373 protein-coding genes and 5 riboswitches (2 of these 378 cut by a window edge) are annotated in these 461,373 nt (G+C 48.2%); of the genes, 267 read left to right on the top strand and 106 right to left on the bottom strand.

The window, feature by feature from the left end; translation table 11 throughout:
- Nucleotides 1-292: the start of an acyltransferase family protein gene (locus LOZ80_RS28425; protein ID WP_238167817.1), read on the bottom strand. 761 nt of this gene lie to the left of the window's left edge; 292 of the gene's 1,053 nt are visible here — the first part of the coding sequence; its start codon is at nucleotides 290-292; the stop codon falls past the left edge of the window.
- Between the two features lie 175 nt (nucleotides 293-467).
- Here LOZ80_RS28425 and LOZ80_RS28420 point away from each other — a divergent pair, with 175 nt between their 5' ends.
- Nucleotides 468-959, top strand: coding sequence for a hemerythrin domain-containing protein (locus LOZ80_RS28420; RefSeq protein ID WP_238167816.1), 492 nt, complete (start codon nucleotides 468-470; stop codon nucleotides 957-959).
- 9 nt (nucleotides 960-968) lie between these two features.
- Here LOZ80_RS28420 and LOZ80_RS28415 read toward each other — a convergent pair whose 3' ends face one another.
- Complete coding sequence (locus LOZ80_RS28415) at nucleotides 969-1,667, bottom strand: Crp/Fnr family transcriptional regulator (RefSeq protein ID WP_238167815.1); 699 nt, start codon at nucleotides 1,665-1,667, stop codon at nucleotides 969-971.
- A 290-nt stretch (nucleotides 1,668-1,957) separates the two neighbouring features.
- Here LOZ80_RS28415 and LOZ80_RS28410 point away from each other — a divergent pair, with 290 nt between their 5' ends.
- From LOZ80_RS28410 to LOZ80_RS28400, 3 genes are all read left to right on the top strand, one after another.
- The gene (locus tag LOZ80_RS28410; RefSeq protein WP_238167814.1) at nucleotides 1,958-2,422 is read left to right on the top strand and encodes a GAF domain-containing protein; all 465 of its coding nucleotides are present in this window, start codon (nucleotides 1,958-1,960) and stop codon (nucleotides 2,420-2,422) included.
- An 81-nt stretch (nucleotides 2,423-2,503) separates the two neighbouring features.
- The gene (locus LOZ80_RS28405; RefSeq protein ID WP_283214712.1) at nucleotides 2,504-3,163 is read left to right on the top strand and encodes a response regulator; all 660 of its coding nucleotides are present in this window, start codon (nucleotides 2,504-2,506) and stop codon (nucleotides 3,161-3,163) included.
- Nucleotides 3,156-4,268 carry a PAS domain-containing sensor histidine kinase gene (locus LOZ80_RS28400; RefSeq protein WP_238167812.1) on the top strand — a complete coding sequence of 371 codons (1,113 nt, stop codon included), beginning with the start codon at nucleotides 3,156-3,158 and terminating at the stop codon, nucleotides 4,266-4,268. Before LOZ80_RS28405 ends, LOZ80_RS28400 begins: the two co-directional genes overlap by 8 nt.
- Before the next feature lie 425 nt (nucleotides 4,269-4,693).
- On the opposite strand, the gene LOZ80_RS28390 is transcribed toward LOZ80_RS28400, so the two are convergent.
- Complete coding sequence (locus LOZ80_RS28390) at nucleotides 4,694-9,124, bottom strand: helix-turn-helix transcriptional regulator (RefSeq protein WP_283214711.1); 4,431 nt, start codon at nucleotides 9,122-9,124, stop codon at nucleotides 4,694-4,696.
- A 443-nt stretch (nucleotides 9,125-9,567) separates the two neighbouring features.
- On the opposite strand from LOZ80_RS28390, the gene LOZ80_RS28385 reads away from it, so the two are divergent.
- Complete coding sequence (locus LOZ80_RS28385) at nucleotides 9,568-14,070, top strand: invasin domain 3-containing protein (RefSeq protein WP_238167811.1); 4,503 nt, start codon at nucleotides 9,568-9,570, stop codon at nucleotides 14,068-14,070.
- A gap of 79 nt (nucleotides 14,071-14,149) precedes the next feature.
- On the opposite strand, the gene LOZ80_RS28380 is transcribed toward LOZ80_RS28385, so the two are convergent.
- Nucleotides 14,150-15,154: a DUF3231 family protein gene (locus LOZ80_RS28380; protein ID WP_238167810.1), complete on the bottom strand. Its 1,005-nt coding sequence runs from the start codon at nucleotides 15,152-15,154 to the stop codon at nucleotides 14,150-14,152.
- Nucleotides 15,155-15,225: 71 nt separating this feature from the next.
- A complete protein-coding gene (locus LOZ80_RS28375) occupies nucleotides 15,226-16,410 on the bottom strand; it encodes an oxalate decarboxylase family bicupin (protein WP_238167809.1) in 1,185 nt (394 codons plus the stop codon).
- Nucleotides 16,411-16,547: 137 nt separating this feature from the next.
- On the opposite strand from LOZ80_RS28375, the gene LOZ80_RS28370 reads away from it, so the two are divergent.
- Nucleotides 16,548-17,762: an MFS transporter gene (locus tag LOZ80_RS28370; RefSeq protein WP_238167808.1), complete on the top strand. Its 1,215-nt coding sequence runs from the start codon at nucleotides 16,548-16,550 to the stop codon at nucleotides 17,760-17,762.
- Nucleotides 17,763-17,862: 100 nt separating this feature from the next.
- On the opposite strand, the gene LOZ80_RS28365 is transcribed toward LOZ80_RS28370, so the two are convergent.
- Together LOZ80_RS28365 and LOZ80_RS28360 are read right to left on the bottom strand one after the other, a co-directional pair.
- Nucleotides 17,863-18,279 (bottom strand): VOC family protein, encoded by a 417-nt coding sequence (locus LOZ80_RS28365; protein WP_238167807.1) that lies wholly within the window; start codon nucleotides 18,277-18,279, stop codon nucleotides 17,863-17,865.
- 41 nt (nucleotides 18,280-18,320) lie between these two features.
- On the bottom strand, nucleotides 18,321-18,809 hold the full coding sequence (locus LOZ80_RS28360) for an SRPBCC family protein (RefSeq protein ID WP_238167806.1): 489 nt from the start codon (nucleotides 18,807-18,809) through the stop codon (nucleotides 18,321-18,323).
- A gap of 191 nt (nucleotides 18,810-19,000) precedes the next feature.
- Here LOZ80_RS28360 and LOZ80_RS28355 point away from each other — a divergent pair, with 191 nt between their 5' ends.
- The 17 genes from LOZ80_RS28355 (at nucleotide 19,001) to LOZ80_RS28275 (ending at nucleotide 36,445) form a co-directional block, all read left to right on the top strand.
- Nucleotides 19,001-19,630: a TetR/AcrR family transcriptional regulator gene (locus LOZ80_RS28355; RefSeq protein WP_238167805.1), complete on the top strand. Its 630-nt coding sequence runs from the start codon at nucleotides 19,001-19,003 to the stop codon at nucleotides 19,628-19,630.
- A 3-nt stretch (nucleotides 19,631-19,633) separates the two neighbouring features.
- A complete protein-coding gene (locus LOZ80_RS28350) occupies nucleotides 19,634-20,377 on the top strand; it encodes an SDR family oxidoreductase (protein WP_238173146.1) in 744 nt (247 codons plus the stop codon).
- Nucleotides 20,378-20,722: 345 nt separating this feature from the next.
- Nucleotides 20,723-21,241 carry a TetR/AcrR family transcriptional regulator gene (locus LOZ80_RS28345; protein WP_238167804.1) on the top strand — a complete coding sequence of 173 codons (519 nt, stop codon included), beginning with the start codon at nucleotides 20,723-20,725 and terminating at the stop codon, nucleotides 21,239-21,241.
- A 75-nt stretch (nucleotides 21,242-21,316) separates the two neighbouring features.
- Nucleotides 21,317-21,883, top strand: coding sequence for an NAD(P)H-dependent oxidoreductase (locus LOZ80_RS28340; protein ID WP_238167802.1), 567 nt, complete (start codon nucleotides 21,317-21,319; stop codon nucleotides 21,881-21,883).
- 193 nt (nucleotides 21,884-22,076) lie between these two features.
- A complete protein-coding gene (locus LOZ80_RS28335; protein WP_238167800.1) occupies nucleotides 22,077-22,943 on the top strand; it encodes an MBL fold metallo-hydrolase in 867 nt (288 codons plus the stop codon).
- Nucleotides 22,940-23,932 (top strand): ROK family protein, encoded by a 993-nt coding sequence (locus tag LOZ80_RS28330; RefSeq protein WP_238167799.1) that lies wholly within the window; start codon nucleotides 22,940-22,942, stop codon nucleotides 23,930-23,932. Before LOZ80_RS28335 ends, LOZ80_RS28330 begins: the two co-directional genes overlap by 4 nt.
- Before the next feature lie 25 nt (nucleotides 23,933-23,957).
- The gene (locus LOZ80_RS28325) at nucleotides 23,958-25,106 is read left to right on the top strand and encodes a mandelate racemase/muconate lactonizing enzyme family protein (RefSeq protein ID WP_238167797.1); all 1,149 of its coding nucleotides are present in this window, start codon (nucleotides 23,958-23,960) and stop codon (nucleotides 25,104-25,106) included.
- Between the two features lie 28 nt (nucleotides 25,107-25,134).
- On the top strand, nucleotides 25,135-26,157 hold the full coding sequence (locus LOZ80_RS28320) for a zinc-dependent alcohol dehydrogenase (RefSeq protein WP_238167796.1): 1,023 nt from the start codon (nucleotides 25,135-25,137) through the stop codon (nucleotides 26,155-26,157).
- Nucleotides 26,154-26,921, top strand: a complete 768-nt coding sequence (locus LOZ80_RS28315) for an SDR family NAD(P)-dependent oxidoreductase (protein WP_238167795.1) — start codon at nucleotides 26,154-26,156, stop codon at nucleotides 26,919-26,921. Before LOZ80_RS28320 ends, LOZ80_RS28315 begins: the two co-directional genes overlap by 4 nt.
- Nucleotides 26,922-27,168: 247 nt before the next feature.
- Nucleotides 27,169-28,158 carry a sugar phosphate isomerase/epimerase family protein gene (locus tag LOZ80_RS28310; protein ID WP_337950980.1) on the top strand — a complete coding sequence of 330 codons (990 nt, stop codon included), beginning with the start codon at nucleotides 27,169-27,171 and terminating at the stop codon, nucleotides 28,156-28,158.
- Nucleotides 28,148-28,957 (top strand): SDR family NAD(P)-dependent oxidoreductase, encoded by an 810-nt coding sequence (locus LOZ80_RS28305; protein ID WP_238167794.1) that lies wholly within the window; start codon nucleotides 28,148-28,150, stop codon nucleotides 28,955-28,957. The genes LOZ80_RS28310 and LOZ80_RS28305 overlap by 11 nt, the downstream gene beginning before the upstream one ends.
- 27 nt (nucleotides 28,958-28,984) lie before the next feature.
- Nucleotides 28,985-29,761, top strand: a complete 777-nt coding sequence (locus tag LOZ80_RS28300; protein ID WP_238167793.1) for an SDR family NAD(P)-dependent oxidoreductase — start codon at nucleotides 28,985-28,987, stop codon at nucleotides 29,759-29,761.
- A gap of 268 nt (nucleotides 29,762-30,029) precedes the next feature.
- Nucleotides 30,030-31,370 carry an ABC transporter substrate-binding protein gene (locus LOZ80_RS28295; protein WP_238167792.1) on the top strand — a complete coding sequence of 447 codons (1,341 nt, stop codon included), beginning with the start codon at nucleotides 30,030-30,032 and terminating at the stop codon, nucleotides 31,368-31,370.
- A 67-nt stretch (nucleotides 31,371-31,437) separates the two neighbouring features.
- Entirely contained in the window at nucleotides 31,438-32,376 is a 939-nt protein-coding gene (locus LOZ80_RS28290; RefSeq protein WP_443146982.1) for a carbohydrate ABC transporter permease, read from the top strand.
- Nucleotides 32,376-33,188 (top strand): carbohydrate ABC transporter permease, encoded by an 813-nt coding sequence (locus tag LOZ80_RS28285; protein WP_189019994.1) that lies wholly within the window; start codon nucleotides 32,376-32,378, stop codon nucleotides 33,186-33,188. The genes LOZ80_RS28290 and LOZ80_RS28285 overlap by 1 nt, the downstream gene beginning before the upstream one ends.
- Nucleotides 33,189-34,952, top strand: coding sequence for a cache domain-containing sensor histidine kinase (locus LOZ80_RS28280; RefSeq protein ID WP_238167791.1), 1,764 nt, complete (start codon nucleotides 33,189-33,191; stop codon nucleotides 34,950-34,952). It begins immediately after the preceding gene.
- Nucleotides 34,949-36,445, top strand: coding sequence for a response regulator (locus tag LOZ80_RS28275; RefSeq protein WP_238167790.1), 1,497 nt, complete (start codon nucleotides 34,949-34,951; stop codon nucleotides 36,443-36,445). The genes LOZ80_RS28280 and LOZ80_RS28275 overlap by 4 nt, the downstream gene beginning before the upstream one ends.
- An 8-nt stretch (nucleotides 36,446-36,453) precedes the next feature.
- Here LOZ80_RS28275 and LOZ80_RS28270 read toward each other — a convergent pair whose 3' ends face one another.
- Nucleotides 36,454-37,347: a helix-turn-helix transcriptional regulator gene (locus LOZ80_RS28270; protein WP_238167789.1), complete on the bottom strand. Its 894-nt coding sequence runs from the start codon at nucleotides 37,345-37,347 to the stop codon at nucleotides 36,454-36,456.
- A gap of 162 nt (nucleotides 37,348-37,509) precedes the next feature.
- On the opposite strand from LOZ80_RS28270, the gene LOZ80_RS28265 reads away from it, so the two are divergent.
- A complete protein-coding gene (locus LOZ80_RS28265) occupies nucleotides 37,510-39,336 on the top strand; it encodes an APC family permease (protein ID WP_238167788.1) in 1,827 nt (608 codons plus the stop codon).
- Between the two features lie 842 nt (nucleotides 39,337-40,178).
- Here the strand turns inward: LOZ80_RS28265 and LOZ80_RS28260 are convergent.
- Complete coding sequence (locus tag LOZ80_RS28260) at nucleotides 40,179-40,694, bottom strand: hypothetical protein (protein WP_238167787.1); 516 nt, start codon at nucleotides 40,692-40,694, stop codon at nucleotides 40,179-40,181.
- Nucleotides 40,695-41,079: 385 nt separating this feature from the next.
- Between LOZ80_RS28260 and LOZ80_RS28255 the strand changes: the two genes are divergently transcribed.
- From LOZ80_RS28255 to LOZ80_RS28210, 10 genes are all read left to right on the top strand, one after another.
- A complete protein-coding gene (locus LOZ80_RS28255) occupies nucleotides 41,080-41,499 on the top strand; it encodes a hypothetical protein (protein ID WP_238167786.1) in 420 nt (139 codons plus the stop codon).
- Nucleotides 41,500-41,667: 168 nt separating this feature from the next.
- The gene (locus LOZ80_RS28250) at nucleotides 41,668-43,335 is read left to right on the top strand and encodes a DUF4091 domain-containing protein (protein ID WP_337950979.1); all 1,668 of its coding nucleotides are present in this window, start codon (nucleotides 41,668-41,670) and stop codon (nucleotides 43,333-43,335) included.
- 281 nt (nucleotides 43,336-43,616) lie between these two features.
- Nucleotides 43,617-44,030 carry a hypothetical protein gene (locus LOZ80_RS28245; RefSeq protein WP_238173142.1) on the top strand — a complete coding sequence of 138 codons (414 nt, stop codon included), beginning with the start codon at nucleotides 43,617-43,619 and terminating at the stop codon, nucleotides 44,028-44,030.
- Between the two features lie 88 nt (nucleotides 44,031-44,118).
- Complete coding sequence (locus LOZ80_RS28240; RefSeq protein ID WP_238167785.1) at nucleotides 44,119-44,265, top strand: potassium-transporting ATPase subunit F; 147 nt, start codon at nucleotides 44,119-44,121, stop codon at nucleotides 44,263-44,265.
- Between the two features lie 47 nt (nucleotides 44,266-44,312).
- A complete protein-coding gene (gene kdpA, locus LOZ80_RS28235) occupies nucleotides 44,313-45,983 on the top strand; it encodes a potassium-transporting ATPase subunit KdpA (protein WP_238173141.1) in 1,671 nt (556 codons plus the stop codon).
- Between the two features lie 63 nt (nucleotides 45,984-46,046).
- Entirely contained in the window at nucleotides 46,047-48,089 is a 2,043-nt protein-coding gene (gene kdpB, locus LOZ80_RS28230; protein WP_238167784.1) for a potassium-transporting ATPase subunit KdpB, read from the top strand.
- Nucleotides 48,090-48,117: 28 nt separating this feature from the next.
- Complete coding sequence (kdpC, locus tag LOZ80_RS28225) at nucleotides 48,118-48,681, top strand: potassium-transporting ATPase subunit KdpC (RefSeq protein ID WP_238167783.1); 564 nt, start codon at nucleotides 48,118-48,120, stop codon at nucleotides 48,679-48,681.
- Nucleotides 48,682-48,756: 75 nt separating this feature from the next.
- Nucleotides 48,757-51,057, top strand: coding sequence for a histidine kinase (locus LOZ80_RS28220; RefSeq protein ID WP_238167782.1), 2,301 nt, complete (start codon nucleotides 48,757-48,759; stop codon nucleotides 51,055-51,057).
- 4 nt (nucleotides 51,058-51,061) lie between these two features.
- Nucleotides 51,062-52,627, top strand: a complete 1,566-nt coding sequence (locus tag LOZ80_RS28215; protein WP_238167781.1) for an ATP-binding protein — start codon at nucleotides 51,062-51,064, stop codon at nucleotides 52,625-52,627.
- Nucleotides 52,593-53,294 (top strand): response regulator, encoded by a 702-nt coding sequence (locus tag LOZ80_RS28210; protein ID WP_238167780.1) that lies wholly within the window; start codon nucleotides 52,593-52,595, stop codon nucleotides 53,292-53,294. The genes LOZ80_RS28215 and LOZ80_RS28210 overlap by 35 nt, the downstream gene beginning before the upstream one ends.
- Nucleotides 53,295-53,384: 90 nt before the next feature.
- On the opposite strand, the gene LOZ80_RS28205 is transcribed toward LOZ80_RS28210, so the two are convergent.
- The 3 genes from LOZ80_RS28205 to LOZ80_RS28195 form a co-directional block, all read right to left on the bottom strand.
- Nucleotides 53,385-54,617, bottom strand: coding sequence for an MFS transporter (locus LOZ80_RS28205; protein WP_238167779.1), 1,233 nt, complete (start codon nucleotides 54,615-54,617; stop codon nucleotides 53,385-53,387).
- A 157-nt stretch (nucleotides 54,618-54,774) separates the two neighbouring features.
- Nucleotides 54,775-55,773 carry a zinc-binding dehydrogenase gene (locus LOZ80_RS28200; RefSeq protein WP_238167778.1) on the bottom strand — a complete coding sequence of 333 codons (999 nt, stop codon included), beginning with the start codon at nucleotides 55,771-55,773 and terminating at the stop codon, nucleotides 54,775-54,777.
- A gap of 129 nt (nucleotides 55,774-55,902) precedes the next feature.
- Nucleotides 55,903-56,766 (bottom strand): AraC family transcriptional regulator, encoded by an 864-nt coding sequence (locus LOZ80_RS28195; protein WP_238167777.1) that lies wholly within the window; start codon nucleotides 56,764-56,766, stop codon nucleotides 55,903-55,905.
- A gap of 179 nt (nucleotides 56,767-56,945) precedes the next feature.
- Between LOZ80_RS28195 and LOZ80_RS28190 the strand changes: the two genes are divergently transcribed.
- Nucleotides 56,946-59,162: a GH92 family glycosyl hydrolase gene (locus LOZ80_RS28190; protein ID WP_238167776.1), complete on the top strand. Its 2,217-nt coding sequence runs from the start codon at nucleotides 56,946-56,948 to the stop codon at nucleotides 59,160-59,162.
- 80 nt (nucleotides 59,163-59,242) lie between these two features.
- Here the strand turns inward: LOZ80_RS28190 and LOZ80_RS28185 are convergent, their stop codons facing one another.
- Nucleotides 59,243-60,073 carry a hypothetical protein gene (locus LOZ80_RS28185; RefSeq protein ID WP_238167775.1) on the bottom strand — a complete coding sequence of 277 codons (831 nt, stop codon included), beginning with the start codon at nucleotides 60,071-60,073 and terminating at the stop codon, nucleotides 59,243-59,245.
- Nucleotides 60,074-60,277: 204 nt separating this feature from the next.
- Entirely contained in the window at nucleotides 60,278-60,982 is a 705-nt protein-coding gene (locus tag LOZ80_RS28180) for a response regulator transcription factor (protein ID WP_238167773.1), read from the bottom strand.
- A 286-nt stretch (nucleotides 60,983-61,268) separates the two neighbouring features.
- On the opposite strand from LOZ80_RS28180, the gene LOZ80_RS28175 reads away from it, so the two are divergent.
- From LOZ80_RS28175 to LOZ80_RS28150, 6 genes are all read left to right on the top strand, one after another.
- Nucleotides 61,269-62,525: a GGDEF/EAL domain-containing response regulator gene (locus LOZ80_RS28175; protein WP_238167772.1), complete on the top strand. Its 1,257-nt coding sequence runs from the start codon at nucleotides 61,269-61,271 to the stop codon at nucleotides 62,523-62,525.
- A 69-nt stretch (nucleotides 62,526-62,594) separates the two neighbouring features.
- Nucleotides 62,595-65,849: a response regulator gene (locus LOZ80_RS28170; RefSeq protein WP_238167771.1), complete on the top strand. Its 3,255-nt coding sequence runs from the start codon at nucleotides 62,595-62,597 to the stop codon at nucleotides 65,847-65,849.
- A gap of 256 nt (nucleotides 65,850-66,105) precedes the next feature.
- The gene (locus tag LOZ80_RS28165) at nucleotides 66,106-67,269 is read left to right on the top strand and encodes an epoxide hydrolase family protein (protein ID WP_238167770.1); all 1,164 of its coding nucleotides are present in this window, start codon (nucleotides 66,106-66,108) and stop codon (nucleotides 67,267-67,269) included.
- A gap of 90 nt (nucleotides 67,270-67,359) precedes the next feature.
- Nucleotides 67,360-68,289 (top strand): helix-turn-helix transcriptional regulator, encoded by a 930-nt coding sequence (locus LOZ80_RS28160; RefSeq protein WP_238167769.1) that lies wholly within the window; start codon nucleotides 67,360-67,362, stop codon nucleotides 68,287-68,289.
- A 172-nt stretch (nucleotides 68,290-68,461) separates the two neighbouring features.
- Entirely contained in the window at nucleotides 68,462-68,638 is a 177-nt protein-coding gene (locus LOZ80_RS28155) for a hypothetical protein (protein WP_238167768.1), read from the top strand.
- Nucleotides 68,639-68,715: 77 nt separating this feature from the next.
- Nucleotides 68,716-69,519 carry a GNAT family N-acetyltransferase gene (locus LOZ80_RS28150; RefSeq protein ID WP_238167767.1) on the top strand — a complete coding sequence of 268 codons (804 nt, stop codon included), beginning with the start codon at nucleotides 68,716-68,718 and terminating at the stop codon, nucleotides 69,517-69,519.
- A 110-nt stretch (nucleotides 69,520-69,629) separates the two neighbouring features.
- Here the strand turns inward: LOZ80_RS28150 and LOZ80_RS28145 are convergent, their stop codons facing one another.
- Nucleotides 69,630-71,285 carry a PhoX family protein gene (locus LOZ80_RS28145; protein ID WP_238167766.1) on the bottom strand — a complete coding sequence of 552 codons (1,656 nt, stop codon included), beginning with the start codon at nucleotides 71,283-71,285 and terminating at the stop codon, nucleotides 69,630-69,632.
- Between the two features lie 191 nt (nucleotides 71,286-71,476).
- Between LOZ80_RS28145 and LOZ80_RS28140 the strand changes: the two genes are divergently transcribed.
- The 8 genes from LOZ80_RS28140 to LOZ80_RS28105 all read left to right on the top strand — a co-directional run bounded on the left by LOZ80_RS28140 (nucleotide 71,477) and on the right by LOZ80_RS28105 (nucleotide 82,962).
- Complete coding sequence (locus tag LOZ80_RS28140) at nucleotides 71,477-72,490, top strand: phage tail protein (RefSeq protein WP_238167765.1); 1,014 nt, start codon at nucleotides 71,477-71,479, stop codon at nucleotides 72,488-72,490.
- An 11-nt stretch (nucleotides 72,491-72,501) separates the two neighbouring features.
- Entirely contained in the window at nucleotides 72,502-73,035 is a 534-nt protein-coding gene (locus LOZ80_RS28135) for a phage tail protein (protein WP_238167764.1), read from the top strand.
- Nucleotides 73,036-73,086: 51 nt separating this feature from the next.
- Complete coding sequence (locus LOZ80_RS28130) at nucleotides 73,087-79,770, top strand: cadherin-like beta sandwich domain-containing protein (protein ID WP_238167763.1); 6,684 nt, start codon at nucleotides 73,087-73,089, stop codon at nucleotides 79,768-79,770.
- A 179-nt stretch (nucleotides 79,771-79,949) separates the two neighbouring features.
- On the top strand, nucleotides 79,950-80,465 hold the full coding sequence (locus LOZ80_RS28125) for a hypothetical protein (protein WP_238167762.1): 516 nt from the start codon (nucleotides 79,950-79,952) through the stop codon (nucleotides 80,463-80,465).
- 102 nt (nucleotides 80,466-80,567) lie between these two features.
- Nucleotides 80,568-81,509: a Rossmann-fold NAD(P)-binding domain-containing protein gene (locus LOZ80_RS28120; RefSeq protein WP_238167761.1), complete on the top strand. Its 942-nt coding sequence runs from the start codon at nucleotides 80,568-80,570 to the stop codon at nucleotides 81,507-81,509.
- A 33-nt stretch (nucleotides 81,510-81,542) separates the two neighbouring features.
- Complete coding sequence (locus tag LOZ80_RS28115) at nucleotides 81,543-82,085, top strand: DUF1697 domain-containing protein (RefSeq protein ID WP_238167760.1); 543 nt, start codon at nucleotides 81,543-81,545, stop codon at nucleotides 82,083-82,085.
- A 100-nt stretch (nucleotides 82,086-82,185) separates the two neighbouring features.
- On the top strand, nucleotides 82,186-82,380 hold the full coding sequence (locus tag LOZ80_RS28110; RefSeq protein ID WP_189020108.1) for a hypothetical protein: 195 nt from the start codon (nucleotides 82,186-82,188) through the stop codon (nucleotides 82,378-82,380).
- 141 nt (nucleotides 82,381-82,521) lie between these two features.
- The gene (locus tag LOZ80_RS28105) at nucleotides 82,522-82,962 is read left to right on the top strand and encodes a hypothetical protein (protein WP_238167759.1); all 441 of its coding nucleotides are present in this window, start codon (nucleotides 82,522-82,524) and stop codon (nucleotides 82,960-82,962) included.
- Between the two features lie 66 nt (nucleotides 82,963-83,028).
- Here the strand turns inward: LOZ80_RS28105 and LOZ80_RS28100 are convergent, their stop codons facing one another.
- Nucleotides 83,029-83,529 carry a CBO0543 family protein gene (locus tag LOZ80_RS28100; protein WP_238167758.1) on the bottom strand — a complete coding sequence of 167 codons (501 nt, stop codon included), beginning with the start codon at nucleotides 83,527-83,529 and terminating at the stop codon, nucleotides 83,029-83,031.
- A 152-nt stretch (nucleotides 83,530-83,681) separates the two neighbouring features.
- Between LOZ80_RS28100 and LOZ80_RS28095 the strand changes: the two genes are divergently transcribed.
- A complete protein-coding gene (locus tag LOZ80_RS28095; RefSeq protein WP_238167757.1) occupies nucleotides 83,682-85,274 on the top strand; it encodes a DUF5050 domain-containing protein in 1,593 nt (530 codons plus the stop codon).
- 19 nt (nucleotides 85,275-85,293) lie between these two features.
- Complete coding sequence (locus tag LOZ80_RS28090) at nucleotides 85,294-86,514, top strand: hypothetical protein (protein WP_238167756.1); 1,221 nt, start codon at nucleotides 85,294-85,296, stop codon at nucleotides 86,512-86,514.
- Nucleotides 86,515-86,610: 96 nt separating this feature from the next.
- Here the strand turns inward: LOZ80_RS28090 and LOZ80_RS28085 are convergent, their stop codons facing one another.
- The 7 genes from LOZ80_RS28085 to LOZ80_RS28055 form a co-directional block, all read right to left on the bottom strand.
- On the bottom strand, nucleotides 86,611-86,949 hold the full coding sequence (locus LOZ80_RS28085; RefSeq protein ID WP_238167755.1) for a DUF5658 family protein: 339 nt from the start codon (nucleotides 86,947-86,949) through the stop codon (nucleotides 86,611-86,613).
- 199 nt (nucleotides 86,950-87,148) lie between these two features.
- Nucleotides 87,149-88,705: an ABC-F family ATP-binding cassette domain-containing protein gene (locus tag LOZ80_RS28080; RefSeq protein ID WP_238167754.1), complete on the bottom strand. Its 1,557-nt coding sequence runs from the start codon at nucleotides 88,703-88,705 to the stop codon at nucleotides 87,149-87,151.
- Between the two features lie 143 nt (nucleotides 88,706-88,848).
- Nucleotides 88,849-89,361: an SRPBCC family protein gene (locus LOZ80_RS28075; RefSeq protein ID WP_238167753.1), complete on the bottom strand. Its 513-nt coding sequence runs from the start codon at nucleotides 89,359-89,361 to the stop codon at nucleotides 88,849-88,851.
- Nucleotides 89,325-89,735, bottom strand: a complete 411-nt coding sequence (locus LOZ80_RS28070; RefSeq protein WP_238167752.1) for an ArsR/SmtB family transcription factor — start codon at nucleotides 89,733-89,735, stop codon at nucleotides 89,325-89,327. The genes LOZ80_RS28075 and LOZ80_RS28070 overlap by 37 nt, the downstream gene beginning before the upstream one ends.
- A 466-nt stretch (nucleotides 89,736-90,201) precedes the next feature.
- Nucleotides 90,202-91,212 carry a hypothetical protein gene (locus tag LOZ80_RS28065; protein ID WP_238167751.1) on the bottom strand — a complete coding sequence of 337 codons (1,011 nt, stop codon included), beginning with the start codon at nucleotides 91,210-91,212 and terminating at the stop codon, nucleotides 90,202-90,204.
- 22 nt (nucleotides 91,213-91,234) lie between these two features.
- A complete protein-coding gene (locus LOZ80_RS28060) occupies nucleotides 91,235-91,966 on the bottom strand; it encodes an RNA polymerase sigma factor (RefSeq protein ID WP_238167750.1) in 732 nt (243 codons plus the stop codon).
- 134 nt (nucleotides 91,967-92,100) lie between these two features.
- Entirely contained in the window at nucleotides 92,101-92,997 is an 897-nt protein-coding gene (locus LOZ80_RS28055; RefSeq protein WP_238167749.1) for an AraC family transcriptional regulator, read from the bottom strand.
- 123 nt (nucleotides 92,998-93,120) lie between these two features.
- Between LOZ80_RS28055 and LOZ80_RS28050 the strand changes: the two genes are divergently transcribed.
- The 3 genes from LOZ80_RS28050 (at nucleotide 93,121) to LOZ80_RS28040 (ending at nucleotide 95,592) form a co-directional block, all read left to right on the top strand.
- Nucleotides 93,121-94,197: a Gfo/Idh/MocA family protein gene (locus tag LOZ80_RS28050; protein WP_238167748.1), complete on the top strand. Its 1,077-nt coding sequence runs from the start codon at nucleotides 93,121-93,123 to the stop codon at nucleotides 94,195-94,197.
- Nucleotides 94,198-94,213: 16 nt separating this feature from the next.
- Complete coding sequence (locus tag LOZ80_RS28045) at nucleotides 94,214-95,053, top strand: sugar phosphate isomerase/epimerase family protein (RefSeq protein ID WP_238167747.1); 840 nt, start codon at nucleotides 94,214-94,216, stop codon at nucleotides 95,051-95,053.
- Nucleotides 95,054-95,307: 254 nt separating this feature from the next.
- Nucleotides 95,308-95,592: a hypothetical protein gene (locus tag LOZ80_RS28040; protein ID WP_189010983.1), complete on the top strand. Its 285-nt coding sequence runs from the start codon at nucleotides 95,308-95,310 to the stop codon at nucleotides 95,590-95,592.
- A 46-nt stretch (nucleotides 95,593-95,638) separates the two neighbouring features.
- On the opposite strand, the gene LOZ80_RS28035 is transcribed toward LOZ80_RS28040, so the two are convergent.
- Nucleotides 95,639-97,963 (bottom strand): AraC family transcriptional regulator, encoded by a 2,325-nt coding sequence (locus tag LOZ80_RS28035; protein ID WP_238167746.1) that lies wholly within the window; start codon nucleotides 97,961-97,963, stop codon nucleotides 95,639-95,641.
- A 154-nt stretch (nucleotides 97,964-98,117) separates the two neighbouring features.
- On the opposite strand from LOZ80_RS28035, the gene LOZ80_RS28030 reads away from it, so the two are divergent.
- Nucleotides 98,118-99,650 (top strand): extracellular solute-binding protein, encoded by a 1,533-nt coding sequence (locus tag LOZ80_RS28030; protein ID WP_238167745.1) that lies wholly within the window; start codon nucleotides 98,118-98,120, stop codon nucleotides 99,648-99,650.
- A 59-nt stretch (nucleotides 99,651-99,709) separates the two neighbouring features.
- Here the strand turns inward: LOZ80_RS28030 and LOZ80_RS28025 are convergent, their stop codons facing one another.
- Nucleotides 99,710-100,351, bottom strand: coding sequence for a TetR/AcrR family transcriptional regulator (locus LOZ80_RS28025; protein WP_238167744.1), 642 nt, complete (start codon nucleotides 100,349-100,351; stop codon nucleotides 99,710-99,712).
- Between the two features lie 62 nt (nucleotides 100,352-100,413).
- Nucleotides 100,414-101,862 (bottom strand): amidohydrolase family protein, encoded by a 1,449-nt coding sequence (locus tag LOZ80_RS28020; protein WP_238167743.1) that lies wholly within the window; start codon nucleotides 101,860-101,862, stop codon nucleotides 100,414-100,416.
- Nucleotides 101,863-102,133: 271 nt separating this feature from the next.
- On the opposite strand from LOZ80_RS28020, the gene LOZ80_RS28015 reads away from it, so the two are divergent.
- The 7 genes from LOZ80_RS28015 (at nucleotide 102,134) to LOZ80_RS27985 (ending at nucleotide 108,956) form a co-directional block, all read left to right on the top strand.
- Nucleotides 102,134-102,532: a hypothetical protein gene (locus tag LOZ80_RS28015; RefSeq protein ID WP_238167742.1), complete on the top strand. Its 399-nt coding sequence runs from the start codon at nucleotides 102,134-102,136 to the stop codon at nucleotides 102,530-102,532.
- Between the two features lie 213 nt (nucleotides 102,533-102,745).
- Nucleotides 102,746-104,272: an extracellular solute-binding protein gene (locus LOZ80_RS28010; protein WP_238167741.1), complete on the top strand. Its 1,527-nt coding sequence runs from the start codon at nucleotides 102,746-102,748 to the stop codon at nucleotides 104,270-104,272.
- A gap of 99 nt (nucleotides 104,273-104,371) precedes the next feature.
- On the top strand, nucleotides 104,372-105,328 hold the full coding sequence (locus tag LOZ80_RS28005; protein WP_238167740.1) for an ABC transporter permease: 957 nt from the start codon (nucleotides 104,372-104,374) through the stop codon (nucleotides 105,326-105,328).
- A 33-nt stretch (nucleotides 105,329-105,361) separates the two neighbouring features.
- On the top strand, nucleotides 105,362-106,237 hold the full coding sequence (locus LOZ80_RS28000; RefSeq protein ID WP_238167739.1) for a carbohydrate ABC transporter permease: 876 nt from the start codon (nucleotides 105,362-105,364) through the stop codon (nucleotides 106,235-106,237).
- A 67-nt stretch (nucleotides 106,238-106,304) separates the two neighbouring features.
- On the top strand, nucleotides 106,305-107,411 hold the full coding sequence (locus LOZ80_RS27995) for a glycoside hydrolase family 88/105 protein (RefSeq protein ID WP_238167738.1): 1,107 nt from the start codon (nucleotides 106,305-106,307) through the stop codon (nucleotides 107,409-107,411).
- 290 nt (nucleotides 107,412-107,701) lie between these two features.
- Nucleotides 107,702-108,412 carry a metallophosphoesterase family protein gene (locus tag LOZ80_RS27990; protein WP_238167737.1) on the top strand — a complete coding sequence of 237 codons (711 nt, stop codon included), beginning with the start codon at nucleotides 107,702-107,704 and terminating at the stop codon, nucleotides 108,410-108,412.
- Between the two features lie 37 nt (nucleotides 108,413-108,449).
- A complete protein-coding gene (locus LOZ80_RS27985) occupies nucleotides 108,450-108,956 on the top strand; it encodes a GyrI-like domain-containing protein (protein ID WP_238167736.1) in 507 nt (168 codons plus the stop codon).
- Between the two features lie 1,004 nt (nucleotides 108,957-109,960).
- On the opposite strand, the gene LOZ80_RS27980 is transcribed toward LOZ80_RS27985, so the two are convergent.
- The gene (locus tag LOZ80_RS27980; RefSeq protein WP_238167735.1) at nucleotides 109,961-110,317 is read right to left on the bottom strand and encodes a DoxX family protein; all 357 of its coding nucleotides are present in this window, start codon (nucleotides 110,315-110,317) and stop codon (nucleotides 109,961-109,963) included.
- Nucleotides 110,318-110,343: 26 nt separating this feature from the next.
- A complete protein-coding gene (locus LOZ80_RS27975) occupies nucleotides 110,344-111,111 on the bottom strand; it encodes a DODA-type extradiol aromatic ring-opening family dioxygenase (protein WP_238167734.1) in 768 nt (255 codons plus the stop codon).
- Between the two features lie 165 nt (nucleotides 111,112-111,276).
- On the opposite strand from LOZ80_RS27975, the gene LOZ80_RS27970 reads away from it, so the two are divergent.
- Complete coding sequence (locus tag LOZ80_RS27970; protein ID WP_189010960.1) at nucleotides 111,277-111,597, top strand: catDE operon transcriptional regulator CatR; 321 nt, start codon at nucleotides 111,277-111,279, stop codon at nucleotides 111,595-111,597.
- A gap of 108 nt (nucleotides 111,598-111,705) precedes the next feature.
- On the opposite strand, the gene LOZ80_RS27965 is transcribed toward LOZ80_RS27970, so the two are convergent.
- The 3 genes from LOZ80_RS27965 to LOZ80_RS27955 are packed head-to-tail and all read right to left on the bottom strand — an operon-like array spanning nucleotide 111,706 to nucleotide 112,859.
- Complete coding sequence (locus tag LOZ80_RS27965) at nucleotides 111,706-112,029, bottom strand: ArsR/SmtB family transcription factor (protein WP_238167733.1); 324 nt, start codon at nucleotides 112,027-112,029, stop codon at nucleotides 111,706-111,708.
- 1 nt (nucleotide 112,030) lies between these two features.
- The gene (locus LOZ80_RS27960; RefSeq protein WP_238173140.1) at nucleotides 112,031-112,456 is read right to left on the bottom strand and encodes an SRPBCC family protein; all 426 of its coding nucleotides are present in this window, start codon (nucleotides 112,454-112,456) and stop codon (nucleotides 112,031-112,033) included.
- Between the two features lie 22 nt (nucleotides 112,457-112,478).
- Nucleotides 112,479-112,859: a hypothetical protein gene (locus LOZ80_RS27955; RefSeq protein ID WP_238167732.1), complete on the bottom strand. Its 381-nt coding sequence runs from the start codon at nucleotides 112,857-112,859 to the stop codon at nucleotides 112,479-112,481.
- Between the two features lie 240 nt (nucleotides 112,860-113,099).
- Here LOZ80_RS27955 and LOZ80_RS27950 point away from each other — a divergent pair, with 240 nt between their 5' ends.
- Nucleotides 113,100-114,086, top strand: a complete 987-nt coding sequence (locus LOZ80_RS27950) for a Gfo/Idh/MocA family protein (RefSeq protein WP_238167731.1) — start codon at nucleotides 113,100-113,102, stop codon at nucleotides 114,084-114,086.
- Nucleotides 114,087-114,272: 186 nt separating this feature from the next.
- On the opposite strand, the gene LOZ80_RS27945 is transcribed toward LOZ80_RS27950, so the two are convergent.
- Nucleotides 114,273-115,610: an APC family permease gene (locus tag LOZ80_RS27945; RefSeq protein WP_238167730.1), complete on the bottom strand. Its 1,338-nt coding sequence runs from the start codon at nucleotides 115,608-115,610 to the stop codon at nucleotides 114,273-114,275.
- A 64-nt stretch (nucleotides 115,611-115,674) separates the two neighbouring features.
- Nucleotides 115,675-115,777: riboswitch (guanidine-I (ykkC/yxkD leader) on the bottom strand.
- 192 nt (nucleotides 115,778-115,969) lie between these two features.
- Nucleotides 115,970-116,068, top strand: a riboswitch (guanidine-I (ykkC/yxkD leader).
- A 70-nt stretch (nucleotides 116,069-116,138) separates the two neighbouring features.
- Between LOZ80_RS27945 and LOZ80_RS27940 the strand changes: the two genes are divergently transcribed.
- Genes LOZ80_RS27940 through atzF form a run of 4 tightly spaced genes read left to right on the top strand, consistent with a single transcriptional unit; the run spans nucleotide 116,139 to nucleotide 123,046 of the window.
- On the top strand, nucleotides 116,139-116,858 hold the full coding sequence (locus LOZ80_RS27940) for an urea amidolyase associated protein UAAP1 (RefSeq protein ID WP_238167729.1): 720 nt from the start codon (nucleotides 116,139-116,141) through the stop codon (nucleotides 116,856-116,858).
- 23 nt (nucleotides 116,859-116,881) lie between these two features.
- Nucleotides 116,882-117,532, top strand: a complete 651-nt coding sequence (locus tag LOZ80_RS27935) for an urea amidolyase associated protein UAAP2 (RefSeq protein ID WP_238167728.1) — start codon at nucleotides 116,882-116,884, stop codon at nucleotides 117,530-117,532.
- 49 nt (nucleotides 117,533-117,581) lie between these two features.
- Nucleotides 117,582-121,202 carry an urea carboxylase gene (gene uca, locus LOZ80_RS27930; RefSeq protein ID WP_238167727.1) on the top strand — a complete coding sequence of 1,207 codons (3,621 nt, stop codon included), beginning with the start codon at nucleotides 117,582-117,584 and terminating at the stop codon, nucleotides 121,200-121,202.
- Between the two features lie 17 nt (nucleotides 121,203-121,219).
- A complete protein-coding gene (gene atzF, locus LOZ80_RS27925) occupies nucleotides 121,220-123,046 on the top strand; it encodes an allophanate hydrolase (protein ID WP_238167726.1) in 1,827 nt (608 codons plus the stop codon).
- A 1,672-nt stretch (nucleotides 123,047-124,718) separates the two neighbouring features.
- Here the strand turns inward: atzF and LOZ80_RS27920 are convergent.
- Nucleotides 124,719-125,903, bottom strand: a complete 1,185-nt coding sequence (locus LOZ80_RS27920) for an MFS transporter (protein WP_238167725.1) — start codon at nucleotides 125,901-125,903, stop codon at nucleotides 124,719-124,721.
- A 148-nt stretch (nucleotides 125,904-126,051) separates the two neighbouring features.
- Nucleotides 126,052-126,333 (bottom strand): ArsR/SmtB family transcription factor, encoded by a 282-nt coding sequence (locus tag LOZ80_RS27915; protein ID WP_189010938.1) that lies wholly within the window; start codon nucleotides 126,331-126,333, stop codon nucleotides 126,052-126,054.
- A 356-nt stretch (nucleotides 126,334-126,689) separates the two neighbouring features.
- Here LOZ80_RS27915 and LOZ80_RS27910 point away from each other — a divergent pair, with 356 nt between their 5' ends.
- The 4 genes from LOZ80_RS27910 to LOZ80_RS27895 all read left to right on the top strand — a co-directional run bounded on the left by LOZ80_RS27910 (nucleotide 126,690) and on the right by LOZ80_RS27895 (nucleotide 132,487).
- Nucleotides 126,690-129,368, top strand: coding sequence for a YhgE/Pip domain-containing protein (locus tag LOZ80_RS27910; RefSeq protein WP_238167724.1), 2,679 nt, complete (start codon nucleotides 126,690-126,692; stop codon nucleotides 129,366-129,368).
- Between the two features lie 451 nt (nucleotides 129,369-129,819).
- Nucleotides 129,820-130,356 (top strand): hypothetical protein, encoded by a 537-nt coding sequence (locus LOZ80_RS27905; RefSeq protein WP_238167723.1) that lies wholly within the window; start codon nucleotides 129,820-129,822, stop codon nucleotides 130,354-130,356.
- A gap of 278 nt (nucleotides 130,357-130,634) precedes the next feature.
- Nucleotides 130,635-131,309, top strand: coding sequence for a phosphatase PAP2 family protein (locus LOZ80_RS27900; RefSeq protein ID WP_238167722.1), 675 nt, complete (start codon nucleotides 130,635-130,637; stop codon nucleotides 131,307-131,309).
- Complete coding sequence (locus LOZ80_RS27895; RefSeq protein WP_238167721.1) at nucleotides 131,306-132,487, top strand: MGDG synthase family glycosyltransferase; 1,182 nt, start codon at nucleotides 131,306-131,308, stop codon at nucleotides 132,485-132,487. Before LOZ80_RS27900 ends, LOZ80_RS27895 begins: the two co-directional genes overlap by 4 nt.
- Nucleotides 132,488-133,063: 576 nt before the next feature.
- On the opposite strand, the gene LOZ80_RS27890 is transcribed toward LOZ80_RS27895, so the two are convergent.
- Nucleotides 133,064-133,981 (bottom strand): ArsR/SmtB family transcription factor, encoded by a 918-nt coding sequence (locus LOZ80_RS27890; protein WP_238167720.1) that lies wholly within the window; start codon nucleotides 133,979-133,981, stop codon nucleotides 133,064-133,066.
- Between the two features lie 155 nt (nucleotides 133,982-134,136).
- On the opposite strand from LOZ80_RS27890, the gene LOZ80_RS27885 reads away from it, so the two are divergent.
- Nucleotides 134,137-135,897, top strand: a complete 1,761-nt coding sequence (locus tag LOZ80_RS27885; RefSeq protein WP_238167719.1) for a glycoside hydrolase family 2 protein — start codon at nucleotides 134,137-134,139, stop codon at nucleotides 135,895-135,897.
- A 25-nt stretch (nucleotides 135,898-135,922) separates the two neighbouring features.
- Here the strand turns inward: LOZ80_RS27885 and LOZ80_RS27880 are convergent, their stop codons facing one another.
- Both LOZ80_RS27880 and LOZ80_RS27875 read right to left on the bottom strand, forming a co-directional pair.
- Nucleotides 135,923-136,975, bottom strand: a complete 1,053-nt coding sequence (locus LOZ80_RS27880) for a LacI family DNA-binding transcriptional regulator (protein ID WP_238167718.1) — start codon at nucleotides 136,973-136,975, stop codon at nucleotides 135,923-135,925.
- Between the two features lie 93 nt (nucleotides 136,976-137,068).
- Nucleotides 137,069-137,650 (bottom strand): P-loop nucleotide/nucleoside kinase family protein, encoded by a 582-nt coding sequence (locus tag LOZ80_RS27875; protein WP_238167717.1) that lies wholly within the window; start codon nucleotides 137,648-137,650, stop codon nucleotides 137,069-137,071.
- 198 nt (nucleotides 137,651-137,848) lie between these two features.
- Between LOZ80_RS27875 and LOZ80_RS27870 the strand changes: the two genes are divergently transcribed.
- A complete protein-coding gene (locus LOZ80_RS27870; RefSeq protein WP_238167716.1) occupies nucleotides 137,849-139,075 on the top strand; it encodes a serine hydrolase domain-containing protein in 1,227 nt (408 codons plus the stop codon).
- Between the two features lie 555 nt (nucleotides 139,076-139,630).
- Here LOZ80_RS27870 and LOZ80_RS27865 read toward each other — a convergent pair.
- From LOZ80_RS27865 to LOZ80_RS27855, 3 genes are all read right to left on the bottom strand, one after another.
- A complete protein-coding gene (locus LOZ80_RS27865) occupies nucleotides 139,631-141,316 on the bottom strand; it encodes a type 2 periplasmic-binding domain-containing protein (protein WP_238167715.1) in 1,686 nt (561 codons plus the stop codon).
- Between the two features lie 108 nt (nucleotides 141,317-141,424).
- Nucleotides 141,425-143,032 carry a response regulator transcription factor gene (locus LOZ80_RS27860; RefSeq protein WP_238167714.1) on the bottom strand — a complete coding sequence of 536 codons (1,608 nt, stop codon included), beginning with the start codon at nucleotides 143,030-143,032 and terminating at the stop codon, nucleotides 141,425-141,427.
- Between the two features lies 1 nt (nucleotide 143,033).
- Complete coding sequence (locus tag LOZ80_RS27855) at nucleotides 143,034-144,851, bottom strand: sensor histidine kinase (RefSeq protein ID WP_238167713.1); 1,818 nt, start codon at nucleotides 144,849-144,851, stop codon at nucleotides 143,034-143,036.
- A 143-nt stretch (nucleotides 144,852-144,994) separates the two neighbouring features.
- Here LOZ80_RS27855 and LOZ80_RS27850 point away from each other — a divergent pair, with 143 nt between their 5' ends.
- From LOZ80_RS27850 to LOZ80_RS27675, 36 genes are all read left to right on the top strand, one after another.
- A complete protein-coding gene (locus LOZ80_RS27850) occupies nucleotides 144,995-145,945 on the top strand; it encodes an ABC transporter permease (RefSeq protein ID WP_189010900.1) in 951 nt (316 codons plus the stop codon).
- 12 nt (nucleotides 145,946-145,957) lie between these two features.
- Nucleotides 145,958-146,830 carry a carbohydrate ABC transporter permease gene (locus tag LOZ80_RS27845; protein WP_238167712.1) on the top strand — a complete coding sequence of 291 codons (873 nt, stop codon included), beginning with the start codon at nucleotides 145,958-145,960 and terminating at the stop codon, nucleotides 146,828-146,830.
- A 772-nt stretch (nucleotides 146,831-147,602) separates the two neighbouring features.
- Nucleotides 147,603-155,147, top strand: a complete 7,545-nt coding sequence (locus LOZ80_RS27840) for an S-layer homology domain-containing protein (RefSeq protein WP_238167711.1) — start codon at nucleotides 147,603-147,605, stop codon at nucleotides 155,145-155,147.
- A gap of 94 nt (nucleotides 155,148-155,241) precedes the next feature.
- Nucleotides 155,242-156,450: a HupE/UreJ family protein gene (locus tag LOZ80_RS27835; protein WP_238167710.1), complete on the top strand. Its 1,209-nt coding sequence runs from the start codon at nucleotides 155,242-155,244 to the stop codon at nucleotides 156,448-156,450.
- Nucleotides 156,451-156,499: 49 nt separating this feature from the next.
- Complete coding sequence (locus tag LOZ80_RS27830; RefSeq protein WP_238173139.1) at nucleotides 156,500-157,519, top strand: permease; 1,020 nt, start codon at nucleotides 156,500-156,502, stop codon at nucleotides 157,517-157,519.
- A 10-nt stretch (nucleotides 157,520-157,529) separates the two neighbouring features.
- On the top strand, nucleotides 157,530-158,459 hold the full coding sequence (locus LOZ80_RS27825; protein WP_238167709.1) for a TIGR03943 family putative permease subunit: 930 nt from the start codon (nucleotides 157,530-157,532) through the stop codon (nucleotides 158,457-158,459).
- Between the two features lie 33 nt (nucleotides 158,460-158,492).
- Nucleotides 158,493-159,350 (top strand): cupredoxin domain-containing protein, encoded by an 858-nt coding sequence (locus LOZ80_RS27820; RefSeq protein WP_238167708.1) that lies wholly within the window; start codon nucleotides 158,493-158,495, stop codon nucleotides 159,348-159,350.
- 133 nt (nucleotides 159,351-159,483) lie between these two features.
- Entirely contained in the window at nucleotides 159,484-160,416 is a 933-nt protein-coding gene (locus LOZ80_RS27815) for a DNA-binding transcriptional repressor DeoR (RefSeq protein ID WP_238173138.1), read from the top strand.
- A 77-nt stretch (nucleotides 160,417-160,493) separates the two neighbouring features.
- Nucleotides 160,494-161,009, top strand: coding sequence for a DUF6886 family protein (locus LOZ80_RS27810; protein WP_238167707.1), 516 nt, complete (start codon nucleotides 160,494-160,496; stop codon nucleotides 161,007-161,009).
- Between the two features lie 73 nt (nucleotides 161,010-161,082).
- Nucleotides 161,083-161,451: an HIT family protein gene (locus LOZ80_RS27805; RefSeq protein WP_238167706.1), complete on the top strand. Its 369-nt coding sequence runs from the start codon at nucleotides 161,083-161,085 to the stop codon at nucleotides 161,449-161,451.
- 105 nt (nucleotides 161,452-161,556) lie between these two features.
- Nucleotides 161,557-161,991 (top strand): hypothetical protein, encoded by a 435-nt coding sequence (locus LOZ80_RS27800; protein WP_337950978.1) that lies wholly within the window; start codon nucleotides 161,557-161,559, stop codon nucleotides 161,989-161,991.
- Nucleotides 161,992-162,786: 795 nt separating this feature from the next.
- Complete coding sequence (locus LOZ80_RS27795) at nucleotides 162,787-164,232, top strand: DEAD/DEAH box helicase (protein WP_238167705.1); 1,446 nt, start codon at nucleotides 162,787-162,789, stop codon at nucleotides 164,230-164,232.
- A gap of 144 nt (nucleotides 164,233-164,376) precedes the next feature.
- Complete coding sequence (locus tag LOZ80_RS27790; RefSeq protein ID WP_238167704.1) at nucleotides 164,377-165,321, top strand: carbohydrate ABC transporter permease; 945 nt, start codon at nucleotides 164,377-164,379, stop codon at nucleotides 165,319-165,321.
- Between the two features lie 20 nt (nucleotides 165,322-165,341).
- Complete coding sequence (locus LOZ80_RS27785; protein ID WP_238167703.1) at nucleotides 165,342-166,172, top strand: carbohydrate ABC transporter permease; 831 nt, start codon at nucleotides 165,342-165,344, stop codon at nucleotides 166,170-166,172.
- Nucleotides 166,173-166,308: 136 nt separating this feature from the next.
- Nucleotides 166,309-167,673 carry an ABC transporter substrate-binding protein gene (locus LOZ80_RS27780; RefSeq protein ID WP_238167702.1) on the top strand — a complete coding sequence of 455 codons (1,365 nt, stop codon included), beginning with the start codon at nucleotides 166,309-166,311 and terminating at the stop codon, nucleotides 167,671-167,673.
- 97 nt (nucleotides 167,674-167,770) lie between these two features.
- Nucleotides 167,771-169,552 carry a cache domain-containing sensor histidine kinase gene (locus LOZ80_RS27775; protein ID WP_238167701.1) on the top strand — a complete coding sequence of 594 codons (1,782 nt, stop codon included), beginning with the start codon at nucleotides 167,771-167,773 and terminating at the stop codon, nucleotides 169,550-169,552.
- A gap of 1 nt (nucleotide 169,553) precedes the next feature.
- Nucleotides 169,554-171,185 (top strand): helix-turn-helix domain-containing protein, encoded by a 1,632-nt coding sequence (locus LOZ80_RS27770; RefSeq protein WP_238167700.1) that lies wholly within the window; start codon nucleotides 169,554-169,556, stop codon nucleotides 171,183-171,185.
- A 787-nt stretch (nucleotides 171,186-171,972) separates the two neighbouring features.
- Complete coding sequence (locus LOZ80_RS27765) at nucleotides 171,973-175,491, top strand: OmpL47-type beta-barrel domain-containing protein (RefSeq protein ID WP_238173136.1); 3,519 nt, start codon at nucleotides 171,973-171,975, stop codon at nucleotides 175,489-175,491.
- Between the two features lie 243 nt (nucleotides 175,492-175,734).
- On the top strand, nucleotides 175,735-176,934 hold the full coding sequence (locus tag LOZ80_RS27760; RefSeq protein WP_238167699.1) for an MFS transporter: 1,200 nt from the start codon (nucleotides 175,735-175,737) through the stop codon (nucleotides 176,932-176,934).
- An 89-nt stretch (nucleotides 176,935-177,023) separates the two neighbouring features.
- Nucleotides 177,024-178,838 carry a carboxypeptidase-like regulatory domain-containing protein gene (locus LOZ80_RS27755; protein ID WP_238167698.1) on the top strand — a complete coding sequence of 605 codons (1,815 nt, stop codon included), beginning with the start codon at nucleotides 177,024-177,026 and terminating at the stop codon, nucleotides 178,836-178,838.
- A gap of 83 nt (nucleotides 178,839-178,921) precedes the next feature.
- The gene (locus tag LOZ80_RS27750) at nucleotides 178,922-180,139 is read left to right on the top strand and encodes a multidrug effflux MFS transporter (protein WP_238167697.1); all 1,218 of its coding nucleotides are present in this window, start codon (nucleotides 178,922-178,924) and stop codon (nucleotides 180,137-180,139) included.
- 100 nt (nucleotides 180,140-180,239) lie between these two features.
- The gene (locus LOZ80_RS27745; protein ID WP_238167696.1) at nucleotides 180,240-181,049 is read left to right on the top strand and encodes a hypothetical protein; all 810 of its coding nucleotides are present in this window, start codon (nucleotides 180,240-180,242) and stop codon (nucleotides 181,047-181,049) included.
- 209 nt (nucleotides 181,050-181,258) lie between these two features.
- Nucleotides 181,259-185,707 carry an S-layer homology domain-containing protein gene (locus tag LOZ80_RS27740; RefSeq protein WP_238167695.1) on the top strand — a complete coding sequence of 1,483 codons (4,449 nt, stop codon included), beginning with the start codon at nucleotides 181,259-181,261 and terminating at the stop codon, nucleotides 185,705-185,707.
- A 270-nt stretch (nucleotides 185,708-185,977) separates the two neighbouring features.
- A complete protein-coding gene (gene tnpC / locus LOZ80_RS27735) occupies nucleotides 185,978-187,228 on the top strand; it encodes an IS66 family transposase (RefSeq protein ID WP_238167694.1) in 1,251 nt (416 codons plus the stop codon).
- Nucleotides 187,229-187,256: 28 nt separating this feature from the next.
- Nucleotides 187,257-187,436 carry a hypothetical protein gene (locus LOZ80_RS27730; RefSeq protein ID WP_238167693.1) on the top strand — a complete coding sequence of 60 codons (180 nt, stop codon included), beginning with the start codon at nucleotides 187,257-187,259 and terminating at the stop codon, nucleotides 187,434-187,436.
- Between the two features lie 676 nt (nucleotides 187,437-188,112).
- On the top strand, nucleotides 188,113-190,410 hold the full coding sequence (locus tag LOZ80_RS27725) for an AraC family transcriptional regulator (RefSeq protein ID WP_238167692.1): 2,298 nt from the start codon (nucleotides 188,113-188,115) through the stop codon (nucleotides 190,408-190,410).
- 184 nt (nucleotides 190,411-190,594) lie between these two features.
- Nucleotides 190,595-193,204, top strand: a complete 2,610-nt coding sequence (locus tag LOZ80_RS27720) for an exo-rhamnogalacturonan lyase family protein (protein WP_238167691.1) — start codon at nucleotides 190,595-190,597, stop codon at nucleotides 193,202-193,204.
- Nucleotides 193,205-193,215: 11 nt separating this feature from the next.
- Nucleotides 193,216-194,259 (top strand): glycoside hydrolase family 88/105 protein, encoded by a 1,044-nt coding sequence (locus LOZ80_RS27715; protein WP_238173135.1) that lies wholly within the window; start codon nucleotides 193,216-193,218, stop codon nucleotides 194,257-194,259.
- A gap of 150 nt (nucleotides 194,260-194,409) precedes the next feature.
- Nucleotides 194,410-195,375: an ABC transporter permease gene (locus LOZ80_RS27710; protein ID WP_443147087.1), complete on the top strand. Its 966-nt coding sequence runs from the start codon at nucleotides 194,410-194,412 to the stop codon at nucleotides 195,373-195,375.
- 19 nt (nucleotides 195,376-195,394) lie between these two features.
- Nucleotides 195,395-196,276: a carbohydrate ABC transporter permease gene (locus LOZ80_RS27705; protein WP_238167689.1), complete on the top strand. Its 882-nt coding sequence runs from the start codon at nucleotides 195,395-195,397 to the stop codon at nucleotides 196,274-196,276.
- Between the two features lie 138 nt (nucleotides 196,277-196,414).
- Nucleotides 196,415-197,971 carry an extracellular solute-binding protein gene (locus LOZ80_RS27700; protein WP_238167688.1) on the top strand — a complete coding sequence of 519 codons (1,557 nt, stop codon included), beginning with the start codon at nucleotides 196,415-196,417 and terminating at the stop codon, nucleotides 197,969-197,971.
- A gap of 81 nt (nucleotides 197,972-198,052) precedes the next feature.
- Complete coding sequence (locus LOZ80_RS27695; RefSeq protein ID WP_238167687.1) at nucleotides 198,053-199,252, top strand: oligogalacturonate lyase family protein; 1,200 nt, start codon at nucleotides 198,053-198,055, stop codon at nucleotides 199,250-199,252.
- Nucleotides 199,249-200,832 carry a sulfatase family protein gene (locus LOZ80_RS27690; RefSeq protein WP_238167686.1) on the top strand — a complete coding sequence of 528 codons (1,584 nt, stop codon included), beginning with the start codon at nucleotides 199,249-199,251 and terminating at the stop codon, nucleotides 200,830-200,832. The genes LOZ80_RS27695 and LOZ80_RS27690 overlap by 4 nt, the downstream gene beginning before the upstream one ends.
- Nucleotides 200,833-200,835: 3 nt before the next feature.
- On the top strand, nucleotides 200,836-201,540 hold the full coding sequence (locus LOZ80_RS27685) for a DUF1961 family protein (protein ID WP_238167685.1): 705 nt from the start codon (nucleotides 200,836-200,838) through the stop codon (nucleotides 201,538-201,540).
- A gap of 61 nt (nucleotides 201,541-201,601) precedes the next feature.
- Complete coding sequence (locus tag LOZ80_RS27680) at nucleotides 201,602-202,315, top strand: glycosyltransferase family 2 protein (protein ID WP_238167684.1); 714 nt, start codon at nucleotides 201,602-201,604, stop codon at nucleotides 202,313-202,315.
- Nucleotides 202,316-202,551: 236 nt separating this feature from the next.
- Nucleotides 202,552-203,109 (top strand): stalk domain-containing protein, encoded by a 558-nt coding sequence (locus tag LOZ80_RS27675; protein WP_238167683.1) that lies wholly within the window; start codon nucleotides 202,552-202,554, stop codon nucleotides 203,107-203,109.
- Between the two features lie 50 nt (nucleotides 203,110-203,159).
- Here the strand turns inward: LOZ80_RS27675 and LOZ80_RS39595 are convergent, their stop codons facing one another.
- Nucleotides 203,160-203,339 (bottom strand): S8 family serine peptidase, encoded by a 180-nt coding sequence (locus tag LOZ80_RS39595; RefSeq protein ID WP_443147086.1) that lies wholly within the window; start codon nucleotides 203,337-203,339, stop codon nucleotides 203,160-203,162.
- A gap of 87 nt (nucleotides 203,340-203,426) precedes the next feature.
- Between LOZ80_RS39595 and LOZ80_RS27670 the strand changes: the two genes are divergently transcribed.
- From LOZ80_RS27670 to LOZ80_RS27615, 12 genes are all read left to right on the top strand, one after another.
- Nucleotides 203,427-204,146 carry an NPCBM/NEW2 domain-containing protein gene (locus LOZ80_RS27670; protein WP_238167682.1) on the top strand — a complete coding sequence of 240 codons (720 nt, stop codon included), beginning with the start codon at nucleotides 203,427-203,429 and terminating at the stop codon, nucleotides 204,144-204,146.
- 238 nt (nucleotides 204,147-204,384) lie between these two features.
- On the top strand, nucleotides 204,385-205,311 hold the full coding sequence (locus tag LOZ80_RS27665; protein ID WP_238167681.1) for a DoxX-like family protein: 927 nt from the start codon (nucleotides 204,385-204,387) through the stop codon (nucleotides 205,309-205,311).
- Nucleotides 205,308-205,988 (top strand): DUF4166 domain-containing protein, encoded by a 681-nt coding sequence (locus LOZ80_RS27660; protein ID WP_238167680.1) that lies wholly within the window; start codon nucleotides 205,308-205,310, stop codon nucleotides 205,986-205,988. Before LOZ80_RS27665 ends, LOZ80_RS27660 begins: the two co-directional genes overlap by 4 nt.
- 43 nt (nucleotides 205,989-206,031) lie before the next feature.
- Nucleotides 206,032-206,943 carry an aminoglycoside phosphotransferase family protein gene (locus LOZ80_RS27655; RefSeq protein ID WP_238167679.1) on the top strand — a complete coding sequence of 304 codons (912 nt, stop codon included), beginning with the start codon at nucleotides 206,032-206,034 and terminating at the stop codon, nucleotides 206,941-206,943.
- Between the two features lie 44 nt (nucleotides 206,944-206,987).
- Nucleotides 206,988-207,890 carry an aminoglycoside phosphotransferase family protein gene (locus LOZ80_RS27650; protein ID WP_238167678.1) on the top strand — a complete coding sequence of 301 codons (903 nt, stop codon included), beginning with the start codon at nucleotides 206,988-206,990 and terminating at the stop codon, nucleotides 207,888-207,890.
- Nucleotides 207,891-207,921: 31 nt separating this feature from the next.
- Nucleotides 207,922-208,950: a YbjQ family protein gene (locus LOZ80_RS27645; protein ID WP_238167677.1), complete on the top strand. Its 1,029-nt coding sequence runs from the start codon at nucleotides 207,922-207,924 to the stop codon at nucleotides 208,948-208,950.
- A gap of 231 nt (nucleotides 208,951-209,181) precedes the next feature.
- Complete coding sequence (locus LOZ80_RS27640) at nucleotides 209,182-210,129, top strand: metal-dependent hydrolase (protein WP_238167676.1); 948 nt, start codon at nucleotides 209,182-209,184, stop codon at nucleotides 210,127-210,129.
- An 81-nt stretch (nucleotides 210,130-210,210) separates the two neighbouring features.
- Nucleotides 210,211-210,609 carry an RrF2 family transcriptional regulator gene (locus tag LOZ80_RS27635; protein ID WP_189010829.1) on the top strand — a complete coding sequence of 133 codons (399 nt, stop codon included), beginning with the start codon at nucleotides 210,211-210,213 and terminating at the stop codon, nucleotides 210,607-210,609.
- Nucleotides 210,610-210,691: 82 nt separating this feature from the next.
- Nucleotides 210,692-211,609 (top strand): NAD(P)/FAD-dependent oxidoreductase, encoded by a 918-nt coding sequence (locus LOZ80_RS27630; protein WP_238167675.1) that lies wholly within the window; start codon nucleotides 210,692-210,694, stop codon nucleotides 211,607-211,609.
- Complete coding sequence (locus LOZ80_RS27625; RefSeq protein WP_238167674.1) at nucleotides 211,606-212,304, top strand: class I SAM-dependent methyltransferase; 699 nt, start codon at nucleotides 211,606-211,608, stop codon at nucleotides 212,302-212,304. The genes LOZ80_RS27630 and LOZ80_RS27625 overlap by 4 nt, the downstream gene beginning before the upstream one ends.
- A gap of 282 nt (nucleotides 212,305-212,586) precedes the next feature.
- Complete coding sequence (locus LOZ80_RS27620) at nucleotides 212,587-213,192, top strand: pentapeptide repeat-containing protein (protein WP_238167673.1); 606 nt, start codon at nucleotides 212,587-212,589, stop codon at nucleotides 213,190-213,192.
- A 244-nt stretch (nucleotides 213,193-213,436) separates the two neighbouring features.
- Entirely contained in the window at nucleotides 213,437-214,645 is a 1,209-nt protein-coding gene (locus tag LOZ80_RS27615; protein WP_238167672.1) for a S1C family serine protease, read from the top strand.
- 107 nt (nucleotides 214,646-214,752) lie between these two features.
- Here LOZ80_RS27615 and LOZ80_RS27610 read toward each other — a convergent pair whose 3' ends face one another.
- The 4 genes from LOZ80_RS27610 to LOZ80_RS27595 all read right to left on the bottom strand — a co-directional run bounded on the left by LOZ80_RS27610 (nucleotide 214,753) and on the right by LOZ80_RS27595 (nucleotide 218,624).
- Nucleotides 214,753-215,340 carry a TetR/AcrR family transcriptional regulator gene (locus tag LOZ80_RS27610; RefSeq protein ID WP_238167671.1) on the bottom strand — a complete coding sequence of 196 codons (588 nt, stop codon included), beginning with the start codon at nucleotides 215,338-215,340 and terminating at the stop codon, nucleotides 214,753-214,755.
- 20 nt (nucleotides 215,341-215,360) lie between these two features.
- Nucleotides 215,361-216,260: an SDR family oxidoreductase gene (locus LOZ80_RS27605; protein ID WP_238167670.1), complete on the bottom strand. Its 900-nt coding sequence runs from the start codon at nucleotides 216,258-216,260 to the stop codon at nucleotides 215,361-215,363.
- Between the two features lie 166 nt (nucleotides 216,261-216,426).
- Nucleotides 216,427-217,113: a response regulator transcription factor gene (locus tag LOZ80_RS27600; protein ID WP_238167669.1), complete on the bottom strand. Its 687-nt coding sequence runs from the start codon at nucleotides 217,111-217,113 to the stop codon at nucleotides 216,427-216,429.
- Between the two features lie 35 nt (nucleotides 217,114-217,148).
- Nucleotides 217,149-218,624 (bottom strand): sensor histidine kinase, encoded by a 1,476-nt coding sequence (locus LOZ80_RS27595; RefSeq protein ID WP_238167668.1) that lies wholly within the window; start codon nucleotides 218,622-218,624, stop codon nucleotides 217,149-217,151.
- A gap of 134 nt (nucleotides 218,625-218,758) precedes the next feature.
- Between LOZ80_RS27595 and LOZ80_RS27590 the strand changes: the two genes are divergently transcribed.
- The 4 genes from LOZ80_RS27590 to LOZ80_RS27575 all read left to right on the top strand — a co-directional run bounded on the left by LOZ80_RS27590 (nucleotide 218,759) and on the right by LOZ80_RS27575 (nucleotide 223,375).
- The gene (locus tag LOZ80_RS27590) at nucleotides 218,759-220,078 is read left to right on the top strand and encodes an ABC transporter substrate-binding protein (protein WP_238167667.1); all 1,320 of its coding nucleotides are present in this window, start codon (nucleotides 218,759-218,761) and stop codon (nucleotides 220,076-220,078) included.
- A 71-nt stretch (nucleotides 220,079-220,149) separates the two neighbouring features.
- A complete protein-coding gene (locus tag LOZ80_RS27585; protein WP_238167666.1) occupies nucleotides 220,150-221,040 on the top strand; it encodes a carbohydrate ABC transporter permease in 891 nt (296 codons plus the stop codon).
- Between the two features lie 33 nt (nucleotides 221,041-221,073).
- Nucleotides 221,074-221,952 carry a carbohydrate ABC transporter permease gene (locus tag LOZ80_RS27580; protein WP_238167665.1) on the top strand — a complete coding sequence of 293 codons (879 nt, stop codon included), beginning with the start codon at nucleotides 221,074-221,076 and terminating at the stop codon, nucleotides 221,950-221,952.
- A 7-nt stretch (nucleotides 221,953-221,959) separates the two neighbouring features.
- On the top strand, nucleotides 221,960-223,375 hold the full coding sequence (locus LOZ80_RS27575; protein ID WP_238167664.1) for a sulfatase family protein: 1,416 nt from the start codon (nucleotides 221,960-221,962) through the stop codon (nucleotides 223,373-223,375).
- 295 nt (nucleotides 223,376-223,670) lie between these two features.
- Here LOZ80_RS27575 and LOZ80_RS27570 read toward each other — a convergent pair whose 3' ends face one another.
- Entirely contained in the window at nucleotides 223,671-224,615 is a 945-nt protein-coding gene (locus tag LOZ80_RS27570) for a DNA-3-methyladenine glycosylase family protein (protein ID WP_238167663.1), read from the bottom strand.
- Between the two features lie 156 nt (nucleotides 224,616-224,771).
- Here LOZ80_RS27570 and LOZ80_RS27565 point away from each other — a divergent pair, with 156 nt between their 5' ends.
- The 3 genes from LOZ80_RS27565 to LOZ80_RS27555 are packed head-to-tail and all read left to right on the top strand — an operon-like array spanning nucleotide 224,772 to nucleotide 226,680.
- Nucleotides 224,772-225,314 (top strand): bifunctional transcriptional activator/DNA repair enzyme AdaA, encoded by a 543-nt coding sequence (locus LOZ80_RS27565; protein WP_238167662.1) that lies wholly within the window; start codon nucleotides 224,772-224,774, stop codon nucleotides 225,312-225,314.
- Nucleotides 225,315-225,337: 23 nt separating this feature from the next.
- Nucleotides 225,338-225,874, top strand: coding sequence for a methylated-DNA--[protein]-cysteine S-methyltransferase (locus tag LOZ80_RS27560; protein ID WP_238167661.1), 537 nt, complete (start codon nucleotides 225,338-225,340; stop codon nucleotides 225,872-225,874).
- The gene (locus LOZ80_RS27555) at nucleotides 225,871-226,680 is read left to right on the top strand and encodes an SPL family radical SAM protein (protein WP_238167660.1); all 810 of its coding nucleotides are present in this window, start codon (nucleotides 225,871-225,873) and stop codon (nucleotides 226,678-226,680) included. Before LOZ80_RS27560 ends, LOZ80_RS27555 begins: the two co-directional genes overlap by 4 nt.
- A gap of 20 nt (nucleotides 226,681-226,700) precedes the next feature.
- On the opposite strand, the gene LOZ80_RS27550 is transcribed toward LOZ80_RS27555, so the two are convergent.
- Entirely contained in the window at nucleotides 226,701-227,642 is a 942-nt protein-coding gene (locus LOZ80_RS27550) for a helix-turn-helix domain-containing protein (RefSeq protein ID WP_238167659.1), read from the bottom strand.
- Nucleotides 227,643-227,852: 210 nt separating this feature from the next.
- Between LOZ80_RS27550 and LOZ80_RS27545 the strand changes: the two genes are divergently transcribed.
- Complete coding sequence (locus tag LOZ80_RS27545; protein ID WP_238167658.1) at nucleotides 227,853-228,590, top strand: ThuA domain-containing protein; 738 nt, start codon at nucleotides 227,853-227,855, stop codon at nucleotides 228,588-228,590.
- A gap of 525 nt (nucleotides 228,591-229,115) precedes the next feature.
- Here LOZ80_RS27545 and LOZ80_RS27540 read toward each other — a convergent pair.
- Complete coding sequence (locus LOZ80_RS27540) at nucleotides 229,116-229,349, bottom strand: hypothetical protein (protein ID WP_238167657.1); 234 nt, start codon at nucleotides 229,347-229,349, stop codon at nucleotides 229,116-229,118.
- A gap of 345 nt (nucleotides 229,350-229,694) precedes the next feature.
- Nucleotides 229,695-229,943 carry a hypothetical protein gene (locus tag LOZ80_RS27535; RefSeq protein ID WP_238167656.1) on the bottom strand — a complete coding sequence of 83 codons (249 nt, stop codon included), beginning with the start codon at nucleotides 229,941-229,943 and terminating at the stop codon, nucleotides 229,695-229,697.
- A gap of 121 nt (nucleotides 229,944-230,064) precedes the next feature.
- Here LOZ80_RS27535 and LOZ80_RS27530 point away from each other — a divergent pair, with 121 nt between their 5' ends.
- The 4 genes from LOZ80_RS27530 (at nucleotide 230,065) to LOZ80_RS27515 (ending at nucleotide 234,508) form a co-directional block, all read left to right on the top strand.
- Nucleotides 230,065-230,424, top strand: a complete 360-nt coding sequence (locus LOZ80_RS27530; protein ID WP_238167655.1) for a transposase — start codon at nucleotides 230,065-230,067, stop codon at nucleotides 230,422-230,424.
- A gap of 23 nt (nucleotides 230,425-230,447) precedes the next feature.
- Nucleotides 230,448-231,320 carry an IS3 family transposase gene (locus tag LOZ80_RS27525; RefSeq protein WP_238167654.1) on the top strand — a complete coding sequence of 291 codons (873 nt, stop codon included), beginning with the start codon at nucleotides 230,448-230,450 and terminating at the stop codon, nucleotides 231,318-231,320.
- 463 nt (nucleotides 231,321-231,783) lie between these two features.
- Entirely contained in the window at nucleotides 231,784-233,397 is a 1,614-nt protein-coding gene (locus tag LOZ80_RS27520; protein ID WP_238167653.1) for an AraC family transcriptional regulator, read from the top strand.
- Between the two features lie 118 nt (nucleotides 233,398-233,515).
- On the top strand, nucleotides 233,516-234,508 hold the full coding sequence (locus tag LOZ80_RS27515) for an ABC transporter substrate-binding protein (protein WP_238167652.1): 993 nt from the start codon (nucleotides 233,516-233,518) through the stop codon (nucleotides 234,506-234,508).
- Nucleotides 234,509-234,515: 7 nt separating this feature from the next.
- Here LOZ80_RS27515 and LOZ80_RS39590 read toward each other — a convergent pair whose 3' ends face one another.
- On the bottom strand, nucleotides 234,516-235,007 hold the full coding sequence (locus LOZ80_RS39590; protein WP_443147085.1) for a CBO0543 family protein: 492 nt from the start codon (nucleotides 235,005-235,007) through the stop codon (nucleotides 234,516-234,518).
- 136 nt (nucleotides 235,008-235,143) lie between these two features.
- Between LOZ80_RS39590 and LOZ80_RS27510 the strand changes: the two genes are divergently transcribed.
- Nucleotides 235,144-235,755 (top strand): CBO0543 family protein, encoded by a 612-nt coding sequence (locus LOZ80_RS27510; protein WP_238167651.1) that lies wholly within the window; start codon nucleotides 235,144-235,146, stop codon nucleotides 235,753-235,755.
- A 47-nt stretch (nucleotides 235,756-235,802) separates the two neighbouring features.
- On the opposite strand, the gene LOZ80_RS27505 is transcribed toward LOZ80_RS27510, so the two are convergent.
- The 3 genes from LOZ80_RS27505 to LOZ80_RS27495 form a co-directional block, all read right to left on the bottom strand.
- Nucleotides 235,803-237,377, bottom strand: a complete 1,575-nt coding sequence (locus LOZ80_RS27505; RefSeq protein WP_238167650.1) for a sensor histidine kinase — start codon at nucleotides 237,375-237,377, stop codon at nucleotides 235,803-235,805.
- The gene (locus LOZ80_RS27500; RefSeq protein WP_238167649.1) at nucleotides 237,374-238,069 is read right to left on the bottom strand and encodes a response regulator transcription factor; all 696 of its coding nucleotides are present in this window, start codon (nucleotides 238,067-238,069) and stop codon (nucleotides 237,374-237,376) included. The genes LOZ80_RS27505 and LOZ80_RS27500 overlap by 4 nt, the downstream gene beginning before the upstream one ends.
- Before the next feature lie 96 nt (nucleotides 238,070-238,165).
- On the bottom strand, nucleotides 238,166-238,972 hold the full coding sequence (locus LOZ80_RS27495) for a hypothetical protein (protein WP_238167648.1): 807 nt from the start codon (nucleotides 238,970-238,972) through the stop codon (nucleotides 238,166-238,168).
- Nucleotides 238,973-239,348: 376 nt separating this feature from the next.
- Here LOZ80_RS27495 and LOZ80_RS27490 point away from each other — a divergent pair, with 376 nt between their 5' ends.
- Together LOZ80_RS27490 and LOZ80_RS27485 are read left to right on the top strand one after the other, a co-directional pair.
- Nucleotides 239,349-241,571, top strand: a complete 2,223-nt coding sequence (locus LOZ80_RS27490; protein ID WP_238167647.1) for a sensor histidine kinase — start codon at nucleotides 239,349-239,351, stop codon at nucleotides 241,569-241,571.
- The gene (locus LOZ80_RS27485) at nucleotides 241,568-242,263 is read left to right on the top strand and encodes a response regulator transcription factor (RefSeq protein WP_238167646.1); all 696 of its coding nucleotides are present in this window, start codon (nucleotides 241,568-241,570) and stop codon (nucleotides 242,261-242,263) included. Before LOZ80_RS27490 ends, LOZ80_RS27485 begins: the two co-directional genes overlap by 4 nt.
- A 218-nt stretch (nucleotides 242,264-242,481) precedes the next feature.
- Here LOZ80_RS27485 and LOZ80_RS27480 read toward each other — a convergent pair whose 3' ends face one another.
- From LOZ80_RS27480 to LOZ80_RS27470, 3 genes are all read right to left on the bottom strand, one after another.
- On the bottom strand, nucleotides 242,482-243,714 hold the full coding sequence (locus tag LOZ80_RS27480) for a YncE family protein (protein WP_238167645.1): 1,233 nt from the start codon (nucleotides 243,712-243,714) through the stop codon (nucleotides 242,482-242,484).
- A 136-nt stretch (nucleotides 243,715-243,850) separates the two neighbouring features.
- Nucleotides 243,851-245,317: an S-layer homology domain-containing protein gene (locus tag LOZ80_RS27475; protein ID WP_238167644.1), complete on the bottom strand. Its 1,467-nt coding sequence runs from the start codon at nucleotides 245,315-245,317 to the stop codon at nucleotides 243,851-243,853.
- A 211-nt stretch (nucleotides 245,318-245,528) separates the two neighbouring features.
- Nucleotides 245,529-246,146, bottom strand: a complete 618-nt coding sequence (locus LOZ80_RS27470; RefSeq protein ID WP_238167643.1) for a biotin transporter BioY — start codon at nucleotides 246,144-246,146, stop codon at nucleotides 245,529-245,531.
- Nucleotides 246,147-246,270: 124 nt separating this feature from the next.
- Between LOZ80_RS27470 and LOZ80_RS27465 the strand changes: the two genes are divergently transcribed.
- The 7 genes from LOZ80_RS27465 (at nucleotide 246,271) to LOZ80_RS27435 (ending at nucleotide 254,694) form a co-directional block, all read left to right on the top strand.
- Nucleotides 246,271-247,113, top strand: a complete 843-nt coding sequence (locus LOZ80_RS27465; protein ID WP_238167642.1) for an energy-coupling factor ABC transporter ATP-binding protein — start codon at nucleotides 246,271-246,273, stop codon at nucleotides 247,111-247,113.
- Nucleotides 247,104-248,771 carry an ATP-binding cassette domain-containing protein gene (locus LOZ80_RS27460; protein WP_238167641.1) on the top strand — a complete coding sequence of 556 codons (1,668 nt, stop codon included), beginning with the start codon at nucleotides 247,104-247,106 and terminating at the stop codon, nucleotides 248,769-248,771. The genes LOZ80_RS27465 and LOZ80_RS27460 overlap by 10 nt, the downstream gene beginning before the upstream one ends.
- A gap of 82 nt (nucleotides 248,772-248,853) precedes the next feature.
- Nucleotides 248,854-249,618, top strand: a complete 765-nt coding sequence (locus LOZ80_RS27455; protein WP_238173134.1) for an EcsC family protein — start codon at nucleotides 248,854-248,856, stop codon at nucleotides 249,616-249,618.
- Between the two features lie 212 nt (nucleotides 249,619-249,830).
- Nucleotides 249,831-251,060: an NAD(P)/FAD-dependent oxidoreductase gene (locus LOZ80_RS27450; RefSeq protein ID WP_238167640.1), complete on the top strand. Its 1,230-nt coding sequence runs from the start codon at nucleotides 249,831-249,833 to the stop codon at nucleotides 251,058-251,060.
- A 204-nt stretch (nucleotides 251,061-251,264) separates the two neighbouring features.
- A riboswitch (cyclic di-AMP (ydaO/yuaA leader) is annotated at nucleotides 251,265-251,414 on the top strand.
- Nucleotides 251,415-251,511: 97 nt separating this feature from the next.
- Complete coding sequence (locus LOZ80_RS27445) at nucleotides 251,512-253,347, top strand: APC family permease (protein WP_238167639.1); 1,836 nt, start codon at nucleotides 251,512-251,514, stop codon at nucleotides 253,345-253,347.
- Between the two features lie 55 nt (nucleotides 253,348-253,402).
- On the top strand, nucleotides 253,403-253,663 hold the full coding sequence (locus tag LOZ80_RS27440; RefSeq protein ID WP_189010769.1) for a YqkE family protein: 261 nt from the start codon (nucleotides 253,403-253,405) through the stop codon (nucleotides 253,661-253,663).
- Nucleotides 253,660-254,694, top strand: a complete 1,035-nt coding sequence (locus tag LOZ80_RS27435) for a polysaccharide deacetylase family protein (RefSeq protein ID WP_238167638.1) — start codon at nucleotides 253,660-253,662, stop codon at nucleotides 254,692-254,694. The genes LOZ80_RS27440 and LOZ80_RS27435 overlap by 4 nt, the downstream gene beginning before the upstream one ends.
- Before the next feature lie 842 nt (nucleotides 254,695-255,536).
- Here LOZ80_RS27435 and LOZ80_RS27430 read toward each other — a convergent pair.
- Nucleotides 255,537-255,752 (bottom strand): hypothetical protein, encoded by a 216-nt coding sequence (locus tag LOZ80_RS27430; protein WP_189010768.1) that lies wholly within the window; start codon nucleotides 255,750-255,752, stop codon nucleotides 255,537-255,539.
- Nucleotides 255,753-255,868: 116 nt separating this feature from the next.
- Here LOZ80_RS27430 and LOZ80_RS27425 point away from each other — a divergent pair, with 116 nt between their 5' ends.
- From LOZ80_RS27425 to LOZ80_RS27400, 6 genes are all read left to right on the top strand, one after another.
- Entirely contained in the window at nucleotides 255,869-257,314 is a 1,446-nt protein-coding gene (locus LOZ80_RS27425; protein ID WP_443146981.1) for a hypothetical protein, read from the top strand.
- A 189-nt stretch (nucleotides 257,315-257,503) separates the two neighbouring features.
- Nucleotides 257,504-258,148 (top strand): CPBP family intramembrane glutamic endopeptidase, encoded by a 645-nt coding sequence (locus LOZ80_RS27420; RefSeq protein ID WP_238167636.1) that lies wholly within the window; start codon nucleotides 257,504-257,506, stop codon nucleotides 258,146-258,148.
- Between the two features lie 34 nt (nucleotides 258,149-258,182).
- A complete protein-coding gene (locus LOZ80_RS27415; protein ID WP_238167635.1) occupies nucleotides 258,183-259,280 on the top strand; it encodes an SGNH/GDSL hydrolase family protein in 1,098 nt (365 codons plus the stop codon).
- Nucleotides 259,277-260,707 carry an MBOAT family O-acyltransferase gene (locus LOZ80_RS27410; RefSeq protein ID WP_238167634.1) on the top strand — a complete coding sequence of 477 codons (1,431 nt, stop codon included), beginning with the start codon at nucleotides 259,277-259,279 and terminating at the stop codon, nucleotides 260,705-260,707. Before LOZ80_RS27415 ends, LOZ80_RS27410 begins: the two co-directional genes overlap by 4 nt.
- A gap of 74 nt (nucleotides 260,708-260,781) precedes the next feature.
- Nucleotides 260,782-261,363, top strand: coding sequence for an NUDIX domain-containing protein (locus LOZ80_RS27405; RefSeq protein ID WP_337950977.1), 582 nt, complete (start codon nucleotides 260,782-260,784; stop codon nucleotides 261,361-261,363).
- On the top strand, nucleotides 261,363-261,797 hold the full coding sequence (locus tag LOZ80_RS27400) for a DUF1284 domain-containing protein (protein WP_238167633.1): 435 nt from the start codon (nucleotides 261,363-261,365) through the stop codon (nucleotides 261,795-261,797). The genes LOZ80_RS27405 and LOZ80_RS27400 overlap by 1 nt, the downstream gene beginning before the upstream one ends.
- 31 nt (nucleotides 261,798-261,828) lie before the next feature.
- On the opposite strand, the gene LOZ80_RS27395 is transcribed toward LOZ80_RS27400, so the two are convergent.
- The 3 genes from LOZ80_RS27395 to LOZ80_RS27385 all read right to left on the bottom strand — a co-directional run bounded on the left by LOZ80_RS27395 (nucleotide 261,829) and on the right by LOZ80_RS27385 (nucleotide 264,160).
- On the bottom strand, nucleotides 261,829-262,476 hold the full coding sequence (locus LOZ80_RS27395) for an SOS response-associated peptidase (protein WP_238167632.1): 648 nt from the start codon (nucleotides 262,474-262,476) through the stop codon (nucleotides 261,829-261,831).
- Between the two features lie 93 nt (nucleotides 262,477-262,569).
- Nucleotides 262,570-262,932 (bottom strand): response regulator, encoded by a 363-nt coding sequence (locus LOZ80_RS27390; protein WP_189010761.1) that lies wholly within the window; start codon nucleotides 262,930-262,932, stop codon nucleotides 262,570-262,572.
- Between the two features lie 127 nt (nucleotides 262,933-263,059).
- A complete protein-coding gene (locus tag LOZ80_RS27385) occupies nucleotides 263,060-264,160 on the bottom strand; it encodes a GGDEF domain-containing protein (RefSeq protein WP_238167631.1) in 1,101 nt (366 codons plus the stop codon).
- 131 nt (nucleotides 264,161-264,291) lie between these two features.
- Between LOZ80_RS27385 and LOZ80_RS27380 the strand changes: the two genes are divergently transcribed.
- On the top strand, nucleotides 264,292-266,508 hold the full coding sequence (locus LOZ80_RS27380) for an ATP-binding protein (protein WP_238167630.1): 2,217 nt from the start codon (nucleotides 264,292-264,294) through the stop codon (nucleotides 266,506-266,508).
- Between the two features lie 277 nt (nucleotides 266,509-266,785).
- Here the strand turns inward: LOZ80_RS27380 and LOZ80_RS27375 are convergent, their stop codons facing one another.
- Nucleotides 266,786-267,136, bottom strand: a complete 351-nt coding sequence (locus LOZ80_RS27375) for a hypothetical protein (RefSeq protein ID WP_238167629.1) — start codon at nucleotides 267,134-267,136, stop codon at nucleotides 266,786-266,788.
- 1,037 nt (nucleotides 267,137-268,173) lie between these two features.
- Between LOZ80_RS27375 and LOZ80_RS27370 the strand changes: the two genes are divergently transcribed.
- The 16 genes from LOZ80_RS27370 (at nucleotide 268,174) to LOZ80_RS27300 (ending at nucleotide 289,908) form a co-directional block, all read left to right on the top strand.
- On the top strand, nucleotides 268,174-268,752 hold the full coding sequence (locus tag LOZ80_RS27370) for a Pvc16 family protein (protein WP_238167628.1): 579 nt from the start codon (nucleotides 268,174-268,176) through the stop codon (nucleotides 268,750-268,752).
- 12 nt (nucleotides 268,753-268,764) lie between these two features.
- Nucleotides 268,765-269,568 carry a beta-sandwich domain-containing protein gene (locus LOZ80_RS27365; protein WP_238167627.1) on the top strand — a complete coding sequence of 268 codons (804 nt, stop codon included), beginning with the start codon at nucleotides 268,765-268,767 and terminating at the stop codon, nucleotides 269,566-269,568.
- 125 nt (nucleotides 269,569-269,693) lie between these two features.
- Nucleotides 269,694-271,427, top strand: a complete 1,734-nt coding sequence (locus tag LOZ80_RS27360; RefSeq protein WP_238167626.1) for a phage tail sheath family protein — start codon at nucleotides 269,694-269,696, stop codon at nucleotides 271,425-271,427.
- A 41-nt stretch (nucleotides 271,428-271,468) separates the two neighbouring features.
- Nucleotides 271,469-271,903 (top strand): phage tail protein, encoded by a 435-nt coding sequence (locus LOZ80_RS27355; RefSeq protein WP_056612231.1) that lies wholly within the window; start codon nucleotides 271,469-271,471, stop codon nucleotides 271,901-271,903.
- An 87-nt stretch (nucleotides 271,904-271,990) separates the two neighbouring features.
- A complete protein-coding gene (locus LOZ80_RS27350; RefSeq protein ID WP_189010749.1) occupies nucleotides 271,991-272,368 on the top strand; it encodes a phage tail assembly protein in 378 nt (125 codons plus the stop codon).
- Nucleotides 272,365-272,568, top strand: coding sequence for a DUF6760 family protein (locus LOZ80_RS39330; RefSeq protein WP_079410461.1), 204 nt, complete (start codon nucleotides 272,365-272,367; stop codon nucleotides 272,566-272,568). The genes LOZ80_RS27350 and LOZ80_RS39330 overlap by 4 nt, the downstream gene beginning before the upstream one ends.
- Nucleotides 272,569-272,575: 7 nt before the next feature.
- Entirely contained in the window at nucleotides 272,576-273,013 is a 438-nt protein-coding gene (locus tag LOZ80_RS27345) for a phage tail protein (protein ID WP_189010747.1), read from the top strand.
- A gap of 32 nt (nucleotides 273,014-273,045) precedes the next feature.
- Nucleotides 273,046-277,749 carry a hypothetical protein gene (locus tag LOZ80_RS27340; protein ID WP_238167625.1) on the top strand — a complete coding sequence of 1,568 codons (4,704 nt, stop codon included), beginning with the start codon at nucleotides 273,046-273,048 and terminating at the stop codon, nucleotides 277,747-277,749.
- Nucleotides 277,750-277,795: 46 nt separating this feature from the next.
- The gene (locus tag LOZ80_RS27335; protein WP_238167624.1) at nucleotides 277,796-278,422 is read left to right on the top strand and encodes a CIS tube protein; all 627 of its coding nucleotides are present in this window, start codon (nucleotides 277,796-277,798) and stop codon (nucleotides 278,420-278,422) included.
- 4 nt (nucleotides 278,423-278,426) lie between these two features.
- A complete protein-coding gene (locus tag LOZ80_RS27330; protein ID WP_238167623.1) occupies nucleotides 278,427-279,518 on the top strand; it encodes a phage late control D family protein in 1,092 nt (363 codons plus the stop codon).
- Nucleotides 279,518-280,243, top strand: a complete 726-nt coding sequence (locus LOZ80_RS27325; RefSeq protein WP_238167622.1) for a phage baseplate assembly protein V — start codon at nucleotides 279,518-279,520, stop codon at nucleotides 280,241-280,243. Before LOZ80_RS27330 ends, LOZ80_RS27325 begins: the two co-directional genes overlap by 1 nt.
- A 17-nt stretch (nucleotides 280,244-280,260) precedes the next feature.
- A complete protein-coding gene (locus LOZ80_RS27320) occupies nucleotides 280,261-280,662 on the top strand; it encodes a GPW/gp25 family protein (RefSeq protein ID WP_189010737.1) in 402 nt (133 codons plus the stop codon).
- A gap of 49 nt (nucleotides 280,663-280,711) precedes the next feature.
- Nucleotides 280,712-283,786 carry a baseplate J/gp47 family protein gene (locus tag LOZ80_RS27315; RefSeq protein ID WP_238167621.1) on the top strand — a complete coding sequence of 1,025 codons (3,075 nt, stop codon included), beginning with the start codon at nucleotides 280,712-280,714 and terminating at the stop codon, nucleotides 283,784-283,786.
- Between the two features lie 25 nt (nucleotides 283,787-283,811).
- Nucleotides 283,812-286,046: a putative baseplate assembly protein gene (locus tag LOZ80_RS27310; RefSeq protein WP_238167620.1), complete on the top strand. Its 2,235-nt coding sequence runs from the start codon at nucleotides 283,812-283,814 to the stop codon at nucleotides 286,044-286,046.
- Between the two features lie 28 nt (nucleotides 286,047-286,074).
- Complete coding sequence (locus tag LOZ80_RS27305) at nucleotides 286,075-288,192, top strand: phage tail protein (RefSeq protein WP_238167619.1); 2,118 nt, start codon at nucleotides 286,075-286,077, stop codon at nucleotides 288,190-288,192.
- Between the two features lie 33 nt (nucleotides 288,193-288,225).
- Nucleotides 288,226-289,908: a hypothetical protein gene (locus LOZ80_RS27300; RefSeq protein ID WP_238167618.1), complete on the top strand. Its 1,683-nt coding sequence runs from the start codon at nucleotides 288,226-288,228 to the stop codon at nucleotides 289,906-289,908.
- A 468-nt stretch (nucleotides 289,909-290,376) separates the two neighbouring features.
- On the opposite strand, the gene LOZ80_RS27295 is transcribed toward LOZ80_RS27300, so the two are convergent.
- The 6 genes from LOZ80_RS27295 to LOZ80_RS27270 form a co-directional block, all read right to left on the bottom strand.
- On the bottom strand, nucleotides 290,377-293,502 hold the full coding sequence (locus tag LOZ80_RS27295) for a S8 family peptidase (protein WP_238167617.1): 3,126 nt from the start codon (nucleotides 293,500-293,502) through the stop codon (nucleotides 290,377-290,379).
- A gap of 105 nt (nucleotides 293,503-293,607) precedes the next feature.
- A complete protein-coding gene (locus tag LOZ80_RS27290) occupies nucleotides 293,608-295,041 on the bottom strand; it encodes an MFS transporter (protein WP_238167616.1) in 1,434 nt (477 codons plus the stop codon).
- Nucleotides 295,042-295,104: 63 nt separating this feature from the next.
- Complete coding sequence (locus tag LOZ80_RS27285) at nucleotides 295,105-295,692, bottom strand: TetR/AcrR family transcriptional regulator (protein WP_238167615.1); 588 nt, start codon at nucleotides 295,690-295,692, stop codon at nucleotides 295,105-295,107.
- 94 nt (nucleotides 295,693-295,786) lie between these two features.
- Nucleotides 295,787-296,638, bottom strand: coding sequence for a DMT family transporter (locus tag LOZ80_RS27280; protein WP_238167614.1), 852 nt, complete (start codon nucleotides 296,636-296,638; stop codon nucleotides 295,787-295,789).
- A 26-nt stretch (nucleotides 296,639-296,664) separates the two neighbouring features.
- The gene (locus LOZ80_RS27275; protein WP_238167613.1) at nucleotides 296,665-297,615 is read right to left on the bottom strand and encodes a metallophosphoesterase family protein; all 951 of its coding nucleotides are present in this window, start codon (nucleotides 297,613-297,615) and stop codon (nucleotides 296,665-296,667) included.
- A 196-nt stretch (nucleotides 297,616-297,811) separates the two neighbouring features.
- The gene (locus LOZ80_RS27270) at nucleotides 297,812-298,771 is read right to left on the bottom strand and encodes an alpha/beta hydrolase family protein (protein ID WP_238167612.1); all 960 of its coding nucleotides are present in this window, start codon (nucleotides 298,769-298,771) and stop codon (nucleotides 297,812-297,814) included.
- Nucleotides 298,772-299,021: 250 nt separating this feature from the next.
- Between LOZ80_RS27270 and LOZ80_RS27265 the strand changes: the two genes are divergently transcribed.
- Nucleotides 299,022-299,792, top strand: a complete 771-nt coding sequence (locus tag LOZ80_RS27265) for a DeoR/GlpR family DNA-binding transcription regulator (RefSeq protein ID WP_238167611.1) — start codon at nucleotides 299,022-299,024, stop codon at nucleotides 299,790-299,792.
- Here LOZ80_RS27265 and LOZ80_RS27260 read toward each other — a convergent pair.
- Complete coding sequence (locus LOZ80_RS27260; RefSeq protein WP_238167610.1) at nucleotides 299,782-300,702, bottom strand: AraC family transcriptional regulator; 921 nt, start codon at nucleotides 300,700-300,702, stop codon at nucleotides 299,782-299,784. The genes LOZ80_RS27265 and LOZ80_RS27260 overlap by 11 nt on opposite strands.
- A 162-nt stretch (nucleotides 300,703-300,864) precedes the next feature.
- Between LOZ80_RS27260 and LOZ80_RS27255 the strand changes: the two genes are divergently transcribed.
- The 9 genes from LOZ80_RS27255 to LOZ80_RS27215 all read left to right on the top strand — a co-directional run bounded on the left by LOZ80_RS27255 (nucleotide 300,865) and on the right by LOZ80_RS27215 (nucleotide 314,363).
- A complete protein-coding gene (locus LOZ80_RS27255) occupies nucleotides 300,865-302,625 on the top strand; it encodes a glycoside hydrolase family 35 protein (protein WP_238167609.1) in 1,761 nt (586 codons plus the stop codon).
- A gap of 22 nt (nucleotides 302,626-302,647) precedes the next feature.
- Nucleotides 302,648-303,478, top strand: coding sequence for an alkaline phosphatase family protein (locus tag LOZ80_RS27250; protein ID WP_238167608.1), 831 nt, complete (start codon nucleotides 302,648-302,650; stop codon nucleotides 303,476-303,478).
- A gap of 545 nt (nucleotides 303,479-304,023) precedes the next feature.
- The gene (locus LOZ80_RS27245) at nucleotides 304,024-304,998 is read left to right on the top strand and encodes a CapA family protein (protein ID WP_238167607.1); all 975 of its coding nucleotides are present in this window, start codon (nucleotides 304,024-304,026) and stop codon (nucleotides 304,996-304,998) included.
- 190 nt (nucleotides 304,999-305,188) lie between these two features.
- On the top strand, nucleotides 305,189-306,244 hold the full coding sequence (locus tag LOZ80_RS27240) for a zinc-dependent alcohol dehydrogenase (RefSeq protein WP_238167606.1): 1,056 nt from the start codon (nucleotides 305,189-305,191) through the stop codon (nucleotides 306,242-306,244).
- A gap of 182 nt (nucleotides 306,245-306,426) precedes the next feature.
- Nucleotides 306,427-310,884, top strand: a complete 4,458-nt coding sequence (locus tag LOZ80_RS27235) for an OmpL47-type beta-barrel domain-containing protein (protein WP_238167605.1) — start codon at nucleotides 306,427-306,429, stop codon at nucleotides 310,882-310,884.
- A 147-nt stretch (nucleotides 310,885-311,031) separates the two neighbouring features.
- Nucleotides 311,032-311,793: a TSUP family transporter gene (locus tag LOZ80_RS27230; RefSeq protein ID WP_238167604.1), complete on the top strand. Its 762-nt coding sequence runs from the start codon at nucleotides 311,032-311,034 to the stop codon at nucleotides 311,791-311,793.
- A 93-nt stretch (nucleotides 311,794-311,886) separates the two neighbouring features.
- Entirely contained in the window at nucleotides 311,887-312,030 is a 144-nt protein-coding gene (locus tag LOZ80_RS27225; RefSeq protein WP_238167603.1) for a hypothetical protein, read from the top strand.
- A 106-nt stretch (nucleotides 312,031-312,136) separates the two neighbouring features.
- Nucleotides 312,137-314,065: a ribosomal protection-like ABC-F family protein gene (gene abc-f, locus LOZ80_RS27220; RefSeq protein WP_238167602.1), complete on the top strand. Its 1,929-nt coding sequence runs from the start codon at nucleotides 312,137-312,139 to the stop codon at nucleotides 314,063-314,065.
- A gap of 58 nt (nucleotides 314,066-314,123) precedes the next feature.
- Entirely contained in the window at nucleotides 314,124-314,363 is a 240-nt protein-coding gene (locus LOZ80_RS27215) for a hypothetical protein (protein ID WP_238167601.1), read from the top strand.
- A gap of 1,354 nt (nucleotides 314,364-315,717) precedes the next feature.
- Here the strand turns inward: LOZ80_RS27215 and LOZ80_RS27210 are convergent.
- Nucleotides 315,718-316,788 carry a GntR family transcriptional regulator gene (locus LOZ80_RS27210; protein ID WP_238167600.1) on the bottom strand — a complete coding sequence of 357 codons (1,071 nt, stop codon included), beginning with the start codon at nucleotides 316,786-316,788 and terminating at the stop codon, nucleotides 315,718-315,720.
- A gap of 231 nt (nucleotides 316,789-317,019) precedes the next feature.
- Here LOZ80_RS27210 and LOZ80_RS27205 point away from each other — a divergent pair, with 231 nt between their 5' ends.
- From LOZ80_RS27205 to rarD, 4 genes are all read left to right on the top strand, one after another.
- Entirely contained in the window at nucleotides 317,020-317,718 is a 699-nt protein-coding gene (locus LOZ80_RS27205) for a pirin family protein (protein WP_238167599.1), read from the top strand.
- 26 nt (nucleotides 317,719-317,744) lie between these two features.
- Nucleotides 317,745-318,077, top strand: coding sequence for a hypothetical protein (locus LOZ80_RS27200; RefSeq protein ID WP_238167598.1), 333 nt, complete (start codon nucleotides 317,745-317,747; stop codon nucleotides 318,075-318,077).
- 73 nt (nucleotides 318,078-318,150) lie between these two features.
- Nucleotides 318,151-319,239 (top strand): nitric oxide synthase oxygenase, encoded by a 1,089-nt coding sequence (locus LOZ80_RS27195; RefSeq protein ID WP_238167597.1) that lies wholly within the window; start codon nucleotides 318,151-318,153, stop codon nucleotides 319,237-319,239.
- Between the two features lie 311 nt (nucleotides 319,240-319,550).
- Nucleotides 319,551-320,432: an EamA family transporter RarD gene (rarD, locus tag LOZ80_RS27190; protein ID WP_238167596.1), complete on the top strand. Its 882-nt coding sequence runs from the start codon at nucleotides 319,551-319,553 to the stop codon at nucleotides 320,430-320,432.
- Nucleotides 320,433-320,493: 61 nt separating this feature from the next.
- On the opposite strand, the gene LOZ80_RS27185 is transcribed toward rarD, so the two are convergent.
- Nucleotides 320,494-321,387 carry a LysR family transcriptional regulator gene (locus tag LOZ80_RS27185; RefSeq protein ID WP_238167595.1) on the bottom strand — a complete coding sequence of 298 codons (894 nt, stop codon included), beginning with the start codon at nucleotides 321,385-321,387 and terminating at the stop codon, nucleotides 320,494-320,496.
- Between the two features lie 135 nt (nucleotides 321,388-321,522).
- Here LOZ80_RS27185 and LOZ80_RS27180 point away from each other — a divergent pair, with 135 nt between their 5' ends.
- Both LOZ80_RS27180 and apgM read left to right on the top strand, forming a co-directional pair.
- Nucleotides 321,523-323,010, top strand: coding sequence for an SLC13 family permease (locus LOZ80_RS27180; protein ID WP_238167594.1), 1,488 nt, complete (start codon nucleotides 321,523-321,525; stop codon nucleotides 323,008-323,010).
- A gap of 18 nt (nucleotides 323,011-323,028) precedes the next feature.
- Entirely contained in the window at nucleotides 323,029-324,267 is a 1,239-nt protein-coding gene (gene apgM, locus LOZ80_RS27175) for a 2,3-bisphosphoglycerate-independent phosphoglycerate mutase (RefSeq protein ID WP_238167593.1), read from the top strand.
- A 140-nt stretch (nucleotides 324,268-324,407) separates the two neighbouring features.
- On the opposite strand, the gene LOZ80_RS27170 is transcribed toward apgM, so the two are convergent.
- On the bottom strand, nucleotides 324,408-325,124 hold the full coding sequence (locus LOZ80_RS27170) for a stalk domain-containing protein (protein WP_238167592.1): 717 nt from the start codon (nucleotides 325,122-325,124) through the stop codon (nucleotides 324,408-324,410).
- A gap of 664 nt (nucleotides 325,125-325,788) precedes the next feature.
- Between LOZ80_RS27170 and LOZ80_RS27165 the strand changes: the two genes are divergently transcribed.
- From LOZ80_RS27165 to LOZ80_RS27115, 11 genes are all read left to right on the top strand, one after another.
- The gene (locus LOZ80_RS27165) at nucleotides 325,789-326,655 is read left to right on the top strand and encodes a MurR/RpiR family transcriptional regulator (RefSeq protein WP_189010677.1); all 867 of its coding nucleotides are present in this window, start codon (nucleotides 325,789-325,791) and stop codon (nucleotides 326,653-326,655) included.
- Between the two features lie 177 nt (nucleotides 326,656-326,832).
- Complete coding sequence (gene murQ, locus LOZ80_RS27160) at nucleotides 326,833-327,747, top strand: N-acetylmuramic acid 6-phosphate etherase (RefSeq protein ID WP_238167591.1); 915 nt, start codon at nucleotides 326,833-326,835, stop codon at nucleotides 327,745-327,747.
- Nucleotides 327,748-327,793: 46 nt separating this feature from the next.
- The gene (locus LOZ80_RS27155) at nucleotides 327,794-329,227 is read left to right on the top strand and encodes an ABC transporter substrate-binding protein (RefSeq protein WP_238167590.1); all 1,434 of its coding nucleotides are present in this window, start codon (nucleotides 327,794-327,796) and stop codon (nucleotides 329,225-329,227) included.
- 91 nt (nucleotides 329,228-329,318) lie between these two features.
- Nucleotides 329,319-330,221 (top strand): carbohydrate ABC transporter permease, encoded by a 903-nt coding sequence (locus LOZ80_RS27150; RefSeq protein WP_238167589.1) that lies wholly within the window; start codon nucleotides 329,319-329,321, stop codon nucleotides 330,219-330,221.
- A gap of 17 nt (nucleotides 330,222-330,238) precedes the next feature.
- Nucleotides 330,239-331,099, top strand: a complete 861-nt coding sequence (locus LOZ80_RS27145) for a carbohydrate ABC transporter permease (protein ID WP_238167588.1) — start codon at nucleotides 330,239-330,241, stop codon at nucleotides 331,097-331,099.
- 30 nt (nucleotides 331,100-331,129) lie between these two features.
- Nucleotides 331,130-332,101 (top strand): GNAT family N-acetyltransferase, encoded by a 972-nt coding sequence (locus LOZ80_RS27140; RefSeq protein ID WP_238167587.1) that lies wholly within the window; start codon nucleotides 331,130-331,132, stop codon nucleotides 332,099-332,101.
- Complete coding sequence (locus LOZ80_RS27135) at nucleotides 332,098-332,805, top strand: PIG-L deacetylase family protein (protein ID WP_238167586.1); 708 nt, start codon at nucleotides 332,098-332,100, stop codon at nucleotides 332,803-332,805. The genes LOZ80_RS27140 and LOZ80_RS27135 overlap by 4 nt, the downstream gene beginning before the upstream one ends.
- Before the next feature lie 89 nt (nucleotides 332,806-332,894).
- A complete protein-coding gene (locus LOZ80_RS27130; RefSeq protein ID WP_238173132.1) occupies nucleotides 332,895-334,037 on the top strand; it encodes an exo-beta-N-acetylmuramidase NamZ family protein in 1,143 nt (380 codons plus the stop codon).
- A gap of 29 nt (nucleotides 334,038-334,066) precedes the next feature.
- Entirely contained in the window at nucleotides 334,067-334,984 is a 918-nt protein-coding gene (locus LOZ80_RS27125) for an N-acetylglucosamine kinase (RefSeq protein ID WP_238167585.1), read from the top strand.
- Nucleotides 334,985-335,021: 37 nt separating this feature from the next.
- Nucleotides 335,022-336,677, top strand: coding sequence for a beta-N-acetylhexosaminidase (gene nagZ, locus LOZ80_RS27120; RefSeq protein ID WP_238167584.1), 1,656 nt, complete (start codon nucleotides 335,022-335,024; stop codon nucleotides 336,675-336,677).
- The gene (locus LOZ80_RS27115) at nucleotides 336,659-337,876 is read left to right on the top strand and encodes an anhydro-N-acetylmuramic acid kinase (protein ID WP_443146980.1); all 1,218 of its coding nucleotides are present in this window, start codon (nucleotides 336,659-336,661) and stop codon (nucleotides 337,874-337,876) included. The genes nagZ and LOZ80_RS27115 overlap by 19 nt, the downstream gene beginning before the upstream one ends.
- 186 nt (nucleotides 337,877-338,062) lie before the next feature.
- On the opposite strand, the gene LOZ80_RS27110 is transcribed toward LOZ80_RS27115, so the two are convergent.
- Both LOZ80_RS27110 and LOZ80_RS27105 read right to left on the bottom strand, forming a co-directional pair.
- Complete coding sequence (locus LOZ80_RS27110) at nucleotides 338,063-339,739, bottom strand: MORN repeat-containing protein (RefSeq protein WP_238167583.1); 1,677 nt, start codon at nucleotides 339,737-339,739, stop codon at nucleotides 338,063-338,065.
- Between the two features lie 48 nt (nucleotides 339,740-339,787).
- The gene (locus LOZ80_RS27105; protein WP_238173130.1) at nucleotides 339,788-340,108 is read right to left on the bottom strand and encodes a DUF4280 domain-containing protein; all 321 of its coding nucleotides are present in this window, start codon (nucleotides 340,106-340,108) and stop codon (nucleotides 339,788-339,790) included.
- 241 nt (nucleotides 340,109-340,349) lie between these two features.
- On the opposite strand from LOZ80_RS27105, the gene LOZ80_RS27100 reads away from it, so the two are divergent.
- From LOZ80_RS27100 to LOZ80_RS27055, 10 genes are all read left to right on the top strand, one after another.
- Nucleotides 340,350-343,532, top strand: a complete 3,183-nt coding sequence (locus tag LOZ80_RS27100; RefSeq protein ID WP_238167582.1) for a stalk domain-containing protein — start codon at nucleotides 340,350-340,352, stop codon at nucleotides 343,530-343,532.
- A gap of 17 nt (nucleotides 343,533-343,549) precedes the next feature.
- Nucleotides 343,550-346,318 carry an adenylate/guanylate cyclase domain-containing protein gene (locus LOZ80_RS27095; protein ID WP_238167581.1) on the top strand — a complete coding sequence of 923 codons (2,769 nt, stop codon included), beginning with the start codon at nucleotides 343,550-343,552 and terminating at the stop codon, nucleotides 346,316-346,318.
- Between the two features lie 21 nt (nucleotides 346,319-346,339).
- Nucleotides 346,340-346,828 carry a GNAT family N-acetyltransferase gene (locus LOZ80_RS27090; protein WP_238167580.1) on the top strand — a complete coding sequence of 163 codons (489 nt, stop codon included), beginning with the start codon at nucleotides 346,340-346,342 and terminating at the stop codon, nucleotides 346,826-346,828.
- A 30-nt stretch (nucleotides 346,829-346,858) separates the two neighbouring features.
- A complete protein-coding gene (locus tag LOZ80_RS27085) occupies nucleotides 346,859-349,915 on the top strand; it encodes a HEAT repeat domain-containing protein (protein WP_238167579.1) in 3,057 nt (1,018 codons plus the stop codon).
- Nucleotides 349,916-349,954: 39 nt separating this feature from the next.
- Nucleotides 349,955-350,392 carry an ATP-binding protein gene (locus LOZ80_RS27080; protein ID WP_238167578.1) on the top strand — a complete coding sequence of 146 codons (438 nt, stop codon included), beginning with the start codon at nucleotides 349,955-349,957 and terminating at the stop codon, nucleotides 350,390-350,392.
- Entirely contained in the window at nucleotides 350,389-350,724 is a 336-nt protein-coding gene (locus tag LOZ80_RS27075; RefSeq protein WP_238167577.1) for an STAS domain-containing protein, read from the top strand. Before LOZ80_RS27080 ends, LOZ80_RS27075 begins: the two co-directional genes overlap by 4 nt.
- Nucleotides 350,725-350,748: 24 nt before the next feature.
- Complete coding sequence (locus tag LOZ80_RS27070; RefSeq protein ID WP_238167576.1) at nucleotides 350,749-352,134, top strand: PP2C family protein-serine/threonine phosphatase; 1,386 nt, start codon at nucleotides 350,749-350,751, stop codon at nucleotides 352,132-352,134.
- Between the two features lie 101 nt (nucleotides 352,135-352,235).
- Nucleotides 352,236-353,165 (top strand): eCIS core domain-containing protein, encoded by a 930-nt coding sequence (locus LOZ80_RS27065; RefSeq protein ID WP_238167575.1) that lies wholly within the window; start codon nucleotides 352,236-352,238, stop codon nucleotides 353,163-353,165.
- Nucleotides 353,165-355,147 (top strand): hypothetical protein, encoded by a 1,983-nt coding sequence (locus LOZ80_RS27060; RefSeq protein WP_238167574.1) that lies wholly within the window; start codon nucleotides 353,165-353,167, stop codon nucleotides 355,145-355,147. Before LOZ80_RS27065 ends, LOZ80_RS27060 begins: the two co-directional genes overlap by 1 nt.
- Nucleotides 355,148-355,161: 14 nt before the next feature.
- On the top strand, nucleotides 355,162-355,680 hold the full coding sequence (locus LOZ80_RS27055; protein WP_238167573.1) for a YbjN domain-containing protein: 519 nt from the start codon (nucleotides 355,162-355,164) through the stop codon (nucleotides 355,678-355,680).
- Between the two features lie 593 nt (nucleotides 355,681-356,273).
- Here LOZ80_RS27055 and LOZ80_RS27050 read toward each other — a convergent pair.
- Nucleotides 356,274-357,245, bottom strand: coding sequence for a bile acid:sodium symporter family protein (locus LOZ80_RS27050; RefSeq protein ID WP_238167572.1), 972 nt, complete (start codon nucleotides 357,243-357,245; stop codon nucleotides 356,274-356,276).
- A 154-nt stretch (nucleotides 357,246-357,399) separates the two neighbouring features.
- A riboswitch (TPP riboswitch) is annotated at nucleotides 357,400-357,498 on the top strand.
- A 112-nt stretch (nucleotides 357,499-357,610) separates the two neighbouring features.
- Here LOZ80_RS27050 and LOZ80_RS27045 point away from each other — a divergent pair.
- From LOZ80_RS27045 to LOZ80_RS27005, 9 genes are all read left to right on the top strand, one after another.
- The gene (locus LOZ80_RS27045; RefSeq protein WP_238167571.1) at nucleotides 357,611-358,231 is read left to right on the top strand and encodes a thiamine phosphate synthase; all 621 of its coding nucleotides are present in this window, start codon (nucleotides 357,611-357,613) and stop codon (nucleotides 358,229-358,231) included.
- A complete protein-coding gene (gene thiO / locus LOZ80_RS27040) occupies nucleotides 358,232-359,449 on the top strand; it encodes a glycine oxidase ThiO (RefSeq protein WP_238167570.1) in 1,218 nt (405 codons plus the stop codon).
- Nucleotides 359,433-359,636 (top strand): sulfur carrier protein ThiS, encoded by a 204-nt coding sequence (gene thiS / locus LOZ80_RS27035; protein ID WP_238167569.1) that lies wholly within the window; start codon nucleotides 359,433-359,435, stop codon nucleotides 359,634-359,636. Before thiO ends, thiS begins: the two co-directional genes overlap by 17 nt.
- Nucleotides 359,637-359,641: 5 nt before the next feature.
- Nucleotides 359,642-360,409, top strand: a complete 768-nt coding sequence (locus tag LOZ80_RS27030) for a thiazole synthase (protein WP_238167568.1) — start codon at nucleotides 359,642-359,644, stop codon at nucleotides 360,407-360,409.
- A gap of 34 nt (nucleotides 360,410-360,443) precedes the next feature.
- Complete coding sequence (gene thiD / locus LOZ80_RS27025) at nucleotides 360,444-361,295, top strand: bifunctional hydroxymethylpyrimidine kinase/phosphomethylpyrimidine kinase (RefSeq protein ID WP_238167567.1); 852 nt, start codon at nucleotides 360,444-360,446, stop codon at nucleotides 361,293-361,295.
- Nucleotides 361,292-361,939: a thiamine phosphate synthase gene (gene thiE, locus LOZ80_RS27020; protein WP_238167566.1), complete on the top strand. Its 648-nt coding sequence runs from the start codon at nucleotides 361,292-361,294 to the stop codon at nucleotides 361,937-361,939. The genes thiD and thiE overlap by 4 nt, the downstream gene beginning before the upstream one ends.
- Nucleotides 361,940-361,953: 14 nt before the next feature.
- Nucleotides 361,954-363,726, top strand: a complete 1,773-nt coding sequence (gene thiC, locus LOZ80_RS27015; RefSeq protein WP_238167565.1) for a phosphomethylpyrimidine synthase ThiC — start codon at nucleotides 361,954-361,956, stop codon at nucleotides 363,724-363,726.
- 286 nt (nucleotides 363,727-364,012) lie between these two features.
- Nucleotides 364,013-364,615 (top strand): ArsR/SmtB family transcription factor, encoded by a 603-nt coding sequence (locus tag LOZ80_RS27010; RefSeq protein WP_189010599.1) that lies wholly within the window; start codon nucleotides 364,013-364,015, stop codon nucleotides 364,613-364,615.
- A 2-nt stretch (nucleotides 364,616-364,617) separates the two neighbouring features.
- A complete protein-coding gene (locus LOZ80_RS27005; protein ID WP_238167564.1) occupies nucleotides 364,618-365,733 on the top strand; it encodes an aminopeptidase in 1,116 nt (371 codons plus the stop codon).
- A 1,071-nt stretch (nucleotides 365,734-366,804) separates the two neighbouring features.
- Here the strand turns inward: LOZ80_RS27005 and LOZ80_RS27000 are convergent.
- Nucleotides 366,805-367,656: a helix-turn-helix domain-containing protein gene (locus LOZ80_RS27000; RefSeq protein WP_238167563.1), complete on the bottom strand. Its 852-nt coding sequence runs from the start codon at nucleotides 367,654-367,656 to the stop codon at nucleotides 366,805-366,807.
- Between the two features lie 157 nt (nucleotides 367,657-367,813).
- On the opposite strand from LOZ80_RS27000, the gene LOZ80_RS26995 reads away from it, so the two are divergent.
- Nucleotides 367,814-368,665 (top strand): sugar phosphate isomerase/epimerase family protein, encoded by an 852-nt coding sequence (locus LOZ80_RS26995; RefSeq protein WP_238167562.1) that lies wholly within the window; start codon nucleotides 367,814-367,816, stop codon nucleotides 368,663-368,665.
- Nucleotides 368,666-369,079: 414 nt separating this feature from the next.
- Here the strand turns inward: LOZ80_RS26995 and LOZ80_RS26990 are convergent, their stop codons facing one another.
- From LOZ80_RS26990 to LOZ80_RS26975, 4 genes are all read right to left on the bottom strand, one after another.
- Nucleotides 369,080-369,955, bottom strand: a complete 876-nt coding sequence (locus LOZ80_RS26990; protein ID WP_238167561.1) for a carbohydrate ABC transporter permease — start codon at nucleotides 369,953-369,955, stop codon at nucleotides 369,080-369,082.
- A gap of 18 nt (nucleotides 369,956-369,973) precedes the next feature.
- Nucleotides 369,974-370,942: an ABC transporter permease gene (locus LOZ80_RS26985; RefSeq protein WP_238167560.1), complete on the bottom strand. Its 969-nt coding sequence runs from the start codon at nucleotides 370,940-370,942 to the stop codon at nucleotides 369,974-369,976.
- Nucleotides 370,943-371,050: 108 nt separating this feature from the next.
- A complete protein-coding gene (locus tag LOZ80_RS26980) occupies nucleotides 371,051-372,706 on the bottom strand; it encodes an extracellular solute-binding protein (protein WP_238167559.1) in 1,656 nt (551 codons plus the stop codon).
- Between the two features lie 147 nt (nucleotides 372,707-372,853).
- Nucleotides 372,854-375,166: a helix-turn-helix domain-containing protein gene (locus LOZ80_RS26975; protein WP_238167558.1), complete on the bottom strand. Its 2,313-nt coding sequence runs from the start codon at nucleotides 375,164-375,166 to the stop codon at nucleotides 372,854-372,856.
- 211 nt (nucleotides 375,167-375,377) lie between these two features.
- Here LOZ80_RS26975 and LOZ80_RS26970 point away from each other — a divergent pair, with 211 nt between their 5' ends.
- Together LOZ80_RS26970 and LOZ80_RS26965 are read left to right on the top strand one after the other, a co-directional pair.
- On the top strand, nucleotides 375,378-376,046 hold the full coding sequence (locus LOZ80_RS26970; RefSeq protein WP_238167557.1) for a TVP38/TMEM64 family protein: 669 nt from the start codon (nucleotides 375,378-375,380) through the stop codon (nucleotides 376,044-376,046).
- 183 nt (nucleotides 376,047-376,229) lie between these two features.
- Nucleotides 376,230-377,240, top strand: coding sequence for an LLM class flavin-dependent oxidoreductase (locus tag LOZ80_RS26965; protein ID WP_238173129.1), 1,011 nt, complete (start codon nucleotides 376,230-376,232; stop codon nucleotides 377,238-377,240).
- A 2-nt stretch (nucleotides 377,241-377,242) separates the two neighbouring features.
- On the opposite strand, the gene LOZ80_RS26960 is transcribed toward LOZ80_RS26965, so the two are convergent.
- Nucleotides 377,243-377,554 (bottom strand): hypothetical protein, encoded by a 312-nt coding sequence (locus tag LOZ80_RS26960; protein ID WP_238167556.1) that lies wholly within the window; start codon nucleotides 377,552-377,554, stop codon nucleotides 377,243-377,245.
- Nucleotides 377,555-377,629: 75 nt separating this feature from the next.
- On the opposite strand from LOZ80_RS26960, the gene infC reads away from it, so the two are divergent.
- Nucleotides 377,630-378,115: a translation initiation factor IF-3 gene (infC, locus tag LOZ80_RS26955; RefSeq protein ID WP_238167555.1), complete on the top strand. Its 486-nt coding sequence runs from the start codon at nucleotides 377,630-377,632 to the stop codon at nucleotides 378,113-378,115.
- Between the two features lie 36 nt (nucleotides 378,116-378,151).
- Here the strand turns inward: infC and LOZ80_RS26950 are convergent, their stop codons facing one another.
- A complete protein-coding gene (locus LOZ80_RS26950) occupies nucleotides 378,152-378,937 on the bottom strand; it encodes a C39 family peptidase (RefSeq protein WP_238167554.1) in 786 nt (261 codons plus the stop codon).
- 154 nt (nucleotides 378,938-379,091) lie between these two features.
- Nucleotides 379,092-379,177: riboswitch (cyclic di-GMP riboswitch) on the top strand.
- 80 nt (nucleotides 379,178-379,257) lie between these two features.
- Between LOZ80_RS26950 and LOZ80_RS26945 the strand changes: the two genes are divergently transcribed.
- Both LOZ80_RS26945 and LOZ80_RS26940 read left to right on the top strand, forming a co-directional pair.
- On the top strand, nucleotides 379,258-381,612 hold the full coding sequence (locus LOZ80_RS26945) for an EAL domain-containing protein (protein WP_238167553.1): 2,355 nt from the start codon (nucleotides 379,258-379,260) through the stop codon (nucleotides 381,610-381,612).
- A 17-nt stretch (nucleotides 381,613-381,629) separates the two neighbouring features.
- Nucleotides 381,630-382,877 (top strand): M48 family metallopeptidase, encoded by a 1,248-nt coding sequence (locus LOZ80_RS26940; protein WP_238167552.1) that lies wholly within the window; start codon nucleotides 381,630-381,632, stop codon nucleotides 382,875-382,877.
- A gap of 83 nt (nucleotides 382,878-382,960) precedes the next feature.
- Here the strand turns inward: LOZ80_RS26940 and LOZ80_RS26935 are convergent, their stop codons facing one another.
- The 5 genes from LOZ80_RS26935 to LOZ80_RS26915 form a co-directional block, all read right to left on the bottom strand.
- Nucleotides 382,961-386,032: a chondroitinase family polysaccharide lyase gene (locus LOZ80_RS26935; protein WP_238167551.1), complete on the bottom strand. Its 3,072-nt coding sequence runs from the start codon at nucleotides 386,030-386,032 to the stop codon at nucleotides 382,961-382,963.
- Between the two features lie 871 nt (nucleotides 386,033-386,903).
- Nucleotides 386,904-388,049: a conserved virulence factor C family protein gene (locus LOZ80_RS26930; protein WP_238167550.1), complete on the bottom strand. Its 1,146-nt coding sequence runs from the start codon at nucleotides 388,047-388,049 to the stop codon at nucleotides 386,904-386,906.
- A 109-nt stretch (nucleotides 388,050-388,158) separates the two neighbouring features.
- Complete coding sequence (locus LOZ80_RS26925) at nucleotides 388,159-388,746, bottom strand: guanylate kinase (RefSeq protein ID WP_238167549.1); 588 nt, start codon at nucleotides 388,744-388,746, stop codon at nucleotides 388,159-388,161.
- Between the two features lie 163 nt (nucleotides 388,747-388,909).
- A complete protein-coding gene (locus tag LOZ80_RS26920; RefSeq protein WP_238167548.1) occupies nucleotides 388,910-390,967 on the bottom strand; it encodes a DEAD/DEAH box helicase in 2,058 nt (685 codons plus the stop codon).
- A gap of 137 nt (nucleotides 390,968-391,104) precedes the next feature.
- Nucleotides 391,105-391,791 carry a hypothetical protein gene (locus LOZ80_RS26915; protein WP_238167547.1) on the bottom strand — a complete coding sequence of 229 codons (687 nt, stop codon included), beginning with the start codon at nucleotides 391,789-391,791 and terminating at the stop codon, nucleotides 391,105-391,107.
- Between the two features lie 278 nt (nucleotides 391,792-392,069).
- Here LOZ80_RS26915 and coxB point away from each other — a divergent pair, with 278 nt between their 5' ends.
- From coxB to LOZ80_RS26885, 6 genes are all read left to right on the top strand, one after another.
- On the top strand, nucleotides 392,070-393,086 hold the full coding sequence (coxB, locus tag LOZ80_RS26910; RefSeq protein ID WP_238167546.1) for a cytochrome c oxidase subunit II: 1,017 nt from the start codon (nucleotides 392,070-392,072) through the stop codon (nucleotides 393,084-393,086).
- A gap of 69 nt (nucleotides 393,087-393,155) precedes the next feature.
- The gene (gene ctaD / locus LOZ80_RS26905) at nucleotides 393,156-394,988 is read left to right on the top strand and encodes a cytochrome c oxidase subunit I (RefSeq protein ID WP_443147084.1); all 1,833 of its coding nucleotides are present in this window, start codon (nucleotides 393,156-393,158) and stop codon (nucleotides 394,986-394,988) included.
- A complete protein-coding gene (locus LOZ80_RS26900; RefSeq protein WP_238167544.1) occupies nucleotides 394,985-395,599 on the top strand; it encodes a cytochrome (ubi)quinol oxidase subunit III in 615 nt (204 codons plus the stop codon). The genes ctaD and LOZ80_RS26900 overlap by 4 nt, the downstream gene beginning before the upstream one ends.
- Before the next feature lies 1 nt (nucleotide 395,600).
- On the top strand, nucleotides 395,601-395,915 hold the full coding sequence (locus LOZ80_RS26895) for a cytochrome C oxidase subunit IV family protein (RefSeq protein WP_189014599.1): 315 nt from the start codon (nucleotides 395,601-395,603) through the stop codon (nucleotides 395,913-395,915).
- A gap of 88 nt (nucleotides 395,916-396,003) precedes the next feature.
- Complete coding sequence (locus tag LOZ80_RS26890) at nucleotides 396,004-396,861, top strand: cytochrome c oxidase assembly protein (protein ID WP_238167543.1); 858 nt, start codon at nucleotides 396,004-396,006, stop codon at nucleotides 396,859-396,861.
- Nucleotides 396,862-396,878: 17 nt separating this feature from the next.
- The gene (locus LOZ80_RS26885; RefSeq protein ID WP_189014603.1) at nucleotides 396,879-397,334 is read left to right on the top strand and encodes a DUF420 domain-containing protein; all 456 of its coding nucleotides are present in this window, start codon (nucleotides 396,879-396,881) and stop codon (nucleotides 397,332-397,334) included.
- 75 nt (nucleotides 397,335-397,409) lie between these two features.
- Here the strand turns inward: LOZ80_RS26885 and LOZ80_RS26880 are convergent, their stop codons facing one another.
- Together LOZ80_RS26880 and LOZ80_RS26875 are read right to left on the bottom strand one after the other, a co-directional pair.
- Nucleotides 397,410-398,465 (bottom strand): hypothetical protein, encoded by a 1,056-nt coding sequence (locus tag LOZ80_RS26880; RefSeq protein WP_238167542.1) that lies wholly within the window; start codon nucleotides 398,463-398,465, stop codon nucleotides 397,410-397,412.
- Complete coding sequence (locus LOZ80_RS26875; RefSeq protein ID WP_238167541.1) at nucleotides 398,455-399,030, bottom strand: sigma-70 family RNA polymerase sigma factor; 576 nt, start codon at nucleotides 399,028-399,030, stop codon at nucleotides 398,455-398,457. The genes LOZ80_RS26880 and LOZ80_RS26875 overlap by 11 nt, the downstream gene beginning before the upstream one ends.
- A gap of 250 nt (nucleotides 399,031-399,280) precedes the next feature.
- Here LOZ80_RS26875 and LOZ80_RS26870 point away from each other — a divergent pair, with 250 nt between their 5' ends.
- From LOZ80_RS26870 to LOZ80_RS26845, 6 genes are all read left to right on the top strand, one after another.
- The gene (locus LOZ80_RS26870) at nucleotides 399,281-399,643 is read left to right on the top strand and encodes an ArsR/SmtB family transcription factor (RefSeq protein ID WP_189014740.1); all 363 of its coding nucleotides are present in this window, start codon (nucleotides 399,281-399,283) and stop codon (nucleotides 399,641-399,643) included.
- Between the two features lie 15 nt (nucleotides 399,644-399,658).
- Complete coding sequence (locus LOZ80_RS26865; protein ID WP_238167540.1) at nucleotides 399,659-400,111, top strand: BlaI/MecI/CopY family transcriptional regulator; 453 nt, start codon at nucleotides 399,659-399,661, stop codon at nucleotides 400,109-400,111.
- The gene (locus LOZ80_RS26860; RefSeq protein ID WP_238167539.1) at nucleotides 400,089-400,952 is read left to right on the top strand and encodes a M56 family metallopeptidase; all 864 of its coding nucleotides are present in this window, start codon (nucleotides 400,089-400,091) and stop codon (nucleotides 400,950-400,952) included. Before LOZ80_RS26865 ends, LOZ80_RS26860 begins: the two co-directional genes overlap by 23 nt.
- 185 nt (nucleotides 400,953-401,137) lie before the next feature.
- Nucleotides 401,138-401,941: a cytochrome c oxidase assembly protein gene (locus tag LOZ80_RS26855; RefSeq protein WP_238173128.1), complete on the top strand. Its 804-nt coding sequence runs from the start codon at nucleotides 401,138-401,140 to the stop codon at nucleotides 401,939-401,941.
- Between the two features lie 35 nt (nucleotides 401,942-401,976).
- Nucleotides 401,977-402,591, top strand: a complete 615-nt coding sequence (locus tag LOZ80_RS26850) for a copper resistance CopC family protein (protein WP_238167538.1) — start codon at nucleotides 401,977-401,979, stop codon at nucleotides 402,589-402,591.
- Complete coding sequence (locus LOZ80_RS26845; protein WP_238167537.1) at nucleotides 402,592-403,674, top strand: copper resistance D family protein; 1,083 nt, start codon at nucleotides 402,592-402,594, stop codon at nucleotides 403,672-403,674.
- 11 nt (nucleotides 403,675-403,685) lie between these two features.
- Here LOZ80_RS26845 and LOZ80_RS26840 read toward each other — a convergent pair whose 3' ends face one another.
- The 3 genes from LOZ80_RS26840 to LOZ80_RS26830 form a co-directional block, all read right to left on the bottom strand.
- On the bottom strand, nucleotides 403,686-404,777 hold the full coding sequence (locus LOZ80_RS26840) for a copper resistance D family protein (RefSeq protein WP_238167536.1): 1,092 nt from the start codon (nucleotides 404,775-404,777) through the stop codon (nucleotides 403,686-403,688).
- A 44-nt stretch (nucleotides 404,778-404,821) separates the two neighbouring features.
- Nucleotides 404,822-406,969 carry a heavy metal translocating P-type ATPase gene (locus LOZ80_RS26835; protein WP_238167535.1) on the bottom strand — a complete coding sequence of 716 codons (2,148 nt, stop codon included), beginning with the start codon at nucleotides 406,967-406,969 and terminating at the stop codon, nucleotides 404,822-404,824.
- 1,891 nt (nucleotides 406,970-408,860) lie between these two features.
- Nucleotides 408,861-409,937 carry a helix-turn-helix transcriptional regulator gene (locus LOZ80_RS26830; protein ID WP_238167534.1) on the bottom strand — a complete coding sequence of 359 codons (1,077 nt, stop codon included), beginning with the start codon at nucleotides 409,935-409,937 and terminating at the stop codon, nucleotides 408,861-408,863.
- Between the two features lie 288 nt (nucleotides 409,938-410,225).
- Here LOZ80_RS26830 and LOZ80_RS26825 point away from each other — a divergent pair, with 288 nt between their 5' ends.
- A complete protein-coding gene (locus tag LOZ80_RS26825; protein WP_238167533.1) occupies nucleotides 410,226-410,930 on the top strand; it encodes a class I SAM-dependent methyltransferase in 705 nt (234 codons plus the stop codon).
- The gene (locus LOZ80_RS26820; protein WP_238167532.1) at nucleotides 410,927-412,021 is read left to right on the top strand and encodes a saccharopine dehydrogenase family protein; all 1,095 of its coding nucleotides are present in this window, start codon (nucleotides 410,927-410,929) and stop codon (nucleotides 412,019-412,021) included. The genes LOZ80_RS26825 and LOZ80_RS26820 overlap by 4 nt, the downstream gene beginning before the upstream one ends.
- Before the next feature lie 6 nt (nucleotides 412,022-412,027).
- On the opposite strand, the gene LOZ80_RS26815 is transcribed toward LOZ80_RS26820, so the two are convergent.
- The 4 genes from LOZ80_RS26815 to LOZ80_RS26800 all read right to left on the bottom strand — a co-directional run bounded on the left by LOZ80_RS26815 (nucleotide 412,028) and on the right by LOZ80_RS26800 (nucleotide 415,271).
- Nucleotides 412,028-412,546: a C40 family peptidase gene (locus tag LOZ80_RS26815; protein WP_238173127.1), complete on the bottom strand. Its 519-nt coding sequence runs from the start codon at nucleotides 412,544-412,546 to the stop codon at nucleotides 412,028-412,030.
- 271 nt (nucleotides 412,547-412,817) lie between these two features.
- Entirely contained in the window at nucleotides 412,818-413,585 is a 768-nt protein-coding gene (locus LOZ80_RS26810; protein ID WP_238167531.1) for a YheC/YheD family protein, read from the bottom strand.
- Between the two features lie 112 nt (nucleotides 413,586-413,697).
- Entirely contained in the window at nucleotides 413,698-414,234 is a 537-nt protein-coding gene (locus LOZ80_RS26805) for a CDP-alcohol phosphatidyltransferase family protein (RefSeq protein WP_238167530.1), read from the bottom strand.
- Nucleotides 414,235-414,248: 14 nt separating this feature from the next.
- Nucleotides 414,249-415,271 carry an AI-2E family transporter gene (locus tag LOZ80_RS26800; protein WP_238167529.1) on the bottom strand — a complete coding sequence of 341 codons (1,023 nt, stop codon included), beginning with the start codon at nucleotides 415,269-415,271 and terminating at the stop codon, nucleotides 414,249-414,251.
- Between the two features lie 170 nt (nucleotides 415,272-415,441).
- On the opposite strand from LOZ80_RS26800, the gene LOZ80_RS26795 reads away from it, so the two are divergent.
- From LOZ80_RS26795 to LOZ80_RS26725, 15 genes are all read left to right on the top strand, one after another.
- Nucleotides 415,442-416,122: a response regulator transcription factor gene (locus tag LOZ80_RS26795; RefSeq protein WP_238167528.1), complete on the top strand. Its 681-nt coding sequence runs from the start codon at nucleotides 415,442-415,444 to the stop codon at nucleotides 416,120-416,122.
- A complete protein-coding gene (locus LOZ80_RS26790) occupies nucleotides 416,119-417,870 on the top strand; it encodes a sensor histidine kinase (RefSeq protein ID WP_238167527.1) in 1,752 nt (583 codons plus the stop codon). The genes LOZ80_RS26795 and LOZ80_RS26790 overlap by 4 nt, the downstream gene beginning before the upstream one ends.
- Nucleotides 417,871-418,087: 217 nt before the next feature.
- Nucleotides 418,088-418,456 (top strand): GntR family transcriptional regulator, encoded by a 369-nt coding sequence (locus LOZ80_RS26785; RefSeq protein ID WP_238167526.1) that lies wholly within the window; start codon nucleotides 418,088-418,090, stop codon nucleotides 418,454-418,456.
- The gene (locus LOZ80_RS26780; RefSeq protein WP_238167525.1) at nucleotides 418,453-419,154 is read left to right on the top strand and encodes an ABC transporter ATP-binding protein; all 702 of its coding nucleotides are present in this window, start codon (nucleotides 418,453-418,455) and stop codon (nucleotides 419,152-419,154) included. Before LOZ80_RS26785 ends, LOZ80_RS26780 begins: the two co-directional genes overlap by 4 nt.
- A complete protein-coding gene (locus tag LOZ80_RS26775; protein ID WP_238167524.1) occupies nucleotides 419,141-419,812 on the top strand; it encodes an ABC transporter permease in 672 nt (223 codons plus the stop codon). The genes LOZ80_RS26780 and LOZ80_RS26775 overlap by 14 nt, the downstream gene beginning before the upstream one ends.
- Nucleotides 419,813-419,841: 29 nt before the next feature.
- On the top strand, nucleotides 419,842-420,363 hold the full coding sequence (locus LOZ80_RS26770; protein ID WP_238167523.1) for a class I SAM-dependent methyltransferase: 522 nt from the start codon (nucleotides 419,842-419,844) through the stop codon (nucleotides 420,361-420,363).
- Between the two features lie 316 nt (nucleotides 420,364-420,679).
- Complete coding sequence (locus LOZ80_RS26765; RefSeq protein WP_238167522.1) at nucleotides 420,680-421,291, top strand: DedA family protein; 612 nt, start codon at nucleotides 420,680-420,682, stop codon at nucleotides 421,289-421,291.
- 86 nt (nucleotides 421,292-421,377) lie between these two features.
- Nucleotides 421,378-422,337, top strand: a complete 960-nt coding sequence (locus tag LOZ80_RS26760; protein ID WP_238167521.1) for a substrate-binding domain-containing protein — start codon at nucleotides 421,378-421,380, stop codon at nucleotides 422,335-422,337.
- Nucleotides 422,338-422,370: 33 nt separating this feature from the next.
- Entirely contained in the window at nucleotides 422,371-422,805 is a 435-nt protein-coding gene (locus LOZ80_RS26755; protein ID WP_238167520.1) for a Fur family transcriptional regulator, read from the top strand.
- A gap of 250 nt (nucleotides 422,806-423,055) precedes the next feature.
- Nucleotides 423,056-423,763 carry a metal ABC transporter ATP-binding protein gene (locus LOZ80_RS26750; protein WP_238167519.1) on the top strand — a complete coding sequence of 236 codons (708 nt, stop codon included), beginning with the start codon at nucleotides 423,056-423,058 and terminating at the stop codon, nucleotides 423,761-423,763.
- Nucleotides 423,709-424,599 (top strand): metal ABC transporter permease, encoded by an 891-nt coding sequence (locus tag LOZ80_RS26745; RefSeq protein ID WP_238167518.1) that lies wholly within the window; start codon nucleotides 423,709-423,711, stop codon nucleotides 424,597-424,599. The genes LOZ80_RS26750 and LOZ80_RS26745 overlap by 55 nt, the downstream gene beginning before the upstream one ends.
- Nucleotides 424,600-424,628: 29 nt before the next feature.
- On the top strand, nucleotides 424,629-425,630 hold the full coding sequence (locus tag LOZ80_RS26740; RefSeq protein ID WP_238167517.1) for a metal ABC transporter substrate-binding protein: 1,002 nt from the start codon (nucleotides 424,629-424,631) through the stop codon (nucleotides 425,628-425,630).
- Nucleotides 425,631-425,670: 40 nt separating this feature from the next.
- Nucleotides 425,671-426,882 carry a GTP-binding protein gene (locus LOZ80_RS26735; RefSeq protein WP_238167516.1) on the top strand — a complete coding sequence of 404 codons (1,212 nt, stop codon included), beginning with the start codon at nucleotides 425,671-425,673 and terminating at the stop codon, nucleotides 426,880-426,882.
- A 23-nt stretch (nucleotides 426,883-426,905) separates the two neighbouring features.
- Nucleotides 426,906-427,055: a 50S ribosomal protein L33 gene (rpmG, locus tag LOZ80_RS26730; RefSeq protein ID WP_189014650.1), complete on the top strand. Its 150-nt coding sequence runs from the start codon at nucleotides 426,906-426,908 to the stop codon at nucleotides 427,053-427,055.
- Between the two features lie 762 nt (nucleotides 427,056-427,817).
- Nucleotides 427,818-428,276, top strand: coding sequence for a hypothetical protein (locus tag LOZ80_RS26725; RefSeq protein WP_238167515.1), 459 nt, complete (start codon nucleotides 427,818-427,820; stop codon nucleotides 428,274-428,276).
- Nucleotides 428,277-428,358: 82 nt separating this feature from the next.
- Here LOZ80_RS26725 and LOZ80_RS26720 read toward each other — a convergent pair whose 3' ends face one another.
- From LOZ80_RS26720 to LOZ80_RS26705, 4 genes are all read right to left on the bottom strand, one after another.
- Nucleotides 428,359-429,258, bottom strand: a complete 900-nt coding sequence (locus tag LOZ80_RS26720) for a fumarylacetoacetate hydrolase family protein (RefSeq protein WP_238167514.1) — start codon at nucleotides 429,256-429,258, stop codon at nucleotides 428,359-428,361.
- A 112-nt stretch (nucleotides 429,259-429,370) separates the two neighbouring features.
- Nucleotides 429,371-430,144: an SDR family NAD(P)-dependent oxidoreductase gene (locus tag LOZ80_RS26715; RefSeq protein WP_238167513.1), complete on the bottom strand. Its 774-nt coding sequence runs from the start codon at nucleotides 430,142-430,144 to the stop codon at nucleotides 429,371-429,373.
- A 14-nt stretch (nucleotides 430,145-430,158) separates the two neighbouring features.
- On the bottom strand, nucleotides 430,159-430,908 hold the full coding sequence (locus LOZ80_RS26710; RefSeq protein WP_238167512.1) for an IclR family transcriptional regulator: 750 nt from the start codon (nucleotides 430,906-430,908) through the stop codon (nucleotides 430,159-430,161).
- 879 nt (nucleotides 430,909-431,787) lie between these two features.
- The gene (locus LOZ80_RS26705; RefSeq protein WP_238167511.1) at nucleotides 431,788-432,510 is read right to left on the bottom strand and encodes a FadR/GntR family transcriptional regulator; all 723 of its coding nucleotides are present in this window, start codon (nucleotides 432,508-432,510) and stop codon (nucleotides 431,788-431,790) included.
- A gap of 103 nt (nucleotides 432,511-432,613) precedes the next feature.
- Between LOZ80_RS26705 and glcD the strand changes: the two genes are divergently transcribed.
- The 8 genes from glcD (at nucleotide 432,614) to LOZ80_RS26665 (ending at nucleotide 440,525) form a co-directional block, all read left to right on the top strand.
- The gene (gene glcD / locus LOZ80_RS26700; RefSeq protein ID WP_238167510.1) at nucleotides 432,614-434,029 is read left to right on the top strand and encodes a glycolate oxidase subunit GlcD; all 1,416 of its coding nucleotides are present in this window, start codon (nucleotides 432,614-432,616) and stop codon (nucleotides 434,027-434,029) included.
- Nucleotides 434,022-435,335 carry a (Fe-S)-binding protein gene (locus LOZ80_RS26695; RefSeq protein WP_238167509.1) on the top strand — a complete coding sequence of 438 codons (1,314 nt, stop codon included), beginning with the start codon at nucleotides 434,022-434,024 and terminating at the stop codon, nucleotides 435,333-435,335. Before glcD ends, LOZ80_RS26695 begins: the two co-directional genes overlap by 8 nt.
- 488 nt (nucleotides 435,336-435,823) lie before the next feature.
- Nucleotides 435,824-436,396, top strand: a complete 573-nt coding sequence (locus LOZ80_RS26690; protein ID WP_238167508.1) for a class I SAM-dependent methyltransferase — start codon at nucleotides 435,824-435,826, stop codon at nucleotides 436,394-436,396.
- A complete protein-coding gene (locus LOZ80_RS26685; protein WP_238167507.1) occupies nucleotides 436,396-437,067 on the top strand; it encodes a phosphatase PAP2 family protein in 672 nt (223 codons plus the stop codon). Before LOZ80_RS26690 ends, LOZ80_RS26685 begins: the two co-directional genes overlap by 1 nt.
- Nucleotides 437,068-437,325, top strand: coding sequence for a VTT domain-containing protein (locus LOZ80_RS26680; RefSeq protein ID WP_238167506.1), 258 nt, complete (start codon nucleotides 437,068-437,070; stop codon nucleotides 437,323-437,325).
- A gap of 95 nt (nucleotides 437,326-437,420) precedes the next feature.
- The gene (locus LOZ80_RS26675) at nucleotides 437,421-438,122 is read left to right on the top strand and encodes a response regulator transcription factor (RefSeq protein ID WP_238167505.1); all 702 of its coding nucleotides are present in this window, start codon (nucleotides 437,421-437,423) and stop codon (nucleotides 438,120-438,122) included.
- A complete protein-coding gene (locus LOZ80_RS26670) occupies nucleotides 438,115-439,260 on the top strand; it encodes a sensor histidine kinase (protein ID WP_238167504.1) in 1,146 nt (381 codons plus the stop codon). Before LOZ80_RS26675 ends, LOZ80_RS26670 begins: the two co-directional genes overlap by 8 nt.
- A complete protein-coding gene (locus LOZ80_RS26665) occupies nucleotides 439,257-440,525 on the top strand; it encodes an adenosylhomocysteinase (RefSeq protein ID WP_238167503.1) in 1,269 nt (422 codons plus the stop codon). The genes LOZ80_RS26670 and LOZ80_RS26665 overlap by 4 nt, the downstream gene beginning before the upstream one ends.
- Nucleotides 440,526-440,868: 343 nt before the next feature.
- On the opposite strand, the gene LOZ80_RS26660 is transcribed toward LOZ80_RS26665, so the two are convergent.
- The 3 genes from LOZ80_RS26660 to LOZ80_RS26650 all read right to left on the bottom strand — a co-directional run bounded on the left by LOZ80_RS26660 (nucleotide 440,869) and on the right by LOZ80_RS26650 (nucleotide 442,926).
- Nucleotides 440,869-441,549 (bottom strand): TIGR00266 family protein, encoded by a 681-nt coding sequence (locus LOZ80_RS26660; RefSeq protein ID WP_238167502.1) that lies wholly within the window; start codon nucleotides 441,547-441,549, stop codon nucleotides 440,869-440,871.
- A 172-nt stretch (nucleotides 441,550-441,721) separates the two neighbouring features.
- A complete protein-coding gene (locus LOZ80_RS26655) occupies nucleotides 441,722-441,961 on the bottom strand; it encodes a hypothetical protein (protein ID WP_238167501.1) in 240 nt (79 codons plus the stop codon).
- Nucleotides 441,962-442,047: 86 nt separating this feature from the next.
- Complete coding sequence (locus LOZ80_RS26650; RefSeq protein WP_238167500.1) at nucleotides 442,048-442,926, bottom strand: helix-turn-helix domain-containing protein; 879 nt, start codon at nucleotides 442,924-442,926, stop codon at nucleotides 442,048-442,050.
- 157 nt (nucleotides 442,927-443,083) lie between these two features.
- Between LOZ80_RS26650 and LOZ80_RS26645 the strand changes: the two genes are divergently transcribed.
- Nucleotides 443,084-444,478 (top strand): MATE family efflux transporter, encoded by a 1,395-nt coding sequence (locus LOZ80_RS26645; RefSeq protein WP_238167499.1) that lies wholly within the window; start codon nucleotides 443,084-443,086, stop codon nucleotides 444,476-444,478.
- A 39-nt stretch (nucleotides 444,479-444,517) separates the two neighbouring features.
- Here LOZ80_RS26645 and LOZ80_RS26640 read toward each other — a convergent pair whose 3' ends face one another.
- The gene (locus LOZ80_RS26640; protein ID WP_238167498.1) at nucleotides 444,518-445,423 is read right to left on the bottom strand and encodes an ArsR/SmtB family transcription factor; all 906 of its coding nucleotides are present in this window, start codon (nucleotides 445,421-445,423) and stop codon (nucleotides 444,518-444,520) included.
- 172 nt (nucleotides 445,424-445,595) lie between these two features.
- On the opposite strand from LOZ80_RS26640, the gene arfA reads away from it, so the two are divergent.
- The 10 genes from arfA (at nucleotide 445,596) to LOZ80_RS26590 (ending at nucleotide 459,188) form a co-directional block, all read left to right on the top strand.
- Nucleotides 445,596-447,107, top strand: a complete 1,512-nt coding sequence (gene arfA, locus LOZ80_RS26635) for an arabinosylfuranosidase ArfA (RefSeq protein WP_238167497.1) — start codon at nucleotides 445,596-445,598, stop codon at nucleotides 447,105-447,107.
- Between the two features lie 597 nt (nucleotides 447,108-447,704).
- Nucleotides 447,705-448,031: a c-type cytochrome gene (locus LOZ80_RS26630; RefSeq protein ID WP_283214709.1), complete on the top strand. Its 327-nt coding sequence runs from the start codon at nucleotides 447,705-447,707 to the stop codon at nucleotides 448,029-448,031.
- 97 nt (nucleotides 448,032-448,128) lie between these two features.
- Entirely contained in the window at nucleotides 448,129-450,159 is a 2,031-nt protein-coding gene (locus LOZ80_RS26625; RefSeq protein ID WP_238167496.1) for an LTA synthase family protein, read from the top strand.
- Between the two features lie 166 nt (nucleotides 450,160-450,325).
- On the top strand, nucleotides 450,326-451,102 hold the full coding sequence (locus tag LOZ80_RS26620; RefSeq protein ID WP_238167495.1) for an ABC transporter permease: 777 nt from the start codon (nucleotides 450,326-450,328) through the stop codon (nucleotides 451,100-451,102).
- Nucleotides 451,099-451,890: an ABC transporter permease gene (locus tag LOZ80_RS26615; RefSeq protein ID WP_238167494.1), complete on the top strand. Its 792-nt coding sequence runs from the start codon at nucleotides 451,099-451,101 to the stop codon at nucleotides 451,888-451,890. Before LOZ80_RS26620 ends, LOZ80_RS26615 begins: the two co-directional genes overlap by 4 nt.
- 18 nt (nucleotides 451,891-451,908) lie before the next feature.
- Complete coding sequence (locus LOZ80_RS26610) at nucleotides 451,909-452,880, top strand: ABC transporter ATP-binding protein (RefSeq protein ID WP_238167493.1); 972 nt, start codon at nucleotides 451,909-451,911, stop codon at nucleotides 452,878-452,880.
- A 16-nt stretch (nucleotides 452,881-452,896) separates the two neighbouring features.
- Nucleotides 452,897-455,191, top strand: a complete 2,295-nt coding sequence (gene helD, locus LOZ80_RS26605; protein ID WP_283214708.1) for an RNA polymerase recycling motor HelD — start codon at nucleotides 452,897-452,899, stop codon at nucleotides 455,189-455,191.
- A gap of 306 nt (nucleotides 455,192-455,497) precedes the next feature.
- Nucleotides 455,498-456,592 (top strand): endospore germination permease, encoded by a 1,095-nt coding sequence (locus LOZ80_RS26600; protein WP_238167491.1) that lies wholly within the window; start codon nucleotides 455,498-455,500, stop codon nucleotides 456,590-456,592.
- Nucleotides 456,589-458,031, top strand: coding sequence for a spore germination protein (locus LOZ80_RS26595; RefSeq protein ID WP_238167490.1), 1,443 nt, complete (start codon nucleotides 456,589-456,591; stop codon nucleotides 458,029-458,031). Before LOZ80_RS26600 ends, LOZ80_RS26595 begins: the two co-directional genes overlap by 4 nt.
- Nucleotides 458,028-459,188 carry a Ger(x)C family spore germination protein gene (locus LOZ80_RS26590; RefSeq protein ID WP_238167489.1) on the top strand — a complete coding sequence of 387 codons (1,161 nt, stop codon included), beginning with the start codon at nucleotides 458,028-458,030 and terminating at the stop codon, nucleotides 459,186-459,188. The genes LOZ80_RS26595 and LOZ80_RS26590 overlap by 4 nt, the downstream gene beginning before the upstream one ends.
- Before the next feature lie 55 nt (nucleotides 459,189-459,243).
- Here LOZ80_RS26590 and LOZ80_RS26585 read toward each other — a convergent pair whose 3' ends face one another.
- The 3 genes from LOZ80_RS26585 to LOZ80_RS26575 all read right to left on the bottom strand — a co-directional run.
- The gene (locus LOZ80_RS26585; protein ID WP_238173125.1) at nucleotides 459,244-460,029 is read right to left on the bottom strand and encodes an IucA/IucC family C-terminal-domain containing protein; all 786 of its coding nucleotides are present in this window, start codon (nucleotides 460,027-460,029) and stop codon (nucleotides 459,244-459,246) included.
- Nucleotides 460,030-460,047: 18 nt separating this feature from the next.
- Nucleotides 460,048-461,043 carry an ABC transporter substrate-binding protein gene (locus tag LOZ80_RS26580; protein WP_238167488.1) on the bottom strand — a complete coding sequence of 332 codons (996 nt, stop codon included), beginning with the start codon at nucleotides 461,041-461,043 and terminating at the stop codon, nucleotides 460,048-460,050.
- A 129-nt stretch (nucleotides 461,044-461,172) separates the two neighbouring features.
- On the bottom strand, nucleotides 461,173-461,373 hold the 3' end of the coding sequence (locus LOZ80_RS26575) for an AraC family transcriptional regulator (RefSeq protein ID WP_238167487.1). Its footprint extends 1,386 nt past the window's final position; 201 of the gene's 1,587 nt are visible here — the last part of the coding sequence; its start codon lies beyond the right edge, outside the window; it ends in the stop codon at nucleotides 461,173-461,175.

Here is a 461,373-nt window from a genome sequence, read left to right as displayed (position 1 = left end):
AAGCCAGTGCATCGAGCAGGGAGTAAAGGCTTTGGAAGATCAGGTAATGGTAGAAAATAATTTGCAGACTTTGGATACCCGGGACGTCGAGCTTGAAACTTTTGGAGAAATAGCCGGTTGCCATAACAAACATGGGAATATGAAAGGTGTAAATAGCCAGATACAAGGAATGGAAAGCCGGGCTCTGTTGAATGAGCGGTTCGATGCAATTCGCAATGACCACAAACAAAATGAGGAGAAACTTAGCGTTGAGCATGAGCGTATTCGAAGCTGTATGATCTACTTTATCCACAACTATTACCTCCATGAGGGTCGGAATGCCTTCTGTTCTAATGTAAACCCGGCTTCGCGACGCTGCAGTGATGTAAGTCACGAAGACGTATTTAGAACACTGTGATTCACCTCACAGAGATTATTGAAGGAAAGGCATACAATGTAAGCACAGCGATCAAAGGAGGAATAAGTGTATGGTTATTGATCTTCAAAAGGTTCTGGAACGATTCATGGAGGAACATGTCGCCTTAAAGAAAGAGCTTGATCATGTTCAGGAAATGACAAGTCACATGATTGCCATACTCGGCTCGGAAGAATCCAAACAATTGCTTCAAGAAATTCGCAAACACATGCTAACTTTCATGCAGCAGCTTGAGGCACATGAGCATTGGGAGGAAGCGGAGGTATTCCCTGTACTTGCCGATTATGCGCAGATGGGTGTCGAGCCTACATTCTTGACCTCCACGTGGGTGATGGAGGAAGATCACAAACAGGCGGAACGATTCGTCCGCTCATTTCTGGAATATGTGGATATCTGCAAGGGCGCAGATCGTATTAAATTGAAAAAGGCAATCTCATTGCTTAGTGTGGCGTGCTCGGTATTATCTGAGCATCTGGCATCCGAAGAAGAGATGGTTTTCCCGATTGCGAACCAATTGCTCAGCAGCATTCATACCCAGTCGTAAGGCAGCTGCCTACATGCGGCAAATCTCCATAGGGCAGTTCTCGCAGTGGCAGATATCGCGGAGGTAAGTCACGTCCTTAATGACAATGTGACCATTGTTGAATTCGAGGGCATCTTCCTTCTTCATATCACTTAACATGCGGTTGACGCTTTCCCGGGTTGATCCAATCATATCTGCCATTTCGGAATTGTTCATTTTGTAGTCAATCAAGATGTTGTCGCCTTGAGGCACACCGTACGAATTGCTTAATCGAATGAGCAAAGAACAGAGCGCGCCTGGCTTGCCATACATCATTAAATCGCGAAACTTCGTTTCTGTCATGCGGTGCATGAGCCCCATCCATTTCATAAATTCAATCGCAAGGTCGCCGTGCTGCCATAACAGGACCTCAAGGTCTTTGCGCTGTATGACGCCAATTTCACTATCCTCCGTCACTTCTGCGCCAAAACTCTGCAACGAGTTCTGAAAGGGATCGATCTGGCCGAATAAGTCACCTGCTTGGTGCAGGTAGAGAATGAAGCTTTTGCCCGTTTCAGATAGTTTGGTGATGCGAACTCCGCCCTGGATGATGTAATATAATTTATCTGCTGTGTCGCCTTCCCAGAATAAAAAATCCCCTTTAGCAGCACGCTTGACATACATAATGCTTTGCAGTCTCTCGAAATTTTCTTCCGAGAAAAAATTCATAATCCCTTTATTCAAGGCCATGGGGACCAACTCCTCAACGTTTCTTGTTATCTCCATCATACCGATTTTATTAATGTTTGGTTATCGGGAGTTTTACTGATCTTTTGGAGGGAAACTCCTTATTGTGGTTGTGAGGAAAATCACAGCTAACCCTTGTTTTCCTGGCAATGTCCTAGCGAAAGCCAAGGGATATCTGCTTCATTTCCTGATGCGGGAATCAGGGTTTTCCCTGACTTACAAGAAGCAGCTATACGTTTACAATGGTAGGTAAGGAAATTTCGATTGGCTTCGTTGAAAAGGAGGTGCCCTGTGTGGCGATTAGAGAGGTACATATAGGAGTAGAACTGGAGCTTTTGCGAAGCTTGACGTCAAGCGATTTCATCGCGTTGGCGCCTCTTCCTGATGACACAGGGCGCAGCTACTGGAAGTATGCCGTGGGCAACAGGAATGATCGGTATCAACAAATGGTGATCAAAAAAGTAGGTCTTGGATTAGCCGCTGCTGTTCTGCGCTTGGGTCGATGGGTTAAGCTGGATGATGCGAATCCTCGCCTTCATCAAGAAAGACTTCAATGTCCTGTTATGCTTGCTGAACGTCTGCTGTCCGCTGCTGCCTTCCCGCTAGTGACCAATTCAAGTCATCGGATGTTGGGTCTGCTATATATAGGGAAACGGGAACAAACCAGATTTGAACCTGGTGAAATACAAGCAGTCCAAGGGAGGATTCATACCGTGGCTTCTTACATAGAGGACATCCTCAATGAAACTGCGACATGAAATTCCTGACGGGAGTTCCTTATTTTTGTTATGATTAGGGCATAGAGTAAAGGCAGGTCGTATAAGCCGGTTACAAGGAGGATGGGGACGTTGAAGATTCTGGTCGTGGATGATCATGCCGTAGTGAGATCAGGTTTAATGATGCTGCTCCATGGCAAGCACAATATGGAAGTCATCGGGGAAGCTGCCGATGGCGCAGAAGGAATTCAGGCAGCCCTGCTGCTGAAACCGGATGTCGTTTTAATGGATCTTAATATGCCCGCTGGCATGGATGGGCTTACCGCGACAACGGAACTAAGGCGATTGATGCCTGATTTAGCCATTCTGATCCTGACCATGCATGATGATGACGAATACTTATTCAGGGCCATTCATGTCGGCGCCTCCGGATACATCTTGAAAAGCGCCCCGCATGAGGAACTGTTAACCGCAATCCGTTCTGTTGCAGCGGGCAACGCCTATTTATATCCAACAGCAACGAAGAGACTCATGAATGAATATATAGAACGATTGAAGCACGGTGAGAATAAAGATACATTTGAATCCCTTTCCGAACGTGAAAAGGAAGTATTGGGCCTAATTGCCAAAGGCTTCTCGAATAAAGAAATTGGCGAACAATTGATCATCAGCGTCAAAACCGTGGAGTCGCATAAAAGCAATGTGATGGAGAAGCTGGGGCTTAAGACGAGACCGGAATTAGTGAAATTCGCTGTGAAGAAAGGACTGTTGAACTTTGAGTGAGACGTTGGATAAGGAGTTTCCGGATGTTATTGGCGAACATGTCGTCGAATTATTGGATCGTCTTGACGAACATATCGCTGACACCGTATTTCAACAGGATCTAAGACAGTCACTTAAACAATTGTCCAATGTTAAATTTGCGCTCGACGAATCGTCCATTGTAGCGGTTACTGACCCTAAAGGAATCATTCTCTATGTGAATGATAAATTTTGTGAAATCTCCAAATATCCCCGCAGTGAACTGATGGGGCAGGATCATCGGATTATTAATTCCGGCTATCACCCGCAAGCCTTTATGTCTCATCTGTGGCAAACGATTTCCTCCGGACAAGTATGGCACGGCGAGATCAAAAATAAAGCGAAGGACGGAAGCTATTATTGGGTAGATACAACCATCGTGCCATTCGTGGATGAGCATGGGAAATCTTATCAATATCTCGCCATTCGCAATGAGGTTACGGAGTTAAAACGAGTCGAAGAAGAGCTCAAGGAGATGATGTCGCAGGTTATGCAAATTCAGGAGGAAGAACGTCGGAAGTTCTCCCGTGAACTGCATGATGGCATCGGTCAGAGCCTCTATTCTTTGCTGATCCAGATGGATCGGTTAATCGGAGAAGGGGAGACTGCGAACCCGGATATAACGCTCCTTAGGCACAATGTCTCCGGAATTATTGAAGAAGTGCGGAGTTTAGCTTGGCAGATCCGCCCTTCGGTCTTGGATGATCTAGGTGTTGTACCGGCTATTCGTACGTATATTGAAAATTACGCGGATCACTATGGGATCAAGGTAAAGCTGGACAGCAGCTTGCGAAGACGACTGGGCGCGCTTGAGGAAACCACGATCTACCGGGTGATTCAAGAGGCGCTTACCAATATTGCTAAATATGCGGATGTCTCAGAGGCCAGTGTATCCGTTCATGAGGTTGACGCTTCTGTTGTCGTTCGAATCGCTGACAGGGGCAAGGGTTTTACCAGAAACAGCTTGGCCAAAGGGGTAGGCTTGTTTGGCATGGAAGAGAGAGCTAAGAGTGCAGGCGGTCATATAACAATTGACACCTTAGTGGGAGAAGGAACGATTGTGACTTTGACAATACCGATGAAATGATCATGCTTCTGTACTGTGATATTTCTCACAGAAGGTTACTGCTAAAAGGACTATAGTAAAAGCAGCTTATCAGAAAGAGAGCTGAGGATCAATGATCACTTGCGAGCAGTGTGGGAAGGCAGATGGGTTTAGGAAGTCAGCTAACAATTGGATCTGTGAAGATTGCAAGATCGGGGACGTGAAAACGACTCTGACGAACAAAGGAGGCACAGTGACCATAGTTAGAGAGCAGATAACTGGCCATGAAACCCAAGGCGATGGATCGTCTCGCTTGATTGAAGGCTAGAGTTCTGTAGATAACGAAATATAGGATGCATACCGGGATCAAATAAGGGTTATTGAATTGGTTTGGGGGCTTCCTCAAGGTCTGTTGGCCTTGTGGGAAAGCCCCTTTTTTCTATCCGGGGCAACCGCGCAACCGTTAGTTACAGCTGCCCCGTGCTCTTTTCGAGAAGTTTAAGCTCTTTGGCCTGAGCGATTGCTTTGGTGCGCCGATTGACCTTTAATTTGGCGAAAATATTTTTAACATGAACCTTCACAGTCCCTATGGCAATAATCAGATGATCGGCAATTTCCTTATTGGACAAACCAGCCGCTACTAAGGCGAGGACCTCAAGCTCACGATCCGTGAGAGGTTCCTCTACCCTATGGGGCATTAACTGCGCTTCTTCCTCCATATCTAATTCGGTATCAGTAGGCTCATTCGAGCTTTGCAGCACACACATCAATATGCCATGAGATGCCATGGCCACCAACACCTCCATGCGATCATAAGCGAATACACCGCTCGCCAGCTTGTTTTCCAGGTACAGAATACCAAGCATATTGCCATGCACGGTTAAGGGGATGCACAAAGCGGATTGAGGCCGATGTTTCGCCATATAAGGGTTATGAATCAGCCAACTTTCCTCTCCTTCAGAATAGTGGACATCTTCCTGAGTGCGAAAGACATAGCGGACAATTCCTTCCGGCAAGAGGGAACTATCCGTCATTTCCGTAGGGGATGGAACAGCTTGCCCGTCCGAATCTGCAAAGGCTTGAATATACAGAACATCCTTGCTGCCTGTCAGCAAGGCTCCCTTGCTTGCGCCGGCATATTGCATAATGGTATGCATGATTTGCATAAGAACAGTATCTATATCCATCTGATTCTTAATGGCTTGCGTTGTTTGAAGAAGCGCTGCCAGATCGAAGCTGTCAACGGAAGGGGGCTCATTCTTGAAGTTCGCTGCGCCTGTATGCAGCTTAGCATCGCTCGGGTCCGTCGGCAGTTGGAAATATTCAGACCTTTGTTCTGCTGCCTCTTGCTGCTGCCAATGCAGCAAGAGCGCATCTAATTGAGCTGCCTTTATGTGCACTTCCCATTGCTTGTACCCCCGGGACGCTGTTTCCAAATAAAAGAAAGCCGTCGTTCTCTTGTTGCGGTCCCAGTAGAAGGTGGCCGCAAGCTCGCCTGCAAGGCTGGTCACTTGCAGATCGCCTTGCTCTCTTGCCTCGCGGATGGCTTTGTCATACAGGTCCTCAGCAAGTGTCGAATCGCCAGAGACCCGTGCAAATTCGGCCTGGAGGAGATAGTGCCTGGACAGATAATTAGCTGGGCTTCCCTTTGCCCAATTGCTGAAACGTCGAAGCTGGCGCAGCAGGATTTTTTCCGTATAAGACCATATCCGGGTCTGTGAATAGTGGGCCATTGCTGCGAGCAATCCATAAAACAAGCACATTGGCAAATGAGGCAAATGAGTGGCATAAACCTCGTAGGGCTCTGCTTGCTGAGCCCATTGGATGGCTTCTTCATATTGGCCCAATAAATAATAAAGCTGCGTCTTATATGCACTATATTGAAACAGGGTAGTAGCCGAAGTCTCTTCCTGATGAGTGCGGTTTAAAAACTCTTTTTCTTCAAAGCCAACGCTGTTGAATGAGCCCGGCGCGCTCGTCCCTCCCTGAAGGGCAAGAATAAATTGTTGGTACAGGTAGAAGTTCATCCTCACAAATTCATCATTTGTTGTATCCAGCACCGTCATGTAGTCAGCAATCGTTCTTGCTAATTCGCTTAATGGAGCTCTCGTGTACAGCGAGTTGATATGAGCGCCAATTGCGTAGCTGGCAAAGACATAGTCGCCGGAATCCATGCCAAAGCGCAGCGCTTTAGCTAAATAAACGTCTCCTTCACGGGCGTTTCCGGCAAATTGACAGAGTACACCACCGAACATGGTATAGGTTTTACTTTTGATGGAATTGATATTGTAACGTTCGGAAAGCTCCACGCCGACCTTGCAAATGGCATAGCCCTTATCGAATTTACCCAGGGTATTCCCCAAGATCATGCCGTAGGCGGAATACACAGCTGCTGAAACAGGTGTGTTCCCATGTTTCAACGATAGTTGAATGGCCCTGCACATCAGCAGAAAATATACTTTTTTGTTAGTGAAGAAGGTGGAAGGAACAATCGCAAAAATTAGATTCATTGCGGCAATTCGCTCCGCATCCGACATTTCCTCCAATTGAGCGAGTCTGGCATACCGATTACGCAGCAATATCTCAATGCGCATCCCTTCCATCTGGAGCATAAACTTGCCGGGATTGGGCGAAATGATAATCTGGTGCTCCCGTAGGCTTTCTAGACCTAGAGCTGTGCCTTCCAAATATTTGCCTTGGTTAATGTACTGCATAATGCGGATCATTTGCACCCTGCTGCGTTCAATCGGATTGCGTGCGTGACTGAGCAAGAAGCTAATCTCCTCGTCCGATTTCTGATGATTGCCGCACAGATATTCACACTCTGCCTTGTGGGCATGCAGTTCGAAGATCAGCTCGAATTCATGGTTCCAATCTTCCGATGACAGCAGTTCCACCCCCTTGCCGAAATACCCTAAAGCATTATCGTAAGCGGAGGATGCCTTGGCACGATTGCCGGCATCGAGATTTAACCTGATGAGTTGAACCCGCTGCTGCCCGTCTGATATTCGCTTCGAGCCTCTGTTCAGGTGGTTGACAACATCGAAGGCATTCTCGCCATATTCGGCATTCTGCTCATTCATGCAGCGGCCTATTTGGATATGGGTGTCCTGTTTGGTGTTAAGATCCATCTGATTGTAGATTAATTGTTGGATGTTATCGTGAGCAAAACGAAATTTATCGCTTTCAATCGGCAAAATCAGTCCTTCCGCTTCAATCGCGGACCAAACAGCAAAGCTATCATCGATATGGCAGTTCGCAATGCGAACTATAAGATGTGGATGAAAGGTACTTCCTACACAGGCAGCAACGGTGAGAAGCTCCCGTGCATCACTGGAAAGACGATTCAGCCTGTGCTCGATCAAGTCATCGATGGCATAGCTGGGTTCCTGCTCGATGATTCGGCCCAAATCCCATTGCCAGCATCGTTTATCGTGGTTATATGCCAGAATGCTATCGTCCTGTAAGCGGAGCAGGATTTGTTTGAAATGAAACGGATTGCCGCCAGACCGATGATACAGCAGCTCGGTCAAAGACAGGGTCGTATTGGCAGTGCTATTCAACGCCTCCATAACGATTCGGTTCATTTGCGCAAGGCTCAAGGGAGACAACTGAATATGACGAATAACCGCTTGATCCGTGACATGCCCGTCAGCTTCATATCCGGGCAGCTTGCCTGGGTCTATTTCTGTATGGCGATAAGCACAGACAAACATCATATATTGGCATTCCGGATCGCTCAGCAGTGCGTGAATCAACTGAAGAGAGGATGAAGTCGCCCATTGCAAATCATCAATAAAGAGGACGAGAGGATGCTCTTTGGAGGCCAGTGCTTGGACAAATTTGCGGAAAACATAGATGAAGCGTTTTTTTGATTCATGGGCCGGGAGTTCTTCCGCAGTTGGCACGGTACCCAGAATCAGCTCAGCTTCAGGGATCATCGCCGTAATGACATTCGCATTGGAGCCCAAAGCTTCTTGCAGTTTAAGCCGCCACAGCTCAGATACTTCCCTTCGTTCCCCAAGCAAATGGCGCATTAATCCACGAAAGGCTTGAATGATGGGATGGTAGGGACTCTCATTCGAGAGTTGTTCGAACTTCCCGGTGATATAGAAATAGTTACGCGTATGCGGTTGTTTGCGAAACATCTCTTCCAGCAAACTAGTTTTACCGATGCCGGCTTCACCCGAGACATATACCATCTCTGTTGACCCCAAGCAAGCGGAATAGAAGGCTTGCTTCAGCGTAGCGATTTCCAGTTCTCTCCCGTGAAATCCCGGTTCCATGAAAATGGTATCGTGAGCACGTTCAATTTTATCTAAATCAGCCAGCAGAAAACCTGCATGTTGGTAACGGTTATCTGGATTTTTCTCCAAAAGCTTCATCACAATCGAGACAAGTCCATCAGGCAAATGGGTTGTTAGATTCAGAAGTGGCGGAGGGCTCTGTGCCAGGTGCATATAGATCAATTCCAGCGGATTGTCGGCTTGGAAAGGCAGACGACCTGCCAGCATTTCATAGAAAACAATACCCAAAGAATATAAGTCGCTTCGCTCATCTACTGTACGCAGCATTCTGCCTGTTTGTTCTGGTGAGCAATAGGGCAGGCCGTTTTCTAGATTGCCGTAGCGAGCAGGACGGACATAGCCCTCATCAGAGCGATGTATCGCATAGACGGAATCGTGCAGATAAATCTCTTTCCCGTTCGCAATAACACCAATTTGCTCTGGCCGTAAATCGAGATGAATGGACTGCTGAAGATGCAGTTTCCAGACACAGGCTGCAGCTGCCCTGGCATATACGAGGAAATCAGCAGGGTTCATCCCTGTTTGCTCATTCATGAATGCCCTGAGTGTTAAATCAGAGGCAGATTGTTCAATAGGATGGTTCACATTCATGGTCGGACACCTCTAAGGTCACTTTCTAGCTACTGTTCTATTGTAAGGGAAGAGCGGTCCTTGTTGCATACAATTAGCAGAAAAATCTATCGATATCATAAAGCCGCATACCTGAAAAAGCTATACCTATTAAGAGGTAGACCGAAGATACCCCTTTATAGGTATAGAGAATAGCAGAGATTTCCGCTATCTTATTAACTACATTAAGAATCAGAGAGGTCAAGGTGGATTAAAAATGTATAATGCTTTCATTGCTTTTATTTGCATTCTTATTCTTGGAGCTGTGATCTTAGTAAAGATCTGGTGGGATGGTGCAGGTACAAGCTTTAGATTCGTGAAATGGTACTTAGGTATTTTTTTCATTGCGGCATTGATTGTTGGGGGGTGTACATATGTTGGATTTATTCAATTTTAGGACGACGAGCATCGAGAGGAGGATAGGGATGAAGGGTATGAAGCAAGGCAATAGATGGATTGCCATCCTGCTTATAGTGATGGTTGCTATCTCCGGAGTAACTGGTGGACAAGCAACAGCAGCTTCCGGTGTTTTGGATCAAGCGCAGGTAAACGTAACTGGGAATGTTTGGGTTAATCATGATTATCCTCGTTATCAGACATTTACCCCGGCAATTACTGGTTATCTTAGTAAGATTGATCTCAACATATTCGATTCATACGGTACACCCGGAGCCATTAGTTTAAGCATCTATAAGGAAGGCGATCTTTCGACGCCGCTTGCTACTGCTCAGTTGGCGTCGTTCGGAGTAGGCTGGGTAGCGCTGGATTTCTCTGGTGCATCGCCGTATTTGAAGAAGAATACAATGTATAGAATGGTTGCCTCCACGGAGTTCGGAGGAGCTTCTTCTGGTTTTGGATGGTATAGCAGTAATAACAATCCGTATCCAGGCGGTATGGGTATGGTCGCTAATCTTGACTTCTCTTTCAGAACCTATATGGTCGCGGATTATTCGATATCCCCGACTGAGAGTGGGATTTCAAGTGCTAATGCCAGCCTTGTAGCAGATGGAACAAGTCAGACGACGCTCAGCGTGAAGCTGAAAGACGCGCAGGGTAGTGATTTGACGAGCGGCGGCGCGACGGTAGCGATCACGTCGACCTTAGGGACGGTTGGCCCGGTGACGGACAACCAGAACGGCACCTACACGGCGTTGCTGACAGCTCCAACGGTGCTGGGCACCGCGACTGTTCAAGCCAACGTCGGCGGCAGCGCGTTGGCAGCGACGGCCAGCGTGCAGTTCGTGACTGGCGCGCCGTCCCCGGCGCACAGCACGCTGGCAGCCGGCGACGCTTCCTTGACGGCTGACGGGACAAGTCAGACGACGCTTAGCGTGAAGCTGAAAGACGCGCAGGGCCATGCTTTGACGAGTGGCGGCGCGGCGGTAGCGATCACGTCGACCTTAGGGACGGTTGGCCCGGTGACGGACAACCAGAACGGCACTTACACGGCGGTGCTGACAGCTCCAACGGCGCTGGGCACCGCGACTGTGCAAGCCAGCGTAGGCGGCAGCGCGTTGGCAGCGACGGCCAGCGTGCAGTTCGTGACTGGCGCGCCGTCCCCGGCGCACAGCACGCTGGCAGCCGGCGACGCTTCCTTGACGGCTGACGGGACAAGTCAGACGACGCTCAGCGTGAAGCTGAAAGACGCGCAGGGCCATGCTTTGACGAGTGGCGGCGCGGCGGTAGCGATCACGTCGACCTTAGGGACGGTTGGCCCGGTGACGGACAACCAGAACGGCACTTACACGGCGGTGCTGACAGCTCCAACGGCGCTGGGCACCGCGACTGTGCAAGCCAGCGTAGGCGGCAGCGCGTTGGCAGCGACGGCCAGCGTGCAGTTCGTGACTGGCGCACCGTCCCCGGCGCGCAGCACGCTAGCAGCCGGCGACGCTTCCTTGACGGCTGACGGGACAAGTGAGACGACGCTCAGCGTGAAGCTGAAAGACGCGCAAGGCCATGCTTTGACGAGTGGCGGCGCCGCGGTAGCGATCACGTCGACCTTAGGGACGGTTGGCCCGGTGACGGACAATCAGAACGGCACCTACACGGCGTTGCTGAAAGCTCCGGTGGCGCTGGGCACCGCGACTGTTCAAGCCAGCGTAGGCGGCAGCGCGTTGGCAGCGACGGCCAGCGTACAGTTCGTGACTGGCGCGCCGTCCCCGGCGCACAGCACGCTAGCGGCCGGCGACGCTTCCTTGACGGCTGACGGGACAAGTCAGACGACGCTCAGCGTGAAGCTGAAAGACGCGCAGGGCCATGCTTTGACGAGTGGCGGCGCCGCGGTAGCGATCACGTCGACCTTAGGGACGGTTGGCCCGGTGACGGACAACCAGAACGGTACTTACACGGCGTTGCTGACAGCTCCGGTGACACTGGGCACCGCGACTGTGCAAGCCAGCGTAGGCGGCAGCGCGTTGGCAGCGACGGCCAGCGTGCAGTTCGTGACTGGCGCGCCGTCCCCGGCGCACAGCACGCTGGCGGCGGGCGACGCTTCCTTGACGGCTGACGGGACAAGTCAGACGACGCTCAGCGTGAAGCTGAAAGACGCGCAGGGCCATGCTTTGACGAGCGGCGGCGCGACGGTAGCGATCACGTCGACCTTAGGGACGGTTGGCCCGGTGACGGACAATCAGAACGGCAGCTACACGGCGTTGCTGACAGCTCCTGTGACGCTGGGCACCGCAACTGTACGAGCAAGCCTTGGCGGCAGCGCGTTGGCAGCGACGGCCAGCGTGCAGTTCGTGACTGGGCCGGTGAGTTCGTCTCGCTCTACAGTTACGACCAGCGATCTAGTCGTACGAGCAGACGGTCACAGCAAAGCCTCCATTCTTATCAAACTCAAGGATGAGTATGATCACCCGATCGTTGGAAAACGCGTGCTGCTTCAAGCGAACGGCGGTCAGTCGGTCATCGACGCCGTCTACGAAGTAACCAATGAAGATGGCCTTGCCAACTATTTGGTGAGCAATACCACTGCAGAGAATGTCACTTATTCGGCCAAGGATGGAACGAGCAATCTATCGTTGCTCCAAACCGTGAATATTGCGTTTACATATGACCAGCCGCCGAATATCGAACTGCGGACAGATCCTGTTATCCCTACCTTCGGGAATGTGACCGTTACAGTAACGGCGACTGTATATGGTGAATTCAATCGAGTAGCAGCGATCAAGTGGGCAGCGGGAAGCAGGGCCCTCTCCTATTTTGATACACAGGGCGTGCAGATCAATGACCATTTTACCGTACAAGAGAACGGGATATATTCTGTTTATGTCTTAGATACAGCGGGCAACGCCAACGTTAGTTTGCTTGAAGTGCAGAACATTGTTCCTTTGAGCAGCAATGCGAATTTGACTGGTTGGCAGCTTACAGGCTTAGGCGGGGTGGTAAAGTTTGATTTTGATGCGGGGAAAATAAGCAATCGTGTGGATGTCAGTCATTCGGTCTATGGGTTGAAAATGATCCTGACAACCACGGATGTTTATTCATCCGTTTATGTGAATGGAATACAGGTCGCCGGCAGCTCAATGACCGATGAATATGCCTTAATAACGGGTGAAAACCTGTTCGAGATTACGGTCAAAGCACAAGATGGTTCGATTAAAACGTATTCGCTGAGCGTAGTCCGGGCACTGCCAAGCCCCGAACCCGATTCTTCTAGTTCCAGTGAGACGAATCCGACAGCCGCCAATCGTTCCCTCAAAGTTCGGATAAACGACCAAGGTGTTTCCGGAATCGCCACTTTCCAAATCGATGCGAATGGTGTGAAATCCATCGATGTTCTCTTGGATTTGGGCACGCTGAAGAAAGTACTCGACCCGCTGAACCGCGCGGCCGATGCAAATCTCACCATTTCAATAGATGACGAGGCGGGCAAAGTAGCTCTGCGAATCCCCGGGGATGCACTTGATCTTCTTGCTAAGAAATCGGCGATACTTACTTTGCAAACTCAGTTGGGTCAATACCGCTTGCCGCTAGCCGAAGTCGTGAACCAGACAACGATCTGGACCGATGGTGGGGAAGCTCAGATAACAATCGAGCATGGCAAAGGCGAAAAGATGCGTGAACTGCAGGATGCCGCGAATAAAGGCGGATTCCAACTAATGGCCGATCCGATTTATTTTGATGTGCATGTCCTGCAGGAAGGGAAGAGAAGAGAGCTTGCCAGCTTCACCCGTTTCGTCGAAAGAGCCATTTACTTGCCAAGCAGTATGGCTGGAACGGCTTCAACAGTTGTCGTGTGGGATCAGCAGTCCGGTGTGCGTCCGGTTCCCACGGAATTCATTCAGGTCGATGGACATTCCGTTGCCCTTATCCACAGTCTTACAAATAGCGCATATGTAGTAGTTTCCAAAAAGCTTCAATTATCAGACACGCAAGGACACTGGGCGGCATCAGAAATCGCCAAAATTTCGGGGAGAATGATCGTGCAGGGCATAGATGAAAGTCGCTTCGCTCCTGACGTCGCGATTACTCGGGCTGAACTCGCGGCGCTGCTTGTCAGAGCGCTGGGTCTGCCGATAGGCGGGAATCATACGGATTTTCGCGACGTAGCCGAGGCGAGTTGGTATAGCGGAGCTGTAGCAGCAGCGAAAGCATACGGTATGATGGACGGCTTCTCGGAAGGAACATTTGGCCCTAATCAAGAGGTATCGCGACAAGAAGCGATCGTAACGTTCGTACGTGCCCTGAAGTTAGCCGATGCCCCTTCACTTACCGGTCATGCAAGCGAGCAGGTGGATTTAGCGGTCTATGCGGATCGCAGTCAGATTAGTAATTGGGCAAGCGATGCTATCAAGACAGCATTAGCTGCTGGAATAATGAATGGCTATGGCAATGAATTACGTCCACAGAAGTCATTAACTCGTGCGGAAACGACAGTGCTTCTGTATCGGATGCTGCTCCAAGCAGGGTTTATCAATGAGTGAATAAATGCCAAGAGGCTGTCTCGCAGGGTTGAAAACCTTACGAACAGCCTCTTTTTTGTCCTTACCCTGTTCCCCTCAACTAGTGATGAATAAGTTGATGCCTATCTTCCATTTGCGGAGGTTCTTCCAGCCAACCATTTTTAATCATGATTTTAATGCCATCATGCGTGTAAAAATAAATATCCTTCGCAATCCAAGCTGTTTTCAGCGTTACATCATTTCTCAAAGTAAAAACAGTCCCGAAGCTGCTGCTGACCAGACCGAATCCATTAAGAAGATAAACGCAGAACATCATCAGCTTATCGGAAAAGGGGGGCAGGGTAGACGTGGTTACCGTGCATCCCGAAGTGGCGGAGAACTGAATATCATTCTCCAGAAGAATTCCTTCAAAGGTTTGGATTTGTTTCTTGGCAAGTTCTTTTCCTTTGACGAAATAGTCCTTCACCTCCGGATTGCTCGCACATTGAGCAAAGCCGGTAATTACTTGCATGCCGACATTATTGGTTTCAATCCCATGATGAAGAACGCCTAACTCAATGGTATTCAAAGCTCTTTTATCTCCCCAGAGATTAAATCCCTTTAAATAACTTTTACTTTCAATAAATTCGGTTGATTGTGGCATGGTCACTTTCGGAGGGATCGTGAGAATCCCTTTCTTTAGCAGGTACTCCGTCGATCTTCGGTACGTTTTTTGCGTAACCACGGTCAGTCCCTCGTAGATATCCATCACTTCCGAGCGATAGGACATATTCATATTAACGGTGTACAACCCCATGCTAATTTCTTTTAAAACGCGAAGGAACATGATATCAAAACCGTTGTCGTACAGTTTAGGAGCGTCTAAATGGACATCTTCTTTCCCAAACCCAACAGGAATGACAATGCCTTGAAGCTCGAACAGATCTTTTATTTTGTTAACATAATAACTCAGATCTTGCCATAACCCACCCATTATATTTCTTGCTTCTGAATCCTCTGTTTTTTCGATAAAATATTCCAGAACTCTTAATATGAGTGTTTTTTGCTGATAGGTAAGCCACAGCGTTCCTAGCTCTGCTGAGCTTATAGGGTTTTTAACGTCCAAAATTGATGCCCTCCACTTCGTTTAAGTCACCTTTGCTTTTAGTATGACCAAGTGGGGACGGCCTAGATGTATCAATATTTGGAAGGGGGAATAGGGCTGGGATAATAAGAAAATCCGGGGTATTTCACAACAGGCCATTCTGTCTTGCGCAGCGTATCGAGCAGTTCAGGGCCGACATGCAAGTTGCTTTTTACCAAGCTGGCGGGTGTGAGGGCCATCCATTGATTCAGCGAGACATCTTCAAAACGATTGCTTTTGAACATCTCCAAAAACCATAGGGACTCCGTCCCGGTATTTTGAATGTAATGACCGAAGGCAAAAGGCACATAACCGACATCTCCGGCTCTGTAGTCGAATGTTCGGGCTGCCCCGTTACCGGCAAAAACGGTCATGCGCCCTTGCCCGGTAAGATAATATTGCCATTCATCTTGGTTGGGATGCCAGTGCAGCTCACGCATAGCGCCAGGTTCAATTTCGACGAGAGCGGCTGCGACGGTTTGGGAAATAGGGAAGTTGGTGGAGTCCACAATACGCACACTTCCGCCTGGTGTTTTGAGAGGCGGCTGCGCCAGCAGTTTATGAGAGAAACTCTGCGGGATGGTACCATAAGGAGAAGAAACTTGTTGACTTTCTATGGGACCCGGGACGACATCTTGATAAATATAAACCTGTTCCGAAGGAATATGGTTAAAGGCGTTGATCGGCGCGCCAAAATTAGCAGATAGGACATCTGGAGGCGTATGGGCAAACCAATCCGAAATCGAGAGTGTATTGAGGTCTGAGAAGTGGCCATCATCAAAGACGAGCAGGAATTCACAGCCGTCTTCAAGTCCTTGGATGGAATGGGGCAGTCCTGGAGGGAAATACCATAGATCGCCAGGGCCTACGTCTGCAATGAAATTACGGCCGTGTTGATCAACGGAGGTAATTCTTGCGCTGCCCAGTATCATATAGGCCCATTCTGCTTGCTGATGCCAATGCAATTCACGCACACCGCCAGGGGTTAAGCTCATATTCACACCGGCAAGTGTGGTGGCGATAGGCAGTTCGCGAACGGTGATCTCGCGCGACCATCCGCCCAGGTTCAATTGCATATGCGAGTCTGAGAAAGAGAATTTAAGGTTGGGAATTAATCCTGCATCTGTAGCCGGAGGAACAAACATATTGGGATTCTCAAGGTCTCTCAGAACATCGCGGGGGCCTTTGTCGACCCAACCAGCACCATCGCTTCTAATCGGTTGTGGAATACGTTCCATGCCATCACCCTTTTCAGCATATAAGATGTAGGTAGTACTTTACAAAATATGATAGTAAGCTATAGATATGCACATTCAGGGGATAGTAGTTAATAATATGGAGATTATCGAGGGAAAGAGAGGCATATTCCTCCACCATGATGCAAAAACCTTATAAACGCAAATTGCTGCTAAGCGCAGGCATCAGCTGGCTGTTCGACGCTATGGATGTTGGAATCATCTCCTTTATCGTTGCTGCGCTAGCCGTAGAATGGAACCTGGGTTCGCAGCAAGTCGGATTGTTAGTTGCGATTAATTCCATTGGAATGGCGTTCGGAGCGGTAGTAGCAGGCTCGCTTGCTGATCGATATGGGCGACGGACCATATTGTTAGCGACACTGCTGATTTTCTCCGCTGCGAGCGGACTATCGGCACTAGCGACAAGCTTCGTCATACTGTGTGTGCTGCGTTTTGTTACCGGATTCGGGCTGGGGGGAGAGCTTCCCGTAGCTTCTACGCTCGTTTCGGAGTCCTTCTCGGCTCATGAACGCGGGCGTGCGGTTGTGCTGCTAGAGAGTTTCTGGGCGTGCGGGTGGATTATAGCTGCGCTGATAGCGTACTTCGTCATTCCGGTATACGGGTGGCGAGCGGCCTTTCTAATAGGCGCTTTGCCGGCTTTGTACGCGTTGTATCTAAGGCGGGCCATTCAGGATTCGCCGCGCTTTACAGAATCTAAAAGTCCGAAGCTATCCTTTCGAGAACGCACTGCTTCCCTGTGGTCCATGAAACATCGCAGAGCGACGGTCACCCTCTGGGTATTGTGGTTTACGGTCGTGTTTTCCTATTATGGCATGTTCCTATGGCTGCCTACGGTTATGGTGTTGAAGGGCTTCAGTCTTGTAAAAAGCTTCGAATATGTGCTGATTATGACACTTGCACAAATTCCGGGATACTTTACAGCGGCTTACTTCATAGAGAAATTTGGCCGCAAATTTGTGCTCGTCACCTACCTGCTGTTGACGGCCGGAAGTGCTTTATGGTTTAGTCATGCGGAAACTGAAGGGATGCTTATAGCCGCGGGTATCAGCTTGTCCTTCTTTAACCTGGGTGCATGGGGCGCCATGTACGCCTATACACCTGAGTTGTATCCGACGGAGGTGCGCTCAACGGGAGTAGGCTTTGCTGCTTCCTTCGGACGCGTCGGCGGGATTATCGGTCCCTATCTCGTCGGTTTGCTAGTGGCAGGAGGACAGGCCATTACCTCCATATTCATGGTGTTTTTTGTGGCTATTGTTGTTGGAGCCGTTGTGCTGCTGGTATTCGGCAAAGAGACCAAAGGCACGGATCCGGATGACAGCTTGGAGCTTGGATGAAAATTCATAAGGGCTTCCCCCAAGGTCAAGAGACCTTGAGGGAAGCCCTTATGAATTTTCATAACCCCATTATTGATCAAAATGGTTAGATTTGAGCTGATTAGCCCTGCTGAAGGGCACTTTCGTCCATATAGAAAACTTCCCATAGATGTCCATCAATGTCCTGGAAACTCCTGGAGTACATGAAGCCGTGGTCTTGCGGTTCCTTGGAAGGGGATCCGCCAGCTGCGAGGGCGGTATTCACGACCTCATCAACTTCAGCTTTGCTAGCTACGGAAAGGGCTATGATAGCTTCAGTTTGCTTGCTCGTATCGACGATTTCTTTGGTGATGAATGTTTGGAAGTAGGGCTCGACAAGCAGCATGGCATAAATATTTTCGCCAATAATCATGCAGGTTGCGTTATCGTCCGTGAATTGCTGATTGAATTCGAATCCGATTTTGGTGAAAAAAGCGATGGTTTGCTTCAAATCTTTGACCGGTAAATTAACGAACATTTGTTTAGCTTGGAATCCCATAATAAGCACCTCTTCAATTAGTTTGGTTGGTTTAACTTCGTTTAATGCGACAGTTTGGCCAATTCTTCTTCCAGACGATCAAGCGTTTGTTTAGCGCCTTCAACTGCGCCGTATTGCTTCACAACCATTTCCAGTTCCTCAGCGGATTTGAAGAGCGAACTCATAGTCAGCTCCGTTGTATTTCCTTGCTCCGCAAAGGTAACCGTCACTCGGAATTGTTCGTCTTCCTCAAAGTCGCCATGCGAATAAACGAGGCGCTCCGGGCGGATCACTTCGATGTAAGTTATCTTGTTGTCGTAGTCGATTCCATCAGGTCCATGCATGATATAGCGCCACACCCCGCCTGGCTTCACATCAATGGCTTGTATCGTGATGGTAAAGCCTTGCGGCCCCCACCAATTCGACAAATGCTGCGGATCGATCCAAGTTTGAAAAACCAGTTCGCGCGGCGCGGATAACACACGTTTGACAGTGAGCTCTCGACCTTCGATTGCAGTGAATGTATGGTTGGTTGATCGGTTTTCAGTCATTGCATTATTCCTCCAATGGGGGTGCAGCTATTCTTCTTGTTTTGAATATACCTCATAGGGAATATTCCTGTCAAGGAATATTATTGTGCTCTATAAGGGATTTTACTGGTTATGCGAATGACAAAAAATATTTTTTGTTTATTGTCATGAAGAGTGGTATGATGTAATAAAACCAATAGAGAGGGGGAAAGATGAGGAGCAGTCCATGTTCCTCAACCACCATGGCTAATGATCAACCCTTAACGAAAGAAGCGATTTTAGACGCCGCAGCACAAGTGTTAAGACGCTATGGCCCAGAGAAGACGTCTGTTGTTGATGTTGCCAAAGTCCTTCAAGTCAGTCACGGTACCCTGTACAGGCACTTCCCAAGCAAAGCAGCCTTGCGAGAGGCAGTTACCGAGAGATGGTTGCTTCATATTTCAGATGATTTGCAGTTGATTGCGGATCAGACACAAGGTAGTGCCCAAGAGCGTTTGCACTTGTGGTTCGTTACCCTGATAAGCATCAAACGGACATTTCGAAAAGAAGACCCAGAAATGTTCAGCATGTATGCCAATGTAACCTTAGAATCCGTTGAGATTATTCAACACCATGTGAATCATCTGATTAGTCAGCTTGCCCAAATTATCGAAGCGGGAGTCAAAGCTGCTGAATTTCATACTGAGGCTACTGACGTGACAGCGAAGGCTGTATTCCTTGCAACTTCTCGATTCCACCATCCAGCACATGCTAGAGAATGGTCATCAGCAACGAGTGAACATGATTTTGAAAATGTTTGGCAATTAATCCTTACTGGCCTTAGTACAAGTGGGAGGAACTGAATGATGAACAATATGTTAACCGGAAAAGTTGCCTTAGTAACTGGAGCATCCCGAGGAATCGGCCGCGAAATTGCGGAGAAGTTGGCGGGGCAAGGAGCCAAAGTTATTATCAATTATGCCAGCAATGCCGCTATTGCCGAAGAAGTGGTTGCAGGCATCAAGAGAAACGGTGGGGAAGCTTTAGCCGTTCAAGCCGATATCAGTCAAATCGCAGAGATTGAGCGTCTGTTCCAAGAAACACTGCAGGCTTATGGACAGATCGATATTCTTGTGAATAATGCCGGCATTATGATCACCAAACCCATCGCGGCCATGACGGAAGCAGATTTCGATAAGCAGTTCGCCATCAATGTCAAAGGCACCTACTTCGCTTGCCAGCAGGCTTTCAAGCATATGAATAGAAATGGTCGCATCATTAATTTCTCAACTTCTGTTGCTGGAGCGATGTTCCCGACTTATAGCGTCTATGCAGGCACGAAGGGAGCCGTTGAACAATTTACCCGTCAATTGGCCAAAGAGTTCGGTCCTTCCGGCATAACCATCAACGCGGTTGCGCCCGGTCCCGTTAACACGGAACTGTTCACCGTCGGGAAAACGGAGGAGCAGATCAATGGTATTAAAAGCATGAACGCTTTCGGTCGCTTGGGCGAGCCGGAGGATATCGCAAGCGTAGTTATGTTCCTGGCTGGTCAGGAATCACAGTGGATAACTGGCCAAACGATCCGTATTAACGGCGGCTTTGTCTAAGACATGCCGCCCTTACTCCAACTGCCTCGCGCGGAGGGAACTACAGTGCGCTATTCTAGCAAAAAGTAACATTATCGCGAGGCTGAGGGAACTACAGTGCGCTATTTTGCTGTTTGAAGGGAAATTCAGCGCTTTTCGTCGAAATAAGACCCTGTAGTTCCGCTATGACCCTCGCACCCCTGCTTTTTGCCTAAATAGGGTACTGGAGTTCCGCTTCGGAGGACTTGGCAATTGCAAGTTTCGATAATAAGGAAGTTGATACTTGCAATATGTTTAAATGTATTCTATACTGAATTCAGTTAGTGATTGGTCAATCAATAATATTGAAGGGAGGGTAGGAAGGTCATGGTCAAAGGTACAACATCGACGGATCGACGCAATGATATCATTTCTGCCGCTATTGAGGTTTTCGCAGAGCTAGGTTACTATCGGGCGACAACTGCGCAAGTTGCTGAACGTGCAGCAATTTCCCAACCGTATGTGTACCGCTTTTTTACGAAAGAATCTTTGCTGGTCGCGGCGTTAGAACTGTCTTGGCAGCGAATTCTGCACGCTTTTCAGACTGTAAGGAATACGGTTGAGCCAGCGCTTCTGGAAAAGGGCTTCATTCGTGCCTATGAACAAATCATGGAGTCGCACCGGAATGAGATCTTGCTTCAGATGCAAGCTCAGACGATTATGGAAACACCGATCCGTGCAGCAATGACCCAGGGAATGAGCGATGTGAAACAGCTGGTATTGGAAGCTTTTCAGCAAGCAGGAATCGAAGATCCGGAAGAGCGGACGTCGATATTTTTGGCAAGAGGCATGCTGTGTAATGTGTCCATGGCACTGAATATGCCGGATTTGATGTTAAAGAGATAATCATCATTTTTTTTAACCAAAAGTAATTGGTCAATCAATAAATAAAATATGCTAAATGGAGAGGAGCAACAAATCATGAATCATTTAATCGTATACGCACATCCATCCGAGGGAAGTTTTAATCATGCCATTTTGGAAACAGCAGTAGAGGGGCTTCAGAAGAAAGGTCACAATGTCGTCGTACGAGATTTATATGCCATCGGATTTCAGCCAGCGGTCAGCAGCAGTGAGATTATCGGAGGTCTGGGAGAAGATATTCTTCAAGAGCAGGAGCACCTGAAATGGGCAGATGTGATCACCTTCATTTACCCGATCTGGTGGACGGGGATGCCAGCTATCATGAAAGGCTACATCGATCGAGTATTTTCCTATGGCTTTGCCTATAAATATGTGAATGGCGTGCAGATGGGACTCCTCAAAGGGAAGAAAGTGGTCATACTCAATACCCAAGGGAAATCACATGCCGAATATGCCGCAAGCGGGATGGACCAAGCGCTGCGTCTGACCTCGGACAAAGGCATCTTCGAATACTGCGGTTTCGAAATCCTGTATCATATCTTCTTCGAATCCGTGCCAGGCTCGAAAGAAGCTACGCGGACAGCATGGTTGCAGCAGATTGCCGAGATGGCTAGCAAGGCGTAGGTTTGAGGTGCTGCTGGTGGTGGAGTTAGATAGATGGCTGGGAGAACGCTGTAGAGTATCTAGGGGAGGGCGAGCGAGTAACCGCCTATCGGAAAAGTCCAACATGTTTTCTACTTTGGGCAAATACCCAGCCGTTATATTTGATACAATGCTAATGAAAGCAGTAAATTTATCATGCTCAGGAGGGAATTGGGTGGAACAGCACGATCATTTGATCATTCAGGAAATAAACAATACCCGCGTTCCTTATGGGACGCTTGGCATTTGGTTCCTGGGGCAGGAGAGCGTCATTATCAAAGGGGCAGGCATCACGATTTATATCGATCCGTTCGTCTCGGATGATCTGGAGAATCAAGGAGTTAAGAGGATGTATCAACCTCCGATTACACCCGAAGCGATTACGAATGCGGATCTATGCCTCATTACGCATGAACATGAAGATCATCTAGATCCCGGTACACTGCGCGTAGTCGTAAAACAGAATGAGAAAGCGCTAATGATAGCCCCGGCAGCATGTCGTGAACGTCTTTTGAGTCTCGGGGGTGAGGCCTGCAACATTGTAGATGCGGATACAGATAAGCCGCTATCCTTATTTGACTCCGAGTTGAGGATTCACGCGATTCCAGCCGCTCACGAAGAATTGGAAACGAATGCGCAAGGGCAGCATCGCTATGTAGGCTACATTATCGAGCTGAATGGCGTCACGCTGTATCACGCTGGAGATACCTTGGTATATCCGGGGCTGCTGGAACTGCTGCGCGGCCACTCTATTGATCTGGCGATGCTGCCGATCAACGGTCGGGATTACTTTCGGACGAAGCAGGGGATCGTCGGCAATATGAATTATCGCGAGGCAGCGGAACTGGCTGCGGAGCTGCAGGTGGATACGGTGATTCCACTTCATTATGAAACCTTCGCAGGAAATGCAGAACGTCCCGGACATTTTGTGGATGAGCTGAATGAGAAATATCCAGAACTGAAATGCCAGATTTTAGCGCGGGGAAAAAGGTATGTGTACGTGTCGCCGAATGCTTTTAAAGCAGGGAATGGCTTGTCATGAGCCTGGCGGATGGCTACCGCATCGGTGTGGATTTGGGTGGGACTCGTATTAAGGCGGCTGTTTTCGATGCTCATTTCGGAGTGATTGTGGAAAGAAGTGATCCAACAGAGGCCGCACGGGGACCTGGCGAAGTCATCCGCAAAATCAAGAACATCGTCCATGAGATGCTGCTTCAAAACGGAATCGAGCAACAAGAAATTCTCTGCATGGGGGTTGGCATTCCTGGACTGCTGGATCCGAAGACGGGAATTTCGATCTTTTCGCCTAACTTTCCGGGGTGGGAACAGATTCCTGTGGTGGAGCTGCTGAAGGCGGAGTTTCGTTTTCCAGTCTATATCGACAATGATGTGCGCGTGAATTTGTATGGCGAGTGGCTGTTTGGAGCGGGCAGAGGCTGCACTAACGTCATGTTGATCACGCTAGGCACGGGCTTGGGTTCAGGCATCATACAAGATGGCAGAATGGTCTATGGTACAACGGCCAGTGCAGGCGAAATCGGACACATGAACATGTATAGAGAAGGTCGTCCGTGCCGCTGCGGCAGCTCCGGGTGTTTGGGGAGGTATGCCTCCGCAGTTGGGATGGTGCGTACTTTCACGGAACAGTTGAACGAAGGGAATAGGAGCATGATTCAGGATTGGACGGGCGCAGATCAGACGCAGATTACGGCCGAAATGATTTCACAGGCTTACGATCAGGGGGATGCTCTTGCAATCAAAGTGATGCATGAAACTGGCGAAATCCTCGGATATGGCTTAGCAAATGTCGTTAATCTGCTGAATCCACAGATGATTATTGTGGGAGGCGGGATGTCGGCGGCAGGTGATCGATTGTTGGATACGGTGAGGAAAACGGTAGACAGCCATGCTTTGAAGTTATCATCGTCATCTTGTCAGATCCTGCAAGCTGAATTAGGCGTAAGAGCCGGCATGTTGGGAGCCGCGGCGTATGCCAAGCTAAGAAGTCAAGGGCTAAACGATAGGGAATAATACATGAAGAAGGGCAGGAAGCGCTATGATCATTTCACATGTAGAGACATTCATCGTCGGCAACTCTTGGAAGAACTGGCTTTTTGTTAAGCTGCATACGAAGGAAGGTATTTATGGCATCGGGGAAGGGACCTTGAATGGTTTCGCCAAAACGGTGGAGGCAGCGATCCATGAACTCAAGCATCTGTACATCGGTATGGATGTGCATGATGTGGAGACGATTGCTTTGAAAATGACCCGCGATGTGTATTCGGACGGGGGCCAGATTCAAGGTTCTGCCTTAGCGGCAATTGAAACCGCTTGCTGGGACATTATCGGCAAATTAGCCGAGCAGCCGCTCTATAAGCTGCTGGGCGGCAAATGCCACGAAAAGCTGCGCTGCTACGCCAACGGCTGGTACCGAGGCCCCCGCGAGCCGCAGAGCTTCCACGATAAAGCGAAGGAGGTCGTCGCCAGAGGCTACACGGCGCTGAAGTTCGACCCTTTCGGCAACGCATGGCGAACCGTGGAGAGAAAGGACTTTCAGGCAGGGCTCGAAATTATCGCAGCCGTGCGGGAGGCGGTGGGGCCTGATGTGGATATTCTCATCGAGGGGCACAATCGGTTCAGCGTGCATACCGCTTTGCAGTTCGCCGATGCGATGCTGCCGTATCAGCCGACTTGGTTCGAGGCACCGGTGCCGCCGCAGCGCATCTCCTCCATGGTCGAGGTCGCGAAGCGCAGTCCCGTACCTGTTGCTTGCGGGGAGGACTACTACAATCGCGAGCAATTCGCTGAACTGCTAAGGCATGATGCGGTTCATATCATTCAGCTGGAGCCGCAGTATCTCGGCATCTCGGCTTCCAAGCAGATTTGCGGCATGGTGCATGCGCACAACGGGGTTACCGCTCCGCACAGCGCGCAGGGCCCGATCTGCTCCGTAGTCTGCGCACATTTGAACATGGCGACGCCGAATTTCTTCCTTCATGAAATTTTCGATGAATTCAATGAACCGTGGGAAGAGCAGTTGTTAATCCCGCCGCTCAAGGTGGAGCAGGGTTATCTTCGTCCGCCGGAAGGCCATGGGTTGGGGATTGATTTGAATTTGGAAGAGATGGCGAAGCATCCCTATGATCCAGGTCATTGGATTCCTTTGTTCAAGCAAGGCTGGGAGAAGCGTTTGAAAAACGAGTAAGCATCCTGAGCGGTGGAGGCGCGTAACCATGAAGGCTTTGGTGTATGAAGGACCCCGCAGCATGAACATGCGAGAGGTGGATGTGCCCCCTCTTGGCGCAGATGAGGTATTAATTCGGGTAGAACGCGTGGGGATTTGCGGTTCGGAATTAAGCGGCTATTTGGGGCATAATTCGCTGCGGAAGCCGCCGCTTATTATGGGACATGAATTTGCCGGCGTGATTGCGCAAGTAAGCAGCGGGAGCTCCCGTTTCCAGCGGGGAGATCGCGTAACGGCGAACCCGCTCGTGTCCTGCGGAAGCTGCCGGGCTTGCACCACAGGCGCTGCCCAGCTGTGCGCGGAGCGCAAATTGATCGGCGCGCATCGTCCCGGGGCTTTCGCCGAATACGTAGCCATCGCAGAGCGGAATGTCTACGCACTGGGGGATCATGTCACCTTCGATGAAGGGGCATTTACGGAGCCTTTTGCTTGTGCGGTGCATATATGCAAGTTGTTGAAACCGCTACCAACGGATCGTCTGCTCATCATGGGAGCGGGCCCGATCGGACTCTTGGCGCTGCAGGCAGCCAAGGTGTATGGCTTGCAGCACATCGTGCTGATCGATATCAACGAGCAGCGCTTGGAGATTGCCAAGGAGCTGGGCGCCATTACGGCGACGCGGTTGGACAATCTCGGCTCAGATGGAGAAAGCAAGTTCGATGCTGCGGTTGATGCTGTCGGAATGGAGATAACACGGCAAATGTGTGTAGAGTCCGTAAGGCCAGGCGGACGGGTCGTGTTCACGGGACTTCATGAGGAGAGCAGCAGCTTGCCGATTAATCTGATAATCCGCAGCGAAATTCAGCTGACAGGGGCATTTGCCTACCATTCCGATGATTTCGAAACGGCCTTGCAGTGGATCAGCAAAGGGCGTGTGAGCCTGTCGCCGTGGACGCTGCTGGCTCCCCTTGCAACAGGAGGCGCTTGCTTCGAAACGCTCATTCAGAATCCCGGGAAGGTCGCCAAGATTCTGTTAACGCTTGACCACGATAAGGAGGAATCCATGCGATGAGTCTGGAGCTTTTTAAGTTGGACGGTCGTGTTGCGTTAATTACTGGCGGGACACGGGGGTTGGGCTTTGTGATGGCGCAGGCTCTGGCGGAAGCTGGGGCCAGTGTGATTGTGACGAGTCGCGAGAGGGAGAAGGCGGAAGCAGCGGCAGGAGCGATTGCCCAGTCGACAGGTCAGCGCACGCTTGGGCTAGCTGTTGATGTAACAGTCGCCGAGCAAGTGGAGGCGATGGTTGCTTCTGCTGTTGAGGCGTTTGGGCGCATCGATATTCTAATCAATAATGCGGGAGTGAATGTACGCAAGCCGATTGAGGATTATGATGAGGCGAGTTGGGACCTCGTGCAGAACACGAACTTGAAGGCTCCGTTCCTCTGCGCGCGCGCCGTTGCCAAGAAGATGAAAAGCCAGCGCTACGGAAGGGTCATCAATATGTCCTCGATGCTCGGCAGCATCGCGCTTCCGGAGAGAGGCGCCTACTGTTCGAGCAAAGGCGGGCTTATCCAGCTCACCAAGGTGCTGGCCTTGGAGTGGGCTCCGTTCAACATAACGGTGAACGCGCTATGCCCTGGCCCGATTGCGACGGAGCTGAATACCGTCGTAATGAACAATCCGGAAGCGAATCGGTTTTTCGTGGACAATATTGCTTTGGGCCGGTGGGGGAGGCCGGAGGAAATTATTGGCGCTGTGATCTATATGGCCTCGGACGCGTCCAGTTTCATGACAGGAGCCTCGATGGTTGTTGATGGCGGCTGGACGGCGAGGTAAGTATTAAGTGCAGCTTCCTCTGCGTGAATAGAAGTCCTCAAAGACTTCTATTCGCTTCAAATCCTCGATTTCGGAGCAGATAGGAGTCTTCAAGGACTTTTAATTTCACTGATAGCAGCAATTTTCTCCAATTGGTGGCAGATAACAGCCTCCAAAGACTCTTACTCGTACCGAAATCCACTCGCGATTGCAGATTTGGAGCACTACTCCGAATATCACCATATCTGATGGAAAAGGGTGAACACTCATGAAACTTGGTCTTGCTGTCTACGGCACTACGTTTATGATGGGCATACATCCACAGTCGACCCGCGCTCGCATCACGGCATCGCAGCTTCTGGAACAGGCTGCGCAGCTGAACCTGCAGGGGATCGAGCTGCCGCTCTCGCTGCTCGAAGGCGAGGACGTCGCCGCCTTGGCTCGCCGTGCGCGCGAAGGCGGGCAGTACCTCGTCGTTGCCTCCGGCGGCTACGATCCCAAGCCGCTAGCACAGGCTTTGGAAGCGGCAGTGCAGTTGGGCGCGCCAACAGTGCGCACGGTAGTAGGGGGCGCGGATTTCGGCGGCGACCGACGGAAGATGGCCGGGCGTTGGCCGGCATTCATGGAAGAAGTCCTGTCGGGCCTCGGCGAAGCAGCCCACGTTGCAGCGAAAGCCGGCGTTGCGCTAGCCGTGGAAAATCATCAGGATCTGGCCTCGGAGGAGCTCTTGTGGCTCTGTGAAGAAATCGATTCCCCTAACTTCGGCATCACCCTTGATACGGGCAATCCGCTGGCAACCGCGGAGGAACCTGTCCACTTTGCCAGAAAAATAGCCCCCCACTTGAAGCACGTTCACCTCAAAGATTATTGGACCTACCTAAGCGAGGAAGGGTATCGTCTGGTTCGCTGCCCGCTAGGTCAAGGTGTCGTTGATTTTCCCGCACTTTTCCAAGTTTTCGAAACCTATTGTCCGGAAGTGAATATGTCGATGGAGCTTGGCGCTTTGGACGCTCGGCACACCAGAGTGCTTTGCGATGATTATTGGTCGGAGTATCCGGTCCGTTCAGCCGCACAGCTAGCGGGACTTCTACGTTTTGTACAGACGAATGCCAAACCGATGGGGGATTGGCGGACTCCTTTTGAGCAAGGAGCAACCGAAGACGAAATTATAGCCTATGAACAGCGGCAATTGCTGACGAGCGTGGCATATATGCAAGGTGCGGTGCAGGCGAGAGGGGGCGGAAGGCGTGAACATTGATTTGGCGGGCAAAGTGGCGATTGTGACAGGAGCAGGTCGGGGGATTGGCAGGGAGATTGCCCTGACGCTTGCGCAAGAAGGCGTGATTACGGTAATTACGGACATCAATGAAGCCTTGCTCACAGACATGGGCAAAGAGTTCACAGCCAAAGGCTTGAAAGGCAGTCAATACGTCTGTGATGTTCGCGACGCCAAGCAGATTCAGCAAGTGATCGATCAGATCGCGGAACGTTACGGACATATCGACATCTTGGTCAATAACGCCGGGGTCGCGAGCGGAGCTCCGATTGATGTGCTGGCGGAAGAAATCTGGGATTTGAACCTCGATATTAATCTCAAGGGGACGTTCCTGATGTGCAAGGCTGTAGCCCCTGTGATGAAAAAGCAGCAATCAGGCCGCATCATGAACGCAGCCTCCTTCGCGGCCATCGTGCCGAGCTATGGCAGTGCAGCTTACGCTTCCTCGAAGGCAGGCGTGGAACAATTCACCCGCGTGCTGGCAGGCGAGCTGGGACCGTGGAACATCGCCGTCAATTGCTATGCGCCGGGGATGATTCCGACGGATATGAATCACTTCGCTGATTTGCAGGAACCGCAGCAGCAGCGTCTCTTGGACACTCTAACGTTCCGCCACTGGGGGAAAAAGGACGATGTCGCTCACTTGATCTGCTTCTTGGCCTCCGATTATGCCGGATACATCACCGGGACCATGATCGATATCAGCGGAGGGAAGTTGGCGACACAAATTCCGCGAGTGGCCTATGAGAAGGCAGCAAGTGAAGGAGCTTACGAATTCTAGCGTTCTAGCGAGGGAGGAGGCTGCACAATGAAGGAAACGGCTAGTTTTGATTTTGCCGGCAAAACCGCGCTTGTGACGGGAGCGGCCAAAGGCATTGGCGCTGACATTGCCGGACAATTCATTCGCTATGGCGCGAACGTAATCATCGCCGATGTGGATGAGCAAGGGGAGGCGGTAGCTGCCAGATGGCGTCAGGACGGTTATGCCGCAAGATTCTTCCGCTGCGACGTGTCGAAGGGAAGCGATGTTGCGCAGTTGGCGGCTTATGCAGAGCAGGAATTCGGTGGTCTGGATATGTTGGTGAATAATGCCGGCATTTTCCCGCGTGCTACTTTGTCTGAAACGGATGAAGTGTTCTGGGATCGTGTCATAGGCATCAACCTCAAGGGTGTTTATCTCATGTGCCAAGCTGCGGTTCCCGGAATGATCAGCAGAGGCGGAGGCAGCATCGTCAATATTGGCTCGCTGCATGCGGCGACGGGCGCGTCAGATATGCTGGCCTATGCGATTTCCAAAGGCGGGGTTGTGACGCTGACGCGTAATTTGGCGAGTACATTAGCGAAACATCGCGTTAGAGTGAACTGTATTCACCCGGGGTGGGTAGCTTCGGATGGGGAAATGGCCCGGTTGGCTGCGAGTGGGGAAAATGGCGATACGCTCGAGAAGGCGATTAAGCGGATGCCTATGGGTCGCATGCAGACGGGCGAAGATATTGCCTCAGCGGTGGTCTTCATGATGTCAGACTTCGCAGATCAAATTACGGGGCAGCAATTGACGGTGGATGGCGGCATCAGTATCAGGTAGCGACAATCCGAAGTGGAGGGAACCTCCGATGACAAAGATTGCATTTATCGGCGCAGGAAGCCTCGTTTCACCGAAAATCTGGTGCGCGAAGGTGTCACTTTCATTTAATTTGTCGATATTCCTCATATGAAAAATAGCGCTTGCACCGTAGATTTACTACACTTGTAAGCGCAATCATTCCTGTTATGATAAGGGTGTGATACAAACTGTATAAATCGATACAGTCGGTGTCATCAGGTCCATTCATGATAAGGGAGGATTCGTACACATGAGAAGAACACTTTTGAGCGTCGTAGCTGTGATCTTGACGATTTCCATGATTCTTGCGGGTTGTTCCAGCAGACCGAGTTCAGGGACATCGACAGACAACAAGGGGAATTCAGGCACGACCGCACCGACAACAGCGGCAGCAACGACGAACACACCTGATGCGAAACCGAGTGGGGATAAATTAAAGCTGACCGTTTACAGCACCATTACGGAGCTGCCGAATCAAGAAATGATGAAAGGCATTGCGGCTGATTTTACCAAAGAAAATCCGAACATAGCCGTTGAATTTCAATTTCCGGGAGCGGAATATGAGAACATTCTGAAGGTTAAAATGGCGGCCAATGATTTGCCGGACGTGTTCGATACCCACGGTTGGGCGATTATCCGCTACGGCAAATATTTGGCTGATCTGCGTGATGAACCATGGGCAAAGAATATGACAGACACGATCAAACCCGTTGTGACGGATAAAGACGGCAAAGTCGAAGCGCTGGTCATGAGCGAAGCCAAAGACGGCATTTCCTACAACGCCGAAATCCTGGAGAAATACAGCATCCAACCACCCAAAACGTTCGATGAACTAATGGCTGCTGCTGAGAAAATCAAAACTTCAAGCAACAATGCGGTGACACCGTTCTTCATGTCCGGTGTGGATAACGGGATGATCGGCGGCTTCTCCGATCTGTATGCGACCTCGATGTATATCAGTCCGGCTGCGAATGATGCCAAAACTTTGCTGGACGGCACATTCGACTGGAATAAATGGACTCCGCTCGCCCAGAAGCTGCAGGACATGAACAAAAAAGGCTACATCAACAAAGATGTGCTGACCGCCAAATACAGCGATATGCCGCAGTTGTTCGCGCAAGGGAAAGTAGCTTTTGTCTTCGGTGCCCCTTCCTTTGCAGATGAAGTGTACAAATACAACAAAGCTGCCAAAATCGGCATCGCGCCTTTGACCTCCATGGTTGCTGGCGACAGCCAATCCTTCTCTGGCGGCGAGCGTTACACGATGGGCGCTTGGAAAGACGGCAAGCATTTGGCGGAATCCAAGAAGCTGATTGCCTTCTTTGCGAAGTCAGAGAATATGTCCAAGATTGCCAATGCGACCAAACTGCCTGCAGGCTTGAAGAACATCGAATCCAAACATGAATTTTCGGACTACTACAAACAATTTGAGAGTGTTCGCGTATTCCCGTATTTTGATCGGGTGTACCTGCCGAACGGGATGTGGGACGTTATGTGTAAAACCGGCGTAGCTTTGCTCGCAGGCACCGTGACGCCACAGCAGTTCTCGGACAAAATGAAATCCGAATATTTACGTCTGCGCAATCAGTAATAGCAAGAGGGGAGGGTGACAGCCACCCTCCTTTTCTTCCTATTCGACGAAGGAGGATGGTGTTCACATGGCGGAAGCAAGGACTGCGCTGGCGCAGGCGAAGCAGGAGCGGAAATCATCGACAGTCGTCGGTCGGATGATCCGCAATGGCGCGTTATTGAATTTGCTCTATATTCCGGCGCTGCTGTTGTTTATTGTGTTTATCTTTTATCCGTTTTTCAAAGGGATCAAGATTTCCTTTACGAACTGGGATGGGTACAATCAGGGGTACAAATGGATCGGCCTCGACAACTACACACGGATGTTCAAGGATCCGGAAATTTTGAAGGTCATTCGCAACACCGCGATTTATGGGATCGGCAGCGCCGTTTTTCAGAATGTCATCGGCCTGCTGTACGCGTTATTCTTAAATATGAACATTCGAACCCGCGGACTTGTCCGTACGGTCATTTATTTGCCGGTCATTATCAGCTCCTTAATTATGGGCTATATTTGGTACTTCTTCTTCCAGTATCAAGGCGGAGCGATCAACGACATCATCCTTTTGTTCCATGACCAGCCATCTAACTTATTGGGAGATCCCAATCTCAACGTTTGGATTATTACCTTCGTCAACACGTATCAGTATTTGGGTATTGCGATGGTGCTGTATTTGGCGGGGCTGCAGTCCATCCCCAAAGATTATTATGAGGCGGCAACGATCGATGGAGCGGGTGCTGTTAAACGTTTCCTTCATGTCACATGGCCGCTTATCGCGCCTGCTTTTACTGTGAGCATGGTGCTCAATCTGATTGGCGGTCTGAAATTATTCGATGTCATCGTCGCCTTGACCAACAGTGGTCCAGGGTATGCCTCAGCTTCGCTATCTTCCATTATGTACTTGCTGTATTTCGGGCGTGAAGATGCGGGATATGCAGCGACCATTGGGATTCTCATGTTCATCATGATCTCCATCGTGAGCATTTCTGCACTCTTATTCCTGAGAAAAAGGGAGGTCAACGCGTGATGAAAAAGAAGCCTTGGCTGACGATTCTCTCCTTGGTTATTTGTCTGATTCATATTCTGCCTTTCTATATTCTCGTCACAACGTCACTCAAAGCGTTCGACGATGTCAGTTCCAAGTGGATGATGCCGGGCTACTTCTACATCGATAATTTCCGGGATGCCTGGCGGGAAGCGCATCTGGGGGATGCGTTCCGCAGCAACTTTATCGTAACATTTATTTCGGTCATCCTGATTGTCGTGATCGGCTCCATTGCGGCCTATCCGCTTGCCCGGCGTCAAACGACGTGGAACAAATTGATGTATGCGGTATTCGTCTCTGCTTTGATTGTTCCTCCATTGACTATTCTGGTGCCGTTGTATAAGTTTATGGTAGATATTGGCGGGATGAATCAGTATTGGGGAATTATTATGCTGTTCATCACCTTTAATTTGCCGATGACCATCTTCTTGTACACGGGCTTCATCAGCACGATTCCCCGGGATTTGGATGAGGCGGCGATGATCGATGGCGCAGGGCGGTTTCAGCTATTTTTTACCGTGATCCTGCCGCTGCTCAAGCCGGTGACGGCTACGGTTATTATTTTGTCCGGGGTCGCTGTGTGGAACGATTACCAGTTCTCGATCTTTTTCCTGCAAAAGCCAGATATGCGAACGATTACGGTAGCGCTTTCAACATTCTTCGGGCAATATACGAGCAATGTCGGCTGGGTGGCTGCCGGGTCGTTCATGGGGGCGATTCCGATGACGATCGTGTACTTATTTCTGCAGCGGTACTTCGTTTCCGGGCTTGCGTCGGGGGCGATCAAAGGTTAGTTGTGGATAACTTTGGGAGGGGATACCATCAGGCAATCCATTCGACTGCGCTTATCGCTGCTTTTCTTCATCACGATTGTGATTCCGATTGTCGGTATCGTGATTCAGCTGCCCTCCTATTACCTTCATCTGATTAAAGAACAGGAGTCCTCTCTGCTGGAGGGGACTTTGACGGCGTTGACGTTCGATATTCAAACGTATCTGGACGATTTGGAGCGTATGACGGTAACGCCCTATTTGAATAATGAAGTCATGCGGGCCTTGAAATTGAAGTCTACGTCACAGCAGTGGAACCAGCTAACCCCTTTCGAGCAATATGAGGCGGAAGAGATGCTGAATAAGACGCTGCCGAATTATTTGCGCAATATGCGCAAGGACATACTGGGGACCATTCTTCTGCCGATGGATGGTTCTGTTTATATAACACCGCCGAACAGCTACTCCGACCAAGTGGTCAAAGGGTTTCCTTTCGCCAGGCAGGATTGGTACCAGAAGGCGCTCAAGGCCGATGGGAACGTTGCCTTCACAGGCGTTCATCAGCAGGACTATTTGAATCTCGCGGGCGCTGAGGTGTTCTCTGTCGCTCGACTGATTAAGGACCCGGATTCCAGTCGTCCGCTCGGCATTATTATGGCGGATGCGGATACCGTGCTGCTGGATCAAATGATGAAAGGCATCCGTCTGAGCGCGGGCGCAGTCGTCGTTATCCTGGATGACAATGAGCAGTTGATCTACGCCAATCATCCCATTTCCCCGGAACTGCAAGGACAAGTCGCTTCGGGCAGCCACACTGTGAAGGCGGAGAAAGCGTCGTATTCCGTCGTGCGCGAGACGATCAGCCGGTCCAAGTGGACGATTGCGATACTCTCGCCCGAGGCTTTCATCGAATCCCACTTGCAGCGCGTGTATTGGCTTGGCTTTGCCTTTGCCGCCAGCGGTTTGCTGATTGCGCTGATTCTGTACTTCACGGTCTCGCACTGGATCGTGACCCCTTTTAAGCGCATGATTCAGGTGATGAAACGCGTTCAGCGCGGGGATCTGACGACAGGCTACCAGGTCAAAGGCAACGATGAAATTTCGCAGCTTGGCACGAATCTGAATACGATGATCTCCAAGCTCGGGGAGCTGATTGATCGGGAATACAAAGCGGTGCTCGGTCAGCGGAACGCGGAGTATCGGGCGCTGCAATCGCAGATTCAGCCTCATTTTCTATACAACACGTTAAATGGCTTCATCGGCCTCAATCGAACGGGACAAAGCATGCAGCTGGAGAAGGCTATCTTGTCCTTGAGCGGCATGCTGCGCTATACGCTGGAACATAACGATTGGGCGCAACTGCAAGAGGAAATCGAATTCATCAACAAATACTGCGGGCTGCAACAGCTGCGCTTCGGGGACCGTCTCCAGGTGCATGTCATCTGCGATCCAAGGGCGCTGTCCATTCTGATTCCCAAGCTGCTGCTGCAGCCGATGATGGAGAATGCGATTATTCATGGCATTGAGCCGTGTGATCACGAGTGCGAGCTGCGCATGGATATTCACATTCAGGGGACCGCCAGCGGCGAAGAAATCTTAAGCATTCAAATCAGCGATAACGGCGTGGGATTCGACTCTGCCAGCAAGCAGGAGGGACTCGGGATTCGCAATGTGAGAGAACGGTTGCAGCTCTCCTATGAAGGTGCTTCTATGTGGCTGCATAGCAGCATTAATGAAGGAACGAAGGTACAGATTCTCATTCCGCTAAAGGATGTGAAACGAGCGTGAAACTAATTATCGCCGATGATGAGAGCTTGATTCGCGCCAGTATCCTAAGCATGGTTCAGGATGTGGAGACATCATGGCAGCTTGCAGGTGAAGCTTCCAATGGAGAGGAACTGCTTGATCTGGTCAAGGAGCATAGGCCTAATGTAGCGATTATCGATATCCGTATGCCGCGCATGAGCGGGCTGGAGGCGATGCAGCTCGGAAGGGTCATTTCGCCCTGTACGAAGTGGATTATTTTGAGCGGCTATTCGGATTTTGCCTACGCACAGGAAGCAATGAAGCTGGGAGCATCGGAATATTTGCTCAAACCGGTGAATCCTGTTGAGCTGGAGCGTGCGCTCGCGAATACGGCCAAAGATAACAAAGAATTCATCCGCATGCTGAATCAGCAGTTTGAGAACAGCTCGTTCGCTCTGTGCAATGGGCTTACTTCCATGAAGTTCGAGGAGTTGGACAGCATTTTTGTGCAGGGATGGTTTATCGGGGCGATATGTCTCTTTGATACGACCTGTACCGGGAAGGCATTGTCGGATATTACAAGCCGTTTCTATGACGATCTCCGTGGATGCATGCACAGTCAGCTTGTATATGGCATGAATTTCGCTATGATCTCTTTACTGAGCGGCGATCTCGCTGTCATCGGTTCCTGGGACCCAGCGAAGGGGCTGGCTAGCAAGGAGCAGGTGCATCACTTTTTTGATGCGCTGGCGGATAGGGCAGGGAACAGCCTTCAAGGCGCAGCGGCAATCACGATTCTGCAAACCGCAGAATGCCACGGCTTCGATGCCTTGAATCAACAGCTTGGACAGTTGGGATTATGGAACAGTTTGCGCGCAGTATGCGGAGTTGGGCGGAGGCTTGCGTATGCGGAGCTTCAGACGGAGGCAGGCGATGACCTGAAGGTGAGAGCTAGCCACCTGCTCTGCTCGATCAAGCATCATCTGCAGATTAGGGGGTATTTGAATTACCTAAGCGCCGTCAGCGAGATGGAAGGGGTTTGGCCGCAAGCGGCATGGCTTAATCAGGATACTTATCGATGTGCAGTCCAGCTGTTTATGCAGCATGCTTTGGGGATTGCCGCGGCTGCTCCTTTGACCCAAGAGGAGATGATGAAGGAGCTGCGGAGCTTGGGAGAAAGTCGGCTGCTGGAGATTAAGCCTAGAGAACCGGTAACGGCTGATTTAATTGAGCAGGTCGTTCATTATCTCGAGCAGCATTATATGGAGGACGTCGGGATCGGCCAAATTGCCCATCAATTGAACGTCTCGGCGAATTATTTGAGCACATTGTTTCATAAGAAAACAGGGACGCCATTTGTGAAGTATTTGACGAATATCCGCATGCTGAAAGCCAAGGAACTGCTGCTGAATACCAATTTGCAGGTGAAGCAGATCGCGGAGAAGGTGGGTTATTACAGCACGCGGCACTTTACCAAGCTATTTGTGGAAAATTGCCTGAGCTATCCGTCCGATTATCGCAAAAGTCAGGCTTGAGTGCCGTCTTAAATCATTTGCGCAAATTTGCGGTATTGTTGAGCGGAAATGCCTTCCCACTTTTTGAAAATACGGCTGAAATAATGAAAATCCTCATAGCCGATGTCCATCGCGATGAACTCGATTTTATCATCCGTTTCACGAAGCAAGCGCTTCGCGTGTTGATGGCGAATAGATTGCAGGTATTTATTCGGACTCATACCCATACTATCTTTAAAAAGCTTACTCATATAGTCTTCATGAACATTGATCAAAGCGGCCATCTCTCCGTTGGTCCACTTTTTTCGATACTGTGTTTGCAGTTCATGGGCTAAGTGGTGTAGGCTTTCTTGATATTTGGGGTGATGGGTGCGGTTCGTTTCATCATGATGCCGAATGAGCAGCGTTAGCATTTGCAGCATAAGTCCGCGGCAGACCATTTCGTAGCCCATCTTCTGGTCATTCGTTTCCTGAATAACAGTCTCCATCACGGACACAATGGCCGGAGGCAAATGAATGGCATACCGATAGGGAAGAATCGGCTGGCCGTCGATATAGGGCATCGCGCAGAAGGAATCGTCAAATGGATGGGTCTCATCCACCACGAGCTCAGCCTGCTTGACGGACAAATCATCGAAGAAATCGAAATGAATGCCGAGCAGCTGCACATAGGGTTCCGTCAAAATCTCGATATGATGATGGACGCTGGCAGGCAGGAACAACAGATGCTCCGCCGGCACGAGGAAGGATTCGTCCAATAAAGTGACCTGGATTTCCCCTTGCAGAATATACAGGAATTCAAAGTCATACATGCGCCGGGACCATTTGAATTGAGGCGTTCGCTGATGGATCTGCGCCCAATGCACGCTCGGAGACAGTTCGCGAAACGCAGCATGCCTAATCGTAGAGGACCTATCTATCACATAATTCACCACCCAAGCGGTAGACTGATGTACAGCGTATCCTTTTCCATTTTATCACATCTGGCAGGCTTAAATAGAGCAAATTAAAGTTGGATGACTTGGTTCTTTTTCACAAAAGCGGGGTAATACTAAGGTGATCTTAACTGAGATGGTGGTGGCGTTATGTGGTATGCATTGAAGAGATTTCTAATCGGTCAGCCGTTAAAGTCAGCGGATCTAGGGGAACAAAAGCTGAATAAGACCAAAGCGTTAGCCATCCTCTCTTCGGATGCGTTATCCTCGGTTGCCTATGGGCCTGAGCAAATTTTAATTGTGCTGATTACGATTGGGGCCGTTGCTTTCTGGTACACGATCCCTATTGCGGTAGGCGTGCTTGTCCTCTTGCTGGCGCTGATATTGTCCTATCGGCAAATCATATATGCCTATCCGCATGGTGGCGGGGCGTACGTCGTTTCGAAGGAAAACCTGGGCGTGAACGCTGGTTTGCTGGCCGGGGGTTCCTTGTTGGTCGACTATATTCTCACAGTTGCGGTTAGTATTTCAGCGGGGACAGATGCTATCACCTCTGCATTCCCGCACTTGCACCCGTACAATGTGGAAATTGCCATTACATTAGTCATCCTCATAACGATTCTAAATCTGCGGGGAATCACGGAGTCCGCCTCAATTCTGGCTTATCCGGTCTATTTATTTATCTTGGCATTATTTGTTTTAATTGGCGCAGGCCTGTATCACATCCTGACTGGGACTGTTTCTGCCACGAATCATGTGCCTTTGGGGACGCCGGTTGCTGGCATTTCGCTGTTTCTGCTGTTAAAAGCATTTGCCTCCGGGAGCTCAGCCTTAACGGGGGTCGAAGCGATCTCCAACGCCATCCCTAACTTCAAGGACCCTGGGCCGAACAATGCTTCCAAAACGCTAGCCGCCATGGGACTGCTGCTTGCACTTTTATTCTCCGGCGTCGTGTACCTTGCCTATTATTATGGCATTGCGCCCAAAGCGCAGGAGACGGTCGTTTCCCAGATCGCCTCGCAAACGTTCGGGCGCAATTGGATGTATTATTGCGTGCAGGGAACAACAGCTATGATTCTTGTGCTCGCCGCGAATACGGGGTACTCGGCCTTCCCGCTGCTGGCGGTCAACTTGGCCAAGGATAAGTTCATTGCGCGGATGTTCACCATCCGGGGAGATCGTTTGGGCTATTCCAACGGGATCATTTTCCTGGCCGTGGCGTCCATCCTGCTGATTATCGCCTTCAAAGGCAGGACAGAGCATCTCATCCCGCTGTACGCCGTCGGGGTGTTCATTCCTTTCACCCTTGCGCAGACGGGGATGCTGGTGAAATGGCTTCGCGAGAAGCCCAGAGGCTGGATCGTCAAATTAACGGTTAATTTGGTAGGGGCGCTGATCAGCTTCACGGTGATGATGATCTTCTTTTTGACCAAGTTCGGCCAGGTGTGGACCGTCTTGATCTTCCTGCCTTTGATCGTGATGATCTTTCATCGGATCAAAAAGCACTACGAGGCCGTTGGCGAGCAACTGCGGATTACGACTTGCGAGCCGGCGATCCCGATTGAAGGGAATATCATGATTGTGCCCGTCGCGGGAATCACGCATGTCGTTGAGAACTCCTTGAACTATGCCAAGTCTCTTGCGCCGGATCAAATAATTGCCGTGTATGTTGCTTTCGACCGGGACACGGAGAAGCAGTTCGCTGAGAAATGGGAGAATTGGCAGCCCGATGTCCGCCTAGTCACACTGCATTCCCATTACCGCAGCATCATCCATCCGCTAACGAAGTTTATCGACACGGTGGAGCATAAAGCGAACGAGTCCAATTTCCGTGTGACCGTCTTGATTCCACAGTTCATTCCCAAGAAAAGCTGGCAGAACATTCTCCATAATCAATCCAGCTTGCTGATTCGGGCGTTCCTGCTGTATCGCAGGAATCTGGTCGTGACGACGGTGCCTTACCATTTGAAAAAGTAGCAGGTGTTGTTGGATGATAATTCTTCGGGCGAGTAGGAGCTGCTTCTAAACCAGCGAAAGACTGCGATAACAGTCAGAACTGCGCACCGCCGAGCCTACGCATAATCAATCGGATATTCTAACGAACTTGTATGATGCTTATAGACGAGAAAATGGCTTGTTTTGAAATCTAATGAACTGGAATGGCGTTATGGAGTGATTCATAGGCGGAAAAGTGATCTTTTGCTTGAAATAACGTCTCCGGAATTCATTAGATTTTCAAAATGCCCGATTTTGATCAAATAAAGCATATTGAGTTCGTTATGGGGCTTGCCTCAAGATCCATTCCACTGGGCTTTGAGACAGCCTTTTTGTGCTTTTCAGCCATCTCGCCTAAGTCTGTGCAAGGTGTGGTAGGTGCGGTAAGGGAGAAAAGTGTGATAGGGGTGAAAATAGCGAAAAGTGTGACGGGTGTGATAAGGCGAAGAATGTGGTAGGTTCGATAAGAGAGACAAGTGTGATAGGGGTGAAAATAGCGAAAAGTGTGACGGGTGTGGTAAGGCGAAGAATGTGGTAGGTTCGATAAGGGAGAAAAGTGTGATAGGGGTGAAAATAGCGAAAAGTGTGACAGGTACGGTAAGAGAGACAAGTGTGATAGGTGGAAAGGTGAAATGTGTGATAGATACGACAAGTTTGACAAGTGTGATGGATGCGATTGGTGCGCGAAAAGCCCCGACATGCCGATGATCGAAGCTTTGTAGGGGAGATAGGTGGAAATAAGACAGCTAGCCGCAGCCTCAACCGCGACCGCAGCCCCGACCGCAGCCCCGATCGCAGCCCCGACCACAGCCCCGACCGCAATCTCAATTGCGACTGCGACCGCCACTGCAATCGCGAGCATAGGCGTCATGCACTTTTTTCGTGAACATTTGCAGGTCTTTCTCTGTTTCACATACAGCTGCGTGCTCCAGCCATACGAAAAACTTTTTCTTGCATACGGCGGAAGCATGCAGGGGGTACACGTCTCGCGATTTGATGATGTACAACCCTGGCGGAGTTTCCTTCCAAGGGGATGTGAACAGTGTTCTGATGGATAAGCGGCTGCGCCCAGTCCAGTCCTGTTCGCTTTGTTTTCTGCGGATGGCCTGATACATATTCATGATGATGAAATGATCGGATTTCTCTTTCCATGTGGTGAAGCCGGACAGGATGGCATTTTGCAGGATCTCAGACCTGTCTTTGGAGAACCAATATCCGACAATAACAGGGAAATGATGATTTTCTTCCAGCCACAACACACCAAACCACTCGTAAGCTAAATGAAGCGGATTTAACAGATCAGGGGCTAACCCTAAATAATATTGGCGAGAGGAAGCCATAGCATTGCTCCTTTGGATTGGATTGTCGGGTTGAATGAGCGGATGAAACTCGCGTTGTACACCCAATAATCGTAACGCTGAATTCTATAAAAATGGGGTAAAAAATAAGGGACAAACGCATAAAAAACAAGTAAAAATGCGAAATGGCCTATTTTCATAGACACACTGGAATCATAGAATTTGAACTTCATAAGGTCGCAAACGGCTGGAAATGGAAGAATACCGGAGCATTTATAGCGAAAATATAGGACAGCTACATTTGAGTGCGCTTTCAATATAGCTTTATGGTGAAATATAGGAAGTGAAGTCGTTCCACCGACTTTTACACATCGGATCAAAAGGCGTAACATTCCTCTCAACAAAATTTGAGGAGAGTGACAAGAAGATGATTCCCGAGACCTGCATCATTACCCGTATTGAATGTTTCCAGTTCGACTGTGAGCTGTCAGATAGAATGCTGCCTGGTCATAGCGATGAATGTCATTGCGGTTTACTCACCATTACAACCAATTTGGGAGCATGGGGGTTAGGTGAATTTCAGATTCCGTGCGGCAACTTGAAGGGCGATTTCGTTCAGTGGGCTGTCGTTTTTCAACGGATCAAAGGTCTCACACTTGCGGACGGTTTGGCGTATGTTCATCAAAAAGAGGCCGTGTGGGGAGAAATTAGAACACATGTCATTTCGTCGGCTTTGATCGATCTGGCGGCAAAGCTTGAGCACGCATCCAAAGGGAAAAAAGTTGAAAGTTTCTTATCTGATCGAACGTATCTATTTGATCATTCTCAAGCTTATATCTCATTCTAGCGCAGAAAGAGGGGGACTAAAGCTGCTGATTGCTAGCTTAGGAAGTCCGCTAAAAATGAGGATAGCTAAACAGAAGTAGAAATATGTTATTATATACCAGCATGCGGTATAGTAAGAAGGAAGTAAACGCTATCATAATACGAAGATCGAATTATAAGGAGGATTTCCTTGTCTACCAACCAATCCATGCTAGAAACCCGCAGTATTAGTTCACTCGAGAAAGTATTTCCGGATGAAGAGCTGCATGCCGTACCCTATCAACGCGCATCAGCCTTGCAGAAGGAGATCTTCTCCTTCCAGGTTGCTTATCGTTCACCACTCACGCAACAACAGGTACGCGTCGATGTGGAATCCAAACTGACTTCACACATTAGGCTTCGCAGCGTGCAAATGGTGCCAGCTGAATTCCCCAACTATCCAGATCACGATGATAATTTGCTTCGCGATGCACCGGGATTGTACCCCGATCTGCTAGTTCCCTTGGCCCTGTCTGATGATATCGTGGGGATTCCCAAGCAATGGCGATCGCTCTGGGTAACTGTTCATCTGGCTGAAGAAGTGAAGCCTGGCAAATATCCAATAGTGGTTGTATTCAAGACGCCTGGGGGCGAATTGTTGTCCCGCGAAACGTTTGAACTCGAAGTATTGGAAGCGGCATTGCCGGAACAGAAGCTGATCCATACCGAATGGTTTCATACCGATTGTCTGGCTGTATACTACAAGGTCGACGTATTCAGCGAGCGGTATTGGGAAATCGTTGAATCCTACGTCAAAACGGCAGTGGATCATGGGATCAACATGCTGCTTACGCCCATTTTCACACCTCCATTGGATACGAAGATCGGCGGGGAGCGGCCTACCGTTCAACTCGTAGACGTGAGCAAATCCGGCGAGACCTACACATTCGGGTTCGAACGGTTGAAGCGTTGGGTCGACATGTGTAATCGGAATAACGTCCGCTACTTCGAGCTGTCGCATCTATTCACCCAATGGGGCGCCAAGCACGCACCCAAGATTATCGCGGTAGAGGATGGCCAAACCAAGCAAATCTTCGGTTGGGAAACGGATGCCACGGGAGAAGCCTATAAAAGCTTTCTGGCTCAGTTTTTACCGGAGTTGGTCGTTTTCATTAGGGAGAATGGATTGATGGAGCGTGTGTATTATCACATTTCGGACGAGCCGATGACCGATCATTTGGCTACGTATGGAAGTGCGAGCCGTTGGGTCAAACAGTTCATGGGCGAGATACCCTCTATGGATGCGTTATCCGAGTATTTTTATTATGAGCAAGGACTCATCGAAACGCCCATTGTAGCGAATAATCACATCACGCCGTTCCTGGAACACGAGGTAACGAATTTATGGACTTATTACTGTTGTGCTCAATATATAGACGTAGCTAATCGATTTATTTGTATGCCTTCTGCCCGCAATCGCGTTTTTGGCTTACAGCTCTACAAATTCCGTATCAGTGGATTTCTGCATTGGGGCTTTAACTTCTGGTTTGCTCAATACTCGCGCTTTGCAATTGATCCCTATCGTAACACCGATGCCAATTATGGCTTCCCGGCAGGGGATCCCTTCGTTGTTTATCCAGGAGAGGACGGGACGCCGCTGGATTCGCTAAGGCTCGAAGTCTTCCGCGAGGCGCTGCAGGATTTACGGGCGCTGGAGCTGCTCGAATCGCAGATCGGCAGGGAGCGGACAGTGGCACTCATGGAAGAAGGTGCGGATGAGCCGATTACTTTCGCGGTATATCCGAAGGAAGCAGAGTGGGTTCTGGCTTGCCGCGAACGCATTAATGCAGCTATTCAGCAGTATGCTACTATCAACTAACGAGAGTGCCGCGCAGCTTCTTTTATAACGAACAGGAGGAATTCCTGTTCGAGTGCGCCGCCAAGATACGAACAAATCAAAGGCTGTCTCACGAGGTTTTCAACCTCATGAGGCAGCCTTATTTCTCGTTCGATGACCTATATCGGGTAAATCCTTAAGAGGCGGGGAGACGCCTTCAATGAGCATTTTTATGCTTTTTTTATACGGATGCCTGCTATTCTTTACCTCATTTTTATGCGATACGGCGTTACAATGTTTCAGGAAGAGGGACGGTGATCGTCATGCATAACGATGTTTGGCTGATTGCTGCGCCTACCAAAGCAGGCGAAAATTTCATGAAGCAAGCCAAGTTGCTGGGTCTGCCTTATATCGCAGTCACCAATAACAAGCTAGAGCGGCTGCGATTTCTTGAGTTGGGTGTGCAGCAAATTATCCAAGTGGATACGACGGAAGCCGGGGGTTCCAATCCACCCGATCTACCGGACTATCCCGTTGGGAAAGTTATTATTTTCGAGGAAAGCTTGCCTCTGTGCTGTCGGTACATTGGGCTATGCCGCGGTTGGACTTCGGGGCCGATTTATGTGATTACCCAAAGTCTGAATCCAAGATTGATTTACAAAGGGCTCGGTGCAGATTACGTCATTTATTCCAAAAACGGCGATGTGAAGTTTCTTCTATCTGCTGCGGACGAATAGGGAAAAGGAGGTGTGGTATGTACAACGATGTCACGATGATCTTACTTCTCGCAGTCACATTTCTGGCGTTCTGGGGATTCTCCCAATATTGCGAAAAAGCTTAAACGCAGGTCTGCCACTCAGGCAGCTCGCGAACAAACGGTTAGGAGGCTATCAGATGATCGTCATTGGATGTATAGCAGCAGCCATCATGGTGTATCTTGGTTTTGTTCTGGTGAAGCCGGAGAAATTTTAAATATTGAATATGAGCTTGGGTAAGCAGGGGGAGAACCTATTATGGGTATGGGATTATTGCAAGTAGTCATCACGCTGGGGATTATCATGCTGTTGGTGAAACCTGTGGGAAGTTACTTGGTCAACGTTTTTGGCTATGAGAAGAGTGGCCTTGATCGGATTTTTGCTCCTATAGAACGTGTATTCTATCGGATTATGGGAGTTAAAGAAGAGGAAGCGATGGGGTGGAAAAAGTATATAGGCGCAGTGCTCCTGGTCAATCTGGTGATGCTGCTCCTCATCTATACGGTGTTTCGCCTGCAGAAATATTTGCCGCTGAATCCGGATGATATCGCGAATATGCCGCCGGCTCTGGCTTTTAATACAGCCGTTTCCTTCATAACGAATACGAACTGGCAAGCTTACAGTGGTGAGAACACACTGTCCTATTTGTCTCAGATGATTGCCATTACGTTTCCGATGTTTACTTCGGCGGCAACCGGCTTTGCAGTTGCAGTAGCATTCATCCGCGGCCTAGTTGGCCGTCAAGATAATCTGGGTAATTTCTACGTGGATATGACAAGAGCGATTACGCGTGTTTTTCTGCCGCTGAGCTTTGTGGTAGCGCTGATTCTAGTGTTTCAAGGTATTCCACAAACGCTTCTGGGAGCTGTGCAGGCAACTACGCTGGAGGGAGCTCAGCAAACGATCACGCGTGGTTTAGTAGCTTCGCTGGAAGCCATCAAGCATCTCGGAACGAACGGGGGCGGCTGGTTCGGGACGAACGCAGCACATCCTTTTGAGAATCCTACGCCGCTGACGAATCTCATTCATCTCCTGTGCATGATGCTGCTGCCTACCTCACTGGTATACGCATTCGGCTTAATGATCAAGAACAAGAAGCAAGGCTGGACGATCTTTGCGGCCATGGGGATCATATTTATCGTGATGCTGGCTACCGTTTTCTATGCAGAGTACAAAGGCGTGCCTGCGGTTGATGCAATGGGAGTGCACGGCAATATGGAAGGCAAGGAAGTGCGATTTGGGATTTCTGAAACGGCACTGTTTTCAGCCGTGACGACAGCGGCCACCACAGGAAGCGTGAACGCGATGCATGAATCGCTGACACCGCTCGGAAGCATTGCGCCACTCGCAGAGATGATGCTGAACAACGTATTCGGCGGCAAAGGTGTCGGCTTACTGAACGGTTTGCTTTATTTGATCTTAGCGGTCTTCATTTGTGGATTGATGGTGGGGCGTACGCCGGAATTCCTGGGCAAAAAGATTGAAGGCAAGGAGGTTAAGCTGGCAGCCATTGCCATCTTGACCCATCCGCTGATCATCCTGGCGCCGACCGCCTTGGCACTCCTGCGCCCCGAGTCCATTGCGTCGATATCCAATCAGGGGATGCATGGCCTATCGGAAGTGTTATATGCTTTCACGTCAGGCGCAGCGAATAATGGTTCTGCTTTTGGCGGCTTGAGCGCGAACACGAATTTTTACAATATAGGGATTGGGATGGTCATGCTGTTTGGCCGTTACATTTCGATGATTGCGATGCTGGCTATTGCAGGTTCTCTAGCAACCAAACGGGTTGTTCCGGTAACGACGGGCACACTGCGTACGGATACACCGCTATTTATGGGGATTTTAATAATGATCATAGTCGTTATCGGTGCTCTCACGTTCTTCCCGGCGCTGACACTCGGGCCGATTGCTGAACATTTGGCAGCGCGTTAAGGATAGATGCAGGAGAGGGAGACTTTGAGAATGCTCAAAGGTCCCTAGATTAGGAGGACTTCCATGACTGTGGAACGTAAAAAAACACTAACAAAAGAAATGGTGAGTCAAGCGATCCTTGATTCCTTTAAGAAATTAAATCCTTGGGTCATGATGAAGAATCCGGTCATGTTTGTCGTGGAGATTGGTACTCTGATCACCATGTTGCTTTCGATCATGCCGGATCTATTTGGCTCGACGGAGGTAGGCAGAGGATACAATCTGGCTGTGTTCCTGATCCTGCTCTTCACTTTGCTTTTCGCGAATTTCGCGGAAGCTTTGGCGGAAGGACGCGGGAAAGCGCAGGCTGACTCCCTGCGGAAGACGAAATCGGACACCAAAGCCCGCTTGGTGCTTAAAGATGGCAGCTTTAAGGAAGTATCGTCAACTTCCCTGCGCAAAGGCGACTTCGTCCGAATTGAGATGGGGGAAATCATTCCGTCAGATGGCGAGATCGTGGAAGGCTTGGCCTCCATTGATGAATCCGCCATAACAGGTGAATCGGCCCCCGTGATTAAGGAAGCAGGCGGGGACTTCTCATCCGTGACAGGAGGAACGCGTGTCGCATCGGACTACATCGTCGTGAAAGTTATGACGGACCCCGGCGAATCGTTCCTGGACCGCATGATTGCGCTCGTGGAAGGTGCCAAGCGGCAGAAAACGCCGAATGAAATTGCCTTAACGACACTGCTTGCCGTGTTAACGCTGATCTTCTTAATCGTTATCATAACGATGGTGCCCATGGCGCAATATTTGAACGTGAAATTAGAAATTTCCACACTGATTGCGCTGTTAGTCTGTCTCATTCCGACGACGATCGGCGGCTTGTTGTCGGCGATTGGGATCGCCGGGATGGACCGCGTAACCCAGTTCAACGTGCTGGCGATGTCAGGGAAAGCCGTGGAAGCCGCAGGCGATATCGACACGATGATTCTCGATAAAACGGGCACCATTACCTTCGGGAATCGGATGGCCGCAGAGTTCATACCGGTGGGCGGCGTGCATGCCAAAGCGATGATTTTCAGTGCGCTGCAAGCTTCTGTCAAAGATGAAACGCCAGAAGGGCGATCGATTGTTGAGCTGGCGAACAGACTGGGTGAATCTTGGCAATCCGACGCCTATGAGGGCGCGGAAGTGGTTGATTTTTCAGCGGAAACGCGGATGTCGGGGCTTAATTTACAAGGTGGCGTTCAAGTGCGCAAAGGCGCTGTGGATGCGATCAAAAAGTATGTCACGGCGCTGGGCGGTCCCATTCCGAGTGATTTGGAAACGATGACGAACCGCATTGCCAAAGCAGGCGGAACTCCGCTGGCTGTCGCGGTCAACGAGCGGATCTACGGCGTGATCTACTTGAAGGATACGGTAAAGCCGGGCTTGAAAGAACGATTCGCTGAGCTGCGGGCGATGGGCATCAAGACGGTTATGTGTACAGGGGATAACCCCCTGACAGCGGCAACGATCGCCCTGGAAGCGGGCGTAGATGAATTCATAGCCGAAGCCAAGCCGGAGGATAAAATTGCGGCTATCAAAAAAGAGCAGCAGGAAGGCAAGCTGGTCGCGATGACCGGCGACGGCACGAATGATGCGCCTGCACTTGCTCAAGCTGATGTAGGGCTTGCGATGAATTCAGGCACGATGGCCGCGAAGGAAGCGGCCAACATGATCGATCTGGATTCGGATCCGACGAAGCTGCTTTCGGTCATTTCCATCGGTAAACAACTGTTGATTACCCGTGGTGCTCTGACGACTTTCTCCATTGCAAACGACATCGCGAAGTATTTTGCCATCATTCCTGCGATGTTTATCTTGGCTATGCCGCAGCTGCAAGCTTTGAATATTATGAAACTCGCTTCACCGGAATCGGCCATTCTATCAGCGCTCATCTTTAATGCCATTATCATCCCTCTATTGATTCCTATTGCAATGAAGGGCGTCAAATATCGGGCGATGTCAGCGGATAAATTGTTGTCGCGCAATGTGCTTTTGTACGGAATAGGTGGTGTCGTGGTGCCTTTCATCGGGATTAAAATCATTGATTGGGTGCTTCACGGCCTAAACATCGTGTAAAGAGAAAGAGAAACGAGGAGATAGCGTTATGAAATCGGTTTGGATAGCTGTTCGTGTTTCTTTATTGTTCATGCTTGTCTGCGGGCTTATTTATCCGTTGGCAACGACAGGTGTGGCTCAGGTCTTATTTCCCAAACAAGCAAATGGAAGTCTGATAGAAACGGATGGCGTAGTGCGCGGCTCTGAATTATTGGCACAAGGCTTCGAGTCACCGAAGCTTTTCCAACCCCGAGCATCGGCAGCCAACTACGATCCGACCGCTTCCTCGGGCTCGAATACAGCCGTAGCCTCAAGCGATTATGCGGCAGCCATGGCGGAGAAGGTAGAAGCTTGGAAGAAGGAAAATCCCAAGCTAACGGATATCCCGGCGGAGTTGGTAACCATCTCGGGTTCCGGCTTCGATCCGGATTTATCGCCGGAGGGCGCTAAAGCACAAGTGCCGAGAATTAGCCAAGCAACAGGCCTTGCGGAGACAACCCTCAATGATCTGGTAGATCGACTGGCCAAGACGCGTCAGCTCGGTATATTCGGAGAACCTAGGGTGAATGTGACCGAATTAAATAGAGAACTGCTGAAGCAAGTGAAATTGTGAGTTAGCAGGCAAGCCACTCTCGTATTTAACGGGGGTGGCTGTCTGCGTCATTTTAGCTAAGGAGCATGATGTCACTTGGAAGGGTTCAAAAGGAAAACACCGGAAGAAATTCTATTATCCATCTCCAAATTACATCGAGGCAGCTTGAAAATCTATATCGGGGCGGTTAGCGGGTCGGGGAAAACCTATCATATGCTTCGCGAGGGGCATAATCTCAAGCAGCAGGGGATCGATGTCGTGATCTGTGCGGTATCTACACTTCAGAGGCCCGAAACCGTGGAACAATTAGGTGATCTGGAAAGGGTTCCGAGCATTCATTGGAGCAAAGACGGCAGGGAACAAAAGGATTTGAACCTGGATGCCCTGATTGAGCGAAATCCTGAGGTAGTTCTCGTAGATGGGCTCGCCCATTGCAATCGAGAAGGCGCCAGATTCCCCTCCCGCTTGGAGGATATTAAGTTCTTGCTCGCTCATGACATTAGTGTCATTACAACCGTCAATGTGTATGAGCTGGAAGAGGCGATGGAGGTAGCGCATAAGCTGACCGGAATTGAAGTCGGTCCCTGTGTCCCCTCGGATACATTGGAACTGGCCGATGAGGTGCGATTAATTGATGCGACACCGGAAACGATCTTGAACCGACTGGAAGAAGGCCATTTGAGAGTCAGTCGGGATTCAGCCTTATTTCAGCGCGGCAATTTAGGCGTGCTTCGCGAGTTGGCCCTTCGTCTTGTTGCCGAGGATGTGAATGATTCATTGGAAGCACACCGCGAAGAAATGGGCTATATGGGGCCATCCGGGGCGACCGAGCGCATTTTGGTAACGACGCAATATCACTGGAATGGCTCGATTTATGTGCGTAGAGGTCAGCAGATCGCTAAACGCTTAAATGGAGATTTGCATGTGGTTACGCTGCGTAAATTCAATAAACCTCTGACAAAGGAAGCAACGGCTTTCCGCAAATCCATGATGAAGCTTGTCCATAAAATAGGCGCCAAATTCGAAGAATTGCCCCTGCGCTCCCGCCGTTCGATTCCGCGAACGCTAGTGGATTATGCTGTCGCGCATAAAGTAACACGTCTGGTCCTAGGCCACTCCAAGCAGACCAAATGGCAAACCTTGCTGCAGGGATCAGTAATTAATGGCCTTTTGAAAAGAACACGCAATATCGATGTATTCCTGGTGGCGGATCGCGCTTCACACGAAGGGGAACGAATCCTTCCAGCCCATATCCATACGCAGAAGGAAGCCTACAAGTATAAGCGTCTCAGCAAGCAGGAAGTGGAGGAGAAGATTGGGGAGATCAAGCGAGGCAGATTCAAAGTGTATATCGGCGCTGCTCCGGGTGTCGGGAAAACCTACACCATGCTGCGGGAAGGCAATGATCTACTCAGGAAAGGGATTGACGTGAAAGTTGGGTTGCTCGAAACCCATGGGAGAAAAGAAACCATTGCGCAGATTGGCGATCTCGCTGTCCTGCCCAGAGAAGAAATCAGGTATCAGGGCGTCAAGTTGGAGGAGATGGATACAGCTGCTATCATCGAACTTCGACCCGAAGTGGTTCTGGTAGATGAACTAGCGCATTCCAATGTACCGGGCAGCAAGCATAAAAAAAGGTATGAAGATGTGCTGGAGATCCTGGAAGCAGGTATTTCGGTGATTGCCACGATGAACGTGCAGCACTTGGAAAGCTTGAATGATGCGGTCGAGCAGATTACAGGGATTAGGGTTCGCGAGACCGTTCCAGACAGCATTCTGCGAACCGCGGATGAAGTGCAATTAATCGACGTTGCCCCCCAAGCCCTGCAGCTTCGCATGAGGGAAGGGAAGATTTATGCGATGGTGAAGGTTGATCAAGCGCTGAATAACTTTTTCAAAACGGGAAATCTGATCGCTTTGCGTGAGCTCGCTTTACGTGAAATCGCGGATGATGTAGATGAACGGCTGGAATCTATGGAACGGAAGAGCTCGCTTCGCGGGCCATGGAGACGGAAAGAAGTGATTTGCGTATGTATCACGGAAATTTCGCATGCGGATCGCTTGATCCGCCGTGGTTTTCGAATTGCTCATCGCTTGAAAGCGGCATGGCATGTGACTTTCATTGCTCCGCGCAGAAGCGAAGAGCTGGAGCGGCAGATGGAAGCTATCGAGAAGCTGACGCAGCGGCTCGGCGGTGAATTTTCATTTGGCGAAGTGGCAGGAAGCAAGCAAATTCCTCATGCCTTTGCAGCCGTGGCCAACAGAGTTGGCGCTACACAGATCATCGTCTGGAAAGATGCTGCGGTGAAACAACTTCTGCCGCTGACCAGTCACATGGATGTGCTGATTGTAGCCGATTATGAATCGTGGCAAACGTCCGGAAATAGGGTAAAATGAAGATATGATCAATCAAACACAGAACCCGAGTAATTATTGGAAATATTATGGGATTACAACACTGAGTATTGCTGTTTTGACTTTGCTCTTAAAGGCTTGTGGTCCTTTCCTCGGCTTAGTTAATATCGCGCTTCTTTATTTAATTCCTGTGTTAATTAGCGCTGTGCGCTGGGGAAAAGGGCCCTCATTTTTTGCAGCGGGGGTCGGTGTACTAGCCTTTGATTTCTTGTTTGTCCCCCCTGTTTTGAGTCTTAATGTGGCTGATTTGCGATATGTGATCTCTTTTTTGGTTTTTCTATCCGTTGCTGCGTTAACAGCCAGCTTGGCTTCGAGGCTGCGCAGCCAATTTCAACAAGCCCATCAGAGAGAAGCGAGCACGGCGGCTTTGTATGCGCTCAGTCGGCAGATCACAGCTATTTCGGATCTGGATGTGCTGCTGAACCAGATTGTTCAGCACGTGGCTGATACGCTGCATGCCCAGGCAGCTGTTTTTTTGCCAACTACAGCAGGAGATCAGCAATTAGAGGCATACTCCAAGGATAGTCTTGATTGGGCCAAGGATGAATCCCATCTGTCGATCGCTGCATGGGTTTATAAGCAGAATGCCCGGGCCGGTCGCGGCACAGCTTCCTTGCGGGAGTCAGCTGATCTGCATGTTCCCTTGAATACAGAAAGCGAAGTCCATGGCGTGTTGGCTGTGTATGTCGGGGACCGGCCGATGGCTGACATGCCGGAGCTGATCCGCATTATCGAAGCGCTCTCCGATCTGGTCGCAGTCGCGATCTCTCGCGTCAAGCTGGCTAACGAAGCCAAGGTGGCGCAGTTGACGGCCGAGTCGGAGAAGCTTCGGACGGCGCTGCTCGACTCGCTTTCCCATGAATTGCGCACACCGCTAGCCACCATTATAGGATCGGTTACGGGCTTGCTGGAAGGCGAAGATGTGTTCAGTCCTGAAGACCGCCGCGAACTGTTGATGACGATCAGGGAAGGCTCTACGCGGATGAATAGACTGGTCGGGAACCTGCTTGGCATGGTCCGGATTGAGAGCGGCATGCTGCGCTTAAATAAACAATGGTGCGGCATCGAAGATGTGGTTGGTGTTGCGCTTGCCCAACTGAAAGATTCGCTCCACCATCGGAGGATGAGCGTTCGTCTTGCCGATGATCTGCCCTCCGTGCCGCTGGATGAGGTGCTCATCGAACAAGTGCTCATTAATGTGATCAGCAATGCGATCAAGTATTCGCCCGAAGGCAGCGAAATCGTGATTGAAGCGGTGCAGCAGGGAGAACGGTTGGAACTTTCGGTGAAGGACGAGGGGACCGGCATAGCCCCTTACGATTTGGAGCGGGTGTTTGAGAAGTTCTATAGAGGACAAATGACCAAACATATCCCTGGTACCGGGCTTGGCCTGGCGATTTGCAAAAGTATCATAGACGCCCATCATGGACAGATAACAGCGACCTTGAATGGAAAGCGCGGCACGGTCATTCATATCAGTTTACCCGTACAATTCGCTGAGCAAGAGAGGGATAGCAATGACAGCAACAGGAGCGAAGATTTTAATTATTGATGATGAACCGCAGATCCGCAAATTATTGCGGGTTACCTTGACAGCCCATGGCTTCGAAGCGGCAGAGGCTGCGACGGGGCAAGAAGGCATGCTGCAAGCGACGATGGTAAGGCCTGATCTGATTGTATTGGATTTGGGATTACCGGATCTCAGCGGTATGGAAGTGCTTCAGCATATTCGGGAGTGGTCGCAGGTGCCGATTATTATCCTGACCGCCCAAGATCAGGAGCAAGATAAGGTAGCTGCCCTCGACCGTGGCGCGGATGATTATGTGACCAAGCCTTTCGGCATGGGCGAATTTATGGCCCGCATGCGGGTAGCCCTGCGGCATACAGCCAAAACACAGGACGAACCTGTGCTCCGCTTAGGTCCTATCGTGATTGATTTATCTCAACGCAGCGTAGAGCTGCACGGAGAGAAGTTGAAGCTGACACCAACGGAGTATGACTTGTTGAAAGTGTTGGCTATCAACGCCGGACGCGTTATGACGCATCGCCAACTGCTTAAGCAGGTGTGGGGTGGCCATCAATATGAATCTGACAGTCAGTATCTCAGAGTCTATGTAGGTCACCTAAGGAAGAAGCTGGAGGAAGATCCGACCCGCCCGAAATATATACTGACAGAGCCGGGGATTGGCTATCGATTTACCTGGCAGGAGCCAGTCTGACCCCTCAAAAAAAGCCCATTCATGGCCATTGAGCGATTGCTCGCCGGCCACGAATAGGGCTTGTTTGTGTTCTCAAGCCTTTCAAGCCTCTCAAGCCAGGGCTCTCTTGAGAGGGGCTTGTTTATCTTTTTGGGGCTTGATGGCGAACAAAGCGATCGCTCCCGCTAGAATGCTGATTCCCGCGATCATATAGAACATTAGAGCAGGCGAGCTTTTGACCAAAATAGATGCAAGCGGCGGCCCGATCGCTACGCCAATGAAGCGCATCGAACTATAAATCGATGTGATCGTGCCCCGCTCTTCCTTCGGAATGCCTTCCGTAATCATCACATCCAGACAAGGCAATGCGGCGCCGATTCCGATACCTGCCAAGCTGATGCATGCCAGAAGCAGGAACGTGGAGGTGAGCAGCCCACAAACCAGCAGACTGCCGGCAAGCAGCAGAAGACCTGCGACGATAAGCCATTTCATGAGAAGCTGGTTCTTCCCAATCACTTTACCTGTCATGTAGGAAGCGATGCATAAAGCGGCAAGCGGGATCGCCAGCAAGCAGCCTTTCACAATGCCATAGACATGAGCTTTCTCCTCCAAGAGATCGGATAAATATGTTAAAACGCCGAAAATAACAAGCATACAGACGCAACCGATAGCGAAGATAGCGTACAACCAGCGGCCGTTGTTTTTAAAGATCGTTTTAATTTGGGCAAGATAGTCGGAGAAAGACATCGATTTCGTCGGCTGCGAGCTCTTGGTTGGGGGCTTCACCAAAAAAAGCACCAACAGCATCGAAATCACACACAGGACAGGAATAAACATGAATGGCAGAAACCATACAACCATGGATAAGGCTGATCCTAGAATCGGACTGAGGACTTTACCGAAGGTATTTGCGGTTTCTACCAGTCCCAAGCCGCTGCTGACCTCGCTGTCCTTTTTGAACAAATCGCCAACTAAAGGGATAACGATGGGGAAAGCCCCCGCGGCGCCAACGCCTTGTACGAAGCGGCCAATCAGCATGACGACGTAGGAATGATCCATCCACCAAGCGGCTAAGCCTGCGATTAACCCGCCAATTCCTGTGATAAGCAAACTGGGAATAATGACGAATTTCCGACCATATTTGTCGGATAAATACCCGGCAATCGGGATCAAAAGAATAGCGACAGCGGAATAAACGGTAATCAGCAAGCTTACCTGAAGGGACGAAACACCGAGCTTGCTTCGAATGGCCGGCAGTACCGGGATTAACATTGAGTTCCCAAGCGTCATAATGAGTGGGATGGATGCGATGGATAGAAGCTCTTTCTTATTGGAATTCGCCATAGCCTAGCGCTGCTCACACCTCGCAATAGATTAATCATAACGTTCATTAAATTAACCTAAATGCCGCGTCTTTATCCATCGAGTGCTCCTGCCTCACATCAAAAACAAACAAGCGCAAACAGCCCTAAAGGCTCATGCGCTTATCTTCTCATGACAATCAGCGTGAAGCGGGCAGCAGCAGAACTTTGCCGGAGGTCATGCTTGCCGTGTAATGCTCGATTGCATCAACTGCTTGATGCAAGTGATAGGTCTGGCTGATCTCGGTTTGGATATGAGATCCGATCGATTTCTTCATCGCGCCTTGCAGGGCGAGGAGTTCGAAGATGGATTGCGTTTTCACCCAATCGGAAGCCCAGAACCCGCTAATCCGCTTCCGCCGGAAGACGAGATCATCCGCATTGATCGTTGTTTGATGACCGCCAAGCAGGCCATATTGGAAGAGGGAGGAGCCGTCTGGCAAGGCTGACAGCACAGGGCCTGTCAATTCGCCACCAACGGCATCGAAGCAGACTGTAGCGCCAAGCTGCTGGCACTTCATCTTCAGGTCCTTCTCGAAGGTTGCAGAGCTGCTGTTCATAATGTGCTGCCCGCCCAATTCGCGGAGCAACTGCTCCTGCTCGCCTTTGCGGACAATGCTAATGATCGGAATCCCGTGCTCGCTGCCAAGCTTCGTCAGAATTCGCCCAAGAGCGCTTGCACCTGCGGTTTGAACGATTGCTTTGGATTTAAGCTGCTTGGCGATTTTCATCATAGCCATCGCACTGGCTGGATTCACGAAGAAGACGGCGCCTTGCTCGTCCGATACGTGATTTGGCAGGACCATACAAGTCATTGCACTTGCCTTCGCATACTCCGACCATGAACCGAACCCCTCGGAGACGAACGCTACACGTTTGCCTTTGAGCATCCGCGCGGCCAGGCTGCTTCCTGTTGCGACGACGGTTCCGCACCCTTCCATACCGCCAACCGAAGGCAAAGCCCTTGTCATGCCATAGTTCCCATGAAGGAATAATAGATCAGCGGGATTAATCGAGGCCGCATGAACTTGGATGAGCACTTCGCTGCTTGTTATTTGGGGCACTGGCGTTTCACCAAACTCGATTCCCGAAACCCCGCTATAGTGGTTGATTAGCGCGGCTTTCATCGTTTTCTGCATGTGAGTGGACCACCTATCTGATGTGTGATGACATAACTTGTTTACATATATTATATAATACAAGATTGCCCTGCGGACGCTTTGCAAACATCAAATTTAGGTTAAGTCTTTGCGAGTCTGGACGTTCACTTAACGGCGCTCTTTCCGGTAAAGCGTAGGCGGCTTCCCAATACGTTGATGAAAAACCCGGGCAAATGTCGGGTAGGAAGTAAATCCAACCTCAAAACCGATATCAATAATTTTCATTTCGCTGCTAAGCAGCAGATTGCAGGCATGTGCGATACGTATGCGCTCCAGAAATCGGGAATAATTCTCACCTGTCATCTGTTTGAATGTGGTACTGATGTAAGGGACAGAGTAGCCGAACCTTGCAGACATCCCCTGCAGCGAGAGGTCCTCCCGGAAATGCTGGTAGACATAATGAATGATGGCCCACATCCCTTGATGGCTATTCTCATTTGCCGTATTTTTGTACCAAGAGGACTGCTGGGACTTTCGATACCGGTCCAGATAAGCAAATACTTCAAACAATTTGGTTATGTAGAGATGTTGATTCCATGGCTGGTCGCTGCGAATTTCTTGGAACATATGCTGAAGAAGAAACTGAATCTGATCCGCAGCGGCGGTATCCAGCGCGTAGGAGGGTTCCCAGTTGTCTTCCATTTGACTGAGCAGCCCTTGCAAGGAAAATAAGGAATTCGAGTGGTCGAAGAACGATTTCAATCCGATAGCCCCCACGTACAAGACAAGTTCTTGTCCAGGCTCAAAGCGAATTTCGTGGACATGATAAGGGAACAACAAGGTGAACATCCCGGGCCGCAATACCCGTTCGACCCCATTAATCACTTCGACAGCTTGACCTTGGATCGCATAGGTAAACTCGATAAAGTTGTGCACATGAGGGGAAATCCAACTGTTCAGATGATGGATTTTGAGCGTGTGCGGGAAATCGCCATGAATTTCATCATCTCCATGCAAATGCATCGGAATCATCCTGCTGCTCCTTCCGCACTGTATATCATAATTTCATATGTGTTTAGTTTAAATTAAATGATATTAAGAAACAATCACCTTAAAATTTGAGATATTAATGAAAAATGTAAACTGTGAAGCCAACCGAGGCAGATTACACTTAGGAGAGTAAGTCATGCTCATCTAGGGGGAATTTGCAAATGAAATATGTCCCATATGTTCATCCGCTGCAAGGAACGGCATCCACGTTCCATTATTCGAATGGCAATACATTGCCGCTCATCTCACGTCCGTTCGGGATGGCCTCCTGGAGTCCGCAGACGAAAGCCGGAGAGAACCGCTGGTATTTCCATCCAGCGGACCGGCATTTCTTCGGCCTCAGGCTGACGCATCAACCCAGTCCGTGGATTGAGGATTACGGGCATGTCACGCTGCTCCCGCAGAGCGGACCACGCCAGCTGGACGCCGCGATGCAGTCGTCCTCCTTTCATCCGGAGGAGATGGTTATCGCTCCGGATTATTATAGTGTGCAGCTGCTGCGCTACCGGGCACAGATGGAATTAACACCATCGCTGCGGAGTGCGATGCTGCGGTTGTCTTTCGCCGAGCGGGAGGGTGCTCGGCTCGTTATGCATACATTTGCCGGTGCAAGCCAGTGGCAGATTGACGGCGAACGAAGACGATTGATTGGCTGTACCAGTGCCAATCACGGTGGGGTTCCTGAGAATTTCGCCCATTATATCGTAATGGAATTCGATTGCGAGCTTGATCTTGCAGAAAGCGGGATCTTTGACCCTTCACTGAACGTTATCTCCTTGGCAGCGGCTGAGGGGGAGCAGCTAGGCGCCTGTATAGGGCTGAAGCTGCCGGAGAATGGACAGGTTCACGTGAGGATCGGAACCTCCTTCATCAGTTGTGAGCAGGCAGCCCGCAATATGGCGCGCGAGCTCGGCGAGCTTTCTTTTGATGAACTAAGGGCCGAAGCTGCTGCGGCCTGGGAGCAGAAACTTGGTATTCTCGAGCTGGATCAGAATGAAGATCAGGAGAAATTAGCTACTTTCTATACGTGCTTGTATCGCGTTTTTCTATTTCCCCGTACCTGGTATGAGCTTGATGCAAACGAGGAGAAGATTCATTACAGTGCGTTTAATGGAGAAGTATGCAAGGGTCCCATGTACTCGGATATAGGCTTCTGGGATGTATATCGGACCACGTTCCCCCTCTATAGTTTGCTATGTCCCGAGGAGTTAGGTGAAATGCTCGAATCATGGGTACATGTGTATAAAGAGAGCGGTTGGATGCCGAAATGGGTTTCGCCGGGGGAACGCGGCGTTATGCCGGGCACACTGGTGGATGCGGTTTTCGCAGATGCCGCTGTGAAGGGGATTCAAGGATTTGATCTAAGATCAGCCTATGAAGGTTTGTTGAAGCACGCAACCCAGGTTTCGGACGTGCCGGGAGCGGGCCGTCAAGGTTTGGCGCACTATTTGGAACATGGTTATTTGCCGCATGAGCATGTGCACCATAGTGTAAGCTACACGCTTGATTATGTGTATGGCGATTTCTGTATCGCTCAAATTGCCCGTGCTTTGGATGATCAGGAGCGGGCGGATGCTTTTGTTGCGCGCTCACGACAGTATAGGAACCTGCTGGACCCGTCCGTCGGGTTTATGCGAGGCCGCACTGAGAATGGCGAATGGCTGGAGGGATTCGATCCCTTGCTGTGGGGCGGACCTTACTGTGAGGGCGGTGCGTGGCAATGCAGTTGGGCAGTCCAGCATGACTTCGCAGGGTTGGCCGAGTTGCTTGGCGGCAAGGAGGCCATGATTCGCAAGCTTGACGAGTTGATGACGACTCCACCGCATTTTAAAGTAGGCTCCTACGGTCAGGAGATTCATGAAATGTCGGAAATGGCGGCAACGGATCTAGGCCAGTTTGCCATTAGCAATCAGCCAAGCTTTCACATTCCTTATATCTATACGGCGTTAGGTTCTCCAGCAGGTACGCAGTGCTGGGTGAGGAAGACGCTTGAGGAGCAGTTCAGCGCGCATCCCGACGGCTTGCCGGGCGATGAAGACAATGGAAGTTTAAGCGCATGGTACATCTTCGGGGCAATAGGCTTGTTCCCGCTGTGTCCGGGAGTACCGGAGTACGTTCTGGGCAGCCCGCTGTTCCGGCGTGTCACCCTGCATCTGGCGAACGGGAAGTCGTTCGTCATTGAAGCAGAGCAACAAAGCAGGGACAACAAGTATGTGGCGGACAGCTGGGTTAACGGTGAAGCAACGGACGCTTTATATGTCACGCATGAGCAGATTCTCGCGGGTGGTGTGCTGAAGTTTCAGATGACGGATACGCCAACCAGTAAAACGTATGCCCATGCGGATCTGCCGTATTCCCTCTCCAGGATGAACGATTAGGTTGCCTGTTGTTCCCACTCACCCAGCACACAATTGTAGAACCTAGCCTGCGGCTAGGTTTATTTCTTTGCCGTTGGCGCCTACGATTGATTGAGAATGCCGTGGGCCATGTTCAGGTCGGACGGCATGAACTTGGTGCTGCCTGATTTAATCAGACCGGCCAGTACAATACAATTAGAGGCAATTACACCGCGCATCCACTTGGGGTCGAAAGGGGATCTGGCTTCCAAGGCAGGAAGCTCCATGGCTGCCAGGCGTCTGGCGAGCAGCGTAAAGTCGCTGCTCAGGCAGTACAGATCTTGTTCCAGTTCAATGCCGAAATGCTGAACATAGGTTCTCTCCCCGCCCGTGTAGGCAAAAGTTTTCAACGTGACGGGCAACCGGGAGGAGAGCCACTTGATACAAGTGGCAATCTGCCTGTGGCTGGGGGACTCCAACAGGTGAAATTGTTGGTTCAGATCGGAGATGCCGAATGGAATCAAATAAGGTGTCTCGCTGTCTCTTGTAATCATCTGTATGCCGCCTCCCCCGACATGGAGGACATCTAGATGAGTGGGAATGTCAGACTCTGCAATAGCTTTCTTCAACAAGTCAGCTTCTTCTTCCTGACTGATGGTGCGATAGGCGATCTGCAGATTCTCACATATCTCCTGCATATGTTGGGATAAAAGAGGCGATCTTCGCATCGCTTCTGTACCGATGGCTTCTATGGTTCCTTGAACGAGTCCTTTGCGAATGGATCCGTTTGCAGACAACAATAATTTTAATTGATCTTCAATCGCGGGCAGACTGATTTTGCTCTCCGAGAGCTCCCAAGTCAGTAAATCGACTTGTTCGATTCCGGTTTCGGACTTCTTGAATACTTTGGCGCTGCGGCTGCTCAAATCCAAAATTAATTTATCACTTTGCATAAAGACCTCACCCGTTTACTTCTTAATTTGGCTATCCTTGCATGCTTCTGGAAGTCCAATGATAAAGGATTATTGTTTGGGGTGTCAACCAATATTTACTAATAAATGGTATAAGATTGTAGTTCTGACAAGGTTCAGCAAAGTACCGGAAAATCCGACACATCAAAAAAAGAAACCTCATCCTTTGAAGGATGAAGTTTCTTTTTAGAGAACGAATTTATAACCAACACCCCATACAGTTTTGATGAATTTGGGCTCTTTGGGGTTGACTTCAATTTTGCGTCGTAGGTTCGTAATATGTACATCGATAGCTCGATCATTAATATAAGAATCGAAACCGCGCAGCGCGTTAATAAGATCTTCGCGACGGTACACGCGTTCAGGATTCTCGAACAGCAAGCGGATAAGTTCAAATTCGGAGAAAGTCATTTCCACAGATTCGCCTCGAACATATAGCGTTCTTTTCTCAATATTGATGTTCAAATCCATAGGGGGGACAGTAACCTCCTGCAAAGCGGGCACCTGCTGGATGTCTGAGGGGTGTGTTTGCTTGAAACGGCGTAATAAGGCTTGAATTCTCGCTTTCATCTCATGCATGCTGAAGGGCTTGCATAAGTAATCATCGGCTCCGACAGTGAAGGCTTCAATTTTCTCGCTTACTCGCGCATTGGAAGAAATAATAATAATGGGAACGGGTGTTATGTTGCGTAAGGAGTTGCATAGATCGGTTCCTTCAAAATCAGGAAGAATGAGGTCAAGCAGTATAAGATCAGGTTTGAAATCATGCAAAGCTGCGAGTCCTTCTTGGCCATTATGTGACCTCAGCACTACGAATTCCTCTTCTTTGAGATACATACAGATCATCTCGCCGATAATATCATCGTCCTCAATTAATAGAACTCTGTCCATTCGTGGCTCCCCCAAACTAAACTTTAGTTACTTAAACATAAACAAAATAAGTATTGAACAGAGGGAATGATGCTCGCTAACACTTTACTCATTATTTCTATTATACGGTGTCGAATTTTAAGAGTAAACCGCTTTATTTGGAATTTAACACGAAAGTGTTAGCAAAATATTAGCGAAATAAAGATTTTTAAATCATACCTTTTAGGCAAGTAACCTAATAAGTGGAAGGTATGATAGAGACAACGGACTTAAATGGGACTATAGTAGTAAGGAGTGAACAATTGGAATGGGTCTTTTGGACAGGTATGGCGTGATGATCGTTAGTCATTCAAATGAATTCAGTGCAGCTGTGATACCGATTTTCGAGAAAGCGGCGCCGTTTAGAGTAACGGGGTCTGCCAACCACGGCAATGCGGCATTGGCTTGTATACTGGCGGGCAAACCGGATTTGGTCATTATCGATTTGGATATGCCTAACTCGGAAGGACTTGTTGCTCTTCAACTCATGATGACCCATTGTCCCTTACCTGTTATGATGCTCAGCTCGCAATCATCTGAGGGAGCCATGCAGACCATTCAGGCTATGCGCATCGGCGCTGTCGATTATTTTCATACGCAATTATTAATACAAGAATCGTTTGATGGTCCAATGACCGATTATTTCCTCGAACGATGTCAAATGGCTATACATAATGGCACTCAACAAGGAGGAGCTTCCTACCCTGCTGGTGCTGAACCGATCATGGCTTCATTTCAAAGACGCATGGATATCGAGTTTTATTTGCGCAAAGCGATTGATCACAGGGAGTTTCAGCTTGTTTATCAGCCTGTGGTTGATATTTACACCAATCGGATGGTCGGCATTGAAAGCTTAATCCGGTGGAATAATGCTGTTCTGGGACACGTTCCGCCTTGTGATTTCATCCCGATTGCCGAAGAGTGCGGCCTGATTCACAATATTGGCGAATGGGTCATTCGCGAGGCATGCAAGCAGAATATGAAATGGCAGGAAGCAGGACTCCCCAAGATGTTCGTGGCGGTGAATCTATCCCGCCGTCAGTTCAATGATACGGCGCTCTGCAGCAGGATCGAGAAGATCTTGGCGGAAACAGGCCTCCAGCCCAGATATTTGGAACTCGAAATCACGGAAAGCATGAGTATGGATGTGAATTTAGCTGCTGATGCCCTGACCCAGTTGAAGAATCTAGGCATTCGCATCGCGATGGATGATTTCGGTACAGGGTACAGCTCGCTCAGCTATCTCAAAGATTTCCCAATTGATAAACTAAAAATTGATCAGTCGTTTATTAAAGGTTTGAAGCAAAAACAAGTGAATGCTGCCATCGTGAACACGGTGATTGCCATGGCCAAAAACTTGAATCTGCTTGTCGTAGCAGAAGGTGTGGAGACCGAGGAAGAACTTCATGTCCTTAGGGAGTGCGGCTGTCGATTCGTGCAAGGCTATTATTACAGCGCTCCGGTCAAGCCTGCGCATATTGAAGATATGCTGCTTCAGGATGTGCGAAGCAAACAAACGGGCTAGAGACTCATTGCAGCTGGTAGGCCAATTGATCGACCCAATACGTTGAAAATAGGTTGGTGATGGCATTTGTTGCGTGATTTGATTACTAATTTCGCTATTATTACCGTGTTCGTCATCTTCGTGGAACAATTTTTTATTATTACCAAGTTGGATCAGAAGCCATCTTGGTATTATAAAGTTTTCGTGGGCCTCTCGCATGGCGTGCTTATTGTTATTTTATTAAATTTCGGTGTCCAGATTAGTGATCATGTCAGTATGAATTTTCGTGGGGTAGGATTACTGCTGTCTGCTTATTTGGGCGGGTTTGTTTCATTATCCATCACCTTTGCTTTCCTCTGGATAGGGCGTTTTCTATTGGAGGGTTCCATCGAGATTCCTCAGTTGTTGATAGGCATTGTTGCTATTGTTGGAACCGGTATCATTTTCCGGAGAACGAAGTCGTACTGGATGAAATGGCTGTATGGCGAGACATTTTTCTTTTTATTTTACTACGCGATGATTTGGTTGATATACCGAACACCACTGGATGCCATCTGGATTTATATTAGTTATCAAATGATATGCGTATTTATCGTCGCCTGTTTTCTCCGTTATCTGGTCAGGGCTCGGGAATATAAGCAGAAGATCAGGCAAGTGGAGCAAGAACTCATCGATATGCTGCGCTTTCAACCAGGTTTTACTTTTAAAATTCACAAGGTAAAGGACCATTTCGTATACATCCTTATTGAAGGTCAACTCCTCTACCAGCTTGGATTGAGACCGAGTCAATTTATAGGGAAAAAAGTGCACGAAATCACAGTCCTAAATAATGAGTTCACGGAATATCTAAGGCGGCATTATGAGATGGCTTGGGAGGGTGAGCGAGTTACCTACGAGTATGATTCAGAAGGTTTTACGATTCTAGTAACCTTACAGCCGATTTATAAGTATGGTTCTGTCAATGAAATCATCGGCTCGGCTGTGGATGTTACGGAGTATCGTACTGCGCAGATGAAAGCGCGGGTTCGAGACGAACAATATCGGACACTCGTGGAAAATTCCGAGGATTTTATATTCCGCTTTCGACTGGATGGAAGCATTGCCTCCGCCAATTATAAAATGTATCAAACCTACCAATTAACGACCGAGCAGGTAAGGGGCAAGCAGCTAACGGATGTGATCGACATGGATGATTCGCAGAAATGGGTGAACGCTTTCGTGGAAACGATTGCGAGAGGGAAAACCCAGCAATTTGCCATTAATTTCCTGCTGCCTGATCAAACAGAGCATATGTACAATGTGACGTTTTCCCCCCTTTTTAACAATGATCGAACGGAAATTACAGGTGTCACTGGAACGGTCCACGATATCACCGATTTGAAAAGGCGCGAAGAAGCCGATGAATCCAATCGGGCGAAGAGCCAGTTCCTGGCTAGGATGAGCCATGAAATACGCACGCCGCTCAACGGCATCATGGGGCTGTCCTTGCTTCTGCAGCGAACCGAATTGACGGAGATCCAGAAGGATTATTTGAACAAAATGGACGCTTCCTCCCATGTGCTGCTGGCAACTATTAATGACGTTCTTGATTTCTCCAAAATTGAAGCAGGCAAGCTAACCTTGGAGAAGGTCGACTTTTCCCTGGAAACCTCACTCCAACATGTTGTGGATCTGGTTAGTGTGTCGGCTGGAACCAAGCGCATCGAAATGATATTGGATACGTCCATGGATCTGCCTGACATGGTCAGCGGGGATTCGTTCCGATTAGAGCAGGTGCTGATTAATTTATCGAATAACGCTATCAAATTTACCAAATATGGCTTTATTCGCTTGAAAGTTCAATTGGCGGAGCACGTGGATGAAGGGGTCATTATTTCTTTTTCCATGGAAGACTCGGGGATTGGCATTTCGAAGGAACAGCTGTCACACCTCTTCTTGCCTTTCTCGCAAGCGGATACATCGACTAGCCGGAGATACGGAGGCTCAGGTTTGGGCCTGGTTATTAGTCAGCATTTGGTTCAATCCATGGGAGGCGTACTTCAAGTCGAAACGGAGTTTGGTGTGGGCAGCCGCTTCTACTTCAGCCTTCTGTTTGGTCGATGCGAACAAGCGGAGGAATATACGCATAGGCAGCAGCGTCAAGGGCGTCTGTCTGATTGGAATCAGCGTGTTCTCGTCGCCGAAGATCATCCTGTAGTTCGAGAGCATCTATGCGAGCTTCTGGGCTCCTATCAGCTTCAAATGGATGCGGTTTCATCGATGTCTGATGTGTTTGCGGTTTTGGAAAAGGAAGCGTGGGTGCATACAGCGCCGGATGTCCTCTTCCTGGATATGCAGATGGCCCAGATCGAGCAGCGCTCTTCCTGGTTGCGTGTGCTTGAAACCATTGATCGATCGCAAACCAAGATTATCGCTTATACGACGCTGGAAGGAAGAGAGGAAATGTCAGCGCTGCCTAAGAACATCCAGGCCGACGCTATTATTGTTAAGCCTGTCAGTCGATTATCTTTACTGAAAAGCTTGGAATCCTTGAATGAGCAGGTGCGCCGGGTAGAGAGTGCTCAGCCTGCTGTCCTGGATGCGCTTGATGCCAATCCGCTTAGCCCACTTTCCAAAGGTTCGATTCTGGTCGCCGAGGATAATGAAATTAACCAATTGGTCATTACGCATCTCCTTGAAAAGTTAGGATACCAGGTTGTCATCGCCCAGAATGGGCTGGAGGTAGTAGCTTTGGCGGATGAGCAGGCTTGGAAACTGATTCTTATGGATATTCATATGCCAGAGATGGATGGTTACGAGGCTACTCAGAAGCTTAGACAGCGCTTGGCGTTAAAAGGGGTCCCCATTATTGCGCTAACCGCCAACGTATTCATGAAGGATCAGACGCAACTGCTGAAACATGGTTTGAACGACATCTTGATTAAACCTGTCGATGAGAAGCAGTTAACCGACATGATCGAGAAATGGCTTGATTTAACATGGTTATTCGATGTTAAAGGCATGGATTCCGAACGTTTGATGAGGAATATTGACCATAAAGTCCATATTTTTCAGTATATGTTGGAGAAATTCAAGCAGGATTATGTGCAGTTCTCCGAGCAATTGCTGCCCATCGTCATTAATCGAGAGACGGTGGTCGCTCGCCGAATGGTCCACACACTTAAAGGCATTGCGGCCAATTTCTACGCGTATGAGCTGTTAACTGCTGTATGCGCCTTGGAGAAGGACTTGCAGGAGGAGAACTCGGCGGAGATTTGTATGGAAGGTATTGCACGCATTCAGAATGAAATTAATCTGATCTTAGGGCTTAGAAAGGATGAAATCAGCTTTGCGGGTGAGGGCTAGCCAAGTTTGCTGTGCCCTCCTTAGGCCTCCCATCATATTAGTTGTGGTGCGATGAACTCAGAAATAAGGTAGAAGAAAGGGCTAGCTTGCCTATTCATCTCTGTCCTCATCATTTTGGATAACTTAGCCTGCGGCTAGGTTTTTTTGTTTTTTTAGACCGTTCAACCACCTTGACATAATGCTGTCAGGATTGCTGGTTTACTATTAGACATGTAGAGATGAGAACGCATAAAACCCAAATCGAGGAGGCCATACAATGACAGCTTTTAATGAAATTACAAGTTCCGTGGACACAGAGATTCGCCCCTTTCACATCGATATTCCCCAGTTCGATCTTGATGATCTTAATTATCGTTTATCACACACGCGCTGGCCTGATGCCTTAGCAGGTGCCGGCTGGAAATACGGTGTTTCGCTGTCCTATGTGAAAGAGCTAGCGGCATATTGGTTGAATGAGTATGACTGGCGCAAGCAGGAAGCGCGCTTGAATGAATACCCGCAGTTCACAACGACGATTGATGGAGCTAATGTGCACTTCCTGCACGTCCGTTCGCCTGAGCCGAATGCCATACCACTCCTGCTCACTCACGGCTGGCCAAGTTCCATCGTCGAATTCCTTGAAGTGATTGGCCCGCTTACGAATCCCCGAGCGCATGGCGGGGACCCAACTGACGCATTCCATGTGGTTATTCCATCCGTGCCTGGCTTTGGTTTCTCGGGATCGCAGCTCGAACCCGGCTGGACCATGGCTCGCATCGCGAGAGCATGGGATGAGTTAATGAAACGCCTCGGCTACGACCGATATGGCGCACATGGCAGTGATTGCGGGGCATTGGTTTCCCGGGAAATGGGCTTGCAGAAGCCAGAGGGACTCCTTGGAATCCATGTGCTGCAATTGTTCTCCTTCCCATCCGGCGATCCGACGGAAATGGAGAATTTGTCCGCGGATGATCTGGGCAGATTACAATTCCTGGCTAATTTCCATGAGCGTGCAGGCTTTAATGCCATCCAGCAAACTCGCCCGCAGACACTTACCTATGCGCAGGCAGATTCACCTGTAGGCCAGCTCGCTTGGATTGCGGAGATGTTTAATGGGTTTGGTGATCATGTGGACTTCATACAGCGGGATGCGCTTCTGACCAACGTGATGATTTATTGGCTAACCAATACCGCAGAATCCTCAGCGCGTTTGTACTACGAGGAAGCCCACAAAGGCGAGCAGCAGCAAGGCCCTAATACAACAGTGACCGGGCTGGCTGTGTTCGGGCACGATTTTAAAACCATCAAACGCTTTGCTCAGCGGGATAATACCCAAATTGTGCATTGGTCAGAATTTGACCGTGGAACCCATTTTGCCGCAATGGATGCGCCGGATCTTCTGGCACTGGATGTGCAGGCCTTCTTTCGAAGGTTTCGATAAAGGTTGGGGAAGAAGGTCATTGACTGCGTCGTGTAGAACATATAAAAATTATCTCCCAAAATGATGAATGTCCGGTAAGGAGGACCTCGAATGAAGCTGGATCGGTTGCTTGCTATTACCATGACTTTGCTAAACAAAACTCGCGTCAACGCAACTGAACTTGCCGAGCGTTTCGAGGTTTCCTTGCGCACGATTTATCGGGATATGGAAACGATTAATCAAGCTGGAATTCCGCTTGTTTCGTTTGCCGGTTCGGACGGAGGTTATGAAATTATGCCTGGCTATCGGATAGATAAGCAAATGTTATCGTTGGATGATTTTTCTGCTATCTGCTCGGCTTTGCGCGGGGCACGATCCGCTACAGATAGTTCGAATATTGATTCGCTGCTGGATCGGATTAGCGCATTAATGCCTACAACATCCAGTGAAGCAGAAGCTGCCAGTGTTGATCTCGATTTTACGCCTACACCTAATATTAAGGAGAAAATTGCGCCCCTTCACCAAGCGATACGCGGGTTGCAGTTGGTTCGATTTGAATATTTGGATAAAATGGGCGCAGAGACGGAACGGACGATCGAGCCTATGGGGCTTTTTCTCAAAGGATACGTCTGGTATCTCTACGGTTATTGCCTTACCCGTTCTGATATTCGAGTTTTTCGTCTTTCACGGATGCTCGGTTTAAGGAGTCTGCCCCAAACGTTTATTCGGCGCAATTACACGCTGCAGGACGTGGAGCAACAGTTTATGAGCAAAGTCAACTTTACCAAGGTGAGAGTTGTTCTGCAGTTTAATTCGGCAGTTAAAACGAGAGTTAGGGATGAATTTGGCTATGACGAAGTCATCGCGAATCCGGATGGTACCTTGACTGTAACGACACATTACACTTCGATGGACAAGGCGATTCAGATGATACTCAGCTACAGCAGTCATGCGACCGTTATGGAGCCGCCTGAGGTCATTGATGAATTGCAGCTGCATATTCGGCGTATGGCTGAAGTGTATAAAATTTCATTGAAGTAGAAATTAGCCTCTAGACTCTAGAGGCTCTTATTCCGCGCGAAAGGCAACGCGGATCCGTGCTAGCACAGACTTGGCCGGCGACGGGCTTAGAAATAGAATGGAAATATTTTTCCTATATATGGTAACATTGTTGTAATTATATACGGTTTTAAATCAGAGAGGGGAGTAAAGCATGACCGAGGAGTTAGGCAAAGAAATACTCAAGGAGCTTAGAGAAATCAACGAAAAGCTTGATCAAATCAACGAGCCAAGAGGTCTGTCTACACCGATGAAATTTGTTGCGCTGCTATTTGGATGCATGGTGGTTGGGCCGATTATCTTGTTGATCATGTCGCGAGTATTTGGATAACCAGCTTAGTTTTCTAGGATGGCACAACGACCAGCGCTCTCTACGAGTGAACTTCGATTTAGGAAAGGAGCACTAACATGCCGCCCGTAGTATCCTTAGATTTGGCCAAACGCATAGAGCAAGCCGAAATTCATACACTCGAATCAAGATTGACTGCAATCGGAGCAAAAGCTGGAAATCCACAGGGGGTATATATCCAAAAGTTTGGTGCCGCGACGGCTTTCCTCGTAAAGGGGATTCCAGATCCTTATTTCAACTCTGTAAGGGGGCTGACTTCTGAAGATGCAGATGTAATTGAGGATATCTTGGCATTTTATCGGGAGCATGAGGCTTCTTGTCGATTTCATTTGATCCCCGGGCAAGTCATGGAGCTGGCGAGGAAACTATCAGAAAAGGGCTACTTTCAGTCCGCATTCCATTCCTCCTTATATGGCTCTTCGCTCACAAATGAGAGGTTAGACTCATCTAACATAGTGATTCGAGCCTTTACTGAGGAGGATTTTGATGTTTTTGGTCAGATTTATGTAAAAGGGTTTCAGATGCCTTCAAATCTGTATCAAGCTGTCGCGCAAAATAACCGTGTGCTCTACCGCCGATCTGGTTGGCATTATTATTTGGCTGAAATTAATGATGTGCCCGTAGCAGTAGCTAGTTTGCATATACAAGATAGTGTGGGTTCGTTTGCTGCGGCTGTCACCTTGCCTGAGTATCGTAAACAGGGATGCCATACGGCCCTATTGCTGCATCGAGCCGCAGTGGCGGGCGATTTGGGGTGTGATCTTTTGGTAGGTCAGGCGAGTTTTGGATCTGGCAGTCAGAATAATATGGAACGTATGGGGATGAGACTAGCTTATACGAAGGCGATTTGGAGCGAAATCTAACAGGAAATGCCTAAATTAACGGGAGCTTTTCCATGTCGTGCAATATTGAAAGTAAAGAGGCTGCCCTTAAGTCATACAATTGACTTCTGGGACAGCCTTCTTTTTATCATTTACAGCAATGATCGTGTAATAATGACGACAGCAGAACGAGGATCCTTTTTACCAAAACGATGCTGCCATTGGCTTGTTGGTGAAGTTGTTCCCGCACCGGATGCGCCAGGGTGGTTGACAGCTACGAATACAGTAGCTTGATGATCTGTAAATGAAAGGCCGCTCAATGCTGCTTCGGTTGGAGATGAGGCATATTGCTTTGTTTTTCGTTCTGTGCCTGATGGATGGATGAGGTACAGACCATTGTTTTTGAATTCTGACCATGCGCCGGTGTTCAAGCGGTCAGGTGAAATATCGGATGAGACCCACAGGTTGTCATTCTTATCAAAAGCCAGGGCTCCAGGAGAACTGAAGCCGCTTTGGCGTCCACCTGTAATGAAAGTCTCGAACGCAAATGTCTCTCCGTTGCCGCTTTCCTTCAATTTAATAATTTGGCCGTGCAGGTTGCCTCGGCTGTCGTTCTGAGTAAAGGCAATATACACCTGTTTATTGGAGGGGCGAACCGTAAGTTCGGCTGGACGATCACAGGGAGTAGCCCCAAGGATGAGCGCAGCCTCGCTGACAGATGTGAGAACATCGTTCTGAGTTTGGAACTGTTTAAGCAATACATCTTTGGATTTGTTAAGAACGGTCGGTACTTGATAAGTCAGGCTGTTTAATTGTTTGCGAACAAGCTCAATAGTCAATTCGATCCAGCGACCTTTGATTAAGTCAGCAGCATACAAGGAACCTTTGCTTAGGAGTTGAGCGGTGTCAGTATTCGAATCGTCAGACCATTGCTCAGCGCTGACATATTTATAAACAAATCCCTCAGGCGAATCTTCTCCCATATAGACAACAACATGTTGATCCGAATTTAGTGTCATGGCTGCACTTCCGTGATGAAAGCGTCCAAGTGCGGTATGTTTCACAGGTAATTTTCGATGATCGAAAGGATCAACCTCAACGATCCAGCCATAGTGAGAAAGCGCTAGGCCGGCATCGCGACAAGTCGTTTCGAAACGATTTTCGCAAGTAAGTTGGGTATTCCACAACGTTTGGCTGCCACCGCGGTTAGCGAATGTACCTTGCACCAGGGTAGCGCCGTTAACGGATTGGGAACCCCGAACAGGGCCTGTCAGTTCAATGGGGGTTAATCCAGAAATACGACGGGCAAGGGTAGAGTCAGAAACGAGTTTCCACTGGCCGAAGGCGTCTTTCTTGATATGAAGGATAGAAGCACCTTGTTCGTTCAGAAGTTGCTTTTGCTGCTCCCAAGCGATGGTCATCGAACGATCCAGCATCCATGAATATTGAGCAGATTCGTGATTAACCCATAGCAGGGCTTCTGTAGTTGATCCGGGAATTGGGAAAAAAGAAGTGTAACTGTTGTTAAAACCCAAAGTATCGCCAGATTTATTGATCGTATCGCCATAGGCGGCCAAAACGGTGTAAGAAAATCCGCTGGCTAGAAGCAGTTGATCTGTGTCGTCAGCAGTATGAAAGGTGGGGTTGAACGTTTCCGGCAATTCGTCGTAAGCATTGACATTGGAGGCAGAAGCGTTAGCTTTTTGTGTTAGCGAACTGAGACCGGAATAAGCAGCAGCTAAGGAAGCTGCACTGGCTCCTAAATATTTCAAAAAATGTCGGCGAGATAGCGGTTTTTTCATTTCCATATAGGAATTCCTCCGAATGTTGAAGATCTTGAGATAAACATACCACATAATCTATGAATTTAAATGCTTTATTCTAATTATTTTGATAGAATTATAGATAGAGTGTATTATAAAATTCGACATATTTCGAGTGCTTGGAAAAAATATTTTTTTAATACATAGCAACTGAACAATGATGAGGGGGAAAGTTGATGGGACAGCCTTTTATAGGAGAAATTCGGATGTTTGCTGGCAATTTTGCTCCGGCAGGCTGGATGAAGTGTGATGGTCAAACCTTGCCTATTTCAGAGAATGAACCTTTGTTTAATTTAATAGGAACTACGTATGGTGGAGACGGTGAGACAACTTTTATGTTGCCTAATCTGCAAAGCAGAATTCCGCTCCATCAAGGAAATGGATTTACGCTTGCCGAACAAGCAGGAACTGAAGATGTTACCTTAACGGTTCAGCAGATACCTGCTCACAGTCATGCAGCTGGTGTTTCGTCTAATTTTGGCAGTACAAACAGTCCGGATGGTACCGTAATGGCGCGATCTACTTTGAATCAATTTACAGATGCAGCCGGATCACAAAGTACGATGATGAATCCTGGCACAGTTCTAGGACCTGGTGGAGGCAGTCAGCCTCACACTAATTTGCAACCTTTTTTAACGATTAACTACATTATTAGTTTATTTGGAATTTTCCCTTCGCAAGGCGGCGGATCAGATGGTACTGAACCGTTTCTAAGTGAGGTGCGTTGGGTGGCCTTTAACTTTGCACCTAACGGGAACGTGTTGTGCAACGGGCAAATATTGCCCATTAATCAGAATCAAGGTTTATTCTCATTGTTGGGTACTACTTATGGCGGTAATGGTCAAACCACATTTGGACTTCCGGATTTGCGAGGAAGAGCTCCCATTCACATGGGCAACGGTCATACCTTGGGAGAAAAAAGCGGTGAACAGGCCCACACATTAAGCCAAAATGAGATGGCGACTCACTCTCATTACTTAAATGCAAGCAAGAACGCAGCGTCTACAAAAACCGCTCAAGGAAATACGTTTGGCGTGACATCAACAAGTTCTTATGCTTTTGTGCGGGATGGCACATCCGCTTCTGTAACCGATTTGGTTGGCGGCGGTCAGCCCCACAACAATATGCAGCCATATCTGGCATTAACTGCCATTATTGCAACAGTGGGAATATTCCCAAGTCAAAATTAAGGAGAGATCATATGCCGGGTTCGAATCCATTTGTTGGGGAAATTTGTTTATTTCCATTTAACTTTGCACCTAAGGGGTGGGCCTTTTGTGATGGTCAACTTCTGCCTATATCGCAAAATACTGCGCTCTTTTCGTTATTAGGAACTACTTACGGGGGTGACGGGAAAAGTACATTCGCACTCCCGGATCTACAAGGCCGGGTTCCGATGCACCCTGGTCAAGGCACGGGGCTGTCCTTGTATGATCTTGGTCAAACCGGAGGCGTGGAGACGGTCACCTTGTTGAGTTCGGAACTGCCAGCCCATACCCACGCCTTGCAATATGGAACTACCCCAGGCTCACAGGAAGCACCGACGGGGCAAATTTGGAAGGATACAGGCGGGCGGCGCGGGGCCTTGGCTTATACAGGAGCAGTAAATACTGCTGCGATGGGCGCGGAAGCGATTTTGCCTTCCGGAGGCGGTCAGCCGCACAATAATATGCAGCCGTATCTAACGCTTAATTTTTGTATCGCTTTGCAGGGTGTATACCCGCCTCGTACGTAGATATATGATCTGATAGTAAGAAAGAAGGTAAGACGGAGAGGAGCCTGAACAGTGGTTCATTGGCGGGATGTGAGCAGTATATTTAGGGGGAATCGGTTTTATGCAAGAGCAGCCTTGCTGGGATTACTGCTGCTTGTAGCGGCAGGTATCGGAGCAGTGAGTGTTGCGAGTGCTGCGACTTTTACGGTAAACACTACTGCAGATACAGTAGATTCCAATACGGGTGATGGGGTGTGCGCAGATAGCAATAGTCAATGTTCACTTCGCGCGGCCATCATGCAAGCGAATGCACTTCCAGGCGCAGATGTGATTACTATTCCAACTGGCACCTATACGACGGCTTCCGCGCAGTTGGAAATAAGAGGTGATGTCACTCTGCAAGGAAGCAACTCAGCGTCAACCATTATACAAGCTGGTTTGAACGCAGCTGCCTCCACACACAGGGTGTTGGAAATTAATCCGGATCTAGATAACACGGGATATAATGTTACGATACAGGGATTAACGATTCGTTATGGCAACTCTACACCTCTTAGCAACTATGGAGGCGGGGGAATTGGTGGCGATGTCGGCAGCAAGACCCTTACCATTACTGATTCTATTATCGCTAATAATACGACTGCCGAAGATGGATTCGGAGGCGGTATGTACATATCAGGCACTTCAGCGGGCAAGGTTAAGCTGACGAATGTTACGATCACCGATAATACAGCTGGAGCAGCCAACTCAGCGAACTATAGTTCACGAGGTGGGGGCATGTATCTAGAGGGGGATATGGCCCTTGAAATGTCGAATCTCACGGTCCAAAATAATATGTCTTATGGGCTTGGTGGTGGCGTAGCAATCGTGTCAGCAAGCAATGCTTTGCGAAATGTCACGATTGATTCCAGCACATTCAGCAGCAATAAGGCGTTTAGCAAAAATGGCGGAACAGAAGGTCGTGCAGGCGGACTTTACTTGGGCAGTCCAGCTGTTATTACAAACACAGCGTTCACGGGGAATACCGCGGGGAGCGACGGTGGAGGATTGGTTCTTGATTTCTTTGCGGGAACCGTATCACTTACGGATGTAGAAGGGACCGGTAACTCAGCTGTCCGAGGGGGCGGCATGTTCATCAACGCGAATAAAGCCCCTGTGTTAACCCGCACAAACTTTACGGGCAATAACAGTGGTGGAAATATAGCTGTAAACTCGGAAGGGACGGATATGATCGTTAAGATGGCTCCGAACGGAACCTTCTCACAAGGGAAGACAGGGGCGCATTATACAGTAACGGTCACGAATAACGGTAACGTGAAAACGAATGGAACAGTAACGGCAGTCGTTGCTTTACCGACAGGATTAACCGCTTCAGTTTTGGCAGGAAGCGGATGGACATGCACACTTGCGACGTTAACCTGTTTTCGTTCAGACGTATTAAATGGGAAGAATAATTATCCAGTCATCGACGTGACTGTAGATGTTGCTGCAAACACGCCTCGTTCGGTAACGAGCTCGGTTAGTGTTTCTGGTGGGGATGAGCTTGATGTCTACAATAACACTGACACGCACAATACGATAGTGCTTAGTAAGGATGCGACGCTGACAGGACTCACCCTTTCTAATGCTGCATTAAAAGAAACCTTTGCACCTGAAACGATTGCGTACACCGTCGACGTTCTGTATGCAGTAAATTCATTGAAAGTAACACCGATTGTGAATGAGCCTCATGCAACGGTGAAAGTAAATAATACCCTGGTAACGAGTGGTCAAGCCAGTGGCTCGATCCCTTTAAGCGTAGGGAGTTCAAATGTTATTACCGTTACTGTAACAGCGGAAAACAGCGATACAAAGTCATATACGATCACAGTGAATCGCGCTCCGCAATCAAGCGATGCTACGTTGAAAGATTTAACGGTGGACGGAACAACGGTTACAGACTTTGTACCTGGCACTGTGTCTTATACAGTGAAAGTACCTAATGAAAAAACAGCCGTTACTGTTTTGGGAACCAAGACGGATGCAATGGCAGGTACACCTGTTGTGGTCGGCGGCAGCAATCTTGCCGTAGGTAATAATACGGTCACGATAACTGTGACGGCGGAAAATGGCATAACCAAAGTGTATACGGTAACCGTAGTTCGTGCACCAAGCAGTAATGCGAACTTGATTGGTTTGAATGTAGATGGAGCGCCTTTAGCAGATTTCGCATCGGGAACTCTCGCATACACGTTCAATGTGCTTTATGCCAAATCTGCGATTGCTATCACAGGAATCAAAGAGGATGCTACAGCTAATGCAGTAGTGGCAGGAGGCAGTATTTTAGCTGTTGGCAATAATACGGTGACAGTTACAGTGACAGCTGAGGATGGCACAACGAAGAAGATTTATACTGTAACAGTGGTACGAGCTGACAAGTCCACGAATGCTAATTTAACTGATTTGAAAGTTGATGGCGTAAGTGTAGGAGGATTCTCTTCGAGTAGACTAAACTATACGGTAGATGTTCCTAATACCAAAACTTCTGTTGTGGTTATGGGAACGAAGGAAGATTCAACGGCAGGCAACCCTGTCGTGGTTGGGGGAAGTAACCTACTCGTAGGTGACAATACCGTCACGGTAACGGTGACAGCGGAGGATGGCACTACCAAGAAAGTCTACACCGTGACCATCGTACGAGCAGCCAATAGTGATGCAAGTCTAAGTGCTCTGGAAGTAGATGGAACGTCTGTAGCCAACTTTGACCCCAATACGTTGACGTATACAGTCAATGTTCCGAATGCGACGCAATCGGTTGTGGTAACGGGGACAAAGAAGGAGACGACAGCAAGCGATCCTGTTGTGGTTGGCGGAAGTAACCTACTTGTAGGTAACAACACCGTGACGGTGACCGTGACGGCCGAGGATGGCACAACGAAGAAAATCTATACCGTGATTGTCGTGAGAGCAGCTAGCAGTGATGCAAGCTTGAGTGATCTGAAAGTAGATGGAACGTCTGTAGCCAACTTTGATCCTCTAGATTTGGCGTATACACTCAATGTTCCGAATTCGCAGACTTCCGTAGTAGTAGTCACTACTACTACAGATCCAACAGCACTGACACCTGTTGTAGTAGGAGGCAGCAACCTGCTCGTAGGTAACAATACCGTCACTATAACCGTGACAGCGGAGGATGGTACAACTAAAAAGGTTTATACCCTGACCATCGTGCGCGCAGCAAGCAATGATGCCGCTTTGATTGGTTTGAGTGTAGATGGAACACCACTAACAGGCTTTGCATCGGATACTTTTACGTACACATACAATGTGCTCTATGCGAAGACTTCAATTAACATAACAGGGACAAAAGCTTATGCTAATGCGAGTGTAGCAGTGGCAGGCGGAAGTAATTTGATCGTAGGTAATAATACGGTTACGGTAACAGTGACGGCTGAGGACGGCGTAACGAAACAGGATTACACAGTTACAGTGGTGCGAGCGGACAAGTCCACGAATGCTAATTTAAAAGATTTAAGCGTGGATGGCGTTAGTCTAACTGATTTTGCTCCAGCTAAAGTCACGTACAAGGTAAATGTTCCTAATACAACAACTTCGGTTGTGGTGGTGGGAACGAAGGAAGATTTGGCAGCAGTTAATCCTGTTGTGGTTGGCGGAAGTAACCTACTCGTAGGTGACAATACCGTCACGGTAACGGTTACGGCTGAGGACGGCACAACGAAGAAGGAATATACCGTGACTGTCGTGCGAGCAGCCAGCAATGATGCGAGTCTGATTGATTTAAAAGTAGATGGAACGTCTGTAGCCAACTTTGACCCTAATACATTGGCGTATACAGTCAATGTTCCAAATGCAACGAAGTTGGTTGTGGTAACGGGGACAAAGAAGGAGACGACAGCAAGCGATCCTGTTGTGGTTGGCGGAAGTAACCTACTTGTAGGTAACAACACCGTTACGGTGACCGTGACGGCCGAGGATGGCACAACGAAGAAAATCTATACCGTGACTGTCGTGAGAGCAGCTAGCAGTGATGCAAGCTTGAGTGATCTGAAAGTAGATGGAACGTCTGTAGCCAACTTTGATCCTCTAAATCTGGCGTATACAGTCAATGTTCCGAATACGCAGACATCCGTTGTCGTAGTCACTACTACAACAGATCCAACAGCACTGACACCTATTGTAGTAGGAGGTAGCAACCTGCTCGTAGGTAACAATACAGTCACTGTAACCGTGAAAGCTGAGGATGGCACAACTAAAAAGGTTTATACTCTGACCGTAGTGCGTGCAGCAAGCAATGATGCAAGTTTGAGTGGTCTGAGTGTGGATGGTACACCAATTGTAGGCTTTGCTTCAGGACAGTTTAATTATACCGTCAATGTTTCCAATGCAACTTCATCGGTTTCAGTAACAGGTAAGCAAACAGATCCAACAGCAACAGTAAATGTAGAAGGCGGCAGTAACTTGAAAGTGGGTAGTAATACCGTAACAATAACCGTGACAGCTCAAAATTTAGATATACAGAAATATACGGTGACGGTAATTCGTTCTAACAAATCTGCTAACGCCAAATTAAGTGATATTCAAATTGATGGTGTAAGTCTTACCGGCTTTCTACCTAGGAAAACAACGTACACTTTTAATGTCCCGAACGCAACAACCTCGGTTGTTGTAACAGGAATGCTAGAAGATCCATTGGCCGCAGTTGCTATAGCAGGTGGAACAGATCTGGCTGTAGGCTACAACAACGTCACACTAACCGTGACAGCGGAAGATGGGACGACGGTTATAAGTTACACCGTAAATATAGTTCGCGCTGGAGACAGTAATATGAGCCTGAGCAGTTTGCTTTTGAACGGGGAGAGTGTCCCAGGCTTCTCTCAAGGCAAATTCTCATATGCTGTCACTGTAACCCATGAAGTATACAGTGTGACTGTTTCAGGCAGCGTGTACGCGCCAACATCGCAGATCCTAATTAACAATGTAGTTGGGGCAAGTAAAGTGATTACACTACAAGATGGCCTTAATGCGGTAGTCGTTAAAGTCATTGCACAAAATTTGAGCGAGCAGGTATACAGCATCGCAATCACACGCAACACTAGTGCAGAGTTGAATGGATTTAGTTTGAGCGGGGTTACGTTAACGCCAGTGTTTGCTCCTAAAACATTGGGGTACAGCGGAACTGTTCCTAATACCGTTCAATCAACAACTGTGTCAGCTTCTGTGTATGACCCATTGGCTTCTATAGCTGTATATCATAACAATGTTCTAATTAATAGCGTTAATGCGCCGATTCAATTAATCGAGGGCCGCAACACGATATCAATCGTTGTTACGCCTCAGATTGGCGATCTACAAACCTATACAGCTGTTATAACTCGTGAGGGGCAGCCAAGTAGTTCAGGATCAGGAGGTGGTGGACCATCAGATCCGACTCAAGTCCTCTTCCGTATCGGAGATAATGGCACTGAGCTTCCAATCCACTTGGAGCGTAAGCATGCAGCCGATGGTCGAGTAATCGATACAGTTGCCATAACACCGGAGATTGTTCAATTAGCAGGATCATCAGGCAGTAAAGGCAACGTGCTCAAGCTGAAGATCCCGCAAATTCCGGAAGGCAGTGACGAGTTTAACATTGGTTTTACACAGGAGGCATTACAGGCTTTAAATAAAGGTGGCACCGCTATAAGTATCGAAATGGAAGCCGTTCAAATGACGATTCCGCTTCATACAGTTGCTAAAGCCTTAGAATCCAAAGAAGAATTGCTGATTCGCTTTATTCCGATTTCATCAGACGCAGCCAAACAGCAAATCCAGAAGCGGGTCATGACGGCGGTCCTCGTAACCAAGGCTGCCGGTAGTGGGCAAGTAGCAATTGTTGGTTTGCCGTTAACGATTGAATCGAATATCACGAATAATGAAGTAACGTTGAACTTCTCTTTCAAAGGGATTCAAATTCCGACAGATCCAAAGAAAAGAAATGAATTCCTAGCCTCACTCGGCATTTATATTGAACATAGTGATGGCGAGAAGGAATTGGTAAAAGGCAAGATTAACTATGATACGCAAGGAAATCCGGTAAGTATGGAAATTATCATTACTAAGTTCAGTACCTTTAGTATGATCGAGATTCAGAAAAAGCCGATTGATACGATTTCCTATACAAGCTGGATTGAGGGGTACCCGGATGGGACATTTAAACCTAATCAATCTATCACCCGTGCTGAAGTATCAAGTATTTTTGTAAAAGCGATCGCTAAGCCTCAATCCTTGGTTGCGTTACAGAACTTTAAGGATGTTGCTGACCAGCATTGGGCAGCAGATGCTATTCATCAAGCTCAGAAAGCCGAGTGGTTAAGCGGCTATCCGGACGGTTCATTTAAACCGGATGCTCCAATAACTAGAGGTGAGCTTGCTGCAATTATCGTAAAAATTAACAAACTAGCAGTAAATAACGATGTTCAGGCTTTTGTAGATACCAAAAATCACTGGGCAGCCGGCTACATCCAAGCGGCCAAGGCATCTGGACTTATGTCCGGTTATGAGGATGGAAGCTTCCGACCGGATCAACCTTTAACACGTGCTGAAGCCGTGAAAGTCATCAATAACCTTTTGAAGCGTCCGACCCCTAAACTAGGCAAAGATGTTTGGAAAGATGTCTCCCAAAAGGATTGGTTCTGGTCAGATGTACAATCCGCTTCTGAATCATTTAGCCAAACGCAATATGTAGATGGTACGAGCAGTTCAATTGTCCTCCCGTAAAGTGAAAGGAAAGAAACCTGTGAATGGCTTATTGCCATAGCAGGTTTCTTTTTTTATTGAGAAAGTATAAATATGGTAAAATAAACATCTGAGTTAGCCAAACCCGCGCAGCGTGCGCTCAAGGGGGCCGGGATTACGGTTGCGGAATGAAGGACGGTTTCTAGGTAGGAGGGGTGTTTTTGCTAAGAATATGGGTCGTTGTAATTGTGATGATTTGTACTTTAACAGGGTGTCAAGATGATCAGCCGACCATTCCTGATTTAAAATGGTTTGCAACCAAAGAGGAGGCTATCGCAAAGGGATTGAGTCAAGAAGGAGCTGCCCCAGATGCCATGTTGGCTGAGGAGCAGAGGAATGCTGAAACTCTCGTTTTCTACGAGTATTCGGATGGACTGGGTGTCGCAAGCATTGCAGAAAGTGCAGCAGGGTACAGTTGGTATCGAAGCCATGATTACATCGCTTTTCAGGGGAAGGATGTGCCGTTGATGTATGGAGGGTTAGCGTTTACGACATATAAAGGACAAAAGCTGAAAGTGATTACCGGAAGGGTTTATGATCCCTCGATTTTGAAAATAAGACTGAAAGGGGACGCCGCGGATAGGGAGTTATCCATTTTAGGGCGTTCTCGGCTATTTTATTCCGTACATGAGGTTCCATTGAGCAGGCTTGAGGTAGTCCCGATTTCGGGAGTGTAAAAGTGTCTGTACTTAGGGCCGCGGGAGATTGACATTATTTCAGTACCACCTTATTATGTATTAATATTCATTATAATGCATAATAATACGAGAGTGGTGAATGTGTTGCTTCCTCATCTGCTAACTTTACAAGAACTGAATAAAGAGACCCTGCTTTCTATTATTCAAAAGGGGATCGAAATCAAGCGGAACCCACGCGCTTTCCACCACGCTTTTGAAAGAAAGGGCATGCTCATGCTGTTCCAGAAAACGTCGACGCGAACGAATTTATCTTTTCAGGCGGGCATTCAACAGATGGGTGGATACGCGGTCACGATGGATTGGAATGCCAGTAATTTCAGCCTCTCGCCGATTCAGTATGAGGTTCGTTATGCCTCAAGGAACTGTGATGTGATCATGGCGAGATTGAAGCGGCATAAGGATTTACTGGAACTGGCCGCCTATTCCCAAGTGGCTGTCATTAACGGCTGCTGCGAGAAGTACCATCCCTGTCAGGCATTAGCTGATTTAATGACTATTTATGAGGTTAGTGGAACATTTGAGGGTGTCACCTTGACCTATGTAGGGATCCACAATAATGTAGCCAATTCTTTGATCGCAGGTTGCATGACCCTGGGCATTCAGCTTTTGCTGGTGACTCCTATTGTGAATGAAGCATCCTGGGATGAAGAACTTATGCAAAAAGCATACAAGAGCGGGGTTGTGGAGAAGGTGGAACAGATGGCCGACGCGGTCAAGCGATCCGATTTTATTTACACGGATACTTGGGTGGACATGGAGTTTTTCCATGATGACAACTATCAAGAGGAGAAGAACAGAAGGTTGGCAACCATGCTGCCATTTCAAATAAATCAGCAAAATCTGAGGGGGTATTCTCCCTATATCATGCATGATATGCCTGTTCATCCTGGATTTGAAATTGAAGAGGGGCTAATAGAATCCGAGAAGTCAATTATTTATCAACAAGCGGAGAATCGTATGCATGTCCAAAAGAGCCTCGTCTTACATTGCTGCCCAACTGATTCCCTAGATATGGTAAAATAAAACGGACATTATATCGTTCCTGGGGGTTAGCCAATGCCAATATACATTGGATTATTGCGCGGAATTAATGTGGGTGGAAAGAACATGATCAAAATGGCGGAGTTAAAGAAAACGCTGGAAGCGATGGGGCTGGTACAGGTACAGACGTACTTGCAAAGCGGAAATGTGCTCTTTCAAGCGGATGAGGAAAGCGATTCTCTGCGACATAGAATGGAGCAAGAAATTGGACGCGTGACGGGCATATCGCCTACCGTGGTGCTGCGCACAGCGGAGGAGTTTCAAGCGATAATCGCAGCTTGTCCCTATGATGCCGACACTTTACAAGAAGGACATAGCATTCAAATCTCGATCCTCACGGAGATACCACCGCCGCAGACTGCGGAGATGTTAGCCAAAGGAAAGAGCAGCAACGATGAATTCGAGATACATGGACGAGACATTTACTATTTATTCCGACAAAGTGTACTCGATTCGAAGCTTGCAAGTAATATTCAGAAGCTGGGTGATACCGCGACGACACGCAATTGGAATACGATCAGCAAACTTGGTGCGATGGCCAAAGCTCGGCAGGAATAAACGTAAATAGCAACTCTTTCCAACGTTTTGGCGCCTTAGTGAGTCTAATAGATAACAAGTGCCTAAAATGCTGCCTATTTGGAAGAATGGGGGAAAGAGCTTGCGGAAATTCAGTGTTTTTGTAACAGGGTGTTGTATGCTATTAGCCATCTATTTCATTGGTGTAACCGCGCAAATCTCGGGTGGCGATCACATATGGTGGGGGTTATCCAAGGACTCTGCTCATTATTATTATTTGCCATGCTTAGTTGTGGCTTTTGTCAGTTTGATTACGTATCTGAGAGCGGATGATTAGACGAAAGGGGCTGTCTTTAAGGTCAATTGACCTTAAGGGCAGTTTTTTTGTTGGAGAAAATAAAATACATAATTTGATATACATAAGAATCTGACATGAATGGAAAAACTAAACATTACTTATGGTTAAGCGGGGGTATACGTGATTAAGGGACAGAAAATCGAGAAGCTTTTATGGAGCATTGCGCTACCTGGGTTTGGGCAATTTTTAAATAAGAAGTACTTGAAAGGCGTCGTATTAATTACACTGGAAGTCATCATTAACGTACGAGCACATTTAAACGCTTCGATACAAATGAGCTTTCAAGGGGATATTGCTGGCGCTATCGCGATAACTGATTACCAGTGGTTGATGTTCTATCCTTGCGTCTATATGTTTGGCATTTGGGATGCTTATCGCGATGCGGATGAGGAACAGAAACCACTGGCTTTTCTTCCTTATGTAGGCGCGGCTTTTTTTGCAACGGTAGGGATGATGTATTCTCCTTATTTTTTAGGTCCTGTGTGGCTATCCATGCTGTCTTGTTTCGTTGGCGTAGGCGCAGGGGTTTTATTGAAAAGGTGGGTGCTATCGCTCGAGTAAAATCAAAACAGCAGCCACAGACTTCCAAAGTCTGTGGCTGCTGTTTGTTTTTCAGTTAGAAAAGGCTTATCGGGAGACGGGGACTTTGAAAAAAAGAATCAGAAATAACGCGCAAGCGAAAGAAAACACCAGTGCTGTAATTCGTTTGGTGTGATGGAGCCGTATCGTCAAAAACATGGCAAAATAAAATCCAATCGACCAAACAATCGTCCATCCATGCTGATAGGTAATTCGCCCGCTTACATACCAAATATACTCGATAATCGAAAAACCAGAAATCCAACTGACAAAATAAATGTATTTTTTGGCTGTTTGCTCAGGATAGAAATGGAGATACAGAAGTGTAGTTGCAGGAAGTAAAACGAACGTGTTGACGAGATCAGTCATGCGATGATTAATTAGAAGGTCAGGACGAAAAGTCCAGATCAAATAATCATGACATAGAAAGTTGTAGATCAAATTGCAAAAAGCAACAAATAACATGGTTGCATAATAAACATGCCATTTCTTATAGGCTTTAGTGATGATGACAGTAAGCATAAAAGCCGCGTTTGTTAATAGGATCACAGACAAAGCCCCTGAATTTTATTTGTCTAGCTAGTTGGAATTTCTGCCTAATTAGTTTTCACTTATAAATGAATAAATAAACTTAACGAAACAAAAGGAATTCATTCCTCGTCTAACCTATATAGAGAAAATATGGAAGGTGTGATGATTCCTTGAGAAAGACGAAGTTCGTTTATGGCCTACTGTTTACGGGATGCTTGAGTGTGGTCTGGCCCTCGGATCAAAGCTTCGCTGCGGTGCAAAGTGTGAAGGTGACTCTGCCAACGTTTCAAGTGCAGCTTAATGGTCATCATGTCGAGAATCAGAACCGAGAATATCCTCTTTTGGTATACAACGACATTACTTATTTCCCTATGACTTGGTATGATGCCCGATTGCTGGGATTGGAAACCGTTTGGACGCCGCAGAAGGGCCTTTCCGTTACCAAAGGAAAAGTGACCTCTTCGTATAGGCCGTACGCAACCAATCACACCAATCCTACGGTGGGCCGAGCGACTATTCCTGACTATGCAATGACCATCAATGGAGTAGCTGTGGATAACTCCAAAGAGGAGTATCCGCTATTAAGCTTTCAGGATATTATCTATTTCCCGTTAACTTGGCACTTTGCGCATGATGAATTTGGTTGGGATTATGCGTGGAATGATGCGAAAGGGCTCTCCATTACCTCGAAAAACCTACAGTTGCAAACGGTGAATCTGCCGGCTTCTGCGGGGGAGAATGATGTGGCTGTGTTTAAAGGCTATTATTATTTCGTGAAAACAGAGGGAGAGACGAACCGGGTCTACCGGGTGCCTGTGGAAGATCCATCGAAGGAAGAGCTGGTTTATGCTTATGAACGGGATACCTCTTACGGGAAGAATGAGTCTTTGACATTCCAGATTCGAGATCAGGAACTCTGGTTCTCTTATCATAGAGGTGGAGCGACTATGGGCTCTGATGCCTATTGCCTAATACATGAGGATGGCAAAGCAACATTGGAGCAAAAGGGCTATCTTGATTTTAAAAAATTACCTAACGGCACGTTGTATATTCAACAAGGCGTCCCGCCGGGAGGAGGCAACTTGAGAGTGCTGCTCCCAGGCGCGAAGTATCAGGATGGCCAACAAGTAGGGGACGACCGCCATATTTACGGCTGGCATATCACAGCGAATGATTCGGGCGCAAGTTATAAGGGAGATCGCTCCACAACCGTCATCGGAGATGATGTATACGTAATGGGCTCTTCGTTCCCGGCGGACAGCCAAGATGTCAATCAAATCCATCGCATCCATCTCCCAACCAATGAATCGGTCAAGATCGTTTCAGAAGCAGTCCGTCAGTTTAAGATCATAAATAACAGGCTCTTTTATATCAAAGATGTCGATCACTCCCTGTATGCAGCCCATGTGGACGGTAAGAATGAACAGAAATTATCGGACAATCAAGTGGCTGATTGGTTTGATGAAATAGACGGAACAGTGTACTATACCGCTGCTAATGCAAGTGGGCAGCTGCATGTATACAGAGCGGAACCCTCGGGTGACGATGAACTTTTTGTGGCGGATCCTGTGGAAAGCGTGCAGCTCGTGAATGGTAAAATAATTGCCAAGCTTGCAGCAGATGAAGCCTATGGTCTCAAAATATGGGACCGCACAGGCCAACTGTATACGGCCGTCGCTGATCAGATTTCGGATGTATTTGCCTATGAGGATGCAATTATCTTAACTACAGCTGAAGACAAAAAGATACAAATCATAAAATAGAACCGATGGAGATGATTCCGTGACCAAGTGGTCAACGTTGCTGCTGTCGGCAGCACTGCTTTTCATATCTGTTCCGCAGCATATGAAGGCTGAAGAAGTAATGGCTACATCTGACCAAATGCCGTATGTCACCTTATTTGATGAGTACACGTTGTATACGGGGAAGGAAACAAAAGCGAATCAGGCTATAGGCAAGTTAAGTGCTATGCAGACTGTTCATCTTGCACCGATTGATCGCAACCGACTGCTGGGGATCACGAATATGGAGAAGGTTGAGGTCGAGACTTGGCTGGGCAATGTGTGGATTAATATGAAAGAAGGCTCCTTCAAGTATGGCCAAATAAAGGTTCAGGAGCAGCCGCTGACTTTATTGGAGGAAGAGACGATATATGATGCGCCCAACAAAAGCACGCCCTATCGTCTTTCACCACAAAAAGTACAAACGGTTGCATCGATAGACATTTGCGATCCCTACACGCCATGTTCCTCGAAGGATCAATGGTATCTTATCCAAACCTCGTGGTTGGGGGACAAGTGGATTCGCCCGTATCATTATGAAGAGAAATACCAGGGGACGCCGGTCGAAGGGATGATATCCATTGAACAAGAGACGGAGGTATACAGGCTGCCCTTTGAGAAAACGACCACGGAGGAGCCTAAACTAAAGCCGCAGATTATCAAACCGCTCCAAAAATATTCATTGATACAACGGATGACACCGCCAAGTATCTGGTATCAGATTGAAACATCGCAGGGGCTTAGATGGATTACGGTTGGCAGTTCCCACGGTCTCGGGTACGAGAATATTATCCCCATCGATCAGCAGGTGGAGATTCCATTCCCGTTTTATTATCTGGAAGTTCCGCAGATCTATAGCCAAGAACTAGCAGGGCAGCAGCCACCGCAGACCGTACATGCAATCGGTCAAAGAGAAGGCTTATACTTCGTAGTAGTCGGCAACACAGGCCAATGGATCAACTTGGCCAAGGATATGGCCTTGCATATTACAGGCGATTTCGCGGCAGACAGCAAGCTGGGCGTTAAGCAAAGCGAGGCTGTTATTCAGCTGACGGATAAATCCATTGCGCTGGATACGCCATACGTCGATGGCTCGCTTACGGAGCATGTCCTCACCTTCACGCCGCAGTCCGTCACGGCTTCGCGTGAGTGGAAGTCACCTGCCGGGGAAGTCTGGTATTATATCCACACTTGGCAGGGAGCTAAGTGGGTTCGACCTTAACAGATGCTAAGAAAGACGCGAAATACCCTTAGCCAACGGCTAGGGGCATTCTGCGTTGCGGATGAGGACCTCCCGGAGGGGGGAAGCCACAGTGAACTAGTTGGTGGCGAGGTAGTGAAGTCCATAAGTTAACCAAATGAAGTGGTACACATTGACAGCGCCGTAGATCAGAACGGTTAACGATAAACACGGCTGGACCCAGCCTTTTTTTCGAATATGGGGATAGAGAAACATGAGTGATACGGGAAGTATCAATTTAACAACATAGTAACCGACGACATGCCAATCGTAAATGGTTCGGATCAGTGGATTCAACTCTTCGATAAAGGCGAGGTGGAGACCGATGTCCGTGAAGACAGCGTCACATAGACAGAGGACTAGCAGCCAGACCAACGTTTTACTGACGAGAAGCTGGCGAAGGATAGGCATGAGCATGGCAGTTCCTCGCTTTCAATTTGGAGAAGGTAGTGTTTATATTTTATGATACATTATGTATCACGGTGAATGCAAGGCTTGATTGGAAAGCTGCGGACTGCACAAACCTGAGTTGAAAATGGCAAGCTGAGCTTAAAAAAAGAACCTAGCACGCTGCTTTCGCAAGCAGGTGAAGGCTCTTGGTCTTTGGATAGGAATCCTAGAAGACTTTGGTCGTCCAGGACTCGCAGTTCCATGTCTCGGTGACGACATCCCGATAAAATTCCGGTTCGTGGGAGATCAGCAGGATACTGCCTTTGTACGCTTGAAGCGCGCGTTTCAGCTCTTCTTTCGCATCCACATCCAAATGGTTGGTCGGCTCATCGAGCACGAGCAGGTTGGATTCACGATTGATCAGTTTGCATAGACGAACTTTGGCTTTCTCTCCGCCGCTCAGCACGGCAATTTTACTCTCAATATGCTTCGTGGTGAGTCCGCATTTGGCCAGCGCCGCGCGCACTTCGAATTGTGTGAAGGACGGGAACTCGTTCCACACTTCTTCAATACATGTATTGTAGTTTGTATCTTTCATCTCTTGTTGGAAATAGCCAATGAAGAGGTTCTCTCCACGTTGAACCGTACCGGACAAGGCGGGAATTTCGCCTAAAATGCTGCGCAATAACGTTGTCTTCCCGATTCCGTTCGCGCCGACAAGGGCGATTTTCTGACCGCGCTCCATGCGAAGGTCGAGTGGTCTGGACAACGGGTCGCCGTAACCGATCACGAGCTGAGTCGCTTCGAAAATCAGCTTGCTGGACGTTCGCGCATCTTTGAAATTAAACTGAGGCTTAGGCTTCTCCTTCGCAAGCTCCAAGACATCCATCTTGTCGAGCTTCTTCTGTCTGGACATCGCCATGTTACGCGTAGCAACGCTTGCTTTGTTGCGGGCAACGAAGTCCTTGAGCTCTGAGATCTCTTGCTGCTGGCGTTTGTAGGCCGACTCATGCTGCTGCTTTCTCATTTCGTGAACTTGTTGGAAATGCTCGTAGTCGCCAACATAGCGGTTCAATTCCTGATTTTCCATATGATAAATCAAGTTGATGACGCTGTTAAGAAACGGAATATCATGTGAAATAAGAATGAAGGCATTCTCATATTCTTGCAGGTAGCGACGCAGCCATTCAATGTGCTGTTCATCAAGATAGTTGGTAGGCTCATCGAGCAGCAGAATGTCGGGCTTCTCGAGCAGCAGCTTGGACAGCAGAACCTTAGTCCGTTGCCCGCCGCTTAAATCATGGACATCTTTCTCGAGTCCGATATCGGTAAGTCCCAACCCGCGAGCTGTTTCTTCGATTTTGGCATCGATCATATAGAAATCTTGATTCGTTAAAGTATCTTGAATGGTTCCTACATCTTCAAGCATCCTTTCAAGCTCTTCTGGCGATACTTCGCCCATGCGGCCGTACATATCGTTCATTTCCTGCTCCATATCGAACAGGTATTGGAAGGCACCTTTGAGGACGTCGCGAATCGACATGCCTTTGCTGAGTACGGCGTGCTGGTCGAGGTAACCGACGCGCATACGTTTGGACCATTCGACTTTGCCGTCGTCCGGTTGAAGCTTACCCGTAATGATATTCATGAAGGTGGATTTTCCTTCACCGTTGGCGCCGATGAGTCCGATGTGCTCGCCTTTGAGGAGGCGGAAGGAAACATCGTTGAAGATGGCGCGGTCTCCGAAACCGTGACTTAATTTTTCGACATTTAATATGCTCATGAATGACACCTTTTCTTGTGAACTTTTTTCTATTCTTATCTTTATTTTAGTATAAACGATATGGCGCTAACAACTCCCAGATGAAAGAAAAAAACCGACTCCGCAGAGTCGGCGTACATTTAGGCAATCGTTTTGGTAATTATTTAGGCAATCGTTGCCAAGTAATCGTCTAGTTGATCGAAAGTTCCGCCGAAGCCTTGGCGCATGCTGTCGAACATACCTGCGAAGAATTGGTTTTCTTCGTCTGTAGTGTTGATGGGGCCACCGCGGAGTGTAACCGTTGTTTTGCCAGCATGTTCTTCAAACGTTAATACATTGAGAATTTCCAGCGGAAAAGCAGCGCTAAATGCTGCTCGGGTCACATTGCCTTCCTCATCGGAAAAAGAATTCGTGAAAACAAGCTTATCAGATGGCGAGATTTCACGATATTTAAACAGTCCCCACATGATCTGACCATCCGGCGTTGTCATGCTGTAGTGAAAGGTGCCGCCGGGACGCAGGTCTAGACTAGCTACTTCTAAGGTTAATCCCTTTGGTCCCCACCATTTTTCCAGATGTTCCGCTTCGGTCCAGACTTTAAATACAAGCTCACGGGGAGCATTGAAAACGCGTGAAATTTCTAATTCCGGGTTAGCAGGGTTTGTGTTTTCGGACATGATCGATTCCTCCAATTAAGGTAATGGTATGAAGAAGGCTTGTTGTCGGTATTCTTGTCTTGGGCTTGCAGGTGCTGTAAATAATCGTCTAAACGATCGAAACGTTCCTCCCACATACGGCGGAACATATTCAGCCAGGTGTTCAGTTCTTGCAGCGGCTGGGCTCGCAGCCTGTAGATCCGCCGATTGGCAGCCGGCTGAACTTCCACGATGCCCGCCTCGCTCAGAACTCTGAGATGCTTGGAAACTTGCGGCTGACGGAGCTCAAGTCGATCAGCGATTTCCCCAACCGTCAGGGGGCCATCTCGCAAAAGTTCGACAATATGCAAACGGTTAGGCTCGGCAAGAGCGCTTATAGTCGAAATCACATTCATAATATACCTCTTCAGGAATATTCCTGTCAAGGAATATTTGGAACTTGGTTGATCAAAGCAGGTAAGTAAATAAGGAAGCAGACTTCGTTATCAGTATTACCGCATTATGGGGGATTTATTTGGTATAGCAGGTGGGGAGGGGGTGACAGATTGGATATATCCAATGATATCCTCTAGTTTCCGCTTGAAAGTCTGCTTTCATTGGAGATATCCAATGAAAATCCCAGAATCGGTCTCCTGAGGACCATTCCCAACGAAATGATTGGAAAAATCCAGTGAAAGGTAGATTTCAATGGTCCTAGCACCGATTTCGTTGGATTAAATCCAACGAAACCCTCCGCTCCTTAAATGAATCCACTTCTTTCTAGGTGTGTGGCAGTAAAGATTAGCTAGTTGTTGGTGCTTGGAGTGATAGAGGTGGATGGGAGTAAGTGGATCTTCGTGCAACGACAGTCGTTTCACCCCACTAGTGCACCCAGATATCGGAGTGGTACGCCTTCATGAAGTTCAGCAGCTTCTCCAGAACCTCGACTCCCTTAGTCTCGGCTTCTTTGGCTTGGAGCAGCAGTTCAATTGCCCTGTCCGCGGTTGCCGGATCCTTGGGTGTTCCGCCTTCGGGGAACGGGAACATGTTGCGCAATTCGCTCAGCGCGTCTGCCACAACGGCATAAAGGGCTGCTGCTTCAGCGGCATGGGCGCGGACATTGCGTTCAACGACATTGCTGCCGTCCCATTTTAACGCCATTTCCCGCAGGTACTCGGCGGCAAATTCCCTCGCATCAGCAGCGACAGCTGCGTTATAAGCATTGCCGAATTCATCGGCGCTGCGCTTTTCCATAGCTTCGATCCAAGCCTCATATCCCTTGAGACCCTGCGCGTAGCGGTCCTTAAACATATGCGCCCACTCACGCCCTCGAGCATGATCGACAATCATATCGAGCGACATTCGCAGAATTTCATATTTGGAGTGGGCGAGGCTATCTTCGATGGTAATGAGGAAGAGTACTGGAATTTTGGGCTGACCGAATTGGGCATAGGAAAGTGTGCCATCCTGCGAGACATCTTTGGCGTAGAACAGCTGCTTGTCATCGTCGTAGCCATAAATCAGACCGAATTCCGGTGTAAAGAGATCGAAGGCAATGGCTGGATAACCTTTATCTACAGAGCGCTGAATTAGGGCGATCGTTTTCTCCAACATGTCGGGCGAAACGGGGACAGAGGCTTCTCCCATATTGCTCGTGAAACCGAGATTACAGAGATTACGGCGAAAAATATAGCCACCAGGAAAAGAAGTGGGCCCTGCCACATTCACCTCGATCGGATCGATATTCAGGCGAAACGCATGCCCTGTAATGCCCATGACGTCGATAAGGGAAAAACTCTTTTTATCCGTATAGCTAATTGATCCATAAATGGTGCTTGCAGCGGAGGACAGAGTCTTCGTCCAGTCCCGGTTGGTGCGTTGTTCCACTACCATAGTAGAAACCTCCATTGAACAATCAGATTGGGGGAGAGGCAAGGATGACTCGCTTGGGCAGGCCTTGCGCGGCTCTTTGCTGCACGTAGCCGTTCAAGGAGACGCGGATTCTTTCCCTGCACACTTTGGAGCGGGAGCGGGAAAGCATGTTGTACACATTGGCTGTTTTGGTCTGAAACAGGGCCGCGATTTGAACCGGAGTCAACTCGTCAAAAAAATGAGCTTCAAAGACGGTTCGCTCACGCCTGCTAAGGCAGAATAGCAATTCCCGCAGGCACTGAAGCATGTCGGCTCTCATGAAGGACTCGGCTGGATCATCACGATAGCGCGCTTCTTCGAATGCCGAGCCAGCCAGCCGGAAGAGGATACTGTCGATGTCCGTCCAGTCTGTAGGTGCTAAAGTCTCTTCCGCTTGGCGGTTGAAAGATGAGAAAGGCTGTTCTTTGCCGTAAGGCCCGCCTCGGCGCAGCTTCATGTATGCTTGGTTGCGAACAATCCGCTGCAGCCAAGGTACGAAGCGATCCGCATTCATTAAGGTGCCGATGTGCATAAATGCCCGAATAAGCGCATCCTGCACAATATCCTCGGCAATGAAGGTGTCCTGCGCGATTGATGTCGCGAGGCCGAGTGCTTGGCTGCGATGGTGGCGCACCAGATCCCCGAATGCCTCTCTATCTCCGGCCCGTGCCCGTACGACAAGCTCCCGTTGTGTTTCCATATAGCTATCCCTGCGCTGTTCCAAGTGCCCGTTCATCCTCTCACTCTCCCCGTTATCTGATAGATGCCACCAGAGCGTAGGAATCTATCAGCGCACGAAAAAAAAGGAATACAGCTGAGAATTCTGTTCTCCCCGCGTCTGCAATCCTTTGTCATGGTGTGTTGTAAATCTCATGTCGCCCGCCGACCATGTTCCGCCTTGCGGTAGTCCTTGGGCACGACACCTTTGCTTTCGCGGAAAATGCGAGAAAAAGTTTTGTATGAGCCATAGCCAACCTCAAGAGCAATTTCGGTCACGCTCATGTCCGTGGACACGAGCAGGCTGCAAGCATGTCGCAAGCGCAGGTCGTTCAGGAAGTGGAGGAACGTCTGGCCGGTCGTTTGTTTAATGACCTCGCTGATGCGCGAGATGCTCATCGAGAAGCGGGAAGCAAGATCGGACAAGGCAAGATCCTCTTGGTAATTTCGATGGATGTAATGAATAATCGGCCAAACCGATTGGCTTGCTTTCGAACCCGCCAGCGGGGCGCTTTCCGGCAGCTCGAGTTGACCGGGGGAGAGATGTTTCCAGCGAATACGATCGAAACGAACGAGAATCTCCTTAAGTTTTGATTTCAGAAGCGTTTGCCGATAGCGCTCTTCCCCTTTGTATTCGTGGTACATATCTTCAATGAGCGCGCTCATATGTTCTTGATCATGGCCGCTGAGCTGGACGTAGGCAGGCAAGGTATTCATGTCTTGAAAAAGACCGGAAAGTCCCTGATCGTTGCCGGGCTCCATAAGCAGGTCCATACTGAATGTGCAATTGTATAGGATTAGATTTTGACCAGGATCGGTGAAGATTTCATGCACTTGATAAGGCAGCACGAAGGTGAAAGTCCCTGGCGTCATCTCATGCTTCACGTCATTGATCATTTCAGCCCCGTGTCCGGCGATGACATAAGAAAATTCCAGATAGTCGTGGCGATGCGCCCTGAACCCGCGATCCAGCGTATTGCGGCTGAGATGGAAGGGGAAGGATGAATCCATATTTGGGTACGTTTTCAGGTAATCGGGAAAGTACGTCATAATAAGGCGGGTCTCCTTCGAAGAATTGGGACGTTTTCCGAAATATAGGTACGATTTCTTGGTCTATTTATTTTATCATAAAAGCAGTTGGAACAGGATGTACATATGAGGAGGAGTCTTGCTGTGGGAAGCGTTAACAAAATTAGATTAGGTATTATTGGTGCAGGGAATATTGGTGGCGTTCATATCCTTGAGTTTTCCAAATTAGCGAATTTATGTGAAATTACAGCGATTACAGATGCGTATCTGCCGTTAGCAGAAGCACGCGCCCAAGAACACGGGATTGCTTATGTGGCAGCAACGCCTGAAGAGCTTATCAATAGCGCGAATGTAGACGCTGTCATTATCGGCGTGCCTAACCAATATCATGCATCACTAGCTGTGCAGGCTATCGAAGCCGGCAAGCATGTGCTGATCGAGAAGCCGATGGGCATTAATGCGGAAGCAGCGAAACAGATTTTAAAAGCGAGTGAAGCTTCTGACACGGTGGTCATGATCGGCCACCAAATGCGCTGGGAAGCCGTGCCTTTATTGATCAAAGAACAAATCGACGCAGGCGAGTTAGGCAAAATTTATACAGCCAAAACCGGCTGGTTCCGCCGCAAAGGCATTCCGGGCTGGGGAACATGGTTTACGAAAATGGATGAATCAGGCGGCGGTCCGCTGATTGATATCGGTGTGCATATGCTGGATTTGGCTTTGTATTTGATGGGCAATCCTAAGCCGGTATCTGTTTTTGGGGCAACCTATGCAGAGTTCGGGCCTCGTAAGAAAGGGATCGGCACTTGGGGGAAACCGAATTGGAACGGCACTTATGACGTGGAAGATTTGGCGACCGCTTTGATTCGCATGGAAGATGGCAGCACACTGACGCTGGAAGTTAGCTGGGCGGTTCATATGGATACAGACAATACTCCGTTCATTCACCTCATGGGGTCAGACGGCGGGGCAAGCTACAAAGGGGCTTCGGGCAAGCTGCTTACCGAGAAATTCAATCGGGCTATTGAGACGGATTTGAAAAAACCAGAGGATGACGAAGGCGAGCGTCTGCGACTCAGCCTACACTTCCTGGATTGCATTAAAGAAGGCAAGCAGCCAATCACATCCGCTTTGTCGGGATATACGAATAATTTGATTTTGGATGCCATCTACGAATCCTCGCGTACGGGGAACGAAGTGAAATTAAACTGGGACATTTAACTAAGGAGGAACAACCATGCTTAGAGGATTAACGGGAGCAGGACTAGGCAAGCTGGAAAGCACGGAACAGTTCATCGAGTTAGCGGCAAAATACGGCTTCCAAGCTGTCGACATCGACGCGCTTGGTTTAGTCGAGAGCCACAGTGTGGATGGCGCGCGTGAGCTGCTTGCCAAACATGGCCTCGTCATTGGTTCGATCGGACTGCCGGTTGAATGGCGCAAAACGGAAGAAGAGTTCCTCGCAGGCCTACCCAAGCTAGCACAAGCAGCCGAGGCTGCTGCTGCATTGGGCTGCACGAGCTGCTGTACCTATGTGCTGCCGTCAACTGATTATAAAGCTGCGCATTTTATGGCGCTGGCAACGCGCAGACTGCGTACATGCGCCCAAATTCTAGGCGCTTATGGTATTCGTTTTGGTCTGGAGTTAGTAGGACCGCATCACCTGCGTACGCAGTGGGCAAATCCGTTCATCTGGACTCTGGAAGAAACGCTGGATTGGATCGATGCGATCGGCGAGAGCAACGTGGGTCTGCTGTTCGATGCGTACCACTGGTACACGAACGGGTTAACCGTAGCGGACATCGAGAAGCTGCGCGTGGATCAAATCGTCCATGTGCACATCAACGATGCACCGGATGTGCCGCTTGCGGAAGTGCGCGACAACGGACGCGTCTATCCGGGTGAAGGCGTTATTGATTTGAACGGCTTCCTGCAAGGCTTGCAGCGCATTGGCTACAAGGGCGCGGTTGCTCAGGAAATTTTGACGGCGGCTCCGCCGACAGATTCCCCTGAAAGCTTGGTGCAGCGCTCCAAAGCAGGTTTTGATAAAGTGTACGCAGCCGCGGGCATTTCGTAGGTGTCAAAGTGGCATTCGGTTTGGCCGAATGCCTGTAATGAAGCAGGTTAGCCTATGGCTGGCCTGCTTTTTTGTGCGGAGGAGGATGTTGAAAAACCACCTTACGGCCAGCCGCCCCGCCCCCAATAACCCCGGACCTAGGACCCAATAGATTATCCGACAAAACTTCTTATCATTCACTTCCACCAACTGACAACCTTTGCGCCCATTCTCCGCTACCATTTTCTTAAAAATGATAGAGAGGATACGACATCATGCAAATTAAAAAGAAGAACGACATCGGCTTGATCTTGGACAACTTTTCATCATTTGCCAAGTGGGATGCATCAGGAAAAAAACTATATTTGGTGTTCGCCGACAACAAGCGTGGAGGACAATGGACCCTCATGAATTACGGGGATGATCGTTTCAGTGTCCATGGATTGGGGGAGGACTATCAGGATGATAGGGAGTCCTTTTTTGAGGAGCGCAACAGCGTGGTAACCTTTCTGTGGAATCATCGCGCGGCGCTGAAAGCAGCGGTGCAGCCAACGACGTAGCTATGATCTATTTTATAATTGGACAAGCACCAAAAAAGCAAGGTACCTACGAATGCGTAGGCTCCTTGCTTTCTTTGTGTTTATCCCGGTACTGGCCGGGGGTAATGCCTTCTTGCTTGCGGAACGAGCGAATGAAGTTTTGTGAATTGTTATATCGCAGCTTGGAGGAGATATCCTTGATCGGCATGTCGGACTCCGACAGCCATTTTTTGGCCATGTTGAACCGATATGTCGATAAATAATCACTGAAGGAGCAGTTGGTTTCTTTGCGGAAAATGCTGCTCAAATAATTGGCATTGTAATGCAAGCGTGAAGCGCAGTCCTCCAAGGTTAGATCGGTATCATAATATTTTTGTACAAGATCGATGATTTTCTCAGAAATATTGTGATATTGGGCATCCTGCCGATCCCGATGAATTCGAATCAGCGGATGGATGACTTCGGTCCAGAACCAGTCCTCGATTTCGGCAGTCATGTGCAAATTCAATAGTTCCTCGAACAGAGAGCCTTTAGTCGGGTGAATTTGATTCAGGCTAATGCCGGATTCCTGCATCACCATGAGCAGGTTGTTGAGCAGGCGCGCCAACGGAATTTGATATTCCTGGGGCGTAAGCTGGGCAGCGAACACGGCTTGCAGAAGCTGACGCAGCAGCTCTTTGGATTTATCTTTTTCGGCCAGCTTGACCGCGTCGATTAATTCATTTTCGATCGGTTTCGGATAGTTCAGGTTCAGATAGTGCTTGCCGGAGTTAATGTTTTCGTATTGGATTATGATGCCTTCGCCCAACTTGATACGGTGTTTCAAAGCTTCCAAGCCCTCCCGGTAGGCGATCGGCATCTGGTTGAAGGTGTGAATAGGCAGGCTCATGCCAATGCTGACATGCAGGTTCAAATAGTTGAAAATATGCTGCTGCAGCAGCTCGGTTAGTGCATAAACGGTCGTGCGGAACGCAGTGGCCTCGCAGTCGGAGCTGCCAATCAAGGTAACGACGGTCTGATCCATGATGATAGGCGCCAGGCGCTGCTCGGATGGGATCAGTTCCTCGATGATATTGTGCACAGCGAACAACAGCAGTTCCAGATCGCGTTTCTCGTAGCGAGTATGGTCAATGGAATCGATCTGCAGCGTGATGACGGACATGGTTTGCCACGTTTCGATATGCTTTGTATAGCCGAATTGTTTGAGCTTCTCAAGCAGCTCGGCTTGCTTGATATGACCTTGATACGCTTTGATCAGGAAGAATGTCCGCACCTGCCCGATGTGCTGGTGAACCTCTCGTTCCAACTGGGACTTGGACTGAAATAACGTATGAACATGCTCGCCAATCAGCTGAAATTCATTCGCCTTGCGCTTCTGATTGACGGTTACAAGACCGCCGATTTGGTTTAGAAGGAGCTGGATAGGCGAGTACATTTTGCGCGAGCCGAGCCAAGCCAGCAGCATAGAAAGCAGCAGCATGAGGAGGCAGATGTAGATCGTGTAGGTACCGATTTTACCGGATTCTTTGGTTAAACTGTCGATCGAGGTCAAGGATAAATACGTCCAGTTATTCAGATTCGAATGCAGAAAGCTTACCGCATAGCGCTTATCGTGAATATCCGTCGTGAATTGACCTGTCGGTGCAGCCAGTTGTTTCATGTCAGTCAGCCCGGCCTCGGTGATCGGTTTGCCAATTAGACTGGGATTCGGATGCATAATAATCCGGTTCTGTTCATCCAGAATGAGGATATCATCGAGATACTCCGTATCGCTTTGGATCAGATCCTGCAGGCTGCAAGCCGGGATGTTGGCCATCGCTAGGCCGTATTTCTCCAGGCCGGTGGTCGGCAGCTTTTTCACCAAAGAAATGCTGTAGTCACACGTTACACTCCGCGAGTTCTCCTCGGTATAGAACCATTTGGACGGATTCATGACCCAGGTGCTGTTTTCCTGTGTGTTCATCTGCTCCACGAGCTTGTCGTGATAGGGATAATTGTCAAAACGGTACAAGCCCGAATTTTTAATCATCCAGTTCTCCCGAGCATTAATCAGAATAACATCTTCCAGCTTCGTATCAAAAGATTGCATATAACGAATCTCGCTGCGCAGATCATCGTACATCATGAAATCGTTTACAGTTAAGGGCATATCCAGAGCCTTTTTGAGCACTGTCGAGTTAATGACCTGATTGAGTGTATGGTTGACAGTCGTTAATTTCTGCTCTACATTGGAATTGATTTGAGAGATTAGCTGCATTTTGCCTTCGTTGACATTTTTTTGGATCTCGCTCGACGAAGTGACGAAAGCAAAAGCGCCGATAAAAATAACCGGAAGTGTACTGAGCAGAAACCCGAACATGGTCATTTTGCTAAGAAAACTTAAAGATCGCATCGCATCCAACACCTTATCTGTCTGAGGATGGTCGTGATAGACTATCTATGTATTGTAGTCAAGACTGGCAGTTAGAGCAATAATCATCTGAGTGGGGAATAATCATTATCTCTGATTTCACCGATATATACAGCGGGTACAAGGGGGAGTTCTGATGAAAAAGTATAGATACAGCGCGGGTTTCAAGCTTTCTTTCCTCGTGATTGCAGGCCTGATGATCATTTCGTTGCTCGGTGCTTGTCAGAAAGACAGTGCATGCAAAGCGCAGGAGTCTGGTATCGGTCGCCCCGTTATTTCTATTATGGCACCGCTTCATTTTCCACATCCGCCGATACCTGAATTGATTGCTGAAATTGAGAAACAAACGCAAACCAAGCTGGAATTGAACTGGGTTCCGGACGGGATTTATACCGACAAAATGAATACGGCGCTGACGACCAACTCGTTGAAAAAAGCGACCTATGTGAAATATACCGACTACATGCTGATGAAGAATTCAATCCGATCCGGCGCATTCTGGGATATCGGTCCCTATTTGGATGCCTATCCGAATCTCAAGCAGTTGAATAAAGGGATTTTGGGGCAGGCTGCGGTTGATGGCAAAATATTCGGCTTGTACACGGAACGCCCTTCCTCGCGGCAGGGAATTATCATGCGGGAAGATTGGCTAAACAATCTCAACCTGGCGAAACCGACGAATCTGGATGAGTTGTACCAAGTTTTAAAAGCGTTTACTTACGGCGACCCTGACCGCAATGGGAAAGCGGATACGATCGGTCTAACGGATCGCAATGATCTGGTGTTTGGCGCCTTCAAAACAATCAGCTCCTACTTCGGCACGCCCAATAATTGGGGCATTGCAGCTGGCAAGCTTGCTCCGGAATTCGAAACACAGGCCTATGTCGACACGATGAATTATATGAAAAAGCTATACGATGAGAAGCTGATTAATTCGGATTTTGCCGTTACGAGCAAGGACGTGCAGCGGGATAAAATCATTCGCGGCACAGCCGGGGCGTACATCGGCAGCATGCAGGATGTGCAGCGGCTTTCGGATGAAGTACAGCTGGCGAACCCGCAGGCGAAGCTCACGCTGGTCAATCATATCGAGGGGCCCAAGGGCTTTCAGATTTGGTCGATTCCCAACTACAGCGCGCTCTATCTGTTCTCCAAAAAAGCGATTCGCACCGAGGTGGAACTGAAGCAGATGCTGCAGTTTTTTGATCGGACGATGGATAAAGATATCGCCAACTTGATGAAGTACGGCCTGGAAGGCCGTCATTACACGACCATTGGGGACAAGGTTCAGCTGACGGAAGAGACCTCCAAGCTTCGTGTGAATGAAGTGAATGCACTGTACGCGCTAATGATTGCCGATCTGAACAATCCGCAGGTGAAGCAGCTTGCAGAGAGCGAGTCGTTGTCACAGTTGGCAGACCGGCTGAGCATGGATAACGAGAAGTATGTGATCAAGGACCCGACGCTGGGCTTGGAGTCCAAGATGTATGATGAGCGCGGCGTTGAGCTGTATAAAATTATCTCCGACGCCACGTATAATTACATGCTCGGCAAGCTCGATAAAGCAGGTTTCCAGCAAGAGATTGAGCGATGGAAGCGCAGTGGCGGGGAGCAGATCATCGCCGAGTACAATGAGGCGTATGGGAAGAAGCAGCTGGGAGCGGATTAACATATCTACGTAATCGCCAAACAGCCCACACCATGCATTCATGTGTGGGCGTAAGGCAGTTACTTTTTATAAATACCGTGACGCAGGATCGTAAAAAACTTACGGAAATCTTGAACAATCTCCGTTATTCCTTGGTAGATCACATCTAAGTTTCCATCATTGGCAACGACCAGCTCTTCAATGCGTTGATCCAACGGTCCGGCTAGAGCGGAAATCAGTTGCAGCACATCTTCAAGATCAATATCGTCTCGGATCTGATCGCGGGGTAAGGCAGATAAAATTTTCCGGTTATTTCTGAAGTCTTCTTGTTGCCCAATCTCCTGAATTTTATGATGCAATGGATGCATCCGCAGGCGTGCGACAACGCTCATGAATTGCGCGCAAGTAGGCCGGATTTTGAAGAATTCAAGGTTAATTACCAATATTTGAAGAACCGCTTCAAGGAAATCGGAAGGCATATCCTTGGATGAATCTTTCAGGTGCTGCTCCTTCTCCTGTCTCACTCTCCGGTATACGTAAAGAAATAAAGACTCCTTATCGCCGAAGTACTGAAATAAAGAACCTTTCGGGATGCCCGCCTCCTTCACGATCCGATTCGTAGATGCGGCGTCGAATCCGTAAGTGGCAAACTCCGACAAACAAGCCTGAAAAATGTTCTCTTTTTTTTGCTGCGGCAAGCGCTCAAACCTATCTATATTCATGAATAACCTCGGACTAAGTTTTGACCCTCAGCCCTCATTATATTACAAGAAGATTACTGTGGCTACCTGAGTTCGTCTTTCACATCGGTCGGATTAACGACCTCGTACGTTTTGACGGCATTCCACAATTCCTGCTTTTCCATTAACTTCCCATTCAGAATAACGGCGGAAATACGCGTCGTATTCCGAATATCCTCGAGCGGGTTCGCTTCAAGCACGACCAGATCAGCCAGCTTGCCTTCTTCGACCGTTCCAAGCTCATGCTGCCTATCCAAGTAACGAGCCGGATTCAGCGTCGCCGTCTGCAGCGCTTGCAGTGGAGTCAGGCCGTTCTTAACGAATAACTCCAGCTCGTCGTGCAAAGAGAAACCGTAGAAAGAATTGGCCGCACCGAACGACGAATCCGTACCGGCCAGCAACGGGACGCCGGCCGCGTTCATTTTTTGGACCAGTTCTCCAGCCCTTATGGCGAGTTCCGCATCAGTTTCACTGAATATGGTACCCGCTACGGACCGAATCTTGCGAATCCATTCTTCTTGCAAAGCATTCGGCACGTATTTCGCTCGCGGATCAAGCTCGGTCTTCGTCGAATTCTTCGGAGTTACCAGTGTCGGAACTTGCCACACCTCATTTTGCACTAACTCCCGGAACAGCTTCTCCGCACGCACCGGATCGTAATGCTTTGCAGCCGCCACTTCGGTCGGAAAATAAAACATGGGGTCGCTTAATTTGGGGTTTTGCATAATTTCGTCTTCCTTACTCGAAGTGGCGGAAAACAATCCGAATAAGTGTTCCATGCTCTTCTGTCCAAATCTAATTGCCTCGATCGGACGTACTTGCATCGGTACATGCCCGGCAATTGGCAGTCTGTACTTCTTCGCTTCGTCGAATATGGCCGGGAGCAGATCACGAGGCGTCTGGGTATGCACTTTAATGAAGTCCACTCCTGCGCTCGCCAACAGACGAACAGCTTCGCGCGCTTCCTGCTCTGAAGTCAAATAAAACATATGGGGAGCCCGACCCTTAGTTAATATCGCGCCTGTTGTGATGATTCGCGGAGCAGGCATATCTTTTTGGATGGCCTTCTTCCACACTTCGATATTTCCCATAGCCGTCCCCATTTCCCTTATCCCGGTCACCCCATTTGCCAGAAACATCGGAAACGCGTGCTCATAATATTTATTCAAATGGACGTGCATGTCCCATAAGCCGGGAATCACATATTGGCCCGAAATATCTCGAACTTGTGCGTCATAGGGAATCGAGGCTGGTTCAACACTCCCGATATAACTAATTTTGCTTCCCGTGACGATTATCGTCTGGCGCTCAGCCAATTTCCCTGTTCGAACGTCCACGACTGTCGCATTACGGAGGACTAACGTCTGAACGCTTTTATCAGCAGTTTCTATGCTTGCTTGGACGTACCCTGCATGGCCAAACATTCCTATAAGTAAGACCGTGACTAATAAAAACAATATGGATGATTTCCCGAGACGGGGTTCGGTACGCAAAACGGACCAGCTCCTTTTGGCAAAATTATCTAACAATATAATTAATTACAAATAATACGTACTGACTAATAAGTGACCACGTGGTCATCTTTTATGTTAATAGAACTAGAGGTCGAAGTCAATTATTATTTCTAGATGCTGCCATCTGGCGCGCCATAATCGCGCACCCCAAAGCGCCCCCGAAATTTCTGCGTATTAGGGAACCATTTTCCCATAAGAAGAGTCTACTCTACAGTGGTACTTGGAAATACAGCTGTAGAAGGAGTTTGCAATGAGAAAAAGTTCGAAATTTGCTTCGTTGTTAGTGGTGATTTTATTCGTGTTATGCACAGGGATCGTCAGTGCTGCGGGTCTCAAGGATGATCGAACGCTTGAGGAACGTACGGGCAAAACCTTTCAAGAAATGTCCAAGCAGCCGAGCTTGGCGGAAGGTGCCAAAGGAATTGTAACTGATTACTTGAATGCCCTCATCAAGGAAGGCGGCGCTGGTGGTGCAGCTCCGTTGGCCGCTTATTCATTGGGCCATGCTGACACTTCCAATACGTCGGACATCAAGGTAGGCGTTACTTTGAAGTACAAAGACGATGTGATCGCACCTAAATCCGTAAATTACTCCGTTGTTCAGGTGAAAGATACCTATCAGGTAAAGCCTGCGCGCGTTGGAAACTGAATATATGCTTATCTTAAACCGCCTAAGTGACAGTTCACTTAGGCGGTTTTTGCTGTGTGCAATCCCCCGATAATCATCTTCGCGTCCAATAATCATCATCTCACATCTCTGATACATCAAGGCCTAAATGAGCAAATGATTATTTCGGTACCTCCCTTAACCCCTGTAAGGTGGAACTTGCAGCACACCACATATTATGGAGGTCTATCCTATATGAAGAGAAAGTTAGTCTCGATTCCACTTAGTGTTCTGTTAGTTTCCAGCTTCGCCTTGGCAGCTTGCGCAGACGGAGGCAAGACAACTCCGGCAGCTACAACAGGGGCGGAGACGCCGAAAGCCACAGCCGACAACACGCCAACGGCCATCACGATTATGGCTCCGCTCAACACAGCCCAGACGCCGCCAGATACGATTATTAAAGAGCTTGAGAAATTAACGAATACGAAGCTGACGTACCAATTTTTCCCGGCAGATACGTATGAGGAGAAATTGAACACGACATTTGCCACAGGCGCACTGCCGCAGGTGACGTACCTGAAGAACCAAGCGACCTTCATTCAGATGAAGTCAGCGATTCGCGATGGACAGTTCTGGGAGATTGGACCTTTACTGAAAGATTTCCCGAACCTTAGCAAGCTGAAAGCCACAACCAATGACAACACCAAAGTTGACGGTAAATTATACACGCTGTACCGCGGTGTGGATATTGCCCGCCAAGGTCTCATCTATCGCAAGGATTGGGCTGACAAGCTTGGGCTGAAGCCGCCAGCCACGACCGATGATCTCTATGCCATGATGAAGGCATTCGTGGAGAATGATCCAGACGGCAACGGGAAAAAAGACACGATTGGCTTAACCGACCGGAACGATCTGATTTATGGTGCCTATAAAACCGTAGCGACTTGGTTGGGCGTACCGAACAACTGGGGTGAGAAAGACGGCAAGCTGCAGCCGGAGTTCATGTTCCCGGAATATGTAGCGACGATGGATTATTTTAAAAAGCTGCGCAACGAAGGGTTGATTAACAAAGATTTCGCCGCAACGAGCAAAACCGATCAACAAAAGCTCTTCACCAACGGTACAGCGGGTATGTATATCGGAGCGATGACGGATGTATCGACACTCAATAAAGATCTGATCAAAAACGTGCCGACGGCCGTTGTCGATGTGCACAGCATGGTAGCTGGGCCAAGCGGCAAATTTGCTTCGTGGGCGCTTCCGGGCTTTGCGAATGTGGTCCTGTTCCCGAAATCCGCGATCAAAACAGAAGCAGACTTGAAGAAGATCCTGGCTTTCTTTGACAAAATGATGACGCCTGAAGTGGCTAACCTTGCAAACTGGGGCATCAAAGATGTGAATTACAGCGTAATTGATAACAAGGCGAAGAAGCTGGATGAAGAGAAATGGACGCGTGAAGTCAAACCGTTCACAGACGCGGCGATTGGTGATGAAGATACCTCAGGCCGATTCTTGGGTATTCCGACGATTCCGGCGCAAGGCAAGGCGGATGAACTGAAAATCGCCAATCTGAAGTTTGCGGTTCAGGATCCGGTAGCCGCTCTAGATTCCAAAACTTACCTGGAAAAAGGGGTTCAACTGCAAGATGTGATTAAAGATGCTACAAACAAATATATCTACGGCACCATCGATAAAGCTGGCTTTGACAAAGCGGTTGAAGATTGGAAAAGTCGTGGCGGCAGCAAAATTATCGAAGAGTACAACGCCCTCTACAAAAAGTAGTACGGCCGATCCGTCACACTGTTTAAGGTTGGGGGAGGGCTGCTGCCAAGGCGGCGGCCTTCTCATTAGGTATGAAAGACCCGGAAAGGAAGAAGTGATATGCAGGAAGTGAATGTGGCACAAGCAGGGCGTGTGGTGGCTAGGAAACAAAGCAGCGAACTGGGCAGACGACTTTGGAAAAATAAATGGATTTATGTCATGCTGCTTCCCGGCGTGCTGTATTTTCTGATTTTCAAATATATCCCGATGTATGGACTGATCATTTCATTTCAGAATTACAAGCCGTTCAAAGGGATTAGCGGCAGCGAATGGGTTGGCCTCGAGCATTTTCAACGACTGTTTACAGAGCCGGATTTCTTCACGATTTTGAGCAATACGCTCATCCTATTCGTCATGAATCTTGTTTTTTATTTCCCGATTCCGATTATTATGGCGCTGATGCTTAACGAGGTGAAATCGGATTTTTTCAAGAAAACGTTTCAAACGATTGTCTATCTGCCTCACTTTATGTCGTGGGTCATTATTGTTTCGATCAGCTTCGTGATGTTTACGATGGATGGCGGGATTATCAACGATATCATCGAGTATTTTGGCTTTGAGAAGATTAACTTCTTGCTGGCTCCGGAATGGTTCAGACCGATGTATATTCTGCAAGTGATTTGGCGGGAAGCGGGCTGGGGGACGATTATTTATTTGGCGGCGATTGCTTCGATTGACCCTCAATTGTATGAAGCTGCGCGTATGGATGGTGCGGGACGACTCAGACAGATGTGGCATATTACGCTGCCGGCGATCCGTAGTGTCATCATTGTTTTGCTAATTTTGAAAATTGGTGCGGTTCTCGAACTCGGTTTTGAACATGTCTACTTGCTCCTTAACTCCATGAACCGAAATGTTGCAGAGATCATTGATACTTATGTATATACGGCAGGTTTAAAACAAGGTCAGTTCAGTTACAGCGCAGCGATCGGGTTGTTCAAATCGTTCATTGGTCTTGCTCTGGTTATGCTGGTCAACCGAATTGCCAAGAAGATGGGCGAAGAGGGCGTTTATTAGAAACGAACGCTTACGAAGCAGGAGGTTAACACGATGGTTGAAGATAAAACAGTAGGCGGCAGAATGTTCGGGATCATTAATTATTTGTTATTAACGGTCATTGGTTTAATCACGGTGATCCCTTTTGTGCACGTCGTTGCAGGCTCCTTCACAACAAGCGCGGAAATGGCAGCCAAGAAATTTGTCATCATTCCGACTGATTGGAGCATGGAGGCTTACCGCTTCATTTTCTCGACAAATACGATTTTCAAAGCAATGGGCGTCTCGATTGGGACTACGCTTGTTGGGACGATCATCAGTATGTTTATCACAGCTTTGATGGCCTATGGGCTTTCTCGCCGAGATGTGGATGGCCGCAAAGTGATTATGTTCATGGTCGTCTTTACCATGCTGTTTCATGGTGGATTGGTTCCGACCTTCCTTGTTGTGAAGGAATTGGGGATGATCGATACGTATGCGGCGCTTATTCTGCCATCTGCAATCAGTGCGTTTAACTTGATTATTCTAAAAAATTTCTTCCAAAACATTCCCGAGGGATTGGAAGAGTCAGCCAAAATCGATGGCTGCAGCGACTTCGGCATTCTGTTCCGCATTGTCCTGCCGCTTTCGATGCCGGCGATTGCCACGATCTCGTTATTCTATGCGGTGACGTATTGGAATACGTACCTTAGCGCAATTCTGTACTTGAATGAAAGTGCCAAGTGGCCGATTCAGGTCCTGCTTCGACAGATTGTCGTGCTGGCCAGCGGCATGGATCACAGCGTTGATTTGGATAGCGTAACACCTCCGCCTGCCCAATCGATCAAAATGGCGGTTATCGTCGTGGCGACGCTGCCGATTCTGGCTGTTTATCCGTTCTTGCAAAAGCATTTTGCAAAAGGGGCCATGATTGGTTCCATCAAGGGCTAGGGAAGGATTCGGTGGCTATTCATCCATTAATCCGTAAATCTATATAGGAATAGAGAGGGAAAACAAGATGACAGATCAAACTGTAAAATCACCGTTGGGCTGGGCCAGAGCTGCCTGCGATTCGATCATGAGCACTTATGCACCAATGGAACTGCCGCCTGCTGCACGTTGGCATTACCATCAAGGTGTCTTTTTGTGCGGGGTGGAAATGCTGCTGCAGAGGGAGCCGAATGAGCGTTACGACGCTTATCTTCAGGCTTATGTCGATGGCTTGATTGATGAGAACGGCAATCTGTATGTGGCCCGGGATGAGCTGGATGCTGTGCAGGCAGGGCTGCTTTTATTTCGCTTGGAAAAGAAGACCGGGCACCGGAAATATCGCCTCGCTGCCGAGAAGCTGCGCAGTTTGCTGGCGGCGTTGAACCTTACGTCGGAGGGCGGCTATTGGCACAAGGACAAATATGCCTACAATATGTGGCTGGACGGTCTGTACATGGCCGGCGTATTCTCGCTCAAGTATGCCAATGCTTACGGCGATCCTGCATTACGGGACAATGTGCTGCACCAGGAAGCGTTGATGCGCAAATATATGAAGGATGAGCAGACAGGGCTATTTTATCACGCTTGGGATGAAAGCCGGATGATGCCTTGGGCGAATAAGGAAACCGGCTGCTCACCGGAATTCTGGGGCCGTTCTCTCGGTTGGTACGGGCTTGCCGTAGCGCAATTCCTGGATGAATTATCAGCCGATGAGCCGGGCCGTCAGATATTGGTCGATGCCTTGCACGACTTCGTTCATGCCTTAATTCGCTACCAAGACGCGGGGAGCGGTCTCTGGTACCAGGTTGTGGACAAGGGCGATCAGCCGGATAACTGGCTGGAATCCTCCTGTACGAGCCTGTTCGTCTATACGATTGCCAAGGCGATCAACCTCGGCGTTGTGGGCACGGATTGCGCGGAAGCAGCTGTGAAGGGATATGAGGGACTCATTCGCACGCTCCAATTCGATGCGCAGGAGCGTGTGATTTTGCCGCTGATTTGCATTGGAACGTCGGCAGGGGACTACGAGAACTACGTGACTCGCCCGACAAGTGAGAACGACCTGCACGGCGTGGGCGCTTTCGTCATGGCTTGTGTAGAGGTGCAGTCATTGGTTAGCATCGTTCATAGGTGAGAGTGTCTAGGAGTAAGGGAAATCTCCCATTATCTCTGACACTTTCTCGCTGAACAGTGATTTGTCTCTAAAGTTAGAGGGAGTTTTTCCGGTTATACCAAACCCGAAAGAGTTCAAAGGAGAAATCAGTTCATTTCAGGGGATGTCCTTCGGGGCATCCTCTTATTCTTTTTCAGGAAGAAGGACCTGCAAGATAGGAAATTGCTGTGATAAAATAGAATAATAGTAACCGAGAGGGTAATCCATAGTAAGCAGTAGCGTCAAGGGCGCGGCAGCAGGAGGTACGGGATATGCACAGAACTTTAGTCATAAGCGATATTCATGGTTGTGTAGAGGAATTCAAACAATTGCTCGATAAAGTGAATTTTCAGGCCGAAGAGGACCAACTCGTTTTGCTGGGTGATTATGTGGACCGCGGGCCGAACAGTCTGGAAACAGTAGAATTCGTGATGCATTTGGTGCGGGACAAGCAGGCTATTGCCTTAAAAGGGAATCACGATCAGCGCTTTGTGGACATGCTGGGTGAGGTGGATACGCTGACGGAGATGAAGTTTTTCGAGCATGGCGGCATCCAAACGTTCAAGAGCTTCTGTGGTTCCGACAGTATGGATTTGAAGCAGTCCAGAGAACATATTCGCGCAAATTGCAGCGAGCATATCGCTTTTCTGAACCAGTTGCCTCTCTATCATGAAGACGAAACGCATATTTATGTGCATGCGGGACTAAATCCCTCCTACACGGATTGGAAAACGCAGCCGGAGCGCGACTTTATGTGGATTCGAGCCCCGTTCGTGCAGCAGCGGACCGTTGTGAAGAAGACCGTCGTGTTTGGGCATACGCCTACCAAGGATATTCATGGAAAGCCGGACGTGTGGTTCGATCGGGATAAAATCGGGATTGATGGCGGCTGTGCCTATGGCTTGCAAATCAATTGCTTGGAGATCAAGGGCAAACAGCAGTATAAGACGTACTCGGTGGCTTCCAAAGGGAGCTGGCGATAGCGCACATTTCTGTCAGATACAATAAGGAGGAATTCAAATGAATGTTCAGTTAAAAACGAAACCTGCTTTTAAATTTGTTGGCTATGAGCTAAAAACTTCCTGTATTGATGGCCGTAACCATCGCGAAATTCCGTTATTCTGGCGGACCTATCTGGATGAAAATAAAGGGGCGCATATCGGTAATCGTGTGCAGGCAGACTCCCAAGTTGAGCTGGGCATTTGTACCGATTTCAATCCGCAAACCAGCGATTTGACTTACCTCATCGGGATGGAAGTGACAACCTTTGACGGCGTGCTTGAAGATCAGGTATGCCGTGAATTTCCAGAAGCGACCTATGCGGTATTTACGACACCACCGGTCAAGGTGGAAGAGTTTACTTCAGCGATTCAAAGCACATGGAAGTCGATTCAGCCAGAGTGGTTCCCGACGTCGGGTTATACGCATGCTGGAGGCGCGGAGTTCGAGCTCTATGATGAGCGCTGCAATCCCGCGAAGAATGAGCTTGTGGAGATGGATATCTATATCCCGGTTAAAAAGAAATAGGGTTCCTTCATGTCATGCAAATAGCATCATTTGTCATCGAAATGAAATCTTGTTTTCAGCTTAATTTAAGGTTCGGGGCCTATAATGAAGTTCGACCCCCTTTTAAATATATATACTTTAAGACCCGCGGCCCGTTGCTGTTGGGTCTCTTTTTTTGTGGACAACAGAATAAGAGCTCCTGGAGGCTCTTATCGGCAAGGAGATGCTTTATTCTGCGCAAATAGAAGCTGTTAGTGACTCTTCCTGCTGCGAATGGCTGGCATGTTCGGGGTGAAAGCAAAAATAGACTGTCTCCCGAGGTTGAAAAACCTAGGGAACAGTCTATTTGGCTTTGTTGGCGGCGGTGTAGCGATACGATAAGGGTAGAGCGAGCAACGGGCAGAGAAACTGCATCGCCGGGCCGCCTTACTAGCATTTGTTCACTCCAACGAATCGAATGATGCTTATAAGCGTAAAAATGGCTCCCTTGACGGCCTAACGAACTGAACTGGCGTTAAGGAGTAATATATAGGCGGAAAAGTGATTCTTTATTTGAAATAACGCATGTGGAATTCGTTATCTTTTCTAATGGAACCATTTTGATCGAATAAGGGTCAATGAGTTCGTAAGGCTTCATTACGCGCGGCGCGAGCGCCCGATCACAATAATCAGAGCCACTATCAGAAGGATCAGCGGCATCGTGTTCAGCTGGAATAAGGATGAAATTCAGCGTTAAAGCGGCGTCGGAGGCCGAAGTGAGTGCATAACGCTGTAAAACAGCGTTACGGGCAGAGGAACTGCATCGCCGGGCCGCCTTACTAGCATTTGTTCACTCTAACGAATCGAATGATGCTTATAAGCGTAAAAATGGCTCCCTTGACGGCCTAACGAACTGAACTAGCGTTATGGAGTAATATATAGGCGGAAAAGTGATTCTTTATTTGAAATAACGCATGTGGAATTCGTTATCTTTTCTAATGGAACCATTTTGATCGAATAAGGGTCAATGAGTTCATAAGGCTTCATTACGCGCGGCGCGAGCGCCCGATCACAATAATCAGAGCCACTATCAGAAGGATCAGCGGCATCGTGGCTACGCCCATGCCTTGACCTGATTTCAGATGGGTTATGACAGCGCCTGCCATCGTAATGACAATGACACCGGCAGAGACGAAGGCGATGCGCGGCTTCCAGAAGCCGATGATGAGCCCGATTGCAGCCAGCAATTCGATTGCGCCAACAACATACATGAAGCCTTCCCCGTAACCATAGGTTGTAGTAAATGCTTCAACCTGCATCGGATCTCCGCTTAATTTCATGAACCCAAACATTAAATATCCCAGAGCCAGCAAGGCCTGAAGAATACGGACTACCCATTTCAATGGAGAAGCACCTCAATTCATTTTATTTAAAAAGCCACGGACAAATAACTTAGCGAACCGACTTCGTAGCTGCGATGAATGACTTGCGGTGTGCGGGCTGGATCGCCGCTGCCCATAGCAATGTAGAGCGGAATGAAATGCTCTGGTCTTGGAACCGCCATACGGGCATTCGGGGCTTCATCCGCGTAGTTGAACAAAGCTGGCAAGTTCTGAGCTTGCATATTGTTCACAAGCCATTCATCGAAATCAACAGCCCAAGCATCCGGTTCTTTGGCTTCCCAATTGAGCGCACGCAAGTTGTGCACCGTAGCTCCGCTTCCGACAATCAGGATATCTTCCTGATCCAGACCGCGCAGGGCTTCGCCAATACGGTACTGCTCCGCAGGAGGCAGGTACGGATTTACAGAAATTTGAATGACCGGTACACTCGGGGTTGGAAACATTCTGAGAAGCGGGACCCAGGATCCATGATCTAGTCCGCGTTTAGAATCGAAGTTCACAGCAATGCCCTTCGCTTGGAAGCGGGCAGCAATCTGATTTGCCAGCTCTTGGTTTCCTTTAGCCGGATATTTGATTTGAAACAGTTCATCCGGGAAGCCGCGGAAATCGTAAATCGTGTCATAGACATCATCGCTAGAGGAGATGGTAAGAACCTCAGTCTCCCAATGCGCTGTGAAAATGACGATCGCTTTCGGTGAAACCGTTTTGCCATATTCGAGTAAAAACTGTGTGCAGGCTGTATCTTGAATAGCCATCATGGGTGAACCGTGCCCTACGAAAATAGGTGAAATCATCGTTCAACACTCCTTTTTATGAGTTACATTTAATCACTTAGTTACTTTATGTAACTGATATTACGGCATAAAAATAGTTTCGTCAAGTAATTAAATTACTTTTTGTAAGCTTGTGCAGGGGCCGTTGTTTCCACTATAATAAACAGAGATATAGAGGTGATAAGGATGGAACAGATGCCAATGTGTCCGCGTTTCGAAAAAGCTGTAGAAATTCTCAGCAAACGCTGGACATCGCTGATCGTTTTTCAATTGCTGTCGGGTCCCCAACGGTTTGCTCAAATCGACCATGCGCTGCCGAATATAAGCGGCAAAGTATTGTCTGAGCGACTGAAAGAGCTGGAACACGAAGGTATTGTGAGAAGAGTAGTATTCCCGGAGATTCCGGTTCGTATCGAATATTCCTTATCTGATAAGGGGCGGGCGTTGGCACCGATTTTTGGGGAGATTGCGAAGTGGTCTTCCGAATGGCTGCCAGTCCCAGAATAAAGATGAATGCCCAAAAAGGTCATCCCTCTGTTGCAAGCAGCAGAAAGATGACCTATTCGTCGTGTACTAATTGTTGTGCGCTATTCGTCGTGTGCTATTCGTTGTGTACTACTCGTCCGATTCTACGAACCGTTTAAGCACGTTTAATTTATTTTCCCAATAACGTTCATAATAAGCTAACCAACGCTTCAACTCCATGAGAGGTTCCGCCTCCAGCCTATACCGCGTCTCGCGGCCAACCTTGCGCTCTTTCACAAGCCCGGCATCAGCCAGGATGCGAAGATGTTTGGACACTGCGGTGCGGCTGATCGGGAAATGGTCCGATATAACCGTCACCGGCATCTCTTTATCGCCCAGTAGCTGCAAGACCTGACGGCGGGTTGGATCGGCAATCGCCTGAAAGACATCATGTTTCTGCGATGGGATGCCCATCCTAAGCCTCGACGTAAGCGGTGAGTGCCTTCGCGATTCCGCCCCAGCCTTGCGACATAATCTCGCGAACCACGCTGTGGGGTTGACCGAATTCAGTCACCTTGTTCACATCCCAACCGGAATGGATGAGTGTGAACTCTGTTTTGCCATCCACGTCTGCCAATTCAAACGTCAAAGTCCAATCCTTGCCCCATTCAAAAGAAAGCCGGTTCGGCGGCGAGATGTCCGTAACTTTACATGGCGAATTGCCAAAAGGCCCGGCTTCAATAATAAACTCATAGCCGAGTTCCGGCTTGAAATTATTCGGCATGAACCATGCGGCGATGCCATCCGGTGTTGCTACAGCGTTCCAAACCTTTTGGATCGGTGCGTTGAAGACAATTGTTTGCTTAATATCCGGCAAAGTGCCTTGTGTTTGATTTTCCATCATAAAAAGACCTCCATTAAAATTAGGATTTGGTTTTTACTTTATCTTGATGGCGGAAGCGCAGAGCGGACCATTTTTCGTCCACCGCCACATTGCTAACTGCACGATAAGCAGAAATGTCCTGAACGAGCGCAAACAGGCTATCGCGGTTAATATCTGTTTTGACCTTGGAGCTTTGCTTAGGATATGTAATCCAAAAGACAGCATCTTCGTTCAGATAAGGGATGAGATGAGGTATCCTTTCAGTGACTTCGGCTGCATTATTCACGAAAACCTGAAGGAAATCATACGTTCCGCCGGGCTCCCCGGAATCCTCAATGCCAAGCTTATAGCCTTCGGGTGCATGAAGCACGAGGGCTCGTCCTTGTTTGTAGCGAAGTTTCTTCAGCAACTCTTCCTGCATCAATAATCCTTCCTTCCATCACTCACAGCTTGTATTGTGTCCCAAAATAAGTGAAGTGTTTCATTCCTTTGTGAATGCGAAACCTTTTGGTTACGTAATGGATTATACGAAACCTTTTGGTTTCGTGTCAAGGCTGAATTCAATCCCAGGCCTGTAAGTGGATCAAGTAGGCTAGTTTCTCATTCGTCCTTCAATCATGGTATAGTAAAAAATAAAAGCATAAGTACCAAAGGAGAAATTATGATACGTTTTGCAATTATAGGGACCAATTGGATTACAGAGGAGTTCATTCATGCTGCCCGCGAGACAGGGGAATTTGATTTAACGGCGGTATACTCACGCACGGAGGAGAAGGCTGCGGAGTTCGCGCAGAAATTTGAAATTTCGCATCGGTATACGGATCTGGATACCTTTGTTCAAAGTAAAGAGTTCGATGCTGTCTATATTGCGAGCCCGAATTCACTGCATGCGGAGTATGCCATTCATTGTATGAACCATGGGAAACATGTGATTTGTGAAAAGCCTGCGGCTTCCAATACGACGGAACTGACGGCTATGGTTGAGGCAGCGCGCAGCAATCAAGTTGTCTTCATGGAAGCGCTCAAATCGACGCTGATGCCGAATTTCAAAGTGGTCCAAGACAATTTACATAAACTTGGGAAGGTTCGTCGTTATTTTGCGAGCTATTGCCAATATTCCTCGCGGTATGATGCTTATAAGCAGGGCACGGTGCTGAATGCCTTCAACCCGATTTTTTCGAATGGGTCGATCATGGATTTGGGCGTGTACTGCATCTACCCACTGGCTGTCTTGTTCGGTGCGCCTGAGCGCATTAAAGCCAATGGTGTTTTGCTGGAATCGGGCGTGGATGGCGAAGGCAGTTTGCTGTTGGGTTATAGGGAAATGGATGCCGTGATCATGCATTCCAAAATCTCGAGTTCCTACCTGCCGACGGAAATCCAAGGCGAGCATGCCACGATGGTGATCGATAAGATTAATCAGCCTGAAAAAGTGGAGATTCGCTATCGCGACGGCTCTGTCGAGGTGCTGACGCAGGAGCAGCACGCACGGACGATGCGCTATGAAGCGGAGGAGTTCATCCGTTTGATCCAAAATGGAACATTGGAGTCCGAAACGAACTCCCATGCGAATTCGCTCATCACTGTTGGAATTCTGGATGAGGCCAGGAAGCAGATGGGACTTGTGTTCCCAGCGGATCAGAAATAACATAAAACCTCCAAACCACGAGAATGGTCATATTCCCTGTCAAGCAGACAAGGGTATGACCTAAAGTGTGGATTTGGAGGTTTTATTGTTTCTTACTCCATAGAGAGGGATCGTCGTTCCCCGAGAGAGGAGCTATCCCCAAATGTCAGGCACCACGACGCCAATTCTACCATCGAACCTGCGCCTCTAGGTCCGGACCCCGCTCTGCCCGCGAATCGGCACCGCCACCCGGCCTGCGGATAAGCGCATCCTCTTTTGCACGAGATGGTAGACAATGCCCACAACGAGCCAAGCGCCGCCCATCCACAGGGCATCTTTGTCCAGCAGCGACAGGAGATAGCCGATGAAACCCGCACCGACTAAGGGGAGAATCAGATACTTGAGGGTCATTTTCGCGGAGCGTTGACCTTCTTTGATATACTTTTGCGCGATGACAGAAATGTTGACGAAGAAGAAGGCAGTCAAGGCGCCGAAATTGACGAATTTGACGGCGTTGTCCAGTGAAATAACTAGAGCAAGCAGCGAAACACAGCTGACAATGGCGATGTTAATGACTGGCGTATTGAATTTAGGGTGAAGGAAACCGAATATTCTTTTAGGTAAAATAGCATCACGCCCCATGACGAAAAGTAGACGCGACACACTTGTCACCGATGATAGGCCTTGCGTGAAGATGGCGAGGATGAGCACGGTGATGAATACGGAGCTGAGCGCTGCCCCGCCTACGAGTTGGACGATTTCGAATCCGGCTGAATCGACATTGACGAAGGTTAAGTGTGGATAAATCAGTTGGGTCAGCACGGATGGCACCAGGTAAAGAATACTGGCCGTAATGATGATGATCATTATCGCCTTAGGAATCGTTTTCTCTGAATTAATCGTCTCTTCCGACATCGTTGTGACGGTGTCAAATCCGAGGAAAGAGAAGCAGATAATCGAGGCTCCGGCCAGAATGGTCGAGAAAGGGACGTCGGTTTGCAGGAAAAGCTGCATCGGATGCACATCGCCGCTCAGGCCGCGGAACAGGAAGAAGCAAAAGACGGCGATAAACAAAATTTGAATCCAGACGAAGAGTTTGCTAATGTTAGCGGAAAATTTAATGCCGATTACATTCACGATCGCAAGCACGATATTCAGACCAATGATCCAGACGTAAGCTGGAATCGAGGGGAACTGGGCATGCAGATAAATGCCGAAAGTCAGACAAGCGATGATAGGGGAAAAGAAATAATCAAGAAGCAGCGCCCAGCCTACGAGGAAGCCGAGGTAGGGGTGGAGGCTTTTTTTGGTATACGTGTAGGCGGAGCCGGAGGTGGGGAACGTTTTGGACATCACTCCATAGCTGTAAGCGGTGAAGAAAATGGCAATGAAAGCAAGCAGATAGGCTTGTGTTAGCATGCCATGCGCGTTCTCATAAGCAATCCCATAGATGGAGAAATAGATCATTGGCGTCATCCAAGCTAAACCCATGTAAACGACTTGAAATAAGCTTAAGGACTTACGTAGTGTGACTTCGGTTGTCATGATGACAGCACTCCTTTATGGTTTGATATGCAAAAAAGCCAAGGAGATATCTATGAAACAGATATCCTCCCGGGCTTTTGTCCCTCCGTGAACACAGGGTTAGCTGTGCGTCTTCTCTCGGACCAGACCGGCGTGTGTACTTCCGCGGAACCCTAGAAAACAATAATATGTGATGAATCCTTACTTTAAAGAGCGTATTCATACATAATTCTTAGCGATGTTAGTTATATGTCTTTTGTGTAAGTTAATATAACATATAATTTATGGTGTGAGAAGTATTTTATGCGAATTAAACGATTTTATGAGAAATTGTTGACACATTTATCCGTCGATGTTATGTTTGATAACACAAATGAATAATGATTGTTTACTAGGGTTCCGCCGGCGACAACCGGGCTGGTCCGAGAGTAAACCGCTCTTGTAGGAGAGCGACACGGAAGGATAAAAACCTGGGAGATATCACCAAGACACTTGAGTCTTGTGATGTCTCCCTTTTTGTTTAACTACATCGCAAAGGAGTCGGATAGCATGGCTAACAGTTGGAGCATGACGATAGGGCCTGGAGGCAAGTGGTCGGGGGCGATTGGCAGAGGGAAGTTGATTCGTTTTACAGCGCTGGAAGCGGGAGCGAATGTGTCTATTCAATTGTTCCACGCGAGAGATCTGACGGAGCGCTACAATATGCCGGATACGCTCAAGGCGCAATATACGGCCCATTTGACTAGAGGGCATGTGCTGATGAGTGACAATGGACGCGTGCTGGCAAGTCTGGTCGAAGATAGCGTCGGCTGGCATGATCCGCTCAGCGGGTATACGAGCCGAGAGGCGACGGATGCCAAATATGGGGCGACAGATTTCGGGCAGCAGCGGAATGCTTGGCTGCGCAGCGGGCAGGAGAATTTTGCCGTGGAGTTGGTGCGCAATGGACTGAGCATGCGGGATATGATGCCGGTGGTTAATTTGTTTTCCAAAGTGTTCTGCGATGAACAAGGGGATATGCACTTTAGTTTGGGACATTGCCATGCAGGCGCTGTGGTTACGCTTCGTACGGAACTAGATACTTTGCTTCTCGTATCCAATACGCCGAATCCGCTTGATCCTAGAACTTCGTATCCATCCGTACCGGTCAACATCGAAATTCTTACAGCTGAGCCTGTGACGGAAGAGGATTATTGTGTGAATTACCGTTCGGAGAATCGCCGAGCTTTTGAAAATACATGGGAATATCACACATTGCTGGGCTTCTAAAAACATGCGGAGGAGGAAAGGACATGGCGGTATTTAATCGAGTTGAGAGTTCTCGCAAAGTCGAGGACGCGATCCATAGCGAAGTTATTCAAGCAGGGGACGGGTGGATGAAGGTTTTGAAGCCGGGGCAGGTGCTCCGCATTGTCGATTTGGAAGGGAATCAGGCGGCAGACACGCTGTTCTATGATGCGGAGAATCCGGAGGATCACTACAGTGCGGTGGCTACGATTGCGGGACAAAGCAATATTTATCTGAGCACAGGATCCGTGCTGCGGGCGGAATCCGGTAAGGCGCTGCTGCGAATCGTAGCTGATACGTGCGGCCGCCACGATACGGTGGGAGGATCATGTTCAGCGCAAAGCAATACTGTACGCTACTCGCACGATAAGCTTTCGATGCACAATTGCCGGGACACTTTCATGCTGCAGTTGGCAGGACAGGACGGGGGGTATACGAAGCGTGATTTGGCGCCGAATATTAATTTCTTTATGAATGTACCGGTCAGCGCCGATGGCGGGCTGAAGTTCGATGATGGGGTATCTGCGCCAGGTTGTTATGTGGAGGTGGAGTCTTTGGGAAGCTCGATGGTGCTGATCAGCAACTGTCCGCAGCTCAATAATCCATGCAACGCCTACAATCCGACACCGATTCAAGTTCTAATTTGGGAAAAGTGAGCTAGTTGACGGCATAGCCGTTCAAGATATTCGAAGGAGTGTGGTTACGATGTTCACCAAAGTGCTAATTGCCAATCGCGGTGCGATCGCCGTACGAATTGAACGTACTTTACGCAAGCTCGGAGTAGCCTCAGTAGCTGTGTATACAGGAGCAGATCAAGATAGCTTGCACGTCGATGGCGCCGATGAGGCGGTTCTGATCGGTGACGGCCCGGCGAAGGAAAGCTATTTGAATACAGAGTTGATTATGCGGACAGCGCTGGAAACCGGTGCGCAAGCGATTCATCCCGGTTACGGCTTCTTGAGCGAAAATGCGGAGTTCGCTCGCGCTTGTCGCGACAACGGGATCGTGTTCATCGGCCCTACGCCGGAACAAATGGAGATGTTCGGACTCAAGCATTCGGCTCGTGAAATTGCGGAAAGAGCCGGCGTGCCCATGCTGCCAGGAACTCCGCTGATTACAGAACTCGAAGAGGCGCTCTTCGAAGCGAGCCGCATTGGCTACCCTGTTATTCTCAAGAGCACAGCGGGCGGAGGCGGCATCGGGATGCGCGTATGCGCAGATGAGGCTTCTTTGAGAGCTGCTTATGACGGCGTGCGCCATTTGGCGGAGACGAATTTCAAGAACGGCGGGATGTTCCTGGAGAAATATATCGCCAGAGCGCGTCATGTCGAGGTGCAAATATTCGGCAATAACTTCGGTGAAGTTGTTACTCTGGGAGAACGGGATTGCTCCATCCAACGCCGCAATCAAAAGGTTATTGAAGAAAGTCCGGCTCCAAACTTGTCTGACGAAGTACGCGAAGCCATGTTCGCCTCTGCGAAGCGGCTAGCTGCTGAAGTGGGCTATCGCAGTGCCGGGACAATTGAATACCTGTATGATCCGGAAACGTGCGAGTTTTATTTCCTGGAAGTGAATACCAGACTTCAAGTTGAGCATGGTGTAACGGAGGAAGTGCTGGGTGTTGATCTTGTTGAGTGGATGGTGCGCGAAGCGGCGGATGAACTGCGTGACATTCAGTCTTTGATTCGCAAACCGCAAGGCCACAGCATTCAGGCACGGATCTATGCGGAGGACTGCCTTCAGCAGTTTCGACCGAGCGCCGGGCAGTTGGACCGTGCGGTGTTTTCGAGCCGATCGCGCAACGAAACTTGGGTGCGGGATGGGCTGACGGTAACAACGCTATACGATCCGATGCTGGCCAAAATCATTGTCCATGGCGCTGACCGTGAGGACGCGATCGGGAAACTGATTGATGCGTTAAGTGAAACGCGCATGTATGGTCTAACGACGAACCTGCAATATTTGCAGGCTCTCTTGCAAGAGAAGGATTGCGTAGACGGCAATGTCTACACGCAGTTGTTGCATACATTCGAGCCGACTGAACGGGCTCTGGAAGTTGTGGACGGCGGCATCCAAACCACTGTGCAGGATTTCCCGGGTCGAATCGGCCACTGGGATGTGGGTGTGCCGCCTTGCGGCCCGATGGATCCGTTCTCGTTCCGGATCGGCAACAAGCTGCTCGGCAACGCTGACGATGCCGCCGGTTTGGAAATGACGCTGTGCGGAGGCGCCTACAAGTTCCGCAGCGACATGTGGTTCTGTGTCACTGGCGCGGATATGCAGGCGGAGTTGGATGGCTCAGCCATCGCAACATATAAGCCAGTGTTCGCAGCACGCGGGCAAATCCTGAGCTTTGGCGAAGCCAAAGCAGGCATGCGCGCGTATCTGCTCATCAGCGGGGGCTTGGATATGCCGCGAATTCTCGGCAGCTCGGCCACATTTACGCTGGGTGGTTTTGGTGGGCACGGCGGTCGTGCCTTGCGGCCGGGTGATGTGCTGGGCGTGAACAGAGGCGGAAGTCCTGTGCAAGAAGAAGTGGAACTTGCTGTGTCTCATCGACCGGCGATGACACGCGAGTGGACGATTGGCGTTATTCCCGGGCCGCATTGTACGGGTGAATTTCTGGATGCCAAATATTTGGATCAATTAACGGAAACGAGTTGGGAAGTTCATTTCAACTCCTCACGGACGGGGGTTCGCTTGAAAGGGCCTGCTCCATTGTGGGCGCGTGAGGATGGGGGAGAGGCAGGGCTTCACCCTTCGAATATTCACGATAATGCTTATGCCATCGGAACGCTGGATTTGACCGGCGATATGCCGATTTTGCTGGGTCCTGACGGACCGAGTTTGGGAGGGTTCGTCTGTCCGGTAACGACGGCGTCGGCGGAGTTCTGGAAGCTGGGTCAGCTGCATCCTGGTGATGCCATTCGGTTTCATCTGCTGACACTTTCCGAAGCGGAAGCGCTGCGAGATAGGCAGGAACGTAACTTGCAAGCGATTGGCGAAGGGGATTTGGCATGTTTGGAGCAAGTGGAGCTGCCTGCTGTTCATGTAGAAATCACGCCGGAGTACCCGCGTCTTTTCCACGAGGCAGATAATCGCAGATTCCCGATCACAATCCGCTGTTGCGGGGATCAGAACCTGCTTGTTGAATATGGCGAGTTGGAGCTCGATTTGCTGCTGCGTTTCCAAGTTCAGGCTTTACTGCAAGCGATTGTGGCGAGTGGTTCGATCCCGGTCTTGGATCTGACACCGGGGATTCGCTCTCTGCAAATTCATATTGACCCTTCTAGAATTACCGTAAGTGAAGCTTGTGAGAGAATTGTTGCTATTGATGCAGCGCTGCCTCCGTTAGAAGAGTTCCGCGTGCCTTCGCGGATTGTGCGCTTGCCGCTGTCCTGGGATGATCCGGCAACACAGCTCGCGATTGAACGCTACCAACAAGGAGTGCGGCCTGATGCACCTTGGTGTCCTAGTAATTTAGAATTCATTCAGCGTATTAACGGCTTAGAAACGATAAATGATGTGAAGAAGATTGTGTTTGATGCCAACTACCTGGTACTTGGTTTGGGGGATGTGTATCTCGGGGCTCCGGTCGCTACGCCGGTTGATCCGCGCCACCGTTTGGTCACGACCAAGTATAATCCAGCGCGCACTTGGACACCGGAGAATGCCGTTGGAATCGGCGGGGCCTACATGTGTGTGTACGGGATGGAAGGTCCAGGCGGATATCAGTTCGTAGGACGTACCATTCAAATGTGGAATCGTCTGCGTTCAACGGAGAGTTTTAAGGCAGGCAAACCTTGGTTATTGAGATTTTTTGATCAAATTCAGTTCTATGAGGTCAGTGCGGAAGAACTGCTGCAATTGCGGGAGGACTTCCCAAGAGGGCGGTATGAAGCGGATATTCAGGAGACGACCTTTGATTTAGGCGAGTATTTGCAGTTCCTCAGCGAGATTGAGGGAGATGCTGCTACATTCCGTACCCAACAGCAAAAAGCGTTCAAAGAAGAGCGAGAGAGCTGGAAGGCCAAGGGACTAGCTGAATACGTGTCAGAGCAGGAAGTAGTGAACGAATCGCCGGAGGATGAATTGCCAGCAGGGACGATTGCGGTGCGCGGCATCATGCCAGGCAGTGTGTGGAAAGTCCTCGTGTCGCCGGGCGAGCAAGTGAAGAAAGGCGATCAATTAGCTATCTTGGAGAGTATGAAAATGGAGTTCCCGCAGCATGCGCCGTGTGATGGTATTGTGTCGATGATTCAGGTGAAGCCGGGGGATCAAGTCCACGCGGGGCAGCTAATTCTAGGGATTGCTCAAACTGCATAGATGAGGGGGCGATAGGTATGAACGAGATTGAAAAAGGTGAAATTGAAATTCCAAGCGAGTTGACGCTATCCTGGTTGCGGGACAAGTATGCAAAGCGGGAGTTAACACCGCAGGATATCGCAGCGACTATCGTTCAGCGGTCCTTAGAGGACGCAGCGATGCATATCTGGATTACTCCGCCTTCGCTGGAGCTAATGCAGCCTTACTTAGACGGATTGGATAAAATCGCGATGGCGGATGCCCCGCTTTGGGGAATTCCTTTTGCGATCAAAGATAACATTGATCTGGCAGGGGTGCCGACGACGGCTGGCTGCGCGGAGTATGCGTATATGCCATCGGAACATGCAGGCGTTGTGGAAAGGTTGATTGCCGCAGGAGCTATTCCGGTCGGCAAGACGAACCTGGATCAATTCGCGACAGGGCTTGTCGGTGCGAGAAGTCCTTACGGCGATACACATAACGCGCTGCGTCCAGAACTGATCAGCGGCGGCTCGAGCTCCGGCTCCGCTGTTTCGGTGGCCCGCGGGCAAGCGGTCTTCTCGCTAGGCACGGATACCGCAGGCTCGGGGCGTGTGCCTGCGGCGTTGAACCGCTTGGTTGGCTACAAGCCGAGTCTCGGCGCTTGGCCAACCAAAGGGGTGGTTCCGGCTTGCGCAAGTCTGGACTGTGTCACCGTATTCGCGCATAGTTTGGAAGATGCGCTGGCTGTGGATCAGGTGGCGCGCGGGGTTCATGCGGAAGACCCTTGGTCTCGTAATGTGACAAGAGGGGCATCTTCCCTTCCAGGCAAAGTGCTGCTTCCGGAAGGGGCGCTGGATTTTTATGGCCCTTTTGCAGCCGAATATCAGGCTGCTTGGGAGGCTGCGGTTGCTGCTCTGAAGAAGATGAACCCTGATCTCTCCATTGAATATGTAGATGTTACGTTATTCGCCCAAGCGGCGGCGATTCTATATGAAGGGCCTTGGGTGGCTGAACGTTGGGCAGCGTTGGGCAGTTTTATCGAGACTCATCCGGGGATTGCGTATCCGGTGACGGAGCAGATTCTCCGCTCGGGCGCTGCGGTCGAGTATGATGCTGCGTCTGTCTTCACAGCGATGCATAAGCTTCAGCAGTTCAAGCTCGAAGCGCGTAAGCTGCTCAAGGGTGCGGTGCTCGTCATGCCGACCTGCGGCGGTACGTGGTCGCGCGAGCAAGTGCTCACTGATCCGATCAGCACGAATCGGGATATGGGACGCTACACCAATCATTGCAACTTGCTGGATTTGTGTGCGGTTGCGGTTCCGGCGGGGGATGCGGAGGGGCGGACGCCTTTTGGGATTACCTTCTTCGGGCTTGCCGAAGAGGAGGAGATGATCTGCGGCGCGGCGGAGCAGTTCGTGGGCGGTTTGGTGGGTTTTGTGGCGAGTGAGGTTGTGAGTGAGACGGCGAGCGGGGCTGCGAGAGAAAGTGCAGCTTCTGAGCGGGCCACGACGCTGGTTGCGGTCTGTGGGTTGCACATGCGCGGCTATCCGCTGGAGAAGCAGATGCTTGGCTGTGGGGCGCGTTTCATCCGTGAGGATGAAACTGCGGCGGCTTACAGCCTCGTGAAACTGCCAACCACACCGGCGAAGCCGGGGTTGATCAAGCAGCAGCAGGGCGGCTCCGCCATCCGGCTGGAGATTTGGGAGATGCCGCTGGAGGCGTTCGGCGGCTTCGCGGCGGCGATCCCGGCTCCGCTGGGGATCGGCAAGGTTGAGCTCCGGGACGGCACGGAGGTCCCGGGTTTCGTTTGTGAAGCTTACGCGGCCGCAGGCGCGGAAGATGTTACTTCCCTTGGCGGCTGGCGCCAAGTGGTGCCTTTATAAGGCGGGTACTCGGGCCCGCCTAGAAGTAGAGGATCGTTGCTCCTGCCACCGAGAGGTGGGGGGCGTCGATCCTCTATTTCGCTTTTTGCGGAGTGGTTTCCCGCAATATGGCGCTTCTACGCTTCGCTCAAACCCGAATAAGCTGATGGCACAAATAGCACCTCCTCATTCCTCGATTTTTAGCTGAGCCGTCGCATTATCGAACATTCTAGTTACTTTCCCTTGCAGCTACTCTCCGCGTTCTCCCAACTCCACCGCCAGTAGCTTCTGCTTTCGGAGGGAACGTCGTTCCGCTATTTTGGCAAAAACCAGGCTAAATGGCCTCCTAGCGGAACTCTGTTCCTCTATTTCGCAGTTTTGCTCCCGAAATGGGTGAATTGAGGCGAAATAGCGGAACGTAGTTCCCCTCGGGTACGTGCATCGGCCAATTTGTCACATATAGCGGAACGTAGTTCCGCGAGGGTGTGCACATTGACCGATTTGACGACTGACGGCTGCCGCCCCGTCCAACCATCCAGCTACTTTCCTTTGCAGCTACTCTCCATGTTCTCCCAACCCTCCAGTCCAACTCCACCACCAGTAGCTTCTGCTTTCGGAGGGAACGTCGTTCCGCTATTTTGGCAAAAACCAGGCTAAATGGCCTCCTAGCGGAACTCTGTTCCTCTATTTCGCAGTTTTGCTCCCGAAACGGGTGAATTGAGGCGAAATAGCGGAACGTAGTTCCCCTCGGGTACGTGCATCGGCCAATTTGTCACATATAGCGGAACGTAGTTCCGCGAGGGTGCGCACATTGACCGATTTGCCGACTGACGGCTGCCGCCCCGTCCAACCAGTTAGCTACTTTCCCTTGCAGCTACTCTCCATGTTCTCCCAACCCTCCAGTCCAACTCCACCACCAGTAGCTTCTGCTTTCGGAGGGAACGTCGTTCCGCTATTTTGGAAAAAACCAGGCTAAATGGCCTCCCAACGGAACTCTGTTCCTCTATTTCGCAGTTTTGCTCCCGAAATGGGTGAATTGAGGCGAAATAGCGGAACGTAGTTCCCCTCGGGTACGTGCATCGGCCAATTTGTCACATATAGCGGAACGTAGTTCCGCGAGGGTGCGCACATCGACCGATTTGCCGACTGACGGCTGCCGCCCCGTCCAACCAGTCAGCTACTTTCCCTTGCAGCTACTCTCCATGTTCTCCCAACCCTCCAGTCTAACTCCACCACCAGTAGTCCAACTCCACCACCAGTAGCTTCTGCTTTCGGAGGGAACGTCGTTCCGCTATTTTGGCAAAAACCATGCTAAATGGCCTCCCAACGGAACTCTGTTCCTCTATTTCGCAGTTTTGCTCCCGAAATGGGTGAATTGAGGCGAAATAGCGGAACGTAGTTCCCCTCGGGTACGTGCATCGGCCAATTTGTCACATATAGCGGAACGTAGTTCCGCGAGGGCGCGCACATCGACCGATTTGCCGACTGCCGACTGACGACTGCCGCCCCGTCCAACTAATCAGCTACTTTTCCCTTGCGGCTACTCTCTGCGTTCTCCCAACCCTCGAATCTAACTCCCTCGCCAGTAGCGCATCTCGACTTCCTCGCTAGCACGTAGAGGCTGTCCCTATTTTAATTAAAAAAGGATAATCCAAGGCTAAGCAGCCGGATTATCCTCCTCTATCCTCCTCTATTAAGCGTGCTGCAAAGCTTCAGCTTTCTTATCATCCGCAGCAGTGGATTGCCTGGATGACAAGATGGTGATAGCCAGCGCGATGCCCACGCCGATCGCGCCAATCCAGGTGACGGATGTGAGGGAAACCTGACTCACGACAACTCCGCCGACACCGGCCCCTCCCGCCATGGCTAACTGCATCACGGAGCTGTTTAGGCTGAGCATAATGCCTGATGATTCGGGGGCGAGGGCGACCAAATTATATTGCTGCGTAGGACCTGATGACCATGCCGAGAAGGACCATAGAAGCAGCAGCAGGAAAACGACGCTTGGCGAGTGTGCGGCCAGAGTTAAGAGAATGAGTGTAATCATGTGCAAAAGCATGCCCGAACGCAGTGTGCGCTGGACGCCCCAGCGGTCTGTGCTGAAGCCGCCAAGCTTGGAGCCGACGAGACTGGCGATACCGAAGGCGAAAAGGGCGGTGCTCAATGTTTTCTCACCCATACCGGTGATGGTTAGCAGGTAGGGGGAAATATAGGTGTAAGCGATGGAGTAGCCGCCCAGCCAGAAAAAGCTTACGGCTAAAGCCAGGGTTAGTTTTGGATTTTTCAATAGAGCTAGTTGTTTGCGCAGCGGAATGGAAGCTTCGCCTTTGAAGGCGGGAATCGTGAGGGAAATCACGACTATAGCCAATAAACCAAGGGCCGCTATTCCGCCAAAAACGACTTTCCAGTCATAAGCAGCAGCCAGCATTCTGCCGAGTGGCACGCCTACAATCAGCGCGGCTGTGAAACCTGTAATGACAGTTGCGATGGCGCTCGCCTGCTTGCCTTGGGGGGCGATCACAGCGGCGATGCTTAATGATGTAACGACGACAACGCCAGCGCCGAGCGCCATCAAGACGCGAGCGCTGATGAATAAGCCGAATCCGGGCATGACGAAGGCGAGCGCATTCGCTATGACGAAAAGGCTGAGTCCGAAGAGGAGTAATTTACGCCGATTCCACCCTGAGGTGAAGGCCATGATCACGGGAGTTCCGAGTGCATAAACGAGTGAAAAGACAGTAATGAGCTGGCCGGCGGCCACTAAGGAAATGTGCAGAGTGTCCGAGATTTTATCCAGAATTCCGGCAATGATAAACTCCGATGTTCCGACTAGAAAACTGAGTAGGGCTAACACATAGATTTGCCATGTTTTTGACATGCAAGTACCTCTTTTCGAATATTATTTTCATCTTTCTAAAAACATAGAAATATAAGACGCGGTTACTCGAACTAATCAAGCGAGTTAAGTCCATCCCACTACAGTAATTCCATAATTCTAGATACATAGAAATATTGCGCATAAAAAACTACTGTATCAGATAAGGTACGTATTTTTTCACGGTCTCCCAGTTTATGCTGAAGTGAATGAATGTTCCTTTTTTCTCGGAGTCCAGCAGGCCGCAATCGGTTAATTGTTTTAGATGATGAGACAGTGTGGATAAAGCCACCGAATTCAAACGGTTTTCAAGCTCGGCAGGACATAAATTGCTTTCTTTAATGAGCATTTCGAGAATCTTGTAGCGCGTAGGCTCGCCCAAAGCTTTATGAACTTTCACTGCTTGCTTGGCTTCCAAACTGACGTCAACCATGTAGAGGACTCCTTTCGTGTTGTTTAGGTATTTCTAGCGTTATCGAAATAAGAATACCATGACTTTTTATAAATGTAAATGCAATGTTGTGTTCGGATAAAAAGAGGTATGAAAATCCACAGCGATTTTTGTGTTATACCCAGCTAATTTTAGTTATCCACATAGTTACCCACAATATCAACATGTCCACAGTTCATACTGTGTATAAGATCGCGGGATTCTTGTGCACATATCCACAGGCTTGGTTATCCACAAAGGTGCAAGATTAAGCTTGCAGTCTTTGGAAGTATTTTGTATGGTTAAAGGATTGTCAGGAGACATTAAGTACCAAATGTGAAGGGCCGGGTGGGGCATGAATGAAGCAAATTTTCCGTATTTATCGAACTGATCTTATCAACTTGTGGAAAGTGCCCACAGGCTTGTTGCTTATGATTGCACTAGCCATTTTACCTTCTGTTTATGCCTGGATTAATTTAGAGGCGATGTGGGACCCCTATGCGAATACATCGGGGATCAAAATTGCCGTGACGAGCAATGATTTGGGGGCAACGGTCGAAAATAAGCCCATAAACATTGGCACCGAAGTGGTGGATAATCTGAAAAACAATCATACACTCGGTTGGACCTTTGTGAATGAGGAGGATGCGCTGAGCGGAGTTGAACGTGGGGATTACTATGCCAGCTTAATCATACCTGCGGATTTTTCCCGAAAAATAACGAGCATCGTAGACGGCACCATGGAAAAACCGGAAATTCTGTACACGGTGAATGAGAAAATTAATGCGGTCGCGCCCAAAATTACAAGCAAAGGGGCCTCCAGTGTTACCCAACAGATCAGCGAGAACTTCGTTAAGACCGTCAGCAGCTCCATTCTTACTCGGATGAAAGAGCTGGGGATCGATTTTGAAAAAGAACTGCCGACGATTCGCAATATGGAAACGAAGGTGTTCGAGCTTGAGAAGCGGTTGCCGGATGTTGAAGCCATGGGAGCCAAGGCCTTGGAAATTGAGCAAAAGCTGCCTGAAATTAAGCAAAAAGGGCAGAAGATTGTCGAGCTCGAGCAGAAAATTCCCGATATTAATCGCGCCGCGGATACCATTCTGAAGATCGAGGAACGCTGGCCCAAGATTCAGTCGGTGGCGCAGGAAGTATTGCTTATTCAGCAGAAGCTGCCGGAAATCCAGAAGGCTGCGGATCGAATTGCTGAGCTGGATCAGAATTTCGATAAGGTCGAATCAGCGTTGAATACAGCAATCGAGACGTCGCGGAAAGCGGATGAGATTGTCAATGCCGCGCTAGCCGCCTTGCCGCAAATTGACGCGATCGCTACGCAGGGTGGAGCTTTTGCTGAGCAGTTGGCTGACTTCCTGCAAAAGAATGATGCTGCATTCGAGGCGCTGATCCCAGTGGTGAAGATGAATTTGATCCTGCTTCAGCAAACGGCGGATGCCGTTACACAGCTCACGGGCTTGCTGCAAGAAGTGAATCCGGACCCGCAGAAAGTGTTGGCGGTTATGGCTGTCTTGAAGGGCCAATTGACGACAGGTGTTGCCGTTATCGACAGAACGATTGACTTGTATACACGTTTGAATACCTATTTGCCGAATAGCCCATTCAGCGATAATATTACGCGGCTAACGACGATCAAGACGAATATGAACAACCAAATTCAGACATTAAGCAAACTTCAAAGCGCTATTGAGCGCGGTGAGAAGCCGGCCGCGGATTTGGTGAATAACCTGAATGCCTTGTCCAAAGAGGCGAGCGGCGCAATCGGAAGTTTGCTTGCCAGATATGATTCGGAAATTGTGCCGAATATGAAAAAGGCTTTGGCCCAAATCAAATCGGTAGCCCAGAATTCGGCCAGTGTGATGCAAACGTTGAAGACGCAGCTGCCGAATATCAAGGGGATTTTGCTGGATGCGCAGAGTGGAATCCATTTCGCCCAGACGCAGCTGGATGCGCTGCAGAAGGAACTGCCAGACATTCGCGCGAAGGTGCACGAAGCGTCTGCAACGCTTCAAACGAAGCTCGATGCGTTCACGAACGGGATTAACGAAGCAGCGCCGTTCATTCAGAATGATTTGCCCAAAGTGGAGCAGAAGCTGCACGAAGCGTCCAATTTCGTGCGGAACGACCTGCCTGCGGCAGAGGATGAAATCCGCAAGGTTGCTGATCTGTACGAGACGAAGTTTCCTGAAGTCGAGGACGCGGTCCACTTGGCAGCGAATTTGGTGCGCAGCGATCTGCCGGAATTCGAAGCGGCTGTGCACAAAGCGGCTGATCAGATCCGCAAGGTCGAGGGTGGCGGCAGCATCGAGGAAATTCTGCGTCTGCTTCAGAACGATATTCAGAAGCAGAGCGATTTTTTATCGAATCCTGTTCTGATTAAAGAAGACAAGAGATTTCCCATCCCGAACTATGGCTCGGCGATGTCGCCTTTTTACACCACGCTTTCCCTATGGGTCGGCGCTATGCTGCTCGTCTCTCTGATGAGAGTCGATGTGGATAACCCGGAAGGTGCGCCACTGAAGTCGTATCAGGTGTATTTTGGGCGGATGATGATCTTCCTGACGGTTGGATTCTTCCAAGCTCTGATCGTGACGTTAGGCGATTTATTCCTGCTTGGCACCTATGTGGTTGATAAGGTTTGGTTCGTGGTGTTCGCTGTGCTCATCAGCGCGGTGTTCATCTCAATCACCTATACGCTGGTGTCTGTCTTTGGCAACATAGGGAAGGGAATCGCGATTATCTTCCTGGTCTTGCAGTTCTCAAGCTCAGGCGGAACGTTTCCGATCAGTACAGCATCGCCCTTTTTCCAAAAGATCAATCCTGCTGTGCCCTTCACGTATGCGGTTGGGGTGCTGCGCGAGACGGTTGGCGGGATGCAGTGGTCCGTCGTGCTGAAAGATGTGCTGTTCCTCTTCATGTTCATCGGGATTTGTTATGTGGTAGCCCTGGCGCTGAAAAAGCCGCTCAGCGGCTATACGGCGCGGGTGGCAGAGAAAGCGAAGAAGACGAAATTGATTTCGTAGGTTACTTGGTTTTGCGGTAAACATAAGGGCGGAGGCTGCTTCACGAGGTGAATAACCTGTGGGCGGCCTTTTGTGCATTATTGAAAGCCGCCCTTTTTGTTTATGGTTGAGGCTCCAAGATCCCGTTCCGCTGGAGCAGAATCTTGATGTTAGCTAGTTTGGACAGATGGTTGGGAGGAAGCTGAGAGTAGCTGCAAGGGAAAGTAGCTGAAGTACCCGGACTGTGCGGCGGCACGTCCAGTGTCTAAGGAACGCCTCACGTTGTGGATTGGATTAATCCAATCAAACGGCCGTATAGGCAAGTAGCTGAAATAGTGGACGGTGAGGGATCAGGTCCAACGCCGGAATAAGGGCTGTGAGTTCCGCGCTCCTGTTCAACATTCCAAATAAATCCAGTTATAATGCAACATTGGATGGAATTCTGCGTCTTTACTATAGAGGGGGAGTATGGATGAAAAAACGAATCATAACCGCATGGCTGTGCTTCTTCGTGTTAGTGGGGCTCTTTCCTACGAATACTTACGCATTGTCCTGTGCTCAGCCGCTTGCTGTCGATCAAGCGTATGATCGATATGACGCAGTCGTTGTGGCTACGGTGGATGAGATCATTCGAAGAAAACAACATAATGAGCTCCAATTAACCATCCTGAATAGCTTCAAAGGGGTGGAGGAACGGAAGCTTACGGTCGCAGAGGATTTGACCTGGGGTACAAGTCAGAAGGGTGAACAGTATCTGTATTATTTGATGAAGAAAGATGGCAGTTGGGAGAATCCGTTGTGCTCGCCTATGCAAAAGGCAGTCAATTCCTATACGTCTCTAAGCTATCTGAAAGACAAGGAGATTACGCTCAAGCAAAAGGTTGTCCCGGCAGAAACGAATAAGACGAATTGGGCCGTCATTGCGATCTCAATCGTCTTGCTTGGCGCTGCGGGAGCAGGTATTGGATATTCCGTTTATGTGGTTAGATCACGAAGAAATAAGGATTGAGTAAGGGATTCAAGAAGCCATCGACATTACTTGGAGGAAAGTGGTGCTGATGGCTATTTCTCACGCTAGGATAGCACGAGTATTACGCAGAATTTCTTTCATGGTTGTTGTCTCGGGGGGGATATGACCAACGATTTACATATATAAAATTAGAACTTAGCCTTTAGTCTAGGTTTTTTCAGGACCTTTGGCTAACAAAAGACAGTACCTTAGAGCGTTTGGCAAAACTCGGATCTCCTGTAAGATGAAGATAACGTAAAGGAGAGCGAGGAGTTCATGTGAGAAAAGCGTCGTGGTGGTCCTATGTCATGGCATGCAGTGCAATGCTGTTGATTCCTTTAGTGGGTCTAATCTACGTTCATTTGAATCAAGCGGATGGCAGGGCTTACAACCTGGTTACTGACCTGGATCGGCAAATTCCGTTTATCAAAGGCTTTATTGTCCCATACTTATCATGGTACGGCTTTCTCTTGGTTGGATTCCTGTATTTGGCACATAAAGATCGCCGCAACTATTATTTTACAATTTTAGAGATGGTAATGGGTCTTCTTCTGTGTTATGGGGTATATGCTATATATCAAACCACTGTCCCTCGGCCGGAGCTAACCGAAACCGATTGGCTGCTGCGGATGGTAGAGTGGGTGTATCGTTCGGATCAACCATTTAACTGTTTTCCGAGTACACATGTATTAACTTCTTATGTCTTGATGAGAGCCTATCTGCGTACCAATCGTGTGGCAATAGGTTATAAAATAGCAATTTCGAGCATGTCACTGCTCATCATCGTGTCTACACAGTTCGTTAAGCAGCATGTACTTTTAGATATCGTGGGTGCAGTTGTGGTGGCTGAGGGCGTCCTGTACGTCGTGGAACGTATTCGCAAAAACTGGGGAACAGAAACAATAAAGGTGCATGCACAACAGCACAATCTTGACAGGGGGCTTAGAAGATGAAACAGAGGGACAAACTATTAATCCTGACAGGCAGCTTAGGAGACGGACATAATAAAGCGGCGCAGGCGATTCTGGAGGCGACACGTTTCTATAAACCAGGTGTGGAAGTGAAAGTGGTGGATTTTCTGGAATGGACGCATCCTTATCTGCACTCAGTGGGCAAATATTGCTACATGCAGTGGGTGAAAAGCCTGCCATCCGTGTATGGTTATTTGTATCGGAAGACAAGGGAAGATAATACGTTCTCACATATGTTTAAAAAGATGAAATCATTCAGTACCGACCGAATGCTGGAGCTGCTGCACGAGGAGAAGCCGACCGAGGTGGTCTGCACCTTCCCGGGTGCTGCCGCGGCGATGTCGTATTTGAAATGCAACGGATTAACAACGGTGCCTACTGTGACGGTTATGACGGATTACACCGATCATAGTTATTGGATCCATCCCGGTACAGACCGCTATCTGGTTGGCGCTGAACATGTGAAGCAAGCACTGCTGAGATACCGCATTCCGGAGCAGCGAATTGTGGTGACCGGCATTCCGATTCGGATGCCGTTTACGAGAGAATATGATCGAATGGCGCTGCGAGATAAGCATGGTTTGCACCGGGATATGCCGACGGTATTGGTCATGGGAGGCGGGCATGGTTTAATCGGCAAGCAATTCAAGTCGGTGCTGCAGTCCGATGATTTGGCGGAGCCGGTACAGTTTGTTTTCGTCTGCGGACGTAACGAGAAGCTCAAGCTTCAGCTGGAAGAAGAACTGAGCGGAGAGAAAACCCGCCATCACGTCAAGGTAACCGGGTTCGTTGATCATGTGCATGAACTGATGGCTTTGTCGGATCTTATTGTGACCAAACCAGGGGGGCTGACCATTTCGGAGGCGCTCGCGCTGGAACTCCCGATGATGCTGTACAAGCCGATACCGGGACAAGAACAGGCTAATGCAAAATATTTGGTTGGTTTGGGAGCTGCGATCGAAGTGAAGAATGCGGCAGAGTTGAAAAATCAGCTGTTGGCCATCATAGCGAACCAATCGCTGTTATCCAAATTGAAACACAATGTGAAATTACATCAGCAGAACCAAGACGTCCTTCACACGCTGAATGCCATCTTCGAGACCCGCCATCATTTCGTCCCGCTCACCGAGGGCATGCAGCTTGCCTATGCGAACGGCTAACGTAAGGCTTTCTCCCTCTTTTTACCCTAAAAAAGCACTGTCCTTTTTGTTAAAAGGTACGGGTGCTTTTTTTGTTTTTTATTGTCAAGTGTGGTGTCAATTAAATCGTCCTTCTCGGAGAGGTGGTGTGAGGGTATGTGAACTTGACAAATTATATTTGTCAATCTACTTTGAGTGGCTAAGAAGGGCTGCCCCGAGTCAATGAAGCTTGAGGCAAACCCTTACGAACTCAATAACCTTTATTTGATCAAAATAGTCCATTTTAAAAACCTAATGAATTCCAGAGGCGCTATTTCATAAAAATGATCACCATTCCGCCTATAAATGACTCGATAAAGCCAATACAGTTCATTAAATCGCCAAAGCAGCCATTTTCTCGTCTATAAGCATCCTCCAGTTCATTAGAATAGCAGATTGATTGTGCAGGGCTCGGGGGGGGCTTGAGCTTGGGTTCGGGAGCGCGTCAGCGGCTCAGAGGCCTAGCAACTTGCAGATGTTCACGTGGATATCGGCATTGGGGCAAACCCTCCATCAAGCCGTTCTGCCCCATTGTCAGGCCCGTTTGCTGTTTTAAACTTACTTATCCTCATGCATGGTAACGACAATATCCTGCGCATAATTCCCGAAATGCTTTCCGAACAAGGTAATACCGCCGCAGTTGGATGAGCTTTCCAATGAGGCAATGCGGAAGTTAATCTCTTTGGCGAAGGTGACAGAGAGATCCTCGATGGTGACATCGGAGATTTGAGTGCCGTCGAGGTAGGAGCCGGTTGGCCCTACGTTAATAACCTTCAACAAGCCATGCTGCGTGTTGCTGCTGCTCCACCATTCGGGGGTGAGCACGCCTCGCTGTGCCCCGAAATCGCCAGGGCTCGTCCATATGCCGAGCGGGATCTCATTGATGAAAAAAGAGATATCCGAAGGCCAGTTTTCGTTGTAGCCAGGCGCTTCGGAGCAAATTTCGAAGGAAATTTCCAAGGCGCGGAGCTTTTGGTTGCTGTGCAGAAAGTTAGGAATCCGGTATTCCACATAACCGCTGCTGAACCAAATGATGCTCGCCTGCACATGCCCGGGATCGGCGAAATAGCGCGGATCATCCAGTACGCCAATGAGCTGGGTTGGCGAGGCAAGTCCGCAGGTCGGCTTCACCTCGAAGGATGTGTATTGGCCAACCGGAATTGACAGTGTATTGGCTCTGTTGGCAGGAAGCTCCGGCTGTTTCTTGGGGATGAATTGCAGGACAGCCTGATCCAATTTCAAATGGCAAATTTTCTGCGTGCCGCGAATGCCGGTCGAATTCTCGGAAGCGACGATACCAGCTTGCTCGAGCTTCTGAATATGTTTGGTCACAATGGCCGAAGAAATCTCTAGCCGCTGGGAAAGCTGCTTAATATTTAAGGATTCTTGCTGTAATAGTTCGATGATCTTTACTCTGGTTTCGGAAGAGAAACATTCGAGGAAGGCCATATTTTTCGTGGAAACATCAATTTGCATAGAGGGACCTCGTTTATCTGTTTTTGTTTATTCTATAACTTTGAAGTTAATTAAACAACAGGTATTGACTTATTTTTTCACGAGTATTACAGTAATGTTGTGGTTAAACAAGTTATTTAATTAACTTTCAAATTAATATTAAAGGAGCTGTACGGATGACATCGCATTCTTATATTCCCAATTATCCTCGACCGCAGTTTGTGCGGGAAGCATGGACAGATTTGAACGGCACATGGAGTTTCTGTTTTGACGACTTGAATGCGGGGGTAGGCGAGAAGTGGTTTGAACAGCTCCCTGCCGCGCAAACCATTACGGTTCCTTTTACATACGAAACGGAAGCAAGCGGCATCAATGATCCCGTTTTTCACCCCTATGTATGGTATGAAAGATCGATTTCGCTCCCGAAGGATCAGCAGAATAAGCGGACTATTCTGCACTTCCAAGCGGTGGATCATCATGCGCAAGTTTGGGTGAATGGACAGAGCGTAGGCGAACATACGGGCGGGTATGCGGCCTTTCAGTTCGATATCACGGATTATATCGATGTTTCCGGCGAGAATCGGATTGTTGTCCGCGCGCAGGATAGCGATAATTGCATGCAGCCGCGCGGGAAGCAGCGCTGGGTTAAGGATAATTTCGGCTGCTGGTATGTGCAGACGACAGGGATTTGGCAGTCTGTATGGCTGGAGTATGTAGCGCCTCAGTATGTGAAGTCGGTAAAAATGACGCCGGATATCGATAAGCATCAGCTGAACATTCAGTATCAGTTGCAAGGCGTGGAGCAGCAAGAGGGACTGCTTCTGAAAACGATCGTTCGGTTTGAGGGTCAGCTTATCAAAGAATCTTATTTAGCGGTGGATCGGGCGAAATTAAGTGCTGATATTCATCTCTACAGCGATCGGATCGGCGAATGGAAAATCAAGCATTGGCACCCCAATCACCCTAACTTGTACGATATTGAATTTGTTCTGCTGAAGGATGGCGAGCCGCTGGATAGGGTGAATTCCTACTTCGGATTCCGCAAGGTTTCGATTGAGAAAGGGAAAGTGCTCATTAACAATATGCCTTATTATCAGAAGCTTTTGCTAGATCAAGGGTACTGGAAAGAAACGCATTTGACCCCTCCCTCCGAAGAGGCGCTTATTGAAGATATTGAGAAGACGATGGCACTGGGCTTCAATGGCGTGCGCAAGCATCAGAAGCTGGAAGATCCAAGATTCCTGTATTGGTGTGACCGCAAGGGCTTGCTTGTTTGGTCCGAGATGGGGGCCGCTTATGAATTCGGGGATGAGGCTGTCGAAAGCTTTACGCGCGAGTGGATGGAGGTTGTTCAACAGCATTACAACCATCCTTGCATCGTGACGTGGGTACCTTTTAACGAGTCGTGGGGTGTGCCGAATATCAAGGTGGATCGGACGCAGCAGCAGTTCACCGAGGCGATCTATTACTTGACCAAATCTTTTGATCCGATGAGACCCGTGATTGTAAATGATGGTTGGGAGCATACCGTATCGGACATTATTACGCTGCATGATTATGAAGAGCTCGGTCAGATTTTCTATGAGCGGTATCAAGATAAAGATCTTCTGCTGAGCAATGATATCATTCATAATGATTTTAAATTTCCATTCGCTGATGGATATGCCTACAAGGGGCAGCCTGTGATTATCAGTGAGTATGGAGGCATCGCCTTTACTACGGAAGAGGGCTGGGGCTATGGCAATCAAGTGAAAACCGAGGAAGAATTCTTGACTCGTTACCGCAATATCACGCAGGCTATCCGGGATTTGGACTACGTATGCGGTTACTGCTATACACAGCTTACCGATGTGCAGCAGGAGTTGAATGGCCTGTTGACGATTGAGCGCGAGCCGAAGATTGCTTTGGAAAAAATTCGTGAGATTACGAAGTTGTAAGAAGAGAAAGAGGCTGCTCGTTAGGTTAGTAACCTTTCGAGACAGCCTCTTCGCTTGCCGCTTCAAGCGGTTTGCAAGATTCCCGCTCAATCAACTGGCCGTAGATGGAGATTTTGGAGGGGCTCCCGCCAAAGTCGATTTTGCGAATGAGGAAATCGACGGCCTCGCAGCCTAGCTGCTCGCGCTGTACTTGAATCGTCGTGAGGCGAGGTGTGATCATTTGAGCTGCTTCTATATCATCGAACCCTGCCACGGAAATATCGTCAGGCACTTGATAGCCTTGAGCGAGCAAGATCTGAATCAGCGATATCGCGATGCGATCATTGGCGCAGATCATGGCTGTAGGCAGCGATTGCCTCTTATGCACGAACTCTGCCAGTGCGTTGTCATCCGGACTTGCATGCAGCGTTTCGAGCGGTGCAAAACCTGCGATACAGTGGTTCATATCGATGGTCAGCCGTGCGTCAGACATCGCATTTTGAAAGCCTGTCCAGCGTTCTTTGAAGCTCTTGGTCATATTCTCGGACCCAATAAAACCAATGCGCTTGTGGCCTCTGGCGATGAGGTGCGAAGCTAACTTGTAGGCCTCTTCGGCGTTTGCTGTCACAACGGCATCCAATTGCAGGCTGTCGTAATAATGGTCTACGGTCACAAGCGGCGCTCCTAATTCGTGGAGCATACGGGCATAATCGGTGTGGAACACGCCAATCATCAGCATGCCATGAAACACCATCTCATGATAGAGTTCAGGCAGGATTAATTGCTGTTCCATATCCTTGGTAACTCCACATAGAATAGCGGTATAACCATGCTCCTTGGCTCTTTTCTCGATGGACCAGAACATTTCGTAGTAGAAGATGGTATCGGTGCGAATGAATTCAGGAATGAGGACGAGCAGATGTTGCGGCTTTCTCCTATTCCTGGGTTCAGTACGATAGTTCAAAAGGTTAGCCGCTTCAAAAACGCGCGCGCGCAGTTCCTCACTGACACCGGCTTTGTGATTGAGCGCGAGCGAAACCGCATTTTTGGAAATGCCCAGACGATCAGCGATGTCTTGCATGGAGGTTTTCGAATGCATGGAGAGGTTCCCCCTTAAGCGTGATGTAGAATCTACTTGAATTTTATAAGCGAAAATTGGATTTGTAAAGTACTTGTAATGTGTGTGATGGATTTACAAAATGAAGCTTTCCAGACGCTCCAATTTCTCAGGAGACCACGGCCCGGCATTGTCGAAATAGAGAATGGAGGACGGTTCCATGTCCCATCGAATATCTCTTCGAGCAAGGGACAGGCTGAATTGCTGCCAATTGTCCAGTTTCCACATATCCAGCGCAGAACCTCGCGCGCGAATTCGTTCCTGATAGCTTGTTTCGTCAGGGAGATAGACGAAAAGGGCTTTGACACAGACATCTTGAAGCGTAGCCCCAATACGTGATAGTTCGTGTTCAAGCCAGGATGGCTCCGAGATTTCTCGGGTGAAAGGGCCAATAACAAGGGCATCCAAGCCTAGCTCCAGGTTCTCAAGAGCAGCATCCATCGTAATCCGGTAGCCCAGATCGCGACAGTGCTTTTTGTAAGTGGGTGAATCTCGATCATCCGGATCCAGCCCGAGAAGGGTCATAATCGTTTCTGCCGCGGGACGCAGCAGCGTGTCCATGTCCAGAAAAGCACCGCCATGCTTGCGGGCCCATGCTTTGGCCAACGTCGTTTTGCCTGCACCTGCAGGACCTAAGAAAAATATAAGTTTTCGCATACCTAACCTCCAGACTAGAGAACCTATAGGGATATTGTAAAAGGATTGTAACATAAGGGGGATTGCACCCCAATTTTTAAGGAAATTTTAAGCTAATTTTTATCTAATTTTAAGGTTGAGGCCACAATTGGTTCATAACTTTCAAGTAAAATGCTGTAACATAGGGGAGTTAAACCATATTGAAGGGATTCGATAGAGATGAATAATAAAAAGAATCCACTTGTCGGAAGTGGACAGGGCACCTCAACCCTATCTTTGGCAGCATCTGGAGCCCTAAAAAAGCAAGTGCCAGCTACGAACACATCGTTTTCACCCATGATGCCGCATTCAGACAGAGCCATGACAACACAGACGAATTGGCCAACGGAAGGATGGGAATTAACAACACCAGAAGCGCAGGGCTTGCACTCATCAGCACTTGCGAAGATGCTCAAAATATTTCGCCATCAAGCGGTACATAGTGTAGCCGTTATTCGCAACGGTCATTTGGTAGCCGAGGCCTATAACGAAGGAACAGGTACAGATATCCTGCAAGATATGAAATCAGTGACCAAAAGCATAACATCCGCGTTAGTTGGCATAGCCTTATCCGAGTTTAAACTAAGCAGTATTGATCAAAAGGCCGCAGACTTTTTCCCGGAACTGGCTACCGATCCTGTGAAGTCCAAAATCATGCTCAAACACTTGCTGTCCATGACGTCAGGCACTTCCTGGGATAACGCTAACGAACGCTCGTCTGCTGAGATGATGTACGCTGAAGATTGGGTACAGTACATCCTGGAACGTCCGGCACAAGCTGAGCCAGGGGCTTCCTTCAATTACAGCAACGGCGATGCTCATCTTCTCTCAGCGATCATGACCAAAGCAACGGGAGAGTCCATGTTCGACTATGCCGTGTCGCGATTGTTCGGCCCACTCGGCATAAAGGAGATGAACTGGAACCAAGATCCCCAGGAGCATACCATCGGTGCATGGGCGATGGCGTTAACGCTCAGAGATATGGCGAAGCTTGGCTATCTGTACTTGAACGAAGGACAGTGGGAAGACAAGACACTTATTCCTCAGCCATGGATCCGTGAATCTCTGACTAGAAAGATAACTCTGAACTACAGTAATGGCACACAGGGCGGTTACGGCTTCTACTGGTGGTCCAAGACGCTTCCTCCGGGCTTGATAAAAGGCGATAAAAAAGCCTACGACATGTACTACGCCTCAGGCTCAGGCGGAAGACGCATTTTCGTTGTGCCGGATTTGCAGCTGGTTGTCGCGATGACGGCGGAATCAGCCGATGTTGATATGCCGGAGAATCTGCTGCATCATGTGGTTCAAGCCGTTAGATCGGCTAATCCGCTGCCCGAGAACAGCGTTGCCCAGGACGAACTGGAGCGTGCCATACGGTTGTTTAAAATGAGTGTAGAGTCTTAAAGGCGAAAGTATAAATAAGCTATTTGGCAGAATGAGATCCTCTAGCTTAGCTATGCGCGGAGATCAAGGAACATCAAGCCGCGATGATAGCAAAATGTGTCAGGATAGCGAGTTTGAGGGAACTACAGTACGCTATATTTCTGAAAACCGCGATATTCCACGCCAGAGGGAACTACGATCCGCTATGTCACCATTTCCCGGTTGGAATCGGCAGGTTCCGCTTAAATAGGGGATCTCAGTTCCCTTTCATGCTGCGTTTACCCCAGTTCCCGCCATATAGCGGATCATAGTTCCTTTTCACACTACGATCTCTGTCATTGCAAAGCCCAAAGGGAACTAGGATCCGCTATATTCTTGAAAACCGTTATGAAGATACTCATCTTAGGGCTGCAAAACCGCTTTTCTTGATGTGTTGGGTGGTTGGCTGCGGGAAATAAATTTTAGCGTGCCTATTCATCCGCTAGGGGTCTATGACCTAGGCTCCAGATAACAAAAAAAGGCGTCTAGCCAGGTATTCAACCTGGTGAGACGCCTTTTTCGTTGTCTACTACTGCTTTATTTCTTGGTTACTGACGTGAACCACTCGTTGACTTCTTTCGTGACCTGATCGCCGCCATTGGCTTTCCAACTCGCAACGAATTCATCAAATGCTGTAACTGGCAATTTGCCATAAATAATTTTGTTGAAGGTTTCCATTTCGGACTGACGCAGGAGGTTCCATTTGGAAATCATGGTTGGCGTCGCGGCACCCGTGAAATAGTTTTGCTTGCGGATGTCCATTTGCGACATAACGATCTTCGCGGCGTACCAATTTTCCGGTTTGCGGAAGTCAGCGAGCTGCTTTTCGTAAGGCGTTTCTGGTTTATTGCCATCTGCTAGTTTAACCAGGGTCTTCATATAAAGGTCTGGAATACGCGCCGGTCCTGTGATGAAGGTGAAATCATTGCTGAAGTCTTTGATTTTGTCTTTGTTGCTGGTGGGTTTACCGTCCACAATATCCCAGTCATAGCCTTGCGCAAAGCCGTTTTCGAATTTGCTGCCGGTCGGAGGGTTAGCCAAATTGTCCAACATGTAGTTGTAGTACATGAAGATGGCTTCCGGATGTTTCGCATCTTTATTAATCATGAAGCTGCTGTTCACGCCAGTGTTTTGCCATTTGGTACCAGCCAGTCCATCTGGACCCGCAGGAACCGGATAGGCTTTAAATTTAGAGCCTTTTACGGTTTTCAGCAAATCTGGACCTGGCCAATCCGGAATCCAGTTGGCACCTGGCAGAACGCCTGCATTCCCTTTTGTCCAGAACTCAGCTGTCTTATTCTCGTCCCACAAAGCAGAGTCAGGGTGAATATAGCCTTTGTTCATCCATTCTTGCAGTTTGGCGAGCGCTTGCTTAGAACCTGGATTGATGGAGCCGTATTCCAGATTGCCTTTGGCGTCCTTGTTCCATTGTTCCTCGATCGTTCCGTAAGCCCCGAATAACCAATCGAGTCCACCTAACCAAGTGTTCGTATTCCCTTTCAAGGAAATCGCGAGCGGATAGACGTCCTTCGAAGCAAGCCCGTCCGGGTTCTGGTTTTTGAATTTGTCCATGACGTTCTCTAATTCTGCGATCGTCTTGGGAGCTTTAAGATTCAGCTTTTCCATCCAATCTTCCCGCAGCCATAACAACGTATCATCGTTGTCCGTATATTCAAGGATAGGCAGGTTGTATTTCTTGCCATTCCGTGTGAAAGGGTACCATAGTTCCGGATGTTGAATGGTATGGTCCTTCCAAATTTTGTTGGCATACTTGTCAAATAGCGTGTCGATTGCCACAAACTGGCCGGAATCGATCAGTTGATTAGTTAGTACTGGGTCGGTAGGTACGTATACGAAATCAGGCAGTTTCTCGCCGGAAGCAATCGCCAACTGAAGTTTTTGCTTATATTGATCCCCGCCAGCAGGGTACCAGGTATCTTTGTGCTTGATACCGAGCTGCTCCAGCATCCAACGGTCGTGTACATTGTTTTCCTGGGTATCGCCTTTAACATACTTCTTTGGCGGGGTGAACATGACAACCGTGCTGATATCAATTGGCGGATCGTATTTGCCTTTGCTGAATGCAGCATCGGAAGCTGCTGTGACGTCTTTGGAACCGCTGTTGGCTGACTTCGCATCCTCGCCGGACTTCCCGGTACAGGCCGTAATGACCATGAGTGCCGTAACTGCAAGCAGCATCCATGATTTTTTGGATTTACCCATTTTTGATTTCCCCCTACGGTGTAAGATTACTACCTTGTTAACTCTACCAACTTATTGGGGAAGGTATCTATATGATTATTTTAGTTTCGGTAAGACTTTGTTAGGCAATTACAGACTGTCTCTAAATTCTTGCGGCGTTACGCCAAATTGGCGTTTGAACACTTTAATAAAGTAAGCAGGGTCCAGGTAGCCGACGTCCATGCTGATTTCATACACCTTTTTGTCGGTTGTCCTGAGCAAATGGCAGGCACGCTCCATACGGAGCGAGGACATGTAATCGCTGATTCCTTGACCGGTTTCAATCTTATATATTTTGGACAAATGTGTCGGATGCAGGTTCACATGATCGGCCAGTGCCCGCAGCGAAACATCCAGATGCAGGTTTTTTTCGGCAAAGTCCTGGACTTTCTGGACATACAACGAGCGATTATCTTTCACTTCATTCGAGGTGCTTTCCTTGAATTTGTCGAGCACGCCCAGCGACCATTTTCTTAGCTTGCTGATGGAGCTGAAAGCTTCTCCACTTTGCAGAAGATCAATCTCACTTCCAAGTAATTTGGCTAATGTATAGCCGTTCCGATGCGCGAGATGAGTGAACGAAGAGGCGATAACATAGCCAGCTTCCATACAATGCTCCCAGGATTCAGCCCATCTCTCGTCTAGTTCTGCGAACACGTTCACGAGCTTGTCTTCCACGGCATCCCAACGACCAACCTCAAGCAGGTTAATCAAGGTAGGCGGGATATGGATAGCTTCCAAGATGCCCTTCGTGACATTCTGCTCTAAGTCGCCAACACGCATGATAAATTCCCGCTCTTCCCCGACAATTTGCCGGAAATAAGCGGAAGCTTGCCGATAATGATCCGATAGCTTGTCCGGGAAGTGAAACCACTCGGTCATGACGATGGACAGAGAGCCTTTCAAGAATTGTTTCACCTTATACTGGAGCTGGATGGCAAGCTTCTCTAGGATGGTCTCTTTCCCAGTATCCGAATGATCTCCCTTTAGCTGAAACAGAAAAGCGAGATATCCAAGCTCTTCCTTAACGCCCCAGACTTCCGTATACTCGCCGAATATCTCTTCCGCCATGTTGATGATTGCGTATTCCATTAATTGCTGACCATTGTTTTTATATTGTCCGAATTCTTCTTCCATACGCACGAGCATCAGGGCACAGTCTCCATCGTGAAACGGCAAACCGTAATTTTCTAGCTTCCTGCTCCACTCTTCAGCTGGCATTCGATGACCTCGCAACGCGTCGAGCAGCAATTGGCCGCGAAGCAGCGGCAAATTTTCCCGAAGCGTGAACTGGGTGCGTTCATAGGAGCTAACGCTTTCCCATTCATTCGTCAATTGATCAATTGCAGCGCGGACTGCACCGAACAATTCATTGTCTGTTGGCGGTTTAAGCAAGTAGTCTACGGCCTTATTGCGGACGGCTTCTTGGGTAAATTCAAAGTCAGAATGACCGGATAAAATGATGCACTTAATTTTTTTGTCAAACTTGCGAATTCGCTCGATCAGCTCAATGCCCGTCATTTCGGGCATCAGAATATCGGATATGACGATATCGATCGGATGCGTTTCGAGGATTTGAAGCGCCTCATGAGCAGAATAAGCTTTATGAACCTGCTCGATGCCGAGCGTATGCCAAGGTTTATGCATGGATAAGTTCTCTACCCAGTGAGCTTCATCGTCTACTATGATCATTTGCATGTTAGGTGCCCCCTTGTATGAATGGATGATGGCGATGCTCGTCTCCGGTCGTTAGTTCCCAAATGATTTCTGTCCGGAATCCGCCAAGCAGCGACTTCTTGAAAGACAGGTAAGATTGTTCTCCGAATTGGTGAAGGATCCGCTGATTGGTATTCCACAGCCCACAGCCCATTTGATCTTGCAAAGGCTCCCGTAATTTGCGATTCAAGGCCTCTTGCAACTCATCCGGCATGCCGGGACCATCGTCATCGATGTAAATCCGGCAGAAACCGTCCGACATCTCGCCGCTAATGCGAATCTCCCCGGAAGAATAGGATTTGGCAACGCCATGGATGATGGCATTTTCTACAATCGGCTGGAGCATCAAGCGCGGCACTTGTTGGTTCAGCATCTCAGCAGGAATATCGATATGATACTCAATTCTGCCGTTACGCAGCTTCTGAATGTCCAAATAGTTGACGATCAGCCGAATTTCTTCGTCCAGACTAGCCGTTTGCTTCTCCATACGAGTCGTGTAACGGTAGTAGGCGCTTAAATTAAAGGCCATAGAAACGACAGCTTCCTCGTTCTTCATCTGGGCCATATTGACAATGTAGCCAAGGCAGTTGTAGAGGAAATGAGGATTAATTTGGGCTTGCAGTTGCTTGAGCGTAGCATCCCTAGCCCGGAGCTTCTCATTGAGTACGTTCTCAATTAAACTTTGAATTTGCTGAGACATATCATTGAATCGATAAAACAGAAACGAGAACTCATTGTTCACATTGGCATTGATCCTGACCGAGAAATCTCCCCGCTGGACGCTCTGTAATCCGCGAATCAACTTTCTGATAGGACGCTGAACATTGCGATATAGCAGCACGGAGGCTGATAAGCCAAACACAAACAACAACACCATTGCTAAGTAGAATAGATTGCGACTAAACGATATGGGCCCCAAAATTTGATCAAGTGGTGCAATATCCACCAAATACCAATCTAACTGGGGGGATCTCACAGCACTGACCAAGTAATTTTTGCTTTCTAAACGAATGACCTGCTGCATCGTATCTGCCAGAGTCTGGCCGTCCAAGTAATGGATGAGGTCACTCGACAGCTGCAGGGATGCGCTGCGATTCAGAATCGGAGTTTCGCCTTTGTGATAGAAGAAGGGGTCGCCTTGCCCCCCTGACTTGTACGTGTCCAGCATGTTCTGAATATTCTCGGGACCGAAGCTGGCTTCTACCACCAGATTGCTTCCGCTGAGCGTATCCCGTTGGCCGAAGGAATCTGTGTAGAACCAATAAAAGGATTTCAGGCCACCTTGGAGCAAGGTTTCCCCGTCGCCATAGGTCCATTTTCCTGTCATATTCCTCTTCAAGTAATCCTCATTATATTCGGATGCTTTAATGGCATTTGAAATGGCCTCTTTGTTCTGTTGGGAATAAACCGTATATTTAACCGGCCAGATGTTCATAACGCCAGACTGCAGCACCATCTTTTCTTGAACAACAAATCTAGTCTGCATCCGATCATAGCGATCTTCCCAGAGGTTTAACCCGTTGAATTTCTGGACATTGGGGTCCTTGGAGAAGGTCGTGACAAAGTCCGTCATCTGATTGATCCTGGAATCAATTTGGCTGGATAGAAAAGACAGCTGTTTGATGTTGGACACTTGAAGTTCTTTCCCAATAACATCGAAAGCAGTTCTGTTGGAATAGGTAAATACAAGGATAATCGGTATGAACAAAAGGATGATCAGACCGTTCATTTTGGCGAATAGACTAAATTTGGTGCCGATCCTTCTTTTCATGAATGCAATGCCCGTTCTAAGCTCCATCATCGATCCCTCCGGAAGATATCCCTAACAAAACCCTATCAATCCTAAGAATGTCTTATAGTTTCAGGGCAAAGTTTGTTGATACTATATATATCAGGGTTTCTCCAAATACACAAATGAGTTTTTATGGAACGGGGTAGAGAGCTATGGATGCGAACACGGTACAACAAGTATCCCAAAAGAACACTAAACGCGCGAAAAAGATAAGCGGCTACAAGCAGCCTTGGATGCTTCATTTCATGGTATTGCCAGCTGTTATACTGGTATTCGTTTTTGCTTATCTGCCCATGTCAGGTATCGTTATGGCCTTTCAGGATTATAAGGCAGCTTTGGGCGTAACCGGTTCTCCGTGGGTCGGCTTGAAGCATTTTCGATATATGTTTGAGAATGAATACTTTCTGAAAATCACGTGGAACACGTTGTTTTTTGCTTGTTCCAAAATCGTGATGAACTTAGTTATACCTTTTATTTTTGCTCTGTTTTTGAATGAAGTTAGGAACATGGGGCTCAAAAGATCCATCCAAACACTGGTCTATCTACCGCATTTCCTTTCCTGGGTCACACTTGCTGGGATTCTGATTGATATGTTAGCCCAGACAGGGCTGATCAACCAGTTCATCACGAATGTGTTCGGCATCAAACCCATCTTCTTCCTCGGCGACGGCAATTGGTTCCGATTCACGATTATTTTCAGTGATGTATGGAAGGAATTCGGATTCAATATGATTATTTTCCTGGCTGCGTTAGCGGGTATCAATCCAGCCTTGTACGAAGCAGCAGAAGTCGACGGAGCTACGCGGCTGAAGCAAACCATGCATATTACCATACCATCGCTTATTCCCATCGCCATCGTCGTTGCAACTTTGGCATTAGGAAACGTTCTAAACGCCAACTTCGACCAAGTGTTTAACTTGTATAGTCCTTTGATCTATCAACAGGGTGATATTATCGACACGTTTGTATACCGGGAAGGCCTTCTTGGCGGACAATTCAGCTTTGCGACGGCAGTTGGTCTATTCAAATCCATGATCAGCTTAATTTTGATCGTCATATCCTACCGTCTTGCTTATAAATTTGCTGGATATCGAATCTTCTAGGGGGAGCCGCTTATGTATCACAAAACGCTGTCATATCGTATATTTTCTATCATAAATAATATCATCTTGGTCGCTGTCTCTATTCTTTGCTTGCTTCCATTGTTCCACTTGCTGATGGTATCTCTGAGCGCGAGCGCTCCTGCTAACGCCGGATTAGTTACGTTTTGGCCGATTGGGTTTACCTTTGAGGCCTACGCCAAAACCTTCAACAACGCGAATTTCCTTTCCTCCCTTTGGGTTTCCGTACAACGTACAGTCCTTGGGACAGCGCTTGCCATGTTCGTTAATGCCATTGCGGCTTATGCACTCTCGAAAGATAGCCGAATCTTTCGCGCTCGCAATATCTATCTTTGGTATTTTGTCATAACCATGCTGTTCAGTGGAGGCCTGATTCCGACCTATATTCTTATCCTGAAGCTCGGTCTGATGAATACACTCATGGCCCTGATTCTGCCGGGATTAGTTGCAGTCTATAACATCATCCTGCTGCTCAACTTCTTTCGCACAGTGCCTAAAGATCTGGAGGAAGCCGCTTTTATAGATGGAGCCGGGCACTTCCGATCATTCATTTTGATCTACTTGCCGATCTCGCTGCCAGCGATTGCGACCGTTGCTTTGTTTACGATGGTCGGGCATTGGAATGCATATTTCGATGGATTGATTTATATGAAGGATTCGAAGAACCTGCCGCTTGCAAGTTTTATGCAGACGATTATCGTGCAGAGGGATATGACGAAGTTGGATCCGGGAACGGTTGCCAATCTGTCCGAACGAACCGTTCGGGCATCGCAGATCTTTATTGGAGCCTTGCCAATTTTGCTGGTGTACCCTTTTCTGCAGCGGTACTTTGTTAAAGGGATTACGATTGGGGCAGTTAAAGAATAAGGATAAGGCTGAACCGAGGAAGAACGCTGTGACCGTTGTGGTCATGGCGTTCTTTTTTTGTTCAAATATAAGAGTTTATATGTTTTGGAGTGAAAGCGGAGTTGCTCCAGCTGCCTCGCGGGGGCGTAAGGGAACTACAGTCCGCTATTCTAGCCATAAGTGTCATTATCGGGAGGTTGAGGGAACTACAGTCCGCTATTCTGCTGTTTCATGGGAATTTCAACACTTTTTATGGAAATAAGACCCTGTAGTTCCGCTATGACCCTCGCATGCCTACTTTTTGCCTAATTAGCGTCCCCTAGTTCCCTTACTAGGTTTTGCTGCTAAGAAGAGACGGATCTATCAGGGCGGCGAAGCCGTTTTTTTCATAACGTGCGAATTTGAAAAAGCAATTTCAAAAGATTTCCTTTTTGAAATTATGTTCATTTTAATTTGATCTTTTTTTCTAAAGTTTACATTCACCTGACAAACGTAGAATTAAATCATGATATAATTCCTTTTGTTCTGAGCATAAGAGAGTGGCAAGTATCGGAGCAAGGGAGGGGACGCAGATAAAAAAATATTAAAAAAGCCGCTATCCATTAGCTTTTGGCGGGGCACATGGATAGACGACTGATGAGGCTTCATAGCGAATGAGAATGCTCTTTCGTTAGGAAGTTCTACTCTATAATGTAACAGAAATTGGAATCTGGATGCAAATCAACATTAGAAGAACGGACAGCAAGATAGATGTATGACACATCTACCGATTTCAGGGAGGCGAATTTTATTCATGTTTCAATATATAAGTAAGCATAAGAAGTGGTACAGCCTCATTATGACCCTTGTTATGTTAGCAACAATGGGGCTTCCACTGCAGCCCCTTGGAGCAGAAGCGGTTGCATCCACTTTAGTAAAGTGGGACTTTGCCAACTCTACGCCAACCGCAACGGAGGGAATACCGGAGAACCTGGCCAAGCAAGTATCTGTCGTCGGGGCAGGCAGCCTGGGGTATGTGGCAGGAGCCTCAGATAAGGCTGCTTCGGCATCCAACTGGTCAGCGAACAGTTCCTACTGGGAAGCCCCCTTGGTAACAACGGGATACACGGACATTCAATTGTCATCCAAACAGGGAAGTTCCAATACAGGCCCTAAGGATTTTAAAGTCCAGTATAGTTTAGACCATTCCTCATGGATAGATGTACCGAGTGGTGTTGTTGTGAATGCCAACAATTTTACGTCAGGTGTGTTAAGCAATCTTAACTTGCCTTCTGAGGCAGCCAATAAAAACATCGTTTACGTGAGATGGGTAGTTAACTCCGGTATAGCTGTTAACGGTGCGGCGATCGCGAGTGGAGGGACGAGCAAAATTGATGATATTGTCATCACAGGAATCTCAACAAACCCTTCGAATACGCCGCAATCAGCAGCTCCAGTCGCAGCTAAGATTTCTTTTCCTACATTAACTAATGTAAAGGGAACAGCTGGAGCGGTAGGAAGCAGTGTGCAGGTTGCTGTATATTATGACGACAATGCCCTAGCTGGAGCAACAACAGCTGCGGTAGACGGCTCGTTTGATCTAACGATCACCAACGCGCAGTCCAAAGCCTCCGTGTTTATCATGGCGACAGAAAATGGCAAAGATCCAAGCAATAAGGTTCAGATTAACCTAGCGGCAGCACCGAAGACAGCGCTCCCTGTTGCATCGAAAATCACATTCCCTACTGTGTTGACGATCAATGGTGCCGCAGGAGCTGTTGCAGCGAACAGTTCCGTCACGATCAACTTGGCGGATAATTCGTTAGCTGGTTCAGGAACGGCAGGAGCAGATGGTTCTTTTGCCATTAGCCTAACAAATCCAAACTCGAATTCCGTCGTATATGTTACTGCGCAGGAGCAAGGAAAAGCGAGCAGCGACAAGGTGGCTATTACGCTTGCTACCCTTGCCAACTCTTACAAAGCTGGAGACATTGTCTTTAGTCAATTGTATGTAAATGGCGGTAATAGCGGAGCGTTCTATAAAACCAAATTTTTTGAACTGTATAACACGACAGACCAAGATATTAATTTGAATGGCTGGTCTGTTGCTTACTCATCAGCCGCTACGATGGCTTTTGCGGCAGGCAAACCGCTGTCAGGTATGATCAAAGCGCATGGCTACTACTTGATTGCCGGAAACACAGGCGCAACAGGTGCAGCTCTGCCTGTGAAAGCCGACATCGATTTGGGAAGCGGGATAAACCCAAGTGCATCAACAGGAGGGGCGATTGTTCTTGCCAAGAAGACGGATGCTGTAACAGGCGCAGCTGACACGGATGTTATCGACTTGTTGGCTTTTACGAACGCTTCGACAACGACATTTAAAAACCCGCTTTACTGGGGACAACCTTTTGTAGCTACGAATCTAGGAAGCGGTACGATCTTACGGAAAACGATGGAAGGATCGGATCCAAGAGGTGCGGTCGGTTCAAACAATGGCTGGTTTACGAAAGATCCATCCAAGGATTTTGTTGTGAATGCACCTTCTTCCACCAGCAATCCGGCTGAAATTATTATTCGCAATTCAAGCTATATGATTTCACCAGTTGCTTCCAAAATTACGCTTTCCACAAGTGGAAACACAAGTCAGGCAGTGGGCACAGCAGGAGCGGTTCCAGGCGCTTCAACTGTAAAAGCCTACCTTGAGAACAATGGTGTAGTAACAAGTGCAGCTCAAGCTACAGCTGCTGCAGATGGATCTTTTACACTGAGCTACGCGAATTCCACCAATAACCCTACTGTTTATCTCACACATACGGATACACAAGAAAGCAAATACACACAGATTCAAGTAGCTGGATCTAACACGCAGACGTCTACAATTGCTAATTTACGTAAAAACGATATAAACGGATTCCCGCTTAGTCTAGGCTACACCGCTACGATCGAAGGGGTTATTACCTCAACGAATGGTGCGCTGGGCAGCGAATTAGCAAGCTTTTACGTGCAGGATGCTACAGGCGGTATGAATATTATTAGCCCTATTTCTCCTACCTATGAAGTTAAAGTTGGCAAAAAATTGCGTTTGACAGGTCATGTTGTCATGACTAGCGGTACAACACAATTTGTTCCTTCAACGGTAACGGAATTAGGAGATGACACGGCCCCAGTACCTGTATCTATTCCTCTAACAGCCCTGAGCAGTTACGCGACGGCGGAACAACTGGAAGGAAAACTCGTTTCTTTTAAAGCGAAAGTGACGAATATTCCTGCATCTGGTCCGGATTACAACGTAACGGTTACAGATGAATCAGACAACACAGCGATCGTGAGTCTCTTAAGCACTACAGGCATTGACGTGGCTGGCGGGGCTGTGACACTTGGTGAAACCTATACCTTCACGGGGATTGTGAAGCAAGCCAAGATCACTTCGCCTTATACGAGCGGTTATATGGTAATGCCGAGAGCAGCTTCTGACATTTTGGGAGAGCTGCAAATTGCTCACACGCCGTTAACGAAAGCGTATATCGGTGTCGATACGAGCTTCAAAGCTTCCGTGAAGTTTGCGGATCGTGTAACGGTTTGGTACAAAGGGCAGCTTGATGCTGCGTATACACCAATTGCTTTAGCTTCAGCAGATAAGCTGAATTACAACGGCAAAATTGCTGCAGGCAGCATGCCAACCGGAAAGCTCTTGTATTATATCGAAGCTGTGAACCAGAGTACCACCAAAAGTGTAGGCAGCAGCTCAGCCCCTATTACCGTGGATATTGTGGAAGATACAGATGGACCGGAGTATACAGATCTGCTTCCTCTAGAGGGAGATGAGCTGGAAACCAAACATCCGGCTATATCAGCTACTCTGGATGATGCGAATGGTGTTGATCCTGCCTCCATTCGGATTTATATCGATGATCTAGCACATGAATTTACATCTAAGGCCGTAATCACAGAGACGAGAATTAAGCTGGTCTTAACGACAGCTGATGATTTGAGTGCCGGAGAGCATACCATCATTCTTAAAGGCCAAGATAAACTTGGCAATGCCTCCACAAAATCATGGAAGTTCAAAATTGCGGAAAGATTCGTCGGCGGTAATCACTATTACGGGACAACGCATAACCATACGAACATTTCTCATGATGCGGATGGTTCGCCGGAAAGTGCCTTGCTTGCAGCGAAAGCGCACCATTACGACTTTTTCGCTTTTTCTGATCACTCTCATGATATCGACTCTTCCTTAGTCGGCTCGGATAACGTGGATCACAACGGGATGCCAGAGCGGACAGGCGGATCGAACTGGGCGTTGACCAAAAGCCTCGCAAAAGATTATACGAAGGATGGAAGTTTCGTTGTATTCCCAGCCTTCGAAATGACTTCAACAACTTGGGGACATTCCAATGTATTTGGAACATCGAATTTTATCGACCGGGTTGAAAGCGGCGGCAAGTATCAAAACTTGCAGAACTACTATGCTTGGGTTCTGACTTACGATAATATCGTGGCTCAATTCAATCACCCGGCTATGTCAGCCAATGCTTTCGATAATTTTATTCCCTATGATAAAAATGTTGATCGACTCTTTACGATGTTAGAAGTAGGTAACGGTTCTGGTAAGTATTCGTATGCCAACGCGCAGGATAAATTCTTCAGTGCGCTTGATCTAGGATGGCATGTCGCTCCGACGTATGGAGAAGACAACCATGATGCGACATGGGGAGAAACTAAGCAGCGTACGGTTATCGTCGCTAAGGATCTTACGCAAGACTCGCTAATGGACGCTATGCGCAAGAAAAGAGTTTACTTTACGGAAGATCCAAACGCCAAACTAGAAGTATCCGCCAGTGGCTGGTACATGGGTTCAACAACAGATTCCAAAACATTGGATTTTCAAATTGCTGGCAGTGATTCGGTTCTGGAACAGAAATCAGATCCTGCTTACAGCTATCTGAAAACCGTAAGCAATGACAATATTGCTAAGGTGGAACTCATTACGAACGGCGGAAGAGTGATAGACACTTATGTGCCTACAAAGGATAGTACTTCCTTTACTTGGTCGCCTACCGTTAATGTGATCGGCGGACAGCAATGGTTTGTGACACGGGTAACGCAAAAGGATGGAGATCGCATCTATTCGTCGCCGATATGGTCGCCAGTTGAGCCTATTGCGGTTAAAGTAAGCAATGTTTCTGCTGTTGAGGGAGCCGTTGTAGGTGGATATGATGCACCGCTCAAAGCAGGAATCAGCAACATGGGGACAGTGGATGTTACTAACCTCACGGCTCACTTTTACTATGATCAAGTAGATGCAGCTCATCTTATCGGTGATGCGCAAGTCGCTTCTCTGAAAACGAATAGTTCAACTACAGCTAGTGTGGTTTGGAGCAAGCCTCCAGCTGGAGATCATCGCGTCATCGTCGTTATGAATTCGACGGATCAAGATTTGGGAGACAATAAATTCGAACAAGCGTTTACTGTAAAACCTCCCCTTGGGAAAACAATCTTGATCGATGCTTCCAAGAACAATGAAAATACGACCAAAGATACAGGGACGTATAAAGATAACTTGAAGCTGTTTACAACGATGATGAGACAACAGGGATATACGGTAGCCGAGAATACGGCGGCTATTACAGACGATACGCTTAAATCTGCGGCTGTCTTGTATATTTCACACCCGTCGTCCAGTTATGGCTCTGCCGAGATTGCTGCTATAGCTAAATTTGTCGCACAAGGCGGATCTCTCTACTTAGCGGAGAAGAGCAATTATGGTGGTTCCAATCAAAATCTGAATGCCATTTTAGCAGGTGCAGGCTCAAGTCTTATGGTCAATAATGACGGCGTGTTCGATGAAACGACTGATGGGAACTTCTGGGGAACACCGCTGACCTCTAATTTCTCAGTCCGTGCTCATCCGAAGCCGGTTAGCAATAACTTAACCGATTTTGTTCCTACAATTGAATACTATAGTGGGTCCAGTGTGGCGAGAAATGATGGGAACGGCAATAAAGTTGCCTTGACCGATACGGATGCTTTGACGATTCTGGTTCGTGGGAATGAAACCACTTTCCAAGATGCGGCTCAAATCAAAGCAGATGGGGTCGCTTATAATCCCCGCACACCTAATGGAAAAGCGGGTCCAGCTTTAACTGATGTGACAGGGGGATCAGCGATTCCACTCGTTGCATCTGAAATTGTCGGCAAGGGCAGAATAATCGTTTCCGGCATGAACATTTTCAACGATAAACAAATGGATCAAACATTTAACGCCAAAGGAAATGATCCGTTTGCCCTGAATGTGATGAACTGGTTATCACACTTGGAACTCAAAGTAACGCCAATCGGTGACGCACGTAATTTAGCCGAAGGTACAACCGTTCTGGTCCAAGGCAAGGTAACGACAGCAGCAGGGAACTTCTTCGATTCAGCTTATGTACAAGATGAAACCGGCGGTATTATGGCGTTCAATGAAGTACCAGTTGGCACTCTTCAATTAGGTGATGTCGTTCGTGTATATGGACACATCAAAATTTTTGAAAATAATACAGAGCTCGAATTTGATAAATTTGATAACAGTATTGTGAAGGTTAGTTCAGGTACTCCGCTTGTGCCTAAAGGTGTGAGTACGAAGGATTCCATCTCGGATGCTTACCAAGGCCAATTGGTCAAGGTAACGGGTAAAGTCGTTGCAAGACCAGACACTACAACGTATGTAGTTAACGATGGTTCTGGCGAAGTTATGGTATTCGTGGATGGATACATTATTAATCAAAGCGGACCGATTCCTCAGCTGCAAGTGGGTGAAACCCTAGAGGCCGTTGGTCTTTCGGGCAAGTATTCACAAGGTGACCGGATCCGGGTACGGGATACGAAGGAACTGAAAAAAGTAACGTCCATGCCAGTGAAAGTAACCGGAGTAACGCTAGACAAAGCAGCAATAGGCTTAACAGTGGGAGCGCAAGAAACGTTGATGGCAGCAGTAGCGCCAACGGATGCGGCGAACAAAGCTGTGAAGTGGAGCACAAGCGATAGCAAAGTTGCCACCGTAGTGGACGGAGTTGTGACTGCGGTAAGCGCAGGAACAGCGACGATCACCGTGCAAACGGAGGATGGATCATTCGAGGCTGCGACGGTTGTGACGGTTAGCAGTAAGAACGAAGGAAGCGGCGGTAGTGGTGGTAGTGGCGGAAGCGGCAACAGCGGTACTTCTAGTTCATCTACGCCAACAACAACCCCTGAGGAACAGCCAGGGAAAGTAGTCATTTCTGCGGAACAGCTTAAATCGCAAGAAAGTGGAAAAACAACGATAGCAGTTAAATCCGATACGACAGAAGTGAAATTGCCATCCCATGCCTCTGAACTGCTTGGCAGCGGAAATCTGGTGATTAAGTCAGACAAGCTGGTGGTGGAAGTGCCGGCTAGTATTCTGAAACAGCTGGAGAGCAAGCTTACTTCGGAAGATCTTAAGGATAGCGCGATTTCGTTGAAATTGAGCCCAATCAACTCGGCGGAGGCCAAGACGATTATTGCTCAAAGCGAGCGTACGTCATCTGCGACAATTAAGCTGGCAGGCGAGGTGTATGAATTCAGTCTGTCGATCACCTCGGCAAACGGCAAAGTGGAGCAGCTATCGAAGTTCGATCAACCAATCGTGATTCGTTTGAAGGTAGATGCTAGTATGAATGAAAAGCTGGCAGGTATATTCTATATCTCTGATTCTGGAGAATTGACGTATATTGGCGGCGACTACAAAGATGGCGAGATCACAGCAGCCATCAGCCATTTTAGTAAATATGCCGTGCTGGAAGTGAAGAAAACATTCAAAGATGTGCCTGCGAGTCACTGGGCATTCAATGTGATTTCGGAGCTTACGGCTAAGCAGATGCTAAGCGGAACTGGAGAGTCAACGTTTGAACCTTCTCGCTCAATCACGCGTGCTGAGTTTACAACGATGCTCCAGAACGTAATGAAATGGAGTGACGAGAGCACACAAGCGGTCTTCTCCGATGTGCCTGCAACGGCTTGGTATGCGAAAGCTGTAGCAAGTGCTAATCAAGCAGGCATTGTTACGGGCAAAAGTGCCACCCAATTCGATCCTAATGGTCTCATCACGCGTGAGGAAATGATTACGATGACGATGAGAGCCTACGAGAAGTTTGGCGGTACGAAGGCTCAGGTTCAAAAGGATACCAGATTTGACGATATGAATCTCGTTTCTTCATGGGCCCAAGAGCACGTGCAGAAGGCTGCTAAACTGGGCCTCATTCAAGGAAGGGCGCAAGGGCAATTTGATCCTTCGGGCATGACTTCCCGCGCAGAAGCGGCACAAATCATTTATAACTTACTTGGCAATAAATAAATCATTTTACCGAAAGGGAGAGAGGGACCATTCCGAGAGGATGGCATCCCTCTTCCTTTTCTCTACATTATTTTAACTAAAATGGGGGATTTTCATGTATAGGCAATTAGTGTCTAAAGGCCGGTTGGCGGTGTGTTTGATCGCCTTAGCTTTGCTTTTAGTCCTGCCATTCAAGCAAGCGGCTTATGCCCATGCGTATAGTGCAAGTTATGCTACGTTCGATCTAACCCAATCACAAACCCGCTTAACGTTTGCCATCGATGAGCTCTCTGTTATCGAATTGGCCGGTGGGGATACAGATAACAACAAGATGCTGGACCAAGCGGAGTTTGAGGGAATTCGCGATAAATTTGCAGATGTCATTAAACCTCAATTAACGCTGAAAATCGGTGGTCAAATTCAGGCTATGCAGCAAATTCAAAGCATTGTACTTGATCGGGAAGGCGATGCCTCCAAAGTGCTGCTAACTGCGATCTATCCGCCAGTACTCGCGTCACAGAACATTTCATTGAAGGATACCCTGTATCAAAATGATACGAAAACGAATTATGTTAATTTATTGACGATTCATTACGGGACGCAGAGCAGCACAGCGGCCTTGTCGGCAGAGAACCGCAGCTGGGCGATGCAGTTGACGGATGCGGATTTTGCCAAATTGCCGCCGGATCTACAAAGCATGCCAGCTGCTGATTCTCAGAAAGCTTCGGCCACAGACGCAGGGAAATCGGTCGATAGCGAAGTGGAAACGGACGCGATATCCGGCTGGTACTCCTTTTTTATGCTGGGCATCCATCATATTCTTGGCGGTTATGACCATTTGCTGTTCTTATTTTCATTGCTTATCGCCAGACAAACTTACAAGCAGTACGCCACTATGATTACGGCTTTTACAATCGCTCACAGTCTTACGTTAACCCTTACTGTCCTAAATATTATCGCAGTTCCTCCTTCTATCGTGGAGCCGCTTATTGCGCTAAGCATTTGCTATGTGGCCATTGATAATATGGTACGCAAATCCGTTAGTTATCGCTGGCTGCTCACGTTTTTATTTGGCTTGATTCATGGTATGGGCTTTGCTGATATTTTGAAAGGGATGAACATTCCTAAGACCGAGCTGGCTACGGATTTAATCAGCTTTAACCTAGGGATCGAAACCGTGCAGCTGATCATCGTGGCTATCTTCATTCCGCTTTTGTACATGATGCACCGGGTCAAATATGCGAGGAAGATTGTGATTTCCGGATCTGCGCTGGCTTTGTTGCTAGGCGGGATCTGGCTGGTCGAAAGAGTGTTCGAAACGTAACATTATCCAAGTTGTACCATTACGTTAGGAGAGGGTCCTGTTGCAGCAAATGGCAGTAACGAAAAAAACAAACAAGTCCAATGCTAACCTATTTGCTCTACTGTTTCTTCTAGGCATCGTTTCTCTCGATGTGTTTACGTATGAATCGCCTGGGTCTGTCCTAAGCAGTCCCAAGCTCCAAGTGTTCAAGACGGTGTTCATTTCCATGATCATCGAGGCGATGCCGTTTATTTTGATAGGCGTGTTTGTATCCGCGCTTTTGCAGGTGTATGTATCGGAGCAAATGATCCGCAAAATGATTCCTCGCCATCCTGTGCTGGGCATTCTAACGGCCAGCGTACTTGGTATCATCTTTCCCATTTGCGAATGCGGCATGGTACCAGCGATCCGCAAGCTGATTCGCAAAGGTATGCCCGTTCATGTGGCGACAACGTTTATTCTTGTCGGTCCTATCTTGAATCCGGTTGTGTTCTGGTCCACTTGGACAGCTTTCCGCAATCGGCCGGAAATGGCCTTTTCACGTATGGGACTGGCGTTCCTATGTGCCCTGCTCATCGGGCTGATCGTATATCGGTTTGCAAAAGGCAACCCGCTGCGTCAAACAGCAAGCGATCTGCACAGTCATGATCACGAAGAGGATCATTCTCATACACATGCAAGCAATAAAGTTGTAAGTGTCATGGGTCATGCAATTGAAGAATTTTTTGAAATGGGCAAATATTTATTGTTCGGCGCGTGTCTGGTTGCCGTCTTGATAACTTTCATCAGCCAAGAAAGCTTGGTATCACTTGGACAAGGCGCATGGAGCTCCAACTTCATGATGATGGGTCTCGGCTTTCTCCTGTCATTATGCTCAACCTCGGATGCCTTTGTCGCTCAATCGTTCATGACTACCTTCTCCAAAGGATCGTTGATTGCCTTTTTGGTCTTTGGGCCGATGCTGAATCTCAAAGGTCTTCTCATGATGCTGGCCGTATTTAAAACAAAATTTGTTGTTCTATTAAGTCTGTTAGTTTTTGTATTCGTCTATGCAGGCTCTATCATTCTAGAATTTACAGTACTGAAATGAGGGAAGACCTATGCCGAAAAAATGGAACATAAAAGCCCTCCATCATTTTATCAAGTCCGGCATTCTTGCAGGGTTTGCAGGAGTCTTGCTGAAGCTGCTCCTTACAGGGGACATGCTGCTGTATATCGCGCCGCACTTAATGCTCTATGTCGACATCGCAGTGTGCGGCTTAGTGATCATGACTGCGTTTCAAATCTATGTCGCTTTACTGTCTCTTAAGAAAAATGTCGTTGTCTGCGATTGCGGGCATGATCATTCCCATAGTCATTCCCATAGTCATTCTCATGAGCCTTCGCGCTCTTCTTGGTTGCATGTAGGGATTTACAGCCTATTTATTTTTCCGCTTATTTTGGCAACGATCTTGCCGAACACAGCTCTAGCCGGTTCAATGGCTCAAGGCAAAGGGATGAATGTTAGCGGCATTTCGGCCAAAGGGAAAGACGGCCCTGTTGAATTGGTCAGCATGAAGGGCGGTGTAGATCCGGCTGTACAAAATATGTTCAAAACGAACGTGTACAATCGCGATTACGCAAAACTGGGCATGCGCTTGTACAATCAGGAAATGATTGAAATGAAAGATCAATGGTTTATCGAAAAGCTGCAAGCAATCAATACCTTTGTGGATAACTTTCAAGGGAAGAGTATCAAAATTACAGGTTTTGTTTATCGCGAAGAAGGACTTCCTGCCTCCCAATTTATTATTGGACGTATGGCGATGACGCATTGTATAGCGGACATCTCCCCTTATGGGATCATTACGGAGACACCGGATGCGGGCCAGTATCCGAACGATACGTGGCTAACCATTACAGGAACGATTGATCACACAGAATATCATGGGCAGAAAGTAATGAAGATTAACATTGAGCAAATTGAACCGGCAGTGGCTAATGCAGTTCCTTACGTGTATCCGGATTGGAATTTTGCCTCTGAATTGTAAGTGAATTTCTAGTCTTCTATGGAGGTGCCCTGTATGGCGCTCAGTATTGGCAGTTTGGTTCTTATCGGTTTAGGTCTAAGTTATTTCCTTACAAATCTTTATAAATGGAATGCTGCTCTATCCAAGTTGGCTGGCAAGACGATCATCACTCTGCTCGCAGCTATTGCTGGCTTGTCGGTAGGGATGCTGAGCATTCAAATGTTTGCCTACCAGGTTTATTTATCCCTAAGCTTATCCATCTTCCTGATGTTGGTTTTAGGTTATATGGCGGGTAGATTATGGGGCGTTTACGCGATATGGAACACTGTGCTGACGGGGATACTTGGAGCTATCGTGGGTGTTCGCTGTGGCATGACCTTCTATTTATCCGGCAAAGTGATGTTTGTTACGGATGTCATCGTGATGATCCTGCTGTTTTTACTCTTAAAAGGGATGGAGTGGCAGGCGGGTCTTTCCCCTAAAACAAAAAACACTAAACCGAGCCTATTTTCAGTAAGGATTGGGACTCTGTGCCTTTCTTTTATCGTGGCGGGAGCGGCTATTGCCTTGTTTGTCCAGAAAGATCAAATCGTTGTTGGTCACATTGGACAAAAAGAGACACAGGAAGCCGTCTATGAGGAATCGAACGATCTGCAAACCGTCAGAATTGAGTTGAATGCAGGGGGCTTTAACCCGAAGAATGTCAATTTTAAAAAAGCGACCATGATTAAAGCCGTCTTTGTCGTATCCGCGTTAAGCGATGAAGGTTTAAAGTTGAAGTCGACGGACTTGCATATCGATGCCGTATTAAAGAAAGGCGACAATGTATTTCTGCTGAACAATCCGCAGCCTGGCACGTATACGTACACGGTTGGCGACCATAAGGCGACAGGCACTTTTACGATAAAATGAAGTTGTCATATTGGACATATATGGATATAATTAGCTGAAATTATGTGCAATTTGTTTGCTCATACTTTAATGCGAGAGACGAAAGTGTGGGTTGCAAGTGTCTGAGGAACGCACCGATGATAAATTAGCGAGAATGATTGATGCTGCCAAAATGTATTATCAGTTGGATTACAGCCAGCAGGAGATTGCCCAAACGTTCGGAATCTCCCGACCGACAGTTTCCCGTTTTTTGCAGCAAGCGAAAGACGAGGGGTATGTCCAAATTAAGATTAACGATCCCAGGGAGAACAACGAGCATTTAGCAAGGGAAATTGAAAAGAAATTTCAGCTAAAGAAAGCGGTCGTCGTATCTGTTCCGCAATATCAGGATGCGATTGTCAAAAAGTACTTGGGTGAAGGTACTGCACAATATTTATATGAAACGGTCAAGGATGGCGATATTATTGCCACAACGTGGGGAACGACGCTCTATGAAGTCGCGCTTAATCTGAAAGACAAACATCTGAAGGACGTTAAGGTTGTCCAGTTAAACGGTGGCGTCAGCCACTCGGAAACGAATACGTATGCCCATGAAATCGTCAGTTTGTTCGGCAAAGCCTTCCATACCTCGCCTTATTTCATACCGCTTCCGGCGATTGTCGATCATTCCGTCGTGAAGCAAGCGATCGAAGCGGATCGCCATATTCGCAACATTCTTAATTTGGGCAAACAGTCCAACATTGCTATTGTAACGGTAGGGGCGCCAACGGAAGATTCCGTACTGATTAAAGCTAATTATTTTACCGAATCCGATTTGAAAGTCATTCATGAAAAAGGTGCGGGAGATATTTGTTCTCGTTATATTGATATAAACGGAAATATTTGCGCGGAAGAGTTGAATCAGAGAACAATTGGCATCGAATTGGAAGAATTAAAATGGAAAGAACAATCCATTCTGGTCGCCGGTGGTGCTAAGAAAGTAGACGGCATCTATGGTGCCCTTCAAGGCAAATATGCGAACGTGCTGGTCACGGACCAATTTACGGCTAAGTACTTATTAGAGCGAATCAGTCCATTGCTATTATGACATCCAGAGGTGCATTCACGAAGGTGAAGAGCACTTTTTTTAATATTATGAAGATTAGTTTATTGTGGAGGCATCCCATGGAATTATTTCATTTTAGCGAGGATTCTACGATTATACATTTTGAGCCAAGAGTGAAATCCAATCGAACAGATATGCCTCCGGTGGTTTGGGCCATTGATCAAGAGCATGAATTTACCTTCTATGTGCCCAGAGACTGCCCAAGAATTGTGTATCGCAGGTCCGAAGGATTAAGTGAAGCAGATCACGCTCGATTTTTTGGCGCAAGCCCCGCGGAAATCATCATGACGGTTGAAGCACATTGGTACCAAGCGATTCGTGACGCAACCATCTACCGCTATACGCTTCCGGGGGACAGCTTCGCTATATTTGATGAAACGGCAGGTTATTATATTTCTGAAAAAGCAGTTGACCCCATACGGATGGATCCACTTACGAACTTAATAGAGAGAATCATCGCATTAGATGTAGAGATTCGTTTCACACCGAGCCTGCATCCTTTGCGGGAAGCTATTTTGAATTCGAGCTTAGCGGATTTTGGGATACATCGCTTTGAGAATGCTGGCAAGTTTTGATTTTGGGAGGGGGAGCGCTGTGAGCGGGGATTGTTTAGGATGTAAATTAGCGAATGGTCATGAGGCAGCACACATGGTTTATGAAAATGATGATTTGGCTTGTTTGTTGGATATAGCTCCGCTAAATGAGGGGCATCTTCTCATCCTTCCCAAGAAGCATTTTCACGACTTGGACGAGTTGGATGAACATACGGCTATGTCTGTAATGTCGGTATCGGCATTATTGTCAAAGGTCTTAAAGGAAGTCTTTCAGCCAGATGGGATCACCATTCTCCAAAACGGTGGGAAATTTAATGATCTTGGTCACTACCATATGCATGTGTTTCCGCGATATGAAACGGATGGCTTTGCATGGGTGGAGCCGACTGGCGCTGCAAACCATAGCGGTCGATTGGAAGAAACGAAAGTGCGAATAGCGAGTTGTCTGAATGCCAAACCGTAAGGGAGAGGAGCGTGCCACTATTTCTAACAAGCCATATGTCATGGCTATTGCGGATATTGGAAGAAGCGTGCAAAAAGGAGACTCAGATTCAAAGAAGAGGAAACCGTGAAAACGATGAAAACCTGGATAAGACGGAATTTGCTTAGATTAAGTGTGTTTCTTATCTTACTTGTCGTTCTTGGTTACACTTACTCAACCCTATCCAATGGACATGTAATACCGGATGACAAATATATGAGAGTTATCAGGATGGAAAAGTTTATAGATAGATTTTATAGTCAGAAAGGTGACCAGCTCTTCATCATTCATACTACCATCGAAGGTGGGTTCGTGCCTGTAGAACTTGTCGCAACGAGACAGGAAATTAAGCTAATCCAAGATAATTCTTGGGATATGTATGCCACACAAGAGAAAGAAAGCATTATATGTAAAAACATAAAGAGAGAAATACGGGGGTTGAGCATCAATTATAATTTGAATCAATGTTATAATTTATCAGCAGATCAAGAGATATCTGTGATTTCTCTGGGGATAAAATGATTCGGATGCTGCCTCGGATCTACGATCCTGTGGGGATAGAAAGCGCTACTGGTGGTGGAGTTAGATAGATGGTTGGGAGAACACGGAGAGTAGCTGCAAGGAAAAGTAGCTGATTAGTTGGGCGGGAGCGGCAGCCGTCGGTAGTTAAAGGAACTACGATCCGCTAAATGTGGCTATCGGCCGATGTGCGTATCCATGCGGAACTACGATCCGCTATCTCGCGCGAATCCGCCCGTTTCGGGGGCGAAACAGCGAAATAGAGGAACAGAGTTCCGTTTGAGGTCCATTTAGCGTGGTTTTTGCCAAAATAGAGGAACGACGTTCCCTCTGGAGTGGATTTGCTACTGGTGGTGGAGTTAGATAGATGGTTGGGAGAATACGGAGAGTAGCTGCAAGGAAAAGTAGCTGATTAGTTTGGCGGGAGCGGCAGCCGTCGGTAGTTAAAGGAACTACGATCCGCTATATGTGGTAAATCGGCCGATGTGCGCATCCATGCGGAACTACAATCCGCTATCTCGCGCGAATCCGCCCGTTTCGGGGGCGAAACAGCGAAATAGAGGAACAAAGTTCCGTTTGAGGTCCATTTAGCGTGTTTTTTGCCAAAATAGAGGAACGATGTTCCCTCTGGAGTGGACTTGCTACTGGTGGTGGAGCTAGAAAGATGGTTGGGAGAACGCAGAGAGTAGCTGCAAGGAAAAGTAGCTGATTAGTTGGGCGGGAGCGGCAGCCGTCATTTGCCTGCAGGCCAACATGTAGTAATATAGAAGGAACGGCAAGTAGAAGGGGAGTTTTGCAGTGAGTACAAGGCAGTTTACGGATTATAAGTTAAGTGAGGATATTGTCCGGGCGCTTCATAGTTTGGGGTACGAGAAGGCAACGGATGTGCAGAACGAAGTGATCCCGATCGCGCTTCAGGAGAAGGATCTTACCGTGAAGTCGAGAACGGGGAGCGGGAAGACGGCGGCGTTCGGCATTCCGATTTGTGAGTTGGTGGAATGGGAGGAGAACAGGCCGCAGGCGCTGATTCTGACACCGACGAGAGAGCTGGCCGATCAGGTGAAGCAGGATATCACGAATATCGGACGGTTTAAGCGGATTAAGGCGGTAGCTTTGTACGGGAAGCAGCCTTTTGCCAAGCAGAAGCTGGAACTGCATCAGAAGTGTCATGTGGTCGTGGGCACACCGGGGCGCGTACTTGATCATATTCAGAAAGGAACGCTTGATCTGGAGCGGCTGAAATATCTGGTTATTGATGAGGCGGATGAAATGCTGCGGATGGGCTTCATTGAGCAGGTGGGTGCGATTATTGATGAGCTGCCGACAGACCGTATGACGATGCTGTTTTCGGCGACACTGCCAGTGGATGTAGAGAATCTGTGCCATCAATATATGAAGAATCCGATCGATATTGAGATTCAAACGCCAGAAGCAGCCAAGGTTCAGATTGAACATACGCTGCTGACCGTACGCGAGAGCGATAAATTTAATGTGCTGAAGGATGTCTTCGTGGTGGAGAATCCGGACAATTGCATCATTTTCTGCCGGACACAGGAGCATGTGGACTACTTATTCCGCCAGCTGGATCAACTGGACTATCCGTGTGATAAAATTCATGGCGGCATGATGCAGGATGATCGTTTCCTTGTGATGAATGCATTCAAACGAGGCGAGTTCCGTTTCCTGGTGGCCACGGATGTCGCGGCGCGGGGGATTGATGTAGAAGACATCACCCATGTCATCAACTATGATATTCCGCTTGAAAAAGAAAGCTACGTTCACCGGATCGGTAGAACCGGACGAGCAGGCAAAACCGGCAAAGCGATCACCTTCGTCACGCCGAATGAAGATAAATTTCTAGCCGAGATCGAAGGCTATCTGGGTTTCGAGATCCCGCGCAGAGATACGCCATCCGCGGCGGCGGTGGAACAGGGACAAGCCGCTTTTGATCGGAAGATGCAGGCTACGCCTGTGATCAAAAGGGATCGCAGCGATCATTTGAATAAAGGAATTATGAAGCTTTATTTTAACGGCGGCAAAAAGAAGAAAATCAGAGCGGTGGACTTTGTAGGCACACTTGCCAAAATCGAAGGCGTATCGGCAGAGGATATCGGGATCATTACGATTCAAGACAACGTTTCGTATGTGGATATTTTGAATGGCAAAGGGCCATTGGTGCTCAAAATCATGCGAAATACGACGATTAAAGGCAAGCTGCTGAAAGTGCACGAAGCGAATAAATAACTCTAGTATCCGGCTGGTCCAAGGGACCTGTCGGATATTTTGCTTTCTCAAGGTTAAAATATTACTCAAACGAGTCAATTCTGTGACTTACGATTACTAGCGTACAACGGTAGACTAGAGAAAACACGACATGGGGTGAATTTCATGGCTACGAAAACACATACAGAATCGGGCACCCTTTCATCCGTAAAAGTGAAGCGGAAAAGTTCGATGCGACAAATACGCGAGGATTTGATGGGTTACGCCTTCGTCAGTCCGATGGTGCTGGGCTTGGTTATATTCACACTGTTTCCAATCATAGCTTCCTTTTTTCTCAGCTTTACGGATTGGAATTTTGTTGCCGGATTTTCGAAAACGAAATTTCTGGGTTTAGATAATTTTATCAAGCTTATCCATGATTCAGTATTTCTCTTATCCTTAAAAAATAATCTGATTTTAATGGTTGTTGTGCCCGTGACGCTGGCGATTTCAGTCGCTTTGGCTGTCATTATTGACAAGAAGATTCATCTTAAAGATTTATTGAAGGTTGTTTTTTTCATACCGTATATCTCAAGCATTGTTGCTGTAGCGATTGTATTTCAAGTATTATTTCACCCAACCTATGGGCCGATTAACCAAATCCTGATGTCCTGGGGGATGGACAACCCGCCGAAATGGCTGGCTGATCCGGACTTTGCCTTATACTGTGTCATGGGACTCATGGTATGGGTGCAAATTGGCTATAACATGATTATTTTCATGGCTGGACTTCAGTCCATTCCGAACGATCTCTACGAGGCCGCTGATATTGACGGCGCTTCAAAATGGAAGCAATTTTACAGTATCACCGTGCCATTGCTTTCGCCAACAACGTTCTTCTTGCTTGTTACCGGCATCATTGGAACTTTCAAAGTATTCGACGTGATTTCGGTACTAACCGGCGGTGGGCCAGCGAATTCTACGACGGTCGTCGTTTACCGACTATATGAGACAGCTTTTGTTAATCTTCAATCGGGTTATGCTTCTGCGATGGCTGTTGTTCTGTTGATTTTTGTTCTGCTAGTTACCTTGCTGCAATGGATCGGACAACGGAGATGGGTTAATTATTAAGAAGTAAGGAGGAATACCGGATGAATAAGAATCATGCTGCCAAAAAAACAATTATAACCATACTAATGTGCCTACTTGGCATATTGTTCATGTCACCCTTCCTGTGGATGCTTTCAGCCTCTATGAAACCGGAAGCCGATGTGTTTATATATCCGATTCAGTGGATACCTAAGCATTGGAATGTGATTGAGAATTATACCAAAGTATGGACAGAGACGAAGTTTGCTTTATTTTATTGGAATTCCATTAAAGTTACGGTTGGAACTACGGTTTTATCCGTACTTCTTTCCTCGATGGCGGCTTATGCGTTTTCGAAAATCAAATTCCGTGGCCGTCACGTGCTCTTCATTGTTGTTCTTGCCATCTATATGATTCCGAGCCAAGCGATTCTTGTTCCCCAATTCCTGCTGTTTCGCTGGATCGGCCTGTATGATAGTCATTTTGGCTTAATTTTATTAGGATCTTTCAGTGTATTAGGAACGTTCATGCTGCGCCAATTCTATATGGGGATTCATGAAGAGTTCATTGAATCAGCGAGAATAGATGGAGCTGGACATATTAGAATTTTCTTCTCCATCTGTACACCGCTTGTTCGTCCGGCGATTGCGACTTATGCGATTCTACGTTTTATCTGGACGTGGAACGATTACCAGAATCCGCTGATCTTCTTAAGATCCAAGGATTTATTCACACTCCCGCTGGGGATTCGCTCTTTTGCAGATTTGAACGGTGATTTCTACTCTCTCATTATGGCTGCTTCTGTATCTGCTATCGTTCCTTTGCTTATTATTTTCATCATTGGTCAAAAGCAAGTTATCGAAGGTATTTCGATGGGCGGGGTCAAAGGTTGATTCTGACTTCTTGCAGCAGGATGTCAAAAAATGTGCAGATGAGGTCAAAATAGTGCCTCGTTTGCGGGATACAGGTTTGTTACGATCGTGATGTAAAGGTTTTCATAAAAACGATAACAACTTTGGAGGGGATCCTATGAAAAAGAGTTTATTAGTTCTAAGTGGTATCTTGGCCATCAGTACAGCGCTTGCAGGCTGCGGCAAGTCAGAAACGCCAGCTGCAACAGATAAAGGTGCCGGGACAGCTACCGCGGCAGCAAGTGCAGCTCCTAATAAAGCACCAGTTACAATTAAAGTACAAGCTTGGTACACCGAAGCACAAGGGAACTGGAATGCTACCGTTGAAGCTTACAATAAAACACACCCGAACGTGAAAGTTGTATATGAAGGAATGTCCGAAAAAGGCGATTCACAAGAAGGCATGAAAAAGCTTGATTTGTTGGCGGCTTCCGGCGAGCAAATGGACGTTGTTATGTACTCCAGCGCATCCGATTTCGCTCAACGTGTTGGCGCAGGTATTTTGGAACCGCTCGATGAGTATTTGAAGAAAGATAACATTGTCGTCAAAGATGAATATAAAATTGATCCGGTTGTAAACGGGAAATACTATGCGCTGCCAGGTAAAATGATCGAATGGTTCGTTCTACTGAACAAGGACAAATTGGACGAAGCGAAGCTTCCGGTGCCAACGGACTGGACATGGAATGACTATGCGGAATATGCTAAAAAGTTGACGAAGGGTGAAGGCGCCGCCAAATCGTACGGTTCCTACTTCCATAACTGGAAGGATTACGCCCTCTTGGCTTTGAACAACGATATGGATAACCCGTATCTCGTGAAATCCGATGGCACGCAAAATATCGACAATCCGAAAGTGCGCTTCTCCTTGGATCTGCGCAACAAATTGGAGAATGTCGACAAAACATCCGTTCCTTACTTTGAAGTTGTTTCGCAAAAGATGGCATATCGTGACGTCTTCTACAGTGGCAAAACAGCGATGCTTGCAACAGGCAACTGGATGGTTGGAGAGCTGGCTTTGAACGCGAAGTTCAAAACCGTCTTTGCGCCATATCCGAAATATGATGCCAAAGATACAAACGGGTTAACCGAAGTTGGCGCTGACTTCATGGGCGTTGCTGCGAATTCCAAGAACAAACAAGCGGCTTATGATTTCGTGAAATGGTACACAACAGAAGGTATCCAAACACAAGGTCTGTTCTTCTCCGGTTGGAAAAAAGCCGATATCAACAAGAACGTAGAGGCGATCTTGAAAAGCGGCAAACCAGATCAAGTGGCTATGATTGATAAAGATTCCTTGCTGGCTACACTGAAAGTGAACAAAGCAACGAAACTGGTTGTGCCTCCAACTTACGCGCTTCAACAAGAGAAAGACTATTTAACGCAAGTGGAGCTGTTCTTAACAGGCAAGCAGGATTTGGAAAAAACGATTACGACAGCGAAAACCAAATTGGAAGATATCCGTAAAAGCAATGCGAAGTAATCGTTAACGATTATTGGTATACTGAAAAGAGGAGGCCTAAGGCTCCTCTTTTTCCTATTTTCATTCCGCTATATTCGAAAGAAAGGCGTGTGCAGCAGTGCCGAATTGGACTCGAACCTTATCGCTTCGCAATAAATTGGTACTGACGATTCTGATTTGTCTCGTTCTGCCATCGCTGGTTTCCATGAACGTCTCCAATCTCTTGACGCGGGATGCGGTGAAGTCGCAAGTGACGGATAACTCCATCGAATCCATGCGTATTGTGAACCAGATTGTCAACGGACAATTAAAAAATATGATTTATGTGATGAATTTCATTCAATTCGATGATGAGCTTCAGCCTTCGATTCGAGAACTGGGCAGAGCGGACGCCGAAACGGACCAAGGCGATGTGCTGCAGTATAAACAAACAATCATTAAGCGCATTACCACGGTTATCGATACTTTTGGCAATCTCAATGTGACCTTGCTGCTTCCCAATCATGATTATGTGGCTTCTTACTCAACTTTTACCTTTAATCCCAATGACTTTCTGAAAAAAGATTGGTTTAGCGCGGTCGAGCAAATTTCCGGGTATAACGTGAAGTGGATTGGCGCTGAGCCCAATTACAGCCGCACGACAAGTCAGCCCTATTTGCTGGCAGCCGCCAAGCCGATTCGCAAGAACGACGTCACCTATGGGTATGTCGTTGTCGGATTGGAAATGAACACGCTCCAGCAGTTGTTTGATCAGTATAAAAATAATGAATCCATGGTCATCATTGACCAAAATGGGCGCATCATCGTCGATAAGGACTCGGATAAGATCGGCACGCAATTCGCTTATCAGAATCAGCTTCCTCCGGAGGATGGTTCTTCTTTCGTGAAGGTTGCCGGGGAAGATTATATTCTGCTCAGCAATCAAGTTACGCCGGATTGGCGGCTTGTGAGCATGAGCCCTTATAAGACGGCGGCTCATAGAATTGAGTCATTCCGCAAGACGGATTTCTTCATTCAGATCTTCTTTTTACTTTTATTTGCCGTCATTCTGCTCTATATGGTGCGTGCTCTGACCAAACCGATTGCGCGGCTTGTCCAAACGGTCGTCCGGATCGAATCCGGTCAGCTTGGGGAGCGCTCCAATATTAGCGGAGGCGATGAGGTTGGTCGTCTGGGCTATGTGTTCGATCGTATGATTGACCGCATTGAGGATATGATTGTTGAAAATCGCCACGAGCAAGAGTTGAAGCGGGAAGCGGAACTCGCGATGCTGCAGGCGCAAATTAATCCACACTTCCTGTTTAATGTGCTCAATTCGATCCGTTTGAAAATCATGATGAAAGGGGATTCCGAGAATGCGGAGCTGATCAGCTCGTTATCCTCGCTTCTGCGAATGACGATCAATCGGAATAACGCTTATATTCCCCTGCATGAGGAGATCGAGATTAACGAGCACTATGTCAAACTGCTTAACTCGCGGCACGGGGATCGAGTGAACTTGCGGATTTCAGCTGCTTCCGACACGCTGTTTATTGAAATCCCCCGATTCATGCTGCAGCCGCTTATTGAAAATGCTTATATCCATGGATTAAAAAGCAAATCGGGCGAAATCACCATAGCTTCCCGAATTTGCGAGGATGGCAGGCTGCAGGTCGAAGTAAGAGACTCGGGGCTTGGCATGCCGCCAGAGCGGTTGGCTGCGCTGCGCAATTATTTGGGTCCCATCCAGCAGGTGGAAGACGCGACTAGCCCAGCCTTGTCGGGCATCGGTCTCCATAATGTATTTGAACGGTTGCGGTTGATTTATGGCCATCAATTCGATTATGAAATCATCAGCGAGCAAGGCCAAGGAACGCAGATTATGCTGCGCTTCCCACAACAGGCGCGAACGGAGGGCTAACATGTACGAAGTCATAATTGTGGACGACGATTTACCGGTGCTTGAATTCCTAAGTTCAGCAATTGAGTGGAAAAAGCTTGGATTTCATCTGGCGGGTGCCTATGAGAATCCATTAGATGCGCTTGCTGCCGGCCGGGGAGGCAAATTGGATGTGCTGATTAGTGACATTGGTATGCCTGATATCAATGGGCTGGAACTCATTGGCGGCATACGGGAAGCACATCCCCACGTCAAGGCTGTTATCCTTTCCTGCCACGATGATTTTCACTATGCGCAAGCAGCCGTGAAACTATCGGTGAGTGAATATGTACTGAAAGAAACGATGAATGTCACCAACATTTCCGAGATGCTCAAGAGACTCAAAGATCAGTTGGACGTCGAAATCGGGCAGCTTTCCAAGAGCCAAAAGCTCGAAAAGGAAGTCGCTTTGAACCGCAGTTCGTCCAAGCGTCATTTTATCCGCAGTACGGTGAACGAGCCGCTGTTTGACTCTGAAGAGTGGAGCCTTAAGGCGGATAGTTTTGGCATTCATTTGGGTCAGCAGGGGGTGCTGCCCGTATATGGCTACGTGAACCGCTTGAAAGAAGCGGATCATCGCTTTCAATCCAAGGATCTTTTTGAATATACGATCGAGAATATTGTTGAGGAACTGTTGGTCGATCAGAAGGATACCGCTCTTTTCACGTATGATACCGGCGAAATTATTATCCTGTTCCCCCACTACGCCAATCTGCATGTGAACAATAGCCAGAAAGTTGAACAAACATTAAGGCACTTGCAAGGCTGCTTGCAGCAGTATGTGAAGATGTCTTTCTCCTTCCTGACGGGAAAACCGGCCAAAGACCCGCGTTCTTTGAAAGATCAGTTAATCCGAATGGCCGAAGTCAAAACGATGCGGTTTTATTTACCTGAATCCACCGTGCTGTCCCTGGAAAGCATCAGAGAAGGCTTCGGCGACGGGGGATTATTGCTGGCGCAGTACGCTGCAACCTTGGATGAGTTTCGGAGCGTTGTGTTCGATGAACGGCTGGATTTAATTGATGTGCATGTATCCAAATGGATTGATTTCATCCAGTATCACCGGTTTCGTCCGATGGAGGTCAAGGAGTGGCTGCTCAAAATGATCCTCGACGTGCGGATGCGGCTGAAGTCGCTGCAGCATTACCAGTCTACATTCTCATCGGAGCTGCTGCATCATGATGTACATGAATTGTCCTCGATCCGTGAGCTCGAGCTGTGGCTGAAAGATTACCTCCAACAAGCCATTCAATGGGCCGGACAAGTGTACCGCGAATCTCACAATCGTGAAATTCTGGAGTGTCAGCGCTTCGTCTATCACAACTTGCATACGAAGGTCTCCCTCGAGGATGCCGCTGCCCACCTGCATCTGCATCCGAGTTATCTCAGCCGCCTATTCAAGAAGGAAACCGGCGAGAATTTCATCGAATACGTAACCCGGATGAAAATGGAGAAAGCCAAAGAACTGCTCGAAATCACCGATAAAACAGTCGAGCAGATTTCCGACATGCTCGGCTACGAAAATAAAAACTACTTCGGCAAACTGTTCAAAGCCCATACCGGCTTTGTGCCCAACGCCTTCCGCGGCCAGTCGAAGGGCGTTCAGCCTAGCTGAGGGTAGGCCTGAAGAAGAGCAAGGGGATTGAGGCGGTTTAGACACAAATAACGGATCTACGATCCGCGTGATCGGGACGCGCGTTCCTTGTCGCCAAGACAAGGCGGCCGCTAAGCCAGATTTGATTGGAGTAAATCCAATGAAATCATAATTTCGGCCACGCCCCGCCCAAAGTAAAAGAGGCTGACTCAAAAGGTTAGATTTGGAGTGAAAGCTAACAGGAATTTCTCCTGCTATTTTGGCTTTACTAATTCTACACGGTCATCTAACTGGAAAATCTACCGCTAATTTAGCGGGAAATCGCTATTCGGCGAGCAATTATCAGAAATAACGGGAGATTTTCCATGTAAACCGGGTTTTCATGCAAAAATACCTAAATTAACGGTAGCTTTTCCATGTAGTGCAATATCATTGAAAGAAAGAGGCTGCCCTTAAGTCATTAAATTGACTTATGGGACAGCCTCTTTTCGCATTAGAATCTAGACCGCGTAAACGTCGCGTCGCTTTTCACAGTCGACGAACTGGCCGAACCGGGTTCGACGCGGATGGAGACTTTTTCGAGGATGCCTTCCAAGGTCGCATAACAATTGGCATTCTTCACGAATTTCCTTATCTTTACAAAAAAAACTCACTGTTCCTTTTTGAACCATGGTAAAATAAAGGGCGTCACACGGCTTGTCTATCGTTAAAGTCTTATCTCAGTTTTTGACTCAGCCCACGCTAAGGAGGAATCGTATTGAGTAGGTTGCCAAGATGGAAAGCAAAATTAGTTAAATCAGTACTCGCTTTGTCCGTAGCATTACCGTTCCAAGCTTTGATTACAAGTCCATTGCAGGTTGTAATGGCGGAAGGACCCAGTGATCCGGCTCCTTTCATTGAAGCAAAAGTAGTAAATCAAAACGCCGGCAAGAAAGTGCTGTTCGACAACACGCATGAACAAACCGCTGGTGCAGCGGATTGGGTCATTGACGGGGCCTTTTCGGATTTTGCCAATGCTTTGGCGAACGATGGTTATTATGTCAAAGAGCTTCGTAAAACAACACCACTCACATTAAGCGATTTAAGCGGCTATGATGTATTCGTCGTTGCGGAATCGAATGTCCCTTACAAAACAAGTGAACAAGCTGCACTTGCCCAATATGTACAAGGCGGCGGAAGCATTTTCTTCATCGGAGATCATTACAATGCAGACCGCAATAAGAACCGTTGGGACGGTTCAGAAGTATTCAACGGCTACCGTCGCGGAGCATGGACGAACCCGGCTAGCGGCATGAGCCCGGAAGAGATCGCTTCACCCGCTATGCAGGATGTGGCCAGCTCGGATTGGCTCGCTACACAGTTCGGTTTGCGTTTCCGCTACAACGCTCTAGGCGATATTGATGCGAATCAAATTGTAGCACCAGAACAAGCCTTCGGCATAACGACGGGCGTTTCCAAGGTTGCGATGCATGCTGGCTCAACGCTCGCAATCATTGATCCAACCAAGGCCAAAGGGATCGTATACTTGCCGCAAACAAATGCAGCTTGGGCGAATGCGGTCGATCAAGGTGTTTATAATGGAGGCGGAATCGCAGAAGGTCCCTATGTAGCAGTGTCCAAAGCTGGCGCAGGGAAGGCTGCCTTCATTGGAGATTCCTCACCGGTTGAAGATGCTACACCGAAATATTTGCGTGAAGACACAGGCGCGAAGAAAACGACCTATGATGGTTTTAAAGAGGTGAATGACGGTATATTGCTCGTCAATATGGTGAACTGGCTTTCGAAGAAAGAAAGCTACACGAGCTTCACTGAAGTGAGCGGCTTGCAGCTCGACCAACCGACAGCCTTGCTGCCGTTTGAAGCTCCCGCAGCTTCGACTGAGCCGCAGCCGGAGCCTTGGGCGGCACCAAATGCAGGCTACAAGTGGTATGATCGCAGCACGTTCAAAGCAGGCTCGTATGGCGGACCGACGGCCACCGCAAGCGCTGCATACAGCTTCGTGCACCAAGCGACACTGCCTAATGCCCAGGACTTCCAAGTCCGTGTGGTCATTGATAACTTGCCTGCCGCAACGACCGTATCGGGCTTCAGCGCAGGCATTTATCTGGTAACCGGAGGCGCGCAAGTGGCGATGGTGCAAAATGCGGACGGCACATGGCCGACTGCCTACGGCTACAGTTCGACTTTCAGCTTGACCTCGGATATCAACGGGCATGCGTACAAGGATTTGACCGTTCGAATTAAGCCGGGTACAGCAGCAGCAGCGAACCTGCGCCTGCGCCAAAACGGCACAAACTTAAAAACAGAAGGCGTAAGCATCGGAAATGTGCCTGCCGAGCCTTTACCGGAAGAGCAGAATCCGATCCCGGCCAAAATTGCTATCTCGGATGCTCGCGTGAAAACAGCAGGCACTGTGGTAACGGTGGAAGGTGTCGTCACGACAGAACCGGGAGCTTTTGGCGGACAAGCTTTCTATTTGCAGGATGCCACAGGCGGTATTTATGTGTTCCAAAGCTTGAGCGGGTTCCACTTAGGCGACAAGGTGAAGGTAACAGCGCCAACGGCTCTGTATAATACCGAGCTGGAGTTGACAGATCCGGTTGCTATTGAGAAAACCGGTGTGGGAGCAGTGCCAGTACCAGCTGTTGTGTCAGCGGTTGGAGCTGACAATCAGGGGCAGTTAGTCCAATTAGATCATGTGACTATCAGCAATATAATCAGCGCAACGCCAGCAGGTTCTTTTGAATTTGATGCGGTGGATGGCGCAGTGAGCAACCATATTCGCGTAGATACACGAACTGGATTATCGCAAACCACGTTCCCGTATCAAGCGGGACAAACGGTGAGCATCAAAGGTGTAGCGGCTATTTTCAAAGGCGTCTATCAACTGAAGCCACGAGGATTGGGTGATTTCACGGCAGCAGCGGATACGACTGCACCGGTAACTACAGCAACCTTATCCAGCGCACCGAATGCCCAAGGATGGTTCAAAGATGATGTGACGGTAACGTTAAGTGCAGTGGATAATCAAGCTGGCACAGTCACAACGGCATATACGATTAATAGTGGGACAAGATCTGCGTATACAAGCCCGTTTGCGATTCAATCGGAAGGCGTCAATACGATTGGATTTGCCTCCACGGATGCAGCAGGGAATGCAGAAACAGCCCAATCCTTGCAAGTCAAATTGGATAAAACAGCACCGACGGCTGTATTGACAGAATCCGGTCATGCAGTGGGCAATGTCACTGATGCGGCTGCTTTGAGATTTGATTTGGCCGGTTCAGATGCGCTTTCCGGCGTAGCTGAACAAACTCTGACTTTGGATGGCGGCGCGATTCTCAGCGGCCAAACCATCCCGGCAGGAAGCTTGGCGCTTGGCAATCACACAGTGGCCTATCGCGTAGTTGACGCTGCCGGCAATGTGGCGCAAGCCTCACAAACGTTCACCGTTGGAACGAGTGTGACGTTCAGTCAAGCTGCTCTCTCAGCGGACAAAACATCCCTGAAACCAAGTGAAACGACAGCTACCCATTTGACAGGTACATTAAGCAATGGGACACCTGCTGATTTAAGCAATGCAGTAGTTCTGTATAGTACAACGAATTCGGCAGTAGCTGCTGTAGATACGCATGGCTTAGTTAGTGCAGTTGCCAATGGTACTGCGCAGATTACAGCATCCGTAACGTTGAATGGTCAAACGGTACAAACGAATGCGGTTACCATTACGGTATCGAATCCGTTGTCGGTAGGAGCGCCAGGCAAGCCAGTATTATCCGATAACAACGGTCAATCCGGTATCAAGGATGGCAACTATACTATCACCATGAATATGTGGTGGGGCAATAACGGCTCTATTTTCAAACTGTACGAAAATGGCGTGCTTATCAGTACGCAAGCTTTGACAGACGCATCTCCGGCAGCGCAAGTGGCTAAAGTTGATGTGAAGGGTAAAGCTAATGGCACTTATACGTATACTAGTGAACTTATCAATTCCTTCGGGACGACAACGAGCAGTCCGCTTGTCGTTTCGATAGCAGAAGCATCCCCAGGCAAACCGGTGCTATCCCAAGATAATTGGGATGGAGACGGCAACTACCAAGTGAGCATGAACATGTGGTGGGGCACGAATGCAACCGAGTATCGGTTGTACGAGAACGGTGTTCTGGTCGATACGAAAAGCTTGAACGCAGCTTCCCCAAGTGCGCAAAGTGCTGTAACGAAGATTACTGGCAAAGCGGTTGGTGTGTACGAGTACCGCAGCGAGCTGGTCAATGCAGCCGGAGTCACCTCGAGTGACAAGTTGACGGTTAAAGTTACGAAGTAAAGTGGCAGAGCCTCTAACCAACTCCGAATGGAGTGGTTGGGGGCTTTTTTTTGTGGAGATGCGCGGAGGAAGGGTTATTGGGTTCGTAAGGGGGGGGCTCAGGTTTCCATTCGCTTGGAGCAACAGGCTATTAATCGGCCGTTTGCATAGAAAAAATCTATCGATCCATGTTTGACAGTTTCCAGAAAGCAATGGTAAATTTAGTGGCATATGCAACTAATTGATTCGGAAGGTGGTGAAAGCATGGAATTCCGCTGGAAACGTAATCTGTTCATTTTATGGATCGGCGTCTTTTTTTGTGGGATGGCTTACACGCTTTCAATCCCTTTTATCCCGCTATTTTTGCAGGAGGAGTTGGGCATTCAGAGTGAGTTGGAGGCTTGGTCGGGGGTCACTTTCTCGGTTGGTTTTCTATCGAGCGCTTTAATCGCCCCGTATTGGGGCTCACTCGCAGATAAATATGGCAGGAAGCCGATGTTAATCCGCTCTGGATTTAGCTTAAGTGCTGTATACTTTATCACTTTTTTTGTGCACGATCCTTACACGTTTATTGTTGTTAGGATTCTGCAGGGGCTAATGGCAGGGTTTATTCCTGCTGCTATTGCCTTGGTGGGGACGAATACGCCGGATAAACAGGTAGGCTACGCCTTGGGCGTGATGTCAACGGCTACAGCAACCGGAGGCATACTTGGTCCTTTGGTCGGCGGCGTGCTGAGCCACTGGGTTGGGACACGAGAATGTTTCGTAGTGTCGGGCTGCGTTATGCTCATATCCGCGGCAATTGCGGTTATCTGGGTGAAGGAAGTTCACGAGAAACCTAAGGGGACTCGGCCCAGTGTTTGGGAGGATTTGAAACAAGCGGCAGGCAATAAGCGTTTGATGCGGGTTTTTAGCATGACGCTGTTAGTGGCGACGTCGGTGATGATTTTAGAGCCGCTGTTGACGCTATATGTGATCGAGATTGGCGGCAGCGCCAAGGGAGCCTCGCTGAGCTCTGGTATTATTTTCTCAGCCGTAGGCGTGGCTACCGTTATAATGGGATCGCGATGGGGAATCATTGGCCAGCGAATCGGCTATGACAAGACGCTCTACATTGGATTAATCGGTGGAGGTATTGGCAATCTGCTGCAGCTCGGTACGCATAATTTGATCGCGTTTGGTTTATTGCGGTTTAGTTATGGCCTGTTTTTCGCTGCTGTTTACCCGGCTTTGAATGCGCTAATTGTCCAATATGCCGACAACGAGTTCCGTGGCAGGGCAATCAGCTTAAACCAAACCGCAAGCCAATTCGGCATGATGGCAGGACCTATGATCGGTGGCCTTCTGGGCGGCTGGATCAGCATCCAGTTCGTATTTCTGATTACTGGCGCGGCTTTGCTTGGGGCTGCTGGAATGATGAAGGTGAATAGTCGAAGGGCAGCAAAGCCGTCTATATCTGGCTAGTTGGGGCTTTTATATACTCAAAAAAAGGGGAATGTCGCATTGTGTCGAATATGCATGACAACAGATCTAGGCATAAGGAGTGCATATTCATGAAAATAAGCAGTGTGAGGGTTGTTTCAACACTGGTTTTGGTAACCTTTTGGCTGCTGTTCGCATTGTCCATGGGGGATAAACCGGTAGAAGCTGAAGTGATGGAAAGCGCATCGGTCACTTTAACGGTCTATGATGCGAATAATTTGCCCGCCAACAATGTGAAGGTCGTGCTTAGCTCAGTGAATTTGCAGGTTCCAGTGACCATTCGGGCGAATTATAGCGGTGTTGCGAAGATTGAAGGCCTTCTTCCCGGCTCCTATCATATGGTGATTAGTGCCAATAACAAAGATCCCGTTATTTTGTCGGATGTACAAGTTAGTGGCAATTATGCGCAAATGGTTCATATGATCAATTCGAATACGGCTTTCATTCAGAATCTTACTTATGCGGATAACAGCTATTGGACGCCAACGGAATTTAACGGCTTTGTTACTTTTTATGTTGGCAATCCAGGGGCGGGAACCAGCGCCAATGTAGCCTTTTATAATGATCAAGATGAGATGATCGGTTCTCCTTTTATGTCAAACCTTCCAGTCAACTATAATTTATATAACTCCATCACAATACCTGCAACCTCCCTCCCTGCTGGTGCTACCAGAATTGGCATTGAACTTGTAAACAATAATAACTTTGTAGACAACCAAACGAAGAAACTCTGGAAGCAGCCTTTTTTTGAACCCGTTGCAGCTCAATTTATTGATAATAATCCTTATGGCGATGCAATAGATGGTTTATTAAAATGGTCTGGAGCCACAGATGAAACGGGCATTGCTGGCTATACTGTTTTTTATGTGATCAAAAATGATGACTATTCCGAAGAGGAACATTACCTAGGTTCCTTTGCCAAAAGAGAGGATAAGTCCTATCAAATAGCCATTCCCACCTTACCAGAAGACGCGGCGATTCTCGTCATCAAAGCTGTTGTTAACCCTTCCGGAGAGGAGGTAGGCTTTCCGAAGCAAGTGATTGTATTTGACAATAGTTTATCCGATTCGGTGACCTCGGTTACCTATTCTTCAAGTTTGCCTACACCAAGTTTCTTTAACAGTTATTTCAACTATACGCATCCGACTACAATTCGAGGAAGTCTTGGCTGGGATGTGGGGACATCGTCAGAGACTATCAAAGGGCATGCTATTTATTTCGCAGATGCTGCAGGCAATAAAATTCAACCGATTCGTTCGATAAGACTTCCTAAACGCTGGAATATCAACTTTACGGATTTCCCAGAAGATATTGCCGTTCCTACCGGGGCTAAGAAAGTAGCCGTTTATGCCGTCTCCTCACAGGGAGTAGAAAGTCTGCCCGTCTACTATACACTTCCAGTCAAGTATCCAACCGTTAAGGCTGCGAATTCGAATTTCATAGACTGGGATGCTTCTGATGAGCTTAGGCATGGGTATCTAACGTGGAGTAATCCCCCCAATTCATCAACCGTTTCTGGCTATGCCGTCTATGCGAATGGAGGCAGCGCAGGCAAGCATCTAATTGGCAAGGTTCCCAAAGCAGCAGCTATGGCCATAGCTGTTTCTCAAGAAACGGTTTCTGGTGGGTCAACTGAGCTTCTAGTTTACGCTTATCAGACAAATTCGGGAGAAGACTATGAAGCGGTAGAATATGTGAGTGTACCTTTAACCAATAATTCCACCACCGCTCAAGTAGAAGCGCAACTGGAATCCACCTATTTCCAAGGAGTCTCAAGTATCAATATTAGCCATGTCGTTTCCGTCATCACAAGTTCGCTCAAACCAATTAGGCAAGAAGATGTGAAACAACTCCTTAAACTGATTAGTCCGATCCAAGCGCCATAGCGTGGAAAATACACTTCTTCTAGACAAATTCAGCCGCCAATGTTAGCTTAAAATGAAAGACTAAAGAAAGTTTGTGATAGTGAATGTCTAATCCTATAGCTTCTCAAGCCACCTTGTCCTCAGGCCGCTCGCGCAGGCTATGGATCGTACTTGTGTTGGGGGCACTGGCGTCTTTTGGCCCGCTCTCCTTGGATATGTACTTGCCGGCGCTGCCTGTCATCGCGGGTGATTTGCAAACGACAACCTCTCTGGCGCAGATGAGTTTAACGGCCTGTATGATCGGTCTCTCCATCGGCCAACTGATCGCAGGTTCGGTCAGTGATGTGCGCGGGAGACGAATGCCGCTAATCGTGGGACTTATCATTTATGCGCTTGCTTCTATTCTATGTATGTTTGCTCCGTCCATCTGGATGTTTCTAGGCTTGCGATTTATTCAGGGCATGGCAGGGGCTGCCGGCATCGTTATTTCTAGAGCGATTGTTCGCGATATGTACGAAGGGGTGGAGTTGACGAAGTTTTTTGCTCTGCTTATGCTGGTGAACGGGGCTGCTCCTATTCTTGCTCCCATTCTCGGGGGCCAACTGCTTGAGTTCACATCATGGCGCGGTGTTTTCCTGGTGCTGAGCTTGATTGGTGTCGTGATGTTGTTGGCCGTTGTGTTTGGGCTCAGAGAAACACATCTGCCTGAACGCCGTTCCAAAGGCGGCTTGCCTAACACCCTGCGCATATTTGGCGGACTGTTGACAGATCGTCTATTCATGGGCTACGCGCTCACGCAGGGTCTCGTGTTTGCGGGCATGTTTGCCTATATTTCAGGCTCGCCGTTCGTGTTGCAGGACATTTTTGGGGTATCGCCGCAAATGTTCAGTCTCGTCTTTGCCGTGAACGGTATCGGCGTCATTATTGCCGGACAAGTGACGGGAAGACTCGCAGGGAAAGTGAGCGATGAGCGATTGCTTGCCAGCGGCCTTGTTATGGCTGCCTTTGGCGGTCTGCTCTTACTCGTTGCGACCCTAGCGGGAGCGGGGCTATATGTCATTTTGACGGCCTTTTTCTTCATTGTTGCAAGTGTCGGTCCTGTTTCTGTAGCCACATCTTCGCTGGCGCTCCAAAGCCAAGGGAAGACCGCGGGCAGTGCTGCAGCCTTGCTGGGCTTGCTTTCTTTCATTATAGGCGGTATTATTGCTCCGCTCGTTGGGATTTGGGGCAGCCAAACCGCGGTTCCGCTGGGCATTATCATCGCTGTGATGGAAATTGGCGCGATTCTTTGTTTCGTTCTAATAGCACGTTCGAAGCGGTAGCCATATCTTTTTATGAATTTGGAAAGCGTTCTAATTTTCTTCACAATTAGGCTCTATACTGAAGAAAATACGACCAATTCATGAAAAGGTGGAATCCTGGATGAAGCAGCTTCATAAAAAAATGCTGATCGGTACTCTCGCAGCAGGCTTGCTAGTCGGCGGCGGCCTTGCGCTGCAGCATAATCAAGTATTCGCTAATGAAACGAGCACGGCAACATCTGCACCTAAGAAAGATACATTCCAAAACCGCAATCATAAAGGCTTCGAAGGCCGTGGATCCGTAAAAGGCGGCTTCGAATTTGGCAAAGGACCGCAAGATTACGCGGCCATTCTCGGTATTGACCCGACTGTTTTGAAAGAACAAATCAAGCTGGGAAAGACACTCGTTGAGATTGCCAAAGAGAAAGCCAATTTAACCGAAGATGAGCTCCTCAGCAAGTTGACTGCATCCGAGACGAAGAAGATTGACGATGCGCTAAGCGCAGGTAAAATCAAGCAGGAACAGGCCGATAAGCTTAAGTCTGGTCTGGCTGAACGCTTGAAGAAAGCCATCGAAGCCAAACCCAGGGTGATGGATTTCAAGGGGAAACCGAATCAGGGGCCTCACCCGGGCAGTATGCCTGGCGGCATCTGGGGAGATCCGCATAAGCTTGCAGCTATACTGGGCATCACCGAAGATGAGCTGAACAGCGAGCGCAAAGCGGGGAAATCGATTGCCGAAATCGCTGCCGCCAAAGGGATAACGGAAGATCAGCTGATAGCCAAGCTGAAAGACAGCTTAACCGACGAGCTCAAAAGCTTCGTCGAACGCAAAGGCGGGGAACGCCCGAGCGCGCCGCCACATAATGTGGGGCCGAAACAACACCATGTCAAGCCGGGTGGACCCTCAGCTCCAGCTCAACAGTCTTAATCCACAGGCTGCTGCATTGCGATCTTTCGAGATCGTATGCGGCAGCTTTTTTGTGTGCCCCGTCATGATCAATAAATATCTGCCCTTGAAATGGATGTTACCGCATTATAACCAAGGGAACGAGTTGATATAATGAATCGAACGAATCGTTGGAAGCGCTAACATTCCTAGTGCTAGTCAGCGAAGCTATAAAGGGAGGTCATTAACAAATGGTAAAAATGAAACGATGGTTCAGTATGATCATGGCGGTTGTTTTTGCGGCAGGATTGCTGTTTAATCCTCTGACGGCAAGCGTGGAGGCAGCAGGGCCCAAAGCGGTGATATTTCCCTATATCCAACCAGCGAAGTACGCAGCTTCCGTTAACTACACGCTGAAGGCGAACGGAGTGGATATTCCCGTAGTCAAAGCTTTTGACGATTATGATTATGCGAACTTTTCCATGTCCAATGGGCCGGTTACCTTCGAGGTTACGATATTAAATACGGACAAAGTTCACGATTACGCGATTAGCCCCATGAAACTGGGGATTCAGCCGGACAGCGTAGTGGGCCGAACCCTGACGTTCACTACACAGAAAGACGAATATTTGATCGTTACGATGAACAGCAGGAAGACGCGCCTCGTCATTGCGGCTGATCCGGCAGAAACCGATGTTCCTGCAGCTACAGGGACAGGTATTTTCAATGTAGGACAAGCCCCTTATCTAGTTGCCTCAACCGGGGGCCAAACAGGCGTGGCAGCTAGAACAGCAGCCATTCAGCAAGCCATTGACGATGCTAGCAGCTACGGTACCCAGGCAGGGAATGGCGTTCAAGGAATCGTGTACATTCCTGCGGGACAATACTATATTGGCAATCTCGTGCTGAAAAGCAATACCGCGCTGTATATGCAGCCAGGGGCTGCGTTCATAGGAACGGGAAAAACAGCCGATTACAAGGAACACTGGTTCAAGGATTCTATGGGCAGGCCGGCAACCTGGTGGATCTCTACCGCTTTTGACTCGACGAACATCAAGCTGTATGGACGTGGCACGATAGATGGGAATGGCGCTGCGCTATATGCCGATAAATCGACCAATGCCAAAGGCATGATTAACAATCTGGTTGTGCCCATCGCGACATCCAATTTCATCATGGATGGGATTACTATCAGAGAATCCGCGTCTTGGGCGGTTACGCCTGTTCGATCACATGATCTTAGTTTTACGAATGTGAAGTTCTTTAACAGTTTGGGCATGGGGGAAAATGATGGCATCGATGTGTGCGAGTCGCAGAATGTCGTAGTGAGGAATGCGATCGGGATTGCGCTGGATGATCCGTTCTCGACGAAAGCTTGGAAGGAGACGACGGATATTGCCTCAGGCAAAGTACCTTGGCCCGGCAGTCCACAGCCTGTAAGCAATGTTCTTTTTGAAGATGCAATCTCTTGGACATTGTGCTACGGCTTCAAAATCGGTCAAGGGGTTATGCAGGATCAGAATGATATTGTCTTTCGAGATAGTGTCGTGTACAAGGCGGCTGTCGGGTTTGCCATTCATCACAAATATGGCGCTGGCGCTGTGAGCAATGTTACCTTTGAGAATATGGATGTCGAGGATATTAGCGGCTTCAACGAAGATAACAGTGCCTGGATGACGCTGTTTACGGTAAATGGAAGCAATTCGGGTGTAGGTCCGGTCACAGGAATTAAGGTCAAAAATATTACTGTGCGCGATGCTGGGGAGGGTGTCGCCAAAATAAAAGGGATGCCCGATGCGCCGATAAGCGGAATCACATTTGAAAATGTCTACATGCCGGGGAAAGCCCAGCCTGCAACAAACCTATATGAGATGAATTTCGCAAATAAGGATAATTATAGCGATATCACCATTAAACCAGTGCAGAATCCAGAGCCTCGGCCGCAGACGAATTTGGCCCTGAATCATCCAGCGGTGGCTTCCTCTAATGACAGTACGGTGGATACGGCGCCTTGGGCTTTCGACGGAGATATGTCGACCCGGTTCGGTTCCAAAAGAGCCGTCGATCCAGGCTGGATTTATGTTGATTTGGGAACTATTAAATCTATTAATGAAGTTCGGCTTTACTGGGAGGCTGCCTACGCAAAAAGCTATCAAATTCAGGTGTCGAATGATCTGCAAACTTGGAACAATGTGTATAGCACGACCACCGGCAAAGGTTTAATGGAGAAAATTGCATTTAATCAGACCGACGCTCGATACGTAAGGATGTACGGTACAGTAAGGGCTACGCAGTATGGCTATTCCATGTGGGAGTTTGAAGTCTATGGTCCAGAAGTTTTTCCGGAAACCATCGCTTTGAACAAAACAGCTGTGGCTTTGCTTCCAGGTGAAACAGCGTTATTGACAGCAGCGGTGCTGCCAGCAAATACAACGAACAATAAAGCAATATGGTCGTCGAGCAACAAAAATATAGCAGCGGTTGACAGCAACGGACTTGTTACAGCGACAGGACTAGGGACCGCTTCCATTACAGCCAAAACCGCAAACGGAGAATTCAAGGCAGCAGCTACGGTTACAGTGGCTGAACTCAGCAAGCCCCAATTGCTATCTGCCATTGCAGGAGATGGCTACGTGAATCTGAACTGGAGCAACGTAGACAAGGCATTGAATTATCACATTTATGCCAGTACAACAGCTGGTTCATATGGTGCTCCGGTAGCAACGGTTGGCAATGAAGTTTACAAGTACAAGGCTGAAGGGCTGCATAACGGAGATACCTATTACTTCGTCATTAAGGCAGTTCGTGGTGAAAGAGAGAGCGGCGTTTCCAATGAACTATTAGCGGTGCCGCAAATAGCAACACCAGGAGTGCCCCAAGTAACGTCCGCAGTGCCGGGCAGTGAACAAGTGCGTCTCACTTGGGAAGCGATGGACTCGGCCACGAATTATCACATTTATGTCAGCACGAAATCAGGTGAATATGGAAGCGAACTTGCAACTGTAAGCGGCTCTGTTTATACGTATGATGCTGTGGATTTGACCAATGGAACGCCTTATTACTTTGTTCTTAGGGCCAGCAATCCGGGGGGATTAAGTGGAACCTCTCAAGAAGTGAGCGCAACACCGCAAATGTCGCCGCCTGGAACACCAGCCGTTAATGCCCCAGTTGCTGGTAACGGACAAGTAAGTCTCAGCTGGGTCCCGATGGATCGTGTGACGAATTATCATCTTTATGTCAGCACGAAATCAGGTGAATATGGAAGCGAGCTTGCAAATTTAAGCGGCTCTGTTTATACGTATAATGCTGTGGAATTGACCAATGGAACGAAGTACTATTTTACCGTTAAAGCTGAAAATCCGGGTGGAATCAGCGAAGCTTCGAATGAAGTAAGTGCGGTGCCATACACTGAAGAACCTTCGAATAGTGGGGACAATAACCAACCTAGCGCATCTTCGGGACAATCTCCAGCTACCTCTCAAACAGGTGAACTGGGTACTACAGTCAAGGGTGAACTAAACGGTAAATCCCTAACAACCTATACCGTGGATGCTCAAAAGCTGGAACAGCGCTTATCCGCAGGTGGAGAGAGTAGTCTTATTCTTTTGTCGACATCGGATAAAGCCGATGCGTTCATAGGTAAACTGACGGGGCAAATGGTTAAAAGTATGGAGCAAAAGAATGCAGTGCTGGAATTACGAACCGATGCAGCTACTTACACCTTGCCTGCTAAGCAGATTCAAGTTGAAAACTTACAGAAACAATTTGGCGAAAATGTGGAGTTTCAAGATATCGAAATCCAGATTGAAATTGTGAAGCCAAATGAGGATATGTTCCGGCTTATAAAGAATACCCTTTCCACGAGCGATCTGGAACTGAAATCTACGCCAGTTGAGTTCAAAGTGAGTGCAAGCTATAAGGGCCGAACCATAGAGATTGCCCAGTTTAGCAATTATGTGGAAAGAATGCTGCCAATCGAAGATCAAGCCGATGCAGGCCAAATCACGACAGCCGTCGTGATCGACCCAGATGGCACCTTACGGCACGTCCCAACCAAGATTGTGAACTTAGACGGGAAATATTGGGCCCAAATAAATAGTTTGACGAATAGCGTCTACTTTCTGATTGCACACCGCATCGCGTTTGGAGACGTTCAAGATCACTGGGCGAAAAAAGAAGTGACTAATTTGGCAGCGAGAATGGTTATTCAAGGGCAAGATGATACTCACTTCAACCCGGATCAAGATATTACACGAGCGGAGTTCACCGCTATTATCGTTCGGGCGCTAGGATTGAAGCCGCAAAATGGAAGCAGTCAATTCGCTGATGTTACTCCTACTGCGTGGTACCATGATGCGATTCAAACTGCCGCTGCCTACCATCTTATTGGAGGGTATGAGGACGGCACGTTCCGGCCGGCGAATACCATCAATAGGGAACAGGCGATGATGATCATGGCTAATGCCATGAAATTAACAGGTATGAAAGAGAACTTACCGGACGCAGCGCTTCTCGCCAAGTATCAGGATGCTGATCAGGTATCGGAATGGGCGCAAAGAAACTTAGCTATCTGCTTGCAGGGAGGCATCATTGCTGGCCGAACGGACAGTACGCTTGCCCCCAAAGGGCAATTGACGAGAGCAGAAGTTGCCGTTATGTCGCAGCGTCTTCTGCTGCAGGCTGGTTTGATCAATCCGTAAGGATTCGAATTTTGATTAACAGGAAGAGGCTGTCTCACAAGGAGTCTGAAAAGACCTTGGGGCAGCCTCTTTTTTTCTTATAGCTAATAGTTCACCCCAAAGGCTCCTCGAACCAAAGAAATAAGAGCTTCTAGAAGCTCTTATACGTGCCAAAAGCGGTTCATTTTGGGGAATAGGGGTCTTTGGAGGTTACTACTTAGGTCCCCTTATTCAAACCCCTAAAAATTGGTTAAGAATACTTAACGAATTTAATGGAGAAGAGGGATCAGGATGAAAATGAGCCTCGAAGAAATCAAACAAATTAGCCACAGTAGTCCAGATCAAATCGAGAAGGTCATTACGAAACTGCTAGAACGGATCACTGAACTGGAAAACAGAGTAGCCGAGTTGGAGCGCCAGCTAGGGCTTAACAGCAAGAATAGTAGCAAGCCGCCTTCAAGTGACGGGTTTCGTAAGCCCGCAAACTCCCGCATCGCTGGTGGCAAAAAGGGAGCACCCCTAGGTCATGAAGGACACACACTTAGTATGGTGGATGATCCGGATGCCATCCTCGACTTTTGCCTAACTACCTGCCCTGCGTGTCATGCTCCAATGGACCAGGAGAACTGTATAGGCTACGACCGGCGTCAGCAGATCGATCTGCCTGAACCACGCATCCAGACAACCGAGTTTCGCGCTCATACGAGCTGCTGCCCGCAGTGTAGCGGGGTTCATCAGGCTGCTTTTCCGTCGCATGTCAGCGCCTCTGTCCAATATGGAGCTGGTGTTACGGGCTGGATCGTGTATGTGAGTGCGTACCATATGATTCCACTGAAAAGGGTGAGCGAGATGTTTGCGGACCTGACCGGGCATTCGCTGAGCGAGGCTACGGTCATCGCCCATTTGAAGAAATCGCACAAGCAGCTAGGTCCCTATGAGGAACAAATTCGCCAAAACCTGCTGAATGCCGATGTTTTGCACGCTGATGAAACCGGCATTCACGTCGATGGCAAACAGCGATGGCTGCACACCCTCTCTAATGTGGACTGGACGTTCCAGGCGGTTCACGAAAACCGGGGCACCCTCGCTTTTGATGCCATCGGTCTGCTGCCGGCTTACTCGGGCATTCTAGTGCATGACTGCAACGGGCCGTATTTTAAAGAAAAATACACGTTCCAGCATGCCTTATGCAATGCGCACTTACTGCGGGAATGCCAAGGAATCGCCGATTATGATCATCACCAGTGGGCCGTGCAGATGAAACGCTTGCTACAAGTAGCCTGGCGTCTCACGCTAGCCGCCCGTAAAGTCTTGTGCTGCTTAGCTCCGAGTACGGTTAAATGGCTAGAGAATTGGTACGATGACATCCTGCAGCAGGGCGAGCTGGAATGGAATCAAGGGCGTACCAAAGCCAAAACCGGACCGCAAGGCAGGCAAAGCAAAAGTAAATCGGCCAATCTGGGTGAACGTTTCCGTCGTCACAAGGAACCGATTCTCCGGTTTATTCAACCGGTTTATTCAAGATGTCCGTGTTCCTTTTGACAACAATGTCGCCGAACGAGACTTGCGGATGGCCAAGGTCAAAGCCAAAGTCTCCGGCTTATTCCGTACCTGGGACGGGGCTCATCAGTTCGCCCGCGCGCGCGGCTTCATTTCAACCCTTCGTAAACAAAATTTACCTGTACTCTCGACGCTTATTGTTACTTTTCGTGGGGAGTTTCGTTTTCCGCGTTTGGAAGAAGGTAAGTAGTAACCTTTGGAGACTCTAATCGTCACCCAATTCCACTCAAACTCCTCCATATTAATAAATAAAAGCCCCTAGGAGCTCTTATACGCGCCGAAATCGGCTCATTTTGGGAAATAGCAGTCTTTCGAGACTCTTATCCTGAGTTGCGCCTACCCCCAAACGCGAATTTGTTTGGAATGCTCCTGTTAGCGAAAGGGGGCAATATAGCGAATGTAGATCATGAGCGGAAAGTAGGATCATGCAGCTTATTCATCCCAGGTATGGAAGGAAAAGAGGCAGTTTCATCCCTCATTGCACTTGGTAAGCTGTCTGGCAACAAAACGAGATTGAAGCCATCGTGTAGGGGAACTACAGGGTGCTATTTGAGCGAAATGAGCTGATTTTGACTAGAGAGGGAACTACAGGGTCTTATTTGCCCCTAAATGCTTCCATTTTGGCTGAATTGCGTAAAATAGAGGATCATAGTTCCCTTTTGCTTGCGGAAGTGTCGGCTTTTTGGGAAATAGAGGATCATAGTTCCCACTCAGGGGGGGAGAGGGATCTGAATCAAATCCCAATATCAGATTAAATCAATAAAGGGAAATGATCGAATTAGGCGAATTATTAAATATTAAGCATACCTGCCAGATAAAGACACATTGTTAAGCTCATACATACGGATATCAGGGGAAGTGATTTTGTGTTCAAAAGTAAGCGCTTTCGAAATAATTGGATCATGATTCTCCTTATTTCCAGTATTCCTGGGCTTATCTTCGGAGGTTTCATTTATTGGCTGGCTGGAGGGCGTCTGGAAAATGAGCTGCTCCAAATGCATAATAAACAGATTCAGCTAAGAGCAGCTAACATTGACGAGCAGTTCGCTTATTTGGAGACGTCGGTTATGCACTGGGCTTTCGATCCCAGTTTTAGTTACTCATTAGCAAGTCTAACTCTATCGCGTGATTTCGAGATTGCTCGCAACATGACGCAGACACTAGCTAATATGAAAGGCGCCAATCCACTTGCTTTGGAAACCGAGTTATTCTTGGAAGGGGCAGCCCCGGTGCGGTTTCATCCGCAGTATGAAGCAATAACGAGCGCTGTGCAGATCGAAGGATATAGGAGTTTGCTCGCGATTGATAAGAAGGTTTTCTGGTCTCAGCATACTTCGGAATCCGGTTTTCCACGTGATAACGCCCTGTCGTTAATGGTGAAGATACCTGAAACCAACGAGAACCCATTTGGCGTCATTGCAGTTCGGCTCGACACCGAGAAGGTCGCCAAATTGCTGCAAACGTTGGCCCCGTATACCGACGGGGGAACGTTTCTATTGGAGGAAAATGGCGATCGATTGCTGTCTAGTTCGGGGAGAGGGCCAGCATCGCAACTGGATGAAGCTATTAAGCGTGAGGTGCTGGCCAGGAAGACCCAATCAGGCTCATTCCTGTTTGAATGGAACCAAGCGACGTATACGGTAGCGTTCGGTACCATGTCACGCGTCGGTACCACTTGGACGTATGTCACGGCTTCGCCGATCAGCGCAATTACCAAGCCGGTCGTTTTTATTTCTCAATTGGTTTTGACGCTAAGCATCGCGATGCTGCTACTCGCGTTCGTTTTATCTTGGCTGGCTTCCCGGCGTATCTATTCACCTATCGCACAGTTAGTCAACTTGCTAACGGGGAAGACAGGCATAGCGGCGCTCCGGAAAGAACAAAATGATGATTTTAAGATTATTGAGAAAGAATGGCTGAATTTAACTCGAGAGAGTATGACGCTTCAGAATAAGCTGGAGGAACAGCTCCCGCATCTTAAGGAAGGCTTCCTGCTGCAACTTGTTCAAGGGTATCTCTATTCATACTCCGAGCAAGCTCTCCTGGAGCGAATGCGCAATTTTGGAAGGTCAGTGGACAATCGGCAATACGCCATGCTGTATATTCAATTGAGCGGGTTTGAAAATTTGGAGGGGCGCTTCTCGTCCGGCGACGAAGGGTTGGTCACTTTCGCTGCTGCCAATATTACGAAGGAGCTGGCGTCGAGTCGGTTCGAACAAGCAGAAGTGTTGAACTTTCACGATTTGTCCATTGGTATCCTCATTATTCTTTCAGAAGGAATTGAAAAGCCAGAAGTAATTAGAACGTTCAGCCAAGAACTGACTCAAGGAATTCATAACACGCTGAAAATGTACGTATCGGTTACCATCGGCAATTTTGCTTTGTCTATTGTGCATGTGCCCTCCCGTTTCGAGGAAGCGATGCAGGCATCCAGCAGACGTCGTTTCGAAAGCCTTAACCAAATTATCGATCTGGAAACGCTGGATGAACTCGAGAAAGAGAACCATGAAATTCATTATCCATTCGCACTCGAAAGAGAGATTATTCAAGCGATCCGGGTCGGTCACATTGAAGAAGCGAAGCAGCTTATTCAGGCTTTTATGGACGAATTGCTCGAACGCGGAGCCAAGGTGATCGATATTCAGCAAGGCATGCTTCAATTGTTGGGAAGTATCCTGCATGCGATTCGGCTTGCGAACTTGGATCCAAACCGAATATTTAAATCGGCTAATTTATACGAACAACTTATGCAAATCGGAGACCCGCAGAAAATGATCTCCTGGTTCCACGATAAAGTAGTGAGTCCATTCATGCTGGAGCTGGAATCCCGATCTGATGCACAAATGAAGAAGACAGTAGAAATTACAATGATTTATCTGCAGACCAATTACATGAAGGATATATCGCTGGACAGCTGCGCTGATTACGCGGGCACGAATACGGTTGCGCTAAGCAAATTATTCAAGCAGGTCAGCGGCAAAAATTTTATTGACTATTTAACCGAGCTTCGTATCGGCAAAGCGAAGGAGCTTTTACGTGATACGGATATGAAAATCAATGACATTGCCGAAATGGCAGGCTATCAGCCAAGCTATTTTAACCGCATTTTCAAGAAACAAGAAGGCATAACGCCAAGTCGATATCGGGAGTTAAACAGAAACTAATCGCGTCATCCTGCAAAACCGCCTATAGAGGCGGTTTTTTTGTGTTTGAAAAAAAGTCTTAATTCCGCAAAAAAGTGAAATATCCCGTCCTATAGGGTGTTAGAAAGTGTCATTGATGGAAATTCCCCCAGCTACTAATCTGGAACCAAGGAACCAAATAAATCCGGAAAGGGGTACATGAGAAATGGAACAGATCAAGCAAGTCCGCGTGCATTGGCTGGAAAAAGCGCTCCCGAACTCTTGCGGCGTTACTTGGGGAGTACCTTGGCCTCAAGGTGAATTGGATCGGCTGAAAGCCAGTTCGTTCACCCTGATGAATCCGTCAGGAGATCCATTGAAGATTCAGAGTTGGCCAACAGCCTATTGGCCTGACGGGAGTGTGAAGTGGACAGCGCACGCTGCGTCGTTCAACAAGCCAGAAAGTGAAGGCTATTTACTGCAAGCTGTGGATGAAGAGTCTAAAGCGTACCAGGCAGATTCACACCTGAAGGTTACACAATCTGCTGATGAAGTGACCGTCGATACCGGTGTAATCCGATGTATCGTAGGTAAGCAGGGAAAGGCATTAATCCGCGCTCTCTATCAGGGAGAGAAGTTAATCAGCTCGGAAGGTTCGCTTGTTTGTATGCGTGAGGAGCGGCGGACGACAGCGAGCGGCCGTGTTTACCAGGAAGAATCATTCAGCGGCGAGGTCACATCCGTAATGATTGAACAGATGGGCCCTTCACGCGTCGTACTTATGGTGGAGGGCGGGCATCTCTCCAGGGCAGGCAATCGTTCATGGCTCCCCTTCAGACTGCGTCTATATTTCTATGCCAACCAAGCATCGATTCGGATTGTTCATACCTTCTTATTCGATGGAAATCCGCAGGAGGATTTCGTGAAAGGGCTTGGCATTTCGTTCGGTTTGCCGCTGACGGCCCCCCTGTATAACAGGTATGTTCGTTTTGCCGGCGATACTGGCTTTTTCAGTGAATCGCCCCGTCACTTGTCAACATGGCGAACGAAGGGCGTCTATACGGATATGTTCCGGCAGCAGCAAGCCGGTGAGCCGATAGTCTTCGATCCAGAGAAGGATGCCAACTTCAAGAGGCTGCTGGATGATTCCGCTTCATGGGACAGCTACAAGTTAACTCAACTTTCCGCCGACTCTTATGCTGTTGTCAAACAAACCAATGGAGCATGCAGTTGGGTGAAGGCCGTCAGCGGCAATCGTTCGAGAGGGCTCGCATATGCCGGAGACGCTTACGGCGGACTTGCAGCCGGGCTGCGCAATTTTTGGCAGAAGCACCCTGCATCTCTGGAAGTAACCGGGATGACGACAGATGAGGCCAAGCTAACGCTCTGGTTCTGGTCGCCGGATGCGGCGGCTATGGATATGCGCCATTATGATACGGCAACACATGTGGAATCCGCCTATGAAGGAGCGGAAGAGCTGGGCAGCACACCTTATGGAATCGGTAATACGAACGAGCTTATGCTTTGGTGCTGCGAGGGGACTCCGACAGCTGCGGAACTTGCTGATATGACCGAACATGTTCAAGCCCTGCCGCAGCTCATCTGCGAACCAGCACGTTATCATGATACGAACGTATTCGGTATCTGGAGCCTGCCTGACCGCAGTACGCCTGCCAAAGCTTGGATGGAAGAGCAACTCGACGCCTGCCTGAGCTTCTACAAGCAGGAGGTCGAACAACGAAGGTGGTACGGTTTCTGGGATTATGGGGATTTCATGCATACGTATGATGACGTAAGACATGAATGGAGATACGATGTAGGCGGATTTGCCTGGCAGAATACGGAGCTTGTGCCGAATATCTGGCTATGGCTTTCCTTCTTGCGATCGGGCCGAGCCGATTTGTTCCGCATGGCCGAAGCTATGACGCGTCATACGAGTGAAGTCGATATGTATCATTTGGGCGAATATGCCGGGCTCGGTTCTCGACATAACGTCGTTCACTGGGGCTGCGGTTGCAAGGAAGCGCGTATCGCCATGGCAGGACTGCACCGGTATTATTACTTCTTGACAGCAGATGAACGAATTGGCGATATTTTGGCGGAGGTGGCTGACGCCGATTTCGCGACCGTTGTCATTGACCCGATGCGAGCCTATTTCCCGAAGGATGAACATCCAACCCACGTGAGGAGCGGCCCGGACTGGGCAGCCTTCAGTTCCAATTGGATGTCGCAATGGGAGCGCTTCGAGACTTCTCAATACCGGGATAAGATTCTGCAAGGGATTAAGAATTTGAAGGCTGCACCCTTCCGGCTTTTATCAGGAACTACATTCGGATACGATCCCAACAGCGGAACTCTTACCCATATCAGCGACGGTAATTACGCGTATCACATGGTCGTTTCTTTCGGTGCTCCGCAAGTGTGGATCGAGCTTGCACACCTGCTTTCCGATCCGGAGTGGGACGACATGCTCGTAGAATTTGGGGAATTCTATTACCTAGAACCTGAAGAGAGGTTAGCCCGCACGAATGGTATTCTGCATGCTGACAAGTTCAGCTGGCCGATGTTTGCGGCAGGGATGGCTGCTTACGCTGCCAATAGGCGCGGCAATACGGAATTGGCTGTGAAAACATGGCGTATCCTTATGGAGAATCGTCTGCCGGGTGAAAGTGAGGACGCAACACGCACGTATCCAGTGCCTGAGCTCGCCTATGTTCGACCTATTCATGAACTGCCAACCATCACGACGAACGTCACATCGCAATGGTCATTGAATGCGATCCTATGTCTGGAGCTGATTGGAAACGAACTGCCGATGGGAGATGAACGGTTTTGAAATACGTAACGATGAATGAATTGGAGATTAAACAAGCGATCGACCAGATTGTAAACAGAACGTTTCAGATGGATATGACATGGGATTGGCCAGCCGGCGTCGCTTTCTATGGAGTAGGACAAGCATTTCGGGCTACGGGTGAAACGAAGTATTTGGAACCACTACGGGCATGGATCGATGAGCAGTTCGAGGATGGCATTCCGCCATTAACAGTTAACGCGGTATCCATCGGTCATACCTTGCTTACCCTTTACGAGCAAACCCAATCCGAACGTTATCTGGAAACAGCTGTCCAGATGGCGGAATTCCTGAGAACGGATGCTGTTCGATTCGCTGATGGCGTTTTTCAGCATACCGTCTCGCAAAATTACGATTTTCCGCAGCAAGCTTGGGTGGATACGATGTTTATGGCCGGCTATTTTCTGATTCGTATCGGAACGCTGCTGCGCAGAAACGATTGGCTGGAGGATGGTTTGCTCCAGTACCATGCACATGAGCGTTTCTTGCAGGATCGGGAAACGAATTTGTACCTACACGGTTGGGACCATATCGCTCAGAACAACATGTCCGGCGTTTATTGGGCGCGGGGCAATTCATGGGCGGCTTATACGATGTCCGAAGCGCTGCATCTTGTAGAAGTTACACATCCGTCCTACATGAAAATTTACGATTCGCTGCGCGATCAACTCAGCAGCATCGTACGGCTTCAATCCGATCAAGGGCTTTGGCATACGGTACTGAACGATCCAACAGCCTATGAGGAAACATCGGGCTCCGCGGGTCTTGCTGCGGGATTGATACGGTATAATGAAGCCATCGGCGCGCCTATGTACAATAAATATATTCAGAAGACTGTGCCTGCCATAGTATCGAAAGTTTCGCATAACGGCACTGTGCTGGATGTATCTGCCGGAACAGCGGTAATGAAAGACGCCGAGGGATATAAAGGGGTCGCACATGGGCGGATTCAAGGCTGGGGGCAGGGTCTGGCATTAGTCTTCCTATCTGCACTTCTTACGTACAAATGGGCAACGAATAATTCACAACAGGAGTAAGGATTTCATGCTAATCATTTTTTTCTAGGTTCATACTTTTTTGCTAAAGCGCTTTCGAAATAGTGTTATTGTCAGAAATTTTCGAATCCTATAGTGTTTAACCTACAAAGCCACAAGCTGAAATCTCAACTGCGAAGGAGTGAGAACATGATCAAAACATCGGAAGCTGAACAGCACATCGTGCCTGTCCCAACTGCAGTAACTTCCAAGCGCAGCACGTTGATAGCCAAAGTAGTTAGAGATAAATACTTGCTGTTGCTGCTGCTGCCGGGATTGGCCTACTTCTTATTATTTAAATATGTTCCGATGTGGGGGGTCCTGTTAGCTTTCAAAAATTATCAGCCTTACGTTGGTTTTTTGGGGAGCGAGTGGGTCGGGCTAGCTAATTTCAAGCAATTTTTTCAAGATCCTGTTTTCTTCCAATTGATACGCAATACGCTTCTGCTTGGTTTGTATGATATGGTGTTTTTCTTCCCGGCGCCAATCATCCTGGCTATATTGTTAAATGAAGTCCGTAAATCTTTTTATAAACGGTTCATTCAATCGCTGATTTATATTCCGCATTTTATTTCGATGGTTATCGTTGCCAGTATTTCTTATCTTCTTCTGACGACCGAAGGTGGGGTCATCAATGAATGGGTGCTGAAGCTGTTCGGGCATAAAATCGACTTTCTAACAAGTGAGAACTGGTTTCGTCCCATGATCATTACACAGAGTATTTGGAAAGAGATGGGCTGGGGAACGATCATCTTCCTCGCAGCGCTTGCGGGGGTGGATCAAGAGCAATATGAAGCCGCCATCGTGGATGGAGCGAACCGATTTCGCCAGCTATGGCACATTACGCTGCCAGCTATTCAGGGGACTATCATTGTTGTGCTGATTTTGCGTATGGGCCACTTTATGGATCGTGGATTCGAACAAGTTTTATTAATGATTAACCCGCTAAACAGGCCGGTTGCCGAAGTATTCGACACTTATGTTTATACGGCGGGGATCATTCAGGGCGCTTTCAGCTATAGTGCCGCAGTAGGGCTATTTAAAGCCATTATCAGTGTCATTCTCGTATTCACAACCAATTATTTGGCCAAAAAGGCTGGGCATTCCGGTATATTCTGATGGAAAGGAGGAGACCACGATGAACACACGTCATATGTCTGTAGGCGAAAAATGCTTTGATATCGCCAACTATTTGTTTCTTGCGATTGTTGCTCTTGTCATGATTCTTCCAGTTATGTATATCGTGGCGGGGTCGTTTGCAAGCGATCTGGAGATCGGAAGCAGATCCTTTTTCCTTATCCCCAAGGACATTACATTCGATGCTTATAAATTTGTTTTTAAAGATAACACGCTGCCACGCAGTTTGGTTGTATCCGTATTTATAACGGTAGGAGGGACCCTTGTAAATCTATTTTTCACCTTTACGATGGCCTATGCGTTATCGCGGAAGCAGATGATTGGCCGGAATATTGTCTTGAATATGATCATCTTTACGATGGTATTTAGCGGTGGGATTATTCCTACATATTTGGTTGTAAAAAGTTTGGGACTATTGAACACCTACTGGGCGGTCATGCTGCCTGTCGCGATCAATGCCTTTAATTTAATTGTCGTGAAATCATTTTTTCAAGAAATCCCGAACGAACTGATTGAATCAGCCCGAATTGATGGGTGCAACGATATTGGTGTGCTGTGGCGAATTGTGCTGCCGCTCTCTAAGCCAGTAATCGCAACGTTTGCTCTTTTCTACGCGGTTGCCCATTGGAATGATTTCTTCAATGCTTTGATTTATCTATCTGACGCCAAGAAGTGGCCGATGCAGGTTCTCTTGCGGCAAATTGTTCTTATGGCAACGGGAGCGCTTGAAATGGGAACTTACGATCCTACTTACGTAAAACCGCCGGATCAATCGATTAAAATGGCGATCATTGTCGTGGGTACATTGCCGATTTTGATGGTATACCCATTTATTCAAAAGTATTTTGCCAAAGGTGTTTTAATCGGTGCAGTAAAAGGTTAAAGCGCTTTCGTGTTGGCGCAGCGGTGGCTATTTTCGGATTGTCGCAGTATTCGTCCAAGATCGGAAAAGGGTTGAAGACAGAGGGCTGCTTCATCATAAACAAGCACATTTTGAACGGGCAAAGGGAGGAAATAAACGATGAATTGGGATAAAAAGAAAAAACCATTATTTGCAACAACCAGCGTGATATTGGCAGTTACAGTTATTGCGGGGTGCAGCTCGGATACCGGCGGATCCAAAGCGACAAATACACCTAAGACGACTACAGGAGCGACGCCGACTGCCAATGAAAAGCCTTTCCCGATTAGTATTATGTTGAAGAGCTACTACAATGATACGGCTACCCCGGAAAGTAAAGTGTGGAAGAAAGTAGAAGAATATACGAACACAAAGCTCGATTTCCAATTTGTACCTGATGCTAGCTATAACGATAAACTGAACATAACGCTTGCTTCCGGCTCTGTTCCTTCGCTTCTATTTGTAAATAACGCGAAGTTGCCCGCTGTTGCCAACGCCATCAAAGGAGGCGCATTCTGGGAGATCGGTCCTTATCTCAAAGATTATCCGAATCTTAAACAAGCAAACCCAACTGTTCTTAACAATACGTCAGTTAACGGCAAATTCTATGGCCTCTACGTATCCCGCCCGATCGGACGGATGGGGATCAGCTATCGTAAGGATTGGCTTGATAATTTAGGCATGAAGGAGCCGCAGACAATCGATGAATTTTATGCCATGTTAAAGGCATTCACCACCAACGATCCTGATAAAAACGGCAAAAATGATACGTACGGCATGGTTGTAACCAAATATGCGGGTCCTTTTGATATTATGCAAACTTGGTTCGGGGCTCCCAATAAGTGGGCTGAGAAAGACGGCAAGCTGATACCTGCCCATTTGACCCCAGAATATATGGAGGCACTTAAGTTCTTCAAAAAACTGTATGACGAGAAGCTAATCAATCAAGATTTTGCTGTTTATGATTCCGCGAAATGGAATGATCCGATCATTAACGGACAAGCGGGTGTGGCGGTTGACGTCACAGAACGCTCTTATCAAATTGAAGAGAAAATGAAGCAAGTCAATCCGAAGGGCAGTATTGATTTAATTGGAGCAGTTAGCGGACCTACCGGTCTTCATAACCAACCGACAGCTGGACACAACGGCATGTTTCTGATTTCGAAATCCAGTGTTAAAACCGAAGCTGATTTGAAGAAAGTGCTGACTTTCTTGGATAAAACCAATGATAAAGACATGCAAGCGCTGCTCAACTTTGGAATTGAAGGTGTTCACTATAAAATAGAGGACGGCAAACAGGTTATTCTTATCGTTCCGACTGACCCTATGGCTCCTGATATTAATAACAAGAATATGAACCAGATTTTATCTTCGATTCCGTACATTATACCTGATATGTTCAAGCCTTCTACACCGCTTCGCACGAAGTCGGTCGATGTGCAAAAAGCAAATGAGAAGATCATTGTCACAAATCCCGGAGAACCATTCACAACGACAACCTATACGCAAAAAGGTGCGCAACTGGATCAAATGGTGGAAGATGCAAGAATTAAATTCATTGTCGGCAAAACGGATGAGGCTGGCTATAAAGCCGACATGGATTTGTGGAAAAAGAGCGGTGGCGATGACTATACGAAAGAAATAAGCGAAGCTTTCGCTGCAAGCAAGGTTAAGTAAGGACATACGGCAAGTAACTGAACTTACACTTAAGGATAGGTCCAGTCGCTCAATAGGACTGGACCGAAAGGAGTGATTGCGATGACAATGGCAAGAACCAGAGGCGGTAAAGGAACAGTTTGGCCTTCGGAACAGCGCAGTTATACAGATTTGATCACGGGTGTAACCGTAACTCAGCTAACGAATCACTGCTCGCACAGTCACCATATCTATTTTACGAATAACGGCTTCTATGGGGATGGGAAGCTGCTCTTTGGATCGGACCGCGAGAATGTTACCAATCTATACAGCATGGATTTGCACAATGGTACTATGACGCAACTAACGGATTTGGAACGAGGAAGTGAATCCAGGATTCAAGGAACCTTTCTTCATCCAGACGGGCATGAGGCCTATTTCTATTATGACAACTCAATCATGGCAATCAACCTGGGAACGATGGAAGAAAGGATTCTCTATACGATTCCACAGGATTATAAATTCGGCAGCTTGAGTTGCACCGCAGACGGGCAGTGGTTATGCTTTGGCCTGAATCAGGATTTAACGCAAAGTATTGCGATGGATACCAAGAATGGTTACTTGGGATTTGAGGAGTATTTCCGCGCGAAGCCGCACAGTATGATTATGGCGGTATCGCCTGCGAACGGAAAAGTGAAAAAGCTCCATGAGGATCAGCTGTGGATCGGCCACGTCAATACATCGCCAACGCAGCCTCATCTGTTAACATTTTGTCATGAAGGGCCTTGGGAACAGATTGATCATCGGATCTGGGTGCTGGATATCGAAACGGGACGTAATTGGAAGGTAAAGGATAAAATGGCCAAGGAATATGTCGGTCACGAATATTGGATGTCAGACGGTATTCACATTGGCTATCACGGTTTTACCAACTCTCTTGAAGATCATACGGGGAAAATTATCGGATCTGTCCTTTTTGATAATAGTCACATCCAGCAGTACGAATTTCCATTTCAGAATATGCATGTTCATTCTAATGATCTATCGCTTGTCATCGGTGACGGACAGCAAACGAGCGCTTATCATGGGCAGCAATTTCAAGATACGCTGCAAGTATGGCGGAACGACGGTAATGGGTTCCAAGGCCCGCGTATATTGTGCAAGCACCGGGGCAGTTTCCATACGCAGAATCTTCACGTTCATCCAAGACTAAGCCCGGACGGTAAACAGGTGTTGTTTACTAGTGATATGTCGGGATACGGCAACTTGTATCTGGTCGACATGCCAGAATTCGATTCGTTACCCGAGATGCCGGCAACATGAAGACCCAACCGAATCTGCTTCTCATCTTTACGGACCAGCAGCGATGGGATACGTTAGGGGTCTATGGAAATAAAATTATTCAAACGCCACATTTGGATCGCATGGGGCGGGAAGGGGCCGTCTTCGAGAACGCGATTACTCCGTATCCGCTTTGTGCGCCTGCCAGAGCTTGTACCATGACGGGGTTTGCTGCGGGAAAGACGCATGTGTTCAATAACGAATCAGCCTCAGCTATGGGGGAGGATGAATCGATTGCAGCTTATTTGTCCCAAGCTGGATACCACACTCAGGCGATCGGGAAGATGCATTTTACACCTGACGAGCAAACGTATGGGATGGATCATCTTATTTTATCAGAAGAAATGAGAGGTGTACGCACAGCTGGAAGCTTAGAGGAGATCCGGTTCGATGATTATGACCGCTACCTGATGGAGCATGATGCCTGGGGGTGGGAGAAACCTCCGGAGATTGGTTATAACGAACTGAAGCCGCTTGTGAACGGCCTGCCCAAAGAACTTCATATCACGCAATGGTGCGGGGATCGAACCGTAGAGTGGCTTCAAAAAGAAAGACCCTCTGACCAACCCTTCTTCCTGTGGACATCGTTCGTCAAACCACATGCTCCTTTCGATTGTCCTTCGCACTTGACGGATTTGTATGCGCCGGAAGACATGCCGCTGCCTTGGGTATCCGATATGGATGGAACATCGAAAAACCCTTATCTCGCATCGCATCGTCAAGCAATGGAAGCTGATCTATACTCAGAGCATGCCGTACGTACAAACCGTGCCTATTATTATGCCAATATTACTTTTATTGATGAACAAATAGGTCGGATTATGCAAACGTTGGAGGAAGAAGGACTGGCTGACAATACGCTCGTTATTTTCACATCGGATCATGGTGAACTGCTGGGCGACCACCGATTATGGTTTAAAAACCTAGGGCATGAGGGCAGCTTGCACATTCCGATGTTAGCCTGGTGGCCTGGCGTTATTGCACCGGGGACCCGCTGTGAAGCATTGACGACCCTGCTTGATATTTTTCCGACACTTGTCAATCGGACAAGCGAGAAGCCCGAGCCTGACGGCAGATCCGGTTTGGATCTGTTGGAACTGCTTACGAATCCTTCATCGGTACGGCGAGAGGTCGTCTGTTCCGAATTTTATGTGGCACCCAACTATATGCTCCATGTTCGCAGCAAAGAGTGGAAGTATCTCTTTTATCAGAATGGCGGTTACGAAGAGCTGTACCATCTCCTGTCTGATCCGCATGAACTTGTTGATTTGGCGGATAGTCCTGACTTCCAGTATGTTAAAGAGGAGCTTCAAAAGGCAGCTGTTCGTTGGGTCATCAACTATGGAAATCCTGAAATCGCACTCGATGAAACAGGTTCTAAATTGAAAGTGATGCCGTTTCGGCCGCAAGAAGCCAAATCTAATCCAAGACCGTTCTCGCGAATGCCGTGGGATTCCAGAGTTCCGCCTTCGTTGCTCTCTATAGAGCAACGTTCCTGGTTTTGGAAGGAAATGGGCGGGGATTGGAGCGGAATTATCCGCTTATTGAGGGGAGGCAAGTAGTTGATGAATTGGCATGAAATATTCTCCCTGGAGGAGCTTATTTATCATAACCCTTTGGCGGATATAAATGATGTGCGTGACTTCAAGATGGAAGGAGAGGCTGTTGTCAGTTTTCCGCTGAATCGGATGCGAATGGAAAACAAGCTTGACCCCGAGCTGGGGCAAAAATCTAATTTCGTCTATTGGTGTTCAGTTGAATTTCCGGACAACATCGTGATTGCATGGGATTTTTGGCCGATTCGTGAGCCGGGTCTTTGTATCTTGTTTTTTGCCGCTAGAGGAATCCATGGGGAAGACTTGTTTGACAGTAGGCTTTCTGCAAGAACTGGCGTGTATGATCAATATCATCATGGAGATATCGATACTTTCCATGTCTCCTACTTCAGACGTAAGGAAGAAGAGGAACGGAACTTTCACACCTGCAATCTGCGCAAAAGTTATGGCTTTCATTTGGTCTCGCAAGGCGGAGATCCAATCCCCTCTGTTGGCGATGCCAGGGGCCCCTACCGAATGAAATTATTTAAATCGGGGAGTGAAATCTTATTCGCCATCAATGATATGACCGTTTTTCATTGGGGCGATGATGGTAAATTGTTCGGAAAGCCTCTTGGCGGTGGGAAGATCGGCTTTCGCCAGATGGCTCCGCTAATCGCTGAGTATGCCAATCTTGAGGTGCATGCCATAACCAGAACAGTTCATAGTCTCTAGCCTACACCAACTATCCTATATAGGCATATGCTGAATAGTTGAAAGGAAAGGGAGTAGCGAAATGGGAAAAGAAGCGACTGTAAAGGGCGTTTCTATTATTACTTGCACCAATCGCCCGAGATTTTTCGATAATATCCTGTACAATTTTCAAAGACAGCAATTTCCGCAGAAAGAGCTCATCATCATTTTAAATCATGACCGGATGAATCTTGACTATTATCGCCGAAAAGCCCGCCAGGTTGGCCATGTCCGTGTGTATCAAGTTAACGAGAAGACCTCGTTAGGTCAATGCCTCAACTGCGGAATCGCCAAGTCAAAATTCCTGCATATCGCCAAATTCGATGATGATGACTATTATTCGCCTTTCTACTTAAAGGAGCAAATGAAAGCAATACGCCGGACGAAAAGCGATATTGTTGGCAAGCACGCTTGCCTGGTCTTTCTTGAGGCCACCAAACAGCTTCTCATTCGATCCCCCCACGAGCGGAACAAAGAGGCCCAGTTTGTGCAGGGGGGGACACTTTTGTTCCACAGACGTGTGCTCCGAAAGGTGCGGTTTCCTGACCGTTCACTGGGCGAAGACGTGGTTTTCCTCAGAGCATGTAGGCACAATGGCTTTAAAACTTTCGCAACGACACCTTTTAACTACGTGTATATTCGTCGTAAAAATAAGCAAAGCCACACCTGGCGGGCGAAAGATGCCTTTTATCTGAAAGGGAGCCAGCCGCTCGCTTTAACGAGAGATTTCCGCCTAGTCGCCAAACATAAAGCATAATAGGGCGTTAGCAGCCAATAGATAAGCCAAGGACACAAGGGTAGCCATGAAAAGGAACAGATGATCATTTTTCACTGTTCCTCTTCCTGCGTAGCCCGTAGCTCCTTGGCTTTTTATTATCCCCTTTTAAACGCGGAAGGGTATAACCTTCATTTTGTATTTTATTCCATAATGTGGTGTAATTAATAGAGATTGATGTCAATGATAGATAAAATTGCAAGAAAGGAGATTAACCTATGAAGAAAATACTAATTGGCTTTATCTGTGGGGCGTTATTCTTCGGATCGATTCAAGCCTATGCATCAGGGGGAACGATGATAGAGGTATATTATACAATAAAAGGCATTTTTAATAATAATCAAAAGATCGTTTTTCCTGAGAATGCTCTTCCGTTTATTAATAATGGAACCACATATGTTCCGCTGCGGACAGTTGCCGAAATGATGGGAAAAGAGATTAAGTGGGACCCAGAGCATCAATATATCATATTAAGTAAGCATGTAGAGGATGCTTGCATCCCTGAGGAAGGTTCAGATCTTAAGAAACTAAGAAACATCTGTATCGCTGATAAAAACGTCAAATTGCCAGATAACACGTACTTGGACGGCACTCTTGTATCTTTACAGGGGAAGGAAGCCTATTTACCAGCCCTCATACTCAAAAAGGATAAATCACATCTCGTTATCAGTCCCAAAAGTGGTATTGTTATCGATCAATTCATCGACCCATCCGATCCAAATGCTTTTGACTTCTTAAAGACCTATGTCACTGGATACGACCTAGTTGGCCGATAATCTATTTGCTCCCGAGGGTGACGCTGTTAGAGCCTTATTTCATTTATAAACTAAATGATGAGAGAAGCTAGTTTGTATTTAATCCCTCCAGAGCTTTTATTGCTTTCAATTTTTACACCTGGAGCAACAAGATCCAACGCTGGCCCTTTTGCTGAAAAGGATGGTCTTTTATTTATTTCGTTTACCGCCTCCACAGCTAAGACAGTAGAATATCTGGCAGGGTATTCAATTGTTCATCACCAATAAAACCATCAAAATTGAAAGTGGCTAAATTCGTAGGAACTCTATACTACAATTTAATTAAAGGAGTAATTTAAATGAAGGATAAAGTTAAAGGTTTTCTTCTCGGTACAGTTTTTTGCACACTTTTAGTAGGAACGACATCATACGCAATGGAACCATCGAGTATTGAAGTTTATTTTAGAAGTTTAATTTACAAATTTGATGGAATCGAAAAAATAGATTCTGAAAATAATAAGGGATTCGTCTATAATAACACCACATACGTTCCTTTACGTTTTATAAGTGAGTCACTGAATAAGACTGTTGAATGGGATGAGGAGAATAATACAATCTGGATAGGTAAAAGGACAGTTGGCTCTATCAACTTAACAGATCTAGAATATGCACGCGCCACTGATGGGGCAATAAATAACTCCGCTTTTTCAAATGTTAATAACATTGCAGGTAAAATGTATAGGAATAAAGGAATTCGAGTTAGTTTGCCTACCGAATCAAGCGAAACACGTGTAGTAAGTAAGGAAGGGTCTTTAACATATAACCTCGATGACAACTACTCTCGATTTACGGGAGCTATTGGTATTGATGATAGTTTTAAAAACTCAACTGCTCTTGGGTCATTTAGGATTATGGGTGATGGCAAAGAATTGTATTCAATAACTGGTCTTAAGGGAGGAGATCACCCTAAACCAATCGATATTGATGTTTCGAATATTTCAAAACTAGATTTTGAGTTTAAACGAGATGATCAAGAAGGATTGGCACTAGACATTGTTGATGGGGTTTTGCATCATTAATTTTAATAAGATATGAGATCGTCCAATAGATAAGCCAAGGATACAAGGGTAGCCATGAAAAGGAACAGATGATCATTTTTCACTGTTCCTCTTCAGTCATAGCCCATAGCTCCTTGGCTTTTTATTATCTCCTTTTTGCTTTCTTCCACAGGAACAGGAAAATTGTGTTATTATTTGGAAAAGAGTTAGTGAAGAGTGGTGAAGTAATTAATGACAACTTACTCAGAGGATAATTGCCGTGCTCAATAGAAAACCCATTTATGTAGAAATTCTTATGAAAGTGCCAATGGAAACATTGTGGACCTATACACAGAAGCCTAATTTGCATCAACAATGGGACTTAAGGTTCTCAGAGATTACATATATTCCTAAATCCCATGAAGAACAACCGCAGCGCTTTGTATATAAAACAAATATCGGCTTTGGACTTAGTATTGCGGGAGAGGGCGAATCGGTAGGTAACAAAGAGAGAGATGGCATTATGACTTCTAGCCTGAAATTCAGCTCACCTAATCCGATCTCGCTCATCTTAGAAGGAGCTGGATTTTGGCGTTATGTGCCTACAGTTGAAGGTGTTCGCTTCTTAACTAGATATGATTATAGGACCCGTTTTGGCCCATTCGGCGCTTGGATCGACCGTTTCATATTCCGGCCGATAATGGGGTGGGCGACAGCGTGGAGTTTTGACTGTTTGCGTCTATGGCTAGAGCAAGGGGTTCCCCCCTATGTATTGATCAGACGTTCTATTATAGAGGCTGTATTAAAAATAAGCTTGTTTTTTATCTGGATGTATCAAGGGCTTGTGCCGAAGCTGTTAGTAGCAGATTCGGGGGAATTGGACATTATACAGAGCACACCAGGCCTTGCTGATTATGGAAGGCCTCTCCTGACTCTGATGGGATTAGGAGAAATCGGATTTGGTCTCTTGTTCCTCATTTTGAGCGGCAAGAAGCGAAGGAGTCTGCATAAAATCAATATATCGGTCTTGATTCTTCTTGGATTAAGTGCTGCTTCACATCCGTTGACTTATGTAGCGCCTTTCAATCCAATTACTCTGAATCTTGCAATGATAGTCTTATCCATAATTAGTCTACTGAATGAAACAGAGCTTCCGAGTGCCAGAAGGTGTCTTCGAAGTTCACGTGAAGGGAGGGACCAAGCATGACTTCAATCTACGAAAAGGTCCTCGGTGAAGACTTCTCCAAACTCCACCCCCAGATCCAAAAACGATTTGGCTTCGGAAGCGAGAATCAAATAGCGTCTATCGGGAAAGGGGTTATGGAACATGTTTGGTATGGCAAATGGTTTACCATTCCTTTCCTGGCCTTGGGTACGTGGCGAAACATCCTTTTTCCGCAAGGAGGAAAACATATTCCATTCTCAATCGAGAATTACGCATACAGGGATAGTTTTGGGCGAGAGACTGTTACTTGGATTCGGACTTACCAATTCTCAGACCGGATTAGACGTTTTGATGCTACTATGATTTACAGCGATAAACGGCGTAAAATTGTAGATTATCTAGGCACTCATCAGCATTTGGCCGTGGAAATAGATATGTTTGTTGCGGAGAATGGCGGTATGGGGCTGCGGTCAGGGAAACAATTTTTTTATGAGGGGATTCTAGGTTTTCGGTTTCCGATGATTTTTTCCGGTTATGCGGATGTCTGCGAGTGGTACGATGATGAAAATGGGAAGTTTCAAATTGATGTACAGGTGAAAAACAAACTTTTTGGACCGCTTTTTGGATACCGTGGATCCTTCGATATTGAGTACTTGCCCGTAGCTAAACGTGACATTCCTCAGCACGTGAAGCCAGTGCGGGAAGAAAGACGGGAGTAACTGTTTTTTTCTATGACTACATTGCTGAAAGGAGCAAGGCGGCATGCTTGTGATCCCTGATACATTTACTGATAGAATGCAAGAGCTTCACGGTGAGCAAGGCGTCGCATGGTCGGAGGCGCTGCCTAAACTGATCGCCGACAGTGCAAGACGTTTCGATTTTAGTCCTCAAGCTCCATTTTCCAATTTAACCTATAACTTCGTGCTGCGCGCAACACGCAGCGATGGGAAGCCAGTCGTCCTTAAAGCATCTTTCATGAAGGAGGAGCTTTCTAGAGAAGTCAGTGTACTGCGCGCCTTTGAGGGCCGTGGGGCGATTCAAGTGCTTGATGCAGACGAGGAGTGGGGGGTGGCCCTGCTGGAGGGTGCCGACCCTGGCACACCGTTATCCATAATTGAAGATGACTCGCGTGCAACGAATATCTTTTGCGAAGTATTTCGCCGCCTTCACCTACTGGCCCCAACGGGCAGACTCTACCCGTCCATGAAGCAGCACTTCGCGGCAATCGAGCGATACCGCAAGCGATTCGACGACATGAGCATAGCCGCACCGCTACCTGAGAGCTGGGTGGAAAATGCGGAAGAATGTCTGGAGTACCTCATCACGACCACGCCTGAGAATTTCCTGTTGCATGGTGATCTGCATCATGAAAATATCCTTCGACAAGGCGAAGAGCAATGGGCTGTCATTGACCCTAAAGGCATCATCGGCGACATCCATTTCGATACGGTCCAGTATCTGCTTAACTACGAGGATCGGGGTGGTGACTGTGAGCAGGTGCTGCGGAGTCGAATTGCGATTATGGCTGACCGCCTCAATTTGGACCCCCGCCGAATCGCGATGTGGGGTGTGGTGCGAGGCGTGCTTGAGGCTTGCTGGACGATTGAAGACGGAGGGACGGATTGGCACAGAGGCATTCAAGTAACGGAACGCTTCGCCAAATGTCTGGATTGAGGTCTATCTCGATTAACTCAAACAAATAAGGAGCTGTTGTAGTATTGGAGAAAGGCATACTTATTTCACAAGTAATATCAATTGCTGAAAGTAATGGTTTAACTGACATTACACCAATTGAACTCAGTAATGGTGGGAACCTGATCATTCACTTGGCTCCCTACCCGATTGTGGCCCGAATAGCTACTGTTATTTCCAAAGAAAATGCAGAGTACGCATACAAAATACTTGATCGTGAGTTGCGTGTATCACGTCACCTCCAATCCAAGGGCGTCCCCGTGTTATGTCCTGCTGACCTTAGTGATGCAGGACCACACGATGTAGCGGGTACTTGGATGACATTGTGGGACTATATCCCTCCCACAGTAATTCAACCTCCTTCACCGAGTGAAGTAGTCGAATTGGTAAACGGACTTTCACTAGCAATGAAAGATTTCTTTGACGAGCTTCCTATGCTGGGTGTTTGGGAGCGGACAAGTCAATCGGCTGCCAGATTGAGGAAACACTCCGATCTGCGTATACAAGCACTTATCCAAGTGTTTCTAAAGGTAGATAAACAAATGCGGCTCGAGCCCAGTTTGCTAATACCGTGTCATGGAGATGCTCATTCAAGAAACTTATTACCAACCCCTGATGGTTGGGTTTGGACGGACTTCGAAGATGTATCATTGATGCCTGCTTACTGGGATCTGGCTTCATATGTTGGTAATCTGGCATTATTCGGCGGCACTCAGGAACCCACCTTTACATACATATTGGGCCAGCTCAACAATGGCGCGGATCTAGAAGCTTTTGGATTTGCTATTACCGCGCGTACACTAATGTCTACGTTAGGTAATTTGGATTTCGCCCTTGCAGGTCACGGAGATCTGGAATTTGCAACTAGACAGCTAGAACTTGCGGAAGATTTCATACGTCAGATAGATCTAATAATAAGAAACGAATAGTGGCTGGCAGCATCTCATGGAGGCGATACACATGGCGAAAAATGGTGTGTTAATTACAACGACATCTGTTAATGAAGCGATCAAACTCGAACATTACAGAGGGATCGTGTCGGCAAGAGTCGTGACTGGCGTCGATCTATTCTCCGACTTATTCGCTAGTTTTAGCGATGTTTTTGGCGGTCGGTCCGCCACCTATCAGAAACAATTGAAAAGCATTTATGACGAAGTGATACACCTGCTGACAGAGGAGGCCGTCAAATTGGGGGCTAACGCAATCGTAGGAGTGAGGATTGACCATGATGAGGTTTCCGGTAAAGGCAAACAAATGTTTATGGTCACGGCAACCGGAACGTCCGCCTTCATCCCGGATTATGGTTATGAGAAGGAAGTCGCAGCCGCTGGTGTGAAGGATGAGATCTCATTCGAGAAATACCAGTACGAGCACAAACGGTTGAGTATGATTAATAACGTGAACCAAGATTTTAATGTGGTGCCGAACTATTGGCCTACCATTTTGGAGTATTATTCGCCAGAAGTGATGGCCCAAGTATTCAAGTTTTATCATTCGATCGATTATGATTACAATAATTCGCTAGAAAATGTGTTTCAATATTTCGCGGGTGTTGAAGAGCCGCTCGCCAAGGCGTTCTTGTACGACAAGCTCCAAACCAACGGCAAAGCGATGACCGTGATCAAACAAGCGAAGCTGACGGACTATGATTTCATCGAGAACCTGCTCGTCACCAATACGGAATGGATCGTGAAGAAATATGCGCTTGTTATCGTATCCGGAGATAAACGCAAGTATCACGTTGATGACATTGGCAAGCTCGAGAAGCTGATTCATCTAGTCACGCGCACGTTTGTTCAACGGGGGAAGCACGATTCAGACAAATGGACCTGCGAATGCGGCAAGGTGAACAAGTCCGGCATCATCTACTGCAAGTCATGCGATCAGGATGATCGGGGGTTCAAGAAAGGCGAGGTCAGCATTGAAGACACGTTGTCCAAGCTAAAAGAAAATCTATATGTATTGCAGCACATTTTCGGCCAGGCTTGAGAAGAGGCAGTTCGGTGGGAGCGAGGATTTTCTGGAATGGTTTTCTCGTTGAAAAAAGTGAGCTGCGCAGAGATGCGCAGTTCGCTTTTTTTTGCGCTTGTTGCAGGCATCGATCTGAGGAAATGGGAAGTGTATTATAATATTAAAATTGTTATTTTATGGTATAATTGTGCATATAGCAATGTCTGATTTCTGATTACATGAAAAGAGAGGATGGTTTGGGTAACTAATATGTATGTATTAATTTCTCACGTATTAACGCATGCGGTTCTAGGTAGCATTTTGGCATATCTATTGAATAACGGTTTTCAAAATAAACGTATGCAAAATTTTCCGATGCTGATTTACGGGGCAATGATAGCGATATCTCCTGATTTTTTTAAGTATTTTCTTTCTAGTCTCATTAGTTTAAGTCATTCCATTCTGTTTTCTCTATTTTTAGGGCTAGGTTTTGCTATGATTACGAGAAAAAAGACTTTCAGTAAGCAATTTGGTATAGCGGTAGCCATTATTTGGGGAGCTCATTTGGTACCCGATTCCTTAGAACATGGGGTTCCTTTCTTTTATCCGTTTTTTGATGCCGAAATTAGCTTTGATGTTCTGCTTCTAGGAGACCCTTGGTTTTTGGTTCCTTTAGTCATTAGTTTAGGTACAATGTTTTTTCAGCCTACCCAAAAGAGAGTTGTATCTGTTTTTCTTACTTTTGCCATAGTATATCTAGGAGTACGCGAAGTAGATAAACAAATATTTCTGTATCAAATTAAGAATCAATTTAATTTGACACCGGAAGCTTCAATTGAGGTGATTCCCACAGCAGAAAACCTCATACGACCGTTATTCCCGCTGGATTGGTTTGAATGGAAATACTCCGTTTATTCAGAACAAAGAATAATTATAGGACAAGCTTTTTTATTAGGTAGATTTCCCCTACCTCAGCTGAATGCTATTTATTTATCTAAAAACCCACTGATTAGGAATGATTCTTTCACTTATAGGTCAACTCAAAAAGAGGAACGACAATATAAAGTGTTGGTGGAAAAAGAGTTTCAAGGAAAACACTATATAGCAGCAATGCATCAAGATAAGAGGACGATTTTTGTTTTTTCCCCTACGGATAATACTTGGTATGAAATGGATAAAATGGATGGTGATTTCCTGCAACAGTTAATAACAAAATAACCAAATAGAATAAGCCTTGTTTTTCAACTCAATTAAAGCTATTATAGACTCATATACTCTTTAATGGAGGTGCTGAACAGAATGAAGTATTCTCAAGCGACTGACTATGCGCTTCACGCGATGCTTTATCTTGTGAAGTCAGCACCTGATAAGCCTGTTGGCGTGCAATTGCTGGCTGAGAAGCTGGGCGTTTCACAGACCTATCTATCCAAGTTGATGACCAAGATTGTCAAGGCGGGACTGATTCAGTCCTCACCGGGTGCGAACGGTGGATATCGACTCCGGCATAAGCAGGAAGATATTTCTTTTCTCGATATCATTCGTGCGATCGAAGGCAGCGCCTCCTTGTTCGAATGCAGCTTTAATCACGGAAACGAATGTCCGATTCAACAGGTGGTCATGGATGCAGAGCGAAATTTGGAACAGTATTTGGCAAGTAAGAAAATAGCCGATTTGGCAAATGTAGTTAAGGCGGAGTAGACTCCGTCATTTTTAAACGATAATTAAGGATATTAAGTGTCTTTTAAATCCTTAATAATACAGACAGGAAAGGAAGATCAAAATGACTTATGATTGTGTGATTATCGGCGGAGGACCAGCGGGATTGAATGCGGCTCTTGTATTAGGCAGAGCAAGAAAAAATGTGATCGTCATTGATGAAGGGCGTCCGCGTAATCAGGTTACTCGCGAAACTCACGGTTATCTTACGAGAGATGGTATCAGTCCAAGCGAGTTTCGGAGAATTGCAAAGGAACAGATTAGCGTATATCCGTCTGTCCATTTTGCAGCGGATACTGCAGTTTCGATCGCGGGAACCGATGGTCATTTCCAAATTACGACTGCTCAGGGTACGATCTATGGGAGCAAAAAGGTGCTTTTTGCAGTAGGAAAAAAGGATGTTCCGTTGGATATTAACGGATTGGCTGATGTATATGGCAAAAGCGCCTTCGTATGCCCTTATTGCGATGGCTGGGAATTAAGAGACCAGCCGCTGGTCTTAATTGTTAAGGGAGCAAATGCGCTTCACTTAGCCAAAATGATTTCCGGATGGACGGACCATTTCACAATTTGCACCCATGGTCCTGATGAAATGACAAGCGCAGAAAAAGAGGAGCTTGCTCAACATAACGTTCCTGTTTTTGACTCGCCTATCCGATCCATTGTATCCAATGAAGGGATGGTTCAACAAGTTGAACTGGAGGACGGGACAGCAATTCCGTGCACGGGCATTTTCTTTGGACCTAAGCTTGTGACTGGATCAGAACTGCCGCGAGCAATAGGTTGCGAGATGACAGAAGCAGGAACGGTCGTCGTTGATAAATTTGGTAAAACGAATGTACCGGGTGTTTACGGTGCAGGAGATTCAGCATCAGAGATGTATCAAGCAATAGCAGCCGCATCCTTAGGCGCAATGGCCGGTGTGAGCATAAACAACGAGTTAATTATGGAGGATTGGAACAAGGAGGCATCTAGCAAATGAAGGAAGAGCAAACATTCAACTCCGAAAAGGCTCTTATTTATGAGAAAAATAGTCGAATCTCGATTCCCACCTATGATACGTTATTCACGATGGTTCAGTCTTACTATCGAGCCCAACTAAGCGACAAAGCAGCCTCTTTGCTCGTGATCGGCGCCGGTGGCGGCAATGAACTTGCCGCATGGGGACCGTCTAACCCACAATGGACGTTCACGGGAATCGACATTTCTGAAGAGATGCTTAAGATAGCTAACAATAAATCAGATCAACTAGGCCTGGAAAACCGCGTGAAGCTCATCCACGGAACAATTGACGACCTGCCGCTTCCTGGCTCGAAGTTCGACGCAGTAAGCTGCATCTTGGTTCTTCATTTCATTGATGATATCCAAGAGAAGTTGAAGTTGCTCAGAACTATTAAGGATCATATGCAGCAGGGAGCCCCATTCGTACTGGTTAGTGCTTACGGAGAGCGCGATTCTGCTGAACTTCGAGACCGATTAAACGTATGGAAAAGCTTTTGGCTGGATGCCGGATCCGATGCACGCAAAGTGAATGAGTTGGTAAACAACGGCATTATGAAAATTTCTTTCATTTCTGAGAATCAAATCGAAGGGCTGTTGGCAGAATCTGGCTTTACGAATATCACCCGGTTTTATTCTACTGGCATTTTTGCAGGATGGATTTGCCATGCGGAATGATTTATCCCAGATATCATAAAGGTTAAAGGTTAGGCTGCCGAATGCTTGGCAGCTTTTTTATGTGCGTTGTGGGTCCTCCCGCCATGATGGAGCTCTTCTCTGCGCAGAGAATAAGCTAGGGCGAGCTTATTTCCCCCTGAGCGCACAATTGTAGATGACCTAGCCGCCTTTTGAAAAAAATAAGTCGCTTGACTTTTAATCGAGATCATAAGGGTACTTGACAGCCATGTGCTATATTAAAAAAGTGGGGAAAATAGCGTACTAATAATTAGGAGGCCTCTTATGTTTCAGCATAGCAAACAAAATTATGCAGGATTAAGTTTTGGCACACAAGATCTAAGGTACGGCGAGCTATTAAGTTGTACCTTTAATCGTTGTTCGTTTACAAACGGATCACTAGAGGAGATTACATCCAGCAATTGCCGTTTCGTAGAGTGTGATTTTCGTGGAGCCTCTTTGAATGGCTCTTATCATAAAGAATCCGCGTTTGAGAATTGTAACTTTAACGGAGCCAACCTCTTTGTTTCCAAATTTGAAACATGCAAGATGACCGGTTCGGATTTCTCTGGCACCAATATGGATGGGATTACTATATTTCAAGGCGATTGGTCATATACAAATTTGCGACACGCTAGATTAGTTAGACAGGATTTACGTGGGGTTAAATTTCATGAAGCAGACTTGTCAGGAGCCGATCTTGAAAAAGCGGACTTAAGAGATTGTGATCTGACTATGGCGATACTGTCCAAGGCGAAATTGCAGGGTGCTGATGTAAGAGGGGCCACGATGGAGGGCATAGATTTTAAAACATTCGCCGTCACAGGTTTGAGAATGGATAGGGAGCAATCTGTATTGTTTTCACTCTCTCATGGAGCTAGGGTGGGTTAATGAAAATCCGGCGGTGAATTTCAACCTTAACCCGCCCGAAATGCCGTTCGCGCGGCACATTCTCAGTCTTTAATTCGCGGCGATTCTCCAACTTTAACGCTATTCTACAGCGGCATCTTCAGCGTACTTTCAGTTAACTTTCATATGCCTATCAGCCAAACTTAAGTAATACTTCAGGTTAGTGCCCTATACTTCTATCTATCAACACTAATCGAATAGATGGTAGACGAAAGGCGGTAATAGCATGAATGAAAACAAGACGCAGGGCACCAAAGTGAAATCTATGTTCGCAGCTTTTATGGCTGGCGCAGTCGTTGTCGGTGGGTTGATGTTCACGTCCGATAAGATGGATCTGTTTGGGTATGATGCTCAACCTGTTCAATCAGGCGTCGCTGCTGGTGCAGCCAACTCGGCGGCAGCTAATGTTCAAACGGCATCATTGACCGGAGCAGGAACGAACAGTGTCTCAGCCATTGTGAAAACAGCGAGTCCCGCCATTGTGAAAATAGAGACGAAAGTAAAACAGACGAATAAGGGACAGAATAGAAGAAACACACTGCAACAAGGTGCTGAAAGCGGAGATACCATTGAAAATGGGATTGGATCAGGCTTCATTTTCGATTCGAGCGGTTATATTTTAACGAATGAGCATGTCATTGATGGCGCAGACGAAATAGATGTTTACGTGCAAGGTTATGACACACCTTTTACAGCAAAACTGCTTGGAAGCAGTTATGATCTAGATTTGGCTGTGCTCAAAATTCAAGGGGATAAAGCTTTCCCTTCACTGAAATTAGGCAGCTCCGACACTACGCAAGTAGGGGATTGGCTTGTTGCTATTGGCAATCCGTATGATTTCGATTACTCCGTGACGACAGGTGTTCTAAGCGCCAAAGAACGCGAGATCAGCATCGATGATGAGCAGGGTACGCGAAACTATAAGCACTTGCTGCAAACGGACACCGCAATCAACCCAGGCAACTCGGGCGGTCCGCTGTTGAATTTGAATGGGGAAGTAATCGGCATCAATACAGCAGTGAACTCTGAAGCGCAAGGAATGGGCTTTGCAATTCCAGCAAGTACGATTAGTTCTGTTGTTGATAAACTGAAAAATAACGAAACGATTCCCAAAGAGCCAGCACCTTACATTGGTGTAGCTCTGCAGAATATTTCGACCGATATGCTCGAAGACTTAAAGATCAACAGCACCAAAGGTGCCATAGTTGCTGAGGTGCAGCAAGGTACGCCAGCTTTTGCAGCGGGCATTCGTCAGTACGACGTTATTCTGGATGTGAATGGCACCGCCATTTCCAATACGGATGAGCTTACCAAAGCTGTGCAAGCCGCGGCCGTTGGAGACGAACTGAAAATAACCATTTCGCGAGATGGTCAGACGAAGAATGTTACGGTTAAAGTAGGGAACAGAAACGCAGCGACCAGCTACCAAGGCTAATAGGAAAAATTCAAAAAGATTGCCTGCTATCCTGTATTCTGGCTGGATGGTTGGCAATCTTTTCTTGTTCCGCTGTCATGTAAGCGAAGAAGAATGCCCGGTGACCATTAGGTTATAATCTTCATCAAGTTGTCAACCTCTTGCAGCCAGCCTTCATTGGTGGGTGATTCCTGCAGCATGAGTCCGGTAATGACGGAGAGATAGAGGATCAATAGCTTGTAGGGATCGCCTTCACAGAATTCTCCGGATTGTTGTCCCTTGATGAATAATGGGACCAGTTGGTCGATTGTATCTTTCGGAGAATAGTGATCGATAATTTGTTTGGTCTTTACAGGTACCTCATCTGATGTTTGCGCCTGCTGAAGCAGCAAGAAATAATGTTTATGACTGTCATCAAGCATACGCTTGGATAATGCTCTTAATTGTTCTTTGGGTGTACCAGGCAGATGGTTAACGTTCCTAATCGCCAGTTGGGCTTCTTCGATCGCTTCCTGCACAAGTACAGTAAAGAGCTCTTCCTTGGAGCTGAAATAGCGGTAGGACAGGCCTTGGCTAATGCCGGCTTCAGCAGCGATCATGCTCATTTTCGTACCCGCAATTCCTCGTTGAGCGAATACTTTAAGAGCTGCGCTCTTAATCTGTTCTCGACGTTCATCGTGAAGGGGATCTGGGGATTGTTCATTTTGCTGTGTCAACGTTATTCACTCTCCAATTCTTAAATTCGAACCTGCTCCGCACTAATCGCCCATAATCGCTTTGCGGCATTCATGTTCTGAGCGGGAATAGAGGGGATGGTCATTTGCATGTCGGTGTAATAATGACCATTGTGACAGGTAATTTCGTCTGAGTCCACCAACCATACCAAAGTTTCAGCACCTTTCTCCGGGGTCCGTGAGAACATTTTCATAACGGCCATGGTCATACGGGCCAACAGACCGTTATTCTGGTTGAAATTCGTGGAAACAAGCCCCGGATCGAAGCAGTATGCGGTGACTCCTGTTCCCTCCAGCCGATTCGCCAATTCAGCCGTGAACATAATATTAGCGAGCTTGGTTTCAGCATAGCGAAATGTAGAACCGCCAATGAGCTTATGAGGAAAGCTATAGAGTCGCTCTGCACTGAGATCGTCAAAGTTAATGCCTTTTTTGGCCATCTTGTGCCCATGGGATGAAGTCGTAATAACGCGGGCATGCGCGCTTTCCTTCATTCGATCAAGGAGAAGTGTAGTTAGAAGGAAAGGTGCTAGATGGTTAACGGCCCAAGTCATTTCCAAACCGTCGACAGTTAGTTGTCGCGTTTCGAACAAGGCGCCGGCATTGTTGATCAGAATGTCTATTCTTGAACATTTCTTCAAAATCTCCGCGGCGACCTGACGAATGGACTTCTGAGAAGCCATGTCAGCCAAGAATATGTCCACAGTCGTGCTGCCCCCGGTTGATGCCTTGATTTGAGCTGCAACTTGATTCGCTTTGGCCTGATTACGTGCTACGATTCCGAGGTTAGCGCCTCGAGTTGCGAGTTCTTTGGCCGCGGCAAGCCCAATGCCACTGGTTGCCCCGGTAATTACAACATACTTGCCTTGCAGTGAGGACTTGTTAATCGTTATTTTCTCCATCGTTATTCAACTCCCTTTCGCATTAATGAATGAATGGTTCATTCATTTTCTTGTTGTTTTTATCCTAAAATAATTTCCATGCATTGTCAATAGTCATTAGCAATTCTATAAAAAAAACGGCAGGCTAGGACATTAATCGGTCCTAATCTGCCGCTTTATCAAACACTCACAGCTTCTTCAACACTTCAAATATGCGCAAATCGTTGATCGTCCGAACGACTGCGGCGGCATCGGGCATTTGAAACTTTTTTAGAATCGAGTTGATTTGTTTCTTAATCGTTTCATACTCCACGCAGCGCTCGTCAGCAATTTGCTTTCGCTTCTTGCCTTCGCACAGCAGACGAAGCACCTGAAGCTCGCTTGGGGTAAGCTCCGAGATGATTTGAATGATATTCAGCAGGCTGGTCTCTGCTTTTTTCACGCGAACGAATTCTTCTCTAATTTTCTCGGCGATCATCGGACGGATGGGAGATTCATTGTTAAAAGCAGCCCGAACAGCTTCGATGACTTCTGAGTCAGATGCATCTTTGAGCAAATAATCGGTAATTCCCGTTTGAAAGGCGGCAAAGATGAAGTTCTCATCCTTATGAACGGTCAGCACGATAATCTTGATCTGCGGGTGTTTCTCGTGTACCAGTTTGGCTGCGTGTATCCCGGCATACTGACTTTCCATCTCGATATCCATTAAAATCACATCGGGCTGGTGCGAACCGGCCAGACTCACTGTTTCATAGCCGGATGTTGCGCGCGCGACACATTCAAAATCCGCATGTTGGGAGAAGGTTCTCTCCAGTCTTCTAATGTGGGCTTCCATATCGTCGGCAATGAGGATCCGCATTCTAGGCTGTGTCATCGGTATGAACCTCCGTCTTTATCATTCCATTCGCATTAGATCATAGGCAGGCATAGGGTGAACGTCGTCCCTGTGCCTTCTTTGCTTTCCACAAGAATTTTGCCGTCGTGGGCAAGTACGATTTTGTGACAGTAGGACAACCCGATCCCCCAGTTGTTTACCGAAGATTTCGTTGTGAAAAAGGGGTCGAAGATCGCCTCCAGATTTTCCTCGGCGACGCCAGGACCATTGTCAGAAATACGGATCAAGGACCAGCCATTTTGCTGGCTGGTTTCGACAATAATGAGACCGTCATCCCGGTTTTGCAGCGATTCACTGGCATTAATCAGGAGGTTGTAAACCGCTTCCGCGAAATGTTCATGATCGAGATAACAACGCGCCGGAACTGCGCTTGCCCGATAGTCGAGCTGGCAGCCATTCGATTGGTCGCGTAAATTGGCTATAGCTTGTTGTAGCGGCAGATCGACGAACATGGGCTGGAGATTGAGTTGAATATTCTTCAACTTATCTGCCGCATCATTAATGCTTGTAAGCGCCGTTTGCGATGATTTCAGAATAAGCTCAAGACTATACAGGGATTCGGTATCCTTCTGATGGCGCTCCTTCAGATAGGAGGCTTCCGATTGAATCGCGATCAAATGATTTTTGAGGGCGTGAGTGAAAGCCCGGGTGCCTAGCGTCGCCGTATCGATGCTTTTGTTGATCTGAATATCGCGGTTTTTGCGGTAATTTTCAATTGAATTAAACTTGTAGACGATCAAGATCATCAAAATCAAAGTTACATATATCGCATAAGGAAACACTGCTAGAATGATAGGTTGAGAGCCGAGCGGAGGCTGCAAATAGTTATAATAGCCCTCTAAATAAGTTGGTTTTACCAATACTTTCGGCGCCCATGAGAAGATTAAGAGATGGATAATGACCAGTGGAATGAAGAGCAGGATATGGTATAAGGTTAGCTTTTTTATAAACTTAATTTTCGGATAATTCAAATAATAGTTGAATAATAGGCCAAATGCAATAAAAAGAATGAGGTAGCGCAAGCTTTTTAATAACATTTCAATCATTGTAAAAGATAAGAATCTCTCATGCCAATTCGTTAATGCGATATGAATCGCAGGGTCATAGTAAGCATTTTGCACGATAAAAAAGACCAGAACAACGCCATACACAACTTGTTGTTTGCGGTGGTTAAGGCTGCGGGTGAACGATACAGCGAAGCACAGCAGGGAGCAGTAGAAGAGACTGACACCCGCGTTCAACATGCGAATAAGCCAATTCGGGTTGAATTTGGTCAGCACAAGATAATTCCAGGTACCTGGGCTAAAATCAAAGAAGCTATGTATGACATTGAAATAGTAATTGAACTTGCTCAAGTACAGTGTGAACGCAACGAACGACAGCACCCATCCGATAATGATGCCGTACATGAAGCGGGTTGAGGCATTATTTAGCTTTTTATACGTGAACAGAATCGTGAAGATCAGCAGCAATAGTGTGATAAAAAGCATAAATGTCACCTCTTCCTATACGTTGCCTCATAAGGGGGTATAAAACTTTCACCTGTCGGCCAACACCTAAGCTACGTATAATTCAAATCATAGAAAGCGCAAACAAATCATATCAAAAAAAGGGTGAGAGTCAAATGAAAAAAAGTTGGCACCTTGTGGTGACGGGTACATTGGCTATGGGTTTGCTTGCTGGATGCGGTTCTACGCAACAGACTTCAGGAGAGAAAAATTCGGCTTCCCCCGCAGCGAAAACGGCACAGGTCAATTTAAAAGCGACTGTGTTAACAGACGATTTGGAAACATTTAAATCAGCGTATGCAGAATTCAGCAAAGAGAATCCAACGATTCAGGTGCAGTTCGAAACGATTCCACAAGCGCAGTACTATGAGAAGCTCCGTCTTCAACTGTCTTCGGGAGAGGATATCGACTTAGTCGGGGGCAACATGGATGTTTTTCTGGACACAGGCATCCTGGAGCCACTGGATGATTACATCAAAAAAGAAAACATCGATGTATCGGGGTATGGTCCGCTGTACGACTCACTGAAGGTGAACGATAAAGTATACGGTCTCCCTTACCGGAAATCGAATTGGATGCTGTTTTACAACAAAACACTGTTTGATCAAGCGAATGTCGCCTACCCCAAAGCAGATATGACATGGAACGAATTCCGTGAATTGGCGAAGAAAATGACGAAAGGCGAGGGGGCCAACAAGGTGTACGGAGCGTTCCTGCATCCATGGGCGCAAACGTGGTATATGCAAGGCGTTCAAACCGGAGCCTCGATTATCGACAAGGATTTGACGCCATTCAAAAAAGGGCTTCAATTCCGCATGGATATGGAAAAAGACGGCTCGATTATGGGCTGGGCTGAGCAAATTACGACATCCGCGCATTATAATTCAGCCTTCCAGAAGGGGAATGTTGCGATGAACCTGATCGGTGACTGGCACGTGGCGCAGCTCAGACAGGCAGAAACGGAGAAGAAAATCAGCTTCGATTGGGACGTTGTTCCGGTTCCGCATCCAGAAGGTGTAGCAGCCAACACGAGTTTAGCAACACCCGTATCCCTGATGGTGAATAAGAACTCCAAGCACAAAGAGGAAGCTTTCAAGGTGCTGCAGTTTATGACAGGGGCCAAAGGCGCGAAGCAGTTTGCGGCCAAAGGATTCCTGACGGGCTATGTAAACGATGAGATTCGTAAAATATACATTGGTGATGGCAGCATGAAACCTAAGAACATTCACTTCTTCGTGGAACAAAAGGAATATCCGGAATACCCGCTGCTTCCTGGCGTGAAAAATATTCTGGTCAACAACGTGTACAAGCAAGAAGGCGAAATGGCCTTAACGAATGCTGAAACCGTGGACCAGGCCATTCAGAAAATTGGACAGCGCGTGGAGAAAGAATGGGCAGACAAATACGCGAAGGATTTCAAAGCTGGCAAGAAGTAAGAGACATGAATGAATCGGCCGGGCTTCATCAACTAGGGTGAGGTTCGGCTGCTTCAATAGGGGTGAAGCATATGAAAGATTCCAGCAGAGCATTAAGGCGCAATCGGATCACAGGTTACACGTTCTTGCTTCCTAATATTATCGGATTTTTAATTTTCATCTGTTTCCCAGTTGGCGCCTCTTTTCTGATGAGCTTTACCGAATGGAACGGTTTTGGCGATATCGAATTCGCCGGGTTATCGAATTATATCCGTTTATGGAGCGACGAAACGTTCCGTATCTCGCTGCTTAACAGCTTAATCATGACAGGCGTTTCTGTTCCAGTGACCTTATTACTGGCAATCTTGGCAGCAGTCGCCCTCAATAAAGGTTTGAGAGGCGTTAAAATATTCCGCACGGCCATCTTTTTACCCCATATTACAGCTACGATAGCAGTCGCCGTTGTGTGGCAGCTGTTGTATAACCCGACGATGGGCCCGATCAACGGCATGCTCCGAAGCCTGGGCATCGATCATCCGCCAACATGGCTCGCTTCCACGCAATGGGCGCTGATCTCTGTCATTATCGTCAGTATCTGGCATTCCATCGGCTACTACATGGTCTTGTATTTGGCGGGACTGCAGGGAATACCAAAGGATTTGTACGAAGCAGCAGAAATCGATGGGGCAGGGAAGGTTTCCCAATTCCGCAATATCACACTGCCGATGCTGTCGCCGGTTATCTTTTTTACCATTATTATGGGAATTATTAATTCATTTAAAGTGTTCGATCTGGTCTTTGTGCTGACCAAAGGAGGACCTGGTCGGTCTACGCATATGCTTGTTTATGACATTTACTATACAGCGTTTCAACGATTCGAATATGGATATGCCTCTGCGATGGCTTATGTGCTGTTCGCGATCATCCTCGTTATCACGTTGATTCAATTTAGAGGACAGAAGCGTTGGGTGAATTACTCCTAACGGGTCTGGCGGGAGAAGAAGGGAGAAGTCATCTTGAGCACATGGACAAACACGGGGAAGACGACAATCTTCTTGCCGAAAAGGGTTCCTACCGGGGCTTTGATTAGAAAAATGGTTTTGTACGCAGTTGTCATCGTTGTGTCCTTATCCATGATTGTTCCGTTCCTATGGATGCTCTCGGCATCCGTGAAATCCGAGGCCGAAATATTCGGATTCCCGATTCAGTGGATACCGAGCGAGTTCTTCTGGTCCAACTATAAAAAGGTCTGGACGGAGCTTCCTTTTTTCACCTATTATCTGAACACAATTAAAATCGCCGTCTTTACAACACTGCTGCAAATCGTGACCTGCTCGACAGCGGCCTACGCATTTGCCAAAGTGAAATTCCCGGAACGGGATAAATTGTTTTTCCTATATGTAGCGACGATGATGGTGCCGTATCAGGTGATGATGATTCCACAGTTTATGCTGATGAAAACATTGGGCTTGATGGATTCGCACTGGGCCTTAATTTTACTTGGGGCGTTCAGTCCGTTCGGCGTGTTCTTGTTCCGACAGTTTTTTATGTCCATTCCGGAAGAGCTTTCGGAAGCGGCCCGAATAGACGGTTTGAGTGAATTCGGCATTTACTCGCGCATTATTCTGCCCCTGATTCGACCAGCTATTGCCAGTTTAACAATCTTTACGTTTATGCATGCCTGGAACGATTTCCTTGGGCCTTTGATCTATTTGAACTCCGATCGGTTGTTTACGCTCCAGTTGGGGATGCAGCACTTCCAATCGGAACACGCAACAGAGTATGGGCCTTTGATGGCGGCAGCCGTCTGTGCGATTGTTCCAACCATTATCATCTACTTCATGGCGCAAGACCATTTCGTAGAAGGGATTTCCGCAGGCGCGGTCAAAGGGTGAGCGAAGAGTGAAGCCTAGTAAAAAGCCGAATATCATTTATATCTTCGCTGATCAGTGGAGGAAACAAGCGGTTGGCTTCATGGGTGAAGACCCTGTGATCACACCGAATATGGATCGATTCGCCGAACAGAGTTTGGTGTTCAACCATGCCCTATCGTGCACGCCATTATGTTCACCACATCGGGCGGCCCTCATGACAGGCAAGTATCCGCAGTCGAACGGGGTCTATACGAACTGCAAAATCGGCGCGGATGTGATGCTCAGTCCAGATGAAGTGTGCGTGGGTGATGCATTGCAATCTGCTGGCTATCAAACAGGCTATATCGGGAAATGGCATCTGGATTTGCCGGAAGTGAATCTCTGTGATGAGCCTGCATCGGGAGCGAGGGATTGGGATGCTTTTACACCGCCTGGCCCTAAGAGACACGGATTCGATTTCTGGTATTCTTATGGCGCCTATGATCATCACCTGAAACCTCATTATTGGAGAGACACGCCGGAGATGATTCAAGTGGAACAGTGGTCGCTTGAGCATGAAACGGATATAGCACTTGAATACATCCGCTCCAAAAGTGACAACAGCGAGCCATTCGCATTATTCGTTTCTTGGAACCCGCCGCATAGCCCTTTTGAGCTTGTACCTGATGTTTACAAGGAGATCTACAAGGATAAGGAGCTGAGCTTGCGGCCGAATGTAAGCTCGGAGCGGCTTGCAGCCCATACGGGTGAGCCTTTCGAGAGCGGTGATGAAGCGCTCCAGCGTTATACACGTGATTATTTCGCCGCTGTGTCCGGTATGGATGAGCAGTTCGGCCGCATTTGGCAGGAAGTGCAGCAGCTTGGCATCTCGGAAAATACGCTGATTGTTCTTACCTCGGATCATGGGGAATTAATGGGCTCCCACGGTTTAATGGCCAAGCATTCCTGGCACGAAGAGTCGATTGGGATACCGTGTCTGATGAACTGGACGGGCACGATTCAGAAGGGCAGCACGGATCTGCTCTTCAACAGTGTGGATATCATGCCAACACTGCTGGGGCTTGCGGGGATTCCTGTGCCTGACACGGTGGAGGGCTTGGATTTATCAACCCATATTCTTGGCAACAGCAACGCAGAAGTTTCATCCGCCTTTATCTGCGCCTTTCCGGGACGGAAAGAGGCCATAGAGCACTTCACAGCCTGCGGCTTGGACAATCGGCAATATGGCTGGAGAGGTATCCGCACCAGCCAAAATACGTATATTGTGCACAAAGGTTATGTACCGGGGGCCGAAGTGGAGCGCCTTTTGTATGACCATGAGCAGGATCCATACCAGCTGAATCCGCGCGTCATCAAGGATGCGCAGGAGGATGAGCTGGTGATCGCTTTGGAAGCGGAGCTGAAGAGCTGGCTGAGGCGGACGAACGATTCATTTGATCTGTGAAGCTAACGGGAAAACCTCCCGCTAATTGCAGCGTTTCTGCTCGAAAAGCGAGATTACATGGAAAATCTCCCGTTATTTATGCTGATTTCTCCACTTAATGGCGATTTTCTCCAAATTATAGGGAGGTTTTCCCTCTAGTTGGAGGTTCTGAGCTAAGTAAAGTAAAAATAGCAGGAGGAATTCCTGCTAGACGTTGCTCGAGCAACGACCAAATGAATAAACGCACAAATAAGAGGCTGCGCTCCAGGTTTTCAACCCTAGGAGGCAGCCTTTTTCCAGCCCAAAGCACAACTCACTAATAAAGCACTCGCCACAAATAGAAAGTGGCATAAGCCTCCCAGCCTCTCCACCCCGCGGCTAACTCCTGAATTTGAGCGAGGGTTGGCTTGTGCTCCAGATCAAGCACATGCTTGAGAGCATTGTGCAGCCCCACGTCCGCTAGCGGGAACGCAGCGGGGTTGCGCAGGCAGCGCATCATGACATAGTTGGCCGTCCAAGGGCCGATACCACGAATAAGCAGCAGCTTTTTTTCCATTTCAGCATAATCGCCAAGTGCTAGCAGTGCCTCTTTGACCAAGAGACCGTCGGTCATCAGTTTGGCAACGCCGATCAAGTACTCCGCCTTTTTCCCTGTGAATTGCAAGGCAGTCAACGCTTCCGGCAATAACGCGGCAATCCGCTGGGGCGTAGGGAAAGCCCAATAAGTATGCCCCTCCCAATCGAGTCTGGTACCGTAGTTTTCGACAAGACGCCTTTTGAGCGTATAGGCAAAAGTCAGGTTGATCTGCTGTCCGATAATCCCCCAACTCATCGCTTCAAAAAGATCAGGAATCCCCATCAAGCGCAGTCCATAGAAAGCTTTAGTAACCCTTTGTAGAATAGGGTCAGCAGCACCTAATGCATAGAATGGCGTAAGATCGGTTCCCAAATCAAACCACTCCCACACATAACTCACGATTTCTTCCCACACTGTTGAAGGCAGCTCATGAGGAGTAAGCACTCGAATGCGTAATTCGCGGTTATCCTCACTGTGGACAGCGATTAATACAGGGTTATCCCCAATCGGGATAAGCTTGAAAATTTCAGAGTTATCCACACGGAATAGACACTCATTGGTGGAGCGGGACAAGTAACCTAGATTTTGTTCATATTGATAAGGCTCGGGGATCGGTAGTGTAAGCGAACTCGTCGCTTCGTTCCATTGGAGTATGGAGGGATCCAAAGGGTGATGCTGCTGCATAAGCAAGTCTCCTCTATCCGTTCAAATTTCTTCCTCTATTATCGCTGAAAGCGGCTTTCGTAATCTTGCTTTCTCATCTGAAGTCCCTTACAAGATCAGCAAGGTTTGGGTATACTGAAACATGTGAGGGGTGGCGGCAGAAAGGAGCGGAAGGAAATGCATGAACGGTATTGGCAAGCAATTGTAACGAATGATGCGGCTTATGACGGTACGTTTTATTATGCGGTGATGACCACCGGAATCTTCTGTAGGCCTTCCTGCAAATCAAGGGTGCCTAAGCGTGAGAATGTACGCATTTTTGTGAATCGTCAAGCAGCAATCTCCGAAAAATATCGTCCCTGCAAAAGATGCAGGCCTGACGGGATCAGACTGCCTGATGAAGAATGGGTGATGCTCATGAAAACGCATATCGAGGAAAAATTTGCTGAGCCGTTGACGCTCATGGTTTTAGCTGAGCATTTCTACGCCAGTGTGTATCATTTACAACGAACCTTCAAAAGGGTTATGGGGGTAACGCCGCTAACGTATCTCCAACAAATTAGAATTGAATCGGCCAAGCGGCTTCTGCAAGAAACGGATCACGCTGTGAATGCGATTGGCAGTCAGGTTGGGATTCCGAATGCGGCCCATTTTGCCACCTTATTTCAGAAAAAGACGGGCTTAACACCAACGGAATTCCGTCAACATAGATCTGTTTAAAGATAACCGAGGAGGAGGCTAAGATGCAAATGGAAGCAGCGAAGACGATTTACTGGGGAGAAGCTAGTGTTGTTGCGAGCAATCTCATTCTGGCTGCAACAGAGGAAGGTCTCTGTTATGTGCAATTTCACGAAGGGGAGTCGAATGAGCGCGGGCAGACGGAACTGTTCAAATGGGGACAGCGGCATTGTCCTGCTTACACTTGGGTGAAAGATGGCGTTGCACTTCAACCCTACGTCCATCAAATAGAGGAGTACTTAAAAGGACTACGCACAGTATTTACGCTTCCTTTGGACTTGCGGGGAACGGAGTTTCAGCAAGGGGTATGGCGTGTACTGAATGAGATTCCTCACGGGCAAACTCACAGTTATACGCAAATAGCCGAAGGGTTGGACAAGTCAAGTGCTGTAAGAGCGGTAGGTACAGCTATTGGGGCTAATCCGGTGCTGATTGTCGTGCCTTGTCACCGTGTAATAGGGAAGAATGGCACGCTTACTGGCTACCGCGGCGGACTAGCGAATAAGGAGAGGCTCCTAGAACTAGAGCGAACAGGATTGTGATTGTTCATAAAACAGCGAAGCAGCTTCTGACCAAAGCCAGCGGCTTTCTGGAAGGCTACACGCATACGCTGAATCCTTATACGGGCTGCGCATTCGCATGTTCCTACTGCTACGTGCGGCAAATGCCAGTCGCGTTGTTCCGCGACGAAGCGTGGGGCAGCTTCGTCGATGTGAAGGAGAACGCAGCAGCGCTGCTCGCGAAGGAATTGACCCGGGTGTTAAGCAAAGGCCCGGTCAAGATCTTCATGTCGTCGGCGACGGACCCGTATCAGCCGGCTGAGTACGCGGAGCGAATCACCCGCTCGCTCCTGGAAGTGATGTCCGCGAATCCGCCGGACTTCGTCTTCGTGCAAACCCGCAGCCCGCTGGTGACACGGGATGCGGACCTTCTTGAGCTGCTCGGCGACCGTGTCCGAGTCAGCATCACGGTCGAGACGGACCGAGAGGATGTCCGCCGCGCGTTCAGCCCGTCCGCGCCTCCGATTTCGGCGCGGCTCAAGGCTTTGCGCGAGCTGCGCGCTCGCGGCATTCCCGTGCAGGCCACGATAGCGCCCGTGCTGCCGAGCTCGGAGCAGTTCGCCGAGCGGCTCTCGGACATCGTGGACCGGGTCTGCATCGACGATTACTTCATGGGCGATGGCAGTGGAGGCAGGCGCACGGAACGCATCGGCGTGCGCGGGGTCTACGACGCGCTGGGGCTGCCCGACTGGTACAGTCGGGATGCGTATAAGCGCGTGCACGAACAGCTCCTGCGGCATTTTCCGCAGGAGCAGGTATTTGTGAGCCAGCGAGGCTTCCTGCCTTGATGGCTCTAGCCTTTCAGCCCTTAATCCGCTTGTGCAAGAAGCGGATTAAGAGCGGATTGGCTGCGCATCCGCTGCTTGAACTCTTTGGGCGAGCATTGATTATGCCGCTTGAACAGCTTGTAGAACTGTGCCATGTTCAGAATGCCTACTTCATAGCTAACATCCATAATGCTGAGGTCTCCGGTAAGAAGGAGGCGCTCAGCTTTTTTGATTCTTTTGTAATTTACGTAGTCGACAAAGGATATCCCCATGACCTTTTTGAAATACTTAATAAAGTAATGATAGCTTAAATTGAGAATGCTGCACACATCTTCCACCGTTATCCGCTCATGGAGATGCTTATCAATGTAGTCCAGCGCAGGGCGCACGCGAGAAATGCCGGTGTCCTCGGTCAAGCTGGAGAAGTCGCGGTTATCATTGCGCAGCAGGAGGAGCAGCAGATTTTTGATCGCTGCGCCGATAGCCAGTTCATAGCCGATTTTTCGTGACTGCGATTCTTCATAGATCTGCATGATAAGTGCATAAGCCATCTGCTTAACGGCGGCATTGCTGCGGAATAACGCATTGAACGCCTCGAGAGGATGTGTAAGCTCAGAGAACCGGTGCAAGTAAGGCATGGTGCTAAGGTCGAAATGCTGCTTGAGATCAATCTGAAAAACGATCTGTCGCAACAGATCCGGTGAGTATTTGTACGTGCGATGCGGTTGAAACGAGCCGAAGACCATAATATCGCCTTGCGACATGACCGTATATTCATGCTGGGTTTGAACGCCCAGTTGACCTTCCATCAAGAGCAGAAATTCAACTTGCATATGGGAATGCCAGCCCCAATGGGCAGGAGGACCAAATTGAGGGGTATCATAACCCAGCTCCCAGATTTTCAAAAAGAGCAGCGGATTCTGGTAAATGATTTCTTCATTCATAATCTCGGTCAATGGACCGGAGCTCGGGATGGATTCCATGTTATGCACACCTCGCTAATCGTAGAAGGACATTTTTGAATATGCCAAAGGTCCTGTCGGATAAGGCTTATCAAGAGTGAGTATATCATTGTTTGCTAGTAAAGGACACTATTGAATAAGAAGTAGGCAGGATCTTGCCTTTATTTTGGACAGGGGACTGACTATACTCAGAAGTATGAATGAATACGCTTTTTTGGAGGGAATAAGACGATGAGTCAGAAGCTGAGAGTTACGGTATGGAACGAATTTCGTCATGAAAAAGAGAGTGAAATTGTACGTGCAGCCTATCCAGACGGTATTCATACAGCCATTGGTGAAGGGTTGGCCGGAGCTGTTGATGTCACATATGCGACATTAGATGATGCCGAGCATGGCTTGTCGGAAGAAGTTTTGAACAACACGGATGTACTGATTTGGTGGGGACACAAAGCCCATGATGAAGTACAAGATGCTATTGTTGACCGCGTTCAAAAGCGCGTATGGCAAGGTATGGGACTAATCGTGCTGCATTCCGGGCATTTCTCCAAAGTATTCAAAAAGCTGATGGGGACATCCTGCGATCTCAAATGGCGCGAAGCGGACGAGAAAGAGCGTCTTTGGGTTGTTGCGCCAGGCCATCCGATCGTGGAAGGCATTGGGGAGTACATTGATCTCGAAGCCGAGGAGATGTACGGCGAGCACTTCGACATTCCGCAACCGGATGAGCTGATTATGGTTTCCTGGTTTGAAGGTGGCGAAGTTTTCCGCAGCGGCTGTACGTTCAATCGTGGTAACGGAAAGATCTTCTACTTCCGTCCAGGACATGAAACATACCGCACCTACTATAACGAGCAAATCCGTCGCGTTATCAGCAATGCGGTCCACTGGGCTGCTCCATCTACACGTGAGTATCCGAAATATGGAAACCACAAGCCGCTTGAAGAAATTAAGCCTAAAGTGAAAGCTTAATCGTGTATAGGAACCGCTATCGATGCGAATCGATGGCGGTTTTTTTTGTTGAGCGCGCCTAGCCAAGCTAGGCAGCGGATCATAGTTCCTCTTGACGGCTGCCGCACCGTCCAACCCATCAGCTACTTTCCCGCACAACTACTCTCCGCGTTCTCCCAACCCTCTATCTAACTCCACCACCAGTAGCAAATCCACTTCAGAGGGAACTCTGTTTCTCTATTCTAGCAAAAACCGCGCTATTTGAACCTCACGCGGAACTCTGTTCCTCTATTTCTCTATTTCGCCCCCGAAATGGGCGGATTCACGCCAAATAGCGGACCGTAGTTCCGCAAGGATGCGCACATCGGCCGATTTGCCACATATAGCGGATCATAGTTCCTCTTGACGGCTGCCGCACCGTCCAACCAATGAGCTACTCTCCTGCACAGCTACTCTCCGCGTTCTCCCAACCCTCTATCTAACTCCACCACCAGTAGCAAATTCACTCCAGAGGGAACGTCGTTCCTCTATTCTGCCTAGAACCGGCTATTTGGGCCTGACGCGGAACTCTGTTCCTCTATTTCGCAGTTTCGCCCCCGAAATGGGCGGATTCACGCCAAATAGCGGACCGTAGTTCCGCGAGAATGCGCACATCAGCCGATTTGCCACATATAGCGTATCATAGTTTCTCTTGACGGCCGCCGAACCGTCCAACCAATCAGCTACTTTCCCGCACAGCCACTCTCCGCGTTCTCCCAACCCACTATCTAACTCCGCCACCAGTAGCAAATCCACTTCAGAGGGAACGTCGTTCCTCTATTCTGCCTAGAACCGCGCTATTTGGGCCTGATGCGGAACTCTGTTCCTCTATTTCGCTGTTTCGCCCCCGAAATGGGCGGATTCACGCCAAATAGCGGACCGTAGTTCCGTAAGGATGCACACAACGGCCGATTTGCCACATATAGCGGATCATAGTTCCTCTTGACGGTTGCCAAACCGTCCAACCAATCAGCTACTTTCAAGCACAGCCACTCTCCGCGTTCTCCCAACCGTCTATCTAACTCCACCACCAGTAGCAAATCCACTCCAGAGGGAACGTCGTTCCTCTATTCTGCCTAAAACCGGCTATTTGGGCCTGACGCGGAACTCTGTTCCTCTATTTCGCAGTTTCGCCCCCGAAATGGGCGGATTCACGCCAAATAGCGGACCGTAGTTCCGCAAGGATGCGCACATCAGCCGATTTGCCACATATAGCGGATCATAGTTCCTCTTGACGGCTGCCAAACCGTCCAACCCATCAGCTACTTTCCCGCACAGCCACTCTCCGCGTTCTCCCGACCCTCTATCTAACTCCACCACCAGTAGCAAATCCACTTCAGAGGGAACTCTGTTCCTCTATTCTGTATAAAACCGCGCTATTTCTATTAAGCCCCCTAATTAGATTGGAGAATACCACGGGAAATAAGGTACACTTTTTATTAGGGAGGCGAATACCGTGCAACAACGTAACAAGGTGTTTGAAGAAGTGCGTTTCAAGGTAGCTCAAGAAGCGCTTGGTGGAATTAAGACGGGTGTTCTTTCGCGAAGATATGATGTATCGCCAAAAACCATCCGTAACTGGGTAAAGGAATATCAAGAGACCTTTGGGGATGATGCGTTACCAACATTAGATGAACGTATGGCTGAATCCAAGCGCCTAGCTGAACTGGAAGAAAAATATGCTTGTGCGCTAAAAGCACTCGGAGAGAAAGAGTTGGAAAACAATATTCTGAGAGAACTTGTAAAAAAGTCCAGCCCTGCCTCGAAGATAAACTCAACATTGCCCAAACGTTCATCGAGCAGGGACATCCCATAACGACTGTACTGCGCCTAACTAATGTGGCTTCTTCGACCTACTACGACCGTCACAAAGTTATGCGTTCTTCGCTAAAGCGCCCTTCAGCACCTGGAAGGGGGCGTCCAGCCACACTTCACTCGAAGACGCATACGGGTCAAATCGTAAGCAATGCCCAGATTGAGGAATGGCTGTTAGAGCTAGTTTCGGGTGAGGAGCATAGTTATGGTTACGTTCTACTGACGGAGTGTTTGCGCGTTCAACATAGCCTTGTAATCAACAAAAAGAAAGTGTATCGGTTATGTCAGAAGCTCGGTATTTTAAATCCGCAGCGGCGCAAAAAGATTCATTATCCGAGACGTTTAGCCCGCAATCATACCATTAACGCGTCCAACCAACTATGGCAATTAGACATCAAATATGGGTACGTAGCAGGCTATGATCAATTCTTTTATCTCGCGGATATTATCGATGTATTTGATCGAAGCATCGTCGGCTATCATCTTGGATCCAGCTGCGAAGCTAAGCATGTTTGCCAAGCGGTTAAAGACGCTCTACGTTCACGCATAGCATCAGGTGCAAGCAAGCCGATTATTCGCACAGACAACGGTCCTCAGTTTATTAGCAAGGCTTTTGGAGACATGTGTGAGGATGAAACGATGATTCACGAGCGGATTCCACCCAAAACGCCCAATAAAAATGCCTATATCGAATCATTCCATGCCACATTAGAGCGTGACTTATTGAGGAAAGAAAGCTTTGAAACGTTTGAAGAAGCTTATCGAGCTATTCATACGTACATGGATTTTTATAATAATCGTCGCATGCATAGAAGCCTCGGTAAACGATCGCCAGCCGCATTTATGAGGTGGGTAGAAGCATCGATGGATACGTCCAGCTATGTGCTCGCCATTTAACTAGCAAAAGAAGCCGACAGCGCTTCAAAAAACAAGCAATACTAAGATAACACCTTGTTGTACAACCGATTCTCCGGAATTAGGGGGCCTGACCGATTTGGGCCTGACGCGGAACTCTGTTCCTCTATTTCGCAGTTTCGCCCCGAAATGGGCGGATTCACGCCAAATAGCGGACCGTAGTTCCGCGTGGATGCGCACATCGGCTGATTTGCCACATATAGCGGATCATAGTTCCTCTTGACGGTTGCCAAACTGTCCAACCAATCAGCTACTTTCCCACACAGCCACCCTCCGCGTTCTCCCAACCCTCTATCTAACTCCACCACCAGTAGCAAATCCACTTCAGAGGGAACTTCGATCCTCTATTCTGCCAAGAACCGCGCTAATTTGGCATCCCGGCGGGCAGACGTTCTTTATTTATGCTAGGCTAAAGATAGAGAATACACGGATGGAGGGGGCAGCGATGAAGGATGATGTAGAGAGCTGGCTGCCGCTAGATGAAGTGGCGATCAGGCTGCGCCAGATTCACTATCATCGATTGGACGCCGATGGCATGATGAAGCTGCAGCTTACGGATGCCTACCGCATGCTGCTGATTATCGGCGGAGAAGGCAAATGCGTGATCGACGGGCAATGGCTGCCGCTTCAGCGCGGACGCTGCTGCTTGCTGCGACCAGGGACATATACGGCTGCGGGAGTGAGCAGCGGGGAAGGTCTGGCTTGGTATGATTTGACTTTTGAAGCTGCGCCATATGAGCAGAAAAACTTGGGCACGTGGGGGGATATCAGCCATGGCAGCAAGTTCTGGTGCGCGGAGGTGCCTGACCATTCGTTGGCGCAAGCCGTCGATTTGGCCAAACGGCTGTACATGGATCGAGGCAGTGAGGAGCATTTGGCGCGATTTCGCTTGAATGTAGTTTTTCAGGAGCTCCTTTATTGGGTGATGAAAGATCTGGGCAATGAAACGGCTGGGCAGACCAAGGAGCGTATTGCTCGTATAACCGATTACATGGAGCGCCATTTCCAGGACAATTTGTCGCGGGACAGTCTTGCGGAGATGGCCGGCATGAGCCCTGAATATTTCTCACGCATGTTCAGGAAGGAGACCGGCAGGACACTGAGCGAATATTTGACAAGCATTCGCATCAACCATGCCAAGCGCGAGTTGATTCGCGGCGAGGCTTCGATTGGTTGGATTGCGGAATATGCCGGTTATGGAGAACAGTACTATTTTAGCCGCAAATTTAAACAAGAAGTTGGAGTGTCACCAACTGCCTATATAGAGAAGCAAAGAAATCATGTAGCCTGCTTGTTCCCAGCTTACTTGGATCATATGTTGGCAGTAGGCGTTACTCCCTACGCCGCGATGTTTGACAAGGGGCATCCCTTGGCGGCGCATTTGCGCAGAACGATTCATTTGGGAGAACAGGAGGCAGAACTGGGGGATCGGCATGTCAGCCAATTGCTGCAAATTGAACCCGATGTGATTCTTTGCAGCCAATACATTGATCCGAAGCTGGACAGGCAATTAAATCAGATAGCGCCTACGTTCACGGTTTCCTATAAGCAGGAATGGAGGCTTGCATTAAACGAGGTTGCTGGTTTGCTGGGTAAATCTGCGTTACTCGAAGAAGTGCTTCTCCAGTATGAACTCAAATGCAAAGGAGCAGCCAAACAGATCCAAGCGTCTATCGGCAATCAAACGGTTGCTTTGCTTCGAATACATGCAGATCAGATTCGATTGTATGGAGGGTCTATGCATTCCTATACGGCACCCGTACTCTACGGGGATTTGGGTTTGCAAGCTCCTGCCCTTGTGCGTAAACTCGCTTGGAACGACTATTGGACGAGTCTATCGGTGCCGCTCCTCTTGCAGCTCGATGCGGATCGACTGCTGCTAATTATTGATCCTGGGTGTGAAGCCAAAGCCCGGACACTGATGAGCACTAGAAACTGGCTGGAAATGACTGCGGTGCAAAACGGGAATGTCTATCAAGCGGATTATTATACATGGATGAGCAGTGGTATTATGACGAATTCTTTGAAAATTGATGAAGCTTTGCGTTTCTTAGGTTAGGTGGATGTCACAATTGTCCATCTGGATGAACGGTTTTGTCCTTGGCAAGCCTTCTGGGGTCACGATACAATTGATAACGATTCTCAGTAATATAGGATGCAAGGAGTGAGTTATGGACATGAAGATGTCTCGTTTATGTATGGTTGGCGCATTGGCCGTCCTATTAGGTTCAATAGTTGCAGGGTGTGGGTCGCAGAAATCGGATCTGGCTGCTGGAAGTACCGCGAGTGCGGGAACCGCTAGTCCGAGCAGTGGGATTAAGGAGACGGCATCCCCCAAGCCGGCGGCACAAGAGAAGACGGTCAAGGATGAAATCGGTCATGAGGTGAGGATTCCTGCTGATCCCAAGAAGATTCTGGGCATTTATCTGGAGGACGAGCTGCTGTCGCTAGGTATTCAGCCATTCAAGCAATCTAAGATTGGAACGTGGAGCGGACAAGATTATTTGGGTTTATCCGTCCCTGCTATCGATGTCAATGGCAGCGTAGAGGCTGTTTTGGAAGCGGCACCCGACCTCATTCTGGAAAATGTTTATGATGAGAAGAGGTATGGACAATTCTCCAAAGTAGCTCCGATGTATGCATTCAAAGATGCGCGAGCAGATTGGAGAGCAACCATTCGCATATTGGGAGATTTGTTTGGCAAGTCGGATAAAGCGAAGGACGTCATTGCCAAGTACGACCAGAAGGCGCAGCAGACTGGCGCTGCTATCAAGCAGAAGATAGGCAATCAGACCGTGGCGATTATCCGTGTTCATACCAAAGAAATTCGTCTCTACGGCGGTCCTGGTTATGCCGGTCCTGTCGTCTATCAGGATCTCGGGCTTACACCGTCTAAACTTGTGAGGGATTTAATTTTGGACAAGAATGGCAAAGTCGTGCCGATCTCCCTGGAAGTAATCCCGCAGCTGGATGCTGATCATATTTTCATCACGACGGATACGGGGGCTGAGGACAAAACGAAGGAATTGTTGGCCAACCCGTTGTGGCAGAGTCTACCTGCTGTCAAACAAGGTCATGTCTATCCGGTTAACTTCGAAACGTGGATGAAAAGCGGCCCAATTGCGGACAGCAAAAAGATCGATGATGTGCTTGCAGCACTGGTGAAATAAGACTGTTTTAGAGTAGATAGCCAAAGTAAAGTAAATAAAAAAAGGTACACAAGCAGCTAAGTGGAATTGACCAAATAAAGTGCGTATAGTGCAAGCGAAGCATTAAAAACATATTAAGGTCAAAGACAAGTGACCACCAAAGGCTCCAACTGTCATGATACGTAATTCGACCTGTTTTGTAAGCAAGGGCTTCAACGATGAAATAAATAAGGGTCCATTTCAGAATATGAACACATTTGGATATGTTGGCAAGTTTCGGGAAGGTTGACAGGAAAATAAACGCACTCAAAGGATAGATGAAAAAAGTATGGAGCATTATTGTCCCCGTGTAGTTTAAGAAGAAATCAGGCTCCAAATGCCACTCATAATGAACCTCGTGCGAGAAGAGCTCATAGAGAAGTTTTAAGCACGAAATATACAGCATGGTGGGGTAATATGCCTTGAAATCTTTCCAATCCCCCCAACGCCAGGCTGCCGCTAATACCCAAAAGGAAACGATGATATGAATAATAACGTGCCTCCTTAGAATAGATCTACGTTTATTAATTTTTCCAAATAAATGGAAATTATTCCTTGGAGTCTATTCTACTTTCGGATAAAAATGGCAAAAATTGGCGACACTGTAGTATCTTCTTATGAAAGTGATGATCTTCAGGATGCTAAGCCTATCTAACAAGGAAACGATCATACAGATCACGTTGACCATAGTTACACTTATTGGCGCATTGTTGATTATGCGAAATAACTGGAAGAGATACAGTGCGCTATTTCTTCTGAGTGCTCTGGTAAGTTTAGTTCTGTGTTATATATTTGTGAAAATAGGACTGTATACCTTCCCGATGCGGTTGTTTCCAAAGCTAACATCCATACCGATATCTACGGTTGTTACCGTTTTTTCCTTTTATGTCTTGCTTGGTGTGAGGTTTAGTCCTGCGTTATGGATTTGGAAGATTCCGGTGTATTGGGTTATGGTCCATGTGGGCATGCTTGCGGAATCGTGGGCTGTGCAGGAGACGAATCTCATTCAATACGCGAAATTCTGGGATGTGTGGGATTCTTATACCTGGTGGTGGATTTATTTGCTTGTTTTTGAGTGGGTCGGGGGAATGATCGTACCCGCAGAGAGCCGCAGGCCGATCAACCATACATGGCTGCAATATGGTAAACTGGGTTGGTTTTTACTGCACTTTATTTTGATTGTGACGATCTTCTTGGGCGGGTTTTATCTGGGAAGAGTATCGAAGTAAACAAACGTGCTGCCTCCGCTTCGTAACAGCGGAGGCAGCACGTTTGTTTAAGATGCATTCTGAACGTTGGCCGTGTGGTGCGGGTTCAGCGGAGCGATATAGAACGAAACGCCATCCCGATCATTCTCTGCCCGAATGGACATGCCATGGTGATCCATAATTTGTTTCACAATGGCCAGGCCAAGGCCGAACTGGCCGTCTCCGCCGGAGCGGAAGGGCTCGAACATGCTGTCTGCAATGGCTGAATCCAGAAGCGGACCGTCATTGCTCATTCTAAGTTCAGAGAGCAGGAGGTTTCCTTTGACGGGCTGTTCCTGCGATTTAACGGTAACGTGAATACGGCTCTTCGCATAGCGAAGCTGGTTGTCGAGCATGTTTTCCAAAGCGATTTTCCATTGTTCTTGATCTCCAACCAACTGGGTAGAAGGAGCAAGCTGCATTTCCCATTCGATTTCTGGTCTGCGATACCGCAAGCGGTCGACAACATCCTCGATCACTTTATGAATTTCAAAAGCTTGAAATGGTTTATCCCGCGCCGTAACATAGTTCAATTTATTAAGCAGCAACAAGTCGCGAATACGCTTCTCGAGCCGTTCGCCTTCTTTCATGATCACGCCAACACTGTCGCTTAGGGTTCCCTTGGGGAAGACGCCATCTTGAATCGATTGCGCATAGCTGCGAATGACCATGACCGGCGTTTTCAGCTCATGGGAAGTATGCTGAAGGAAGAACTGCTGGGCATGATCCTGCCGCACCAAGCGCTGGCGCATCGCTTCAATCGCTTTCGCTAAGCGACCGATTTCGTCCTTGCGGCCGGTTTCGATCGGTTCATGCCAATCGCGCTCAGCCATGCGTCCCACATGTTGTTCCATTTGAATGAGCGGGCGCGTGAAGTAGCGAGCCAGCAATAAGCAGGGGAGCCAGCTGATGACGATAAGGCCGACCATCAGCAGGATCAACCTGCCGAACATGGTCATGACCAGATCGTTGCGATAATTTCCCCAGGCATAGGAGACGACGAAGTTCGGCTGTCCTTGCAGCAGCTCTTTGCGAATGACATAGAAAATGCTTTTGTTATCAATGCTGCGTGTGTATCTCTCTACGGGCATGGTTTGAGCAAGCGCATCTTTCTCCACGGCTTGCATGAAGGGTTCGCCTGCCACGGCAGATGAACTGACCGCCTGTTGCAAGTCTGTGCTGCTGATCATGAAATGGCGGATGGACGGCCCGCCCCAGGTGCCTGTTAACGGCGCCATGATCCGTGTCGCCAGGGTGGAATCCGCAGGAACGCCGACTGCTGTCGTCACTTGGCCGACTTCGACTTTGGGTACAAGCATAGTTCGCTGCGCTTCAGTCAACGCCCATTCCGTGTTTAAAGGCTTGCTCAGAACAGATTGGGGCAGAGCTGGAAGCGCATAGGTCGGTGTTGCCGTTAATGTGGCGGTCTCTACTTGGAGTCCGCTTTGTGTATCCAGCAGAATATCATAAAGCTGCTCTGTGAAAAAGCCTTTTAACGTCCAAGGCAGCAGCAGGGCAAGCATTGTGAAAATTAGTAAGGCTAAAGCTGCGAAGGCTCCCCACAGTTTAAGGGCGAGCGGCCACTGAGCGATGTTGATTTTCATGCTTTCACCATCCTGTATCCGTACCCATATACGGTTTCTAAACGCAGATCCGGCAGTTTGCGGCGAAGCCTGCGCACCAAATCATCCACGACGCGATCTGTTCCGAAGTAATCCATTCCCCATACCGCAGTGAGTACTTGTTCACGTTCCAGGACTTGGCCGTGATGGTTGACAAGATACAGCAGCAGCTCGAACTCCTTGGAGGTCAACTCCAACTTGGCGCCCTGCTCATCTGTTACGGTCCGCGCTTGCTCATCGATGAGATAGGAGGCTATATTCAGCTTGGAACGGCGCTCCTGAGAAGCGGGCAGAGCCCCTGCATGATGACCGCTATACACGCGCTCCAACAGTTTTCGTGTACGGATAACAAGTTCCCGCGGGAGAAAAGGCTTGGCCAAATAGTCGTCACTGCCTAGCTCTAGACCAATGATACGGTCGATGTCGGCATCACGCGCGGATATGAAGATGACCGGCTGAGTTGGCTGGTCGGCTTTGATTTCCCGCATGAGTTGATAGCCGTCTACGCCGGGAAGCATAATATCGAGGACCCACAAGTCCGGCCGCTCGGCGATGGCGGATCTTGCCGAAGTTCCGTCTGCGAACGAACGCACTTGCCACCCCTCTTTTTCCAAATAAGCGGCTAACAGACCTCTTAAATGTTCCTCGTCTTCCACTAAATAGATGTGATACATGACGTAATCTCCTTTTATGATCTGCGATGGGAAAAAAGTGGAGCCGCTCGCCATTTTTGCGTGCGGTTCCACTGCATGTATGAATAAGAGTTTGCTTTATTTATTTGTGGCGTTTTCTTTGGCTTTATCAGCAGCTTCTTTCAGCTTTTTCGCCAAGGAACGGATGTTTTCTGTTTCTGCTTTGTAGTCTTTCAACAGTTCAGGGAGCAAGCTTTTGATAGTTGCTGTGTCGTCGGCTTCAACGGCATCAGCTAATTTTTGCTGACGTTTGAATGATTCCGGAAGCTCACCTTTCATTATATCACCAGTTACCACACCCTCAAGTGGAAGAGCTTGGACGGTATCTTGGAGAACAGCGCCATCTTCGCTAAGTCTTTCCATGAAGATCTTTTTGCCTGGCGTAGGCTCGCCTTCTGGCAGTTCGCCAACCTTAGTTGCAGGTACAGCTGGAACTGCGATGCCTGTTACAAAAGCGGTATCCATGTTCGTTATTGAAGCTCCATCAATGGTTACCGTCTCTGCATTGGAAGGTACAGCCCCGCCGTCTTTATCCTTGATAGATACACTTTTGAAAGCAGCCATTTGCGGCATTTCGCTCTCGGCTTGTTTACGATCTTCCAGAGCTTGTTTCCACTCTTTCAATGATTCAGGCGAGTAGGTGCTGGCAAGAAGTTTCAAGTAATTTCTTTGGTGAGCAGGTTGGAATAATAAGCTAGGTGCGCTGCTTCGAAGTTGGAAAGCACCAGTCGCCGCTACGGTTTGAGTAGCTTGGATCGAGGTTGTAACATTCTTGTTGTCGGAATTGGTTTCAGCGGCAGAAGCGCTGATAGCTCCGAAGGCCATAGTTGCTACCACTGCTAGAAGACTTACTCGACTTGTGTAACGTTTAAATTGTGTTTTCATGTTTGAAAACTCCTCTCGGTTTATGTAATTTGGGGAATGTGTTTCCCTTACTTCTTCACTTTACCGAAACATTATGGACGTCCTATCTTAACATTGTGGGAAATTGTGTGAGCATAGCCCGAAAACCATGCTATCATCCTAATGGATGAGGCAGGTTCTTCTTTTTATTACAGTGGTCGGCAAAAAAAGAGACCCACAGCAACGGGCCGCGGGTCTAAGTATTTATATTTTAAAGGGGGGTTGAGACTTATTATAGCCCTGGTTCATTAAAAGAAGATGAAAATCATATTTCATTTTCATTACATTTTTGCTAATGGTAAAATAGAGCTTAGCAGGCATCTACATCTTATGTAGTTGCGCAGAGTGGAGGTACATTTTGAAGCACTATTCCATGCGATCCCATTTAACGCTGACTTTTGCAATTATGGCGATGATCCCAATCTTAATCCTTGGCAGCTTCCAAGTTTCACAAATTACGTATATCACCCAAGAGTCCAATAGGAATCAGCAAATGACCACCTACCGGCTCGGGGATGCAGTGCAAGATTATATGTACTACCACCGGAATGCGGTAGAAACTTTGGCGGCGACGATTACTGCATCGGATGCGGCATTCCGAACGCGCGAGAGTCTTACGCTGAAGCTGCAATCCTTGCGGGAGAACCTGGAAGGCTTCACAGGCATTTATGTCGTTGATTCCAATGGCAGCATCAAGGCCACGCACACAACGGCCAATAACACTTTAATAGGTGTCAACGTGCAAGACCGGGATTACACCAAGCGGGTGCAAGCGATGCAAAAGACGATCGTTTCCTCGCTTTTTCAAGGTCCCGAGGGAGCTAATCTGCCGTCAGTTGCTATTGCCGTGCCGATTTACAAAGGGAACAAACAAACAGATGGCTTCGTGCTGGCCGTCCTCGACCTTGCTCCACTAAAGGCTCTGGTTACGAAATACGATTACGGCAAAGAGGCTTATCCAGTCGTGTTGGATCACGCAGGCAAGCCCATTTACCATCCGAACGCGAAATTGACGGATACCTTGGCTGATTTATCCAAAGAACCGGTTGTCGTGGACGCCTTCCTTCATAAACAGGGCGAAGGCAAATATACGTTAAGCACATCCGCACAAAAAGAACTGATCACCTATAAAGTCATTCCTGAAATCGATTGGATTGTCTGGGTCAGCAAGTCTAATGCTGCCGTGAATGCTGCTTTCACCGAATCACTCAGCATAACAATGCTGCTGCTCGTCATTACCCTGATCTTGACCGTGCTGCTCGGAAGCTATTTGGCTAGACGGCTAAATGGCACCATTCATGCGTTGGTTGGGTATACGCAGCGTTTGGCCGGAGGAAGCTTTGTTGAGCTGGATAATAAAGTAGTTCCGCGCGGGGCTCCTCTTGAATTACAGCTGCTTGCCGAACATTTTTTTCGAATGGCCGAGCAAATCAAAGAGAATCAAGGGGCTTTGCTGCAGCTTAATAGTGAACTGGAGGAACGTGTTGAGGAACGCACCCAGCGACTTCAGGACGAGCATGCGACACTGAATGCGGTGCTCGAAAGTATGTCCGATGCGATCGTTTTGATCGATATGAATCAAAGTGTGGTCTACGCGAATCATCGGATGGCTGAGATTTTTGCGATTCCGATGCCTGAGCTGACGATGATGCATGAGAATACGCTGTTTGAACGAATTGCCGTTCTGCTGTCCGAACGGCAAGAGGAACTTCACAAGCTGACCGCTGAACCCAGTGTGCAGGAGGCTTTTACCGTGCAGACGGAGCATGGCAAAGAGCGGTTCATGATCGTATCGGCCTTCCAAGTGGCGAGGGATGGTCGGGTTTTTGGCCGCGGCTACGTGTGGCGGGATATGACCAAGGAGCACGAAATTGATGCGCTCAAAAATGATCTGATCTCGTTGGCGTCCCATGAGTTCAAAACGCCAATTACAAGCATTAGAGGCGGCGTCGAAACGCTTTTGCGTGTCGATGCGCAGTGGGAAGAAAGCTTCAAGCAGGAGCTGCTGGAAGGGATTCATGAGGATATCGGGCGAATTCAGGATCTCATTGATGATTGGCTTGATATCTCCAAGATTGAATCCGGGGCTATGCGCATCAATCCGCAGGCGCTGCGAGTGGAAGTTATGGTGGAAAGCGCAATGAGAAGGCTGCCGCAGCAAGCGAGCGAAGCGCATACGCAATTCGACGTCAGGCTGGCTGGGGATCTTCCGCTGGTTTATGCGGATAAGCTGCGCCTGGAGCAGGTACTCGTGAACTTGTTCACGAATGCGGTTAGGTATAATGAACAGCATCCTGTTATTCAAATTAGCGCTTGGGCGGATGAACGGTTTGTTCATTTGGAAGTGCAAGATAACGGAATCGGCATTGCTGCTGAGCATGTGGATAAGTTGTTCGATAGATTCTACCGGGTAGATGTCTCCTCCAGCCGCCAAACTGGCGGGACGGGACTTGGTCTTGCCATCTGCCAAGGCATCATGGAAGCGCATGGCGGAGAGATTCACGTGAGGAGCAAGCCGGGCGAAGGAAGCACATTTATTTTGGCTATACCGCGGTTCAGAGGGGAAGAAGAGCTGATATGAACAAGAAGAAGATTATGATCGTAGATGATGAACCGAAAATTCTTCGTTTCGTAGCGGCGAATCTCAAATCGCTGGATTTCGAAACGCTGACCTGCCAGAGCGGCGCTGAAGCTTTGGATAAGGTGGAAGGGTTTGATCCGGATTTGATTTTACTGGATCTAATGATGCCGGGCATGGATGGCTTCGAAGTGTTGAAAAGATTGCGCACTTACTCAGGCGTACCCGTTATCATGTTAACCGCGCGGAGCAACGCGACGGACAAAGTGCAAGGGCTGAATCAAGGGGCCGACGATTACTTGACGAAGCCTTTCTCGCTTGATGAGCTGTTCGCCCGTGTGAATGCTGTGCTTCGCCGGATGGATGGCCGCATGGCCGCGCCTGTCACAACAAGCGAAATCACGCTTGGACCCGTGACAGCCAATTTGGCGCAGCGACGCATTTGGGTAGCGGATGCGGAGGTTAAGTTTACGGAAACCGAGTATAATCTGTTCGCTTTGCTCTTGCAGCATGCAGGCAAAGTTATGACGCATGAGCAGCTGCTCAGCGAAGTTTGGGGCAGCGAATACCGCGACGAAGTCGAGTATCTGCGCGTCACGATCGCGCGGATTCGGCAGAAGCTCAAAAGCTTGACCGAAGGGCAAGAACTGATCGTCACCTACCCGGGCGTTGGGTATATGGCGAAGCAGGAATAGGAACAAATAGAAGTCCCTGGAGGCTCTTATTGCGCTAAAGTTGTTACTTTTCGCGCATATAGGAGACTCCAGGGACTCTTATTTCGTGGGATGCGTATGTCATTCGCGATTTAGGAACAAATAGAAGTCCCGAAAGGCTCCTATTGCGCTAAAAACATTGCTTTTGCCGCGGATAGAAGTCTTTAGGGGCTTTTAAATTTGTATACAAGGGAGCCGGCTTATGAACGGCTGCCGCTCAAAAGCTGGACATCCAAAGGATAGTCCGGCAGCGCGAAGTCACGGACTGCGCCGGACTGCAAATCCACGACCGACATGCCATTCCAGCCGGTATCCGCATAAGTGACGCCGCCGGTCAGGAAGGCATAGCGGCCGTCCGCGCTGCTCGTGACCATTTGGTGCATCCGCTCCAGCGGGAGGATCTTCTCCGCGTGGGTGTTCACGTCAAGCACCGTCAGATTGGGTTTGCCGGTTGCGCTCCCGGCAGCCCCGATGCCGACGATGAGCAACTGCTTGCCGTCAGCAGTCAGGGCAACGCCTTCCTGATGCGTATTGCCCGTGAGCGGCTGCGTCTCATAGTTGCCGCTAGCTGGGTCTAGGACGACGAGGCCGCGGCCTTGGTAAGGCAAGAGCAACCGTCCGTCCGCGCGAACTGCCGCATAATGAGGCTTCTCGAAGCCGCCACGGCCAAAGGGGGCGGCTTCCAGGGTGCGAGCCTTGCGAGCAGCTGGGTCAACGGCGGTCACGGAGTAGGAATCGTGATCAATGCTGTATACTTCGCGACCGTCCAAACTAGTCACTACATCGAAAGGCCGAATGCCTACCGCAACACTGCCAATCATGGCAAGCTTGCCGGTATCCAGAATTTCTAATTGGCTTTGGCTGCGGCCGGGCAGATTAACACCGACATAGACGTACTTGCCGTCAGGCGATGCCGCAATGCCCATGCCTCCTGGACGGTATTCGCCGAACTGCGGTTTCCCGACATCGGATTGATACGGAACCAGCGCCAAGCGTTTGCGCTGCAGCGTGTCCACTACAGCTACACCTTCGGCAGTAGAGACATAAGCGCGATGCTGAGGTCCCTCAGCAATGGCAAAAGGAGCTTTGCCGACGGTCAGCTTCTCGAAGCTGCCTGTAGCTGGATCTAGGAATGACATATAGTCACTTTTGGAGTGAGTCACCATCAAGATAGTTGAAGCGGAAGTGACAGATGGCGCAGGACTTGCTGGGTTTGATCTGGTGATTGATGGAAGTGTTGCTGGGTTTGAGCTGGTGATTGGTGGAGAAGTTGCCGGACTAGCACTGGCAATTGGTGCACGAATTCCTGAAGGCACTGATGTCGTTGCAGACTCAGACTGAGGTTGCAGCGCTGATGGAGCAGTGCAGCCTGTCAACAGAAGCAGCAGGGTTATCGCAGTTAACCAAGTTCGGATTTTATTAGAAATTATCATCTTATCTTCACCTCGGGATGTATGGAGTTATGGAGCTGTTAAACAAGTTGAAAAAGGAACCCCAATTTCCCATGTTCCGTGGAAGTGAGATTCCTTTCTGTATTTAATCTATGCAGCAGTTCGCAGCATCTAATGGTTATTTCGCTAAAGTTACATTTACGCCGGATGCCGTAGACCAAGCACCTACAGGTGCAACTGTGTAGGCTGTACCCGGAACAAGTTCGGCATTATTCAGCAAGGCGAAAGTGCCTACAGCACCTTTGCGCGAAGTTAACGTGTATTCTGCTGTCAGAACAGTACCATCTGCTGCAGTCAGCGTAACACGGCGTGATACGAAAATCTCATCTTTTGGATCCTGCGAAAGTGTCACAGCAATCGTCTTCTTATCCACCGCGGCAGCGGATTGGATTGTAAGCGGCGCGATCTCCTTGGCTGTAAATGTTGGATTAGCTAGTGTAGCCCAATCAGCAGCAACCGTATATTTAACGCCTGGTTGGAACTTTTCACCGTTAGGAAGAATAAACTTAGGCGCTTGTCGTCCATCTGTCGCTTGTGTGAAAGGCAGGTAGCTCGCTGTCATCGGTGTGCCGCCCTCAGGAGTGATTTGCACTTGGCGATTCCGCATGGAGGACAGAATTTGATAGGTTTTCCCGTTGGAGCTATTCGTTTCATCCACGCTGAATGCGCCAGGACGGGATTTGCTGTAAGCAGCAATGACATAGCCGTAATCAGCAACACCATCTGTCAAGAAGGATTCGACTTCAAATAGATCATTTGCCACCTGTGCAGTCGATTTCAAGGCGATTTTCTCTGTGCTTGCAGTGAATGTGCCGGCAGGCTGACCCTTATAAGTTAACGAATAAGTTGTCCCAGCTTTTTGGGTCGGAACGGGCACGATGTAGGTCGATTTGGAGCCTGTTTTTAACCGTGGAACATTGCTGATCGCTAAGCCATTATCAAAGACGAAGTTTTTGGACGCTACATCCAGCTCTAATTCAGCAGCAGGAATTGGGGCAGAGAAAGTAACTTGCAGCGTGATAGCGTTCAGAACTTGCAGCTTTGTTACTTGAATAGGAGCCAATTGCTGCGCTTCAAAGATAAGTAAAGCCGCTTGTCCACGGGTAATTTGGGCATTTGCCAAAGCTGCTGCGCTAGGCAGTTGTGCAACGGCTGTTTTGTCAACTTTTAAAACAGCTGTGAGAAGGTCGATCAGTTCAGAGGAAGCCATCGTTTGGCTGCCTTGGAATTGCCCGTTTTTCCCCATAACAGATGTTAGAGCAACCGCGTAGTCGTAGTACCAATCCCCTTTGGCTACATCTTGAAAGTTATTAGAAGCAGCTGAATCTACTTTCACGTGCAGTGCCAGTGCGACCATTTTGGCGATCTCAGCACGCGTAACAGCTTGGTCAGGTTTGAAGGCGTGATCCTCGTATCCGGAAACCACTTGCTGCTGCGCTAACTGTTCGATAGCAGTCTGAATTTGAGCTTTGCTTGCTGCATCTGTGAAGGGATTAGCGGCTAATGCATTAAAAGGAAGAATTGCGGATAGACCTACCGTTGCTGTAATGGTTAAAGCGGCGATAACCTTTTTGTTGTTTTTCATATATAACACTCCTCAATATTATTTTTTTGTTTGCGTTGTTGTTTGCTTCGTGCTGTCGTCTACAAGAACTAGCTTACAGGACAGAGCATTACAATCGAATAAAAATGCGGAGCTGCACATTACAAAAACGTAAAAATGGCCTTGCAGCTGCCAAAGATTCGAGGGATACTCCAATCTTTTACGGCTGCAAGGCCACTTGGGATAAGCGGATTTAATTAACGAAAACATCTGGCTTCTTATGGGTTTGAACAACATGGTGTGAAGAGGAACCAGTCAGTCTTTGGGGCGGGAATACTTGGCGAACAGGTGCTATAATGAGCGTTGCAACCACAGCTTTGATGGCATCGCCTAGCAGGAAAGGGTAGCAGCCTTGAACCATTGCGGTAGCGAATGTATACGTAGGTACTTTGTACATCAACCAAGGTACCCCGGCTAGGTAAAGAAACAAGGAGCCGAATACTTCAAGAACGAGAAAGGTTGCAACGAAATTCAATGTTCTGTTAGCCATGCGAATGCGCGGAAGAATGAGGCCAATCAGCATAGCGGAAAAGGGCCAAATCATAATGAAACCGCCTGTAGGTCCAAGAACAATGCCTATCCCTCCATTCCCGTGCAGCATCGGAAACCCTACGGCAGTAAGGACTACAACGAGGGCCATGCTCAGGAATCCGTAACGCGCGCCAAGTAAACCGCCAGCCAGCATAACGGCTAGTGTTTGCAAGGTAATGGGGACAGGGGAGACTGGCAATCTGATTTGGGCAAAACTGAATAAAACAAGAAAAGCTGCAAAAAGTGCACTGAAAACAACGCCGCGCAGTGTGAGTTTCATATTGTTCATCGCTCCTGTTTCTGTTATGGTTAGGGTATTGTTAACTCGATAATCCAACATCAGTTGACAATCAACAATCAGATAATAGCACATCTTTTATGAAAGTGAAAGGAACATTTTACATATGTCAAAAAGTGAGATTTTAACATCCCTGCGACAGGCTTCGGTCGTATATCGAACGGAAATGGGAGAAGGAAGACGCGTATGGTCAGAGGTTTCCTTAGATATTCATAAGGGAGAATGGATTGTCGTTATAGGGCCTAATGGCAGCGGCAAAAGTACATTAGCCAGTGTTTTGTTAGGTTTATGCCCACTTTCTGAGGGGGAAATGAAGGTTCCCAAGAGCGCTGCCGTCGCTACCCGCGGTGTGCTGCAAATCCCTGACGCGCAATTTATTGGGGACACCATTCGGGAAGAACTTGACTACATAGCCACTGAGATAAGCACGGATGAAGAAGAGCGTGAAGCGCAGTATAAGGAAATCTTGTCCTCGGTTGGACTATCTCTCCCTGTAGATCGAACGTTGAATACATTATCGGGTGGCCAAAAGCAGCTGGTGAATTTGGCGGCAGCGCTGTCCGTTCAACCGGAAATGCTTGTTTTGGATGAACCGACGGCCATGCTGGACCCTGCAGCCCGCAAAGAAGTGCGTCAAGCAGTCAGAGCGGCCTATCAGCAGGGAACCACGATTGTCTGGATCACGCATCGCTTGGAAGAGGTCGCGGACGCCACGCGTGTAATTGGTTTTGGTGAAGGACGAATTACGTATGATGGCGAGCCAAGAGCCTTTTTTTATGGTGACAATGAGGCTGAACTCGCTGTTATGACACCCTGTACGGCGTTGGGACTTGATGCGCCTTTTGCTGTTAAGACGGCTATTAGTCTATTGCAGATGGGGTGTAAATTGGGGTTGCTTCCGTTGAATATGGACGAACTGGCAGAGGCGGTGGCTGCTCCGTGCCTTTAACTCTGAACCGTATAGGGGTACAAGCCCCGGATGATCCCAACCGCCACTTATTAAAAGAGCTTAGTCTCGAGCTGTCGGATGGTTCCGTAACGCTGTTAATAGGTCATACAGGTTCGGGAAAGTCGACCTTTCTGCAAGTCTTGGCAGGGATTCTAGAGCCGCACAGCGGATCAATAGCCATTGACCAACAGCCGCTGTGGGACAAAAGGAAAGTGAATCAAGCGCATCTTCTGCGTCTTGGCTTGACGTTTCAGTTCCCTGAGCAGCAATTGTTTGCCCGGAGTATAAGGCAAGAGTTTGCCTACTCGCTCAGACCGTATAAATTGGTGGCTAGCGAATCTGACAGGCGCATTCGGGAGGCGTGTGAAGAGCACGATCCACGTGGCATTTTTGCCATGGAGCGCTCGCCTTTCGCGCTTAGCGGCGGAGAGCAGCGCCGGCTTGCGCTGGCTACCACCTTCGCCACGGCGCCGGATTGGCTCCTCATGGATGAGCCAACCGCCGGCCTCGAGGCGGCGGCCGTTCGCGAATTGCTGCGCCTTATTCGCGAGCGGGAGCGTGGCGGCTTCGTCATCGCCACGCATGATCTGGACACGTTCCTGCCGCTGGCAGACCGTGTCCTTGTGCTAGACCGCGGCGCGCTCGTCTTCGACGGCACGCCTGAAGCGCTGTGCCGCGCGCCGGAGCTGCTGGCGCGCGCCGGGGTTGGCCTCCCGAGCTGCGTGGAGGCCGCGCTTGCGATGGCGCGCTATGGCATCGCCATCGCGCCGGACCTGCTCACGCCGGAGCTTGCGGCGCCGGCGATGCTCGAGGCGCTGCGCGAACGCCGCAGCGCTGAAGTTCCGGCGCCGCAAGCGGCAGCGCCGGATGCTCCGCCCGCGCGCGAAGCGAGCGCGGCAGCGCCGCCCCCGCAGGCCGCGTGGCTGCGGGTCGATCCGCGCGCGAAGTGGCTGCTCTACCTGCTGCTCGTCATCGGGACGATGCAGCAGATGACATGGAGCGGCCTCGCGGCTTCCGCGCTGCTGCTTGGCCTCGCGAGCCTCGGCCTGCCGCGCAGCGTGCTGCGCAGCAGTTGGAAGATCGCGGTGCCATTCCTTATCTTCATGGTCCTCTCGATCTGGCTTGCCGGCATGAACTGGACGTCGCCGGAGGGATCGTTCCGGCTGGGCTACTCGCTGGAACGCGGTTGGAGCACGGCATTCACGGTGACGCGACTGTTTCTTATTCTCATGGATGGCTATTGGCTCGCCGTGACAACACCCTACGGACAATTGGTAGCTGGACTGAATTGGGCTTTGAAATATCTGCGGAAAGTGAAGCTGCCCGTTGAATCATTTTCGCTTGCCGTCTCCATGATGTTTCGGTTCATTCCGATGATATTACGGGAGTGGACGCGGTTTTCAGCGATTGTCCGAGCAAGAGGCAAGGCAGCCATTCGTCCGGGAGCTGTCCGCTCACGGGATATCCCTGCGCTTGTCGTTCCTCTGCTGCTTGCCATGTTCCACAAAGCCGAGCAGCTGACTGTCGCCATGGAAATGAAGAAAATCGACGGCAGGCAGCTGCTGTTGAAAAAAAGTACTTTAAAGTGGCAGAACCGGGATAGTTATATCGTGGCTGCGGGGGTTGTTGGTTTTGCACTTTTACTTGTTATTCGTTAAGGTTTTCCAGGTGGTGCAAGTGGCTGCTTAAAGTATATACTTGTAGTGAAAATTCTTTATTGGGATGGCGGTGGTGAAATCAGTGGAGTCCGAATACACCCTGTACGAACAGCAAACGGCCAGACAGCTCAAACGTTGGGAAATCCGGCAGCATAAGCTCCCAAATCTCGTGGAACGAGCGTCCAAATCGATGCAGACAGGCATCAATAATTTGATCCCTGACAAGGTTCATGCGACGATTACCGCAACGGTAAAAGGCATTATTCAGACAACTCTGTTCGGCATCAATTACATCCCTGCGCAGGGGCCGCTGCAAGGGCTCTCTTTGGCAGATCGCGATGCGAAAGCAGAGGAATTGCTGGCGCTCTATAAGAAGATCGCCGCTGCCGAGGGAGCAGGGACAGGAGCGGGAGGGATTCTGCTTGGGCTTGCGGATTTCCCTATTTTAATTGGCATCAAGTTGAAATTTCTGTTTGAGCTGGCGCATGTCTATGGCTATTCGACGAAGGACTACAGAGAGCGTCTATTCATTCTCTATGTGTTTCAATTGGCTTTTTCCAGCCATGAGAAGAAACCCGAGCTTCTGCTTACCATCAAAAATTGGCGCAGCGTGGCTGACACTTTTCCGCCGGCTGAGGCCTATATGGATCAAGTGGATTGGAAGCAGTTGCAGCAGGAATACCGCGATACGATTGATTTTCGCAAAATGCTTCAGTTGGTTCCCGGTATAGGGGCTGTCGTCGGGGCTTGGGCCAATTATGGCTTGCTGGAAGAGCTTGGGGTGGCGGGGATGAATTGTTTTCGGCTGCGTTGGCTGCAAGATATAGCGAAACCTAAGAAGCTGTGAGTGGATGGGCACTCCGGCTTTTTTTTGTTTGTCGTAGACGATTTTCTAGTGATTTTTCAGGAGTTGAATCATAACATATAGAGAGAGCCAAACCGCCCGTCACCCTCGATTAACTATGTGATTATTTTCACATATCCACTTTCATGGGTTTGGTCCTCAGATTATCACGATTCAGTAGAGCATAAGTGATTCAATCGGAGGAGAGGATTTAGATGAAACCAGCGAAAGTAGTGATTCTGGGTGCAGGGTATGGCGGTGTTGTTACAGCGATCAGGCTGCAGAAGCTGATCAGATCGGGAGAAATGACGGTTACTTTGGTAAACAAGCATGATTATCATTATATGACGACGCATCTGCATATGCCCGCAGCGGGTACCGATCATCATGAGAATGCCCGCGTCGCGATCAGGGATCTTATCGATGAACGCAAAATTCATTTCGTGAAATCCACCGTTCAGCAAATCCTGCCAGCGGACAAAAAGGTTGTTTTAACGGATGATACGCTGAGCTATGACTACCTTGTCGTAGGTTTGGGCAGTGAGACGGAGACGTTCGGCATTCCGGGGTTGCGGGAGCATGCGATGTCGATTCATAGCATTAATAGTGTGCGGTTCATCCGCCAGCATACCCAATATATGTTTGCCAAGTATAAAATGAATCCCCAGCACAAAGAGTATCTGACATTCGTCATTGGGGGTGCGGGCTTTACGGGAACGGAGTTCGTCGGGGAATTGGCCGATCGCATCCCGGTTCTATGCAGGACTTATGATGTAGATCCGGCTCTCGTGCAAATCATTAATGTGGAAGCCTCGCCAACAGCCCTACCGCCAGGATTGCCGAATGATTTGGTGGAATACGGCATGGAAGTGATGCGCCGCAAAGGCGTTCAGTATAAGTTGTCGACTGCCATTCAAGCCTGCGAAGCGGACGGCGTCCGGCTCGGAGATGGACAGTTCATTCGAGCAGGCACGATCATTTGGTCGGGGGGTGTTCGCGGGAACGCCTTGCTGCAGCAAGCTGGATTCGATGTGCAGCGGGGGCGGGTGAAAGTGGATGATTACCTGCGCTCGTGGCAATACCCTGATGTGTTTATTACAGGAGATTGCTCCATTGTTATGAGTCCGGAAGGGACACCATACCCCGCGAACGCCCAAATCGCCGTCCAGCAAGGCTATAACACAGCCCGAAATTTACTTTATACCTTGCGTGGGAAACCGCTGAGACCTTTTGCCTATGACTACAAAGGGACTGTGGCTTCATTGGGACGCGGAGAAGCTGTTGGCACTTTGAAAGTGAAAAAAGTAAAGGGGAAATTCGCTGCTTTGATCAAAAAAATGATCGATGCGCGCTATTTATTCCTCATAGGCGGTATTCCACTTATATGGAAAAAGATGATTTTTAAACAAAAAATGTCAACTCGCAATTCTCATGTCAGAAGTTAGAAGAAAAAAAGCTGCCATCAAGGCAGCTTTTTTCTGTGAAATGACCTAGAACTACGATATCGGAAGATAAAAAGAGATAGAGAGAGATCCAAAACGTTGTAAGCGAATTATTGGAGGAATGAGAGGTTGGAATAATACTTTTTAAGACTTTTCCATCCTTTACTATGAACTGAGAAGAGAGTAGTATTCAGAACGTAGTTATAACTGAATATTTCGCTTAATTTTCTGAATAGAAAAGCGGGGGAACCATAGGTTTCAACGGGGTGAATAAGGTGCATGATATTGTACCTTTAGGGCAGATTTCTCGCGGCCCGAACCCGTCAGCTAACCTCGTAAGCGATCGTGAGAAAGGAGAACATGTGGCTAAGCACAAGGTCTATCCTTGTGTTTTTTTGCGTCCTAAAAAGGGAAAAGAACTCAATACTAGACTAATTTGGAGGAATTTCACAGCATGACAAGCGATTCATTGAAAAAAATTGTATTCGGCAAGCCGCTCAAATCGGCAGAACTCGAATCTGAAAAAATGCAGGTTTGGAAAGCATTACCCATTCTCTCTTCAGATGCGCTATCTTCGGTGGCTTATGGTACAGAGCAAATTCTATTAGAGCTTGCAACAGTGGGCATTGCTGCTTTTGCATTCTCATTGCCGATTGCGATTTCCATTATCGCTTTGATTACGCTGCTTGTGCTCAGCTATCGTCAAGTGATTGAGGCTTATCCTATGGGCGGTGGCGCCTACATGGTAGCCAAAGAAAATTTAGGCATGGTTTGGGGGAGACTCACAGGAGTTTCGCTGCTTATCGATTATACATTAACCGTTGCGGTATCGATCTCGGCCGGTGTGACGGCCATCACGTCGGCATTTCCAATCACGGTGCCATATATTGTTCCCATTGCTTTGATCTTGGTTTGGCTGATGGTTTGGCTTAATTTGCGAGGCACATCCGAGTCTGGAACTGTGTTCGCGATTCCGACGTACTTTTTTATTCTTTGTATTTTACTGCTGATTGGCAAAGGGATTTTCGACATGCTGAGCGGTTCGATGAACATGCATCCGATTCAGTTCGCGCCAAGCTCCATGACAAGTTCATTGACGCTATTCGTCATCCTGAAAGCATTCTCTTCCGGCTGTTCAGCCGTAACTGGCATCGAGGCTATCTCCGACGCTGTCCCGCATTTCCGCACACCATCCGTGAAAAATGCCAAGCGCACATTAGCTTCGCTAGGCACGCTGTTGGCTATCGTATTCGGCGGTGTGACGCTGCTCAGCTTGGGATACGGCATCGCGCCTGATCCGCATGGTCACACATCCGTCTTATCGATGGTTACGGAGCAAGCTTTTGGCCGTGGAACGCTATACTATGCCACGCAGATCGGCACCATGCTGATCTTGGTGTTGGCTGCCAATACCAGCTTCAACGGATTCCCTATTTTGGCTTCCATCATGGCTCAAGATAAAAACTTCCCGCGTATGTTCTCATACCGAGGAGACCGGTTGTCTTTTCACTACGGGATTGTCACGCTAGGTGTCCTGGCCAGTATTCTTTTGATCATTTTCAAAGGTAAAACAGATGCACTTATTCCTTTATACGCAATTGGCGTTTTCTTATCCTTTACACTGGCGCAAAGCGGTCTGGTCCGCAAATGGTTGAAAGAACGCGTGAAAGGCTGGATCGGCAAGTCGCTTATTAATGGTTTAGGAGGCATTGTCTCCTTTGCCGTGTTGCTGATCTTTTGTTTCACCAAATTCAGCGAGGGTGCTTGGATCGTCATTATCGTGACGCCAATCCTGCTCTGGCTCATTACGAAGGTGAGTCATCACTATGATGACGTTGCCAAACAACTGCGCATTGATATCGAGCATGAGCGTGTGTGCACGAAGGAGCCTGTTATTATTGTCCCCGTAGCGGGGATTCACCGCGTTGTTGCGCAATCCTTGAACTATGCCAAATCGTTATCGCCCAACGTCATTGCTTTCTACGTATCATTCTCCGATGAGGATGAAGAAGCGATGCAGGAGAAGTGGGACAAATGGGACCCTGGCGTAAGGCTTGTTGTGTTCAAATCACGTTACCGGACGATTCTGAAGCCGCTGGCTGAATTTATCGAACGGATCGATACGCATGTTTCGGAAAAACAATCGATTATGGTCATTCTGCCGCAATTTATGCCGAAAAAATGGTGGCACCGACTGCTCCACAATCAGTCCGCGGCGCGTATTCGTTCCAAACTTCAAGCGGACAAAGATATCGTTGTCGCCACTGTCCCCTATCATTTGCACGAGTAGAGTTGTACAATAAAGGGGAAAACTGTGTGAGAAATAGAACAGAGGTGAACCCGTTATGGCTAAGAAGAAATGGTCGTCCACAACCGCTGATACCAGTGTGCAAGATAAACCGGCAACGCTCAAGGATTTGCTTCGCCCAGAAATTCTGGAGGGGCTGAAGGCTCAGGCTGACGCAATGAAAGCGGAGGAACAGGCGCGCAAGGATGCGCTCCGAGCTGAGGCAGAAGCTGCACGCAAAGCGGAGGAGAAACGGCTGGAGAACGATTTTGGACATCTGCTCGAGAAGAGCGGACTTGACTGGAGAAAGCACAAATGAGAGAGCGCAGCTTGTGCTTTCTCTTTTTTCTATTCGCGATGATGGCGCTGTCAAGCTGTCAGTCAAGCCGTTCGCAGAGCGCTGCGGAGTCGGCTGAAGCAAGTTTGCCGCTTTCGGCGACGAGTTCAATGCCGAGCCCGGTGGTGTCTGGCAGGGAAGCAGCGGCCGCGCCCGACCGCGTCTCCGAGTCAGCGCCCACTTCAGCGCTGAGCTCGGAGACGCCTAGAGGGGAGCCAACAGTCGCGCCCGGCCTTGCACCGGGGCCAGCGCCCACTCCCGAGTCCCGCCCGCCCGCAACCGTAACACATACCTCCCTGTCTGCATCGGATATCTCTGACTTGGTTGACCGTTACAGCCAAATCGCTCCCCATAAGTGGGGGGAACGAGTCGCAGGCGTACGGACGCATATGGTCACGAAGGAACAAGTGATAGCGCTGACGTTTGACGCTTGCGGAGGGAAAGAGGGCAGTGGATACGACCGGAAGCTGATCGAATATTTGATCAAGGAGAAGATCCCCGCGACCTTGTTCATCAACGCGCGGTGGATCGCGGCGAATCCGGAGGTCTTTGCTGAGTTAGCGGCGAATCCGCTTTTTGAAATCGAGAATCACGGCACAGAGCATCGTCCCTTGTCTGTCAACGGCAGGTTGGCGTATGGCATTGCTGGAACCAAAAGCGTAAGCGAAGTCATCCATGAGGTAACGGACAATGCCGATCAGATTGAGAAGCTGACGGGGCGGCGGCCGCTGTTTTTCCGCTCAGGCACGGCCTATTATGATGACGTTGCTGCCAGCATTGTCCATGACTTGGGCGCCCAGTTGGCAGGCTATAATCTACTTGGCGATGCCGGGGCGACGTATAACACGGAGCAAGTCTACCGTGCGCTGCTCCAAGCCAAAAGCGGTTCTATCGTGCTTGCGCATATGAATCACCCAGAGAAAGATACGGCGGAAGGCGTCATCAAAGCCATCCCTGAATTGCAGAAAGCTGGGTTTCACTTCGTTCAGCTTGCTACCTATTTGTTGGAGTAGGAGTTCCGGCGGGAAATACAAAGGGTATAAATGGGGGTGATAGGCAAACTCAAGCCAACCGGAGCTCGTAATCCGAGCCCCGCCTGAACCCGTAATCCCAACCTCACTCAAACTTGCAATCCCCGCCCCGCTTGAACCCGTAATCCGAGCCCCGCCTGAACCCGCAATCCCAACCTCACTCGAACTTGCAATCCCCGCCCCCCTGCCATTGCTAACGAACTGTATTATGCTTATATACGAGAAAATAGCTACTTTTTAGATCTAACAAACTGTAGACGCGTTATGAGGTGGATTTTAGGCGGATTAGTGATCGTTTACTTCAAATAACGCATCTGGAATTCGTTGTCATTTTAAATCTATCGATTTTGATCGAATAAGGGGTGTTGGATTCGTAAGGGCGTCCCGCAAGCTCCATTGCCCCTTTGGGGGAAGCTTGCCTATTCATCCCAGAACAAAATTGTAAAGAACCTAGCCGCACAGGCTAGGCTTATTTCAATTATATGTTTTGGAGTGAATGCGGAGGAGTTACTTCAGCTGTCTTGCGTGGAGGGAGGGAACTACAGGGCGCTATTCTAGCAAAAAGTGGCATTATCGCGATCGAGAGGGAACTATAGTACGCTATTTTGCTGTTTCATAGGAAATTCAGCGCTTTTCGTTGGAAATAAGACCCTGTAGTTCCGCAACTGCCCTCGTATCCCTGCTATTTGCTTAAATAGCGTACTAGAGTTCCCTTCCCCATAGGTTTTGCCGCTAATAAGAGGTTGATCTCTCAGGGCGGCGCAGCCGTTTTTCTTAGGTCTGTTCGGATACCAAGGAACCTACCTACCTACCTACCTACCTACCTACCTTCGTTTCATCTCAAAAAATTCACATGCGTCCCGATCGTAGTACGTCAAATCACTGACCCTTGTCTGAACGACAATCGTTTTGTCGCTGAAACGCAAGACAACCGCGTTCGAATCCACGATATGATCATCTTTAAAAACACGAACAGGCGCCTGCCGATCCACAGCTTCTTGGAAATCGGCATCGGTTACTAAGCGTTGATTACTTGCCATTAGCACGCATACCCCTAACATAATTAAAATAATTCCTCTATTGTACCACAAGGTGCCTGTCAACTCCCGAAATGCGCGAACGCCTAGGCCTAGCCGAGCATACAATGTAGCACCAAATGCTGCTCAGGCAGAGAGGATGCGTGATTCGAGTGGACATACAATTATTGCCTATTCATTGGGTCTATCTCGTATTTATTGGCTTTATTCTTGCGATTTTGATCAAGCGCAGAGATACCACAATGATTTGTGTGGTCGGTATTTTTGCCCTTGGCTTGTTGGCGACGGAAACGTTAAGCGGGTCGGTATCGGGGATTTTTAACAGTTTTATTTATGCGACCAAAGAACTGATGGGCACAATTATGATTATTTCCATTGTTGTGGCAATGAGCCGGGTGCTTATACGCACAGGAATTAATGAGACCATGGTTGCGCCATTAACCCGGTTTCTGCGGACACCTGCCATGGCTTTCTGGGGCATCGGTATCATCATGATGGTGACGTCTTGGTTTTTCTGGCCATCTCCTGGGGTCGCGTTGATTGGAGCGGTTCTGCTTCCTGTAGCCGTTCGCGTTGGGTTGCCTGCATTGGGAGCCGCGATGGCTATGAATCTGTTTGGGCACGGTATCGCGCTGTCGGGGGATTACATTATTCAAGGCGCGCCCAAATTGACTGCGGACGCCGCTGGATTGCCAGTGAGCTCCGTCATGGAGGCAAGCATTCCCCTGGTTATCGTGATGGGGCTTGTCACAACGATTACGGCATTCTGGATGATGCGGCGGGATATGAAGAAAGGCACCTGGCGGGATGGCCTTATTGGGAGCAACGCTGGGGATAGCAGTGCCTTGGTTGGAGCGGATGAACAGGTCAAAGTCAATCTGGCGCCCAAGTTGAAAAAACTGCTGGCGATCCTGATTCCGCTCCTGTTCGCCCTGGATGTCGTAGCAATGTTCGTGCTACATCTGCAAGGCGGGGATGCAACAGCGCTTGTTGGCGGCACCGCAGTATTTATTTTGATTGCGGTTACACTGCTTGCGCATCGCAATCAAGGGCTGGAGCAAACCACCTCCTACCTCATAGAGGGATTCGTCTTCGGTTTCAAAGTATTCGGCCCCGTCATTCCAATCGCGGCCTTCTTCTACCTCGGCGACTCCGCGTTCACCGAGTTGTACGGGAAAATCCTCCCCGATGGCTCGCACGGGATCGTGAACGATCTCGGTGTCGCACTCGCGGGGCATGTCCCGCTGAACGGCGCGGTCGGTGCCGTGACGCTGACCGTCGTCGGCGCGATTACCGGCCTCGACGGCTCCGGCTTCTCCGGCATCTCCCTCGCGGGCTCGATTGCGCAGCTCTTCGCAACCGCGATCGGTTCCGGCGCCGCCGTGTTGACCGCGCTAGGGCAAGTAGCCGCCATATGGGTCGGCGGCGGCACGCTGATCCCGTGGGCGCTGATTCCGGCCGCGGCGATTTGCGGCGTCAGTCCGTTCGAGCTCGCTAGACGGAATTTGAAGCCTGTGCTCATCGGCTTGGCTGTGACCACCGTTGTGGCGATGTTCTTGGTTTAATGCGAATTAACGCTGAGCATCAAATTTGCGAACATTTGGCCGACAATGCTGAGTGTGCCCAAGTTTGATGCTTTTTTATATGTAAAGGTACTAGTCAAAGTTAGTACTTATTAGAAAGACGTAATAACGATAGCATGGATTATACAGGAACAAAATTAAATTTCCTAAACTACTCATAGGCGGTTAAACATGATACTTCTTTTGCTAATTGCGCCAACTGTTTTGATTTATGCAGGTTTGTATGTATTTCAGAATGTACCGATTACTTTTCTGTTGTTCTATGGATGGCTCTTCCTGATGCCCGTCTTGTTTAAGACAAATGTCTTGAGAAACTTAACGGATAAGACCCGAATACGTCATATCCTTGTAGGGATTGGTCTGGGGACTTTTTGTTTAGTGGGTATTATCGTTTCAGGCGCGTTGCTTCATAATGAGCTATTTGACTCCTCACAACTTGGATTACTGTTGAAAAAATGGGAATTTACAGGTGAATATACAATAGGTCTTGTTTTCATATTGACCTTGGTTAATCCTCTATTGGAGGAGATTTACTGGCGTGGTTTTATTCTTGAAAAGCTGCATTCAATGAAATATAAGGTATTAATCTCATCTTTTTTTTACAGCCTGTACCACTTTCTGGTGTTGCTGCCTATGTTTAAAGGTCCTTACCCGCTCATCTTCTTTCTGCTTGTCTTTTTCGCAGGAATCGTATGGGGGTGGATGGTTATCAAGTTCCGTACACTATGGGGTTCAATCATCTGTCATGCGCTGGCGGACACGGGGATTATAGTTATCTATTTTAGCTACCTCCCCACCTTCATCAGCAACTTTTGAACCAATCGTGCGTCTAACTTCTGGGTGATTATGGATGAAGAAGAAGAGTATCCCTTATGTTGTCGTATTTTTTTTACTAATCAATATCTTGCTTCCTTATGTCATTTCTGCAGAAGCCGTGTATCGCAACAGGCTGAGCTACCCGCTTATCGTTAATAATGTTCAAAATATTGACCCGGTCATCCGTTATATGAAGCGCAAAATTGACCATGACCCTGCTCAAGACTACGTAATCCTACTGGGGGATTCCGTCTTTTATGGAAGTCCAGGCAGTTCAGATCAGAGCATCAGCGCATTTCTGGGACAAATGCCGGAGCATCCGACTGTATTCAATCTTTCTTTTCCAGGCTCGCAACTGGGCGATATTTATACGATGCTGCTCATGCTCGATGAGCAGGGGATATCTACGGACCATGTCATTTTAAATGTGAGATATGCCAGTTATGTGCCTAGAGTACCTTATCAACCTGTTCTTTCATGGTGGCAGGAGAATTTGCGAGTGCTAGATCCTGCTTCGTATCGCAAATTCAAATCACAATTAGGACAAACAAGCGAGTATCCCCTATATAAAAATCCCTACATATGGCTGCAGGATTTGCTGAAAAAGCAGGTGTATCCCTACATTCCGTTATTAGCGTACAAGGATTATTACCAAAAATCTGTAGATATTCAATGGGATAAGCTGCACAATCGGCCATTGCCCGATGATTCACTAGCTCAGCCAGAGCCTTGGTATACGAAGGACCGGGATTCTTTGGATGCGATGCTCAAGCAAGATCAGTTGAAGGCGGCTTTTACCAATCAGCCATTGGATTTAGCAGAGTCTAATCCTGATGTTTATTTCACACGGCAAATCATACGTCATCAACAAGGGAAAGAAACTTGGATCGTAATGGCGGGGACGAATCATGATTTAATGAAGGATTTCGTCAATGATCCTGGCTATGTAGAGAATCGCGGGAGATTGGACGATTTTTTGTCGCAATTACCTGTTCATTATTTAAATCTCGAAGGACAGATTTCAGAAAGTTGGTTTACCGATTTCACTCATCTCATGCCGGAGGGGTATAAGATGATGGCGCAGCTGATATGGGATGCTTATAGACAGAGAGGGGCAGCCAAACCGCTATGATGTTTAATACGCCGGAATTCGCTTTGTTTTTAGTGATCACGATGGGATTATTTTATTTCATTCCTAAGCATCGGCTCTGGTTGCTGACAGCGGCTAATGTTATTTTTTACGGCGTAGTGGGGCCTGGTTACTTGCTTTTGTTCGGAATTGTCTCGTTAGCGGTATTTGGGTGTGGACGATGGATCGAACAAGCCAGCAGCGGGCGGCGCATCCTATTATTGATAGGGATTTTGTTGACGTCAGGCAATCTCGTCTTTTTTAAGTACACTGATTTTGCCCTGCGCAGTTTGGAGAAGCTCCTGTCTGTCCATTTGGTCGCCCACGAAGCGTCATGGCTGCACTATGCGCTTCCGCTCGGTATTTCTTTCTATACCTTTGAATTGATTTCTTATTTAGTCGATATTTACAAGGGGCGGATTGCTGCCGAGCGTTCGCTGCTGCGGTTCTGGATGTTCATTATGTTTTTCGCACATATGATCGCTGGGCCAATTATGCGAGGCAAGGAATTTTTGCCGCAGATTCAGCAGTTGGACACAATTCGTTTTAACCCGGCGCAGATACGTCTGGGAGTTTTCTTTATTGTACTGGGCTTGCTGAAGAAAATGGGCATAGCAGATCAGTTGGCGCCCTATAGCGACAGCTTTTTCTCACAAGCGAGCACCATCAGCGGGGCTGAGGGATGGACGGGTTCGGTCTTGTATGCCTTTCAGATTTACTGCGATTTCTCAGGCTACAGCGATATGGCTGTCGGGTTGGGATGCCTGTTCGGACTGGAGCTGGCCAGAAATTTTGATACGCCTTATTTAAGCGCCAATGCAACGGAGTTCTGGCGGCGGTGGCATATCACCTTGTCTTCCTGGATCCGTGACTACATCTACATTGCACTAGGGGGATCTCGGCGCGGTGAGATCAGACAATATGCCAATCTATTTGCGGCTATGACGATTTCCGGGTTTTGGCATGGGAGTAAATGGACTTTTGTTGCTTGGGGGATGTACCAAGGAGGGCTTTTGATCGGTCACAAATTATATGTGATGCTGCTTCAGCGGCTTAGAATCGTTTATATTCAAAAGTATCTGTGGTACCGTATTCTGGCAATCGGTGTCTTCTTTATGCTAACCTGCCTCGGCTGGGTCATTTTTCGAACAGAAGGGCTTCATACCGCAATGGATCTCATTAGTCGAATGCTGAATCCTAAGGCATTGCTCATGCCAAGATGGGTATGGCATTTCTGGGGGATCGCGGCAGGACTTTTTGCGCTTCATATTTTGGAGGCTTACTTATTAAGGCATCTTGATCGCGTGTCGACGGCGTGGCATCGTTGGATTCCTTCACCTGTCAGGGCAGCGATTTACTGCCTGGTCGTGCTAATATTATTGTACGTGCTGAAGCCAGAGCAAAGTTCTTTTATTTATTTTCAGTTCTAGCCACGGATTCGGAGTTGCCTATTATCTGTCTAAAGAAGTAAGCTAATAGAACAGATTATTATAGGAAGTTGGAGATGAAGCAGATGGAAGCTAAATTTTGTATGACTTGCGGATCCGCCATGGAGTCGCGCGATGTGGATGGTACGGTGCGAAGAGCATGCACGGCGTGCAGCTTCGTACATTGGGGCAATTACAGCATTGGGGTAGGCGCCCTTGTTATGAAAGATGAGAAAATTCTGCTTGTTCGCAGAGCGCAGGAGCCAGGGAAGGGCCGATGGACGAACCCGGGCGGCTATATTGAGCAGTTTGAGCTGATTCAGGATACCATTGTGCGAGAAGTGCTTGAAGAATCAGGCGTTCAGGCGAAGGTTTCTCGCTTGGTCGCTGTGCGTGATTTGCCAAGAAGCATCCACAATGTATATATCGCTTTCGAAATGGCCTATGTTGGCGGTGAACCCATCCCGGATGGCGTGGAAGTGGATGCAGCCGGCTTCTTCAGTTTGCAGGAAATGGCGTCTATGCCTGTAGCTGATTTCACGCGTTGGCTGATCGATGTTGCGCTGCATTCGAAGGATGAAGGCCTGACCCAAGATGAGGAACCAATTATCCATATGGAGGGGTACGGCTTGTACCGTGTTCCCAAGGTGTCTGTGTAATGAGAGAGCCGATTGGTTTGCGAGGCCATCACTTGCTTTGTCTGTTAGGCTACAGAGGAATGGGGTACTCCAAACAATTTTGCGAAAATATGACGGACGTATATGAAACACTGCGTCAGCAGCCAGAGACGATTATCCGCGTCGTACTTGGTCCAGATGATCTCTGTGCAGCCTATCCAACAGATGAAGTCTCGCATTGTGAGAATCAGACGGTCTATTCCCGTGATGCCGAGATTATCGAGAAGCTTGGCTTGCAGGTTGGGATGGAGCTGAGTTGGTCAGACATTTGCGTGCGGGTAGCGGATTTCGTCAAGCCAGGAGACATAGGTCAGCTCTGTGCAACATGCCGCTGGGAGCCGTACGGCGTTTGTGCGGATGGTGTGCGCTTAATCGGCGAAGGTGGATTGCTGCCACCCGTTCCACAGCATAAATAAAGGGCTGCGCATTGGCGCAGCCCTTGTTTTTTTAGGCAAACACACTTACATCGGTACCCGAATCCAGTTTCTCTTCCGGCGAAGAGAGGACATTGGCAACCATGAGAAGATCGTCGACAGGACGAAGGATGGATCGGAGCAAACGGCTGTCGCGCTGTTCAGGCTGGAGCCACTTCTCAGCTTGCTCCTCATCGAGTATGGCTGGCATGTGGCGATGATAGGGGGACACAAGCGAGTTGGCTTCGGTCATCAGCATCATGCATGTGCGAAGTTCTTCTTGGCCGGAGGGAGCTTGCCAGACATCATATAGGCCGGCAATGCCGAACGTACCGCTGCGCATTTTGAACCTGGTCCACTGGGTTTCCTTGCCTTCCGTGACACTGATATAGAAGCCGCTGCATGGAATAATACAGCGCTGCTTTTTGACAATTCGCTCGAAGACGATGTTGGAGAAGATCGAATCGCGTTCTCCGCAGACCGCGTCTTTGGCCCAGAACGGCATTAATCCCCAACGAAACTCATCAAGCAGTCGTTCCCCTTTTTTGTTCATCATGACCGCGGAAACCGACTCCGTCGGCTTCACTTCATAACGATTGGAACTGTAGGAAAGCAGTCGATCAATACGGAATTGCTTCATGATATCGTTAACGTCAGCAAGCATGGATATGGAATGACACATCGCTAATCACCTCATTTGATTTTGGCTATTATTGGCTGAATCCACCAAATTCATGTATGAGATCATGCTCTTTTTTTGTCATCCCAACCGCGTTCAAACAAGCAGCAGCTTCCTCATCGTTTCCTTCATATTGTTTTCATGGAAAGGCTTTGAGACGAACTCCTTGGCTCCTGCATGGATGCCTTCAATAATCATCGATCGCTGCTCCAAAGCGGAGCACATCATGATGTTGGCTTCGGGGTCGAATTCTTTTATTTTACGGATGATGTCAACACCGTTCATATCAGGCATATTTAGATCCATTGTTGTCAGGATCGGATAGTTGTTTTGGTAAGATCGAATAGCTTCAGCACCACTGGACGCTTCCAACACATCATAGCCCATAGACTGAATCAATTGACATAAAATGTTTCGAAGACTTTTGACGGGATCAACGACTAGAATTTTTGGCTTCATGTGTCTACCTCCTGTTGTATATTATATGTTTCGGAGAAAGTTGAGCATTTGATGAGGGGTTTTTATCTGGAAAGTAATGACACAGGCCCAAAATAAAAAAAGCCAGAAGCTTTAGGCTCCTGACTTATTAACGTTGTTCATAGGACATATGGGCATGAATTCGATTTTTGCCATTGCGTTTGGCGACGTATAAACATTCATCCACCTGTTGAAACCAGGCTTTTTTCATCGTATTCCGATTGTAAGGCGCAAGCCCGATACTCATCGTCAATGCTTGCCCCGGCATCTCTGGAATTTCTGTCTCCCGAATGAATTGCATCAGTTGTTCACACAAGCCCATGACTTCTTCATGGCTCTTGCCCACGAAAAGAACAGCGAATTCCTCTCCGCCATAGCGAAACGACATATCATCTGGCCCGAGCACTTCTTTGAGGAGAGTACCGATGGTTTTGAGCACGACATCACCGACCCAGTGACCATAGGTATCATTAATTTTTTTGAAATTATCGATATCCATCAGGGCTAGTTCCAATGGTGTGTCATAAGGCATATGCGAAATAAGGTGATCAGTGTGCTCTTGAAAGGAACGATGATTAAACAGCTCCGTGAGGGCATCTACCTTGGACAACCGATCAATCATGACATTGCGGATAAGGAGATCCTGCTCGCGAACAACCGATTCTCTGAGCTGAGTAATAAGCGCCAAGCCTTTGTTCATAATGGCAAAACAGACGAGAGCGGTGGAAGTAAGCACTGTAACAGAGACAATCACTTTATAGGGTGTAATCGAGTATCCTTGATTAACCTGGCTAATAAATAAGCTGATTAAACAAAACATGCCTAAACTATAAGCGAAGATAATATATTTTTTTTGGAAATAGACAGAGGCCAAAATAATAGGGATGCTAATTAACTCGTAACTACCCATCAGTTCCGGGATGCAAACCATATAAATACTGACCGTGGTCATGGTCCATATAATCATGATAAAATCACTATATCTTTTGAGATAATGCAACGTCAGATAACCGGCACCCATAAGTATAAGCTGAAAACTAGTGGGAAGAACTTGGTATTGCCAAAAGCTGGATTGCCACCCAGCAGGCTGATCATATAAATCAAAGAAAAAACCAATCATTGCCGCTACTTCATAGATGAGTAGAATCCACCATAATAAATGGATAAGTTTGCGGTTCCAAATATGATCATTCGCCGGAAGTTGTTCCATCGGAAGCAGGCCACTTTCCTTTCAGGGTAGCAATTATTGGAAAATCAATTTGTGCCTTATCTGATCATTGTAAAGAATAACACCCCATTTTAGCAAGCAATGAAAATAGCAAAGAGTTCTTTAGGAGGGCTATGGCAGCTCAAGGATATTCACATGCATGGGAACATTATAAGGACGAGCTTACATTGTTGGATCGAAAGCTGGAGCTTCTATATAAACGCCGTCAAAAACTAACCCCTGATCCGCAAACGGATTCGTTCCGGGGGATGTTCGTGTCCGAAGATGAATTCATCCGTCTGGTCGGTGGATATGGGGCTAATGAGGCGTTGGATGAGGAAGAACGAGCGCTGATGGCTGCGATTGAAGAGAGTGAAGCTTACCTGGCTGCAAGGCTGGGAGAAAGCCGCCAAACAGGCATATTCCTGCCTTTATCTTATCTGTCATCCGTATTCGGGCTCTCTCCCGTGGAAGAAAAGTTCGTCATGCTTGGTCTAGCGGTAGAACTGGATCGCAAGTATGAGCGGATCTTTGGTTTTCTATTGGATGATTTGACTCGCAAAACACCTAATATCAGCTTGGCATTGCAGATTGCATGCAGTCAACCGGAGGAAATGAGGGCAGCGCGTACGACGTTCATGGCACCGGAAGGTCGCTTGGCTCGCTACCTGCTTCAACGGGAAGAATCTGACAACGGGAGTCAGTCTTTATTATCCAAACCGCTTGTATTAGATAAAAGGATTATCTCTTTCCTGTTGGATTCAGGTGAGGTTGATCCTAAGCTCAAGCCTGCGGTGCAAATGGTCTACCCTGATGAGGAGCTCACGCCTTTGCTCGTTCACGAGGACTTCCAGCAGCGGCTACGGGGCTTCATCCGCGATATGTCTCAGGCACCTGCGGCTGAGCGCAAGCGCCTGGCGTTCCACATCTGGGGGAACGCGGGCGCCGGCAAGAAGCTGCAGGTCAAGCACCTCAGCAGCTTCTTCAAGAAGCCGCTGCTGCTGGTTGATCTGGCGGACGTGCTGCTGCACGCGGCAAGTCTGGAAGAGCAGCTGAGCGTGATTATTCGCGAGGCGATTCTGCATCAGGCCATGCTGTGTTTCACACGGCTGGATGTGCTCTACCCAGAGGAGCCGGATCAGGCTGCACAGCAGCGGCTCGGGCGGTTTCACGAGCAGCTCGACGGCTACGGCGGCATGGTCTTTCTGCTCGCCGGGCGGCACAACCGGCTGAGCTGGAAGCCCAAGGAGCGGCTGCTCCTTGAGCATGAACTGCAAGTGCCGGACGAAGGCGGGCGTGAGCGCCTGTGGACGGCCTTCGCGCGCGAGCTCGGTGTGAGCGCGGCGAATCTTGACTTTGGGGTGATGAGCGGCAAATTCCGCTTCACCCCTGGGCAGATCCGCCGCGCGCTGATGCTGGCGCGCGGGTATTCCGCCTGGCAGCGCGAGCCGCAGGCGGATGGCGAAGCCGCAGCTGCGCCGCAGGTGCTGCGGCTGGACGCGCTCTACAAAGCGTGCTACCAGCAGGTGCAGCACAAGCTGGAGCGCAAGGCGACGCGCATCGAGCCGCGCTACGGGTGGGAGGACGTCGTGCTCCCACCCGAGCAGAAGGATCAGCTGCGCAACGCCTGCAATCAAGTGAAATATCGCGGCGTTGTCTACAACGACTGGGGTTTCGAGAAGAAGCTAGCCTACGGCAAGGGGCTTAGCATGCTGTTCGCCGGCCCGCCGGGCACGGGCAAGACGATGTCTGCGCAGGTTGTCGCCGGCGACCTGCAGCTAGAGCTGTACAAAGTCGATCTCTCGCAGGTGATCAGTAAATACATAGGCGAAACGGAGAAGAATCTGCATGAGATCTTCGAAGAAGCGCAGCTGAGCAATGCGGTGCTGTTCTTTGATGAGACGGATGCGCTGTTTGGCAAACGCTCGGAAGTGAAAGATTCGCATGATAAATACGCGAACATCGAAACCGCCTATCTGCTTCAGAAGATGGAGGAGTATCAAGGAATTACCGTGCTGGCTACGAATCTCTTAAATAATATTGATGAAGCCTTCTTGCGGCGCATTAACTACGTTATTAAATTTCCCTTTCCGGATAGTGAATACCGTGAAAAAATCTGGCAATCCATGTTTCCGCCTGCGGCACCGCTTAATGATGACGTTGATTTTAAGTATTTGGCGCAGCGCTACGAGATTGCCGGAGGCAACATCAAGAATGTCGTGGTTTCATCCGCATTCTTAGCTGCCGAAGCGGGTGACTCCATCCGGATGAAACATATTATCAAGTCCATCCGGCACGAACTACAGAAATCAGGCAAAATCCTCGCTCGGCAGGAGTGGGAGGACTATTAAAACAGTAGCGGGTTTGCGCCCTGGCGCAGCCCGCTTTTTGTTCGCTGCGTTGTGTCATGTGCCTGAACAGCAAGAACTAGCTGCTGTTCTCACCCGCACCACTATTCACCATGCGAACAACGCGCGATTCCACCTGACTGCTTTTCCAACTCCTAATCTCGCTCGCCCCACCATGCACCTCATAACCACTCACTCTGCGGCACCATGCACCAAAAACTAGCTAGTGTTTCTACTTCATTGGATTAATCCAATGAAAGTGGCTCGAAAGAGGTTGAAATCAACCTTTGATTGGATTAACTCCAATGGTTGGGCTTGGATTCGCCCAGAAAGGGCTGACTTTGAGATTTACATTGGAAATATCCAATGAAAGTGGGTTTTCAACCCGGAAATTGAGCATTTCGTTGGATTTATCCAATGTAAGTGGGTTTTCAACCCGGAAATTGAGCATTTCGTTGGATTTATCCAATGAAAGTGGGTTTTCAATCCGGAAATTGAGCATTTCGTTGGATTTATCCAATGAAAGTGGGTTTTCAACCCGGAAATTGAGCATTTCATTGGATTTATCCAATGAAATCACAAAAAGCAATCGCAATCTGCAAGCGTCTCCAGCTATCTGATAATGCGCCATCCCACCTGACTGCATTCCAAGCTGCTGTTCTCACCCGCGCCACTATTCACCATGCGAACAACGCGCGATTCCACCTGACTGCTTTTCCAACTCCTAATCTCGCTCGCCCACCACGCACCTCATAACCACTCACTCTGCGGCACCATGCACCAAAAACTAGCCAGTGTTTCTACTTCATTGGATTAATCCAATGAAAGTCGCTCGAAAGAGGTTGAAATCAACCTTTGATTGGATTAATCCAGTGGTTGGGCTTGGATTCGCCCAGAAAGGGCTGACTTTGAGATTTTCATTGGATTTATCCAATGTAAGTGGGTTTTCAACCCGGAAATTGAGCATTTCGTTGGATTTATCCAATGTGAGTGGGTTTTCAACCCGGAAATTGAGCATTTCATTGGATTTATCCAATGAAATCACAAAAAGCAATCGCAATCTGCAAGCGTCTACAGCTATCTGATAACGCGCCATCCCACCTGACTGCATTCCAAGCTGCTGTTCTCACCCGCGTCATTACTCACCATGCCGACAACGCGCCATTTCGCTTGACTGCTTTTCCAACTCCTAATCTCGCTCGCCCACCACGCACCTCATAACCACTCACTCTGCGGCACCATGCACCAAAAACTAGCCAATGTTTCTACGTCATTGGATTAATCCAATGGTTAGGCTTGAAGTTTCCACAATCCACATCAAGAGGAGGGGGGATTCTGTTGAGGGATGAGCATTTCATCGGAGCCTATCTTAAAATCATAATTTGTTAGGAGCGGGAGTTGCGATAGACGATCAAGAGGTCCGTTAGGAGAAGCCGCAAAAAACGGTGAAACAAATCTAACATTTCATGTGAATAAAATTAATTTATATTTCAGTACCTTACTAAGCATAAACCTAGCATTTTGCTAGGTTTATACTGTATTTTTACCAAACTCCTAAATAATCGCTATAGTCATCCTAGCAATTTGCAATTATAATAGAAAAAGGTACACAATATGACATTATTCCTCATCGTTTTAACACATTACATAGGTATTTTGAGGTAGGAAGTGAACCCCATAGGCGATTATTCGGTAATTGCTGATGTAAGCGCATCTCTGATCAAGTTGCTCAGAGAAAACATGACCCCAGATCCCATACCCCAACCAGAGATGATTGGGCTTGCTTCGCCTGTCGATAAAGGTGATTTCTACTTATCTCTTTATTTGTACAACATTCGCGAAAGTGGCGAGAATCGCCGCACCCACATGATTTCCCGAGGGACGAATGAGATCCAGTTTCCTCCTATGGTGGTAGATCTCAGCTATTTGCTGACGGTTCAGTCACCAGCCGAGCTGCAGTCCAGAGCATTGGATGAACACCGGATTCTAGGTCGAGCGATGCAAGTTCTCTATGATCATTCCGTACTAAGAGGATCAATGACGCTAGGAACTCTAGCAGAGCAAGATGAAGAGGTTCGCATTGTCATGGACCCTTTCAAAGGAGAAAGCATCCTGAATTTATGGAATTTCGCAGAAACCCCCTACAGATTATCAGTCAGTTATACCGTTGGGCCTGTAAATATTGATTCCACTCGTATCAGAACAACCAAAAGGGTTTCGGAAACCGATTTTCGTATACAAGGTTAGGAGGTTTAGGTTGTGGAACATATTCGCGTATCGCAATTGAAAACCCGAGTCTCCCTTGTTGTTTGCGTGATCGACGCAAGTACCTCGAAAACTCCTCTTGGCAACACAACCACCGTTTATTTGGAAGGCACCCGTTCGAAAGCAATAAGTAAATCGAATGGTTCCTATATATTCAATGACTTGCCACCCGGTGATTACCGATTAACGGTAAGCAGCGAGTACTATTTCCCAGAACAGTCTCTGATCACCGTAGGAACCGACAATTTTATTGAGATTGTTCAGCTAAAACCACTGCCATCATATCCTTTTTCGCAAGGAGCAGGGTTGATCCGAGCGATGTTGAAGGATGCCGCAGGAGCTCCTATTATGGACGCCAAGCTGCAAGCAAGGATTGTAACCGAGGAATGCGCGCGTGCCCGGATTATGATGGATCAAGCGGATAAAGGCGCACTGGAAGTTACGCTGGGTTCGTTCACCGGAACGATTGCAGCAGGAGATGCCTACATCCTGCGGGGGCGAGGCGCCAAACCGGCTGAAGAACACATCCGCATCGTCGAGGTATTGGAGTATCAGAAACGATTCCGCCTAGAACGTAAGCTGACCAAAGCTTACACAAGGGGCTCGTTGCTGCTGCCTGTCCAAGAAACCCGATCAACAGAGCGGGGAGAAGCAGTAATCGCTTTTCGTGGTAATCGGATTCAAGCTTTTCAGACGGAGCTCATTATTACTTACGGCAAAGACCGTTCGGAGCTAACGAAAGAAGTTTTGGTATCCGAGGGGATGACAACCAATTTGGGGGTTATACGTCTGACCTGATCTTAATTAGTAGAATGGACACGTCCATCTTCTATACAAAATGACAAGCAGAAAGGAGAGAACTGGTTTCATGTCGATGGCCGTATTCATTTGCAAGAAGAGCCGTCTGACAGAACTGGGGAACAATGGCTGACTATTTATCACCTGGAGTCTATGTGGAAGAGTTTGACAGCGGAGCACAACCGCTTGAGGGTGCAAGCACAAGTACGGCCGGGTTTATAGGGCTTGCGCAAAGAGGGGAAATTGAAGGTGTCCCTCAATTGGTTACAAGTGTAGCTGATTTCCATCGTTTATTCGGCAGTTATTTGTCGGAGAATGAGTTTGGTGAGTACCGTTTCCTTTCGTATGCTGTAGAGCATTTTTATCTAAATGGGGGTTCTCGCTGTTACGTTATGCGCGTAGCGCCAACTGACGCTAAAGTTGCAACGAACAAAGCAGACACCAACAAAGAAGCGGCGATCCTTGAGATTGCTTCCAAAAATCCTGGGACATGGGGCAACCAAATCCGTATCGTTGTTGTACCATCCAGCAAAGCCAAAACACAAATCTATGAAGTGATCAGCGAAAAACAATACCGTGTGAAAAACAATGCGGGGTTCAACGTTGGTGACGTTGTAGCGTTCGAAGCTGCTGGTCAAAAACAATACAACAAAGTCGTCGCTTCCCAAGATAACATTATTGAGCTTGCTGAAGAGCTTGATGGCGATGTAACAGACGCTGGTTTGCTGCCTTCCAAAGTATTAACAACTTCCGAGTTCACTCTGCATGTGTTCTATGGTGATGAAGCTGAGACTTATGAGAAAGTATCTTTGAACATCTCCGCAGCTAATCATATCGAGAAAATTGTTTCTCGTTCGAATATCATCACGGTCAAAGATTTGACTGATGGCAAAGATCTAGGCGCAATTGCTCCTTTTGAAGTGCTTTCTGGTGAAAATGAAACCGTTGGCAAGTTCCAGATCGCCTTGTCCGGCGGAAGCAACGGCTCCATCGCGCAAGTGACGCCTGATGTCTTCATGGGTGTAGACCGCGGTCCTGGCAAACGTACAGGGATTCAGTCTTTCATCGATAACGATGTTGTCAGCATCATTGCGATTCCGGGTGTAACTGAGCCTACGGTTCAACTATCTCTGGTAGCACACTGTGAGAATCTGGGCAGCCGCTTTGCGGTTCTGGATATTCCGCGTGAGAAAACCAAAGTAGCAGATGTTATGACCCACCGCAACATTTTTGACAGCAGTTATGCAGCGATGTACAATCCATGGTTGCAAGTTTTTGATCCATTGGACAAAAGAAATATTTACATCCCGCCATCCGGCTCTGTGATTGGGATCTACTCCCGTTCCGACCAAACGCGCGGCGTTCAAAAAGCGCCTGCCAATGAAGTCGTACGCGGTGCAGTTGGTCTGGATTGTCAGTACAACAAAGGCGAGCAAGATATCTTGAACCCGCAAGGCGTGAACTTGATCCGTCATTTTGCAGGCCAGGGTATCCGCGTTTGGGGTGCTCGCACAACTTCTTCCAATGGCTTATGGAAATATGTGAACGTAAGACGCTTGTTCATCTTCATTGAAGAGTCAATTAAGAATGGCACGAACTGGGTCGTATTCGAACCGAATGATGAACAGCTATGGGCTCGTGTCCAACGGACCATAGATGCCTTCTTAACTCGTGTATGGAGAGACGGTGCCTTAATGGGCGGAAGTCCTTCCGAGGCCTTCTACATTAACATTGGTCGCAGTACGATGACACAGGATGATATCGACAATGGTCGACTCATCTGTGTGATTGGGGTTGCTCCGGTCAAACCTGCCGAGTTCGTGATCTTCCGCATTACTCAGAAAACAAGAGAAGAATAGTTGAACGTTAAACATTTTTCATATTAGGAAAGGGGTATTATATGGCTGGCGAACGTAGGGATCCATACCGCAATTTTAGATTTCGAATTGAAGTAGAAGGTATTCAGCAAGCTGGATTCAGTGAAATTTCTGGATTTGACGCTTCCCTTTCGGTAATTGAATACCGCGAAGGCAACGAAACCATCACGCCTCGGAAGCTTCCGGGACTTGCAAAATACGGCAACATCTCATTGAAATGGGGGGTTACGGACTCCATGGATATGTACAACTGGATGTCAGAGTCCATTCAAGGTAAAATCTCCCGCAAAACGGTTACGATTATCGCGATCAACGAAGAAGGCGGAGATGTAGCGACTTGGCAGGTTATCGAAGCATGGCCGTCCAAGTACTCGGCACCTAGTTTCAAGGGTACGGGGAACGAAGTTGCGATCGAAAGCTTAGAGCTTGCCCATGAAGGCATGACGCGCACGAAGTAAAGAACGTTAGAGTAGGCGCCGGGACGTGAGTTCCGGTTCCTAACTCTTCTTTTTTTCAACAATACAAACGGCTAAGGAGGTAACATCATGGCTTTCAAAACCGAATATGAATTCGAGCTGCCTAGAGGCTATGTGGATGATAACGGAACGCTGCACAAGAGGGGCGTCATGAGACTTGCTACAGCTGCGGACGAAATTTTGCCAATGCGCGACCAACGTGTACAGCAGAATCCAGGTTATTTAACGATCATCCTGCTTACCCGTGTCATCACAAATCTTGGTGATTTGCGTGCGATTGATACGCGAGTCGTAGAGAAGTTCTTTACAGCAGATCTCGCTTTCCTCCAGAATTTCTATCGTCAAATTAATGAAATGGAAGTGCCGACCGTACATACCAGCTGCCCGAAATGTGAGCATGAGTTCGATGTGGACGTGTCTTTTTTGGACGAGATGGCGGGGGCATAACGGGATATCCCATTGACAAGATCTATGAGGAAGCGGGCTTTATTGCTTACTATTTTCATTGGACACATGATGAAATCATGTCAATGGAACACCGGGAACGCCGCACGTGGTGTGAGGAGATATCCCGCATCAACCGCAATTTGAACGACGATGGCAAAAAGCAGCCGGACAATCCTTTTGATGTGTTCGGTAAGAGGTGAGTAACGAATGGTATCCGATTATCATTATATTGGTGGCGCATTCCGGTTCGTAGTCGAGTTGGACGGATTGTTTGTCGCTGGCTTCTCCGAAGTGACGGGCATGAAGGCCGAAACGGAAGTAAAGCCGCTATGGGAAGGCGGCGTGAATACGCATCCTCACTATATGATTCAACATACGAAGTTTCCTAACATTGTGCTGAAAAGAGGAATAACCAACTCCAGTGAGCTCTGGGACTGGCATTACAATGTATCGCAAGGCAAAATCGAGCGGATGAACGGCTCTATCATCCTGAATAATGAATTAGGCAAAGAGATGTGCCGATGGAATTTCTTCAATGCATTCCCGGTGAAATGGAACGGGCCGGATTTAAATGCAAGCACCGGCAATGTGGCAATTGAGTCGATTGAGCTGGTGCATGAGGGTTTAAAGGCCATTTTTAAATAAGTCGGTATGGACAACGCTGAGGGGGATTGTTTATGAAATCTCGACAATCGCATAAACCCCGTGCACAGCGGAAGAAGGCTGTCATCCAAACCTCCGCAATCAGCAGCAGTGCTGCCGGACGTGTAGGTCGACAATCCAACCTATTTGCTTCTGGTGTTATGGGCAAGTATGGCTTCGGTCGTCACAATTATTTAGGGCTGCTCGCCCTCATTTTCAACAAAAAAGGTCCGTTGAGTAACAAAGATTTAGCTGCTTTTACGAGGACACATGATCAGGCTTGGGTGATTCAGCTTCAGTTGCAGTTGAAGAACTTGCAGCATCCCGATTCTGCAACCTTACTCACCAAGAAACAAACGATTCGTCAATTACAGCAATTAATTACGAGCAGCGGCTACAAGCTGCCCCCAATTATCAAATCAGGAAATAAGGAAGATCAATCTCAGACGAACACAGCTCCTCAGCAAATTCAAGAGGTGTCTGTCAAACCGCCTAAGAAAAAGGGACGCAATAGCAAGAAAAATTTAAATTCAACGAATAAGCCTGAGCCTGCACCTGTTACACAGGTTCAAGCTAAACAAGAGTCAATTAACAACGTTAATAAAAGAAGCTCACCGTTCATTCAGCGCTCCATCGGGCAAATTGCCTCTGCAATCGGCATGTTATCAAGCTCCCATTCAAGCAACCCCGATCAGCGATTACATGGAGTGAGTGGATTTCAACATACAAGTCTGTCGGCAAATCTTCAGATGCGAAGAAGTCAGCTTTCTCATAAAAATGTCATTCAACATGTGATTAACCATGTGGATGCCATTCGCAGCACATCGCAATGGCTGGAGCAGTTTCAAGCAGGTAAACCGAGCGTAGGATTAGCTGATGTTCGTACGCAAGAAGCACCCCTTAATAGCACGGATAGGGCGGTTGGGGTCTCATTTCTCCAGGAGGCTGGGCGTTTTTTAGTTCATGTGACGCAATCTCCGATGGCTCCAAAGAACAATCAAAGCTTTCCTTTTATTAGCGAAAATAGCAGTTCTGGGGCGGCTGCAAGCAGCCTTAATGAACCATCAACGGCTCAGAAAGCTAGGATGAAGCTTGGAGAAGGTCCTTTCAGTGAAGGCGCCTCGCCAGCGACGGTTCGGTTTATCAAAAGCCTGTTAGTTCGAAACATGACGGATGAAGTTTTGCTTATTTCAGAGCAAGAGGCTGGTCCAAGCCATGGTTCAAACAAGAGCAGTGAAACGATTCCTTCTTCCGCAAAAGGCTTTCTGGCAGCAAGCCAGCGTCCGCTAGCTATTCAGGCTGCAAACATAACATCGTCCGTACCTTTTGCGATGCAGGCAGGAGCAAGCTGGGGAGCAGGCTCCACAGGACGGGCAGCTAGAACCGGCGCGAACCCATCTCAGATTTGGCGGAAACCATCGGAACAAGCCGTAACTGGCGAGCGAGTGTCCGTTCGTGAATTTGCCGATGAAACACGAGTCCAACTGGAACCAAGCCCACGAGAGCAGAGCAGTGTGGAAATCCAAGCGCAATTGCTAATGATTCAAGAGCGATTGAAAGAACAAGTGAAAGTACAAGCGAATGAACAAGCGAAAGAGCAAGCGAATGAACAAGTGCAAGAACTAGAGCAAGTTCAAAAGCAAAAGCAAAAGCAAATGCAAGTTCAGGAACAAAGGCAAATGCAAGGAAAAGAACAGGCAGAAGAAAGACAGAGGCATGTTGGGAGTCAGCAAGAGCTCTCTGAACATCAACATGTTGGCATCGATCGATCAGATGACGTTGCAAGCATTAGACCTATCTTACGGGCGATTAGTAAGAAGGAGCAAGGCTCCTCAGCGTTAGAGAACGTAACGCAGCTTGCTGCAATACAAGTAGTGCAGCAAGGAAACGCAGCTTCACCTCAACTTCCGCTAGCAACTGCACAATCTAAGGTAGTTCACAGAAAAGCGAATGGGAGTGAGATTAAGGGAGTAGCAGCAGGGAAGATTCAAAGCAATGAACAATGGCTGACCCAGCTTGTTCACAAACCAAGACAACGCTCTTCTAACGATTCAGTGGTTAGAAGTACACATACAGCTCCAAGCAATCAATCCAAGCGAATCCAAGATTCATCCATCATGACAGGACGAAGTCCGCGAATGATACGAAATGAGAGTATGGTTCTTTCAGCACCTTCTGTTCAGAGCTCTATCCAACCGAAACGTACGTCTTCTGTGGTATCTACAATTGTGAGGGAAAGCGGCCTTGAGAAAGTATTATCGAGCCATCCACTGGAAGGATATCGAGCCAGTCTGCAAGCCAGCACGATTGTGCAGGGAAATCAGCGTGTTTTCCGTCGTGCTTCCAGACATGAGAATCAAGGAGAATCCGTCCATAACTCGCAGTTCATTAAACGAACCGCAGATCCACTGACAGCTTCAACAGCAAAAAGGATAGTTGCGGATCGTATACCTTCTGAGACATCTGCAAAAGAAACTGCCAATAGTTTCAACCAACTAGGGCAAATTGGTCCCCTACAAAGCTATAGGGCTAATGCGCAAGCTAGTAGTCAGTTGCAAAATGTGGAGCGTGTTTTTCGCAACCCGTCTCCAACAGGCATGTTGACTGGCCAAGAGCAGGGTCAAATACAGGATCGAGTTCAGGATCAAATACAGGAACAAGTGCGAGTACAAGCACAGGATCAATTGCAGAAACAAGTGCTGGATCAAATACAGAGTCAAATGCAGGATCAAGTACAGACTCAAGTGCAGAATCGAGTACAGGACCAAATACAGGATCAAGTACAGGAACAAATACAGAGTCAAACGCAGGAACAAATACAGAATCAAATGCAGAATCAAGTACAGGAACAAATACAGAGTCAATTGCAGGAACAAATGCAGAATCAAGTGCAGAATCAAGTGCAGAATCAAATACAGGAACAAGTACAGATTCAAGTGCAGGATCAAATTCAGAATCAAATACAGGAACAAGTACAGATTCAAGTGCAGGATCAAGTACAGAGTCAAATGCAGAAACAAGTACAGGATCAAATACAGGATCAAATACAGAATCAATTACAAGATCAATTACAGAACCAGAATCAGAATTCCAATGAGCTCAATGAGATTGAAAGCAGCGTACGATCGGTTGTGCAAGGTTCAGCAGTTCATAGATCTTTGGCTGTGGAACTCGCTGCGAAAATAGCAGTAGCCAGTTTAACTAATTTGAAAGTGGCGCCAGGGTGGACATCTGAGTCTACGGCAAGACAAATGTTGACAAGGTTAACTGCGACAAAGACCAACTCGGAATCAGATGGAGTTAATCAGATACAAGCTCAGATGAAATCTGCCTCGGTACTCCAAAATAACGGACCCGAGCGAGTATTTCTTACTCCTTCTTCCGGAGCTGGACGAATCGGCATTCAGGCAAATCAAGAGCGATCGTTGTCAGTAGGAGAAGCTTCTGGAATTAGGGAACAGAGCAGTTCGGCAGCAGGTACTTTAGCAACGGAGATAGCTGCCAGAGTGGCACGAAACCGTATAAGGGTGGCTGGACCAGGTCTGATTTCGGATGTTAAATCGAATAGCAGGCAGATGAGAGTGCTTAGTCAGAAGGAGCCAGATACTCGCCTTTCCGTTCCAGCTATATGGAGGAAAGCTCCAGAAGGACGAATGGAAGAAGGCGGAGCAGCGGCTAGCGGGACACAGGGAAGTGTAGGAAATGAAAGATCTGGCTTAGCGGAAACCTTAAGTCTCAAACCAGTTGATATCATTAGAAGAACAGAGCAGCCCTCACGCGTAAATCAAGTTAGGGAGCGATTAAGACAGGGGCAAGCTGCCGTTGAGAGGGTATTAGCGAGGAACAGTTTCGTAAACCGGCAAGCTGAATCTGGCGTTGGCGGCGAGGAAAATGATCGAGCTGAGGTTGTCAGAGCCAGACGCAGCAAGCATACGTCTGGCGGAGAACTTGGCGGCGAGGTGCAAGTCGAGCATCTTCAGAGACAAGCAGTTGTCGATGAAGGGGAGCGCGCACAGCGGAGGGGGAATGGTTCGGAGAATCCGGCTGAAGCCGCAGGCGTGCAGTCGGATTGGGTAGAACGAACCATCAGGGCTAGAGTTAGCGCGCTGGAAGAGGAGCGCGCACCGATGGCTCGCCAGCCCGTGAGCATGACACCGCGTGTCATGCCGCTGCTGGCGAGCAGCACAGGAGCGCTTCGCGCTGCTCCTGCGGGAGCCGCTGCGGCTTCGCCTGCCGCAGCAAGTGCCCGTGCCGACGCGCAGCGCAGCGTCGGCCTGACCCACAGCAGCAGCCAGCCGATGGCTGCTGCAAAAGCCAAGCTGCTGGGCACGCAGGTGCAGCGGCAACCACGGGGCGCCCAGCCAGGCGCCCCCGCAGCAGCAACCATGCTGCCAATAAGCAGCATGGCGTCCGCGAGGCCGGATTACCCGGCGGCCTCGCAACCAACCTCGTTGGAGCACAAGTGGGCTCCAGCGACAAACGCCGCCGCAAGCGCGGCCGAGCCCAGCGCGCTAGCCGTGGCGCCGCTCGAGATGGACTGGCTGCGCACCAAAGCCAGCGCAGACCAAGAGGCGGCTCCGGCAGTAGTAGTCCCAGAGGATGCGCCTAAGCTGAGTGAAGAGCAGCTGCAGGAACTGATCAAGGAGCTGCCGCAGCTCGACATCGCCAAAATCGCGGACAAGGTCTACCGCGAAATCGAGAAAAAAATGAAGTTCGAACGGCAGCGCCGAGGACTATAATCTTACATAATGGATTTGTATATAACGATAGGAAGGACTGACAGGAATGGCACTCAAGAAAGCAGTAATTATCGTAGACAAGGGCAACAGCAAAGAGACCGTCCCCGTATTATTCAACCCTGGTGAATACACGCTCGACACGAGAAACAGCTACTCTTGGAAAACAGTGCCTGGTTTGTCCATGCCCATCGGCCAATTCGTGAGCGGCGGAACGACAACGCTCTCGATGGATTTTTATTTTGACACCTATGAAAAAGGGACGGATGTTCGTAACTATACGAAGAAAATTTCTGGGTTGTTGGATGTAGAGAAAGAATTGCATGCGCCTCCGATTTGCCGATTCGTGTGGGGCTCCTTGGATTTCAAAGGGGTTGTTGAGAAAGTGACACAGCAGTTTACGATGTTTCTGGATACGGGCGTTCCAGTCCGGGCGAAGCTCAATGTCGTATTCCGCTCCTGGCACAGCAAGAAAGAGCAATTGCAAACCATACCCCGGCATTCGGCAGATCGTACGAAACAGAAGATGCTGAAACAGGGCGATCAGCTCTGGATGCTGGCAGCCCATGAGTATGAAGACCCGAGTCTCTGGCGGGAAATCGCCAAAGCCAATCACATAGATAACCCACTTAAAGTGGTCACGGGACGCCGCATTTCGGTCCCAAGATTGGATTGATCGTATGGCGACATTACAATTGGATACAAGCTCTTTTACCTATGATGATCTAGCCAAAAAATATAAGGAATTTTTCTCTCCCGCTTATTTGATCACCGTGGATGGCACGAAGATTTCGGACAGCATTGCCATTGCAACGATCCGTGTAGATACGTCCATTGATGGTACAGCGGACTCGTTTTCTTTCCGCATTACGAACGCTTACGACATCACGAAGAATGATTTCCAGTGGCTCTCCGATTTTGCCTTAGGGAAAGCCATCGATATCAGCTTGGGTTATGTCGATAAATTTACCCCTGTTTTTACAGGGTATATTACGTCGGTCGTTGTGGATTTTCCTGAGGATGGTTCTCCCGGTCTTATTGTACGGGGGATGGATATGTCTTATTTGATGATGAAGGGGACGAAGTCGCGTTCCTGGAATAAGAAGAAATACAGCGATGTGGTTACGGAAATTGCCAAGGAGTATGGCGCCAAGACGCAGATCGATGCGACAACGACGGAGTTTCCAACGATTTCTCAGAGTCAAATAAATGATTATCATTTTATTCAAAACTTAGCGAATCTGGTCAATTATGACTTCTTCGTTGTCGGCAAAAATGTATACTTTCGCAAGCCCCTGACAGACATGACGGCTGTGATGACACTCGAAATGGGTAAAACCCTACGCAATTTGACCATTGATATGAATCTGTCCGAGCAGATTACTGGCGTGACTGTCAGGGCTTGGGACAATAAAGAGCTCAAGGTCATTCAAGGGGAGTCGGGCACGATAGCTAAGCTTGGCTCAAACTCCAAGACTGGGAAAGATTTACTGGCAGCTAAGGGGAAGTTCGTGGAACATATTTATACGAATGCCGCATCCGCTGAAGAAGCCAAAACTTATGCAGATGCGCTGCTGAACAGGCGGGCTATGAAACTGATCAGCGGGACAGGGGAATGTATCGGGATACCAGAAATCCGTGCCGGGCGCTATATGAAGCTGGATGGTGTCGGCAAGAAGTTTGATCAGCCCTATTATGTGACTGGAGCGACGCATATTTTTGATGATGAAGGCTATACAACTCGCTTTCAGATTGGAGGGAATGCGGTATAATGTTCAAGGCTCCCGATATTACGATAGGCGGTGTGACGGATTTTGCCAGCCAGAAAATTGGCGGTGTCATGGTAGCCGTGGTTACTAATAATAATGATCCCGATAAAATGGGGCGAGTGAAACTCAAGCTTCCCATGCAGGAAACGGATACGGAGACAGATTGGGTGCGTATCGCGACGTTCATGGGCGGCAAAGATATGGGCAGTCTGTTCATTCCGGAAGTGAATGATGAGGTGTTGGTTGCGTTCCATCTAGGGGAGCTGCGTCAACCTTTCGTGATCGGTATGCTCTGGAATCCTAAGAATATGCCGCCTGCGCCTGCGGAGAAGAATGATTTGCGGATGATCAAATCACGTTCCGGTCATGAATTAGCTTTCAATGACAAGAGCGGTGACGAGAGCATTACGATCAAAACGAAAAAAGGTCAAATCATCGAGCTCAAAGATAAGGATGACAGCATTTCGATCGCCGATCAGAGCGGCAATAACAAGATCACGATCAAAGGCGGCTCGGCTAATGAGATTTCTGTGGTCAGCAGCAGTTCCAAAATCACGATGAATGCCAAAGGCGATGTAGCCATTGAGAGTTCCAAAGAAATTAAAATTAAATCGACACAAATTAACATAGAAGCATCTGCGACCATGGCTCTGAAGGCAGGCGCAACACTCGATTTGAAATCGGATGGCATTATTAATATTAAGGGCAGTATGGTCAAAATCAATTAGCGAGGGGCGAAGCGGGGATGTCGGAGGCATTTTTGGGACGTGGGTGGAAATTCCCGATTCAGGTTGATCCTGCTACGGGGAGAATCCGAATGTCCGAGTATGAAGAAGACATTGCTGAAGCGATTCGCGTGATCCTTGGCACGACGCAAGGGGAACGGGTCATGCGGCCGAAATTTGGCTGCGGCGTTCAGGAATTTATTTTTGGCATGACGGATGATACATCGCTGCATTTGCTCGAAAGCAATATTGTTGAGGCGATCAGAAACTGGGAACCGAGAGTTCATGAAGTGGAAGTAAAAGCCGTACCGGAAGCCGATGATCCCGCTAAAGTGATGATCCGAATTGCGTATGTAGTCCGCACGACGAACAACTTATTTAACCAAGTTTATCCATTTTACTTATATGAGGGTTCCAAATAGAAAGAGGCTGCAGAAGCGATGACGATACATTCAGAGAGGAGGTGGAGCTGTGCAACCTCCCAAAATTGATCCACGAGACATTCCTGATCTGATTGCGCAAATGAAAGAAATGGCACCTTATTATACACCGGAGTGGCGTTTCACACCGGAGAATCCAGATCCTGGTTCGGCGCTGTTCTTCATGTTCGCGGACATGTTTCATGATAATATCAAGCGGTTGAATCGAGTGCCTACGAAGAACCTGATCTCTTTCCTGAATATGTTCGATGTGACCTTGCTCCCGGCACGGCCGGCCAGCAGTTATGTGACATTTGCATTGAACGAAGGGACCAAGGAGTCGGTTTTTATTGCGACAGGAACGCAAGTCGCGGCTGCCGCTGAGGGTGGTTACATCCTGTACGAGACCGCTCGCAGTGCGCTGTTAACCCCTGCGTTGCTGACAGATGTCTTCATGACAAGTCTAAAACAAGATAAGATTATTCATGTATCCGATGAGTTCGTTCGCGCATCCAGGCAGGGACAGGCCTATCCTACCAAGCTATTCAGCTTGCAGGATGGCGATAATTTGCAGGAGCATGCGATTTATTTGCAGCACAGCTCGCTTTTTACCATCTCCAGTACGGCGCGTATCGAAATTGAATTCCGCAATTCCAAACGGCGATTTGATGAACTGTCCATGTCCAAACAATTGGCAGACCCTGCCTTGACGGAGTGGCTGTATGCGACTGAGGACGGTTGGCAGCCGTTCAGCCATGTGTCAGCCAAAGGCAATCGGGTGATTCTTCTCAAAGAGGAAGCAGGGGAGCTTGCTTTGAAGGAAGTGAACGGAACGGCAGGACGCTTTATTCAATGCCGCCTCAAACCTCTATTGGCAGATGGCCAAACGTTAGCAGACAGCAAACTGTCGATGGATCACATTTCGTTCAAAACAGACTATATCGATCCTCTAGAAACGGGTGGCATTCAGCCTGATTTGATGTTTTATAACGATATCGCTGCTGATCCGACAGGATTTTATCCATTTGGTGATCAATTTGCGCTTTATGGCTCTTTCTATATCGGGAGTCAGGAAGTGTTTACGAAAAAAGACGGCGATATCAAGTTGAGTTTCGAGCTGCAAGCGATTCAGAATCGTTTTCAGCCTGAGTTGACCGAACAAGTGAATTGGAAAATGGTGATGAAAAAATCCAAGTTCGACAAGCCGCCGGTCACGCATGTTACGGTCATCCAAGTTGCTTGGGAGTATTGGAACGGTTCCAGTTGGGTACGGCTTGAGGTGGAGAAGGAAGCTGAGAAGCTGTTTTATTATCCCCAGGAGCATAAGGTACGCAAGGATATTCACTTCCGCTGTCCAACTAATTTGGAAGCGACCTATGTGAACGGAAATGACAATTGGTGGATTCGGGCGCGTATTCTGCATATTGAGAATGCCTATGTGGCACAAGCGATCTATCTTTCGCCATGGATTAATGAGGTGACGTTATCGTATCAATACGATGACCGCATGTATCAAGCTGAACATTGTTTAGCGCTGAATAACACTGTTTTTGTCGATCAGACGCGGCATAGCCGGCAGCTTGAGGGAGGTTTCGAGCCTTTTCAGCCGCTGCAGGGCAGTCATCCTGCTTTGCACCTTGCTTTTGATACGCCGCCGGTGCGAGGTCCGATTTCATTGTTTATCTCAGTTAAACAGCAGCGTTTCTCCGAGCAGGATCTTCCTTTGCTGGAATGGGAATATTTGCGCTCAGGGTTGCTGCCTGGCAATCCGCCGGAATGGGCGGCACTCAAGGTCCTGGATGCAACGAACGGTTTAACGCAGAGCGGTACGATACAGTTCGTTGGTCCTGCGGATTTCGGGGGAGTCTCACTGTTTGGCCGAGACGGCTACTGGATTCGCGCGGTGAATCGGGATGACAAGTATGATGACTTAACAGGCAGCGTGCAGATTCCTACCATCCAAGGGATGTATATGAATACGGTGCAAGTGCTGCAGCAGGAGACCATCATTGGCGAAGTTCCTGATTCCAAAGGACTGGAAGAGCTTGAGTACCAGCTTAGCCGCAATCAAATTGTTTCGGAAGAGGTCTGGGTGGATGAGACCGAGTTCGTCACGGAGGAAGAAATTGCTGAATACGAGCAGGCAGGAACTCCGCTGATGGAGGTTAGCCGGGATTCGGAAGGCAACCTGCTGCAGCTCTGGGTGCGCTGGACGGCGGTTCGCCAAATGGCGGATTCCGGTTATCGGGATCGTCATTATATGATTGATCGCACCTTTGGCCGCATACGGGTAGGCGATGGAGTTCATGGCATGCACCCTCCCAAGGGAGGGCTGGAGCAGCTGAAAGTGACGTATCAAGTCACGGCTGGACAGATCGGGAATGTCGCGGCTCGTGAAATTATTCAGATGCAGGATTCCATCGCCTTTGTAGGTGAGGTATTTAACCCGGAGCCTGCATCTGGGGGATGTCAGCCTGAGAAGCTGGAATCGGCTTTACAGCGAGGACCGGAGCTGCTCAAGCATCGGGATCGGGCCGTCTCCTCCAAAGATTATGAGTGGCTGGCTCGCGAAGCTTATCCCAACATCGCCAAAGTCACCTGCATACCGAATCGCAATGCCTATATGAATAAAGAAATCGGCGCGATGACGCTTGTTATTTTGCCGAAAGAAGGGCAAAGCGGCAGCTCCACGTTCCCGGAACTGAAGAAGCAGGTGGAGCGCTATATCATTCAGCGGGCTTCAAGTTTGGTCGCTTTCCCAGAACGGTTGCAAGTTATCGAGCCTGTGTATATGGAAATATCCGTCTCAGCAATTGTCGCTGTCGAAGGAATGGACGCGGTTGTGGCAACCGAAATTCAGGCGTTGGATAAACTAAATCGCTTTTTGGATCCGCTGACTGGCAATTTCGATGGCAAAGGTTGGGAAATTGGGCAGCAAATTCATCCTTCGGTCTTTTATGCTTTATTGAAATCAATTCGAACGATCAGCCATGTAGAGAAGCTTTATATGACGGTCTATAAATTGGAAGATGGCGAAAGACAGGAACTTGATGTGAATCGCTTGCCTGTGATGCCGCATGGAATGATCGTAAGCGGCAAACACAAGGTAATTGTGAACGCGTTGTAACTATAATCGAAGGAGGTGAGCATAAGTGCTGCCGATTCCTAATTTGGATGATCGTATGTTTGAACAGATGGTGCAGGAAGCGCGGAAGTCGATTCCCAAGCTTTTTCCAGAGTGGACGGATGAGAATGAGCATGACCCGGGCATTACGCTGCTGGAACTCATGTCATGGATGACCGAGATGCAGCAGTATTATCTGAATCGGGTGACCGAGCGCAGTGAACGGAAGTTCTTGAAGCTGCTTGGCATTCGTCCGCGTGAAGCTGTGTCTGCCCAGTGTGAGGTATCCTTCGAGGGACTGCAGCAGCAGCTTGTGCTCCCGCAAGGAACGCCTCTGCAAGCGTTGGATCAACGGTTTGAGACTCTGACCACGGTGCAGCTTGTGGCATCTACGCTGGAGAAAGTGCTGGTTCGCACGGAAACCGCGGCAGGTGATTTTACTTCCAATAATCATGCGAAGATTGCTTATTATGCGTTTGGCCCGGAAGCGCGTAAAGGAGCCCATCTGTATCTTGGCTTCGATCGTGCTTTACCCGAGCAAACGGATATCTCGATTTTCTTTCAATTATTCGATCGCTATCCAGTAACGATCCGAAGCGCGGCTAACGGAGCCGCACCGATGGTATCGTCTGCCAAGGTAGCCTGGACGTTCGCAGGAGCAGGCCAGCAAGGACAAAGTGAGAGCTGGCTGCCGATTGAATCGGTTAGCGATACGACGGTTCACCTGTCGCAAAGCGGTGAGCTTCGTTTCCGCGTCACATCGGAGATGAAGCCGATTTCCCTGTATCCGGCGGATGATCGCAGCCGCTACTGGATTTGCTGTACGCTGATGGAGGACGGCTATGAGCTGTCGCCAAAGATTGAGAAGGTCAGCCTTAATGCAGTCAAAGCTGCTGAACTGGAAACCTTTAGCGAAGTTTCAGCCTTCCCTAGCAGCGGAGAGCCGAATCAGAGCTTCGAGGTTAGTTCTTATCTTGCTTACAACGGGCTGCATACTGTGCAGGTGCAGGACGAGCAGGGACATTGGCGCGACTGGCTGGCCGTCCAGTCGCTGGCGGACTGCGGGCCGGAAGATCACTGCTGCGAGCTGCAGCAGGATTCGGCCCGCCGCGTCACCCGCGTTCGCTTCGGCAACGGGGTGAACGGCAGCATCCCGCCGCAAGGCGCGCAGCGGGTGAGGCTTATTGCCTACACGGCCGAGTTCGACTACGGCCGTTATGTTGGAGGCAGCAAAGGTCTGCCTGGGCAGACCTTTGAAGTCAGCCGCGGCCTGAGCTATAAGCCCAGCAGCATGCTGCTGCAGGTGGGCTATCGGCCGCGGGGCGAGACCAGCGTCGTCTGGGACGACTGGCAGGCCGTGGATGACTTCGATAATTCGAAGTCCACGGACCGCCATTACGTCTACGACGCTGCGGAGGGCACGATTCGCTTCGGCAACAACGAAGCGGGTTTGACGCCGCCGAAGTCCGTTGAACCGAATATTCGGTTCATCAGGCTGCAAGCTGGCGGCGGCGTGCGGGGCAACGTGAAGGACGGTCTGGTGACCGGCTTCACGGAGGTGGCGGGCGTGAGCGTCACGAACGCGTTCCCGGCACGGGGCGGCCTGGAAGCGGAGACGCTCGACCAGGCGAAGCTTCGCGTGCAGCGGGAGCTCAGCACGCCGACAAGGGCAGTGACCGCCGAGGACTACGAGGCGATCGTGGGGGCGACGCCAGGCCTGCGCGTCGCGCGGGTCAAAGCGATCCCGCTGTACAAGCCAGGCATGCGGGACTACCCTAAGGTCAAGGCCCCCGCGCAGATGACCGTCGCGGTCGTTCCCTACAGCGAGAGCGATAAGCCAACGGCCGGCAAAGGGTTTCTGCAAACGATTAAGCAGCATCTGGATCGCCATCGTCTTTTGACCACAGAACTGCACGTCATTCCAGCGGAATATATTAAAATTACGGTTCATGCCGTTGTGGTCATGGAACCTAAGTTCAAAACCGAACAACGCCGCATTACCCAAGAATTGAAATTATTGCTGCAGCCTATGGATCATGGACAGGGTTCAGCAGGATGGCGTTTTGGACGGACCGTGTACAAGGGTGATATTTATGGCGTAATCTCTCGAATCAAAGGTGTCGTCTACGTTCAGGATATTTGGCTGGATGCAGAAGGGACTGGATTTCACAAAGATGGGGCCGGCGATATTCATATCCCCCCTTATGCGTTGGTCTATTCCGGCGATCACGAGGTTGAAACGATCAGTCAGACGGATGTCTAGCTACAATGAAGGAGAGAGGTGACGAACGATGCAGGATGGACAGACGTTTTTTTCACTTAACAAGCCATTCGACTGGGAACAAGGCTATACAGCCAATATCGACATGCAGGAGATTGGTTTTTCTATTCAACATACCGAAAAGTACAGCATCCATCGCATCGTTCGTACGGACGAGATTGAGGGGATGCCAGCGATTCACGAGATGACAGTGGGACCTGGACGCAAGCTCATCCTGTTGGATGAATTGGCCAATATCTGGATTTATGAGGATGAAAGCCGTCATCGGGAGCTGCTATTCGGGCAAGGTCACCATTTATTCAGCAATCAAGCTAGTCTGGCTGCTATGGCTGATCTGCTAATTATTGCAGACGCTAATCAGGCCAGTGAACGGCGTTTGGCTGTGTATGCCATTTCCAACGGACAAACCATGTGGGCTGTGCATGAATGGAATGGACTGGAATTGTTCCCGCTCTCGGTCAATACGAAGTTGGCATCAGCCAATGCGATTTACACGACAGTTCCTTTGGACATTAGTGTTGGTATGAATGGAAATCCAGAAGTCCCTGCAGGGGGCAGGATCGGCATTATCTCATGGAACGCAGCGGGCGAGGTGGTGCATGTTTACGAGCACGAAGCTCTCCGGCTGGAGGAAGCGGAGGAAATATCTTCGCTTCATTCCCGCTATTTTACCGCCGCTGCGGACGGGACAATAGCTCTGCTCGATGCCAGGCGCAGGACCGTCACGGTTTTCCATGAGGATGGACGTGATCCGCTGCATTTTACCCTCGTACAGGAGGGACGCTTTGCTGGTATTTCCATTGATACGAATCATAATCTCTATATAGGGGACAGCGGATACGCACAGCAAGAAGGAGTAACCGAGCGCTTTATTCTCAAATATCGGGGCAATGGCGAACAGCTTGATAAGGTGACCAGCTTCCGGGGGCGATCGGATAAACTGCTGCATGATAGACGCAACAGGCTGTATGTGTTCGATGGCATCAGCGGTCAGATCAGCTTGCTTGATCTTAGGGCGCGCACGATGCTCCTAGAAGATACCCAACTGCCGGAGGCCGTCTACTTTTCAGCTGAATTGGACACAACCGAAACAGAGATCGAGTGGCACAAGATTCGCTTGGAAGCGGAGATTCCGGAAGAGACGCAAGTGCGGTTTTCCTATTTTGCCTCGGATGAGGACGAAGGGTTTCTGGATGGGAATTATGTTTCCTATACGAGCTACTTCACCGATCCAAATATTTCAACTCGAGCCAAGCTGTCAGCGACACGCGGTTTATGGTCGGAACCGATTCTGAATCCCAAGGATGCGCTGCTTATGAATGCCCGGGGCCGATATTTGTGGTTCAAATTGGAGTTGATCGGCAGTGAGCAGAAATCACCGTTCATCCGCAAACTGCGGGTGTACTACCCAAGAACCTCATTGATTGCTTATTTGCCGCCGATCTACCAGCAGGATGAGGAACACAGTCCTTTTCTGGAACGATTCTTGGCGATGTTCAGCACGTTTTTTGATGATATGGAGGATAAAATCGACCATATTTCAGCTCACTTTGATCCCGATGCCGTCTCTGGCGCATACCTGGAGTGGTTAGGCCGTTGGCTGGCGATTACGGATCATGAGGCTTGGGGAGAGACGAAGCTGAGGCAGTTGATTAAACAGGCGCCAGAGCTGTATAAGCTGCGGGGGACTCGTGAGGGCTTGATTAATATGGTGAAGATTTACACCGGCTCCGAGCCTTATTTACTGGAGTATTTCCAGTTTAAACAAATGCAGGAGACTTCAGAACTGCGGCAGCTTTTTGCCCAACTGTATGGCGACAACCCATATTGCTTCTGTCTGATGCTGAAGCCTGAATTCGTTCGGACGGATGCGCAGCGGATGACGATCGAACAAATCATCGAGGATCAGAAGCCTGCTTATACAGAAGGCAAACTCATCGTTCTACAGCCTTGGATGTACGCCGATATGCATACGTATTTGGGCATCAATACTTACTTATCAGAACCTACGTTATTAACACTTGATCAGCGTTCATCCATGCCTTACAACACGGTGCTGATCGATGTGGATCGCGATAAACGAATGGATATACATACGCGCTTGGGATTGGATTCCGAAATCGAATAAACGAAATGAGCCTAAGAAGGTGAGGGGATAGTTATGAAAAAAACACGTTATTATCCGTTTGAGCGCAATCGGTATTTCTATGGAAAGCTGCTGACGGTCAGGGATTTTGAGTCCGAGCAAAAATACTTCAATGACAAACGCAGAATGATGAATCGCCTGCTGCATGGCTCAGGTGTGCTTACAGGATTGCAAGTTGTCGCGGTCGATGATAAGTCGGTTTCTGTTGAAATGGGAGCTGCGATTGACGCGCTTGGCCGCGAAATTGTCGTGCCGACTCCCATGACGCTGAAGCTGTCGATGATGGATGGATTCAGCAATAATGAGTATGCGAAGAACGTATATCTCTGTATCGCTTATGATGAAAAGGATAAAGAGCCTGTTCACGCGGTGGCGAATTCGTCGGTTCGTTCCGATGAAATTAATGATTATAATCGGGTGCTGGAGAGCTATCGTTTATTCATTCGCGAGGATGCGCCAGATCCGGCGTCTCTACCTTTGGCGGGCTTATCGGACCAAACGGTCGTCCTCTATCACGATACGCATGTGCGTGTTCTGCAAACGACACCCCGCTATGTGAATCCGGGGCAGTTGTTCGAAATGAAGCTGCGTTTTGAGAAAACGCTCAAGGCTGGCAGACTATCCTTTCAATATGAATTAGCAGCTAGCCGTGTTGAGGCGATGGACGGAACGACAATTGTGTTCCAGGAACCTCAAGAGCAGCTAGAGAGTGAGTATGAAATGAAGGTGCTGCTCCGAGCGGACAGTACGGCTTCCGTGAAAGGCACAGTTGGTGTTCAAGCAGGTTCCTCTGTATTGAAACTGGATGACAGGCAGTTGGATCTGCAAGCGCAAGCAGTGGGCGAGTTGCAAATTATTGCCGATTCTGTGCAGGAGCGGCTGATGAGTGATTTCGTGAAACAATCGCTGGAGTCTTCCTTGGAAGCTTCTTCTGAGCCATGCATTTATTTGGCCAAAATTTGCCTGATTCAAATGGGTCCGACCTACGTTATTGAAAATGTGGAGCAGGTTCCTTTTGGCGAATATGTCTATAATTCTTCGGTGATGTACAGACTTGCTCAATCGAGCGAGTATCGGGAAGACACATCCGGACAGTTCGTGACCAAGTCCAAAGTAAGAACCTTGGCGCCGGGTCAGCCTCCGGAATTCAAGGTCAATTTCAATAAAGCGATCAGTGAGCTTTCCTTTGATCTAAGCATCCCGGCAGGCGGGGGCAGCGGGATTGCAGGGATTGTGAGCGGCTTCGCGGACATCCCGGTAGAGCCGTTCACGAAGATTTCGGTGTCGCCATTCGGCAAAGCGACCAAAAGCTTCTTCTCCGGCGAAATCGCCCACGGTTTAGGTGAGGGCAACGTGTTGATCATCACGAGTTTGGAAGAAAGCAGCGGCGACGCGATCTCCGACATGCTTTCGAGCGGCGACCGCGTCTATGGCGGTGCGTCCGACGTGTTCAAAGGCAGTGAATTTGAACCGGATGCGCCGGAAGTGAAGATTGGCACGATTGCCTATCCGCAGAAAGGGACTTTCCGGATCGGCGTGAAAGTGCAGCAAACCTCCGAGCCGGCGAATGTGCGTGTTCGTTGGTGGGCGTACAGCGCGGAGATGGCCAGCACTGTGCGCAGCAGCGGCGACTCTATTGACGATGCGCTCTCCGCCGCGATGCGGGAAGCCGCCTCGGCGGGCAGCGGCGCCGAGTAGGAACGGAATAGAGCTGATCTCAAGGTCACCGTGAACGGTGACCTTGAGATCAGCTTTTCTTTTTTTGGCAGATAAGAGTCTTTAGGAGCTTCTATTTGCACCGAGAGGAGCCATTTTTCACAAATAGAAGCCTTTGGGGACTCTTATCACCAAATAAACTCACAGAAACGCCGACACCTGAAGTAATAGGAGTCTTTAGGAGCTCCTAATTGCACGTATAGGGGCCATTTATCACAAATAGAAGTCTTTGAAGACTCTTATCTGGGGCAGAACTGGCCGAAATCCTCAGAAATAAAAACACGATCAACGAGATTGAGCGCTCGGGGATAAACACGCAAGCTAAATGTTCTTATTCCCGCCAACTTCGCGGTTTTTCGTGAGATAAGACAACACAACGGTTGTATCCAAAAAATAAGGGGCTTCCCCTCAAGTCGATTTATCATCTGCTTGAGGGGAAGCCCCTTCGTGTTATTTTATTTTACTTAATAAACGAGACATAACAACAGCAGCCTGAGCTCTTGAGCTATTGTCCTTTGGTGCAAAAATGCCCTCGCTAGCTCCGCTAAGGAGCCCTAAGCCAGTTGCTGCTCTCACATAGGATCTGGCCCACTCGCTGATATTTCGCTCATCTGAATAGTTTACTTCTTGCGTAATTACGATATCTGCGAGCTTCTTGCCAGTGGCATGCAAGTAAGCATTTACCATAATGACAGCCATTTGCTCCCGCGTAATATTAGTTTCAGGGGAGAAAGTATGCTCATTCAAACCGCTTACGATATTCGCTTGGTAGGCGGCATAAACCGCATTCTTATACCAAGAATCATTGGATATATCGTCAAAATTTGAATCGCCGGCAGAACTTTGCAGTTTCAAAGCTTTCGTAAGGATTGTGACGAATTGTGCTCTAGTCATGCTTGCATCTGGTTTAAAAGATCCGTCATCCATCCCATCAATAATCTGTTTGCCGGATAATTCCTCGATCTCCTTTTGAGCCCAATGGTCCTGGATATCGGTTAAGGTTGTCTTTTTTTCCAGCACAGCATATTTGGAGAAATGGGGGAGTGATGCAGTAATTGTACCATCTCCGTTTAGCGTGCCGCCTACACTTGTCCAGATTCCCTGCTGTTCATCGTAAACATACACATTAAGGTTACGAGTATCTTGTACTTTGCTTTTGTCGTAAGAAAAAGTAACTTGGAGCGGTTTGTTAAAGGCATTGATTTTTGCTCCATTTTCAGTCAAAGAAAAATCATAGATAGAGGATGCCGCTGAAAATGCAGGTATGGATGGCGCGGCTTCCATGGATGATTTGAATAGAATAGCATTGTCTCCATTCTTGACTGGCAGTGAATCCGGTGGGAAATTAATCGTAAAATTATTTGTTTTAATGATAAATGTTTTGCTGCGTTCGGCAGCTTTCTGCATAAAATTTGCGCTGAATTCTGCCGTGAAAATATCCACTTTTTCTTTGGTGCTCGCATCAAGGGAGACTACTTTGGACTCCGAATTCAGTGCAATTAATAAATCAATAGGAGCCGGCTTAAAATCATAGGTCATTTTTCCTTCTTTGTTTAGTGAAGGAGGGGATTGGCTGCTTCCGCCGCCACCACCACCGCCACCGCCGCCGCCAACCTGGGCAGCTTTAATTGTGTATTGATAGACGGCGTCTTCGCTAAATACATTATTGTGCAGAGTAGCTACTGTTAGGATTGTATCTCCGGTAACTGATAATTTTCCGCCGCGGTAATCGGATGAATCTACCCACACTTTACCGTTTTCTTGAACTTGAAGAAAAATCATTCCTTCTTGATAAGGAGAAGTGATGGAGACGGTTTGTTTCCCAGTATAAGTTCCTGATTGTAAGCTGACATTAGGCGAATTCGGAAGACTTATCAGTGTATGTGAATTGGATGGTTTATGAGAATATCCGCCAGAAACTTGTTCATCCCACTCCCCATAAATATACACATGATGGACCGAATCATTATTAGTAAAATTGGCTGTAAGTTTCTTAAGGCCATGTTGTGTTTGTCCAGATGATGCCGCACCAAGATCGAATGTTTGATCTCGTTCTCGATCAGGAGAAGTTTCATTATACAATTTGGCTTTAAGAGCAACCGCATATGTAGCATCAACAACCGTGTTATGAACGTCTACCATGGTTAAATCATAAGTAACAGTTTTAATAGCAGGATAATTTTCCAAGTTAGGCTTTATGATCAGCCGCGGTACTTGAAAGGCACGATTACCTTGAATTAAACCATCTCCGAAAGCCATTGTGTTGGAAACTTGATTATTCGAATAGATCGTGTTTTTAAGAGAAGTACTTGTTCCATTCAGTTTAAAAGGCTGGAAAGCAATCGGATTTCTGGAGGTTCGAAGAATAGTTCTAATATCCTCTTCATCCAAGTTCTTGTTTGCTGCCTTTAGGAGTGCTGAAAGTCCTGTAACAATCGGGGTTGCCTGCGATGTACCCGACATGTATATGTAACCTCCGTTTAAAGCTGTACTGTAAATGTTCACACCCGGTGCGACCACATCTACTTTGCCAACATTAGAAAAATCCGCAAGAGAGTAACTTTTATCAGGGAGTTGTACAATTGCACCTACACTGATGACTTCCTCGTACGCGGCTGGATAATCTGTATATCTTGCATAGCGAAGGGAATCCCCGGCAGGAGTGTTCATTTGTCCCTGTTCTGTATTGATCCAGTGATTACTCTCGTTACCAGCGGCAGATACAAGTAATATATGCTGATTGTGTGCTTGTTTAATTACATCGTGCAGAGCTTTGCTATTACCACTAACACTAAGACTCATATTAATAATGTCTGCATGATTAGTAATAGCGAATTGGATCGCTTGAACTAATAAAGCGGAATCCCCTTCACCTTTATCATTAAGGACTTTCAGTGGCATGATTTTAACGCCTGGGGCAACTCCGATGCTTGCTCCAGAACTTGCTTGAGCTGTGATAATACCGGATACATGCGTACCATGTCCATTATCGTCTTGTGCGACTGTATCTTTGTTAATAAAGTCGTACCCAGAAACGATAGAGTTCTTAATATCAGGGTGCGTCAAATCTGCCCCGGTGTCCAAAACAGCAACGGTTACTTTCTCATTTTGAGAAGTGGTCGTATATGAACCCATATCATCTAAATGTGCGGCAAGTTTGCCCCACTGCTTCATGTATGCCTCAGTACCGGAGTAGACGGTATCGGTAACAGTAAGTGTGGAAGTACTAGAGATCAGTTGTACTTTATAAACAGGCTCTACATAGTCAATGTCAGGATCTTTTTCCAATTCGGCTATTTTGGCAGCTACCGATACTTCATTATTGAAAGATAGAGTGGTCCACGAAACTGGATTTGAAGAAAGTGACTGCAAGCCAAGTGATCCTGTCTGCTTTTGTTTGTATTTCACAATGACCTTGCCTGGAACAATATCGCTTTCATTAAAAGAGGGTTTGGCTTTTTCAACGCTTAAATCGTCATTTTCAAAAGCATAACCGTTTGATGGATAAACGAGAGTGAAGATAGTGAATAATAAAGCTAATGTGGTAATGAATTTCTTTTTCTGATGTAGAACCATGACTTCCTCCTAGTAAATGAAATAGCTATGAACTTTAAGATAAAGCTTCCATTCATAGTTTATAGGATAATAGGTCGAAGTCATGTCGAACCATGTCGATAAATCCTAAACATTAGATAAAGTCCTAGCCTCCGTTTCGGGCATAAGTCCACCAAGCTTCTGTTTCGTCGTCCGTCCAAAGGACAGATAATAAATGGCAAAGATGACAATCTGCGAAGCGGCAAGAACCAAACAGATATTGCTGAAAATAGAGCCGGAAGAGTAGTCGTACAACGGATTCCAGTTAGGTATGGTTTGTGATCCAAGATCTACGATTTTGCTGTAAATGCCGATAGCGATCCCTTGCGAGATAAAGTTGACCATCGCCAGCATACCCATGCCGACACCAACTTGTTCCTTGGGCAGCGTTCTTGAAACAGAATTGGATATCGCGATGACGATGAAAGATTGCCCAACGTTGCCGAGAATCAGGAAGATCGCGATGAACAAGGGAGATCCTCCCGTGAAAGTGGAGAGCAGAAGAAAACCGGCGAATAGCAAGCTCGAAGCGATATAGACGACAAATGTGTTGCCTTTCTTGTCTGCCAGCCGGCCTCCTTTGCGGCCGAAAACAGCCGATGCAACGGCAGCAGGGACCAAGGCGAAGCCAATCCACACGGAGGGCAGCTTCTGAATATCCGAGAGCAGCAGCGGGCTAAGGACATACAGGGAACAGCACGTTCCGCTGATCAGGAATGAGATGGTAAGTCCGAGTGTATACTTTTTATTCTGAAAAAGTTTAGGCGCAATGAAGGGTTCTCCAGCCGTGCAAATTCGAGCAATGAATAAACCTAGGAAGACTAATCCACCTAAAAGCAGCCAGATCCCTTTGGTCACACTTAGGAGCATTAAGGTGATTGTGACTGCCAGAAGAATACCGCCAATCCAATCAAATTTGCTGGTGGACTTGGTTTGTTCATTGCCTAAATACTTGCGGTAGTAGGGGATTGTAGCCAAGACTAGCACAGGGACAGCGAACAACCAACGCCAGTGTACCATGCTAACGATTAAAGAGGCGATAACAGGTCCAAGCGCATTGCCGAATGCAAGGCCTACCGCGGTCATGCCAAGTGCTGCTCCTCTACGTTCGGGGGCAAAATAACGCAAAGGGATAATCATGGCAATTGCGGGAATAACCGCAGCTCCGATGGCTTGCAGGCATCTGCCGGCAAGTGCCATGGCGAAGGTGTGTGAGGTTAGCCCGATGAGAGAACCAACGGAAAAGACGAGCAGTCCCAAAGTCACTAAATTTTTCAACTTATAGCGATCGGCCAGCTTCCCATAAGTGACTGCGCCAATTGCGTAGATAAGAATATAGGCGGAGGAGAGCCAACTGACCTGTGCAATCGTAAGGGAGAATTCTTGGCTGATTTTGGGGAGTACGATATTAAACATGATGCCGCTCATCATAGAAATGGTGAGGGTAAACATCAGAATGCGCATTAATTTATTGGCATTTTGCTGTGTTGCTTGAGTTGGAGCTTCAGTTTGAGTAGTCATTTGTGATCACTTCTTTCTTCGGTTTGACTGTCAGTACTGACTGACATTTGGTTCTTAAAAAAACTAGGGACGTAAGGCCCTAGCGAAAATCTTTATGCTTTCTTGGATAAAAGGCTCCAGCGAAATGCTGGGATAATTTTTATGACTGTCGAGATCATTCTGGAACGCCCCGTAATTCATCATCATAAAAGAGAAGGCCTGCATCTCCGGGTTTGCAGCAATCATTTTACCCTTTTCCGACATGGTGATGAAGTAATTCGTTAAGATTTCCAACAATTGATGGGGATGCTTATGTGTACGTTCGCGGAATCCGGGCAGCTGGCCTTCGTCCTTGAGGCTGATCTGGAAGATTTTGCGGTTGCGATTCATGATCTCATGATAGGTTCGGCTGACCAGAAGCAGATCCGCTTCCAGCTCCCATACGAGCTTCTCATTAAATAGCTTTTTCATCTCTTCCGCATAATGGTAGCGGTCAAAAGCGGCTTCAAGAAGCTTCTGCTTACTGCCGAATTGACGAAACAATGTCTTCTCGCTAAGCCCTGCCGCTTGGGCGATTTCCATCGTCGTTACCCCATTATAGCCTCTTTCCGAAATCAGATTGAGCGCCGCTAAAAGAAGTCTATCGCTGCTTCCCAGCTTGCTGGTGTCCATGGTATCCCTCTTCCGAATCAATGTCAGTACTCACTGACATTATGATAAGACGATTAGAAGATAAAGTCAACAGGTAAAGAAATAAAGCCGCGACTTAACCAAAGAAACTAATGATTAGAATTCCCATTAAGATGAGAATTGAGCATATGATTCGAAGTTTGCCTTGTTTCTCTTTGAGTACAACGATGCCGAGTATGGTAGCAAAGACGGTGCCAATTTCACGAATGGGCGAAATATGAGCGACCGGGGCGTATGTCATCGCGAACAGGAATAACAAATAAGATCCAGGGTTGAGAATTGCGCCTAGGAGAATGATTTTCGCGTTCATTTTCCATTCGGTGCCAATCTGCTTGGAACGGAGAACGATCGGCGTCAAGCCCGCCATGAACCCTATATTCGTTACTTCGAGCAGGGTGATTGCTGAGACATGCTGTAGATTAAGGCGATCTACAAAAACGTAGCAAGTCGTACATAAGCCGACACAAAGGGCCATAAGAAAAGGTTTGACCGTTCCGGCGGACGTTTGCTTGCGACTAATAATGCCGCTAAGCCACAGGAAACCGATGACCATACAGAGCAGACCCATCCAACCATAGACAGATAAGGTTTCACGAAGGAAGAGAACACTGACAATAGGTATGAACAGGGTGCTCGTGCCTCGCATGATCGGGTACACCTGGGAGAGATCGCCCATATTGTAGGTTTTGGCCAACAATAGGGCGTAGATGCTCTGTAAACAAGCTGATAAAAGCAAGAGTCCATACGCTTGCAAGGATAAAGGAGTAATCCACAGTTCTCTGACTAGATAAGGAAAAAGTCCGACAGTCGTTACCATCACAATGGCCCAGAGGAAGACGCTTTTATTCCGGCTTCTTTTGGTGAATAAACTCCAAATCGCATGTGTAAGACCAGAAGCTACGACAAGTGAAAGTGAAACAACAAACAAGTGATCATCTCCAGATCTAGGTGAACTTATACGGTAGGATTGTGTTCTGGTTGATTGCGGATCACCTTGCCGTCAGCCAGTCGCAGCCATGTTTCGAAAGAACGCTCGCCTTGGTGAAGACGAATCATTCTGGCGCCTCGCGGGAAGCCTTCTTGCCCATAGGTATTGTAGCCTGTTGCTCTTCCGTAACAGAGACGGATCCCATGCAGTTCGCCCCAATAATCATTGATGTGATCGTGACCGCAGAATGTTCCCATGACATCGCCCATTTCGACCATGGCTGTGAACAATCCGGAATTCACGGGAGAGCAGCAAACATTCTCGAACTTGTTGCCATAACAAGTGGCGCGGTTCCAAACTTCCTGATATTCCGGAAGCGGGATATGGAAGAAGGCAAGCGCAGGCAAAGTCTGCTCGTTGTTGCTGGAGGTGAGTTGCTCAGACTGCTTGGTGTACCACTCGATTTGATCGCGGCGAATCCAATCGTAGCCTTTGATGTGAGGGAGTGATGAGACATTCCCAGAATCGAAAAAGTACAAGGCCGCAGCTGCCACTCCCTCTGAATCGGTGATCGTTAATTGATAGTTCCCGACACCGTTGATTTCTTCCGGACCGTGCTGTGCAACCGTATGCGGTTGTTGAAGGACGGTATCCATAAGCTCAGTCCTTGTGATAAGGGTCTCGGTATCATGGTTGCCGAACACAACAGCCCAAGGAATGCCTCGGGTTTCAGCAACCTGAATGGCATCGCGGAATGCTTGTAAAGGCTGCTCGCAGAGAGGTTCGCCTGGTGTGACATAGCCGGTATAAATGACGTCGCCAGTAAATACGACAAGATCAGGGCGCTCGGTATCAAGCACATCTTCCATAAGCCGTTTGGTAAGTTGGTCTTCTGTTCCACCATCTTTCCAATGTATATCAGTAAATTGTGTAATGGTAAACGTGTGATCTTTCCGAAAAGTAAGCGGATGCTGCACGCGAATAGCCCCCTATTTGTTGTTTTGTTGTCGTCATGTGGTTTTGTGATAATATCTTGTTGTTTGTTGACAATTGTATATCCGTTTCAGTTGAACTGTCAATGCAAATTTTGTGCGGCATGTACGTGTTAGGCAAATACAAAAAACCTCGAGCTCATCTTTCAGCGAGTTCGAGGTTTGTATTCAGATTTCTGCTTTATAAATGTTTGGTAAACCATGCCATCATTCGTTGACCGATACCAAGCGGATCTTCGATCCCGTTTAAGGTGATTGCATGTCCTACGCCATCGTACTCCACGTACTGGTACCGGTCGGGCATTTCTTTATACAACTCTTTCAATTTAGCTTCCAGTTTTCTTACCCCTTCAACGGGGACGACGATGTCTTCGTTTCCATTTTGAACTAGCAGGGCGACCGGGGGCATCTGGCGATAGTTTCTTAATGGGCTAAAGCGAATAATATCTTGCTGTACAGTGGGTTCAAGTTCATCAAATGGAGGGCTAGCTCCGTATTGGTCTTCCAAATCAGGAGAACCTATAATAGGCGCTGCCACCTTTATTCTTTTATCTTGCGTAATCGCAAAGAAGGAAAGGTAACCACCTTGTGAAATGCCTGATATCCCGACTTTGTGCGTGTCGGCTCGCGGATCTTGTTCCAAATAATCAATCAATCGAGAAATATCTTGGGTAGTTTCCTGCAATAATGTCAAATAAACTTTCTTGTAATCGTTCCCATAGAATGCTTCTTTAAAATTAGCAGGTCGTCTCCTCCCATGCATTCTAGCGTCTACAAGCACGGTGAAAAAGCCGGCATAAGCAAGCGGTATTCCCATAGAAATAAGTCCAACAGCATCTCCGCCAGTCCCATGATTGAAAAAGACAACAGGCAGCTCATTCGCCCCTTCAGGGTAAACAAATAGAACCGGTATATGCTGATCCGTTATCAGACAGGATTCTACTATAATGGTAGTTTCGGAGTGAGTATTGGACAAAGAAGCATAATTTTCGATCTCTTGTCTAATCTTTAGAAACAGCTCATCTTCCATCGAACCTGTCTGGAACGGTGACTCTTCCTCATGCTCGTAACTATCCTCGTATGTAATCACCACAGCTTTTCCTTGAATATCTTGTTTCAAAGCATACTTTTTCTGGATCATGACGATCACTCCGATCAGGCGGTTTGATAAACCTAGTAGAATGGCTTTATTTTATTGTACGGAAGGTTTATTCAGGAGTAAAATTCAAAAATGGCATACCAGGTATTGCTAATGGGCATATATGAGTTTGATCTGACAAGCAAAGTTAGTGGTTGGGCCCAGTTGACACACGCAACACCTACCCCTACACTGATTAAAACAACAAGAAACAACACCATATACAAACTATCGGTCATGGAGGAAGGCCCAAATGTCATTAACATATGAAGATCGCAGGATGACGATCCTGAATCAGTTGGAGATGGAAGGGAAGGTCCAAGTGCATCATCTCTCAGAGATGCTTGCGGTTTCTACAGAAACCGTGCGGCGTGATTTGGACCGATTGGAGAAGGAAGGAAAGCTTCGCAAGGTTTACGGCGGTGCGGTTAAGATGCGTCTGGAGCTTGTGGAGCCGCCTTTTCTGAAGCGGGCTCAAATGATGAAGGCGGAGAAAGCGGCGATCGGCAAGCTGGCTGCCTCGTTAATTCAGGATGGTGAAACGATCATGATGGATAACGGCACGACGACGATTGAGATTATGCCTTATTTGAAGGATCGTACGAATATTACGTTGATCACTCATTCTGTCCCGATTCTCAATCTGGCCATGGAAACGTTCCGTGGAAGAATCATCTTCGTTGGCGGGGAGATCAATATGGAGTTTCAAGCAGCTGCAGGCTCTCTTACGGATCAAATGCTGGACCAGTTCAAAGTAAACAAGGCGTTTATCTCCGTTGGAGGTATCTCACTCACTGACGGCATAACCGACTTTCACCTGGCGGAAGCCATTGTTTCGCGCAAAATGATACAGCGAGCTGAGGAGTCCATTCTGGTAACGGACCATACCAAATTCGGGATGTCTACGTTTGCCCGCGTGTCGAAACTCGAAGAAATATCGATGGTGATTACCGATTCCGGCTGTTCCAAAGAATGGATTGATGCGATTGAGACACTCGGCATTGAAGTGTTGATCAGTGACTGATTTCGGATAGCGGCTGCTGAGCGACCTGGTGCTTGGGCTTGAACTCGCTTGGCGATTGACCGGTCCAGCGGCGGAATTGCCGCGAGAAGTGGCTGGCTGATTGGAAGCCAAGCTTGTCGGCGATATCTGTCATTGGCAAATGGGTTGTGACCAGCAGTTCTTTGGCTAGTTTCAACTTTTGTTGGCTCACGTACTGACGCGGCGACAGGCCATACACTTTGGCGAATAGCTTGGTACACTGGCTGCGGCTCAAATTCAGCTCTTTGGCGATCCCGGCGACGGTCGCTTCCTCACAAAGCCCACTTGATAGCTTTTCTTCAATTGCATGCGCGACATCAGCGGCGAATAAAGAGGCATCTTTATCTGACACTGCTGTTTTTTTTTGTTTGTATGAGGCAGCATGCCCCCGTATTAGATCAAGCACATCATGAATGATGAGCAGTAGGTAGGATTGCAGCAGCAGTTTATCCTCAAAGCGTAAGTGAAGCTGGGCTTCTTCGGCATTGGCGAGATTCCTATGCATGACAGATTCCAGCTCTTTTACATAATGCAGGAGTTTGCTCTCAGCGGCTGCCTTTTGTGGAATATGCCGATAAGGCGTTGCTGCCAGCAGACTGCGAATTTCTGTATCGTCGAGATCAAAATGCACATTGAAATAGCCATAATCGAGCGCAGACGAATTAGAAGATTGATGACGGACCCCGGACTTGATCAGCAGCCAGTCACCTGCCTTCATGGTTACAGTTTCACGATTAATGTCATGCGTAACTTGTCCCTCTTGGCAGTAAAGCAGTTCAAACAAATGATGATGATGCCGCGGATATTCCCATCCCGGGGGCTTGCGTCCAAAATGGCAGCCTACGACTTGCAGGGTATGAATGATGTTGGGAAACCGATATAAATCCTCCACAGCAAATCCCTCCCTAGGGTTCAAATGGTTCTTTTCATCATACCATTGAAATGGCACATTTGGTATAGAAAATGCTCCATTTGGAGATTGAGCGGCCATGTCTTTTCAGCGATGATGAGAGGAGACAACAACCAATCGCATTCTTAATCCGGAGGGATTTATATGGCAATTTTAAAAGCAAAAGATAAACAGTTCTTATTGGATGGAGAACCTCTTCAGTTGATATCGGGAGCGATTCATTATTTCCGCGTTGTACCGGAATACTGGGAAGATCGTTTGCTCAAGCTGAAAGCTTGCGGATTCAACACAGTCGAAACTTATTTGCCCTGGAATTTGCATGAACCTCAGGAAAATGTGTTTACTTTCGAGGGACTTGCCAACGTAGAGAGATTCGTCCAAATTGCTGGCGATTTAGGGCTGCATGTCATTGTGCGGCCGAGTCCCTACATTTGTGCAGAGTGGGAATTTGGCGGGTTGCCGGCGTGGCTGCTGCAAGACTCGAACATGAAATTCCGCTGTATGGATGCGCGGTACCTGCAAAAAGTGGATCGCTACTATGATGAGCTGATTCCCCGGCTGACTCCACTACTGAGTACGAATGGCGGACCTATCCTGGCCGTGCAAATCGAGAATGAGTATGGCAGCTACGGCAACGACACAGAGTACCTGACTTATTTAAGGGATGGCCTGATTAAACGAGGTGTGGATGTTTTGCTGTTTACCTCAGATGGCCCTGAGGATGGCATGCTGCAAGGCGGCACTGTTCCCGGTACATTGGCGACAGTCAATTTCGGCTCTAAGCCGGAAGAAGCGTTCGAGAAATTCCGTGAATACCGTGGAGATGAACCGCTTTTTTGCATGGAGTATTGGAATGGTTGGTTCGATCACTGGTTGAAACCGCACCATACGCGGGCTGCCGATGATGTGGCTGATGTGTTCGACCGAATGCTTCGTGCCGGCGCGTCTGTGAATTTCTATATGTTCCACGGCGGAACCAACTTCGGTTTCTATAATGGAGCCAATTATCATGATAAGTATGAAGCGACAATTACGAGCTACGATTATGATTCGCCATTATCCGAGTGCGGGGATGTAACGGAGAAATATCGGGCTATACGCACCGTGATTGCGAACTATTTGGGCAAGGATATAGAGGATTTCCCAGCGATGCCTGAGCCAATTGCGAAGAAAAGCTACGGACACATTGCGTTGACTGAGAAGGTGGATTTGCTCCATCATTTAGCTGAGCTTTCGGAGCCTGTGAAGCGAACGTACCCGGAGCCAATGGAGAAACTCGGTCAAGACTATGGCTTCATTGTGTATTCCACGCAGGTGTCTGGACCACGCACGGGCGAGATGCTTCGCCTGCAAGAAGTTCATGATCGCGCCCTTGTTTTCTTGGACGGCGTTTATCAAGGTGTGGTAGAACGATGGGATGAACGTCCACTTCCACTGGACATTCCTGCTGGCGGAGCGAAGCTGGATATTCTCGTCGAGAACATGGGACGTGTTAATTATGGCCCGAAATTGAAGGATCATAAAGGCATTACCGAAGGTGTGCGGATGAATAATCAATTCTTGTTTGATTGGACGATATATCCACTCCCACTAGACAATCCGGCATCGATTCCATTCGGGCGCCAAGCGGTAGAAGTTGAAGGGCAGGCCCGTCCAACTTTTTATCGTGGGGAGTTCACGGTGGAAGAGGCTGGGGACACCTTTGTTCGTTTGGATGCCTGGTCCAAGGGTGTGGTGTGGATCAACGGGTTTAACTTGGGACGTTATTGGGAACAAGGGCCTCAAAAGACGCTGTACCTGCCAGCGCCATTACTGAAAAAAGGCCGCAATGAAATCATTGTGTTCGAATTGCACCATACGGATAAGGCTGTCGTTGAGTTGGTAGATACACCGGATTTAGGATAATACGTAATCGGAGGTCTGCACAATGACATCAACTTCAGCAATCAAACGAGTTATCATTTTGGGTATTGATGGAGCGGGAGCTTTCGTCAAACAAGCCCCTACACCGCACATAGATGCGCTGCTTATGGAGGGATCACAAACCGACCGTGCCCAAACGGTCTTTCCTTCGAACAGCGGGGAATGCTGGGGTTCCCTGCTGCATGGGGTTTTGCCGGAGAAGCATGAATCGCATTTGCATATCAAAATGGACAACGAACGTCCAATATCTTCGCCAACATCGTCCTTATTTCAAATACTTAGCGAGGCAAAACCGGATAGCAAGATGGCTTCTTTCGTTTGCTGGCGTCCGATCCAGAGCGGTGTCATTGAGAACAATGAGTCGGTGCATAAATTTGCTGCACCCGACGAAGCGTTGGTTCCTGCCATAGCCGCTTATATTCGTTCCACGCCAGATCTTGAACTGCTGTTCGTGCAGCTTGACGACGTAGATGCGGCCGGGCATCGGCATGGGTATGGTTCGGAGGGACACTTGCTTGCGATTTCGCAGGCAGACGGACAGATCGGTGAAATCTGCCAAACTCTGCTGGACGCTGGCATGCTGGCGGAAAGCCTCATTATCATAACGACTGACCACGGAGGCGGCGGAGTGGATGAATTCGATCACGGCAGCGATCAGCCGGGCGATATGACCATATTCTGGGGATGCCGGGGGCCAGGCGTTGCTGCGAATGCAGATCTGGCCGGTCTGACGATTATGGACACGGCAGCCGTCGCTTTGCATGCATTGGGGCTCCCCATTCCCGGGGACTGGGATGGCAAGCTGCCTGAAGGCTTGTTTAGGGGCGAAGGTTAGGGTGCGTTGTGCAATGGAAGGACAGTCGAGGAAACTCGGCTGTTCTTTTTTTTGCAGCGCAGTGTTGATCCATCTGCCTCGCGCGGGGGGAACTATGGTACGCTATTCGGGCCAAAAGTGCCATTATCGCGGGGGTGAGGGAACTACAGTCCGCTATTTTGCTGTTTCATGGGTAAATTCAGCGCTTTTGGCGGATATAAGACCCTGTAGTTCCGCTAATACCTCAGTATCCCTGCTATTTGCCAAAATAGCGTCCTCCAGTTCCCTTAACAGGTTTTGTCGCTAATAAGAGACTGATCTCTCAGAGCGGCGAAGCCGTTTTTCTTATTCGATCCGGGTAAATAGGGCAACAGAAGGTGCTTATTTCTTTCCCGATCAGGATGGTGGGAGAGTAATGGGGAAATGAGTAATTGGTGGAATGAAGATGGTGGAGTTAAATTGATGGAGGCAAGAACGCTGAATATGCAGCGCTGTTCCTTCTTACGCCCATTTTGCAAACATCAGCGCCTCTCGCTGAATAATGTGCTCAAGAGAGGAGTGAGGTGATGGCTGAAATTAGGATTGCCGCGGTTGGGGATTTACTGATGAAAAGTGAGATCATTGCTTCTTGCAAGCAAGCAGAAGGCTATGCGTTTGATGCTATTTTGGAAGAGGTTAAACCAACTTTCATGGCGCATGATTTGACGATAGGCAATTTGGAAACGACCTTTTCGGGCAAAAGGCAGTTAGGTGCTTTGGGGATACGTCCCAAATGCAATTGTCCGAGAGAACGGCGAAATCCGAAAACTGGCTATCCGGTTTTCAATTGCCCTGATGAATTTGCAGCAACGTTGAAAAGCACGGGATTTCATGTCGTCACAACGGCAAACAATCATTGCATGGATGGCGGCATTAACGGACTCAAGCGTACCTTGCGTATCCTAGATCAACAAGGCCTCGCGCACACAGGGACAGCTCGTTCCATGCGTGAAGCGAAGAGGCAGCTGATTATGAAAGTTAAAGATGTGAAGGTCGGCATCTTGGCCTATACCAAAAGCACCAATGCGATCCCTGTATCGCAGCGCTGGCTAGTGAATCGTCTGGATCCCAAGATCATGGCAGCGGACATGCGCGAGCTGAAAAATAAGACGGATTTCATCCTAGTCTACCTTCATTTTGGCAAAGAGTACCAAACTTCCCCGTCGCGTGAGCAGAAGCAGTTAATCCGATTTTTGTTCAAACAAGGTGCGAATGTGGTAGTGGGGGCACATCCGCATGTCCTGCATCCGGTGACGCAGACCGTTATGAAAGATATTTACGGTCAGGTGCGAACGCGAGTCGCGGCGTCATCTTTGGGGAATTTCGTGTCGTCAAAACTGACGAAATCTACGAGCACCGTCGAGGGATTGATTTTGTCGTTAACTGTAACCACAAACGAGAAAGGCGTAGCAGACATCAGTAAAGTGGAGCATATTCCCACGATTGTAGAGCGAAGCAAGGCGGGCCAGACGAGGTTTGCGGTTAGATATCGGAACGGGTGAAACTAACTCGGTTCTGAGTTCTAATTGTGGTCAAGCCTATGAATGATTCTGATACTTATTTGGTTCTTATCATCGTGTGTTCCTGCAAAAAAATCAGTTTATACCGATAAAAAAGGTTTGACAGTGGTTTTGATATGACTTAACATGGATTATATGATCCAGATATATACCAATGAAAAGGAGGGTATCGATGAAATCAGTGATTTCCCTGAAAGGTAAAGTTGATGTTATAGATGTAGTCGAACCATCCAGCGCTGTGAATCATGTGCGCGTTGAGACCGTCTATTCCGCGATTAGTTCAGGTACGGAACTGCTGCTCAAAAGGATGATGAATGAAGAGCCGATGCAGCTTGGCTATAGTGCGATGGGCATCGTCCGTGAGGTGGGGGAAGGTGTTGCTCACGTCAAGGCGGGACAACGCGTGGCTTGCTATGGCGCGCCATTTGTTAACCATTCCGAAGTATTGGTTGTGCCTAAGCATCTCGTTACGCCAATACCCGAGACATGCAGCTCCAAAGAGGCCTCCTTCGTCGGACTCGGAGCGATTGCCATTCATGCGCTGCGCCAAGCTGACTTGCGCTTAGGTGAATCCGTCGTTGTGGTCGGACTTGGCATTCTGGGACAAATCGTCTGTCAGATCGCAGATGTTTCTGGCAATAGGGTCATCGGGCTTGATTTGTTAGCGGAACGCTGTGCCAAGCTTAAGGAAACATGTGCCGCTCATGTGTGTGCTAGTGTAGGCGATGTCAGCAGTGCAATTGATTCAATCCAGCAGCACCAAGGTGTAGATGCCGTGATTTTATGCGCCAGTGGAGCTAATCCCGGCATGATTGATCAGGCGCTGCATTGGATTCGCGACAGAGGGAAGGTGGTTATTGTCGGCGATCTCAAAATGGACTTCAATCGCGAGTTGATGTTTGCCAAAGAGGCACAGGTGCTTATCGCGCGAGCTGGCGGTCCAGGCAGGTATAACGAGAGTTACGAGAGCAACGGGGTTGATTATCCGATTGGCTATGTACGCTGGACAGAGGGCCGCAATATGACGGAGTTCATTCGTTTATTGGCGGAAAGAAGAATTGTAATTCAATCTTTAATAACCCATGAAATTTCTTTATCTACGATGGTAGAGGCCTACGATTTACTGCGTGAGTCTCCACAGGATGTGCTTGGTGTTCTCGTAAACTACGGGAAGGAACAAGAAAGAGAAGCGGAGAAGGAACACATTACAATCCCCAGTACGAGTTAATCTTCACACCAGCCATGAGCGTGTGCGCCAATAGGCAACTATTCTCATTTTAAACGTGCATGCGCCATGTCTGGTCAAAGGGTTCCTTTATTTTGCGCAAATAATGTAAGCGCTAACAAATTGGAGGTCTGTCACAACGCCTACTACCGCTCAGGTAGAATTTTTAAAAAAGGATGATGAGAATGTTTAACTCTATAGTTGATAAAAGTATGTTTTCCAAATGGTTATTGGGCTTATTGGCTTTGCTCATCTTGGCGCTGTATTTGCCCACGCATGTAAAAGCAGCAGTGGCGGCTGAAGTCATTCCGGTGCCGAATGCTGGCTTTGAGCAAGATTTGGTCGCAGGGAAGATTCCGAGCTGGGGGTATTTTTCCTCTGGGGCGCAAAAGGGGCTATCTCTATCGGATACAACTCCATTTGCAGGAAATAGAAGTTTGAAAATAAGTAAAGAAGAATCGCCTGCGATGGGCGCGGAAAGCGTAAAGATGGCTGTTACTGCGGGGGCGACGTACGAAGCGGCAGTGAAGCTTTACATGGAAAGTTTCGATGGAAAGCCTGCACTTTGGATTCGGTGGTATGGCGCCGATGGGAAGCCGCTGAATAAACAAGCCGTCTATACGCTTACAGCACCTCCCCTTAATAAATGGCTGGATATTCAGGCTCAGGGGACCGCACCGGAAGGGGCTGCCTATGCAACAGTTTTTCTGTATGGTTCAACGGGAGTTCTGATGAAAGCCTATATGGACGAGGTGCAGTTCTATCGTGTTGCCGACCAAATGGCGGTGGTTAATCCTGGATTTGAAGATGCGGTTACAGGAAGCGCAATCCCAGGTTGGGAGCTGTTCGCAGGCACACCGGCAGGAACGGTTTCTGTAAGCAAGCTGCAGCAAAAAAGCGGATTGTCCAGCTTGCTTCTTGAGGATATCTATCTCGATAAAGCGATTGGTCTGAATACACAAGCTATTGCCGTGCATGAGGATGGCAGGTATGAAGCAAAAGCCAGCGTTTATGTGGAATCAGGCGGAGTGAGTCTTTATATCAAATTCTATAATGCAGCCAATGCTGAAATTGGGACTTCCTCGGTTTCACTGAGTGCGCCGCTGAATGCGTGGAACTCGCTTAGATTAGAAGGGATAGCGCCAGAAAAGGCGACGAAAGCGAAAATTTTATTGTACTCCGGTGTGGCTGGCTTGAGTAAAGCCTATTTCGACGATGTTTCGTTCACCTACAAAGGAGAGGCGCTTGTGATGCCCTTTAAATATGGCAGCCCCGTCAATCTGGGCAAAGCTACGCTTACAGCGACATCGCTAGGCGGTGCGATCGGCAATAATGAGATTTATTTTTTGTCTAACGGAGCTCCAGGAACTTTCTATGCCGTTGATGCTGCGACAGGGGCTATCAACTTCTCGGAGTCAGTTTCGGGAACGACTGAAACTTGGGCCGTAACGGTTGCGGCCGATCATAAAGTATACTTCGGGGCAACGGCTAATCGTAAATTTTGGCAGTATGATCCCGTGTTGAAGAAGATTACACTCCTAGGCGATAATCCTTCTAATGATTTCTTGTGGGATTTGGATGCAAGCAGCGATGGTCTTATCTATGGATCTACCTATCCGAAGGCCAAGGTATTCACCTACAATATACATACAGGCTTGTTCGCGGATTTGGGCAGTATGCACGACGTTGAACAGTACGCCAGGGGAGCTGGCGTTAGCGATAAGTATTTGTATGTAGGTATTGGTTCGAAGAAACATTTGATCCGTGTTGACAGGACGACAGATGAGAAGATAGAGATTACGCTGCCATTCACGAATAATGACGATTTTGTTCATAACATTGCCGTCTATAACGGTCTGCTGTACATCACGCATGGGACATCGCTTGCGGTTGTGGATGAACAAACGCTGGAAGTAAAGCGTCAAATCGGCTATATGACGCCTGAAGCATTCGACGGCAAGATATCGCCTCCATCTCCCTATGATGCAAACACCTTATATTATCGCAACAAAACATCGAACAATATTTGGGTTTATCATGTTGCTACGCATACCGTAGAAGCTGTGACAGCCAAAGATACGCTTCCCGCAGCTGGAACCAAAGCGATGGATTGGGTTACCATGCCAGGCAAAGGTCAAGTGCTGGTCTCATTTCTAGATAATGGGAAGTATACGATCTTTAATCCCAATGATAATTCCATCGAGACCCGCCAAATTGACATGGCCAAGGATGGGGTAAACGTTCAAAGCCTTGCGGCTGCACCGGACGGTAAGTTATATCTAGGCGGATTTATAGATGGAATGAGCATATTCAATCAATCAACGCAGAGCTATGATCTGCAATCATCGATGCCAAAGTCGCCTCATCAAATTGAGGAAATGGGCTTTTTGAACGGCAAAACCTATTTCGGTGCTTATGGCGGAGCCCGCATTTATCGCTACGATGCAACCCAGCCGTATAACTATGGAGAAACACCGACGAACAATCCTGGCCTTGTTTATACGATTCCTAATCTGCAAGATCGTCCTTACGCATTTGCTTCCGGTGATAATCACCTGTTTATCGGAACCGTACCTGGCTATGGCAATTTTGGCGGCAGTTTGACCATCTATAATGAGACGACCAATCAATGGACAGCAACACGTCATGTTGTAGAAAATCAAACCATTAGCGCGCTTGCGTATAAGAATGGCATTGTCTACGGAGGTACTTCCATTGATGGGGGCCTTGGCACCGTGACCTCTCCCGAAGCAGCAGCTAAATTGTTCAAATGGAACGTAGCGGCAAATCACAAGACGGAAGAATTTACCCCTGTTATTCCAGGACTTGTCAAACCGAGATTGTTTGGCGGCCTGTCATTTGGACCCGACGGATTGTTGTGGGGGGGCGCATGGGGGAAAGAGGCGGAAGGCGGAGACATTTTTGCTGTCTATGCGATGAATTCTGAAACCAATGCCGTGATCAAAAGCCAGTTGATCTACCCGGGTGCGAGCGGTGGCAGCACATGGAGATCCTTCTACTTGCGCTGGGGGCAAGATGGACTGCTCTACACGAACATTGCTCGTTATATAACCGCATTCTCGCCTGCCACTATGAAGTATCGCAAGTTAGTGGATGTTCAGACGAATTTGTTCGACTTGGGTGTAGATGGCAGTTTGTACTATACATCGGGGCCAATGTTATTTAAATTGCCTGTGCCACTGAATCAAGGATCTATATCTATGGAGAGTGCTGCGTTAAAAATAGGGCAAAATGCGCCTGTCACAACCTCCGGTGTTCTAGTCAACGGCGAGCCGGCTATTCTGGCCAAAGCCAAAGTGACGCTAACCAGCAGTGATCCGACCGTTATCTCAGCTGTTTATAACCAGGTGACGGCGCTAAAAACAGGCGTAGCGAATCTATACGCTGACATCACTTTAGAGGGTCAGACCGTTCGAACGAACACTTTGACCGTTACCGTTAGCGACCTTGACAGACTGGCTCCAGTTACAACAGCAAGCCAATCACCTTCACAGCCAGATGGGCCGAATGGGGTTTACAACGGTCCGGTCACGGTCACATTGACCAGCAGTGATGACGCCTCAGGTGTGGCGAAAACCGAATATAGCTTGGATAACGGCGCGACTTGGCAGCTGTATACAGCGCCTGTTACGTTTGATAAACAAGGCGCAATAAGCCTAACTTACAAATCGACTGATGTCGCTGGAAATGTAGAAATCCCTCAAGTGCTTGGCTTTACTCTTGCTTCAACGGCGGTGAGAGTTCAATTGAAGGATAGTCAGGGGAATCCGATCAGCGGAGGGCAAGTCAGTTACTATGATGGAGGCTGGAAGAGCTTTGGTACGACGGATGCCTCGGGATCTGCCAGCAAATCTTTGCCAAGCCGAAGCTACACGTTTGCGATGACGTATGAAGGTGGCATTAAAGAGAAGGTGCAGCATACGGGAACTGACAATGTTGTTGTGTTCCAGACAGTCAATGTGAAGCTGCAGCTGAAGGATAGTCAAGGCGCTCCGCTCGACAGCGGGAGCGCGAGCTACTATGGAGGAAGCTGGCGCACGATTGGTACTACGAGTGGCGGTGAGATCAGCAAGGAGTTACTTCCAGTCTCCTATACGTTCGACATGAATTATGAAGGAACGCATAGAGAGAAGCTGCAAAACATCGCAAGCGATCCGGTAGTAGTGTTCCAGACGGTCAATGTGCAGCTGCAGCTGAAGGACAGCCAAGGCAACCCGCTCAGCGGAGGCAGCGCAAACTATTATGCAGGCAGCTGGCGGTCATTTGGCGTAACGGGCAATGGGGAAACCAGCAAAGAGTTGTTCGCGGGTTCCTACACATTCGATATGAACTATGAAGGAACACATATCGAAAAGGTACAGAATACGGAGACGAATGCTGTTGTTATGTACCAGACGATCAATGTCAAAGTTCAACTCAAGGATACCCAAGGGAATCCAGTCAGTGGCGGTGTTGTGAGTTATTATGCAGGTGGCTGGCGTGCTTTTGGCACTACCGTAGATGGTGAGATCAGCAAGGAGTTATTATCTGGTTCTTATACGTTTAGTGCAACCTATGGGCAGGCACGCAAGGAGGGTGTCACGAATATCGCGGTGAATCCAACGATTGTGTATCAGCTGTAGGCTTTGTTGAGTGAGGTAGGGGGCGGTTTCCCCTATCTCTTTTTGTCGCTATTTGGCAGCTTTGATTTTGCTTATTTTCTTGCCTGAATGCAAGCAACATGCGAGAATAGGGATTGGAAAAAAAGACAAAAGAGGAGTCCTTGCAGCATGATGCACTTGAGTTTAGAAATGATGATTTTCGTCATCATCGGTGGTTTTCTCGCCGCCTATGTGGATTCCGTTGTGGGCGGAGGGGGACTCATCTCCGTACCGGTTTTGCTAGCTACAGGACTGCCGCCGGCGGTGGCATTAGGGACTAATAAACTGGCTGGCACCATGTCATCCCTGACCAGCACCATTTCCTTTATGCGATCAGGCAATATTGATATAAAAGCAGTCAAGGGCTTGTTCGTATTATCCTTGCTCGGCGCTGTGAGCGGTACGATGGTGCTGCGTCAGATTCCGTCTGATTTCTTGAAACCGTTGGTGGTTGTTATGTTGATTCTCATCACAATCTATACCATCTTCCGTAAAGATTGGGGGGCAACCTCTTCGTTTCGCCAATACTCGACGAAAACCGCGATGTTAATGGGTGGCGCCGCATTTGTTCTGGGTTTTTACGATGGTTTCTTTGGGCCTGGCACCGGTTCATTCTTGATTTTCGTCTTTCTGATGCTCGGGTTCGATTTCGTCAAAGCAGCGGGCAACTCCAAAATGCTGAATTTCGGCAGTAATATCGCGAGTTTGGCAACTTTTATGGTACTGGGATCCATCAATTATGGCATTGGCATCCCCATGGGGTTAGCGATGGTTTGCGGTTCTTTCTTAGGCTCGCGTATGGCGATTCGCAAAGGAACAGCTTATGTACGTCCCTTGTTTCTTACGGTTTGTATCATCCTGATTGGCAAGCAGATTTGGGATTTAATATAGGGTTCAGCATAAAAAGGAATCTTTGCGGTTGCGAATTGACCGAGGGTTATGCTATGATTTTTCCATCATGTTTTTGAAGGAGGTGAAGGTAGGATGAATCGAGAGTTTGTAAACAATCGTGTGAGCCAGTTACCCATTGCGATGGCTGGCATCGTTCATGCAGCATTCAAAGACGGGAGAAGTCTGTCCAATTATGCTCATACGGTATTACAACTCACGAAAAGACACCTACCTTAACCTCGAACGGATCGATTCGAAAGGTCGTAGGAATTTTCCTGCGGCCTTTTTTTGTTGGCTGATTGTGGGGAATTAGGGTCTTTCCGAAATTTAGGAGGATCCCCATATGTTAATGATAAATGGTCAACATATAAAGAAATTTCACGGTGCCCAGCTCGTGCTGGAAGACGTCACTTTCGAAATCCATCAAGGAGATCGAATTGGATTAGTAGGTCGCAATGGGAGCGGGAAATCAACATTGCTGCGCCTGATCGCCAAAATGGAAAAGCCTGATGAAGGTCAATTGACAGTGCGCAAAGACATGAAGATTGGCTACTTGGCGCAAATTCCCACAGAGTGGGAGAATGGCACGGTGTATGATGTGCTGGCTGCCAGCTATCAAGAGCTGATGAACTGCCAGCAAGAGATGACCGGGCTAGAGCAGCAGATGGCAAGTGTTGAAGCGGTCAACGATCCCGTTATAATGGATCAACTGCTCCAACGATATGCACATCTGCAGGAGCGCTTCGAGAGGGAAGGCGGGTATGAGATGGACGCCCGCATCGATCAAGTGGCGAATGGGCTGCGTATTGCTCGCGAGTTTTACGAGCGGAGCTTCGGCTCATTATCCGGAGGGGAGAAGACGAAGGTTACCCTCGCTTCGCAGTTGATCGGGAAACCGGACTTGCTTCTGCTCGATGAGCCTACGAATCATCTGGATTTGTCCGGCGTCGAATGGTTGGAGGAGTTTCTTGCTCAGTATGAAGGGGCATGCCTGGTTGTTTCTCATGATCGCTATTTCCTGGATCAGGTGGTAACGAAAATCATCGAGCTGGAAGACGGAGAGTCAGCGATTTATTTTTGCTCGTATTCAGGGTTTGTGCGGGAGAAAGAGATCAGACTGATGCAGCAGTTTGCAGATTATCAGGAGCAGCAGAAGGTCATCAAGAAGATGAAAGAGACGATCAAGCAGCTGACAGAGTGGGGGAAAGTCGGAGGGAACGAGAAATTTTTCCGCCGCGCGGCGTCGATGCAGAAAGCACTAGACCGGATGGAGAAGCTCAAGCGGCCGGTCCTTGATCCTAAGGCGGCTGAGTTTGGATTGAAACTGGACGATCGTTCCGGTCGCAGAGTTGTGCGTCTGGAAGAGGTGGATAAACGTTTCGGCGACAAAGTGCTGCTGCAGCGGGCGAATGGTTTGCTCCAATATGGCGAGAAAGTCATGCTCGTAGGACATAACGGTTCAGGGAAAACAACGCTGCTCAAGATGATTCTCGGTGAAGAGCAGCCTGATCGCGGACAGCTCGAGGTAGGCGCGCGAGTGGATATTGGTTATTTGGCGCAGCAAGCCTATCCGGAAGATAACAAGAAGTCGGTGCTCACGTATTTTTGTGAGGAAGCACGGCTGGAAGAAGGCGAAGCCCGGGGGCGCTTGGCTGCTTATTTATTCTATGGAGCTGATGTTTTCAAAGCGGTCAGTTCACTCTCTGGAGGCGAGTGGACGCGGCTGCGCCTGGCGCTGCTAGTGCTGCGCAAGCCGAATCTGCTCATTTTGGATGAGCCGACCAATCACATGGACATCGCCTCCAGAGAGGCGTTGGAGGATGCGCTTGACGAATTTCCGGGTACGGTGTTCACCGTGACGCATGATCGGTATTTTATGAATCGGCTGTCGCAGAAAATATGGGAGCTGGATCAAGGGCGTATCACCGTCTTTATGGGGAGCTTCGACGATTACAGAGAGAAGAGCGCTCGATTGCGTGAGAATACGCCAAATCATGGAAGTGCTAAGGCCAGCGCAAGCATGGCTGCTGCAAGCGGGGACAAAACGGAGGCGGTGGCTCGGGAGAAGCTGCGGGGCAGCTCCTCCGTGTTCACACGCGAGAAGTTGGAGCGACAGATCGCGGATGGCGAAGCGCGATTGAACGATCTGGACCAGCGCCTGTCCAGCAGCAGCGAAGCTTCCGATGACCTCGTCCAGCTGTGGGGTGAACGAGAATCGGCGCAGCAGGTGCTGGAATTGCTCTACGAGCAGTGGCTGCACATTGAGGAGTAGGGAGAGGGAAGCGGTAACTGGGTGAACGTTAGAGGTGGAGCCTGGACGGACGCTGGAGGTGGGTGCCTGGGCGAAGCTGGAGGCTGATGTCTGGGCGAAAGCTGGAGGCTGGTGTCTGGGCGAAGCTGGAAGCGAGTGTCTGGACGAAAGCTGGAGGTGGGTGCCTGGGCGAAGCTGGAGGCTGGTGTCTGGGCGAAAGCTGGAGGCTGGTGTCTGGGCGAAAGCTGGAGGCGAGTGTCTGGGCAACCCCCTGGAGGCAGATGCCTTTTGCATGAGCAACGTCTCAAAGGGATCGTAGATGCGTTATTTTGGCGGGAATCGCGCAAAATGGCGCTTCTGCGGAACGTGGTTCCGCTGTTTCACAGTACTAATCCCAAACCCCTGCTTACCCGGTCATTCCAACTCTCATCCTACTTCTGCTGCTCATTGCACCACTAAGTAATCAAGTACTTCATTGGATATTTCCAATGAAATCAGCTTGAAAACGGTTGAAATCAACCTTTGATTGGATTAGTCCAATGGTTTCGGCTCTCAAGGGCCAATTTGGAGATTTACATTGGAAATATCCAATGTAATCGGGATTTTGATTGTGAAATAGAGGATTTCATTGGATATTTCCAATGAAACTGCCTATCTGATAGCGCAGCTTCCGCTATTTCACTGTTCTACGCCTAGAAAAGGGCGGTTTGTGCGAAATAGCGAATCGACGATCCGCTGGTGTGCTAGGAGCGGCGATTTGTCACAAATAGCGAATCGACGATTCCCCTGGCTGTTCCTCTCGCCTAAAACCCTGCTTACTCGGACATTCCAACTCTCATCCTACTTCTGCTGCTCATTGCACCACTAAGTAATCAAGTACTTCATTGGATATATCCAATGAAACCAGCTTGAAGACGGTTGAAATCAACCTTTGATTGGATTAGTCCAATGGTTTCGGCTCTCAAGGGCCAATTTGGAGATTTACATTGGAAATATCCAATGTAATCGGGATTTTGATTGTGAAATAGAGGATTTCATTGGATATATCCAATGAAACTGCCATCTGATAGCGCAGCTTCCGCTATTTCACTGTTCTACGCCCAGAAAAGGGCGGTTTGTGCGAAATAGCGAATCTACGATCCGCTGGTGTGCTAGGAGCGGCGATTTGTCACAAATAGCGAATCGACGATTCCCTTGCTGTTCCTCCCACCCAAAACCCTGCTTACTCGGACATTCCAACTCTCATCCTACTTCTGCTGCTCATTGCACCACTAAGTAATCAAGTACTTCATTGGATATATCCAATGAAACCAGCTTGAAGACGGTTGAAATCAACCTTTGATTGGATTAGTCCAATGGTTTCGGCTCTCAAGGGCCAATTTGGAGATTTACATTGGAAATATCCAATGTAATCGGGATTTTGATTGTGAAATAGAGGGTTTCATTGGATATTTCCAATGAAACTGCCATCTGACGGCGCAGCTTCCGCAAGCGCGGAATAGGGTGACTCTACTCATAAACGTGCTGCCATACACAGATGCACTATCGCAGCATAGACGTACTTTCAAGTATAAAGACGTGCTATCGCACACAATTGCGCTATCGCAACGGCAAAAGAGCTGTCCCGTAACTAGGGGCAGCCCTTTTGCTGTTCTCGCTGTGAGCCAAGTCCCTCAAACATGGATCCACTGCACGGGGATCTCGACACGCTGTGGAGCATGCTGTCCACCAAGCTGCTCGAGCAGCAGCTTGACGGCGGAGAGGGCCATTTGCTCTTCATCCTGCAAAACATGCGAGATTCCCGGGATTTCCGGATCATCGAAGGAAACCAGCTCGATGTGAGGGTTTAATCCCTCCTCTTGATGCAGGGCAAGATGGGTATGCCGTGCCATCTCTGCGGTCAGAGCGAAAATAGCTGTGATGTTAGGCTGCTGACGCAGGAATTTGACAATATGCGCATAGGTATCGCCAGTTCGAAGGGTGCGGATAGGAATGTGGCACCATAAGCTTTTATCAATCAGCATGTTGCCGTCGATATAAGCCTTCTCAAAGCCATGCGTGCGATCCTCAATCGTCGTGTTTGTATTGTCGGGTGAGATAAGCGCAATTTGCTGATGCCCCTCGCTTAGCAGGTTGGTAACTGTCTCGTACGCGCCGCCCCAATTATCGGAGGTAATCCGGTAAGTATCGATATTCCGCAAGTAGCGGTCGATAAAGACGAACGGATATTTATCTAGGGATAAACGCAGCAGCGATTCATTATAGCTTTCATCCTCCGTAGGAAAAACGATGATGCCGCGGACACCATGCGTCTGGGTCAATTCTTGAACAGAGCGGGACTCTTCCGATGACGATTCACGGGTAATATGCAGCACAAGCTGGCATCCGGCTTCTTTGACGTAATATTCGATGCGGTCGACAAGTTGCTGAATGACTTTGGTTTTTATTGTAGGGATTATCAGACCTATGTAGGTAGGCGAATTGGATGCGATATTGCGACTGTTCGGATCAACAATGAATGAGGAAGGCGATGCCGATACGAAGGTTCCTTTGCCTTGAATACGAGTGACAAGCCCTTCATCTAGCAAGATGGCGAGTGCAGTTTTGACGGTTGTTTTGCTAACCATAAACTGATCCATAAATTCCTGCTCGGAAGGAACGCGGTCTTTGGGACGGAGTTCTCCGGCTAGAATTTTATCTTTAATGGATTGGTAGATTTGTTTATAAAGAGGAACTTTGCTCATGCGTATCACCTGATTCATCTAAGTCTTAGGTTTTTATTGTCTCAGTAATGATGCAAAAACTTATTATGCTATTATCCCTAATATTTCATGCGATTATCTTGAAAGCATGGCGCGTGCGGCGGATTAGAGGCTTTTGTGTGGTCCCGGACATGAATCTGCCATCGTTCTGACATGGAAGTGGGTTAGCGGATTGTGTTAAGCTAAGAGTACTTTATAAAGGAGGCGATTGCTGTGATACAAGTATTCCCGGCGCATACGCGCAACTCAACCGATTTGGGTTGGTTGAAAAGCCATAAGAATTTCTCGTTTGGCGATTATTTTGATGAGGAGAACGTGGGATTCGGGGTTATGCGTGTATGCAATGATGACGATATTGCTGCAGGACGGGGATTTGGCCCTCATCCGCATAGCGATATGGAGATTGTCAGCATCGTGCTCAGCGGAGCGATTAAACATGAGGACAGCCTAGGGCATGTTGCGGTCACTGCGGCGAACGGCGTTCAGCGAATGTCAGCGGGCAGCGGCGTCATTCATGCCGAGTACAATGCATCGGAAACGGAGCCTATGAGTCTGTTCCAACTGTGGTTTATGCCTGAGAAACGGGGGATGGAGCCCTCCTTTGAAAATGTGACGTACGAGCCTGAGGCCATGATCAATACGCTGCTGCCCGTAGTTACGCCTGAAGGTGGCGAGCACGTCGCCAAGATTCACCAAGATATGAGCATTTATCTTAGCAAGCTGGATGCCGGGAAAGAGCTTATTTTCAACCAAGGAGAGAATCGCCGCATTTTCCTCATGGTCATCAGCGGTAAGCTTGCAGCCAATGAGACTGTGTTGGAAACGAAAGATAGCGCGCGTATGCAAGCAGAATCATCTGTCGCTATTCGTGGTCTGGAAGACACGCATTTCATGTTAATTGATCTGCCCTAATCGATCGAAGAAGGAGGCTGGGAGTAATGAAGGAAGTCTTTTTGGTGAAGCATGCGGTAGGCGGTCGAGCCTTTATCGATACAGGTAAACATCCAGTTCCCTATGTGTGGAATAAAATCGACGATCACTGGGTTTTTACCGTACAAATAGCGCAAGAAGAGGACATTGCTGAGCTTTTGAAATGGAAAAATGAGCTCAATGTGTTTGTTTTTCAAGAAACCGAGAATGAACCTACGAAGAAAATTTGGTTTTATGCCGGGGATGATTCGGTGCATTATTCTGCAGAAAAGGGCGAGCTGACGATTGTAGCTACTTCACAAATCATCTACGTACCTGAGCAATTCAGCGCCCAATTGTAATTACACAAATAGGAAGCAGCAGGGGCTAGGATTCTGCGAGAGCTTCCATGGCTAATGGATAGGAGTCCTACGAATGAAAGTTCAGGATCAACTACTGGAGAAAGCTGTCCCGTTTATACAAGAATGCTATGCCGAATTGGGCAAAAGCGAAGCTGAAATCACTGCCCGTCTCGCTGAGATAACGGAGGCGATCCACCACCAAGGTCGTTATGAGCAAACCCTGCAAGAACTTGAGCATGGGGCCAAAATGGCTTGGCGAAACAGCAATCGCTGCATTGGGCGATTGTTCTGGGAAACGCTCAAGGTTCAGGATGCACGCCACGTTGAGACCGAAGAACAGATGGCTGAAGCGCTTCTAACACACATTGATTTCGCTACGAATGGCGGTAAGATTCGCCCGGTAACGACCATTTTTCCGCCTGCGGATGGCAAGGGAGAAGTGTTTCGAATCTGGAATGAGCAGCTAATTCGCTACGCGTGCTATGAAACAGAGGAAGGCTTGGTTGGCGACCCAGCCTCACTGGCTCTGACGAAACAATGCCAGGCTCTTGGCTGGCAGGGAGCGGGAACACCCTATGATGTGCTGCCGCACGTCGTTCAAATCGGCGATAGAACGCCCAGATGGTTCGAAGTGCCAAACAGCCTAATTATGGAAGTAGCTATTACGCATCCAGAGATAGAGGCTTTTGAGCAGCTGAAACTGCAATGGTACGCTGTGCCTATTGTGTCCAGCATGCGTTTGGAGATTGGCGGCATCTCTTATCCGGCTGCGCCATTCAACGGTTGGTACATGGGGACAGAGATCGGAGCCCGTAATTTCGCTGACGAAGCCAGATACAATATGCTGCCTAAGGTCGCTGCCATTATGGGACTGGATACAAGACGCGATGCTTCTTTGTGGAAAGATCGCGCACTGGTGGAGCTGAACGTAGCTGTTCTGCACTCCTATCAGAAACGAGGCGTGGCGATCGTGGATCATCATACCGCAGCAAAGCAGTTCCAACGCTTCGAGGATAATGAAAAGAAGACAGGCCGCGAGGTAACGGGCGACTGGACTTGGTTGATTCCGCCGCTTTCGCCGGCTACGACGCATATCTTTCATCATGGCTATAGCAATGAAGTGAAGCTGCCTAATTTCTTCTACCGGACGGAGTCCGGATAATCAGCACAATATTGTAGAGCTAACCTAGCTGCTGGGCTAAGTTAGCTCTATTTCCATGTGCAAGTAGAAACCACGATGCGCTATTTATGACATAATGGGCGATTTGAAGAGATAATCGGAGTAATCGTGAATCGTTACTCCATCAATGAGCGAAATAGCGTATATTTGTCCAAAATAACGTATCGACGTTCTTTTTGGTGTGTGTTACCCTAAGGTGATGATGGGGTTCTTCGCTTTGCTGCGATGAAATTGACCGGCGGATAAAATTGTGAATCTATCCGTTTGTACCGAATAGAAAAGAGGATTTTGCTATGAAAAAAGGTCTTTGGTACGCCATTCTTGCCTATACGGCTTGGGGCTTACTGCCGTTATATTGGAAATCGTTTGAAACGCTGCTAGCGGGTGAAATCCTGTCTCACCGTGTGGTTTGGTCATTTGTTTTCATGGCTGTTTTCCTCCTGATAGGACGCGGGCGATGGCCAGAGATTCGCAAAATGCTGACAAACGGCAAAGTCCTGCTCCTTGTAGGGGCAAGCGGGCTGCTGATCAGCTCGAATTGGCTCATCTTCATCTGGGCAGTCAATAATGGACATGTGATCGAGACCAGCTTGGGCTACTATATTACGCCGCTGTTCAATGTTATGCTGGGTGTTCTTTTTCTGCGTGAAAAACCAAGCGGCAGTCAATGGCTTGCTGTTGCATTGGCAGGCGCAGGCGTGCTGCTCGCAACGATTGACTACGGCCGATTCCCATGGATTTCAGTCACGCTAGCGACTACCTTCGGCCTATACAGCCTTGTGAAAAAGAGAGTTTCCTACGACGCGTCAATCGGCCTTGCAGGGGAAACGGCCGTTGTTTTCCCAATAGCCTTGGTGTACGTGATTTACTTACATCTGACACATCATGACTCGGCTTGGTCGCTGCCGCCGCTTTCATTAGCTCTTTTATTACTATCGGGTGTGGCAACCGCCTTGCCGTTATTATGGTTTGCCAAAGCGGCTGTTCGACTCCCGCTTTCCATGCTTGGATTCATTCAATATATTGGTCCTTCGATCACCCTGATGCTCAGCATCTTCGTATTCAAAGAAAATTTCTCCCCGATGCTGCTCATCAGTTTTGCCTTGATTTGGACGGCGCTAGTTGTCTACGCAATGGCATCAGTGAAAGTGGCGAGAACTTCTGTAGCCAAATAAATCCCAAAAGAAGAACTGACAGTCTAAGCTGCAGTTCTTCTTCTTTTTATATTCCCCCCTGCTATAGATTAGCTTGATTCAACAAAGGCAGGAACTTGTTGGCCGCAGGCGAGAAATGTTTATTGCGCGGATAGACATAGCTGATTCCGCGAAGGAATTGGATGCCTTGGACAGGAACCTTAACGAGTAAGCCGTGCTTGAGTTCTTGTTGGATGGCAAAGTTAGAGACAATAGAAACGCCGAGATTATGAATGACGCCTTGCTTGATGCCTTCCAAGTTACTGATTTCCATATAATGCGGGGGTGTAAAGCCATGCTCTTGGAATTGATCTTCCAGGTAGACGCGCGTGGCGGATTTATTCGGTTTTAAAATGAATGTTTCGTTGGTCAAATCTGCTAGGGTACATGTCTTCTGCTTAGCCAGCTTGTGATCGGGGTTCACGATGAGAACGAGTTCGTCCTGATAAAAGGTAGTTCGCTGATAACGCGTTTCATCTATCCGTACACGATCTGACAGAATTAACAAATCTACTTTATTCGTCTCCAGCATGTGAATGAGATGATTGGAAGATGTGATATTCATATTAATTTTAATATGGGGGAATGACGTCGTGTATTCTCGCAGCATGCGCGGGAGCAGGTAAACACCGACAAAATTGCTGGCTCCTATGGATAAAGTTCCAAAAGATAGATCCTCGAGCTGGCGGATATGATCCTTGGCCGAGGCAAGTAAGTTGATGATTTGTTCCGCGTAGGGTTTGAAATGTTCGCCTTGTTTGGTTAAGTACAGTTTTTTGCCGATTCTGTCGAACAAGGGAACACCCAGATCATCTTCCATGCGTTGAATCTGCATACTGACAGACGGCTGGGAGCAATAGAGCAGTTCAGCTGCTTCAGTAAAATTAAGGCATTCTGAGAGTGTTAGAAAGGTTTGCAGTTTATTAACGTTCATCATGTACCTCGCTAGTATAGAGTGATACTTATTACTATAACAAAATATTATGATTATTAGAAATAAATCAAATTGTTTTATAGTATTGCTTTAGCTAAAATGAAAGCGAATACATTATAAGTTTGAGGAGAATGATCGATGACCAATATCCTGACGACCCCAGAAAAGGATGGAAAGGAGCCGCAACTCCCCAAGAAGAGCAAAGCGGAAGACATCATGAAAAAGTGGGGAATTCCGCTTGCCGCCGTGGTGGGGCTGTTGCTTTTCTTCATGCCTACGCCAGAAGGTTTGAGCGCAGAAGCGCAAAAAGCTATCGCCATCTTTACAGCGTCGCTAATCCTCTGGATAACTACACCGATTCCGATTTATTTAACATCCATCATGGCGATATTGCTGCTTCCACTAGTTGGAGCTGTGAAAGATCAGGAAGTGGCCTTCGGAACATTAGGCTTTGACGTTATTTGGTTAATGGTAGCTGCATTTATTCTTACTTCCGCCATGATGAAATCTAATTTAGGCAGAAGATTCGCCTTATGGATGGTTACGAGTTTTGGGAAAACACCCACAAGAACGCTGCTCGTCCTTATTATTATTAATTTTGTACTGGCTTTCTTCGTCCCATCGACAACGGCAAGAGCAACGCTAATGGTGCCTATTTGCTTAATATTGCTTGAAGTCTACCGAGCAATGCCCGGCAGCAGCAATCTGGGGAAAGTTATGATGCTGCAAGGCGTCCAGGCAGACGCGATCGCGACATCCGGCGTTATGACAGCCACATCCGGCAATATCATTGCCGTCGGTTTTATCAACGAACAAGCGGGCGGGCACATCGGCTATATTGATTGGCTGCTGGCTTCTATGCCTACGGCGATCATCACGATGGGTCTGACCTTCTTCATTGGGTTAAAGCTATTTTCCATCAAAGGGGAATCCAACTTCCAGCATGCTATGGGGACGCTGAAAGATGAATTGAAGAAGCTGGGTTCTTTTTCACTGAATGAAAAGAAGGCGTTAATCATTTTTGTTTGTACGGTCATTCTTTGGGCGACGGGTGATTATCAAAAAGGATGGTTTGGTTTTGCGATCAGCACTGAACAGACTGCAGTTCTTGCGGCACTCTTTTGCCTGCTGCCTAGAGTTGGGGTGCTGACATGGAAAGAAGCGAACATCAAATGGGAATTGATGATATTCGCCGCAGGCGCTTACGCGGTTGGCAATGCACTCGATAAATCCAAAGGCGCGGAATGGATGATCAAGAATGTTGTCAGTTTCCTGGGACTAGAACATATGAGTCATGCCTTGGTTTATGTGGTGGTCGTGTTCCTCAGTATGTACAGCCATCTCATTTTTACGAGTAAAACGGTGCGCGTGACGATCTTGATCCCGGCGTTCATCGCGCTAGCCAAATCACTGGGCATGGATCCTGTGCCTCTTGCTTTAGCAGCAGCTATGACAATGACGTACACGATTACGCTTCCTCCGCATTCCAAAGTAAACACCATCTATTTCGGAACAGGCTATTTCTCTGTCTTGGATCAAGTGAAATATGCCATTGTGACTTGTTTTATCGGTGCTAGTGTTATCAGCTTATCTATTTTCACCTGGTTTAAATTGCTGGGATTATAAACATATATGGAGGAGACCATGCTTAGAAGAAAAGTAATTGTGGCTATAGCTGACGGATTAGGTGATCGACCTCACCCTCTATTAGGTCAGCGAACACCACTCGAGTATGCCGCAACGCCCAATCTTGATCGGTTAGCGGCAGAAGGCACAACGGGGATGATGGATTTAATTGCTCCTGGCATTCCAGTGGGGACGGACATGGGACATCTGATATTATTTGGCTACCAGCCGCATCACTATCCAGGACGTGGGCCGATCGAGGCATTGGGTATTGGGATGGCAGTTAAAGCGGGGGATGTCGTGCTTCGCTGTAATTTTGCCACCGTGGACGAGAACGGGATTGTTGTGGATCGCCGTGCAGACCGCATACGAGAGGGAACGGATGAATTAGCTGACGCCATTAATGGGATGAGTATCGACGGCGTTGAAATTTATTATCGAGCAGCTACCGAACATCGCGCAGTGCTCATTCTTCGGGGAGACGGATTGAGTGATCAAATTAGTGATTCTGATCCCAAAGCGCCCAATGACGGCGTGGCCTTTCATCCGATACAAGCGCTTGATCATACGAAGGAGGCTGAGCGAACAGCGGCTGTCTTGAATCGCTTCCTTCAGAAGGCTCACGATATATTGTCGAACCATCCGGTAAATGTGCGGCGTCAGAAACAGGATCAGAATCCCGCTAATTTCATCTTGACCCGAGGGGCTGGGCAATTGGCTGATCTTGACCCCATTGTCAAACAACTATCGATCCGAGGGAGCTGCATTGCCGGTGAAAGCACCGTTTTGGGCGTGGCTCAACTCGCTGGGTTTAAGACGGTGACGGCACCGAGCATGACGGGGAACATCGATACGAATATTGAATTAAAAGCCCAAAGGACACTGGAAGAAATGACCGAGAATGATATGGTCTACGTTCATATGAAAGCGCCGGATGTAAAAGGCCATGATAACGAACCTTTCGAGAAGGCAAGAGCGATTGAGCTGTTCGACCGGATGGTAGGGCTCATTGCAGATAAGCTGCCGGAAGATACGTATCTGGCTCTTGCGGCGGATCACTCCACGCCTTGTGAGATAGGTGAGCACACAGGTGACCCCGTGCCGATTCTTATTTATGGGCCAAGTATCCGTAGAGATCGCAATACAAAGTACAATGAGATGGATTGCGCCTATGGCGGGCTTGGACGTTTATCCGGCGCAGATTTCGTCAGAACGCTGCATGGGTTAATGGGTGTTGTGAAAAAGCAAGGCAACTAGATCGCCAAAATAGGCTGTCTCTCCAAGATTGGAAACTGGAGAGAGGCCTATTTTGGCGCTAATAGCCATCTGCCGCGTCGTCTTAGTAACGAAATACTGTTGGGCAGTATGATATTCTTCGACTATGGGAGCATGAGTAGTTATTTTACTAATAATTTAATCTCATTCTTAAGAATGTTAGTTTGGTTATTTGTTTTATATTTTAAATGGGCACTAATTTTATAACTACCCGGAGTAAGTAACCAGGGGTGTTTATTTTCAATCTCTAAATTATTCTGTTTGCTTTTCTGAGTATTGTATTCCTCAACCAGAGCAAGGGGGAATGTCGTACGAAGCTGATCTCCCTCATTCCAAACTTCTTTAATAAGAATTTGATTTGTTCCAGAGGAAATTTCAAAACCTTCACTATCTGAAAGTGAATAAGTAATTAACGGCTCTCCATGCGTTATTGTTAGGGAGTTACTACCCATATAGTTTAAAGTACTCCAGAGATATATGGGTTCATCAGAACTATATTCAAGGTTCTTAGAGTAGCTTGCCATTTCAAAAAAGTTATCTTTATCTTTTGAGTTTATCATGGATTTAACATTATCCTGATCAAAAGTATGAATATTTATTTTTGGATAAGAATCGTTATATTCCACCTTTGCACCCATATATTCCGCAAAGAACCTTAATGGAACATATGCTGATCCTTCATAATTTATTGTTGCATAATTTTTTGAATAATTAATTTCATTCTGATTAACTGAAACACTAACTGGAAATAGATATGCTTTTATTTCATTAGACGCGTATACAGAAACAGATGAAGCAATTAATAATCCAGCACTTAAACCTAAAATATATTTACGCATTATTGTATCAACTCCCTTTTATTGTAATAATATTAGACAGAAGATATAAGAAAATGTTTCTAGTTTTCCCAATTAAATTAATGGGGTACCGCCAGCAAAACGCGGATTTACAACCTTAAGGAGTTTTGGGATCAAAATAACCGATTTTCTCCACGCTAATTGAGGTATCGCCATCAAATAGAAAAACGTACGCTAAGTTTCCTGCCAACTGCCCTGCACAGGGAACTACAGTCCGCTATTCTAGCAAAAAGTAGCATTCTCGCGAGCCAGAGGGAACTACAGTACGTTATTTTGCTGTTTCTGGGGAAATCCGGCGCTTTAAGTGGAAATAAGACCCTGTAGTTCCGCTATGAACCTCGCATCCCTACTTTTTGCCTAAATAGCGTCCTGGAGTTCCCTTTGCCTAGGTTTTGTTGCCATTAAGCCTAATTTGGGGCTGCTTTTCAGTCATTTTGTGCAGGAGCAATCCTTCGCCACAACACCATTGGAACATCATTAAATCGGAATTAAATTTTATGTTGATATTTATATTTCGAAATAAAAATTCACTAAATTAGATGTCAATTTTAGTCATTTTTAGATATTCATCTTGTTTTTTTGAGCAATTCTTCGTATGATGAAAGGGAATTCAGCTCGGATACTTTAGGATGAGTAGGGAAACCAAATGTCAATTAATGATAATATTTTGATTAAAATTCGAGATATGAAGGACAGTTTAACACCGGTTGAGAAGCTGGTAGCCGAATATATACTGGAGAATCTGGATGATATTCCGCATCTTTCTATCAAAAGCCTGGCACAACTGACGAAGACCAGTGACGCATCTGTGCTGCGTTTCTGCAAAACGATGGGGTACAAAGGGTACCGCAATTTTATTGTCAGTATTTCGGCTTCGCTCGGATCGATGGATGAGGAACAGAAGGATCAGTATACCGATATACAGCCCGGGGATGATTTATCCACGATCATTTCCAATATTTCCCGGAATAACAGCAAATCCATTGAAGATACACTAAGTGTCATCGATAAAAATGAAATCGCGCGTGCCGTCAGAGTGCTCTGTGACAGCAATCGCATTGTGTTTTTTGGCATCGGCGCGTCAGGTTTGGTCGGGATTGATGCGGAGCAGAAATTTTCCCGAATTAACAAGATGTGCCATACCTATACGGATGGACACAGTCAGCTTACGGCAGCAACACTCCTGGGAAAAAGCGATGTAGCGATTTTCATTTCCAATTCCGGCAGCACGATTGAAATTCTGGATGCGCTAGAAATTGCCAAAAAGAATGGCGCTTGTATTATTGCCATTACCAAATATAACAAAAGCGAGTTGGCCGACAAGGCGAATATTGTATTAAGCATTTCGACGCCTGAAGTTACGATTAGAAGCGGGGCGATGGGCTCGCGAATCGCGATGTTAACGGTGATCGACATCCTTTTTGCCGGGGTGGCCAGCAGTGAATACAAACATGTGAAGAAATATTTGTCCAAAACGCACGATATTATAGCAAGCAGCAAACATCGCAAATAAATGACAAAGACAACGATTTAGCTCCCTTAGGTCGTTGTCTTTTTTTGTTGTAAAATAAAATAAAAAATCAAAAGTTTATTGTAAAATAAAATAAAATTTCAAAAACTATTGACCCTGATGAAACTTTTCGTTAGTATAAATTTATGAAATTCAAAAAAACAGGACAGGAGGATGGCTATGGATGAGTATCTGTCAGGATTGACTACGGAAGAGATTAATGAGCAAACGCTGATGATAGATGAAGGTACAACGGAACAGATGCTTCGTTTGATGAATGAACAAGACGCGAGGGTGCCGGGCGCTGTAGCTGCGGAGATACCGCAGATTATGAAAGCGGTCGACATTTTGCATCGCGTTCTCAAGAACGGTGGCAGAATGTTTTACGTAGGAGCAGGATCGTCTGGCAGACTCGGTGTGCTCGATGCTTCTGAATGTCCACCTACGTTTGGGATTGATCCCATGCTGGTGCAAGGTCATATTGCCGGTGGCGATGGGGCGCTTCGAACAGCAGTGGAAGGCTTTGAAGATAATGCAGAAGAGGGGATCGCACTGATAGAACGGTGCGGCGTGACAAACAAAGATGCTGTAGTTGGAATTACAGCCAGCGGGAGTGCACAGTTCGTGATTGCTGCTTTGAACAAAGCGAAGGAACTGGGAGCTGCAACCATCGGCGTTGTGAATAACAAGCATTCCAAGTTAGAGTCTGTCTGTGAGGTATGTATTGCTCCTGTGGTGGGGCCGGAAGTGATTATGGGATCTACCCGTTTGAAAGCGGGGACAGCACAGAAGCTGGTTCTCAATATGCTGACGACTTGTACGATGGTGAAGCTTGGCAAAACGTACAACAACCTTATGGTTGACATGAAGGCAAGCAACATCAAATTGTATGATCGGTCCGTGCGTATTATCAAAATAGCGACAGGCGTAGACGACAGCCAAGCGATTGCCTATTTGGAGAAAGCGTCGATGAATTGTAAACTAGCTATTATGATGATCAAAACCGGCATGGATGCCGCGGAAGCAGGGCAAGCCTTAGAACAGTGTGATGGTAGTTTGAAAAAAGCAATAAGTACCTTTATCAAAGTTGTATAAATAACGCAATATAAAAAAGGTTCCTAAACTGGGAGGTTAGCTTTTTATGAAAAGAAAAATGCATGTATTAGCATCCGTCGTCGCTTTAACCATGGCCCTAACGGCTTGTGGGGGTAAAACTGAAAGCAATACAGCCGGCACTTCCACGCCAGCCGCATCTGCAAGCACGTCAACGGCCAAAGATACCATTACCGCATTGCTTCCACCGGTTTCACCTAACTACCAGAAGACTTTCGAACAAATTGCCAAGGATTTCAATGCTGCGAACCCGAACCTGACGCTGAAGATCGAACCAGCAAGCTGGGAAGATATGACGCAGAAGCTGGATACGCAAGTGAATGCTGGCAGCCCTCCGGATATTGCTTTCATCGGTTCTGAAGGCATCTCCAAATATGTGCAGCAAGGCATGGTACTTGATATCACCGATACAGCGACCAAAGAAATGGTTGCTGACTACGACAAGGCGCCGCTTGAATATATGAAGAACGGCAAAGGCCTCTACGGCTTCCCGGCTTATATGGAAGTGCACGCCCTGGGCGGTAACAAAGCGTATTTGGAAAAAGCGGGTATCGACTGGAAGAAAGTTCAACAAAACGGTTGGACATTCGAGGAGTTCCGTGAAGCGATCAAAAAAGGTGTTATTAAAGAGAATGGTCAAACGAGCACATACGGCTTTGTATTCGCTACCAAAGGTGTTGCTGCCAAAGATTATTTAGGTATTATGGCCAAAAATGCAGGTATGCCAGCTCCGTTTGATAAAGATTTGAAATATGCATACACAAGCAAAAACTATTTGGGATTGCTCAAAAATCTTCGTCAGTTAATTGATGACGGCTCCATGCCCAAAGAGCTTAGCTCTGTTGATGCAGGAAAACGCTGGAATATGTTCTTGACGGGTCAAACGATGATTACGGGTAAAGGTTTGGCAACGTTCGAGAATTCAGCGAAAGCAAACAACGCCAAAATTACAGCGAATGACGGCAGTGCTGTCAAAGGCAGTATTCCTGTCGATTACATCGTATTGCCAGCTCCAACGTTCCAAGGAGCTAAACCTTCATCCAGCACAGTCGTAGACGGCTATGTGACTTTCCGCGGCAAAAAAGAACCAACAGCTGAGCACAAAGCGAATGTCGTCAAAGCGGCTTACTTCTTAGCTAGCGGCAAAGTTGCAGCAACGACGAACAATGATTTGTTCGCAGCGCACATTACACAAAGCGGTAAAAAAGCAGCTGAAAGCATGAAAATTGATCGCAGTGCAGACAATGTCATTGCTGTTGACAATATGCTTAAAAATGCAACACCAGCTCGTCCTGATATCCCGAGTGACCTTGGGGCTAAAGCAATTAAACTAGAAACAGAAGTTATCGTACCTAAATTCCAAGGCTTAATTGCTGGTGAGATTACGGCAGAAGCGATGTACGAAGCTGTTAAAACAGCGGCCATTGCCGCGTTTGGTGACAACGGAATTGTGAAAGACTAATCTAGGTACCAACCCTTCGGATAGTCGCGTATCGAAAGTGCGACTATCCGAACTATTTTAACATGAGTTTTCTGAAAGGGGGTTTGACAGTATGGCTAATATCGCCGGATCGATAAAAAGAAGGAGAATCAAAGGAGAAGGAGCCTGGGGGTACGCTTTCATTGCTGTAGCATTGGTGGCCTTTGCCATGTTTACCGCTTACCCGGTTGTCAGCGCCTTTATGATTAGTTTGCAGGAGTATAAGCCGCTAGGTTCCACCTACGTTGGTTTGGACAATTATACGAATTCATTGAAAGATGCTTTATTTTGGAAAGCAATGGGCAATACGCTCCTATATACCGTTCTTACCGTTCCTGTGAATCTACTTTTATCCATGGCAATCGCTATATTGATTCTGCCGCTCAGGAAGAAAACGCAGTCCTTCTTCAAAGCCGTTTACTACTTGCCAGTCGTTGCTTCTGGCGTCGCGTTATCCGTCGTATGGCTATGGATCTTCGATCCAATGGAAGGCGGAATTTTTAATCAGCTGATTCGATTCTTCGGCTTCAGCAATCAAAACTGGCTGGGTTCAAGCAGCACGGCTATGTTCTCTTTGGTTCTCATGTCCTGGCTATCCAGTCACGGTACCAGCATTATTATCTACCTAGCGGGATTATTGGGGATAGATGATGCGTATTACGAGGCGGCAGAGCTCGATGGAGCCAATTTCTTTCAGAAAATTCGCTATATCGTAATTCCTGCCTTGAAACCAGCTACGCTGTTTCTGTTAGTAACGGGTGTCATCGCTTCCTTCCAAGTGTTCCAGAACGCTTATCTGATGACAGGTGGCGGGCCCAACAATGCCACCACGATGGTTGGCTTGCTGATTTTCAACAATGCTTTCACCTATTTCGAATTCGGTAAAGCAGCCGCGCAATCACTCATACTAGCGGTTATCATCGCAGGAATTTCGGTTATTCAGTTTAAATATGCCGGCAAAGACGTCGAGTATTAAGAAGGGGGGATACAAAAATGGCATTGTACAGCAATCATGCAGGAAATCCGAAAGTCAAGACTACGCGAAATACAATCATTTTTATCGCCCTTCTTCTTTTCGCTTTGGCGACCATATTTCCAATTTATTTCATGGTGATCTCTTCCTTTGCGGATCCGGTCGAGGCCGGGGCGGTCAGTTATTCTATTTTGCCAAGTAAATTTACATTCGCTTCTTTCAAATTCTTCTTTGATTACAGTGAATATTCGTATCGCTGGATCTTGAACTCGCTAATCGTTGCCACAACGGTGATGATTTCGAACGTGATTTTTGCCAGTATGGCCGGGTATGCCTTCTCCAAGCTTCGTTTCAAAGGAAGAGGTCCCTTGTTCGCTGTGCTGCTTGTTTCGATGATGATTCCTTATCAGGTGACACAAGTTCCCTTGTACATCTTGGTTGTTAACGTGTTTGAACTGCAAAATACGTACAGCGCATTAATTATGCCGAGTATTGTCACGGTTTATAATATTTTCTTAGCCAAACAGTTTATGAGCAGCATCCCGAATGAAATTATGGAATCTGCCAAAATTGAAGGCTGCAGCCAGTTCGAGATCTACTGGAGAATTATCCTGCCACTGTCGAAAACGGTTCTCGCCGTTATGGCGATTCTGACTTTCATGGACAGCTGGAACACGTTCTTCTGGCCGCTTCTCGTCACGAATACGATGGATATGCAAACGATTCAGGTGGGTTTGAAAAACTTCCGTTTCGCCAATACGACGTTCATCGCGCCTATGATGGCTGGTGCAACGATCTCAGCATTGCCGATGTTTATCCTGTTCTTCAGCTTGCAAAGATACTTCTTAGAAGGTGTAACAGTTGGAGCGGTGAAAGGTTAATCAAGGCTTCGGGGGAGGCAGCATATCATCATGATTGTGTCCTGGGATGATTCATACACACAAGATGTTATTGATCTATGGAATGAGGAAGCTGTCCGTGATGGCTACAAAGAGCTGACGCGGCAGAGCTTCGATGAGATTTTCTTATCCAACCCTTATTTCGATAAGAAGAATACGTTTGTTCGATTGGTGTCAGATCAAGTCCAAGGATTTGCTTGCGGATGCACGGGCGATGATTTGCCGCTTGGCGATGTGGCAGGCTATATCACCTGTATCGTGTTGGCGCAACCGCACCAAAACGATGGAAATTACGGGGAGTTGTTAGCTGCTTTGGAGCAGCGCTTCATTCACTTGGGCAAAAAACAGGCAGACATCCTATTCTTTAACCCAATGCTGCTTCCATGGTATATACCGGATACACCTAATCATGAACACAACAATGCGCCTGGCGTGCCGGTAGATAGCAGGTTGTATGCGTACCTGCTTGCGCATGGCTATCAGGAACGGGCCAAACAGTGTGCGATGTACTTGAACCTAGCAGGGTTCACCCTTCCGCAAGAGATTAAAGCCAAGGAAGACAAAGCTGGTGCCCAGGGTTATCAGGTGGCCTTATTTGACCCCATGAAACATGCGGGCGTTGATCATATGCTTAATGGCTTTAATAATGTACTATGGCAAAAGCAAATCGGGCAATGCGTGGCAGACGGTGTGCCTGTGGTCATTGCTGCATATAAAGGCGAACCCGTCGGATTCGCTGGGCCGGTCATTCGGCAAGCGAACGGCCGTGGATATTTCGCCGGCATCGGTGTTCTTCCTGATCACGAAGGACACGGGTTAGGGAGCATCCTTTTCTTCAAGCTTTGTGAAGCTTTTCATGCGATTCAAACCGATTATATGTCTTTGTATACCGGCAGTACGAATCCGGCAATCCGCATTTATGAAAAAGCTGGTTTTACAACCGTCAAACAATTTTCTGTTATGAGAAGGGAGTTTGTATCATGAGCGAAGAAAAGTTAACGATTCTGGCCATTGGGGGCCACGTGGGCGATGCCGAATTAACGGCAGGGGGCGTATTGGCAAGCCACTTTTTGAAGGGGGATCGCATTGCGACCCTGGCACTGACGGCAGGCGAACGCGGTGTTCCGGCAGGACAAGATATGGCTGAATACCGCGTGCAGAAAGTGAAAGAGGCCAAGACGTTTGCCGAGATGCTGGGCGGGGAAGCGTTCGTATTCGACGATATTCCGGACGGCGAACTGCCGGATACCCAAGAGATGCGTTTCCGTGTATGCGATGTCATTCGTCAGGTTCGACCTAACGTAATTATTACCCATTGGAAGAACAGCATGCACAAGGATCATATGACAACGCACCGTATCGTGAACGATGCCCGCTTTTTTGCCGCCTTGCCGACGTTCGAGCGGGAGCTTCCGGCACATTTTGCCCAGAGATTGTATTATGCCGAGAACTGGGAGGATGCGGTCGACTATCGTCCGTATGTGTATGTCGACTTCGACGTAGAAGCTTATGATCTATGGGTGAAGGCGGTATCTACGCATTGGTTCGTAACAGGCAGCAAATCATTCCAGTATTTGGAGTATTACAAACATTTGATGAGAGTCCGCGGCCTGGAAGCCAGAAAGCAATATGCACAAACGTTCATGATCCCGGAAGAAAATATGCGTGTGCTCAAAACTGAATTATAGACAGTATCCGACCTCTGCACGCAGCCGCTTATCCAACATAAGGCTCGGGCAGAGGTTTTTTTCAATCAAACAGGAGTGAGGAAATGGCAATGATCCTTAACGGTATCGATGGTATCAGGCAGTATGCACATCTCTTCAAAGGGAAACGTTTGGGTCTCATCACCGCGCCAACCGGATTAAACAGTGGCTTTGTATCCACGATTCAAATTTTACATGAACAATTCCAGCTAACCGCTTTATTTTCCCCTGAACATGGGGTGCGTGGAGATCAAGCTGCTGGCGCTCAGGTAGAAACGTATCTGGATCCGATAACCAAAGTGCCGGTCTATAGTTTATATCGCAAAGATTCCAAACGGTTAACGCAAGCCATGCTGGATGAAGTCGACATGGTGGTCTATGATATCCAGGATGTAGGTGTTCGCTATTATACGTTTATTTATACGATGCTGTATGCTTTGGAAGACTGTGCGAGGGCAGGCAAGCCTTTTGTCATTTTGGACCGGATTAACCCCTTAGATGGTGTGACCATAGAAGGGAATCAGTTAAAACTGGGTTACCAATCCTTTGTAGGCAACTATCCGCTCTGTGTCAGATATGGCCTGACGGTTGGTGAGTTAGCCACAATGGTGAATGATCAAATGAACTGGCAATGCGAGCTGCATGTGGTACGCTGTCAAGGCTGGGAGAGGCAGATGCTGTTTCCTGAAACAGGCCGCCAGTGGGTGATGCCGTCCATGGGGATTCCGCGGTTTGAGACCGCCTTGCTCTACCCTGGCACCTGTTTGTTCGAAGGGACGAATCTATCTGAGGGCAGAGGGACAACGGTCCCTTTCGAAATCGTTGGAGCGCCATTCATCGATGCCCAGAAGCTGGCGGATGATATGAACGCGAAGAAGCTGCCGGGGGTTCTGTTCCGTCCGGTTTATTTCAAACCGACATTCTCCAAGTTTCAAGGAGAGCCCTGCAGTGGCGTACAGCTGCATGTGCTCGATGCACGGACGATACGGCCATTAGAGACCGGTGTTGCTTTACTGTTTGCGATCAAAAACAACTATGAACAATTCGCTTTTCTGCCACCGGTGAAAGAGGGATCGCGGCCTTTTATTGATTTATTGGGCGGTGATAAGGCATACCGGGAAGACAGCGTGGATGTTCCGGCGCTGCTGGAGCAATTTCGTGAGGAAAGCCAACGCTTTGGACAAATCAAAGAGCGATATCATTTATATCCATAAGCGCACCCAAGAACAAAGGACGTGTTCAGATGAAGAGATATGTCGCAGGACTTGATGGCGGCGGCACCAAAACCGCCGTAAATGTGGCAGATGAGACCGGCAAGTTGGTACACGCCTTCACATCCGGTGCTATTAACTATAACGGACAAGACGAGCTTAGTATTCGCCAAAGTTTGCAAGAGATCTTCGAAACGATTGCTGCTGTTTGCGAGGGACTTGATGCGTGCGCGCAAATTGTTATTGGAGCAGCAGGAGTCAGTAATCCTTCGGTTATCGCCCGGCTGGAGGCGAATGTTCGAGCCTGTGGTTATCAGGGAGAGCTGCTTATAACAGGGGATCAGGAAACGGCGCTATGCGGCGCTCATGAAAGTGAGTTCGGGATTATCCTTATTGCAGGTACCGGGTCGATTTGTTATGGCAGAAATGAAGCGGGCTTCACTCACCGCAGCGGCGGTTATGGCTACCTGATTGACGATGAGGGCAGCGGCTACAGCATCGGGCGCGATTTGCTCGCCGCATTGGTCCGTTCGCAGGATGGCCGCTTGCCAGAAACCGTTATAACGGGCATGGTGTATGAACAGCTTCACCTTTCGTCTGTCCAGCAGATTATTGGGTTTGTGTACGACAAACAGACGAACAAGAAAGATATTGCGGCCCTTGCTCCTATACTGTCGGCAGCTTGTGAGCTTGGCGATAAAGCAGCTCTAGGCATTGCTGCTAAAAGCGCACAGGCTTTATGTGAAATCGCCGTTCCTGTCGTTGAGAAGCTGTCTCTGCAAAGGGGATCTCTCGCCATGGCGGGGAGTGTTCTGATGAAAAACACCTATGTGCAGAGCTTGTTCGCTGCGCAGCTGAAGGAGATTTATCCACAGTTAACGTGTATAACAGCTAAAAACGATGCAGCTAACGGTGCGGTATGGATGGCCTTAAACCGTCTGGGAAGATAGCTGACAAGAGTGTTCGGATAAGGGAGAGAGATAGCGGATGAAACAGGTTCATACGATGACTTTGCGAGAGAAAATAGGACAGATGCTGCTATGCGGGTTTCAAGGCACAGCCGCAACGGAAGAACTGGAGACGCTCATAACAGAGCACCGTATTGGCGGTGTTATTTATTTTGCGCGTAATGTGGAAAATACCGGGCAGGTTGCTGGCTTATCGAACCGTTTACAGCAAATTGCTGAACATGCAGACACCGTGCCGTTGTGGATTTCGATCGATCAAGAGGGCGGGATGGTAGCCCGGATTACGGAAGGTGTCGCTTTGATGCCAGGGCAAATGGCCTTGGCCGCAGGTGTTTTGGGGAGTGCGGAAGCAGGAGCAAGGAATGAGGCAGCTCCCGTTAATCACGCTGCTTATGAATCGGCCTTCGTGTCGGGGACTGAGCTGAGAACACTGGGCATCAATCTCAATTTCGCACCAGTGCTGGATATTAATAATAATCCGGACAACCCGGTTATAGGGGTGCGTTCCTTTGGGGAGTCCAGTCAGCTAGTGGCTGAATTCGGTCAACAGGCGATTGCTGGCTATCAAGATGCGAATGTTGTCGCGACGGCTAAACATTTTCCAGGACATGGGGATACGAGCGTGGATTCCCATTTGGACTTGCCGACCATTACGCATGACCAAGAACGGATTCGCGCAGTGGAGTTAGTTCCTTTTGTAAAAGCCATTGAAAATGGCGTTGATGCGATCATGTCATCGCACATTTATTTCCCGGCGTTGGAGTCGCAAAAGCTGCCAGTGACTTTATCCAAATCGGTGTTAACCGATTTGCTGCGTGAAGAACTGGGCTACGAAGGCGTTGTGATGACAGACTGCATGGAAATGCACGCCATCTCGGAGCATTATGGCACGGTTGAAGCCAGCGTCATGGCGGTCGAGGCTGGCGCTGATCTGATTCTGATCAGCCATAGACGAGACCTCCAGATCTCTGCCATTGCCGCGATCGAGCAGGCTGTGAGCGAGGGGCGAATAACGGAAGCGCAGATTGACGCTTCCGTCAGCAGACTGCTCGCGCTCAAGGAGCGGCGAGGCGTAGTTGGGCCGCAGCTCGGCGCAGCAGCAGATGTGGGGACCGCCGCGCACTGCGCGGTCGCACAGCGCTTGAGCGAGGCGAGCATCACGCTCGTCAAGGATGAGCACCAGCTGCTGCCACTGCGGCGCGCAAGAACGCTCGCCGTCACCGTGGCAGCAGCCGTTTCGTCGGGCGTCGACGAAGCCTACGCGGGGCCTGCGAGCTTGGGAGCTGCGCTGGCTGAGCACGGCCTTGACGTGCTCGATCGCGTGCTGCCGCTGCAAGACGTCAGCGAGCTCCACGCATCAGTACTCGCCGACGCGCAGCATGTAGAGCAGATCGTTGTCGGCACGTACAACGCGAGATTCCACCCCGCACAGGTTGAACTCGTGCGCGCTCTGCAAGAGCTCGGCAAGCCGCTGATCGTCGTCGCGCTGCGCGTGCCTTACGACCTGCTTGAGCTGCCGGATATTTCTACCTTCATCGCCGCGTACGAAAGCCGTCCATTGGCGCTGCAAAGCATAGCAAGATGCTTGTTGGGTGAGTTGATCCCGCAAGGGCGCCTGCCGATCACGCTCGGCGCGGATTATCCCGCAGGCTGGAGATGGGGGGACGAACTGTGAACCTTCCATCCCTTTTGAAACAAACGTCGCTGACGGTTGCAGGCCTCATGTCGGGTACTTCCCTTGATGGCATCGATGTGGCCATCGTTCGCATCGATGGCTGCGGCGTCGATGCCAAAGTTCGGCTGCTCCATTTCGAAAGCTTCCCGTATGATGACGAATTGCGCGAAAAGCTCAAACAGATGTGCTCAATTGAGCATTCGGATGTAGCTCTTCTATGCGGCATGAACTTTGCCATCGCGGAGAAATTTGCTGATGCGGTTGTGCAAACTGCCGCAGCGGCCAACATGCGGGTGGATGAGATCGATCTCATCAGCTCGCATGGTCAAACGGTTTGGCACATCCCTGTAGCAGATGAAACCAATCCGTTTCTACCGAAATCGACGCTGCAAATCGGCGATCTATCCGTCATCGCCAAGCGGACGGGCGTGACCGTCGTAGGCGACTTCCGCACCGCCGATATGGCGGCTGGCGGTCAAGGCGCTCCGCTTGCGCCTTATGGTGATTTTATTATGTTCAGAGACGCTGCCAAAGGGCGCATCCTGCAGAATATCGGCGGGATTGGCAATTGCACGGCGATCCCGGCTCAAGGGACGGGAACTGCAACGGATGCTGGCAACCTCATCGCTTTCGATACGGGTCCGGGCAATATGATTATGGACCAAGTGGTTTACGAGCTGTCCGAGGGCAAGCTGTCTTATGATGCAGATGGCGCATGGGCAGCTCGCGGGCAAGTGAACACAGAGATGCTCGAGGAGATGCTGGCTCATCCTTATTTCACGCAGCTTCCACCCAAGACAACGGGACGCGAACTGTTCGGCAAAGCGTATACCGCGGCATGGCTCAAAGCTGCCTTGGAGCGCGGGCTTGCTCATGAAGATATCGTCGCTACAGCGACGGCGTTCACAGCGCATTCCATCGCACGGTCATACCAAGATTTCATCTTCCCGCAATATGATATGGCGGAAGTCATCGTGAGCGGCGGCGGTGCGCGCAATCGTACACTGCTATGCATGCTGCAGGAGTTGCTCCCTGAGCAAGCGATTCTTACCTCTGATGAACTCGGTATTTCCAGCGATGCCAAGGAAGCGATTCTGTTCGCTCTGCTCGGCAACGATTTCATTCACGGCGTGCCGAACAACTTGCCTTCGGCGACTGGGGCCGATTGCCCGACGATTATGGGCAAGCTGGCATTGTAGAGCGGCTGCAAGGGAGAGTAGCTAGATTGTTGACGATGCGAAGCGCGTCTAATAGGCTCGTTTTGCTTCATTAGCGGATTGTATTGGATTTACTCCAATGCAATTCGGCTTATGTGCGTAGAGATTCCAACCATTCGCACAAAGAAGGCTGCCATCCGAGAGCAATATTCGGAGGCAGCCTTTGCTTTATTTGGTGGAGCTCACCTGCAGCAGGTGGGCTTCTTTGGTTTTGTTGAAGTACGTGAAGGTGAAGAGATAATCACCTTTGTAGTAGGTGTTCGCGTAGGCGCCAGTTCCGGCGCCTACGGCTGTTTCCATCACGCTGTAGCCGGCATCGTTAGGTTCTCCGCGCTTTTTGACGGTCTCGATGACTGGCTGCAGCAGCGCCAATGGCTTCGAGCCCCAAATGCTGAGGGAGGTCACGACGGCCTCTTTGGGATTGGCCTTGGACGGCTCGACCAGCAGCGACAGCTGGTAGGCCGGATAGCTCAGCAGCAGCTTAACGCTTGCTGCTGATACTCCGGCGTCGCCCGTGCCAGCACCCGCGACGCCACCCGTGCCACCCGCTGGATCAGCGGCCGCCGACTCCGCAGCAGCGGAGTCGCTCGTCGCCGGCGGCTCCTGCCCTGCAAGCAGGACGCTCGCATCCTGCAGCGTCACTTCGCCAGGTTTGCCCAGCAAGTCTTCGACTTTCTTGCTGGACAAACCGAGGAAGCTCTGCAGGCTGGCCTGGCCGCCTGCAAAAAAGCTCCGCAGCAGCGGCGCGCCGTCTGCATCGAACAACGTGCCAATGCCGTCATAGACGCCGGCTTTGAAATCGCCCTTGTAGACGAGTTTGCCCAACTCGTTATACGCCTCTCCGGCGCCATTCAGCGCGCCGCTTTGGAACGTGCCTTTGGTACGCGGCACGCCTTTGTCATCGTATGCGGTGCCTTCCCCGCCATACGTGCCTGCAAGGAATTGGCCTTTGTATTTGATCAGGCCATTCGTATAGAACTCCGTGCCGTCTCCGGAATAGCTGCCGTTCTTAAAGCCGCCTTCATAGATGAGAAGGCCCTTCGGATCAAACAGCTTCCCGGCGCCGCTGTACTGACCGGCCGCAAATTCGCCCTCGTAGAGGGCGATGCCGCCAGAGGTGAACAGCTTGCCAGCTCCGTTGTAGAGTCCTCCGTTAAACGCGCCTTCATATTTAAGATCGCCGCTGGGCGCAAATAATTTCCCGGCGCCGCCGTATTTGCCATTTTGAAACTCACCGATGTACAGCACTTTCTGGTTCTGATCATACTGCGTGCCAGCTCCATTATAGGCATCGCCGGCGAAAGCGCCTTTGTACTGCAAGGTGCCATGCTCGTCGTAGACGGAGCCGCTGCCTGATTTCTGCCCTTTTTCAAAATCGCCTTCATAAGCAATTTGGCCGTTTTTGTGGAACAGCTTGCCTTTCCCGGCGTACAGGCCGTCGACCAAATCGCCTTCATAGCGGGCATCTTTTTCCGTGCCAACCACTTTGCCGCTGCCCGAGAAGCTGGTCAATTTGGTTGAGTTCTCTTGGAGAATTGGCACGCGATGAAGCCATTTGTTCACGATCGCCGGCGGGCGGATAAAGATAAAAAAGATCAATACGAGAATCAGCAGGGTGACGAATAGCAGCAGGCGTTTGGAAATATAGTAGGAGCCGATCAGCACATAGTTTTTGAGTGAAGTTTCACGTGTTTGCAGCATGACTCTCAGGATCTGCTGGAACTTGATAATCGCTAATTTAGGGAGTCTTCCAATAGTTGCGATGGCTTTCATGACATGACCGATGAACGGTGCTACGACGGGCCTTAGCACTTTTTCAATCGTTTTGACCGGCTGGATCTCCAAATGTGTTCACTCCTAGTGGGGATGATTAATGGGGTGATGGCGATAAAGTTATGGGACTTGGATGGTCATTTGACCAGGATGTTGGATTTGAATGACGCCGCCCCAGTTGCACATGCACTTGGAGGAATTGTTCAGAGCGGGCATGTTGGCGACGAGCACGGTTGGTGAGCCGGGAACCCAGGGAGCAGCGGTCACAGGTAGGCAGGGCATGGGGGTCAGCACGCCAAACGCAGCGGCAGTAGCGGCAGCCACAGTCGGATTAGCCAGGGAGTTGCACATGCCAAACGGTAAAATGTTCACCAGAGGCTTATTATCCATAATATTGGCTATTGGCATCGCGGTCATGACCATATTGGCTGGCAGCACCATCAGGGTGCCGGGCGCAGCGCCGAACGAGCATTGCAGCATCGCTCCGCCACAGACGAGGTTTCCCATTCGGATCTCTCCTATTCGTTGCAATTCTATTACTTTCATACTACTAGAAAAGCGGTTCAGCAGCAATCTATTACTATATTCGATGGGTTTCGCTAATTTTCTCCAAAAGTGAGTGCGAGAGTGAAGGAGATATTGTACTATAAAAGGAGAGAAATGCGGAGCGGAGGGAATCAGTGTGTTCGAGGTCAAATGGGTAAAATGGGGTCTTATTCTACTGCTCGGAGCATCATCATTATTGACAAATGGTCCCCGCGTGGAAGCGTTGACGGTAAAAACCTTAACGATGCAGGAAGCGATGGCTCAGGGGGTCAAAATCAGCGCGGTGTTGCGGGATGCACGGACAGATATTTTGCAGAAAAAAATAGAGCTGGAACAAGCCCGGCATGCGGTGAAAAGCGAGGAGGCCAAAGCTTCCGGTCTTTTTGCCAAGCCACGCAATTTAAGTCAGGATCTGCTGACGCGTTTGAAGGTGCCGGAGGCGGCCAAAGGGTTGTATCTTGCCGAGGAAACACTGCGGCAGTCGATGAACTCCGTTCAGATCGATGTTCAGAAAGCATATTTAACAACTTATCAGGATGCGGCGGCGGAAGAGCAAGCGCGCAAGCGGTGGGAAGAAGCCAAGACGGTTGTGGACACAGTGAAAAAGAAGCGCAAGTTTGGACTTGCAGATGCAGCCGAACAGGAGAAAGCGGACACGGCGCTGGAGAAGGCATCTTCCGCTTACAAACAAGCACAACTGTCGGCCAAATCGAGTCGGTTAGCGCTCGGCAAGCTGCTGAATATCGAGATGGAAAATAAGGTCGAGCTTTCTTTTGAACCCGATTATGCAGATTTGAAGCAAGACAAACTGCCCGCTTACATAGCAAGCGCGCTGAAATCAACAGTCAATTTGCTCAAAGATTCGGAGGCTCGCCGTTTGGCTGACAACAAGCTGAATACGACCCGTAATTTATACAGTTCGAAATTTGGTCCCGCACGAATGAAGGTCATGGACGGCATGTATAAGTCGCAGGATGTGGACATGGAATTGTTTATGGCCAGCTATGAAACGACGCTAGCGCAGGTGAAGAAAGATTGGGAAGGTTTTTTCCTGCTGCTTGGTGTCATACCGATTCCCAAATCTCTGCTCCAAGGAGAGTTTGACGGACTTCGCTATTTGGACGATCTGCGGGATGCGCTGCCGATTGCGACGATGGAGCAGAACAAAGCGGTGCTGCAGGAAAAAGAAAGTCGAACAGCGGTGATCGCTGCCGTGAGGCAATCTTTTCTTGAAGCCAAAGGAGCCGAAGAGGGCTATGCCCAAGCTCTGCGCGATCGCGACAATGCCAAAACCAATTTAGATAAGGCTGCACAAAAGGTCAAGTTAAGTCTGATGAAAACAGATGAGCTTCCAGCGTTCCAAGAAGCCGTGGTTACGGCGGATAGACAGATACTTGCTGCGCAGGTTAGTTATAAAACGGCTTTAGGCAAGCTGGATTTGGATACGGGCGGGGCTGTTAGTCAAACGCTGACAAAGGGCATCCTGCCGTATCGCAATCTGGATGATGGGCTCGCAGCGGTTAAATCGCAAAAACCCCAAGCACCTGTGGGCACGTGGAAGTTGAAGCCAGCGGTCGGCCCGCTGCTTAGTGATTTTAGCCTAAATGTGAATAAAAAGCTGGGGGCAACCGAGTACGCTGTGTTTACCAAAGACGGTCATGCGATTGGCAAGCGTACGAAATTGACGAAATCAGTGCGGAATCTGACACTGAGATTTAGTCAAATAGATAATCTCAAGGTCAATCTGTATCAAAAAGGGAAAAAGATTGCTGAGTTTCCCCTTGAAGGCAAAGGGAACTCGGGTCAGCTCGCAGCCGCCATCAATAATGAGGCGGGCGCAGGTAGCGGGGAGTCTGCCGCAGAGGACGCAGGACTTGGCACGGTTATCATAGGTTCCTACAAAGTTCAGCTTGAAGCACTTACACCTGCGGCTTACAATGCCGCTGCGGCGACGATGGCCAAGTCGGGGCAAGGGGTTTTTTATCAACCTTCGGAGCCGGGGGCAGGTTGGTTCGGTCTCGATAATGCTGTAGATCCAAGCGTTCTGACGGATTCAGGCAGTTCGGCCGCACTCTCGAAGGAAGAATCGGCCGCATTAAAGGTGACGGTAGAAATAACGAAGCCTGGCGCGATTGCCGCCGCAGAAACGCCTGCACAATTGCAGCAGCAGATTGATGCCTTGAAGAAGGACATCGTGAAGCTGGAAGCTGCCAAAGCCGCTGCGGTCACAGATATGAAGCTGACCGAGATCGCGGATTTGGCGGTGCAGCTGAAGGATGCACAGGCCCGGCTCGGCATGGCGGAAGCGCTGCTTGCCGGCGACGCCGGAGCAGCGCTCAAGCAGATGGAGCTGGTGAACAACCCGGACGCGCTGATCGCAGCGCTGGCTGAGGAAGGGGCGCAGCCGCCTGCGGAACCGGGTGGTGGGGCCGAGGCTGAGGCCAGCGAAGATCAGCTGGCCGAGCAGGCTGAGCTCCAGCAGGTGAAGCTGGAGCAAGCCATCGCCGCCGGCGATGCCAGTGCGGCAGCAGCTGCGCTGTTGCCGCTGCTGGCGACGCAGGCGCAGCTCGCGGATGCGCAGGCTGGCGCATCCGAAGGCGTGGCTTCGCTCGCCGCAGCGAAGCAGAAGCTGCAAGCTGCGCTGCGCGATGCGCAGGCGCAGCAGGACGCAGAGCGGGTCGCGACGCTGACCCGCTCGCTGGCCGCCGTCGACGAGGCTGCGCAGTCGATGCAGAAGGATGCGCTGTTCGCGCAGCTCGATGCCGTGCAGGAATTGGCGGCCAGCATGCCGCTGGATTCCTCGGTGCAGCCGCTGCTTGAGCAGCAGGTCAGCAAGCTGCTGGGCCAGCTGCAGCAGCAGGAGAAGGCCAAATACAGCGCCGAGGAACTGCAGAAACTCGCGGATCTTTCAGCCGCTCTTGCCCAGACGACAGCGATCCCCGAGGATCTTGATGTCAGCATTCGACCGATCCCGGCAGAAAATGTTCTTTCACCTAATATTTTCATCAAATTCGACGCTCCGCCTGTTATAATAAATGGGCAGGCCTATTTACCTATACGATCTGTATCCGAATCATTCGGAGCGGCCGTGGATTGGGAGCAAGAGAGCATGACTGTTACGGTCAGCTCGGATTATGCGGCCATTACTTGTCAGATCAACAATGCTACGGCTTACATAGATGGAGAACCTTACCAAATCGAGGCGCCTGCCTTGCTTCTGGAAGGAAAGACCTATGTGCCTTTAAGATTCATTTCTGAATCTTTGGGCCTACAGGTGGAATGGAACGCCCCTACGCAAATTATTCAGATTGCCAATTAAGAGGAGATTACAGAGCGATGAAGAAATCGATTGCGGCATTGCTGCTCGTCCTGCTGCTTCTGGGCGCTGCAGGAAGCTACCTGAGTATGCACAGGGATAGCTTTACCCTATGGCCTTTTAACAAAAGCATGCCTTTTGACGGTTTATCGAAGGCGATCTCTGACCATCAAGACAATTTATTCGTCATCGATAATGCCAAGAAAACCATTCATAAGCTTAATGCCAAGGGTGTCCTGCAATTCTCCATCACCAGTGACACGGGGAAGAACGGTGAAGTCTACCGGTTTAATGATATGGCTGTTGACGATCAAGGCTATTTATATACGATTCGTACGCTATTGGACCCTTATGGCATAGCTGTGAAATCCGAGCAGATCGTGCGTTACACACCGGAAGGTCAGTTCGATCGCAGCTTGTTTACGCAAGAATATACGGATTCACAAGCCCGTAGATATCGTCTGGGTTCCTTGCGCAACGTGCAGATTCGCCAAGGTATGGTTTACTTTTTCAATGATGAGACCGACAAGCTCACCTTATACAGGGAGCCTGTGGGAGAAACGGCTTCCTCGACACCTCAAATTGCTTACTCCGTTAAGCTTCCAACGAATAAATACATATCCGAAGCCGATGGCTTTAAGCCCGGTGAAATTTATTACTCAACACGCAGCGGCGAGATTTATCGCGCCTTCGAAGATGGGCGCTCAGAGCTTGTGTATCCGGTACCGGGCCTCGATCGCACCAGACGCAATTTTCCCGAAAGCATGCATCTAGACAATCATGGGCGGCTCATTTTTATTGATTTTAACAGTAAGACCATCTCCAGGCTCGATCCCAAACAACCCTATGTAATTGAGGAATTGGTCAACGAGGATAAGGCCAAAGCGAGCGGAGTTGAGCTTGCTTTCGACGCCACCTCCAGCAGTATTGCTGATGATGACAGTCTGATTATCGTGGAATCGGCGCAAATCAATCGTCGTCTGCCGGACGGCACACTTACGCCGTCGCTCGTTGAGGCTCAGTATAGCGATGCGGCGCGAACGAAGGTTATATTGCTGTGGTCTCTGGCGATTGTGGGAGTTATTTTGCTGCTCATTGCGATTAAAATTATTTTCTTCAATTTGCTGAATCGCAGATTGCCTCTGATGATGAAACAAATCTTCATTCTTGTGCCGGTCATTGCGGTATCTATGATTTTGCTGTCCACTGTGATCTACAACAGTTTTTCGAAGAAAATGGAAGAAGAAACCTTCAGCGAGCTTACTTTGCTGGCCAAAAACGGTCAAAACCTGATCGATGGCGATAAACTGGAGAGCCTCACGTCCCCGCTGGATTACAAAGGCGCGATCTATCAATCCTTCCGCAAAAAGATTCAATCTGTCTTCGAAAACAATGATCAAGACGACAACCAAGGCTTTTACAAAGCTGTTTATAAATACGAAAACGGCGTCATTTATCGCATATTGGAAGATGATGACGGGATGCACATGTTCAATCCGTTCCAACAAACGCCGGAGAATCAGCAAGTCGTATTGGAAGGGAAGCCGGCCAAAGGGCAGTGGCAGGATTTCTCAGGCGAGTGGCGTTACGCTATTGCTCCTATTTTCAATTCAGCCGGCCAAATTGTCGGAGTGTTCGAAACGAGCAAGAACCTGGACGGCATACTCAAGCATCGCCAAACGGTGCTGAATTCCATCATTCGCAATATTGCTTTGATCTCTGTCGGTCTGCTGCTGGTGCTTTTCCTTATGACGTATGTCCTGCTATCCTCGATTCGCAAGCTGCGCAACAGTGTGGGGGAGATCGCCAAGGGCAATTGGGATACAGTCGTTACCATTAACACGAGAGATGAAGTTTCGGATTTGGGCGATAGCGTCAATACGATGGCCGCGCGCATCCGGGATTATATCACGAAGGTGGAGAATTTCAGTCAAGCGTACTATCGATTCGTGCCGCAGCAGTTTCTGCATTTCCTGAATAAAGAAAGCATTCTGGATGTTGCGCTCGGTGATCAAGTCGAGAAGAATATGTCGATTCTAATTTTTAATATTCGCGGATTTTTCCATATTTCGAAGAGGCTTACGCCGGAAGAAAATTTCAATTTCGTCAACTCGTTTCTCAAACGGTTCGGTCCTTATGTTCGCAACCACCAAGGGCTTATGAATAAATATTTGGGCGCTGGTTTCATGGCGTTATTCCCAAATCAAGCTGATGAAGCACTGCTGGCTTGCATTGAAATGCGCAAAGAACTGGAAATCTACAATTCTCATCGTGCCAAAGTCGGCTACCAGCCTATTGATTTCGGCATTGGCCTGCACAAAGGGCCGCTTCGCCTCGGAATTATTGGGGAAGAACAGCGCTTGGAAGGCAACGTTATCTCGGATGGGGTCAATGTCGCTACGATGCTAGAGAAAATGACTGAGCCGTTAGGCGCTTCCATTCTGATTACCGATTACGTCATTCAATCTCTGGAAAAGCCGGCAGGATTCCAATATCGGAATCTGGGCTTGATACAGGTAGAAGGGGTCAAAGAACCGCTCCATCTGTTCGATGTCTATCAAGGGGATTTGGATACGATTCGTACCTTGAAAGATAAGACGAAAGTGCTGTTCGAGCAAGCGGTCACCTTCTATCAAGTGGGACGTTTCTATGACGCAAGAGAAGCTTTCCTGATGGTTATTAAGCAGAACCGTCAAGATAAAGCGGCACAGCTGTACTTCTATTTATGCGATGAATTTTTCCAACATGGTACAACAGCTGAGTGGAATGGTACCTTATCTGTTTCTTGATAACAAAGGAGCGAAACTGGCATGCACGTACGCGAATTAACGACGGAATCAGATGCGAGGCGGATCACGGATTTTTATCTCTCGCCGGTCTCTTTTGATGATCAAAGGCATACACCGGGAGAACTGGAACATTTCCGTCATGCTCCTCTGCTTAGCTTAACGCAGCGCAATCATCGGCATTGGTATATGGAGAATGAGGAAGGCGAGATTATCGCCGTAACCAGCTGCAAGGAGAATGAACATCAATCCGGAGGGTTCTTATGGGATTATTTGGCCGTCCATCGGGATTATCGGAGACATGGTTTTGCCAAAATTCTGTTTCAAGCACTTGAAACGTTTGCCCGTCAAGCAGAGGGACGATACATACTAACTTACACCTGTGACCTGCCTGAGTATCGGCCTATTCAAAAAATGTTTGCCTTAAATGGTTTCGAACTCATCGGCACCTATCCGAATTATTATTATGAAGGCGAAGCCAGATTAGCCTTCTACAAACCACTGTCCAAGTGACAGATGAACCAATAGATTGGACCTGATGATATGCAAGGAAGCTTAACCAGATGGATGGGACTGCGCACGGAAGATATTCGCAAGCTATGGATGATGCTGCCGATCTTTTATTTCAGCGGGATCGCAGAATCCTTGAACTATACGGCATTCATGGCGCTTTTTAACCAGCGATTCGGTGTGCAGTATTTGCCCTATATCTACATTGTCGAAGCGGCTATTATGCCGCTGGAGGGCTGGTTGCTAGCCAAACTGGCAAACCGCCTGCCCAAAGCCAGAATGATGACGACCCTGTACCTGATCATGATTGGACTGCTTGTACTCAATGGCGCTGTTTTGCTTGGATTCAAGGCAGGCGGTATTGATTTTCGCTTCTATTATCCGATTCTGTTTCTCTCCTCGAACTTTGTTGTCAGGCAGCTGACGCTGCTGCTGTGGAGCACAGCATTTGATTTGTGCCCAACCCAGCAAGCGAAGCGAATGATGCCTGTGTTTATTGCTTCAACGACAACAGGCGGGATTACCGCGGGTTTGATCGCTCACCAAATCGGTAAGTTGTTAGGTACCGAAGCTGTCTATGCGCTAGCACCGGTGTTAATGGTGTTCGGATTTATTTTCTTTCGCAAAGCGTTAGCCCGCTATCTGGTGCCCTTGACATTGAAGGAAGATATTCGTCTCAAGACGCAGAGCGCTGCTGATCCCAAAGAAGAAACACAGCTTCCAGCTGGCTATTATGCCAAACAGATGCTGCGCAGCCCGTTTCTGCTTTGTGCGGTTGCCTTGATGACACTGATGCCGGCTGTTTATTTTATGATGGAATATCAATACTTTACGGCTGCTGAAGCCAAATTTCCGGCAGAAGGAGATCTGACTTCCTTCTATGGCTTAATTACCGCTATTCAGTTTACGTTTTGCCTGCTGTTGCAAACCGTCTCAACGCGCTTGATGAATTGGCTTGGCGCAAGCAATATGCTGCTCGCCATTACCGTCATTTTCTTCGGAGGCTTTGGACTGACGGCTATGTTCTTGAATCAATCGCTTGGACTTTTCATGGTATCAGGCTCTTATGCTGTTTTCTATATTTTGCTGTACTACATTGCCGAGCCTTGTTATCAGTTGTTTTTCAAAATGATGCCGATCTCCAAAAGGGACGGCTACCGCTATTTTGCTCAGGGTGTAGCGGCTTCCGGCGGGATTTTAATCGGGTCTCTGCTCTCCCTGCTGCATTCCTTTGGTTGGCTCGAACTGTCTCCACTAGCTTGGTTAGGAGTGGCTGTAGCTGCGATTCTCGTTGTTGTTGCCTGGTTTGGCAGAAATCTGTATGTCCGTGAGCTGGTGAAAAGCGTGCAATCCCTGCACGCCGATTTATCGGAGATTGCAGGCTCCTTCATTGGGGGGATTCGCAGTTCCAAGGCGTTGTCCGCGATGCTTGGATATCTCAAGCACCCCAATGACTATGTGCGCGAGCTTGCGCTAGAAGTCATCGGGAAAGCGAAAGATTCGGCGTTCCTGCCTCACTTGATCGGTATGATCGGCGAGGAAAGCTCGCGAATTCGTCTAGCTGTGCTAAGAGCCATGAATCTGCAGGGCGCGACGATTCAAGATCTCGTGCAAGTCGCCTCTTTCCTGGAGGATGAAGACCCGGAAGTGCGTGCGGAAAGTGTGAAGCTCATTTCCAAAGCGACTCATTTGCGCAGCCAATCCCATTTCTTCATTCGTGTGAAACTGCTGGATAATCATCCGAAAGTGGTGCACGAGGGGGTTAAGGCGCTTTATGCGCTGGAGAGCGAAGAAAGCTATCAAGCTTGTGACGAAGCGATTATCAAAATGCTCGACAACGGCGGTGAGTGGGCCGTCTATGGCTGTCATACCGTCGCTGATTTGAAGCTTCACTCGTATGCGGCGTGGGTATTGTCATTGCTGGATGACCCTCGTCCGGCTGTGAAGGTTGCCGCTGCGCACTGCATCGGGCAGCTCCAGCATGTGGAAGCTATTCCGCTTCTTCTGACCATGGTGCCGCTTGCAGATCAAGAGATGCGCAAAGCGATTTTGCAAGCATTCGTCGATATGGGCGATAATGCCTTGCCTGCCTTGCTGACGTACGTGAACCACGCGAACCCGTTTATCTGGAACGCGGCTGTGACGGCGCTCGCGGAGCTGCTCGATGAAAGCATGCTGCGCAAACAGCTTGTCGATCCTTGCGTAAACCGGATGCTGGCTTCCACGCAGGAACGTGCCCTGCCTACAGCGCTGTATGAGCTGGGGATGAAGGGGCTTGCCGAGCTTGCCGGCCAGCGCTGCACAGAACTTCACCAAGCGCTGGTTGGCGGTGCCTGGGCTGTCATGGCGAAGTTCGCAGACGAGCGTGTGGTTGCGACCTTGCGCGAAGCTACGGAGGATGACAGCGAAGAGGTACGCGACAATGGGTTGGAAGTGCTCGCAGAAGGGCTTGGTGACCGCCGATTAGCGCTGGCTTTGCTGGAACTTTTGAAGCAAGATGCAGCGAACAACAGCTCGGTCAAACAAGCGCCGATGCTTATTATACAAGAGGCTAGATTATGGTCGGATGATTGGCTCAGTGAGATTGCCAGTTACGCACTAAGTTCATTGGAGCGTGTTGATATGAGAGAAGAGCGCAAATTTTTAACGATGCTGGATAAAGTTATATTTTTGAAGCAAGTGTCTTTATTCGCGGATCTTTCGGTAGACGAACTTGGTTTGATTGCGGGTATTGCTACGGAAGAAGTGCATGAAGACCTGACTTATTTGCTCCGTCGCGGGCATAGCAATGCAGCCATGTATCTGATTATTGAAGGCAACGTAGAGCTGAGCAATGAGACAGGTGAGGGAGAAACCGGAACGATCGGTGTGCTTGGGCCTAAGCAGGCATTTGGTGAAACAACCGCATTGGACGGCTCGCCTTCTTCGATTACTGCGCAGGTTATCTTTGACGAGGTTCGGGTGCTGACGCTGCAAGGTGAAAGTCTGTCCCGTCTAGTGAGACTATATCCGGAGATTGGCATCGGGCTGCTGCATGCCTCTAGCGCAAGAGTGAGGCTGCTGGAAAACATGCTTCTCAAAATGGCTTGAGTTCAGCTGGCGATGACTATCTGCAAAGGGGCGAATATCATGACCGTCGAGAGTATCATGCTGAGCAATGATCTGAAGGAACTGCAGCGGTTAGGCGCTTTCTTGCAAGACGTATCGAGAACATTGCAACTTGATGAAATGACCTTGTATCGCGTGAATTTGGTCTGCGACGAGCTGGTTACGAACATTATTCTCTATGGGTATCCAGAGGATGTGCTTGTAGACCAAGCGATACGAATTGATATTGAGGTGGTTTCTAATGGTTGGGAACTCCGCCTTACGGATCGGGGCATCGCTTTCAACCCTTTGCTGAGGTCCGCTCCGAGTATCGATTTAAGCGTTGACGAACGCAGTATCGGAGGTCTGGGCATCCACTTTGTGAGACAAGTGATGGATGATATCCGCTATGAACGTTTGAACAACGAAAATGTGCTTATGATGGTGAAACGACGTGTTCAAGAGGAGGGAATCTTATGAATATTACAGAGCAATTGCAAGGGGATACGGTTCTTCTTGGCTTAAATGGCCGTTTGGATGCGAATACGTCGGCGGTTCTGGAATCGGCTTTTATGAAGCTTGTCGAGCAAGGAAACGGGAAGTTTGTGTTCAATTTGCAAGGACTTGAGTATGTCAGCAGTGCAGGTCTTAGAAGCTTGCTGGTAGCAGCCAAAATGATTAAAGTCATTCAGGGCAAGCTGGCGCTGGCGAGCATGAATGAACATGTGAAGGATGTCTTTGATATGTCAGGGTTCAGCGCGATCTTTGCGATTTATGAAACCCAAGAAGAAGCGGTTCAAGCCATTGCATAGCTGTACACAGAGGAGGCACGCTGAATGAATATAGCCGTTGGTGTGCTTCTGCTTATTTGTCTGGCGATTGTTGCGGGCTGGCAGCGCAGCGAGCGCAAACGCAATGCAGCGGAGTTGGAGCTTGGGCGAACGATGCAGCTGTTCGATGTTAGCTTGGAAGTGAACTCGACGATCCACAAACAGGATCTGCTCGTGAAAATCATGGAGACTTCGTCTCGCATTATGAATGCGGAAGCTTCGTCCGTAATTCTGGTCGATGAGGAGAAGGGGGAACTGTTCTTCGACCTTGCGCTCGGAACCAAGGGCGATGAAGTGCGGGAAATTCGCCTGAAAATCGGGGAAGGCATCGCAGGCTGGGTGGCCCAGACGGGCCAGTCGGTCAAGATAGACGATGCGGCGCAGGATGAGCGCTGGTCGTCGAAGGTAGCCAAGCGTATTGATTATCCCACGCGCAGTATGCTGTGCGTTCCGCTGATCAGCAAAGGGAAAATTATCGGCGTCCTGCAGGTGCTCAATAAACGGGATGGCGCCCATTTCTCAGAACGCGATCTGCAGCTCTTGGAATCCATTGCCTCGCCAATTGCGGCTTCGCTGGAGAACGCCATGCTGTACGATGCGCTTGAGAAGACGACAGCGACCAAAGAGCGAATGGAAAGCGAGCTGCGTATTGCTACGGAGATTCAGATGGGCTTCCTGCCTCGCCAAAGCTTGGCAGTCTCAGGCGGCCCCGCCGAAAGTCCATCTGCCACCGCGCAAACGCAGGCTGTCATTCGTCCGGCTCGAGAAGTTGGCGGAGACTTCTATGACTATTTCCCCATCGGTGATAATCGCTTGTTTTTCATACTCGGAGATGTCTCGGACAAAGGGATTCCAGCGGCATTATTCATGGCTGTAACCATGACCCTGCTGAAAGGGAAGATGACCGCCGAGATGACGCCTGGAGAGCTCTTAACGGCTGTGAATAGGGAGTTGTACAAGGATGATTCCTCGATGTTTGCGACCATATTTTGCGGCTTGCTGGACGTAGGCACAGGACAATTGCTTTATAGTGATGGCGGTCATTGCCCGCCATATCTAATGCGGCAGGCTGGGAACGTGGAGCAGCTGAAAGGGAAGAAAGGCCTTCCATTAGGTGTGATGGAGGACATGGAATACAGGGACAATGAGGTCACATTAGCGATTGGCGATCGGTTAGTCCTGTATACGGATGGGATTACCGAAGCGGAGAATCGTCAGCTCGAACAATATGGTTTCACACGTCTTCAGCAGTTATTGGCAAATGAACAGGCAAGCCCTCAAACCCGCTTATTAGACCGTATGGTTGAAGATGTAGATCAGTTTACAAATGGGGCGATTCAGTCTGATGATATCGCTGTGCTGATCGTTGATCGAAAACCATCTGAAATGTAGCCTCAAACTTAGCCAGCTATGATATAGTGAAATTATAGACTTCATGCGCTTAGACACGGATATGTAAAGGAGCGCAAGCCAGTATAAATAGGAGGGTTCATATGCCAATGCACCAATCACGCATCAGCAGGCACCAAGATACTTCTCTGCAAAACAATCATCGCTCCAAGAGCAATTCACAGGGGCAAGCGCAGGATCTTATGAATATACAGCAGACGATTGGCAATAAAGCAGTGGGCAGTATGCTGTCTGTCCAAACCAAGCTGACCGTAGGTCCTGTCGGTGACGCCTACGAGCAAGAAGCGGACCAAGTTGGCAAACAAGTAGCTGATCATATTGCTGCCTCCGAAAGCAGCGGTTCCTCCAAACCGGATGTGCAGCGCATGGAGAGCGAAGGCGAGGGTTCAGAGGAAGAAGAGCTGCAGATGAAGCCTTCCTTGGATTCGATCCAGCGGACGGAGTCGTCGGAGTCCGAAGAGGAAGAGTTGCAGATGAAGCCGTCAACGGATTCGATCCAGCGGACGGAGTCGTCGGAGTCCGAAGAGGAAGAATTGCAGATGAAGCCGTCGACGGATTCGATCCAGCGGACGGAGTCATCGGAGTCCGAAGAGGAAGAATTGCAGATGAAACCGTCGACGGATTCGATCCAGCGGACGGAGTCGTCGGAGTCTGAAGAGGAAGAATTGCAGATGAAGCCGTCGACAGATTCGATCCAGCGGAAGGGCGGCGAGGACGAAGGGGTAGATGACTCTATCGAATCCCAGATTAAGTCCAAGCAAGGCAACGGCAGCAAAATGGATGGCAATATTCAGGCGAAGATGGAATCCGCTTTTAACAAGGATTTCAGCGATGTTAATATACATAATGATTCAGAATCTACGAGGCTTAGCGCTTCTTTGGGGGCGGAGGCATTCGCTACGGGGAACGATATCTTTTTCCGTGAGGGACGCTATAATCCAGACACCCATCAGGGTCAGGAATTGCTAGGGCATGAATTGACGCATGTCGTTCAGCAGCGAGGCGGTCAATAATGCCACAAGGAAAGCAGCTCCAGTCTAGATCAGCTAGTCCATCTCATCAACGGGCCGCGCAATCGCAAGCCGCTCAAGCCAGCAGCACAGCACCTCAAGTGTCACCTATGGCAAGGGATTTTTTCATGCAGATGCAGCGCACGGCGGGCAATCGGGCAACACAAGCTTATACGAATCAGTTGATTCAAAGGAACACCACAGCTACTCAGCAGGCTGTACCGGTCCCAGCTACGGTTCAAACACCGGCGCCTGTGACAACGCAAGCACCTGGCACGCCAGCGCCGGGAGCGCAGGTGGTCCCAGGGACGCCAGCGCCGGGAGCGCAGGTGGTTCCAGGGACGCCAGCGCCGGGAGCGCAGGTGGTCCCAGGCACGCCAGCGCCGGGAGCGCAGGTAGTTCCAGGTACGCCAGCACCGGGAGCGCAGGTAGTCCCAGGGACGCCAGCACCGGGAGCGCAGGTAGTCCCAGGGACGCCAGCACCGGGGGCGCAGGTAGTTCCAGGCACGCCAGCGCCGGGAGCGCAGGTAGTTCCAGGCACGCCAGCGCCTCGTCCGGTATACGGGACATTGGATGCACCAGATACGGCCAGTAGTGTAACTGATGCACAGGGTGGAGCCGTTTCTACGTTCAGTGACAGCTTCGGCGCGAGGGCCGATGACCTGAAAGACTCTTATGATAAAACCAGTGACGCCGCTACAGGACAGCAGGCAGCCTCCTTTGGCGCAGTTGCCGCAACCGCAGATTTGGTAGCCGGTCCTTTTCAAATTTTGAACGCTATTCGAGAAACAATGGAGGTTTCTGGAGATAGCAGCAGATCCGTGCATAACAAGAATTGGAATTATGCGGCAACTGGATCATCGATGATTGAATCTACAGGTAAAATGGTCAGTGGATCGGCAGGGCTTGTCGATAAAGCTGCGAAGTCCTCCGGACAAGTGGATGGGGTCGGAGCTTCCTCGGCAGTTAGCGATTATGCGGGGACTGTCGGCGAAGCCATTTCTGCGGTTAAGAGCACCATTATGGCCGTTAAAGGCATTTATGATCTGTACGACAAACACAGCAAAAATGGCGGTCTGGACAAAGGAGAAAAATCCAAAGGCGCCATTGAGATTGTCAGCAACGCCATTTCGGCGGCGCATTCCAGCCTCAAAGTGGCTAAGGGCATTATGGAAATCATGGAGACCGGCGCAGGTAGTTTGACCTCAGTTATTCCTGGTGTTAGTATCGCAGTAAGCGGTGTGAAAATTGCTATTAAAACTGTTGATGTGATCAAAGCGGGGCTGAATCGGTCAGCTATGACGACGTTGAAGCGCGAGTTCAAAGGCAAGCATGCGAATGCTTCCTACATCAAGGCTAAGCGCTGGTTCGGCGGGAATGCAGGTGTCGATAAGGTGAAAATGGACTTGCATAAGCAAACCCTTCGCGACAAAATAGCAAATGGCAGTGCGCAAGAATCAGCAGATGCCCAGATCGAACTCGATGAAATTACCCAGTATGAGCTAGCCAAAGAGATGAAGAAGATCAACGTGAAGCGCACCACGCGCGGAGGCTTGCAAATCGGACTCGAGTTGACGAAGATTGCGGCAGATATCGCGACATTGACAGGTGTCGGGGCGCAAGTAGGAACACCGCTGAAAATTGTGGCGTCAGGCGTTGGCGCAGCCATGCCAGTGGTTCGTTCCTTGAAACAGGCAGGGCGCGATCGAGCGGCCAAAGCAGACGCATGGGGCATTACCAAGGCTGTCTTTAATGCGGATAAGTCAACGGAGAAGAAGCATGCCAAGCGGGTCCAAGATGCTGAGTTAATCCTCGACATGATCCACAAGCTGCCTGCCAGAACGAATGCAACACCAGATGCGTATATCAATGTTGACCGATTTATCGAGGCTGCGGGTGTAAGTACGCTTCAACTGGATAAATATAAAACAGATTTGCCTGAACTGAGAAAATTCCTTGTTGATGCTATGGCTAAACGAGAATAGGAGAAGTGAATTAAATGCTGCCTGACCTTGTACATGCACGTCACTTGGCGCAATTAGGATTGCTGAAAGATATATTGGATGAAACAGGACTAGCCACGAATTTATTGGAAAAATCGGAGGCGATTCCGCTTCATGTTTTGATGGCTGGCTTCCAAGAAGACAAGAAAGGCCGTGAGCGTTTCCTTCACTTTAGCTTTTTGCCGTTAAATGATGAAGAGATCGGCGCCATACAATTATTGCAAATTTATAGCACTTTGCCCTTTCATCTGCAAGAGGGCAAACGCGGGGAAGTCGCATCAGTTCTGCTGGAAATCAACACAAGACTCCCGATCGGCCATTTCGGCATCAATGAACAAAATGAACTGCACTACCGCTACGTGTACAGCATTCCGGCGACGAGCACCTTCGAAAGCGAAGAAGTGCTGGAAATTCTTAGCTTGTTCGTCTATATGTGCGATATGTTTGCAGAGCATGTGGAGTTGGTAGCCAGCGGTGAAGCTGATGCAGAGCAGGTTATCCAGACATTAAGGTAGTAAGGTTTCTTTCTCGTTATGCAAGACGAGGAACATCAAAAGGGGCAGTCGCAAAAGGTCTAATTCAACCTTTTGCACTGCCCTTTTTTCAATATGTTGAAGTGAATGCGGAGTAACCCAGCTGCCTCGCGAGGAGGTAAGGGAACTACAGTACGCTATTCCAGCAAAAAGTGTCAGTATCGCGGGCTAAAGGGAACTACAGTGTGCTATTTTGCTGTTTCAAGCGAAATTCAGCGCTTTTCGTAGAAATAAGACCCTGTAGTTCCGCTATTGCCCCAGTATCCCTGATATTTGCCTAAATAGCGTACCAGAGTTCCCTCCATCTAGGTTTGCCCCTCTGTGCAGGCATTAAAGCGAAACCGGCTGTGCTGAAGCTGCTAATGATCCCGACTATATAATTTCGGTGCCGCTCCAACTGGAAGAAGAAGGGTATTTGCGGGCAAAAGGGACAGTAAGCGATCGGGGGTTTCACCGACTCCAGCACCTTTGAGAATGAGTGTGTTCCGATCATTGAATTCAACCCTCTCCTCTCCTCGGGATATCGTGATGGTGTGGGCATCAGCAAGCGCGTACAATCTATCGCTGGTATCTTTTCATACACGTACCTCTATGTTAGATGAAGGCTTCTTCAATGCATATCGTCGATTCAATAAATAGCCGAAAAGTGAAGCCAATGATTGCTGAAACAGCATCCCAAGCACAACGGGAATCGCCACAGGAGGCGGGAAATAAGCTACGGCGAGCACGGCGCCCGCACTGATATTACGCATGCCACTGTTGAAAGTGAGTGCAACGACAACATCCTGATCCCATCGCATCAGCCTGGCAATCAGCCATCCCAGCATGTAGCCTAGCGAAGCTATAAGCAGAACGAGACCGGCTAAGCCTAACAATTCAGCGTCGAAATCACGCAAGTAGGGGGCGATCACGGAGCTGTTGATAGCGACAACGATTCCCATCGTTATTTTGGAGAAAGGGCCGAGACGTCCGCTCCATTTTTCTTTGATCTGGCCTTTTGTCCATTGGTTTAACAGCATCCCGATTAATGACGGGACCACGATCATGAAGAAGAGACCTTTCATCATGGCCAAAGAGTCCAGCTGGACTTTCGTACCCACCAAAGCCGATAAGGTGTAAGGCACGACAAACGGGGAAAGAATCGTATCCATTAAAATAATGGATAGCGTCAGTACGATATTGCCGCGATAAATCGCAACCCAGACAAAGCTGGTGATACCCGTAGGTATCGCTGCTGCGAGAATAAGACCCGTAATCGTCAAAGGTTCGTGACTGTAAACGGCATGTCCAAGTCCCAAAGCAATGAGGGGCATACCGACATGCAAAATCAGCAGTGTGGTGATGAGGGGCAGCGGTTGGACGACTACTTTGACAAACTCTTTGAAGCTGGAGCTGATGCTGCCAGAGAAAGTCATGAAGGCAAACAGCCAAGGAGATAAAAAAGTGAAGCCGGATAAATGACTGCCCAAAAGAACGCCGATAAGAACACTGACGGGTGTAATAAGAGGCAAAATCTTTTCCAACTGACGATTGAATTGCAACAGCATCTAGGTGAACATCCTTTCGTGTAGCTCATCAGGGGGTGATTCGTTCTCCCTATTATAGGAGGAATCAGAGCCTGTGACTAGAATAGGGGCTGATAGAAAGTTTCTATTTCCAACTGCTGGATGACGTGCTATGATAGGTAGCAATTGCATACATTTGTATCCCTAGGGGCGCCGTGAGGCTGAGACAGAGTAATCTGAACCCTTCGAACCTGAACTGGGTCATACCAGCGGAGGAAAGTGGAAAACGATCATTGGCGCCCCATCTATGCATGTTTATTATGCGGCAACCTACAACCACTTTTCTTTGCGAAAAGTGGTTTTTTTGTGTGGTTTTTAGACCTTTTGAACAAAGGAGGCCGTTTTCGATGCCAGAACATGAGCTGCACGTTATATCGAATGGGAAGTTGGCGTGGGCGGAGCTGGCGGCCATTGCCGCCGAGATTCATCCCTATGTGACAGCGATCCATATTCGCGAAAAAGCGAGATCTATGGATGAAAATTACATCGGTTTGCAGTTTCTGCTTGATAAAGGAATCCCTGCGGACAGGATTTACATGAATGGCTTTCCCTGGATAGCGGCAGCAGAGAAACTCGCTGGTCTTCACCTCCCTGGCCGTTCGCCGGCACTGCCGACAATCCAGAATTCTTGCAAAGGCGTGCAGCGGATTGGGCTATCGATTCATAGCAAGGAAGAGGCTCAGCTTCGAGAAGAAGAGGGCGCGGATTATCTGCTGTATGGTCATATTTTTGAGACAAGATCGAAGGAAGGCGCTGAGCCTAGGGGATTGCAACAACTGCAAAATGTGGCAGGCAGCGTCTCCATTCCAGTGATCGCAATCGGCGGCATAACACCTGGGCGTGTTCAATCTGTCCTGGATGCAGGAGCTTCAGGTGTAGCGGTCATGAGCGGCATCTGGGAAGCGGCTGATCCAGTCGCTGCGGTGCTGGCTTACAAATACGGACTAGAGCGAACGGAGGTGAGTTAAATGAAGCAGACGAGTGATGTTCTTATTGTCGGCGGTGGTGTCATAGGCTCATCCATTGCCTATTATCTGGCGAAGCGGGGCCAGGCCGTTACCCTGCTGGAACGCAGCAGGTTAGGCACGGAAGCCTCTGCAGCGGCAGCAGGTATGCTCGGCGCGCAGTCCGAGATGGCGGACACAGGCCCGCTGTTCCAGTGGGCCCGTCACAGCCGGGCGATGTTCCCGCAGCTGAGCGAGGAACTGAAAGATCTAACGGGCATCGACATCGGCCTCGTCCGTGAGGGTCTGCTGAACGTCGCGTTCAGCGATGAGCAAGAGCGCGAGCTGCGGGCGCGTGAGAAGCTGCAGCTCGCAGCGGGCGAGCAAGCGCAGTGGCTGAGCGCAGCCGTAGCCGCCAAGCTGGAGCCCGCTCTCAGCGGGGCGACGTGCGGAGCTCTATACCTGCCAGAGGATGGGCAGGTGGAGGCGCCACGGTTGGCGGCGGCGTACGCGCAGGCAGCGAGGGTACTCGGGGCGAAAGTGCAAGAATTCGCCCAAGTGCAGGCGCTGCTGAAGGACGGCAGCCGAATCAGCGGCGTAATGACGAGCGAAGGTCCGCTATGGAGCGAGCAAGTCATTGTGGCTGCCGGCACGTGGAGCGGGCAGCTTCTGGCTGGCATCGGCATCGAGCTGCCGATGTATCCCGTGAAGGGCGAGTGCTTCTCGGTGCTGACACCGAAGCAGGAACTTAGGAAAACCCTGTTTACACCAGGGTGCTATATTGTCCCTAAAGCTGGCGGTCGATTGCTGGTCGGCGCAACAATGGTACCGCACAGCTACGACCGGAAGGTGTCGATGGCGGGGCTTGCCGAGCTGATGGATCGGGCGAGGCAGCTTATGCCTGCAATCGGCGCTGCGGAGTGGGAGAAGGCCTGGTCGGGGCTGCGGCCGCAGACAGCCGATGGCTTGCCTTACATCGGCAAAGTACCGGAGTATGAGGGGCTGTATGCGGCATGCGGGCATTACCGCAACGGGATTGTGCTTAGTCCAATTACCGGTAAGGTAATTGCCGATCAAGTCGTTGGCGAACTGGGAACGGCATTAGGCGTGGAGCCGTGGCTGGACGCTTTTAGCCCGGATTTTTCAGCAGTATCCAAGCGTGTCGTGCAGCAGGACCAGTCCCATTTGTCAGCAACAAACGGAAGTAGAAAGGAGCTGCAAAGCATTGAAGCTGCACATTAACGGTGAATCGGTGGAAGTTCCGGATACCATTCGGACCATTGACCAGCTGCTCGAGCATTTTGCTTTGGGTGAAAAAATGCTCGTAGTGGAACATAATCAAGCTATTTTACAAAAGGAAGATCATGCCGAAGCTCAGCTTTCGGAAGGACATCAAATCGAGATCGTACATTTTGTCGGAGGGGGATAATTCACATGTTAAAAATTGGTCCTTATGAGTTTCGTTCACGTTTATTGTTAGGCACGGGGAAGTTCCCGGATTTTGATATCCAAAAGCAGGCAGTTGCTGCCAGTGAGTCGCAAATTTTGACGTTTGCTGTGCGTCGGATGAATATTTTTGAAGCGAGTCAGCCGAATTTCTTAGCGATGCTGGACGTTGCCAACTTCACGCTGCTGCCGAATACTGCAGGCGCCAAAACGGCCGAAGAAGCGGTGCGTATCGCGAAATTAGCGAAAGCGTCGGGACTTTGCGACATGATCAAGGTGGAGGTCATCGGCGATGAGAAAACGCTGCTTCCAGATCCAGTCGAAACCTTGAAAGCTTCGGAAATGCTGCTCGAAGAAGGCTTCATCGTGCTTCCGTATACATCGGATGATGTGTTGCTCGCGAAGCGTTTGCAAGCACTCGGCGTTCACGCGATTATGCCTGGCGCATCCCCGATCGGCACAGGTCAAGGGATTATTAATCCGCTTAATCTAAGCTTCATTATTGAGCAATCGACGATTCCGGTCATTGTGGATGCAGGAATCGGGGCTCCATCCGATGCTGCGCTTGCGATGGAAATGGGTGCGGATGGCGTGCTGCTGAACACAGCCGTATCTGGCGCCAGAGATCCAATCAAGATGGCCTATGCCATGAAGCTTGCTATTGAAGCGGGGCGTGCTGGTTTTGAAGCAGGCAGAATTCCGAAAAAACGTTATGCCTCTGCAAGCAGTCCTATGGAAGGCTTTAGTCGGGTTTAGCAGGTGGCCTGATGACAAAGGGAGGGGGATGCAGATGTCGATCTATAAAGCGCTGACCATTGCAGGCTCCGATAGCGGCGGCGGTGCAGGGATTCAGGCAGACTTGAAAACTTTTCAGGAATTAGGCGTGTATGGGATGTCGGTCATTACAGCGGTCACAGCTCAAAATACGCTTGGCGTTCAAGGGGTATATCCACTGAGTGCCGAGGCCATTGAACAGCAGTTGGCTTCCATCGGCGAGGATCTTACGCCAGCTGCGCTGAAGACGGGCATGCTGTTCAGCGGGGACATCATCCGAGTGGTGGCTGCAGCGATACAGAAGTACAAGTGGGAGAGGGTCGTTGTCGACCCTGTGATGATCGCCAAAGGCGGCGCTTCTCTGCTGCAGCAGGAAGCTATTGATGCGATGATTCGCTATCTAATGCCGCTTGCTGATGTGATTACGCCGAATATCCCGGAGGCCGAAGCTCTTAGCGGCATCGCAATTACGGACAGTGTGTCGCGCCAGGAAGCGGCTCAGCGGATTCATGGATATGGCTGCAAACAGGTCATGATTAAAGGCGGACATGAGGACAACAGCGAGCAGGCGACGGATTTGTTATATGATGGCCAAACGTTTACGGAGTTTTCCTCACGTCGGCTGGTGACTCGCCATACGCACGGTACCGGCTGTACGTTCGCAGCTGCTATTACTTCCGGACTTGCGCAGGGATTGCCAATGAAGGCAGCGTTTCATTTGGCGAAGAGCTTCATCCAAGCGGCAATTGCTGAACCGCTGAACATCGGCAGCGGGCATGGACCTACGAATCATTGGGCTTATCGGCGTGGCGTGAGCAATGATGATGTTCGCATCAACGAAAATGTGGCTACGCCAGGTGCGCGATGAACAGTCAGAAGCTGAGAGACGCGCTGCGTTTGTACTTGGTCATGGGCAGCCCGAACTGCGGCGGGGCTGACCCTTATGCTGTGCTGGAGGCTGCAATTGCCGGCGGCATTACGATGTTTCAGTTCCGCGAGAAAGGCGCCGGAGCCCTGGAGGGGCCGGCGAAGCGCGAGCTGGGCGCGCGGCTGCGCCGCCTTTGCGCGCAGCATGAGATCCCCTTCATCGTGAACGATGATGAAGGGCTGGCACTAGAGCTTGCGGCCGATGGTATTCACATCGGCCAGGAGGACGCCCCAGCCGCCGCCGTGCGGCAGCGGCTGAAGAACATGATCGTGGGGGTATCGGCCCACGATCCGGAAGAAGCCCATTCGGCGCTGGCCGAAGGCGCCGACTATTTGGGCGTAGGCCCCCAATACGCCACGCGCACGAAGCTCGATGCGCGTGAGGTTCAGGGGCCTGCCATGATCGTTCGGATACGCGAGAGCGGTATCCGGCTGCCGTTAGTCGGCATCGGAGGCATCGATGCCGCGAATGCCGCGCCCGTTATCCGTGCCGGGGCGGATGGCATTGCTGTAGTGAGCGCGATTGCCGCTGCAGGCTCACCACGCGAGGCAGCAGAGGAACTTTGGCGAACAATCAATAGGTAAGAGGGGGAATTCCAATGACAACGACAAGCAAGGAGCCTGTAAAAGACATCGAAGTGAGCACATTTCCAGGCAGCCGCAAAGTGTATGTTCAGGGTTCAAGACCAGACATCCAAGTGCCTATGCGAGAAATCGCTTTGGGAACATCGACCAATATGAGCGGGGAAGAAGTAGGCAACGAGCCTGTCCAAGTGTATGATACCAGCGGTGTTTATACGGATACCGACTGCCACACCAATATTCGGTTGGGGCTGCCCGCGAATCGTTTGCCATGGATTGAAGAGCGTGGTGATGTGGAAGCCTACGCGGGACGTGAAGTGAAGCCGGAGGACAATGGACTTGCTTCGCCAGATGCGAAAGGGGCCGCCGAACGATTTCCAGGCTTAAGCCGCAAGCCGCTTCGAGCCAAAAAGGGCAGCAACGTGACGCAGATGCATTATGCCCGCCAAGGTATTGTGACACCGGAAATGGAGTATATTGCCATTCGCGAGAATTTAGCTGCGGAGTTTGTTCGCCAAGAAGTAGCCGAGGGCCGCGCCATTATCCCTTCGAATATCAATCATCCCGAAAGCGAGCCAATGATCATTGGACGCCAATTCCTTGTAAAAATAAATGCCAACATCGGCAATTCTGCGGTAGCTTCTTCCATTGAAGAAGAGGTGGAGAAAATGACGTGGGCTACCCGTTGGGGTGCGGATACGATCATGGATTTATCGACTGGCAAAAACATACATACAACACGCGAATGGATTATTCGCAACTCTCCAGTTCCGGTGGGGACGGTACCGTTATACCAAGCGCTGGAAAAAGTGAACGGGAAAGCCGAAGATCTCTCGTGGGATGTATTCCGGGACACGCTTATTGAGCAAGCCGAACAAGGGGTGAGTTACTTCACCATTCATGCAGGCGTATTGCTGCGATACATCCCGATGACCGCAAACCGTGTGACAGGCATTGTATCTCGCGGCGGTTCCATCATGGCTGCTTGGTGCTTGGCCCATCATCAGGAGAATTTCCTGTACACGCACTTCGATGATATTTGTGAAATTATGAAAGCTTATGATGTCGCGTTCTCCCTCGGTGACGGATTGCGTCCGGGCTCGATTGCGGATGCCAACGATGAAGCCCAATTCGCTGAGTTGGATACGCTCGGTGAACTTACGGAGCGGGCTTGGCGCCATGATGTTCAGGTGATGGTCGAAGGGCCTGGCCATGTGCCTATGCACCTGATTAAGGAAAACATGGACCGTCAGTTGGACGTGTGCAAAGAAGCACCATTCTACACGCTTGGACCGCTGACGACGGACATAGCGCCGGGCTACGATCATATTACCTCAGCGATTGGCGCAGCGATGATTGGTTCTTTCGGCACGGCGATGCTGTGTTATGTGACGCCTAAGGAGCATCTGGGCTTGCCGAATAAAGAGGACGTCCGGGTAGGTGTCGTCACCTACAAAATCGCCGCGCATGCGGCCGATCTGGCGAAGGGGCACCCTGGCGCTCAGATCCGTGACAATGCTTTGTCGAAGGCGCGTTTTGAATTCCGCTGGCGCGATCAGTTCAATCTCTCTTTGGACCCTGAGAGGGCATTAGAGTTCCATGACGAGACCCTTCCGGCTGAAGGGGCCAAAACTGCGCACTTCTGTTCGATGTGCGGACCTAAGTTCTGCAGCATGCGAATTACGCAGGATATTCGGCAGTTGGCCCATGACGAAGAGACTGCTCGCAACAATGGAATGGATGAGAAATCCAAGCAATTCCGCGAAGCTGGAAGTCGAATTTATCAGTAATAGCATTTGGGGCGTTTTTTCACCATTAATGTGGTGACAGGAACGTCCCTTTTTGCTACCATAGAGAAAAGCTTAACTTCGGTAATTCGTTAAAGCGCTGAATTGGCTGCAGGGAAGAGATGCCAGGCATGCTGAAACCGCAATTGACATGAATTCTATTTCGCATTATGATACGGTTAAAAAGATTTGACCGTCGTTTAATTAATCTCATTAAGAGGTTAAAAGTTGACCCGGACGCCCTGTTTTACGAGGTCGAACAGGTACATTAGAGGAGGTCGAGTCCAAGATGAAGCTGCAACCGGTTTACATTATTGAAGATCTTGAGCAATTGAAAACGGTAAGTGATCCCCTTCGCGCTAAGGTGTTGCTTTATTTAATCGAAAAAGCTTACACCGGTCAGCAATTGGCTAAACTGCTGGGGATGGCGCGTGCGAAGGTGCATTACCACTTGAATGAGCTTGAGAAGCATAGCTTGATTTCGGTCGTTCGTACGGAACTCAAGAATGGCATTGTTCAGAAATTCTACCGCGCCGTTGCACGTGGCTTTGTGCCAAGCGAAGCGCTGCTCCCTTATGTATCCGAAGTAGAGAATTACTACCGTGAAACGACGCTGAATGTGCTCGGTCGTGCGAGGCTTCGTGCGATTGCCGCACCGGAGGAAGCTTTTCAAATTCCTTCCTCAGATCGCGCCTTATGGCATCGGATGTCCACGCAGCTTGAAGTCAAGATGAGCAGGGAGAAATTTGCAGAGTGGCTTAGCAAGTTTCGGGCGTTGATCTTTGAACTGGACGGGCAGCAGGAGGAAACTGGGGAGTGGTTTTATTTGACGACAGTGGGGTTCCAAATCAATGAGCCGTCCTTTGCGATGGATGAAGAAGAGGAGAGATAGACATGTTAGATCCAAGACTAACGAAGCTGGCTGATGTCCTTGTGAACTATTCGGTTAAGGCACAGCCTGGTGAAAATATTTTGATTGAAGCATACGGTATTGATGCAGCTCTGGTGAAAGAAATCGTGAAAAACGTGCACGCAGCAGGCGCTCATCCTTATGTAAATATTAGAGACCATGCGATTATGCGTCAGCTTATTATGAATGGTACAGAAGCACAAATGCAGACGTGGGCAGCAGCCGACGCGTTCCAAATGAAACAGATGCAAGGCTACATAGGTGTACGTGGTGGAGCGAATATTTATGAACTGTCGGATATTCCGGCTGATCGGATGAAGCTTTATAATGCAATTTATTATCAGCAAGTTCACTTTGATGTTCGTGTGAAGGATACAAGATGGGTTGTGCTGCGCTACCCGACTTCTTCCATGGCACAGCTGGCCAGCATGAGCACGGAGGCATTCGAGGAGTTCTATTTCAACGTTTGTACGATGGATTATGGCAAAATGTCCAAAGCGATGGACGCTTTGAAAGACCTTATGGATCGTACAGACAAGGTTCGTCTCGTTGGTCCTGGAACGGACTTGTCCTTCTCGATCAAAGGCATCGGCGGCGTCAAATGTGATGGCGAATTGAACATTCCGGATGGTGAAGTTTACTCTGCGCCTGTTCGCGATTCCGTCAATGGGGTTATATCTTTCAATACACCAACGCCTCACGACGGCTTTATTTTCGAGAACATTGTGCTGGAATTTGAAAATGGCAAAATTACGAAAGCGACCGCGAACGATACGGATCGTATTAATGAAATTTTTGATATGGACGAAGGTGCTCGATATGTCGGCGAATTCGCGATTGGCGTGAACCCGTACATTCAACACCCAATGAAAGATACGCTTTTCGATGAGAAAATCGATGGTAGTTTCCATTTCACGCCAGGCAACTGCTACGATGATGCTTATAATGGCAACAAATCCTCGCTGCACTGGGATATCGTGAATATCCAACGTCCTGAGTATGGCGGCGGTGAAATTTGGTTTGATGACGTGCTGATTCGCAAAGACGGCCTATTCGTTCTGCCTGAGCTGCTGCAATTAAACCCGGAAAACTTGAAGTAATGCAGGAAAGGTTGCCCAAAGTCCTTGTGACTTGTTGGGCAACCTTTTGTTGTTGTGCAGCCATATCGCTATTCCCCTTCGAAGTTTGGAACTCTGCATGCTGAGATAAGGAAGTCGCTGCTTGATGCTTGCTCACTTACTTGGCTGCGGAAAATAAGACAGGTGAACGTGCTTGTTTTCTCGGATGGCATCTGTGACGGAGGCATAAGCAAGCAAGGAGTGCTTATTATGCGTTCGTACGCCCGGAAAGCACGGAAGAGCTGCAGATAAGCATATACGGTGGTCTTAGTGCACGGAATACTGCGAAGATAACGGGAATAAGATCGTGTAGCTTGCTTATTTATCCATCGAGCATCCATCTCCTGTGCTATCCATCCCGTGCGCTAAGCTGCATAGAACCTAACCGAAGGGCAGGTTTCGCTTGAAATATAAGAGTTTATATGTTTTGGAGTGAACGCGGAGTTACTCCAGCTGCTTCGTGCGGAGGTAAGGGAAGTACAGTCCGCTATTCTAGCCAAAAGTGACCATATCGCAGGGGGGAGGGAACTGTAGTCCGCTATTTTGCTATTTCCTGGGAAAATCACTGCTTTTCGTGGAAATAAGACCCTGTAGTTCCGCTTTGACCCTCGCATCCCTACTATTTGCCTAAATAGCGTCCTCTAGTTCCCTTAATCGGTTTTGTCGCTAATAAGAGGGCGATCTCACAGGGCGGCGAAGCCGGTATTCTTGTGAGCTATTCTTGTGGGTCTTCCTTGTGGTCTAGCCTTGTGGTCTATTCTTGTAGATTTTCCTCGTAGATTATCTTGTTTTATGCTGTGCGCGTGGTGAAGGTGCCACAGCTCCAACGTATCCGCAAAGCCGTCCGCGGCAACCGCCCGCCGCTCCAGCGTATCCGCAAAGCCGTCCCCGGCCGCAACCGCCCGCCGCTCCAGCGTATCCGCAAAGCCGTCCGCGGCAACCGCCCACAGCTCCAGCGTATCCGCAAAGCCGTCCGCGGCAACTGCCCGCCGCTCCAGCGAATCCGCAGAGCCATCCCCGGCCGCAACCGCCCACCACTCCACCGCAGTCACCTTAAACCCGCCGCTGCTGCGTCTGGTATTGTCGCGGCGGCAAGCCGACAGCTTTCTTGAACGTTCGGATGAAGTTGGAGTAGTCGTTGAAGCCGGCGAGCTGGCAGGTGTCCGTGACGGTGGACCCTTCGCGCAGGAGCTGCTTCGCTTTGGCGATGCGCTTGAATAGGATGTGCTCATGAATCGTGCTGCCTGTATGCTTTTTGAACAATCGGCAAAGATAAGAGCGGTTCATGAAAACGACATGCTCGAGGACTTCGAGTGACAGATCTTGCTCTAAGTTTTCATCAATATAGGTGAACAGGGAGGAAAGCTTGTCAGGAATCATGACCTGCTCCTCTTGTTTGCCTTGATTCTGAAAAGTTCGATTGATGAACACCAGCAGTTCGATAAAGGCAGAGACATACAGAATTTCCGATCCTGGAAGCGCTTGGTGTCGACTGTGAGTTTCCATGCGCTCGTAGATCTTCATGATGTCATCGATTTGCTGTGGAGTCAGCCGCATGCGGTTCTGTTCGCCAAATACACGTTTATTGAAGCACTCCAGCAAATCGAACTCCGGCGAGCTGAAAGCCTTGATTAAAGATGGATTGAAATGGATGACGACATTTTCGTAGCGCTGCTTTTTGGATTGGAAATTAGGCCGGTGAAGTTCATTGCTGTGCATGATCAGCAGATCGCCATATTGCAAAGGGTACACTTGTTTTTCGATAAAATAGTGAACATCTCCCGTGAGGAAGAAATAGATTTCATATAGGTCTTGATGTTGATGAAAATCTAGGGGAATCGGATCATGGGTAACCGAATGCCTGAAAGTAATCTTTTGATGTAAATTTTGGTATAGTTCCTGCATGAGAGGCTCTCCTCTAGTTAAACTGGAGTCAATATTAGCAATCTTTTGCCCAATTAATGCAATGAATACGTTTTTATTATACTGCAAAATAAACAATAGATAAACAAACGGCTTTCGCCAAACCTGCTAATGTTCATCATGCCAAGGAGGATCTTATATGAAACTATCTGTATTCACTGTAGCCACACCTGATTTGACACCTGTAGAATTAGCCAAAGCGGCTGTTACAGCTGGGATTGAAGGCATTGAATGGCGTTTTAAAGATATTCCAGCGGATGCCGCTAATGAAGCGCCTTCGTTCTGGAGAAATAACTTATGTTCGATTGATCCGAAAGCAACGGATGAAGAGTTGGAGCAATTCCGTCTCATCGCTGTTAATCATAATTTGGTAAACCTAAGTGTAACTCCGTACCTGAATGATTGTAATGTGGCAGAAACGGAGAATGTGTTCAAAGCTGCTCGCCAAATTGGAGCATCCTTCATTCGTGTAGGTGTTCCCGGCTACGATCGCAGCCAGAATTATAATGATTTGTTCAAAAAGGCTGTCGATTATTTGCACCACGCCCAGGAGCTGTCACAGCAGTATGGAGTCAAAGGAATTATCGAAATTCATCATAACACAATTACGCCGAGCGCTGGTCTGGCACACAAGCTGATCTCCGGTTTTAACCCTGACAATCTAGGTGTTCTGCACGATGCAGGCAATATGGTGCATGAGGGATACGAGAATTATCGGATGGGCCTTGAGTTGTTGGGACCTTATCTGGCGCATGTCCATGTGAAAAATGCAAGATGGGTACCTACAGGCGAGGAGCAAAACGGTCTTAAACTTTGGAAAAGCGAATGGGCGCCATTAGATAATGGTGTCGTGAATTTTAAGCAACTGTTGGACGACTTGAAAGCGGTTGGCTACGATGGCTACCTGGGTATTGAAGATTTTAGCGGTCAATTCGGTTCTCAAGAGATGCTAACGAGCTTCGCTTCCAAAGTGAAGCAGTGGCTGGCATAAAACATATTTGAATGTAAAAGGAGCTAAGCGGCTTGTATGCGCTTAGCTCCTTTGTTTAAATATAAGAGTTTATATGTTTTGGAGTGAGTGCGGAGTTACTCCAGCCGCCTTGTGCGAACAGAGGGAGGGAACTACAGTCCGCTATTCTAGCCAAAAGTATCCATATCGCGGGGGTGAGGGAACTCCAGTCCGCTATTTTGCTGTTTCAAGGCAAATTCAGCGTTTTTCGTGGAAATAAGACCCTGTAGTTCCGCTAATACCCTAGCATCCCTGCTATTTGCCTTTATAGCGTCCTCTAGTTCCCTTAATAGGGTTTTGTCGCTACGAAGAGGCTGATCTCTCAGGGCGGCGAAGCCGTTTTTCTTTATGGCTGATCTTCGTTTGTTTTGATTTCTTCGACAGATTGCTGCCTCATTACCCTTTGATCGCGCCAATCATAATACCTTTGACGAAATACTTTTGCAGGAAAGGATATAAGAGCAGGATGGGAGCTGTTGCGACAATAATTGTGGCGTATTTGATCGTTTCTCCGATGGGCATCTTATCGGCACCACCGACACCCGTCGTCATTGATTCGGTACTATTCGTGATCAAGATTTCTCGTAAGATAAGTTGTAGTGGATAAAGGTCACGGGTTCTTAAATAGATAAGTGCGTTGAACCAAGCGTTCCAGTGGGAAACCCCATAGAAGAGAACCATCACTGCGACCACGGGCATGGAGAGTGGAAGGATAACCCGGAACAGAATTGTAAAATCATTGGCGCCATCCAGCTTGGCGGATTCCTCTAAACTCACAGGAACGGCTTGGAAGGAGGTACGCATAATAATTAAATTGTAGGCGCTCATAGCAGTTGGAATCAGTAAAGCCCAGCGGGTATCTACCATGCCCAAGTCGTTAATGAGCAGATAAGTTGGAATCAAGCCGCCGCTAAAAAACATCGTAAACACGATCATAAACATGACGGGATTTTTCCACATGACATCTTGTCTGGAAAGCGCATAAGCGCCAAGCGATGTCATAAGAATATTCAGCGAGGTACCGAGTATTACGTACAGGATGGTGTTCAAATAACCGGTCATAATGGAGGGGTTTTTGAACACCATGATATAGGCTTCCCAATTAAGTCCCTTTGGGTACCAGATCAGCCCGCGCACTTGTACGATCCAAGCTGGATCGCTCAGAGAGGCGATTAGAACGAACAGAAATGGATAGAGTGTAACTAAAGATAGCAGGATCAAGAAAATGGAATTAGATGTGTCAAAAATGCGTTCTCCCCAACTTCTACTCATGATGGTTGCAGCCTCCTTTTACCAAAGCTTATTATCACTGGTGCGTCGGCTTAGTGTATTGGCCAGAACGAGCAGCGTGAAATTAATGAGGGAGTTGAAGAGTCCGACAGCCGAACTGTAGCTGAAGTTTGATTCGAGAATCCCTTTGCGATAGACGAATGTCCCAATGACATCGGCAGTTTCATAGGTGGTTGGGTTGTATAAGAGCAATATTTTGTCTGCGCCAATGGTCATGAAGTTTCCGATTTGCAGAATAAGCAGAATGACAACGGTAGACATGATACCCGGGAGGGTAATGTTAAAGGTTTGCTGCCAGCGATTGGCACCATCTACTCTGGAAGCTTCGTATAAGGAAGGATCAATGCCAGACATGGCTGATAAATAAATGATGGAGCCCCAGCCTACATTTTGCCAAATATTCGAGGACACATAGATGGACCGGAACCATCCACTCTCCTGCAAAAACGTGATTGGCGTAAAGCCGAACCAGGAGTTTAGGATGTTGTTGATTAACCCGTCACGGGCCAAGAAATCAACGAGCATGCCTGAGATAACAACGATGGATATAAAATGCGGCATATACGTTATCGTTTGGACGGCTCTTTTGAGGAACCTGCTGCGCAGCTCATTCAGCAATAGCGCCAAGATGATGGAGGCAGGAAAGGAAAACAGCAAATCATAGGAGCTCATTAACAGGGTATTGCGTAAAATGCGCCAGAAGTAGAAACTGGAAAAGAAGTCATGGAAATGTTTGAACCCAACCCAGGGGCTATGCAAAATGCCGATACCCGGTGCATAATCTTTGAAAGCGATTTGCAGTCCATACATCGGGACGTAATAAAAAAGGATGTAGTAGACGACTACAGGAAGCAGCATGATATAGACATATTTATTGATTTTGGCATCGCGGATAAAACGATATTTGAACCCGCTCTTATTGACTGCCGGCTTCACGGAGCCGGTCTGTTCTTTGAGTGCTGTGGGCATCGCGTGGCCCCTCCTTCAGCTATTGAGTCGGTGAAAATGGGTGCAAGAAGACGCCACACGGCGAGGAATCTTGTTTCCTCACCGTGAGCTCAGCGTCTAACGGTATACTTATTTGCGAGTGTTGAAGCGATCCAAACCAGCTTGACGTGCTTTAATAGCTTCTTCGATGCCCATGCCTTTCATCGTTTGCACATACTTGTCGAAATTCTCGATGGGTTCCGCATTCATCACGAATTTATTGAACATTTCGTCACGATATGTTTTCACATCGTTCATGATGGAGGCTGTTTTCGTGCTTTCATCGGCTGTTAAGCTGATGCCTGGCATTTGTTTCGTATGATCGGCTGCCGTCCATGCTTTTTGAGCATCACGTTGTGCAGGGATCGTATAGTACTGCTCAATGTAGCGTTTATCCTGAACAAATGGACCGCTCCAGCTTGCTTGGAAATATTTGGCCATGGCTTGCGTGATTGGCAGTTTATCCGGGTTATTCATAATGAGGTCGGTATATTTCGGATAGCCATTCTCCATTTTGTAGCTTTCGCCTTCAATACCGAAGTTCATTAACATAGCGCCTTCTTGACTATATTTGTAGTCAAGCCATTTGATGATTTGATCCGGGTTTTTGGCTTGAGCAGAAACGGCTGCGCCATACCCTGTGAAAGGCATTGTATATTGCCCAAGTGAAGTTGCCGCGCCTTCTTTTAATTTAGGATAAGGAGCTCCTACCAAGGAGAAGCTTGGCGTGGTCGGTTGAACCAAAGTTAAGTAACGGCCAAGACCGGAACCTGCATATCCGGAGTAGGCACCTACCTGGCTATTGGTGATTTTGGCATCTTTCAGCTTGGCATCCGTGATGCTTGCATAATCTTTGTCAATGAGACCATCTTTGTACCAACGGGCCAGTGTAGCTAGAAATTCTTTATATTCAGGCTGAATAGGGCCATACTTTACTTTGCCTTTGTCGTTATAGAAATCGGTTGTAATCCCCCATGCTCCGACGAGGAGGTTGTTGGTATCGAAATCGCCGCCTAAGTTCATATAGAAAGGGATTTCGTCTTTCTTGCCATTGCCGTTCGGATCTTTATCACGGAACGCTGTTAACACGGTTTCCCATTCAGGGATGGTTGTCGGTACTTTGAGGCCCAATTTATCTAGCCAATCTTGGCGGAAAATAGGTCCATTAACAACACTCAACTGCTCGTCTCCAAGCAAGAAAGGCATCACATAAATATTGCCTTCATCGGTTGTAATCATTTTGCGGAATTCTGGATGATCTTTCAGCACTTTCGTTAAATTGGGTGCGTTCTTCTCAATCAGTTCATTCAAACGAAGAATTTGTTTCCCTTTAATTAGTGAATCTGGGCTTTGGGCGGTCGATTGTCCCATCCCGGATGCGAAATTGTACTCAATTACGTCAGGTAAGCTGTTAGAGGCTAACATGATATTGAATTGATCTTTTTCTTGACCCGTTGGTGGATGTTGAAATTCTACCTTAGTGCCGGTTTTCTTCTCGATCTCTTTGTAGGCGGCCATCTCATTGTAGTTTTTCATCACAGCGGCCGCATTGCCGTTCATAGGAACCCAGTACTTGAAGGAAGTAGGATACTTCACTTCTGGGGCTGCAGAGGATGCTGCGCCTGTGGAAGTTCCTGTTGCTGCCGGGGATGGCTTAGCCGTTTCGCTGCTGCATCCTGCAAGTAACAATGAGAGTGCTGTAGCTGTGATCACGGTAAACTGAATCGCGTTTTTTTTTCTGTTCATGCTTGGGTGACCCTCCTGTGCATATTGTTTTACGGTTATCGCTGTCCGCAATTTCAATATAGAAGAACAGACTCCTGCTGCCTACAATACGTTCTAATGAAGGATAAACACCGCTTCAGATCAAGGATAAACCAGTTTTCATACCCTCTAACTGTCTTTCAGATTATCGCTTCTTTGCTGCATTTCGCGGTATTTCCCAGGCGTAATTCCTTCCATTTTCTTGAAAACGCGAATGAAGCCAATATCGGTCGAATAGCCAACTTGCTCAGCAACTTGCAGGATCGTCATACCTGGAACCGCGAGCCAGCGCTTCGCTTCTTTCATCCGCACCTCTATCATATAGTCGGTCACGTTAATGCCATATTGTTTCTTGAACAATCCGGACATATACTGCGGTGTCATTCCGAAATGTTCAGCGATGGAAGTTAAGCTAAGGGAGTGATCCCCGTAGTGCTCATCAATGTAGGTCTTCATTCGTTCATTCCAACGTTCATTATGCTCGGATCTAGCCTCTTGAACGCTGTTGCAAATAAATAAGCACAGATCTTTCACTTTCTTCAGCATATCGTCAGCAGAGGTGCTGTTAATAATCAGTTTAACAGGGTCGGTCGCACCGACCTGCCATTGCTTCTCGTCAATTTTGAGCGCATTCGTTACTTTCAGCACCGTTGACAGCAAGTTTAGAAATAACAGCTTGCCTAGTTCAGGTGTCGTGTCGCGCGTCCCCATATTGTGCTCGTACAGTTCATTAAGCAAACGCTCGACTTGGTCATATTCGCCGCTTTTGAGACAATTGATGATCTGCGCCTCGATTTCCATCGGATAGTGATAGTACGTTCGTTCCTGGATACGGATTTCATTGTAATGAATGACGGAGCTGATGCCATGAATAATCCGATAATCAAGGGCGTTGAGAGCCTCGTTGTAGCAGCGTGAAGCTTCCAGTCTTCCCCTTTGGAAGGAACTGGTTGCGATGGTGATCTTCATCCGAAAGCGACCTTCGATGATGGCTTTGAGTTCGGTAATTAACGCATCGCGATTGCGGAATGTTTCCTCGGAATCATCAGGGACATTCAAGAGCAGCGCTAAGCGATTGCTGTCGGTCTCTGTGACATAACCGGAATTGCCAATCAATTCGCTGCTTAAATTAAACAGAATAAAACGCACAAGGGCGCGATCACGATCGCTCTCTTCCATTCGGAATTCGTTGCTGTCATCGACTTCAACGAGAATAACGCCAAGATAAGGGTGAGGCAGATCTACGCCCATGAAGGCAAGGGAGTCATCCGTGATCTCCGCTTGTTCCACTTCGCCTTTGAGCAGCCTTGTCAGAAAAGTCGCGCGTACAACGGGAAGATGCCCTGCTAATTGCTGTTCAAGCGCTTTGCCCTCAGCAACGGACTCGGCAATGGAATTGCGGATGAATTCATATTCGTTCGCACTGCCCTGGCGCGGATCGCTTTTTCCTTTATTAAGGCTGTAAACGAGATCGCGAATCGGGCTGTAGCTGCGATAAGCCATCCAATAAGCTGCTGCGCTTCCTGCCGCAACAACAAGTACCAGCAAGAATAAGGCCCATGTCTTCATTTCGTTGACACGTTCCAACACAACGCTCTTCGGAACGAGGGAAATATATTTCCAACCGCTTTTACCGGTCGTATAAGAAAGCATTTGCGGTTTACCTTCAACATCATAGCTTTTGTACCCATTAGAGTTCTCGGTTTCTGCGAGCAAACTAGGGGATAGCTTGTACTGGCTGCTAGTAGATACGATCACTTGGCCTGTCGCATCGAGGATAAACATGGAGCCGTTGTTTACCCATTGAATACCTTTCAATAGATCGAGGATTTGCTGCTCGTTGATCAGCATAATTAAGGTGCCTTCCACATTGCTGTTCTCTCCCAGAGGCAGAGATATGGCGCTGGCGACAACATTTTTGGTTGCTTGATCCGGGCTTGGAGCTGACGTCGGCCAATAGCTTAAATAGTGATAGCCGGTTAGAAGCTTAGAACGGACTTGATCCAAGCTCATACCTGGAAGAGGATATAGACTGGTGAAAAAGGTAGTGGCATCCGTTTTTAAATTCGGGGAAATAACGGTATCTTCATTACGCAAATAAATGTAGAAATCATCAACAAAAGGAGGGCCATTGCGTATCGTTTTTAGCGCGCGGACGGCTTCCTCATATTGGATATATTTTTCACTGTCTTTGAGTGTCCATAAGGTTTGAAGTTTCGGTTGGGTGGCAATTTGGATGCCAAGCTGTTCCAGTTCTTGCAAATTGCTGTCCACGACCTGACGAGCTTGTTCCAGCATAGCTAAATTCGAGCGGTTGGCGTTGTCCACCATGCTTTTCTCCATATTCGTATAGAGGACGAAGGTACCTGAAACAGGAATGAGCAAGATAAGAATATAGGACAGCCATAACGTCAAGAAGATGCTTTTGCGTCGCAGCAGCATGTGAAATTCCTCCAGTAGATGCGAAATAGGCAGATCGGCAAGGAATAAAGTGCGGAAAATAATGGACAGGAGATGGGAGCAGTTTATCATATCTGTTCTTCACCATCAATGGTTTCCTGCGTGTTGATATGTGCCACCAGATTTGTGTAAGATGGAAAGCATATACAGGGCTTCGAAGAAGTTACTTTGTTCGGTACAGAGGAGGGAAGCCATGGCGCGTTCGAAGTCGCTTTGGGTGCTGGTTGGCTGGTTTCTGGCCGCGGGAGCCGGACTGCTTATTATGAAATGGACCGGCGTTTGGGATGAACTGGATTTGGACGGCATCACCGAGTGGCTGCGAGAGCTAGGGCCTATCGGAGGTCTGCTATACATCATTGTCTATACGCTTCGTCCTTTGGTGCTGTTTCCTGCCACACCGTTAACCTTATATGGGGGTTATGTCTTCGGTGCCTTCTGGGGAACCATCTACGATATCATTGGAGCGGGAGCGGGTGCTCTGCTTTCCTTTTACATTACGCGCAGGTGGGGGCGCAATAGCTTCCAACGCATACTTAAAAGCAAAAAGCTGCAATCGTTTGATCAAAAGGCTGAGGAGAAAGGGTTCATGGTCGTTCTCTATATGCGGCTAATGCCTTTCTTTCCCTTCGATGGCATCAGTTATGGAGCGGGTTTATCGAAGATCCGTTTCTGGGATTATACCTGGGGCACCTTGATCGGCATCATTCCGGGCGCCGTGGTATACAACGTATTTGGCGCGTCCCTGCAAGAGATCGGGTCGGTAAAGTTTTATGCAGCGGTTGGCATGTATGCTCTGTTTGCGCTTATCCCTCTGCTATTCAAGAAGAAACAGCCGGGCGAGAAAGCGAAGGATGCAGCTTAAATAAAAATGCTGTCATAAAGCCAGTCGTCTGCCATACACTTTTAGTAAGCAACAAAGTGGGATGCAGGATACTGATGTATAAGTGTATAAAGGACAATGCCTTTAGGGGTTTGTCCTTTTTCTTTTGTTGGCTGTGCGTTGTATAATCAAGATCGGTAGATGATTTAGAAAGAAGGTATGGATGTGCTGAAGCTAAGTATCCTTGATCAATCACCGGTTTCGTCCGGATATACGCATAGCGATGCGCTGCAACAAACGATGGCGTTGGCGCAAGCTGCTGATCGTCTCGGCTACACCCGATTCTGGGCGTCGGAGCATCATAACTCCATGGGACTTGCAGGTTCATCGCCGGAAGTGCTGATCTCCAGCTTGGCTGCCCGTACGAGCCGCATCCGGTTTGGTTCCGGCGGCGTCCTGCTGCCGCATTACAGCGCCTACAAGGTCGCTGAGAACTTCCGCATGCTCGAAGCGCTGTATCCAGGCCGCATCGACCTTGGTATTGGGCGTGCGCCCGGAGGAACGCCCCATACGGCCAAAGCGCTGCGAGGTGTCAGCGCGGATCTGTTCGAGGGACTGGAGCGCTTCCCCGCACAAGTCACAGATCTTCTCGGGTTCCTCACCGACTCGGTGGAACCCGGGCATGTGTTCGAGGGCATCCGCGCCACCCCGTTGGTGGCCGGAGTGCCGCAGGTATGGCTGCTCGGCTCCACCGGGCAGAGCGGGGTGTACGCTTCGCAGGCAGGCGCAGCGTTCTGCTTCGCGCACTTCATTAACGGAGCGGGAGGGCAGCAAGCGGTGCGCAGCTACCGCAGCTCGTTCCGACCGTCCGCACTGAACGTCGTGCCGCAGGCGACGGTGTGCATTTATGTGCTGTGCGCCGAGACGCAGGCGGAGGCAGAAGGGCTTGCGGCTTCCCTCGATTTGCGCATTCTGCAAATGGAGAAAGGCGAATTCACCGGAGTGAAGTCGCCTGAAGAAGCCGCAGATTATGGATACTCGGATTGGGATCAAACCCGGGTTCGGGACAATCGGTCGCGCATGATCGTAGGCGACCCGGGGCATGTGAAGCAGCAGCTGCTGAGTTTAGCGGAAAGCTACCAAGTCGATGAAGTCATGATCGTTGCCGGCGGTTATCACTGGGAAACCAGACTGCGGACGATTGAGCTGCTGGCCGATGCTTTCAACATGCAGTAGCATCATTCCTGTCTTGTTCTCGGGCGTTTCTCTATTTCCTGTGTGACGATGAACGCGAGCTCCTCGTTGCCGAATAACGACAAGACACCCAGCACCGTATCGTCAGGGACTTCGCCGGCTTCTTCTCTAGGAACGGTCAGTTCAAGTGCTTTCTGCAAAGACTCATTGTTCGGCTGATCTGGATAAGCGCTATGATAAAGCGCGGCAGGATCCAGTTGGTGATTAATGCACCACTGAGCAAATACAAGAATCATCATATGCTCTTCACGCTTGTAATTTTCAATCATTTGCTCTTCTAATTCTTTGTTGTTCATAAGTATATATACAGCTCCTTAACCAGCCTCATATAGGGATGGGTTCATTATAGCGAAAGATTAGGTGTAATCACAATGATTAAGAATGAGAAAATCAAAGCATCCGAGGTTCATCTTACAGGACTGCATGGCGAAGATTTGGGCACGATGCCCACGAAGGAAGCCCTTGCTTTGGCGAAACAGCTCAAGGTGGATCTCATCTGCACATCCTTGATGAGCAGTCCGCCGCCTTGCAAGCTGATCGGTTCCGGCCAAGCCAAGCAAGAGGCGCTGCAGGAGAAACAGCAAGCCCGCAAAAAGGATCAGCCGCTCAAGGTCAAGGAACTGCGCCTAACGCCGCATATTGAGGACCACGACCTGGATACCAAAAGACAGCAAGCAGAACGAATCCTCAAAGCTGGAGACGCCGTCCTCCTTGTCGTGAAAATTTCCGGCAAAGAAGGGGCCAAAGCCAAGGAATTGCTTGAGAACCTGGTGAAAGATCTAAGCGCAAGCGGGCGTAAACAAACAGGCATTCAGTTAAGTGGCAAGCAGGCTGCGGTACAACTAGATCCGCTTTAAAAAAAGCATGGACAAGCTCAGATTCACTGAACTTGTTCATGCTTTTTTGTTGATGATGATGGCCTGCGAGCCCATCCGTTCCCACGCATATTTGAAATCTGCTAATGCGTAAGATTCCTGCCCGCCAGTCATAGGATCGTTCATATACGCAAAGTCAGCATCCCAACTAGTCAGGAGCAAGGCATGTTCCGGTTGATACCACTCAACAAGCTCGCCTTCTTCGTCCTGCCACTCCAGGTCCAGATAAGGAGCATCCATATGCTCGGTTGCCCAAACCATAGCGGGATTCCCGCCAGCGACGACGCTTAGCAAATTCTCAAATGAAGATTCGGAAATATCCTTCACCTGCCCAGGCAGCAACCCATCCATTAACTTGGCCATTGGTTTGTGATAAATCCCGTATCCCGCTTGATAAGGATCACCAACGAAGACATCTTTGGGATTGCCGCCAATAAAGGCGCCATCTTCATTTTCATAAGGCATGGGGCCTCTAGGCAGCTTGTCTGCCATCTCTTCTTTGGTAATAGGAAGTCCAGCCCAATTAAGCAGCATCGTTGCGGCTACCGCCTCACAGCCATTCGGAAGCTCAGGCAGCTGGGAAAGAGCAGGGATGATCCCGTGGTCTTCTGCTTCTTCGGGAGTGGGCGTAGGGAGGATGCTTGGTGTAGGTTGCATGACGGAGTGGATATCTGTTCGTACTTCGATTTGAGGCTCAATTGCTGCTACAGCCGATGTATGCTCAGTCGCGGGTGAGGTCATCTTGGCATAAGCGATATCAAAGATGGAGAAAAGCACAAGAAAAGTAAATAACCATTTTTTCATCGTTGTTTCACTTCCGAATTCATCGTTCTTTCCATTACACCATGTGAAACTTGTAAAAGCAATCCTGTCCACTGACATTGACGAAAAATACGTTCGCATGATATAAAATAAATAGGAATAAAGTCCCAGAACTAATGAAAAGAATATTCCGTAAAAGAGATAAGGGCAAACTTGATGAAAGTCAAGGACGCAAAGCTAGAGGGGCTACTCGATTTTGTCGAATGCCAGCCAGTTTCCGCTTTTAGGTGATCAAGAAACCTTCAAGCAAGGTTTCTTTTTTTGTTGGATGGAAAAGTACGAAATGATGAGGAGCCTTCTCCATGCTAATAGTTGTGATATCCGCATTGCTTTATGCTATACCCATGTTGCTCTTGATTCGTATGGCGTTGGAAGTATACAGGCGGAATCGGTACAGTTCGCTGAATAAGATAGCGGCGATCAGCTTTCTAGTAGCGATTATTCCTTATATAGGGAACTTTCTAATCAGTTGGGTACCAGCTTCCTATACCTATCCGATTGTGCTAGGATTCATGGACTTTCCCTCCTTTTTTCTGATGTGTTTTATGGTTCATTTCTCTTTAAGGCTAACAGGCAGATTCCGAAGAATGTCGAAAATCTCAGTATTTTTGTTATGTTATGGGTCTTTAGTACCAAGTGTTGTTTTGCTGCTGCCGCTTTCCTGGTTTTCCGTCGACCTTATTCATCAGGGTCCCTGGGAAATAGATATATGGAGCCGTGGTCTTCAATTTCTAACTTTAGGTACAAGCGTATATGCGATGTCCATTTGCCTGATGTTGCTCCTAGTTGGTTTCCGGTATGTAAAACGGTATGATTTACAATTAAAACGCAAACAAATCCGCATCATGTGCATTGGCTATGTAATGACTTATTTCTGGGGCGTATTTTTTTCAGTCTTTGATGAAGCACATGACCTCTTGAACACGATTAATTATCCGGATCTTGCGATGCTCTCTATGCTTTGGTTTGGTTACTTTCTGCGTTATGCGATAATGAAATACGATTTCTTGCCTTCTATTAATCAAACGTATCAGATGCTGTATGATCTTTCCCCAGTCTCCATTATCGTGGTGAATCAGGAGGGGATTATTGTGGATTTAAATCCTCAAGCGGCGCAGCTACTGGAATATTTACCGAATGAACTAATGCTGGAGCCTATTGGAAAGTTCGTTGGAGAAGAGAATACGATGAGCGGAGGGGCGTATTACCAAACACTGCCTGTGGAATGTTCCGTCATTACAAGGACCGGCAAGGTGAAATCGGTAAAAACAGAGAGCCATGATATGATTTGGCGAGGAGACCCACTGCATTATGTGCTTCTGACGGAAATCAAAAAAGATGTTGCAGCGGAAGATAAAGTTCAATATCTGGTTGAACATGATGCTCATACCGGACTCTTGAACCGAGGTTCCTTTCTAGATCATTTGGAAAATTATTTGGTCAATGACAGTTTTCAGGCCTTCGCCGTCATCTTGGTCGATATGGATAAGTTCAAACAAGTGGATGCTGCGCTTGGTATCGGTGCAGGTGATTCGCTGCTAAAGCAAATAGCTGATTTGCTAAAGCAAACAGCACCGCGACGTGCGCTAGTATCACGAATAGGCGAAGACGAGTTCGCTCTAATCGTTCCTGCAATAAGTGACCAGCAAGAACTGGAGTCACTTGCTCAAAGCCTATTGGATGTATGCAACCATCTATTCGTTTTTGATGGCAAAGACCTTGTTGTTACCGCAAGCATGGGGATATGCCTGTCGCCGCTTCATAGCAAACACGCTGAAGATCTGATGAAGTATGCAGATATGGCGATGTACGAAGCAAGAAGCAAAGGGCCCGGTGATTTCGTTATCTATGAACCCTCCCTTCGGCAAGTTGAGCAGCATCGCTATCTGCATAGTCTGGGCATCAAAAAAGGCATTGATGAAGAGGAGTTCGTACTTCACTATCAGCCTCTCATTGAAATGCAGACAGGTTATATTATCGGGGCTGAGGCGTTGATACGCTGGGTAAGACCAGGCATTGGTTTCCTGCCTCCTGATGCTTTCATGCTTGCTGCTGAAGATGACGGGAGCATTTTGGAAATCGGCTACTGGGTGTTGAACAGAGTCTGTGAACAGCTGAAAGTCTGGGAGCAGGAAGGATTGTCCACATTACCAGTCTCTGTGAATTTATCGACGCGGCAATTTTTGGATCCCCATTTTCTGGACAGGCTAGCTGAGGTGCTTGAACGAACGAACGTACGACCTGCTCACCTTTGTTTGGAGATCAAAGAGCAAACTGCGCTGCTTGACGTCTACCTAACATGTCAAATTTTCGAAAAAATTCAGGAATATGGGGTCAAGCTTAACATCGATGATGTGGGATCCGGCTTTCCCTCCGTATTCTTGCTGCATAAGCTGCCTTTCGATGCTGTAAAACTGGATCCAACGTTCCTCCGGGATATGTTGAAGAGTGAAATGGATCAAGCTACTATACATAGATGGATTGCCTTGTCGCATAGTCTAGGGAAAAGAGTCGTTGCCAAGGGTGTGGAGGAATTCGAACAGTGGGAGCTGTTATCTCAACTAGGCTGTGATGAAATTCAAGGCTATTTCTTAAGCAAACCGCTGGATGCCGGGAATATTGTCCGATTCATGAACCAAAAGCTGGCAAGTGTCTAACTTGGTGGAGGTAGCGAATGAAACGTCTGTATGTAGGGATAATCGGGGTTTTTGGTGTCTATGTGTTAACTTTTGTTGTGTATTTGTTAAAAGGGGATTTATTTCATATTCCGCATGAAATGGTAGGCACGTTGGCAGATCCGCATACCTTCATGACGAACGAAGAAATCGCAAAGGCAGAATCGTTATCCCGGATACGCTCACTAGCTTACTTTGTAAGTTCTCCACTGCAAATCGGGTTAACGCTCGTTCTGCTCGGTGCAGCGGTTAGATTCCGCAATGGCGTGGAAAAGCTGTTCAGAGCATCATTTCTGCAAATGGCTGCTTTTGTTCTTTTGTTCAGTCTCCTTCTGGACGTGCTCTTCCTTCCGGTAGATATCTTCCTGTACCGAATCGATCGGGCATACGGGATTTCGACCGAAACGCTAGCTATCTTTTGGAGTGATCAAGGTAAGGATTTTGTAGTGAATCTTCTGGGCACGATTGTGATGGCAGCCATATTTAGATGGCTGCTTCGAAGAAGCCCCCGGCGGTGGTGGATATGGTTCTGGTTCATCTCGATACCGATGATTTTGTTTATTACTTTTATTCAACCCGTTGTGCTGGATCCTCTGTATAATGACTTCCAGCCGCTTCAGAACCAGGCGTTGAAACAGCAGATTCTGCATCTTGCTGCACAGTCGCATATTCCTGCTGATCAAGTTTACCAAGTGAATATGTCAGAACGGACTTCAGCGATCAATGCCTATGTCAATGGGATCGGGGGAAATGCCCGTATTGTCCTCTGGGATACGATGCTGCAGAAGCTGCAGCCGGACGAAATATTAACGGTGATGGCTCATGAGATGGGACATTACGTTGAGCGTCATATTTATCTGGGCATCCTGTATGGGATTGCGCTTAGTTTTGTAGGATTTTGGCTTGCTTCACTTGCCTATCGCTTCTTTGTACGAAGATGGGGAAGCGTATGGGGGATAAAAGGGGAGCAGGATCTGGCAGCACTGCCTGTGTTGTTGCTAATTGTTACCCTAATGAGCTTCATATCGGCTCCTGCCCAGAATGCTTTTTCACGCGTGATTGAACACAGAGCTGATGTGTATTCGATGCGAATGACTGGCGACGGCAGCGCGGCGATTCGCGCTTTTCAGCAGATTGCCAAGGTCAATCTGAGTCCTGTTACACAACCTAAGCTGGTGCAGTGGTTTCGGGGTTCGCATCCGACGATTATGGAGCGGATTCGTTATTTTGAACAGTTTGATCATTAACGTAAGTTTGTGACGCCACAGGGATAATAAAAGGCCTGCCCGACAGCTCATGTACCACATGGCTGAGGGCAGGCCCTCTGCTTTTATTTCACTAGCGTGATGTCAATCGACTTACCGTGTACGGTGTCGAATTCTACGGTCGTTGTCGTCCCGCTGGTACTGATAACGCGTGCTTCGCTGCTCACATTCTTCAAATGCCATATGCCGTTTAGTATGAGCGTGTCCTTCTTCATGGCGCTCGGAGTCAGCTCTGTGGCAATCCGCAGATCGGGATCGGCCACGCTCAGCACGGCTTCATTCGCGCTAACGGACTGAACCATCGCCATAATCGGATCACTGCTGCTTCGAATCAAACCCTGATTGACCGGCACGCTGCTGTTAAATATGGCGTAACCGGTAATCTCCTTGCCCGGCTCCGTATTTTTAACAATATGGGCATTGCTGTTTTTTTGCAGAACGGTATATTGCGTGTTGTTCGCGAAATTGGCAGTACCTTGGGCGCCTGCAGCTATCTTGATAGCATATTCGTAGTCAGCAGATGCCGGTGCAGAACCATGATTGATATAGGCTGTCGTGTAATTGCCGGACGTATTTTTTGTGCCCGCGTTGTTCTTGGAATTTTGTACCCCACGCGCAATCACAGTGCCAGCCGCATTTGGCAGTACATATCCGTTGCCGTAAGGATCGACGATCCAGGCCGGGCTTGGACTCGTGATCGTGCTCGCATACGTCGCACTGACAACAGAAGTTGTAGAATTAAACCAGAATGGCATCGAGGTGCTGGGCATGTAGGATTGGAACAAGGTGGTTTCCGTGTTGTGAGCGGAATCTGTGTTTTGAATATCCGAGCCTAAGCTGACAATTTTATCGCCAAAAAAGAAGACCGATTTGTTCGCGCGGAAGCTTGAATCATAGACGGTATCGTGCAGTTTCATGGCAAAAACGCCATATTTGTTTTGAGATGAAACGCCTCCTGCGAATTTGCTGTCCGAATAAGAGTTCATCGGACCGTTAGTCGAAGCAAGTTCAGCCAGTGGCAAGTGCTTCACCGTCGTACCTGGCCAGCGGTTCCAATCCCATCCGTTTTCTACATGTATTCCACTTTCGACGATTCCCGACGTCAGTCCGTTCTGCAGAATTTGCATATTGCCGTAACTTTGATATCGGCCGTATATATTTTGATTGTCTGAGGCTTCGAAATCCCAGGCATAGTGGCTCCAACCTTTAATTCCGACCAAACGGTCATTAATTCGGTTAACGGCCATTGCGCCGTATGGCATGACCCAGTACCCTTGCGGATTTGCCTTCGCAGCGAAACCTGCCTTCGTCAGGTTGTCTGCGAGCTGCAGGCCGCCGAGCGTATCCAGATACTCAACGCCGTACGAGTCGGATTGTCGGAAAAGGCCTTGCAGCACTTTGGATTGCGGATCCCACAGTCTCATGAAAGTAGAGGCGAGTTCCGTGTCTATTGGAGTTTTCGCCATAGCTAGATAGGCGTATCCCTGCAGGCTCGTAAGCGGGCTTGTTGCTGCGGGGAAACGTCCGGTCGCACCGACAGGCATGACATATTTATTGGAGGCCAGCTCCAGTGTGAGCAGTGCTTTTTTGATATTATTGAATACGCCGTCGGACAGAGCGTAAGGAGTTCCGCTCAGGAAGTAAGCGATCAGGGCCGTGCTGTGTATCGCATGATCGCCATATGCATTCAAGTAAACGCCTTGATGATGGAAAAGCGTCCCGTCAGGCTTGATCGTATCAGCGAGTCCAGGCGCAATTTGGAGCGCTTGCTCATACAAGCCGACAAGGCCCTTCATGTACTGTACCTTCTTCGGCGTATTATCCATGCCCAGAACATAAAGCAGATCGTACATGAATTTTGTTCGCATTTCGTCCGCTGTCGTCTCCACATAGACGGAGTTGTCGAACGTTTTGCCGAAATTGGAGTACCAGAAGATCGTGTTCAGCTCCCGATTGAAAATCCCTGCCGCCTTCAGCTCATCGCGCATGAGATAAATAGCATGGAAATACCCGCTGTTGTTGTTTGTTTCATGATCCTGAGTGCCGATTGAGCTGCCCTCGGCCCACCCTTGGTCATTCATATAGTCGAGCACGTCGAGCACTTTTTGTTTGCTTGTCGCATTGCCGTTGATTTTGTAATCCAAAACGAGCGGCAACAGCACGGTCTTGCTGACATTGTCGCCGAATTTGGGCGAATGCGGGTCTGCGTTGGCGTACAGCGCTTCTCCGGTGATAGCGCCTCCTGGGTGTCTGACGATATGCAGCGCATTGTAAGCAGCAAGTCCATTGCGAATGAAATTTTGGAGGCCGTCATAACGCATTTTCAGCGGCCCGCTTAAGTTCGCATACTGGAGCGCATCGCCGTAAACCCACTTCTCGTACTTGGTTGAGATCGCATTGAACGCATCGGTTTCCTGTTGCGTAATGGTCGATGGCAGCGGGATCGTTGGCTGCTGTTGGCTGTAATAGTAGACATTATCCCATGTGCTGCCGCCAACGTTAATGCCCGGTTTAGGCATCTGGTAATCAGCCGACCTTCTCTGAACCATAGATGGCGAAAATTCCAGATTGTCCAAATAGAGACTTCCCGAGGGCACCGAAGCGGGCGGAACGATCTGCATCGTCTCAAGCGCTTCGTTCGGATTTTGCGTATAGGCCGGATTTCTGCCCTCTTCTCTGAACTTGACCCAGACGGCCCGCCATCCCTTGAAATTCAGATTCACTTTGAAGGTGTAGTGAAAGAGGCCGCTGTTGATTTCGGCGGTTTTGCCGAAATTAAATGTCACATGATCGTTAACCGGATTCTCGTTGTAAATCCAAAGTTTCATACCGCCATGTTTGACATTGGCCGTCGCCAGATTGGCAGGCTGCGTATCGCGCAGCTTGGAACCGTTCGACCACGTCCACTGCATGGACTGGCTTCCGTGTTTGTAATGTTTGCTGGAGAGCACGGTGGTGCCGCCGTTCTCGACACTCCATGTTGAAGGCAGCGCAGCTGCCTCGAAGGATTCCGTCTTGGAGTAATCGTCAGCAGCGAACGTACTGCCGGGATATGCTTCCAAGCTTGAAGCGATAAGCAGCGCCGCAGCCAGAAGCCGCATGCCGTGTTTCCTTCCTTGTGGTACTGTTGAGTCCATCAAAAATTCCTCCTTCGTTTTTTTATGATAAAGGCCATCTTTGTCGAGAGGAACAGGGTACATTCCTTTGAAAATTAGCCTCTAGTCAGCCGACTTGAATTCGCTCGTGCAGATCAGTCCCCTTAGCAATAAGATATACTTTGATTATCGGAGAAAAATTTGGGAATTGTTATAAAATTTATAAAAATAATTAAAAATATATATTTTTGCCTGTAATTAGTATATTTTTCTGGCAGTTGTAACTATAGATTCCGGCCGGGGAGAAGTTTCTACTGTGTGAGGCTGTGTGAGACTGCAAGAGGCCCATGCAATTGAGCATGGGCCTCTCGATATTATTGTAAATGTTATTTCATACTGGGTGTGCATTCATATTCGGAGAGTCTGAGATAATGGAGCTTATTCCCTGCTGGATCATCAAAATAAAACCAACTGGAGATGCTTTATTTTTTGAAAGCTGCTGTTTTCGAGACCTAGTTCCCTCTAGGGCTAAAACGCTCATATTGGATGAGTTAAATAGAAGTTGGGAGAAAGCTGGGAGTAGCAGAAAGGTAGAGTAGCTGGATGATTTGGGCGATACGGCAGCACGTCCCGCGAAAGGGAACTACAGTGCGCTATTATAGCAAAAAGTGTCATTCTCGCGAGCTAAAGGGAACTACAGTGCGCTATTTAGCTTTTTCATGGGAAATTCAGCGCATTTCGAGGAAATAAGACCCTGTAGTTCCGCTAATACCTTAGCATCGCTGATACTTGCCCAAATAAGGTCCTGTAGTTCCCAATAGGGAGTGTCCCTAAAGAGACGTATCCCTCGGGGCGGCAGTTCTCCTAAGTTGACATGCGTTCTTATATGGATCATACATATAGTGGTTAAAAATTAGTCGTTTCTACGTGTCATTTGCTGCCACACGGAACCTTCTGCGGCGTGACCGCCTTCGATGCGCTCCAAGGCAATTTTCACCTGCATGCGGACTTCAAATTCCGGGTCATCACCAGCTTCATGAAGGTCGCCGAGCACGGTGTTGTCGCCAACTTCGTACAAGAAACGCGCTGCGCGCCAACGGACCAGCTTGTTGCGGTCCTTCAATGCCTTGGCCATTGCCGGCATGGCGGCAGGGTCGCCAATATCGGATAGCGTATCGCCAGCCGTCCGACGAACAGAAGCGGTAGCGTCCTCTAGCGCACGATACAGATAAGGCAGCACCTCGGGTTCCTTGATATCCCCGAGGTAGACGGTCGCCAGTCGGCGGATCGACGTGTTCTCGTCCTGCAGGGCGTGGACGAGCAGGGGCAGCGTCTCTAGCGACGGCTGGATCTTCTGAAGCGCGGCGTAGCGCTGCTTCCAGTCGCTGTGACGCAGCTGCGCGGCGGCTGCGTCTAAGTCCAGCGCCTCTGCGGCGGTTTCCTCCGCAGAGGTTTCCGGGGTCTCCTGCATCGCAAGGGAGACCAAGCTTTCGACGCGGGCGTCGTCGTAAGAAGCGTCCAGCTCCTGGACGACTTCGCCCGCGATGTCCTTGAGCTCGCCGTAGCGCACGCCGAGCTCTTCGAGCTTCCGCTCCTTGATCAGGTTCGGCGATGCCGTACCTGCGCGGACTGCGGCTTCCGTGAAGCGCTCGGGCATCGCCGAGCGCACTTCTTCGGCGCCTGCGCGCACCCGCACCTGGAGCGGGATGCCGCGAAACATCTGCACGAGGACTTGCGCCTCTCCGAAGGCTGCGTCAGCCTGTGCCTGCTCAGGCGGCAAGCCGCTGTCCGCAGAAGGCTGGGCTTCGCCGAAAATTTCACGAGCTCTGGCGAGAATAAACTGCCAGTCCCCTTTGGATGTCCGATCAGCGGCAATGAAATCAGCCGCGTGGAAGACGCTGATCACGCCCTGAACGGCGAGCAGCTGCTGAATAGCTTCCGGGGCTTCTGCCAAATTAGCTTTGGTATACGTTTTTCGTACGCTGGCTGGCAGTGACTCATCCATATTCAGTTTCATTGAATTCGGGCTAGGTGTAGGTTCTATGGATATAATTTTCAAGTGGAACAACTCCTTCACGAAGAATATCATAGCCGAAATTGTATTGCATTACGTGAAAAGACCCGGACGGATGACTTCGTCCAGGCCTGTTATAGGCAGTTATGCCGTGTTAATCCAAATCAACTAGGTTGCGATTTAAATAAAGATCCAATGTTTTGGTTAAATCGAACACGGTGTGTGCGAGATCTACGTTCTCAAACACATGATCGCATTGATCACGGAAATCGAGCTCATCTTCGTAATACGAGAGGTATTTCGCGATGATATCTTCCGTGTCTCCACTTTCTTTCATCCGTTGTTCCAGCTTTTCTCTGTCCGCATAGATGAAGATCAATACGACTTGATCACCATACAGCTTTTTGAGGGTTTCGGCACCAAAACGGTTCAAGATTAAATAGATGCTTCCGCTTAGCTCGAACATCTGTTCAATATCTGCGCTTTTGATTCCGTACAAATGATCATTTACCGTACTGACTTCAATAAATTCATCATTGGCTTGCGCCTGAACAAACTGAGCAGGCGAGATAAAATGATAGTCTTGACCATCTTCTTCGGTAGCCCGGGGCGGCCTTGTTGTGTAAGAGATAACTTGCTTCATGCCGAGTGTAGATCCTGACATTTCTGCGACCGTCTTACGACCAGCACCGTGAGGACCTGTGAATACAAAAATCATTTCCTTGTCCTTCAATGCGTACATGGAACATACCTCCTTATTTTATGAACAGTGGGGGGTAAATCCTACGTGCGTGCAACGGTATGAAACGATTTTGGACCAATCAAGTAGGATTGCGTTAAACCGTATCTTTATTTTACAACGTTCAGCGTATTCGGTAAAGACTTGCCGAGAAAGCGCTTTTTTCTTAGCGCTTTCCGCCGCGACCGCCGCCGCGAGGCGCGCTGCCGCGTGCACCGCCGGATTGGCCGCCGCGCGGCGAACCGGATCTGTCGCTGCGCGGTGCAGAGCTGCGCGCACCGAAGCTTTCGCCGCGCCCACGTGCTCCGCCGGCGCGTTCGCCGCCGGATTGCCCGCCGCGCGTCGCGCTGGGTCTGTCGCCGCGAGGCGCACTGCCGCGTGCCCCGAAGTTGTCGCCGCGAGGTGCACTGCCACGGGCGCCAAAGTTGTCGCCGCGAGGCGCTGCACCGCGCGCGCCACGCTCAGCGCTGTCCCCGCGGGGAGCGCTGTCGCCACGGCCTTTGCCGCCGCGAATGGTACGTGACGCGCTTGCCGCGTCGTCACGCCCCGTGCCGGCGTACTTGTTGTATGGCGAGTAAGACTTATCGCCATGTGGAGCTGAACGCTTGCCATCGGCGCGACCAGCTGTGCGCGGAGCGCGTTCTGCATCTCCGCCACCGCCATAGGACTTGGTTACACGTGCTTTAGCAGCACTCATGTTATCACCGCGGCCCGTACCGGCTTGCGTGATGGCAGGTTCTTTGGCGACAGCCCGGCCCCATGTGTTCGGATTGCGTTCCGAATTCACTTTGGCAGGACGTGCGCCCGTTCGATTACCCCCAGGAGCATCGCTGCGTGAGCCGAATTTGTCTCCACGGGCACCAGATGAACTTCTGGCGCCGCCATATTGGACGTTAGCTCGGTCTGCGCGACCACCGGATCTACCGCGTGCTCCGCGTTGCTCCGAGGATGCGCCGCTGCGTTCGCCACGGCCGCCGCGAGCAGGAGCGTTCCCACTTCTGCGTGCGGAGCCTCTGCCTTCGCTTTCGAAGTTGTCCTCTGAGTTCGAACGTACGCGTCTTTGTCCGAGCTCGCCACCTCTAAGGGACATTTTGATGCCTTTTTCGATCAACTCAATTGTATCCATGTCTCTCGGTGTCGCGAAAGTAACAGCTACTCCGGATTCGCCCGCACGGCCCGTACGACCAATTCGGTGAATATAGCTTTCTGCATCCTGCGGCACATCAAAGTTGAAGATATGGGTGACACCCTCCACATCTAATCCGCGTGCTGCGATATCCGTAGCGACCAAGAGCTCGATACGACCTTCTCTGAATCTTTTCATAACCTGTTCACGTTTGGCTTGAGATAAATCGCCGTGAAGCTCATCGGACATCAAACCAATTTCCTGCAAAACTTCATTTAAAGCGATAGCCTTTGCTTTGGTCCGACAGAAAATCATCGCCAAATAAGGTTTATATTGTTTAATGGCTGCGATCAGGGCATCTTGTTTTTGACGATCTGTGGTTGGAACAAGTATTTGTTCAATCTCAGCTAAAGTGACTTGTTTGCTTTGAATTTTGATTTCCTTTGCTTCTTTCATATAAGCTTTGGATAAATTCATCACCTGCTCCGGCATCGTTGCTGAGAACAGCAGCGTTTGGCGATAAGGAGAGCACTGCGCAATAATATCCTTCACTTCATGCAAGAAGCCCATGTGCAGCATTTGATCCGCTTCATCTAATACGAGTATTTTCAATTTATAGAAATTGATAGAGCCGCGGCGAAGGTGATCAAGCAATCTTCCCGGAGTTCCTACTACTATATGTATGTTTCCTTGAAGCTTTCTAAGCTGCTTTTCTACATCTTGACCGCCATAAGCAGCCAGCACCTTTGCGCCTGTTACTGGGACAAGGGTTTTTAGCTCGTTGCTGATCTGAATCGCCAGTTCACGAGTCGGCGTAAGAATTAAGGCTTGTACGTCCGAACTCTCTACATCAATTGTTTCTAGTATAGGAAGAACAAAAGCAAGGGTTTTCCCCGTACCTGTTTGTGCCTGCGCAATAACATCCGTACCTTTTAATAAAACAGGAATAGCTTCCCGTTGAATAGGCGTCGGTTCGACGACTCCCTCAGCTTGTAAAACTTGAACGAGGCGATCTCTAATTCCTAATGAGGCAAATCCATTTGACATGGTAAATTGGCCAGCTCCCTTTTTCCTGCTTAATATAGGGACTTTGGTCATAGACCAAAATCTCTCCTTGTTAAAGACGATTCCCTCATTGTACAGGAATGCCAGACAAATGAAAACAGGAGCCGGCCAACAAGCAGTAAATAACTACTTTATAAATAGAAGTAATTCGCTGAAAAATCCATTTCCTTCTATTTATTAGGCAGTTGTTGTGCAGTACCAAAAACGCGGGTAACGGTCTGATTGAAAGTGGGCAGTAAAGGCATGAGGGAATTCCCTTTCCAACTTTCTTGAGCGAAGCTATTCATTTGATTAAGGAAATCACGGTTGGCTGAGATGTACACATCCATGATGTTGGGCTGCAGGAGGCGAATTTTCTCCGCCATCGCTTGTTTGAAGCGGTGGGATAACAGGTCGTGATGAACGGCTGTTTCATAATTGTTATAGCCATTATTTAATTCGTTAGAGGGCAAATAATCATCAAAAGGAGCGCTATCGTTATAAAAGCCTTTATTTGTTCCCTGATTATTCGTTTCTTTCGTTGTCCCTTTCGTACCGACGGCGCTGCTGTCAATCATAAGAGCCACATAAGCATTCTGATCGGTAGTCATCACAATAGCGGTGTTTACGCCATTCATAGCATTAAGCTGGTTAGAAAGGAACTGGCTGTAGTCCAGCTTCGTGTTGTTATGTGTGACAGGTCCAGAAAGCTGCTGGGTTTGATACGCTCTTTCGTTTTCATCTGATTTTTCGACAGGGGCGCCAAAATTCGTGTGGTCGGGACTTTTCCCATACTCTCTTCCTTTTTCTGCACAACCACTGAATGCGAGCATGAGGAATATCATTCCACAAATCGGAAAACCTAACTTCCTAAGCATCTGAGATGACCTCCCATATAGTGTGTAATGTCTTTAGGATGGGATGTTTCCGTACTTTTATTCGTCTTCGCAAATATAGTCATTCGTGCATAAAGAGGTGGTTGTATGGAAATAACCATGAAGGGAAAATATATCGTCATAGAGCGGTTTAAGAACAATTTGTGAACTTCCCTCCAGCGATTGACAAAAACTTTTCACGAATTTATAGTTAATAAAGTGAATTGACATGGGCATGGCCTTCGTGGTAAAAATAATGTTTTAAAAGTGGGGTTGATACAATGAGTGGAATGAAAAAGTTGTGGCGTCTGCTACCCCTAATAGCGGTGATGACGTTCTTGCTAACCGGGTGTGGAGACCCAACCTTGTCTGCTTTACAGCCAAAAGGGCCTGTTGCTTCCGAGCAGTTGTACCTAATGAAATTAAGTCTCTTTATCATGGTTTTTGTCGTAATTGTCGTATTTGCAATTTATGTGTATGTTTTAATTCGCTTCCGCAAAAAAGCGGGCGATGACAGCATACCTAAACAGGTTGAAGGAAGCCATGTGCTTGAGATTATCTGGACGGTTGTCCCGATTCTTTTACTGTTAGTGCTTGCGGTGCCTACAGTATCTTACACATTTAAGCATTCGACCAATTACACGAAGGATAAAGCTGCAGTGCATGTTAAAGTAACTGCGCATCAATTCTGGTGGCAGTTTGAATATCCGGATCTTGGTATTGCTACAGCTCAAGAGCTTGTTGTGCCTAAGGATAAAATTATTGCCTTCGAACTTGTTTCCGCTGACGTAGCTCATGCTTTCTGGGTACCGTCGCTTGGTGGTAAAGTCGATACGAATCCTGGGATCACGAACACGCTTTATTTGCAAGCCGATGAAATCGCAACCTTCCAGGGAAGGTGTACGGAGCTTTGCGGAGCCTCACATGCTTTGATGAACTTTACGGTTGCATCCAAGTCAGAAGCCGATTTCGACGCTTGGGTCGCCAAAATGAAAGCACCTGTTACTGTGCCGGCAACTGCGCAGAAAGGTGAAGAACTTTTCAAAGAGAATTGTATGTCTTGTCATGCTGTTAATGCGAACGGTCCTGGTGTTGCTCCAAACCTCAAAGGTTTTGCAGATCGCGATACACTTGCAGGTATCCTGGAACACACTCCTGAAAACATGGCGTTGTGGATCAAAGATCCGCAAGACCAAAAACCAGGCAACAAAATGCCGGCTTTTGGTAAAGAAGCAGGCGGGAAGCTTGACGACGCTCAGATTAAAGATATTGTTTCATACTTACAGACATTGAAATAAACTTCTCAGGTAAAGGAGGTTAATACGTTGGCACACGCACATCCAGTAAAAAAACACCACACCGGATTGATGGATTGGCTCACAACAGTCGATCATAAGAAAATCGGGATCCTGTACTTACTAGCGGGCGGTTTCTTCTTCCTCGTAGGGGGACTTGAAGCTATCCTGATCCGGATTCAGCTTGCATTCCCAGATCAACACATTTTCATCGGAGATTCATTCAACCAATTAACAACGATGCACGGAACAACGATGATTTTCTTTGCGGCTATGCCGGTTATCTTCGCTTTCATGAATGCCATCGTTCCTCTACAAATTGGTGCTAGGGACGTTGCCTTCCCATTCGTTAACTCTCTTGGTTTCTGGCTGTTCTTCGCGGGCGGCATACTGATGAACACAAGTTGGTTCTTGGGTGGCGCACCGGATGCAGGGTGGACGGGATACGCTCCATTATCCACCATTCTGGACACCGGCTGGGGTCAGACGATAGAGAACAATTTGCAGGGTACTGATTTCTATGTCCTTGGTTTGCAAATTGCCGGTATCGGTACATTAATCGGGGGGATTAACTTCCTGGTTACGATTATTAACATGCGTGCACCTGGTCTTACATATATGCGTTTGCCAATGTTCACTTGGACAGCTTTCATCACTTCCGGTTTGATCGTTCTTGCATTTCCTGCAATTACGGTTGCGCTTGTTGAACTCATGTTTGACCGTGTTTTCGGTGGTGCATTCTTCGATGCAGCCCGTGGCGGCAACAACGTATTATGGGAGCATTTATTCTGGATTTTCGGGCATCCCGAAGTTTATATCTTGATTCTTCCAGCTTTCGGTATCATCTCAGAGATCGTTTCTACGTTCTCCAAAAAACGTCTTTTCGGTTACAGCTCCATGGTTTTCGCTACTGTGCTGATCGGATTCTTGGGCTTCATGGTTTGGGTCCATCATATGTTTACAGCAGGTTTAGGTCCTGTTGCTAACTCCATCTTCGCGATTGCGACAATGGCGATTGCTGTACCGACAGGTGTGAAAATCTTTAACTGGTTGTTCACGCTCTGGGGCGGTCAAATTCGTTTCACAACAGCGAATATTTTCGCTACAGCATTTATTCCGACTTTCGTAATGGGTGGTACAACTGGGGTTATGCTGGCGATTCCAGCAGCTGACTTTCAGTATCATGACACTTACTTTGTCGTAGCTCACTTTCACTATGTTATCGTTGGTGGTCTAGTCCTTGGTTTGTTCGCAGGTCTGTACTACTGGTGGCCAAAAATGTTTGGTCGCATGCTGGGTGAAGGTCTGGGTAAATTGCATTTCTGGTTATTCTTCATCGGTTTCCATCTGACATTCTTCCCGCAGCATTTCTTGGGATTAATGGGAATGCCGCGTCGTGTCTTTACGTACCAGCCTGGACACGATCTTGAAGTAGGTAACTTAGTTTCCACTGTAGGTGCATTCTTGATGGGTATCGGTACTTTGGTATTCCTGATCAACATTATTGCTACACAAAGAAAACCAAAAACGGCTCTTGCAGATCCATGGGATGGCCGTACATTGGAATGGGCGATTCCTTCACCTGCACCAGAATATAACTTCAAACAAACGCCGCTTGTTCGCGGATTAGATGCACTTTGGAAAGAAAAAATGGCAGGAAACAAAGAGATGACGCCAGCAGAACCTGTAGGTTCGATTCACATGCCGTCCGCATCGATCTTGCCGCTAGTGATGTCCGTTGGCTTGTTCATTGCAGGTTTTGGTTTCATGTACAAAAACTACTATGTAGCTGCCGCGGGAATTATCGTTACATTTATTGCCATGTTCTTGCGTTCCGTATATGACGACCACGGTTGGCATATTGAGCCGGAAGAACTGGAAGATGACAAGGGGGGAAGGGCATGAGTACTCATCACACGGGCGCACTGCCTGCTAATCCGGAAACGGCTACCCTCGAAGGGAAGAATAAGGTCCTTGGTTTCTGGCTATTCCTTGGTGCCGAAGTTGTTTTATTCGGTTGTCTATTCGCAACGTACATTGCCCTTAGGAACTCTGTTCCTGATGGCCCAACAGCTCAAGAAATATTCAAACTCAAAACAGTTGGTTGGTCTACGTTCATCCTCTTAACAAGTAGTTTGACAAGTGTATTCGCCATTATCGCGATGCATAGAAATAAACTAGGTCAATTGTTAGGCTGGTTAGTTGTTACGGTTTTGTTTGGTCTTTCGTTCTTGGGTCTTGAGATTTATGAGTTTGTTGAATATGTGCACGAAGGTCACAAGTTCACGACAAGTGCTTTCTCGACTTCCTTCTATACGTTGGTTGGGTTCCACGGAGCTCACGTAGCGTTCGGTATTTGCTGGATCACTTTGTTGGTTCTGCAAGGCTTGAAAAAAGGGTTGACCATTGTTACTGCACCTAAGTTTTATGTTGCCGCACTATATTGGCACTTTATTGACTTAGTGTGGGTATTTATCTTCACAGTCGTTTATCTGATGGGGAAGGTGGGTCAATAAGATGAGCAGCAATACTCATGATACATCTGCACCTAAACGTGTTAAGCATGAATCACCCTTGAACCATTACTTGTCTTACATCGTCTCGATTCTACTCACGATGCTGGCATTCGCTGTCGTGCTTTACGGAGATCTGGATCGTTCGTTTATCTTAATCTTTATCGTTACTTTGGGTATCGTTCAAGCAGTTATCCAGTTGTTATTCTGGATGCATGCCAAAGAAAGAGGACACTTATTCCCGCTGATATTCATCGCGGGAGGAGCTTTCGTAGCACTGACCTGTGTTATTATGGCCGTATATTGGGTGTGGTGGTAAGTAATCAGGAAGAGGCAACTTTGTCTAGACAAAGTGCCTCCTCTTTTTTTACCAGGAGTCTACCGTTGGAAGGAGATAGCGTACACGTATGAACCAAATTGGCGGATTTTTCGAGATGTGGAATCCTGTTTTACTGTTGGTGGTCGTTGTTGTCGGATATGTTTATCGTCGCTTTGTCGCTAAAGGAAATGGGAAGTCTGCAGAGGTCGAGCCGGTTACGGTCGTACAGCAGCTCACTTTTTACTCCGGACTTGTACTTTTTTACATAGGTCAGGGTAGTCCGATCAACTATATTGGTCATCATTATTTGTTCAGTATGCATATGCTGCAGCAAACAGTGCTTTACCTGATTGTCCCGATCTGTATCTGGTTGGGGACTCCAGCCTGGGTATTGCGGCCTCTGATGAGGAACGTTGTGTTCCGCGGCTTGTTCTCCTTCTTTTCCAGGCCGTTGATTGCTCTTTTCTTGTTCAATATGCTCTTTTCGATTTATCATATGCCACTGGTTATGGATAATTTAATGCGAAATGATCTGGCGCTGCTAGGTTACCATTCGGTACTTCTATTTACGGCCTTCATGATGTGGTTCCCTGTTTTTTGTCCAATTCCGGAGCTCAACAGCTTGAATGATCTCAAGAAGATGGCTTATATTTTTGGGAATGGCATTCTGCTCACGCCTGCCTGTGCCCTCATCATTTTCGCCGATTCCGTCATTTATGATATGTATGCGAATGTAACCGTTCCTTTTGCACATTTGTCTCCACTAGACGATCAGCAATTAGGCGGCGTTATTATGAAGATCATCCAAGAGATCGTTTATGGCGCGACACTGGCTTATATCTTTTTTAGATGGTACCGCAGAGAACGTAAGGAAGATGCTGAGTTGGAAGCGTTAGAGAATCAAGAGGGCATGAATAATCAAGGCGGGAATTGGAATCGCGCTTAGAGAAAGGATTTAGGATGATGCACATACTACCTACGATTTCTACGATGTTTATCGTCATCAGTGCTATATTTGTCGGTTTCGGCTGGTACCATATTGTCAAAGGGCACCGTGAAACACATCAAAAGTTGATGGTTTTCGGCGCTATCTTTGCACTGGCATTCTTCATCATATATATGTCACGCACGTTATTTGAAGGAAACACGGCATTCGGCGGACCTGAAAGTTTGAAGCTGCCTTATCATTTGTTCCTGTTTTTCCATATAACCTTAGCGACAATTGGTGGGGTACTTGGACTGGTGACGCTATGGTTTGCTTATAAAAAGAAATTTTTGAAGCACAAGAAAATAGGGCGAGTCGCAGCTATTGTATGGTTGCTGACAGCGCCAACGGGCGTGTTGGTTTACATTTTGTTATATATCATGTATCCAGGCGGCACGACGAAGCCCGTGATTGATGCCATTTTTGGATTGTAAAAGAGGAAATAACGAGGTTGCAACCTAATTCTATGGGTTGCAACCTTTTTGGATTTTATTTATGACGGGGGCATGTTATTTCTTCGATGTTGTTTCAGTTTTGTATTCAATAATTTGTAATACTTTTGGTTCAATTTCTTTTAACATTTGTTCATTTGAATGATTGTTTTTAAGAACATCACCCTTATTTTCACCTTGAATTTGTCCATCAACCTGTGTTTTTGCAATGACATCAATCACTTGTTGTTTAGAGACATTTTTAGATGCTGCAATCTCCACAACAGATTTACCTTTTGCTAATTCTTCTTTTAATTCTGTTGGGCTAATTTTTAGTAAAGCAAACAGTTTGGCATCATTTAAAAAGGCATCAGCAAAATAATCAGGCTTGCCATTTGTAGTGAATAAACCTTCTACTTTAACGTTTGAAGGTGTAGTCTTACCACCGATTAGAGAAACACTGATTGTATTGCCTTGAACAAATACCTGGTAGAATGGTGTTTTTGCTCCCTTTTTGGTGTAATTCAATATAAACGTTTTTTGATCAGGGTTGTCCATTTGCTGCATAGCAAACTCGTACTCTTTGATATTGCCATACATTTTATCAATGAGATAATCCACCTTTGCCTTGATTTCCTGATTGGTTAAAGTAATGAGCGGCTTCACCTGTGGCTCCCAATTCTCTTGATTCACGTGTTCAATCTCACCAGAAATAGCGTTTGTATGAAGGGTAAACTTTTTGCCGGTTCCTCCCTTTTCCTGCAGTATGATGCTTGTTTGGACACCTTGAACGCTGCTCGCTTCGATAATCTCAAACGATTTTGTTTCGGGAAATGCGCTATACAGCTTTGCGAGTGTTGCTTTGCCAACTTCATCGACCTTGACTTGCTCAGCAGTCATTGGTGTTCTAGTAAGTATTTCAATCAAAGTAGGGGCCGCGAAGGCTGCGGTTGGAATCAAAAGCGCAGCAGCAACTATTCCACCAATTAATCGTTTTTTCATGGTTGTTTCGCTCCTTTTTCGATGCAAATAGTGAGAATAGGATTGTTCTATTCGTTTGGAAATGGCCGGAGGGCACTCCATAGTTTCTGCCTCTTTATGCAGATGTTCAGAGATTCTGCGTTCAATAGTCATTGATCTTTTCCATCCTTTCCGGGAGGAGATTCCCCGAGTTTTTTCGAAGCGCCTGGAGGCTAGCATGATATCTGGACTTGACTGTACCCAGCGGAATATCGAGCAATGTCGCAATTTCCTCAAGCGTATAGTCGTGAAAAAAGCGGAAGATAATCACTGCTCGCTGTTTGTCGGTCAGTTTTCGTATTGACTGCGATATCATTTGATTCGTCTCATCCATCAAAGCAGTAGGTGGATCCCAATAAGACTCTTCCCGAGAGAAGGCACAGATGCGTTCAAAAATTCGGAATCTCCTCCAGCTCTTGACCCGAAATCTCTGCACTTGACGAATTACCAAGCCGTGCAGCCAGAAGTGGAAAGGACGGTTCGTATCGTAGTTAGCAAGTGAGGTCCACATTTGCATATAGATCTCATTCATAACATCTTCCCGATCCTGTTGATGATCCACTAGAAAGGAGACAGTCCGGTAGATGTCCTGATAGGTGGCATCATACATCGTATGAAACGCCTGTTGATCACCATCTTTCATTTTTATAAGTAATTGGTACATATAGTCATTTTGCATTCAGAGGGCCCTCCTGAGTAAGCAGCTTACACACTATATTGTCTCTCTATCAAAAAAAGGTTCGATTTTTTAGGATATATTTTTCATGCATACGATATGGCTGTCAAAAATTTTCCTAAAAGGCTCAGAGCGTCTATACTGGAGTAGTAGTGCCAATGATGGTGGGAGTAAAAAAAAATGTTTTCTGTTATAATGAAAAGTAAATCGTAAGAATTATCATCAGAAAGCGAGCGCGACTATGGAAGAAATCATGTCAAAACCTGTACAAGATCAATGTGAAGATACTTGTAATGGAACTTCAAATATTGATGTATTGAAAGAACAAATGTTAGCAGATCAAACGGTTACAGGATTAACAGAAGTATTCAAGGCGCTTGGGGATCCCACAAGACTCAAAATCATTTACACCTTGTTGAATAAAGAACTCTGTGTTCACGATATCGCTCAAGTCCTAGAAATGGGCCAATCCGCTATTTCCCATCAGTTGAGATACCTTCGTAATCTGAGGATCGTTAAACGGCGTAAAGTTGGAAAGACAGTATTTTACTCACTAGATGATGGTCATATCGAGCAAATTTTCGTACAGATGCTTCAGCATGTGAAACACGATTAAAGGGGAAATAAGGTCATGAAAAGAATGGGCTATCGCATGGAGGAGGAAGGTGTAAACCGTTTTCTGGGCTCACTGGAATCTTTGATCATGGAGCTGATGTGGGAGTCAGGAGACTGGATGAATGTTCAGCAACTACGCGAGAGTTTAAAGTCTGAACAGGTTTACTCCGTAAACACAATCATGACGGTTTTAAATAGACTGTTTGATAAAGGGATACTGGATAAGCAAGCAGCTGGAAGAGGGCGGAATAAACTTGCCCATTTTAAGGTTATGGTGTCCAGAGAAGATTTTATCATGGAACAAACCAGAAATGTTACGGAAGGACTCATCAAAGATTTCGGCGAAGTTGTCGTTGCACATATGATGGATGTTGTGGAAGAGCTTGACCCCGATCTTTTGAGAAAAGTAGAACAGATGCTGCAAGAGGCCAAAATGAGGAATAGCGATGACAACACTAAATCAAGCTAATAAGACATTCACTCTTTACTCGATCGTAGTATTTGCCTTATTTTTTTTATTGATACGGGCCTTATTTCATCATATACAAGATGTTAGTTGGATGCCTAATTTGCTGCAGTTTACGAGTGATATTTGGTTTGATTTCAGATACGGTCATGCAATAGGGGAATCCTTGTTAGTGTTAGTAGCTTTATTTACTTTTGTGTCCCTTATGATATACGGAATAAAGGATATGTACCGTCAATACCAATGGAATCGATTTATTAAACATCAGTTAAGCAAGGACCTTACTAAACTTTTGAATCTAAAATATGCAGAATTGCATTTTCCGATCTCAGTGCTTCATGATGCGGAGCTGTTCGCTTTAACTTCAGGTATAATTAATCCTCGGATAATTATTTCAAGCGGTCTTGTAAAATCACTCTCAGATAATGAATTGAAAGCTGTACTTTTACATGAAACTTATCACGGAATTCATTATCACCCAGTGAAAAAATGGTTTCTGAGGCGTTTATCGCATGTGATGATGTACGTCCCAATGTTAAAAGGATTAACGGCCTATTACTCGATTTGGATAGAGCTTCTGGCAGACCGCTATGCCATAGAGCAAATGAGAGATAAGACATATTTTGCCTCAGCCTTAGTGAAAATGATTAATCATGCCCAAAGCAGCACAAGGATGTTACCTATGACAGCTGATTTTGGGAAAACGGCAGTCAATTATCGTTTGAAGCAAGTATTAGATTTACAAGAGCAATTAGATGTAGCGTATTGTTCAAAGAAGGCGTTGTGGTCATCAATAGCAGTGGGAATCCTCTTCACATCAATCGTATTATTTAGCTGTAGTTAAATGCGAGGATATATGTTCAGGTTCGGAAATTTTCTGGAGGCTAATATAGCCTCTTTTTTTGTTCTCAAATTATTGAACATATTAGCACATATTCATTTATCGTGTTGACAATAGTAGCACTGTATTTTAAAGTTAAAAACGATGCTTTGTAGTTTTTTAGGGGGAAGAGGTGTGACGGATTGGAAATGAGCAGCATGATGTCAATATTACATGGTTGGGAACTAAAAACTTGGATTATTGCCTTAATTGTCATAGTCAGCTATTTGCTCTTAACGGGGCACTATTATGCAAACTTTAAAGAGGGTATGCGGGTTTCTTCGAAGCAAAAATTCTATTTTATTGTTGGGATTATAACCGGGGGATTAGCACTTGGAAGTCCGATAAGCATGCTTGCGCATCACATGTTTAGTGCACATATGCTTCAGCAATCTATTCTTTATTTTGTAGTTCCGCCATTGTTATGGATGGGAATTCCAACTTGGTTGTTCCGAGCTATGTGTTCCGAAAAAATAAGAAAATTGGTTCTTCCTGTAATGACGAATGCTTTAGTATCGGTTGTGGTTTTCAATGTTCTGCTGTCTTTTTATCATTTTCCAATCATTTATGATGTCATTATGTCAGGCGAACATCCCATGGTTATGTACATATCTCACGTCATTTTATTTTTTTCGGCAATGCTGATGTGGTTTGCTGTAACATGTCCAGAGCCTGAACTGGATCGTTTGAATCATTTGAAAAAGATCGGCTATGTTGTACTGAATGGCTTACTGTTATATCCAGCCTGCGCGCTGATGATTTTTGCTGATGATCTCATCTATAGCAGCACAAAGGAAGCTCATCAAATTTTTAGTTTTTTAACGCCATTGGCTGACCAACAATTGGGAGGCATTATTATGAAGATCTTTCAGGAAGGAGCTTTTGCTGTTGCAATAGGTGGCATAATTTTCAGTTGGTACCGGATCGAGCGCAGTGAGGAAACTGAGGAGTAGTGAAAAATTAAATTTATTGGAGGCAAGGAAAACCTATGTCTATTATTCATGGAAATAAGTTGTTTATAAAATTACTAATGATAAGTGTTTTGCTTCTCAGTTTAACTATGATGGTTTCCAGAAACGCCTTTGCTCATACTGGACTTGAAAGTTCAAATCCCAAAGCAGGCATAGAAGTTACAGATGAGCTGAAAGAAATTACGCTTACTTTTGAAGGCAAGCTTGAGAATTTAAGTACTTTCAAGTTGTTCGATACTAACAAGCAGGAAGTAAAATTAGCTAATGTTACGCTGAAAGAAAAGGTAATGACGAGACAACTGAATCAACCACTGGCAAACGGCAGTTATGAGGTTCAATGGACGATTGTCGGTGAGGATGGACACCCCATTCAAGGGAAGTATTCCTTTAGTGTGAAAAGGGCAGAAGTGAAACAGCCTCAAACCGAATTGATAGTTACTCCTATGCCATCAGTGTCAGTTCAGCCTTCTAACTCACCCTCACCTTCAAATGCGCCAACAACAAAAGAGGAGTCGCAACCTGAGCCAGCGAAAGCTAAACCGGCATCAAATAATTATTTGATTTGGGTCGGTATCGGGGCAGTAATGATTATCGCACTTGTTGCACTGATGATTGCTAGGAGGAAAAAGTAGTTGATTTACATTTTTTCTGAGGCGCTGCTCTATGTTTGTTTTGCCATATTAACAGGTGTAAGTGTGCTTGCTCTTGTTCCAGAAAATAAAAAACCACGGTATCGTGTTTCAGACAATGCATTGACGTGGGTTATAACCGGGATTGTTGCATTATCTTCGTTGCAGATTATCAAGCTCATTATTTTCTATAATGTAAATCTTGATTACGAGCTTTCGTATCTTATTTTTACAGTTCTAGGTGACTACAATGTAGGAAAGGCTTGGTTTATTACAGTCATTACGGCTATGGCTATGTTATATTTTTTGGGATTAAAGCCGAATTCTAAAGTACTAAGATATAAGTGGATGGCCATCCCGATATTAACAGCTATTCAACTCATCACATTCGGATATGCCAGTCATTCGGCTTCGATCTATGGATGGGCTGGGTTTGCAGCACATACGGTTCATTTTATCAGTGCAATGGTTTGGATTGGGGTTATGCTGGTTATTGGCTGGTGCACGTCTGAACTACGAAATTGGACAGCATTCCTCAGGTGGTTCACACCTCTAGCCATTGTGTGTGTAATAGTTGCAATCTTGGCGGGGTTACTTCTAATGAGCAGACTTTCTCCGCAGTATGTAGGCTCATGGATTACGTCTTACGGACAAGCAATGCTTATTAAGCACTTATTAATTGTTCCAATTATTGCAGTGGCATTTATTAATTCGTTCTTGCTGCGTAAAGAGTCTGTTAAGACCTTGTCATGGCTTAGGGTAGAAAGTATAGTTGTTATCTTATTGCTGGCAGTAACAGCGTTTATGGGGCAGCAAGCGCCCCCTCACGATGATGTTAATGAATTACTTGAAGAAGGATCACCTTCTGCCTTGTTTATGTTTATTACTGGTTATGATTTGAACCGTGGGATAGACCTTAATATCGTTCCTAACGCAATTAGTTTGAGCCTTACAGCCGCGGCTTTCCTTTCACTAATTGCTGGTTTGTTGTGGGCTTGGAGAAAACAGAGACTATTGTGGCCGTTTGTTGCGGCGTTGCTTTTTGTTAGTTTTGGATATATGGCTCTGATGGTTGCTGTAGTCTAGCTGCTACTTGTTTATATGACACTTACCATGATTGCCGCATAGGTGACTACTGCAAGAATCAGACCCATACAGATGACACTCAGGGACGCTTTCTGTCTTTTGATAAATACGATGAGCATCGTAGCTGCCAGTAGGGCGGCCAGAAGTATGAGAGCAATACTCCATGCATTAACGCCGACTTTAACGATAAAATCAGCGGGGAGTTGATTAAAACTTGTGAATAAACGGGATGGTTGGGTTAGTTTTATTGTGTTTGCGATACTTAGTTCATGAGGCGGATTTTGTTGTCCCATTACTGATGTAGCCGACAGAACAAAAATGGCCATAATACTTTCAACTCGCAGCCAAGGCTTTGGGTCGTAGTTTGGATAGGATAAGAATTTGCGCTTTGTTAGGAATCCATTCATAAAGGCGATAACTAATAGCGGAATAATCAATACATGTTTGATTAGCAAGGTTTGACCATACGTTATCATCCAGGCATTCAGATACTCAGGCACAATAAATTTCATTAGAATTAGTCCTGCCACCATGGTTACGGAAACACAAATCCATGCAACCGGGCTAAACCATTTGAAAAAAGTCTGCCAATGCTGCTGATCTTTCGAGAACCAAGCAACACTTATCAAGATGCCTATCCAAACAGAGACAGCAAGAAAGTGAGAGCTGTGAGTAAGAAATCCTTTTATGGCAAAGTTGGATGCACAATGACTTGCCCAGCCAAAAGCTCCAATCAGCCCTACAGTGAAAATTAAGCCGATTATATCCACTAAAGGCTCTTTCTTGGAACCGCGCAGTATACGAATAAAAATGACGGCAAAAGAGAAAAAGAGCGTATATAACCATGCATGCCCCATTTTAAAATCGAGAAGAACGCCTTTACCTATAACCCAATAGCTTTCCCCAAAGTCCTTTGCAAAAAAGTCAATGATCTTAAACACAGGTGCAAAAGATAAGAGCGCAATGCCAGCTGTGCATAAAATGATCAACCAATTCGGTATTTCGATTGAGGGACGTTTATCTGGAGGGATTAGACTTAGGATTTGCGCTCCAGTGATGATGCAAAAGCAGATGTATAACAGGGTTTCCGTTACATAAATCATCGAATAGTCGTTCTCCTATATGCCCGTTTTTAAAACAGTATTGTTTATGATTTTTTTTGTATCAGTATCGTGAGACTGACTAGTGTAACAAAGATAGTTGCTCCCATATCAGACAAAATAGCAATCCATAATGTAAGCAATCCAGGAATCGTAAGCAGCAGAGCAATAAGTTTTAATCCAAGTGCGACTGAGATGTTAAAACGGATGATGGAATTAACTCTTTTTGCGATAGATACAGCTTCAGGCAGTTTGCCCAAATGATCCTGCATGAGCACGATATCCGCAGTTTCAATGGCGCTGTCAGTTCCTTTCCCCATCGCGATGCCAAGCTGAGCGGATGCCAGGGCAGGGGCATCGTTGATGCCATCGCCAATCATCGCAACACGGCCAGTTGTCGCTAACTCTTTAATTTTATTTACTTTATCTTCGGGGAGAAGGCCGCCATAATAGGCTGTCACACCTACCAAGTTGGCTACTTTCTCGGCAGTCTTTTGATGATCGCCAGTTAGCATAACGGTACGTTTGATACCTGCTCTATGCAGTTCTTCGATGACAGATTTACTTTCCTCCCGGATTTCATCGCTTATTCCGAACATGCCGAGAACTCGCTGAGTATCGGCCACTAAGACAAGTGTCAGCCCTTGCTCTTTAAGGTCGTTAATTTGCTTTTGAATGTCAGCAGACAGTTCAATATGCTCCATATTTTTTTCATTGCCTAGCCAGTATTGATTTCCATGAATACGAGCTTCGACACCACGGCCAGAAACGGTTTGGATGTCATCAGGTGCTGGAACATCCATCGTACTTTCGTTAACTTTCTTCATGATTGCTTTGGCTAGAGGGTGTGAGGAGGATTTCTCGATGGATGCCGCGACCATAAGGAACCGTTCTTCGTCAAACACAATGGTTTGTTCAACATGCGGCTCGCCTTTGGTTAAAGTGCCTGTTTTATCAAAAGCAAGCGTGTCGATTTTACCTAGTTGTTCTAGAAACACGCCGCCTTTTATCAAAATACCGTTGCGTGCATTTCGGGTAATACCCGAGACGATGGCAATTGGAGAAGATAGAATAAGAGCACATGGACAGCCTACAATTAAGACGGCTAAGCCTTGATAAACCCATTTACTCCAGTCACCACCAAGTAAAAGGGGGGGAATTAAAATGACAAGGGCAGATACAGCCATAATAATCGGGGTATAATATTTTGCGAACTTATTGATAAACAGTTCCGTAGGTGTTTTTGTTTCTTGTGCTTCTTCAACAAGATGCAATATTTTAGCCAATGATGAATCCTTATATGCCTTATCTACAGTAACATGAAGTACACCTTCGTTATTAATGCTCCCTCCAAAAACGGGTTCTCCTGTGGACTTTTCAACCGGTAATGATTCTCCTGTAATAGCAGCTTCATTGACCGAGCTTTTTCCAGCTGTTACCGTACCATCGGACGGGATTTTCTCGCCTGGCTTTACGATGACTAAGTCGCCAACCTTTAAAGAGGCAATGGGAACAACGGACTCAATTCCGTTGTTCAATATATGGGCTTCTTTTGGCGCTACTTTGAGCAACGTCTCCATGGACCGGCGTGCTTTTTCCATGCCTAGCCCCTCCAGCAATTCATTCAGACCGAAGAGAATGGCTACAAGCGTGGCTTCTTTCCAATCACCAATCGAAACAGCGCCAATAAGGGCAATCGTCATTAGCGTATCAATATTAAACCGGAACGCGAATAAGTTTTTAAGCCCCTTTAGAAAAGTTGAGTATCCGCTTAATAGGATGGCAATTACATACATGCTGATCTGTAGAGTAGCGTTTAATTGATTGCCGAAAATAAAAGCAGCGGCGTAAATAACAGCTGAAACAATGAGAAGTATCATTATTTTTTTGGAACTGCCGTGCTCGTGACTATGTGTATGCCCATCACCATGATCGTGACCATGACCATGATCATGATGCTTGTGAGAGCCGCTATGATCATGATCGTGAGAATGATCATGAGTACGATCAATAAAAGCATTATCTGATTTAAGAATTCGCTCTACATCTGGGAAAGAGACACGTGAATCAAGCTTTAACTTTCCAGAATTGTAACTAAGTGTTGCAGTTTCACCGTATGCCAGTTTTTTGATCTGCTGTTCTAGCCCCATCGCACAATTACCGCAAGAAAGGCCCTTTACGCGATATTCATTCATTAGTCAAACCTTCTTTCATGAATATATGAGTACATATTCATATAATATGCCGATTTGATAATTATGTCAAACGCGTCTGATAAGCTTTATCTTGCACCCGTCATTCTCAAAACCTCCCCTTTATAGTGGCTCACCAGTAACTATATCTAGAAAAGATTGAACTTAGTATGACTCGAATGGGCCATATGGTGCGTTGATCTTGTCTAACACATGAAAATTTTTGAATGCGTCTCAAACATTCTGTGGTCTTATCACAAGATAAACCGCGAAGTTGGCGGGAATAAGCACATATAGCTCATATAGCTTGCCGATTCATCGTATGATCACTTCCGAACACAACAAATTTTATAGAACCTAGCCTGCGGCTGCAGGCTAGGTTTTTAGCGCTGAAATTCAGCGTTACGGAGGGAAGTGGGCAGAAAGAGTAGGCTGTAACGTTGAAAAACAGCGTTATAGGTAGAGCAGAGCCCCGCTGCGCAGCTTTTCGGGTGAGACAACGCTGAAATTCAGCGTTACGGAGGGAAGTGGGCAGAAAGAGAAGGCTGTAACGTTGAAAAACAGCGTTACAGGTAGAGTAGAGCCCCGCTGCGCCGTTTTTCAGGTGAGATAACGCTGAAATTCAGCGTTACGGAGGGAAGTGGGCAGAAAGAGAAGGCTGTAACGTTGAAAAACAGCGTTACAGGTAGAGCAGAGCCCCGCTGCTCCGCTTTTCAGGTGAGATAACGCTGAAATTCAGCGTTACGGAGGGAAGCGAGCAGAAAGAGCAGGCTGTAACGTTGAAAAACAGCGTTACAGGTAGAGTAGAGCCCCGCTGCGCAGCTTTTCGGGTGAGATAACGCTGAAATTCAGCGTTACGGAGGGAAGTGGGCAGAAAGAGAAGGCTGTAACGTTGAAAAACAGCGTTATAGGTAGAGTAGAGCCCCGCTGCGCAGCTTTTCGGGTGAGATAACGCTGAAATTCAGCGTTACGGAGGGAAGCGAGATCCTATCTTGAGCGACTCGGCCCCCTATAGAAACAGGCTTTCATTCTAACGAACTGTATGATGCTTAAAGCTGGAAAAAAGGCTGCTTGGGGCGAATAAACGAACTCTATTGGCGTTATTGAGCAGTATGTTGGCGGAATATTGGTCATTTATCTGAAATAAAGCGTCTGGAATTCTTTAGTTTATCTAAGAGTAGCTATTTTGCTCAAATAAGGGTTGTGGAGTTCGTAAGGGGCATCCTCGGAGCACTCCCCGGCCCCTGTTCACTCCCCGGCCCGCGGACACTCCCGGCCCGCGGACACTCCCGGCCCGCGGACACTCCCCGGCCCGCGGACACTCCCGACCCCCGGACACTCCCGACCCCCGGTCACTCCCCGGCCCTCGGTTACTCCCGGCTCCCGGTCACTCCCGGCCCGCGGACACTCCCCGGCGCTCGGACACTCCCGGCGCTCGGACACTCCCGGCGCTCGGACACTCCCGGCGCTCGGACACTCCCGGCGCTCGGACACTCCCGGCGCTCGGTCACTCCCGGCGCTCGGTCACTCCCCGTCCCGCGGTCACTCCCCGTCCCGCGGTCACTCCCGTCCCGCGGTCACTCCCGACGCTCGGACACTCCCGTCCCGCGGTCACTCCCGTCCCGCGGTCACTCCCGGCGCTCGGACACTCCCGACCCGCGGACACTCCCGTCCCGCGGTCACTCCCGGCGCTCGGACACTCCCGTCCCGCGGACACTCCCGTCCCGCGGTCACTCCCGGCGCTCGGACACTCCCGGCGCTCGGACACTCCCGGCGCTCGGTCACTCCCGGCGCTCGGACACTCCCCGGCCCCTGTTCACTCCCCGGCCCTCGGTCACTCCCGGCTCCCCCCCCCGAGGTCATCTGGTCGCTGGGCAGGCGCAGCTCATCCCGCTTAACGCAGGCTAAATCGGGAAAATAAAAGCCAAATGAGCTCTCTGCGGCTTGTTACGCCTGTTTTAAGGAAAATAGATTTGAGGTGATCCTGCACCGTGTAGGTGGAAATATGGAGGGCATGCGCCAGCTCTTTGGTAGAAGACCCGCGCAGAATCTGGTCAAGGATCTGCTTTTCGCGTTCGGATAGCCCATAGGCTTCCGCGATGAGCGGTAATGTATCGGAGGGCTTGGCCTGCTCGAACCAAATGGCGATTTGGACGGACGAGGACGTATGACGGAGGATGCTGGCTTGAATGCTCAGGTAAGGACCCTCTGGCGTTCTTATGCGCACCTTGGCTGTGAAATCCCGCTCTTCTGCATCGACAACGCCAGATAAGGCTCGGAAGCTAACAGCACGGATGGGCCTGGGCAGCGTCTCGTTATCAATGCCCTCCCATTGCCGTAGATGTGCCATCCAGCGGTCCCCAACTGTATTGGAAGACAGCATAGCAAGATGGTCGGATAGAATCACAAGCCCCGATTCTTCTTTCATTTGGATGGTTTCCTCAGAGGGAAGCCCCAGGCTTCGTTGACGTAGATGGAAAGCGATTGTAGGGACAAGGGAAGCGATGCATCCACGCTCGTTCTCACTAAACAGCGGACGATCGTGATAGCGAAATAACGTCAAAAACCCCCAACAAGCCCCTTGGTACATGAGCGCTGCCCGCAATTCATCTTTGTATCCGGCAGGGAGCAGCACATTTCTGTAGCGGGTGCTTCGCTCTAATTGCCCCTGCGTCGCGCCGCTCAACGTAGCTACAGGGTCAGCAGCCAGTACCAGCTGACTGTAGGCATTAATGTCCTCATGCAAGTATTCATATTCGAACAGAAGGTGATGAATCGCTTCAATGCCCTCCTCTGTAACAGCTCCTGTGCATAGAAGGGTCTGCGGATCAACGGTGGTGAAACAGGCACCGTCAAAGGGGAGAGACTCGCGCAAAATACCAAGTAATGCTGATCTGTATGCCAGCGAACTGCTCGCGTTTTTCTCCAGATTCCGTATCTTCCCTCGGATAGCTTCCCATTCTTCTTTCATAGTGGATCATTCTCCTATGTCTATGTTGTTCATCCAAAGTAGGCTAGGGACAAATCCCACATTTGTGGGATAGTGATTTCCATCCTCATCCGTATAATTGAGAATGATTCTTAATCTAAGTTTACAGGATACGAGAGGAATTGGAAAGACGGAGGTATGAACCAGCGGGTTGCTATCTTGCGAGCCTTTGTATCCAACCCGCAGTTGCTCTTATGGATGAGCAGTTTCAGGGTCTTGATGCCTGGCCATTATCGATGATAGGTCTACAAATAGAGAGGAGCTAAGAGGATGACGAATATGAAAAAAGCAATGAGCTGGGATGATCCCGACGTAGCTCGCTATGAAGAAACTATCGCTTTAAAAATACCCGGCTATCTCCATTTGTACGATATGACGGATCGCCTGATAGCCGCACACTTGGAGAATGTCGCATCTGCTGAACTGCTCGTTATCGGGGCAGGCGGTGGGCAGGAATTGGTGACATTCGGCAAGCGCCATGAAGCTTGGAATATGACAGGCATTGATCCGTCTTCGCGCATGTTGGAAATTGCCAAGCTGCGGGTAGAACGAGCGGCGCTCAAACAGCAGATCACTTACGTCCAAGGGACAATTGAACAGCTTGAAGCGCGTCCACTGTTCGATGCGGCAACTTGTTTGCTCGTGCTTCATTTTGTCAAAGGATTGGCGCAGAAACAAGAGTTGCTTCATCGAATCGTCGAGCGGCTTAAACCCGGATCGCCGATTTGCCTGGCAGCGATTAATGGGGAACCGGGCTCAGCTGCTTTCCAAATCCAAATGAAAGCCTGGAAAAGCCATATGCTTGATAAGGGGATTTCGCTAGAGGTTTGGGAGCGTTTTGCAGCTTCCGTTGGTTACGAAACGGAGCCTGTATCCTCATCGGTTCTTCATGAACTGTTGTTCGAGGCAGGATTTAAACAAGCAACCCGATATTTCGGCTCCTATTTGATCGAGGGATGGATGGCCTTCCGATGAAAAATAGAATAGTCGTTGTAGGCGGATATGGGCATGTCGGAAAAACCATTTGCAGAGAATTAGGCGCCCAATACCCACGTCTCGTGTATGCCGCAGGCAGAAATCTTGCAAGCGCAGAGAAATTCAGCAGAGAAACTGGCGGCAGCGTTCTGCCCATGCAATTGGATATCGGACAAGAGGTGGCTGCCAGCGTCTTCGATCAGGTTAAACTTGTCATCATGTGCTTGGATCAGACCGATACGGCTTTTGTTCGTGCTTGTTTTCGCAGCGGCACGCATTATATCGATGTTTCGGCCGATGGCCGCTTTTTGAACCAAGTTGAGTATTGGACGGCCGAAGCTGAGGCGAACGATGCAACAGCGGTTCTGAGCGTCGGGCTTGCGCCCGGATTAACAAATCTGCTAGCTCGGCAAACGCACAACTTATTGGATCACACCAAATCCCTTGAACTGGCTATTATGCTTGGTCTTGGGGATCAGCATGGCAAAGCAGCCATTGAATGGACGGTGGATAATCTGAGTGTTAACTTTCCCATTACGCAGAATGCCCGTCAAATAACCGTGGATAGCTTTACAGACGGGAAAACAATAGATTTCGGGGCGCATTTAGGGCGTAAGAGAGCCTATCGCTTCCCATTTTCAGACCAACAAACACTGCCGCGTACGCTAAATGTTCCATCGGTATCCACACGTCTTTGTTTTGACTCCAAATTAGCTACAGCGTTTATGGCAGGATTGCGCGCAACGGGTACTTTCCGTTTTCTAAAGTTCAAAGGAATTCGGAACGCCACAGTGCGCGGCTTCAGCAAGCTGCATTTTGGAGTGGATAAATTTGCCCTGAAGGTAGAAGCACATGGTGAAAAAGGCGGCAAGCAAACTACGGTTGCATGCTTGCTGCAAGGCAGTGATCAATCTCAGATGACTGCTCGTGTAGCGAGTTATGTAGCGGACGCTGTCTATAGCAGCAAATTCCCGCATGGTGTTTATCATATTGACCAGTTGTTTGAACTTACAAGTTTGTCTGACAAGGTACTGAAGGACGCCCATATAGAAATGTTTGTGAATGGAGAGAGTGCCATACAAGCATACTAAAGCTGCTTAGTTAATAACACGTCGAGCGGTTTTATAATTATCTTTCCACCAACCGGAATTCATATCCGAAATTGTTACGCCAGGACTTCCATACGTGTGAAGGATTTTACCATTGCCTATATAAATACCGACATGATGAATCGGTGAATAGAAAAAGACAAGGTCCCCAGGCTGCAGTTGATTTCGAGGCACATAGGTGCCGACTTTCGACTGCTCCTTAGATAAACGTGGGAGATTAATGCCATACTTGCCATATACAAATTGTGTAAACGACGAACAGTCAAAGGTCGTGGTCCGGCCCTTCTGGGCGCCGAATTGATATTTGACACCTAGATATTGCTTCCCCGCAGAGATGATAAGATTTGCTTTCCCTGATTTGGATGCAGTTGCAGTGGTTGCAGCAGTTGCAGAATCGCTGCTTGCAGCATGCGCGGATTGCGGCGCTATCATTAGATTAGCTGATGCAAATAAGGATACACTAAGTGTGATTCCTAATAGCGATTTAGTCAGGCGATTCTTTTTCATGGTTATCATGATTGGATATCCTCCTTCAGGATCGTGTTTTAGGTTTCCACCTGGGATAACCTTAACACATCTAGAAGACCCAATGATTACCAATGAAAAGGGAAAGCACTAGCCAATAAAGCTTAGGCTGCGATTATTAGAATTCGATGAGAATTGAAAATGTTAAAAACACTTGACAAGAAATGCTGAGAATTCGTCAGCGTAAAATTTCCGCCTAAAGCAAAGAACCTCCATTCCCTTTCGGGGGAGTGGAGGTTCTTGCTTCTAGGAATTACTTGCGTTTAATGGGTAAGAATCGACCATTTGCCCGGGTGTAACGCAGAACTTTGAAGAACATTTTCTTATCTGCTAATTGGTTGAAGATAAACGGGTCTGGTGCTGTATTAACTTCGAGTACCCAAGGCTTGAGTTTTTTATCAATCCCGATATCAACCCCAATTTCTTTGAAACCCGGATAATACCTTTGATAATGCTTTGCAATCTGGTATCCTAGCAGTCTCAAGCTTTGGATATAAGCCTCTTTCTTCTTATTCTTCAGGTAGGGATTAAGTAATAAGTCGAGTGGCAAAGGTTTGCCGTTGTTATGAAAATTAGTGACTATTTTGTGAGGATGGGCAACACGGCCTATCCATCCCGTAGCTTCCCAAGTTTTCTTAGGATTCTTCTGAACCATGATCCGCGTATCAAAAATTCGGTTCTGATGGGTCAAGAGATGGATTCCTTGTTGTACTAAATAAGTTCTGTTTAACTTGGATTTGTTAAGCGAACTGAATAAGTTAAGAAATGTTTGAAAAGTTTTAATGACTTTACCAGATTGAAAGACGTACTTATCTCTCTTTTCTACACGAATAACGCCCTGTCCAAATGATCCATTCATTGGTTTGATATAAACCATTTTGTATCTATTTAGCATCGAGTGGAGATTCGCTTGCGTGTAGATCCTTGTCTCAGGAACAAATTTGCGAAGCTCTTTATTGCGTAAAAGCACCTTTGTTTTCACCCATTTGCTTCCCACGGTACTTGCTCGATTCGTTGACATGGCAGCACCTCGCATTAGTCTCAATAAACTTCCAGTTATCATATTCAAAAAGAAGTTGATTGACTGGGGCAAAGACTAGGTGCGTTCGCCCTCTGGGATAAGAACGATTGCCTTAATAGCTTTTGGTGTGGACGAGACTTGGTTTGGTCATCTTGGGAATCTTGATTCGACTGACCATCAGGAGGCACAGCACGATGACGAGCAGTACCGTCGCACTCTTGTGAGGGGGAAAACAAAGCGGAAACAAGGCTAGGATACAGCTGGCGGCAGGGATGGGCAACCCTGTATGATAGTGGTGCACGCAAGTTGCAATATTGAATCGAGCCAAGCGCAGAGCTCCGCAAATAATGAAGAAAGAAGCCAGCAAGAGCCCGGAAACGGGCATTTTGTGTAAAATGACTAGATAAGCACTCAAAGCTGGAGCGGCGCCGAAAGAAATGAGATCTGCCAGCGAACGGAACTCTTTGCCGAACTCGTCAGCCAGTTGCAGCTTATTCACGATATAACCGTCAACGCCAGCCAGCACAGCCGCTAGCATGATGCATAATACCGCTTGGACGGGCTTGTTGTGAAAGGAAAAAAGCAGGGACATTATCCCCGCACCGAGAATAATCATCGTAAGCAAAGTTGGAATCTTAAGAACCCGCATGGGAACACTCCTTATCATTCAATGTTAGGCTTCGGAAGAAGGGGGCCTTCCCGATTGACTTCCAGAACATCAAGTAAAAAAACGAAGGTTGGAATGCCGACGATCAATCCCCATATCCCGAAGAAATGCTCGGAAAAGAGCAGAATCATGAAGGTGTAAAAGACAGGCAAATGCGTTTTGGACGCCATTAGCCGTGGATTGAGCACGTAGGCCTCTACGGCGTGAATTACCGTGACCGCGATAAGTAGATAGATGAAGTAAGTGAAACCGCCCAAACTGAACGCAATCATACTTAGTGGAAGGAGCGATAGGAACACGCCAGCCACAGGTATGAGCCCACAGACGAAGATGAGCAGGGCGAGCCCGATCAGATTAGGAAAGCCCATAATCCACAGGGCAAAAGTGGTCAGCAGACAGTTGATCAGAGCGATCAGCAGTTGGGCTTCGATCACTTTCCCGAACGTCTGGACGAGCTTATTACCGAAAAATGCGACCTCTTTGGAGAACCAGCCCAGCTTGCTGGTATGGAATTGGGCCGTGAAGCGAATCACGTTCTCTTTGCCCAAAAGCAGAAAAAGGCTTAGCATCAAAGCTAGAAAGGCTTGAAATCCCAAATTTCCGATTTTGATCATAAAATCAAACCCAGGTTTCACCATGCTGGGAAAGTCGAGACTGTCCAGCCATACGGTCAAATAGCCAACGGCTTCATTCTGAGGATCTTCATAGAGCTTTTTGACAAGCTCGAACAGTTGGACGATTTGGTTGACCAGGGCGGGAAAGAATTTAGCTCCTGCGAAGATCACGACTGCCAGCAGGGCCGCATAGATGAGAGCAAGCAGCAGTTTGGAGTTGACAGGAACCACCTTTTCGATCCATCGTTTGCTATATTGATGCAGCCGATTCATCAGAAACGTCAGCAGGAAGGTTAATAGAACAAGGTTCAGCATGCTGCGAATAAAAAATAGCACAAGGCAAAACAATGCTAATACGGCAAAGCGTTGGACACTGCTTTTCTGCATAATAGCCAAGAAATTCATTAGCGACATCCTTTCAATCTTTCAAATTCATTAGTCTCCAACCTGATTATAGTGATCTGTTGTGTATTTCATGTGTCTTCCCTTTTTCCCTGGCTAAAAACACACGGAAAACACAAAGTTCCGTTATTCTTGTTTTATACGATTTGAATAGCAAAGGAGGAGCTAGCAGCATGAATCGCAAAGTTTTGCTCATTGAAGATGAAAGCTTGATCCGTGAAATCGTGGCCGATTATTTCATGCGGGAGCAGTGGATCGTCTATGAGGCAGAGAATGGCTTGAAAGCCTTGGAAATGCTGGATAATCTGAATGTGGACCTCGTTATTTTGGATATTCTTATGCCTGAGTTGGATGGATGGAGTGTATGCAAGCGGATACGCGCGAACTCGGCGATGCCGATTATCATTCTAACCGCGAAATCCGATGATGATGATAAGATGCTTGGTTTTGAGCTGGGGGCTGATGATTACGTAACTAAGCCGTTCAGCCCCAAGGTGCTGGTCGCCCGAGCAGTCAGCCTGATGAAGCGTGTAGAGGGGACCGTGGGGAAAGAAGAACATCTTCTGAACTACGGCCGAATTTCGATTAATCGAAGATCCCATCATGTAGAGGTGGAAGGGCAGAACATTGAGCTGACGCCCAAAGAGTATGAGCTGCTGCTGTATTTGACGAGAAACGAGGGCATTGTGCTTGCACGGGAAACGATTCTTGATCATGTATGGGGATTCGATTATTTCGGTGATCTGCGCGTCGTCGATACGCATATCAAAAAGCTGCGAGGGAAGCTGGGGAATGAGGCCCGCCATATCCGCACCATCATCCGTACTGGATATAAATTCGAGGAGGAGCAATGAGACGACGCAGTGTTACTATGAAGCTGTTTGTAACGACAGCCTTCTTTTTTATGTTCTTCTATGCCATCGTTTTGCTGGGTCAGCTCAATTTATTTGAAAGCTTTTATCAGCATCAGAAAACAGCCACACTAGAAAAAAAACTTCAAGCGTTCAGTGAATTATATGAGAAAAAGCGTTGGGACGACGCCCGCCTCTCCCGAGAAATTGGCTTGTTCATCAGCCAGAATAAAGCTCAGCTTGCGATTCTCGGGCCAGAAGGCAATATGAAACATGACAATTTGTTTCGCATTGTGATTAGGGAGGATAACGGCAATCAGGTTCGAGTGTCCCTTTCCTTCATGCTTAATTCCGTTTCAAGAAAGTTATTGGAAGCGAATTTTAAGCTAGGAGATCACATTGAGGCGGAGGGGGTTTTTGAGGATACGAAGTCGAAGGATCTTCTCTATCCGGTCGTCATTCAGAAGAGTGGTTCCAAGGCAATAAACATTCAAGAAGCGGATAGTAATGAGACTTTGGAAAAGGTTTCCGGTGTTATTACAGAAGTGCTGCTGCCTTCTTCCAACCAGTGGAATTCAAGGCAAGGCATTTTGTATATTGCGCTGGATGAGTGGTTCCCCTTATCGGAAGAGCGTAAAGGCATCTTGCAGGCTGGGGACAGCATCATCGAGGAGTGGACAGATCGAGTAAGCGAGACTCGAAGCGTTGTTATGATCCGGCCCGTTATGCGCGATGGGAAGTTAAGTGAGGTGATCTTCGTCCTTGCCTCCCTTCAGCAAATCAGTGAAGCTTATGATGCTTTGCGCGTGTTCTATGCCTATATGGGGATCGGCGGTATTCTCCTCATCGTGCTGCTCTCGCTCGTCTTCACCAAATTAGTGTCTAAACCGCTAATTAAGCTGAATCAAGTGGCACTGCGGATGGTCAAGCTTGATTTCTCGGTGAAATCGCACATCCGAAGAAACGACGAGATTGGGAGTTTATCCAGCAGCTTGAACAGCTTGTCTGAGAAACTGGACAATACTTTGAAGGAGCTGTATGACGCCAATGAGCAGCTGCAGTTGGATATGGCACACAAATTGCGGATGGAGCAGCGGCAAAAAGAGTTTATTTCCGACATCTCCCATGAATTAAAAACGCCGCTGAGCATTGTGAAGGGGTATGTGGAGGGCATCCGGGATGGGATCGGTGAGAACAAGCGAGAGCGGTATCTCGAAGTGATATTGGGTGAGACAGATAAGATGGAAGAGCTCATCAAAGACATGCTGGAACTGGCCAAACTAGAATCGCAATCGATCAAACTGAGAAAAAGTTCATTTCTGCTGAGCCAACAGCTCGAGGATATCGTCGACAAACTCTCGAACCACCTGAATGAAAAGCAGTTGAAGGTGGCTGCTGTTATTATAGGTGAACATGCTGTTCATGCGGATCAGGTGAAAATGGAGCAGATGCTGGTCAATCTGTTGATGAATGCGATTCGACATGCGACAGTCGGCAGTGAAATTGCCGTTCGCATCGAAAGTGAAAGCGAGCATATGCGGATGGAGATTGAGAACGAAGGCGAAGCCATTCCTGAAGATCAGCTGGAGACGATATGGGAGCGGTTCTATCGGGTTGAGAAATCAAGAAACCGCAAAACCGGAGGTACTGGATTAGGGCTAGCCATCGTCAAGCAAATTCTGGATCTCCATGAAAGCCGATACGGGGTGGAGAATACGAAACAAGGCGTTAAGTTTTACTTTTATTTGTGATAGTGAGCCCATGCCCATCAAGGTTTATTTCCTAACTTAATGGGCATGTGGTATCACCGCTGATTGTATGAATGGATGCCTAAAGCCGTATGGGCCAAAGGTTAGAGTCAGGAGAGTAGCGCTTGATTTTTTGAATATCTATTGACATCGTGTTTTTTTGTTGTTACTGTATTAATTAATTAATACAGTAATACGGATGAGATTGGTGGAGGCTGCGATGGAATTCAATCAAAAGGTACCGATTTATACCCAAATTATCGATGATATCAAAATAAAGTTCATCAACGGAACGTATCAATCGGGTCAGGAAATTCCCTCACGGCGCGAGCTTGCCAAAAAATTGGGGGTCAACCCGAATACGATCCAGAGAGCCTACAGGGAAATGGAGGACATGAAATTGATTGTAACGGCAAGAGGGCAGGGAAGTTTTATGACCAGCGATGCCAAAATTTTGGAAGCGTTAAGGGAAGAAGCATTGAACGACGCGGTTAGCCAAAGCATCGAAATGCTACGTTCTTTCGGGAAATCGGATGAGGATATTCTAAATACGATGAAAAAGTATATGAAAGGGGAGAAATCTCAATGATCGTAGTAGAACACGCCATTAAGACGTTCGGGAACAAAAAAGTGTTGGACGGTATATCCTTCTCCGCCGAGGAGGGGCGAATCATCGGATTGCTGGGTACGAACGGCGCTGGCAAATCAACGTTGCTCAAAGCGATGGTCGGACTGCTCCGGCTGAATCAAGGCAAAATTACTATGGACGGCAAATCACCGAGTTTGTCTACAAGAGGGATGCTGACTTATCTTCCCGACAAGGATGTCTGGTATCCATGGATGAAATTATCCGACGCCATGCAGTATATGAAAGACATGTATTGGGATTGGGACGATAATAAGGCTCGTCATTTGCTTGATTTTTTCGAATTAATGCCCGATTCGTCGATTCGAGAGGCGTCCAAAGGGACGCGGGCTAAGATGAAGCTGTTGCTGACACTTAGCCGTCAAGCCAAATATTTGCTCCTGGACGAACCTTTTTCGGGAATCGATCCTTTCGCGAGACAGCAGATTGCTCAAGCGATTGTGGATGATTTTGTGGAGGAAGGTCAAACCATCATCATAACTACGCACGAGCTATCCGAAGTGGAAGTCTTGCTCGATGAGGTCATGTTTATTCACGAAGGGAAGCTGCTGCTTAGCGGTAATGTAGAGACATTAAAACTGGAAAGAAACTTGTCTTTAATGGGTATTTTGAAAGAGGTGTACGATCATGCACGCATTTAGAAGGTTGGTGCTTACTGATTTACGGAATCGAAGAAATACGATTTGGGTTACGCTCGGAGCAATGGCTCTTCTAAATGTGGCGGTTGCCATCCTGACCCGTCACCGACAGCTTCCTGATGAGCTTGGTTTCATTATGTTTTTGAATATTATGGTATTCGCGGCCGGGTTGCTTATTCCGTTTCTGCACTGCTTTTCTACATGGCTTGACGAGTGGAAGCAGCATTCAATTTACCAATTACTGATTCTTCCTGTCCCCCGAACTTATTTGCTTGTTTCCAAATATATCTCGATCCTTGTGGAAGTAATGCTAATAACGGCAGTCATGATCGCCGGCTTATGGATGCAACACAGTGTTAATGGCGAGCAGTTGTTTCGCGCCGAACCTTTGGTTACATTCGAATGGTCCAAGGTGCTGCTAGTGATAAAGTGGTTTCTATCCGTTACATGCTGTATGTTTTTATGTTCTGCAAGTATCCTGATTGGCAAGTGCTGTGGCAGGCTATCTCTTCTTGTATCCTTTCTGAGCTTTATTGCTGGCTTGTTCTTATGGATCATAGCTTTCGCGAATTTCATGTCGACGTTCACTTTGGTCATCGTAAGTCTGGTATTTTTTATGGTCAGCTATTATTTGCTGAATAAGAAAGTAGGGGTCGAATGAAAAAAATCTCGTTCCTCGGAGAGTTTCTAATGAATTCAAGTCAAGTAGGGAGCGTCATCCCAAGCTCTGGATTTCTAACCCGTACAATGCTTCCAGTTACTTTGCCATGGCATAAAATGATGCAAATCGCTGAACTCGGCCCTGGGACGGGCGTATTTACGCGGCATATTCAGCGAAACAGAAGTTCAGGCAGCCGATTGTATTTGTTTGAAAAAAACGAAACGTTCCGGAAACAATTGGCACGGCGCTTTCCTGAACTTCCTTTATTTGATGATGCGTTAAGACTTCGAGAGATTGTTCAGAAGACGGGACATCCGTTCGACCTCATTGTTTCGGGGCTCCCTTTTGCGAACTTTCCCTATGAATTGAAGGAGGAGCTGTTCGGCACTATATGCGATGCGTTGGCAGATAACGGAACTTTCGTTGCGTTTCAATATACGCTGTTGCTGAAGCCGCATTTTAAAATGCACTTTCCGGCAATGGACACGGGATATACCTGGATGAATATTCCTCCGGCATGGGTTTTTAAATGCAAGAAAACACTCCATTGAAGCGCAAACTAGCTATACATTTACAGGAATAATAGAAAAAACTTGGCGACTAACAATTCCCGCATGCTCCAGATGAAGGGATGTAGGTAGAGACTCATTCTTCAACTTTTCTTCAGAATTCCTTTATTATTTCCTCCGCTTGTTCTTCAGAATGTTTCGTTACGATGTGGATATTTAGAAAGAGCGAAAGGAGATGTGTTTCCAATAATGAGAGCGATTCAAGAGAAGTTGTACTACCGCAGTTTGACAACACGCGCTGCTGGACATTGCAGGAGCCGTTTCGCAGGCAAACATATGCAAAAGGAGGCTGCCGTCCATGAACTATGAAATGCTGGTGTCGTATATTCAGCAATTCGGCTATTTGGCGCTGTTCCTCTCTTTATGGCTGGGCATCGTCGGCATGCCGATTCCGGACGAAGTCGTCGTCATGACCGGCGGCGCCGTCACCGTAAACGGGCTTTTGCACCCCGTCCCCGCTTTCCTGCTGACGTATTTGGGCGTCGTTTCGGGCCTATCGCTTGGCTACCTGCTCGGCCGGTATGCGGGAACGCCTTTGCTGAACAAATTGCGCCGTAAGAAGAATGTGGATAAGGCGCTGGAATTTTCAGAGACACTCGTTCAAAAATATGGTAGTTTTGCAATATGCATCAGTTATTTTTTTCCGATCGTTCGGCATGCTATGCCATATGTGGTCGGCGTTAACCGGATGCCGTTCAGGCGCTACGCCCTATTCTCATATACGGCGGGCTTCGTCTGGACATTCCTTTTCTTTATAATCGGACGTTATGCAGGCGATCACGCGCGGGAAGTCGGTTCGCTCATCTATAAATACGGCTTGCGCTTCCTTTGGATACCGTTCGTCCTCGTTGCGGTGTGGGCGATTATCTGGTTTGCCTACAAGCACAGTAAACCTGGAAGAGCCAGTTAGTGAATTCCAATGTGAGCCCCAAATACAACCTCCGTCAACTTATGCTACAATAAAAGGAATGAGCAGCGCTTTACTGGAGGATGACAATGACAGCAGACATTTCCTATACAACCGAAGAAATATCCAAGCTTTTAAAGATATCGAAGCTAACGGTTTATGATCTTATCAAGAAAGGCGAGCTGTCGGCCTACCGTGTCGGTAAGCAAATGCGCGTTGACGCTGCTGATCTGGATGCCTACAAAATGCGTGCCAAAAGCGGTAAAGTCTATGCCGCGATGCCAGAAGCGCCGATTCAGCAGGTCCAGGCTCAGTCTGCAAACCTTTCTTCCAAGGCAGCGATTGTTATTACAGGTCAAGATGTCAGCCTAGATATTCTGAGCAAGCATCTCGAGCGGCAAATTTCCACTCACAGGCCGCTGCGTTCTTATGTCGGCAGCTTGGATAGTCTTATTTCGATGTATAAAGGGGAATCGGATATTGTCAGCACACATCTTCTGGATGGAGATACAGGGGAGTACAATGTTCCCTACATCAAGCGGCTCCTTACAGGCAACTCCTATGTGGTTGTGAACTTGGTTCTGCGAATGGCAGGGCTCTATGTAGCTGCAGGAAATCCCAAGCAGCTTCTGGGCTGGGAGGATCTGAAGCGGCCAGGACTGCGAGTGGCCAATCGCGAGAAAGGCTCGGGCGCGCGCGTGCTGCTCGATGAGCAGCTTAGGCTGCACGGGATTTCACCGCGGCAATTGAGCGGGTATGAGCAAGAAGAATCCAACCACCTTGGCGTCGCCGGTAAGGTCGCTTCAGGCGAAGCCGACTTTGGCGTCGGGATTGAAAGAGCAGCCAGCATGGTCGGTGGCGTCACGTACATTCCACTCATTCAGGAACGTTATGATTTGGTGATGTTAAAAAAACCAGAACACGCACAATGGATCGAAAGTGTGATGGCCATTTTGAAATCAGAAGCTTTCCATAGGGAATTACGTCCCATTCTTGGGTATGATTTGTCGCAGACAGGCCACATTGTATTCGAAAACGAAGGCATCTAGTCACAGCGATAACAGTCGAAAGGAACATGTGTCATGTCAGATAAAACGACGGTCAAAGAGATGATTGAGATCATGGTCCGGGGCGGTTGGCGAATAACAGAACAACGGCGCACACTGGCCGAGATTTTTGCCAAATCAGAGGGGTACTTATCACCTAAATATGTGTACGACCAGATGGCATTATCCTATCCGAGCGTCAGCTTCGATACTGTGTACCGCAATCTGCGATTATTGAGTGATATGGGAGCGCTGGAGCAGTTTTATTTTATGGATGGCGGTTTGAAGTTTCGGGCAAGTTGTTTGAATCATCACCACCATCATCTCATTTGCACGAACTGTGAAAAGACGCTGACATTCGATTATTGCCCGATGGATCAAGGGATTAAGCTGCCTGGTAAATTTAAGCTAACAAGTCACCGCTTTGAGATCTATGGCATATGTGAAGAGTGTCAGAATGCGATGGACTAGGACTCATATAACTAGGTTGCAAATATGGAATTTACGACGAAAAGGTTGGCGTTTTCCTGTAGTATAAGCTGCCGGAAGAACCAACCTATGTTTTTGTATATTGACATCCGCGGTGAAAAACGATATATTTCTCGATGTAATAAGTAAATATTACGATTAGTGAAATGGGTCGATATATTTTTTTTGTGATAAAAGCGTAATAATTACATTTTATATTCGTAAATATTACTTAATGGGAAGGAGTGAGGAAATGCTGTTAGCCTCTATGCAAGAAGTTGAATACGGCTATAGTGAGACCCCTTGTATTCAAGATGCGAATGTTGAGATACAGTCCGGCGAATTTGTTGCAGTGACAGGCCCTAATGGAGCTTCGAAATCGACGCTGTTGAAGTTGCTTTTAGGTTTATATAAGCCATGGCATGGTCAGGTTTTTCTATCAGCCACGAATCAAGCAGGTCAGAAGCTGAGGGTTGGATATGTTTCGCAGCAGATTTCCGCGTTTAACAGTGGTTTTCCAAGCACGATTCTTGAATTTGTGCAATCCGGCAGAGCAACAAAAGGTTCCTGGTTTCGTAAAATGAGCGAAGCGGATAGGGAGCAAACGGAGAAGGCACTCCAGCAGATGGGCATGTGGGGGCTCAAAGATCGCAAAATCGGTGAATTATCAGGCGGACAGAAGCAGCGTATCTGTATTGCGAGGGCGTTGGCGCAGGAACCGGATTTATTAGTCTTGGATGAGCCTACCACAGGCATGGATCAAGAAAGCCGCAAAGGCTTCTATGAGCTGATGAATCATCAAGTGAAGGTGCTTGGAAGAACGGTTGTAATGGTGACGCACGGCCTGGCGGAGGTGTCGCCGTATCTCGACCGTGTAATTGAACTGGAGCGCAAGGAGGAAGGGGGATGGAAATGCTGCACTACGACTTCATGCAGCGGGCATTTTGTGCCGGTGGGTTAATCGCGCTTCTGGCTTCTGTCCTAGGGGTGTATCTGATGCTGCGCAGACAAGCGCTGATGGCCGACATGCTGTCGCATGTCTCGCTTGCCGGTGTTGCGGCTGGTGCTTACCTGCATATGAATCCTACTGTGACAGGCTTTGTTGTGGCTACCTTGGGCGCCATAGCTGTGGAATATGTGAGAAGGTCTTACAAATCATATAGTGAAATTTCGGTGGCGATTATTATGGTGGGAGGATTATCAACCGCTGTTGTGCTGATGAGTCTTAACCAAAGTATCAATAAAGGGTTCTCCGCGTATCTCTTCGGTTCCGTTGTTGCTGTTAATCAAACAGAATTAATTCTGATGTTTGCTGTTGCTTTGATCGGAGGCGCATTCTTCTATGTCTTCCGGAGGCCGCTGTACCAAATCACATTCGATGAAGATACGGCGAAGACGAGCGGGTTGCCCGTTTCCTGGATTTCGCTGGGCTTTAGTGTCATTACCGGAATGATCGTCTCCGCTGCTATGCCTATTGTCGGTGTTTTGCTGGTTTCGGCGCTTGTCGTGCTGCCGGCGTCGCTTGCGATACGTATTGCACCAAGCTTTCAGGCTGCGCTCTTGATCGCAATGGGGATCGGATTGCTTGGGGTATGGGCCGGGTTGACGGCTTCGTACGAGTTGAGCACCCCTCCAGGCGGGACGATTGCGTTGCTTCTATTAAGCTTCCTTGTGATAGGTCTTAGCTTGAAAAAAGCCATTGTTAAATGGGGAAAAGCAAGAAACTCCTTAAGCCAAGAAACAGGAGTTGCTCCTATTAACAGCGTCGCTCGTTTGTCCAAAGAATCATCCATATAATGTTTATTACTAGTAGGAGGAACTTTTACATGAAAAAGACATGGCTTCACCAATCGCTCGCGTTCACAGCTATATCTGCCGTGCTGCTCTCAGGATGTACATCCAACTCGGCCTCGACTTCAGCGGGTACTACAACGACAACGTTAAGTCCAGCCGCTGCCGGCGCAAACGCCAAATTAAAAGTGGTAACAACCTTTTATCCAATGTATGAATTCACCAAGCAAGTGGCAGGCGAGCATGCCAATGTTGTCGCCCTTATTCCTGCAGGGGCGGAACCCCATGATTGGGAGCCGAGCGCCAAGGATATGGTACAAGTAAAGGAAGCTAATTTATTTGTCTATAATGGCATCGTCGAAGGCTGGGCGAAGAAAGCATTGGAGAGCGCAGCCAACGACAAACGTGTTGTTGTAGAAGCAAGCAAAGGGATTCAACTGATGGAAGGTTTGCCCGAAGAGGAAGAAGAGGGAGAGCACCATGATCATAAGGAAGCGGACGGAGGCAAAATTCTGGATCCCCACGTATGGCTGGACCCTGTTCTCGCACAGCAAGAAGTTGCTGCCATCCAAGCTGGCCTGACGCAAGCTGATCCGGCGCATAAGGATGACTATCAGAAGAATGCGGACGCCTACATCGCCAAGCTCAAAAAGCTGGATGAATCGTTCCGATCCGAACTGAAAGATATTAAACGCAAAGAGTTCGTTACCCAGCACGCTGCGTTTGGCTATTTGGCCAAGGACTATGGATTAAAACAAGTGCCGATTGCCGGCCTGTCGCCGGAAGAGGAGCCTTCCCCAGAGAAAATGGCTAAGGTCATTCAATTTGCCAAGGAAAACCAAGTGAAAACGATCTTTTTTGAAACCTTGGTCGATCCCAAGATTGCGAATACGATTGCCAAGGAAATTGGCGCAAAAACGGATGTGCTTAATCCACTAGAAGGACTCACGGACGAAGATAAGAAGAATAACCTCGATTATATCGGCATTATGCAGAATAACCTGAAAGCTCTGAAGAAAGCATTAAGCGAAGGATAAAATCGTAAAATTTACGTTTTAAGGAGATCTGATACCTGATATGAAGTCAACCGATAAGAAAATTCCAGTTACTGTTTTGAGCGGATACCTTGGGGCAGGGAAAACGACCGTACTGAATCATATTTTACATAATCGTGAAGGCTTGCGTGTTGCGGTTATCGTGAACGATCTGAGTGAGGTTAATATCGATGCGGATCTGATCCGTGACGGTGGCGGCATTTCGCGGACGAGCGAGACGCTAGTGGAGATGTCGAACGGCTGTATCTGCTGCACGCTGCGGGACGATTTGCTCAAGGAAGTGGAGAAGCTGGCCAAAGAAAATAGGTTTGATTACATCCTTATTGAATCGACAGGCGTAGGTGAGCCACTGCCGGTAGCGCAGACTTTTACTTACATTGATGAGGAACAAGGCGTAGATTTAACGCAATTTTGCCGTCTAGACTGCATGGTAACGGTCGTTGACGCTTATCGCTTCTGGCACGATTATGCTTCTGGAGAGACGCTTCTGGATCGCAGCCAAGCGGTAGATGAGAACGACACCCGTGATGTCGTAGACCTTCTCATTGACCAAATCGAATTCTGTGATGTGCTGATTCTAAATAAATGTGACCGGGTTAGCGAAGCGGACTTGGAAGAATTGGAAGGCGTGCTTCGTACACTGCAGCCTAGAGCCAGATTCGTTCGCGCTGAGCATGGGGCGGTTGCTCCCGCGGACATTCTGAATACGCATCTGTTCAACTTCGATGAGGCGAGTACCTCAGCCGGCTGGATGAAGGAAATGGCCAAAGAGTCGCACACGCCGGAAACGGAGGAGTACGGCATTGCTTCCTTTGCCTACGAACGGGCTAAGCCGTTTCATCCTGAGCGCTTAATGCGTTGGATGAGAGACTGGCCAGCTGAAATCGTCAGAGCCAAAGGCATCATGTGGCTGTCAACACGCAATGATTTTGCCCAAAGCATTAGTCAAGCAGGCCCCTCTGTTCGCTTCGGTCCGACCGGGTACTGGGTCGCAGCACTTCCGGAAGAAGAGAAGAAAGCGATTCTCATGGAGGACGCTGACCAGCTTACGCACTGGGATAAGCATCACGGAGACCGCATCAACAAAGTTGTTTTTATCGGGATGGATATGGACCGGGCTGAAATTACCGAATCTTTGGATGCTTGTTTATTGAGCGAGGCGGAAATGCTGGAAGACTGGGCGCAGTACGAGGACTTGCTGCCTAACGCGATCATGGAAGTAGAAGCAGGTTAATAACCCCGAGGAGGTGAAATGCCATGAGAGTTGTCGTGACCTTGGCGTGTACAGAAACCGGCGATCGGAATTACACAACAACCAAGAATAAAAGAAACCAACCTGCAAGGTTGGAACTGCGCAAGTATTGTCCCCGTTTGAAGCGTCATACGCTGCACCGTGAGACACGTTAATCATGGGAGGCGATGTGCCCGTCGTTCTTGATAAGATGCGGCAGGGCAGCAAATAAGGCAGCTGATGGTGCTTATTTGTACGAATAAATCTAATGTTCTGGAGTGAATGCAGAGTTGCTCCAGTTGCCTCGCGTAGACGTAAGGGAACTACGGTGCGCTATTCTAGCCAAAAGTGTCAGTATCGGGAGGTTGAGGGAACTACAGGACGCTATTTTGATATTTCATGGGAATTGGTACGCTTTTTGTAGAAATAAGACCCTGTAGTTCCGCTATACCCCTCGCCTCCCTACTTTTTGCCTAATTAGCGTCCTCTAGTTCCCTTACTAGGTTTTGTCGCCAAGAAGAGACTGATCTAACAGGGCGGCGAAGCCGTTTTTCTTAGAATAATTGACTTCCACCGAAGGCCTCTTTGCTTAGGAGGGTTTCGGTCTTGAGTGGTATCTAATGAACTGTAGGATGCTTATCGACGAGAAAATGGCTACTTTAAAAATGTAATGAACTGGATTAACGTTACCCGGTACTTAATTGCCCGGATGGTTATCCATTGTTTGAAATAGCGCATCTGGCATTCATTAGATTTTAAGAATGAGCGAATATGGCTGAATAAAGGGTATTGAGTTCGTAAGGAGGCTTGCTAAGGTGCATGGACTCGAAGACCTAGCCGCAGGCTAAGCCTTTCTTAAAGTTGCTGACACCTTGCTGTATGCTAGGGAATCGTAGTAAATTTAGGTTCATACATACGCAAATGGGGGGGACAAGTTCATGTTGCCTGTGAACCAAGAAGATGAACAACGTGAATTCGTGATAACCCGCCATTCTAAGGGGCAATGGGATCGCCGGGAACAGGAGCTTATGCAGTGGTCAGATCGCCACAAACCTCGCAAACATCCCAAGAAAACACTCCTCTTGGAGCAAGTGGATGTGGATGCAGAGCTGCATAGAACATTAATTTTGCTGCGCGACAAGCATGTACAGACCGAATTCTCCTGTGCCGGAGTGAGTTTGCTGGATGAACCAGAAGATCATTCCTTGTATGCTTACTTGACCTTAATTGCTTCCAAAGAAGCTGAGACCTTTATTCATACAGCCATCAAAAAGATGAAGCATCGCTTGCTGGTAACCTTTGAGCCCGAGCGAAATCGGTATGATTTATCATCCTTTTACATCGGTCACAACCGCTCCTTCTGTCGCTTACTGGAACGAAGTGCTGAATTGTTTTGAAAGAAGAAACCCCCGCAATGCAGAGCCGCTGGATGAGGATGTGCCTCTTCCTCAGGCTTTCATTTGGGGGTTTTTGCTTATTTTATTCGCTGATTAAACGGTTGGTCAAACTTCCCAACTTCTCGATGGATATGGTCACAACATCCCCGTCTTGCAGGTAAACGCGCTGGTCAACAGGATCCCCGAGAACGACGCCTTCCGGAGTCCCCGTCAATATGATATCGCCAGGATTCAACGTCATATGCTGTGAAATATAGCTAACAATTTCGTCACAATGAAAAATCATATCGGACGTATGCGAGTTTTGGCGTACTTTGCCATTCACGGTAGTGCTGATCGTGAGATCATTGGGATTGCCAACTTCGTCAGCGGTGACCAGATAAGGTCCAAGCGGACTGAAGTCATCGCAGGATTTGCCGAGCAGCCACTGCGAAGTTCGCATTTGCAAGTCGCGCGCTGAGAGATCATTGACACAACAGTAGCCGTACACGTGCTCGTAAGCTTGTTCTTTGGCGACATACTTAGCCTGTTTACCAATAACGATAACGAGTTCCGCTTCATAATCGACTTCTTTGGTTACGCGAGGAAGCGCGATGTCATGGCCATGCCCTGTGAGCGTGTTGCTGAATTTGTTGAAAAGGATTGGCGTTTGCGGAATCGGCGCATTCGTTTCTTCGGCATGCTTGCGGTAGTTCAGCCCGACACAAATGATTTTGCTCGGATTCGTGACGCAGGGGCCGTAGTCGAGTGAGTCTTCACTGCGCAGCAAGGATGCGCTAGCTTCACTTTTGAGCGCTAAATTTACGAGTTGCTGTAAGGCCTCATTAGCGGTTGTACCGCCTAGGATAGCTTCGTGAACAGTGAGAGGAACATTGAAATCGGGCGAAAGTTGTTGAACCGCTTGTTCGATATCCAGTACGCCGGAGTCCGTGTGAACACCCAGTTTGAGTTCATTTTGTGCGCGGAAAGTAAGCAGCTTCATAGTTAAATCCTCCTAGAATGAGATATGTATGAGTAGAAGAGCGGACCAGTGATAAGGCAAGTGCAGAAGAGCGGATTAGTGATAAGGCAAGTGCAGAAGAGCGGATCAGCCGTTAAGCGTTTTTGCCGAAGGTAGCGCCACCGTCGATATACAATGGTGAACCCATCATAAATTTGGATTCGTCAGAAGCAAGGAACAGGGCCGCTTGCGCGACATCCTCCGGTCGGCCCAACTCATTGCTGAGTTGTCTGGTTTTCAACGAGGCGATAGCCGCTTCTGGATCATCGTAAGAGGTACGGAGATAATTCTCGACGAAAGGGGTCAAAATGGTTCCCGGCAGCAGCGCATTCACCCGTATGCCATACGCGGCGTAGTCGACCTGCATGGATTTGGTCAATGCGAGCACCGCGCCTTTCGTTGCCGCATAAGCCGCTCTTCGGGCGAGACCAATTTCTGCGATGCAGGAGGACATATTTATGATTGAACCGGATTGGCGCTCGATCATATGAGGCACAACGTATTTGGATGGCAAGAATACGCCTTTGACATTAATGCTCATGATGCGATCCCAGAAATCAGGTTCCAGCTCATGAAGAGCGCCAACACCGCTGATGCCAGCATTGTTGAACAGAACATCAATACGGCCATCAGCCTGTATGATGTCATCTACCATCTGTTTGACGGAATCTGCGTGCGTCACATCGGCCTGAATGAAGCGGGCCGTGCCGCCTGCTTGGGTGATCTCATGAACGGTTTCTCGACCTTTAGTCTCATCGAGATCGTTCACAATAACGTGGGCGCCTTCTCGCCCGAATAGGAGCGCTGAGCTTCTGCCAATGCCGGAGCCTGAACCTGTGATAAGAATGACCTTGTCTTGTAATCGCATCTGAATTCTCCTTATTAATCGGATAATTGGTGAGCTAACTGACAAACTTCTTCGATACAGATCTGTTTCTTCTGTTCCCATTGCGGCAGCATCATGGAGCAGCTGACAGCGGCGATCACTTGCCCTTGGGCATTGCGAATTGGTGCTGCTGCACAATTGAAGCCGATGACGGCTTCTTCGAAATCCAAGGCATAGCCTTGTTCACGGATGTCTTGCAAGCTAATCTTCAATGCGTGTGCAGTCGTGATGGAATTCACCGTCAGATGAGCGAAGGGCTCGTTGCTGGGTGAATACAGCGCATTAAAGTCATCTTCGCTGAGGTCAGCGAGCATGACCTTGCCTAGCGCTGTCGCATGCGCGGGCAATCGCATGCCGGGCTCGGAAGCGAGACGAACAGGTGTAAGCGCTTCCTCTTTGGCGATATAAAGAACCTCGCTGCCATCGAGCTTCGCAAGTTGAAAAGATTCGCCTAGTCTTTGCTTGGCAAGCGCGGCCTCTTTGTGGAAAGCTTCGTTCAAATTGCGCTGCTGCACAGCCGCATGACCGAAACGAGACAGCTCGCGACCCAAACGGTACGTTTCGCCGGTTTCCTTCTCGATCCAGCCGAGGTTCTCCAGCGTTAACAATAAGGAGTACATCGAACTTTTGTTAATTACTAGCGTTCGTGACAAATCGATGAGTTTCAGCTTGCCCGGATGCAGCGAAATTTCCTTGAGAATCAGATGGGCACGCTCAATAGCCGGAACTCGGTATTTATCGTCCAAAAAAGGGCCTCCTGGTGTCGGGATATTTGGATTGGTTTTGTATAAAAAACTAGGTTTAACTTATAAAACCATTTTATCATATATCATGTGAAAAAACGATGACCTGTGCGAATTAAGTTGATGTTTTGGAGCGTCTCGGCCACTGAAAGGAGCCGCTAAGGACTCCTCCTTCAAGGTAGCTAGTTTTTCCGCGCCAAAACCACAGATAAGAGCCTCCAGAGGCTCTTATTCCCCGCAAACACCCGCATTCCGCGCATATAGCAGCCTCCAAAGACCCCTATTCCTTCAAGTAGCTAGTTTTTCCGCGTCCAAACCACGGATTAGAGCCTCCAGAGGCTCATATTCCCCGCAAACACCCGCATTCCGCGCATATAGCAGCCTCCAAAGACCCCTATTCCTTCAAGTAGCTAGTTTTTCCGCGTCCAAACCACGGATAAGAGCCTCCAGAGGCTCTTATTCCCCGCAAACACCCGCTTCCCCGCAGATAGCTTATCCCCGCAAACACCCGCATTCCGCGCATATAGCAACTTTCAAAGGCTCTCATTCCTTCAACTAGCATTCCCCCCACCAATGAGTAGCGAGAAAAGGTGCATTAAGGTTGTTAAACAGCGTTAAGTCAGCGGCTGGAGGCAAAGTTAGGTTTTTAAGGCTGTTTTACAGCCTTAAAGCAGGAAATGAGCGAGCTCAGCAGCGAGAGAGGGTGTTTAAGGTTGTTAAACAGCGTTACAGCAGCGGCTGGAGGCAAAGTTGGGTTTTTAAGGCTGTTTTACAGCCTTAAAGCAGGAAAAGAGCGAGCTCAGCAGCGAGAGAAGGCATTAAGGTTGCTAAACAGCGAGAGCAAAGTGTTTAAGGTTGTTAAGCAACCGCAGGTTATCGCCATTAACGAGAGCCAGCGTCCAACTTTTGAACGACGCGGTCGACTTTCAATATATGCTGCATGACCCGATCTTCGGCCAGTTTCACATGCTGGAGTTTGATCGCTTCGTAGATATCCTTGTGCTCTTGGATCAGCAGCTCGACGGAAGCCCGTTCAGCAAAAAACCAAAGCCGGCGGGACTCTTTCATGCTTTCCTGCAAACGGTCGGTCAAAGATTCCATCATACTGACGAATAACGAGTTATGGGAGGCTCTGGCAATGGTGAGATGGAATCGAATGTCAGCCTGCTCGCTAAGGGATTCGTCCCCGATGGCCGCTTCCATCTCCTGAATGGTCATCTCAAGCAGCCGCAGGTCTTCCTCTGTACGCCGTTCTGCAGCAAGAGAAGCACAGCCAGCCTCGATAAATTTACGCACTTCCAGCACTTCTTGAAACGACTCCGTCTGATAAAAGAAACTGCCCGAACCCGAATTGTCACCTTCCTCGCTGGGCAATGTCAGGCTCACGAACGTCCCCCCGCCATGGCGAATATCGACCCAGCCCATCGCTTTCAAAGCACTCATCGCTTCGCGGATCGTAGAGCGGCCCACTTCAAAGTTCACCGCTAACTGATCGACAGTTGGGAGTTTGGCGCCGGGTAGATAGGCACCTGCTTGAATTTGCTGCTTTATATGGGTCATCACGATCTCAGAGCCTTTTTGCGGCTTGATCTGTGGGAATGTCATAGGAAAACCTCCAGAAAAATGGCTATACAATGATTCTATTATACGCTAATATAAGAAAAAAGTCATCTGATGACATGATGACTCCGAGAGGGAGGCATGTATCATGCTTGAAAACCAAGTGAAAGCTAAACTTCGTGGTATCGTAGGCGACGCCTATTTTAAAGATGATATTGAAACGCTTGTCACACATTCCTACGATGGGACCCCCATGCTGCAACAGCTGCCTGAAGGGGTTATTTATCCGCAAAATACGGCCCAGGTATCGGCGATTATGAAAGTTATGAGCGAGCATCAAATACCGCTGATCAGCCGAGGTTCCGGGACGAATCTATGCGGAGGCACCGTTCCTGTACAAGGCGGCATCGTAATGGTTATGCATCGGATGAATGCCATACTCGAAGTGGACATGCAGAATTTAACCGCGACAGTGCAGCCAGGTATAATTACTAAGACATTTATTGAGCATATTGAAGGTTTGGGACTTTTTTACCCACCTGATCCGAGCAGCATGGCAATCTCTACGATTGGCGGCAATATTGCCGAGTGTTCCGGAGGCTTGCGCGGGTTGAAATACGGGACTACCAAAGATTACGTCATCGGACTAGAGTGCGTGCTGGCTTCAGGGGAAATTATGCGTACGGGCGGCAAATTGATGAAAGACGTTGCGGGTTATGATCTGACCAAGCTGCTGATCGGTTCGGAAGGAACCCTTGCGGTTATTACTGAAGCAACTTTGAAGCTCATCCCTCCCCCTAAGCATAAGAAAACTATGCTGGCGATGTTCAAAGATATGTACGGAGCGGCACGCACGGTATCTGCGATTATTGAGAATCGCATCATTCCTGCCACGCTGGAATTCATGGATAATCCGACGATTCGTGTGGTGAACGACTTCGCGAAGCTGGGGCTGCCACTCGATATGGAGGCTATTCTGCTCATTGAGCAAGATGGCGAGTTCGAGACAGTGGAGCGGGATATTGCCCGAATCTCGGAAATTTGCCAGGAAGAGCATGCGGATCAAATCAGCATCGCCAGCAATCAAGAAGAAGCCCTGAAGCTGCTTACAGCTAGGCGAAGTGCTTTCACGGCGCTGGCTCGGCTTCGTCCCACGACAATTTTGGAAGATGCGACTGTACCGCGTTCCAAAATCGCCGAGATGGTGCAGCAGATTAATCGTATTGCGAAGAAGTACGACGTGCAGATATGCACTTTTGGTCATGCCGGGGATGGCAATTTGCACCCGACAGCGACTACGGACGCTAGAAATCATGATGAGATCGAGCGCGTCGAGGCCGCTTTTGAGGAAATTTTTGAAGAAGCGATACGTCTTGGCGGTACGATTACGGGAGAGCACGGCGTCGGGCTCGTTAAAGCGCCATTCCTGGAATGGAAAGTTGGAAGCGCAGGGATCGCCATCATGAAGAATATTAAACAGGGCTTCGACCCTTTGAACATCCTCAATCCGGGTAAAATGTTTGCCAAAGAGTCCAGACGCAGGGTGGTGATCGACCATGTCTAATGCTACGGCTAAGTCGCTCCAGGAATCACTGAAATTGAAGCTGGATTATGATCAGCTAACGAACTGCATGCGCTGCGGATTTTGTTTGCCGGCTTGTCCAACCTTCAAGGAAACCGGTGTGGAAGCGGAATCCCCGCGTGGGCGAATCTCTTTGATGAAAGCTGCGGTTGACGGAATTATGGAACCCAATGTTCGATTCGAGGAGCAAATGGGCCATTGTCTAGGTTGTAGAGCGTGTGAACCTGCGTGTCCAGCGGACGTCAAATATGGTCAATTGATTGAACAGGCGAGGGATGCCATCGAGGATCACACCACACAGCACCGAACTTGGGTAAAAGGTGTGCGCAAGATCGTTTTTGGCCAGTTGTTCCCTCATCAGAATCGCATGAAGCTGCTAGGCAAGGGGCTTAGATTTTATCAAAAGTCAGGCGCCCAAACTCTCGCACGAAAAACCGGCGTCGTTGGTCTATTTTCCAAACAGATGTCCGCGATGGAACGTATTTTGCCAGAAGCGGCTGGGAAGGGCGTTGTGGATCAACTAGGAACCCGGGTTCCTGCGATTGGGGAGAAAGTGGGTACCGTCGGCATGTTCCGCGGGTGCTTAATGGACGTGTTGTTTACGGAAACGAACCGTAAAACCGTACAACTGCTGGCCAAAGCCGGATTCGATGTGGTGATCCCGGAAGCTCAGAACTGCTGCGGCGCCCTCCACGCTCATAGTGGAGAGATGGATCAGGCTAAGCAATTGGCTCGCCATAATATTCGCGCTTTTCAGGAAGCAGGTGTGGATTATATTGTGTCGAATGCAGGCGGGTGCGGTGCGATTCTGGTTGAGTATGATCATTTGCTGCATGACGATGCCCAGTGGCAGGAGCAGGCGAAGTGGTTTGCGAGCAGGGTGAAGGACATCAGTACAATTTTGTTGGAAAAAGGTCGTCCGCTCCCCTTCACGGAAGGGCCTGGCGTTCGTATTACGTATCAGGACTCCTGCCATTTGCGCAATGTAATGAAAGCCGGGGAGTCTCCACGCAAATTGCTTAAGCAGATGCCAGGAGCGACTTTTGTCGAGATGAAAGATGCGGGGTCCTGCTGCGGATCCGCCGGAATTTATAATTTGACTCAGCCGGATATGGCGAATACGATTCTCGACCACAAGATGGATCACGCCAAAGCTACGGAGGCCCATTACATCGTGACCAGCAACCCTGGTTGTTTGCTGCAAATGAAGTTGGGCATTGATAAACATGCTCCTGGTTCGCCGATGCAAGCTGTGCATATCGTGGATTTTCTTTATGAGCGCGTGTAGTTGAATAGAAAAGAAGGGCCTATCTCTTAGTTATGGACTAAGGGGTAGGCTCTTTTGGTATATATGGTTGGAGTGAACGAAGAGTCACTTCAGCTGCCTCGCGAGAAGGAGGGAACTACAGTACGTATTCTAGCAAAAAGTGGAGTTTTTGCGAGGGTGAGGGAACTACAGTGCGCTATTTTGCTGTTTGGCGGAAAATTCCGCGCTTTTCGTAGAAATAAGGCCCTGTAGTTCCGCTACGACCCTCGTATCCCTGCTATTTGCCAAAATAGCGTCTTGTAGTTCCCTTTTAAGAATGGTCCCAAATCAGAAGCTGATCTCTCCGGGCGGCGAGCCGGTTTTCTTAGCTACAGGATCGTCTATGGGGAGTCTCTATTGGCTATTTCTTCAAAATTTCTTCAGAAATCCTTTACTTTTTCCTTCGCATATTCTGCAGAATATTTCGTTACGATTAATGCATCGAATGGTAACGAGAGGAGAGTTTTCCCATGATCAGAGCGATGCAAGAGCAGCTGTTATTTCTATATAAATTCATGCGTGCGCCGAGTCAGATCGGGAGTGTCACGCCGAGCTCTGTGTTTCTGGCCAAAAAAATGCTCGAGCCCGTTCAATGGAACCAAGTTAGGAGCGTTGCCGAGCTCGGAGGCGGTACTGGCGCCATTACCAGACATCTGGCACAGGTTCTGCATAAAGAGGCCAAAGTACTCGTTTTCGAAAAAGACCAGCAGCTGCGCAGTCAATTGTCCGCCAGGTTTCGGGACTTTGCCTACTATGCCGACGCTTGCAGCATGCAGCCTGCCTTACGGAGAGAAGGAATCGATGAGCTGGATTGCATCTTGAGCGGCCTCCCGTTTTTTAATTTTCCGCCAGCTCTGCGAGAGCAATTAATGAACCAGATCGAAATGACGCTGAAGCCAGGCGGCTTATTCATCGCCTTCCAGTATTCGCAGCAGATGCGGAAGCAGCTCAGCCAGCGATTTGACATCGAGCGCGTTCATTTTGTCCCGCTCAACGTTCCGCCTGCTTTCGTATACGTCTGCCGCAAAAGGGGAGTATCTTGATGGGCGCGGATAAAACCGACGCCAGCAACATCAAATCGAAGCTTGGCACATATCTTCCGCTACTTTGGCTGTTTTCGATTCCCGTGTTGAACGTATTCTATGGTCATCTGAATAACGGCAGCGGCAATGTCGGCAATCTGATGACTGATTTAGACAATCTGATCCCTTTCCTTCCGGTATTTATTATTCCTTACTTGTTCTGGTATCCGTTCATATTCGGCATGTTCATCGTCTTGTTTCTGAAGGATAGAGCCGTCTACTACCGCAGCTTGATTGCCTTGTGCGCAGGGCTTATCTCCTGTTACCTTATTTATGCAACGTATCAAACGACCGTACCTAGACCGTCCATAATTGACAACAGTTGGCTAACTGGGCTTGTAAAATTTGTTTATGCAGCAGATAAGCCCTTCAACTGCTTCCCGAGCATTCATGTCCTGACCAGCTACATCGTACTGAAAGCATCTTATCGCTGCAGCTTTGGGCGAAAAGCGCGAACGGCGATTGTCATAGCCGCATGGAGCATCATCATCTCCACTCTATTCGTGAAACAGCATGCGCTTCTTGACGTTGCCGGGGCTGTTTTATTGTCCGAAGCGCTTGTTTTCACCCTAAAGCTTAACCGTTTTAGAAACCGCAAGCCATCAAAGGAGATTCACTTCCATGAATTATGAATGGCTGCTGTCGCTCCTTCAGTGATTCGGTTATGCGGCGCTGTGACTGTTAGCGCACTTTTGCATCAGGTTCCTGCGTTCATTCTAACGTATTTAGGTGTCGTTTCCGGCTTAACGCTAGGCTACTTGCTCGGTCGCTGCGTTGGAACAGCTGTTTTGGCGAGATTAAGTCGTAAGAAAAAAATGGAAAAATATTTACGTTTTTCGGAGACGCTTGTCCAAAAATATGGTAGCTTTGCAATAGGCATTAGTTTATGATTGGACGCTACGTGGGCGATCATGCACGGGAAGTCGGAACCCTATTTTACGAACATGGTTTACGCTGAAAATAACAAACCTGGGAGTGATCCAGCTTGACAATAAGTGTGCTCATCGCAGACGATGATCCGGAAATTCGCGACGTCATTCGTATTTACTTGAAAAATGAAGGCTACCGCGTTTTTGAATCGGAGGACGGCGTTCAAGCACTTGAGCTGCTGCACCGCGAATCGATCGATTTGATCATTCTGGACGTCATGATGCCGAATATGGATGGGATTAGAGCTTGCTTCAAGATAAGAGAGATGACGAAAATTCCGATTATTATGCTCTCCGCCAAAAGTGAGGATATTGACAAAATAACGGGGCTTACGACCGGGGCGGATGACTACATGGCGAAGCCGTTTAACCCGCTGGAGTTGGTCGCAAGAGTCAAGGCGCAGCTGCGCAGGCAAACGTTTACCGGCGTGGCCGAAAATCAGGCCAAAGCTTCCGATAGGAACATAGTGGAGATCGACGACCTGGTTATTCACATAAACAAGCATCTTGTGACGGTGCACGGCAGAGAGGCGCTGCTTACACCAATCGAGTTTTCTATTTTGGAACTGCTTGCCAGCCATCGCGGACAGGTATTCAATGTAGAACAAATTTATAGGAGCGTTTGGAAAGAAGATAAATTTTTGTCTGACAATACTGTGATGGTCCACGTGCGCAACATTCGCGAGAAGATCGAAGATAATCCGCGTGAACCGCGATTTATCAAAACGGTTTGGGGAGTGGGATATAAAGTTGAATAGAGACTTCCTTTCCCTCTTGAACTGGAAGAAGAGCATTAGGCTGCGCTTGCTCGGATCGCTTCTATTTAGCCTGGTCGCTGCTTTTTTCGGAACGTCCCTCATCAATGATTTTTTGAATTTTATTTTGCCGCAGATTATCGTCATGAAGAGTGAAAGTGAGGCTCTTTCCTTTGCTAACGCAGCCTTGTCTTTCCTCTCGTTCTTATTTTTCTTTTTACTCATCTTTTTCTTTCTGATGCGTCCTATCGTCAGGAAAGTGAGAACTCTTGCCGACGGCCTCATGGCGATCGCCAATGGGGATCTCAATTACCGGGTGCCCCTGCCGGGCCAAGACGAGTTGGGGGAAGTCGCGCAGAACATCAATTACATGGCTGAGCAGCTTCAGAGCATGATGAAGAGAGAGCGCCAGATCGAGACATCAAAGATGGAGCTGATCACGCACGTATCTCATGATTTGCGCACGCCTTTGACGAGCATCATCGGCTATTTGAACCTGCTCAAAAATGACGACTACCAGGATCTGGACGAACACAAACGGTACATCCATAATGCCTTTAACAAGACCCAGCAAATGAAAAAGCTGATCGACGATCTGTTCGAGTATACCCGTCTTACCAGCGGAGACGCCAATCTTACCTTCCAGGTGATCGACCTCAACAGCCTTCTGGAGCAAATTATCATCGAGTTCGAGCCGATCGCGCAGGAGCTCTCCCTTACGATCAGGAAGGATTGGGAACAACAGTCCCTATTTGCCCATGTGGATGTTGAAAGGCTGGTACGGGCGATCGATAACCTGCTCATGAATGCCCTCAAGTTCTCCTTGAAGCCCGGTGAAATCACGGTTCGACTTGCCGAGCGCGATCATCTTGTTGTGCTTGCGGTTGAAAATTGGGGAAGTCCGATTACCAAGGAGCAGGAAAAGCTATTGTTCGAGCGTTTTTATAAAGCAGAGCCTTCCAGGCGTGATCGAGATGTGCCTTCGGGTGCAGGACTCGGTCTATCGATTGCGAACTATATCGTCGAGCTGCATGGAGGAAGAATCGGTCTGAAGCATGCGAACGGGCATTTCACCTTTTATATCGAGCTGCCGAAAGCGGCACAAATAACGAAGTACAATGAGAGTGAGGAGATTATATGAATTCGAATGCCAAGGAACGCAGTAAAATCCAGGATATCGCATTGGCGGGGGAAGGCAGGCTTAAAATCGAGTGGGCGAGCGCACATATGCCCGTACTGAATCGAATCAAGGATCGATTCGTCATCGAACAGCCTTTTAAAGGATTGAAAGTTGCCATATCGCTTCACTTGGAGGCGAAGACGGCTTATCTTGCGAAGGTCATTCAAGCAGGCGGTGCACAAGTGACGATTACAGGCAGCAACCCGTTATCCACCCAAGATGACATATGCGCAGCGCTCGTTACCGACGGCATTACCGTCTATGCTAAGTATAATCCAGATCCGCTGGAGTATAAGCAACTGCTGATCGATACGATCGAAACAGAGCCGGATTTAATCATTGACGACGGCGGGGATTTGGTAGGCATTCTGCATACGGAACGTCGCGATTTGTTAGGGAAGGTACGCGGCGGGGCTGAGGAAACGACAACAGGGATATGGCGTTTGAAGGCGATGGAAAAGGAAGAGCGGCTCGAATTCCCGATGATTGCGGTGAACGACGCGTCATGCAAATATTTGTTTGACAACAGGTACGGTACGGGGCAATCGGTGTGGGACGGGATTAATCGGACGACTAACCTGGTCGTTGCTGGTAAAGTCGTCGTCGTGGCAGGCTATGGCTGGTGCGGCAAAGGCGTTGCGATGCGTGCCAAAGGCTTGGGGGCGAAAGTCGTGGTCACAGAAACGGACTCGATCAAAGCCGTTGAGGCGTACATGGACGGATTTGAGGTTATGCCTATGCATGAAGCGGCCCAAATCGGCGATATTTTCGTCACGGTTACCGGTAATAAGGATGTCATATGTGGTAAGCATTATTTTCTGATGAAGGACGGAGCCATTCTTACGAATGCGGGCCATTTCGATGTGGAAGTCAATGTGAAGGATCTCGAAGACATCGCCGTCTCGCATCGGACTGTCAGGAAAAACATCAACGAGTACACGTTCATCGACGGTCGCTGCGTCTATTTACTTGCAGAAGGGCGGCTCGTTAACTTAGCAGCGGGCGACGGTCATCCGGCAGAAATCATGGATATGACTTTTGCCCTGCAAGCAATGTCGTTGAAATATGTGAACGAGCATTATCAAAGTCTCGGCAGTAAAGTCATAAATGTACCGTTCGAGTTGGACGAACAGGTTGCACTCTACAAGCTGGACTCGCTTGGTATTGAAATTGACAGGCTTACGGCGGAACAGCAAACTTATCTTGCGAACTGGGCGGGGCATTGATTTCAACCCCGGAGCCTCTTATCAAGAGGCAAACATACAAGAAGAACATAGCCGTGGGCCTCAGGCTAGGTTCTTCTTGTATGTTGTGGAGTGATGCGGAGGAATGGGAACTACAGTCCGCTATTCTAGCAAAAAGTGGCATGATCGCGAGCGAGAGGGAACTACAGTCCACTATTTTGTCTTTTATAGGAAAAAACAGCGCTTTTCGTAGAAATAAGGTCCTGTAGTTCCGCTATTACCTTCGTATCCCTACTATTTGCCCGAATAGCGCCCTGTAGTTCCCTTCCTAAGATCTGCCCCAAATCAGAGGCTGATCTCTCAGGGCGGCAAAGTCATGGCATTTTTAACGGCCACCCGGAATAAACTGTCTTAACCAGCCGCCGAAACTTTTGGGATTGCGTGTTTGAATCAGTACGACACCTTCCCCACGGAATCGGCAGACTACGCCTTCTCCGCTCGTAACGCTGGATAGCCAGCCTTTGGCCGCTTTTTCGATGGTGTAGTGGGTATAATCTGGCCAAGCGACCAGATGCCCATTATCAATGACAACCTCTTCACCTGGTGAAAGGTTAATGGCATGAATTGCCCCGTAGGACGATAGGAAGACGGTGCCTTTGCCGCTAATTTCCACGATGAAAAAGCCTTCGCCCGACATAAAGCCGCTCATCAGATTCTGCATCTTGGTATTGACCTGGATGCCGGAGGTGCCAGCTAGGAAGCCGTCTTTTTGTACGAAGAGCTTGTACGATCCATCCAGTTCGACGGCCTCAATGTCGCCGATTACAGCTGGCGCGAGCAAGACCTCTCCAGGTCCTCTGGAAGGGGTCAGTTCTTGAAAAAAGAACTTCTCGCCGCTGAGCATTCGGCCCAAACCTCGCATAATACCGCCATCTACCGTTCCTTTGAGCTCCACATTAGGTGACATGGAAACCATGGCCCCTGCCTCAGCTTTGATGTTCTCTCCTTGTTCAAGCTGTACTTTCAACATGGGAAAAGCACCTTTATACAGGATTTCGTGTTTCATTGTTAACCTCCAAGTAGGGTTGAATTTTGGGATGAGTGCTTCTTATCATTTTTTCCCAGTATAACATATTTCATGAAAGGACTATTTGGATCGGCGGGTGAAAGTAAAAAAAGCCGCTTCCCGGCGGTCTGGACCGCGCCCGGGTGAGCAGCTTTATTTGTTATTAACTAAACTAATTAATCGAGGACATTACGGTGCCAAAAAAGATTACAGCAAAAAGAAGATAAAGCACAATCCCGATAGCGGCCCAGATTAGGCTGGCCTTGGCATAATTGGCTTTGTTCGGATTCTCCCCGCTGCTGAATGCCCATACGAATAATAAGATAATGTTCACAATTGGAATCGCGAGCAGCAGGATTGTTAACATCCAATTCTTCACGCTAAGGACAGGTGCGGTTTGTTGTTCTTCCATAATCAAGCTCAACTCCCTCTCACGTCATATATGTTAACTGTATTGCGCAGTTGTTGTATATATGCCACTGAGTTCTGTCGCTCAAGCTAATTTCTGGCGAAACGCTGCCTGTACTTGCGCGGAGAAATGCCTTCCAGGCGGGTGAAGCAAGTAGCAAAATAGGCAGGCTGCTCGAAGCCGACTTCTTCTCCAACATGAGCAACCGGAAGGTCGGTTTGAAGCAGCAGCAGCTTGGCCTGCTGGATGCGCAGGCGGAGCAGGTATTCCGTCGGCGAGCAACCGTATTCTCTTTGCATGCAGCGGGCGATGTACACGGGATGGAAGTTAACATGATCGCCAAGCGCTTTGGCGGAAACCGTCTCTCGGTAATGCTGACGCAAATAGGAAGCAGCTTTTTCCGCACAGGCGAGCGAAGGTGAGCGTTGTTCCTTTGTCGCAGAAACGGATAGTTGGAGCAGCAGTTCATGAAACAACTGCTGCTGGGCAAACCGAACACCGCTCATATGCGCGCGCGGCTGCAGTTGATGAAGCTGCTCGAACAGCTCATACGTTTTCTCAGGCTGCAGGAGGGTCGTATACTGCGGGATTCGGATGGTAAATGGTTCAACCGCGAATGGCTCGATAAAGACGGGAGAGGGATCTTCAAGCGGCAAGGCTGGAATTGTGTTATCAACCATGTTCCAGAGACCTCCAGCGTGGAAGTGCATCCAATACGTCGAGGTATCCTCCGCGCATACTTGGGTTGCAAAATGGTAGCAGTCAGGTCTTAGAATGAGGGCTTGACCAGGAGCAACCTCAAACCGCTGCTCCTCTTCCGCCAGAAAGAGGCAGCCGGAGGTGGTGATCAAGAGATCAAAAACCTCAATATGACTTCTGCTGGGATGCTTGGCGTTCTTAGGAATGGTATTGAAACCGCTTGTAATGTAATGCGGAAAAGGCGGGATTGTCATTTCTATCAAGGCCATCTGAATCACCTGTTCATTTCTTCGTATAGAAGTTGGAATTTTGAAAGTTTAAGTTGCAATGCTGATACATGGAACCCACTATAGCATCTATAATTTGAGCAGGCAACAAAGTTTCATTTTCATAAAAAGAGAGACTGGAATCGGATGGTGGCATATCATGCAGACAGAGAAAAATAAGTTCACATTATGGCTTTTGGCGTGGCCGATTTTCGTCGAATTGCTGCTGCAACTGCTATTGGGCGTAGTAGATACCCTGATGGTAAGCCGCGTGTCGGATGATGCGGTTGCGGTTGTGGGCTTGGCGAATCAAGTGTTTCAAGCCATGATGATTTTATTTATGACGGTGGCCAGCGGCGCGGGGATTTTGATAGCGCAGAAAATAGGCGCCAAGCAGCAAGAAGCTGCCCGTACGGTTGCGATCATGGCTGTTACCGTGAGCGCAGCGATCGGGGTTGTGCTTAGTATTATCCTGTATCGAGAAGCGCTGCCACTGGCAAGGCTGTTTCAATTGGAGGAAAGGCTGCTTCCATTGGCGCAAACCTACATTTCGATTGTCGGAAGCGGGATGGTTCTAACGGCACTGACAGCTGCGCTAAGCACGATTATTCGCAATACAGGAAATACCAAAGGGCCGATGATTACGGCGATTGGCATGAATGTGATTCATATAGTGTTTAACTATGGATTTATATACGGCGAGTTAGGCTTCCCCCAATTGGGGTTGACCGGTGTAGCGATATCGACGTTAGTAAGCCGATTGCTGGCGACTTGTTTGCTGCTGTTTATGTTCGTTACCGCTTTCGAGCGGAGAATCTCGTGGGGAGATTTACTGGTTTTTAACCGCAAGCTGTTCGGGGCGATCCTGAAAATAGGTTGGCCGATGGGCATCAACATGTCCTCCTGGGTATTGTCGCAGTTAACGATTTACACCATCTTGGCAACTTTGGGGGCAAGAGAACTGGCAACGAGAACATATTTGAATACGCTCGAATCGATCTGTTTTATGTTGGGTTTTTCGATTGCCCTGGCTGTACAAATTCAGATTGCCCATCTGTACGGATCCGGGAATATCAAAGAAGCGTATCGAAGCGGTTATCGCGGCACCTGGATCGGCATGGGGTTAGTAGGCTTCAATAGTCTGATTCTTTTTTTCACGTTCAAAAGTTTTCTCAGTTTCTTTACGTCCGATGCGGGTATTGTGCAGCTTGGGATGTCTTGTCTGGGGCTGACGCTGGTTCTGCAGCCGGGGAAGATGCTCAACATGGGGTTTGGCAACGCCTTGAGCGCGATCGGGGATACGCGGTTCAATATGGTGATTTCGCTGATCTCCATGTGGGGATTAGCCGCAGGACTTTCCTATTATCTCGGTTTGCATTTGGGCTGGGGCTTGGCGGGCATCTATGTCGCGATGATCTGCGACGAGTATTTGCGCGGTATTCTGGTCATCATCCGGTGGCGGCAGAAGAAGTACTTGCGGCAGGCTGAGGCACGGAAGGAGAGCGGCGCAGGGCTTGAGAACGTCAGGCAGGAGGGAATGGGCTTGCACGCTTAGGCAGCTGCGGAAGATGCCCTTGCGTGCAGCCCGCTCGCCTTACCTGCGGTACGTGCGGAACATAATATCCCGGTTGTAGTTGCCGAAGCCTTCCCCGTACAAGGTCAATCCTCCGACATGCTCGGCAGTCACCGGCACTTCAAGGCGCAGTGTCCACTCGTTGCGGGACATGCGAATATCCTTGATCGTGACTGGCGATAGCGGCTGTCCGTCCAGGAATGTCCCTTGCTCGGTGATCCGAATCACCTTCAGCCAGCCGTACTGGTTGATGGAATCCGCCCACCACGCAGGGGTGAGTTGACCGCGGCCTTGTCCCGAGTCGCCGGGACTTGTCCAGAAGCCAAGCAGGGTGTCATTCACATAGAAGTGAATGTCAGAGGGCCAGTTCTCGGAGATACCTGGAGCTTCGGAGCCGATTTCCAAGGAGATTTCGATTTCCTCCAACGTCTGGCTAGGCAGCACATAATTAGGAATGCGATACTCCACGAAGCCGCTGCCGAACCAGAGAATTTTGGCATGCATGCGCTCAGGCTCGAAGAAAAAGCGTGGATCATCGTATTGGCCGATGACGTGCTCAGCGGTTGCCAGCCCGCAGGTTGGCTGAATGTCAAAGCGAGTATAGTGGCCGATGGGGATAGACACTTCGTCGAAGGCCCGCTTCTGTTCAATAAACTGTGGGAGTGCAATGTTGATATTGCTTACCGCTAAGGTACACATTTTGTGTGTGCCGCCTTGTTTGCGGACGAGTTCGGTATGAATGAGTCCGCCATTTTCCAACTTTTTCACATGCATCGTAAGGATTGCGCTGCTGAGGCCCAAGGTTTGGGCCAAGTCTTTCACATTCATTTGTTTCTCACCAAGCAGATCAAGTATCCTGAGCCTCACGTCGCTAGCCAATGCTTCATAGAGCGGCAGCCATTTGTGGTCTGTTGTTGCGTGGATCATCGTCAAAACTCCTCATCCTTAGAATTATACTAATTAATGAAAATATTAATTCAAATTCGAGCAAATGAAAAGCTTGAATTTGAACTTTTTTTATTGTTTAATAGAAATTAATAACGTAATAATTTCATTAACCAATTTATATTTTTATTAATTATACGATGGGGTGAAAGCAATGTCTATCCAAGCAAGCATGATTATTGACAAAGATTTTGTTATCGGTGAAGTGGATTCTCGAATTTATGGCTCTTTTATCGAGCATTTGGGACGCGCCGTGTATGGAGGGATTTACGAGCCAGGCCATCCACAAGCGGATGAGCAAGGCTTTCGTGCCGATGTCCTGGAATTGGTGAAAGGTCTGGATGTGCCGATTGTTCGTTATCCAGGGGGCAATTTCGTATCTGGTTACAACTGGGAAGACGGCATTGGGCCGATCGAGCAGAGGAAGAAGAGGCTTGACCTGGCATGGCGTACGATCGAGCCTAACTTGATAGGGCTGAACGAATTCATGGATTGGTGCCGGAAAGCGAATACCGACGCGATGATGGCTGTTAATCTGGGAACTCGCGGGCCGGACGAAGCCAGAGATATCATCGAGTATGCCAATATAACAGGCGGCACTTACTGGAGCGACTTGCGGATTTCTCATGGATATAAAGTACCGCATAACATCAAAACATGGTGTCTAGGCAATGAGATGGACGGCCCTTGGCAGACGGGCAGCAAAACTGCTGTAGAATATGGCCGGACAGCATGTGAAACAGCCAAAGTGATGAAATGGGTCGATCCGTCCATTGAGCTTGTAGCCTGTGGCAGTTCCAGCTTAACAATGGCAACATTCCCGGAATGGGAAGCGACTGTTCTGGATCATACCTATGATCACGTCGATTACATTTCCTTGCACCAATATTATGGCAATCGGGATAAAAATACAGCGAATTTCCTGGCCCAATCGATGGGGATGGATAGTTTTATTCATACGGTGATTTCGACAGCCGATTACATTCAAGCGAAGAAGCGCGGGAAGAAGAAGATCAACCTTTCCTTCGACGAATGGAATGTGTGGTATCACTCCAATGAAGCCGACAGCAAGATCGAGCCATGGTCTATCGCGCCGCCACAGCTGGAAGATATTTATAATCATGAAGATGCGCTCTTGGTGGGCTGTATGCTAATCTCGATGTTGAAGCGTGCGGATCGTGTGAAAATGGCCTGTTTGGCACAGCTCGTCAATGTTATCGCGCCAATCATGACAGCCAATGGCGGAGCAGCCTGGAAGCAAACAATTTATTATCCTTACATGCATGCAAGTGTGTTCGGGCGCGGAACCGTTCTAGTTCCTTTGATTAAATCATCCAAGTACGATGCCAAAGACTACACGGATGTCCCTCATCTGGAAGCTGTAGCTGTTCATCATGAGGAGAAATCCGAAGTGACGATCTTCGCTGTGAACCGTCATTTGGAGGAAGCGCTCCCGCTGGAATTGGATCTGCGCAGTTTCGGAGGCTGCCGTGTCATTGAACATATCGTGCTTGAGAATGACGATTTGAAAGCTGCGAATACAATAGATGCACAAGATCGTGTGAAGCCTCATACAGGCGGCAATGCGACTGTTTCGGCAAATGGTCAAATTCAAAGCACACTCGGCAAAGCCTCATGGAATGTTATCCGCTTAAAATTGGTTTAAACGTATAGAAATAAGACATGGTCAGAGCCGCGGCTCTGCCGTGTCTTATTTTTGTTCAAGTTCAAGGTGAGAGTTGCTGATAGGTAGAGTAGCTATTTGGCTAGCGATGCGGCAGCACGCTTAGAGCGAGGGAACGTTGAGTTGCCCCTCTCAAAATCAATTGGTCTTTGCCAACGAACTGTATGATGCTTATTGACGCGAAAACGGCTTCTTTGACTATCTAACGAATTGAATTGGCCTTATGAAGCAATATATAGTCGGAATGGTGATCATTTACCTGAAATAACGCTACTTGAATTCGTTATCTTTTTTAATTTAACGATTTTGGTCAAATAAGGGTTATTGAGTTCGTAAGGGTCTTCGCTCAAGCCCATTGGCCTTTTGGGGCAGTCAATTTTTTCCAAATGCCTGATCCGATAAATCGTTTCATAAAACAACATAATAAGGACAAGAATCAGTGAAGAAAACGGGCATATAGCGCTCCCATGCGTAAGTTCACGATACCGATGAATAAGATGTATAAGCTGTGAATTCCTTTATTTTTCAATCTGCGCTCTGGTATGATGAGAGAAATACATGATTGAGGGGTTCGCGCATATGACGATGAGATGGATGCTTGGTTTGCTAGTTTTGGTTCTCAGTTTATCCGCTTGCGGGAGCAAGCCTAGTAAACCGAATGACACACAGGTGGCAGCAGTAAAAGCTGATGGTCCCAAGATTTATCAAAATTTCTGCATTTCTTGTCACGGTAATCAACTACAGGGCGCACAAGGGCCGAATATTCAAAAAGTCGGTGAACGATTAACAGAAGAAGAGATCATTAAACGCATTCAAAAAGGCGGCGGCGGAATGCCTCCATTCCAAGTTGCACTCAAAGAGGATGAGTTAAAGGCGCTTGCAGCCTGGTTGGCAGATTTAAAATAATGGTAAAATATGTAAGTTTAAGCTTCCTTTAAGGTGGGCTACATATTTTCTTCACAATTCGTGTATACAATTAGGGGCAAGAGGAGAGTGATGTAAGATGCACTTGAATTTGAAGCCCCGGAACCGTCTTCCGAAAAGAACGAAGAAGACGAGACCAGCCCGTCTGGGAGCGACGATTTCGTTTTTGCTGTTCATGATTGGTTTGCCTTTAATATCCGTAGCAGGTATGGAGCTCTTGGAACGCGGCTCTTTCACAAATACAATCCAATGGATCATGTCTAACCAAGCTTTTTACTTCTTAAATGTGGGACTGTCTTTCTGTTTATTGGCTTTGGTATTTTCTTTCGTAGGGTCTTTGGCAATTTCAGGGTCAATTACGACGCTGCTGCTCGGGCTTATGGCTTTAATTTCGTATATGAAGGTGAAAATGATTGGGGAGCCTTTCTTCCCATGGGACATATTGCTCAATAAAGAAAGTATGGATATCGCTTCACTCGTTACGGGGAAAGCCGCATTGCTGCGAATCGGCGCCGTGGCGTTGGCCGTGATCGTTGTTCTGCTGCTTCGTTGGGTTTTACCGCGCGTCACCTTGCCGGTGATTAGTCGAATCGGTTTGGGGTTGTTTTCGCTCTATGCCTTGTACGCGTTCGGGGTGAAGACACCGCTTGCTGGTAAAATACTTGATCACGCAGGAGTCAACGAGATTGTGTGGAATCAGCAAGAAAACTACGCCAATAACGGTTTAGCGCTGGCTTTTACACTGAATGTCAAAAACTCCATCGTTCCTAAGCCCGAAACGTATAGCGATCAGTCGATCGCAGCAGTAGCTGCAAGTTTGGAACAACCAACAGGAAGCGTGCAAAAAGCGTCCAAAGCTTCCATCAGTGCGGACTCCTTGAACGGGAAGAAGCCGAATGTTATCTTCGTTATGAGCGAAGCGTTCTGGGACCCGACTTTGTTGCCAAACGTCAAGTTTAGCGAAGATCCGCTTCCAACGATCCATCGGTTGCAAAAAGAGTCCACTTCAGGTTACCTGCTGTCTCCACAATTCGGGGGCGGTACCAGCAACGTAGAATTTGAAGTTTTGACTGGCAATTCCATGAGTTTGCTGCCTGGCGGATCCATTCCATACCAACAATATGTCTCTAAGCCAGTGCCGAGTTTGGCAAGTTACTTTGCTGAGCAAGGCTACAAAAGCATGGGGATTCACTCTTACGAGGGTTGGTTCTGGAATCGGAATACGGTGTATAAGGATCTGGGATTCCAGTCTTTCAAGAGCAGTGAGCATTTCGAGAATCCTGAGACCAAAGGGTACTTTATTTCGGATGCAGAGGTTGCCAGATCGATTATTGATGAAGTAGATAAAACGCCAGATCCGATGTTTATTTATACGGTCACGATGCAGAATCATGGCCCCTATGATGATCCGCGATACGGTGAAAATCAATTTAAAGCAGAGGGCAACCTGACGCCTGCAGCCAAAAGCATTCTGGAAACCTACACGCAAGGCGCACATGATGCCGACCAAAGCTTGCAAATGCTGATTGATCATTACAAGGATTCCAGCGAGCCAACGATGATTGTCTTCTATGGGGATCATTTGCCAATGCTTGGACTGGATTATCAAGTTTATAAAGAGGCAGGATTTATTCAAAGCAGCAATCCCAGCGAGTGGTCGCTGGAAGAAGTGAAGAAGATGCACAGTATCCCGCTCGTCATGTGGTCGAATTTTGATCAGCCGAAGCAAGATATTCCGCTGCTAAGCGATTCTTTCTTGGGCGCACATGTGCTGGATATGCTGCAAATGACGAAGCCGGCGAACTTTGCTTTGAATGCCCAGTTGGCTGCCCAAGTGCCAGGTTTGTTGAGTAATCTGGTAGTGGACGCCGATCAGAGTCTTCATACCAAAGTTCCTGATTCTACGAAGTCCTTGTTGGAGGACTATAGGAATGTCCAATACGACTTGCTCTTCGGCAAGCAGTATCTGGCCTCCTATATCGATCACGAATATTTGTCGAAGTCGGTTCAAGCCAGCTATAATGCGGAGTTCAACGACCCCGATTCTGCGCTGCGAGCCGAAGGTGGAAGCAGTACGCCCTCGGAAGCCAAACCTGTGAGTGCACAGTAGTGAAGTCCCTGTTTCGTTGTCGTGTGCGACGAAATAGGGATTTTTTGCGTGCGAAAAATAATCATTGCTATTGTGAGGGGGATTTTGGTAATATAGAACTCCTGTCTCTACGCAGCGGCTGCAAGGAAACATCCATGATTGCCTGTAAAAACGGAGGAGGTGTTTTATGCTTTTCGCGGTTTTGGCGCGCAAGGCGTATGCAAGGAATTTGCAGTATCGCGGTTCACATCTGCTGCATAACGCAGTGAGTGCGGTATTCGGTTTTATTTATGCCAGCATTTGGACGGGACTGGGCAGTGATGCTTCACTAGGTCAGTATGGCGCCAAAGGAATTGTTGGATATATTGCCTTTAATCAAGCGATTCTGTGGATTACGCAGTTCACAACAAAAGGGCTCGGGCTTGAACAATCTGTGCGAACGGGTCAAATCGCTATCGATCTCATGAGGCCCGTACACCTGTTCTATCAGACGATGAGTCGAGAATGGGGCCAAATCTATTATCAATTTCTCTACAAATTTATCCCGATTTATGCCCTCTATTATTTCATCTTCTCTTTACAGCTTCCCAAGCAAGTTCTCGTTTATGGCTGGACAGTCGTTGCTCTGATCTTGGCCGCCTATATCTCCATTTGCATGAATTATTTGATTGGTGTTGCCGCTCTCTGGACCACGGAGTCCCGTTGGTTTTACTGGGTGAATTATTCTTTCAGCATGCTGCTGTCCGGCTTTTTCATTCCGCTGGAATGGCTGCCATCCTGGCTTCGCACGATCAGCTTTTATACACCATATCCGTATTTGCTCTATTACCCGACTCGTATTTATTTACAGCTTGAACATGGAACCGTTGTGCTCGGCGCTCTTTCTTGGAGCATCGGGTTTACTTGCGTCTGTTTGGCCGTTACCCAAGGTGTACGCAGGAAATTGGAGGTGCAGGGCGGATGATCTCGGTCAAACTGTATATGCTCCTCATCAAGGCGAGTTTGCGCAGCCGAATGCAGTATAAATTTAATTTCTTTTTCTCAACGGCCATGGCCTCTTGTGTGCATATCTGCGAGTTTCTGATGGTTGCGCTGGTCATGATGCGTTTTGGCAATATCAAGGGGTGGACTCTGTATGAAGTTTGCTACTTATATGGGGTCATGATGATCTCCCGGGCGATTTACCGCACGCTGGCGTCGGATGTGCATCATCTGGAAAAGTATCTCGTTTCAGGGGACCTGGATGCGCTGTTAATCCGACCGGTTCCTGTTTTGCTGGCTTTAATGACCCAGAATTCACAGCTCTTAATTGCCGAAATCGGGCAGGGACTGATTCTTCTCTACATTGCGATACAGGCTCTCCTAGCAAGCGGTCAGATAGGTTGGGTTGTGATTCCATTAACGGGGTTAATGATCATCTCGGGTGCGATTATTTTATTCGCCATCGGACTGGCGACAGCGGCTGCGGGCTTCTGGCTGACGCGCATTGAATCGCTGCAGAATATGACCGAGGACGCGTCGCAAACAGCTGCCAGGTATCCGTTATCCCTCTATCCCAAATGGCTGCAGGGCGCGTTATTGCTGGTGGTTCCGGTTGGCTTCGTCAATTATATCCCGACGTTGTATGTTTTAAGACACCAAGGCGGCATCGGCATGCTGCTCGGTACGGCGGCGGTGGCCGCGGCTTCCCTGTGGCTTGCGATTCGGTTCTGGAAGTTGGGATTATCCCGCTATCAAAGCACAGGCAGTTAAGGAGGGGAGGCGTGTACTATGATAACCGTTAAACACTTACGTAAAACTTTTCAGACCCCGCTGGTGAAAGAAGGCAAGTTTGCAGGCCTAAGAACGCTGTTCTCACGAGCCTATAGAGAGAAAGAAGCTGTGCGCGATGTCAGCTTCGAGATTGAATCTGGCGAGTTCGTCGGGTATATTGGACCTAATGGTGCCGGGAAGTCGACGACGATCAAAATGTTAACCGGCATCCTGCATCCGACTTCGGGCGAGGTGCTGATTCACGGATATAGTCCGCAAAAACATCGCAGACGCGTCGTAGCCCAGCTCGGTGTTGTGTTTGGCCAGAGAAGCCAGCTATGGTGGGATTTGCCTGTGAAGGATTCCTACGAGATTCTGACGGCGATGTACCGGGTAGAAGAGAGCGTTGCCCGCCGCCGATTAGGGGAATTAACCGAACTGCTTGAGCTGAAGGAGCTGCTGGATACGCCTGTTCGCAAACTTTCGCTTGGTCAGCGAATGCGAGCTGATCTGGCCGCTTCCATGCTGCATGATCCGGATATTCTGTTTCTGGATGAGCCTACGATTGGCTTGGATGTCGTGGCCAAACGGAATATTCGGGGATTTCTTCATACATTGAATCGCGAATTTGGCAAAACAATTCTGTTGACCACCCATGACATGGATGACATCGAGCAGCTATGCAAAAGGGTCATCGTGATTAATCACGGTCAAATCGGGTATGATGGTTCCATTCAGGAATTGCGCAACCGCATCGGGCTGCCTACGATGATGAAAGTGACTTATCGAGGCGAAATTCAGGTGCCTGCAAGTTGGGAACTACCCTTTCAAATTGTAGAGCAAGAGGCGAATAGGCTGACCATTGCCTGCAACCGGCAGGAGCTTAAGGCCATGGATGTTCTGCGAATCGTTAGCAATTGGGGCGAAATGGATGATGTACATATGGAAGAGCCTGAGTTCGAAGAGGTCATCCATGGCGTATATAAATAGTCAGGAGTGAATTCTTATGGCGATAGAAAAGGAAGTACGGGAGAAGGAAGCGCAGCGCGTTGCATCCGTACGGGCCCATATCCAACAGCGAATTATTGAATTGGGGGAGACGGTGGATCAGCGCCGCTCCGAGGCGACGGCGATTGGCCGCAGCTTCTGGGACGATATATCGGTCAATGCCGACAATGATGATGATCTGATCGAGACAGCGGCGAGTATGGCCCAGCAGGAGCACGTCTTGCAGGGGCAAGAGCGCAGCTACCGCTTAGCGCAGGATGCGCTGCGGAAGCTGCAGCGCGTCGTGGATGCGCCATACTTCAGCCGCATCGACTTCAAGGAGCGCGGCGAGCAAGAGCGCGAGAAGATATACATTGGGTTGACCTCTCTCATCGATGCCAAAACGGATGAAATACTGATCTATGACTGGCGTGCGCCTATTGCGAGTTTGTTTTATGACTATCCGCCGGGTCCTGCGACGTATCGGACGCCGGAAATGGATGTCAGTGGTGAGCTGATGCTCAAGCGCCAATACATTATCAAAGCCGGCGTTCTGCAGGATGTGTTCGATACGGGGATCTCTATCGGAGACGAGATGCTTCAGCAGATGCTCAGCCGCAGCGCGGATGAGAAGATGCACAGTATCGTCACGACGATTCAGCGTGAGCAGAACCAGATCATTCGCGATGATCGGCACAAGGTGTTGGTCGTGCAAGGGGCTGCCGGCAGTGGTAAAACCTCTGTCGCCTTGCAGCGCATCGCGTATTTGCTCTACAAATACCGGACGACGCTCAGCGCGGATAATATGATATTGTTCTCGCCGAACTCGCTGTTCAGCGACTACGTTTCGCACGTTCTTCCAGAACTGGGCGAAGCGACGATGCAGCAGACGACATTTCAGGACTATTTAACCCATAAATTAAGTGATACGGGCTTGCAGCTCGAAGATCCGTACGATCAGTTGGAGTTTGTCCTGACAGGAACGGAGCAGGATCCCGCTTATGCTACGCGCTTGCAAAGTATCCAGTACAAAACATCAGCCGCTTTCCTCGGCGTAATTGAAGCCTATGGCGAGAAGTTCAAACAGGGAGGGCTTCGCTTTCTTGATCTATCCGTAGGCAAGAAGGTATTAATTACAGCGGAAGAACTGAACGAACGTTTCTACGCGAAGGATTCTATCCTAGCCATAGGGGAACGGATGGAGCAGCTATCCGAATGGATGCTGGAGAAGCTGGATGCGATCCAAGCTGATGCGCAGAAACGGTTCTACCGGAAAATGGTGCGCGAACCCAAATATCTGGGCACCGAACCGGAAATGAAAAAGATGAGCAAGATCAAAGCTCACAAAGCTATTGGGCCGCTCAAAGAAAAAGCGCGAAAGCTTGCTTATGTCGATGTCCTTGGCATGTACAAGGATCTATACACGGATACAGAGCTGCATCAGGAGCTTATGAAGCAATCAGGGCAGGTATTGCCTGCTGAGTGGGAAGCGATCAGCGCTTTCACATCCGCAGCGCTGGCTGAGGGGACGCTGCACTATGAGGATGCGACTCCGCTTGTCTACCTGAAGGGGCTTGTGGAGGGCCAGCTGCGCGTTGGCACCATCCGGTATTGCCTTGTGGACGAAGCGCAGGACTACTCGCCGTTTCACTATGCCTACTTGAAGAAGCTATTCCCCCGAGCACGCTTTACGCTGCTCGGCGATTGGAATCAAGGGATCTTCACGCACGCGAATGCTCAGGCGAGCGCTGCGGAAGGCAAGAGCGAATACAGCTCGATCAGCGAGCTGATGAAGGAAGAGGAGACGGAGACGATCCGTCTCGTCAAGAGCTACCGCTCCACGCGCGAAATCGTCGATTTCGCAAGCAGCGTGCTGCCGGGCGGCGAGCCGATCGAGCCGTTCAGCCGCAGCGGCGATTCCCCGCGCCTGCGGCGCGCGGCGGATGAGACCGAGCTGAGCCGCCTCGTGGCGGAGGCGGCTCGTGTCCGGCGCGATGGCGGCGCAAGCTCCATTTCGATCATCTGCAAGACCGAGCGCGAGACGAAGTCCGCGCACGCCCTGCTCAAGCCGCTGCTGCCGGGCCTCGCGCGGATTACCAAAGAGACGCTGCACTATGAAGCAGGCGTCATGATTTTACCGGCGTACCTCGCCAAAGGGCTCGAGTTCGACGCTGTTATTCTCTACGACGCCGGAGCGGCCGTCTACGCGGAGGCGAAGGAGCGCAAGCTGTTTTACACGGCTTGCACGCGTGCGCTGCATCATCTAGATGTGTTCTACCAAGGCGAATTAACCCCTTTTCTTCCGATCAACTAGACATACGTCCATACCCATCTGCCCTGCCCGACATAGGATGTATCAGGTAACAACCTAGATCAATGAAGCGGGCAGGAAGGAGGAGTCGCCATGTCAGGAGTTGGATACTCAAGTACAGCCATTGTACTGGTACTGTATATTCTGTTGGTTATCATTCTTGCAACGTTCTAACTGATATTCGAAGAGGCTGTCTCGACAGGTTGAATAAACCTGAAGAGCGGCCTCTTTTTTGTGCATAAATCAAACTGTATTAGATAACCATACAAATAAAAGTTTCCACCTACTACCAAAGCAGGAGAAAAGCTCATGTCCGGAACTCGGAAAATTACCGCATTGCAATTGTATTTTGTCTTAATTCTGTCGATCAGCATCACCAATCATGTCTTATTAATACCAGTATTGCTGCATTACGGTAAGCGTGATTCCTGGTTGGGCGCCTCTCTCGCCATGATCCCTACATTGATATGGATTATTCTCCTCTATGTTGTGATTAAAAGGTCCAAACAACAAAACATGATGGTATGGATGAAACAAAGGTATGGGAAAGTGGTTGTATTCCTGCTTAAGGTAGTCGTTATAGTGATTGCCGTGGCACATGCTTCAGTCACTTTGCGGGATATGGTCACCTGGACGAATATCTCCTACTTGCCCAGGACCCCGCCTATCATGATTGGACTGGCTTTTCTCATTTTTTGTTTTTTTGCTGCTCGTGAAGGGATGAGGGCTGTTGCCATTACTTCGGGTATTTTACTGCCTGGCGTAGTTCTTCTAGGCTTTTTTGTGATGGGAGCTAATTTTCAATACAAAGACTACAGATTGATTATGCCGTTATTTACCCATGGCTACGCTCCGACCATTAAAACAATGCTGCTCACTTGCGGCTCTTCTTTCGAACTGATAAGTATTGTGTTTTTACAGCACCATGCTGAAACGAGAATTCGGCTGCGTGCTTTATTAATTCTGGGCATTATTATTGTTGGACTTACCGTAGGGCCACTGATGGGAGCCATTGCGATATTTGGACCTTTTGAGGCGGCTGATCTAAGATATCCTGCCTTCGAGCAGTGGCGCATGGTGACACTTGGGAAATATATTTCTCATCTGGACTTTCTATCTATTTTCCAATGGATATCAGGGGCTTGCATCCGCATGTGCATGTTGATGTTCCTGAGTGTGGATGTGATGGGTATTCCCAAAAAGAGCACCCGCACATGGGTTCTTCTTGGGTTAAGTCTGTTTTTTATAGTGGTTTGTATACTGCCATTTACCGACAATGAGATGGTGATGTTTATCCAGGATTGGTATTATCCTATGATGCTTGTGATCGGTGTAGGCTTGCTGCTTGTCCTGCTTGTGTTAACCATCTTGCCTGTGCGACGAAAGGAGAAGGCGACCAAATGAATGAGCACGATTTGCGAGAAATGTTTGCCTCGTCGGCTGATGTCATGATCAAGTCTTACCAGCTATCCGATACGGATGCTGTTATCCTGATGTACTGTGACGGCATGATCAACAGGGATCACATTGAAAATCTGGTTTTACCCAAGCTTCAAGGCTTGATTAGTCAAAAGCTAAGGGGACAAGCAGCCAGATTAGATGTAAATACATTGTTGCAATTAGTAGAAATCACAGGATCAAACGCGATAGATGATATGACGGTTTCTATGTATGCCGGTTCGCTTATCATTTTATTTGAAGAAACGCAGATGATGTACGCTATAGATATTTCTGAGGCTCCTAACCGATCTCCAGAAGAGTCCAATACGGAAACTTCTATCCGTGGTCCGCGCGATGGTTTCACGGAAAGCATAACGACGAATATCGCTTTGATACGCAAACGCTTATTAACGCGGAGCTTGTGCTGTGAGAAGACCCACATCGGGGTAAGAAGCAAGACGACAGTCGCTTTGCTATACATTGATGATATCATTAATCCGGATGTGCTCAGTGAAGCCAGAAAGCGGCTGAGCAACATCAATGTGGATGCTTTGATTAGCAGTACACAATTGGAAGAAGCGATGTCTGGCTATAAATTCACATTGTTTCCTCTGCTCGACTATGCGGGAAGACCTGATTCTGTAGCGGATAGTCTGCTTCGCGGAAGATTTGCTGTCATCGTAGATGGATCTCCCATGGTGTTGATAGCCCCTGCCAACCTCCTGTTTATTTTGAAATCTCCTGAGGATGTGCACTCTACGTTTTTATTTGTGGCATTTGAGCGTATTTTGCGCTTGGGAGGGCTTGTCGTAGCGATGTTATTACCTGGTTTTTGGATTTCCTTATCTGTGTTTAACTTAGACCAAATTCCCTATTCCCTTGTTGCGACCATTGCATCCTCCAGACTTGGCTTACCGTTGTCAGGTCCGATGGATTTTATTATCATGCTGCTGTTGTTCGAACTGTTTCGTGAGGCCGGAGCGAGGCTGCCTAAAGTCGTTGGACAGACGGTTACGGTTGTTGGCGGACTTATCGTCGGTGATGCTGCGATTCGCTCCGGAATTACGAGCCCCACAACCTTGGTCATCACCTCCATTTCGACCATCTCAATGTATACGTTGGTGAATCAGTCCCTTGCGGGGACCGTGACGATATTACGGCTGCTGATTCTGGTCGAATCGACCATTTTTGGCATTTATGGCTATATGGTGGCTCTGATTGGACTGATTCTTTATTTATCAACATTAGAATCTTTTGGCGTGCCTTATCTATCGCCTTTATCGCCGCCGATGTATCGGGATTTAGTTCCAGCTATTTTGGCCAAGCCATTTTACAGAATGAAGCGGAGACCGGATGCGCTGCACACGCAGGATGACACACGGCAAAATGAGGATTCCCCATGAAGATGAAAGGAATAGGAAAGCTTGCCATTGGTTGCGTGCTTCTTGTAAGCCTGACTGGCTGCTGGGATATGAAAACCATCCAAGATACGAATTATTTGACAGCCTTAGGCTTCGATTATCAAAAAGGGAAATATATCATGTATGGTCAAATGTTTGACTTCGCAAGCGTAGCGAAACAGGAGGGAGGGAAATCTGGACAGCCACCGATGATATGGGTTGGACGTGAGGAGGGAGATACGGTTAGCGAGGCATTCAATCGCTTGTACAAAACGACCCAGCAGCGCGTTTTTTGGGGGCATGTCAATGCCTACCTTTTTTCGAAGGAAGCTTTGAAGCAAGGGATAGGTAAATTTACCGACGGATCGGTGAGATTCGGTGAAACACGATTTACGCAATGGATCTACAGCACAGATGAGCCGATTGAAGATGTTTTATCGGTTATCCCCTTCTTTAATACGTCGCCAATGTCCTCCATTATGATGCAGCCCGTAGAGAATTATCGTCAACGTTCCGTTATTCGACCTTATAAATTGTATAGAGCTGCTGCTTTGTTAAGGGAACCCGGATATACCCTCATGATGCCCTCCTTGGCCATTCGCAAAGATGTTTGGTTAAAGAATGATAAACCGGATTCTAAATTAGAGGTGAATGGTGTCTATGCCTTGGGTAAAAAAGGTCAGGTGGACTGGCTGTCCGAAGATCAGTTCATAGGTGGAAGATGGTTGGAAAAAAGCACGGCACGCACGCCGCTAGTCGTTTATATGGACGGAAAGGCGGTTCAAACGGTTTCTATTTTAAAGCCAAATGCTCATATTAAACCGCGTAAAGAGGATCCGCTTACCTTCGATATCGCTATGAAATGCAAGGTTGTTATTGCCGAAGTGATTGAAAAGGTTGATGAACAAGCCTTGCAGAAGCAAATTGACAAAGAAATTGCCGATGAGATCACTTATACGTTTGAACTAGGGAAGAAGAAGAAGATAGATGTCTATCAACTAGAGCATGTGTTATATCGACAAGATTTCCCTGAGTGGGCTAAGGTGACGGCCAATGGGGAGAAACTTTTTGAATCGTATCAACTGGGAGATATCCAAGTGAAGACGGAGATCGTTCATTCGGGGATGTTGAAGAATACAGGCAAGCCTCCGCAGTATTGACATTTTCTCGTTCAAACACGTTAGAAATCTTGTTGGAACGAGAAAAGGAGTGAAGTTAACAACGAGCCTTTGCCCTGAGCAAGGCTCGATCGTTTTCTTTTAATCTTGGGCAAGTGTAACAGTAGCCAAACGCGGCATCCAGCAGATAAGCCAGGCAGCATGCCGTTTTTATTTTGACCATTTGATTAGGGTGTGTAAGGCTTTCAATGAATTTCGGTTTACGTTCAAACGGATTTCTAAGCAGTCCGAATGCTTGGGCATCGACATGATGAGTGAGGAGTTGGAACTCATGAAGGAGACGGGTCTTGCAGGATTCTTCCGTAATTTGTATTAATTCATCGTCGATATGGGCGTAGACCGCATTGACGATTTGTCCCCATAATTGATTGGCGTTTGTTTGGGTAAGCCGGGATAAAGCAACGATCAAAGGGCGTACTTCGTTACTATAGTAGGAATGGAGCATTCGTACATACCAAGCATCATGGTCATCCCGATCTGGCATCGTAATCCATCTTACCTCATTGATTTTAAATGAAAACGAAGAGTAGGGAGAATTGTCATGCAGCTGAATGGTTAAATTCGATAATGATACATCTAGGATCGCTCCATGATCGTGAAACAACATGTCCTGCATCGCTGCACAGACGCTGCCATACCAACTGCAGAAGAATGCAGCAGCTATGGCACGCTCACTGGTCTTGATGAGAGGGCTATACATGTCGATCAAGCGGAGCGCATGCTCATCTTGAAAGAGATGGATAGCCGGCATCGAAAGCAAAAGATTTGAAGGTTCATGCAACGTTAGGAAAAACTTCTCTTCCAGTTCATTGAAGTCTACCATGCTCACTGCAGGCCCCCATTATTTAGCGTTCTTATTAAATGCGCGAAGCACGTCGTCAACAGCATTGCTGTCCGCCAGTGGAGACATTCCCAAGCTGAACCATTCCTTGCCTCCCATGATGTAAACGTGGTTGTTCTTCACTGCGGTCATATTCTTCCATAAAGAACTTTCCAACAGGGCTTTATATCTCTTCTGAACCTCATCGCTGGATTCATCATCAAGCTGCAGAATGATATGATCGGGGTTAAAATCAGGTATTTTTTCCAATGAAATGGATACACTCTGTTCACTCTGCGGGAAGTCTTTAACCGGCTTCAAGCCTAACTCTTTGTGAATGAAACTGCCTCGATCGATATTCTCTCCGTAAACAACTAGTTCCTTCGCCATAATCATCATATACATCACCGTTTCGTTTCCAACAAGAGCATGAAGCTTTTCTTTAGCGTCCACTTCTTTGTTCTGTAAATCTTGAATAACCTTCTCAGCCAGTGTCTTTTTACCGAGAACCTCGCCAATATCCTTTAATTCATCACGCCAATTATCTCTCTGTGGCAAAAGGACGGTGGGTGCGATTTTGGACAACTGCTCATAATCTTTGTCGGACCACCAAGTAGGCGCAATAATGAGGTCAGGCTCAGTGGCTAGAATAGCTTCGAAATTAGGCGTTTGGGCAAGACCCGTCTTCACGGTATACTTGAAAGGTTCTTTTAAATAGGACGGAAACTCCGGGTGATAGTTTTGAACAGCAATAGGTGTAACACCGAGTGCATACAGAAATTCAGGATACACGACAGAGAGTCCAATGACCTTCTTCGGTTCGTCTGGAATCTTGACGTCGCCCTTTGAACTTTTTACTACACGCTGCTTATCAGTTACGACTTTAGTAGTTTGATTGGAGGCAGCAGGGGAGGAACTTACCTGATTTGGCTCCGTTTTTGTAGCTGCACAAGCCGTGCTTGCTAGTAGAAACAATATGCTGGCGATTCCCGCTATCCATTGTATACTGCGTTTCATTTTTCCCGATACTCCTCATAAAAGTTGAATTTGTCAATGAAGATCAACATTAATACTGATTATCATTATCACATAAGAGGAGTATAGATGATTTCCGTATTCCAGAATATTGACGATGCTGACAATTTTCTATGCACGATTCCGCCAAAACTTCTGTACTTCATTGAGCAATAATTCCTGGGTGAAGGCTGTATATTCTACCCACGGGTAGGTTGGAAGGAAATCCAACCGGCCGTTCCTGACTGCTTTCAGATTGCGCCATAGATTCGAATGGGTAAGCGTCTGCCAGGTTGATTGTGACGGGGGATCTTCGTCCACGATGAGCAAAAG

The sequence above is a fragment of the Paenibacillus sp. HWE-109 genome, from assembly GCF_022163125.1.
Classification (GTDB): Bacteria; Bacillota; Bacilli; order Paenibacillales; family NBRC-103111; genus Paenibacillus_E.
Note: the sequence above shows the minus strand (reverse complement) of the source record. Positions and strands in the feature narration are given on the sequence as shown.

Bases quoted from the DNA above. Each gene is read 5' to 3' on its own strand.
- LOZ80_RS28420 (WP_238167816.1), top strand. From the start codon at position 468: ATGGTTATTGATCTTCAAAAGGTTCTGGAACGATTCATGGAGGAACAT.
- LOZ80_RS28415 (WP_238167815.1), bottom strand. From the start codon at position 1,667: ATGGCCTTGAATAAAGGGATTATGAATTTTTTCTCGGAAGAAAATTTC.
- LOZ80_RS28405 (WP_283214712.1), top strand. From the start codon at position 2,504: ATGGGGACGTTGAAGATTCTGGTCGTGGATGATCATGCCGTAGTGAGA.
- LOZ80_RS28390 (WP_283214711.1), bottom strand. From the start codon at position 9,124: ATGAATGTGAACCATCCTATTGAACAATCTGCCTCTGATTTAACACTC.
- LOZ80_RS28385 (WP_238167811.1), top strand. From the start codon at position 9,568: ATGAAGGGTATGAAGCAAGGCAATAGATGGATTGCCATCCTGCTTATA.
- LOZ80_RS28375 (WP_238167809.1), bottom strand. From the start codon at position 16,410: ATGGAACGTATTCCACAACCGATTAGAAGCGATGGTGCTGGTTGGGTC.
- LOZ80_RS28370 (WP_238167808.1), top strand. From the start codon at position 16,548: ATGATGCAAAAACCTTATAAACGCAAATTGCTGCTAAGCGCAGGCATC.
- LOZ80_RS28365 (WP_238167807.1), bottom strand. From the start codon at position 18,279: ATGGGATTCCAAGCTAAACAAATGTTCGTTAATTTACCGGTCAAAGAT.
- LOZ80_RS28360 (WP_238167806.1), bottom strand. From the start codon at position 18,809: ATGACTGAAAACCGATCAACCAACCATACATTCACTGCAATCGAAGGT.
- LOZ80_RS28355 (WP_238167805.1), top strand. From the start codon at position 19,001: ATGAGGAGCAGTCCATGTTCCTCAACCACCATGGCTAATGATCAACCC.
- LOZ80_RS28350 (WP_238173146.1), top strand. From the start codon at position 19,634: ATGAACAATATGTTAACCGGAAAAGTTGCCTTAGTAACTGGAGCATCC.
- LOZ80_RS28345 (WP_238167804.1), top strand. From the start codon at position 20,723: ATGGTCAAAGGTACAACATCGACGGATCGACGCAATGATATCATTTCT.
- LOZ80_RS28340 (WP_238167802.1), top strand. From the start codon at position 21,317: ATGAATCATTTAATCGTATACGCACATCCATCCGAGGGAAGTTTTAAT.
- LOZ80_RS28330 (WP_238167799.1), top strand. From the start codon at position 22,940: ATGAGCCTGGCGGATGGCTACCGCATCGGTGTGGATTTGGGTGGGACT.
- LOZ80_RS28325 (WP_238167797.1), top strand. From the start codon at position 23,958: ATGATCATTTCACATGTAGAGACATTCATCGTCGGCAACTCTTGGAAG.
- LOZ80_RS28320 (WP_238167796.1), top strand. From the start codon at position 25,135: ATGAAGGCTTTGGTGTATGAAGGACCCCGCAGCATGAACATGCGAGAG.
- LOZ80_RS28315 (WP_238167795.1), top strand. From the start codon at position 26,154: ATGAGTCTGGAGCTTTTTAAGTTGGACGGTCGTGTTGCGTTAATTACT.
- LOZ80_RS28310 (WP_337950980.1), top strand. From the start codon at position 27,169: ATGAAACTTGGTCTTGCTGTCTACGGCACTACGTTTATGATGGGCATA.
- LOZ80_RS28300 (WP_238167793.1), top strand. From the start codon at position 28,985: ATGAAGGAAACGGCTAGTTTTGATTTTGCCGGCAAAACCGCGCTTGTG.
- LOZ80_RS28295 (WP_238167792.1), top strand. From the start codon at position 30,030: ATGAGAAGAACACTTTTGAGCGTCGTAGCTGTGATCTTGACGATTTCC.
- LOZ80_RS28290 (WP_443146982.1), top strand. From the start codon at position 31,438: ATGGCGGAAGCAAGGACTGCGCTGGCGCAGGCGAAGCAGGAGCGGAAA.
- LOZ80_RS28285 (WP_189019994.1), top strand. From the start codon at position 32,376: ATGAAAAAGAAGCCTTGGCTGACGATTCTCTCCTTGGTTATTTGTCTG.
- LOZ80_RS28265 (WP_238167788.1), top strand. From the start codon at position 37,510: ATGTGGTATGCATTGAAGAGATTTCTAATCGGTCAGCCGTTAAAGTCA.
- LOZ80_RS28260 (WP_238167787.1), bottom strand. From the start codon at position 40,694: ATGGCTTCCTCTCGCCAATATTATTTAGGGTTAGCCCCTGATCTGTTA.
- LOZ80_RS28255 (WP_238167786.1), top strand. From the start codon at position 41,080: ATGATTCCCGAGACCTGCATCATTACCCGTATTGAATGTTTCCAGTTC.
- LOZ80_RS28245 (WP_238173142.1), top strand. From the start codon at position 43,617: ATGCATAACGATGTTTGGCTGATTGCTGCGCCTACCAAAGCAGGCGAA.
- kdpA (WP_238173141.1), top strand. From the start codon at position 44,313: ATGGGATTATTGCAAGTAGTCATCACGCTGGGGATTATCATGCTGTTG.
- kdpB (WP_238167784.1), top strand. From the start codon at position 46,047: ATGACTGTGGAACGTAAAAAAACACTAACAAAAGAAATGGTGAGTCAA.
- kdpC (WP_238167783.1), top strand. From the start codon at position 48,118: ATGAAATCGGTTTGGATAGCTGTTCGTGTTTCTTTATTGTTCATGCTT.
- LOZ80_RS28215 (WP_238167781.1), top strand. From the start codon at position 51,062: ATGATCAATCAAACACAGAACCCGAGTAATTATTGGAAATATTATGGG.
- LOZ80_RS28210 (WP_238167780.1), top strand. From the start codon at position 52,593: ATGACAGCAACAGGAGCGAAGATTTTAATTATTGATGATGAACCGCAG.
- LOZ80_RS28205 (WP_238167779.1), bottom strand. From the start codon at position 54,617: ATGGCGAATTCCAATAAGAAAGAGCTTCTATCCATCGCATCCATCCCA.
- LOZ80_RS28200 (WP_238167778.1), bottom strand. From the start codon at position 55,773: ATGCAGAAAACGATGAAAGCCGCGCTAATCAACCACTATAGCGGGGTT.
- LOZ80_RS28195 (WP_238167777.1), bottom strand. From the start codon at position 56,766: ATGATTCCGATGCATTTGCATGGAGATGATGAAATTCATGGCGATTTC.
- LOZ80_RS28190 (WP_238167776.1), top strand. From the start codon at position 56,946: ATGAAATATGTCCCATATGTTCATCCGCTGCAAGGAACGGCATCCACG.
- LOZ80_RS28185 (WP_238167775.1), bottom strand. From the start codon at position 60,073: ATGCAAAGTGATAAATTAATTTTGGATTTGAGCAGCCGCAGCGCCAAA.
- LOZ80_RS28180 (WP_238167773.1), bottom strand. From the start codon at position 60,982: ATGGACAGAGTTCTATTAATTGAGGACGATGATATTATCGGCGAGATG.
- LOZ80_RS28175 (WP_238167772.1), top strand. From the start codon at position 61,269: ATGGGTCTTTTGGACAGGTATGGCGTGATGATCGTTAGTCATTCAAAT.
- LOZ80_RS28165 (WP_238167770.1), top strand. From the start codon at position 66,106: ATGACAGCTTTTAATGAAATTACAAGTTCCGTGGACACAGAGATTCGC.
- LOZ80_RS28160 (WP_238167769.1), top strand. From the start codon at position 67,360: ATGAAGCTGGATCGGTTGCTTGCTATTACCATGACTTTGCTAAACAAA.
- LOZ80_RS28155 (WP_238167768.1), top strand. From the start codon at position 68,462: ATGACCGAGGAGTTAGGCAAAGAAATACTCAAGGAGCTTAGAGAAATC.
- LOZ80_RS28150 (WP_238167767.1), top strand. From the start codon at position 68,716: ATGCCGCCCGTAGTATCCTTAGATTTGGCCAAACGCATAGAGCAAGCC.
- LOZ80_RS28145 (WP_238167766.1), bottom strand. From the start codon at position 71,285: ATGGAAATGAAAAAACCGCTATCTCGCCGACATTTTTTGAAATATTTA.
- LOZ80_RS28140 (WP_238167765.1), top strand. From the start codon at position 71,477: ATGGGACAGCCTTTTATAGGAGAAATTCGGATGTTTGCTGGCAATTTT.
- LOZ80_RS28135 (WP_238167764.1), top strand. From the start codon at position 72,502: ATGCCGGGTTCGAATCCATTTGTTGGGGAAATTTGTTTATTTCCATTT.
- LOZ80_RS28115 (WP_238167760.1), top strand. From the start codon at position 81,543: ATGCCAATATACATTGGATTATTGCGCGGAATTAATGTGGGTGGAAAG.
- LOZ80_RS28085 (WP_238167755.1), bottom strand. From the start codon at position 86,949: ATGCTCATGCCTATCCTTCGCCAGCTTCTCGTCAGTAAAACGTTGGTC.
- LOZ80_RS28080 (WP_238167754.1), bottom strand. From the start codon at position 88,705: ATGAGCATATTAAATGTCGAAAAATTAAGTCACGGTTTCGGAGACCGC.
- LOZ80_RS28075 (WP_238167753.1), bottom strand. From the start codon at position 89,361: ATGTCCGAAAACACAAACCCTGCTAACCCGGAATTAGAAATTTCACGC.
- LOZ80_RS28070 (WP_238167752.1), bottom strand. From the start codon at position 89,735: ATGAATGTGATTTCGACTATAAGCGCTCTTGCCGAGCCTAACCGTTTG.
- LOZ80_RS28065 (WP_238167751.1), bottom strand. From the start codon at position 91,212: ATGGTAGTGGAACAACGCACCAACCGGGACTGGACGAAGACTCTGTCC.
- LOZ80_RS28060 (WP_238167750.1), bottom strand. From the start codon at position 91,966: ATGAACGGGCACTTGGAACAGCGCAGGGATAGCTATATGGAAACACAA.
- LOZ80_RS28055 (WP_238167749.1), bottom strand. From the start codon at position 92,997: ATGACGTACTTTCCCGATTACCTGAAAACGTACCCAAATATGGATTCA.
- LOZ80_RS28045 (WP_238167747.1), top strand. From the start codon at position 94,214: ATGCTTAGAGGATTAACGGGAGCAGGACTAGGCAAGCTGGAAAGCACG.
- LOZ80_RS28040 (WP_189010983.1), top strand. From the start codon at position 95,308: ATGCAAATTAAAAAGAAGAACGACATCGGCTTGATCTTGGACAACTTT.
- LOZ80_RS28035 (WP_238167746.1), bottom strand. From the start codon at position 97,963: ATGCGATCTTTAAGTTTTCTTAGCAAAATGACCATGTTCGGGTTTCTG.
- LOZ80_RS28030 (WP_238167745.1), top strand. From the start codon at position 98,118: ATGAAAAAGTATAGATACAGCGCGGGTTTCAAGCTTTCTTTCCTCGTG.
- LOZ80_RS28025 (WP_238167744.1), bottom strand. From the start codon at position 100,351: ATGAATATAGATAGGTTTGAGCGCTTGCCGCAGCAAAAAAAAGAGAAC.
- LOZ80_RS28015 (WP_238167742.1), top strand. From the start codon at position 102,134: ATGAGAAAAAGTTCGAAATTTGCTTCGTTGTTAGTGGTGATTTTATTC.
- LOZ80_RS28010 (WP_238167741.1), top strand. From the start codon at position 102,746: ATGAAGAGAAAGTTAGTCTCGATTCCACTTAGTGTTCTGTTAGTTTCC.
- LOZ80_RS28005 (WP_238167740.1), top strand. From the start codon at position 104,372: ATGCAGGAAGTGAATGTGGCACAAGCAGGGCGTGTGGTGGCTAGGAAA.
- LOZ80_RS28000 (WP_238167739.1), top strand. From the start codon at position 105,362: ATGGTTGAAGATAAAACAGTAGGCGGCAGAATGTTCGGGATCATTAAT.
- LOZ80_RS27995 (WP_238167738.1), top strand. From the start codon at position 106,305: ATGACAGATCAAACTGTAAAATCACCGTTGGGCTGGGCCAGAGCTGCC.
- LOZ80_RS27990 (WP_238167737.1), top strand. From the start codon at position 107,702: ATGCACAGAACTTTAGTCATAAGCGATATTCATGGTTGTGTAGAGGAA.
- LOZ80_RS27985 (WP_238167736.1), top strand. From the start codon at position 108,450: ATGAATGTTCAGTTAAAAACGAAACCTGCTTTTAAATTTGTTGGCTAT.
- LOZ80_RS27975 (WP_238167734.1), bottom strand. From the start codon at position 111,111: ATGATTTCACCTATTTTCGTAGGGCACGGTTCACCCATGATGGCTATT.
- LOZ80_RS27970 (WP_189010960.1), top strand. From the start codon at position 111,277: ATGGAACAGATGCCAATGTGTCCGCGTTTCGAAAAAGCTGTAGAAATT.
- LOZ80_RS27965 (WP_238167733.1), bottom strand. From the start codon at position 112,029: ATGGGCATCCCATCGCAGAAACATGATGTCTTTCAGGCGATTGCCGAT.
- LOZ80_RS27960 (WP_238173140.1), bottom strand. From the start codon at position 112,456: ATGGAAAATCAAACACAAGGCACTTTGCCGGATATTAAGCAAACAATT.
- LOZ80_RS27955 (WP_238167732.1), bottom strand. From the start codon at position 112,859: ATGCAGGAAGAGTTGCTGAAGAAACTTCGCTACAAACAAGGACGAGCC.
- LOZ80_RS27950 (WP_238167731.1), top strand. From the start codon at position 113,100: ATGATACGTTTTGCAATTATAGGGACCAATTGGATTACAGAGGAGTTC.
- LOZ80_RS27945 (WP_238167730.1), bottom strand. From the start codon at position 115,610: ATGACAACCGAAGTCACACTACGTAAGTCCTTAAGCTTATTTCAAGTC.
- LOZ80_RS27940 (WP_238167729.1), top strand. From the start codon at position 116,139: ATGGCTAACAGTTGGAGCATGACGATAGGGCCTGGAGGCAAGTGGTCG.
- LOZ80_RS27935 (WP_238167728.1), top strand. From the start codon at position 116,882: ATGGCGGTATTTAATCGAGTTGAGAGTTCTCGCAAAGTCGAGGACGCG.
- uca (WP_238167727.1), top strand. From the start codon at position 117,582: ATGTTCACCAAAGTGCTAATTGCCAATCGCGGTGCGATCGCCGTACGA.
- atzF (WP_238167726.1), top strand. From the start codon at position 121,220: ATGAACGAGATTGAAAAAGGTGAAATTGAAATTCCAAGCGAGTTGACG.
- LOZ80_RS27920 (WP_238167725.1), bottom strand. From the start codon at position 125,903: ATGTCAAAAACATGGCAAATCTATGTGTTAGCCCTACTCAGTTTTCTA.
- LOZ80_RS27915 (WP_189010938.1), bottom strand. From the start codon at position 126,333: ATGGTTGACGTCAGTTTGGAAGCCAAGCAAGCAGTGAAAGTTCATAAA.
- LOZ80_RS27910 (WP_238167724.1), top strand. From the start codon at position 126,690: ATGAAGCAAATTTTCCGTATTTATCGAACTGATCTTATCAACTTGTGG.
- LOZ80_RS27905 (WP_238167723.1), top strand. From the start codon at position 129,820: ATGAAAAAACGAATCATAACCGCATGGCTGTGCTTCTTCGTGTTAGTG.
- LOZ80_RS27895 (WP_238167721.1), top strand. From the start codon at position 131,306: ATGAAACAGAGGGACAAACTATTAATCCTGACAGGCAGCTTAGGAGAC.
- LOZ80_RS27890 (WP_238167720.1), bottom strand. From the start codon at position 133,981: ATGCAAATTGATGTTTCCACGAAAAATATGGCCTTCCTCGAATGTTTC.
- LOZ80_RS27885 (WP_238167719.1), top strand. From the start codon at position 134,137: ATGACATCGCATTCTTATATTCCCAATTATCCTCGACCGCAGTTTGTG.
- LOZ80_RS27880 (WP_238167718.1), bottom strand. From the start codon at position 136,975: ATGCATTCGAAAACCTCCATGCAAGACATCGCTGATCGTCTGGGCATT.
- LOZ80_RS27875 (WP_238167717.1), bottom strand. From the start codon at position 137,650: ATGCGAAAACTTATATTTTTCTTAGGTCCTGCAGGTGCAGGCAAAACG.
- LOZ80_RS27870 (WP_238167716.1), top strand. From the start codon at position 137,849: ATGAATAATAAAAAGAATCCACTTGTCGGAAGTGGACAGGGCACCTCA.
- LOZ80_RS27865 (WP_238167715.1), bottom strand. From the start codon at position 141,316: ATGGGTAAATCCAAAAAATCATGGATGCTGCTTGCAGTTACGGCACTC.
- LOZ80_RS27860 (WP_238167714.1), bottom strand. From the start codon at position 143,032: ATGCAAATGATCATAGTAGACGATGAAGCTCACTGGGTAGAGAACTTA.
- LOZ80_RS27855 (WP_238167713.1), bottom strand. From the start codon at position 144,851: ATGATGGAGCTTAGAACGGGCATTGCATTCATGAAAAGAAGGATCGGC.
- LOZ80_RS27850 (WP_189010900.1), top strand. From the start codon at position 144,995: ATGGATGCGAACACGGTACAACAAGTATCCCAAAAGAACACTAAACGC.
- LOZ80_RS27845 (WP_238167712.1), top strand. From the start codon at position 145,958: ATGTATCACAAAACGCTGTCATATCGTATATTTTCTATCATAAATAAT.
- LOZ80_RS27840 (WP_238167711.1), top strand. From the start codon at position 147,603: ATGTTTCAATATATAAGTAAGCATAAGAAGTGGTACAGCCTCATTATG.
- LOZ80_RS27835 (WP_238167710.1), top strand. From the start codon at position 155,242: ATGTATAGGCAATTAGTGTCTAAAGGCCGGTTGGCGGTGTGTTTGATC.
- LOZ80_RS27830 (WP_238173139.1), top strand. From the start codon at position 156,500: ATGGCAGTAACGAAAAAAACAAACAAGTCCAATGCTAACCTATTTGCT.
- LOZ80_RS27825 (WP_238167709.1), top strand. From the start codon at position 157,530: ATGCCGAAAAAATGGAACATAAAAGCCCTCCATCATTTTATCAAGTCC.
- LOZ80_RS27820 (WP_238167708.1), top strand. From the start codon at position 158,493: ATGGCGCTCAGTATTGGCAGTTTGGTTCTTATCGGTTTAGGTCTAAGT.
- LOZ80_RS27815 (WP_238173138.1), top strand. From the start codon at position 159,484: ATGATTGATGCTGCCAAAATGTATTATCAGTTGGATTACAGCCAGCAG.
- LOZ80_RS27810 (WP_238167707.1), top strand. From the start codon at position 160,494: ATGGAATTATTTCATTTTAGCGAGGATTCTACGATTATACATTTTGAG.
- LOZ80_RS27805 (WP_238167706.1), top strand. From the start codon at position 161,083: ATGGTTTATGAAAATGATGATTTGGCTTGTTTGTTGGATATAGCTCCG.
- LOZ80_RS27790 (WP_238167704.1), top strand. From the start codon at position 164,377: ATGGCTACGAAAACACATACAGAATCGGGCACCCTTTCATCCGTAAAA.
- LOZ80_RS27785 (WP_238167703.1), top strand. From the start codon at position 165,342: ATGAATAAGAATCATGCTGCCAAAAAAACAATTATAACCATACTAATG.
- LOZ80_RS27780 (WP_238167702.1), top strand. From the start codon at position 166,309: ATGAAAAAGAGTTTATTAGTTCTAAGTGGTATCTTGGCCATCAGTACA.
- LOZ80_RS27770 (WP_238167700.1), top strand. From the start codon at position 169,554: ATGTACGAAGTCATAATTGTGGACGACGATTTACCGGTGCTTGAATTC.
- LOZ80_RS27760 (WP_238167699.1), top strand. From the start codon at position 175,735: ATGGAATTCCGCTGGAAACGTAATCTGTTCATTTTATGGATCGGCGTC.
- LOZ80_RS27755 (WP_238167698.1), top strand. From the start codon at position 177,024: ATGAAAATAAGCAGTGTGAGGGTTGTTTCAACACTGGTTTTGGTAACC.
- LOZ80_RS27750 (WP_238167697.1), top strand. From the start codon at position 178,922: ATGTCTAATCCTATAGCTTCTCAAGCCACCTTGTCCTCAGGCCGCTCG.
- LOZ80_RS27745 (WP_238167696.1), top strand. From the start codon at position 180,240: ATGAAGCAGCTTCATAAAAAAATGCTGATCGGTACTCTCGCAGCAGGC.
- LOZ80_RS27740 (WP_238167695.1), top strand. From the start codon at position 181,259: ATGGTAAAAATGAAACGATGGTTCAGTATGATCATGGCGGTTGTTTTT.
- tnpC (WP_238167694.1), top strand. From the start codon at position 185,978: ATGAAAATGAGCCTCGAAGAAATCAAACAAATTAGCCACAGTAGTCCA.
- LOZ80_RS27730 (WP_238167693.1), top strand. From the start codon at position 187,257: ATGGCCAAGGTCAAAGCCAAAGTCTCCGGCTTATTCCGTACCTGGGAC.
- LOZ80_RS27720 (WP_238167691.1), top strand. From the start codon at position 190,595: ATGGAACAGATCAAGCAAGTCCGCGTGCATTGGCTGGAAAAAGCGCTC.
- LOZ80_RS27715 (WP_238173135.1), top strand. From the start codon at position 193,216: ATGAATGAATTGGAGATTAAACAAGCGATCGACCAGATTGTAAACAGA.
- LOZ80_RS27705 (WP_238167689.1), top strand. From the start codon at position 195,395: ATGAACACACGTCATATGTCTGTAGGCGAAAAATGCTTTGATATCGCC.
- LOZ80_RS27700 (WP_238167688.1), top strand. From the start codon at position 196,415: ATGAATTGGGATAAAAAGAAAAAACCATTATTTGCAACAACCAGCGTG.
- LOZ80_RS27695 (WP_238167687.1), top strand. From the start codon at position 198,053: ATGACAATGGCAAGAACCAGAGGCGGTAAAGGAACAGTTTGGCCTTCG.
- LOZ80_RS27690 (WP_238167686.1), top strand. From the start codon at position 199,249: ATGAAGACCCAACCGAATCTGCTTCTCATCTTTACGGACCAGCAGCGA.
- LOZ80_RS27685 (WP_238167685.1), top strand. From the start codon at position 200,836: ATGAATTGGCATGAAATATTCTCCCTGGAGGAGCTTATTTATCATAAC.
- LOZ80_RS27680 (WP_238167684.1), top strand. From the start codon at position 201,602: ATGGGAAAAGAAGCGACTGTAAAGGGCGTTTCTATTATTACTTGCACC.
- LOZ80_RS27675 (WP_238167683.1), top strand. From the start codon at position 202,552: ATGAAGAAAATACTAATTGGCTTTATCTGTGGGGCGTTATTCTTCGGA.
- LOZ80_RS27670 (WP_238167682.1), top strand. From the start codon at position 203,427: ATGAAGGATAAAGTTAAAGGTTTTCTTCTCGGTACAGTTTTTTGCACA.
- LOZ80_RS27660 (WP_238167680.1), top strand. From the start codon at position 205,308: ATGACTTCAATCTACGAAAAGGTCCTCGGTGAAGACTTCTCCAAACTC.
- LOZ80_RS27655 (WP_238167679.1), top strand. From the start codon at position 206,032: ATGCTTGTGATCCCTGATACATTTACTGATAGAATGCAAGAGCTTCAC.
- LOZ80_RS27645 (WP_238167677.1), top strand. From the start codon at position 207,922: ATGGCGAAAAATGGTGTGTTAATTACAACGACATCTGTTAATGAAGCG.
- LOZ80_RS27640 (WP_238167676.1), top strand. From the start codon at position 209,182: ATGTATGTATTAATTTCTCACGTATTAACGCATGCGGTTCTAGGTAGC.
- LOZ80_RS27635 (WP_189010829.1), top strand. From the start codon at position 210,211: ATGAAGTATTCTCAAGCGACTGACTATGCGCTTCACGCGATGCTTTAT.
- LOZ80_RS27630 (WP_238167675.1), top strand. From the start codon at position 210,692: ATGACTTATGATTGTGTGATTATCGGCGGAGGACCAGCGGGATTGAAT.
- LOZ80_RS27625 (WP_238167674.1), top strand. From the start codon at position 211,606: ATGAAGGAAGAGCAAACATTCAACTCCGAAAAGGCTCTTATTTATGAG.
- LOZ80_RS27620 (WP_238167673.1), top strand. From the start codon at position 212,587: ATGTTTCAGCATAGCAAACAAAATTATGCAGGATTAAGTTTTGGCACA.
- LOZ80_RS27615 (WP_238167672.1), top strand. From the start codon at position 213,437: ATGAATGAAAACAAGACGCAGGGCACCAAAGTGAAATCTATGTTCGCA.
- LOZ80_RS27605 (WP_238167670.1), bottom strand. From the start codon at position 216,260: ATGGAGAAAATAACGATTAACAAGTCCTCACTGCAAGGCAAGTATGTT.
- LOZ80_RS27600 (WP_238167669.1), bottom strand. From the start codon at position 217,113: ATGACACAGCCTAGAATGCGGATCCTCATTGCCGACGATATGGAAGCC.
- LOZ80_RS27595 (WP_238167668.1), bottom strand. From the start codon at position 218,624: ATGCTTTTTATCACACTATTGCTGCTGATCTTCACGATTCTGTTCACG.
- LOZ80_RS27590 (WP_238167667.1), top strand. From the start codon at position 218,759: ATGAAAAAAAGTTGGCACCTTGTGGTGACGGGTACATTGGCTATGGGT.
- LOZ80_RS27585 (WP_238167666.1), top strand. From the start codon at position 220,150: ATGAAAGATTCCAGCAGAGCATTAAGGCGCAATCGGATCACAGGTTAC.
- LOZ80_RS27570 (WP_238167663.1), bottom strand. From the start codon at position 224,615: ATGCAGCAGCATCACCCTTTGGATCCCTCCATACTCCAATGGAACGAA.
- LOZ80_RS27565 (WP_238167662.1), top strand. From the start codon at position 224,772: ATGCATGAACGGTATTGGCAAGCAATTGTAACGAATGATGCGGCTTAT.
- LOZ80_RS27560 (WP_238167661.1), top strand. From the start codon at position 225,338: ATGCAAATGGAAGCAGCGAAGACGATTTACTGGGGAGAAGCTAGTGTT.
- LOZ80_RS27550 (WP_238167659.1), bottom strand. From the start codon at position 227,642: ATGGAATCCATCCCGAGCTCCGGTCCATTGACCGAGATTATGAATGAA.
- LOZ80_RS27545 (WP_238167658.1), top strand. From the start codon at position 227,853: ATGAGTCAGAAGCTGAGAGTTACGGTATGGAACGAATTTCGTCATGAA.
- LOZ80_RS27520 (WP_238167653.1), top strand. From the start codon at position 231,784: ATGAAGGATGATGTAGAGAGCTGGCTGCCGCTAGATGAAGTGGCGATC.
- LOZ80_RS27515 (WP_238167652.1), top strand. From the start codon at position 233,516: ATGAAGATGTCTCGTTTATGTATGGTTGGCGCATTGGCCGTCCTATTA.
- LOZ80_RS27510 (WP_238167651.1), top strand. From the start codon at position 235,144: ATGAAAGTGATGATCTTCAGGATGCTAAGCCTATCTAACAAGGAAACG.
- LOZ80_RS27505 (WP_238167650.1), bottom strand. From the start codon at position 237,377: ATGAAAATCAACATCGCTCAGTGGCCGCTCGCCCTTAAACTGTGGGGA.
- LOZ80_RS27500 (WP_238167649.1), bottom strand. From the start codon at position 238,069: ATGTATCACATCTATTTAGTGGAAGACGAGGAACATTTAAGAGGTCTG.
- LOZ80_RS27495 (WP_238167648.1), bottom strand. From the start codon at position 238,972: ATGAAAACACAATTTAAACGTTACACAAGTCGAGTAAGTCTTCTAGCA.
- LOZ80_RS27485 (WP_238167646.1), top strand. From the start codon at position 241,568: ATGAACAAGAAGAAGATTATGATCGTAGATGATGAACCGAAAATTCTT.
- LOZ80_RS27480 (WP_238167645.1), bottom strand. From the start codon at position 243,714: ATGATAATTTCTAATAAAATCCGAACTTGGTTAACTGCGATAACCCTG.
- LOZ80_RS27475 (WP_238167644.1), bottom strand. From the start codon at position 245,317: ATGAAAAACAACAAAAAGGTTATCGCCGCTTTAACCATTACAGCAACG.
- LOZ80_RS27470 (WP_238167643.1), bottom strand. From the start codon at position 246,146: ATGAAACTCACACTGCGCGGCGTTGTTTTCAGTGCACTTTTTGCAGCT.
- LOZ80_RS27465 (WP_238167642.1), top strand. From the start codon at position 246,271: ATGTCAAAAAGTGAGATTTTAACATCCCTGCGACAGGCTTCGGTCGTA.
- LOZ80_RS27450 (WP_238167640.1), top strand. From the start codon at position 249,831: ATGAAACCAGCGAAAGTAGTGATTCTGGGTGCAGGGTATGGCGGTGTT.
- LOZ80_RS27445 (WP_238167639.1), top strand. From the start codon at position 251,512: ATGACAAGCGATTCATTGAAAAAAATTGTATTCGGCAAGCCGCTCAAA.
- LOZ80_RS27440 (WP_189010769.1), top strand. From the start codon at position 253,403: ATGGCTAAGAAGAAATGGTCGTCCACAACCGCTGATACCAGTGTGCAA.
- LOZ80_RS27435 (WP_238167638.1), top strand. From the start codon at position 253,660: ATGAGAGAGCGCAGCTTGTGCTTTCTCTTTTTTCTATTCGCGATGATG.
- LOZ80_RS27430 (WP_189010768.1), bottom strand. From the start codon at position 255,752: ATGGCAAGTAATCAACGCTTAGTAACCGATGCCGATTTCCAAGAAGCT.
- LOZ80_RS27425 (WP_443146981.1), top strand. From the start codon at position 255,869: ATGCTGCTCAGGCAGAGAGGATGCGTGATTCGAGTGGACATACAATTA.
- LOZ80_RS27420 (WP_238167636.1), top strand. From the start codon at position 257,504: ATGATACTTCTTTTGCTAATTGCGCCAACTGTTTTGATTTATGCAGGT.
- LOZ80_RS27415 (WP_238167635.1), top strand. From the start codon at position 258,183: ATGAAGAAGAAGAGTATCCCTTATGTTGTCGTATTTTTTTTACTAATC.
- LOZ80_RS27410 (WP_238167634.1), top strand. From the start codon at position 259,277: ATGATGTTTAATACGCCGGAATTCGCTTTGTTTTTAGTGATCACGATG.
- LOZ80_RS27405 (WP_337950977.1), top strand. From the start codon at position 260,782: ATGAAGCAGATGGAAGCTAAATTTTGTATGACTTGCGGATCCGCCATG.
- LOZ80_RS27400 (WP_238167633.1), top strand. From the start codon at position 261,363: ATGAGAGAGCCGATTGGTTTGCGAGGCCATCACTTGCTTTGTCTGTTA.
- LOZ80_RS27395 (WP_238167632.1), bottom strand. From the start codon at position 262,476: ATGTGTCATTCCATATCCATGCTTGCTGACGTTAACGATATCATGAAG.
- LOZ80_RS27390 (WP_189010761.1), bottom strand. From the start codon at position 262,932: ATGAAGCCAAAAATTCTAGTCGTTGATCCCGTCAAAAGTCTTCGAAAC.
- LOZ80_RS27385 (WP_238167631.1), bottom strand. From the start codon at position 264,160: ATGGAACAACTTCCGGCGAATGATCATATTTGGAACCGCAAACTTATC.
- LOZ80_RS27380 (WP_238167630.1), top strand. From the start codon at position 264,292: ATGGCAGCTCAAGGATATTCACATGCATGGGAACATTATAAGGACGAG.
- LOZ80_RS27375 (WP_238167629.1), bottom strand. From the start codon at position 267,136: ATGGCGCATTATCAGATAGCTGGAGACGCTTGCAGATTGCGATTGCTT.
- LOZ80_RS27360 (WP_238167626.1), top strand. From the start codon at position 269,694: ATGGCTGACTATTTATCACCTGGAGTCTATGTGGAAGAGTTTGACAGC.
- LOZ80_RS27355 (WP_056612231.1), top strand. From the start codon at position 271,469: ATGGCTGGCGAACGTAGGGATCCATACCGCAATTTTAGATTTCGAATT.
- LOZ80_RS27350 (WP_189010749.1), top strand. From the start codon at position 271,991: ATGGCTTTCAAAACCGAATATGAATTCGAGCTGCCTAGAGGCTATGTG.
- LOZ80_RS27345 (WP_189010747.1), top strand. From the start codon at position 272,576: ATGGTATCCGATTATCATTATATTGGTGGCGCATTCCGGTTCGTAGTC.
- LOZ80_RS27340 (WP_238167625.1), top strand. From the start codon at position 273,046: ATGAAATCTCGACAATCGCATAAACCCCGTGCACAGCGGAAGAAGGCT.
- LOZ80_RS27335 (WP_238167624.1), top strand. From the start codon at position 277,796: ATGGCACTCAAGAAAGCAGTAATTATCGTAGACAAGGGCAACAGCAAA.
- LOZ80_RS27330 (WP_238167623.1), top strand. From the start codon at position 278,427: ATGGCGACATTACAATTGGATACAAGCTCTTTTACCTATGATGATCTA.
- LOZ80_RS27325 (WP_238167622.1), top strand. From the start codon at position 279,518: ATGTTCAAGGCTCCCGATATTACGATAGGCGGTGTGACGGATTTTGCC.
- LOZ80_RS27320 (WP_189010737.1), top strand. From the start codon at position 280,261: ATGTCGGAGGCATTTTTGGGACGTGGGTGGAAATTCCCGATTCAGGTT.
- LOZ80_RS27305 (WP_238167619.1), top strand. From the start codon at position 286,075: ATGCAGGATGGACAGACGTTTTTTTCACTTAACAAGCCATTCGACTGG.
- LOZ80_RS27300 (WP_238167618.1), top strand. From the start codon at position 288,226: ATGAAAAAAACACGTTATTATCCGTTTGAGCGCAATCGGTATTTCTAT.
- LOZ80_RS27295 (WP_238167617.1), bottom strand. From the start codon at position 293,502: ATGGTTCTACATCAGAAAAAGAAATTCATTACCACATTAGCTTTATTA.
- LOZ80_RS27290 (WP_238167616.1), bottom strand. From the start codon at position 295,041: ATGACTACTCAAACTGAAGCTCCAACTCAAGCAACACAGCAAAATGCC.
- LOZ80_RS27285 (WP_238167615.1), bottom strand. From the start codon at position 295,692: ATGGACACCAGCAAGCTGGGAAGCAGCGATAGACTTCTTTTAGCGGCG.
- LOZ80_RS27270 (WP_238167612.1), bottom strand. From the start codon at position 298,771: ATGATCCAGAAAAAGTATGCTTTGAAACAAGATATTCAAGGAAAAGCT.
- LOZ80_RS27265 (WP_238167611.1), top strand. From the start codon at position 299,022: ATGTCATTAACATATGAAGATCGCAGGATGACGATCCTGAATCAGTTG.
- LOZ80_RS27255 (WP_238167609.1), top strand. From the start codon at position 300,865: ATGGCAATTTTAAAAGCAAAAGATAAACAGTTCTTATTGGATGGAGAA.
- LOZ80_RS27250 (WP_238167608.1), top strand. From the start codon at position 302,648: ATGACATCAACTTCAGCAATCAAACGAGTTATCATTTTGGGTATTGAT.
- LOZ80_RS27245 (WP_238167607.1), top strand. From the start codon at position 304,024: ATGGCTGAAATTAGGATTGCCGCGGTTGGGGATTTACTGATGAAAAGT.
- LOZ80_RS27240 (WP_238167606.1), top strand. From the start codon at position 305,189: ATGAAATCAGTGATTTCCCTGAAAGGTAAAGTTGATGTTATAGATGTA.
- LOZ80_RS27235 (WP_238167605.1), top strand. From the start codon at position 306,427: ATGTTTAACTCTATAGTTGATAAAAGTATGTTTTCCAAATGGTTATTG.
- LOZ80_RS27230 (WP_238167604.1), top strand. From the start codon at position 311,032: ATGATGCACTTGAGTTTAGAAATGATGATTTTCGTCATCATCGGTGGT.
- LOZ80_RS27225 (WP_238167603.1), top strand. From the start codon at position 311,887: ATGAATCGAGAGTTTGTAAACAATCGTGTGAGCCAGTTACCCATTGCG.
- abc-f (WP_238167602.1), top strand. From the start codon at position 312,137: ATGTTAATGATAAATGGTCAACATATAAAGAAATTTCACGGTGCCCAG.
- LOZ80_RS27210 (WP_238167600.1), bottom strand. From the start codon at position 316,788: ATGAGCAAAGTTCCTCTTTATAAACAAATCTACCAATCCATTAAAGAT.
- LOZ80_RS27200 (WP_238167598.1), top strand. From the start codon at position 317,745: ATGAAGGAAGTCTTTTTGGTGAAGCATGCGGTAGGCGGTCGAGCCTTT.
- LOZ80_RS27195 (WP_238167597.1), top strand. From the start codon at position 318,151: ATGAAAGTTCAGGATCAACTACTGGAGAAAGCTGTCCCGTTTATACAA.
- rarD (WP_238167596.1), top strand. From the start codon at position 319,551: ATGAAAAAAGGTCTTTGGTACGCCATTCTTGCCTATACGGCTTGGGGC.
- LOZ80_RS27185 (WP_238167595.1), bottom strand. From the start codon at position 321,387: ATGATGAACGTTAATAAACTGCAAACCTTTCTAACACTCTCAGAATGC.
- LOZ80_RS27180 (WP_238167594.1), top strand. From the start codon at position 321,523: ATGACCAATATCCTGACGACCCCAGAAAAGGATGGAAAGGAGCCGCAA.
- apgM (WP_238167593.1), top strand. From the start codon at position 323,029: ATGCTTAGAAGAAAAGTAATTGTGGCTATAGCTGACGGATTAGGTGAT.
- LOZ80_RS27170 (WP_238167592.1), bottom strand. From the start codon at position 325,124: ATGCGTAAATATATTTTAGGTTTAAGTGCTGGATTATTAATTGCTTCA.
- LOZ80_RS27165 (WP_189010677.1), top strand. From the start codon at position 325,789: ATGTCAATTAATGATAATATTTTGATTAAAATTCGAGATATGAAGGAC.
- murQ (WP_238167591.1), top strand. From the start codon at position 326,833: ATGGATGAGTATCTGTCAGGATTGACTACGGAAGAGATTAATGAGCAA.
- LOZ80_RS27155 (WP_238167590.1), top strand. From the start codon at position 327,794: ATGAAAAGAAAAATGCATGTATTAGCATCCGTCGTCGCTTTAACCATG.
- LOZ80_RS27150 (WP_238167589.1), top strand. From the start codon at position 329,319: ATGGCTAATATCGCCGGATCGATAAAAAGAAGGAGAATCAAAGGAGAA.
- LOZ80_RS27145 (WP_238167588.1), top strand. From the start codon at position 330,239: ATGGCATTGTACAGCAATCATGCAGGAAATCCGAAAGTCAAGACTACG.
- LOZ80_RS27140 (WP_238167587.1), top strand. From the start codon at position 331,130: ATGATTGTGTCCTGGGATGATTCATACACACAAGATGTTATTGATCTA.
- LOZ80_RS27135 (WP_238167586.1), top strand. From the start codon at position 332,098: ATGAGCGAAGAAAAGTTAACGATTCTGGCCATTGGGGGCCACGTGGGC.
- LOZ80_RS27130 (WP_238173132.1), top strand. From the start codon at position 332,895: ATGATCCTTAACGGTATCGATGGTATCAGGCAGTATGCACATCTCTTC.
- LOZ80_RS27125 (WP_238167585.1), top strand. From the start codon at position 334,067: ATGAAGAGATATGTCGCAGGACTTGATGGCGGCGGCACCAAAACCGCC.
- nagZ (WP_238167584.1), top strand. From the start codon at position 335,022: ATGAAACAGGTTCATACGATGACTTTGCGAGAGAAAATAGGACAGATG.
- LOZ80_RS27115 (WP_443146980.1), top strand. From the start codon at position 336,659: ATGGGGGGACGAACTGTGAACCTTCCATCCCTTTTGAAACAAACGTCG.
- LOZ80_RS27105 (WP_238173130.1), bottom strand. From the start codon at position 340,108: ATGGTGCTGCCAGCCAATATGGTCATGACCGCGATGCCAATAGCCAAT.
- LOZ80_RS27095 (WP_238167581.1), top strand. From the start codon at position 343,550: ATGAAGAAATCGATTGCGGCATTGCTGCTCGTCCTGCTGCTTCTGGGC.
- LOZ80_RS27090 (WP_238167580.1), top strand. From the start codon at position 346,340: ATGCACGTACGCGAATTAACGACGGAATCAGATGCGAGGCGGATCACG.
- LOZ80_RS27085 (WP_238167579.1), top strand. From the start codon at position 346,859: ATGCAAGGAAGCTTAACCAGATGGATGGGACTGCGCACGGAAGATATT.
- LOZ80_RS27080 (WP_238167578.1), top strand. From the start codon at position 349,955: ATGACCGTCGAGAGTATCATGCTGAGCAATGATCTGAAGGAACTGCAG.
- LOZ80_RS27075 (WP_238167577.1), top strand. From the start codon at position 350,389: ATGAATATTACAGAGCAATTGCAAGGGGATACGGTTCTTCTTGGCTTA.
- LOZ80_RS27070 (WP_238167576.1), top strand. From the start codon at position 350,749: ATGAATATAGCCGTTGGTGTGCTTCTGCTTATTTGTCTGGCGATTGTT.
- LOZ80_RS27065 (WP_238167575.1), top strand. From the start codon at position 352,236: ATGCCAATGCACCAATCACGCATCAGCAGGCACCAAGATACTTCTCTG.
- LOZ80_RS27060 (WP_238167574.1), top strand. From the start codon at position 353,165: ATGCCACAAGGAAAGCAGCTCCAGTCTAGATCAGCTAGTCCATCTCAT.
- LOZ80_RS27055 (WP_238167573.1), top strand. From the start codon at position 355,162: ATGCTGCCTGACCTTGTACATGCACGTCACTTGGCGCAATTAGGATTG.
- LOZ80_RS27050 (WP_238167572.1), bottom strand. From the start codon at position 357,245: ATGCTGTTGCAATTCAATCGTCAGTTGGAAAAGATTTTGCCTCTTATT.
- LOZ80_RS27045 (WP_238167571.1), top strand. From the start codon at position 357,611: ATGCCAGAACATGAGCTGCACGTTATATCGAATGGGAAGTTGGCGTGG.
- thiO (WP_238167570.1), top strand. From the start codon at position 358,232: ATGAAGCAGACGAGTGATGTTCTTATTGTCGGCGGTGGTGTCATAGGC.
- LOZ80_RS27030 (WP_238167568.1), top strand. From the start codon at position 359,642: ATGTTAAAAATTGGTCCTTATGAGTTTCGTTCACGTTTATTGTTAGGC.
- thiD (WP_238167567.1), top strand. From the start codon at position 360,444: ATGTCGATCTATAAAGCGCTGACCATTGCAGGCTCCGATAGCGGCGGC.
- thiE (WP_238167566.1), top strand. From the start codon at position 361,292: ATGAACAGTCAGAAGCTGAGAGACGCGCTGCGTTTGTACTTGGTCATG.
- thiC (WP_238167565.1), top strand. From the start codon at position 361,954: ATGACAACGACAAGCAAGGAGCCTGTAAAAGACATCGAAGTGAGCACA.
- LOZ80_RS27010 (WP_189010599.1), top strand. From the start codon at position 364,013: ATGAAGCTGCAACCGGTTTACATTATTGAAGATCTTGAGCAATTGAAA.
- LOZ80_RS27005 (WP_238167564.1), top strand. From the start codon at position 364,618: ATGTTAGATCCAAGACTAACGAAGCTGGCTGATGTCCTTGTGAACTAT.
- LOZ80_RS27000 (WP_238167563.1), bottom strand. From the start codon at position 367,656: ATGCAGGAACTATACCAAAATTTACATCAAAAGATTACTTTCAGGCAT.
- LOZ80_RS26995 (WP_238167562.1), top strand. From the start codon at position 367,814: ATGAAACTATCTGTATTCACTGTAGCCACACCTGATTTGACACCTGTA.
- LOZ80_RS26990 (WP_238167561.1), bottom strand. From the start codon at position 369,955: ATGAGTAGAAGTTGGGGAGAACGCATTTTTGACACATCTAATTCCATT.
- LOZ80_RS26985 (WP_238167560.1), bottom strand. From the start codon at position 370,942: ATGCCCACAGCACTCAAAGAACAGACCGGCTCCGTGAAGCCGGCAGTC.
- LOZ80_RS26980 (WP_238167559.1), bottom strand. From the start codon at position 372,706: ATGAACAGAAAAAAAAACGCGATTCAGTTTACCGTGATCACAGCTACA.
- LOZ80_RS26975 (WP_238167558.1), bottom strand. From the start codon at position 375,166: ATGCTGCTGCGACGCAAAAGCATCTTCTTGACGTTATGGCTGTCCTAT.
- LOZ80_RS26970 (WP_238167557.1), top strand. From the start codon at position 375,378: ATGGCGCGTTCGAAGTCGCTTTGGGTGCTGGTTGGCTGGTTTCTGGCC.
- LOZ80_RS26960 (WP_238167556.1), bottom strand. From the start codon at position 377,554: ATGAACAACAAAGAATTAGAAGAGCAAATGATTGAAAATTACAAGCGT.
- infC (WP_238167555.1), top strand. From the start codon at position 377,630: ATGATTAAGAATGAGAAAATCAAAGCATCCGAGGTTCATCTTACAGGA.
- LOZ80_RS26950 (WP_238167554.1), bottom strand. From the start codon at position 378,937: ATGAAAAAATGGTTATTTACTTTTCTTGTGCTTTTCTCCATCTTTGAT.
- LOZ80_RS26945 (WP_238167553.1), top strand. From the start codon at position 379,258: ATGCTAATAGTTGTGATATCCGCATTGCTTTATGCTATACCCATGTTG.
- LOZ80_RS26940 (WP_238167552.1), top strand. From the start codon at position 381,630: ATGAAACGTCTGTATGTAGGGATAATCGGGGTTTTTGGTGTCTATGTG.
- LOZ80_RS26935 (WP_238167551.1), bottom strand. From the start codon at position 386,032: ATGGACTCAACAGTACCACAAGGAAGGAAACACGGCATGCGGCTTCTG.
- LOZ80_RS26925 (WP_238167549.1), bottom strand. From the start codon at position 388,746: ATGTACGCATTGAAGGACAAGGAAATGATTTTTGTATTCACAGGTCCT.
- LOZ80_RS26920 (WP_238167548.1), bottom strand. From the start codon at position 390,967: ATGACCAAAGTCCCTATATTAAGCAGGAAAAAGGGAGCTGGCCAATTT.
- LOZ80_RS26915 (WP_238167547.1), bottom strand. From the start codon at position 391,791: ATGCTTAGGAAGTTAGGTTTTCCGATTTGTGGAATGATATTCCTCATG.
- coxB (WP_238167546.1), top strand. From the start codon at position 392,070: ATGAGTGGAATGAAAAAGTTGTGGCGTCTGCTACCCCTAATAGCGGTG.
- ctaD (WP_443147084.1), top strand. From the start codon at position 393,156: ATGGATTGGCTCACAACAGTCGATCATAAGAAAATCGGGATCCTGTAC.
- LOZ80_RS26900 (WP_238167544.1), top strand. From the start codon at position 394,985: ATGAGTACTCATCACACGGGCGCACTGCCTGCTAATCCGGAAACGGCT.
- LOZ80_RS26895 (WP_189014599.1), top strand. From the start codon at position 395,601: ATGAGCAGCAATACTCATGATACATCTGCACCTAAACGTGTTAAGCAT.
- LOZ80_RS26890 (WP_238167543.1), top strand. From the start codon at position 396,004: ATGAACCAAATTGGCGGATTTTTCGAGATGTGGAATCCTGTTTTACTG.
- LOZ80_RS26885 (WP_189014603.1), top strand. From the start codon at position 396,879: ATGCACATACTACCTACGATTTCTACGATGTTTATCGTCATCAGTGCT.
- LOZ80_RS26880 (WP_238167542.1), bottom strand. From the start codon at position 398,465: ATGACTATTGAACGCAGAATCTCTGAACATCTGCATAAAGAGGCAGAA.
- LOZ80_RS26875 (WP_238167541.1), bottom strand. From the start codon at position 399,030: ATGCAAAATGACTATATGTACCAATTACTTATAAAAATGAAAGATGGT.
- LOZ80_RS26870 (WP_189014740.1), top strand. From the start codon at position 399,281: ATGTCAAAACCTGTACAAGATCAATGTGAAGATACTTGTAATGGAACT.
- LOZ80_RS26865 (WP_238167540.1), top strand. From the start codon at position 399,659: ATGAAAAGAATGGGCTATCGCATGGAGGAGGAAGGTGTAAACCGTTTT.
- LOZ80_RS26860 (WP_238167539.1), top strand. From the start codon at position 400,089: ATGACAACACTAAATCAAGCTAATAAGACATTCACTCTTTACTCGATC.
- LOZ80_RS26855 (WP_238173128.1), top strand. From the start codon at position 401,138: ATGAGCAGCATGATGTCAATATTACATGGTTGGGAACTAAAAACTTGG.
- LOZ80_RS26850 (WP_238167538.1), top strand. From the start codon at position 401,977: ATGTCTATTATTCATGGAAATAAGTTGTTTATAAAATTACTAATGATA.
- LOZ80_RS26840 (WP_238167536.1), bottom strand. From the start codon at position 404,777: ATGATTTATGTAACGGAAACCCTGTTATACATCTGCTTTTGCATCATC.
- LOZ80_RS26835 (WP_238167535.1), bottom strand. From the start codon at position 406,969: ATGAATGAATATCGCGTAAAGGGCCTTTCTTGCGGTAATTGTGCGATG.
- LOZ80_RS26830 (WP_238167534.1), bottom strand. From the start codon at position 409,937: ATGAAAGAAGAATGGGAAGCTATCCGAGGGAAGATACGGAATCTGGAG.
- LOZ80_RS26825 (WP_238167533.1), top strand. From the start codon at position 410,226: ATGACGAATATGAAAAAAGCAATGAGCTGGGATGATCCCGACGTAGCT.
- LOZ80_RS26820 (WP_238167532.1), top strand. From the start codon at position 410,927: ATGAAAAATAGAATAGTCGTTGTAGGCGGATATGGGCATGTCGGAAAA.
- LOZ80_RS26815 (WP_238173127.1), bottom strand. From the start codon at position 412,546: ATGAAAAAGAATCGCCTGACTAAATCGCTATTAGGAATCACACTTAGT.
- LOZ80_RS26810 (WP_238167531.1), bottom strand. From the start codon at position 413,585: ATGTCAACGAATCGAGCAAGTACCGTGGGAAGCAAATGGGTGAAAACA.
- LOZ80_RS26805 (WP_238167530.1), bottom strand. From the start codon at position 414,234: ATGCGGGTTCTTAAGATTCCAACTTTGCTTACGATGATTATTCTCGGT.
- LOZ80_RS26800 (WP_238167529.1), bottom strand. From the start codon at position 415,271: ATGAATTTCTTGGCTATTATGCAGAAAAGCAGTGTCCAACGCTTTGCC.
- LOZ80_RS26795 (WP_238167528.1), top strand. From the start codon at position 415,442: ATGAATCGCAAAGTTTTGCTCATTGAAGATGAAAGCTTGATCCGTGAA.
- LOZ80_RS26790 (WP_238167527.1), top strand. From the start codon at position 416,119: ATGAGACGACGCAGTGTTACTATGAAGCTGTTTGTAACGACAGCCTTC.
- LOZ80_RS26785 (WP_238167526.1), top strand. From the start codon at position 418,088: ATGGAATTCAATCAAAAGGTACCGATTTATACCCAAATTATCGATGAT.
- LOZ80_RS26780 (WP_238167525.1), top strand. From the start codon at position 418,453: ATGATCGTAGTAGAACACGCCATTAAGACGTTCGGGAACAAAAAAGTG.
- LOZ80_RS26775 (WP_238167524.1), top strand. From the start codon at position 419,141: ATGCACGCATTTAGAAGGTTGGTGCTTACTGATTTACGGAATCGAAGA.
- LOZ80_RS26770 (WP_238167523.1), top strand. From the start codon at position 419,842: ATGAATTCAAGTCAAGTAGGGAGCGTCATCCCAAGCTCTGGATTTCTA.
- LOZ80_RS26765 (WP_238167522.1), top strand. From the start codon at position 420,680: ATGAACTATGAAATGCTGGTGTCGTATATTCAGCAATTCGGCTATTTG.
- LOZ80_RS26760 (WP_238167521.1), top strand. From the start codon at position 421,378: ATGACAGCAGACATTTCCTATACAACCGAAGAAATATCCAAGCTTTTA.
- LOZ80_RS26755 (WP_238167520.1), top strand. From the start codon at position 422,371: ATGTCAGATAAAACGACGGTCAAAGAGATGATTGAGATCATGGTCCGG.
- LOZ80_RS26750 (WP_238167519.1), top strand. From the start codon at position 423,056: ATGCTGTTAGCCTCTATGCAAGAAGTTGAATACGGCTATAGTGAGACC.
- LOZ80_RS26745 (WP_238167518.1), top strand. From the start codon at position 423,709: ATGGAAATGCTGCACTACGACTTCATGCAGCGGGCATTTTGTGCCGGT.
- LOZ80_RS26740 (WP_238167517.1), top strand. From the start codon at position 424,629: ATGAAAAAGACATGGCTTCACCAATCGCTCGCGTTCACAGCTATATCT.
- LOZ80_RS26735 (WP_238167516.1), top strand. From the start codon at position 425,671: ATGAAGTCAACCGATAAGAAAATTCCAGTTACTGTTTTGAGCGGATAC.
- rpmG (WP_189014650.1), top strand. From the start codon at position 426,906: ATGAGAGTTGTCGTGACCTTGGCGTGTACAGAAACCGGCGATCGGAAT.
- LOZ80_RS26725 (WP_238167515.1), top strand. From the start codon at position 427,818: ATGTTGCCTGTGAACCAAGAAGATGAACAACGTGAATTCGTGATAACC.
- LOZ80_RS26720 (WP_238167514.1), bottom strand. From the start codon at position 429,258: ATGAAGCTGCTTACTTTCCGCGCACAAAATGAACTCAAACTGGGTGTT.
- LOZ80_RS26715 (WP_238167513.1), bottom strand. From the start codon at position 430,144: ATGCGATTACAAGACAAGGTCATTCTTATCACAGGTTCAGGCTCCGGC.
- LOZ80_RS26705 (WP_238167511.1), bottom strand. From the start codon at position 432,510: ATGACATTCCCACAGATCAAGCCGCAAAAAGGCTCTGAGATCGTGATG.
- glcD (WP_238167510.1), top strand. From the start codon at position 432,614: ATGCTTGAAAACCAAGTGAAAGCTAAACTTCGTGGTATCGTAGGCGAC.
- LOZ80_RS26695 (WP_238167509.1), top strand. From the start codon at position 434,022: ATGTCTAATGCTACGGCTAAGTCGCTCCAGGAATCACTGAAATTGAAG.
- LOZ80_RS26690 (WP_238167508.1), top strand. From the start codon at position 435,824: ATGATCAGAGCGATGCAAGAGCAGCTGTTATTTCTATATAAATTCATG.
- LOZ80_RS26685 (WP_238167507.1), top strand. From the start codon at position 436,396: ATGGGCGCGGATAAAACCGACGCCAGCAACATCAAATCGAAGCTTGGC.
- LOZ80_RS26680 (WP_238167506.1), top strand. From the start codon at position 437,068: ATGGCTGCTGTCGCTCCTTCAGTGATTCGGTTATGCGGCGCTGTGACT.
- LOZ80_RS26665 (WP_238167503.1), top strand. From the start codon at position 439,257: ATGAATTCGAATGCCAAGGAACGCAGTAAAATCCAGGATATCGCATTG.
- LOZ80_RS26660 (WP_238167502.1), bottom strand. From the start codon at position 441,549: ATGAAACACGAAATCCTGTATAAAGGTGCTTTTCCCATGTTGAAAGTA.
- LOZ80_RS26655 (WP_238167501.1), bottom strand. From the start codon at position 441,961: ATGGAAGAACAACAAACCGCACCTGTCCTTAGCGTGAAGAATTGGATG.
- LOZ80_RS26650 (WP_238167500.1), bottom strand. From the start codon at position 442,926: ATGGCCTTGATAGAAATGACAATCCCGCCTTTTCCGCATTACATTACA.
- LOZ80_RS26645 (WP_238167499.1), top strand. From the start codon at position 443,084: ATGCAGACAGAGAAAAATAAGTTCACATTATGGCTTTTGGCGTGGCCG.
- LOZ80_RS26640 (WP_238167498.1), bottom strand. From the start codon at position 445,423: ATGATCCACGCAACAACAGACCACAAATGGCTGCCGCTCTATGAAGCA.
- arfA (WP_238167497.1), top strand. From the start codon at position 445,596: ATGTCTATCCAAGCAAGCATGATTATTGACAAAGATTTTGTTATCGGT.
- LOZ80_RS26630 (WP_283214709.1), top strand. From the start codon at position 447,705: ATGACGATGAGATGGATGCTTGGTTTGCTAGTTTTGGTTCTCAGTTTA.
- LOZ80_RS26625 (WP_238167496.1), top strand. From the start codon at position 448,129: ATGCACTTGAATTTGAAGCCCCGGAACCGTCTTCCGAAAAGAACGAAG.
- LOZ80_RS26620 (WP_238167495.1), top strand. From the start codon at position 450,326: ATGCTTTTCGCGGTTTTGGCGCGCAAGGCGTATGCAAGGAATTTGCAG.
- LOZ80_RS26615 (WP_238167494.1), top strand. From the start codon at position 451,099: ATGATCTCGGTCAAACTGTATATGCTCCTCATCAAGGCGAGTTTGCGC.
- LOZ80_RS26610 (WP_238167493.1), top strand. From the start codon at position 451,909: ATGATAACCGTTAAACACTTACGTAAAACTTTTCAGACCCCGCTGGTG.
- helD (WP_283214708.1), top strand. From the start codon at position 452,897: ATGGCGATAGAAAAGGAAGTACGGGAGAAGGAAGCGCAGCGCGTTGCA.
- LOZ80_RS26600 (WP_238167491.1), top strand. From the start codon at position 455,498: ATGTCCGGAACTCGGAAAATTACCGCATTGCAATTGTATTTTGTCTTA.
- LOZ80_RS26595 (WP_238167490.1), top strand. From the start codon at position 456,589: ATGAATGAGCACGATTTGCGAGAAATGTTTGCCTCGTCGGCTGATGTC.
- LOZ80_RS26590 (WP_238167489.1), top strand. From the start codon at position 458,028: ATGAAGATGAAAGGAATAGGAAAGCTTGCCATTGGTTGCGTGCTTCTT.
- LOZ80_RS26585 (WP_238173125.1), bottom strand. From the start codon at position 460,029: ATGGTAGACTTCAATGAACTGGAAGAGAAGTTTTTCCTAACGTTGCAT.
- LOZ80_RS26580 (WP_238167488.1), bottom strand. From the start codon at position 461,043: ATGAAACGCAGTATACAATGGATAGCGGGAATCGCCAGCATATTGTTT.